Origin of the sequence: Alteromonas aestuariivivens (genome assembly GCF_003367475.1) — a bacterium.
GTDB lineage: Bacteria > Pseudomonadota > Gammaproteobacteria > Enterobacterales > Alteromonadaceae > Alteromonas > Alteromonas aestuariivivens.
In genome coordinates this window covers 1-373,539 of sequence record NZ_QRHA01000002.1, presented here as the reverse complement: position 1 = coordinate 373,539, position 373,539 = coordinate 1, and the positions used below count along the sequence as shown (strand labels likewise).

The following is a 373,539-nucleotide window of genomic DNA, read 5'->3' as shown; positions in this document are numbered from 1 at the left end:
ATTATATTCATGGCTATTACAGCCGACTGAGACCGCATTCATACAACGGTGGTTTAACACCGAATGAATCGGAGAAACGTTACTGGAATAGCTACAACGATGTGGCCAAAATTACTTGACCACTACACATCCGTATCCAACAGCATTGGCCAGCGTATTGGTTCAGTAAAAGATGACTCTGAAAATCTGGCCATCCATGCCCATCAGACCATGAAAATGACCACCATCGTCGAACAAGAATCGGCCCAACTTCAGCAATACATTGAAGACTTTAAAGTGCACGGTTGATCAGGAACTCAAGAATGTGGCTTTTCCATTGCCCTTCAAATAGCTTGATTAGAACTATTTAATAAAAACCAGCACCATATAATTTCTCAGAGACTTATTATTAATCAACACTTTAAGAATAAAGTGTTGATGAGAAACTATAAATTATATTGACACCAGCCAATTTAAAAATTTCTTTTTTTCCACTATATTCTGAAAGCTAATATTTTTAAGCTTTCGACTATCCTTAAAAACAACACTGAGTTTATTTGCAGATATAGCGGAAATTGGTGGGTGAGCATTAATGCTGTCGCCGTTGTAGATATAAATCATATATTAAAGCTTATTAAAATTGAGAGTCTGGGAAGTAAGAAAAAAATGAGACTGGATTCAAGGAGAGTGTTTTGTGGTAAAAAGGCCAGCTTGTGCCGGCCTTCAATGCAACTTGATGGTTAAACAGCAATCACGTTAGCAGCTTGCGGGCCTTTTTGACCTTGCTCAATGGTAAATCTCACTTGCTGTCCTTCAGTAAGCGATTTATACCCTTCTGAAACAATTGAACGAAAATGAACAAAGACGTCTTTACCGCCGTCGCTTGGTGTTAAAAAACCAAACCCTTTATCTTCATTAAACCACTTAACCATGCCATCTACTGAATTAGACATATTTGAAACCTTTTATTAATTAAATATTTTAGTGGAACTCCACCGATAGACCTTAGATAAAAACAAGTAAAACATTAACCAGTAGAGCAAATGAAAATACAAGTTCAACCTAAATTAATAAAAGAAGAAAAAGAAATGCAAAGTGCAGTAATAGATAAAGATTTTAAATTCCTAAAGCTAATGAATATTACGCTATTAATCTGTGTGTGTATAGAAGTTTATTTTTTTACTTAGGGAAGATGCGAATAAGTCCCCGATGTGAGATCATAGCTGGATAGTAAATCACAGCCATTACCGCCCATGAGCCAACAGTTAACTTTTGCCGACAGTGAGTTTTCTAGCAAACGCCGCCAGACCCGTAAAGAAATTTTCTTATCCCGGATGGATAACCTGTTGCCGTGGTCTCAACTGCTGGAAGTGATTGAACCCTTTTATCCTAAAGCAGGTAATGGCAGACGTCCGTATGCGCTTGAGACCATGTTTCGCATTCATTGTATGCAGCAATGGTATAGCCTCGGTGATGAAGCGATGGAAGATGCGTTATATGAAATTGCTTCGATGCGTCAGTTTGCGCAACTGTCACTGGATAAAGCGATTCCTGACCGCACGACCATTATGAACTTCCGGCATTTGCTGGAAAAGCACAAGCTAACTCGCAAATTATTCAAAACGGTCAATCAATGGCTGTCGGAGTGCGGTGTGATGATGACGCAGGGCACACTGGTGGATGCCACAATTATTGAAGCCCCCAGCTCCACTAAAAACAAAAAGAATGAGCGTGACCCGGATATGCATCAGACCAAGAAAGACAATGAATGGCATTTCGGCATGAAAGCTCATATTGGTGTGGATGCCAAGAGTGGTCTCACCCATACACTGGTAACCACCGCCGCCAATGAGCATGACTTGAATCAGATGAAGAGCCTGTTGCATGGCGATGAGGAATTCATCTCTGGCGATGCTGGATATCAAGGCGCAGAGAAGCGTGAAGAACTTAAAGAAAAGGATGTGGAATGGCTGATTGCTGAGCGTCCCGGAAAAGTGCGGGCACTGAAAAAGCATCCCCGTAAAAACAAAACTGCCATCAACATCGAATATTTAAAAGCCAGCATCCGGGCAAAGGTTGAACATCCGTTTCGCATCATCAAATGCCAGTTTGGTTTTATCAAAGCTCGCTATAAGGGATTGATAAAAAATGACTCACAGTTAGCCATGCTATTCACCTTGGCGAACCTGTTTAAAGTAGACCAGATGTTACGGCGACAGCCAAGATCTGTCTGAAATCCGGGAATAGCCCGGAATAAGGTCGAAATCAGGCCTAAAACGGCGGCATATTGGCCTAAACTGCAAAATTAGTGTTTAAAAATTAGGCAGGTGAGTCTGCGGCTTAACTGAGCGTTAAAATGCGGGACTTATTCGCTGTTTCCCTAAGTAAATGGCGACAATTCGCTGCAAAATTGAACAGCAAAGATCAACAGGCCCTAGCCACATTTGGTCGAGAGAGATGGTTCACTGCAAGCGGAATCAGGATTTCAGAGTCTCTGTTCCAGGTTCCACCGGGGCGCTAACTTCTCCCCGGTTTCCGGCTGCAACAACGGCAAGTAACGGCTACTCGAACGTTACATCAGAGGAAGTATTGATTACCAGCCTGTCGAACATGCCGGTTGTGGTCGCATTCGAATCGGTAATCCGTGCACCATTAAGATTAAAATTTCGAAAACGGATGTTACCTATGCTTCCTGAGCCGTTATCAAAATCCTCAATGGCATTCAGCAGTAAATTGTCCTGCAACTGGCCATTTCCTCCCAGAACCTGACCATTGAGCACTTCGTTTTTGATCGTCACAAGTTCATTGTAGGTTGGCATGTAGCTAACATAAATGTTCTCAAACAACCAGGTGTTATAAGACTGATTGGGGTAAAACTCGTTTCTCAGATATATCACCCTCGAAGTGGGTCCTTCCATCCAGATATTGCGCAAAATAATGTCCGAGATAGTGCCTGCCCTGGAATCGCCATCCGGGCGTTCTGTCAGATTCGCCAGACCGCGGTTTTTATTCAGCCCCGTCCATTCTGTATGAAGCACATGGATGTTTTCTATCAGCACGTTGTCAACGGTTTTGGGGTACCAGCCAAACTGGAATATGCCACCGTTATCCATCTGCCAAACCACGCAGTTTTTAACCGCTGCTTTTGAATGGTAGATTTTAAAGGCATCGTCCATTGGAGAGGCAAAGCAGTCAGTAATTTCTGAACCTGTGCCTACATCGAAGCCGTCGTTGTTATAACGCCAGTTGCCCAGCAATTTGATATTACTGATCCTGGCCCATGAATCATTGCTGTCGGCCTCGGCACCGAACACATAAAAGGGGGCGTTTACCAGTGTCAGCCCTTCTACGATCAGTTCATCCTGCTCGGCATCCAGCAACTTGATCCCTTCCCGTGGGCAACCATCGGAGTACCCACCACCATCAACACAGACTCTCTCAGACAAAGGCATATCGCTGTCAGCATTATATTTGGTTTTATCAGCCCGCCAGGGAAACTTCTCACCCGAGATAACGCCCCGCCCTGAGATGGTATAACCGGTGCCAGGGCCAGCAGAATGATCTGCGTTGATTGCCCCCATGACGTACGCCCCTCCGGCCAGGTATACCTGCCTGACATTTGAAGGTACCTCCCAATAGCTCAGTTCATGAGTACCCGGGGCAAAGTAAATCACCTCTTTCCCCTTTGCCGCCTCCCTGTCGAACTTCTCACCATTTTCAATTACATAAGTGGTTTCAGCAGATTTATCCGGCACGGGGGCAATGTCTTCCCGTTCAGTGCGATCCGCGAACAGCAACAGCGCATCCATAGGAATATCTTTAAGCGGCGCGTAGCGGTTGTCTTTGAACTCCACCGAAAGTTTGCGATTAGACTGCAATAGACGAATTTTTATGCGCCTGGCGGCGACATCTTTTTCCACTATCTGATAGGCCACTTCAGCCAGTGCCTCAGGTCTGACGATGATGTCAGAGACTGCGCCGGCATCCTCCAGTTTATGCACCGAAACCTCTACAGGAGAAGCCGCAGCATCGAAGGAGAACTGAGTCCACGCAAAAGTGCGCTGGGTATTACGATAGGCGTCAGCACCATCAGCAGTTCCCGGCTTTAGTCTCGGGGACATAGCCGCTAAAGGAGGAATCGTTTGCAACACTGTAAGCGGAACCCCGTCAATAGAAACACTGAATTTCGCCGACAGATCTTCTGCCGGTAATTCACCAAAGGTGTAAATTTGTAGGTTTGAAGTGCGATCAGGCTCAGCTATGGCCTTTGAGCCGGTGACAATCACCGTCACCTCATCGCTAACAGAACCACCCGACGTACCCGTTGCGGTAAGCGTAAACGTAAGCAAGGTTTCCTCATTTACCCTGGGGGCTGTAAACATCGCAGTGACATCCGATACATGGGTCAGCTCCACAGTAGGGCCACCCGTCTGCTGCCACACCAAACCTTGCAGCACATTTTCAGGGTCTGATACCGAACCCGTCAGGCTGACCGATTGTTCCGCAACAGCGGTTTGATCGGCCCCAGCAGATACGGTAGGAGCCTGCTCCACCGGCTCAACCGTAACTGTAACGCTGCGACTGGCGGTTCCACCGGCGTCATCGGTAACGGTCAAGCGAAATACCAGATCTTCGCTGTCATTTACCTCTGGTGCAGTAAATAGAATTGAAGACGTTGTTGCACCACGCAAACTTACCGTATGACCGCCAACCTGATTCCATTGATAACTTTTTACTGAGCCATCTGCATCATTTGCCACAGCACTTAGCGTCACCTTTGAGCTCTCTTCAACCGTCTGATTTTCAATGAAAATCGTCGGATTAATGTTTCCGGAAGCCCCGGTACCACCGCTACCACAGCCTGCCAGAGCCAAAGCAGTAAACAGGCTGGCAAAAAATTTGCCGTTAACATACATCATACGTCATCCCTTACTCTGTTTGTGTTCAGGCCCATTCGGTCATTAACCGCAGAGGCAACGGAAACTCTGCCCGCTGAGCAGCAGACATCCTCACCGGACCACGCCATCTCAGCTATTGATTGAGCGGAACCCATTGATATTCAGACAAAAACAAAACGTTTTGATTAACATTGCTACAACTTATGTATTACAATAATATTATTGGGTGACGGATAGCAATAGAAAATGCGGGTTTGGTAGATTAGCAACAACCCAAAATTAAAGCGTTGGTTACGCCATGTTGTTTGGCTTGATGGCAATTGAGGTACAGGAGCATATGGGAATTCGGAGTTAAGGTACTGCAGTTTCCGCGCGTATGATATACAAAAGCCCGGGAAACACACAGGTATCGCCGGGCTTTTGATGCGTTGCTATTTTTTAGAATTTATAGTTGAGTGACAACTCGTAAATTCTTCCGGTATAGGTAATACGGCTTACCGCACGCTCGTCAAAACCGAGGTACTCCTTACCAACTTCATCAGTTAAGTTATAACCACGGAAGAACACTTTGGCTTTCTTGGTCAATGCATAGGAAGTTACAAGATCCAGTCTGCCCATTGCCTCCCGCGTACGGGAGTTGGTACCCAGGAACGAGTTTGCACCCTGTAACTGCAGATCATCACGCCAGTTGTAGGCAATACGAATACTGACCCCGTTATTCTCCCAGTAACCAATGATGTTGTAAGACTCAGGAGATACACGGTCAAGTTCAACCTCACTGCCACTCTGTCTTAACTTGGTGTAGTTAAATACTCCACCGAAACCGTTCCAGGGGTAAGGCAGGAAATCCAGTTTCTGCTGAATCGCCAGTTCAAAACCTTCCACCTTGATTTCGTCGTCGGTATTGATGGGGGTTCTGATGACCACTTCCCGGTTAACCAGGTTGCCATCTTCATCAACAAACGGCTCTACCTGCTGACAGGAAAATTCGCTGCCGCCGATATCAATACGCTCGATATCACCCACCAGTGCGTTAACGATTTCATTCGAACCATCTTCCGGGCAGTAACCTTCCTGCTCATCAAACAGGTTAGAGATATCTTTTCTGAAGTAACCGATTGAAATCGCACTACCTTCCCGGTTGTACCATTCCAGCGATACGTCATAGTTGGTTGCATCATACGGCCTTACGGTGGCTGTCGGCAGGTCCAGCGTGACCGTGTCTGCATTGGCTCTGAGCGCCGCCGTTGGCCGCTGGGCCAGCAGGTTTGGCCGCACCAGCCCTTCGTAGAAGGCACCACGCAAAATCACATCATCGGTCAGTTCAAACGCGATATTCATCATCGGCAGCGTATGGCTGTAATCGTCCTCAAACTCTTTAAGCACGGCCACACCGTTACGCCCTTGGGCATCTACCTGGGTCTCAAACCCGTTAAAGGTATTAGAGGTTTCCTCGTACCGTACACCCAGGTTACCGGAATAGAACACAGAGCCCAGCTCACCGGAAAATTCGGTGCTTACGTACATGGCAAGAATGTCCTGCTCGGCATCAAAGTTGTAACCCAGATTGGTTGGCAGACCACTGGTATTATTCTGGGTATCCCAGAAACCGGTGCGATTTCTTTCCAGGCCTGGATAAACCGAAACATAGCTTCTGCCGGTAACCAGGTCATTCAAATCGGTCACAATTCCGGTCTGCAATGCCGCAATTGCAGCAGCGTTGTCTATGGTTACCCAACCATTGGTATGATCAAACGTACCCGGCATGTTGCCGTTGAAATAATCGTTCTGAACATTTGACAGCACCTGGTCGGTAAGAAACGCACCGCTGATCTGCGCGGTATCAATACCGGCTGGCCCCTGGCGCTGATCGATGCTTTCCAGCGACTCCCTGGAGAAGCGCCCACCAAACTTAATCGCATCCACCTTGAGCCCGTCACCGAAACCAAAATCGGTAAAGCGCTGGCCACCAAATTCAACACTGCTCATTTCCCTGGACAGGTCCCGCACGCGACCGTTTATGTTGAAACTGAGTCGCCGCCCCTGGTTGGCGTCATCCACCGAGGTTAACCCCGAAGACGTAGTAATAGGTTGGGACCAAATCAGGTTGTCATACACATAGGGCGTTTCCAGACTACCGGAAACCACCACATTACTCAGGTTACCCTGCCCGGTATTAATGGTTCCGTTAAAGCCGGTAGGCACACTCGGCACTGAAATGGCACTACCACCTGCCGGGGTATAATTGAATTTGTTCCGCCAATCCTGGCTGTGAACAAAGTTGATGCCTACGTTCTCGAAATTATTTTCCGCTTCAGAATGGGTAATTACGCCATCAAATATCCATTCATCAGCAACATAGTCGGCATACAGCATGATGCCCTGTGATTTTTCATTGAAGGTGGTTTTACGGTTTTCATTCTGGAATGTACCGTCAGTAAAATTGATGTTCGACACACCATAGATTTGCCCTGCATCTGCTTCATCGGCCAGGCGATCATAGGCAAACGGGGCTGTATCCATGTCCAGCGTTACCAGCGCGTCGTAATTGTCGCGGGCACTGTTACTGCGGTTAAATCCGGTTTCAAACGAGGTGGTTTCTTTGGTACCGTCATCCAGATCACGCTCTGAATACAGCAGATGCGCGCCAATTTTGAAATCGTCTGTCAGGCGGTATTCGATGTTACCCGACATTGAAACACGGTCACCGTCACTGAACTCGCTCACATTGCGGCCGCGCATCGGCACACGAACCTCGGCATCATCTGGAATACCCCAGTACTCACGGTACTCATCGATATTGGTAGCCCTTCCAGCATCAACAGGCACATAGTCAATGATGTCGAAGGTATCACGGCGGAAGGTTTGACCAGAGGCAGCTAACTTAAAAGCAACAGCCAGTTTGTCTTCAATCAGGTGTTTTACACCGGAAAATTTGAGGCTGGGGTCAATTTCACCAGTCAGTTCTTCATAACGGCCACCGGCACTTACCGTAAAGGTGCCATCTTTTTTCGACAAGGCCTGCTGAAGCTTCTGATCAACAACCCCGGCCACGCCACCCGCCTGCAGGTCAGCAGTCGGGCTTTTCACAACGGTCACACCGTCAAAGACACTCGCTTCAAACGCAGCAAAAGGATTTGGCTCACCTACCGCATTAATGTTACTGGCGGCAGAAGGCGTGGCAAAAGACTGGCCAAATGCGGTGGTTTTCACAAATCCGCTGCCCAAACCACGCAAACTGATGCTGGACTGTCGACCTTCCTGATCGCTGTTTAACTGCACACCGGGAATGGCCTGAAGCGCTTCCCCCAGATCCAGCGCTGGCAAGGCGTCAATGTCGGTTGCCGAAATAGCATCAACAATAGAGGGGGCTGAACGTTTTACGTTCAGAGCGTTTTCCAACGATGCCCTAACCCCGGAAACTTCGATAATTTCAAGGGTTTCCTCTTCAGGGGCAGCGTTATTTTCGAGTGCCTGTTTGACTTCCTGCGCCAGGATTGAAGGGGACCCAATTGTTAATAAGAGACAGGCCGCTCCACCAGCTATTGATTGTCTGTTTCGTTTGTTATTCATGACATATCCTGTTTTTCAGTGTGTGATTTTGACCGATATGGAGCGTGTTCCGACTACCAATCAATCATCAGTAAATCGCGTGTTAAAGAGGGCCCTCCCAACAGCGCAACAACTTAATAACACCATTAACAAGATCGCGCCAGTCCCTCTGAAAGTATGATTTCCCGTTTCATGCTGCAGTATTTTTGACCAATTTTGAGCCCAAATAACCATAAATAGCGACCTTAAAGGATTATATATGAGCTACTATGACCAAATTAGACAACTTATGACAACAAAAAAAGTAAACAAAATTTACATATAAGTTAAAAAACATAACAATAAAATTTGAACTTGTTGCTGGAATTGAACGCAATCTTCTGCCCAATACCAATCTGAAAGTTCGCTCAAAAAGAAGTCAGTTTGTGAAGAATACGCTCGGTGGGGGATGTAATGGTTCGATAGATTGGCGGAGATGCCAAATCATAAAAAAGCCCGGCAACCAATCTGATGGTTACCGGGCTTTTTACTGCTTTTGTATTTTAGAATTTATAGTTAAGTGATACCTGGTAAATTCGGCCGGTGTAGGTCATGCGGCTTACCGCACGCTCATCAAACCCGAGGAATTCCTGACCAATTTCATCGGTCAGGTTATACCCTCGCAGGAACACCTTGGCTTTCTTGGTCAGTGCATAAGAAGCAACAAAATCCAGTCTGCCCATAGCCTTCCGCGTACGGGTGTTAGTACCCAGGAAGGAGTTTGCTCCCTGCAACGTCAAATCATCACGCCAGTTATAAGCTACACGAATACTGATACCGTCGTTTTCCCAGTAACCAATGATGTTGTAAGACTCGGGTGATACGCGAGTCAGGGCGGCTTCATCCCCGGTCTGTTTCAGCTTGGTGTAGTTAAACACACCACCGAAACCGTTCCAGGGATAAGGCAGGAAATCGAGTTTCTGCTGAACCGCCAGCTCAATCCCTTCCACCTTGATTTCTTCATCGTTGTTGATGGGCGTATTGATGGTTACTTCACGATATACCAGGTTGCCATCGACATCGGTAATTGGCTCCACCTGCTGACAGGAAAACTCGCCGCCACCGATATCAACACGTTCAACATCACCCAACAGCGCGTTTACGATTTCATTCGATCCGTCTTCCGGGCAGTAGCCTTCCTGCTCATCAAACAGGTTAGAGATATCTTTTCTGAAGTAACCGATCGAAATTGCACTACCTTCACGGTTGTACCATTCCAGCGATACATCATAGTTAGTTGCATCGTACGGTCTTACCGTGGCTGTTGGCAGATCAAGCCTGACTGTTTCTGCTCCGCCTCTGACCGAAGCCGTTGGCCGCTGAGCCAGAAGATTAGGCCGTACCAATCCGTCGTAATAAGCACCACGCAGAATAACCTCATCGGTCAGCTCAAAGGCAATATTCATCATGGGCAGAGTATGGCTGTAATCGTCCTCAAAGGTTTTGAGAACCGCTACACCATTACGCCCTTGATTGTCGACCTGGGTCTCAAACCCGTCAAAGGTGTTGTTGGTTTCTTCGTAGCGTACACCCATATTACCGGAATAGAACACAGGGCCCAGCTCACCGGAAAAATCAGTGGTTACGTACATGGCCAGAATGTCCTGCTCGGCGTCAAAGTTGTAACCCAGATTGGTAGGAAGTCCGCTTTGGTTGTTCTGGGTATCCCAGAAACCGGTACGGTTTCTTTCCAGGCCAGGGTAAACCGCAACATAGCTTCTGCCAGTAACGAGGTCATTCAGATCGGTCACAATGCCGGTTTGCAATGCCGCAATTGCAGCTTCGTTGTTAAGGGTTACCCAGCCGTTGGTATGGTCGAATGTGCCAGGCATATTGCCGTTAAAGTAATCGTTTTGAACGTTAGACAGCACCTGATCAGTCATGAAACCACTGCCTATCTGCGCGGTATCAATACCCGCTGGCCCCTGGCGCTGGTCGATACTTTCCAGTGCCTCGCGGGAGATACGACCACCAAATTTAATCGCGTCAAAACGAAGGCCATCGCCAAAACCAAAGTCGGTGTAACGCTGGGCCCCAAACTCGGCACTGCTGTAATCCCTGGACAAATCACGGACCCGGCCGTTAATACCAAATTGCAGGCGACGACCCTGGTTGGCATCATCCACTGACGTTAAGCCAGAAGACGTGGTGATGGGTTGAGACCAGATCAGGTCGTCATATACATAGGGGGTGTCCAGGCTACCGGAAACCACCACATTGTTCAGGTCTCCCTGGCCGGTGTTGATGGTACCGTCAAAGCCGGTAGGCACGCTGGGAACTGAAATACGGTTGCCGTCTGCGGGGGTATAGTTGAACTGCGCCCGCCAGTCCTGGCTGTGGTTGTAATAAATTCCCACGTTTTCAAAGTTATTTTCCGCTTCTGAATGGGTAACTACCCCATCAAATATCCACTCATCAGCCACGTAATCGGCATAGAGCATGATGCCCTGTGATTTTTCATTAAAGGTGGTCTTACGGTTTTCGTTTCTGAATGTACCGTCGGTAAAATCGATGTTCGACACACCATAGATTTGCGCTGCATCCGCTTCATCCGCCAGACGGTCGTAAGCAAACGGTGCGGTATCCATATCCAGCGTTACGAGAGCGTCGTAATTGTCACGGGCACTGTTATTGCGGTTAAATCCGGTCTCAAACGAAGTGGTTTCTTTAGTACCGTCATCCAGATCACGCTCTGAGAACAACAGGTGCGCGCCAATTTTGAAATCGTCTGTCAGGCGGTATTCGATGTTGCCCGACATGGACACACGATCACCGTCACTGAACTCACTCACGTTGCGGCCGCGCATCGGCACCCGAACTTCGGCATCGTCAGGAATACCCCAGTACTCACGGTACTCATCGATATTGGTAGCCCGGCCAGCATCAACAGGAACATAATCAATGATATCGAAGGTATCTCGGCGGAAAGTTTGCCCAGAGGCTCCTAACTTAAAGGCCACAGCCAGCTTGTCGTCAATCAGGTGTTTTACACCAGCCAGTTTCAGGTTGGGGTCAATTTCACCGGTCAGTTCTTCATAACGGCCACCAACACTCACTGTAAAGGTGCCGTCTTTCTTTGAAAGGGCCTGTTGCAGTTGCTTGTCAACAATACCTGCAACGCCACCCGCCTGCAGGTCGGCAGTCGGGCTTTTCACAACAGTTACACCGTCGAATATACTTGATTCGAAGGCAGCAAAGGGGTTCGGAGAACCGACTGCATTTAAGTTACTCGCGGCAGACGGCGTTGCGAAAGACTGACCAAATGCCGTGGTTTTCACAAATCCGCTGCCCAAACCACGCAGACTGATGCTTGACTGGCGGCCTTCCTGGTCACTGTTTAATTGCACACCAGGAATGGCCTGCAAGGCCTCACCTAAATCAAGCGCTGGCAATGCGTCAATATCGGTAGCTGAAATAGCATCAACGATTGAAGGGGCTGAGCGTTTTACGTTTAGTGCATTCTCAAGAGAAGCCCGAACCCCGGAGACTTCGATGACTTCAAGGGTTTCCTCATCCGGGCTCGCATTATTGTCCAGCGCCTGTTTAACTTCCTGCGCAAGAACAGAAGGGGTTGCAAAGGTTAATAAGAGACAGGCTGCTCCTCCAGCAATCGATGGTCTATTTCGTTTTATGCTCATGACTTGTCCTGTAGTGTGTTGTGTTATTTTTGAACAAAAAAGAGTGCATTTGAAAGTTCAACTTCATCAATTAAAAGTCGCACTCAAATTATTCGCTCTCTAATTGAATAACAAATTGATAACACTTTTGACACCCAGGCGCCACCCCTCAAAAATCGCAATTTAAGAAATATTTTTGCAACAATTTTGAACGTTTGTGACTGTAAAACACCAAAAATAGCGGCCTGAGAGGATTTATTGTGACTAATTTTGACCACATTAGAGCATTAAAGATTACCAAAAAACGTAACCGGAAAACCACTTAAAGTAACAAAGAAACGAACCCAATCCAGAATAACCGACACTGAACAGCGCCACTAAAACTCAGGAAAAACAGGAGAAAATGAAAGGCTTCGTATAAATATTCCGTTACCTTGCGTATCAGATGACATGACATCCAAATTAGCGACCAATTAAAATCCGCTCACAGAATTGACTCATATTCAGTCAACCTCATGATTGTGAAGATAATGTTAGTGTCATCAGGAATGAAAATAAGAGATCAGAGTTTTCGTCTGTGAAGCAAAAAGGCAATCTGATGTTTAATTATGAAAAAAATTACATATAAATAACTTCAAAACAAACCAATATGAAAGTGCTCGCGTGGGCGAGAAGAACGCCCACTGAGGCTTGGAAGTCGATTTAGCGGGGATGTAACCACTTGGGCAGTTTGTCGTACGGGTTCAGGGTCACTGATTCATCAAACCCAATGCCCAGTTTTTTCAGTTTTGGCAAAAAGCTGTCGTCTTTAATGGCGTCAAACAGATCTGTACACCCACCCAAAAACTCCCCGGCCAAAAAGATCTGCGGTAATGTCACACATTGGGTCTGCTGATTTAGCACATTGCGTATCCTGCCGCCAAGGTTGTCCTGCTGGTAGGCGACTGAGTCCAGATCTACCGACTGATAGGGAATTCCGTAGGCGTTCAGTACCTTGCGGACCGACCAACAAAACTCACACCACTCCAATGCAAACATCACAATTTGCTCACTGGAACCGTCTATTAATGTCGTTAATTTTGCTTCTGCAGCGGGATCCGATTCTGCCAGCGCAGCAGTCTGCAAAGGCGCTCCAGTAGGAACATCAAAACGATAACCAGGTGTCGAACGGGATATCGCCAATTCATCGTCGCTCATGGACTCCGAAACATCATCGAACAGGGGCGTACTTAAATAGCGCTCCCCGGTGTCGGGCAGCATACAAAGAATATTGCTGCCAGCAGGGGCTACCTCGGCAATTTTCAGCGCCCCAGCGAAGGTTGCACCTGAAGATACCCCCACAAACATACCTTCTTTGCGCGCCAGATCACGTGCGCACTGAAGAGCCTGATTCCCATCAATTCCGATATATGCATCAATGCAACCAGCTGGAATTGTCCGGGCCAGTTTGGGAATGAAATCCGGAGACCAACCCTGCATCAAATGAGGCCGAAAACTGGGGTGGCTGGCGTTTTCAGGCTGAGGAATGCCGCTGGCAAGTATTGCTGAGTTGTCAGGCTCACAAACTATAATTTGTGTTTCAGGGCTTGCCTGCTTCAATACTCTGGAAACACCGCTTAAGGTGCCTGCCGTACCAAACCCGGTTACCCAGTAATCCAGTTGGATATCTGAAAAATCGTCCAGGATCTCAACGGCGGTGGTGCGGGCATGAATCTCAGCATTGGCCGGGTTTTCAAACTGTCGGGACTGCCACCAGCCGTGGGCTTCGGCCAGTTCCTTAGCCTTCGCGACCATTCCCGTTCCCTTCAGCGCAGCGGGGGTTAACACCACCCTGGCGCCCAGAAAACGCATTAAACGCCGCCGTTCAACACTGAAGTTTTCCGCCATAACCACAACCAGCGGGTAGCCTTTTTGAGCACAGACCATTGCCAGCCCAATTCCCGTGTTACCGCTGGTGGCTTCGACGATGGTCTGGCCGGGAGCCAGTTCTCCCTTGCGCTCTGCATCTTCAATCACCCCCAGTGCCAGCCGGTCTTTGACTGACCCCATAGGGTTAAATGATTCCATTTTCACAAACAGATTGACCTCTTTGGGCCCCAAATTATTAATACGCACCACAGGCGTATGGCCGACGGTCTCCAGAATACTGTTATAGCGAACGCCCATCTTACTCTCCTTTGTCATTCCAGTTGTCAGTGTTTTAAGGCTGTCGCCCGTTACTGCAGCGTGCATTTTTTAATTCACCCGGCTGTGCGCTGTGATACGCAATGGCGACCTACAACCAGCACTTCTTCCGCCAGTTCCATTGCGTGCTGCTGATGGCTTCTTGCGCCGACAAAACAGGGGCGAATCGCCAGCTTTCCGTTAACCATTGTGGTACTCGGCATGGCTTTCCCCCTCTCAAGCATGCGCTGATGTATCTGTCGGTTAAGCCCGTTGAGGTCTTCTACCGCGTCAGAGACATAACGAAAGCAGCAAATGGACAGCGAAGGTGGCATCAGCAATTCCAGCTCAGGATGACGTTCTGCCAACGCGGCAATGTCTTTGGCCATTTGGTTGTGCCGGCAGACCCTTGTCTGAATCCCCTGCCTGCCAACTTCCCTCAACAGGGCCCACACGACAGCCCCTCGAGGGGGTGCAGACAATTCAACACCATAGTCAAAATAGGGAACGCCCAGGCTGGCCATGGAACTGTGCGCCTGGTCAAAACTGGCTCCCTCCAGGTAGTCGGCAGCTTCCTGCGTGAATGCCCGGTACAACAGCGATCTGTCCCTAACCAGCGTGGCGCCCACCCCAACCGGTGCCCCCAGCCATTTGTGGGGGTCGACCACTACAGAATCCGCCATCTCCAAGCCGTCAAACATAGCGCTATAACTGGGGTCGAGGATCCCGGGCAAGCCATACGCGCCATCAACATGAAACCAAAGTCCGAATTGACGGGCGATTTGCCCTATATCCCTTAGCGGATCTATGGCCCCGTGATTGGTACTACCGGCGTTGGCGACTATTGCTACCGGAACCGCTTCATTCCCCTGGTCGGCAAGCAACCTTCCCAGCAACGCTTGAGGGCGCATTCGCCCCTGCGAATCGGTGGCAATCTTGATCACACTGCTGCGCCCAAGTCCGAGTACGGCAGCCGCCCGCTGAACGGAATGATGGCATTCTGCGGACGCGTAAATCCGCCCCGGACGGTTGAGGCCAGAGAGCGCAGGATCACAGCCCAGTTGCTCATAGGCTTGTTGTCTGGCCGCCCCAAGGGCGAGCAAGTTGGCCACCGAGCCACCGCTGCTATATATGCCCTTAAAACCAGAAAGCCCGAACAATGCAGCAAGCCAGTTCAGGGACAGTTCTTCCAGGTAGTGAAACGCTGTCAGCCCGATACGTTGCGGTGAGGCCACGCTGCATGCCAGACCAGCCAGTACGCCAGCTGTAGTCGCACCAGTGGTAATAAAAGCTGAACTGGCCGGATTGGGGATCTGGGAACCATTTGGAATAACCCAACGGCACAGCTCGCCGACCACTTCGCCAATACCCACACCTTCTGAGGGCAAAGGAATATCAAGCTGATTCTGCCATTGCACCTGATTCTTTATCGCGTCGGGATGCGCAAAACGAAGAAACTCACTAAGTGAATCCGCCAGCTGCGGCAACCATTCGGTCAGCCCGTCACATTCCGCCAGTTCGGAATACTGGGGCAACTCCGGGAATCTGGTCATGAATCAAGCCAGCATATGGCCGCCGCTTGAAAGAAATGCCATCGCCCTGGGCGCTCCGGCAATTTCTACACCGTCAATGAAGTCGTCTGCTGACAACCCTTTGACTTTAACGCACACCGGGCATATCCAGATCTGCCCGCCATTGGCCTGATACTGGTTTACCAGATCCTCAAGCGGTTCGTGCCCCGGTGCCTGCAACCCCGCCAATCGCCCCTTCACAAACAACTCAGTCGCATCCGCCGTGACAAACAACGCAGCTTCGCAGGTTTTGCTTGCAGTAGTTGCCAGTATCAGCGAAATAGTGGCCCGCTCAAGGTTGTTCTCACCTTCCTGGCAGTGCACCAGAAATTTATCGTTTGCATCACTCATAGTCATTCTCCATGTAATTCATACAGCGACATCGCCTTGTTAAAAAGAATAGTTCATTACCAGAATACAGCTCTGTTTGTACGGCCCCTGAAGGGTTTGTGTTGCAGCTAGAAGGGCCTGTAGTGAGAGCAGGAGAAAAATTCTCCCGCTGCGGATTAGACTTTTTTCAATCGGCAGGGCGATACTGACTTGGCTACCGTAAACAACCTGATACGAGTCCTTTTTCAGCAAAGCAGGAAGGCTCAACTATAATGTGAACTGGGTTTGCCGGTACAAAATTTAAGCACAATAGACGTTATGCCACCGTTAACCTCCCCCTAGTTCCCCGCTATCCAGCTGTATGCAGGGTTCATCACCGGAGCAATATAATGAAAAAGAACACGTACCCGCTGTACTGTCTGGCAATATTTGCTGGTGCCAGCTCTGTAGCTTTTGCTGAAACTATCGAAGAGAAAATAGAACGAGCGCTGTCCGCTGCCCCACCTGCGGTGAGCGATAACGCCACCGTCATGGACTCAGACGGCACGGTCCTGAAAGAGGGCACCAATGGCTGGACCTGCCTGCCTGATACACTACCTGGGGACAAGGCCCCTATGTGCAACGACGCTGTGTGGATGGAAATGTTGGCCGCCGTTGGTAATCAGGCCGATTTCAGTACCTCGAAAATCGGTATTTCCTACATGCTACAGGGCGAACCTTCCGGTTCGGGCGTCAGTAATTCAACCCCGTATCATGCCGATCACGTTAGTGCCGATGACTACGTGGAGACAGGCCCACACATCATGATTGTGGTACCTAAATCCATGCTCTCGGGCATCACCACCGATCCTTCCGAGGGTGGACCATACGTAATGTGGGGTGATACGCCCTATGCACACATTATGATCCCGGTATCCATTGACGGAAAGCAGGTTTTAACCAAGCAGGAGTAACCACCAGATTTACCCCGCGTTCAGGGCCTGCTTTTCAAAAACAGGCCCTGTTCTGATTGAGTAACTGAAGCTGAAACCTGCCCGAACCTAGACGTCAAAACAGAGGAAAAGATTCTTAAAACCCTAGCCTGCCCGCAGTCTGATTTTTCCTATCAGGCCAATCAGTTTAATCAATTGCCCATTCAGGAACTTAAACTATATTTTGATTGAGCTTAAACGTTGCACCCTAAAAGGATAACGAAATGTTCAAACAAACTTTGCCTCTGGCAGCGGCCATCGCACTGGCCCTGTCGCCCCTGAGTGCCATCCAAACCGTTCATGCAGAAACCTCGGCCAAATCCAATCAGTTCTGGTGGCCGGAACAGCTTGATCTCAGCCAGCTTCGAACCCACGATATCAAGTCCAACCCCTACGGTAGCGACTTCAATTATGCCGAAGCTTTTTCCAGCCTTGACCTCCAGGCAGTGAAACAGGACATAGCTGCGGTTTTAACCGAATCCCAGGATTGGTGGCCAGCCGATTACGGGCACTACGGCCCCTTCTTCATTCGTATGGCCTGGCACGCGGCCGGAACCTATCGGGTTCACGATGGCCGGGGCGGTGCAGGTGGTGGCCAGCAGCGTTTTGACCCGCTAAACAGTTGGCCTGATAATGCCAACCTGGACAAAGCCAGGCGGTTACTGTGGCCGGTCAAACAGAAGTACGGCCGTAACATCTCCTGGGGTGATTTGATGGCCCTGACCGGCAATGTTGCGCTGGAATCCATGGGGTTCACCACCTTCGGATTTGCCGGCGGACGTGCCGACGACTGGGAGCCGGACGTGGTTTACTGGGGGCCGGAAACAGAAATGCTTGCTGATGAACGCAGAGACGAGGGCGGAAATCTGAAAGGCCCGTTAGCTGCAGTCCAAATGGGCCTGATTTATGTCAACCCGGAAGGTCCGGGCGGTAACCCTGACCCTGTAGCGGCCGCCCATGACATTCGAATGTCATTCGGGCGCATGGCCATGAATGACGAGGAAATTGTGGCCCTGATTGCTGGTGGGCATACCTTTGGTAAAGCACACGGAGCCAAGAGTGCCGACTGCGTGGGCAAGGAACCGGCAGCAGCCTCACTGGAGGAACAGGGCTTTGGCTGGACCAGCAAGTGCGGTAAGGGTAATGCCGAAGATACGGTCACCAGTGGCCTGGAAGGGGCCTGGACCGTTACTCCTACACAGTGGACCACAAATTATCTGCAAAACCTATTTGGCTTTGAATGGAAGATGACCAAGAGCCCAGCCGGAGCCACACAATGGATCCCAACGGATGATTCTGCATCCAGTCTGGTCCCTGACGCTCACATTGCCGGCAAGCGCCACGCACCGATCATGTTTACCACTGACCTCGCCATCAAGGAAGACCCCGCCTTTCGGGAAATAGCGCTGCGATTCCTGAATAATCCTGACGACTTTGAACTGGCCTTTGCCAAAGCCTGGTTCAAGCTCAATCACCGCGATTTAGGCCCCCGCGCGCGCTATCTAGGTAATGAAGTGCCAGATGAAATGCTGGTTTGGCAGGACCCAATCCCCGAGGTAAACCACGATCTTGTTGACGATAGCGACATTAAAAATCTCAAGGCAGCAATCCTCGATTCCGGTCTCAGCGTGCCCGAACTGGTGCGCACTGCCTGGGCTTCTGCAGCGAGCTTCCGTGGCACAGACATGCGCGGCGGAGCCAACGGCGCGCGTATTGCACTGGCACCACAAAAAGACTGGTCAGTCAATAATCCACAGGAGTTGAGCCGGGTTCTGGGCAAACTGCGCACCATTCAGCAGCGCTTCAACGAAGATTCAGGTGATACCCAGATTTCGTTGGCTGACCTAATCGTTTTGGGCGGCGCTGCGGCGATTGAAAAAGCTGCAGAACAAGCCGGATACAACGTTTCCGTACCTTTCTATCCTGGCCGCATGGATACCACCCAGGCAATGACCGACGTCGAATCCTTTGCCGTACTGGAGCTCACGGCGGACGCATTTCGCAATTATTACAGCAGTGAAAGCTACCGCTCACCGGCTGAAATGATGGTTGAGCGGGCCGATATGCTCACCCTGAGTGTACCTGAGATGACCGTTCTGGTTGGTGGGATGCGGAGCCTAAACGCCAACTTTGGCCAGTCTTCCCATGGTGTGCTCACCGACAAACCGGGGACCCTGAGCAACGACTTCTTTGTTAACCTGCTTGATATGTCCACCCGTTGGTCAAAAGCGGATGGCAACGAAGGTGTTTACGTGGGCTATGACAGGGAAAGTGGGCAGCAGAAATGGACTGCCACGCCAGTGGACCTGATATTTGGTTCGAATTCTGAACTCAGAGCCATTGCAGAGGTTTACGGATCAAGCGACGCAGGAGAAAAGTTCATCCAGGACTTTGTTTCAGCCTGGAGCAAGGTGATGACGAACGACCGCTTTGATCTGAAATCGTAGCTTAGTAAGGCGGCACCCTCAGGTGTCGCCCTTTTGTTTTCTGGCCGTGCCCAGTACTTTTCGCCGGGTCAGTTTATCATCCACATCAACCCGCCCGGTCAGCATGGCATCATATATATGCTCAAATGCCGCACCAAATCCCCCTTTGTCGTCTTCCAGAAAGTAACTGTGCCCTTTGGGTGGGTCATACTTGATGTTGAAATTGTCGCAGTCTATTGCGAACACATTCGAAAGAGTCTTACTCATGTCTTCCGGGCCGGAATGCCCCAACCGGCGTGACGCCACACGATTGCGCAGGTTAGAAATTTTGCTTGCCCGCAACGCCAGATCATCCGACGCGAAGTAAACCGAAACGTTTCTTGAGGCTTGGGCAATCAACCGCCCGATATGATGCTCTTCCAGTGTCTCATTGACCACATCGGCCGCCACTAAAAAGCTGTTTCTAAACAGCAGGGGCACGCCACGAACCAGACTGTACTTATTCCATGCAGCCAGTGTCTGACGAAATACCCGGTTGCCCATTGAGTGGGCCAGCACGTTGATGCGCTTCAGGCACACAGCATCGTCACTCTGCTGGTTACGCCAGTGCATAAAGAATTCAAGTGCCCGGCCAAAGGAAAACGCACTCATATCGGCAGACATCTGGTCATCCCAGTAATCGCCAACTATCCCCTTATCATTATCGCAAGGCCAGATAACCGGCACCACCAGCGCAAAATCCTTCTTTTTTTTGTTAAACAGACTCTGCAATTTCTGGGCTCTGGGAAAAATATCGGGCTCTGGCAAATTTGAGAAACCATGAATCAAAAAAACCAGCTGCTCGACCGGGCTGCTTTTGAGTTTATCCAGCCACTGCTCATGCCCAAGCTCGATGTACTCATCTTTTGCCACCCGCTCACAGCAATAAATGGAATTAGACGGAGCATTTTTGTTTAAATCGAACTTGTAGGGGCGATTTTTTTTAGTTCGGATGGAACCCTGTGGTTCCCGGTTGGTAATGAACAACATGGCTGAACCTCGGACGAATAAGTTTCCAATGAGTTACAGAGGGTAGTGCAACAAGTATTGCCGTCCTCCCGCGTAAATCAAAAATAGGGCATTCCGAGCTAAAAGGTCCAATGTTTTGTTCATGCCGATTGGACAATCGGACTTTCACGCTACCAGCATCAACCTGGCTATACGTTTAACCAACTGTCCGGCTGTATGCACAGTGTCGGCAGCACTGCCGGCACTGTGATGCATTGACCTGAATCAGAAATCAACTGAAAGGGAAACAATGGTTTTATAATCATCCTTTTTCGGTCTGACACCGTCGCTGTCGGCAACCGGAGAGTCCTGGTGGTCCCATACAAATGCAAGGTCAAGATCAATTGTATTAGTCAGCTCCACCTCCAGGCCAGCCTGGGCATACTGGGAATCTCCGCCAATTTCGTCACTGGCAAAAATATATCGGTAATCCAGGCTCAAATCGATGTCGGAAGTCAGTTCATACTCGTAGGTTGTACCAACGAAAAAGGACGTGGAGGAGACACTGTCGTCCTCGCCTTCTCCCACCGTATCAAATTTCGTTTTCTGATAAAGCGGGCCGGCAGTAATATCCCATTCGGTACGACTGTCATCAATAATGTAGTAACCCGCACCGGCTCCCAAACTGTATCGGCTTGCAATGTTCTGGAATGGGTCGCGGAAGTACTCGAATATTACCGGCCTGATATACAACCGGTTGGTATAAAACCAGTCGAAGGTCCCATTCGCCCGCACACTGCTTTTGGTTACTTCGTCATCAATTTCTGTTCTGGTGGCCAGAATGTCGGTCAAATAACGGTAAGTTGCGGTTCGCCATTTAATGTCTGCCGTTAACGACCCCTCTGTCTGATCCGTATTGCCCTTGCTCCAGTTGATCCCGGCGCCGATGTTAATCGACCAGTTTTTCCAACCGGAACCCAGTGTCGGTGCGATGGACACCAGTTGCTCAATGCTGTAAAACGCGGGGCTGTCACCCACAATGACCCGCCCACCGGCAATATTCAGCGAGCCACTGAGCACCGTGCCGTCATCAAAGCGTACCGAATATTCCCGCCCGGACAATATTGCACTGACATCCTCAACATCGATGAACAAGGTGTCCAGAATGTCGCTTTCAAATTCAACTTCCTCGCTGTAGACGGACTTTAATTCCCCCTTCAGCCATTCGCCGGAAAGCAGGCGGATCCAGTCAAAATTCGCCGTGTCTTTCACCACAGCACTCTGCTCGGCAATAAATTGCTTTACTTCGTCTGAGTCTGCCTGCTGGGCAGCGGCGGTACCTAACAGCATCATCAATGCCGTTACGATTGATAAATGTTTAAAAATGCGCGTTATCGTCATAGCGGTTCCATGCCACGTTGGAATTGGATTTCGCGGGTCTCTCACTGAACATCAGACCCCAGGAAGGACTACACAATCAGTATAGTGGCGGGCAAGGTTTTCGCAAATGGTTGCCAACACTAACCCCGTTAAACCAGACCGGATGTAACAAGGCCACAATTCGATTGCCATTTCTTATTCGGTTGTGGGAGGAAATTCGATCACCTGTCACTCCCTGTATTCCATGACAACGCAGTCGGTGGAAACAATCCAGTGTTCCACCTCGGCTACAGGTCATGGCGAGCCATATTCAACCCCAGGCGCACGCGTAAGGTATTCTGTTCCTGCGTGATGCCCTGCTTATCTGATGGAGCAGACAGTGACGACTTATATCTTCGACCCCGGTATTTCCAACCCTGCCAGACGTTCAGTGGGATTACATATGCGGTTTGATGAACTACCCATATTGGCATTTCATACCAAAGCCCTCTTCCTGCGTTTACAACCGGGAGGAAAGCAAATCCAATGCTGTTATTGTGAGCTGAATGCGCCTTGGGCGGTCGATGTGGAGCAGTTCCGTACCCAGGAAGGCATGCTCAAAAACTTCCGAATCGTCATTCCGAAGGGGTTTCGGCTGGCGTGGCCGCCACTTCCCTGGGTGGCGGTAATTGTGTATCAGTGGCTGCGGTATATCCGCCCGTTGGGAAATGCCCTGCGGCCGTTAATGGCAGCATTGCTCATTCGTGGCTATGCCTACCACCACGGGCGGCTGCCTGGACACAGAGTGCCTTCAACCGCAACAAGCCGTGCGAACGTAGATAAAATGGTTCAGGAAATCCAATTAATTGCCTGCCAGACCCGCTCTGGCCGATGGCTTGAAAAGTATTTCAGGCAGCCCGAGAGAGGCTTGAAGTTTGTTCAGCTTAACCCTTTACACTTTTGGAAAACCCGCTGCATGATAACCCTGTCAGCCACCCTTGTTGCTCTTTCAGTGTTGCCGCTTAACGGGTTTATCAACTAACTCGCTGTCTTTCTATGGTACGCAACTTTCTTGCCGGCTCAGGGCTGCAATTGCAGCCTGAGCGTTTGCAGAGCGTTATCCGGCCCCAGGGCAAGCCCTTCGTCAATGACCTGCCGGGCTGTTTGGGTATCACCATAGCTGTGCAGCGCGACTGCGTATACATATCGATAGCGGCCATTTTGAGGTGCCAGGGCGACCGCCTGCCCAAGTTCAGCCAGTGCCTGCCGGGGCTGTTTCAGCCTGACATGCAGAAGCCCCAGGCTGTGATGCAGACTGGCGTTGTCCGGATGGCGGGAAATGCCGGCTTGCAGCACCTCGAAGCCCTTATCGTCCTGTTGCATTGAACGATACAGATCGGCCAGATTAACGTAGGAAGGAACCCAGTTTGGATCGGCTTCTATTGCCCGCCGATACGCTTTCTCAGCTTTACTGTTGAACCCCTGCTGCTGATAGTAGCCCCCCAGGTTCACATGCGCCTGCGGGGTGTCGGCGTTGAATTTTTGCGACTCCACATATTCCCGCGCAGCTTGCTCAAGAGAAAATTTTTGCGCCTGGGACAGATTGCTGGCCGGTGCGTCTGCCAACCGGTTTGCCGCCATTGCCCGCACCACCCGGCTTGAATCTTTCAGCATGGGGTGCGCAAGCTGCCAGCGCTGTTCAATTGGCATGGGTCTCATCCCTTCCAGTGCGGCCAATCGGAGCAGAGGGTCCCTGTTCCGGCTTGCCATTGCCAGTGTCTCAATGGTGGGCGCGGACGGCCAGTCCTGCAGCAATTGTGCTGCCGTTGCCCTGGCAATTGCAGGCTGGGTTTCATTCTGCACCAACTCCTGCAGGGCCTGCTCGCTTCCGGGTTTACCCTGCCTTGCATGAAACAGGGTTTCCGCAAACTGCTGGTACCCGGGATTGGGGTTCGGGTACCAGGAATGAATGGCATCCGCCGCCCACTGAGGCGTTTGATCTTCATGGCACTGGTTACACGCATTGGGCACCTGCATGGATACCGTTCTGTCCGGCCTTGGAATACGGAAGCTGTGGTCGCGCCGATCGTCCACCCCCATAAAGGTCTGATCCGCCATATGACAGTTCACACATTGTGCCGATTCAGAACCAACAGGGTGATGATGGTGCTCTTCCACATTATACGCATCGGCCTGGTGACACTGCAGACACACACCGTTTCCAGGCAATTTTATTTCCAGTGAGTGAGGGTTGTGGCAGTCACTGCAGGTAACGCCAGCCGCATACATTTTACTCTGCAAAAAAGAGCCGTAGACGTACACCTCTTCAAGAATCTGGCCATCGGGGTGATACAACCCCTCCTCGAGCAAAGCCGGTGCAAACCCATCGGTAAACGGTTGCCCCTTGCGGTCGTCTTCAAACATCTGGCTGCGGCGGGAATGGCAGGCTGCGCAGACTTCAATTTCCGTGTCGGTGTTTTTCACCTCACTGCGAAGTGGCTGCCCGGTAGCCGGGTCTGTATGCCAACGCGCTTCTGCGCGCTCATTCAACAGATGTGTAAGGCCCATACTCCCGCTATTGGCGTAACCTTGTTGATCATCAGCCCACATGACATGATTACTGCCAGGGCCGTGGCAGGCTTCACAAGCCACGTCAATTTCGGCAAATTCTGTGTTGTAGGTATCCGAAGCCGGATTATACTGCTTCTGTAAATGGGTGGAGTGGCATTCCGCACACATGTAATTCCAGTTTTGCGCCGGTTTGGTCCAGTGCAGCGGATCGTCGTAAGTGATGACCTCATCCTGATAGAGGTGGAACCAGCGTTGCCCGCCCTGCTCCTTTAGTCTGGAATCCCAGGCAATACTGAGCGCCTGCAGACGCCCGCCGGGTAATGGCAAAAGGTATTGTTGAAGGGGAAAAACACCAAAAACGTACTGCACCTGAAATTCCTCAAGCTCGCCACTGGTGCCATCGGTTTTCACCCAGAACTGACCGTCGCGCTGAAAAAATTCGGTGGTCACTTCACCGTGAGAAAAACGTGCATTATCGAAATCGCCCAGAACCGTGCCGGCGTTGGCTTCCTGCATGGCCAAATCGTGGTGGGACCCCTGCCAGTCCTGATATTGGGCTTGATGGCACTGGGCACACTGTGCAGCCCCGACAAACGTTGCTTCGCTTGGTGACATGGGCGGTGCGACGGATTCACCGGGCTGCGAGGATGATGTTTGTTCAGGCAGTTCCGGTGAACCACCCGGCCGTTGCATCACAAACACCAGAATTGCCACCACGAGCAGTGCGCCGCCAACAGCCAGCACTCCTGCTGATTTAAATTTTCCGGGCTGGCCTGCCTTTTGCGTTGCCGAATGTTTTTTGTGATGCTTCATTACCTGATGACTTCTCTGTTTAAACTGCTGTCGATTTACCAGGTCGAGCCAGCCTGGATGTACAAGGCGGTTTCTTCCGGGCCTCTGGCGAGATCGAGCCCCACGTAAAAATCGTACTGCTCAACCAGCTGATAGCGCACGCCAACGCCCTTGTTGACCACCGACGGCGCCTTTGACAGCGCGGAAAAATCGGTACCGGCGCGCCCAGCCCCCAAAAACACGCTCAATCGCCAGTTCTGGCTCCACTGGTAACCCAATTCCATTTCCGTTACCCCCACAACCTCGCCCTGATATCGGGTTGAAGAAACCCCTCTCAGTTGTATGCTGGGCAGAACATAATTGGGCAACTGCGACAGCTCTTCAGCCTGGACGCCATCATACTGTAACCGTAACCCCAATGTCAGCCTAGTTTGAATTTTCCAATAATTCAGTGCTTTAAATTTATAAAGCTGATAGTCAGCGTCGCTGCCAAAGTGATCTCTGTACCATTGGTACTGGAGGTTATAGGCAGAGCCGCTCTGGGGATTAAAAAAGCTGTCCAGCGTATCGTAATCGAGAACCACACCCACTCCGGCCGTGGTTTGGGAGGACTGCAAATGCCGTTCAAGCCAATCCTCCAAGGTGGAAGAAAGCAATTCATCGGGCAGGTTAGCCTCAACCCGGAGCCGGGATTCTGTGCGGCGGAAATGGTATTGCGCTCCGATAAACCAGGGGCCGTGCCAGCGGTATTTGATCTCCTGGAACACCGCCGGCCCTTTGATATTCAGTTGTATCGGCGCAGGTAACGTGACACCAACCAGTGAATAAAAAGACAGGTTCAGGTCACCGTAACCGGCGAAACCGCGATAGCGAACTGTGTCATCCCGCCAGAAGCCCAGATGCCCCACTCCGGCAGCCCAGGAGCCATTCTCGGTCAGCCCGGCGGCAAGCAGAGAAATGTTTTGTGGCAGGGATTCTTCTTCAGCAGCAGGTTGCTGTGAATCGCCATGAAAATAGACGCCTATCACACCCAGCCCATAGCCTACAGCAGGTTCGGATATGACCTGGGGGATGGGCACAAAACCACCGCCGGACTGGCCCAGGTGCTGACCCATGTCCAGGTTCGCGTCCTGCGGTTCAAGCACCATTTTCTGAACATCTTCGGCCACAGCTGCACCACAGACCAAAAAGAGCATTGCTGTGACCCGCAACGCAGTGCTCAACCTTATCCATCGTCTTCCAAGCGTTGACATACTTCGTTCCTGTCCCTGTTACGAATATATGATCAGCTGTCTACAACCTGGCAATTCGCATAGACAGTCAGGCCACCCTTACTGACTGAAGCCAAGTTACCCATTAGTTCAACAATGACATTCTCCCCAGTGTAACGGGTGCCACCTGGCAAGGCTTCACCCTCGAGCAACATGGAGGACATCGATTGATGATCGGCCATCATGACCTCTCCCTGATTCAATACAACGTCTTCCTCTCCCTGGTGATACACACCATAACTGAGGGAAAAGCTCTTGCCACCGTCGCAATAGTAAACCACTCGATAATCACTGAGATCGACGCCTGACTCCAGACAGGCAGGCTGTTGGTACTCGGCACAGAATTTTCGTGTGCATGCAGCCACGCCTGAGGGCCCGCGACGACACTGATTGCATCCGTCAAAATACTGCTCGCAGGATTGAGGGATCATCGTCTTCCAGCTGTCACTGTTAAACCCGGTTACCGGCATTGCCTCTTCGTTATGGCTCTGGCACGCAGCCAGGCCGAGCGCTATCAGCACAATTCCTATCAGTTTCATGGCATGTATCCTGTGTCTTAGTTAAATCAGAAGCGGCATCAGGTTACTTTGGAAACAGAAAAACCAAATTAAACCTGAGCCCCCAGCCATCGGCCGCCCCTTCCGGACTGTCAACCCAATAACGTACACCTCCCCCTACCTGCACCAGTTGATTTCTAACCTTAAGTACCTTGTTCACCATCAGGTTTACCGGTAGCGATAGTTCACTGGCTTCCCAGTCGTAACTGGATTCAAAATTCAACGCATAGCTGGTGCCATCCGGTGTGTTGTAAACCAGAAACGGTTGCACAAAGGTCAGGCTGATGTCGGCGCGGTTGCTGTCGCCGGCAAAACTTTCAATATGGTTAGCCAGTGCGCCGTAAGTCCAGCCCTGGTTTTGTTTCAGCATCACTGCGGTTGGGCCAACTCCCCACTTCTCACCAGATAGCAGTTTCTCGGTACCGGTTGGCAATAAAAAAACCGGGCCAGCCCCCCATATCCACCCACTCGCTGTTGGAGCTTTGGGTGAAAAAAACAGACTTTGTACCACATCTCCTAGCCCGGTCTGGCTGCCAGCCCCGGCAACAATATTATGCTGATAGGTAAGCGGCATAATGGTTCTGGAAATCAGGTTATATTCATCGTTGAGAGAGAAAGGGATCACCGGCTGCACATTGACGTTATAGCGGTATCCTTCATCATTACTGCCAAAACCGTCATCAAAGTTGGTCTGCAATGGAACACTGATAAGCGATGCCACCGGATTGGATAACTGTTGTGCCAGTTCGGCACTGTCCTGGCCCTGGGCTGAAAACGGGAAGACAAAAAGTAACGTAAGCAACGTGGATAACTTTAAACGCATACGGGCTCCTGATTACGTAAATAGCGCTGCTGACCACGTACACCCAGCAGAATGAAGACTCCCTTGCTCTGGCCACCTGCAGGCTGACTTACAGTGGCCGAAAATAAAAACCTAGTCTACAAACCGGATGACAACAAGAAAGGTAACCCTTTGCCCGAATAGTTGGCGCATCCGCACGCCTTCCACTAGGCTTAGAGCATGTGAAAACCTTTACCAAAGGGATGGGGTATCGGTATGTTTCAATATCTCTGCTATTTTTTTCAACGCTATGGCTGGGTGATCAGTCTGTACCTGATGTTCCTCCAGCACTGCTGAATCTTCAGGGCGATTTTATCACTTGCCAAACGGCCGCATTTACGAAAAGCTGGTACAAGAATTAACCAAACAGTGAAACGGAGTCTGCATGCGTTTGTCAGCTTTACTACTTACCAGTTTTTTGTCTCTGCCTACCTTGGCCGAAGATAACACCATTCAATATTACCCCAGTGCCAATCCGGACGCGCCTTTTTCGGTTGCTACCCAGGTCGGTAATACGGTGTATCTGTCTGGCCAGATCCCACTGGATGAAAATGGCAATCTGCCCGAAACCATGGAAGCCCAGGCCCACCAGGTAATGAAGAATGTACAGGCAGCAGCAAACGCCGCTGGTGTCACACTCAACGACCTGTTCAAATGCACGGTGATGATCGACGACATTGCCCTGTGGGGTGAATTCAACAAGGTGTACATTACCTATTTTGAACGCGGGCGCCTGCCTGCACGCAGTGCCTTTGGTGCCGACGGTCTTGCCATGGGTGCCATGCTGGAAGTGGAATGCATGGCATTCAAGAGTACAGACTAACCGCTATCCGTCTGTACGCAGGGGATTTTACCGGTATAATCCGGCCACTATGAGTTATCCCATTCCCGAGTCGCCGGTAGAAACCCTGCTGGAAATCAAAAAAAGTAAGTTCATAGCCTACGCCAGCCACGTTCCTGACAGGGAATCGGCCATGCAGGTGCTGGCGGGCGTAAAAAGCACCTATCCGGATGCCCGTCACCATTGTTGGGCGTACCTGCTGGGCAACCCCTATTCTCCCGCCAGTGCCGCCATGTCGGACGACGGAGAACCCAGTGGCACCGCAGGAAAACCCATTCTGAATGTGCTGCAGCACAAACAGGTTGGCGACATCATGCTGATTGTCACGCGCTATTTTGGCGGTATAAAACTCGGCGCAGGCGGCCTGGTCAGAGCCTATTCCGGAGCGGCTCAGCAGGCGATGGAACACCTGCCGGTAAAAACCCGGGTTGCGCTGAACAAAGTGGCGGTGGAAGTGGATTTTCGCCACGAACAGTATTTACGCCACTGGGTATCGGAACACGAGGGACAGGTAACCAACTGCCAGTATCAGCAGGCCGTAACCCTGACCCTGGCACTGCCCGCCTCCGCGCTGAATGAACTGGAGGCGGTGTGCGCCAGCCTGGGAGCCCAAATCAGTAAGGAAGGAAGTTAAACGCGTACTCCAGTTCGGTCTGGGTAACCGCCTCGTTGCCGAAATTTATCATTGACACCCGGGCTCGCAACTTTGCTTCCAGGTCGGGATTATTCAACTCACTGCTTACAATGCTGATAGCCGAGATTTGCCCGCTGGGTTCAATGGTCAACTTGAAGGTGACTTTTCCCTGCAAATCAGGGGCCTGACGCAGTGCCCGTCGATACAACGCATACACCGCGCCTTTGTTGGCGTCCAGAATTTTGCGAATCGACTCCAGATCACGATTACCGATCACCTCGGATTCCACTTCAACCTGTTTGGCTGCCAGCTTGGCGGCTCCTTCTGTGGGTGCCGACAATTGCGTCGTCTGACGGTCTTCGAGGCTGCCCCGCGAACCAATATTCGAACTCACTTCAGCGTTGGCGACACCACCGCTGGTCTGGGTTACCGCCTGGCTGCTGATCGTCTTGCGCTGAGTCACCTTGGACTGCCCGGCGCCCTCGATGGTTTGGGAATTTGCCGCACGGTTTACCGATGTCTGTTCACGCATGCCCATCAGTTCATCCGAAAGCGCAAGCAACCCTGACTGACTGGCCTTCTCTCTGGCCTGTTCGGTAGTTTGCTTTTGCTGCACCGGTTTGGGTTCAGCCACTTCAACCGGTTTTGGCTTGGGCTTTGGCTTGATTTCTGGCTTTGCCAGCGCTTTTTCTTCAACCTTCTTTTCCGGCTCTTTTTTGGGTTCAACCTTCGGTTCAGGTTTGGGCTCAATCTTTGGTGGCTGTGGCTTGGTGATCAGGCGCGCCAACTGGGGCGGCAGCTTTTCCTTTTCCGCCCTTGGAATTTCAGGCACGGTATACAGCTTTACCACACCGGCCATCAGCAAGGTCACTACCAGCGCTGCCGTGGTAATGCGGTTAAAACGCTGATTGTCCTTCTCGGTCGAAGACCAGGGCAGCTCGGTATTAAGGGTTACGGTCGTCATTGGCCCACTCCCGCCGCCACAGCACTGCTTTGCTCCACCGCCAGAGCCACATCGGTGTAGCCCGCCTGGGAACAGGTTTGCAAAATGCGCTTGAGTAACTGATACGGAATTTCTGCATCGCCCATAATGGTAATGCTGCGAGGTGTTTGCGCCGGCTGCTGGGATTTACTGTTCTGGTAGTCAAGCTCTTTGGCCAGTGGCGCAATTATGTCAGAGCCTGACGTCAGCAACGCCGGTACCGAAGCCAGCTTTTGCCCCTGCAACAACAGATCTTCGCCGTTCACCATCACCAGCAGGGTTTCCTTGGCCGGTGTGGTAGCCGCAGATTTCGGTAACGTCACAGACTTGTGGTTATCCAGCACCTGCACATCGGACGAATTGAACATCAGGAAGAACACCAGAATGGTAAAAATATCCATCAACGAGACCAACGACAGTTTGGTCTGTTTGGAACGACGCTCATGGTTTCTGGCCATACGTTTGGCCCGTAATGACTGCTTCACTGTGTCGCCTCCTGTGATTCAGGCTGCGATACTGACTGACGAGCCAGGATCTGTTCAAACGACGCCAGTTCACCGGGAATGTCTGCAAACGACACCTGTGGGAACAGTTCTGCCTGCACCACCGATGCGGCAATAACGTCATCGTAGGAGCGGGTGAATTCCAGCAGTGCAATCACATCCTGGTAGGCAACCTCGTCATCTATCAGCAAGGTTATGTCCTTTTTGTCGACACCTTTCCCAAGCAGGGTTTGTTTGACCTGCCTGAGTACCAGTTGAAGCCCTTTCCAGTCCTGGTGCGCTGTCTGGCCTTCGCCTTCGGAGGCAACCAGAGGCAATTTCCTCACCAGATGCCCCTGCGGGTAAAAAACCGCCAGCCCGCTGGGAGATGCCAGCACTTCCAGCTGCTTGCTTTTGATTTCCGCGGTGTCGGTGATCCCGGCAATGCCCGGCAGCTGCAATTCCACCACCGTGATGCGGGAGAACACCATCATCATCAGCAGCACCGGCACCAGTACGATCATCAGGTTCATGAACGACGTGATGTCCAGTTCCGCTTCAGTGCGGCTTGGCTTTTTCCGTCGACCCATCATAACAGTTACTCGTCAGAAGCGCGGGTGGACGCCGACACACCCTGACGGGACATCAGCAGGTTAATGCATTTCACTCCGGCCATTTCCATGCTGTCGACGATTTCGGTGGTTTTGGTCTGTAACAGCGAGTGACAGGCAAGCAATGGGATAGCCGCTATCAGCCCGAACGCAGTGGTGTTCATGGCCACCGAGATACTTTGTGACAGCAGGCTGGCCTTTTCAGCCGGGTCGGCATTGGCAACGGCGGAAAACGCCGCAATCAGGCCAATGATGGTACCCAGCAGCCCCAGCAGGGTGGAAATGTTGGCCAGCGTACCAAGGTACGGCGTGCGCTTTTCCAGCCTGGGTATGGTTTCCATCAGCCCTTCTTCCATGGCGTATTCCACATCCTCACGGCGCGGGCTCAGTTTCAGACGGGCGATCCCGGCAGCAATCACGCGGCTCACCGGCGCACGGTTTTGCTGGCCAAGTTGCAGTATCTTGTCGAACTGCCGGGCACTCAGCATAGGTTCAATTTGCGCAAATGCTTTTTTGTTGGTGCGTCGGGCACTGCCCAGAAACACAAAGCGTTCAATGGCAATTGCCAGGCCCAGGGCCAGAACAATGGCGATAGGGAACATAAATGGTCCGCCTTCCTGAAAGAAGCGCACCACAACATTTAAAAAATCCATAACATAGCCTCATAAAATTCGATTACGTTTTTCTGAGGCTAGTTGTACCTTAATTTGCCGGGCTGTTGGTTATTCCACCAACAACACAGGGAGCGGGGTTTATACCTATTGAGCCTGCGCAGACGCTGTAATTTCGGGCTTTTCGGAAGATTGCCCCAGTTGTTGAATAAACTGGTTACGCTCGATCATTGCCGGCACTGACAGCTGTGGCTGCCAGCTTAGTGCGCCATTGATTTGGCGGTGTTGCGGCAGTTGCCAGGGCACAATACTCAGCACCCTCGGCTGTTCCTTGTTGGCGCGGATAGTGGCCTCCAGCCGCAATGGTTCCGAATTGGCCCCATCCTGCTCTGAGGCAGCCAGGGCGTTACCCATCCCAGCCAAAGTGCTAATCAACACGAAGAAACTCAGACGCATATTATTTTCCTCCCGGTGCCACTTGGCTCTGGTCATCGGTGGCTGCCTCTGTCAGTTGACGGTTAAGCTGAGCCTGCCAGCGTGCCAGTTGTTTACCGCTGTCGGACTGCAAAAATTCCTCGGCCCCGGCGCTTTTGAGTTGCTGGTAGCGTGTATAGTCGGCGAGTGCGGCGGCTTTGTCGCCGAGGTACAAATCATACAAAATACCACGGTTCAGGTAGAGCGGTGCAAATTCCGGCCAGGCGCTCTGGGCTGCCTGGTAATGATTGAGCGCCTGCTCAAAGTCGCCTTGCTGACGATACCACTGCCCCAGGCGGGTGTGGGCCTGGTAATTATCCGGGTTTACTGCAACGGCTTTGAGCCACGCTGCGGCGCTGTCTTGCGTCTGCTCCATTGCCTGGTAAATATCCCCTTGCAACACATACAGATTGGAACAGTCAGAGCAGACGGCAATCAGCCCTGTGACGGTACTCAGCGCTTCGGCGTACTCCTGCCCGGAGAATGCCTGCAATGCCGCCGAGAGCTTCCCGTCAGCGGAAGAAGGCAATGACTTACGGTTTTGAGCAAAGCGGTTGAGCGAGGGCTGCTCTGGCGTTGGCTGTACCTTATTAACAGCATGCTCCAGGCCAGCCTGTTCTTCCGAAGTTGAAGCGCAGCCTGCCAGCAGGCCGATGATGGTTGCCAGTAGCAGTGGCTTAGAAATCTTCATGACCCAATTTCTCCTGCTGTTCTTCTTTTGCGTAATTTGCCGGCAACAACTTCGCCAGTACTTTAAAACTTGCATCCACCCAGCGGTCGTAAACCCCTTGCCAGCTGCGCTCGGCATTGGCTTCAAACAGGCCAATAGCCCGTTCTTCAAACGGGTAGGCCTGCTCTTCCAGCAGAATGTCGTACTGCATCTGTTCCATCTCGTTCAGCCCCGCCGGGCGCTCTGAATCCATCAGGTCGCGAGCCAGCGTCAAATACAGTTCGGCAAGATGATGATGGGCTTCAGTAGTGTATTCACGCACACCATAATCCATTACCCGCTCAAGGCGCTTGATGGCGGTATCCAGTGCCTCGCGCTTGCTGGCCAGGCTGGCTTTGAGCGGAGCCGTGAGTTTTATACTGTGATATCTGGCCCGGGCATCCTGGGCAAATACACTCGCGGCCATTGCGGCCAGGGTTTGTGACCGGACGGTGGCGTTGCTTCCCGCATCATCGTGGGCCTGCATCAGTTTATTCAGCCAGAACCGGCGCTTCTGGTCGTCCCGGCTTTGCAGGTAGTATTCACTCAGAATGAAGCGGGCTTCAATGGCCTCATCAAACGGTTTTGGATAACGATGGGCGTAATTCCGGTACGCAGACAATGCCTTGTCGGCTGCACCTGCCTGCTGGTAATAACCCGCCGCGGTCCACAATGCCTCACGGCCAGCCTCTGAATCACCCTGCGATTGCCACGTTTTCATCAGATAGTCCGCCGCAGCCACCCACTGGCCGGTCTGTTCATACAGATACAACAACCGTGTCGGGATCTGCTCTGCCAACGGAGAGGCCGAAAAACGCCTAGCAAAATCCTGCAGCAACGCCTGGGCTTCGTCGTACCGCTTCAGCGCTATCAGGTGAGTTGCCGCATCAAACTGGGCATTCAGCCGGGTGCCTGTCGCTGGGGCCTGCTGAATGATCCGTTTGAGCAACACCACTGCCTGTGCCAGTTGCTGCTGTGCCACCGCAGTTTCCGCCTGACGGTACAAACTGACGGAATAGGCCTCCATTACCTCGGAATAGCGGCTGTCCTGTTTGCTCAGAGAGGCAGCTAGGTTATGTAACGCCAATGCCGCCCGCGGGTAATCCTGCAGGCCATACAGACTGTATGCCTGCACCATTTGGGCGGCGCTTGTGACCTTGGCATCCACGCCACTTTGCCCGGACTGTTTGCGGGCAATCAGCCACTCGCTCCAGCTCAGGGCATCAGCATAGTTACGGGTATCAAAACTGTTTTGCATCAGGGTTTGTGCCACCGACACAACCCGGGGGTCGTTTTCAAAAGTATCCACAAACCGGCGCTGGCTGCGCTGCTTGCCCAGCTGCCAGTTCTGAATGTCCGGCCCCGTTGAGGGCTGGCCCTGGCGGTAAGCCAGTAACGCTGAATAAGCTGCATCTGCCGCTTTAGGATGGGCCGTGTGCTGGTAAGCGAACGTTTCATAGGCATCAATTGCCTGGGCATACTGCTTAGCCTCAAACAGGCTCTCGGCCAGATAGAACTGCATGTCTACGTATTCTGCCGCCTGTGGGAACAGGTCAATAAATTCGCGGTAATAACGGGCAGCAATTGCATAAGCCCGGGTTTGCGGTTCACTCAGGGGGGTATTACCCTGCTGGCTTTTGCCTTGCGAAGCCGCGTAGGACTGCGCCAGACTGTGATAGCTTTTGGCCAGCTCAATCAGATAGTCATGCAGATAGGGCCCGGCCTGTTTGTTGCGCGCCTGCGAGGCCTCTGCCCAGCGCCCCTGTTCTGCGCCGAAGGCCGCCACAAAATTCTGCTTCGCCTCCAGTGCCAGTGTCGGGAATTTGCCCAGCAGGTATGCATCCACGTGCTTTACGTAAAACTCAACCGCCAGTGGGTGGCCAAGGTTATGCTCAGCAAAGGCCAAATAGGTTTCTGCGGCATCCTGGTAACGATCATTGTTCAGGTGCTGTTGCGCCAATTCCTGGTAAACCAGATATGCGTGTGAAGGTGCCTCATCGGCGTAAAAATCGAGGATGGCTGCGCCGTTGCCCTGATAGGAGAACAATAGCGCCATAACTCTGAGACTGTCGCCAACCAGTTTACCTTCACCGGCTGACAAGTCCTGCACATTCGGCAATGCATCTGCCGCCGCCCATGCAGAGAAACTGACACCCAACAGCACATCAAATGCTTTCAGGGCCCCCGCATAGCGTTCCAGCTTGAATTGTGCCCAGCCAAGCATGTAAGCCGACATGGCGTAAAACGGGCTGGCGCTATCGCGCTCAAGCACCTGTCGATAGGCCTCACTGGCGCTGGCATAATCGCCATCGCTGTAAAAGGCTTCACCTCTTCTGAACCAGGCTTCACTGGCATAGGGGCTCTCTGGCGCAAGTTCCAGCAGGCTTGCCAGTGTCCGCGCACTGAGCTGACGCTGGCCCTGAAGGTCCTGCGCGCGGGACAACTGGTAGAGGATCTCTGTACGGCTTTGTTCGTCGGGGTACTCTTCCAACAATGCCTGATAAGCATCTATGGCGCGCTGCCAACCTACAGCAATTGCCTCAGCATCGGTTCCGGACATCTGCTGTTCTTCCGCCAGCAACATTTCCACGTCAGCCAGCCTCAATCTGAGCTGCTGCAATAACTGTGGGTCCTGCAGCTCAGCTGCCAGGCGGCTGTAACCGTCGCGCAATACCAGTAAATCCTGGGCTGGCAATTCGGTCGGCGTCACTTCCAGTGGCTGAATTTCCAGCGCTTCAACAAGCGGAACATTGCGCTGTACAGCCGTTTCATCGTGAATACTGCTATTGCTCTGACAGCCGCCAAGCACAAGGGAAATCGCCACTGCAAGCGCGCTTTTATAGCCCACCGTGCGTGATCGGATTGTGCAATTCAAGCTCATGGTTGCGCTCCTGCCTGAACGGTAGCTGCGTTTTCCTGATTTGGGTCCTGTAATTGCAGCAGGGCAAGCTCACTGTGGTTCTTCTGCTGTTTGAGGTATAGCGCCCGCTGTGCCAGCAAGGCGTTTGCCCTGCTGCTGAGTGCATCTACCAGCCGCAGCTGAATTGAACGGGTTTGCGCAAGCTGCGCTGCCACTTCCGCTTTATGCTGGTTAACCCTGTCTCTTTGGGCATTGTAAAGATCGGGCTGATTGAGCAGAGTACGAACTCGGGTGTCCTGCTTCAGCGTTGTGGCATATTCATTTTTCAGCGATTCGACAGCGCGCTGAAGTTCAAATGCTCTGGCCGGAAATGCCTCATGCAACTGCCAGAACATCAGCCCCTCAAATCGCTCGAGCCGCCGGGAATAGTCTTCCGACATTGGCTGGGCGGAACTGAGGTGATCAAAGCGCTGTTTTGCCTGCGCCAGGCGCTCAATAATTTTTCGCTGTTTGTCATCGGCAAAAACCGCCAGGTGGGCAAACAGCCCTGTTAAACTGTCTTCCTGTTCAGCGCCATTGCGGGCCTGCTGTAATCGCCCTTCAAGAGCATCCATCTGTGCTTTGAGGTGGTTAAGATCGGTTTCAGGGCGCTGTTCGGCCATCGCCCGAATGCGCGTGAGATGTTCCTGCTCCCGTTCATCCACCAACAGGGCGTATTGGCCGAGCTTGGTGTACTGGGCCTGCAACAGCGCTTCAATGCGGTCAAGTTCTGTCAATTGGCTCAGCCATTGCTGCCCGCTGTGTTCGGGAGTGTCCGTCAACAGCTGCTGCAGCAAATCCGCGTGCTCCTGTGGCCACAAAGCGGGCGCATCTGCTGAGTCGCCAGAGTCACCGGAGCCGGGCTGCTGCCGGGCCAACATCAGCCAGTAGCTGAGATCTTTGGCAGTGTCCTGCAGACGGATCAGGCTGGCCAGCGCCTGATCAAGGCGACCGGTTAATGCACTGAGTGCCTGCGCAGCCTGTGCCATACCCTGCTGTTGAACAAACCCGACAGCCAGCGCATGCTGGGCCTGCAGGGTAAAAAGGTTTTCCGGCTGCTGGCTTAAATACTGCCAAATACCCAAAGCCATGGGCCAGTCACCAGCTTGTGCCAGTGACCAGGCGTAACTGAGCAAGGCTTCGTGCTGAACCACCGACTGGCCCTGAATTTTACTAAACGCCCGGGTGGCTGATGAGAGTTGCTCGCGGGCAAGCAATGTTTGCCCGAGGCTGAGCTGAATACGATCTGCCAGCGCCTGGTATTCTTTGTCGGACATCACGGCAGTTTCGCCAGACCAGGACAGCCAACCGGCTAACCAGCCCGCTTCAGAGGAAGCCGGCTGCAGCCTGGCAAGACGGGCAGCCGCGTGTTCGAACTGGCGTTGGGCTTCAGCCAGGTTGCCCTGTTCATAAGACAGCACAGCCTGATTGTATTGCAGATACACACTTTCCGCCGAGTCCTCTGCAACGGCGTTAAATGCTGCACCGTCTGCACCTGTCAGAATGGCCTGATAAGCCGCCTGATAATTGAGCTGTAACCACTGGGCATCGGTAACAACCGAGTCATCCTGATTCGGCGACTGGCTCAGTAAAGCCTGATAATTTGCACTGGCAGCCTGGTAGCGCCCCTGCTGAAAATTGAGCCGGCTCAGCCAGTACAGAGCCAGCGAACGGATTTCCGGGTTAGACTGCTGGTCTTCCAGCAGTGCACTTAGCTGCTGCTCTGCCGTTGCCGTCATGCCATACGCGAGTGTCAGGCCGCCCCCCAGTAACTCAGCCTGCTGAGCGTGCTGTTCCGACATGCCTGCCTGCTGTGCCACCGCTATCTGGGTAAGGGTCGCCAGCGGGTCGTCCTGGTAAAGGGAATACACCACTTCGCCAAGATGAATGCGGGACATTGCCGCTTCGCTGTCAGTTTCGGCCCACACTGTGCTGGCCGTGCCACAAAGCCCGATGGCGGGCAGCAGCAACATGCAACACTGGCGGGAAACGAATCTGGTCAATTTGCCCATGGGAATGCCCTACAGTACCGTGGCGATAAATTCAGGCTGCTGGCGGGCCGATGAATCCACAATCGACAACTCCAAAGCCGCAGGTTTGGCAGACTTGTCAAATTCGACGGTGACCGCCCTTTTGTATGGGCGTGACTCGGGCCCGATGCCGGTAAACACGGCGGTAAGGGTATGTTCCCCCTGATTCACATTGCCGACAAACAAGCGCTGCACACCACCACGGTAGAGGGCATCAACCTGCCGCTGGGTATACAGATAGTGGGTGACCGTATCGCCATCAACCTTCACTTCCACCGAATCGAGATTGAAAAAGTGGCCAACGTCCATCGACAGGTATACAGCCACCTGGGTGCTGGAAGGAAACAGCAAATCCTGCTCAAGAATGAACAAATCGCGGTTAAGCTGGATAAGCGCCTTTTTTAAATCTTCCACTTCTGCGGCCAGGGGTTTCGCTTCGGCTTCGGCACTGTTTTGCGGTTCTGCCTGAGCCGGCCCCACCAGACACATCGCGAGCAACATACCCCACAGACGCTGTTTAGTAGCTTTCATCGCACTTTCCTCTAATACCACACAGACACATAAAGACGCACCACATGGGCGCTGAAGCCAAACAGCGCTTCTTCACCCACGGGCGCGTCGTCGGTCACGTCGCGGAAATCGTCATAATCAAAATTTAAAAAATCGTATTCCAGGTTTACGCTGCTTTTCTGCACCAGCTTGTCCTGGCCAAACTGCCATTCATAACTGACCGCCGCCCCGGCTGATACACCGGCGTAAGTACTGAGTTCCTTGTCCCTGGCCATAAAGTTGAACTCCTGCGCTCGGCGAAACAGATCCTGGTAGAAATCCGCTTTATCCTGCTGGTAATGGCGCAGGTGCACATCCACAATCCAGTGAGCACCAAAGGTGTGGATGTAGCCCAGCTTGGCATTAAACGCTTCAATACCCCAGGTGTCGCTGTAATAGCGCATATCGCCGTAAATACTGGCCCGGTAGGGCAAATAGTAATTGGCGTTCACCGAGAAAGCGTTGCTCACCCGCGTGTTGGGGTACACTTCGGTGGTGAACGAGAAACCCTTTTGGCTGTCGGGATCAAGATATCGAATCGAGCGATAGGGGTTATTGAGGTAGCCTTCGTCTGCCACATTCTCGGCATTCACCCCCACTATGAGGTTTTTGGTCATTACCTGGGTAAGCCCGAAACCAAACTTCTGGCGCTGGGCCTGCTCGGCAAAAGACGCATCGCCGGTTTTACCGACTTCGTCCTCGCCTCGGGAATAACTCAGAGACAGGGTGGTAAGGTCACCGAAAAAATCCTGGCTGATTCCCACATGAAACGAGTTGGCTTCAAAATCGTTTTCTGACGAGTTGGTATAGCTCAGGTTGAGCAGCGTCTTGTCCTGAACGTAGTCCACACCAACGGTGGTTTCCGTGCGCTCTTCCTTATAGGGGCTGGCCGTTGCCCGCACATCAATAGACGCCCCGGAGATGGCGTCCACATAATAGTTAGCGGAGAATGACCAGTTATTACCTGCCTTTTTACGCAGTAAAATCGATGGGCCGTCAATTGAAACACCGTCACCCGAATAACTGTGGTACATGGCGTCGGCACGGTCCTGAGGCAATACCGCAGCCTCAGCTTTACCTGCAAGCAGTAAAGTAACGGCCAGCAGCCAAAGACGGTTAGTTGCAGCCACAACCACCTCCTGCGCCACCGTCTGCCCCCCTAGCCCCTTCACGGGCTTCGAACACGTGCTTGGTATAGGCCGATGCCACCGGATTGCGGCTCTGGCTCATAATAGGGTCTGCAAGATGGCTGCGTTCGTAGGGTTTGACCCAGGGCTTAATGTCACTGAGTGTGGACACACACCCCGTATTCAACACCAGCACAACCGCTGCACCAACGCATTTCACCGCCTTGAGCCAATCCATAACTTACTCCCGCAGCAGGGCGTTCAGCGCCTGCTCATATTTAGCTTCATCACCGGATTTGTAACCCTTGTGAACCAGGCGTGCATTACCAAAACGGTCGATCAGCACAGTCGTCGGCATCGCCGATACGTCGTACAGTTCACTGACTTCCCCCTCTGGGTCGAACAGCACCGGAAAGCTCACTTCAATGTCTTTTAGCAGGGTATTGGCTTTGGCCGGGTCATCGTCTACGTTCACAGCCAGTACGGTAACGCCCATATCGGCATAGGTCTGATACATCTGCTCAAACGCTGGCAGTTCTTCCCGGCAAGGGCCACACCAGGATGCCCAGAAATTCACAATCACCACATTGCCTACCTGCTCGCTGAGGCGCAGGTTGTCACCGCTGCGGCTTTTCAGGACGAAATCCGGCGCCGGGCTTAGTTCAGTCGTGGCGGCCTGGGTTGCAGTGGTTGTCATGCCCAGCAGTACCAGAACCAAAATCGCTACCGCTGCAAAGCTCTTTTCAGGTTGTAGTCGCATAAATCTCTCCGTCGATTAAAAAAACAGGCTGACACCCAGGGTGTACTGCATGTTATGGGTTTCTTTCTGTTCACCAATCAGTTCACTGCTGAAAATACGGTCACGGGCATCCAGTCGCAGCGCCAGATAATCGGTCAGCAACAACCGGTAGCCGGCTCCCAGAACCAGAGTAAAATGGCTGTCGGCAGCAAAGTCGGTGTTGCCGCCACCCAGCATAAAATAGAAGTCACTGTTCAGCGCACGGCCCTGGGACACGAACACTTCGCCGTTAAACTTGTAGCCTATGGCCAGGTCGTAATAGCGGTACTGGCGTTCTTCGTCTGTCAGAAACTGGGCGCCACCGGACAGGATTTCATAACTGGTCTGGCCGGCTTCAGCCTGTCCGTAAGCCATTTCAGCAAACAGGTTTTCACTCACGTGGTAAGTCAAAGACGCGCCCACCAATACACCGGAAGAAAAGTCTTCCACGCTCACCTGGCCGGCAAACAGCGCCACTTCGAAATTTTCGCTGTCAATGTCCGCTTCCGTGATGTCGCGGCGTTCAAGCTGCGGTTCAATCACCACCTGATCCAGGTTGGCCGATACCGGCAGGGTCATTAATAAGGTGCTTAGAAAAACACCGAGAAACCGAGTTGCCACTGGTTTAACTCCTCTAGGTCATCGCGCGCGGTCAGTGCCGTCAGGCGTTTGTATTCAAGCCGTGCGGAAAAATTTCGCAACAGGTAGTAGCGCGCCCCAAGGCCCACTTCCATCAAATCGCTGGTACGGGACTCCCCTCCCCCCTGAATAAGGGTGGTATCAGGGGTGGTTCGAATCTGGCCGAAACCCAGCGTCATATATGGCGACAGGCGCCACTTGGGAAAAATGAAATGCTGAACACGCACCAGCCACAGCTGGTTTTCAGCGTATTCGCCAAGGGCCTGTGTGGCACTGACTTCCGCCACAATGTTCTGTGTCATGGCCCAGGCAGCGCTGACCGACAGCGAGTTGCTGTTGTCCAGCCGCCCGGTGTACACACCAAATTCAAACGTGCGCTGCTGATAGTCTTCAAAACGGTATTCAGGCAGCGCTACTGTCTGGCCCGGGGCGATTTCAGCCATCACCAGGTCGTCGGCGACAATCCAGCCTTCAATGCCCTTTGCCGTGCGCACTTTGTACCAGCCAGTGCGGGTTTTCAGCACAGCGACCGACTGGCCCTGTTCAATAATGTGGAATACCGGATACTCACTGGCCGGGCCGCTGTGCATGTCCACATACGGTTCCACCACAGTCACCTCCAGGATGTCTGCGCGGGCAGAAGCCAGTCCTAATATTACGATGCAGCACACCAGCAACCATTTCATCGGCTCAGTCCTGTGGTACATCAAAGGGGTTGTTGTAGTACTGGGCACCGATATCCAGCCATTCAGCGAGCAAACGCTGCTCAGCAGGCGTCATCCAGCCAGCATGACTGCCGGTTTCCAGCACACGGAAAAGACGGAAACTGGCTTCCGCACCACGCACAGTTGCCGGCTGTGACAGGTTGACCGTGCTGGTTCGCTCAATCGGGTTGCCGCTTTCGTCCAAAATCAGTTCGCCGTTCTCATCCAGCTCATACAGCGGATTGCCATCTTCATCGGTCACAACCACCAGCCTGTCCACCAGCAGTCCATCGACAATCTCCTGTTCGTTGTCGCTGTAGAGCAATTCCCGGTAGCTGGTCATCAGCTTGGGGTCATTGCTGGAAGGCCGGCTGGTCAGCTCCAGTTGCGCAGCCGGAACCTGAGTGTTGCCGTCGGCGTCCATGGAGTTGTGGCAGCTCACGCAGGTATGGTCGGCGACCTCCAGACCGTTTTCATCGGTAACCATGCGCGGCAAATCAAACAGTGGCTGGATGTGCTCGGGAAAATTGATGGTAATGCGGCAAAGCGATGTCCAGTTTTGCGCACAGCTTTGCGAGATTGGCAATGGCGTTTGCAGATCAGCGTAGGCCAGCCTTATGGCTTCAGCGGGTTGTGTTTGCGCTGGGTCTGTCCACACATCCTCAAAAACCACATCCGCAGTAACGTACGAGTCCCCCAGCACCCGGGCACGGGCCTGGGCCATGGTGTCGCCGTAATCGGCAAAAATTTCCGGATTGGCTCCAGGGAATGGTGACCCATTCAGTGCAGCCCCCTGATTGATGGAAGGATTTTCAGCGTCAAGCCGACCATGGGGCACAGTGCTGTTAACCGTGTGGCAGCCATTGCAGGTTTTCACTTCTCCGGGGATAACCTGCAACCAGTTATCATGGCGCTGGCTGATGCGTTTTCCGTTTTCGTCCAACAGGCTGATGGCCAGAGGAACGTTTGCCGGCACCTCAATCCACACCGAACCATCCGGTTCAATTGGTGCATACCCAATAACGTCGCGCATCAACAGGTTGCGATTCGGGCCAAACGCAATATTGGGCACTTCCTGCACGTCACGCTGGGGGATAGACACGCTTTTGGTCACCCGTACAAAGCGCGCGCGGCGTTGTGAAGGCGATGTCTGACTGGGGTCGGATGTCGCTGCCAGGCCAAACGGGCTGGTATCGTCACCGTCAAGATCATAAATACTTTTTACATGCAGAACGCCCAGGTTTTCCGCCATCAGTTCCGCATCGAGCTGTTCGGCAGTGTAATCCGCCGGATAGGGCCGGGGCTCCATGGATACCACTTCGGTATAGGCCAGCCCTTCTTCCGGCAGGGCGATTACCTGCTGGGTTTCACTGGCCGGATCGTACATCCACAAACCGTACAGCAAAGGTGCAGCTGTATAGCGCTCATCACTCACGTCCACGTCGCTGCAGGGTAAATACTTATCTGCTCCGGTGGACGATGCACTGCTGTCCTGCACACGGCACTGGCTCCAGGCAAACAGCTGGCGACCGCTGCCATCCCACAGCGGGTAAACCGATGCGAAATACCCGCCCGGTGACAAGTCCGCTTCGGTATCTACGTTATCGAACAGGGCAGCAACCTGAGCAGGTCCCGTCAGGCTGTCGTTGCCGGCAATTGGCGTATGGGTGTCGATGTAGCTGTTCACATCCAGCAGCGCAAAATCCCCACCCAGGCGATCATTGCGATAATCACGCAGGGCAACCAGTACCTGCCCGTCAGGGGTTATCCGGCTTTGCACAAAATTTTGGCTGCGGCCGTTGAAGTCGTGGCTGTGACGGCCATAAAGCACTTCCAGATCGCTGCCATCGGGGTTCATACGGTAAAGATGTATGCCTTTATCACTTGCAGCGCGATCCCAGCGGCTGAACAGCACTTTGCCGTCTGCCAGAACGATGGGGTCGAGGTCATGGCTCTGGTTGAAAGATACCTGAGTCAGATTCTCACCGTTGGCATCCATAACATGCAACACCGACGCCTGGGTGCTGCGGCTTTCTTCCACGGCTGAAAACTGTGCCTTTCCTTCATCCAGCAAAATGGCCTGGTTGGTGCGCTGGCGGGTAGAGGAAAACAGAATGCGACCATCCGGCAGGTATACGGGGGCGGTGTCCTGGCCAGCTTCGGCAACAATATCCGAGCGGATGATTCTGGTCAGTTCATCGGTGGTACGATCGTATTCCCAGATGTTCCAGGTTGGTTGTTCGTCGTCATCCAGCCCTTCAATTTCTGGTGCCCGCAAAGCAAACAGTAACCGCGTACCGTCGTAGGAAACTTCCAGATCCTTGACATCGTACTGGGGGCGTTCGCTTCCCGCGTCCTGGCTATCCGTTGCACTAAACAGTGCGTCAGTAATGTTTCGGACTTCGGCACTCACCGAAGCACGGGTTTTAATGTAAAGCCCCGCTCCGGGGAAAAACAGTTCCGGCCGGCGTAAATCGTTTTCGCGGATGCTGCCGTTTTCATCCACAGGGATGGAGCGTTTGATAAAAGCAATTGGTACGTCCACTACCACCGGGTCCGGCTCGTCACCGGACTGACTTACCACCGACTCGCCACAGCCCAATAGCATGACTCCCAGCCCGGATAGAATCAGGGCCCGGCGTAACAAGCGGAATTGGCTGGCGCAACGTTGCTTCATGGGTACTGCACTTTTTTATGTCGGTGATAAAGAAAAGGTGTGCCATGTGTGGCAGGCTCAGAATTTCATTCCGGCTGTACAAAAACAACACTGGCGTCCATATAAGGGAATGGCATTTAATACCTTAACAGCGCCCCTACACGCCTGATATACAGAGCCTCAAGCCAATTTAAAGCTATCCAATCTCATACCTAACTGCCCACACCACTATTTAACCCTGTTTTAAGACCTGCTTTTATTCGATGCATGCCAAAGGCTTGAGGAGACAGCGGTGCAAAATTTCGGTGGAAAATCGCATTTACGACGGGTTTGTGGACGATGCAAAGGCTGGCTGATCTTATTCAGCAGCCTCGCGTTAGTGTGCCAGGTGCAGGCTGGTCCACGGGAACAGGCCATGCGAATGCACGACAGGCTGACCGGTGTACCTGCAAGTGCGGCCGTGCTGGATGAAATGGAAACGCTGATAGCCAACGGCCAGGATAACGAAGCGGCGCAGTTGGCGATGCAAAACCCGGCCTTTTACAATGTCACCCTCAAGCACTGGATCACCCCCTGGACCAATGAATCCTTCGACGTATTTGCGCCACTTAATGATTACACCGCCACCGTAATAGGGGTTATCCGCGATGATGTGGATTTCCGCCAGATACTCAGTGGCGACCTCATCTATGTGGGCGACGATTCTCTCGGCCTGCCGGCGTACAGCAATTCCAGTAATAGCCATTACCAGGCAATGGAAGACACCCACACCGATTTGAAAGCGAATCTGGTCCGGGCACAACAATCCAGCGTCACTGGCTTGCCAACAGAGGCAACGGCTGGCGTACTGACCTCCCGCGCCGCGGCCAAATCCTTCTTTAAGGACGGCACCAACCGCGCCATGTTCCGCTTTACCCTAATCAACCATTTGTGCACCGATATGGAAGGTGTAGCCGATATCACCCGGCCGCCGGACCGGGTTCGCCAGGACGTCAGCCGCAGCCCGGGCGGCGACAGCCGGTTGTTCCACAACAGCTGCGTAGGCTGCCATTCCGGCATGGACCCCATGGCCCAGGCCTTCGCCTATTACAACTACGCCTACGACACCGAAGCCGATCCGGACGGTCTCAACGGGCAGTTGAGTTACCACCGCGACGGCCAGACCGATCCGGAAACCGGCCTGCGAGTACAGGCCAAATACTGGATAAACAGCAACAATTTTGTGCACGGTTACATTACCACCAGCGATGCGTGGGAAAATTACTGGCGCTCTGGCCCTAATCAGAATCTGGGCTGGTCCGATAGTTTGCCCGGGCAGGGCGAAGGTGCAAAGAGCATGGGACAGGAGCTGGCCAACAGTGCCCGGTTCGCTCGTTGCCAGGTCAGTAAGGTGTTTGAGGAAGTATGTCTTCGAAAACCACAGGACGCCCAGGACCGCAACCAGATTGATTTCATCACAGACCAGTTTACTGCTAATGGCTACCGCATGAAACAGGTCTTTGCTGATACCGCCAGCTACTGCAAAGGAGAATAAGCCATGTTGTTACGCACTTCCTGTCTGGCGGCCATTGCACTGGCCCTGCTGAGTGGCTGTGGTGGCAGCGAAACCGAGGTTACTCCCACTCCACTGCCACCACCAACCGAACAACCGGTTCTTAATTACAGTGGGCCTGCGCCCTCCACCGAGGATGTCAGCCGTTTCAAGCAGGCATTGTGGGACAATACTGCCACCGAGGATCGGTGCGGAGCCTGCCACGTGCAGGGACAACAGTTGCCCTCCTTCGCCCGTAATGACGACATCAACGCCGCCTATACCGACACCGGCGGGCTGGTAAACCTGAGTGAACCGGGCGAATCCCTGCTGGTACAGAAAGTCGCAGGCGGACACAACTGCTGGCTGACCAGCGCTTCCGCCTGCGCCGATATCATGACGACCTGGATAAGCAACTGGGCAAATCTGGCTGACAGTGGAGCTCAGGAGACTGAAATAGAACTGAAAGCTCCCGTAGCACAATCACCGGGAACCACTCGAAACTTCCCTGAGTCTGCTGCGCAGTTTGGAACCACCGTCTATCCACTGCTACAGAATTTCTGCGCCGGCTGCCACACTTCTGACGCCAGCATTCCCATTGCGCCCTATTTTGCATCCGCCGACATCGACGAGGCCTATCTGGCAGCAAAAGACCGTATGAATCTGGACCTGCCAGGCAGCTCCCGTTTCGTCATACGCCTGCGCAATGAATTCCACAACTGCTGGAGCGACTGTGGCAGCGACGCAACGGCGCTGGAAAACGCCATTGCCGAGTTTGCTGACGCTATCCCGCTAACCGAACTGGCGGCGGAACTGGTGCATTCCGATGCACTGACCCTGTTTGACGGCACCCTGGCAAGCGGTGGTGGCCGTATTGAAAGCAACGTAATCGCCAAATGGGAATTTAAAACCGGCAGCGGCAATGTGGCCTTCGATACCAGTGGCGTTGAGCCTGCCCTGAACCTCACACTGAGTGGCGACTACAGCTGGGTCGGCGGTTACGGCATCCAATTGCTGGACGGCAAGGCTCAGGGCGCAACCAGCAACAGCAAAAAACTCTACGATCAGCTGGTAGCCACCGGCGAGTTTTCCGTTGAAGCCTGGGTTGCGCCAGCCAATGTGACTCAGGAGGGCCCCGCCAGAATCATCAGCTATTCCGGCGGCAAGGACAGGCGCAATTTCACTTTAGGCCAGACCCTTTACAACTACGACTTTTTGCTGCGCACTGGCCAGACTGACATCAATGGCGAGCCGGTGCTGAGCACACCTGACGCCGATGAAGTGCTGCAGGCATCCCTTCAGCACGTGGTTGCCAGCTACCACCCCACTCGCGGGCGTGAGCTCTACGTTAATGGTGAACTGATTGACGTCAGCGATTCCGTGGCACCCGGCAACCTGCTGGACTGGGATGACAGTTTTGCACTGGTGCTTGGCAGCGAGGTTTCCGGCGATTTCAGCTGGTCCGGGATCATCCGCATGGTCGCCATTCACAACCGGGTGTTGACACAGGAACAGATCAGCAAAAACTTCGAGGCCGGTATTGGCCAGAAATATTACCTGCTGTTTGGGATCGGCGACCTCATTGGTACGGAGCAAAGCTACGTGGTGTTTGAGGTAAGCCAGTACGACAGCTACAGCTACCTGTTCGCAGAGCCCTTTTTCATCAGCCTTGACGCAAAAGCAAGCTTTGACAGCTTTGCCCTGGAAGGCATGCGCATCGGCCTGAACGGTCGCGAATCGTTTGCCGGCCAGGTATTTTCGCGCCTGGCAACCACTGTTGATGCCCAGGCCTACACGGCTGGAGACGGTTTTGCGCTGTCACGCCAGGGCACCATCATTCCGGTTGAGAAAGGTCCGGCCCAGGATGAGTTTTTCCTGACCTTTGAACGGCTGGGGGAACATGAGAACGTGGTTGTCGAAGCGGAGCCCGCCCCCACTCCCGCTCCGGCTGATCTGGCACCACAAAGCCAGATTGGTACCCGAAAATTCGCTGAAATCAACGCCACCATGTCGGCGCTGACCGGTGTGGCCAGCTCACACACTGCCGTTGCTGACAGCTATGAAACCCTCAGGCAACAACTGCCGTCGGTCACCGGACTGGAAAGCTTTGTGGCAGCCAATCAGATGGCCATCACCCAGCTTGCCATCCGCTACTGCGACACTCTGGTTGAAGACAACAGTCTGCGCAGCAGCTACTTCCCGGATTTTGATTTCAGTCAGCCTCCGGGGGTGGCTTTCGGAGCAGTTAACCGAACGGGAGTCACAGGCCCTCTGCTCGAACGGATGCTGCTGAGCAACCTTGGCAGCCAGGCAGATACCACAGAGGTAGGGGTTGAACTGGACAACCTGATTGACCGCCTTTCCGCGTGTAACGGCGTCGCCAGCTGCGATGCAACCTACACCCGAACCATTACCAAAGCCAGTTGTGCCGCCCTGCTGGGCAGTGCAGTGGTCCTTGTTCAATAGGAGCGTTCTGATGGCTAAACTGACTTCCCACTATTTCAAAAAACGTACTGCCCAGGCCGCTACTGCAGATACGCCTATGTATCATCAGGATCACGGTAAACCTGTAACCCGGCGGGAATTTATTGCCCAGGGCTTTGCTGCGGGTGCTGCCACTGTGGTGGGCGGCTCGGCGCTCAGCCTGTTCGCCGCACCACGCCGTGCCCACGCCAGCCTGTCGTCGGACCTGGAAGCACTTCGGGCCCAGTGCGGCATCGCCACCCAGGGGGCCGGGAAGATCCCCTTTATCGCCTTTGATCTGGCCGGTGGTGCCAATATTGCCGGCTCCAATGTACTGACCGGAGGTCGTGGCGGACAACTGGACTTTCTGACCACGGCAGGTTACTCACGCCTGGGCCTGCCAGGCGATATGACACCCGCCATAGCCAACCCTGCCAGTGGGCTTTCGGATTTTATCAATCAGGAACTGGGGCTGGCGTTTCACAGTGACAGCGCATTCTTGCGTGGCATTTTGGACAAACTCAGTGTGTCCAACCGTGCCAACGTCAACGGCGCGGTGTTGCCCGCCCGTTCTGAAAACGATACCGGCAACAACCCGCACAACCCCATGTATGGTATTAACCGGGTGGGAGCGGACGGTTCCCTGCTAACCCTGATCGGTTCGCAGAATACCGAATCCGGCGGAAACTCCATGGCACCGTTTACCATGGTAAACCCCGCTGTACGGCCCACCAAAATCGACAGCCCTTCCGACGTTACCGGGCTGGTCGATACCGGCGACCTGATTGGCCTGTTGAGCCAGCAGGATTCGGTGTCGGTAATGGAATCCATCCAGCGCATCAGCGATATGAAGCTCAGCAGGGTCAACACCGGTATCAGCCGCGATGATGTCATCAAGGACATGGTACGCTGTGGCTACGTAAAAAGTGCCGACATTGCCGATCGCTTTGGTGATCCAAGCACACTGGACCCATATCTTGATGCCAACATTGTCGGCAGTAACGGCATATTCTCCGAACAGGAGTTCAACAGTGACCGGGAATTCCGCAAAGCCGCCTCGGTGATGAAACTGGTGATCAACGGCTTTGCCGGTGCCGGAACCATTACCATGGGCGGGTTTGACTACCATGATGGCAGCCGTGCGAGCGGCGAAATCCGCGACCTAAGGGCAGGGCGTTGCATGGGGGCATGTCTGGAATACGCCGCCCGCGTAGGTGTTCCGCTGATGCTGTATGTGAGCAGTGACGGCTCGGTTGCCAGTAACGGCATGATTGACGATTCGGTCAATGGGCGGGGCAAAGGTGTCTGGACCGGCGACAACTCATCAACGTCAGCGTCGTTTTTCCTCGTTTACAACCCTGCCGGCATGCCACAACTGATGGGCGCAACCACCGAGCAACAGGCCATACATCAACAAATTGGCTTTATGCGCAGCGACGGTTCGGTTGAGACCGGCTCTGCGCCATCCGCGAATAACGTTAACCTGCTGGTAGAAACCGTTATCCTGAATTACCTGGCCCTGCACGGAGAACAACACCGCTTTGCTGAATTCTTTCCTCAGCATGGGCTGGGCAATGCGGCACTGATGGACTCGCTGACGGCCTTTGAGCCCATTGTAAACGGCTCACTCGTCTGATTGGGAAAGAGTAAGGAAAGCCCGCCTGCGGGCTTTCAGACTGATAACAAACTACTGCGCTCGAAATTGCGGCGTTAAAAGTCTTCTCAAAATCCTCATTTACCATTTGTAAACTGCGGTTTTTCGGCGACTTTTTCCTTGCACTTTCTTCGCTCGCTACGTTTGTCTCCAGTCTGCAGAGTGTTCAATGTGAATAGCCAGACTCTCGTTAAACACTCTGCGGGCTTTCAGGTTATTGTGTCAAGCCACTGGAAAAATGCATGCGGCGGTGATCATCCAGAATGATTGCTTCCACTTCCGGGATCTGGTTGATCAAATCAATGCCAGCCTGAACACCAAGTACAAATACCGAGGTCGACAATGCGTCGTTGGTTGTGCTGCTGGGCCCCAAAATCGAGACCGATTGCACTTCATAGGTCGACTTACCGGTTTTGGGCGAAATTATGTGGTGATATCGCTGACCTTCTTCCTCGAAATAGCGCTCGTAGTCGCCGGATGTCGAAATGGCAATGTCGGAGAGCGGCAGCATAACAGCTTGCCGGTCCGGGTTACGGGGGTCGCGTATTCCCACCATCCAGGGGCGCCCCAGGCGGTCACCCAATAATCGGGTATCACCACCGGCAGTTACCATGGCGTGCTCAATGCCCATGGTGATGAGTTGATCCACCGCCTTGTCAACGGCGTGACCTTTGGCAATGCCGCCCAAATCAATTTTAACGTTCGGATGCCTGAAACGAATGCTGCTGTTGTGCTCGTCCAGCTCTAGATGACGGTAATTGATGGCGTCCAGATTGGCATTAATGGTTTGCTCGTCCGGCCTCTGGGCTGCGCGATAATTGTACAGAAAGCCCACGCTGGCGAAGGTAATATCAAATGCCCCACCGGTTTGCTGGCTGATTTTGTTGGCGTAGCGGATAAGATTGAACATCTCTTCACTCACCACAACGTCCTCGTTTGCTGCAAGGCGGTTGACCCGGCTGAGTTCACTGGAATCAATGTACGGGCTCATCAGCTGATTCACCCGCTCCATTTCGGCAAATACCGTATCGATGGCCTGCTGCCCCTGCCGGGCGGAATCCGCCCACACCTGAACTTCGATGTTGGTGCCCATTATGGCCGCATCATCGATAAACCACTCTGCCTGTGCAGCACTTGCCAGGCTCAGGGCTCCAAGGAGTAACCGTTTCAATCGCATCAACACTCGCCCAATTACCAGATCTGTATACCCTTTTGTACCACGTTACAGCGAAAACGCGGTGAGCCGGATTGATACCCAGGTATAGAACCCCTGTGGCAGTAAGGGGTTGGCAGGCCCTTACTACGCCAGCGTAATGTCGACTTCAATGTTTCCACGGGTGGCATTGGAATACGGGCACACCTGATGGGCTTTGGCCACCAGTGACTCAGCGGTGGGTCTATCCAGTTCGCCCAAATCCACGGTCAGCTTTACCGCAATACAAAAACCACTGCTGATTGGCCCGATGGAAACGGCACCCGTAACCTTGATGTCAGCACCCAATTTTATTTTCTCGGCAGCAGCAACATGTTTAAGCGCGCCAATAAAGCAAGCCGAGTAACCCGCTGCAAACATCTGCTCAGGGTTGGTGCCCTCACCGCCTGCGCCGCCCAGTTCTTTGGGCGTAGACAGGGTAACCTTCAGTTTTCCGTCGCTGGATTCAGCAATTCCTTCCCTACCGCCAGTGGCCGTAGCGGTGCCCGTATAAATGATTTCCTGAAGTGTATGCATAATGCCTCCTGTTAAAATAAATCAAATTGTATTTTGCATGCAAAACAAATATACGACACCAGTTCTTGAGAATCAAGTAATTTGCATGCAAAATTAAATAGCGCATTTCCCGGAACCCGAAGCATGAACGACAATCTCAAACTACAAAATCAGCTTTGCCACCGTTTTTATACCGTATCCAATGCCTTTTCCCGGGCCTATCGGCCGCTGCTCAGTCAATTGGGCATCACCTACCCGCAATACGTTGTTATGATGGCGCTGTGGGAGCAGGACGGAATAGCCATTAATGAACTGCTTAAACGCACTCACATTGACGGTGGGGCCATGAGTCTTATCCTGAAAAAATTGCAGGCCAAGGGCTTGATATCTGTCATTGAGGGCAAAAAGGATAAACGCAGCCGCTACGTATACCTGAGTGAAGCGGGTGCAGAGGCCCGCGAGCAGGCTGCCGATATTCCACAACAAATGCGCTGTCAGTTTGAAAAGTTGAATAGCGAGGAAATAAAGCAGTTATACACCCTGATCGACAAACTCTCGGATAATCTGCAGGAGATACTGTGCGCCCGTCAATCTCCTTCAGGCTCATAATATCGGTCTGAGCAGCAGCTAACCGGCCATACGCCACCCTCTTCCTGCGTGTGTTTATTTTGGTGTACAAGTGTAAGCTGAAGCCATACAATTTGAGCCTGTAAGTATATCGGAGGACCTATGACTTCCATTCCCGTTCGGGCATATTCAGGCACAGAAGAATGCCTTAACAGCGTTACCCACGGCCTGGGCTGTATCGCCGCCATTGCCGGCCTGGTATTTATGTTACTGCGGGCTGAAGACGTGCTCGCCATCACCGCTGCGGCAGTTTACGGTTCGACCCTGATCCTGATGTTTCTCAGTTCAACCCTGTATCACGCCATCCATCACAACCGCGCCAAAGGGGTTCTTAAACTGTTTGACCACAGTGCCATTTATCTGCTTATTGCCGGTACTTATACACCATTGCTGCTGGTCAGCATTGGAGGCTGGCTCGGGATCACCATGACTGCGGTGATTTGGGCACTGGCACTGGGCGGAGTCATTTTCAAACTGGTTGCCCGGCATGAATTCCCCAAAGTTTCCGTAGCCACCTACCTGCTGATGGGCTGGATTGCCCTGGGGCTTATTTATCCCCTGTATCTGGCACTGCCCGGTACCGGCTTATGGCTGATTGTGGCTGGCGGTGTGTGTTTCAGTATTGGGGTGTTTTTCTACGTATCGAAAAAGGTAAAATACACTCATGCCATCTGGCACCTGTTTGTAATCGGCGGGTGCTGTTGTCACTATTTTTCGATTTACTATTACGTGGTTTAAAACCCAGAGAGCATGTTTTGTCAGACCATTCCAACGCCCCCAACCATCCGTCAGTGCCGGCCATGAACTGGATCTCACTTGGCGGCGGGCGCATTTGTCTGGGCCCCCCGCCCTTTGATGTTGACGTTTCCTGGTTCTCCCAAAACGGAATCAGCCACATTGCTACCGTGCTGGGCGAACACGAACAGGCCTCTGAAATTCGTCAGCTGGCAGCGCAGGCAAACGCAGAATGGTTGTGGGTTTCGTATGCACACACGGGCAGTGCCAGCGAAGGTGAATTAATGCACCTGCAGCAATACGTGGTTGAACTGCGCCAGTCGCTGGCGGAAGGTGCGGCTATTTACCTGCATTGCGACAACACCCGGTTACGCAGCCAGTTGCTGTTCTACGCGCTTTGTCATTACTGTGGTGTTCCCTCGGCAAGTGCGTATTGCCTGCTTCACAGTATTGCCGCCCGACCAGCCAACAGTGTTCCCCGCAAAGAACTGGCCTGGGCAGCCGCACTCGGGCAAAGTATTTAAGGCCCCTTGATCTCAACGGTAACCGTTAACCGTATCACAGACATCGATTTCTTGAACTAAACTTGTTCAGGAACCCGTTCTTAACCACCACACTCGTCATTGGCATTCAACAGGCAACCCTGTAGAGCCGGATCTGCATTCGGCGCTGCGTTCACCGGGATTGCATTGGTACCAAGTCGTTTAACCTTTTCAGGGCTCAGATAACTTGTGACAAGGATCCCGGGCACGGCCGCCCAGCGCAGTTCAGCATCGGTTACAGATTTCAGCAGAGGCGTTTTCCGCCACCTGTTCTCATTGTGCTGGCGCTACTTCTGGCCGCTTGCCACCTGTATATGCCTGCTTTTAATGCCACTGGCCAAAGCCTGGTGCGACCAAGCCACTGACACCAGAAGCCCAAAACCAGCTCTGGTTACGTCGCTTTACGATGGGCACAGGGCGTACGTTCAACCGGGTGACCAGATACTGGCTGAAGCAAGGAAAAAGGTAACGGTTTCAGTTTCCGATATGCACTCGCTGATTAGCAACACCCTGCAGCGCCCCTACTATAAAACACGGCCGCAAAAGCTTCCTCCTGCGCTCTATGAATTTGCCGCACGCCTGCTGATTTCCATGCTCGAAAGTCAACCTCTCGCGACCGCGCTTGAGCAGAAATTCAGCGATGATCCAGCACATGCCATGAAATATCTGCGCAGCGCCTACAGCCTGTTTCCGATTGAACGCTACGATGTCATGCATAATGCGGCACTTGCAAAAAAGCTGCTGCCAAAGCGGATGGAAAATCTGGCGGCCAGCATGTACCTGGATCCTTCACGTGCATTTCCTTCACCTGCAACCTCTGAATCGGATGCTTTTATTCAGCCACTCATCGAATCTGCCAGCGTTACAATTTTCAACCAACCCGCAAGCGCGATTGCACAGATACAGTTTAAAGCCGATGGTGCGCAACACTGGCAGGACGGACATGACCTGTTTTACGAGCCGTCACGGGGAGTGCATACAGGCTCCATTGTATTTCTCACCGCAGGTACTATATACAAGCTACGGGTAACTTTGTTACTTGATGGCAAAATCTACCAACAGAAAACCTACCCATTCACAACCTGGCCCGACAAACCACCCATCGACCCTAACAAGGTCTACTACCTGAAGGATATCTATAAGGGCGGCATGCTCGATTTGGATGCACTTGGAATTGAAGGCAAACCCGGAGCCTGGGCCAGGGTGGTGGGTGATGATCAAACCCCCATAGTGGCTGGCAATGAATTTGAGTACGGCCTGCACATTGGCAACAGGAATTATATTTACCTGGAAAATATAACCATCCTGCGAGGAGGCCGGAGGCACGGTATCCGCAGCTACCGGGCCCACCATATCTGGCTGAATGGCTGTGACATCGCAAAGTGGGGCCGGACCGCCACTGTGATGAAGGAAGGCAGGTCTTACGAGTTCAAAAATGCTGCTCCCATTGATTACGATGCAGGTCTCTATTTCAGGGAATCCGGCGCCGTTGTGGTTGAAAACTGCCATGTGCACAGCCCGGTTCCCAAAGCCAATCACTGGGGCTACGGCCACCCCAAAGGCGCAACGGCATTTTTTGCCCATGCCAATCATCCGGACCCGAAATTCAAAGGTCAGATTGTATTGCGTAACAATGTGTTTGAAGGTTCCGCCAAACACCGCTTCAATGATGTGATTGAAGGGCGTTCAAACGGGCGTTTTCTGGGGGGCTTCATTCGGGATTCTGCAATCTACAACAACGTGCTTCGCTACAGTAATGACGACGGGATAGAAATTGATGGTGGCCAAAGTAATGTTTTGGTCTATAACAATGATATTTCCTACGTGTACTCCGGCATCAGTGTGGCGCCCAACCGGTTGGGCCCAAGTTATGTTTTTAACAATTACATACATAATCTGGGCGACGAAACCGGCAGACAATGGAGTGCAATTAAGGCCGGTGGGCTGGCAGCGGGGCCCATCGGGCAGGTTAACCTGTTTGGGAACCTTATTACAGTTGCGCGCAATGGCATATCAGCTTCGGCGTTCAACGGAGACCGCACTTTTTGGCTTAATGCAATGAACAACATCATCATCACAAAAAAATCGAACACCCTTGTTGGCTACGGTATTTATGACCACGTAAAATATTCCGAATCAAAATTTATCAACAACTACATTTTTAATCTAAAATTAAACAAAGCTAAAAATGACGCCAGCATTACCACTGAATTTCATGATCCAAACTTGGTCAACATGGATTTCTCAGAAAAGATATATCAATCAGTAAACTCTGTTTCTCTGCCCACACCAATATCGCTAAGAATTAAAAACTTCACACATACAGAAAAAGATGGAGAAAAAATAACATTCGGGATTATTTCTGCTATACACAATCACTCAAACTGACAGAAAACCGTAAAGACAGAGTCAATAACGCATTATTTGGATTCAAATTTTAAGGTCGTTTTCACAGGGCGTTGTAGTTCAATCGAAGTTTGGTCATCAACTTTCAAACAGGAATTGCAAGTGTCAGATATCTGCATTATTGGAACCCGGGGGATCCCAACTTTTGTCGGCGGAATTGAGACCATTTGCCGCGAGTTGTACCCCCGCATAAAGAAAATGTCGCCTAAATGGACCGTCACCATATTGTCCCGACTGCCCGTGGACCAAAGCAGCCGTTACACCTACGAAGGGGTTGATGTCAGAGTTATCCGTTCGGTGAAGGCCTCCGGCCTGGAAACCTTTGTACATACCTTTATCGCCTTGCTGTACGCCCGCCTCGTACTGCACCCAAAAGTGGTTCACCTGCATGGCATCGGTCCCGGCTTTTTTAGCTGGCTATCCCGCGGCTTGTTATTTAAAACCATTGTTACTCACCATTCGCAGGACTATCTGCGGCCGAAATGGAGTTGGTCGGCACGCACCATCCTCAAAGTCGGTGAGCTGTTCACGTGCATTTTTGCCAACAAAATCATTTGTGTCAGTGCTGCGGTAAAACAGGACCTGGACAAGCGCTACCCCTTTCTTACCGACAAGAGGATAGTGATCAGAAATGCAGGTTCACTGGAATTCGACAATATTGATCCCAATCCCCGGGTGCTGAGTGAACTCAAATTGCGCAGCAAAGGGTACATTCTTGCTGTTGGCAGACTGGAAGAAACCAAAGCCTTTCATGAGTTAATTGAGGCTTTCATCAACGCCCGGCCAAAAGACATGGATTTGGTGATTGTTGGCAGCAATTATGTGCAAACCGCGTACATCAAAGAGCTCAACAAATACAGCTCGGACCAAATCATTTTTGCCGGTTCAAGATTCGGCCAGGAACTCGCCGAACTATACGCTCATGCAGCATTGCTGGCCAACCCGTCTCACATGGAAGGTTTTTGCCTGGTTGTTGCGGAAGCCCTTTCGGCGAACATTCCCATAGTAGCTTCCGATATTCCTCCTCACAGGGAATTCCTGTTACCCGAGCAATGCTATTCGCCGCCCGGCGATGTACTGGCGCTGGAGAAAAAACTCTCGGTTGACGATTTTGAATGTTACCGCTGTGAAGATGCGGCACTGCTTCAGCAACTCAATACCTGGCAACTCAATGCCAGCAAACATCAACAGGTATTTAGCGAGTTTATTCACGCGGGTTAGCGGCGGCATCCAGAGTTGTCTGAATACAATCCCAATACTGCCCCGCAACGCGGGAAAGCTCAAAATCAAGACTTCGTTGCTGCGCCAGCCTTGAGTAACGCTGACGAACTCCAAGATTTTGCAGAAGATTTATACCACGGGTAAGTTCACGCCTGTCATCCATGGGAACCAAAAGGCCATAACGCCCTTCAGTCAGGCGGGTGGCTTTAAAACTGACATCTTCCTGCAGAATTTCGGCTGGCCCGGAAGGACAGTCTGACATCAGTATCGGGCGCCCCAAAACCATGGCTTCCAGCATTGCATTGGGGAACCCCTCATTTCTCGACGCACTGACAAAATATTCCGCGCGCCCTACCACTGCGAAGGGGTTGCTCGCATACCCCAACATGTGTATCCGGTGCTCCACCCCAAGCTGGCCGATGTAATCTTTCAACTCATTTTCCAGCTCCCCGGTTCCCAGGATCACCAGCGCTGCGGTTTCTTCCGAAGCCAAATAAGCGTCAATCAGGCAATGGAAGTTTTTACTTTTGGTCAAACGCCCCACACTGACGATAAACCTGTCTGGCAGATTCGTTTCACACGGCAACGCCGCCTGCTGTTTGATGAAATCAAAATTGTAGGGGTTGAAAATGGTTCTGGCTTTCGCTTGCGGAACATTGAAATTCGTCACCAAATCCCAGGTTACCCCAGTGGAAACACCCAGAACACAGGCTGCATGGTGGTAGAGTTTTCTGGGTAGCCATTTGGCTGCTTTCCGCTTGGTGCCTTCGAACTGGCTGTCCAGGTGACTGTCCAGATGCATACGTTCACAGATAATCGCTGGAAAACTTCCACACCATTTGCTTAAAAGTACATTACACACATTTGCCCGTACCAGAAAACTCACACAAATCTGGGGTTGAAGCCGCATAACCAGGTGGCGCAAATTCAGAATACTGCGAACCAGTCTTCGCTGACTGTTGAGCTCATGAACCTGAACATGCGCGGGCAGACTTCTGACTCTGGGCTCAGCATCCAGCAAAACTACGTGGATGTCGTAGCGCTCTGCGTAATGCGGTTCGCTGAGAATGTTTACCAGAGCCCGTTCGGCACCACCGTATCCAATTGAATTGATGATAAACAGCACCCGGGGCCGGGCGACGGAACTTGTCACAGCAGAAGAAACCGAAGTTAACGTTACGGAGGTATTCATGGAGGAATTCCTTGTCTGTAAAGTCAGTGGTAAACGGGTTTACACTGCGACCGTTTGCAGATTTCCATTGCAGGCAGCTCTGGACAACCGGTTTATGGCCTGCCGGTGAACCATACGCGCACTGGCAAGGGCCCCTTTCGGCAGGGTTAGGTGCTCATTGGTTGTCGTCCTGACCACCCTGCCTGCGTGGATATGTACGGAAGTATCCCCACTACGTCTCTGCCCTGTTCGACTGAATTGCCGATATTCTGATGACAATGCTGACGGCAGGCCGATAAAGCCGGAAAGCTCATGCAGCAATGCCTCTGTATCATCAACGATTCGGTCTGATTCGATAAAGAAAAATTCGTTCAGCTGACTTCCAATCTCAACCAGCTTGGTCACCCTTTCTGTGTAGTAGTGCACTGCCCATTCCACATTGGAGTACTTCGGATTGCCGTTTTTCCTGCCCATTGTGACAATGCTTCTGATGGTGGATTCCGGATCGCGCAACATGATCAGGTTTTTGCACCGGGACCCGTTTAGATACCTTACTCCGTCAAAATCAAAGGCGTTGTGCAATATTTTGTCAAACAGAAAGGCCTTTTTATCAAACGCAGCATCATCTTTTGACAACACCAGTTTTTGCTTTAGCAACCCGGAATATTTCGCGTAGGAAATGCTCAACTCGCTGTAACCGCTGATGTGGGGACTGGAACCGACAATGTGCGAAAGAACAGAAGAGCGACTGCGCATATGGCTAAGCAGAATTATTCTTTTTTGCGAAGAGAACCAGAGCGATGGTTTGGAAAGAAAATAAAAAAGGCTCTCAGTCATTACAAATATTTCCTTGAGGATAATTTAAAAATAATTACCAAATCCCAAGCAAATTTTAGCCCAATTCATACTAAAATAGTAAAAACCACTGAGACATTAAACTGGGCTTTAAATTTAACCAAAACAAGATTTGCAGTTTGAAAAAATAAAGTTTTGAATTCGAGATTCTTTACTGGAACCCTTAAGCGTGAGTTAATGCGAAAAACAGGGCGTGGTTAAACAAATCTAGCAGAACAGAGGGAAAATGTCACTCAGGGCAAAAACATTATCCGGCGCTTTTTTTAATCTTTTTTCGAACGGATTCACACAACTCATCAATTTCGCAGTCTATGCCATTATGGCCCAGCTTCTTGAAGTGGAAGAATTCGGCCTGGTCGCCATATGCATGCTTATAGTCGAGTTTTGCAGTGTCTTTGTGACCTCCGGGGTAAACCAAAATCTCATTCAGCGTAAAACCTGGGATCAGGGCTACGCAGCATTGGCCTACTGGTTGCTTTTGGGCATTTCCGGGGCCATCACTCTGATACTTCTGCTCGTTGGCTGCCCTCTGGTCTATTACTTTTATTCCCCCACTGCCTGCTATCTTCTTGCGGCGCTTGCCGTTATCCCGGTATGCAACGGATTTCGACTGGTACACAGGGCAAAAATGGAACGGGAGTTTCTCAACAAGCAACTGGCCCTGTTTGAATCTGCTGGCATTGTAGTTGGGGGCGCCATCTCGATATTTGCCGCGCTTCAGGGTGCCGGTGCCTGGGCGATTGTCTACGGTAAGGTCGCGCACACCCTGTTAAGTACCAGTTTGACAATCTATCGCTCGGATTTTCACGTTACCCGCGTTCATGATCTGGCAGATCTAAAAGAAATGATGAGCTTTATCAAACCTTTACTGGGCATGGCGATAATCAATTTCTTTTCCGCGCGCACCTCCAACATCGTTATTGCCGCCGCTCTGGGCCCCAGTATTTACGCGTATGCATCCATCGCCAAACAGGGGTTTTCTGTTATCAGCAACTTTACTTTGCAACCTCTGAACCGCATTGCACTGGCGGGATTGTCGAGAGTGTCGGAAGCCAACCTCGCCCAGAGCTATTTCCGGATTGTCAGTATGACCGCCCTATTCGTAACGCCGGTTATCTTTGGCATTGGGGCAATTTCATACCCGTTTGTGGACATATTTTTCGGTGAAAAATGGGCCTTCAGTGCCCACCTGATTTCCATACTGGCGTTAACTGTACCCAATTCTGTTCTGGGCTGGTATCTGACAAATTTACTCATTTCACAGGGGCACGCCCGCCCCGCATTTCGTCTCAATATCATTTCGCTGTGCGCCAACACGGCGCTGCCAATCCTGATGGTATTGCTTGGTTATGGGGTAACCGCAGTTTTTACATCAACCGTTCTGGCCACTTACATCACCATTCAAATTCGTTTCAAGCTGGTAAACCAACATCTGCCAATTACCTTCAGGGATTCTTTCCGACATACATGGCCGTATTCTTTTTCGGGTGCTGTCATGTTTGCCCTGGTTCTGGCAACGGAACGGCTTAACGGTCTGTCTCATGTGCTTAATGTTGAAAATAGGCTGCTGGAAATGGTCATGCTGATATTACTGGGTGCAATACTGTACACAGGCTTGCTGGCTTTGTTTTTCCGCCAGCGGGTCATCAATACCCTGAGTGAGTTCAAAGCCCTTAAACGCAAATCCTGATTACGTATACTACTGCGCGCAACTATCCCAACGGGGTCGCATACTTTCCTGGCTCCAACTGCCATTCCTGCGGTTCCCGGTACATTTTGAGGCTGGACAGAAAATACCCCTCCTTGAGCGAATCCAGTTGGCTCTGAGAAAGTTGCTGCTTCCACTTACCAGCAGTCTGACGGGAATTTCGCTGTGTCAGATAGCTGCTTTCCATACTCATACTCCCAAAACAATAGCGTTTTATGACTTCATGATAATTGGCCGGAGGGTTAACCCCAATGGTTTCAAACAACTGCATAAACTGTCGTTCAGGTTGAAAGGCAAGATCTTCATATCTGACAATGCAATGGGCCGGATACCTATCTAAATAGCTTTGCCCTCTGTACAGGCACTCTCCGTAAGCAAATCCAAATTTCCCCCATTTATCCAGATGCAGATTAAGATCATTGCTTGCCTGAGCATCTGATTTCTCGAGCCATCCTTTCTGACTGAAACTCAGGGCCACCGCTGCAGGATGTCGCATCAGTAAAATGACGAATGGCTGATAGTTTTCGCAAAAGAGGGGTATTGCACGGGGATTGACCTCTTTGATTAGCAAAGTGTCTGCAGCCGTTGAATAAAAGAAGGGCCAAAAATCCTTCTTGTTATCAACCACACCGTAATGGGTACTTGGAACTCCGCTAAAAGCCTGCTCTGCAAGCCGGCTATATACCCGCAGCGTGTATGGATCGGATTTGGGATCCACCAGCGCATGCACACCCCGATGCACTTTCAGGTAAGGCTGGGTCACGGGTTCCCGCAGATAGGCAAATTGTTCTGACGTCGCAAGTACCTTCCCTACCCAGGAAGAACCACTTCGGGGATAGGACATCAGCAGCACACTATTGGGCACAAATCGCCGGCGACTCAACTGACTGGCCAGATTCAGGCCCCGAAGCAGAACACCATCCCACTTTCTCTGCAGTGTCTCCGACCAGCTGGTCATCCGCAAACCTCCCGCCTGGTATCAAAACTGGCCCAGGGAGTTTCTCCCGGCAAAATCAAGTCGGGATAAACCTGCTGCAGTCCAAATTCATACAGAATGGTTTTGGACATTACCATTTGCATTTCGGAAACCTGAGAACGCCAGTAAACCAAAGGATGCTGATTATTCAGTATTGCACTGGCACCAAAGGAAACCCTTGAAGCCCTGGTAATCAGTTCATTATCTACCTGACTGTCAGGCATGCCCAGCTGTTCTCTCAGGCGCGATATCTGTTGGTGTGGATTCAAGTACACGTCTTCGTAAAAAATCACTGGCACACGCTCAAAATCCAGCTGTTGAAACAACACAAAATGAATCACACACCAATTGAATACCTGAGTCAGAAAGTAGTCGTGCTTTTTGTGTACGTGTTCAGCCAACGCTTCGAAAGGTCTCAGATAGTCTTCCACCAGCTTTTCATCAGCGAAAAACTCCAGCGTAGACGACTGCCAGTGCCAGTGGCGGGTTTTATTCTTTGATGCGGCGACAGCCAGCGGGTTACGAACCAACAGCACCGGTTTCACGAAGTCAAACTGGCGACACGCCCAGCTTGCCATCAGGTTGGCGAAGATGTCTTTTACCAGCAATCCGTCGTACAAAAGCCGATGATTGTCTTTGTCTATCCACGAGGAGCTGATTTTGCCTTCGAATGTCTGCTGACAAAAGTGGCGCAGTTCGGGGTAAGACGCGCACGGCCGGACATACATATTGGCGGAAAATTGAGCAGCCTCCCGCACTTCCCAGGGATGGAATGGTTCAAACATCTCCCTCAAGCGCTGGTCACTGTTGAGCAGACTCGCAATCCAGGTTGTGCCACTGCGGCCATCCCCCAAAAGCCAGTAAACGTTGCGATATCGCTGATTGAGGAGACACAGTTTATTCGAACAAATTTGCCTGATCCTTTTCAACAATGGCACTTTCTTTGGCATCACGCTCTCACTCTTTGCTTTTTGAAGATACTGAGTAAGCGAACCCTAATCATCCGAATGGAACTTAAACTCTGTCTGAAAAAACTGAGTTCCGGGTGCACCATGGCATACACCAACAGATAGAGATTGCTGCTCAGGAAATCGATAACTCCATAGGAAGTCAGATTGGTGCGATACACGATGTCCAGACGCTGCTTCAGGCTTTGACTGTTCGGCTTGAAGAACACCTGGGAAAGCAGCGCCTGAATACCTTTACTGCGTTGCGAGCCCGAAAACTGAGACGTTATGCTGCCCTCATGAATGCGATAGCCCAGCAACGGTTGCGCCAACTTTACGCCTCTGTATTGTCGTAACAGCCTGCACCATAATTCAAAGTCTTCGGCATTTTTGTACTCGGGGTCGTAAAACAACCGGGTCCGGCCGATAACCCCCACATTAAACATCACTGTTGGGTGGCAAATCGGGCAGCCGAATACCAAATCCTCCGGGAAAATTGGCGTATCCCGGCGCAATTTCTCCCGCTGCAACAACTTTCCCTCCACGTCAATCCGATCAACTGCAGTACAGCATATTGCGCACTTGGGGTGTTGCTCCAAATAGGCCAGTTGTCGCTCCAATCTCGTGGGATAAGCGATGTCATCCGCATCCATTCTTGCGATATAGTGGCTGCGACTGAGTCTCACCCCCTCATTCAATGTGGCAATCAGACCTCGGTTTTCACGGCTGAAAACACGCATTCGGGGATCGGAGATGTCTTTTATCTGATCAATTGAGTCATCAGTGGAGCCGTCGTTCAACACCAGAAGTTCAATGTCTGACAGCGACTGCAGCAAAATGCTTTCCACTGCTTCGCGAAGATGGTCCCTGCAGTTGTATACGGGCAGGATCACCGAAACTCTCGGCGGCTTTACCAGTGATGATGCAGGTTCGTGCTGCTGTTTTGAGTCCCGTGCTCGCATGGATATGCCTCAAGTGGGGAAAAATTACTGGGAAAGTACAGCAGTGATTATTTGGTTAGCAGCGGTGCCCAACTGTCACGGATTTTGGACTCTCCGTAATGCTGCAACGCCTGTTCAAGCACTTCTTCTCTGGGTACAGGTTTTAAACTGACCAGTGAATTTTTTAGTTCATTTTGATTTACTCTGTGTACGAATTGATGCTCTTTCGCCTTCATACGAATAAACTGACTGTCGAAGCCCACAACATTGGCACCATAACTAATTGCAAAATAAAAAGTACCCGACGAAATCATGGTTCCGTCCTTGTGAGGTAAAAGGACAAACTCATGCTCCTGAACCAGTTGCTCAAGCACGCTATCCTCGACATACTCATTCAGCCACTCTACCGATAGTCTGCGCTGCACAATGATCTGTTTCAGCGTTGCCGTATAGGCCCCGTCCTGGCATAACCCTGCAATAGTCAGCGGAAGATCCCGGGGCCAGCTTTTTAACAGCCCGGATACCCCTTTGTAGGGTTTAATAGAACCAAAATACAGAAAACGATGCAAGGATGCACCACCAGCCGCGGCTCGCTGTGCGCGGATCCTGTCGATGGCCTCGAGCAGCGCCCGGTCTGACACATAAAGAGGATGCTTGACCACCTCCGACTCGAATCCATTCGCAGGCTCCAGGGTTACGACTTTGTGAGCGGCCCTGTTCAGCATGGCGGTGGAGAGGCGATGTACCCAGGAAGATTTACCCAAACCGTGCGGTTTATAGTTGTGCCGTACCCAATAGACCCGCTTGCTCAGCAACGGAAACAGCAGCACAGACAGGACAAAGTAGCCCAGGAACAAACCTCGCTCAAACCAAGAGAAATTTTGCCGGAATAACTGATCCTCATACCAGTTCAGTATCACCGCATTGCTGCTCCTGTGGCCCAAATTACGCGGCAATAGAATGTGCTTTAGCGGCTGCACTTCACAACCGAGTTGCTGAAATACCTGCATGGTATTGAGCACAAACCTATTTCTGTGCTCAAAAGGATAAAAGAAAGCTGTTTTTACGGTAGCCACATTGTGATCCCTCAAACTTAACTCCTTTTCTGTCAACGTTCTGCACCAGCGCACATTTTTATAGCTAACGGGAACCAAGGCGGTCGATGAAAAACCGTGCCGTATGAAATAAACCCACGGTTTCCAACGACTTACGCACCCAACTTAGCCTGTTTTTTTTGTACTTCAGATTTATCAAAATTTGTTCACAAATCCGTTTTCGATAGAAGTAATCTCCCAGGAACGCCTTATGTTTAATGGCCGACTTGAATCTTGATTCAATTTGACTGACAGACATACTCCTGAGCTTTGCACCGATGCCGTCCAGGTTTTGAAACCGATAGAGAAACAGGGGCCTGGAAATATTCACAAAGCAACAGCCGGCACAATAAATACGCACATACATGTCCCAGTCCTGCCCATTTAACAGCGCTTCGTCAAACATCAGCCCTTGCAGACAAACCCGTGTTGCACTGAATCCGCTCATCCCACAGTAAGGATTTCCCCTCTGCAGTGCTTCCCTGGTTACCCATTTTCCCGGATAAACGCAGCTGATATCCTCGTCACCCATACGCTTGTAGCCGGTAACCACCGCGTCCGCACCTTGTTCGTACTGACGCTCAACCTGCATGAGATATTCAGGTAACCAGGCGTCATCATCGTCCAAAAAGGTCACCACATCTCCACTGGTGTGTTCAATCCCATAATTACGCGCCCTGTTGGCCCCGCCAGACTGAGGCAGTTTTGCATATCGCACCCGGGTAGCATCAAGCTCAGCCAATACTTGCTCGTATGAACGTACAGACGCATCATCTACAATCAGAATTTCATCCGCAGGCCTTGTTTGGCTTAGCACACTGGCCACCGATTCGCGCAAGTAATCCGGGCGATTACAGGTTGTGATCACAACGCTTATTTTCATCGTTGGCTCCTGCCCTCTCTCAAGCTCTGTCTTCAAACCACAATTTAGCGGCCTCTTCGTTGAAAGCCGCTGGGTTGCACAAAGTGCAATACGAATACGTTTGCCTGTTCTGTCATCTGATTGCCCCGCAGGCCCCCGAAAATGTACTTTTTCATCCAAAGACCGTGTGCATAAAGTGCAGCCCGGTTCCTCAGACCGTAATTGATGCGATTAGACGTGCACGTTTCTACTCGACTGAGAGTTAGCCGGCTGCTGGAACTTGTGCCTGAGTATATAACGCTCCCACCCGGGCTCACGGGCACCGACTATGGTAGCGACCAAAATGGCGTAAAAAATTAACCCCTCGACGTTCCACAGCGGCATGGTGGACATATTCATCAACATGAATCCGAGCAGGGTATAAAACGTTGTTCGGGAAAGGTGCGTATCACTTACTCTGAAAGCCTGAACAATCATTGTCAGGTTTACCAGCAGGAAAGCTGAAAGCCCTACAATACCGTACTCGTAAATATAGGAAATAAATGTATTGTGCGCATACCTGTGAAACAATTCCTGCCAGGATTCCGGCCCGAATCCGAATAGCCAGTTCAGCCAGCTGCCGTGAGCATAATAGTTGTACAGATAAATGCTCCAAATGTAGACGCGCTGGGACAATATGTCCTGCTCCTTTTCGGTGTAGTACACCGGAGCCTTAACCAGACTGTCGACATTGCTCACCAGCACCCAGATATCAGAAAATCGTTCCCGCATAAGAAAGGAAACTGCAACCAACGCGACAGCCAACCCTGCGGATACCAGAATCATCACTGGCAGTTTGTGGCGTTTTTCGATGCGATGCTCGACCTGATTGAACACAAAGATAAAAACGATCGGCAACACCGCGAGCAATGAAGTTCGGTAGTTTGCCAGCAATAGCAGAATCAGCCCCAAAAAGAAAAGTGGGGCCCGGTATCGCATTGCTCCGGGCCGTATAACCCCAACAATGTACATGAAAGCAACCAGAATAATTGAGAAGGTAGACTCGTGGTTGTACCCCCCAATATAGCTTACAGATCCATCCGATTCATTGTCTTTATAATGCCCCAGCAATACAGACAGAATCTGCAGCCAAATGGGCAAATGGAACGCAACCAGCAGTTTTTTCATACTGTGGTCCAGCCCCTGAGAACGGATGGACAATATCAAACAGTTTGCGATTACCAGAAAATAACACCACTTTACCAACACACTGATGGTGCCTACCCAATGCGCGGTCAGCATGCCACTGATCGCAATGGCAACATACACAAAATAGAAAGCTGCCATTTTCCGCAGCAGCAAAACTTTTGGAGGAAGCATCATCAATCCAACAGACGCCACCATTATCGAACACAGTGCACTCACCGAAAATCCCGCAAAAAGTGACGGGACTGTGTACTGGGGAAACGCTGCCAACATCAGTCTCAGCCAGACGGCAATAATCGCAAATGCAAGGTATCTGTTGCAGTCATTGCAGATTGCCCGGTAAACCAGGAAACCCGAGAGCAATGCAAAAGGCACTTTGACCAGTTCAAACATTGGCGTTGACTTTCCGCAGGCCCAATCTCACAGCCCCATCAACCATGGTTGGCATCTGCAAACCCGTTGTTTTCCCTGTTATTGCGCTGTATTCAAGCAATTTATTCTGCAATAAAACGGTCACCCTTCCCTCCCTATGTAAGGCAATACAACAGTAAAATACTTGAGATAATTGTGAAGTTGCGAAAACGGCGTAATCGGACGGTTTACCTTAATGGCCGCGCGATTAACTGGTGTAGCGAAACAGAAGCATGGTGGCTTCTGACGTTAGCGAACGATATAGGGCTTCCCACACTTGCGTTATTACCGAGGTAAATTGAATCTGCAGGAAAAACGTCAGATTTGTTACCAAAAAATAGTCCAATAATGAGATTAAATACAGCCACAGCGCTGTTTTTTCGTGTTGTGCACTTTCTCACAGAACACGCTGACGAAAAGCCCTCCGGAATTTATTACGTGCTACGTATTTTACGCCAGCCGCACCCTCCCTAAACAGCCCTCCTGCTTAAATAATGTGCTGCACACGGTTTACCGCAACGCCACAATTGCGTAAATTGAACCCTGACAAGAAACAATGCCTTTGGCACTTAAGCAGTAAAACAAGGAAGTCTTAATGAAGCGCAAGCTGCATTCCCCCATTCGCCAGCATCCAAACATCCACAACTTATTGTCCCGCATGAATACCGACATCGCAGACTCCTTTGACGACAATCAGCTATTTGAACTGAATAAGGCGCTTGCCGGCCGACGCTGGGGTAAACACCGGGTGGATTGCCGCTTCACCCTTAATTTTTGGCGCAAAAAGTACTATCTGGTGATATTGGCAGGTCGCGACGTAAGGGCGCTGTCCCGAACCGAAAGCGAACTGGCACGATTATCAATGGCATTGTTCACTACGCTGTTTTTAACCGGTTGTGCATTGCTTGGGCTACTGGTGCTCTACTTGGTCAAATCTGCTTTGGGAATTGATCTGTTTGAGAATTTTTCCCTTGGCATCTGGGGCTGGTTCCGGACTAATTTCGGATAAACCAGTTGACCTGTAATGATCTCTCTGGGTGTTGTTAAACATAACCTTTGTGCCCTGGATTCTCCGTGGTGCCCGGAAATGAATTCATAAGCCAGGCGCATGTCATTCGGACGTCTTTGAATATCATGAGTATCGGAAGCGACAACATCGATTTTGTCTTTTTCGAGCATATCAAAAGCGAGTGTTTCTGCAGCAGGCCCAAATCGGCCAGTCAGGGCGCCCGCAGTAACCTGCAATAAGCACCCCATGCCCCGCAAGCGCGATACAAGCTCAGGGTTACGCTGAATTTCACGATTTCGTTCCGGATGCGCCACCAACGGCCGGACACCGTTATGTTTTAGCCAGCGCACCAAATGTTCCATGCCCACGGGAAAGTGGCTGTGAGGCATTTCCAGTAATAATAGGCGGTAACCCCGATAATGTCCCAGAAAGGGGATTTCCCCTTGCCGGATCCAGGCCGGCAACAACTCATTCACCCTGACTTCTGCAGCATAGGATAGTGTCAGAGGAAAATCGCGCGCTGATAGCTGTTGCTGCAGCAGTTCAAAGCTGGCGACAATCGATTGTGTGGTATTATCATAGTGCCCCTGATGGATGTGGGGCGTGCAAACCATATGGGTTACACCTGCATCAACGGCCTGCTGCGCCATCAACAGCGACATTGAAATGCTTCTGGCCCCATCGTCAATACCGGGCAATATGTGGCTGTGCAGATCTATCATGCCGACTCATTCATTTTTGGCCGCTCCATATCCATATTGATCATAAAAGCCGGCATATCGTTCACCGGCATCAGCCTTACTGAGATCGACCTGGTTCAGAACCACACCATCGATTCTGTGACCGATTTGCAAAAAACGCCCTAGCCCTTTGAGTACCACCTTCTCACTGGTGCTGTCCGCCTTTACTACATACACCACCGAGTCACAGGCTTTGGACACAATCACCGAATCACTGACCGCCTGGGTCGGTACGGTGTCCACCACTACATATTTGTATTTCTCCTTCAGGGACTGCACTATTTCGGTCAGATGGTTCCCCGCTAACAACTCCTGGGGGTTGGACACCATGCTGCCGGCAGGAATGATATCGATATCTGACTGCTCATCGTGGACCATGCACTCATCCAGAGTATGGGTCTTCATAATCAGGTTAGTGAGTCCTGGCTGATAGTTTGGAATGTCAAACTGCGTACCTACGGAGGGACGCCGTAAATCGGCATCAATAAGCACGGTTTTATCAAGCTTTCCCAATGCAAAGGCAAGGTTAATCGATACGGTAGTCTTTCCTTCCTGAGGCACACTGGAAGTTACCATAATCGACTTGGTGTTTTTCTCAATGTTCAACAGTGACAGACCGGTGCGCAACGTTCTGATGGCTTCACCAAACTGATAGTTGCGGCGATCAAAAAATGCCCGTAACGGCAACCCGGATTTTCTGAAGTCTGCAAGCAACGGAATCAGCCCCAGCATTCTCTGGCCGAGTTTCTTTTCAACATCATCCACAGAGCGAATGGCACTGTTAAAAGCCTCCACGCCAATGGCCACAATCACGCCAGTTACCAGGCTAAATACAAAGGCAAAACCAATCATCATATTGGTATTGGGTTCGGAAGGCTGAGATGGCGCTACTGCAGAATCCAATACCCGGGCATTTGTTGAGTCAAACCCGCCCAGCTGGCTGGTTTCTTTCAGTCGGGTAAAAAAGGCGTCGTACAACTGCTGGTTTATATCCACCTCCCGCTGCAATACCTGCCGGGTACTCTCAAGATTGGAAAGTTTCCGGTATTTCGCCTTGGCCACTGTCAAATCGGCCTGAAGTTCGGACACGCGCTGCCTGGATACCTCATACTGGGTTGTGATACTGGCCACCAAATCCGAAATCTGTTTTTCGAGAATTTCCCGCACTGCAGTCAGTTCTGCGGTGGCGGCAATCATGTTGGGATGTTTGGGACCATAAATTTCCTTCAGCTCAGATACCCGGCTCAAGGCTTCAGATTCCTGCCGCCGGACATCTCGAATGGTATCGTGATTAAGCACTTCAGGCAGCCTGGCAATTGCATCCAGATCGGCTTTATTGTTTACCGCCTGCTCATAAATGGCACGGTTTTGCTTCAAACGAGCCTGGGCATCGAGTAATTCAGACGTTAGACGCTCCAGCTCGTCCGACGCCAGACCGACCACGCCATTAAGATTAACCAGTTCATTGTTCTCATCAAACTGTGCCAGATTGGCTTCTGCGACCTCAAGTTTCGTACGTAATTCATCCAGGCTGCCGGTAAGAAAAACCGTTGCCTTAGAGGTCATGTCTACCCTGGCCCGCAGGTAACTTTCAACAAATACTTCACTCAGGGTATTGGCAATGTCTGCGGACAATTCCGGCGACACTGTAGTGACTCTCACTTCAATTATCTGAGTGTTATCAAGAAGGGTAACATTGACGATCGACATCAGCTTGGTAACCGCCGCTCGGAATCTCTTCTCATCGCGCTTTTCTTCTGACAAATCGGCAACATCTTCGGAAAACAGTGACGACAGTGCACTCGATACCCCGGCCATCATTCCCGGCGCTTTTTGCGGTAAAAACTCAAGATTATTCGATAAATCCAGACGCTGAACCGTACGCTCCGCAATGTTTCTTGAACGCAATATTTCAAACTGGGTTTGCATGTAGTCCTTGCGACTGGTGTCGTTGCCATATACTTCTTCAATGGACATTGGCTTCGCAGGCTTGGTTTCTATCAGCAATACCGCTTTCGCGGTATAAAGCGGTGTCATTCTGGACACGAAAAACGACACAATCAGAGTAAACAGCAATGCAAACAGAAAAATTTTAAACGCTGAACGCCGCACTATTTTCCAATAGTGAGCAAGGTCGAGGGTTTCATCGTCTAATACTCCCGGAACAACCCCATCCTTAATATTAATTGACATCGCATGTCCTTAACGTGAATAGGCGAGCTTAGAAAAAGCGCTGATTAACAGTAATAATATCCCCGGGTTGAATCATGCTGCTGACAGCCACCTCCAGGGTCTGCTTACCATTTCCCATATCCCGAATGATCTGGATATCAGACTTGGAAGCACGCTCCGTATAACCCCCTGCCAACGCGGCCGCCTTATTCACAGACAAACCTGGCTGATATGGATAACCTCCGGGTTTTTTAACTTCTCCGTCGATGAAAAACGGTCGGTACTCAACCATGGTTACGGAAACCGAGGGATTTACCAGGTAGTCCCCTCTTAACCCTTCATAAATCAGCGCCTCTACTTCCGAAAGTGTTAAACCAACCAGTTTCACTTCCCCCAAAAACGGGTAGCTGATTGTACCGACATCGGGAAGGCGGGTTTCCACCGACAATTGCTCCTCTCCATATACCTTTATGGCAATTTTGTCGCCCGCCCCAAGCCTGTACTGGCTCATACTAAGATTGCCCTGTTGCGCCTGGGAGCAGTACGTCAGAAAAAGCAGGCATATTCCGAATGCGAATTTCAATGAATTAACCATTTAAAGTGTTACCTTTGCAGTGATTCCGAAAATGTTTCGATCAAATTCAACCGATTCACGATTACTGCTTCGCGAAGACAAATGGTAATAAACCCCCAGATTAAGCCAGCGCCGAAAATCGTAACTGACCCCCATTCTGAGGTTGGACATTTTGTCCCGGCGATCGTCTTCAATTTCAAGATCACCAACATAGACGTTTTCGACGTAACGCAAGTCCAGATATGTAGAGAGGCGTTGCAACCAGGCGTGATCCCAGCGGACGCCATATTCCTGGCTGTCAATAAAGTCGCTCTCACCGTTCGTTTCCCGTGTGTCGGATAAAGTCGTTATTTCCACCGTTGAATAGGAAAGAGGATGCCAGCGAAGCCCAACCTCCCAGTCCAACCCCTCGAAATCCTCACGATCGGGTGAATCAAACTCCTTCGTCTCGTAGCCCACTTTTACGTAACTGGTGCTTGCAGGTGTTGACCCCCAGGTAAAACCGGCAAGCATCTTAGTGCGAACGCTGTCAAGAGAACGGGCCGTAGAGCGCGCAAGGTCGTAATTGACATCGGTGCGCCCCAGATCAATCACAAACCGGCTGCGGGTAGACAGGCGGTAATAAAGCTGCGCAGACAATTCTGTTGCCACCCTATCTCGATAAACATAATCCCCTTCATCAATATCGTAGTCCAAATTCATGTAATCCAGATTGACATCAACATTGGCAGCAGACTCACTGGACCCAAAAGAATACACACCAATGAGCCTGTTGGATTTAAACGTATCCGGTGAACCCAGCTCACTTCCTGAGCCATTGGAAAAGCGTCGGCCCCGATCATCGTGGCTGTCTTCAAAGCGATACTCACCCTTCAGACGGTGGCGGCTATTGATTTCATATTCGCTGAGAAGAGTGACAAAATTATCGGTGTAATTGTCAGCCTGGCTGGAGAAAAAAGTGCCTCGTGAAAGGTGGTAATCCAACTGTAGCTTATTTGCACCAATTTCTGTCGACATGAGCAAACCCGGTGCAAACACGGTGCGCCAGCTCTCTATCTGATCACCGGAATCACTGGAGTAGATAACATTATCAATATAGGAAAAGTCCGCTGATACCCTGGGGGTAAGATCAAAGGCTCCCAGTTCTATCTTGCCGGCGTCCTGTGCGATGACGCCCTGGGTGACTCCAGCCAGGTACACAATAACGACACTCAAGGTCCCTCTTAACATGGTATCTCCCGTCAGCGATGAGGACTCTGCAAAGCCCATTCAAGCTAACTTCAGCTTCGTGACGCTGTTCTGGTGGTTATGTAGACTTCTTACTGTTTGAAAGTGAAAGATATTTCCTGTGAATGAAACTCGTGACTCGCGAAACTGCGAAGATTCACAGACGCTCTACAAGTATTTACCCAAGCCAAAAATATGCCAGTAAAATTTTAAAATTAGCCTGATCGCGTACGGATTTCGTGACAAAATTTTTTTCGCATCTTTAATTTCTAAATCTCCAATCATGCACTAAGATTTAGCAATGTTTGTCTCAAACAGGGCAAACGTTCGCTCCATTAGAGAGCGCTGTAAAGTCCCGCAGTCTTACATTCACTATCCATTTCTGTAACTTATCGATACCTACTATAAAAATGGAATGCCTATTGCATTGGGATGTGTGAATAATGATAAAAATATCTTCCTTTTTTTTTTGTTCTTAATGGAAATGGATAACCGTTCAGTGCGAGTGACCGTGTAACCATTCGGAGAGAATGAAAGTATGGAAAATAATGTCTTACAGGGCCAGTTTCTCAAGAGTCAAACGGACCATGCGGAACAGGCTGGCATTACTATCAAGCACCAGAGTGGATTTTCGACTTTTTACCGCCTTATCGATATTTCTTGTATCACACTGTGCTTCTATTCAGCTGTTTTTTATTACGACCTCATCAATACGACAACCGGCCTGTTTATCCTTTTTATTAACGTTGTCGCGTTTCAACTGACGGCTGAAGCCATGGATTTGTACCGGTCCTGGCGAAGCAGTCATACCAGCTCAATGTTACGCTGTACCGGAATAACCTGGCTGGTCAGCAGTGTAGTTACTCTTACCGTTGGCTATTTCTTTGCTCATAGTCTGACGCTTTCACCAGCTATGGTAATGATGTGGTTCGCTTCCACCCTAACGCTACTTCTGTTTTGGCGCATGGGAATGCGGCAGGCACTGTTTAGAGTCAGAAAAAGTGGCTTAAACAGCCGCAGTGCTATCATTATCGGCGCCACCCACATAGGTTATGATATGGCCCTGCAAATGGTGGAAAACAGTCATTTGGGGATCCATTTTACCGGCATTTACGATGACCGGGTAGAAGAGCGCCTTGGCCATGAATTCAAAAACCAGATCAAAGGAGGTATCGACGATGCCATTGAGCTGGCTAAGAATCATGGTGTGGATTACATATACATTGCTCTGCCCACCGCAGCTGAAAGCCGGATCAAACATATTTTGGAAAAATGCAGCGATACCACAGCGAATGTCTACATCATCCCCAATTTTTTCGTTTACACGTTAATCAACTCACGTTGGCAAACCGTCGGAAACGTGCAGGCTCTGAGTGTGTATGATACGCCGTTTCAGGGCACCAATGACTTCCTCAAGCGTCTTGAAGACATCATAATCAGTGCACTCATACTTCTGGTTCTGGCCATTCCGATGCTGATAATTGGAGCCGCAGTCAAGCTGTCGTCACCCGGCCCGGTTATCTTCAAGCAAAAGCGTTATGGCCTTGATGGCAAGGAAATTACCGTTTATAAGTTTCGCTCCATGACAACCCAGGACAACGGCGAACGGGTGGTTCAAGCTAAAAGGAACGACCCCAGAGTTACCAGAGTCGGTGCTTTTCTCAGACGCACTTCGCTTGATGAGTTGCCGCAGTTCATTAATGTTCTGCAAGGGCGGATGTCTATCGTTGGTCCTAGGCCGCATGCGGTAGCCCACAACGAGCAGTACCGTAAGCTGATCACAGGTTACATGCTCAGACACAAGGTCCGCCCGGGTATTACTGGCTGGGCTCAGGTGAATGGTCTGCGTGGAGAAACAGAAACCGTCAATAAAATGGTCAAGCGGGTGGAATACGATTTGGATTACATGCACCGCTGGTCGGTGTGGTTTGATATGAAAATCATTTTGATGACTATCATTGGCGGTTTTTCCGGCAAAAACGCCTACTAACCGAACAGAAAAAAGCGCCTCAACGGCGCTTTTTTTATCTCTTCCGGAAGTTTTGTGTTCACTGACAATTGATGGCTACAGTAAAAAAGCCAGCCAATCGATTCCTTTCGGTTTACTTAGATCCAGTTCCTTGTATTTAGCAATTTCACTGGGATTTTCATTTAGAAGCTTACCACCCACATCCAGCCAGCATTTTACCTTGGTATCGCCTAACTTCGAATAAGCACCAAAGTGCAACGTTGCCGGCACCCCATTTCGTACCAGCATCTCACGCTGCACCACACAGCGTCTCAGCGAATTAAGCTTGAAAAGATGATGGTCTGCCGCGAGATCCACCTGTTTGATCAGTGCCATTGGGTCAATCCCCTCACTGGAGGAGATCACCAAATCATGACAAGGACTAACGACTTCATGGCGCCAGACAGAATACGCCCGATAATTGATGGTCAGGTGCCATTTGGCCAATTTAAACCAAGCAACCAAAAACCATTTCATTTCCTGCCCGGAAGAGTTTCGAGACTGTCGCGAATTAATCACTGACCAGTTAACTCCATAAAACCAATTAGCTACTATATTCAATAACATAATCTAACATCTTTTGTTCTTTAAAACCTAGATACCCAACTCCATGGTAGGTAGGTTTCAACTGCAGCAGGCCAGCAAGGCTGCGAAATTCCATACAAACACCGTTACCCGGTAGCCCTTACACTAGGTTGATCCACGCACAAAGGCTGCGCATCCCTCAGTTCGGATAAGTGTTTTCCTGTTGCGAGATTACACACAGATTGACAGTCCGCACAGGCCATTTCTGATGCCAGCCAGCGCAGAAATCCGTCAGCGTACTTCGCGGGATACTAGCACTCACATTGGAGTCATAAGGTATATTTGTTTATATTTTGAGCAAAAGATAATAACTATGAAGGAAGGCAGGAGCGTGCATTCATTTGCAATAAATGCCCTCTACCTGAGGTAAATTACCAGCGCCTGTATTTCGTGGTGTTGGACTGATTAGGCCGATTTCCGTAAATAATAAGAGGCTTTGATCAGTAACGAAATACCAGTAACTTACCCTGATCAAAAAATAGCATAAATCTGGCCAAATAAAAGCAAAGCCGCATAAAACGGCTTTGACATTTTCTTAATAATTAAAACTCGTAAACCTGTGCAGAAGCGAGCAGCTTTGACTCGTCGATTTTTTCCGACGCACATTGCTTGACCTTCGATTTACTGAAGACATACACCCGGTCATTTCGCTCCCTACCCTGAGTTGTTAGAGAGAAATCCTTTAATACAAAACTGATATGTTCATTATCTGGCAATTCCCTCAACCCGGCACCAAAGCGACAAAGGGCATCACCAATACTGGACTCAAAATTCGCCAGAAACGTTTTATAAGCCTGTTGCTGAGCCTGCTTCTGCTGTTCCAGCTTGGCTTGTTGCCGCTGCTCTATTTCATCTGCATGCTGCTTTATCTCACGCTCCTTGCTGTCCAGTTGGGCCAGTTCCTGTTCAAGCTCATTCAAATCCTCGCGTATTTCCTTCTGACGCTTATCCTGAGCCTGGCGAAGTTCAAATTCCAGATCCCGTTTTTGTCGGTCCAGCTCCCTTCGCTCCCATGCCATCTCACGACTCCGGTCACGAAGTTCACGTAACTCTTCGTGCGTTTCCCTGAATGACTCCTCAACCTCGCGAATGGCATTTTCTGCAATACTTTCCCACTCCTGAACTATCTCAATATCCTCATCGCCATCCATGATTGAAATATGAGCTAAAGGCGCGGGAGGTATCAGCGACATTATCTCCGACCATCCTCCCCAACCGGCAGACGTGTCGGTGGTAGTGACTTCAAATACCACCCCCTGATTAAGTAGGTAGGTTGCATCAAGTTTACGATAACGTACTTCCTGACGTTTGGAGTGCTGTTTAAGTACTGTGTCCAGTACGCCTGTCATGATTTCCAGTTCCTGATTCAGTTCCTTCATGTCGGCGCTGAAGGCGTGTGCACTCAGACAGGCAGACAAAACCACACTCAGACCGGCTTGTTTTGCTATGCGATTCATTCGTTTAGTCATCGTTTAACTCCATTGGCGTATTTGTGACCGTATAATCAGTACTGATGGCACTAATTTCTTGTTGTAAATGATTGATCTGGCGGGCAACGAAGCGCTGATCATCGGTACGTTGCTGATTAATGAACTTAACCAGCTCTGCAAAATCTTCACGTCTTTCCTTGCGGCTGGAACTCAGCAGGTATTGCGTCAGCTGTGCGCTGTTTTGTTGTTGCTGGGTGTTCAACGCGTCCAGATACTGTGTGAGCAGGGTCTGGCTGGATTGCTGATAGGTTTCCAGGCGAGTATCCACTATTGCCGCAACGGCATCTGCATCGGGCACTCTTGCAAATCCCATCGACAGCTTGCTACCTGATACCTCAACGTGAAAGCCACTGACAACCATAACCATTGCAACTAATGACATAGTCATTGATGCAATGGGTAACCCCTGCCACTGCCACCATCTAGGAGCATCGTCCGACAAAAACGTAGCAGATTTGTTCCAGTCAGGTACCGACAATTGCTCAAACTGTTCGGCCCCCATCGCGATGCGGCTGGCGGTTTCAACTAACCCGGCAAATGCGGCATCATGCAAACATAAATATTCGAATTCGTTGCGTTCGTCTTCAGTAAGCTGTTGGTCAAGCCATTTACTGATCAACACCTGTTGTTTTGAATCAGACATTTTCAACCTCCAAATCCAGTTTCAGTTTTGACAGCGCACTATAAAGACGGGATTTCACGGTATTGGGTGACAATCCCATCTGTTGCGCAATTTCGTCAAAAGTAAACTGCCCGAAAAATTTCAATTCAATGACGGCTTTCTGGGTAAGCGGTAAATTCTGCATCGCTCTGGTAAGCGCCTTGCTGACGTGGTCACTCAGTATTTCCCCCTCAGGGCAGGGAGCTGTACTCACCGGCTCGGGCACATCTTCCAACCCCTGCTCCGGGCGCCAGCGACGATAGAATTCAATGCATCGATAATGAGCAACACGAAATAGCCAGCTTTTGAAGCTTCCCTCAGCCCGGAAATTTTCCAGACTGCGAAAAACAGACATAAAAATATCCTGCATCAAATCGGCTGCGTCATGTGCGTTACCGGTCATACGCACACCATAGTGATAAACCGAGGATTCATACCGTTTAATCAGCGTAAACCACGCCTTTTTATTGCCTTTGAGCGCCTTCTGAATCAAGTGTTCATCACTTTTTTCAAACACAATTTCTTCCCTTTAAAATCACCGATTGAACTCGGCATGCCTGTATAGTCGAAGCTGAATCAAAAAAAGTTTGGCTGATTTGGTATTTTTTTATTTGAGCGCAGGTACGGGCAACAAAGGAGCAATCAGTTCACCGACTCGTCGAAACAAACGCATTCGTGTAGTCCCCGAACGCCAAACCAGACCGACTTCGCGGTAGGCATTTTGTTCAGCAGGAAAAACCTTAACGTGAGTGTTATTCAGAATCTGCTGGTTTAATGCCAGCTCCGGAAGAAATGTATATCCAAGCTTACTGTTTGCCAGCTGCACGAGCGTATACAGACTGCTTGCCGCCAGACTGCTAACCTGCTCACGGTGCTGAAGGCCACAGGCACTCACTGCGTGCCCAGTCATACAATGTTCATTTTGCAGCAAAAAAATGCTGTTTTTAGGTAGGCACCCAATATCCAGCGGATCCGGTAAGGCCTCGGCGAGGTCCTGATGGGCAACCAGATGAAAGGGATCATGGCCAAGAACCATTTGTTTACACCCAGGCGTTTCCATAGGCAAAGCCAGAATGAGCAGGTCCAGTCTTCCGTCGGCCAGCTGCTGAAGTAAGTTGCTGGTGGTATCTTCCTGCATCTCCACATTCAGTTCAGGCAGGAAAGCGCGGAATCCGCCAATCATTCCCTCGAATATGAATGGGGCGATGGTAGGAATGACGCCAAGTTTAAGCGCCCCCTTCTCCCAATTACCGGCATTTTGGGCGTACTCAACCAGCTCCCCTGCCTCCTGAAGCAGTACTTTACTGCGCTCCACCACTTCCAGCCCCAGCGAAGTGAACACAAAGGTCTTGTGTTCCCTCTCCAGCAACTGACTTTGGAAATGCTCTTCAAGATTCTGGATCGCCGTGCTCAAGGTTGACTGACTGACATTGCAACGCTGCGCGGCGCGGTGGAAATGCTGTTCCTGATGCAGCGTAACCAGGTAATGCAAGTGTCTGAGATTTGGCCACTTCATAACTAACCTTTATGATTAAAAATGTTGTTTTTAATCTAGCATGCTAATCAAGAAATCCCCAGATGCAATGCTGGATGCTGCGTCTAAGCCCAGTCATTAAAGATTCACCCAATCTCAACGCCGAATCTGCAATGTCGCTATATACTTATCTTTTGACGAGCTACAAAAGCGATAAGCACTGCAGGGTGAACAACCCAAAATCAGTCTGAAAGGAAACGCAGTGATGGGAGAGAATCATGAGCGGACACTTTAAGAATATCCTTTGCGTTCTGAGCGATACCCACGACCAGGATGAGGTAATTGAACAAGCCATCCATATAGCCAAAAGCCATCAGGCGAAACTTACCGTCTTACTGGCGCTGGAGTCGTTACCTCCTACTGCCAGCATGGTTATGGAATCCTTTACCTACCTTGAATCTGAACGCAATATCGGGAGCGCGGCCGAAAGTTGGCTGTCTGATAAACTCAACAACTGGTCAGGTGATTATCCGATAGCAGGAAAGGTCAGTTTTGGTCATCCCTTTATCAAGATCATCAGTAAGGTGGTGAAGGAATCACATGATCTTGTTATCAAGTTATCCGACTCCGATTTCCCGCCCGACCGACTCGGCAGCGAAGACATGCGACTGTTTCGAAAGTGTCCCTGTCCAGTGTGGGTTGTCCGTCACGGACAAAACCGGAAATACCAATCCGTAGTTGCGGCACTGGATTTGAATTACCACTATCCCGCGCATGAAATTTCAGTGCGCAAAAAACTCAACATGGACATTCTTCGCCACGCTACCCATATTGCCCTGCTTGAGTTCGCGCAGCTTAAAGTAGTGCACGTGTTTGATTCGGTTCCGCAGCACATTCTCCGGGAGGGCTTTATCAGTGTTGATGAAGATGCACTGGACAGCGACCTTACGGCAATACATCAGGAGCGTGAAAATGAACTGGAGTCCCTTTTCAGCGAGCTGGAGAAAGAACTGGAGCCGGAAGTTATGGATTACCTCAAACCCCAGCGCGTGATAGTACACGGCTATCCACGGCGGGAGATTGCGGCCACTGCGGCATCACTTGGAGCAGATGTGGTTGTACTGGGAACTGTTGCACGCCTGGGCGTACCGGGCTTTATCATGGGAGGCACTGCAGAAGAAACCATTCAGCAGTTGCATTGTGCGGTAGTTGGAATCAAGCCGGAGGGGTTTGAAACCCCCGTGGAGATTGAATAATCCGGCACGGGGGCTTTAAAGAGACGGGTTGGTGACCCTTTAAGGTCACGCTACCCCAAATGCCGCTTTAAGAATGAAGAAGAAAATTACAGAAAGAATGGCACCCGCAGGCAGGGTTACTACCCATGAAATTGCAATGGTGCGCACGATACTGAAATTCAGTGCAGAAACGCCCCTGGCCAAACCAACACCCAGAACAGCTCCTACCAGGGTCTGCGTGGTGGAGATTGGCAGCCCGGTACCGGATGCAATTACCACTGTACAGGCCGCGGCCAGTTCGGCAGCAAAGCCACGGCTTGGCGTCAGATGAGTAATGCCCTGGCCGATGGTTTTGATAACCCGGTGGCCAAACAACGCCAGACCTGCAACGATACCGATACCGCCAAGCGGCAGGATCCATGGTGCAAGTGTGGAGCTGGCGTTGATCTGCCCACCACTGGAAACCACGCTAACAACAGCAGCCAAAGGCCCGATGGCATTTGCTACGTCGTTTGAACCATGAGCGAACGCCATACAACAGGCTGTCACAACCATCAGGACCGCAAATACCTTTTCCACGTTGGCAGTTTGCAGATCCGGATCATCCGAATGGCTGAAGGTCAGTTTTCTGATAAACATCATACCAATGATTGCAACAAGAATTGCAATACCGATAGCAAGCAGATAACCGTTGGTCGAGGAAATCTCAAGACCTACGTGCTTAAGCCCTTTCTTGATGGTCACAAGTGACATTACAAAGCCTGCCAGGGCCATATAAAAAGGCACATAACGACGGGCATTGGCAAAAGGTGTTGCCGTATTGAAGATCAGCTTGTGGGCGCTCATATAGATGAGGTAGGCAATGATGCCTGAAATCGCGGGAGTAACTATCCAGCTCCCCACAATACCGCCAACTTTGCCCCATGCCACTGCATCTACGCTTACCGCAGCCGCGGTAAATCCGATGATAGCTCCAATAATGGAGTGCGTTGTAGAAACCGGCCAGCCTAACCAGGACGCCACTGCCAGCCAGATGCCTGCTGCCAGAAGCGAGGCAATCATGCCCAGCACCAGATATTCGGGTATGTCGGTAAAGTAACCCGCGTCGATAATGCCTTTTCTGATCGTGGAGGTAACTTCACCACCCGCCAGATAAGCACCGGCGAATTCAAATACCATAGCAATCAGAATTGCCTGTTTGATGGTAAGTGCTTTAGAACCTACTGACGTGCCCATAGCATTGGCAACATCATTTGCGCCAATGCCCCAAGCCATAACAAAGCCGACAACGGCCGCCATTATGATGAGGATCAGGCCATAACTTTGAATTAATTCCACAAGAATCGCTCCTGAATTATCTGCAATTCAAGTAAGACAACGCCAGATGACGAAGCAAACTTTGATGCCTTAATTGGCAGGGGTTAATGTAAACAAACATTTTTAATCCGAGCATAAATCTAGACTAAATTTCATACTAAACTCGTTGAGTTGCGGCGCATAATAGCTTAATCATGCACGAGACCATAGTGGAAAATCGTCGAATTTCGTTAAATTACCACAAACCCGCACACAGCCGATGATAATAGCGGCAAATGTTTCAGTTTTATGACAAGCCAAAAAAAATTCAGCTTAAATTTTCAATTTTTTGCTGCATATTTTCCAACGGCATGTGTCTCACATCCTGCCCTCTTGTTAACGACACCACATATTCACAAAGGTTTTTACAACGGTCACCAATTCGTTCCAGCGAACGCAATGCCCAGAGTATTTCCAGCCAGTCCTGCATCCCTTCCGAACTGCGTTCCATTTCTTCTGTTGTGTAGGTGAGCAGCCGCTTGTACTCCCTGTCTATTCGGTTATCCTGTTCATAAACCTGCAAGGCTGACTGTTCATCCTGGCGGGCAAGCGCGTCAAAAGTGCCCCGCATCATCGCCACAACACGCTCACCAATTAACAGCATACTGCTCTGAATGGATTTTGACGCCGGCAACTTATTCTTTGTGACCAAACGTGCAATCCGTTCAATTTCGTCCCCCATTCGCTCAATGTCGGTAATGGCTTTGGAAATCGTCATGATCATACGCAAGTCCGAAGCTGTTGGATGACGTTTGGCAATTATCCTCAAACACTCCTCATCAATCTGGATTTCCATTGAATTGATTTTCAGATCATTGAGCACAACCTTTTCAGCCAGTCCGGCGTTATTGGTGCGAATGGCTTTGAGCGTATCTATCAATTGTTGCTCAACTTCGCCGCCCATGGTCAGAACGGAATTCCGCAAATTCTCCAGTTCAGTGTTGAACTTACCGGAGATGTGAGTATTAAGCGCAACCTGACGCATTGATTATCCTAATCGCCTGCTAGCCGTATCGGCCTGTTATGTAATCTTCGGTTTGTTTCTTATGCGGCATGGTAAACAAACTGTCGCTGTCTGAGTACTCGATCAAGCGCCCCTGGTGAAGGAAGGCGGTATAATCGGAAACCCGGGCAGCCTGCTGCATGTTATGTGTGACTATTATAATGCTGCAGCGCTTTTTCAGTCCCGCCATCAGCTCTTCTATATATAGGGTGGTCAATGGGTCCAACGCAGATGTTGGTTCATCCAGCAGCAAAATATCCGGCTTCAAAGCCAAAGCCCGGGCTATCACCAGGCGTTGCTGCTGCCCTCCGGACAATACCTGTGCACTCTCAAACAGCCGGTCTTTCACTTCATCCCATAATGCCGCATCCACCAATGCCTGTTCGACGGTATCGTCCAGCTGCCTGCGACCATTTACCCCCTGCAGTCTAAGACCATAGCAGACATTTTCATAAATGCTTAGCGGGAACGGATTAGGGCGTTGAAAGACCATACCTACCTGGGTCCGCAGCCGGGATACATTTTCCTTTTTGTGATTGATATCACGGCCACCGAGAATGATTTCTCCCTGATAGCGGCAGCCGCTGATCAGGTCGTTCATACGGTTAAAGCAGCTGATAAGCGTGGATTTCCCACACCCGCTCTGGCCTATAAGAGCAGTGATACGATGTTTGGGGATCCGCATACTGATGTCGTTTAGGACCGGTTTGTCAGAAAATTGCAGACTCAAATTTCTGACCTCTATGGCCGTCTCCTCATCGGAAAGCCGTTTAACATCCAGATGTTCATGTTCAAATAGTTTCAGCATGACTTGGGTTAGCCCTGTTGGTATTTCTTTCTAAGCCGCATTCGCATAACAACCGCCAAAAGGTTGAGAATAAACACCACCAGCAATAGCAGCAGGCAGGTAGCAAACATCATCGACGATCCTTTCACATCAGTCTGACTGTGAAAAGCGCCGTCGTAAATCAGCACACCAAGGTGCATAAACTGGCGGTCGAGGTGCAGATATGGGAACTCGCCGTCAATTGGCAGATTAGGAGCAAACTTTACCGCACCGACCAGCATAAGCGGGGCAACCTCTCCGGCTGCACGGGCAATGGCCAGTATTACCCCTGTCATAATCCCCGGAGACGCGATTGGCAGAATGGTACGCATAACCGTTTCAGCTTTGGTAGCGCCGAGCGCATAGCTGCCCGCTTTGAGCCCCTCAGGTACCCTGCGAAGCCCTTCTTCCGTTGCCACAATAACTACCGGTAAGGTCAGAATAGCCATGGTAAGCGAGGCCCAGAACAATCCGGGCGTCCCCATGGTGGGAGCGGGCAATTTGTGGCTGAAAAACAAGGTATCGATATTGCCACCGACCGCGTACACAAAGAAACCCAGCCCGAATACCCCGTACACGATCGACGGTACGCCAGCCATATTGCTGACACTGATTCGGATAACTGAAGTCAGCGCGTTGTTGGGTGCATATTCACTCAGATATACTGCTGCCATAACACCAAAAGGAGTGACGATCAGAGTCATAACAAACACCATCAATACGGTACCAAACAGAGCCGGGAAGACACCTCCGGCCGTATTAGCCTGCTTGGGAGCTTCCGTAAGAAACCGGCCTATTGCAGTCAGCGTAGCCTGCCACTTCTGCCAATAGGACAGCCGCCCTGAGCGCACGATTTCATCAATATCACCAAGAGCAAGATCAAACCGCTCACCGTCAGCGAAAGCCACTGTCAGCCGATATTGGTTACGCTGTATTTCAAGCTCGGATATCAGCCCCTGCCACTTATTAAAGTCGCGGGATAAACGGATTCTTGCCGGAGCATCTGCGGCAACATTGCGCATATCCAACTCTGAAAGCTGCTGATGAATATCCGACAATCGCTCTGTGCGGATGACCTCAATCTGGTTTGTTATCCGCTGCACTTCTTCCTGCATTAAGGAATAGTCTTCTAGGGCCCTTTCTTCACGCTCTGCAGATTGCAGCGACAATGGCTCCGCCAGCACGGTACGCCCATCGGTAAGGGTAATCAGCGCTCCATCATCTGCGGCTTGCAAACCTGAGATCTGAGTCGCTTCCAGCATCGCCTGGTTTCCATATGGAAAATCACGGTTGCTGTATTTAAACCAGATAACTTCGCTGCCGGATCGGGAAAACTCATTGCGAATTTGCATGTAAGCCTTAACCGGAGCCGATTCATCCGACAACCTAAATTCCCCTTTGAAAATGGTTGCCGGCCAGAAATAGGTCGCGCCACGGGAAACAATTATCAATAACAGACAGCCCAGGGCAATGGTCAGTAACAAAGCCATAAATGCGCTGAAACTGATGGCAAAAGACTGTTTCTGAACCGAAGAAAACCAGTGCGAGGGCGAAAACCTAGACATACCGGATTTGCCTCCTCAACCGCTGGCGTAACAGTTCAGCACAGGTATTCACTATAAACGTGAAAGCGAACAATATGCAGGCAGTGAAAAACAGTATCTGATAATGCACACTGCCAACATCCGCTTCGGGCAATTCTATGGCCAGGTTTGCCGTCAAGGCACGTAAGCCTTCGAACAGGTCCCAACTGGAGACCGGAGTATTGCCGGTAACCATCAGTACTATCATGGTCTCGCCAAAAGCTCGCCCAAAGCCTAGCATGATAGCCGCCAGCACACCGGGCATCGCCACCTTTAACACCACATGCTGGAGTGTCTGCAAACGGGTTGCTCCGAGAGCGAAGGAAGCCAGTTTGAGTTCCTTGGGTACCCCCGCTATGGCATCCTCAGCCAGTGAATAAATACTCGGCGAAATGGCCACACCCAGGGCGATTGCCACCACCAGAGTATTTTTCCCTGCCGGACTGCCAAATTGAGCCGTAAGCTGCTGAAAATCCTGCACCCCGGCAAAATGAAAAAACCAACCCGGGGCCATAAAAAAGCACACATACCCTAGCAAGAGCACCACACCACCACTCAACAGCACCCCAGTCCCTTCCTTTGTATTTACTGGTATACGGCGGGCTACCTTCGGTTGTACCAGCGCAAATAGAAACAGTGCCAGTGGCACTACAAGTACAAAGAGGGCGAATGAAAACAGAAAGGATTCGGCCAGAGGTGCAAGCCAGATGGCGGCAATAAAACCAATCAGAACCGAGGGAATGGCTTCCAGTAACTCTATTGTGGGTTTGAGGCCCTGCCGGACTCGACTGGTAGCAAAGTAGGCGGTATAGACTGCTGCTCCAACAGACATTGGAATGGCAATGACCAGCGCCATTAGAGACGCTTTGAGGCTGCCCATCAAAAGCGGCACTATGCTGTATTTGGCTTCCTGGTAATCGGAGGCGCTGGTTGTCTGCCACACCGTTTCGGACTGCAGATAGCCCTCGTAGGTTTGCGCTTCGAATAACGAAGACCAGGTGGTAAAGCCGGACAGGTTCTGAATCTGCCAAATGTCTATATGCTGCTGGCCGTAGGTGTACAACCGCTTTCCAAACCAGGACATTCCGCTCGCTGGCACAGACATTTCAGACACCGACAACACCTCTCCGGTGATTCGGTTTATCAACATAACCTTGCCCTTACTTGTCAGCAATGCCATGGCATTGCTGCTGGCGTGCGGTACCGCCATCAGAGGTGTTGTCCCGGGTTCCAGCGAAATCTGGTAGGTGGGGGCGTAGCTTAGCTGGCCATGTTCGTTCTGGAGAACCCAGCGCGTAATATTCCCCTGCTCATCTGCTATCAGCACGGAACGGTCTTTGGGCAGGCTTTGCCACCAGACAACCGGAGACTCGAGCGCCAGGGGGTGCGCCAAATTGGTCTTCAAATCGACCACACTCAACTGCTCTTCTGACTCTACCAGCGTCTGGCGGGTGCCTGGCAGTGGCAACACGTTTACACCTGCCGGGTAAACCCGATCTGCGCGTTGGGTTGGCGTCCTTATGTTCACCCAACGGAGGAAAATTTCATCTCTTTGCCGAATTTGCACTACCACCCATTTATCAGCCAGCCAAATCTGCCAGGATTCACGCTGCTGCCAACGCGCCTCGGGAATCGAAAAGGAAATCACAGTCTGCTCTACCGTGGAAGCCGGTTCATCCATCGGAAAGGCCGTTTGGGAATCAGTGGCCAACGCCTGGGATTGCAGTGCCCGTTCGTCAACAATACGCACCTGCCCACTGGGGGAGATATCAACCAGAAAATGCAGCCCCTGCGCGGTAACAACGCCCAATTCATGCCCACAAGGACGCACATAATCCCGGTTTCGTCTCAGCACCCCATTTTTATTGGTGTAGAACGATAACCGGCAACCTTCGCGCGCGGTGATTAGAGGCTGTCCGGCGACGATATCACCAGCTGCCAGGATCCGGTCTCTCTCAGTCAGCCGCAGTTGCTGGGCTGGCTCCAGCTTTGGCGTATACGCCAAAGGCATGGCCTGATAGATGAGGTGTACAATCAAGATAACCAGGGTTAACAAAACCAGACCGCCAAAAGCGCTGACCAGCACTCTTACAAAGGAGTCGGTTCGATCCCGCACTTTCTGTCGAAGTTCAGGGGGAGAGTTCATTGTTCCATAACAAAAAATAAGGCTGAAATTGCACTGGTTAGCGGCCAATGATGTGGTATTTTAGTAGTTAATATCAAGCGAAAGTTTGGCACTAATCAGCCTTGGGGCACTCAAACAACAATACGGTCTGGGTAGTATGCAGCCCGACCACAAATAATCGGGAGTGACACATGCAATCCATCGTCATCACTATCATGGGCAAAGACAAGCCCGGCTTGGTCGACGCTGTCGCGAAATGCGTTTATCAGCATCAGGGAAACTGGCAGGGCAGCAGCTTTGCCAGAATGGCGGGAATGTTTACCGGATTTGTGGAGATTCACGTACCGGAAAACAGCCACCAGGCTTTAGTCAGAGCGCTCGACAGCATTCCGGATCTTACCGTTCAGTCTGTGACGGTTGCTCACACTCCGTCTTCCTATCAGGAAACGCTGGCGGTTGAAGTAATGGGCAACGACAAACCCGGCATTGTTCAGGAACTCACCAACATTCTTAATCAGTTTAATCTCAATATCGAATCGTTTGACTCCCGCTGCGAGAGTGCGCCGAACTGGGGAAGCCTGATGTTTAAGGCCCGCGCCGTAATCGGCGTACCGGAAGATTTTGACAGTCAATCCCTGCAATCGGCGCTGGAATCCATTTCCAACGATCTGGTTGTTGACATTGGTTCGTCGTGCCAATAGTGGCGGGCTGTCACAATCCTGTCACGCTTTGCTGGCAGGCTTGCGCCATTTATTCATAAATTTCAGTTAGTAAATCATGGATCCTATAGAGCTATATTATCCCAAAGAACTGAGTTGGCTTTCGTTCAATGAACGAGTTCTGCAGGAAGCCGCCGATAAAAATACCCCCGCAATTGAGCGCATTCGTTTCCTGGGTATTTACTCCAACAATCTTGACGAGTTTTACCGGGTCAGGGCAGCCGACGTAAAACGTCAGATCACCATCGCCCAGAATGATGGCAATGAGCAGGAGGCCCGGGATAAAATGCGCCTGATGGAAGAAATTCAGGCCAAAGTTGTCCAGTTGTCTGAAAAGTTTGATGCCATTCACAAAGATGTGCTCAAAGCCATAGCCCGCTACAACATTTATATGCTGCGTAAGAACGACCTCAACGACTATCAGAAAAAGTGGCTGAAAAATTTTTTCGTGAACAAGGTTTTGCGGCACATTGCACCGATTCTGATTGATAAAAAGACTGACCTGCTCAGCCGTTTGAACGGGACGGCTGTTTACCTTTATGTGGCGATACGGCGTGAAGGGCGCACCACCCGATTTGCCGCAGTACAGGTGCCCACTTCGGAAATGTCACGCTTTGTGCTGATACCGCCGGAAAAAAGTCGCAAGAAAAAGCACATTATTTTGCTGGATGACATTATTCAGCTGTGTCTGGAAGAGATATTCAGAGGTTTCGTTAAATTCGACAGCCTGGAAGCCTATTCATTTAAAATGACCCGCGACGCGGAGTATTCCATTAACGACGAAATCGATGAAAGCTACGTAGAAAAAATGTCTGAGAGCATGAAACAGAGGTTGATTGCTGAACCCGTGCGGGTCATCTACGACCATGCCATGCCCAAGGACATGGTTCAGGATCTTCGCAAACGGCTGCGCATTACCTCACTGGACACCATGCACGCCGCTGGTCACTATCGCAATTTCAAGGATTTCATCGGTTTCCCGAATGTAGGCCGGGAATATCTTGAACATGCGCCAATGCCGGCTATCGATACCAAGGCATTCTCGCAGTACAACACCGTATTTGACGCCATCACGGCTCACGATATCCTGCTGCATTATCCTTACCACCGTTTTCTGCATTTCACCGAATTCGTACGCCAGGCAGCATTTGACCCCAGTGTACGCACCATTCGCATCAATATTTACCGGGTGGCCAGTAATTCCCGCATCATCAACTCCCTGATTGACGCGGTAGATAACGGCAAAAAAGTCACGGTGGTTGTGGAATTGCGGGCCCGCTTTGACGAAGAAGCCAATATTGAGTGGTCTAAACGCATGACCGATGCTGGGATCCGGGTGGTTCTTGGTGTTCCAACCCTTAAAATTCACAGCAAGGTTTGTGTGGTAAGCCGTGAAGAGCGGGGCTCACTGATTCATTACGCCCATTTCGGAACCGGAAACTTTAACGAGAAAACCGCCAAAATCTATACCGACTTCAGCCTGTTTACCCGCAATCAGGAACTGGCCGAAGAAGCGGTGTCGGTTTTCGATTTGATCCAATACCCCTACCGCCGCTATAAATTCCAGCATCTGCAAATTTCGCCGTTGAATGCGCGCACCAAAATACAATCGCTGATAAGGCAGGAAATCCAGCACCTGAATGAAGGTAGAAAGGCGCAAATTACATTTAAGATCAATAACCTGGTGGACAAGGAACTGATCGACGATTTGTACCGGGCAAGCCAGGCAGGAATAAAAATTCGTGGCATTGTCAGGGGCATGTGCTCCCTGGTGCCAGGGCTTCCGGGGATAAGCGAAAACATCAAGCTGACGTCCATCGTAGACCGTTATCTTGAACACCCCAGAGTCATGGTGTTTGAAGGCGGCGGCGAGCGCAAGGTGTTTATTTCCTCTGCCGACTGGATGACCCGAAACATGGACAACCGCATTGAAGTCGGCTGCCCTATTTACGACAAACGGCTGCAGCAGCAAATCGTCGACATTCTGGAACTTCAGTTCCGGGATACCCTGAAAGCCCGTGAAATTGACAAGCTGCAGACCAACCGCTACGTTCGTCGGGGCAATCGCAAGAAGCTTCGCTCGCAGATAGAAATCTACGAATATCTCAAAAAACTCGAAGAGACCAAGCCCCATACATGAACCAACATCAAACCGCTTTCGAAGGCGTAGCATCCAGAGAAGTCAGCAAAGTTGCAGCTTTGGATATCGGCTCGAACAGTTTTCACCTCGTAGTAGCCCGGATTTTGGCAGGCTCGGTTCAGATTGTTCACAGAGTCAAACAAAAGGTGCGGCTGGCTGACGGCTTGTGCGAAGACAACATTCTGTCTCAGGAAGCCATCGAGCGTGGCGTGAACATGCTCAAAATCGTAGCCCACAGCCTGCAGGGGTTTGAACCCGATTCAGTGCGAATTGTGGCCACCCATACCTTGCGCAAGGCGGTCAATGCCCGGGAGTTTTTGGAAGCTGCCAAAGAAGTGCTGCCGTACCCTATTGAAATCATCTCCGGTACCGAAGAGGCCCGCCTTATCTATTCAGGAGTAGCGCACACCAATCATGTGGACGGCAAAAAACTGGTGGTCGACATTGGCGGTGGCTCCACTGAGTTTGTCATCGGTCAGGGGTTTGACCCCTTATTATGCCGAAGCCTGCAAATGGGATGCGTGAGTTACACCCAGCGCTTTTTCAAATCCGGTGCGCTGACAGCAAAAGCGTTTAAACAGGCCATCACGGCCGCCGAGCAGGAACTGGAACTTATTGAGGGCAAATACCGCAATCTCGGGTGGAGCCAGTGCATAGGCACTTCAGGGACCATCCGCACGCTTTGCAATTTGAGTCAGCAGTTTCGCTCTAACAGCCATGATATTCCGGTCACCCTGAAATGTCTGATGCAACTGATGAAGCAGTTTATTGACGCGGGCCACACCGACAACCTCACCCTGCAGGGGCTTAGTGACGATCGCCGGACCGTTGTCGCGGCCGGACTTGCCATATTGATCGGTATTTTCAAGGCACTGAAGATTGAGTCAATGACCTTTTCTGCCGCCGCATTGAGGGAGGGTGTAATCTACCAGATGGAGGATGAACTGAATCATGCAGACATCCGCGGCAGAACCGCTTCCAGCCTGGCCACCCGCTACGACGTTGATACCAATCAGGCCAATATGGTACTCAATACCACACTGACACTGTTCGACCGGCTTTGCGGACCATGGAAACTGCGGCACCGTGACTTTCGCAGCATGTTGGGCTGGGCCGCCCTGCTTCATGAAGTAGGATTACAAATCAATTCAAGAGGCGTTCAACGGCACTCCGGCTACATTCTGGCTAATGTGGACATGCCCGGGTTTACCCAGGAACAGCAGGAATTACTCGCGACCCTGGTGCGTACCCACCGCAAAAAAATCAGGGCGCAGGATGTGGTGGCGTTTTTTCAGTACAATTCCGATTCGGTAAAAAAGCTGATCGCCCTCCTACGCCTGGGTTGTCTGCTGAATATCAAGCGTCAGGAATCCTTTGTACCCGAGTTTGACGTTGAAGCCAGTGACAATAGCTGCACACTGCGTTTTCCTTCAGGATGGTTGGACGAACGCCCAATTATGGCGGCAGATTTGGCGCTGGAAGTCGGATACTGGCAGCCTCTCGGTCTCGAACTGGTAATTGCTTAGCCTCCACAACCGGCAGCCATAACCAGCGAGCCTGTTAAACCGCACGGACAGTGTTTTTGCTGCCCGTGCTGTTGGTTTTCCTGCCAGGTCAGGTACCCGAGGCCCGGAATATTCCATCAATTGCTTCATGCAGAGTAGCATCAAACTCTGCCTGACTCTGCTGAGCGGAAATACCTTCTGTCAGTGCACGGGAAAAACTGGCAATCATTCCATTATTTTCTGCCAGTTTGGTATTCGCATCCTCGCGGCTATAGCCACCTGACAAGGCGACCACTTTGATTACCCGCGGGTGTTCAATCAGTTCACGGTAAAAGTTAGCCTTCGAAGGTAACGTCAGCTTGAGCATAACCAGCTGATCGTCATCCAGCAGGTTTAGCTGAGTAAGAATTTCCTGCTTCAACAAAGCTTCCGCGTCGGCTTTTTGCGGGCTGTGAATGTCAACCTCTGGCTCAATAATAGGCACAAGGCCTGCTGCCAGAATTTGCCGGCCAATGGCAAACTGCTGTTCAGTCACCGCCTTTATTCCCTGCGGATTGGCCATTTTGATCACCGACCGCATCTTTGTACCGAAAACGTCCTTCTGATTGGCCTTTTCAAGCAACGCGTCAAGCCCGCTTATGGGCTTCATTTGCTGCACACCATCAGCTTCATCCGCCAGGCCTTTATCTACTTTGAGAAAAGGTACTATGTGCTTTTTTTGCCATAGGTACTGAGAGGTGGGGAGCCCTTCGATGTCTCTGTCCAATGTATTTTCAAACAGAATCGCACCCAGGATGCGATCTCCATTGAAAACCTCACTGGTAATGATGCGGGTACGCATTTCATGCACCAAATCAAACATTTCCCCATCATTTTGATAGGACGTCTCGTCAATGCCGTAAAGTTTTAATGCCTTTGGAGTACTGCCACCACTTTGATCAAGGGCAGCGATAAATCCGGGAGCGGATGTGATTTTTTCAAGCATAGCTTGCTGAGTTTGTGATGCCATTCGCAACACTCCTTTTTGTAGTCTGCCTGAAAGGCAGGTGTAGGGTATTTTTTAGGTTGATGTACTTCACTGTTTCATCAACTGAGCGGGCCCCGGATAAAACCGGGGAACCGCCGTTGGGCCTGGTTTTTATTGATTTTTTTGTTCCAGTACCGCAACTGCCGGCAGCACTTTACCTTCCAGAAATTCCAGGAAAGCACCGCCACCGGTGGAGATATAGGAAATTTTATCAGCGATTTGATATTTATCTACCGCTGCCAGTGTGTCTCCACCGCCCGCAATCGAAAATGCATCGCTATTGGCAATCGCTTCAGCAATGGCCTTGGTTCCGGCGCTGAACTGTTCAAACTCAAACACGCCAACAGGGCCATTCCAGACGATGGTGCCGGCCTTTTTAAGAATCTCCACCAGCACCTGAATCGAATCCGGGCCAATATCAAAAACCATGTCCTCAGCACCGATTTCATTCACGGCCTTTAAGGTCGCCGGCGTAGATTCCGAGAATTCTGTACCTACTACCACATCCGTAGGCACTGGTATATCACCGCCGTTGGCCTGCGCCTGGCTGATCAGCCGGTTTGCCTCTTCAACCAAATCCATCTCAACCAGGGATTTGCCCACTTCGTGCCCCTGAGCGGCAATAAAGGTGTTGGCAATTCCTCCGCCAACAATAAGCTGATCAACTTTGTCAGCAAGAGAATCCAGCACCGTTAGCTTGGTGGAAACCTTTGAGCCACCAACGATAGCTACCATTGGCCGCGCAGGATTGTCCAGCGCCTTGGCAAGCGCTTCCAACTCCGCCGCCAGCAATGGGCCGGCACAGGCCTTGGGCGCGAATTTCGCCACACCATGAGTAGACGCCTGGGCGCGGTGGGCAGTCCCGAAGGCATCCATTACAAACAAATCACACAATGCTGCATATTGTTTTGCAAGGGTTTCGTCGTCCTTCTTCTCACCCGGATTGAAGCGCACATTTTCCAGTATCACCAACTCGCCGGGGGAAACCTCAACGCCATCGAGGTAATCCTTAACCAGCCTCACCGGAAGTCCCAAAGCCTCATTGAGGTAATCCACTACTGGTTGCAGAGAAAACTCCTCCGCGGGCTCACCTTCGGTAGGGCGGCCCAGATGTGACATCACCATTACTGCAGCACCTCCATCCAGCGCCGCTTTAATGGTGGGAATAGATGCTTTTATACGAGCGTCTGAAGTGACTTTGCCGTCTTTAACCGGCACGTTGAGATCCTGACGGATCAACACCCGTAGCCCCTGCAACGAAAAGTCATTCATACTTGGAATTGCCATAGAGTTCACCTTATTTTCAGTCTTGTCTGTATTCTGTTAACCGATCTTGTGCATCGCCAGTGTGGTATCCAGCATGCGATTTGCAAACCCCCATTCATTGTCACACCACACCAAGGTTTTCACCAGTTGGCCGTGGCTGACCCGTGTCTGGGTCCCATCCACGATGCAGGAATGGGGGTCATGATTAAAATCCACCGATACCAGCGGTTCTTCGGTATACCCCAGTATACCGGCCAGTCGTCCTTCGCGAGCCTGCTTGAGAGCCCCATTCACTTTGTCTATGGTAACCGGCGTCTGAAGCGTCACGCTTAAATCCATTGCCGTAACATTGATGGTAGGGACCCTTACCGCAATGGCTTCAAACTTCCCGGCAAATTTGGGCAGTATACGCTCTATCCCCCTGGCAAGCCGGGTATCAACCGGAATAATTGACTGACTCGCCGCCCGGGTAAGCCGCAAATCTTCATGATAAGCATCGATTACCTGCTGGTCATGCATAGAAGAATGAATAGTCGTAATGGTACCGCTGAGAACGCCAAACGCTGCATCCAGTGCCTGGATCACCGGCACGATACAGTTTGTCGTACAGGAACCGTTGGAAACCAGCCGGTGCTCCGGCGCAAGCGTGTGCTCATTGCTGCCAAAGATAATGGTATTGTCCAGGTCCGGACTGCCGGGCTGAGAAAACAGTACCTTTTTGGCACCGGCCGACAAATGCATTTCTCCGGCACGGCGATCATCATGAACGCCAGTGCACTCAAGTACGATATCAACACCAAGCGCTTCCCAGGGCAACCGCGTTACTTCCGGCTCAGCCAGCAATCCGATTGGATCGCCAGCAACCCAGAGTGTTTTACCTTCAAGATTTACGTCAAATGCAAAACGCCCGTGAGCTGTATCATATTTCAGCAAGTGCGCAATACCTTCAGGTTTGGCAATATCATTGATTGCAACAACCTGTATCTGGCGATTACGGCCTGTTTCATACAAGGCTCTCAGCACATTGCGCCCAATGCGACCAAAGCCGTTAATGGCAATTCTGACCATTCAATACCGCCTGTGGACCAGAGTAATAATAAAAAATTTGAAATTTCAGCCACTGCCCGAACAAAGTTGACACTGAGGCACACCCAGAACGGAACAATGAATACTATTGAATCATACCGACGACCTGATTAAGCATCGGCAATTCCGGAATGAACCTAATGACTGGCGCTATTCTCACCCATGAATCACAGCAGTTCAATGCCTTAAGCTTTTCCCCCCGGAGAAAATACGACACTGCTATACTGTTGGCTTGGTAGCACACAGCCTGTCAACTTTACGCAACAAATAGACTTTTAGACGTCCAGAAGTAAAGACTGGTATTTAAATAGGGATCGGGTACAATATCGCAAATCCTGAATGACCAACCGTTACGGAGCATTTATGGCAACTCATTTATTCACGTCCGAATCCGTCTCTGAGGGCCATCCGGACAAAATTGCCGACCAAATTTCTGATGCAGTACTGGATGCAATCCTTGAGCAGGACTCCCGCGCGAGGGTAGCCTGTGAAACCTTCGTTAAAACCGGCATGGTGCTGGTAGGCGGAGAGATCACCACCTCAGCCTGGGTAGACATCGAGGAACTGACCCGCAAAACCGTGCGCGATATCGGTTACACCCACTCCGATATGGGTTTTGATGCCGACTCCTGTGCGGTTTTAAATGCCATTGGCAAGCAATCACCCGATATCAATCAGGGCGTTGATCGCCAGACTCCGGAAGAACAGGGTGCCGGTGATCAGGGTTTGATGTTCGGTTACGCCAGTGACGAAACCGATGTGCTAATGCCTGCTCCTGTCACTTATGCCCACCGTCTGGTGCAGAAGCAGGCCGAAGTAAGGAAATCCGGGCAGCTCGAATGGTTGCGTCCTGATGCCAAAAGCCAGGTCACGTTTATTTATGAAAATGACGTGCCCGTGGGCATCGATGCCGTGGTACTTTCTACCCAGCATTGTGACAGCGTCTCGACTCAAACAGTACGCGAAGCGGTAATGGAAGAAATCATTAAACCGGTGCTTCCTGCTGAGTGGCTCAAGCCCGAAACCCGATTCCACATTAATCCCACCGGGCGTTTTGTAATTGGTGGCCCGATGGGTGATTGCGGCCTGACCGGCCGTAAAATCATTGTAGACACCTACGGTGGTATGGCACGACACGGCGGCGGCGCATTCTCTGGAAAAGATCCGTCCAAGGTAGACCGTTCTGCGGCTTACGCTGGGCGCTATGTTGCAAAGAACATTGTTGCAGCAGGGCTGGCCAAACGCTGTGAGATCCAGGTTTCTTATGCCATTGGTGTGGCAGAGCCCACTTCCATCAGCATTGAGACGTTCGGCACCGGCATCGTGGATGAAAAGACCTTGGTTGCATTAGTCAGAGAACATTTTGACCTGCGCCCGTACGGCCTTATTCAGATGCTGGATTTGGAGCGGCCCATCTACCGTGCAACGGCAGCTTACGGTCACTTTGGCCGCAATGAATTTCCGTGGGAAGCCACCGATAAAGCTGAAGCGCTTCGCGCATCCGTTTAACCGACTACAAAGAACGACTCCGTTGTCCGGCAAACATTTGGCGGACAACGGCTAGTATTGTGCTCACGCCCTCTTCCCCTTCGCCCCCCGATTCCTGAACAGACATCATTTAAATATAAAAAATTTGCTAAGTGCATTTCCAAGTCTGTCGTTGCCATCTACACTGAAAAATAAAACCCCTGTTGCGGTAACTTAACTTTTACGACAATGGAACTGCCGCCATGCACCGATTCAATGCTCTGTGTATTGCTTTACCGGCCTTATTGCTTAGCCTGCAGGCTGGCGCGAGCGAAACGATCGCCAGCGACTATTATTCGTACCCGTTTCTCAGCCCCCAAAGCTCTTACGAAGTGGAGTTCTCCTTTCAAAGCTCTGCATTGTCAAAATGGTCGTTTGATGTGCAGTATGATGAAATGAATCCGCTTCAATCAACGCTGTGGGTTGATTCCATTGATGACTTCACACTTGTCCGCTCTGTAACCCTCTCGGCCAGCAGACAACTGTCGCTCAGATTACCGCAACGCATTTTCGCCAGTTTACAAACCAGCGACAGCTCGTATTCCCCGCAAACTGACTGGATATACCTGCCCAGCAATGCCGGAGTAGCTGCAAGCTTTGGGTGGCAATTTGGTGACGCGGAAAGCCTGAAAATGGCTGTTGAATACAAATACCGCGAGGTAGGAGAAACTGACATCAATGCGCTTTTACTTGGCGTGCATTACTTTTTCTAACCCCGGGGCCAGTTTCCTTAAATAGAGGATCTTTGCCCGCTCCGATGAACCGGTTGTACGCTGGCTGTCCGTATAAAGGTTTGCTGAATCAGCTCAGCGTCAATGCTTGCGCGATGCCGATGCCCCGGAAGTTGGGCACAAATCTCACTTTTGACCGATTTCCAGTGAGTCATCTGAGCTTCTGTCAGCACATATTCCAATGCACTGAAACGAAACGTCATGTTTACACGAGACGCGGCAAAAAGCTTGAGCATCCAGGGGTAATCCACCACCCAGCCGTCGGAATAGGCAGTTTGACGCCCTAAAAATGAATTTAATTCGCGGCAGACTTCTTCACCCGGCAGCCCATACTTACACAGATGCTGACGGGAGAGGCCGTGCAATGCCTCGGCGTCAGTATCCCAATGGGTCCAGTCATCGTAAGGGCGTATCAACCGGCAAAACCTCGCCCCGTCAGAGCGAGCCACACCAATTTCAATGGGATAGCTGGCTGCGCCAAATCCGCTGGCTTCCAGATCAATAATGGTTGGGGGAGAGTCGGTGCGTTGCACTGTGGGGCGGTTTTTGATTCCAACGGGTACTTTAACGCTATGTAGGATCCTGCAATTACGCAAGTCAGCTGTGCAAAAAGATTCAATTTTTTGGACTCAGGAAGCCATCTTCGCTCATACACCCAAAGTTTGAGCCGCCCTGTGTGCAAACTCAAACAACAAAGACTACACTGAATAAACCCCACCTCGGCGCCAAATGGACGTTAGCGCAAATTATGCCAGCCCATTCAAACTCAGGAGGTCCCGCCTAATGGCCAGACTGCTTTGGCATGTGAAACGTAAGCTAAAGGAATTTCTTCCCTTCCCCTACACCGTCAATTTTGTAATCGCCGGCACACAAAAAGGCGGGACTTCGGCCCTCGATGCTTATCTGAGAGAGCATCCGCAAATTTGCATGGCTGCAAAAAAAGAACTTCATTTTTTTGATCGCGACGCATGGTTTTGCCACGGGCGCCCAAATTACGCCAGATATCACAGCTGGTTCAGCCCAAAGCCAGGTCATATGATTTTAGGTGAATCCACCCCCATTTATATGTATTGGGCCCCGGCAGCCAAACGCATACAGCGCTACAACCCCGACATGAAGCTATTGATAGTACTTCGAAACCCAATTGACAGGGCGTATTCTCACTGGAATATGGAATGCGCCCGTAAACGCGAATCCCTGCCTTTCTGGGAAGCGATCACCCGGGAAAAAGAACGTTGCGCTGAGGCCCAGCCGCGTCAACACCGAATTTATTCCTATGTAGACCGAGGCTTTTACGCTCAACAAATACAACATTTATGGCGGTATTTCCCAAAACAACAGGTGCTGGTAATAAAAAACGAAGATTTGCGTGAATCCCCCAATCAAACCCTGTCGTTAGTGAGTGATTTCCTTGGCATCACACCGCAAGTAACGGCACAGGTTAAAAATGTGCATTCCAGGCCTTATCAGTCCAATATCACCGACAGAGAGCGGGAGTATCTGGCGCACCTTTATGCCCCTGATATTCATTTGCTCGAGAAGTCACTGGGCTGGGATTGCAGTGACTGGTTAAAAGGAGTCGCCAAACTTCGCACAGCGACTCCCGGTTTTTCTGCCTCACCACGCTAGCCGAACCAAAAATTGGCTGGCAGATTGCCACCTTTATTCGTTGCTTTGAATTTGTTCCTGCCCAGGAGGAGTGTGCAACCCCTGCATCGCCTCTTCACAACGCCCGCCTTCAGCGGTTGCACGGTCCATCAGCCCGGTATAAAGAAACGACAGGCCACCGGTCAGAATCGCAGCTCCTCCACTAAGGAGCACGCCTTTCTGATTCAGGCCAACACTGGGCTCTGATAGGGACCCTGACAGTTTCACAAAAGGTGTAACGAACATATCTGCACTAACTCCAACCCCTTTCCTGGGTTTGGTGTTGAACTCAATATCAATGCTTTCATCATTAAGATCCAGTTCGCCTCCGCCAACAACCATCAACTTCTCGCTTTGAAACAAAAATCCACTGATCTCCCCCACCCCCGCTTCAAAATCCAGCGCAAAAACACTGCACTCCCAATTGGTAAATTCCTCTTCCTCGGCAAAGGGATTTAATGCACTGAAAAGTTGAGCCAGGATATCGCCGGAAAGTTTTCCAATTAGTTTATTGCTCACTTTCCCGGCGCCTTGTGTTAAGGCCACTCTGCCATTGAGCCCTGATGCCAGTTGCCTGGGCGAGGAGCCATTCGAAGTCAGGGACATATCAAGTGCCGTAAGCGGAATTTGATCTTCGGGCACGTCGGCTCCGGACAGAGCCGCCAGCTTGAAATCCGTAACACTGGTATCCAGGGTGAACTGGGCATTGTCCGATTGGGCGTTTAACCCCAATTGGGTATGGTATTGCCCGGAATACTGGCCTTCGAAGTCGGTTTTGAAATCAAGGACCCCATTATCCAGCCGGGAACTAAATGCCACATTATTAAGCTGGGCATTGGGCGTTACCAACCTGGCGATGTCAATTTTGATATCCATATCCAATTTTCGCAGCATTTCAAAAGGCAGCGGCTTTTCATCGAATACCCACTCAGAATTTTGCGTTTCAGAGTCTGCTTCCTCCTCACTCTGCTCAGCCCCCTTCGGCAATTCGCTCTGTTGCGACACTTCGCCTTGCTGTGATTCAGGCGCCAAGGGTGATAAGTCGAACAGCTCTGAACTGGCTTCAACCTGAATTGTGGGAGTATCCCCACTTCGTATTACGGCAAAACCGTTCAGCTTACTGTCTTCGAGCGACAGGCTGAATGGCTTTAACTCCAGAGTATCAGGCCCCATGGCTATCTCTGACTGCGCGGAAAAGCGGACCTTGGGCAATTCTGGAGCTATCAGGCCCAGTGAATCTGCGGTAATGCGGGTAGACAATGCCACAGTGCTGTCCTCACCATTAAGCTGCCCGTCAAGAAGCACCTCTACATCAGCTAAGCTGACAACCCACTGTTTCAAAGTGACAAGGCTACCGTCAAGTTCCAGCTCCCCCTTCAAAACCAGTGTTTCATCAGGTAAACCAGACAGTTCGACCAACTCCCCCACCCTGGCAAGGGACTGTACGTTCAGACTGAATGCAACAGACTTATCAGGGTACTGAAGCTCAGAACTGATCTCAGCATCGCCCGCTAATGCTGTAAATGCAGCCATCTCCCGGTTGGCATTTCCTTCTGCTGACAACGATATGTCGCCCAGCATAGCGGCCAGTAATACTGTATTGTGATCTTCCTGTTCATCCACATCCAGCGATGAAAGCACAAATTCCTGCTTCAGTTCGCCCTCGGCAAGATAAGAAACCCGAATATCGTTCAGGCTGGCGCGGTGAACATTTAACGGAAACTCGCCGCGCTCCGCTTCTGGTTCATCCGGCTCAGGCTGCGCTTCCCCCATTTGCCAGTTAAGCTGACCATCTGCGTTGGTTTCGACCACAACATTGACACCGGACAACGAAAAGTCATTTACTTCTATGGGTTGAAACAACAATGACCACAAACCCACCTGAGCATAAAGACTATCTACTTCCAACATTTGCGACTTTTCACTCCACTCAGGGCCTGCCAAACGTACGTTCTCCACCATTAAAGTAGGCGTAGGCAGAACACTGAGTGAAAACTCACCGTCAATATGAAACTCCCGTCCGGTTGCTTCGCTGACTTTCTTTTCTATAAATGGCTTTAACTCACTAAAATCGGCCACCCAAAGATAGGCGATAGCACCAAGCAAGCATGCTAACAATGCCAGTATGATGTATTTGAAAAAGGTACTCATAACACTGCCTCGCTCCTTGAAAACCAGTAAGCTCTGAGTATAGCCCCGGAAGCAAAAAGCGGTGGCTGCCAACCTCAAATTTGTGGTTTGGAATTCAGAGTGTCACTTCGTCGACGACCTTCAACCACCGTTCAAACAGCTTTGCTCAACATCCATAACTATCAAAAAGCCTCAGTTAATTATGAATATCTAACAACATCTGCATGGTGAGAAAAATTCACGATGACTCGCAGTAGCATACCTCTTTGATTATGCGAAGAATGTTAGGTATCCCACATACGCCAAGTTATACACGCGTATACGGAACGAGATTTAAAACCCGATTTAAAAGCACTTTAATGACCTCTCTTTTCATCAGATATAAAGAACCATACGTTATCGCATTCTTTTGAGGTTACTAATATGTGTAGTTTAGTAAAAAGAACTTTACTATCAGCGTTATTCTCTACGCTGCCCCTGAGCTTCAGTTCAGCAGCCGAATCCAGCATTTCTTCCTTCCTGAGCTTTGACCCTGTTAGTGATTCAAGCGGAGCACAAAAAGAGTCCAGATTAGTGTTCGCCCACTATTTTCCCGCTTATTCACAGATGATGAACAATATGTCCCCTGGTGAAGATTACTATGATCTGCACTACCTGAATCCTTATGGCGAAAACAGTAAATTTCTGAATAAGGGTGGCCTTCTCAGAGAACGCCCGATAGCGCGTGTACCTTACAACGTCAGTGGTACTGAATGGGGCACTGCTGATGCAGAATTCGAAGTAAGACAAGCTGCAGCAATCGGTTTGGATGGTTTTACCGTTAATATACTAAGCAATACCGGAGGCACCTGGACTCGGGCCATGAGGATTGTTGAAGCGGCAGAAAAGTTAGGCAACTTCAAAATTGTGATCATGCCCGACATGAATGCGCAGTTTCATCCCAACAAAGAACCGGAAGCGTTTATCCCGACTATCAGAGAACTATCAAAGAGTCCTGCCGCGTTTCGTCTGAAAGATGGGAGATTGGTTGTAGCACCTTATTTGGCGGAAAATTTCAGCCCGACCTGGTGGAAACAAACTCTCGATCAACTAAAGGCAGAAGGTATTAATGTCGCTCTTATGCCTCTTTACCAAGGTTGGGTTTCAGATCTGCAACAGTTCAAACAACAAGAACCAGAAGCCTTTCAGGAATATGTGATTGGCGTGTCTGACTGGGGCTTGAGAACTCCTTCCGGCGCATTGAATCTGCTTGACGATGCTGGCCAGGCCCACGACGAAGGTGTTTGGTGGATGGCGCCAGTGGCTCCGCAGGATGCCCGCCCTAAAAGATCTAATTTTACTGAAGCCGGTAATAGTGAAGCCTACAGAACGCTGTGGGAAAGCGCCATAAACGGCGGTGCTGATTGGGTACAGGTTATCACATGGAACGATTACTCTGAATCCACACAAATCACTCCCAGTACACAAACTGGATACGCCTTTTATGACCTAACTGCCTACTACATTGATTGGTTTAAAAATCAGCAACAGCCAGAAATAAAGCGTGATGCAATGTACGCTTTCTATCGGGAGCACAGCACAGACACGCCATTGTCAGGTTACGTTCAGTCCGATTCGGTAAATGTTGTAAATGGTGAAGCCCCAAGAAATGAAATTGAACTGCTGGCATTTCTCACAACTCCAGCAACGTTAGCAATAGAAATTGATGGTACAACCTATGAGCAATATGCCGATGCAGGCATGACAAGTTTTAAAATCCCGCTCCAGGAAGGGAGACCTGTATTCAGAATACTTAGGGACAATAAAGTGATTCAGGAGATGGTAGGTAAAACGTCGATCAATATCCATGATGCAGAGGATGTGTTGGACCTTACTTATTGGGGTATGAGCAGTCTTCGCCACGCTGAAGTGCAAAACCAACAGTACCTAAGCTGGCCAAGGAAAACGAACAGCGCTGGGCGCAGTTCTGTTGAGCTGGCAAACTCTCAGTCTCCATTTCCAAGAAAAAGCAATGCCCTACCAGATCAACTCACATTTATTGCAGGACAAGGGGAAAATGGGTTCACCTACGAGTTTCTTCCGGTGTCTGTTGATTCAGCAACAGTAATCAGCTTCGATATTAACTTAGAGTCTCGCTGCATTGGCAGATCAACGTTGGTAGCGAAATTAACCGATGGAGACAAAAATTCTGGTATCGAAATTGAGTTATGCAATAACGATAAAAGCAGTAGTGAACTGCAAAACCGCACTGTAAATGGTGATCAGGCAATACCTAATTCCCACATGAATTCTGATCAATGGTACAACATCAGAATAATTGTGAACCCTGCCAACTCTTACACTGAAAAGTATGAAATATCAGTGACCAAGGAAGACGGAACTTCCGTCGGTTACAGTAATGTTGTAGCAAAAGCCAAAGTGCAGGAAATCTCTTCTTTGCAATTTGAACTTGAATCAAACGCCAGATTCAACGTGCCTGTCAAAGTTGATAATTTCACTGTAACTTCAGCCAACCAGAGTCTCTAGTTACAGAGGTGAGTCAGTCAAGATTGACTGACTCACCTTTATCCGAATTGAAATTTGCATTAAATTGTAAATTAAATACCACTTGCCCTAAATCTAAATAACGCCCCTGCGCTCCTGATCCAGTTCAATGGACTCGAACAAAGCCTGAAAATTCCCTTCGCCAAACCCGTCGTTACCTTTTCTTTGAATGAACTCAAAAAAGATCGGCCCAATGCTGTTTTTAGTGAAAATCTGAAGCAGGTAACCCCCGCCCTGCTTTTCCCCTCCATCGAGCAGTATGCGGTGCTTACGCAAAATCTCTACCGACTCTTTGTGATCGGGCAAGCGGGCATCCAACAGGTCGTAATAGGTATCCGGCGTATCCTGAAACTCAATGCCTGCGGCGGACAATTCCTCAACAACCTTCTCCAGGTTGGCAGACAGCAACGCTATATGCTGAACTCCTTCACCGCCGTAATCCCGCAAATATTCTGCAATCTGCGATTTATCATCTTTAGTTTCGTTTAGCGGAATGATAACTGTCCGCGATTCATTGGCGACAACCTCGCTGATTAAGCCTGTTTTTGCCCCGTTAATATCAAAGCTTCGCAAACTCGTGAAACCAAACAGCCTGTTGTAAAAATCTTTGTATCTTTGAATTCCACCAGGAAACAGATTATGAGTTAAATGGTCTATTTTCAGATAATTCGTCTGGCCTTTGAGTTGCTGAAAAAACGAAAAACGCTTCAGCAATGCTTGTTCCTCTTCAGCATCTATAAAATAAATGAAAGACTCACCCACCCCTTTGATGGCCCTAAGCCCATAGAACGCACTTTCCGCTCGCTCAGCGCCGTTCCTTAGTGCCAGAGCAAAGGCGTGCTCGGAGTCGTCAACCATAAACGCAATGGCGCTCACTCCCCTGCCATGAACATTTCTGAATCGCTGCAGAGGAGGATGGGCAGTGGGATTTGAAATAAAGCGCACACCACCGTTAACGTGCAAGGTTACATTGCTGTCGTCCATCCAGCTGAATTCGTTAAGGCCTGTTTTGTCGAATATTTTACGAAGTTTTTCGGGCTCGCTTCCGGAAAATTCGATAAATGACAATCCCAAAACATGCACTTTTTCCGTCAGGTTTCCCATAATCTGTCCTTCATTTTCGGGAGATATAATTTCGAGTCATTTATAATGTCACCAGCAATTTGATGAACATTATCAGATTCCATGATCCCCATATGACAACCGTCTACGTCTTTAACGATGAGTTCAGGATAATACGGAGACCACCCCAAATCCTTCACATCGGGGTCCAGAAGCCACCTGGACTTCGCCCGGAATAAAACAATTTTTGCAGCAATCTGTGGAAAACTGAATCCGCTAGACGCATCCACATGAGCCATAAGCAACGCTTTATTGGATATTTTTGAATCTTTTATCTTCAACATCTTGTTTTTAATGATGGAGGTGATCAGCAATTGCTTTTTCCTCAAATACGCCAAACTTTTTCTTATCGGACCTTGCAGGCTGAAATAGTTTGGAATCAATGAGTCGAACAGGTATACCCCATAAACCCGCACGCCTCTCATCTCAATCGTAGAGGCTATTTCCAGAGCCAATATTCCACCAAAAGAATGACCACCTAAAAAACAACCATTTTCAATATTGATATTATCGATTTTTTCCAGGTACCTGGATGCTATATATTCAAATTTGGATGCTTTACGGTAGGAATTCGACTTATCACCATAAAGAATCAGATCCACTTCTTCATCTAAATAAATCACGTAAACTTCATTTTTCACATCGAGGGCATCAACCAGATCTTTGTAAATTATCGCCCCACAAATAAGAATCACTGGTGGCAAACCAGCATCACCGGATTTTAGTTTAACAACGCCGGATCCTTTCAGAGCCGGGATGCCTTCCAGTTTATCAACTAAGACTTGAAATGAAGGGTTCTCAATAAAATCATCAAAACTTAAAGTCACATTATAAACATCCATGATCTTGGCAATCATCGATACTGCGGTTAATGAGTCTCCGCCTACATCAAAAAATCTGTCTTCGCTGTTTACAGCTTCGGTTCCCAAAACTTCCTGCCAGATTTCGGATAATAATTTGGATTTCTCATCCGTTCCGGAGCTATTTTTCCGACAAGGTATTAAAAATTCGGCCTGCTCCGGAACTTTACTTCTGTCTAGCTTTAAGTTTTTATTGAGCGGAAGTTTGGGCGTTTTGTATATTTTGTTCGGGATCATGAAGTCATTCAATGTTGCCCGTAAGTAGTTTCTGAATATTTCCAGGTTAAAGGGCATTGAATTATTAAGCACCAAATAGGCATTTAGGCTCACCACGCCACTGTCTTCAGGCTCCCCTACTACCATACAATCTTCAACACAATCATAAGCCCGGATGGCCTTTTCAACGGCGAGAATTTCAACCCTCATTCCCCGGACCTTTACCTGGAAATCCGAACGCCCTACAAGCTCCAAATCACCAGACTCCGTTATCCGGCCCAAATCTCCGGAATCATAAATACGTTCTCCACCGTGCATTACGTGAAATTTGCGTTTCGTCAGCACGGAATCCTGAAAATACTGTTTAGCCAAGCCTGCCGAAATAAAGTGTACTGAACCGACCTCACCCTTTTCCACAGCTACGCCGGTATCATCCAGCAATCGCAGTTGCACACCTTTCATTGGCTTGCCTACCCGTCCAATCCAGCTTTCACCTCCGGGAATAAATTTGTAGACAGTTCCCATGCAGTTAATCTCAGTACAACCATACAGAATGAAAACTTCGGCGTTGGAGAACAGCTTACTGGCCTCGGTGAGCAAATCCTGAGGGACGACATCTCCACCCGACGACAAATGCCTGAGATTTACGTACTCCCCATTAACGTGACCAATCTTCTCGAGATGCTTCAAAAGCAGGCGCAGCAACCCTGGCCCAATATGGGCCGTAGTCACATTGGTTAAGGATTTACTCAGCAGACTTAAATCCAGAACTTCCCGCCGGCTCAATACGTGCACCCCCGCACCCGCAACGACAGGTACCAGTATTTCAAAAAGGCTGATGCTGAAAGAAGGCCGGGCAATAGACAAAAACCGGTCCTGTTGGCTGAACCCAAATTCAGCCATTGCAGATCCGATGTACTGATGCAGCGCGGCGTACGTTGAAACCACCCCTTTACTCACACCCGTCGTTCCCGAAGTAAAGAACATATGTGAGAGATCCTGGGGCCCAACCTCCTCTATGTCGTCCGGGTATTCAAGTAACTCGATGTCCGCTAAAGATATTGCATAATCAATCTTAGTAACGACGGGAATGTCTAATCTGGCAATGAGATCAGAATGATTGTCGCTGCAAATTACAGCCGATGGAGACAGCCTGGTTAAAATATCCCGAAGTGATTTTTGTGTGGAGAACACGTCCAGAGGAACATAAACAGCCCCCAACATAAACACGGACAACATTGAAGTGATACTGTCGGCGTTGTGATCCAACAACACAACAACCGATGAGGCTTTACATACTCCACAGCCTTTGAGTGCCTTTGCCAAGGCAAGCGAGCTTTGCCAAAGCTGCATATAGGTGATGGATTTTTTTGAATCACATGCGGCAATATGGTCTGGCTTGGCGATTACATTTTCAAAAACAACCCTCAGTAAATTATGGTCACCATCTACTTCAACCGCACTAGAGCGTTCTTCGAATATCAATTGCAATCCTCCCTGACAGCTGGAACATGGTGTTTATCTTCCGATTCGTTTTACAAACACGTGTCGACTTGCAGCCTATGCCCGAGGCCTTTATAAATATAAACTCATCCTGAGTTTAATGGCAGTGCATTTTTTATACTACCCAATACACAAAATCAAATACACCAATAAATTTTGAGTATCGCACTGTTCAAAATTTTATTGACCGAGATCACATTTAAAACACACCAAACTCTTTCGCCCGTATCCGTTTATTAGGTAATGAATGTGTGCTGACAGTGATCACCAACGGCGGCACTTTTTAACTTGCTGTCAAACGGCCACAGGCGAAACGTCTGCTACCAACGTTGTCAAAAATGCTAATACTATCAACAGGGATACTGCATGACCACGTTCATTGCTTGCAGTGCCTTCAACAATCTGCAGCATTTTGTCTGCCATGCTTGGCTTACTCAATGCAGTGAAAGTTGATAAAGCATTCTCTGACAATTTAGCCCGCAACAAGTCGTCAGATTTAATTTGGATTAACGCGTTTATTAAAGATTCCGGATTATCTTTTTCAAATAGAATGCCATTATAACCGTGAGAAATGTAGCTGGGTTCGGGCCCCATATGACTGGCAATATCGCTATGCACAATTACTGGCAACCCCAGGTACAGGTAATGAACAACACTCAGACCCGCATTCCCTCCGTAAACACCAGCAATACAAGACTGGGCGATTTCTCGCTGCTTTTCAAGTTCAAATACAGGGCCATAGAATGTGGCAATGGAATTGTATTTCTCAGACAAAGCATTGATGTACTCCTCATCCCCTCCACCAATCACCTTAACCTTCAATTTTGCCTCAGTGGCAGCTTCCAGTAAGAACTCAATACCACATGATCTTCGGAGTCGTCCCAAATAGAGCAATTCCTGCCCTTCACGTGATTTTTCATGTGTCACTTTGTTTTCAAGTGGCATTTTGGGGAAATACAGCGTATTGGAAACCACAAATACTTTACGGTGCAGAAACGAAGGTAATTTCCCCAACAGGGCTTTGCGCGAGTACTCGGTGTAACATATATAGCCATCAGACAAAGCAACAAAAATGATGTAAATCAGCCGCCCAACGAGCCTGTCATTTTTATACCCTCCCTGTCCGTGAAGAAAAAATTTCTTTTTGTTAAAAACCGAAAGCAGCAGGCATACCCATATTGTCAAAAATTTATAATCACCGAAATGGATAATGCAATCGGTCTCTCGGTAGCACCTCAGAAACCCTGAAGACCAGCGAAGGCCGCGCCCAAAAACGTTCCAGTTCGCGGGGATAAATCTGAACTCAAAGCTTGACTCATCATTGACATCATAGCCCATCCCATCATCAGGTTGCTTGGCAAATACCGTCAGTTCCACTGCACTGTTGGTCGCCATATCGTTGAACAGAGGTAACCGATACGAAGACAATAGGTGTTGAACGTACAGTAGCTTCATAGCGTTCGCCTTAATGTTTGCTTTGGATAAAGAAGAGCCCTTTGCTCATTCTAATCAAAAATAAAATGGCCATACCTACAACCATATACCCTATAACCGCCATCAGGCTTCCCCGAAGAAAGTACATCTGGTAACAGGACATGAATATAAAAAAGGAGACACTAAATACATCGGTGCTGGTTCTGAAGCGGTTGTAAAAGAATCTATATATAAAACCCAGGGCGAACATTCCGCCTACGACCATAAACAACCATCCATCCATATAAAATTCTGCTGATAAGGGCGCAGAAAGATTATCAAAATGATACCCAAGCTTATTAGCTAACTCTTTACCCGTAGGTTGTGCTTTGGATGGCCAGACATTCCTGGGTACAAAAAATAATAAGGAAGAAAGTGTTTGCAGACCAAACGAATGGTCATGCAAATTAGTATAGCGGACGGTATTTAACTGTTGCTGAAAGGCATCAAAATCGGGACTTGTGGATAGTTCGCTGAATGTATCAAGATTTACAACTGCTTCGACTACACTGGTTTCCAGGCTGTTCCTATACAAATCCATCAATGGAAAAACACAAGTCACGATAGCAATGTTAAGTAAAAACCAAAATCCGGCCGAATATTTTGTGCGATATACGATATAAATAAGAAACAACGAAAGGACTATACAACCAAACCAGAACCGGGCTGTTGAAACAGGATTATTAAAAAACATCACGATTAGAAACAGGGAACCTATCATGAGAAGCCTGTGCGTAATTTGACTTTGATTCAATGATTTTCGGTTTGAGATCCAATCAACAATCAATATGACCAGACAAAGAAAACCAGAAACCCTGAAAAAGGACTGAAGTATGGATGCGACAGCGCTACTTTCCAATGACTCTAAAACAGAATCTGTCGCCATGTTTCTGGGTGAAATAATAGACTCCATTCCCAAAAAGGCTATCCCCACAAATATACATACCAAACCTACAATGTATAATCGAAATGCCCCCCGATTTGAAAGCACATACTTAATGTCAGATTGTTTCCTCTCGCCAAACTTTTTATTAAGTTCATAGCCGAAACCAAAACCAACCAGAGACAGAAACGTAATGATATATCCGTAGTTGATTTCATCGGATGAATATCGTCCTATCCATGGATATTTATCAGCGTAAACTTGTAAAGCCGGTGCGAGAAACAAAAAAACGTAAAAAAAAGACAGCACTGCGCTATACAAAAAATCCCGGTTCCCGCGCGCAAGATGGATGAAAGTCAACAAAGAAAATGCTAGCAAGGCAATAAATGAGCCAAAGACAGCCTTATCAGCTGACATACTGAGTATGAGCACTGGCGTGCATAAAGCCATCACGATAACCAGTGAACCAAGCACACCTTTTCTTATATACATACTCATTTACACAACCAAGTTTTAAATAAGGCACCACAATTAAGATACACAGCAATTTCCATTGAGTTATTCATTGCTGCTCCAATTACAATTTACTGACCATCAAGCCTTTATTTTTCTCAAACCAAAAGACAATTGAGTTGCAAATGATCTAAAAGTATCTCGGTAAAGATCACGACTGAATACAACACTAAACAACAGAAAAACACCAAAGATTAGGGGGTATGAATCTATCAGGTAAGAACTAATACCCTTACCGTCATAAAAGAACTGATAATTCACAACCAGAAGTAACATGAATCCATAATACAGGAGCAAATCAACGTGCAACTTCCTGCTCTTATCCTGTTCAGTTTTTCGCTCTGCAATATGATTGGCAATAAAGAATGGCACCAGGCCGAATATTCCTCTTTGAACAGTGCAACTGACCACAGCGCCTATCAACCCGCCCAGTACCGCGCCAACGTAGCAAAAAATCATGAGAGAAATGCCGTCAATGGCCAGACTGACGGCCCGAATTTTCCATTCGCCAATACTTTCCAGATAGGCCAGAGACAATGGAGTGAGCAATCGCAACGGAAGCGAGAGAATGAAAACCTGGCAAATAATAGTGGCTTCATCCCAACGCCCCTGCCATAAAAAGTGGATAGCTGAAGGTAGCAGGATGATTGCAGCGACTGACAAAAACGAAGTAAAAAACAGGAGATATCTGCAGGACTTAAAGAAGTATTCCGATTTAGTTACGTCTGAACCTATCGAGCTGAACGCTGGCATTAAAATTGAGCGTATCGCCTGAGTCAGCAGAATTCCAACGTTTGTGGAAACCATAAAGCCAAAATAATAAAGCCCAAGAGCGTATTCATCCAGCGTAAGGCTCAGTACAAAGTAATCACTTCTGATGGACATGCTCAGTAGAATGGCACCAACTAACGACCACACAACCACTTTACTGTAGGGCTCGTAGTCATCCATAGACGCAATTTTCAAATTAGAAACCCTGTTCGTTTTATAGAACATGTACATACTGGATATGACCACTGCGAGTGTCAGTGAAAGAGAGAAAGAATACGAGCTAAAGCCCACTAAAACCGCGGCAACAAGCAACACATTTGTTAAAAAACCTCTCAAAAACTGCTCGGCGGCAAGGGTTCGATAATCCTCCAGAATTTCCAGCTTGGCCTTTAACAAATTAGCAAGACCAAAAACAGGAAAGGCCAGCGCAACAATCAGTGCCATGAGAGTGACTCGTGAGTCGATGCCATAAATCAATGATGATGCAAGACACATTGCAGTTGCACCAAATACACCGAGAAAAGCACTCACAATTATGGACCGCCGCCACATATTGCCAGCGGCGGCTCTGAGTTGAGTGTGAATTCTACCAATTCCCGGTTCCTGAAAAGCTCCAAAGAAGGCGAGCAATCCAAGTATGATGCCGTACTCTCCAAACTCCTGGGGCTCAAGATAGAAACCGATAATCCATTGGCTCAAAAGGGTCAGAAACTTCGTCGCCATCATCGTCAGAATCGCTAGAATGAAGCCAATTAACGTGCGCCGCTTAAAACTACTGGATGAATTAGGACTATCTAACGACATTAATTATCTCAACGTTATAAAGTAGAAAGATGAATGAAAAACCAATTTCCTTAATTAAAAGAACTTTTTCACCTGTAATATCTACTATCGGAAACAACTGAAACTTTGAGTGATTCCGATGTAAAACTACTGTCCATCAATCTAATTGAATTTTTATAGCCAATACCAAATACGACTACCCGTTATCACACACAATACGGTCATTACTTACAATCAAAAATCCCAACGAAATTCCTATTGAAATCTGCTAACTTTGGGCCGTCATCCATTCTCGCTTCGTGCCTTGGTTACCACTGCCCGCTTTTCCATATAAATAACGCCGCCCTGTACATCCTTGAAAATTGAGCTTCTTGCACCAATCACTGTTCCTGTACCTATCGTTACCCCGGGAGCCACAAATACATCAGTCGCTATCCACACCTCATCCTCAATGACAATGGGCTGCTGGTATATATCAAAACTCAAAGACTTCAGGTCATGACTACCGGTGCACAAGTAACTTCTTTGCGACACAACGCTGTTCCGCCCAATGGAAATTTCTCCTAAGGTATACAATTCAACATGATCACCTACCCATGAAAAATCACCGATAGAAAGCTTCCAGGGGTAAGTAATACGTGCTGTGGGGCGAACAATAACCCCTTTACCTATTTTCGCACCAAACATCCTCAACAGCATTCTTCGCCAACCATAGGCGAACTGCGGTGAGAACTTAAACAGGGTAGCGCTTACGAACCACCACAATTGCACAATGAACGCGGACCGCCCCCTGAAATCACCGGGCACTTTGAACAGGCTCAGATCCTGATAATTACTTGGCATGAATTTCTTCCATCAGGTGGTTTAAAGCATTGTGCGATTCTGCAACCAAGCTTCGGTATTTAGAGATTCGCTCCTCTCTTTTATCTTTTGAAAACATATTGTTTTTCAATGCTTCGGTTAAAGCAGTCACCACTTCGTCATACGTTACTGCCTGCTTTAAAACCATTCCACCCAATGAATTGATGGAATCGGCCATACATCCCCGGTCTGACCCGATAAGAAAACATCCGTACCTTGCCGCCTCATACAAAACCAGTGGTTCAGCTTCATTCCGGTATTTTGTCGGAAAAACAAAGCAATCCAGCGACCTCAAATAATTTTCTTTGTCATCACTGTACAACGGCCCCAAATAAGACAAATTATTTGAAGTCTCTAAGAAAGCATTTAATTTTCCCTTGCTCCTGTCATCGGTACAAGGCCCTACAACGTAGGCCGAGTATGGAAAACCGATGTCTTCCAAACCCTTACAGGCATCTAAAAATACATCCAGACCTTTTTCGAAGCATAAATTCGACAAGTGACCAATTTTCACTTCACCATCATTATTCATTTCACTGTATTCAAAGACTGAGTCAGTCAGCTCGGAAAAAGCCAAATTTGAAATCACAAAAACGGACGAATCAGGCACATCGTACAACTCCGTCAGCTTCTCTTTCATTCGCTTGCCCAACGCGATGTGAGAGACATTCCTTCCTGCAATTTTTAAAAGGAAGCGAAATAACCCGGAGTGTTTATTCAGGTAGTTGAATGAATGATGGTGAATAAGAATACTGCGCCCCAAAAGGCGGGCCATGCCAAGATAAGCCAGATCGTAAATCTGGCCCGTTCCACCATTGATTGAGCGATATACATAGCGATGTTTACCGAAGAGTAAATTCCATAAACAACGCACATAACACAGCAAAGTGTGAAATATCTTAATTATCGGCCATTGCCAGTGGTTGTGATATTTACTCGCGTAAGAAGGTGCTGTATTGATAACTTTTGTATCAACACTTCTTGTCTTCAATACCTCTACCATTTTCTTATTGATATTCGAAAGACCATGAACTGGTTTAGGTAAATCCACCAACATCAACATAACAAAATCTCGTTACTCCCTGCGAAGACAGTACTTACTTACGAATTGTTTCGGTATTACTCAAAAACCATTGATAGGTTTCGCTGAGGCCCTCTTTAAGAGTGATCTTTGCTTTCCATCCCAACTTTTCTAATTTTGAAACGTCCATTAGTTTTCTTGGAGTGCCATCAGGTTTACTGGTGTCCCAAACAATCTCCCCTTGGTAACCAATCACTTCCGCAACGGTTTCAACCAATTCGCGGATTGTGCAATCAACCCCGCTTCCCACGTTCACATGACTGGTCATTGGTTCTGTGTGCAGGTTGTATATTTCCGATTCCAGTTCGAGCACATAAACACTCGCTTGGGCCATGTCATCAACGTGCAGAAATTCGCGCATGGGCTTACCGGTACCCCAGGCCTTGACCGTTTTTTCGTTGCTTAACTTGGCTTCATGGAACCTACGAATGAGTGCGGGAATGACGTGTGAATTTTCCGGATGAAAATTATCATTGGGTCCATACAGGTTTGTTGGCATAACAGACCGGTAGTCTCTGCCATATTGCCTGTTATAACTTTCGCACAGCTTAATACCTGCGATCTTTGCGATTGCATAAGGTTCGTTGGTTTCTTCCAGTTTGCCAGTTAGAAGCGATGTTTCCGTTATTGGCTGTTCAGCCATTTTGGGGTAAATACAGGAAGACCCAAGAAAAAGAAGACGTTGAACATCATGTGTGTGTGCAGCATGAATGATGTTTGCTTCCATCATGAGGTTTTCGTAGATAAATTCAGCGGGATACTGATTATTTGCGTGAATTCCTCCAACTTTTGCAGCGCACAGGTAAACTTCATCCAGCTGATTGGTTTTAAAGAAATTATTCACTGATTGCTGGCTGAGCAAATTAAGTTCCTGTCGGCTACAGGTCACTACTTTTACATCCTGCCGCTTTGCCAGTATTCGATGGATGGCAGAACCAACCATTCCATTGTGGCCCGCTATAAACACATTTTTCATATCAGACTCCGTCGCTCCCTTTTGGGCTAACTTAACTAATCCATACCGTTGGCTGCGGTCTGCCCAGGTTAAAAACGTAAAAACAGACCATTTATCATGTTCTCGCTCAGCCAGAAATTTTTGGCCGTGCAGCCCACACAATTACGAAGCCTTTGCTTCCTTTTCAGAGGCATAATCCAAGTACCCATAAAACTCGCTGTACTGACCGGAAAAAGCCGTCATATCCACCGAATTCATCACTACCCCATCAATTTTTGCGCCCACAAATGCTAGCTTGCCCAGCGCACTTTTCACTGCCTCTTTACCTGTGGCTGCAGACTTCACGACAAACAGGGTCGAATCCGCGTACTTTGCAAGCACCAACGCATCACTGACAGCCTGGCAAGGGGGAGAATCAATGATAATCCTGCTGTACTGCCCTTTTAGTTTTTCCAGCAGCTCTGCAAAGGAACTGGATGAAATCAACTCGAGTGCGTCTGGAGAAACCTGGCCGGCAGGCAGCAAATCTACGCCGCTTTTCGCATCGGTAATAATGCATTGCGACAGGGTATGACTGCCTGAGAGCACGTTGGAAAGCCCCGGTTGATAACCCGGCAGCGACATGCGTTTTGCAATAGACGGGCGCCGCATATCCGCATCAATCAAGAGCACCTTGCCCATTTGCGACAACGAAAAGGCAAAATTCAACGCCACCGTTGATTTTCCTTCTCCCGGCGCAGCAGATGTAATCAGCGTACTGGTATTAGGCTGATTTAAGTAAGTGAGCAAGTAACTGGTACGCAGTGATTTTACCGCTTCACTGAAGCTGTGTTTGGTTTGATCAAAATAGGTATATAAAGGGATAGGTTTGTTTTTTTCTGACTTTAAGCCTGGGATAACACCGAGCAACCGCTGACTGAGTTCATCCTCAACATCAGTTGCAGTGCGAACCGTGTTGTTCATGAAACGCAGCGTAAGTGTAAAAATGCAGCCAATCAAAGTGGTTAAGAAAAACGTCAACCCTAAAATCAGTTTCTTGTTGGGTTTAACCGGTTTAATTGGCACTTTGGCGGGGTCGGTAAAACGGGCATTGGCTGCGTTGAAATCCCGGGTGATGTCCATTTCCTTGAAACGGGTTGCCATTAAATTATTAAGCTCAGAAATACGCTCAACATTGGCCTGAAGCCTGCGGTATTCCCCCTCTTTTTGGCCCGTTAACAGGTATTGCCCTTCGGCTTCCCCAAGATCGCGCTCCAGTTGTGACTCCCTGGTTTTTAGCGCTTTCAACTGATTGTTTAATTCATTTACCTCTTTGCTTAACTGGGATTCAAGCTTGGCTCTTGTTTGCTTTAAATCCGCTTCTGCTGCAATCATTTTTGGGTGCTTTGGCCCATATCGTTGGTCCAACTCTATAAGTCTGCTTTCTGCAACTCGCTCGGCTTTTATCAAATCTTGAACCGCGATACTCTCATTTAACTTGTTGATTGTTCTGAGGTCAAAATCTGAAGTCAGCGCACTATCCAGTTGGGAAATCAAAGCCTCGAGTTCTATCCTTGTATTTCGGACCTCCAACAAGCTGCGATTGAGATTCTGAATAGTACTGGAATTCATGGTCTGAAAACCGTCTTCCATATCGACAATCTGTTCGTCGTTTTTAAACTTCTGTAACGCCAGTTCTGCCTGCTGGAGTTCGCTTGCCACCCGTTCACTGCGCTCCTTCAACCAGTCTAAAGCTTTGTTGGTCATTCCTATACGAGCTTCAAGATGACTTTCAATGTATGCATCTCCCAGTGCATTCGCAAGTTGCGCTGCCAATTCCGGATCTTGCGATTCAACTGAGATAGTTACCAGTTGAGTTCCCGTAAGCGGGCTGACTTTAATTTTTGATCTGAAATTGTCCAAGGTTATCTGCCTGGCTTCATAATCCAGTTTTTCTTGAGAGGGTTGGTTTGAAACTTTTTCCTTTCCAAACAGATCAATAAACAATTTTTCTAGGAAGCTTTTCTCGGCAATCAAAGCGGGATTAAACTCGGGTTTGGTCTGCAGATTGAATTCGTCCATCACCTGCTCAGCCAACTGTTCCGACTTTAGAATTTCAAATTGAGTCAGCAAATATTCCTGACGACTGCTATCAACGGCATAAAAATCCCCAATGGAAACCGCTTTATTCTCTTCCGTCTCTATTAGTAGCGTTGCCTCTGCCTTAAATTCTGGTATTACCTTGGTCAACAAAGCTGCAGCGATTCCCGTTGCAATTAATGCTGCGGCTATAATGCGCCATTTGTATTCCATTAATGGCTGTATATAAACGGAAAGATCTATCTCGCCCTGACTTTCCATTCTTTTGCGTTCTGCGTCCATCTTAACTCCTTATCCCAAAATCAGTTAAAGAACGCTTTAGAAAAAGCTTTCTGATACTGTGATGGTATCGCCGGGTTTCACTAGATAGTTCAGAGAAACCTTTTTAAATACCTTGACCTCACCATCAATTGTTCTTTTCAATTCGATGGCTTCCGAGCTCGCTCGCTCCGAAAGCCCTCCGGCCATCGCTATCGCCTGATCTACCGTTAGACCGGGGCGGTAGGAATAGCTTTTGGGGCTTTTGACCTCGCCGAGAATAAAAAATGGCCGGTATTCAATGATTGATACATTCACACTGGGCGCATCAAGGTAGTCCCCCTTTAACCCCTGAGTGATAATCCCACGCACCTCATTAGTGGTCCGCCCTGCAATCATTAACTCTCCCAAAAAGGGGTAGAGGATGGTGCCCTCAATGCCAATGGTCGTTTCAAACGATAAATCATCTTCCCCGTGTACCAAGATTTCGATCCGATCTCCTGTTCCAATCAGATAGCTTTCGGTATCCTGCGCACAAACAAGTCCGGCAAAGCTAAGCAGTAATATTACTAATGTATTTCTTGTCATAAGTTTACTCTCAATCCAATTGAAACCAGGGCATTGGTATAATCAAAACCGGGCAAATTGGAGTGGTTGGACACCCAGGCAATTTCACCGGTCACAAGCACAGATTTCGCCAAGCTACGACTCACGTTAACACCAATCAGGTGACGCTCATCCCGTCGATTTCGTGTTCCTTGCTCATCGTCAATTCTTAACTGATACCGGGCGCCACTGGACATATATTCTGACCAGGTATGCATCCAGTTAACTGTCATCATGGTCTTTACGATGGGATCTCCGGTTAAGCGCGCCTCACTGATTGCACGGTTCATGTCCAATGCAAATTCAGAGTAGGTTTTTGGTTTCCATGTAGCCCCTACGTCAAACGTAAGACCGGTATAATCATTGCGCGCAGCACTTCCGAACATCTTTCTTTCGACACCCAACTTAAACTGGCCGGTAGTTTTACTCAGGCCCTCCCATACAGCCCCAAGCAGAAGTTTTACAGAGTCGGAATCTCGGGGTACATCTTCGTCCAACTTGTAATCATAAGTGTCGTATGCAACATCTACGGTAAGGTTAGTTTGTTGACCCACCCGGTAATAAAACCAGCCTCCAGCGCCGTATTGTTCAAAAGCAAACTGATCGGTGAAATCATGCAAATTCGAAAAATCCCGGTCTGCATAACTTAACTCCCCGCCTATTCGCCCTTTCGCCACCAGCCTGCCGTATTCATGCGCAAGTGTCAGAGTTTTATCATCTGTCTGGATGACCTCCTCCAGCGGTTGACTTAAATCCTGTGTGAATCCGTCTCCCCTTTTTTGGTGCCCTTTAACTATCGAAATAACAGCCCGACTGCGGTGCTGGCTGTTGGGCTCCCACCTGCCGGTATAAATAATTTTCAGGTCCTCAAAATCATCTTCGTGGGAGTTCATGTACTGCCTTATCTGGCTACTCCCTTTGAATACATGTGTGAAATTACTGGGACTGAGCAGCAACTCAAACTCAGGGCTGACTTGCCAAAACCAGGAACTGATCTGGTCTTCATCACTCAGGGAGATATTTGATTCATGACCAAGCCCCCCTTCCAAAGCCCCGTTGAGTAGTGCACCGTTTTCAAAGCGCAGCCCTTCAGCTGCGCCACTTCCCTGTGCAACAATAGAACTAAAAGACAATGCCACTAAAATGGCAAAACGTTCTAACATCCCGGTTCAATCCTTTATGATTACTCTTTCGCGACAGGAATGCTGTATCCGTTTCTGCGCAACAAGGCCAGTCGCTTCGCTTTACCCAGGTCTTCTTCAACCATCTCTTTACACATTTCCTCAACGGAAATCTCAGGTACCCAACCCAGCTTCGCTTTTGCATTGGAAGGGTCACCCAATAACGTTTCAACTTCGGCAGGTCGGAAATACCGCGGATCGACCTTGACTATCACGTCACCAACTGAAACACCGGGAGAATTGTCACCAACAACCTCCACAACAGTAGCGATTTCAGACTCTCCTGAGCCACTAAACTCCAAAATAATGCCTGCATTATGTGCGGACATTTTTACAAACTCTCGAACCGAAATCTGATTACCTGTTGCAATTACGAAGTCTTCCGGCTGTTCCTGCTGCAACATCATCCATTGCATGCGGACATAATCTTTCGCATGACCCCAATCCCTCAATGCGTCCATATTTCCCAGGTAAAGGCATTTCTCAAGGCCTTGGGCAATGTTTGAAATCCCCCTGGTAATTTTACGGGTAACGAAGGTCTCACCACGGCGCGGAGACTCATGGTTAAACAGGATCCCGTTACATGCATACATTCCGTAAGATTCGCGGTAATTAACCGTGATCCAGTACGCGTACATTTTTGCTACGGCGTAGGGTGAACGAGGGTAAAATGGCGTGGTTTCTTTTTGCGGAATTTCCTGCACCAAACCGTAAAGTTCAGAAGTGGAAGCCTGGTAAAAACGTGTTTTTTTATCCAATCCCAAAAAGCGAATGGCTTCAAGCAAGCGCAATGTACCTATAGCATCTACGTCAGCCGTATACTCAGGAGCTTCGAAAGAAACCGCAACGTGAGATTGTGCCCCAAGGTTATATACCTCATCGGGCTGTACTTCCTGAAGAATACGCGTCAGGTTCGATGTATCAGTCAGATCACCATAGTGCAGATGAAACTTTGGATTTTCGTTGTGCGGGTCTTCATAAATGTGATCAACCCGTTCAGTATTAAATAACGAAGCACGACGTTTAATTCCATGCACTTCGTAGCCTTTTTCCAGCAGAAATTCAGCCAAATATGATCCATCTTGCCCGGTTACACCGGTAATTAGTGCTTTTTTCATAGTATGTTTCCAAAGCTTCTGTGTGTTCGTTTTAAATTAAAGATTCAAGTTTGCGAGTGTTTAACCCGGATTCATCGTCATCCAACAAATCCAGTTTGTATTTCACGTCAAAAATAAAACTTTCTATAATTGCGTGCTTATCGAGATTATTCTCAGCGTAGGTTCTGGCCACTTCATTGTGCGCATTTGATACCAGTTCAAGATTTTCCCTTAAGGCAAGAATGAAAGCTTCTGGGTTTTCGGGCTCAACCAGGGTATAGATTCCTGGATTTTTTTCATGAATGATTCCCAACTCGGTGCCAGCCTCAGCCGTAACAATGGAATTCCCCCCGGCGGCTAGAATATTGGTCAGTTTGGACGGCAAGACCGCATCGGCGGCCCCTTTTTTCTGGATAACAAGATGCACATCCGCCATAGCAAGCATGGCGGGCACGTCTTCCCAGGCCTGAAGTGGCAAATAGGAAACATTAGTCAGGCCCAATTGTTTTGTAGTTTCCTTGAGCTCCTGAGCCTGTGCACCAGCCCCCACCAGTAAAAAACGCACCTTTTCATCATCTGAAAACTCCTTGGCGGCATCAAGAATAATCTCCAGACCTTGCTTTTTACCCATATTGCCAGCGTAAAGTACGATCTTTTCCGAGGGCTCAATGCCAATACGTTCGCGAAATTCCTGCGAGGGAGTTTGAGGAGACACAAAATTAATATCAGACCAATTTGGGAAAAAGACTAAACGGTCTTCAGGGACCCCTTTTTGTTTGGCGCGCTCCAGCATACTGAAAGAGATGGATGACACTACATCCATTCGTTTCAGGAACCAGGATTCGACTTTGCGCAGCAGCTTCGCCAGAGTTCCGTCACCAGCCATTCCCAGCCCCAGCATCGCATCCAACTCGTAGTCCTGGATGTGCATTACAAGCTTGGTACCAGTTAACTTGCAGAAGAGCAATGCAAATGGGGCACAGAAAAAGGTAGGTTGAACCAAAAAAATAAAATCGTATTTTTTCTTAAACAGAGTCAGCAACTTTAAGGCCGAGCAAAATGCGAAGGACCCCAAATGCAGAAGGCGTTTTATGGTAGATGGCTGTTTAGGAACGTAAACAGGGCAACGATACACCTTGGCACCATCCAGAAGTTCTGTAGTGTAACGTTTGGTTGAGTAAGGTGAACTGACTGTCCATTCAGGATAATACGGCGGCGCACACAAAACTTCCGTTTCGATACCTTTCTTCACTAAATTTTCGGCAAGTTCTCCGTTGTATTTGCCGATACCAGTTTTTTCTGGTTTGTGATTCAGCGAGTAAATCAAAATTTTCATAATGCAACATCCCTTTTGTCGGTGAAATATCTTTCTAAAAATTTCACCAAACAACTTTTTGGAAAAAACATTAATTTCTTCCCTTGTTTCACTTCATCCCTAAATCACCGGTGAGTGCGAACTGCATTGCACTCATGGGAACTGCATCTTATAGAGCCTTTAAATAATAAAAAACGTGCCAGCTATCATTTCGTCAGTTCGTACAATTTTCTCCCTGAAAAAACGAACAGCAAAAATAAAAAAGAAAAACTGGCACTCACTTCTTAAACCTAAACTAGGATTACTATTGCAATTGCCTCAAATGAAAGTCAAGTATAATTATCGAAATTCAATCAAAGAAAAAATCCATACAATTTAATAATTTTTACCCACAAAAAATAACGCATGCAGATAACATTTTATTAAATAATTGTTCATTTCCTTTCTTATTCAATAAACATTTTTACCAACAAAACCTTTCACAAAAGTAAATAGTACGATTTTAAAATCCAGCCAAAGTGACCAGTTTCTGATGTAATCCAAATCGTACTGCACCCGCATTTGCATTTTATCCACGGTATCAGTTTCGCCGCGCCAGCCATTAACCTGGGCCCAGCCGGTAATGCCAGGCTTAATTTTGTGACGAAGCATGTAGTAGCTGACTTTTTTCCTGTACGCCTCATTGTGAGCTACGGCGTGCGGACGCGGCCCAACTACGGACATACTGCCCTGCAACACGTTGATAAACTGAGGCAACTCATCGAGCGAGGTCCTTCGCAAAAAGCCTCCGACTTTCGTCACCCGGCTGTCTGAAGCCGAAGCTTGTTTAACCTCTGCGCCATCCTCCGTAACGTTCATGGTGCGAAACTTCCACACTTTAATCCGCTTACCGTCTACACCATAACGGGTTTGCTTGAAAATTACCGGCCCCCTGGAGGTAAGCTTTACTGCCAATGCAATACATAGCATCGGTAATGCAATTAACGCCAGAATAATCAAACTGAGAATAATGTCCTCGGCTCGCTTGATGGCAACAGTGGCACCACGCATAGGGGTGTCAAAAACACTGATTGTCTGAAGCTCACCAACGTTACAGATTCTGGAGTGAACCAAGTTGTATACAAAGAAGTTGGGTACGAAATGTACGTCCGCTGTGGTGTCAGCCAGACGGTGTAATATTTGCTCTATCCGTCTTGTTGCAGTAGTGGGTAAGGATATAAAAATTTGGTCTAGCTTCCCTTCGTTCACAGCAGTGATCGCATCTTCGATTTTTCCCGCAATGTGCACATCACCTGGAGTAACAATGCGATCGGGGCTGCGATCATCGTAAATACCGAATAATTTCAGACCGGTTTCCGGGCTTCTGTTAATCTCATGCAGTAGCGCCAGTGCTGTATCATTCATCCCGATAACTCCAACTGTACGGGAGTTAAATCCAAGCATGCGCACCTGATACAGAAAATAGCGGAATGCCAAACGCCAAAGGCACAGCGCCGCGCCGGTTGACATAAACCAAACCATCAGGATGCCTCGGGAAAAGTTATCCAGTGACTTGGTAAGAAACAGAAAACTCAAAATTGCCAGGATGCCCACTATCCAACTCAGTGTTGTATAGAACAGGATCTCCTTCAGAGTGCCTATGCGCCATGAACGATAAAGCCAAAATAATTCGGCTGACAACAAATAAGCGATTGAGGCGATTAATCCCAACAGGGAATAATGCACGTTAAGGCTAGTTCCGCCAACAATAATTCCAGCCATTAGTAATGCCATTTGAATGCAGAGTAAATCAACGACCCTATAAACAATGGCAAACTGATTGATGTTATTCCTTACAAATCCCTTACCCATAAGCACACATCCTTGTTCTGTAAAAAACCAATACTGAGATCACGTTTTTACTGCTTGGTAAATCTAATGCAAGTTCCAATCCAAACTGCGCAGCACTTTTAAAAATGCTTCTGAGGTATGTCTGAATCAGACCAAACTCCTCAAATGCAATTTATACTTCTTATTCAACTCCTTACTAATTCTCTGGCTCGGTTTACGGTTACCCAGATTACACGTCAATTATGTAATTTATATTAACCGCAATCAGGAAGCTCACAACAGATGATAAGCTCATACATTCATTTCCAAATGCAAAAGCCCATACTTCAGATATCCTTGCAAGCTCTCCAACACGCCAAAAATACTACTTAATATCATCGATTTATGTCATTTTCAGGTAGGATGAACATACCTTGCAACGCTCTGGTTACCGCCACCTCAATCACGCAGTGGCTCAGATTTGATTGCGCAATCAACGATATCAAACCAATGAGTTTACCGTTCGTTAATTGGTGAGCCAAAAACGCTGTTTCAAGCCGCGACTAGGCCATACTCCTTACGGACGGATGGCCCTGCAACAGGACTGACTGGACGAGGGTGACCGAATCAGTGCAACAGACATAGATATTAGGTCATTTGCTAGCCAAAAAGTAGTATTTTTCGACAATGGGCGATGTTTTTTTGCACTAATATTGTACTTTGATAATTTCAACTGCCCCAAATTGGGTAGTTTTTAATCAGCCGATTAAACGTACATCACGACAGATGCTTGTGTCCATGCAGGGAGGAGCCCTTCCAAATTTTGATTCGCATTGGTATCAGGCTTTATTATGATTTTGGACTATTTGACGGCAATTACACGAACTGTGGGGCTTCGTATGCGGAAAATATAAAGAGGGTGGAGTTGGCCGATAAGCCGGGTTCTGTCGCGGGCAATCATTCCTCTAGGCCAGCAATCACTCACTGGCTCAAGCAACCTACCCGATCCCCATGCGGGCCACACGTTATGGGATCCTACTTGGTCTTGCTCCGGGTGGAGTTTACCGTGCCACAACCTGTTGCCAGGCGCGCGGTGCGCTCTTACCGCACCCTTTCACCCTTACCGGCGCTAATGCGCTTAGGCGGTCTACTCTCTGCTGCACTGGTCGTCGGCTCGCGCCGCCCAGAAGTTATCTGGCACCCTGCCCTTTGGAGCCCGGACTTTCCTCTCCCCTCAAAACTGAGAGCAGCGATTGCCTGGCCAACTCCGCGGCGCATTGTACGCCGCCGCAAAAAAATACGCCAGCAACAATTGCTGGCGTACCTAGGGCCTGTCGATCTTTGCTGTTCACTTTTGCAGCAAATTGTCGTGCATTTATGCAAGGCAGAGGCTGTGAAGTGTAGTCATCTGCATGAACAATCACTAACGCAGCAGAAAAGCGCGACAAGTGCTGCCCTTCGGGTTCACTCTGAGTGCTTCCATGACTGCGTTGTTCGCCATTTACTTAGCTGACTAAGCTTCATGGCTCTCGCCTTGCCCTGAAACCACTCAGAGAGAACAAATTTCGAACAGCAAAGATCAACAGGCCCTAATCACATTCTGTCACACGTTAGTTGGGCACAATAGCGTTATGATAAACGTCCTGCACATCATCGCAATCGTTTAGCATGTCCATGAATTTTTCGAACATGGGCAGATCATCTTCACTGATTTCAGTTTCAGTTTGTGGAATAAAACTGATCTCTTCCGCCTCAAACTGAATATCAGGATACGCATCTGCCAAAGCAGTTTTCACATTATAAAACTCTGTGTGTGGAGCATAAACCGTGATCCTGCCGTCTTCACACTCCACTTCAGTTACGTCTGCATCGGCCTCCATCAATACTTCGAGTACCGCATCTTCATCATCACCGGCAAATACAAACACCGCCTGATGATCGAACATGTGAGAGACCGCACCGGGAGCTCCGATTTTTGCCCCGGTTTTGGTAAAGCAATTACGTACATCTGTGATAGTGCGATTGTTGTTGTCTGTCAGACAATCCACAATAACCATACAGTTGCCGGGCCCAAACCCTTCATAGCGCGCCGGAACAAAATCTTCACCTGCGCCTCCTGCAGCCTTATCTATCGCTTTTTCAATGACATGGCCAGGTACCTGGTCTTTCTTTGCCTTGTCCATCAAACGGCGCAAGGACAGATTGGTATCGGGATCCGTGCCTCCGTTTTTGGCACAGACGTATATTTCCTTGCCGTACTTGGAATACACTTTGGTTTTGGCGCCTGCGGTTTTCGCCATGGCGGCCTTTCTTACTTCAAATGCTCTACCCATATTTTATTACTCTTAATTCGACTTTCGCTCGCCCCGGCTGAAAAAACCAAGGGTAAAATTATGCCGGATTCTACCCACTTTAAGGCCATCTGAACAGTCTGATGGGAAAGGTCACTATGAATTCACAAATAACCCGCCTACGGCAGATGCTCCGTGGCCAGATAGTCATGTGACTGCATTTCTTTAAGCCGGCTCAGACAGCGCTTGAACTCAAAACTGAGCCGGCCGTCAGAGTACAACTCTGCAAGAGGCACCGCTGCTGAAATAATCAGTTTCACATGGCGCTCATAAAACTCGTCAACCATGGCGATAAAACGCCTGGCAACGTCATCATTGTGATGGCCCATGCTTTTTACATTCGCCAGCAACACCGAATGGTAAAGCCGACTAATTTCAATGTAGTCGCTCTGGCTACGGGGCCCCTCACAAAGCGCAGCAAAATCTATCATCAGTACACCGTCAGCATTGCGCAGGGTTTCTATGGGCCGATGATTGACTTCAATCGTTTCCCGCTCGGTGCCAGCTTCCGGTGCCAGTTGAGTAAAGTAGGCATTCAGATTCACAGTTGCGGTTTCATCAAGCGGGAAATGGTATATCTCAGCCTGCTCCAGTGTCCTGAGGCGATAATCGATACCACTGTCGACGTTGATCACTCTTGTATGCTGGTTGATAAGGGTAATAGCGGGCAAAAACCGGGCTCTTTGCAAACCGTTTTTATACAACTCATCGGGAACAATATTTGATGTAGCAACCAGAACAATCCCCCTGGCGAACAGTTCCTCCATCAAGGTTCCGAGTATCATGGCATCGGTAATATCGGAGACAAAGAACTCATCAAAGCATATAACCCGTGTTTCCCGGGCCAGCTTTGCGGCAACTATTTTGAGCGGGTCCTGGGCATTTTTGAGTTGCTTTAACTCATCGTGGATCCGGTACATAAAACGATGAAAATGCACACGCATCTTGTTTTCAAACGGCAAGCATTCAAAGAACGTATCCACCAGATAAGTTTTGCCCCGCCCCACACCACCGTAGAAGTAGATACCCTGAATGTCTTTTCTTTCAGCGGTGCGCCCCAGAAACTGTTGCAGCCGGTTGCGCCAGTTCAACTCAGTTGAAGGCCTGCACAAATCCTCGTACAGCCGCTGTAATTCCTTTACCGCATTCTCCTGCGCCGCATCATAATGAAAATCTGCACTTTCGAGGTCCAGTTGATATTTTTCCCAAGGCGTCATCGACGTCACTGCTCCAGATTCCTGTGGATGAACATTGAAATAATTAGAATTTGCCATTGAACTGGCTTGAAAAATTTACACAGCGCCCACACTTTTCAACCACAGTGGTTGATGACTGACAGACTGCACTTTCACTCAAATCTGGCAGGTGTTCTCCGTATTGTCAGACATTGTGCCGTGTTTGATTCAAATTGACCAGAGTACCAGTCTCTTTGGTATGAGGAATGTTATTCAGCCACTGGCTATCGGTGTAAATTATGATTTGTAAGTACGCGATGACCGCAGGCTAAATAAAGTGCGGTAGTGACTTAACCAATCTATCATTGCCCAAAAGAAGCAGCGCAAATCCGAAACGGAATTGCTATAGTCAGCCAAGCAACCTGTAGGTATAAATGGAGACCCCAATGGATGTATTGATTCCTCTCGCCCTGTTAGTCGTCGGCCTGATCATCGGATTTTTCGTCGCTCGCTACCTTTATACACGTGACGATTCCGTTACTGCCACCAAACTGGCTGAGAAAAACATCAAGGAACTGATGGCTCAACAAGCTGAGCATCACATATTTCAGTCCAAGCAAGTCGTCGAAGAAATTGAACGGCACTGCCAGAATCTTCGGCAACAGGTCGAAGAATATGAGGTACTGCTGAATCAAAATCTGGATGAAGATGTTCCAAGAGTACCGTTTTACGGCGAACACGCCTCTGCGTATCTGAGAAATAACCTCAAAGGTGATGAAAAGTCCAAGCTTTCAAAAGTCACCGGAGCCCAGCCAAGAGATTTTGCTGGTAGTGGTTCAGGGTTGTTTATCGGCGCTACTGGTAATTCCACCGCAGAAAAAGACCAGTAGAGGAACTTTTTACAACCACATTCAGTCTGTCAGTGAACGAACACATAGCGCAATGAACATGAGGAGTGTAAGCGTATATGAATAAGTCTTTTCGTCAGATTCTGTTGATTTCCGGTATTGCCGTAAGTTCGTTGGGGCTCACTCTCAACGCCAGTGCAGCTTTACCTTTTTTTGGCAGTGACAAGGAAGAAGTTCCCTCCCTTGCTCCCATGCTGGAAGAAGCTACCCCTGCGGTTGTCAGTATTTCCGTACAGGGCACCCAGACTTCACGCCAGCAAGTCCCTGAGATGTTCCGCTACTTTTTTGGCGGGCCACAGGAACAGTTGCAGGAACGCCCTTTCAGAGGGCTGGGCTCGGGTGTCATTATCGATGCGGACAAGGGTTACGTGGTGACCAATAACCACGTTGTTGATAACGCAGACGAAATTACCGTTAAGCTGACCGATGGCCGGGAGTTTAAAGCCAAAAAACTGGGCGCCGACGAGCAAAGTGATATCGCGTTGTTGAAAATTGACCCGGACAATCTCGCTTTTCTACCCATCGCTGACTCAGATAAACTCCGGGTGGGAGACTTTGTGGTTGCTATCGGCAACCCCTTTGGACTATCCCAGACAGTCACTTCAGGCATCGTTAGTGCGCTGGGCAGATCAGGCCTTAATATTGGTGGCTACGAAGATTTCATTCAAACCGATGCGGCAATTAACCGGGGTAACTCCGGTGGCGCTCTGGTCAACCTCAAGGGTGAACTGGTCGGTATCAATACCGCCATTTTCGGCCCCAATGGAGGAAACGTTGGCATTGGTTTTGCCATTCCCAGCAACATGATGAAAAGCCTGGTAGACCAGATTGCCGAATTCGGTGAAGTGCGTCGCGGATTATTGGGCATTTTAGGCAGCGACGTTGATGCCGGACTGGCTGAAGCCATGAATGCCGACGTCAATATTGGTGCTTTTGTCAGTGAAGTACAACCCGATTCTGCGGCTGAAAAAGCGGGGCTGCAGGCTGGTGACATTATCACGGCTGTGAACGGCCGCGAACTGAGTGGCTTCCAGGAGCTGCGTGCAAAAATCGCCAGTATGGGTGCAGGTGCAGAGGTCAGTCTGACCATTCTTCGCAAGGGCAAAAGCATGGATGTAGATGTGGTATTGGATGACGCCACTCAGGCTGAAGTTACCGCTTCGCAAATTCACCCGGCACTGGAAGGTGCCACTCTGGCTAACGGCGAAGACAATGCCGGTAATGGCGGGGTAAAAGTTGCTGAACTGGAACGTAACAGCCCGGCTGCCCGAATTGGCTTGCAGCAGGACGATGTGATTGTTGGTGTTAATCGCAATCGTGTAACCACCGTCGCTGAATTCCGGAATGCACTGGAGGAGTCGACCGGCGTTATTGCCCTGAATGTTAAACGGGGTAACTCCGCACTTTATCTGGTTATCCGCTAACAGAAGTTTCCAATCTCTGGCATGAAGATGCGGCGCTTTAATTAAAGCGCCGCATTGCTCTAGCCCTTTTCACATTGGTATTGCCCTACATCAATGTTATTCTCTGTTTTAATTTAGGTTTCTGCCTCTAAGTTGAGGCCGAAGAGATGATTCGTATCGTGTCAGGCAGACAATTCTTAATTTTTCTTGTTCGTTCCGTTTTTCTGGGTGTCATCGTTGCCGGACTGATCCTTCTATTGGTTCCCGACCTTCGCAGCGGAACCGGCTTTAAAGACGGATGGTTTTCAGAACCGTCTGATACCCCTAGCCGTGAATCCCACTTTCCGGCTCTGAGTCGCTCAGCTCCGGCAGTGGTCAACATCTACAGTGTCAGTATTGAGACAGACACCGGATTGTTTCGCAATCAGCCACGAGAAAGAGCCAGTCTGGGCTCAGGCGTTATCATGACCGATAACGGCTATATTCTCACCTGTCATCACGTTGTCAGTAACGCAGACAGCATCTTTGTGGCAGTGCAGGACGGTAGGGTTCTGGAAGCACAGATAGTGGGAACCGATGAACTCACCGATCTCGCCGTTTTAAAGGTTGCAGCAGATAATCTACACGTGATCCCGCAGATCAGCGAACCGAATGTACGTGTGGGCGACCTGGTTATGGCCATAGGTAACCCGTTCGACCTGGGCCAAACCATAACCCATGGCATTGTCAGCCGGGCAGGACGCAACGGCCTATCCAACTACGTCGATTTTATCCAGACTGATGCCGTTCTCAACCAGGGCAATTCCGGTGGCGCGCTGGTCGACAGTAACGGTGTTCTGGTAGGCATTACCAATGCAAATTTTCAGGTCCGTGACGGTCGCCATCGAGTGAGTAAAGTTGATGGTATTAATTTCGCCGTACCATACGAACTGGCCAAGCGCGTCATGGATGAAATCATCACCAACGGAAAGGTTACCCGCGGTCAGCTTGGCTTTATCGGCAGTGAATACCGGGGGCGTCCGGGTATTGTGGTAACCGCCGTCGCCAACGGCAGTCCGGTTGCAAGAGCCGGCCTGATGGCTGGCGATATCATTCTTGCTATCGACGGTATTCGACTGGAGAGTGCCTCAAAAACACTGGATATGATTGCCGAAACCGAGCCTGGGACTGAACTTGAACTCGAAGTAAGCCGCAGCGGTGAAATCATAATAATGCGGGTAGTCGTCGCCGAGTTGGGCGCCCAGGATTACAATCGGGTTCAGAATTAGCAACCGTAAGATTCCCGCATTACAAACAGGGGTGGCGCCTGGCTTCCGGGTACATCCGAACTGCTTCCACTCCATGCACTAATAGGCTCTCTGGGTCCAAACCCAGGATTATATTGGGCCGGATTGCCCAAAGCAGAAGAAACATTTTCTACTTTTCGAGCATTGTATCCGAGGGGGATCTTGAATAAAGGAGTGATACTTTCAGGAATAAAAGCAGCCCAGGAAAGGGCTGCGAACGGTGATTATTCTTTAACCCGTTTGATATTGGCGCCAAGGCCTCCGAGCTTTTCTTCTATCGCCTCGTAACCACGATCAAGATGATAAATTCGATTGACGTGGGTTTCACCCTCAGCAATAAGACCAGCAATAACCAAACTTGCAGACGCTCTCAGATCAGTTGCCATAACCGGTGCACCTTTCAGTCTGGATGCACCACTGGAAACCGCACTGTTAGCTTCCAAAGCTATCTCTGCGCCCATGCGCTGAAGCTCAGGAACATGCATAAAACGGTTTTCAAAAATGGTTTCCGTAATCACACCAGTGCCATCTGCCACACAGTTTAGTGTCAGAAACTGTGCCTGCATATCGGTGGGAAATGCAGGGTGCGGTGCAGTTTTAACCTGAACAGCTTTGGGTTTGCGGCCTTCCATATCCAGATCAATCCAATCGTCTCCCTGGGTAATTTTTGCCCCGGCCTGTTTGAGCTTGTTTAATACAGCCTCAAGCGTTTCAGGCGCAGCATCTACGCAACGAATCTTACCTCCGGTTGCTACTGCAGCGACCAAAAAAGTTCCCGTTTCAATGCGATCAGGAAGTACACGATAGTCACAGGCAGTCAGTCGTTCAACCCCCTCGATGTGAATATTGTCTGTCCCTGCTCCGCAGATTTTTGCTCCCATCTGATTCAGACAGTTTGCCAAATCAACAATTTCCGGTTCCCGTGCAGCATTTTCAAGTACAGTTACGCCGTCGGCCAGGCTTGCCGCCATCATCAGGTTTTCGGTCGCTCCTACGCTCACCATATCCATGAAAATACGGGCCCCTTTCAGGCGTCCGTCAACGGTGGCACGGATGTACCCTTCTTCCACTTCAATATGGGCCCCCATTTGTTCCAGGCCATTAAGATGCAGATTCACAGGGCGCGCGCCAATGGCACAGCCTCCGGGCAAAGACACATTTGCCTTGCCATGCTTGGCCAGCAGTGGCCCAAGCACCAGAATTGACGCTCGCATTGTACGAACAAGTTCATACGAAGCCGTTACGCTGTTGAGGCTGTCGGCGCACAATATCAGTTCATTCGCTGCCGGACGCTTAACGGTGGCACCCAACTCACAGAGTAAGTCAACAGTGGTGTTAATGTCCCGCAGGGCAGGAACATTGGTATACCGACAAGGTTCGTCTGTCAGCAGGCTGGTCATCAACAACGGAAGCGCAGCATTTTTTGCGCCCGATATACGCACGTCCCCCTTCAGGGGCGGGCTTTTTTTAATTACAAGTTTATCCACTGAGCGATATCCGGTTTTTAAGCCTGAGGAAGATGAAACTGGCGCTCACGCTGCCAGTCTTGCTCTGAAAAGGTTTTAATGGAAATGGCATGCATTGAGCCATCAGCAATTTTGTCAGCCAGCGGCGCGTATACGGCCTGCTGTCGCTTGACTCTGTTCATGTCTGCGAACTGGTCGCTTACAGCGATGATCGTGTAATGCGATCCTTCGCCTCTGACATGCACTTCTGTCAGGTTCAGTGCGTCTTTGAGCAACGCTTCAATTTCAGCTGGTTCCATGGTTAACACTACTTACAAATTTGGCCATGTGGCTATTCTAACGGTAAAAGCCGGTCAACGTCGCTGATTTTTGCCAGTTTAAGCAGCTTTTCCGGCGCATTTTGTAAAGTAATCTTGATACCGTTCGCCCTGGCGTCCCGAACGGCATTCACCAGCCAGGCCAGCCCTGCGCTGTCGATACGCTCCACAGACGACAAATCAAACCTGCACGCTTTGCTGGCAGTTAACCGGTTCTTCTGACCCGTATCCAGCATAGTCCACCAGTTTGTAGTCAAACTGTCGCGGTCAAGCTCGCCTTGCAGCTGAATCCCATTGTCATCAATAAAGTTGAATGGAGTATTCATAAATCAGAGGCAGCCACTAAGCGTCCTGAGACTTGAGTTCAACGGGCTTTTCTATTTTGTCCCGCATCAGTGCAATAACCGCATCTATACCTTCCTGGCGCAGAATTGATTCAAATTCGCTGCGCTTACTGTTCAGTACACTGATGCCCTCTGCCACCATATCGTATGCTTTCCATTGATTGGTGCGATTGTCTTTGCGGACCTTGAAGGCAATCTTGATTTCAGGACGAACCGGATCCTGTACCACAGCCCGCACGGTTACTGATTTTTTATCGTCAAACTCAGACTCTGGCTCAAATACCACCGTCTGATTGTCGTAATACCCCATAGCTACCGCATAGGAAGTGATCAGATAATCCCGAAATACCTGAACATACTCAGCCAACTTTTCTTTGGGCACCGATTTGAAATGCTTTCCCAACACCATAAATGCGGCAAACTGGTAGTCAATATGCGGCAGCAATTCTTCTTCCATAACGGTGCGCAACAACTCAGGGTTGTTTTTGATTTGCTCCTGGTTGGCCTTGATGCGGTCAAAGGTTTTCATCGCCACATCTTCCACCAGTTCATAGGGATTTTGCTCATTAACGTCCTGAGCAAATACAGCCCCGGTCGCCGTCAACAACCAAATACCAACTACGGCAATCAATCTTTTCAACGTTTTCTCTCCTAAACTCACCGATATGTTCATAAGACCCCGATAACCACTGAATACTTTCGGGTTATTCGTCGCTGCCGCGACTAAACAGAAACTGGCCGATCAAATCTTCCAGAACCAACGCAGACTTGGTGTCCTGTAAATAGTCACCATCCTGGAGGTTTGCCACACCATCAAAAGAAAAGCCAGGCTGAAACCCAATGTATTGCTCGCCCAGTAACCCTGAGGTCAGAATGGAAACCGAGCTGGTTTCCGGAAACCCCTCATATTGCTTTGCAATACTCAGTTCGACTACGGGGGTGAAATCTTCCTGATCCAGCCGAATCGAAGCCACCCGTCCGATGGTTACGCCACCCACTTTTACCGCTGAACGCGCTTTCAGGCCACCAATGTTGTCGAATTTTGCATACAGGGTATAAGTATCACCTTCACTGGTCATGGTGCTGTTGGCCACTTTAAGCGCCAGCAACAACACTGCGCCAATTGTCAGTACGACAAACACACCAACCATCAGTTCCACTCTGTATTTAGTCATCTTGTCCTCTTACTCAATACCGAACATCAGGGCGGTCAAAACGAAATCCAGCCCTAAAACCGCCAACGACGAAAACACCACTGTCTCGGTCGTAGCCTTGCTGATCCCTTCAGAGGTAGGAATCGAATCATAACCCTTGAATATGGCAATCCAGGTAACAACCAGGGCAAATACGAGGCTTTTAACAACGCCATTCACCACATCTTTGTCCCATTCAACGGCTGCCTGCATCAGAGACCAGTAACTGCCTGCGTCCACACCCAGCCAGTCAACACCAACCAGATGGCCTCCAAGAATACCTACCGCACTGAATATGAGTGCCAGCATTGGCATGGAAATCATCCCCGCCCAAAAACGCGGTGCGACTACTCTTCGAAGGGGATCCACCGCCATCATTTCCAGACTGCTGAGCTGTTCTGTGGCCTTCATTAATCCGATTTCTGCGGTAAGCGCAGAACCAGCCCTTCCTGCAAACAACAAAGCTGTCACCACCGGGCCCAATTCACGCAGCAGGGATAACGCCACCATGGGCCCAAGGCTGCCCTCGGCGCCGTAATCCACCAGGATAGTATACCCCTGCAATGCCATAACCATGCCGATGAATAACCCTGACACCATAATAATTAACAGAGACTGAACGCCGACTACGTGAACCTGATGTATGGTCAGCGGAATGTTTTTTGGTCTGGGGACTGCGAACAATGCTCCGAATAGCATGAGCCCCGCTCGGCCCGCAGCGGCCACCTTGTCAATAGTATTGGCACCTATCTGCTGAATAGCTCGCATTACTCGCCTCCAAACAAGCTGGCTTTGATGTCTTCCGCCGGATAGTGAAATGGCACCGGACCATCGGCTTCACCACGCAAAAACTGCTGGACTAACTCGGAATCGCTGTTGCGGATTTGCTCCGCAGTGCCTTCACCGATCACGCGCTTGTCTGCAAGAATGTAGATGTAGTCTGCGATAGTGAGTACTTCCGTCACATCGTGAGTTACCACTATACTGGTTAGATTCAGCGCATCGTTCAGTTCACGAATCAGCTTAACCAGCACGCCCATAGAAATGGGATCTTGCCCGGCAAAGGGTTCATCAAACATGATCAAATCCGGGTCCAATGCTATCGCTCTTGCCAGAGCTGCCCGCCTGGCCATTCCACCGGACAGTTCATTGGGCATCAAGGACGCAGCACCACGCAGCCCTACGGCCTGCAGTTTGAGAGCTACTATGGTGGCGATAATGTCTTCAGAGAGTCTGGTGTGTTCACGCAATGGAAAGGCCACATTGTCAAACACGCTCATGTCGGTGAACAGTGCGCCGCTTTGGAACAGCATGCTCATGCGACGACGGGTTTGGTATAACTGACTGCGGCCCATTTTAACGACTGACTGGCCATCAAATCGTATGTCCCCTTTGTCCGGCTGTAACTGACCTCCAATCAGTTTGAGCAAGGTCGTCTTACCTATGCCACTCGGACCCATAACGGCGGTAATTTTGCCTTTGGGCACATTGATAGACACCCCGTCATAGATGATACGTTCACCACGGCGAAAGGTCATATCTTGAATTTCGACTAGCTTTTCCATATCAAAAAAGTTGTTGTCCTAGGTGAGCCAGCATGGTTACTCGCCGGTAGAGACTAATAGAAACAAGGGCTCTGTGAAGATCTAATGGCCAGTGTAAATGCGGTGCATTGTACGCCTTTTCAACCCTTGGACCAAAGACAAAAAGTTACAAGATATGTTCGATTATTTCGATAATATCCCGCAGCACCCGGGGCTTAGGACTCTATTCCCAAATAAAAACAGCCACATACGTACAATTCTGTAGGTATAAAGTTACAAATCGGGCTCGCCCTTTACTGCTGGAAAACACTGAAATTACTGTTTTCCGCTGGTCAAATCCCCTGCACTGCTGGCCTTAAATACACAGCTACCAGGTCTGAAAACGGGCAACACCCCGCTTTCTATACGCTTGCGTATTTCACTTCGCTAGAGCAAAAATGCGAATTGCCATAGGCAAAAGCCGTTGTTTTTGCGACAATCTGCCCAAATTCACCGTCATTTGGGCAAGCGTGCTTTTAAACATCTGTTTATTCCTCCTTGGGCTTGCAGTACTCAGCTGGAGTGCTGACCGATTTGTTTACGGCGCATCGGCTTTGGCTAAGAACATTGGCATCTCACCAATGATGATTGGCCTGACCATCGTTGCTATGGGTTCCTCCGCACCGGAAATCGTGGTTTCTGCGATGGCTTCGATTAATGGCAATATGAATACGGCAGTTGGTAACGCGCTGGGCTCCAATATCACCAATGTTGCGCTGGTGCTGGGTATCACTGCCCTGGTGAAACCCTTGCTGGTGTCCTCTACCACACTCAGAAGAGAAATGCCGGTACTGATTGTCATCACTCTCATTGCGATGAGTTTTATGCACGACGGTAAACTGGCTCATCACGAAGGATTGATCCTGATTACATTGTTTGTGTTCATACTGGCCGGAATGGCGTGGCTTTCTCTGAATGTCGATAAGGAAGACCCACTAATGGCAGAAACAGCCGAAGAGATCCCCAAGGGCGTCAGTAATAGCGCTGCTTTGATGTGGATTGGTGTTGGATTAATACTGCTACCATTAAGCGCCGGCTTTATGGTCGATTCTGCCGTATTTATTGCCCGTTATTTCGGGATCAGCGATTTGGTTATCGGGCTTACAATTATTGCATTAGGCACCAGTTTGCCCGAACTGGCAGCAAGTATTGCCGGTGTACTGAAAGGTGAAGATGACCTGGCGCTGGGAAATGTCATTGGATCGAATATATTTAACTTACTGGCGGTACTCGGCATGCCCGGGTTGATAGCGCCAGGTATTCTTGACGAAGATGCCTATGGCCGTGATATGTATGTCATGTTTGGCCTGACTCTGTTACTTTTTATCTTTTGTTTTAATTTCAAAGGCAAACGTCAATTGGGCCGCCTCGAAGGTGGATTGTTTCTGGCAATATTCTGCCTTTACCAATACTGGTTGTTTGCATAGATGCATGTTACTGAATCTCCATTTCTTCACTCTGCCAAGCAGGTGATAGCAATCGAACAGGCTGCCATTGGCAGTTTGTCAGACCGGCTTGGCAATGAATTTGTGCAAGCCTGTGAAATTCTGCTGCGCTGCAGCGGAAAAGTGGTTGTCAGCGGTATGGGTAAGTCTGGTCACGTCGGTAATAAAATAGCCGCGACACTTGCAAGTACAGGAACCCCCGCTTTCTTTATGCACCCGGGTGAAGCCAATCACGGTGACTTGGGTATGCTAAGCCCTAATGATGTACTTTTAGCCATTTCGAACTCCGGTGAAACCTACGAATTACTCAACCTGTTGCCGGTAGTGAAACGCCTGAACGTTCCTGTCATCGCCATGACCAACAGCAATTCCAGTTCTCTGGGTCAGCACGCCGATGTCGTTCTGGATATCAGTGTGGAAAAGGAAGCCTGCTCACTGGGTTTGGCTCCAACCTCCAGTACCACCACCACACTGGTGCTGGGAGATGCGTTAGCGATAGCTCTGCTGGATGCCCGCGGATTCACTTCCGACGATTTTGCGTTGTCCCATCCAGGCGGCAGCCTTGGCAGGAAGTTACTATTGAAAGTGGGGGATTTGATGCTGATCGGCGACGATGTGCCCCTGGTCCCCACCCACGCCACTGTTACCGAAGCATTGCTGGAAATAAGCCGCAAAGGCTTGGGAATGACCGGCGTTATTGATAAGAATTCGCAGCTGGTGGGCATTTTCACTGACGGCGATCTTCGTCGTATTCTGGACGCAAAAGTTGATATTCATGCCACCGAAGTTGATCAGGTAATGACCCGAGGCGGTAAAACCACCCGTGCTCAGGAGCTCGCAGTTGAAGCACTCAATCTGATGGAAAATCACAAAATCAGTGCCCTTATGGTTGTTGACGAGCATCATCACCCTGTCGGTGCGTTCAATATGCATATGTTACTCAAGGCAGGAGTGCTGTAACAATGAAAGTAGAAACGCTTTACGGCACGGTTTCACAGAGTCTGTTAACGGCACTTGGCGACATCAGGTTACTGGTTTGCGACGTTGACGGCGTATTTTCCGACGGGCGAATTTATCTGGGTAATCAGGGTGAGGAACTCAAAGCTTTTCATACCCGTGACGGTTACGGGGTTAAAGCGCTGGTAAAAAACGGCATCGATGTGGCGGTGATCACTGGCCGTAATTCCCATATTGTGCAAAGCCGCATGACAGCTCTCGATGTCAGTCATATTATTCAGGGCCAGGAAAACAAAGCACAGGCGATGCAACAACTGACTGACAAGCTGAAGCTCGCATCTCACGAAGTTGCGGCCATAGGTGACGATATGCCAGACCTGGGCATGTACCAATATGCCGACATTCGTATTGCGGTACAGGATGCACATCCGTTTGTAAAAAAACAAGCCAACTGGGTAACCACTTTGCCAGGTGGATTTGGTGCCGTGCGCGAGGTGTGTGACGTGATTCTGCAGGCGAAGGGCAAACACCAGCAAATACACGGAGCCAGCGTATGAGCAGGCTCGGGATCAGCATAGCGGTTCTTTTCATGCTGGTGTTGCTGCTGTATGTGCCTGTCTGGATGGAGGACGAGCCGGCCGACAACGTCCGCCAGGGTGTGGATGCCCTCAGGCCCGCCTATCGGGCCAAAAATCTGACGACCACCCTCTACGGCAACGATGGCAAGCTCAATCATCAGGTTTTCGCCAGCGCTATGGAGCATTACGACCAACTCGGTTTTGTCATGTTCCAGCAACCCGAATACACCCTGTACGCGGATGTTGGAACCCATCCCTGGAAGGTAACCGCCGACGAAGGCACCCTATACGATGACAATCTGATTCAGCTGGAATCCCAGGTAGTAATTGAAAACCTGAATCCGGATGATTTGGTGGGCCGCGTTACCACCGATTACATACAAATCAACCTCGATACCAAAATGATGACCTCGGATCAACCGGTAGAAATTAGTGGTGTAGAATACCTGATCAGAAGCAACGGATTTACCGCCGACCTGAACACCCGCCAATATGAGTTAATAGACCATGTGCAAACCATATATGCCCCGAATCCTTAGCCTGTTGGGCTGCTTGCTGATGGCGCAACCAGCGCTGGCCGGTACTGGTGATTTTGAACAACCAATAAAAGTAGATTCAAAATCTCAATTTCTCGATGGCAAAAACAAAACATCACTGTTCAAGGACGATGTCCACATCACCCAGGGCAGCCTTGCTATCAACGCCAACGAAGTAGAAGTGATTGCTACAGACGGTCAGGGCAGGGAAGTATTCATTGCCCGGGGTGAACCTGCCAGCTACACACAAAATATGGATGACGGCACCGTGGTTTCGGCTAAAGCCAATGAAATCCGATATGAAGTGTACAACCGTACCATTTCATTGCAGGGCAACGCTGAGCTACAGCAGGGTACCAGCATGGTCAGAGGAAACAGCATTACTTACGATATGAGCAAAGAACAATTGCTGGCTACCGGCGATGACAGCAATGAGGGTCGGGTTACCACCGTGTTTCGCCCCGAAACCGTCAAGAATCTTAATGAGGGTGAAGAACAGCCTGAAGAAAACGATGACAACCGCCCTGACGACGGTGAGGAGCCACAAAACTGATGGCGACACTCTCAGCAACCCATCTAGCAAAATCCTATAAATCGCGCCAGGTAGTGCGGGATGTCAGTCTTGCTGTTTCGACGGGTCAGATTGTTGGCCTGCTAGGGCCAAACGGGGCCGGTAAGACCACAACTTTTTATATGATTGTGGGCCTGGTGCCGTTGGACAAGGGCAGCATTTTTATCGACGACAATGAGCTGACACACCAGCCCATGCACGAGCGAGCCCGCATGGGGATTGGATATTTGCCCCAGGAAGCTTCCATTTTCCGAAAGCTGACTGTGCACGAAAATATCATGGCCATTCTTCAAACCCGCAAAGATCTCAGTACAGCTCAACGGGAAGAAGAAGCCGACGCGCTACTTGATGAATTCAATATCAACCATATACGTAACAGTACCGGTATGAGTTTGTCCGGTGGGGAACGCCGCCGGGTTGAAATTGCCAGAGCTCTGGCTGCAAACCCGAAATTTATTTTACTCGATGAACCCTTTGCCGGTGTTGATCCTATATCAGTTAATGATATAAAGAAGATCATCCAGCATTTGCGGGATCGGGGAATCGGAATACTGATCACGGACCACAATGTCAGGGAGACTCTGGATGTATGCGAGAAAGCGTACATCGTCAGTCACGGAGAGCTTATCGCACAAGGCAGTGCAGAAGAAGTACTGAGTAATCAACAGGTACGGGATGTATACCTCGGGGAGCAATTCAGGCTATAGTTAGGGTATGACAAACAGCGTACGTATCTTACCTTTCACCTTAGGATTTCTCAGGTTATTGACGATAAGAGCATTATAAAAAGACGTAGATGAAACCATCTTTACAGTTAAAATTCAGTCAACAACTCACGATGACGCCTCAGCTGCAACAGGCGATCAAACTGCTGCAGCTTTCTACCCTGGATTTACAGCAGGAGATTCAGGAAGCACTGGATTCCAATCCATTGTTGGAGATTGAAGATGGCTCAGATTCTGACATCGTTGAAAAAAACAATCTCGACCACGATGACTCCGCCGAAACAAGCAGTGTATCTAGTGACAGCCTGGAAGCCGGAGATGCGCTGGAGAAAAACGATCTGCCGGATGAATTGCCCATAGACAGCACCTGGGATGAATACTACTCAGCGTCATCCGCGCCCGCTCCAATGTCCAGCACCAACGACGACGAACAGGTTTTTCAGGGTGAAACCACCGAAAATATTCAGGACCATCTGCTTTGGCAAATGCGCCTGACGCCATTCTCAGAAACCGACCGAGCTATTGCCACCGCAATCATCGATTCCATTGACGAATCCGGTTATCTCACGGTGACGGTTGATGACATCCTGCAAAGCGTCAACGACGAAGACATGGAAGAACCTATTGAGGAAGATGAAGTTGAGTGTGTACTAAAGCGCATTCAGTTATTCGACCCAATCGGCTCAGGCTCACGCACCCCACAGGAGTGTTTACTGGTTCAGCTTCGACAGTTTGCGCCAGATACTCCCTGGCTGGAAGAAGCCAAAATGTTGCTGCAGGAATACTCCGATCTGCTCGGCAGCAAAGATTATCGAACCTTAATGCGTAAAACCCGTCTGAAAGAAGACCAGTTACGTGAAGCCATGCGCTTGTTGCAAACATTGAACCCTCGCCCTGGCAGTGCACTGATAACCAAAGAACCGGAATACGTTATCCCAGATGTATCGGTGGCCAAAAAGAATGGTCGCTGGATAGTGGAATTGAATCCGGATAGCCTGCCTAAGCTGAGTGTTAACCAGCAGTATGCGGCAATGAGCCGGCGGGCGCGCAACAGCAGTGACTCGCAATTTATTCGCTCGCACATGCAGGAAGCCAAGTGGTTTATTAAAAGTCTGGAATCACGAAATGAAACGCTGTTAAAAGTTGCCAACTGCATCGTTCAACAGCAGTTGGGCTTCTTTGAACATGGCCCGGAAATGATGAAACCCATGGTTTTGAATGATGTGGCCGAAATGGTCGACATGCACGAATCCACCATTTCACGGGTAACGACCCAAAAATATATGCATACGCCGCGCGGTATTTTTGAATTGAAATATTTCTTTTCCAGCCATGTGGCAACGGAATCAGGCGGTGAGTGTTCATCCACAGCCATCCGCGCGCTAATCAAGAAATTGGTTGCAGCTGAAAAGCCCAGCAAACCGCTCAGTGACAGTAAGATTGCTCAGTTGTTGGCCGACCAAGGTATTAAAGTGGCTCGGCGGACAATAGCAAAATACCGGGAGTCCTTATCGATCCCGCCGTCTAACCAGCGTAAAAGCCTTATCTGATAGGGCTGCCTAATATAAGGAAGACGAAATATGCAAATCAACCTGACTGGTCACCATGTCGAGATCACTGATTCATTGCGTAATTATGTCGATACCAAGTTCAGCAAACTGGAGCGGCACTTCGATCATATTTCGAATGTGCATGTGATCCTCAATGTCGAAAAGCTGGCCCAAAAAGCGGAGGCCACCGTTCACTTAAGTGGCGCAGAAGTGTTTGCTTCTTCTGAAGATACAGACATGTATGCCGCCATAGACAGCATGGTGGATAAGTTAGACAGGCAGGTCCTTAAACATAAGGAAAAACTGAAGAAGCACTAATGCCTATTTTAGACATTCAAGCAATAGTCAGTCTGGACCGCACCGAGTGTGCGGTCCACTGCAACAGTAAAAAGCGCATTCTGGAAATTATCAGCGCCATCGCTGCCAACAGCAACGCCAAAGTAGAAGAAGACCAGGTACTGGCCAGCCTTCTTTCAAGAGAGCGAATGGGCAGCACTGGCATAGGCAATGGCATTGCGTTACCTCACGGCCGCCTTCCCGGCTTGGACCGGGTCATTGCCATTGTGGTAACCAGCGATCCCGCCATTGATTTTGACGCCATTGACAACAAGCCAGTCGACATATTCTTTGCCCTGCTCGTACCAGAAGAGCAAACAGAGGGGCATCTGCAGACATTGGCCATGGTTGCCGGTAAACTAAACGACAAGGACACCGTGAAAGCCATTAGGAAAGCGACGAGTAGCGATCAGATTGTTACCGCCTTGCAGCAGTAATAATTTGCCTGACCGCCCGTCAGCCAGCAGGGAGAAATGCGTTGAAGCTCATCATTATCAGTGGCCGCTCGGGTTCGGGAAAATCCGTTGCATTGCGGGCCCTGGAAGATTTGGGATATTACTGTGTAGACAATATTCCGGTTAATCTGTTACCCACCCTCACACACACCGTGGCGGATGAATACGACCAGATCGCGGTCAGCATTGATGTACGAAATCTGCCAAAAGATCCTTCAGATTTGGTTGAGATACTGGACTATCTTCCCAAATCCTGGTCAATGACTATCGTTTACATCGATGCCAGTGACGATGTACTGGTCAAACGGTTTAGCGAAACCCGTCGCCTGCACCCGCTTGCGAAGCTCAACAAATCTCTCTCAGAGGCCATAAAAGCTGAATCTGCGCTGCTTGCCCCAGTAGCGGAACGAGCAGATCTATATCTGGATACCGATGCATTATCGGTTCACCAGTTGGCCGAACTGATACGCGAACGAATTCTTGGTAAAAAGAGTTCGCGGCTGGTTCTGGTGTTTGAATCCTTTGGGTTCAAACACGGGATACCAAAGGATGCCGACTATGTTTTTGACGCGCGATTTTTGCCCAATCCACATTGGGAGCCGGATTTAAAACATCTTACCGGACTGGATACACCGGTTGAGATCTTTTTGGGCTCTCAGCCCATAGTAACTAAGTTCATCTGGCAAATTCAAAACCTGATCACAACCTGGCTGCCACATCTGGAGCGCAACAACCGTAGTTATGTGACTGTTGCCATCGGCTGCACAGGTGGGCAACACCGTTCAGTTTTTGTGGCGGAATCTCTGGCAAAAACCTTTCGCGACGCACATCCGGATGTGCAAATCAGGCATCGGGAACTGAATCAATGACTCAAGTAGAAAAGCAGGTCACTATTGTAAACAAGCTCGGGTTGCATGCCCGGGCGGCAACTCAACTGGTTCAGTTGGCGAATCAGTTCGATGCTGAAATTACACTGGTAAAAGGTGAAAAACAGGCCAATGCCAATAGTGTACTTGGCCTGATGATGCTAGAAAGCCACCAGGGCGAACTGGTCAATATTATAAGCGAAGGGCCAGATGCAGCCGCAGCGATGGATGCGATTGAAGCGCTAATTGCCAAGCGCTTCAACGAATCAGAATAAGGATAGCTCCAGCAAGTGTGCCCAGCGGAAGCAGATGAATTAAATCGGCAACAGGTTGGAAACCTGCCCCTGCTCAGAGACGATTACGGCTTTATCGAGCAGGCCGAAAGTTTCGAGATAGCGGGCGAGTGTAGTCAGTGTTGCCGTTTCAACCTTGCCATCATGATCCCGGGTGGTAACTGAGTCATCCAGCCAGCTTCCCAGCGCCAGTTTAATCCGGCTTATTTTGACGGGTTGGGCATGAAAATAGGCCCTGGTGTTACGTTTCAGACGCTCCCGATCATTCGTGTCATAAATCGCCGCGTTTAACAGATCCAACGTGTACTCAGTGCAATTCTGAAAACGTAAATCATTGGGGTTGGCAATCACCGAATAGTCGGGATTGTGCAATTTAACCGGCGTATCACTGGCATAGAGCGCCAGCAACCGGGCCTGAATTTCTCTGGAAGGAATGACTATACCCGCCTCCAGGGCCTGGGCCGACCAGAAAAAATCAACCGGGTAATCCGTCACCAGTTTACTCTTTCCCGGTGCCCCACTCTCCTGATACAGATTATGTATGGCATAGCCTTTTGCTGTCCTCCCATCATCAAGCTTAATGGTTGAGTAAAGTGCAATAGCAGTATGGGTAAACCGAATCCCCTCCGGCATTTCACTGGCGCTGCGCCCCATTCTGCCCAGTAACACGGCGTAAGCCCCTTGCTCTGCCAGATAACGCTCAACCTGCTTGGAAAATCCGGCAATACGTTCAGGAGTGTAAATCGCTTCCCGTGGCTGCTCGCTGCCCGCAAAACTCACCCCGGTAACACTGACTAACAGCACAAACACAACAAACCGTAACTTTTGCATGACCATTACTCCTGCCACTGTGTCTGGGACTGAATCGCTTCGTCAGGTGCTTCATCCGCAGTGATCACCATATCGGTGATAACCAGTACATCAGGATGATCTTTACCTTCCATGCTTTCATGCAGTTCGGTTGAAACGGATTGCACCGCCATACCCGCACCAACCGACAAAATCACCGGCGTAGCCGCTACTGCACTGGCGACAACGGCACCGCTTGCAAGCCCTTCCGCTGATGCAAGCACACTGTGCTTACTGGCCTGACCACTGTGTTCGACTGAATCGGCAGCCAAACTGGGCTGGGCCAACAACAAACTCAAAGCGACTGCTAAATAACGTGTTTTCATCTTTATTGCTCCTTGCGTTTCAGAGATTTCAACTTAGTCGCAGATTAAAAATAAATAAACCAAAAATAAAAATGTCGCTTATAATGACACCAAAAGTATAAAAATTTAATACCAATGAGTGAAATCAAATCCATTACCAAAACACTGAAACGCTGCCTTAAAGAACGGGGAGTCACCTACGGGCAACTGGCCGAGCAGTTACAACTCAGCGAGGCCAGCATTAAACGCTGCTTTTCACTGAATGCTTTTACACTGGAAAGGCTGGAGGCCATTTGTCAGTGCCTTCAAATGTCACTCAGCGATCTGTTTGAATTGGAAAGGCGCCAGAAAAGCCGTCTTTCACAACTCAGCGAAGAGCAGGAAAGAGAATTGCTTAGCGACCCGAAACTGCTGCTTGCGGCCGTTTGTGTGCGGGATGGCTGGCAGTTTGAAGAACTGATTCAACACTACGACATTGATTACTTTGAAGGGGTACGGCTGATGGCGAGGCTGGACAAACTCCGGCTCATAGAATTACTGCCGGATAATCGCTATAAACTGCTCATTGCCCAGGATTTTCGCTGGATCCCCGGCGGACCGCTGGAAAAATTTATGGAACAGGAAGTGATGATAAAATTCATGGCCCCAAAACGAAACGAGCCTTGGACATTCCGCTTCTATCTCAGAGGGCGTTATTCGCAAAGTTCGATAAACATTATTCAGAGACGTCTGAATCAGTTAACCAAAGAAGCCGCAACGTTGAACGAAGACGATATGGCCTTGCCAGTTAGTGAGCGAACCCATATGGGGCTGCTGATGGCTATGCGACCCTGGGAGCCCTCTCTGTTCGAAAACATGCGCAGACAGGCACATCCCACTACGCCTTAGCCCCTCAGATTCAGCAGCCTGCAGCGTTTTTGTGATGGCAGCGGCTAAGGATGTGCGATATCCTACAGACATTATATTTCAGCACGTTAGGTGGCTTTTAAGTGGCAGAAGCTGTGGAAACAAAATTCGCTCAAAGCCAGCTTCGGGAGTTAAATACTGCCCTGGCAAACGGGCGTTTTGTTTCGGTTCGTAAATTGCTGCACGAACTCCCCCCCAGTGACGTAGCCCTGCTGTTGGAATCCAGCCCGACCAAAACCCGTGATGAACTGTGGGATTTGATTGACGGCGACATTCACGGTGACATTCTCGAAGAGCTTTCCGAAGACGTCCGTAACGGCATTATCAGCAAAATGGTCCCAGCCAGGGTTGTAGACGCTCTGGAGGAGATGGATACCGACGACCTGGCCGAAACCCTTAGCAGCCTGCCTGACGAAGTTCTGCAGGACATTCTGCAGTCAATGGATGCCCAGGATCGTTTCCGCGCAGAACAGGCCCTGTCCTACGGCGAGGAAACCGCCGGTTTCATCATGAATACCGACACTATTACCCTGCGGCCAGACGTAACCGTGGACGTGGTGTTGAGATATATTCGCCTCAAAGGCGAATTACCCGAAAATACCGACACCTTTTATGTCGTAAATCGCACCGATAACCTGGTCGGTCTGGTGCCGGTAACCCGCTTGCTGACTGCCGATCCGGAAGACAAAGTCGCTGATGTCATGAACAGCGAAGCGGAGGCCATTCCAGTCGACATGCCGGATAACGAAGTCGCCAGTCTGTTTGAACGCTATAACTGGCTTTCTGCCCCTGTAGTGGATGAAAAGCACCGTCTTGTTGGACGGATCACCATTGACGACGTTGTCGACATCATTCGTGAAGATGCCGAGCACTCAATGATGAGTATGGCGGGTTTGGATGATGAAGAAGATACCTTTGCACCCGTGTGGCAAAGTACCCAGCGCCGATCTGTCTGGCTCGCTGTCAACCTGGTAACTGCCCTGATGGCGGCTGCAGTCAGCGATCTGTTTGAAGCCACCTTAAGCCAAATGGCCGTATTGGCTATTCTCAATACCATTGTTCCCAGCATGGGAGGGGTTGCAGGTAACCAGACCCTGACTCTGGTGATCCGCGGTATGGCACTGGGTCACGTTAATCCGGGTAACTCCCGCTGGCTGGTGAGCAAAGAGCTAGCTGTGGGTTTTCTTAACGGCATTATTTGGGCCGTTTTGATTGCCTCAGTGATAGCGCTGTGGAAACAGGACCTCACTCTGGGTCTTATTATCGCCTTCGCCATGCTGGTCAACATGATTGCCGCAGCCCTGTCTGGTGCATCACTGCCCATTGTGATGAAGAAACTAAAAATCGACCCTGCTCTTGCGGGCAGTGTTATCCTAACCACCATCACCGATGTGGTTGGTATTTTTGCCTTTCTTGGCACCGCAACGCTGTTTTTAATTTAAGCCCGTTCAGTAAAAACCAGCTGTTGCGCATGAGCCAACCTCACCTGCGCACCTTCACAATTAGCCGGTGTGAATTTATAGCCGACTCCCCACACTGTCTGAATAGGCCCGCCCCCCGGTGTACAGCGGTTTAGTTTATTTCGCAGGCGGTTAATGTGAGAGTTGATGTTGTGCTCGTAGCCGTTGTGCGCATATCCCCAGACTGCCTGTAACAATTGGGCACGGGTAAAAACCTGATTGGGATTCCTCGCCAAATAGCCCAGTAGGGTAAACTCCTTGGCGGTGAGCTCAATTTCCCGCCCATACCACTCTGCGTAGTGTTGCTTTTCATCCAGCAGCAGTGGTCCCACCCTAAGTTCATGCCCCTTTGTCTCAGACTCGTTTACCGTGTGTGCCTGATGATGTCGTAATTGCACTTTCACCCGGGCCTGGAACTCACGGTTACAATAAGGCTCAGAAAGAAAATCATCAGCCCCCAGTTCCAACCCAAGTATACGGTCAGTATCTGAAACGGACGCCGAGACAAACATAATGGGTTGTTCAAAATTATGCTGACGAATACGCTGGCAAATATCCAGACCGCATCCGTCATTCAGATAGACATCCAGAATAACCAGTGCATAGTGACGACTGAGAAACTGGTGAAACCCTGAAACACCATTACCAGTGCATTCACAGCGAATTCCAATTTTCGTCAGATTGTCGCGAATCCTTTGCTGATGCTTTTGGTCGCTCTGAACCACCAATACCATGCTGACTCCGCTTCGCTTAGTACGTTAATGCCGTATCCCACCTCTGTGCAGTCTGCCCTTCGCATATTAACAGCTGAAGGATAAAACAGTGGCTTGGTATAAGGGACCGGCATTGAGCAGAGATTATTCCAGCCTTTGCAGCGATATTTTCGCCACCGGGTTATCGAACTTATGTTCAGCCTGCAGTACCGATTCAGCCAGGCCGTCCTGGCGGGTTACTACACCGGGATGCATTGCCACTGTATCATGGGCTTCCCGACCTTCACTGACACCTTCGCCACCATCTGCAGGCCCGGGAATGGTGCCCTTCAGTTCAGTGTTCGCTTCGGTACCGGCATCGTAGGCTCGGGTGTAAAATTCGTGACTTTCACCAATTGCCAGCACTGTTGCTTCTAAACCGGTAACGCCAGTGAAGCCATCGTTCGTATTCACCAGCATTCCGGCTACAGACAGCATCAGTGATGGTTGTGGCTCCAAAGACAATATAAGTTCGACTGATTCACCAGGCGCTAGTGGCATTTCTCCACTCACTCCCATAATTACACCGTCTGCATTCAGCATCTCACTGTTGTCTCCGGATTCGGCCATTAGCGCCACTGATTCGGAAGCAGAATGACCAACCTCCCACAACTTACCTGCACTGTGTGCCAAAAAGGCGATTGGCGAGAGCGCCTGGCCAGAGGTCAGATTGGTTACTGTCACGCGATAGCTGACCTCAACAGGAGCAGGAACGTCATTATTGTCGTCGTTATGCCCGCACGCCGCCAACCCAACACAAGCAAGTCCCACCAGCAGAGGACAGAAAGTATTTTTACCAATATACATAGTGCCCCCTTATTCAGAAACAGTCACAGTCAGCCTCGCGACCGGATTCAACCAGCGCTGAGTGAGGTTACTGATATCACTGATCCCACCATTCTGATCATTGTCGCCAATATTGCCAGGGTGTACGTGTACGCTGGCATTGGTCACCGAACTGGCAACCCCGCTGCCATTCATTCCCACCAGTTCTTCCAGTGGTTCAGGCACCGGCATCCCCGCCATGCCTGGCATACCGTTGCCGCGTATTTCATCGTTTGCTTCTGTACCCGCATCATATCCATTGAGGTAAACCACATAGGTGCCGGGCTCCGAAGGGATTGGCCAGTTATCCAGCCCCACAAAGCCATCATTAGTGGGTAACAGCATAGCTACCAGACTCAGTACCGTGTTTCCGTCTGACGTTGAAAGGCTTGCAGAGGCTGTCTTCGTAGGCTCCAGCAAACCTCCGGCCGGGTTCTGCAGCATATCCGCTCCAACCATCTGAGCTGTCATTACCAGACCCGATATATCGCCGCCTTCGGCCATGGACTGCAGTTCGGGAGAAGCCGACTCCCCAACCTCAAACAGGCTTGCTTCATTACTGTGGGCTGCGACCAGTAAAGGAGTGAAATAAATTCCGTGGGTCAGATTCTGGATTTCAATATCTAACTCTGCCGCAACAGAACAAAAGGGCACAGTAGCCAAAATGGCTGCCAAACTTGATAACGCGTAAATTCTCATATGTGCATTCCTTGATTTGGCTGAACCCCCATCCCGGAGCGAACAGCACTTTTAAAAACGAAACTTTGTGCTTTGCAGGCAAATTGCAACCTGAGCACAGGATCAAGAATGGCAGTTAAATATCGCGGAATTATCACAACAACATCGTAATTTAGAACTTTTTAACGATAAAAAAATACCGCCTTAATCAGGCGGTATCTCACAGGATTACGAACGGTGAAGCAGGTGCTACTTGATTACCTTGAGGCTGGGCTTTCCTTTTCGCGGTGGAACCGGAGCATCAGCCTGCGGCTCTGAAGCGGGCTTTGGTCCGTCAGTAGTATCAGGCTTATCCGTCAGTGATGAATCATCGGCTGTAGCCATTTCATCTTCAGTGGCAAACACCGTACCAGCCCCGTTCTCACGCGCATAAATAGCCAGCACGGCTGAGCACGGCATGCTGATACGACGTGGTTGCCCGCCAAACCGGGCCTGAAATGACACCCCGTCATTATCCAGGTAGAAGTTAACACAGGCGGAGGGCGAAATATTCAGCACTATCTGCCCATCCTTGACAAATTCCTGAGGGACTTCTACCCCATCTCTGGCGGCATCAACAACGATATAGGGCGTTAGACCGTTATCGTTGATCCAGTCATAAAACGCCCTCAGCAAATACGGCTGATTGGATGTCATCACCCTCATAGCGGATTATGAATTTCGCGTTCCTGATCCGTCAGAGAGGCTTTGAAAGAACTGCGGGAGAAAATGCGGTTCATATAGGCGTTCACTTCCTTTGCGCCTGCGCCGTTCAATTCAATACCCAAGGCAGGCAAACGCCACAACAGGGGAGCCAGGTAGCAGTCAACCAAGCTGAATTCTTCACTCATAAAGTAAGGCATTTCGGCAAATAACGGAGCCAGAGCCAGTAAAGCTTCCCGCAATTCATTACGGGCTGCCTCAACATCACCTTCACCACGGAAAATACTTGCAGCAAGAGAATACCAGTCCTGCTCTACGCGGTGCATCATCAGTCGGCTTTGACCACGGGAAACGGGATAAACCGGCATCAATGGAGGATGTGGGAAGCGCTCATCAAGATACTCCATAATGATGTGTGACTTATAGAGCACAAGTTCACGATCAACCAGAGTGGGTACCGTACCATAGGGGTTCAGATCAATGAGATCTTCGGGCAGGTTAGTGGGGTCTACATAACTGATTTCCACACCCACGCCTTTTTCAGCCAAAACAATACGTACCTGATGGCTATAAATATCAATGGTATCTGAGAACAACGTCATAATAGAACGTTTATTCGCGGCTACGGCCATTCAATTTCCTCCGTCGAGAGACCTGGTCAAAGACTTTGTGCTGCAATCCCCGGTTAACGGGCCTTGCAACTAAAGCGAAAAAAGGGGGCGAGCAGCCCCCTTCACATATTATACATAATTCCGTCGGTTTTAGTGCACTTCGCGCCAGTAATCTTTCTTCAGCAAGTACACAAAAACAAACAGCACAACAATGAATACCAGCACCCATTTTCCGATGCGCTCGGATTCAAGGCGGGCAGGCTCACCGGTGTACTCAAGGAAATTAACCAGATCCAGTACTGCCTGGTCATATTCTTCAGGGGAGAGTGCACCGTCGCCATCGGCTTTTATACCAACGTAAACCTGCTTCTCTTCACCATCAATCATACGGGTTTCGTAAGTTTCACGCGGCGTCCCCTGAAGAGGCTGCAGCACATGGGGCATGCCCACTTCCTTGAATACCTTGTTGTTGACACCGAAAGGGCGGCTCTCATCAACATAGAAGCTGCGCAGGTAGGTGTATAGCCAGTCAGCACCACGTACCCTGGCGACAAGGGTCAAATCCGGCGGTGCCGCTCCAAACCAGACCGAAGCGGACTCTTCCGGCATGGCACGGGTGATGTAATCTGTCACTTTTTCACCGGTGAACTGGAGGTTTTCCTGCCCCAGTTCATCAGCAATACCCAAATCCTGGAATGTACGCTGGTAACGCTGATACTTCATTGAGTGGCAGCCCAGGCAGTAATTCATGAAAATTTTGGCACCGTTTTGCAGCGACGCTTTATCGGTCAGATCATAATTGGCGGTGTCCAGATGAACATTGCCACCTGCGGCCAACGCTGCACCGGGCAGTAAGAAGGCCAAAAGAAACATCAGCTTTTTCATTTCGGGATCCTCGTCGGTACAGGTTTGGTTTTTTCATTTTTGCTGTACAGGAATAGCGCTACGAAGAAGCCAAAGTACATTACAGTCGCAATCTGAGACGCTACGATTTTCCAGTTTTCCTGTGGGGTACCACCCAGGTAACCCAGGAAGATAAACACAATGGCAAAAACAATCAGGTTCACCTTGTGGAAGCCACAACGATAACGCCATGATTTCACAGCACCTCGGTCAAGCCACGGCAGCGCAAACAAAGCTGCGATAGCACCAAACATGGCCAATACGCCGAACAGCTTATCCGGTACGGCTTTCAAAATGGCGTAGAAAGGGGTGAAATACCAAACAGGGAAAATATGCTCCGGTGTCTTCAACGGGTTGGCAATTTCAAAGTTTGGATGCTCAAGGAATTTACCCCCCATTTCCGGGGCAAAGAACATGATGTAGCAGAATGCGAACAGGAATACACAGAATGCGACCATATCCTTCATCACAATGTGCGGGAAGAATGGTACTACATCGTCAGCAATGTCGTACTTGTCGGTATAGTATTCGTGGATTTTATAAGGTGTCTTTTCAGACTCAGGTAAGGAGCCTTTTTTGTGCTTGATTGCAACACCATCCGGGTTATTGGAACCGACTTCGTGCAATGCAACAATGTGCAGGAACACCAAAATAACAATGACTAAAGGTAACGCAATAACGTGTAGGGCAAAGAACCGGTTCAGTGTCGCACCGCTGATCACGTAGTCACCCTGAATCCAGACAACAAGATCTGGGCCAATCACTGGAATGGCACCAAACAGGGATACAATTACCTGGGCCCCCCAATAGGACATTTGCCCCCAAGGCAGTACATACCCCATAAAGGCTTCAGCCATAAGGGCAAGATAGATAAACATACCAAACACCCAAAGCAGTTCGCGGGGTTTCTGGTAAGAGCCGTAAATCATGCCGCGGAACATATGCATGTACACCACAATAAAGAACGCCGATGCGCCTGTGCTGTGCATGTAACGGATGATCCATCCGTAATCGATTTCACGCATGATGTATTCAACTGACTTGAACGCGCCCTCAGAAGTGGGTACGAAATTCATAGTAAGCCAGATACCGGTGACTATTTGGTTGATCAGAACAACGGTGGCCAGAAAACCAAACACGTACCAGAAGTTCATGTTGCGTGGCGCAGGGTATTGGATGGCGTGCATGTTGGCCACCCGCATCATTGGGATGCGCGCCTCAATCCAGGCTAAAAATCCAGACATTTAAACAACCTCCGCTTCTGAACCGATGATGAGCGTGTTGTCATCAACGAACTGATAAGGCGGGACCACCAGGTTCAATGGTGCGGGTACGTTTTGGAATACCCGTCCGGCCATATCAAACTTGGAGCCGTGACAAGGGCAAAAGAACCCATCTGGCACCCCTTCCACGACTTCTTCAAATGCACCGTCTTTGAGATGTTGAGGCGAGCAACCCAAGTGAGTACAGATCCCCACCAACACCAGATATTCTTCCTTCATTGAACGAAAACGGTTTTGAGCGAATGTGGGCTGCTGTTCAGCTTCAGAATTGGGATCTTTGAGTTGATCTTCATGACGACCCAATTCCTCCAGGATTTCCGGTGTACGGCGCACAATCCAAACAGGCTTGCTTCGCCACATTACGCGAATCAACTGACCAGGCTCGATACCACTGATGTCGACTTCTACGTCAGCACCGGCGGCTTTCGCTTTTGCGCTCGGATTCCAGGACGCAACAAAAGGTACCGCCGCACCAATGACCCCAACTCCACCAACAACCGAAGTTGCCACTGTCAGAAAACGGCGGCGGGTGTTGACTTGTGGCTGGTCTTCATTCGGTGCAGACTCTTTTGCATCTACAGATACATTGCTCATCCACATTTCTCCAGGTTCGGATAATTATGGCCCTGGCTACACCTGATACGGTATTGATTGTAGCCCGAAAACCATTTTGCTTGTCATGAAGGTCGCTCGACGGCACGGTCGCACCTGGGCGAAATTTCACGAAAGTTGTTACTATTTTTCGACCCGAAATGATACGGGAAAACCCCTTCTTAGTACAAGGTTTTACTGGCATTATCAGGAGAAAATCGCATGATGAATCAATATGTTTGTTCACCATCGTTGCGAACCAAGGGCGGAATATTGGTTGCTGATTTAATTTTGTACAAAGCAAAGAGGAACAAACCGGACGCTATCAGGCATAAAAAAACCCGGCATGAGCCGGGTTTTTGCATCCAACGTAAAATTAACGCTTGGAGAACTGTGGTTTCTTACGCGCTTTGTGCAGACCCACTTTCTTACGTTCAACACGACGAGCGTCGCGAGTAACGAAGCCTGCTTTACGCAGCGCAGGGCGCAGGGCTTCATCGTACTCCATCAGAGCACGGGTGATGCCGTGGCGGATTGCACCAGCCTGACCGTTGGAACCACCACCTTTAACAGTGATGTACAGGTCAAACTTCTCAGTCATTTCAACCAGCTCAAGAGGCTGACGAACAACCATGCACTCAGTTTCGCGACCAAAGTACTCGTCAAGAGCACGCTGGTTAACTACGATGTTACCTGTACCTGGACGCAGGAACACGCGAGCGGTAGAACTTTTGCGACGGCCAGTGCCGTAATATTGAGTATCTGCCATGTCAAATGCTCCTTAAATGTCCAAAACTTGAGGCTGCTGAGCTGCGTGCTTGTGTTCGGCACCAGCGTAAACTTTCATTTTGCGGAACATTGCGCGACCCAGAGGACCTTTTGGCAGCATTCCTTTAACTGCTTTCTCAATAACCATTTCTGGCTTGTGAGCGATCAGTTTTTCAAAAGTAGTCTCTTTCAAGCCACCTGGATAGCCGGTATGCGCGTAGTACATTTTGTCCTTCGACTTGTTACCGGTTACAGTTACTTTTTCCGCATTGATAACGACGATGTAGTCACCGGTGTCAACGTGCGGAGTATACTCAGGCTTGTGCTTACCGCGCAGGCGCAGAGCAATTTCAGTAGCCAGACGACCAAGAGTTTTGTCAGTGGCATCTACCACGTACCAGTCACGTTTTACCGTCTCTGGCTTAGCAACAAAAGTTTTCATTAAATTTCACCCGAAAAATATTCTTCGTTACTGATTTCCTAAAAAGAAATCACCTGAAAATCAATATTATGACCCCTTCGAGCCGATTGATTCTTCCACCTTCCCAAAGGTGGGCGTAACTGGGCAGGGCGCGAATTATACAGCATTTGCACAAAATGCGAACCCCTAAGATGAAAAAATTCTTAGGAACCAATCCGCTGTGTGGAATGAATAACCGGGTTTGTTTGAGCGAAACCCGCAAAGAACGGCCTGACCTTCGGCAGTTGACGGTATTATTCTGCTAGCCGGCAGAAGCACGCTTTAGTTTGACCTTCTGCCACAATAATTCCATGTCATCCAGAGACATTTCAGTAAGCGAGCGCTCACTTTCTTTTGCAAGCATTTCGACCTCTCTGAAACGCCCGGCAAACTTGTGCGACGCTTTACGCAGTGCGGTATCCGCATCAACCTGACAGTGTCGTGCCAGATTCACCATAGCAAATAACGCATCGCCAATTTCTTCTTCGGTAGCCTGATGATTTATCACTTCCTTGCGTAATTCTTGCTCGACCTCGTCAATCTCTTCCCTCACCTTACTGACTACCGGCATAGGGTCCGGCCAGTCAAATCCCACTTTGGCGCATTGCTTCTGCAGCTTTTGCGCAAATATCAACGCCGGCAAGCCATCCGGAACCACATCAAGAATGCTCCCACCGGCTTTCCCCTGATCTCTGCGCTCCTGTGCTTTTATTTGCTCCCATTGTTCACTGAGGCGGTGAGGCTCAATTTTCACATCATCAAAAACATGAGGGTGACGACGTACCAGTTTGTCACTGATAGCCCTGGCCACATCATCAAAGTCAAACCACTCTTGCTCTTCAGCGATTCGAGCGTAAAACACCACCTGAAACAACAGGTCGCCAAGCTCGTCACAGATTTCATGCGGCTCACCTTTGGCAATGGCGTCGGCTACCTCATAGGCTTCCTCGATGGTATAGCGGGTGAGCGACGTCAGCGTTTGGGCCAGATCCCACGGGCAACCTGTTTGCGGATCTCTCAACTGTGCCATTATGCGCTTTAGTCTTAAAAGCGGCTCTCCTTCAGTGAGACTTGCGTTTGACATCTACCACTCCTTTGAGTTGACGCAACCGTTGCATCACCTTCGACAGAGTATCGAGATCGGCCACTTCTACCGAAATGGAAATCAATGCAGTTTGGCGTGATTTGTCACTCAGGCTGTTAACACCCAGCAGCGCCACATTTTCATTTGCTAACACTGTGGTAATGTCGCGCAACAAACCGGTACGATCGGTACAAAAGATATCAACACCCGCCTCAAAACCAGTATTGAGATCATCAGACCAATTGACCTCAATTTGTCGCTCAGGATGTTGAGTCAGCAAATGCTGCAACTGATCACAGGATTCCTTGTGTACACTCACACCACGGCCCTGGGTGATGTATCCCAAAATAGGTTCGCCCGGCACCGGCTGACAACAATTCGCAAGCTGACTCATCAGATGCCCAACCCCCTGTACCACTATTGTATCGGATTTACCCTTCGCGCCCGAAGAACGGCGGGTTTTCACTTTGGGGCTGATTTCAAGATCTTTGTCGCGTTGCGGCTCCTGAAGCTGAACCAGATAATTTACCACCGACATCACACGGATATCGCCGGCACCGATAGCGGCGTACAAATCATCCACCGCATGGAAATTGAATTTCTCGCAGGCGTCAGGTGCTACCTTGGCCGAAAGATGGGCGCGAACCAGTTCACGCTCCAACAACTCTTTGCCGGCGACCAGGTTCTTTTCCTTGTCCTGCTTTTTAAAGTATGAATGGATAGTGGCCCGGGCGCGGGAAGAATGCACATACCCCAAGCCAGGATGCATCCAGTCTCGGCTTGGATTGAGTTCCTTGCCGGTCAGAATTTCCACCTGGTCTCCACTTTGAAGCTGGTAGGTAAATGGCACAATTCGCCCACTCACCTTGGCACCAATGCATCGATGCCCAACGTTACTATGGATGTAGTAGGCAAAATCGAGCGGTGTGGACCCCTGCGGCAGGTCAACCACATCTCCCTTCGGCGTGAATACGTACACCCGATCATCGAACACCTGGCTGCGTAATTCTTCAACCAAATCGCCGGATTCAGCCACCTCTTCCTGCCACTGCAGAATGCGCCTCAACCAGTTGATGCGCTCATCATAACCGGAGGCTTTTCCGGTGGAGCCTTCTTTGTATTTCCAGTGCGCAGCAACCCCCAGTTCTGCATCCTGATGCATTTTCTGGGTACGGATTTGAATTTCCACCGGCTTGCCGGCGGGCCCAACTATGACGGTATGAATAGACTGATAGCCATTTGCCTTGGGCGTCGCAATGTAATCATCAAATTCGTTGGGGATGTGTTTGTAATGCGCGTGCACCGTACCTAGCGCTGCGTAACAGTCCTGCAGCCGCTCTGCTATGATGCGAACAGCACGAATATCAAATAGCTGTTCAAATGTAAGATGCTTTTTCTGCATCTTTTTCCAGATGCTGTATATGTGTTTCGGACGCCCGTACACTTCTGCTTTGATGTGTTCACTATCAAGCAGACTTTGCAGATCATGCACCACATCTTCAATGTATTGCGCCCGCTGGAGGCGCTTGCCATCCAGTTGTTTGGCGATCTGCTTGTAAGTGACAGGATGCAAGTAACGAAAGGCGAGATCTTCCAGCTCCCACTTGAGCTGGCCTATGCCCAGGCGATTCGCCAGCGGCGCATATATCGTTGCACACTCCCTGGCTACCATAACCCGGGTTTCTTCATCGGCCTTTTTGACCTGCTGCAACGCACAGATGCGTTCGGCCATTTTGATCACCACGGCGCGCACATCTTCAACCATCGCCAACAGCATGCGACGAATGCTGTCGATATGTTGTTCATCAGAAATGTTGTTTAGGTGGCGAGTCGACTCATTGCGCCGTGCATGCAGCGCCTTAATCGCGTCCATGCGGCGAACACCAACAATAAGATGCTGTATCTCTTCACCGAACTCGGCGCGAATATCTTCTTCCGTCAGCTTGTGCTGCTCACAATACGGAAATACAAGTGCGGCCTGCAGGGTCGCATCGTCCATATTCAGCTGATGGAGAATTTCCACCATTTCCTGCCCCACCAGCAAGCGCTCAGGCATATTGGAAATGGCCCTGAGATTCTGCTTGGTGTCTTCCGACAACGCCAGACTGTCCAGCCAGGCTTCAAAAGGAGGCCGATCCGGTTCGTGTACTTTTCGTGTTGATACCATGTAACATCAACTCGCTTATCTATTTCGCTTTGCCTGTAAACAACGCCATGACTTCAAGGTGTTTAGTGTAAGGAAACATCTCAATAATGCCTACCTTCTCTAACCGGTAACCGCTTTCGAGCAGCACCTGTGCATCGCGTGTAAAGGTACTGGGATTGCAAGAAACATACACTATTTTTTCAAAATTCTGTTCAGCCAGCGCCCGGCAAACTGCATATGCTCCTTCCCGTGAAGGATCAAGCAACACTTTGTTGAAAGGTAACTGCAGTGCCTGATGTATGGCCTGCTCATCCCCCAGGTCAAGATGTAACCAGTCTACCGTCGTAATGCCCTGTCGCAGCGCATTGGATTTGGCCCTTTGCACCATTTCGGCAACACCTTCAACGGCCTGGACCTTTGCTCCGTGCTTTGCCAGCGACAAGCTGAAATTTCCAAGCCCGCTGAACCAGTCTGCAATCACATCTTTCGGACCGGGCTCAAGCCATTGCATGGCCTGTTCCACCATTTTGCTATTCACAGTCGCATTAACCTGAATAAAATCATTCGGTTCAGGTTGGATGCTCAGCCCATCCACGGTGCTACAGGTTACGGCCTTATTCTGATGCAAGCGCTGATAACTGCCATCAGGCAGTTCCACCAGCATATTTACCTTTTGTTCAAGCGCGAACGAGGTTAATGCCTGGGTAAACTGAACACCAACAGGGCGTGTCACCTTAACGCACACCTGTTCAGTATCATCCCCCGCCATCAACCCAATGTGGCCAATGTGCCTGCGACTTTCCAGTTGCGCAAGACACCTCTGCAACGGCTCGATAAGGCGGGAAAGACGGGGCTCGAGTATGGGGCAGGTATGAATACTCACCACATCCTTACTTTGTGCCTTTCGAAACCCAAGCTTGAACTGCCGGGGGTTTCTTGCATCTACCGCCAACCGGCTGACTCTTCGATAAGCTGGCGTTGGCCCCGTTAACGGAGCCTGCCACGGAATGTCCTGCCGCTTGAATGCCTTACACCAGTAATCCGTCAGCGCCCGCTGTCTCAGTAATAATGCATCACTGGCCTTAATGTGTTGCAACTGGCAACCACCGCATTTTCCAGCCACCGGACAAAAGGGCTCAACCCGAAGTTTGCTGGCCCGAACCACCCGGCTAACTCTGGCCTGACTATGCTGCTTACGGGTGGACTCCACCACCACTTCGCATTGTTCTGAAGGCAACGCACCTTCCACAAACATCACAGGCTGATGCGAGGCACATACACCCTGCCCCCAAGGGTCCCAACGCTCAACCTCTATAGACATCCTGGTTGCCTTCGCGGGCTGATCGGAACGGGACTTACCCGCCTTGTAGAAGCTGACCACGGCCTTATTATTAACCTCTTGATTCCAGCACCACAGTCGCAACCGCGTAGTGCTGCTCGTCAGAAATGCTCACCAGAGCATGGTTGATTCCCCGGGCCTCACACAAATGCAGAAAGCCATCACTAAAAGTGAGAGAGGGGGCACCTAGTTCGTTATTCGAAACAGTGATATGTTGCCAGCTGATGCCACGGCCAATCCCTGTTCCCAGCGCTTTTACTGCTGCCTCTTTGGCAGCGAAACGCTTGGCAAGGTAACGGGCGGGATCAGTGTGCTGATGAAAAATTTCCAGTTCGAAAGGCGTCAAAACCCGTTCCGCCAGCCTGGGGGTGCGTGCCAGATTTTGCTCAACCCGGGCAATTTCGACAATATCGGTTCCCAGCCCTACAATTGCCACTAACGCACTCCAGCCGAAGTCGCCAGCCGAGCTTCCTGCATCAGGGCACGCATGTCAGCGACTGCAGTATGCAGCCCGTCAAATACGGCGCGGCCGATAATCGCATGCCCAATATTCAGTTCAACAATTTGCGGTATGGCCGCCACAGGCTTCACATTGTGATACGTCAACCCGTGCCCGGCATTCACTTTAATACCATGACGGTGCGCATACTCAATGCCTGCAATCAGCTTGTTAAGTTCCTGCTGTTGCTCGTGCTCATTGCCGGCTTCAGCATACTGGCCAGTGTGTATTTCAATGTAGGGCGCATTACACGCCAGTGCTGCATCTATCTGCTTGTCATCAGCATCGATAAACAGGGATACCTGAATGCCATTGTCAGCCAGCCTGGCACAGGCATCTTTGATAATTTTGAGATTTCCGGCTACGTCCAAACCACCTTCGGTGGTGAGCTCCTGGCGCTTTTCCGGTACCAGACAACAAAACGCCGGTTTCACCTTTTGTGCAATCGCGAGCATTTCATCGGTTACCGCCATTTCGAGGTTCAGCCGCGTATTAATGGTTTGGGCCAGCAACTGCACGTCACGGTCCTTTATGTGTCGACGATCTTCGCGCAGATGCACCGTTATACCGTCAGCTCCGGCCCGTTCGGCAATGTCGGCAGCATGCACAGGATCGGGGTAGCGCGTCCCCCGTGCGTTTCTTAATGTGGCAATGTGATCAATATTGACGCCTAACAAAATGTCTTTCATGGCTTTACGTTAACAATGACAACCTGTCACCAAGTGTAACAAATATATTCGAACGGGGTGACAACAAATACCTGCACGTACACATCATCCCGCAATGCAATCAACGACGGCCAGCCAAAAATAAATCACGGCTTTTCAGCGGCTTGTTACCTAAAAGCGGTTGTAACGCCGCGCGATTGATACTTTTGGCCGCACGCTTGCTCGCGGGGTTCCAGTGCCCCGCACTGAGATCAAGCAGCGCACTTCCGGGAATGCGATCGGGGCGCCTCGATTCTGTTGATGGCAGCACCCCAAATTCGGCAGAAAAGTGATAGTACCGCTGTGGCTCAACCGGCAGGCCACTTTCACCTTCGAATGACAGTTCGGCCATCACTCCCATTTCCTGCAGCAATTCAAATTCAAAGCGCCTGAGAATCACCTCAATATCATCGCTATCCCTCAGTTCATCAAGTGTCTGGCGGTAAAATGCAAACAGCGATTCACAGGCAAGCCCTACGGGAAGCACTCTGTTGAGTAATTCATTAAGATACATTCCGCAAAATAATTCAGTTCCCCTCAGAGGGATTTGAGGCCCGTCAGCGTCAATATGCGTAAGATTCTTAAGTTCACTTTTGCCGGTTAGCTGAACATTCACCGGTTGAAAGGGTTGCAGCAGACTTTTTCGCTCTGATTTACTGTTGCGTACACCTTTGGCCACGACCGTGACCTTGCCTTGCTGAGCGGTAAACACATCAACCAGGTAACTGGTTTCCCGGTAAGCCCGCCTATGCAGCACAAACGCTTGTAGCCAGCTATTTACCACCATCGACAATTCCTGCAACAAGTGGAATCAGGCACGTTTTATTCTGACCACTTTCATAGATTCAAATTCAATACCTGCCACCTCTTCAGTCTGGCGGTAGTAGGTGAGATTCACCCGGGCACCAATCAGGCTGCGGTAAGGTTTCTGGCGGCGAAACACGAAAGGCACATCCAGTCCTTCCAGCATCAGGGTGTGTCGTACCCATTCCCCGTCCGGCCTTTGCACATGGGAGGATACCTTGCGGGATTCAAGATGATTTAACGACGGATGCCTATTGAGTAAGTCCTGCGCCGAAGCCATTACAATGCCTCGAGATGATTGACCAGAAGCTGCACACTTTCCTGGCCACGAAACACATTCACATCCAGTTGATATACAACCTGAATGCGATTCACATTGGGGTTAGGCCATTGTTTTACATCAGTATTGAACGCAATGGCATCAACCTCATTGCCATGATACCCCAGTACCATTTTAAGATGTTTCTGCCCCACGAGTCTCTGACTGAGCAAATCAAACTCGCCGTCAAACACAGGAACTTCAAAACCCTGCCCGAACGGCCCGGCGAGCCGAAGCTGATGTGCCAGCGACAAATCCAGTTCATGGCTGTCGAGTTCACCATCGGTGACAATGTCTTGCTGTTTTTCAGTGCCCGCCAGCAATCGCTCTACCACCTGAACAAATGCCTGTTCAAACACCGGGATCTTGTCCGTATCCAGACTCAGCCCGGCTGCCATGGCATGGCCACCAAATTTGTCTATCAGCCCCGGATGTTTCGAATTAACTTCCTCCAGCACATCGCGAATATGCAAATTAGGTACAGAGCGGGCCGATCCTTTAACCTTTCGCTCGTCCTGCTGGGCAAAAGCTATGGTGGGCCGTTGATATTTATCCTTAATGCGTCCTGCTACAATTCCGATAACACCCTGGTGAAAATCCGGCTGATACAGAACCAGTCCTGCAGGGAGAGCTTCGTTATCCAGCCCCAGCCCATCGAGCAGAGACTCGGCCTGTTCTTTCATGTCTGTCTCGATAGCCCGTCGCTGCAGGTTGAGGCTGTCCAGTTCCGCTGCCATCAGACGGGCCTGCATGTTGTCGTCACTAATCAGGCATTCGATGCCCAGAGCCATGTCCTCCAGACGTCCAGCTGCATTCAGACGAGGCCCCACAACAAACCCCAGGTCGGTGGCACTCAGGTAGGCTAGCTGGCGATTCGCCACTTCCACCAGCGCTTTTAGCCCAGGGCGACACTTTCCACTGCGAATACGCTGAAGCCCCTGGTGAACAAGAATGCGGTTGTTGTGATCGAGCCTGACCACGTCGGCCACCGTTCCAACCGCGACAATATCCAGTAAACTGGCCAGGTTGGGCATAGGAATACGGGTGGTTTCAAACCAGCCTGTTTTATTCAGCTCGGCGCGGCAGGCAAGCATCAGATAAAATGCAACGCCCACTCCGGCGAGGTTTTTGGAAGGAAATTCACACCCAGGCTGATTCGGGTTAACGATGGCATCGGCATTGGGCAGGCTGGCACCCGGCAAATGGTGATCGGTGACAATAACCTGCATCCCCAGCGCCTTTGCCCGGGCAACACCGGCTAAACAGGCAATACCACTGTCGACAGTGACTATAAGCTGCGCCCCCTGCTGGTGAGCGACTTCAACAATACCTTCGCTGAGCCCATAACCAAAATCAAAACGATTGGGTACCAGGTAATCAAGATTTTTCAGCCCCATCTGGCGTAACGCCAATATGCATACGGCTGTGCTAGTGGCTCCATCAGCGTCAAAATCGCCGACAATTACCAGCTTTTGCTGTTGCCGGATGGTCTGGACCAGTATTTTCGCGGCCTCGTTGATACCTTTCAGGTTTTGGTAATGTGCCAGCCCCTGAGCCTGGTTTTCCACTTCCGCCAGCGTACGAATCTTACGCCCTCGATATACCCGATCCACCACTGGATGCAGGTTCGGGCTTAATGGATGTTCACCGATGTTCCGGCGGGTTATTGGCAATCCCATAGTATTTTTTTGCAGAATTCTAAAAAAACTGCCGCTTAAAACAGCGGCAGCACAGAAAAAGTAAACTCGACATTAGTGGCTTTGTACAACTCAGCCAGCCTGTTCAAGGGCATTCAATACAGCTGCTGCTGGCTGGTAACCCGGGATCATGCTGCCGTCAGGCAGAATAATATTGGGAGTACCGGTGACACCAACCTGCTGCCCGAACATATATTGTTCAGCTACCTTGTTGGCACAACTGGCATTTGCGATTTGGTCGCCGGATTTGGCGTCCGTCATAGCCTTCTGAGGATTCTTTGCACACCAGACAGACACCATTTCATCATAGGTGGGGCTGTCGACACCGGCGCGTGGAAAAGCCAGGTATTTTACGGTAATACCATTGGCATTAAACTGGCCGATTTCGTTGTGCAGGCGCTGGCAATAACCACAACTGATGTCTGTAAACACAGTTATCACGTACTTTTCATCTTTTGCTTTGAATTCAATTGCAGAGTCCGAAAAAGCCTTAATGCCATCACGTCGCATTTGTGACAGCGCCACTTCGGTTTCATTGCGCATACCAGCATCCAGATTAAAGATACGTGCCTGCAACAGATACTGCCCACTACGGGAAGCATAAAAAAGCCCCCGGTCCGTGGTTACCTGAATCAGCCCATCCACCGGCGCATCCGCCACACTCAGCACATTCAGGCCAAGTGTTGATTCCAGCCGTGTCTTTACATCCAGTTCCTGCGCCAGCACTGCGCTCTGCCCCACCATGGCCAGCACTGCAAACAATGCTTGTTTCATCAATTTAGTCACTCAATACTCCTTCCCAAAACCCTGCCGATACCAAACCAGCAAAGTGGGTGAAAAATTCTTTGAACCCCATGGTAACACACCCTTTGCCCGGTGATGAACTCGATTACCGACAAAGCAAGGGCATTCACCGCGATACCCGGTTATACAACCCTGCACTCGGTTTTGGCTACCCTCTGGGGTGGTGCGAATGAATCAGATTCTGTAAACGCTCCGTCGCCACATGAGTATAGATTTGGGTAGTAGAAAGATCACTGTGGCCCAAAAGCATCTGCACTACCCGAAGGTCTGCACCGTGGTTCAGCAAGTGGGTAGCAAAGGCATGCCGAAGTGTGTGGGGAGACAAATGCTGCTGAATCCCCGCCCGCCCGGCGTAAAGCTTGATGCGGTGCCAGAAAGTCTGCCGGGTCATCTGACCGCCTCTCAGGCTGACAAACAGCACGTCTGTGGCGTGGCGAACCAGTTCTGCCCGCGCAGTTTTTATATAGGTCAGAATCCATGCCACTGCGTCTTCTCCCAAAGGTACAAGTCTTTCCTTGTTGCCTTTACCGGTTACCCTGACGACACCTTGCTGTACGCTGACCTGATCCATTCGCAAACCAATCAGTTCACTCACTCGCAATCCGGTGGCATAAAGAACTTCCAGCATGCAACGGTCTCGGCACTCTACCGCAATTCCCGGATCCGGTGCATCAAGTAAGTCTTCGACCTGCTTTTCCGAAATGGTTGCCGGCAGGTTTTGCGGAATTTTAGGATTAACCAGCTGGGTAACCGGATTATCAGGCCGCTGATGCTGACCCACCTGATAGATAAAGTAAGCCCGCATTGCGCTCATGGCCCGTTGCCGGCTGCGTGCTGACAATCCCTGTTCCTTTCGGCACAACAAGTAGTCTTCAATCAGTTCCTGAGTGATCAGCGACACATCATTAAGCCCTTGTGCCTGGGCGAACAATGCGAGTTTGGTCAAATCCGTGCGGTAACTATGTTGGGTGTGCTCACTGAGTCCTTTTTCCAGCCAAAGCATGTCAATAAACTGATCGATGGAGAGCTGATTACACTCATTCAGCACAGGGGAATTATCCGAGACCACTCAGAATCCCCGCTTTGATTTAATCAGTTCGTACGCAGCCTGAATATCCTGGGCTTTCGCTTTGGCCAGCTCCATAGCCTGTTCAGGAAGCCCCTTGGACACCAGTTTGTCCGGGTGATGTTCGGCCATTCGTTTGCGATACGCCTTTTTAATGGCCCTGTCATCGTCCTGGGCGCTCACACCGAGGATACGGTATGCATCGCTCAACGATTGCTGTTCAGAATAATTGCTGCGTTGTTGATGGCTACTCTGCTGGCCACGCTGGCGGAAGCGCAGTTCTGCCTCGAACATGGCAACCAGGTAATCAAGGTCTGCACGTTTAAAACCCAACGGACGGGCGACTTTCTCCAGCACCTTGTATTCCTGTGGAGACAAATGACCATCCGCAAATGCTGCCTGGATAAGAATCTCCAAAAATACCTGCAGAATATCCCTGCGTCCGTGGCAGGCTTCATACAGGCCTTTTAGTGTATCGGAGACCGGATAATCCGGCGATTTTCCCTCACGAAACGCCTGCTGGGCTTCCCGCCTCGCATCCCCGCGCAGCTGCATGTCGTCCATAAGAGCTGTGGCAACTTGGATTTCACGCTCGGTGACCTGTCCGTCAGCCTTGGCAAGATGCCCCAGCGCCGCAAACAGACTGTGGAAAAATACCGCCTGTTGACGAAGGCTGCCCTGGTCAGTGAAAAAACGCCCGAAGCCCCCAAGCTGGCTGAAGTCCTGCCCGTAGGCCTTGTCAAAAAAATGCCCCACAATCAGGCCAAGGATGGCGCCCGGTATGCGCAAAAACATAAAACCGAAGATAAATCCGAGGACCTTTCCCCAAATCGGCATGCCACTGTTCTCCTCTGACATCAATTCCGTTAGCCGGTACGACAATAATACACGCGCACTATGGTGGTGCCGAACTCTCATAAACCAAGCTTCATCTGAGTTCACTATAACGAATCGGACACATTTATGACAATGACCACAAAGAGCATACACTGCGTTCAGACACTGGAGTCAGAAGGTTAATCTGACATCACCCGAACGTGGAGCGGCATTTTTTTCACTCAGCAGTTGGTAAATGCGGCATAAGTGCTTAGAATTACGGCTTTGTTGTAACCAAGCTGCCCGAAGTGGCAGTGGAAAAGCAGCTGTGGACAGATGAAATCATCGTGGACAGGTGCAAAAAACTCACAGGTCATCCACCTTCGCATGAAAACAACCCGTGCCAACCGTCTGGTGAACCACACCGAACCTTCTGGGGTTTACGGTGCAGGATCCCTATGGCGTTCTGTTGGGAAGAGCCCGGTAGTTTTGGCAGCAGCCGCGGGTGTTGTGATCGCATTGACGCACCTTTCAAGCTGGGCCCAGCAAGAACGCTCTGAGCCAGATGGCGGGATACAACTGTGCGAAAGTGCCCCCATCACATTTTCCAGCGAGTCCCTCATGCCCGAAGGGCACATTAAAGTGCAGGCCGAACGCACTGAAATCATCAATAAACAGTTGGCACTGTTCTCCGGCAACGTCGACATTACGTCCAGTCAGGCCATCATACATGCTCAGAATGCTCAAATTGACCAACTGGGTGGCCAGTTACAGGCCGAGGGTAACGTAACCTATCAGGACCCGCAGATGCAGGTGAAAAGTGACCGCATTTCACTGGAATCTGCAGACCAGCGACTACAGATGGTTAACACGGACTATCAATTGATGGGCTTTAATGGCCACGGTGCAGCGGAAGAAATTCTGCTCGATGCAGAATCTGGCCTGAGCCTGAGCGACGTCAGTTTTACCACCTGCCCGCTGGGTGGTGAAGACTGGAAAATACAGGCTTCTGAAATCAGCATCCGGAAAGGAACCTACTGGGGGCAGGCCCGCAATACCCGTTTTTATCTCGGCGGAGTACCAGTATTTTACCTGCCATATTTTGCGTTTCCGGTTAGTAATCAGCGCCAGACCGGCCTGCTGTTTCCGGAGATAACCAGTTCCAGCAGTACGGGCCTTGATTACACGCAACCATTTTATTGGAATATTGCACCCAATTACGACATGACACTGTCCCCCAGGCTAATGACCAACCGGGGCATTCAGCTTAAAACGGAATTCCGCTATCTGAGCGAGTCCGGCAGCAGCCAGATTAACCTCGAATACCTGCCCAACGACCAGGATTTGAACGCCAACGTTGATCGCTATTTTTACCGCGTTTACCATCGCGGCCAAATCAATCAAAACTGGTTGTTCGGCGTGGATGTCAACGGCATAAGCGACGATAACTATATTGTCGATCTTGGCTCGGATTTCTATAATCGCGCCGACACCCACCTGTACCGTACCGCCGGCATCCATTATTTTTCAGATGACCTGACGTTCAGTTTCCGCGCCCGGGACTTTGATACCATTGGGGATCACCCGGGTACTTATCGCGCCTTGCCGGAAGCCCAGTTGAGTTATGTCAGCGATTTGGGCAGCTGGGTGGAACTCAAACTCGATTCTGAGCTGGCCTACTTTGACACAGCAACGGCCCAGAAACCCACAGCATTGCGCTGGCATTTTGCACCTACCCTGGTCATTCCCTATCGCAAACCCTGGGGAGAGCTCAGTGCTGAAGCGAGTCTGCTGAACACCTATTATCGTCAGGACAACATTGAAGGCACCGAACTGGAAGAGGAAGTAAACCGGACACTGGGCCAGGCCCGGCTGTTTGGCGCACTGTATTTCGAACGGGCACAGAACTGGTTCGGCCGCGACTCCACCTGGACCATGGAACCGAAAATCCAGTATCTTTATACCTCCTACGAAGACCAAAGTAACATTGGCTTGTACGACTCCACCCCGCTTCGCACAGACGTGGAAGGGCTGTTTCGCGGACGCGAATTCACCGGCCTAGATCGCATCAGTGACAACAACCAGCTTACCTTTGGTCTGACAACACGGATGATAGACGATGCCAACCGGGAACAATTCGTACTGAGCCTGGGTCAGATATTCTACCTTGATGATAATCGCGTTACCGCGACCAGAGAGGGCGAGCAGTCAAACCGCTCGGCGCTGGCCGCAGAGCTGGACTGGCGGGTCAGCCATCGCTGGTATGCCCACTCTGACGTGCAAATAACCACCGATACCGATAAGGTTGAGCGCAGCAGTTTGTCGCTGGAGTATCGCCTCGAAGCACAGAAGCTTGTTCAGCTTACTCACAGGTACGTTCGTAACCTGTCTGGTGAAACCATCGATCAGGTAGGACTGTCGGCCAGTTGGCCCATCAGTGAAAACTGGCTTTGGGTGGGTCGTACCTACCGGGATCGGGAGCGCAACAGAAGTATCGAAAATTACGTAGGACTGCAGTACGAATCCTGCTGCTGGGCGATACGGGTTGTCGCACAGCGACATCTGAGCAACCGCTACGACACAGGTGGCGACCAGTCTACCAATGAGTTCGATACGGGTATTTCACTGCAATTCATCTTCAAGGGAATGGGGTCTCGCAGTAGTAATCGTGCCATGCTCGAAGATGGCATGTTTGGCTACCGACAGCCTTATAGTTTAAATTAAGATTCCGCTGCGGTCCTGCCAGACCGCTCGCGTTAAATAAACCAACAAGAAAGAGTAAATATGAAGTTCTTCATTCGGGTAATTTGTTTAAGTGCGCTGCTGTTATTGAACAGTTGGGCACAGGAAGTGTCCCTTGACCGGGTATCGGTCATCGTCAATCAGGGCGTCATACTGGAAAGTGAAATTCAGTCGCTGATCGAAGAAGTGAAACTCAATGCCCAGGCCAATGACCAGGCACTCCCCTCTGACCGGGCACTGAGAACGCAGGCGATTGAGCGCCTGATCATCAAGAGCCTGCAAATGCAGATGGCTGACCGGATGGGCATTCGCATCAGCGACCCACAATTGGAACAAACCATTGCCAATATCGCTGCAAGCCAGGGGGCTGATGTAGCGGAACTGCGCCGCCAGTTGCAGCGCGACGGCATCAGTTACGACGACTATCGCGAAAAAGTACGTGAAGAGTTAATCGTAGGTGAAGTTCGCCGCGCCAATGTACGACGCCGTATCTACATCACCGAACAGGAAGTAAGTACATTAATGAAACTCATCGACCAGCAGGGCGCCGAACAGGCAGAATACCGTCTGGGTCACATTCTGATCGGTTTCCCCCCTGAACCCAGCGATGAAGACATTAGTGACGCCCGCGATCGTGCGGACAAAGTTATCGAACTGCTACAAACCGGTTCGGATTTTGCCAAAATAGCCATTGCCTCTTCCTCAGGCTCCGAGGCACTGGAAGGCGGCGATATGGGATGGACCAACATCAACTCCATGCCCACCCTGTTTGCTGAAGCGGTCCAGGGTAAGCAGAAGGGCGAACTAATCGGCCCCATCCGCAGCGGCGCTGGCTTCCATATTCTTCAAATCAGCGACACCCGTGGTATCGAAACGGTTACGGTTGAAGAAGTGAATGCGCGGCATATTCTCATCAAGCCTTCTATCATCCTCAGTGAAGAAAAAGCCAAATCCATGCTGAATGAGTTCAGACAACAGGTAATGGACGGCGAAGCCGATTTTGCCGAACTGGCCAAAGAGCATTCTGAAGATCCGGGTTCCGCACTTCGTGGCGGGGAACTGGGTTGGGCCGATCCGGAAATGTACGTACCGGCGTTTAAGGATGCCCTGGCAGCAATGGAACCCGGTGAATACAGTGAGCCGGTCCGGTCTGTACACGGATGGCATTTGATCCAACTCATTGAACGTCGCTTTGACGACGCCACGGAGAAACGCAAGGAAGACAAAGCCTATCAGCTCATTTACAATCGTAAATTCTCCGAAGAAACCGAAGCCTGGCTACGAGAAATGCGCGATACCGCGTATATCGAAGTAATGGATCAGGCCAGCTGACAGGGAATTTCATGAAACCGCTGAAAATCGCTGTAACGCCGGGCGAACCCGCAGGGATAGGCCCGGACATCATTCTTGAGCTTGCTCAGACCCATTGGAATGAGCAGATAGTTGTGTTTGCTGACCAGGGTATGCTGGAAGCCCGTGCCCGCCTGTTGGGCCTCAACATTTCCCTGCTGCCGTTTGACAAAAACAACCCCCGCGTTCAGGCTCCCGGAGAACTTTATATACAGCAAATCGACTTGGCTGAAGAAGTTACGCCCGGCAAGCTCAGCAGCGAAAACGGGCGCTATGTTGTGGAAACCCTGCGTCAGTCCTGTGCTGCAAATATGAACGGCGATTTTGATGCCGTCGTTACCGGCCCGGTACACAAAGGCATTATTAATAAATCCGGTGTGTCCTTCAGTGGCCACACGGAATTTTTTGCGCTGGAATCAGGTACCTCCGACGTGGTTATGCTGTTGTCGACCGAGGGGCTCAATGTGGCTCTGGCCACCACGCACATTCCGCTCGCATACGTGTCCAAAGCCATCACCCGGGAACGTCTGCATAAGGTGATCCGGATCATTGACCAGGATCTCAGGTCCAAGTTTGCCATCGCCGAACCGCATATTTTTGTATGTGGCCTAAACCCACATGCCGGTGAAGGCGGTCACATTGGTAAAGAAGAAATTCTCACCATGATCCCGGCCCTGGACGAACTGCGGGCCGAAGGCATCAGAATTACCGGGCCACTGCCTGCCGACACCATATTTCAGCCCAAATACCTCGATGAGGCGGATGTGGTGCTGGCGATGTACCACGATCAGGGCTTACCAGTACTAAAATACAAGGGGTTTGGCTCGGCAGTTAACATTACCCTTGGATTGCCTTTTATTCGCACATCCGTCGACCACGGAACCGCTACGGATCTGGCCGGTACCGGGCAGGCCGATGCAGGCAGCTTCCGCAATGCACTGAACAAAGCCATTGAACTGGCGCGGCGTCAATCATGAGCAAAACACATTTGGGCCACACAGCCCGAAAAAGATTCGGGCAAAACTTTTTGCACGACGATTATGTAATCGAAAAGATCGTTAACGCCATTCACCCGCAAAATGGTGAAAACCTGCTGGAAATCGGTCCGGGACTGGGTGCATTAACCGATCCTGTGTGTGAGCGCGTAAACGCGCTGACGGTAGTCGAACTCGACCGGGATTTGGCCAAACGGTTACGGCATCATCCGTTTCACGCAGATAAGCTGACCATCATCGAGCAGGACGCCCTGACACTGGATTTTGCTGCCGTACAGCAGCAATCCCGGTTTCCGGAAAAACCTTTGCGGGTATTTGGTAACCTCCCCTACAACATTTCCACACCGTTGATGTTTCACCTGTTCGACTTCAGCAACGTGATCATGGACATGCACTTCATGTTGCAAAAAGAAGTCGTCAGCCGTCTGGCTGCCGGCCCTGGCAACCGCAACTACGGGCGACTTTCAGTTATGGCGCAGTATTTTTGCGCTGTGATGCCAGTTCTGGAAGTACCACCAGACGCCTTCAAGCCACCGCCTAAAGTGGATTCTGCCGTGGTCAGGCTGGTCCCGCACAAACAGCCACCAGTTCAGGTTGATTCGGTAACCACGCTGGAACGTGTCTGTGCGCAAGCGTTTAACCAACGGCGCAAAACCATTCGCAACAGCCTCAAAGAATGCCTGGATGAAGCGGAACTCGCGTCCCTTGGGCTGGATCCCGGGGCGCGGGCAGAAACCCTGTCGTTGCAGAATTTTGCCGACATTGCCAATCTGGTCAATAAGAAAGAAGGTCTTCCGCCGTCTCATGGCTGAACCGGATATTCTGATCTACGTTGCTACCCGGTATTTGCCCGAGCACGCGCCGGAGCAGCCGGGTAAATACGCCTTTGCCTATCACATCACGATCCAGAATCGCAGTGACGTCACCGTGCAATTGCTCAATCGCTACTGGCTGATCACCGATGCCAATGGAAAAAGCTCAGAAATTCGGGGGGCGGGCGTAGTAGGCAAGCAGCCAATCATTGAACCGGGTGACGAGTTTCAATACACCAGCGGTGCCATTATCGATACCCCCGTGGGCAATATGCAGGGGTACTATGAAATGACCACCGACAACGGGCTCGAATTCCGCGCCCCAATAGACATATTTACCCTGGCAGTACCGAATGTTATCAATTAAGCGTAAATCAAAAGCCCAGACCCTGGTCGTGGGTGACATTCAAGGGTGTTATGACGGGCTAATGCGCCTGTTGGACAAGGCAAAATTCAATCCTGAACGGGACCGGCTCTATGCCGTGGGTGATCTTGTCGCCAGAGGCAGTAATTCACTGAAAACGGTGAATTACCTGATGAAGCTGGGCGATCGATTTTCTTCCGTGCTGGGCAATCATGATTTGCACTTTCTGGCCGTGTGCGAAGGGCTCAAAAAAGCCAAAAAAAGTGACAAGTTAAAAAAGCTGCTGGACAGCCCAATTTTGCCTGAAGCTATTGAATGGTTCCGCAACTTCCCCCTCGCCCAGCAGATTCATCCGGGGTATGTAATGGTACATGCCGGGCTTTACCCCCACTGGTCTACCAAGGAATTGCTGGAACATAGCGAAGAAGTCAGCTCGGTGCTTCGCGGGCCGGATTACCGCCAACTTCTGGAACATATGTACGGCAGCGATCCACATCATTGGTCAGATCACAGCAGCGGCTACTCCCGCCTGAGATTCATCATCAATGCCACTACCCGTATGCGATTTCTGAAAGGCGACAAGGATTTGGAGTTTGCCCATAAAGGCGCACCCGAGTCAGAGAAATTACTGACTCCCTGGTTCGAGATCCCAAACCCAAAACTGCAGAGCCATGAAACCATTTTATTCGGGCATTGGGCGGCACTGGCGGGCGAGACCCACAATTCACAGTTTATCGGGCTGGATACCGGCTATGTGTGGGGGCAACGTATGAGTGCCTACCGTATTGAAGATGCTCGCGTGATCCGGGTAAAGGCGAACTGATCCTACCAATAAATTTCACACCCTCAAGGCCACTCTCACGGTAAAGTTATGGCCATTGCGGCCGATAAAGGTTGGTAGCCATGTTGAAAATACACTTTTATCAGCATTGCATCGGGAAACGCATGCGAAACCTGACTTTACCCATCTTTTGCGTGCCCGGATGCTCCCCCAAACTGCTAATCCCAAGGGTTTCAGGGGTCTACTTGGGCTGAGTATGAGCTGTGAGTCAATTTAATGCGTAGCAGGGTCATCGGTTACTCAGGCCACAAACCGCTGCATAAGTGATTTTAAATGATGCACTTATGTAAAATATTTGTCACAATTGCGGTTAGCCGCACGAAGTATAACAATGTAATTGTTCAGGAGTTCCGATGAAAATTACAGTAGCAATGCGTATTATAGGTGGTTTTATAACCATCAGTTTGCTGTTAGTTATAATCAGCATTTCGTCTCTCATCAACCTGAACTCCGTGGGCTCTGCCACCGAAGAGGTCAATACTCTCGCTCTCCCAACCCTGGCCGGGAGCAGTGCACTTAAAGCAAGCTTCCTGAATATGGGCCGCCTTACATTTGAATCTTACATTGAAGAAGATCTTGCCGGCCTGGATCAGAAACAGCGTAGCTTCAATCAGAGTAAACAGAATTTTGAGCAGCAGTATCAGGAACTGGCCAAGGTCGTCAGCGACGAGCCTCAGCTCAGGCAAACCCTGAATAACGCCAAAGGCGCGTATGACGCTTACATCACTAACGTTGAAAAAATGTATTCCAGTCATCGTGCCTATATGAATATGCGCAACGCGATAGATGACAAGCTGGGCGAGGCAGAAGACGGTGCAGATGATGCTGCAACCTATCTACTTGATTTTTCAGATCTGAATGCGGTGAAAAACAACTCAAAACTGTCAGCTGCTGCGAAAATTGGTGGACAGCTGGAAACCTCCCTGCTGTCTCTGCTAACCGTATCCTACGAATACATCAAAACCCAGACACTGCAGCGCTCACAAACCCTGGGGAACGAAGTAGAACTGGTTGTATCCCAGGTTTCCGGAAAACTGTCCGACATGATGCGTGCAGCAGATGGACAGGATTCATCTGGCAGTCTGGAAGAAATCAATGATCTGGTCGGCAACGCATTGAATGCCATCACCGCCAAAGACGGTGTTCTTCAACTCCACGTTGATCGCCTTGAGCATCGCAATGCCGCCGAAGCAGCCCTGAACCGCTCGGACGACAACATCAGCCAGGCAATCGAGGATCTGGAAAAGCTGCTGGTACTGGCTGACAAGAAAGCCAGCGAGGTAGAGCAACAGGTTTCCTCAAAAGTCAGCATGGGTAATACCATGGTGATTATTGTTGTGTTGATTTCATTAGTGATTGCTGCCGGTATCGGCTACTTTACCGTCATTGCCATCACCCGCCCGCTGAACCGGGTTAATGAACTTCTGAATGTAGCATCTTCAGGGGATCTGACTCAGCGTATGGACGATTCGGCACAAGACGAATTCGGACAGCTCGCACGCAACTGCAACCGTTTGATTGGCAGCCTGAAAAGCTTGATAGCCGGTATCAATAACCGGGCTGAGCAATTGGCAGCCGCTTCCGAGCAAACCTCAACGGTTACCGCACAAACCACCCACTCGATTCAGGATCAGAAATCGCAAATTGCCCAGGTAGCCACTGCAACTACCGAGATGCACTCTACATCTCAGCTGGTTATGAGCAACGCTGAAGACACCCTGAACCAGATCCGCCATGCGGATGCAGAAGCGCAAAACGTGCGTAAGATTTCGGTAGAGAATAAATCCACCATTGAAATACTGGCCCGGGATGTTCAGGAAGCCGCAACAGTTATTAACAAGCTTCACCAGGACAGCGCCAGCATTGGTGGAATTCTGGACGTAATTCGCGGGGTTGCCGACCAGACCAACCTGCTGGCACTCAACGCCGCAATTGAAGCAGCCCGTGCTGGAGAACAGGGGCGTGGTTTTGCCGTTGTTGCCGACGAAGTGCGCACGCTGGCCAGTCGCACCCAGGAGTCCACCCAGGAAATCAATGCGATGATAGAAGTACTGCAGGCCGGCGCTGAGAAAGCCGTTGCGGTAATGAACCAGGGTAAAGAACAAACCGCAGTGTGCGTTGAGCAAACAGAACGCGCGACCCAGGCACTTGATGTTATCTCCGATGCCGTGCACAAAGCTCACGATGTCAGTTCGCAGATTGAACAATCTGCCCGCGAGCAAAACACCGTTTCACAGGAAATCAGCGAAAAGCTCGAAACCATAGTAGGTATTGCCGAAGAAACCTCTGTGGGAGCCCAGCAGACTTCCGATTCAAGCCACGAAGTGGCGCGACTGGCCGAAGAACTCAAACAGTCTATCCGCCAATTCAAAGTCTGAACTGACATTCCCTTCAAAACCCGAAAAGGCAGCTCAAAAGCTGCCTTTTTTGCCTCATAACTTTAGTAAGTTGTCTATGCTTATAGCTGTTCGATTAGGAAAGCGAGTGCACAGCGCGAACATTCCTGTTCAGGTAAACGTCTTTCTCACGAGGTGATGTTGCACATCATCCGCAGCACCGAGTGCTGTCCCCTCTGCAAACCAAACCAAATCAGGATGACTATCATCATGGAGCAACGATTCACCAAAATTGAAATTTTAACCCTTTGGATTTTACTCACCTGCCTGTTTATGGCCTGGCAAAGTCGTGCGCAGTTCGTCTTCGATGAGACAACCTTAAACGTGCCCGGTGAACCCTTTGCTGTGATCACCGGTGACTTTAATGGCGACGGTGCGCCAGATATTGCGGCGAGTATTTACTACTTCGGATTTTTTGAAGACGGGCGTTCCGTAGTGGTTTATCTGAATGACGGAATCGGCGGTTTCTTGCCCGGCGTAGAATACCCGACCGGGCTCAGCCCAGCGGCCATCGATGTCGCCGACATTGATGACGACGGTGATCTCGACATGGCAGTATCCAACGCCGAGTCAGACACAGTCACTGTTCTTATCAACGACGGTATCGGGCAATTTAACAGCAGTCGCACCTATGGTCTGGCGGGCGGCGAAAATGCCCGCGACATCAAATTTCTGGATTGGGACAGGGACGGTCATGAGGACATTTTCGTTATCAACAATTTGGGCAGTGTTTATCTGACCTTGCTTGTGAACAATGGCTCTGGTGATTTCACCCGCATTACCCCGGTACCAATAGGCCGTTTCTCAGTTGCCGGTGCTCCCGCTGATTTTGATGCCGATGGTGCCACCGACCTGGCAATTTCAAGCCTTGGAGAAGATACCGTGCACGTGTTACTCAGTGATGGCGACGGATGGTATTGGGAGCACATTGAAATCGATGCACTCGACAACCCATTTCAGTTGACGGCGGAGGACTTTAACCTGGATGGCACGCCGGATCTGGTGGTTACCCGCGAGGACGGGCTGGCTTTTTATCGAAATGACGGGGCAGCCAATTTTCAGTTTGCAAGACTGTATCGTTTCATTGAAGACCGTCCGCTGGATATACAACTTGTAGACCTTAACAATGACGGCATAAAGGATTACGCCGCAGCAGTAGGCTACGAAGACTCAGGCGTAGCTGTTCTGCTAAGTAATTCCCTTGGCCGACCAGCAGAACGCATCGACTTTTCCACCGAACCCAATCCAGGCGACGTTTCCTCGGTCGAGTCCATTGCCAGCGCTGATTTCGATGGTGATGGGGTGAAGGATTTAATTGTCAATGATTCGGCCACAGATATGGTCAGGGTGTTCTACAATCGCACAGCCGCTTCTCCCCTGCTTGGAGCCGTAACCGGCATTACCACCAGTCGGGTCCGGTGCAAAAACATCACCACTCGTCAAAGCGTACAGTTGCTTGGGCCTCACTCAAACTGGAACTGTTCAGCTGCCGGGCTGGTAACCCATCCTGGCGACAGGGTCGCTATTCTGATTGACGGTGAAGTTACTGACGCAGCCGTTGCCGGAGCATCCACGCAAGGTATTTCGGACAAACGTCGGGTTAGTTGTACCGCCGCTGCCAACGTAGCACGCAATTACACCATGAAAGCCAGCTGGAATTGTGAAGAAATGGGAGTGCCTGTTGCGGTTGGTGACAGTGTACATCTGATTGCTTCGGGGATCGTTTACTGACAATCAATAACGTCGCCGAAAAAGAATGAACAGGGCGCGGGAAAAGACCTTCGCCCTGTTTACCTATAGTGTTACTCAAACAGTGCTTTGTGGAGTTCCTGCACTATTTCCGAGCTGTCGCTTTCGTTAACCAGAAACGACAAATTATGAGGATTGGCGCCGAAACAAATCATACGCAGATTGTACTCGGCCACGGCGGCAAAGATTTTGCTCGACACGCCTTTGGCGGTTTGCATATTGTTGCCCACCACCGTTACCAGGTCGTAACCGTCTTCCACCACCACATCACACAGGGTTTGCAGCTCAGCCAGGGTCTCCTTGTTCAGGCGCTGGGCTACGGAATTGGCCGGATTATCCAGAGTGAACGATACGGAAATCTCTGATGTGGTCACCAGATCCACGCTGAGCTTATGTTTGGCAATGATCGCAAACACTTGCTGCAAAAAGCCCTGCGCATACATCATCTTGGGCGTTTTCACTGTCACCATCACCTGCTCTTTGCGGCGTGTAATTGCCCGATAAGGGGGTTCTTCGGCACAATCGCGCATGATCCAGGTGCCGCCTTTCTCCGGCTCTTTACTGGAACCGACAAATACCTTGATGTCTTTGCGCAAAGCCGGTTCCATGGTCGCCGGGTGCAGTACCTTGGCACCGAAAGTTGCCATTTCAGCCGCCTCTTCAAAGCTCAATTCCGGCAATGGGCGCGCGGCTGGCGTAATGCGCGGGTCAGTGGTATACACACCAATTACGTCAGTCCATATTTCACACACGTCGGCATCCAGTGCCTCGGCCAGCAGGGCAGCGGTAAAATCTGAGCCTCCCCTGCCCAGAGTGGTGGTGCGCCCTTCGGCATCACAACCCACAAACCCCTGGGTAACCACCACAGAATCTTTCAGTTCGGGCTGTAGCAGTTGCTTTGCCAAAGCTGCAATGGTCTCCAGTTCAGGTGCAGCAGCGCCGAATTCGCTGTCGGTGCGCAGCACATTGCGAACGTCAAAATTGAGGCTGGCCACATCCTGCTCGGCAAGCACGGCACTGAACATTAAAGACGACATACGCTCACCCATGGAGAGCAGCTGATCTTTCAGATCGTTGCGATGCAGAATTTCTTCATGGAAGGCAAGTTCGCGTAATTCTTCAAGCAAATCATTGAGCTTGGGGGCAACACTCTCCCGGTCCTGTAATTCTTCCAAAATCGCCATCTCAATGGCTTCAATGGAATTGCAGGTTTCGGTTATCTGGTCCTGAGTCATTGGAGTATGGGCCAGGCTGACCAGAAAGTTGGTCACGCCGGCTGAAGCGCTGACAACCACAATTCGGGTATCGGAATTGTTGGCAACGATACGGGCACAGTTTTGCATGGCTGCATAGTTAGCCACACTGGTACCGCCGAATTTGGCAATGGTTAAAGCTTTAGACACGGTTTTCTCCGGTTCTTCCGACTCAATTGAGCCGGATTTATGGATTCACAATAATTCGGTCGCCGACAGCTATCTGATGTGCGGCAAACCAACCCTGGTTCATTTCTAGCGCAAAACTTACCGCTTTTGACGCCCCCACTGAGGTTAAATCCTGGGGTTGCAGCGGTTTTATGTCGGTTATTACACCGTTTCTGTCGATAAATGCTACGTCCAAGGGTATTAAAGTATTTTTCATCCACATGCTGGCCTGTCTGGCGGGAAAAAAGTGGAACAGCATTCCACAATCGTCACACAAACTGGTGCGGTACATTAACCCCCGCGACCGTTGCCGATCGGTTTGGGCAAATTCCACTTCCAGCACTTTTTTGCCAATCTGGATCCTTGCCGAGTTGAATTCCACCTCATCAGGTTGCTGGGCATACGCCACAGCCCAAAGCATAGCCATAACCATGGCAGCCGCCAGGCGTAATGATTGTCGGTACATAGCTTGGTTTCCGTTACGAGTAAGTGATTCGAACACAACTTCCATCCACAAAGAACAAAAAAAGCCGGGCCCTTACGGTGCCCGGCTCGCTAGTTTATACGCCAAGTCAGGCAACATTCAATGTCGGAATGATGTTAGCCTTCGCTTCTTCTTCCGCTTTCTTGAAGCTTTCCATCTTGTCGAAGTTCAAGTAACGGAATACTTCGGCAGACATAGAGTCAATCTTGCTGGCGTATTCCATATATTCCTGTGCAGTCGGGATACGGCCAACGATAGCACCTACTGCAGCCAATTCCGCAGAGGTCAGGTAAACGTTGGCACCGTCACCGAGGCGGTTCGGGAAGTTACGGGTAGAGGTAGACAGTACCGTCGCTCCGGCTTCAACCCGAGCCTGGTTACCCATGCACAGTGAACAGCCGGGCATTTCAGTGCGTACGCCCACACGGCCATAGATGTTGTAGTAACCTTCTTCCATCAACTGGGCCTTGTCCATCTTGGTCGGTGGAGAAATCCACAGACGGGTGGGAAGCGACTTGTTGTATTGCTCCAGCAGCTTACCCGCCGCACGGAAGTGACCAATGTTGGTCATACAGGAACCGATGAACACTTCGTCTACCTTGTCACCAGCAACGTCAGACAGAGTCTTGGCATCGTCCGGGTCGTTAGGGCAGCACACAATCGGCTCTTTGATTTCAGACAGGTCAATCTCAATCACTTCAGCGTATTCTGCGTCTTTGTCTGCTCGCATCAGGCTTGGGTTAGCCAGCCACTCTTCCATCTTCTGTGCACGACGCTCAAGGGTACGAGGGTCGCCGTAGCCTTCATTGATCATCCAGCGCAACATGGTGATGTTGGAGCGCAGGTACTCGGCAATGGACTCTTCAGACAGGTTGATGGTACAACCCGCAGCGGAACGCTCAGCAGACGCGTCAGACAGCTCAAAAGCCTGCTCAACTGTGAGATCTTCCAGACCTTCAATCTCCAGAATACGTCCGGAGAAGGCGTTGATCTTACCCTTCTTCTCAACGGTCAGCAGGCCCTGCTTGATACCGTAAAGAGGAATGGCATGAACCAGGTCACGCAAGGTAATGCCAGGCTGTCTTTCACCTTTGAAGCGCACCAGAATCGACTCTGGCATATCCAGTGGCATAACACCGGTTGCTGCGGCAAACGCAACAAGACCTGAACCGGCCGGGAATGAAATCCCCAGCGGGAAGCGGGTGTGAGAGTCACCACCAGTTCCAACGGTATCCGGAAGCAACATGCGGTTCAGCCAGCTGTGGATGATACCGTCACCTGGGCGCAGGGATACACCGCCACGATTCATAATGAAGTCCGGCAAGGTGTGCTGGGTTTCAATATCAACCGGCTTGGGGTACGCCGCAGTATGGCAGAAAGACTGCATGGTCAAATCGGCAGTAAAGCCCAGGCAGGCCAGGTCTTTAAGTTCGTCACGGGTCATCGGACCGGTGGTGTCCTGAGAACCCACAGTGGTCATTTTAGGTTCGCAGTAAGTGCCAGGGCGAATGCCTTCAACACCACACGCCTTGCCGACCATTTTCTGGGCGAGAGTATAACCCTTACCTGTGTCGGCTGGTTGCTCTGGCTTGCGGAACAATTCCGACGGGCCCAGTCCAAGTGCTTCACGGGCTTTTTCGGTCAGGCCACGGCCGATGATTAGGTTGATACGGCCTCCGGCACGCACTTCATCCAGAATCACTTTGGATTTGTAATCGTACTCAGCCAGCACTTCACCAGTTTCATGGTTGGTGATCTTGCCTTCAAACGGGTAGATGTCGATAACATCGCCCATATTCATGTTGTCAACGTCGGCTTCAAACACCAGCGCGCCGGCATCTTCCATGGTATTGAAGAAGATTGGCGCCACTTTGCCACCAATACAGACACCGCCACCGCGCTTGTTAGGTACACCTGGCAGGTCTTCACCAAAGAACCACAGCACAGAGTTGGTGGCTGACTTGCGCGAGGAACCGGTTCCCACAACATCGCCCACAAATGCGACCGGGTAACCTTTACTCTTCACTTCCTCAATTTGTTTCATTGGGCCTTTTACGCCATGCTCTTCCGGCTCAAGACCATCGCGGGTCATTTTGTAAGCGGCCAGGGCGTGCAAAGGAATGTCAGGACGAGACCAGGCGTCCGGGGCCGGAGACAGGTCGTCGGTATTGGTTTCACCGGTTACTTTAAAAACGGTGTAGGTGATTTTGTCGTCCATTTGCTTGCGGGAGGTGAACCATTCCCCTTCGGCCCAGGACTCAATCACTTCGGTGGCATAGGCATTACCGGCTTTGTGTTTTTCTTCCACGTCGTGGAAAGCGTCAAACATCAGCAAAGTGTGCTTCAGTTCTTTGGCCGCCAGTGGAGCCAGCGCTTCGTCGTCCAGCAAATCAACCAGAGTTACGATGTTGTAACCACCGTGCATGTTACCCAGAAGCTCAACGGCCTTTTCCTTGCTGATCAACGCACAGGTGTCTTCACCCTTAACGATGGCGCTTAAAAAGCCGGCTTTAACGTAGGCGGCTTCATCCACACCAGGAGGTACGCGCTCGGAAATCAATTCAAGCAGGTAAGCTTCTTCGCCGGCAGGCGGATTTTTCAAAAGCTCAACCAGGCCTGCGACCTGCTCTGCATTCAGTGGTTTTGGGGGGATGCCTTCTGCTGCACGCTCTTCCACGTGTTTGCGATATTCTTGTAACACGATTGCTTCCTCATGGTTATTCCTGCCGCACCCAAGTGGTACTTGCCGCAGGAAGTGACTGGTAAATCGGCGGAATTATACCGACTCGCAAGGTGAATTTAAATTTCAGTGCACTTTCATTCACTTATAGCGGGTATTCAGCCAGACTATTGACCACCGTAACAGCATATCAAACCGCTTGTTGAATATTCTGAAAACCGGGTGAACAACGGATGGAGCTGCCCGCTTTGTTCGATACGAACGCCGATTTGGCGGGACAATAGTAGCAAAGATTTACCGCTACTGTCCTGCTGGGGCTAACATTTTGTTTCCGGCGAGTTCTCTCTGACATGAGTGATTAACTCAGGAAAGAAGTCCACAAAGCACTCTTCAAAAAATGAGTAATTCTGAATGATTTCTTCTACGCAGCCCTCAAACTGATGCTCAAACCGGATACGCGTGGCGATCCGGTCCAGCGCCAGCCCTATTCCATCGAGACTCTGATAAGTTTCAAACCAGTGATACTCAATCATATTACTCACCACCCGCTGCATTCGTTGCGGCATTTGTGGAATCTTCCAGTCCAGAAACATGTAGGCCTGGTAGCAGAATTTTTCAAAGGGAATGTCGCTGAAATGTGACCAGTGCTTGATAAGGTAATAATCGAACAACACATCCAGCGCAATACCGGCAAAACGTCTTCTTTCAGTACTGAACTCCTGCTTGGCTCGGCGTACAAGCGGGTGAGCATCGGTAAACCGGTCAACCAGATAATGGTTTTGCAAACCGGCCAGGACCGCATCAGGGTAATGCTGGATGTCTGCACCACGACGAAAATCCCCCAGCAGGTTACCGAAATGGGAGTCAGCGTGGGGTTGGGCCAGAAACAGATGTGCCAGATAGTTCATGATGCCTCAGCGTGTAACGGATACACCGAGTGTACCACGCTAAGAAAGTTTGGTGGCTGTAAGCCCCGACGGATGCCAGGGCTTGAAAAAAATAACGTGCAACTTCACAACGCTCATTGCCAGGCACGCAAACACTGCAGAAGTTATGAGGACAGTTCGGCGTCCAGGCGTTCCTGGGCGGTTTTCTCCGACTCAACAAACTGCTTCCACTGCTGTGCCATACCACGGCTGGACTGATGTTTTTCGGCTTCTGCCAGTTGGTTGAGGGCCAGCGCGTACTGCTTTTTGTTGTACAATGCCATGCCTTTTACCAGATACACCAGGCCAGGGTTGCGCAACTCTCCTTTTTCCAGAGCCCGGTCGGCAGATGAAATGGCATCATCCCACCGTTCCGCATTAAGCAATATTTGCGCAAGCTGAGCGTCCAGTTCACCGTCATCAGACAGTTCTGAGGCCGCCATCATGGCCGGAATGGCTTTGTCCTGCTCTTTGGCCAGTGACCAGCTCTGGCCCAAAAATTTCAGGTTTCGCAGGTTTCGCTCCAGCACGCCTTCCTCCAGCGCCTGCTCCATCAGTTTGGCCCCTTTGTAAGGCGCACGATGATAATAATACAGCTGAGCCAGATTGAAGATGTCGGCGGCACTTTCCACGTAACCCTGCTGGTAAGCCGATTCCATAATCGCCAGTTGCTTACGCTCTTCGCCCAGCTCTCCGTACATGCCAGCCAACTGGATCCAGTACTTTGGCTCATTGAACAGTTTAACCATCTTAATCAGAACATCTTTGACTTTCTCTGGCTGCTTGAGCTCATAGAAAATCGCCCGCTGCAACACCAGCCAGTTCTCATCCGGGATCATGCCTTCGGCCTCATGATCTTCTATGGCCTTGGTGATGAAGCCGGCGGCTTCCTGATACAGTTTATTCTGATAGTAGGCCTGAGCTTTAAGGATTAGGTTTTTGGGTGGCACCGGGCCATCATTCAGCGATTCCCAGCGCTCCAGAAAACGGACACTCTTGTCGTAATTCCCCTGCATCAGATGCAACTGGGCAAGGCTGAACAGAGTGGTCATCTCAAAGTTTTCGGGGATGGGCTGTTGTTCAACTACCTGTTCGAAGGCGTTCAGCGCCTGGTCATACTGTTCGTCGTTGTAATAAATAAAGCCGTAAAAATTGTACATCATGGCTTTTTCATAACTGTTCATCGAACTGGATTTATCTTCCACTTCCTTGAGGATCGCAATGGCTTCGGAAAGATTGTTTTCATCCGCAGCAGCCTGCGCCCGGGCCAGCTGTTCATAAACCTTTGAACGCAGCGTGGGTACCCGCCGGGTAGGTTTGTCACTGGCCTTGGTTTCCTGCGCCTGAGCGGAAGGGGCAATCAATACCCCAGACAGGCCGGTGCCCAGAGTAACAGCCGTGATCACAACAGCCATCAGGGATTTAGTGAGTAAATGCTTCATTTCAAATTACCCGTCAATCTGGAATGTTATGCGGTTTTGCACGCCGGAAACCTCGGTGGCTTCGCCATTCACCACCCGTGGCTTGTACTTGAATTTCAGCGCAGCGTCGATGGCCGCCTGCTCAAAAATTCCCTGGGGGTTGGCTTCCACTACAATAGGGTCACGCACCGCGCCCTGCTTGGTAACCGTAAATTCAACGATCACGAAACCTTCAATACCACGCTGCAATGCACGTCTTGGATAAACCGGCGCAACCTTAACAATTGGTAAGTACTCACCATCACCGGATTCCAACGCCAGTCCACCGTCTAGGGATATATCATCACCCACGTCAGCACTAAAATCCATTCCGGAGCCTTCAGCATTAGGCGAACTGGACTCCATCTGGGGCTGATTCATTTGTGGAGGCGGTTCTTTCGGCGGAGGCGGCTTTCTGGGCTTGCGCTCTTTCTGCTCAACCTGCTCTTCCTGTTTCACCCGCACAAAATCCAGCACGCTGCCCTGAGGCGGCTCAGTTAACGCACTGCCACCCATCTGGATCAGGGACTGCATCAAAAAGAACAGCCCCAGCGTGATGGCCAGCGATACGCCAATAGCGATTAAAAATCGAGGTATGGCATGTGGCATAGCTTATGGCTCTTGTGCTGCAATGGAGACGTCGTAAACACCCGCTGCCCGGGACGCATCCATAACCTTGATCAGGGTCTCAGTTGTGGACTTGGCATCGGCCTGAATAACCACAGTGCCCTGCGGGTTTTCAGCGTGCAAACGTTCGATGTTGGCCTGCACGGCGCGCACATCCACTCGGCGCTTGTTTATCCAGATTTCACCTTTATCCGAAATCGCCACCAGTATGTTAGCGCGATCTTTTTTCACCGCAGTGGCGGCTTCCGGGCGGTTCACGTCAATACCGGCTTCTTTCACAAAAGAGGCAGTAACAATGAAGAAAATCAACATAATGAATACCACGTCCAGCATGGGGGTCATATCGATATTGGCTTCTTCTTCATCAACCAGATTTTGAAAGTGCTGCTTCATAGTTCAATACCTTTTATTAACGCGCTGGCGTTAACGTTCAATAGTCAATGCATCCTCGAGATGCGTGCGTTCCGACTTCACCGTACGGTTCAGCCAGGTGGAGGCAAATACACCGGACAATGCGCCAACCATACCAGCCATCGTCGGGATGGTGGCCTTGGACACACCGGACGCCATGGAACGGGCGTTACCGGAGCCGGATATGGCCATAACGTCAAACACTTCGATCATACCGGTTACGGTACCCATCAAACCCAGCAGCGGACATAGCGCCACCAGAGCCTGGATAATCGGAATGCTGCCGTTAAGCTGCATGGTCAGCCGTGATATGGTTTGCTGCCGAATTTGCTGTGCGAACCAGGATTTCCGGTCTGTGCGTGCCTTCCACATGGCAACCGCTTCGTTTTTAAAGTTCTTGTGCCAGATAAACAGGTACAACGCACGCTCGAGGATCAAAAGCCACATAACGAAGATCAGCAGGCCGATGACCAGCAGAACCTGGCCACCTGTCTCTGTAAAATCGCGAATTGCTTCAAGAAACTCGATCATCACTTAGCCCCGCTCAGCACGCTCTGCAATCACCCCGGAAGCTTGCTCCTGCAGGATGTATACAATATTTTTGCTGCGTGTATTGAGCATGGCGTACAGCAGGGTCATAGGGATAGCCACCACCAGACCCAGTACCGTAGTAACCAGTGCCGTGGAGATACCACCCGCCATCAGTTTGGGGTCACCGGTTCCAAACAGGGTAATGGCCTGAAAGGTATTGATCATACCGGTCACCGTTCCCAGCAGACCCATCAGCGGTGCCACTACGGAAATGATTTTGATGATGGTCAGATTGCGGCCCAGTTTAGGCACTTCACCCAGGATAGCTTCGGTCAGGTGAAGTTCCAGCGCTTCGGTGTCGGCATTGGGGTACTCTTCACGCACTTTCAACACGCGGCCCAAAGGGTTGTTGGTTTTAACTTCCTTGCTCTTGAGCTGCTTGTTCACCTTGGTACGGATTACCGTAAGGCTGAACAGACGTTCAACGGCGAGCAGCAGGCCAAATGCGCCAACAATCAGAATGATGTAGCCCACCAGGCCGCCTTGCTCTACCCGCTCCTTCAGGTTAGGTGCCTGAACCAGCAAACCAAGAATGGAACCGCCGGTAGGGTCGATACCGAACTCTACCAGTTCGCCGTTGGAGCTTTGCAGATCAGCAGCACTGTCGCCGTAGCGCTCAGCCGGCTGGCGAACCAGTTCTGCCACCGTACCGGTAATGCCATTGAAGTCCAGATACTTGCCATCCGCAACCAAGGCGAACGGACCAACCCGCACCACGTCTTTACTGACCTTGGCACCACCAGCTTCCACAACATTGGTCGTGAATCGGGTGACTTTACCCGACTCAGTCATTTCACGCTGAATTTCAAACCAGACCCTTTCTATTTCTTCAATGGAAGCCAGCTTGGAACTTTTACCCATGTCCTGAGCCATTTGATCCAGAAAGGCAGCCCGACCTGGAATTTGAGCCGAAACAACGGAATTCTGAAATTTGCTCTTAGTATCACCAGCAACCTGCTGCAGTACGCCAAATAACTCTTTCAGAGAACCAAGGCGCGCATCCAGTGCAGTATTCAAATCAGCGATTTTGAATTCGTTCTCTTCAAAGCGGGTTTCCAGATTCTCGGAGGTGGCGAGCTTCTGGTCGCGCTCGGCACGGGTTTCACTCAGAATACGGTCCTGCTCAGAACGCATTTGGGTAAAACGCTGTTCACGCTGCTTGTTCTGTTCGGACTGAGCGTACTGGCCTTGCTCCAGTTGCTTAAGCAGTGCGTCCAGATCCAGTGCGCGGTCTGATTGTGCCAGTGTCTGCGCGCTCAGGCTGATTGCCGCCAGACCAAAAGCAATTTGTTTTACGTGTTTTATCATGGTCTTCAACCTCTTAGTCTGTAATGGCTACAGGTAGCATCAGTAAGTCCGGGGCAAGCTGCTTCTTGGCCATACGCAGACCCTTGGTTATCTGGGTACGGTAGCTGCTGTCGAGCTCCTCCCACTGACGGGTTTGTTTGTTCCAGACACCCTGACGTGAGGCATCACGAGTCTGATAAATCAGTGCAGTGCGGCCCAGACGCAGGAATTCCACATCACGCTCCTGACCGTCAATATCATGAATCCCGCTGTAGGCTTCCATGGTGCGGCCGTAATCCATCTCAACCTGATAGGCTTCCATTACCCGGCGGAATTTTTCCGAGGTCGCCACATCGGCTCTGTCCATCATGGCTTGCAAATCGGCGATACGATTGGCGCGCTCCTGGGGCAAAAACGGCACATCCAGTTCCACGAACTGAGCAAGGCCCTCAATCATGCGGATCATTAAGGGTGTGATTTGACGCTCAATCACCGACACTTCGTCGATAGCAGCGTTCAAATCGGCCATTTCCTGTTGCTGGTTGCCGATCTGCTTACTCAACTGGCTGTTGTAGACTTCCAGACCTTCAATTTCTTTATTCAGTGTTTTGAACTGCTGAAGTTTGCTGTCGATTTGGTCGGTAAGGGTGTTGATGGTTTGCTGCGACGCGGCAGCAGACTCATTGATTTTTGCCGCTTCATCGACGACAGGTTTCAAGACTTCATCGTCTTGTGCCACAGCTGAAGTCGCCATTACAGCGCTCGCCAACAGCATCGAGTGGATAAGCTTCATACATTCAAACCTTATTGATTAATATGAAATCGGATAACCTCAAAAGGCTTTCCAACCTATAAATTTCTGCGCGTAGGATAGAAGTTTTGTGTGACAGTTTTATTACGTGACTGTCATATTTCGCTGGCTTTCTGTGATGTGGCCAGGCAAATAAAAAGAGCCGCAAAAGCGGCTCTTTTTTGATTCCCTACAAGAACTTAGAAGTCATATTTATAGGAGAGACTAAATTCCGTGCCGCGGGTTTCCGACCTCAGCAGGGTATCCTCAAAAGACAGCTCGCGCTGTTCATCCAGGATATTCTGTAGCTTGAATGTGACGGTGGTATTAAAGTCCGGATAATACTTGTACACCATGTCCAGCGAGTGGAACGGCTGCTCGAAACTGTCATCGAAACCGTCGATACCCGGGATCAGAATACGTTCACCAAATACGTTGTAGACCAGAGAGGCAGAATGTTCACCGTTGTCTGAGTCGTAGCCCAACTGAAGGTTAACCACATACTCAGAGTGACCGGTCAAACGGCGTTCCAGGTTGGTGATGGCCGCCGAAACTCCGGTTTGATCAACAATGTTCTGACGATCCAGCTTGATTTGTGAGTCACTCAGAGTGACGTTCCCGGACACAAACAGATTGTCCCACAGCCCGCTTCCGATCACTTCCAGCCCCTGCAGGAACTCCACTTCCACACCATACAATTCACCAGCTTCAGCGTTGGCAATACGGATAAGAGGTGGGCCATCCTGTGCCGGAGACTGCACCGACTCAATCGGGTCAGTCATATCCTTGTAAAACAGGCCTACTGACAGGTTGTTACCCGCTTCACGATACCATTCCCAGCGCAGATCGTAGTTTTTGATTGCAGTGGTACGAATTCCTGGCGTACCACCAATCGGGAACTCGGTGAGGGGATCGATGTAAGTCGCCGAAGACACTTCCCGCAAATCCGGGCGCACCACGGTTTCTCCATAACTAAGGCGCAGTTGCATGTCCTCATCAATAAAGTAGGTCACTGCCACAGCCGGGTAAAAGTTGTCTTCCACAAAGCCCAACTGCGCTCTGTCCGCCTCGTCTGTGAGGTCGATTTGGTTGGTGCGGGGGTCGAAAGGCACTACGGCCTGACGGAAATCTTCGTAACGTACACCGCCACTGATACGCCAGGTATTGTCAAAGAACAGATCCGCCTCAAGATAGTAGGCATCAATCTTCTGTGCAGCGACGTAATCATCACCGGCAATGGTGGTATCCCGAATAATCGGTGTTGAGGTAAATTCAGCAGCGTCCAGGGCATCGTCACTCAACACGTCAGCAAACAGATTGCCGGTTAGCGTACTTGAGTTGGCAAACGCCCGGGTGTTGATGTCGAAGCGGCGGTTTTCTGCCGAACGGGTTTTGGTAACAAAATCACCACCCGCCTTAAACTCCATCTCCCACTTACCGAGGGTATATGGCAAGTTAATGTTGTAGCCGTAGTTCTCAACCCGATCGTGCAATTGCTGGAAAGTGTAACGACCTGCGGTAGTGGCGTTGGTCAGGCTGCTTTCTGTGACCTTGTCATAAATGCCATCTTCGTTGTCATCGTCCAACAGGAAACGGGCTCTCATATTGCCGGGGGCGTGTCGGGCAGAACGGCCCAAAGAATACTTCCAGTCCACACCCAGGAACCCCAGTTCGGGGAACGTATGCATTCCGCGCAACTGGTTGGTGTACATGCTTCGTTCTTCGTACTGCACATCAAATTCGCGAATACGACGGTTGTCAATTAGCTGAATATTGTTGGTGTTACCGACTTTTTCCTGAATTTGATCACGGGTATCGTTAAGTACAATCAGGCTGTAGTCAATACGATGCTGGCGATTGTAGTCAATGCCGAAATTCATCATGGTTGACCACTTGACGGATTTTTCCGTGGTATCGACTTCGTCGAAAAACCGCACCATAACAATTTCGTCCCCGTTACGTTGTGGCTGTTCACCGATATATTCTTCTGACACGTTCGTTTCGGAATCATACCCAGCGGTCACCAGATAACCTACCCGGATATCGCTGTTATAGTCGTAACTGTTACCCAGCGACAAATTGAAACCCAGATCAGGATCGACACTGTCCAGATAAGGGTCATAGTCACGGTTTACGTCCTTGAGCAGGCTAACCGCCTCTTCCTGCGACAAATTATCCAGAAAATCTTTGTTTTCCCAGCGATTGGCGATTGAAGCCGGAGTTGCTCGGGTACCGTCGTCTGCGCCACGCCAGTCGTCTGAGCCACCATTATAAAAATAGGCGTCATCAAAATTGTCGAAGTTGCTACCCACACTGCCACTCAGATTAAATACAAAATCCGAGGGGATGGTTTTCAGACGGATATCCACGTTACCACCGCCGAACGATGCCGGCATGGAAGGAGAATAGGCCTTCTGAACGGAAAGACTTTCAATAATATCCGACGGGAATAAATCCAGTGGAATAACGTTGCGGGTTGGGTCCGGGCTGGGCACAGCCGCCCCGTTTAACTGTGTGGAAGAATAACGTTCACCCAGACCCCGAACGTAAATGAACTTGCCATCTACCAGCGTCAGTCCTGTTACCCGGCGCAGTGCTGACGCTGCATCCGAATCCCCGGTACGGGAAATCTGCTCGGCACCCATAATATCAGCCACAAACGCCTGGTTTTTGCGTTCTTCCATTACCGCAGTCGCGGTTCCTTTCAGTCGTGTTCCGGTCGCCACAACCTCTTCAATGACTTCATCTTCATTTTGCTGTGCTTCCTGCGCAATGGATGGCAGAGCTGTCATCGTGAGCCCCGCCAAAACCGCCAGACTCAGTGGCTTGATAGGAAACCTGTTAGCAGGCTTATTCATTTTTAACCTCATTGAAAGCGTTCTTTCAGTCAACGAAACGTACTCATTTTTTCGTTGGTGTTACTACGTTGAAAGCAAGCACGCTACTTTTAACGGTAACGTGCCTGCTTCAATTGGCAGGTTAAAAGGGCCTTATTCCAGACCGACAGTCCAACCGGAAGTCCAGTTGTTGTCGCTGTCTTTCACTGCACCAACATAATCAACCACATCGAAGAAGGTATCACCTGTCCAGTCTTTCGGTGTGACCGCATCAGTGATTGTAAAGATTCCATCTACCACATCAGCCTGACCGGCTGCCACTGCGTTCGCACGGGCGGCATCGGTAAACCAGGTTTCCAGATTAACCCCAGCGGCGTCGTACTTGAACGCTTCGGAACAGGCAATGACGGAGTTTGTGAAGGTGATGGTGTCATCGCCCAGGTTTGCCTGGGATTCAGCACTGTTTTCAACTTCAAAACATTCACCCATTCCATCAACGCCGGTGACAATCACGTTGGACAGCTGAGCACCAGTACCTTCACGCAGATAGATACCTTCGGCTTCATCTTCGCCTTTGAAATTGTTACCAATGATGGTCAGGTTAGAGATAATTGGGTTGGACTGAGGTTCGATATCCGGTGTTGAACCATCATTATCCGCTTCAATACCACGGTTAGCGTCAGAGTTATCCTGCGCTTGGCGAACCAGAACGTTTTGCATACGACCCTGGAAGCCATTGTCCCAATCGATGCTGTCGTCCTGGATATCGGTCAGCACCAGGTATTTCACATCAACATTACCACCGAAGAATTCCACGCCGTCGTCCGCGTTTTTATGAACCTGCAGATACTCAACGGTAGTGCCAGAACCCACACCACCAAAGGTAATGCCGTTCAGTTCGTTGTCAGGAGCAATTTCAAAACCACCGTGCATTACGCGAACGTAGCGCAGGGTTCCTGAACTGTCTGCAGTATCAGTACCGCCAAATACCGCACCTTCCTGCACACCTTCAACCTGAAGGGCACAATCACCAGTAGTCGGGCACTTGTTAGAAGGCGCGTTGCCCAAAATGACCAAACCACCCCACTGACCGGCAGCGCCAGCGTCGGACACAACATCGTCTTGGGAGGTGAAGGTAACGGGAGCGTCAACGGTACCCTGGGCGTCGATTTCAGAACCACGGCTCACTACCAGGTAGTCATTACCGGAGGCACCGTAAACGGTTACACCCGGCTGGATTGTCAGCGTCGCACTGTCGGCATTATCGTTACCCACAAACACCGCACCAGACAGGGCGTACATATTACCCGCTGTCAGGGTCAGGTCGGCAGTAATACGGCCACTCACTTCGCAGGTAGTAGTGACACCGTCAACGGATGCGATGTTCGTGGTGCCGGCAGGGCAACCAGAAGAAGCAACAACCACACCTACCTGACCGCCACCAAAGCCGAATGCCCAGCCCTGGCGCCAGTCGTTTGCATTGTCCAGCGCTCCAATAAAGCTGGTGGCTTCAAAGAAGCCATCTGCCTGAGAGGCATCATAGCCGCCAGTCAACAACGGGCTTTCCGCGGTTGGCGTGCCATCGCTGTTCAGGCCAATCGATTCCAGTACCTGGTTTTCTGCCATTACGGCAGTGAACCAGTTTTCCAGATCCACATCGCCGGCACTTTCGTTCCACTTAAAGTTTTCACCGTTGGTGCAGGCCAGAACGGAGTTTCTGATCAGGATGGTACCGTCAGACAGGTTTGCCTGAGACTCGGTCGAACCTTCCACTTCCAGACACTCACCCATCTCAGAAGGGCCGGTAACCAGCATATTGAAGATCTGTGCACCGGTGCCTTCACGCAGGTAAACACCTTCAGATTCATCTTCACCTTTGAAGTTGTTACCAATAATAGTCAGGTTGGAAATCATTGGGTTAGATTGAGGCTCGATGTCGGGCGTGGAGCCATCATTATCGGCCTCAATACCGCGGTTGGCGTCGCCATCGGTGCGATCCTGCTGCACGAATACGTATTGCATCTTACCTTTAAAGCCATTATCCCAGTCGATGCTGTCGTCCTGGTTGGAAGTCAGCACCAAGTGCTTAACGTTGACGTTACCGCCGAAGAATTCAACACCGTCATCTGCGTTGGCATGCACCTGTAGGTAGTCAACCGTTGTGCCTGAACCTACACCACCAAACGTAATGCCGTTCAGTTCGTTGTCCGGAGCAATTTCGAAACCGGCATACTTAACAACCACATATTTCAGAACACCTGAGTTGTCAGATTCGTCAGTACCACCAAATACCGCTCCTTCCTGCACACCTTCTACCTGAAGGGCGCAGTCGCCGGTTAAAGGGCACTTGTTGGAAGGTGCATTACCCAGCAATACCAGACCACCCCACTGACCCGCGCCCACTTCATCGCCGACCACGTCAGCCAGTGACGTAAAGATGATCGGGTTCTCAACAGTACCTTCCGCTTCGATGGTAGAGCCACGGCTCACTACGAGGTAATCGTCACCAGAGCGACCAAAAACTACTGCACCTTCCTCAATCACCAGGTTTGCACTGTCGGCATTATCGTTACCAACAAATACCGGGCCTTCCAGTGCCCAGATAACATCGTTAGTCAGAGTAACATTGCCACTTGCATCGGCATCGTCGGCAGTCAGACGGCCTGAAATTACACGTACTTCTACGTCGGTCCCCAACGCCGTTGACACCTGCCCGCTCAGAAAAGAACTGGTCTCGCCAGGCAGGGTGTCATCCGGATTGGAGCCGCCATTTCCGCCATCGCTGCCGCCATCACCGTAATTGTTGGTTACGCTGTTATCGATATCACCTTCATTGATGTTGATGTCGCCGCCACAGCCGGCCAGTACGAGTGCCGCTGCAATCGCAGATGCCTGAAATACGTGCTTAAGTTCCATTCGTTTCTCCAAGTGCAAATTTTTTATGGATATTAGAAAACGCGAGAACTTTACCTAAGCTAAATGACACATTTGTTACATAACAGAACTGTCACAAAACTTTAATGTGGGTATCCCGAAGCGTAAGCGGCTGTTGAACCAGTATTTTCTTTGGCTTTGATTTTGCGAATGTTTTTAGTTTTCCAGTATGCAAAGGTGCTTGGGGTTATGCGAGCGCAGGTCCGGATACACAAGGCTTTGCAGAATGCAGAAAGGCGTAAGCTGGATGATTCGAACGTTGGGCAGGATGCAGAGAAAAATGGGCAATTATGGCTATTCTATCAGCCGCCGCTGACGCATGAGCATGTCGTTACGCACCGGAAAGTAGCCATCCCGCTCAACCTGCTGCTGCCCCTGCCGTGACAGCACAAAGCGAAGAAATTCCCGTTCCAGGGTAGGCAATGGCTGGCTAGGCGGTTTGTTAACCACCAGATACAAAAAACGCGCAAACGGGTAGGTCTCATTGCGCACGGTCTCCAGTGTCAGCGGAACCAAATCATCTGAGGTTTCTCCGATGGGCAGCGCCCGCACCCCTGCAGTTTTGTACCCATACGCAGCATACCCCATCGCCCCCTGACTGGAGGCAACAGACAGAACCACCGAAGCCGAGCCCGGCTGTTCGTTTACCGTACTTCTGAAGTCGCCGTCGCACAGCGCCATGATCTTGAACAACCCGTAGGTTCCAGACACCGAGTTCCGCCCGAACAGGCGAATGGGCGCGGGATCATTATCAGTTGCAATTCCCAGTTGGGACCAGTTGGTTAACGGCTTGGGGCCACCACAGAAGCGGGTTTCGGAAAAAATGGCGTCAATCTGCTGCAAAGTCAGCCCTGGCAATGGGTTCCGTCGCTCGACAAAAATTGCAATAGCGTCCATAGCCACCCGCAGCACCAAGGGCGGATATCCGTGAGTTCGAACGAATTCACGGATCTCACTGGGTTTAAGTTCCCGGCTCATTGGACCAAGCGTGGCAGTACCTTCCGTTAATGCAGGGGGAGCGGTAGACGAACCGGAGGCCTGGACCTGAAACTTCACCTGGGGGTAAAGGGTTTTGAATTCCTGGGACCAAAGTGCCATAAGGTTTGCAAGCGTGTCAGACCCCACAGAAGTAATATTGCCCGCCACACCAGGCTGACGCTCGTAATCAGGAGGCTGTTGGGCATGGGTGGAAAACACTGAAGCGAACGCGACGGCAAACAGCCATTTTGATGCACTACGGAACAAATTCATTGTGGCTCCTGTATGAGTTCACTGTCGAGCACAAATGAAAACTCGCAGCCCTCGCCTACCGTGCTGGCAATTTCAAGCTGTGAATTGTGATGACTGAGCACATGCTTAACAATCGACAGTCCCAATCCGGAACCGCCGGTTTTGCGCGACCGGGCTTTGTCGACCCGATAAAAACGTTCGGTAATACGTGCCAGGTGATCCTGTGCAATCCCATCGCCGTTATCGATTACTGCAAATCTGGCTCCCTGAACGCTGCGCTGCCAGGTTACCTCAATATGGCCGCCGGCTGGCGTATAGTGAATGGCGTTAAACACCAGATTGGAGCAGGCGCTACGTAACTCCGTCTCAATACCAAACACTTTAAGTTGCTGGTCAACATGAAACTCAATGGTATGGCCCTTTTCCCTGTTCAGGGTCTGGGCTTCAATCTGCAATTGTTTCAGCATGGTGGGCATGTCCACCACTTTTTCATAAATTCGTTCTGAGCTGGCTTCAATACGTGAGAGAACCAGCAAATCTTCAATCAAATTCTGCATCCGGTGAGTTTGCGACGTCATTTCTTTTAGTGCTTTATGCAGAAATGGGTCTGTCTCATCATCCGCTGACAATATTTCAAGATACCCGTTTATAACGGTAAGCGGGGTTCTCAACTCATGGGAAACATTGGCAACGAAATCTTTCCGCATTTCTTCCAGTTGAGAAAGACGGGTAACATTGCGGACAATCAGCAGCAGGTGATCGTCGCCATAGGGCATGATGCGGTATTCAAAGGTTTTGTTCGGATTGGTGGGCGAAGGCACTTCAATGGGAAAGTGGTAATCGCCAGCGTGAAAGTATTCAATGAACTGCGGGTGACGTATCAGGTTATCGAGGCGGCGCCCTGCGTCTGCCGGCCACTTCAGCCCCAGTTCCAGCCGAGCAAGGCGGTTACACCATACAATTCCGGCTTTGGCATCCACAACAACTGCTGCATCGGGCAAAGCCTCAGAGCCTTCACGAAACCGCTTAACCAGCAAACCCAGCTCTTTGCGTTTGTTGCGATTACGACGCTGAAGGTAATAGATACCTTCATAGATGTGCTCCCAAACCCCTCTCACTGTTGGCGGAGACATTTTGCGGCTATGCCACAACCAGCGGTTTAGCCTGAATAAATGCCAGTAGTTAATCAGCAGCAATCCAACTGCGCCCAGGCACACCGCCAGCAACAGATCTTCCAGGTACCATCCGATCAGGGCAAAGATCTGCAGATATAAAAACAGCCTGGCTGTGCTTCTCAACCATGAAAACGGATAATACATGTTGCCGGAAACCTGTTGGTCTGGGTGAAATACAATCTGCGCTATAAACGCACTGCAAACAGAGTACTACAGTTTGGTTGAAAACCGATAGCCTGCCCCACGCACCGTCTGGATCATGGCATCATGACCGTGCGGGGATATGGCCTTTCTCAGGCGGCGAATGTGCACATCCACAGTACGATCTTCAACATATACATTGGTGCCCCACACATTATCGAGAAGCGATTCACGACTGTACACGCGCTCAGGATGGGTCATAAAGAAATGCAGCAGTTTGAATTCTGTCGGACCCATATCGAGCAAATCGTTATTAGCCATCACCCTATGGGAGATGGGCTCTAGCTTTAAGCCGTTAAACTCAATGGGTTCTTCGCTTGAAGTCGGAGTGACACGGCGCATAACCGCTTTAATACGGGCCACCAGCTCCTTGGGAGAAAACGGTTTGGTGACATAATCGTCGGCACCGGCATCCAGGCCCCGAATTTTGTCGTCTTCTTCGCCTCGGGCGGTGAGCATAATAACCGGAATATCACGGGTAAACTCATGCTGCTTAAGACTTTTTGCCAGCTGAACGCCACTGCCTCCCGGCAACATCCAGTCCAGCAAAATCAAATCCGGGTAGGGTTCACAGATTTTTTTCTGTGCAATGTCGTAATCTTCCGCTTCCACCGTGTTGAATCCGGACTGCTCCAGAATGAACTTCAACATTTCGCGGATCGGCGCTTCGTCTTCCACTAACAAGACCGTTCGAGACATAGACTTTTTCCTGCTCATACTAAAAACGCCGTTATTATTCATTGGGTCTGTGACAGTTTTATTAAAACGATTACAGTATAGTGTCAAGTTTTTGACCGTTATTCCGGCACTTGTAATTACGCTTTACCCTTGTTTATTGTTCGTATTACGAATATTCTTTGCACTGGATAATACTTAAACGATACAAGGTGTAGTACCAATGGGGGCCGTAAAGACTGGATTGTCGCGAAAGCTGTTGACTCGTGTTCTTTCGGTTTACTTCGCACTTACTCTCATTGTGACCATCGGGCAGATTTTTACCGAATACCTGAGCACCAAAAGCCACATCGAAAGCGAACTTCAAACGCTAAAAAACACTTTTTCAGAAAGCCTCACCCGGGCTATTTGGGAACTCAACAACGAACAGGCGAAATCCATTGCCAGTGGCCTGATGGAAGTGCCGATAGTTTCCGGCGTGCAAATCAGAGACGAAAACGGTGATTATATTGCCGACTATGGTGTAACCATGCCCCAGTCCCAAACGCAAATTCACGAAGGGCGGATGGAAGACCACAGCGGCGGGGTTTTTGGCTACAGTTTCCCCCTGATTTTCGACTTCTCCGGGCGCACTTCCCAGGTGGGTGACGTGACCCTTTACTCCAACTTTGACATCATATTCGGGCGAATCGAAGTTGGCGTTTTCTTTCTGATTGGCAACGCGATAATCAAAACTGCCTTTCTGGTGTTTCTGTTTATGACCGCTTTCAGACGCATGCTGTCTGAGCCCCTGGCAGAAATCACCGAACAGATGAGCAGCTTCGACCCGGACCACCCGGAAGATTCAAAAATTCAACTTACCATTCATGACGACAACGAGTTGCATCAGTTACAGATTTCCTATAATCAGGTAATTGATGACCTCATTCATTCGCAAAACAAACTGCACGGTACACAGGAAAAACTGCGCCAGGCCAATCGCAAGCTAGACGACCAAAACCTGATTCTGGAACAGGAAGTGGCCAAGAAAACCGCTTCGTTGTCGCAAATTATGCTCGACCTGGAGCAACAGAAAGACGAGCTGATAGCCAATCAGCGTGAGCTTCGCCAGGAAAACGAAAACCGCCAGTACGTGGAAGATGAACTGCGTAAACGAAATGCCGAACTGGCCCATTCGATGGAAAACCTGCGCCTGGCCAAGGATCAGTTAGTCGAATCGGAACGCATGGCTTCACTTGGCGGTCTGGTAGCCGGTATTGCCCACGACGTGAATACGCCATTAGGAGTCAGTGTAACCGCAGCCAGCTTCCTGCATGAGCGCCTGGAAAATCTTCGCTCAGCCTATAACGACAAATCCCTGACCAACAAAACCATGGCTGCATTTATTGAGGAAGCGGAACAATCCACTCTATTGTTACTCTCTAACCTCAACCGCGCGTCAGAACTGATTGCCAGTTTCAAGCAGGTGGCCGTTGACCAGACCAGCGAAGCCGAGCGGGTGTTTAACCTGAATACTTACCTGCACGAGATACTCCAGTCGCTTCAGCCCTCGTTCAAGCAAGCCCGACACCAGGTAGAAATTGAGTGCCCTGAAGAGCTGGAAATTCGTTGCGCACCCGGTGTGATAGCCCAAATCACCACCAATATGATCATGAACTCTCTGAATCACGGCTTTGATAGCGACCAGCAAGGCCATATCAAACTCAAGGTCAGCGAGGAAGATGAACACATTGTGATGCAATATTCCGATGACGGGCGAGGTATTAATGAGCGAGACCTGAACCGCCTGTTCGACGCCTTTTTTACCACCAAACGCGGCCAGGGCGGCAGCGGTTTGGGTACCCATATTATGTACAACCTGGTCACTCAGACGCTGGGCGGGCGGATTGTTGCTAACAGCCAGCCTGGCCAGGGCCTCACCTATACCATACGTTTCCCAAAACGCGGGCACTGAATCTCCCTAATTGCCACGCATGGGCGAGAACGTCGTTGCGCGCTGACTCCGGGATTGATACGCTTGCCGGCCATTTGAATTTACTACGATACCGGCCATGTGGTTTAAAAATATAAAAGCCTATCAGATTACCCAGCCCTTAGCGCTTGACGACGACGATTTGCAGAACGCACTGTCAGAACACAGCTTCAGACCTTGCGGAAACCAGGACACTGCAACGATGGGTTTTGCCTCTCCGTTCGCAATCGCGGGCAAACAGGGCCCGATGTTCCACAAAATTGCCAATCGCATCTGGATCACGGTAAAAAAGCAGGAAAAAATCCTTCCCGCTGCCGTTGTCAATGCCGAACTGGCAGAAAAGGTAGCCCAGATAGAACAGGAAACCGGCTCTCCCGTAAGCAAAAAATCACAGAGCGACATCAAACAGGAAATCATTTTCCAGTTGCTCCCCCAGGCGTTTACTAAAAATACCTTTACCCACGGCTTCATCTCTCTTGAAGACAACCTGGTAGTAGTAGATGCCAGCGCCGATGGCAAAGCAGAAGCCTTTCTCGCGCTGGTGCGCAAGGCCATAGGCTCGCTGCCCGTCGTCCCCCTTGCCCGCCGAAGCCTGCAGAGCGAACTGACTCACTGGCTAACAGACAAGGCTCCGGCAGAGCTTGAGTTGCTGGAAGAAGCGGAGCTTAAATCTACCGATGAGCTTGAAAGCGTGATCCGCTGCAAAAACCAACCTTTAGACAGTGACGAAATCAAACTTCATCTGGACGCCGGTAAACTGGTTCAGAAAGTGGCTTTTGAGTATCAGGATTCACTAACCGCGGTGATTGCCGAAGATGGCTCAATAAAACGGGTGAAGTTTAAAGACCGACTGAAAGAAGAATGTGATGACATCCCCAAGGATCAGGTTGAGGCTCGCTTGGATGCGGAGTTTGCTTTGATGTCTGCAGAGCTGTGTCAATTGCTGATCTATTTGCGCACCGAACTCAAACTGACCGAAGAATAGAAATCGGGCAAAGAAAAACCGGCGCTAACGCCGGTTTTTCTTAGGTCGAGACAGACAAATAACTTACGTTGGCATCAGGCAAATATCTGCTTCGCCGATTCCCGCATTTCCACAAACTCGTCAGAGGTCAAATCCCGCACACTTTCCAGCGCATTACGCTGAATGGCAAGGTTGAATACTGCGTCTTTCTGATGGTCCATACGACCAGACAGCGCGGCGCCAATCCGCACAAAATCCACATACGACAGGGATTGCGGAAGCACCGCCAGATTACGCCAGTTCTCTGCGATGTTTACGAAGGCATCGCCGAACCCCCATTCACGCATGATGACCCCTCCTAGTTTTCCGGATACCTTATCAATAGCCACTTCCAGAAAAGTCGGGTTCGCAAACACTTCTTCGTGCCGCTGTGCTTCAGTGAGAATGGGAAGTACACCAATGTTGTGAATGAGTGCCGACAGCGTCATGGTGTCGAGGCTGAGATCACGGTTTTTGGTGCGCTGTTTGAACATCTGCAGGGCTGCCATGGAATTGGCCACCACATTCACCGTGTTCTCCCATTCGCGCTTCATATACTGGATAACGAGTTCATTTTTAGAAACGAACAGCTGCTCCATTGCCAATGCGGTGGATATATTTTTTATTTGCCGTAATCCAATTCGGGTAGCAGCCTGACCAATGGAGTTTACCTTAACCGAACGCCCCATATACGCACTGTTAGCGATTTTAATCATTCTCGCACTCAGGGAAGGGTCCTGCCCAATCACATCACCCATTTCATTCAGATTCACATCCGGGTTGTCAGCCGCCTTGCGAACCTTCAGGGCAATTGCCGGTAAAGTGGGCAACACCAGAGTATCATTGTTGATTTTCTCAACCAGTATTGTGAGCAGCGCGTTTTGTGTAGACATAGTACTACTACCTTAAAAATTAACCCCGCACTCAAGCAGCTGTGAACCGCTGCTGCAATATGTAAGGTTCTAATCCCGAATCATGTTATTTTTTATACGTTTTCGCCCATCGGGTTGCGTACCAACCCAATATAACAGCGAATGTTCAAAACTGCACCTAACCAAAATAGGTTTTTTGAATGCCTGCTCATACCTATCATCCCGTCTGAATAAATCCGTAATCATCACTCATTCCGGATACCACCCACTATTATGTTGAACTGGCTAACCACCAATAGCTTGGTTATGCTAACGCTATTTTCAACAGACCATGGAAACACCGGTCAGAAATGTTTGGTATCAACCGTCCTGTCTGGCTGGCGTTTCAACAGAATAAGATCCAATCCAATGAAGATAAAAACAAATTACCCTGCATCGCTTGCCACTACCCTAACCCTGTTTACTCTGGCTGGTTGCGGCAAAGCCCCTGACACAGATGCTCAAAACACCACCGCACAGCCCGCTCCTGTGATAGCGGCCGGGCAATCCACCAATAACTTGTTAATCGATACCAAGCGACTCGAGATCTACCAGCCTGTCACACTAACCAGCGATTTGAGCCATCTGGGCAGCAATCAAAAAACCATGCTCGGATTGCTAATCGATGCAGCTGAAATTATGGATGACCTGTTCTGGCAACAGGCCTTTCCAGGTGACAAAGAAGGCTTCCTGAACAACCTGCCGAACGAAGCGGTGCGTCACTTTGCCCGCATTAACTATGGTCCGTGGGACCGTCTGAACGGCGATAAAGCCTTTTTATCCGGTTACCCGGAAAAGTTCGAAGGAGCTCAGTTTTATCCTCACGACCTGAGCAAAGATGAATTCGAAAAAGCTGAATTTGCAGACAAAAACGGTCTTTACTCAGTGGTAAAGCGGGACGAGACGGGCAAGCTCTATTCGGAACCCTATTCCAAGGCCTATGAGAAACAGCTGAGCCAGGTTGCCAAATTGTTGCGCCAGGCTTCAGAATTGGCTGAGGACGCCAGCTTCGCTGAATATCTGACACTGCGCGCTGAGGCTTTACTAACTGACGATTACCTGGCCTCTGACATGGCCTGGATGGACATGAAAACCAATCCGATAGAATTGATTATTGGCCCCATTGAAACCTATGAGGATCAAATGTTCGGTTATCGGGCAGCCTTTGAAGCCTATGTTTTGATAAAGGACCAGAGCTGGAGCGAACGACTGGCTCGTTATGCAGAATTTTTACCGGCTCTGCAACAGGGCCTGCCGGTTGATGAAAAATACAAGGCTGAAATGCCGGGTTCTGACGCCGACCTTAACGCCTATGATGTCATCTATTACGCTGGTCACTCCAATGCAGGTAGCAAAACCATTGCCATCAACTTACCCAATGATGAGCGGGTTCAGCTGGAGAAAGGTACCCGAAGACTACAGCTGAAAAATGCCATGCAGGCCAAATTCGATCACATAATGCTGCCTATCGCGCAACAGTTAATCGCCGAAGATCAGCGCCAGCACGTTACTTTTGACGCATTTTTCGCCAACACCATGTTTCATGAAGTGGCACACGGACTTGGGATCAAAAACACACTGGATGGTTCAGGCACGGTGCGCTCAGCGCTTAAGGAACACGCCTCTGCGCTGGAGGAAGGCAAAGCTGACATACTGGGGCTTTACATGATTCGAAGCCTGTTGCAACAGGGTGAAATCAGCCAGGGCACCCTGGAGGACTATTATGTGACTTTTATGGCTGGAATATTTCGCTCTGTGCGATTTGGTGCTTCAAGCGCACACGGAAGAGCCAATATGATTCGCTTTAATTACTTCCAGGAAATGGGCGCGTTTGAAAAAGACACTCAGGGGTACTACAGCGTTAATATGGAGCAAATGGACGCTGCCGTGAATTCACTCTCACAGCTGATCTTAACCTTACAGGGCGACGGTGATTATGAAGGCGTGGCAGAACTTGTTGCGAATAAAGGCACAATCGGCGAAGCATTAGCCCAGGATCTCAACAAACTGGAAGCAGCTGACATTCCGGTCGATATTGATTTTAAACAGGGTAAAAGCGTACTGGGCCTGTAATCTGCGCTCAATAAAAAGGGGCCCTCATTGGGCCCCAACACAAATCATTCAAGGTTTTTAGGTTTACTGGCATAAGGCGGCCAGCCCAATACCTTACCGGCCAGCACGTGAAGGTGGATGTGATAAACCGACTGTCCGCCAAATTCATTGCAGTTCATCACGGTTCTGTAACCTTCATCCGCGACCCCCAGTTCCGCAGCAACTCTTGCCGCAACCCAACTGAGATGGCCAACCACTTCACGGTCAGCCTCAGTAATGTCATTGATTGTAGCAATGGCTTTTTTCGGTATTACAAGAAAGTGAATTGGGGCCTGAGGGTTAACATCCCTGAAGGCAAGACACAGTTCATCTTCAAAGAGAATGTCTGCGGGAATTTCCCGGTTGATAATCTTGGTAAAAATGGTTTCTGACATGGCAAACCTCCAATTGTTGTCACATTGCTAAGTGAAAATAAACCAAAGCAGTATAGCCCCTAAAGCCAGGCGATAAACAACAAATGGAAACATTCCAATTCGGGAAATCCAGCTTAGAAACAGGTAAATACATAAATAAGCGCTGACAAAGGAGAAGGCAGCGCCCATACCAAGTGCCGACCAGTCTACCGGCGCGGTGGACTCGAGTAGTTCCATTGTCGCCAGGCTGCCCGCGCCCAGAATAATAGGAATGGAGAGCAAAAACGAAAAGCGAGCGCAGCTTTCTCTGTCGAGCCCCAGCATCAAACCGGCAGTCATGGTGATCCCGGAGCGACTGGTACCCGGAATTAGGGCAAATACCTGCGCTATACCAATAAGCAATGCCTGCCGGGCCGTTAGTGTATCCAGTTTCTGGGTATGTTTGGCCCCTGCGTCAGCGTACCAAAGTAACAGGCCAAAACCGATTGTGGTGATTGCAATGACAGACGCCGTGCGCGCATACAGTTCGATGTATTCTTCAAAAACAAAACCGGCAGCGATGGCAGGCAGAGTAGCGAGTATCACCCACCAAGCCAAGCGGCTGTCGACTGTTTGCTCTCGGCTAAAGCCGTGACTCAACCAGGCCGATGCCATCTGCAGAATGTCGCGCCGAAAATAGATCATTACCGCCAATAAACTGCCCACATGCACGGCAACATCAAATGCCAGACCCTGGCTTGCCCACCCTAGCAGTTCCGCAGGCAACAACAAATGGGCAGAACTGCTGATAGGCAAAAATTCCGTAATCCCCTGGATTATGGCGAGTACAACTATTTCAAATAACGTCATCCTTTAACCTTCATTCCATGCAAATTTGATCGGCCACAGATTTTGTGCGGTTTGGTCGAAAGAGTGCCATAGATCCCTGTAAGTTTGTTTTACAATTGGATGAATATTATTCGGCACCAACTCAGCCAGAGGCCAAAGCACAAAGGCATTGGTTAGGATTTCTTCTCTCGGTAAAACAACAGGTTGCTCAATTACCGCACAATCGTAGGTTAATAGATCCAGGTCCAATGTGCGAGAAGAAAACTTCTTGTCACTTTTGCGGCGGCCATTTTGTGCCTCGATTTGTTTGAGAATCTCACACACCTTTTCTACTGACAGCGATGTTTGCGCTTCAACCACCAGGTTGTAAAACGCCTCCCCGTGAAAGCCAACCGCTTCACTTTCGTAAACCGACGAGCACTTCACAGATTCAAAATGCAGTTCCAGTGCCAATCTGGCAAGGCGGACGTGTTTACTGCGTTCGATGTTGGAACCAACACTAATTAAAATGTGATGTAGAGCCATCAGTAGCGGGCCCGTGACATTTGAATGCCCACCTGCTTTGCATCAGGCAATATGCCCGGTTTGATGATCCGCAATGTAGCACCTTTTACTGGAAACGCCGTCAGCACTGCATCCAGAATGGCTTTCCCCAGCGCTTCCAGCAATTCAAAACTGGATTGCGCAGCTATCGCCTGCACATGCCCTGCCACTGCAGCATAATCGATGGTGTCAGCAACGTCGTCACTCGTCATCGCTTTCGACAAATCCGCTTCAAGTGTCAGATCCACCTCAAGCTCGGTGCGGCGAGTGCGCTCCCAGTCATACACGCCAATCAGGGTGTCTATTTTAAGTCCGGTTATAAAGATTTGTTCCATAGCAGCCTGCGTTTTACCTGACCATTTACCCTTGGGGCAATCAACCGGATTGCCAATTCAGTGGTTTGATGAGATTGCACTCATCTGGCGCAAATGGCTTTCTTTTAGTAGTGTGGCGAGAGTGTAACCTGAAGACCGACTGTAGAACATGATACCAAGCACAATTTTAATGATCGCCGTCGCCTATCTGTGCGGATCGTTATCCAGTGCGATTGTGATTTGCCGGCTGTTCCGCCTGCCCGACCCCCGAACCACAGGCTCAGGTAATCCGGGGGCTACGAATGTTTACCGTTCCGGAGGGCGTATTCCTGCTGCACTGGTGCTGGTAATGGATATACTCAAAGGCACTGTACCTGTTTATGTGAGTTACTGGATGGGACTGGATCCGGTCGCCCTGGGCTTTATTGCTATCGCGGCCTGCGTGGGGCATATCTTTCCGCTGTATTTCGGCTTCAAAGGCGGCAAGGCGGTTGCCACCGCATTCGGGACCCTTCTGCCGATTGGATTCAGTTTGGCAGGCCTGCTAATTCTCACCTGGCTTACTGTGGTTTTTATCTGGGGTTATTCCTCGCTTGCCGCCATTGTTGCTGTATGCCTCGCGCCCATATTTACCTGGTTTATCAAACCAATCTACACATTCCCGGTGGCCATGCTGGCAATCCTAATCGTTGCCAGACATCGCGCCAATATACTGCGGCTGATCAAGGGCGAAGAAAGCAAAATCTGGGACAAGCGGGGGCGGCTAAAAGATTAGCTTTCGCCCCCTGGGCTCAGGTTCAGACCGGGCTCAGTGTATCGAGTGGCCAACGGGGCCTGGCCGCTGCAGAAAGGTCGCTGGTTTGCCCGGCTTTGAGGCGTTGCATACCCGCATAAGCAATCATTGCACCATTGTCGGTACAAAACGCCAAATCAGGGTAGAATACTTCGCCCCTGAGTCCCGCCATCATCTTCTGCATTTGTTCACGTAACATTTTATTGGCACTGACTCCTCCGGCAATCACCAAACGCTTCATTCCGGTTTCTTTCAGTGCCCGGCGGCATTTTATCATCAGTGTATCCACAACTGCTTCCTGAAAAGCATAAGCAATATTTGCCTGGGTTTGTGGTGCGCCGTCGGAGTCTCTTATGGTATTGGCCGCAAAAGTTTTAAGGCCACTGAAGCTGAAATCCAGTCCGGGCCGATCCGTCATCGGGCGTGGAAACTGGTAATGCCCTGGCTCTCCCTGTTCAGCAAGTTTGGCCAACAGTGGCCCCCCGGGGTAGTCCAGTCCAAGCAGTTTGGCGGTTTTATCGAAGGCTTCGCCAGCGGCGTCATCAATAGACTCGCCAAGCACCCGGTACTGCCCGATTCCTTTTACCTCTACCAGCATGGAGTGCCCTCCGGAAACCAGCAAGGCAACAAACGGAAACTCAGGCGCCGGATCTTCCAGCATTGGTGCCAGCAGATGCCCTTCCATATGGTGTACTCCTAGCGCAGGAATGCCCCAGGCATAGGCGAGTGAACGACCAACGGAAGAGCCAACCAGCAATGCGCCCACCAAGCCCGGCCCCTGGGTAAAAGCAATTCCGTCGAGTTCTTCACCGCGTGTATTCGCATCCACAAGGGCTTTTTTAATCAGTGGTATAATTTTACGCACATGGTCACGGGACGCGAGTTCAGGTACCACACCACCGTAGTCAGCGTGCAGCTTTACCTGGCTGTATAGTTCGTGAGACATCAGCCCGTGAGTATCGTCATAAACCGCTATACCGGTTTCGTCACAGGAAGTCTCAATACCCAGTATGCGCATACGCCGTTGCCTCACAGTCATTAGGGATAAAATAAAGGCGCAGAGTTTACCGCTAATGCCAAGCACAGGGAATGGGCTGGGCCTGAAAAGCGCTGAATTGGCTATTTTTTGGCAATTCTGGCTTTACATTCAGTGTGGATATGATTAGAATTTCGCACCATTTTTAACCCGGGTGCCTAAATTAGCGGGTAAATACCCCGGCAACACAGTAAAAATTTTTGAGGTGAGAATTTAATGCCCATCGTTAAAGTTAGAGAAAACGAGCCGTTTGACGTAGCACTGCGTCGCTTTAAGCGTTCTTGTGAAAAAGCAGGCGTTCTGTCTGAAGTTCGTCGTCGTGAGTTCTTCGAAAAGCCTACCTGGGAACGCAAGCGCAAAAAAGCAGCTGCTAAAAAGCGTCATCTGAAGAAGCTGGCTCGCGAAAACGCACGTCGCGTTAAACTCTACTAAGTTTATCGGTCAGTGTTGGCGGTAAGGTGCTGGACACTTCAGCACCTTAGCACGCCCGAGCTTCATACAGGCCACGGCCTGCTTGACGTAAAAAAATCGTTTCATGTTCAATTCCGTTCTGGTAACTCAATCATGGCACTAATCGACGACTTAAAAAACGCGCAGAAAGACGCCATGCGTGCGAAAGATAAAGTACGCCTGGGAACCATACGTATGGCCCTGGCCGCCATCAAGCAACGTGAAATTGACGAACAAATCACCCTGGACGACCCGGCGATTCTGGCCATTTTAACTAAAATGGTAAAGCAACGTCAGGATGCAGCTTCACAATTCGACGCCGCCAGTCGCGCTGATCTGGCCGACAACGAGCGTGCTGAAATTCAGGTGATCGAATCTTTCTTGCCCCAACCGCTGAGCGCTGAAGAACTGGATGCTCTGCTGGAACAAGCCATGGCTGCGACTGGAGCTTCCGGTATGCAGGATATGGGCAAGGTCATGGGTTTTCTGAAACCCAAAGTGCAGGGCCGTGCAGATATGGGCGCGCTCAGCCAGAAAATTAAAGCCCGCCTCAACTCCTGATTCTGTTGCCTTCATTCGGTAACGGGATTACCTAAGGCCGAAAGCCTCCCGGCAACTCGCCTGTATAAGCGGTTGCTTACAGCCCCAACCCTGTTAAAGTAAATTTTTTAACCTCTGATGTTGTAACATGGCCGGAAAAATACCCCGCGATTTTATCGATGACCTATTGGCACGCACTGATGTCGTCGATGTAGTAGACAGTCGGGTCAAGCTCAAAAAAGCCGGTAAAAACTATCAGGCCTGCTGCCCGTTCCACAACGAAAAAACCCCTTCTTTCACGGTCAGTCAGGACAAACAGTTTTATCATTGCTTTGGCTGCGGAGCGCACGGAAACGCCATCTCGTTCGTAATGGAATTCGACCGCTTGGAATTCGTCGATGCCATTGAAGAACTGGCGCGTCTGCATGGTTTGGAAGTTCCTCGCGAACAAAGCAGCCGCCCGGCAATAAGTGAGGCAAAAAAACAACAGCAGCAGGACGACTACGAGTTAATGGACAAAGTAACCCGCTTTTTCCAGCATCAACTGCGTAATCACCCCCAATCAGCCAAAGCCATCGAGTATCTGAAAAGCCGTGGTCTGTCAGGAGACATAGTAAAGCAATGGGAAATTGGCTTTGCTCCGGGTGAATGGGACAGCGTGCTCAAAGCATTCGGAACCGATGCAGCCCGGGTCAGGCAACTCGTTGACCTAAAGTTGGTGAATCAGAACGAACAGGGGCGACAATACGACTTTTTCCGTGACCGCATCATGTTCCCTATCCGCGATCGCCGTGGGCGGGTAGTTGGGTTCGGAGGCCGGGTACTGGACGACGGTGGTCCAAAATACCTCAACTCACCGGAAACCCGGATATTTCATAAAGGCAGCGAGCTGTTCGGGTTCTTCCAGGCCAGACAACAGAATCGCCAACTCGAAAAAGTAATTATTGTCGAAGGCTACATGGATGTGGTCGCACTGAGTCAATTCGGCATAAACATCGCCACTGCGGCTCTCGGTACCGCCACCACACCAGAGCATTTGCAACTGCTGACACGCTCTACTTCACAGATTGTCTGCTGTTATGATGGTGACCGGGCGGGCCGCGAGGCCGCCTGGCGGGCACTGGAAAATGCTCTCCCTGCCCTGAAGGACGGCGTCCAGCTCACGTTTTTGTTCCTGCCTGACGGTGAGGACCCGGACACAATGGTGCGCAAAGTTGGTGCAGAAGCTTTTTTGGCCATGACCGAAAAAGCGCTGCCGCTATCACGTTTCCTGTTCGAGACTTTGCTGAAAGAGCATCAGGCAGGTACTCCGGAAGGCAAGTTGGCGTTAAAGACTGCGGCGCAACCGTTGATCGACCAGGTGCTGGGGGATAACCAGCGCGCCATGCTGGCTGAAGAACTGGCCAAACACACAGGCGAGTACGATCGCTTCAAACTGCAGCAGGACATTCAGACAGCCCAGGTCAAAAACACCAAACCAGCCAACACCGCCACCCAGAACTGGCCTCAGAAAACCCGTATATCACCACTACGGATGATGCTCCGTCTGTTACTCGACACACCGTCTCTGGCCACCCAGTGCGAGGACGTAGTACCACTCGTACTGAAAAACAGCGGTATGCCAGGTTTGCCAGTCTTGCTGGATGTCCATGAGTATTGTCTGTCCTCACCGAATGCCACTACCGCCCAGGTGATTGAAAACTTCCGTGATCACCCCCATTACAATGTCATTGCCAAAATTCTGATGCAGGAACACCTGGTCGCCGACAACGACGCAAGACAGGTCTATTGTGACAGTTTTGCGCGATTACTTGACTGGCATTTTGACAGCCGCATTGAAACGCTCCTTTCTCGCTCGCGGATACAACCACTCAGCGCTGATGAGAAACATGAACTCAAGCTGCTGATGCAGGAACGCCAGAAACCCTAATCGTGTGATTTTAAGTCAAAAAGTCAGCCGTTATTATGGTAAAAAATGTCACTTTTCTGCTATACTGGCTAATTCGCTGTGAAAGTGACTTTGAATGTCGGCCCGGCATTACAAAACCGATTTTAGGCACAACATTTGCCTGTACAGGTGCAGTATCAAACCCTCAGCACGCATTGCCCGGTGGTATCCCAATCCAGTCGCGCATGCTGATTGCTAACTAATTGAATGTGAGAAGTGTAGGTTATATGGCGCAAAGCAAGCAGTCTCAGATTAAACTCCTGATTGCAAAAGGTAAAGAGCAAGGTTACTTAACCTTTGCAGAAGTTAACGACCACCTGCCGCAAGATATCGTCGATTCCGATCAAATCGAAGATATCATTCGCATGATCAATGACATGGGCATTCAGGTTGCAGAATCCGCACCTGATTCAGACGAATTGCTCATGCAGGAAACCACAGCCGACGAAGATGCTGCAGAGGCTGCTGCCCAAGCTTTGGCGACGGTCGAGAGCGAAATTGGCCGCACCACCGACCCGGTTCGTATGTACATGCGTGAAATGGGAACGGTAGAGCTTCTGACCCGGGAAGGCGAAATTGAAATCGCCAAACGCATTGAAGACGGTATCAATCAGGTACAGTGTTCCGTAGCTGAATATCCGGAAGCCATTACCTACCTGCTGGAGCAATGGGACCTGTACGAAGCGGAAGAGATTCGTTTGGGCGACATTATTTCCGGATTTGTGGACCCCAACGATGATCAGGATTTAGCCCCCACTGCAACCCACGTTGGTTCCGAGTTGTCAGACAAAGATCTGGACGACGAAGACGATGATGAAGACGAAGATGACAGCAGTGACGAAGACGACTCCGGTGTAGACCCTGAGCAGGCGCGGGAAAAATTTGCTCTGCTACGTGAACAATACGGGCGTACCCGTGAAATGATCGAGAGCAAAGGCCGTGCTCATGCCAGTTCACGCAAAGAAATCGAAGCCCTGAGCGAAATATTCAAAGAGTTCCGCCTAGTACCCAAGCAGTTTGATCGCATGGTGAAAAACATGCGTGACATGATGGACAAAGTTCGCATTCAGGAACGTCTGGTCATGAAGTACTGTGTGGTCAATGCCAAAATGCCCAAAAAGGACTTCATCAAAGCGTTTGCTGGCAACGAAACCTCAAGCGCATGGCTGGGCGAAGCGCTCAATTCCGGTGCTCCTTATGCCGAAGCTCTAGGGCATTATAAAGAAGACATCGAGCGTAGCATTTCCAAAATGAACCAGGTCGAACAGGAAACCGGGCTGGTCATTGCTGATATCAAGGACATTAACCGCCGCATGTCAATTGGTGAAGCAAAAGCCCGACGTGCGAAAAAGGAAATGGTGGAAGCCAACTTGCGTCTGGTTATTTCAATTGCCAAAAAGTACACCAATCGTGGGCTTCAGTTCCTGGACCTGATTCAGGAGGGCAACATCGGTCTGATGAAAGCGGTCGATAAGTTCGAATATCGCCGCGGTTATAAGTTCTCGACCTATGCAACCTGGTGGATCCGCCAAGCCATTACCCGCTCTATTGCGGATCAGGCCCGTACTATCCGTATTCCGGTCCATATGATAGAGACTATCAACAAACTGAACCGGATTTCCCGCCAGATGCTGCAGGAAATGGGCCGCGAACCGACCCCGGAAGAATTATCAGAACGCATGCTGATGCCGGAAGACAAGATCCGCAAGGTACTGAAAATCGCCAAAGAGCCGATTTCCATGGAAACACCCATCGGTGACGATGAAGATTCGCATCTGGGTGACTTTATCGAGGACAGCACAATAATTCAGCCCCTCGATTCAGCCACCGGCGGCAGCCTGAAAGACGCTACCCAGGAAGTACTTGCTGGTCTTACTGCCCGTGAAGCAAAAGTTCTGCGCATGCGTTTCGGTATCGACATGAACACCGACCACACACTGGAAGAAGTGGGCAAGCAATTTGACGTTACCCGTGAACGTATCCGTCAGATTGAAGCCAAGGCACTGCGTAAGCTGCGCCACCCCAGTCGCTCAGAGCAGCTTAAAAGCTTCCTCGACGAGTAACTCCAAGCTATCGTACAAAAAGGTCAGCCAATACGCTGACCTTTTTTGTTTGAGCAGCCCAAACAACGTCCACTGGTAATCTCAATCCCATCCCCGCATACTGGTGTTTTTGTGACCAGTTTTATTCGGAGGGATCTGCATGACATTGCTCGACTACCTGATTATCGCCACCTACCTTTTGCTTCTGCTTGGTATGGGCGTGGCATTCAGGCACCAGAGCAATAAGCAGGATTACTTTCTGGGCGGCCGGAGTCTGGCCTGGCCGGCGCTGACACTGTCTGTGATGGCAACCCAGCTTTCTGCAGTCAGTTTCATCTCTGCTCCTGCCTTTGTGGGCTTGCGGGAAGGCGGCGGCCTGATTTGGCTTTCTTACGAACTGGCTTTACCCATTGCTGTAGCACTGATGTTATGGCGGTTATTACCCACCCTGCACAAAGCTGGAGTGGTAAGCGTATACGACTATCTGGAACAGCGCTTTTCTCGCTCAACCCGTTTGCTGATCAGCCTGGTCTTTCAAATCAGCCGCTCCTTTGCCACCGCCATCATGATCTATGCCATCGCCCTCATCCTACAGGGAACCATGGGGCTGGCCCAGTGGCACTCAATACTCGCAATTGGTGTGATAACCCTGATTTATTCCGCTATGGGCGGCATGAAGGCAGTTGTTTACGGCGACGCTCTGCAGATGATCCTGATCCTGCTGGGAGCCGCAGTCTGCCTTTGGGTTGGACTGGACGCTATGGGTGGCTGGCATCAGGTATTACAAAAAGTCGACGGTAACCGTTTGCTGGCGGTTAACACCAGCAGCGCAGGTTTACATGGTAATGACTTCGGCCTGCTGCCAATGCTGTTTGGCGGCATTGTACTGTATGCCTCTTACTATGGATGTGACCAGTCAGAAGCCCAGCGTTCGCTTTCAAGCGGGTCGATTAGTGACCTGAAAAAAATGCTTATGGCGGTAGCATTGGTGCGCTTCCCAGTCACTTTGCTTTACTGCCTGAGCGGTCTGGTGATTGGCACCCTGGTGCTCACCACTCCAGAACTGCAAGCCAAAATACCGGCCAATCAGCCAGACTGGATGATGCCTGTTTTCATTACCGAATATTTGCCAACGGGTATTATTGGTATTCTGGTGGTAGCGATTCTGGCTGCCGCCATGTCCTCTCTGAGTTCAGCCATCAACAGTCTGGCCGCCGTTTCAGTTGAAGACTGGTATCGCCTGCGCCAAATCACTCCAGACAACCACTCTTACCTGAAACTGGCACGCTTAGCTGGCGTGGCATGGGGCCTGATTACCCTGGTGCTGTCGCTGTATGCAGGAGACATTGCCCCTACTGTAATCGAAGCCATCAACAAGATTGGTTCGGTATTTTATGGGCCAGTGTTGGCCACTTTCCTGGCCGGTATCCACACTCGATTTGTTTCACCCGGGGCGGCAAATATCGGCCTGGCCGCCGGGGTAATGGTCAACGCTCTTCTGTGGTTGAACGCAAGTCCAATTTTCTGGTTTTGGTGGAACCTGATTGGGTTCGCTGTCACACTTTCAACCGCCATAATGGCGTCCGCTGCCCTGCCCAATGACCAGCAGCACCGTTTACCATCTGAGCGCGGCATCAGCATGGCTCAGGCAATGTTTTTACTAGGCTGGTCTGCACTACTGCTGATACTGTGTGTATGGCTGCCGAATATGATTCTGAATATGCGCTGACAAACAAAAATCCATTTTGCCATGTATGGCTGCATATATACCCGTATGGTTTGCACCGACTCCCCGGCAAGACATCAACGCTTAAACCTTTTACAATCCGGGTTGAATTCTATATAAAAATCTGCGCTTTAGCTGCGCCGGACTTTACCCGGCACGATGTGGAGTGACCGTTGGAAAATTTACAAGTTATCGCAGCTCGTTACTTACCTGCACAAATTTTACTGTTTATTGCACTCAGTCTGGGCCTCACTTCCACACCAACTCTTCAGGCCTGGCTAACCAGTATCCCCTATTTTTCTGCCGGTGCGTTGCTGATCAATGCTGTCATCGCGCTTCGCTTTGGGCGCAGCCGCCTGGTAATTGCCAGCCTGTTAATGACCATCATTGTCATCGCCCCTGAGTACCATCCTATTTACGCATTGATAAGTCCCGGCAAGTCTTCGTTTACCGCATTGATGGCAGCCTTGCTGGTATGGTTGCTATGGGATCAGGACAGGGGCTTTGCCCCTTATAATCTTTTGTTAACCCTGCTGCAATTGGCTGCTGTCTGGATTGGCACAGTTGCCGCATTTGAATTCACCCCGCCACTGCCTGATACAGCGATGAACTGGGTACAGAAGGTCGGTGGAAACTCTCTGTTAGTCCCGTTTACCGATACGGAATTGTGGTTGTATCCATTGCTGCTGAGTGCCGGGCTGCTCAGAGTCACTTTGCGCCCGGACAACAATCATTTTATGTTGTTATGCCTGGTCGTGCTGCTGCCTACCCTGGATTACTTCCACCAGCCGGTCGCGAGCCAGCTGGCGCTGTTTTGCTGGGCCATCATGACCTTTGCAACCCTTATAACTGACAGCCATAAAATGGCCTTCAGGGACGAATTGACCGGCATCGCCAGTCGCCGTGCTCTGATGCAGTACGTTCAGACACTTGGGCAGCGCTACTGCGTGGTGATGGCAGACATTGATCACTTCAAATCCTTTAACGATACCCACGGCCATGACTTGGGTGATCAGGTGTTGCGTCTTGTCGCCAGCCGTCTCAACCAGGTTGGCGGCGGCGGAAAGGCATTCCGTTATGGCGGCGAGGAATTTACCCTGATTTTTGCACGTAAAAGCCCACAACAGGTAGAAACTTTAGTGGAAGCCTTACGTAAAAATATCGAGGAATATCAGATGGTAGTGCGGTCTCAAAACCGCCAAACCAAAGGAAAAATGAATCGAACTGCCAAGGCACGAAAGCAGCACAACTCCGCCAAACAAACGGTTCAGGTAACCTGCAGCTTTGGTATTGCTGAGCGCAGCGGCGATCAATCTGACTTTATGCAGGTGATGAAGCAGGCCGATGTGGCTCTGTACGCAGCCAAAAAGGCCGGGCGTAATTGTGTGAAAGTCGCCTGATAAACACAACAAAATAATTAAATTCCGAGTTGATACCAGGTAACGGGCTATTGTTCGAATACCGTAACAATCCCATCTGTATCAACTCATCCGAAACGAGGGCTTTTTTCCTTTGGGATGCCAAGAAATCCACACTAAAGTGGTATTTTTGGCTTTTTTAATGCGAACCGAGGCTGCTTATCCAACACTTATTCCTTCGCTTAACAGGATGAACTGGTAGGAAAACCGTATCCGCAACACAGTATAAATTTATTCCGTCAAGTTAGAAGGATCCATCCATGACAAACTGGAAAGTACCCTGTGGCGTGTTATTCGTTGTTGCCTTGATATTCACCTCTCATTCACTTCTTGCCGACTCTGCCCCATCAAAAGCGTCAAAACAAAGTCCGGATTGGCCCGTACACCATTTCAGTGCAGCAAGAGCATTGTTCACACAGTCTGCCGATGTACAACACAGTGATGCCGCCGCCCCCGGCACAGAAGCTCTCCAGGATGATCCTCAATTCGCCCAGCAATGGTCACTCAACAATACCGGACAGCAGGGAGGTATAGTAGACGCTGATATAGATGCCGTCGAAGCGTGGGACATTACAACGGGCTCCCGACAGGTGGTAGTGGGGATCATGGATGCAGGTGTTGATTATAATCACCCTGACCTTGCCGCTAATATCTGGACCAATCCTGGTGAAATTCCAGGCAATGGCATTGATGACGATAGCAATGGCTACGTGGATGATGTCCACGGCCTGGGTGATGTGCTGGAACGTCGATACTCCCGAGGAACTGCAATAAATGGAGTTATTGGCGCAGTGGGAAACAATGGCATTGGCATAAGCGGGGTTACCCAACAGGTTTCAATGGTCAATTGCCGTGTAGTGGACAGTTATTCAGAGGAGGAATTCAGCGATGACTATGTCGAAGACTGCATCGACTACTTTCTCACCTTGCAATCACAGGGTGTAAATATCAAGGTCATAAACATCAGTTGGGGCTGGAACAATACCTTTTCGAATCCAATGGAAGAAAAATTCAACGAATTGGAAGCCGCAGGAATATTGGTGGTTGCAACGGCTGGCTGGGGCAGTGGAAACAATGATGCAGATCCTCACTGGCCTTCAGGCTTGCCCAACAACAACATTATTGCTGTAACCTCAACCGACCGGCGTGATCGCAGTGAAGGTTACGCATTTGGACCGGGCACAGTGGATCTCGGCGCTCCGGCAACAAGCATATATAGCACCGCACTAAACGGGAGCTACCTGGTCAGTGATAGCCATTACCTCTTCAGTGCCGCGCACGTTTCAGGTGCAGCGGCCTTGTTGTGGGCTGCTCATCCGCAACTCAGTGCGAACCAGGTTAAAGATGCGTTGATGACATCGGGCGATCCGCTGGACGACCTGGAGGGGCGCACCGTTTCAGGAAAAAGACTGAACGTGAGACGGGCTCTGGATTCCCTGGACACTACTCCCAGTTTTGAAATTCAGGCGCTACAAACCCAACGCACTATTGTATCTGGTGAAGACACCTTTTTTGGCTTTGAAATATCCGCCCTGAATGACTTTACCGATACCATCGAATTTTCGGTGGAAACAGCATTGGAAGGTGTATCCCTAACTCGTCTGCGATTACCCGGTAGCGGTCGCACAGGTCTGCGCATCGAGACTGACTCGAGCCTTAATTGGGGGGATTATGAAATTACCCTTGTTGGCACCGCAGGTACACAACGTAAAACGGCCACAGTGCAACTCCGGGTACTGCCTGATTCCTATGAAATTGTAAGTTACAGTAATCCTGCAGATGTCGATATTTATGAACATGATCTGGTGCATTCCGACATTTGGGTAAGCAACCAACAAACGGTATTTGAGGTAATTTTGCACGCAACCTTCAAGGATTCGCTAATGGATTGGTACAAACTGATTCTGGAGTCTCCACTCGGAACACAGGTTATTCAGCAAATTCCCACCCAAAGTGGTTATGTAAACGACACTTTCACCTACCATTTTGAAAATTTTTACGGGGAACCTGCAACAGGTAACTGGCGGTTATACATTGATACAGACGAATACGACAGGGGGACTCTTGATGGCTGGGCACTCGACCTCAGAGTTGCCGGGGATAGCCGCAGTGCTTATCCAACCGCATCATTCTGGTACGAACCACTGCAACAGGGCATCAAGTTTTACAATACCAGTACCGATCCGGATCAGGACATCGTATCCTGGCGCTGGGATTTTGGTGACGGAGAAAGTTCAAACCAGGCCAGTCCTCTGCATACCTACGCGGTAGAAGGGTATTATAACGTGAATCTGACCGTAACGGATTCCCAGGGCAATACCAGCACAGCCACCCAACTTTCAGTTCTCGCTGCCGAGCCCCATCTGGATGTTTCAGGCAGAGGGCATATCACACGCCAGAATGTCATGATAAACCGGATCCGGTGGAACGGCAGTTACCGGCGCAGTGTCGACATATTCCGCAATGGCCGCAAAATTACCACCACGGAGAATGACGGCTTTTACATTGACCGGCAGCTGGGAATTTCAGGTGGCAGATTTATCTACAAGGTTTGTGACCGCCGCCCAATATGCTCTGACCCGGTAATTTTACACCTGTAGCAGGTTTCTGCGGTAAGGGTAACAAAGCTCCACTACCCACCCAATTACCAAAGCTGTAGCAGTGCCAATTGAAGTACCAACGAACAAACGGGAGCAACGTGCTCCCGTTCTCCATTGTTTAAAGCTCAGGAATTCAGTGAGGCTCACCTTTGCGGTATGGAATGGCCTCCTGGAGTTTTGCCACTTCCTTGCTTCGTTCTTCTGGCGAGTGGGTATTGCGTGCCAGCCAGGCGTAGGCGGTGGGCACCACATAAAGTGTCATAAAGGCTGAAACCAGCACTCCGGCAAATATCACTACCCCTATAACCATGCGGCTTTCCGCGCCAGGCCCGCTGGCAAGTACCAATGGCAGGGAACTGAACACAGTCGTGAAGCCGGTCATTACAATTGGGCGCAACCGCTGGGCGGCGGCCTGACGCAGGGCCTGTTCAAATTCATACCCGGCGTCCCGCAGCTGGTTAGCAAACTCCACAATCAGAATGCCGTTTTTGGCCGCCAGACCAATCAGCATCACCAAGCCTATCTGGCTGTATATGTTCACCGTCAGCCCGGACACATACAGGCCAATAAACGCACCTAGCAGGGCCAGCGGCACAGTCAGCATAATCACCAGCGGGTGTACCCAGCTTTCAAACTGGGCTGCAAGGATAAGATAAGTTACTGCCAGTGCCAGAATAAACACGAAAATAAACGAACTGCCTGACTCGTGATACAGCTGGGATTCTCCCTTGTAGTCAATCGAGACCTCATCCGGCAACTCGGTTCGCACCACCTCTTCGAGGAACGCCAGCGCTTCACCCTGCGTATAACTCCCTACCAGGTTGGCTGTGATGGTTACTGAGCGCATCCGGTTATAACGATTCAACTGGGCTGAGGTCGCCCGTTCAGAAACCGTTAACAGATTGTCCATCGGAATCAATTCGCCGGTACGCTGTGAGCGCACGTAAATATTGTCGATACTTTCGGGGCTGCGATGGTCTTCTTCTATGCCCTCCATGATCACATAGTACTCTTCGCCGCGATCAAGAAACGTCGATACCCGGCGCTGTCCCAACATCACTTCCAGAGTACGGCCTATGTCGCTAATGGATACGCCAAGATCTGCTGCCCGGTCGCGATCAATATTCACCAGTAACTGGGGAAATGTCTCTTTATAATCAGAGTCAATGTCTGCCAACCCTGGGTTCTGCTCGGCTGCCCTGATCACAATATCGCGCCATTCGACCAGATTCTCGTAGGTATCGCCCTGCAGAACAAACTGTACCGGCGGCCCAAAACCGCCACCGGATATGGCCGGCCGCATTATGGCGAAGGCTCTCACGTCGGGCACGGCCTGAAGCTTTCGGGTGATTTCAGCCATCAAATCAAAACTACTAAAATCCCGTTCACTCCACGGCGCAACACCAATTATGGCGATACCATCCGTGCCTCCGAAACCCGGAGTCCTTACCAGCAATCGATCTGCTTTGCCGCTTTCCCGATAAGGCATCAAAATTTCTTCGATTTTCAGCAGATTTTCCGCATTGCTTTTGAAGCTGGAACCCTCCTGCGCCTTCATCATAATGTAGATGTTGCCCCGGTCTTCCTTGGGGGTAAATTCGCTGGGCACCCGGCCAATTAACAACCAAACCGCAACCACTGACAATATCAGCATCAGGCTCATCAGTACCGGCTGATGAAGGGTTTTGCCCAGACTGACATAGTAACGCTCTTCCAGCACTTTAAAGCGATTGTCAATCCAGTTACCGAAACCCGAGCTACGCTCACGTTTTTTTAGCAGCTTGGAGCCCATCATCGGCGACAATGTTAGCGCAGTGAAACTGGAAAACGCCACCGCAGCAGCAATGGCCAGCGCAAATTCGGTGAACAGGCGACCAATATTACCTTCCAGGAATACCAGCGGCACGAACACGGAAATCAAAACCAGGGTGGTTGCAATAACCGCAAACCCAACCTCACGGGCCCCTCGGTAGGCCGCAAGAATGGGTGGCTCGCCCATTTCAATACGACGGTGAATGTTTTCCAGCACCACAATGGCATCATCCACTACCAGCCCGATAGCCAGTACCAGTGCCAACAGGGTGAGCAGGTTAATGGAGAAGCCCAGTGCATACATCACAATAAAAGCGGCAATCATGGAAACCGGAACGGTCACCGCTGGGATTAGGGTTGCGCGAACGTTACCCAGAAACAGATAGATCACCACCACGACCAGAATCATGGCGATTGCCAGCGTGTTGTAGACTTCGTTAATGGACTCTTCGATGAAAATCGACGAATCATAACTGGGAACAATAAAAATGTTGTCCGGTAATGTGCGTTCTATGCGTTTGATTTGCTCCCTTGCAGCCCGGGCCACGTCGAGGGTGTTAGCTTTGGACTGTTTGATGATCCCCAGCCCTATCATGTTCACACCGTCGCCACGGAATTCGGTACGGTGATCTTCTGCGGCCAGTTCGACATGGGCAATTTCACCCAGGCGCACCAGGTATCCGTCACTCCCCATGGCCACAGCCAGCTGTGCGAAGTCTTTTTCTGAAAGAAAACTACGCGCCACCCGCACTTCAAATTCCCGGTCGATGGACTCGACGTCTCCTGCTGGCAACTCAACGTTCTCGGAGCGGATCACCGCTTCTACATCGTTGACGGTGATCCCCCTCGCAGCCATAGCATCCCTGTCCAGATAAACCTTCATGGCGTAGGTTCGGCCACCGCCGAGCTGAATACGGGCAACGCCATCAACAATCGAAAGGCGATCCACAAGGAAGCGCTCGGCGTAGTCTGTCAGTTCCATCACGTTCAAGTTGGTACTGCGCAGGTTATACCAGATAATGGCACTCTCATCAGAGTTGGCCTTCGACACCTCCGGTGGGTCTGCCTGTTCAGGCAGGTTATTCAGTGCCCGGCTAACCCGCTCCCGAACGTCATTGGAGGCGGCATCAATATCCCGGTCCAGTTTGAATTCAATGGTTATGTTGGAACGACCATTGCGGCTGGTAGAGGTCACGTTCTTGATCCCTTCGATGCCGCTGATGCGGTCTTCGAGGATCTGGGTGATACGGGTTTCAACGATATTCGCTGATGCCCCCGGGTAATTGGTGCTGATTGAAACAATAGGGGGATCAATATCCGGGTATTCGCGCAGTGACAGCATACTCACCGCCACAATTCCAAAGATAATCAGGATGAGGTTAACGACGGTGGCGAACACTGGCCGTTTTACAGAGACATCAGACAGCCACATGGTTTAACCCTCGCTGCCATTGAGTACGCGCACCGGAGACTGATCCCGAACCCGCAAGGTGCCTTCTGTGACTACCTGTTCACCGGCCTCCAGTCCGGCAAGAATCTGAACCCAGCCGGGCCGGCGCTCACCAATTTGCACTTCGCGCTGTTCAACCTTGTCTCCGGCCAGCACAAACACATACTGCTTGTCCTCAACCGGCACTAACGCCTTCTCTGCCATTACCAACGCCTGAAGAACCTGTTTTTCCAGCGTTATTTTCAGCAACATACCGGGGCGTAACCTGTTATCCGGATTATCGATAATGGCTCTGACCAAAATCGAACGCGATACCGGGTCTATGCGTGAGTCAACCGTACTGATTTTGCCTTCAAACTCGGTATCGGGATAAGCAACGGAAGTCGCTGTTACCCGCTGTCCGGAGGAGAGGCTGGCCAAGTACTTTTCGGCTACGCTGAAGTCAACCTTTACCAGGCGGGTATCATCCAGCGTCGTAATTACATCTGCCGGGCGAACTAGTGAGCCATTGCTCACAGCCCTGATCCCCAAATAGCCCGAAAACGGTGCGCGGATTTCCAAATCACGCAATTGCGCCCTGGCCACCTCCAACTGTGCCAGCAAAACCTTCACCCTAGCCTGCTGCTCATCGAGCAACTGCTGTGAGGCAGCACTGGATTTGGCGAGATTCCTGATTCGTTCATACTGACGTTTCGCCTCGCTGATATTGGCTTCCAGTTCACGAACACGTGCCTGCTCCTGATCATTATTTAACTGCACCAGTAACTGACCCGCTTCAACGTACTCGCCGTCATCAAACTTAACCTGTGTGATCACCTCCGTTTCCTGGGCTGTCACAGTGACAGATTCATTCGCCTTGGCGGTACCCAGCGCATCAATGGTGATCGGGAAAGCGCGCAATGCCACCTGTTCAACCTTCACGGGAGTCGAAAATCCTCCCCTCGGCTTTTGAGGTTGTGGTTGCTCCAAAAACAGGTAAGCCACAAAACCACCCAACAAAATCAGGGCAAACAGCAAGGGCGTGACTTTTGATTGCATAGCCATATACACAGGTTCCTTCAGAAATTGATGTGCCAGTCCAAAGACAGTGGTTTTAAACTGGATAAGCGCTGGATTTTTAGAGAATTTAGCACTTTATTATTATTTTCATCTATTGTACCTAAATTGACCAAGTGCGCTTTTCACTTATCAGCATTTTTCGCACTTTTACCGCTTTTGTCCTGCCTTGATTCCTGTTGCACCACCGAACACCTGACACAAAACATACTGAACCTTGGCCAGCAAGCCACTTCCATGCTTGTACGCCCTGATTCCCGTAATGTGATCAAAATTGTCCTATAAATTGCCCAAAAGTAACCTAGAGCCTTCGTTCTGTTTCCTCAAAAATGATCCTCATGCTTTAAGTCGAAAGCGAGAAAAATCCGGTGATGCGGTCACTGGAACATAAAAGGATAAAAACTATGAAAAATTCCATAAAGTTCACACTGCTTAGCGCCATGCTGCTTGTTGTTACAGGCTGTGTGTCCGTACCAAACCTCGGAACTCCGGCCCAACTCAGTATGGTTGCCCCAACCCCGATTGAAGACAATACCGGTGCATTCATGTCTCCGTACACTTCCGACGGAGTGCTGGCCGAATGGGTAGACAACGCCGTGAATGCCAAAATGGGTTCTGCCATTGGCGGTGCCGTAGGTGCCTACGCCGGCCAGAAACTGGCAGAAAACATTCCGTTTGTTGGTGGCTGGATTGGTCAGAGTGTGGGCGAAACCCTGGGTCGCAAAGTTGCGCTTGAAGCAGCTGGCGGCGAAGAGTTCATTCGTGAGTCTTCCGATCTGTCCTTCAACAGTGTTCAGGATCTGGCGGTTTATATCTACGTAAACTACTCGCACACAGAACATTATCAGGACGCACTTGAAGCCACCTGGGAAATTTACCCTGAGCTGAAACACGGCTACATGCAGGCCCTCTATTCCGCCACCGCCCAAGCTGGTTACTAATTGCCAAAGGATGCAAACAACAATGAATAAGATTTACTCAGCAGCCGCTGTAACCATCACCTTGCTGGCTACGGGCTGTGCTTCAAATTCAAAAACCTACGACAACGCCGCCGGTCGCAATACCATTTATGAAGATGTGTCCAGCACCAGCAGCACCGTTGCAGGGATCGGTGTGGAATCACAGGATGTCGTTTCCATGACGGATCAGATGATGCGCGATATGTTGCAAAACCCCATGCTGGTGAGCAACGAAAGTGCACGACGTATCATTATCGACAGCGAATATCTGGTTAACGAAAGCACTTCGCGCATCAACAAAAACATGCTGACCGACCGCCTGCGCATCAATCTGAACCGCGCAGCAAACGGCAGAATGGTATTTGTCGGGCGCCATTTTTCAGACATGGTGAACAAGGAACGTGAACTCAAACGCTCAGGCGTGGTAGATGCTGGTACCATCCGCACAACCCAGGCTACGGCCGGTGCCGATTTCCGCCTAGGCGGGCGCATCAGTTCACTGGATGCCATGGATACAAATACACAGCTGAAGTCCCGTTATCATCAGGTCACCTTCGAAATGGTAGACCTGGAATTAGGTACGATCGTTTGGAGCGGTATTTATGAATTCAAGAAAACAGCGCAAGACGACATCGTCTATCGTTAAGAACACGCTGCTGCTTGGATTAACTGTATCCGTTGTAGGTTGTGGGTCCACGGGCCCTGCAACCTACGACAAATACGCCCTGTCCAATCAGGAACAGCAACTCATCAACAACAAACCGGCCTACCTGCAAGCACAGTTCCAAACCCTGTTTGAGGAAGGTCAGCGCAACAAAGTCCTAAACCTGCTGCAAATCGGCAAAACCGCATTATTGAACGGTAATGTGGACGAAGCAGAAAAAGTGTTTGATCAGGCTTTGGCTGAAATCGAAACGGTTTACGCCGACACCGAAGATGCACGCATGGCGCGCTCGCTGTGGTACGAAGAGGGCAGCAAAGCGTTCAAAGGCGAGCCCTATGAACGGGCGATGGCTTACTACTACCGCGGACTGGTATACCTTTATCGCAACGAGTTTGACAACGCCCGGGCTTCCTTTTTGTCCGGCCTGATGCAGGATGCCTTTGCTGAAGAAGAGCAAAACCGTTCCGACTTTGCCCTGCTGATGTTTCTGGCCGGTTGGTCTGCACAGCAAATGGGCGCACAAGGCCTGGCAGAGGATGCCTACAACGAACTGCGGCAGTTCCGCCCAGACTTTCCCCTACCCGATCCCAGTCACGACACACTGATCATCGCCGAAACCGGTAAATCACCGCGTAAACTGGCAGATGGCGTCGGTCACTATCAATTGGTTTATCGCCGGGGAAAAAAATTTAAGGATCAACGTGTTAGCCTTGCAACTGCCAGCCAGGAAGTGACGCTTTTCCCAATGGAAGACATATACTGGCAGGCTGCCAGCCGCGGAGGCCGGCCGGTTGATCGAATAGTGGAAGGCAAAGCGGAATTCAAGAAGAACACCGAAGCCTTCGGGAGTGCACTGTCGTCGGTGTCCAATACCGCCATGGTCTACAGCGGTGGGCTGGGCAGTACCTCCGGGACAAATGCCGGAGCAGCCCTGTCGCTGATTGGGGTTGCCTCTATGGCCATTTCGATGAACGCCCGCCCCAGAGCAGATACCCGCTACTGGGACAATCTGCCTGATCTGGTGCACGTTACCACTACCCGCTCCGACTCCATCGGCAACGGCGTAGAGTTTATTTTTCAGGACAAAGACGGCCAGCCGCTCAATACGCAAGCCGCAAACCTGAATCATCAAACAGAACAACAAACAATAATATGGGCCGCCAATGAATACTAATTTGCCAAAAATTATGCTTTTAGCATTACTGACCTGGTTACCTGTTTCTTTTGCTCAGGAAACCAAAATCTATGATGATAAAATTGAGCAACGCCGTGAAGGGCTGTCCCTCAACAAGGTGGTGTTTGTCGATCACAGCCTGAATCGGGTTGAGCTGAATGAGAAAAACGACACCCGTCATCAGACCATCAAAGTATCGCTGCAACGGGCCGGTGCACGCCGCACTCCCACAAACTCGCTGGAAGCCTGGTCGGTACTTAAGAATCACACTGACTACAACCTCCAGGTTGAAGGACGGGTTTCCTTCTTCGATGCCGATGAAATCCCTCTGGATGACGTAACGGCCTGGAAACGGGTTTACATTCCGGCTAACTCTGTAGCCACCTACCGGGACTTTTCCATCAACCCGCAAGCCGCCTACTTCGTAATTGAACTGAGGGAAGGCTTATGAAACGGCGTGCGCTCGGTTTTCTGATTGCCTCAATCTGTGTTTTCAGCAGTGCTCAGGCTCAGGTGCATGAAGCCGCGCGAATGCTTGCTCCGCCCGCTTCCGAAAGCAATGAGCCGGAAGATACGGGAGCAAACCGGGCAGAAATACTGTCCGGTTTCCAGCAAGTATATAATGGCGCAGGGAAGCCCCGGATTGCCGTATTCTGGAACCGGCAGTTTGACGATCAGCTCAGTCAGTGGTTTCAGCTTGCACGGCGCACCAGTTCAGCCGGTGTTGACCTTTCCGCACAGGATTCCTTTCAAACGGAAGGTACGGACCCTGCCTCATACGAGCGATCAGTGAGCGGCCAGGGCGAGGTTTCAGCCTCCGATTATCTGGAAGTCCGGGTTGGGCAACAGCAACGCGCAGGTTTCAACGAAGCCGATGGATTCAAATTTGCCTCCGGTTTTACCAGTGCATTTTTGAATGTACCAGCCAAAGTGGTTGACCGCGCGGCGGTCATGCGTCTTATCCAGCGTCAGCAGGAAAAGCAAGGCGGTGCCGAGGATATGGCGGATGTACAAAAAATTGAAACCGATTCACTGGTTGGCTTTGCCGATTACCTGACCGAGATTCTGTTGACACCCGACAGCGACTCAGAAACCGGCTGGGCCTTTATGGTTTCGGTTAAATCAGTGCAAAACGGCCAGGTTGTAGCGATGTTTCACTCTGCAGCGGAGTTAGCCTCAAAAGGCGCGCCCAAAATCAGTTGGGAAGCGACTCCCAACGGCTACCAAAAGGTCGAAGAAGAGCAAACTCCTCCTACTCTGGCCGAGACGGGCGAACAGCTTGGCTACGAAACCATGCAGGCACTGAGCAAAATTCTGTAGTTTGCCCATCAGGCCAAAACGGCCTAGTTTGCTGTTACAGGGCCGGTCTGCCCGGCTCTTAACCCATGCCATTGTGACACAGTCAACGGTTGCAACGTATCACCCCACGCCTGCCTGATCTGAGGTGCAATGCCCTCTTTTTCCGGCAAGAGCCGACCATCAGCAAACACTGTCGAGAACGCCGGCACGCCAAGAATCCAGCCATTGGGCAGGGTTTTGGGAATAACCGGGGAAAACGCTCCCCGAGTAGTCTCGCCCACCAATAAAGCCTGACCACGCACATTCAATATAAAATATTCTGCTGCACTGGCTGTATACCGACTGGTCAGGATCGTCAGAGACGCAGGCTCGGTGCCACTCCCATAGGTCCCGGACAGAGGCAGGCTAGGGTGTTTTTGGTGTTTCGGGTAACGGATAAAAGAATGATATTCAGTAGCGGAAGTGAACAGCGAACTGGCCATATTGGCATAGTGAACCGAGCCTCCGCTGTTCGCGCGTAAATCAAGCAGTACATGGGTAGTAGGGCCTATCAGACGGGTTAGCTCCCCAATGGCCTGTCGCAAGTGTTGCTCAGAACGATCACTGAACCCATTTCCCTTGTCATACCCGGCAAAATCCGTAAACGCGATATACAAATCGTGACCCGCGTGACTGTAGAGTATTTTCCCGTCGGCCAGAGTGCGCACCTGCGGGTTAATCAATTTAGCCTGTCGAATGAGCGACTGATAGGTTTTCGGACGGTTGAAATACACATCAGCAAACCGGTTTCGCGCCTCGTCTCCGTACACCGACTTTTGCAGTTCCGGGGCAAGTAAAAACAAATGCGGGTCGGACATATCCGTCAGTAACTGGCTGAACACCGAAAATACGGCCAGGGATTCAGATTGGGAATCCGGGTAGAGTCTCAAATCTATCTCTGTGACTTGAGGCAACAACTGGTTGATCTTGTGAATAAAATCTGATTTTGAATAATGAGAGAAGTTATACAGTTCCTGCAGCGTATACCAGAGAATGTGGAAATTGGATAAGGGCGTGTCGACCGGATACCCACGGCAACTGGCGGGCAAACGGGGAACCCGTGTCAGCTCAGCCTGAATGTTGTCCTGCGGTCGCGACAGGTAAAGCCGTTCTTCATTTATTGACACAGAGTAACGCTGATCCAGACGCCCATCCCCGATCACACCTACGGCGGGTAAAAAGCCTGAACCGCCCGCAAAACAGCTCAGACTGGTATACTGATAACGTTTGTAAACTTCACCGTCAATCTCAAGATAAAACTGCAGCTGCCGGTTCTGCCATATACCCTCCAGTATTGACTGTTGAGCACAGCGGCCTTCAGCTATCAGGCAGATCATTGCAACTACACTGAGCAACCGACCTTTCACAGTCATTCCATTCGCCCCAAAACCATTCCCGACTTTTTGCTATGCCCTGATAAATTCCAGACTAAGCGGCATAAAAACGCAAGGCTACTATCTCCTATGCGCTTCCTGAACTCAACGGCAATTCCTCTTCAGGCAAAAAGAAAGCGTCAAATAATATAAAACAGAATCAAGCCCCCTACACTGGCATTTAAATCTGTGCCTATAATAGAATTTAAACAATTGTTTGAAATTATATTAACAAGAGAGCGCAATGGCAGACTATCAGGCACCACTATCGGATTATCAGTTTTTATTGCGGGACTGGCTTCAGATTGATGAGCACTATCAGCGACTGGGGCTTGGAGAATTTGATTTCGAGCTGGCTACCGAAGTGATAAACCAGGGTGGAAAATTTGCCGCAGAAGAAGTCGCTCCACTCAATCGCAATGGCGATGAACAGGGTTGCACACTGAAGAATGGCCAGGTGACTACACCGGAAGGCTTTGCCCGTGTCTATGCAAGTTACATTGAAAACGGCTGGAATGCGATGTTGGGTCCGGCCGAATTTGATGGTCAGGATCTTCCTTACAGCATGGCGATACCGGTGCATGAAATGCTCAACTCTGCAAATTTGAGCTGGCGTCTGACCACCATGCTGACAGAAAGTGCAGTACTGGCGGTAAGCCGTCACGCTACAGAGCCATTAAAGCAACAATACCTGGCCCGGCTGGTAAGCGGTGAATGGACAGGTACGATGAACCTCACTGAGCCACATGCTGGTACCGACCTAGGGTTATTGTCAACCAGGGCAGAGCCCAACCCGGATGGAAGTTACGCCATCACTGGCAGTAAAATTTTCATCACTGGCGGCGATCATGACTGGACCAGTAACATTATTCATATGGTTCTGGCTCGTCTGCCCGACGCCCCGCTTGGCGTGAAGGGGATCAGCCTGTTTCTGGTGCCTAAATTTCTGCTCAATGAACAGGGTGAGCCGGATGCCCTCAATGCTGTCAACGTAGGAAGTATCGAGCACAAGATGGGCATCAAGGCCAGCCCAACCTGTGTTATGAACTACGACGGCGCAACCGGATGGCTGGTTGGAGAACCCAACCAGGGTCTTGCATGCATGTTCACCATGATGAACGACGCCCGTTTTCAGGTTGGGTTGCAGGGCCTGGGCGTTGCACAAGCAGCATACCAGGGCGCACTGACCTACGCACGCGAGCGTCTTCAATCACGTTCACCTCAGGGTATCCGGCAACCGGAATGCAAAGCCGACGCAATATTGTACCAGCCCGATGTAGCGCGCATGCTGCTGACCCAAAAAGCCCTGACAGAAGGATGCCGGGCCCTTGCCATGGTGTACGCCCAGCAGATGGACATCGAAAAATACGCAGATGGTGCCAACAGCCAGCAGGCTCACAAAGTAATAGAATTTTTAACCCCCATCTGCAAAGCCTTTATGACCGATATGGGGCTGGAAGTCGCCAGCCTGGGCGTGCAGATTTTTGGTGGCCACGGTTACATTCGAGAATGGGGGATGGAGCAATTAATGAGGGATGTACGGATTGCCCAGTTGTACGAAGGCACCAACGGCATCCAGGCTGCAGATTTGATTGGTCGCAAGCTGATACGTGACAATGGAGACCGTCTCGCGGCAACAGAAAAACTGTTTTCAGAAATTGTGGACAAGATAGCAGACGAGGGGAACCGCAGTCTTGCCGCAGATGTATTGCGGGAATGGCAGGAAGCATCAAGCCTATGCCTGTCCATGTCTGCCGCTGAATCTGCCGGAGCGGCCTGTGACTACCTGGCTTACTCTGCCTACTGTCTGATTGGGGTGCTTTGGTTCAGTATGGCCGACTGTGCATCAGGCAACGGCCATGAAGCTTTGCGTAACGGCAAGCGCAAAACCTGTGCGTTCTATCAGCAACGAATTTTACCCCGCAAGGAAGCTCACCGGCGTGCGATGCTGGCCGGCTGCGACTCATTGCTGGCACTATCCGGTAGTGAATTTGACTATCTGTAGTTGCTTTGCCCGGCCATCACCCTGCCGGGCATGCCTGCCGGGCATACCTCACATTTCAGTGCGCACTCTGGTTCGCCAGTAAATCCTCAAATTCAGCCTCGTACCATTCGGTCAGCATATTTTTTTCGTAACGAAAGCTGTCACTCTCGAAACCCCGCACAATACCGTCCATAAAACCCATGTCCTTGAGATTGACGTCAGCGCTCTTAACCACCTTGCCGCTGCTGTCGGCCAGAGTATAGGAGAAGGTCATACGAGGAATGTCCAAGCGTTTAATAAGACGCACATCAGAGCTGGAATGCCCGAGGCCAACGAAGCTTGCTGGCCACACCTGCCCGGCCAGATCCACATTGGTCACCTCCACGGACAGGTTGTAATCATCGGGCAAGGATTCTGCCAGTTCAGAAAAATGCTTTTCCAGTACTGAAAACGTGCGTTCCTGAAACCCTTTGCGGGTTTCATTCACCGGTTTAACGTCAGTGTAGGAATCCGGTTCCTTCCAGTTTACCTCCACTTCTGCTGCGGCAGTTGCTGCCCCGCAGGCCAGGCAACCGGCAATCATTCCAGTCAATACTAACATTCGCATTCTGCACCCCTTTCAGATGATATGACATGAACCTGCATCCATTAGACCCCTGTCGGGATTGCCCGGTTCACGGCAGATTAGCCTGAAGCCCAGTTTAGTTGTGAATGACTGAATTTAACCTGAATCGAAACGCGCTGCAAAATTGCTCTAGTCCAGCAGTTTGGTTTTTTCAATCGAAGAACAGAAATAGCGCAGCGATGCACCATAAATGAAGGGATTTTTGTCGCCGGAAATGCAATACAGCTGATGAAAGTGGTTGATGCTGCTGCGGCTGGACATCACCCCACTAAGATATTGTTTCTGGAACGGCCGCATAGCCTGGAAATGTGGGGCAACGTTTTTTTGCAGGGATTCCAGCTCCAGTTTGTCCGGCAACTGCGCCATCTCGACCAGCCAGTCTGACAAAGAATTATGTATGTCTGCAAAAAAGTACTGCACAAATGGAGAGCGCAATACCAATAGCAGAACGATGATTTCTGCAATAATGACTAACGCGCGAAACATGTTAAGCCCTGTCTGTAACGGCAATTGAAAGATATGGGTAGGGTTGCAGCTTACCGTAAAACCCTGCAACCATATAGGCCTTTTACTTATTTCTGACCATACCTAAACATAAATCATGAACAAAGATAAGACAGCCTCCAGGCCTTTTTGCCGGTTCACTATTTGTTGATCTGAATTAACCCATTTCTCACCACCCCTGTTATACTGCCAGGCGTCTTTTCTCCCCGTCTTCTACAAGGTAGTGTTTGAATGAGCGAGCAGATCCCGGTGAAAAACGTTTCTCCGGTCAAAGTCCACAAGCCCGACAGTCAGGACGCGCAAATACGTTATGCGCCTCGCAGCCGCATCTATGTGCGGGCAGTGGAAGGGCCTCTGGAAACCTTCCGGCGCTTTTTTGGATTGTTCTTTTTAGCCATATTTGCCTTGCTGCCCTGGCTCCAGTACAACGGCCACCAGGCGATACTGCTCGACATAATGGAACAACGATTTACCCTGTTCACCCTGACCTTATGGCCGCAGGACCTCACGCTGCTGGCGTACATATTTATTGTTGGCGCCTTCGCACTGTTTTTTGTCACTACCTTTGCCGGGCGGGTGTGGTGCGGATTTATGTGCCCCCAAACCACCTGGACCTTTATCTATATCTGGTTTGAAGAAAAGATTGAAGGCAGCCGAAACAAGCGCATGAAACTGGATGAACGGCCTATGGACGTGGACAAGTTCTGGCGCAAGTTGCTCAAACACTTGGCCTGGATCACGGTCGCCCTGCTAACCGCTCTGACATTTGTTGGCTACTTCACCCCCATTGGTGAACTGTTCGTTGATTTTGTCACCTTCAATACCAGTTTCTGGGCAGGGTTTTCAGTGATATTTTTTACTGTTTGTACTTACGGCAATGCCGGCTGGATGCGCGAGATCATGTGTACCCACATGTGCCCTTACGCCCGTTTTCAGTCCGCCATGTTCGATAAAGACACGCTCACCGTTGCCTATAACCCGAACCGCGGGGAAAAACGCGGGCCACGACCGCGCAAGCTGCCCCATTCACAACTGGCTGAAAATGGCATGGGCGACTGCATCGACTGCAACCTGTGCGTTCAGGTGTGCCCCACCGGCATCGATATTCGCAATGGTTTGCAATACGAGTGTATTAACTGTGGTGCATGTGTTGATGCCTGTAACGGCGTAATGGACAAAATGAATTATCCCAAAGGCCTTATCAGTTTTACCTCCGAGGAAGAGTTGAACGGAGGCACCACCCACATTCTGCGCCCTAAGCTGATTGGATACTTTGTGGTGTTACTGGTAATGGTGGGCCTGTTGATAACCAATCTGATGATGCGTATTCCATTGGAAGTGGACATAATCCGTGACCGCAATTCGCTCTACCGAGAAACCAGCCAGGGGCTGATAGAGAACGTTTATACCCTCAAGATCCTGAACAAATCCCAAACCCGTCAAACCTACCAGATTGAAGTTGTGGGCTTGCCCGATTACACCTTTACCGGGCAACAAACCATCAGCGTAGATGGCGGAGAAGTAGCCAGTTCACCGGTTTCCGTGGCGACCGACGCCTACAATCTGGAAAAGGCCGTAACCGACATTTGGTTCCACGTATCCACCATTGACCCGGACGGAGAAATTGTGGAAGTAAACGAAGCCAGCAAGTTCTTGTACCGATAATTATGACCGATTTCGCTTTTGCCGGCCTGGGGCCGGATACCATACTCGACGCGCTGGAATCCTGCGGTATTTACCCTCAGAGCGGTTTGCTCGCACTTAACAGCTATGAAAACCGGGTGTATCAGTTCCAGGACGATGAACGACAGCGCTGGGTGGTCAAATTTTATCGCCCTAATCGCTGGAGCAACCAGCAGATTCTGGAAGAACATGCATTTGCACAGGAACTGGCAGCCAGTGAAATCCCAATGGTTGCACCGACGGTGCTCCACGGAACTACCCTGCACGAAGCCAAGGGGTACCGGTTTGCGCTGTTTCCTTCTGTCGGCGGGCGTCAGTTTGAAATCGATAATCTCGACCAGCTTGAATGGATGGGCCGCTTTATCGGGCGCATACACAGAGTGGCACACAGTCGGCCATTTGAGGCCCGCCCCACCCTGGATATCAACGCCTATCTGACCCGGCCACGGGAAATTCTGGTTAACAGCAGCTTGCTGCCAGCCCACCTCCAGACTGCGTTTTTCGCCATACTTGACCCGCTGATAAAGCTGACGTCTGAGCTCTATCACTGTACCAACCCGATCCGGCTGCACGGGGATTGCCATCCCGGCAATATCCTTTGGCGTGATGGCCCCATGTTTGTAGACCTTGACGACTGTCGAATGGGGCCTGCCATGCAGGATTTGTGGATGATGCTCAGTGGCGATCGTCACCAGCAACAATTGCAGCTGGAAACCCTGATTGAAGCTTACGAAGAATTCCACGACTTCGACAGCAGCCAGTTTGCCCTAATCGAACCCCTTCGTGCGATGCGCATGGTCCACTATATGGCCTGGCTGTCACAGCGCTGGGAAGATCCTGCTTTCCCACGGGCATTTCCGTGGTTTGCCGAAGACAAATACTGGGAAGGCCAGATACTGGCTTTGAAAGAACAGCTTGCTGCCCTGCAGGAGCCTCCGCTCCAGTTAAGCGCTCCGGTTTGGTAATTGCCGTCTATCTTGTGGCCAAAACGAATATCCACTTTGCTTTTAATTTCTAATCAATAAGTTATACTCCCCCGCAGCTCAGGTGCCTGACCCAGTCAGGGTAAACGGGAAGTCAGTGAAAAGCTGACACTGCCCCCGCAACGGTAAGCTCACACCCTTTAAGGGTGATGTCTGCGCCAAACGAGGTGATAACCAGCCTCACACCACTGTAGCTCAAACGTGATGATTCGCGTTTGCTATGGGAAGGTGGCGCAGCACTGTCAAAGTGCGAGCGAGTCCGGATACCGGCCTAAGCAGGTACTGCCCATTATTGGGCAGATGTTTGATTTTGCACTCGGGTGGAGTGCAACAACCAAGAGCTTTTCAAAAATGAAATTTCAAGCACACCTGTCTGCGGCCGTGCTGGCATTGAGTATTCAAATACCCAACGCCTTTGGCCAGAACACTTCGTCCAATTCAGATAACGAATTCGAAATCCTCACCGTCTCCGGCACCCGCCTGCCGTTTGATTTGCAACGTATGGCAACCAGTTCCAGCCTGCTGACCCGCGATGACATACGTCGCTCCGGCGCCCGGCAAATCAGCGATCTGCTGCGCAGTATGCCGGGGGTCAGCATTGCAGAATCGGGCAGCCCAGGCAGCCTGAGTGAAATACGGCTGCGCGGCAGTGAAAGTAATCACCTGGTCGTCCTGATTGATGGTGTGGTCGCTAACGATATTGGTCAGGGAAGCCTGGCTGACCTCGCCCATCTGACCACCGCCGATATAGAGCGTGTTGAGCTGATACGCGGCCCTCAGAGCGCAGCGTGGGGCAGCGGGGCAATGGGCGGCGTTCTGAACATTACTACCTACTCAGCTTCGGCGACACCCATGTCGGCACAGGTGCGTATTGCCGGTGGCAACCAGGGCACTTACGAGTTGGGAATGAATTCCAGTCACAGGACAAAAAACTTTGGCGCCCGATTTCACGCCAACCTGTTTTCCACAGACGGCGATAATATCTCCCGCGGCGGGAATGAGCGGGATGGCTATCGCAACCTGACTGGCGGAGCCGGGCTGGACTGGCACCCCAATCAGCAGAATGCCCTGTCGGCATCAATGCGTCTGGTAGACTACCAAAACGACTACGATGGCACGGATTTTATCACCAGTGGCTTACCGACCGATGCCAACAACATCACTGATGGGCAGCAACTCAGCGCCCAGCTGGCCTGGCGCATTTCTCCAATGAACAGCGCCTATTCCAGCCAGCTTAAATGGCAGTACCGCGAGGACGTCAACGACAATACCACGGAAAGCTCTGACGCCGGCGGAACTACCGGGCGCCGTTATCAATGGAACTGGGAAAACCGCTACCAGTTGACCGACTGGCAAACGGCCGGAGGACTGGAATATCTGCGCCGGGAGTTTGAACAACGCGGACCAATAATTTTCGGCGATCCTAATCAACAGCAAAGCGATACCACACTGAGTGCGTTTGGAGAACTTGGCAGATCCGTCACCGATTCTCTGTTAGCCACCGTTAGTGCCCGCTACGACGACAACAGCGAATTTGACGATGCCGTCAGTTATCGATTTGGCATAAGCTGGGATGCCTCTTCCGCTCAGCAGGTATTTGTAAGTCTTGGGCAGGCGATAAAAACACCCACCTTTAGCGAACGCTTCGGTTACTTCCCCGACAGTTTCACTGGAAACCCCGATTTGCAGCCTGAAACCAGCAGGGAATGGGAAATTGGGGCCCGCAGCAAGTGGCAAAATTACTGGTCCAGTCAGGTCAGCGTCTATTCAGCTCGCCTTGAGGATGAAATTCTGGGTTTTGTGTACAGTTCCGAACTGAGTGGTTTTACTGCGCAAAATGCGCTTTCTGACAGCCACCGAAAAGGACTGGAAGCCGAAATCAGTTATCAGGCAGCTCACTTTTCTTTCCTTGCGACCTACAGTTATTTGGATGCGAGCCAGGAAAGCAGCGAAACGCAGCAACCTGAATTACGCCGTGCCCGCCATCAGGGTGGCTTGCGGTTAAGTGGAGATTTACCAGGCGGCAACTGGTCAGGATATCTGAATGTGGCGTATACCGGCAGCCGCCTGGATACCTATTACCCACCATACCCACAACCTGCGCAAACTGTCGGGCTGCGCCCCTACACCCTGGTGTCGGCGAATCTGTCGTATCAGATCTCCGATACCTGGCAAATGGCACTTCGACTCGACAACGCACTGAACGCAGATTACGAGGACATCGTAGGCTATCAGGGCAAACAGCGCCGGGCAATTCTGACACTTCAATACCAGCTTTAAACCGAGTTCCCTTCGTTGCCCGGCCATACCTTCTGGTATGCCGGGCTTTTTTGTCGCCTGACGTAACACGATAAAGCGATACCTAAGCGGGTTGGCTTCCACTGGTCGGGGGCAAAACCCTGTGATAACCTTTTGCCAGTAAAAAACTACAGGAATCAACAATGAAAAAAATCGCAGTTTTGCTGTTCACAGCGTTGCTGCTGCCCCTACAGGCGTGCGCAGCAGAAGGAAAATGGGTTGAGGGCAAGCACTACGAAGTGCTGGATGAACCGGCTACTGCCAGCCCTGAAATTATCGAATTTTTCTCTTTTTGGTGCCCCCACTGCTATCGCTTTGAACCTCTGGTAAAGCAAATCAAGCAGAAAATTAGTAAAGATACCCAGTTTAACAAGGTGCATGTAAACTTTATGCGCTTTACCAGTGCCGATATTCAGGACGATGCTACCCGCGCCATGATGATTGGTCGCGCCATCAGCCAGGAAGAGGCCATGAACGGTGCCATTTTCAATTACATTCATCAGCAGCGCGCCAGCATTACTGGTATGAAAGACCTGAGAAACATCTTTTTGGTCAATGGTGTGGATGCAGCGGAATTTGACAAACTGGAAAGCAGTTTTGGCGTCAACAGCATGCTGAAAAAGAACAACAAGGTAGTGGAACAGTATCGCGATCACCTGACCGGAGTACCGACCTTTATCATTAACGGCCGTTTCCGTCCCACCCCCACGTCAGATATGACAGTAGACGATATTATCGACCTGATAGTGTGGTTGTCAGAGCAAAAATAATCGCCTTCATAGCCTATAAGAAATGCGCCTGCAGGCGCATTTCTTATGCCCTTCATAACGCTCATTGCTTCAGGCTTCACGCAAACCGATAAAATGATCCCAGTCCTGGGGATGATTCAGGTTTATCAACTCGTTGAGGTCTCTGGGATGTGGGTCAAGTTCTAGCGCAGGCCCGAGGTTTAACAACCTGCCAATCGACAGTTTATTTTCCAGCGACAGCAGCTTTTCACCAACTTCATTAACTGTCGGCGACAGCGGCAGGACACAAGGCAAAAAGTAATGTTTGAAATAACAGGCGCTTTTGTTGCGGATAGCGTTTTCGATCAGATAGTTAAGCATCTGCGGTGATACCAGAGGCATGTCCACCGGCATGACCACACAATAATCGAAACCGTTAAGTAACGGGCTTTTTAGCCAGTCAAGAATCACTACCGCTGGCCCCATGCCCGAACGTCGATCCGGATGGGCTCCCTCCTGCGGTCCGGCAATCCAGACTTCGTTAACGCTGGAGGCAAGCATACACTGGCGGCTTCTCTCAAGCAGGGTAATGCCGTCCACCAGCATCTGTGTTTTATCCTGCCCCATTCGGGTTGAATGGCCTCCTGCCAAAATGACTCCTGCTACCTTTACCTGACGCATTTCGAGGGCCTTCTTGCGAAGCGTTAGTGTTAATGCCAAATCCGGTGTGCCTTACCGGCAGATTGAACTGGCCGCCTCTGTATATCATAAACCGTTACCATACTGACAAAAAAAGAAAAGTGCCGCCCTAGCCGACACTTTCCTTAGTGACTCAATGAACCTCGGCTTCCTCTGACAGTTCAGATCATAGGAACCCTGCATCCGCTTAGAACTTGGTGTTTAACCAAACCCACAATTTATCAGTATCTACATTGGTGTCGCCGGCCGAATAGGTGGCGTACTTCACTCCCAGACTAACGTGTTCTGCAACAGTCGTAGTGTATTGCAGATTTAATTCGCTTCCCAGATCGTCGATTTCAGCGCTGGCTTCATCGGCATCGAATTCATGATATACAGCCATCCACTTGCCCCCCGCAAGGGAGCCAGCCAGCGTAAAGGCGATATCCTGAAGACCCTGCGCTGGAGTGCTCAGGAACTGATCGCTCCAACCATTGAATTTATGCAGGGTGGCCAGCGGAGTAGAAAATCCGTATTCACCATTATCGGAACCCAGCAACTCATAGGTTACCTTGGCGGTCAGACCGGAGAAAACTGCGCCGCCTTCCAGCATCAGATAGGACGCATCAAAATCGGCTGCAGCTGATTCGCTGCTTTGGGTCGCAAATTCTGCGCTGTACAGCCATTTAACGTCCCCGCTGGTAGCGCTGCCCGCATAACTGACACCGTAGGTGTCAAGCGCGTTTTCAGCCTCAATGTCCATCTCTAAAAGATAAGCATAGGCGGTAAATTTACCGATCGCACTTTTATAAGAAGCATTGAACAGGTGATCTTTGGAATCGATGTCCGCAGCCTCAGCAAAGATACGGTTGCGCTGGTTGAGGTATCCATAAAATACGTCTACGTTTTCGTTCGGCTGGTATTTTACCGACAGTGCATCAAAGGTTTGCCAATCCTGGCGCCACCCCACATGCCCGACAAAACGATGCCCGTCCAGAGCTATGATCTGACGCCCTGCTTTCACTGTGAGCGCGGAATTTTTATACTGTACAAAGCCCTGATTGAGTTCGGTTGTTTCCGGATCGGCAATCACCGAATACTCACCCGGCTTGTAACCCGCTGGTGGGACCGAATAGTCCCCCTGGCCCAATACAATTCTTGAATCTTCCATTTCAACGGTGGCGGAAAAACCGCTCAGTTCACCCGTTGCCAATGTGATTCTGGACCGCAGCGTAAGGGCGTCTGCATCTTTAAGCGCGTTATCCTGCTCAACCGCTTCATATCGCAGATTAAACTCTGCGCTGGCAGTGGTTTTTGACAGGGCTTCATACCAGTCAGCCGCTTGGGCAACCGGAGCAACAGCAGTTGCTATAGCCATGGACAGCGTGCTAACCGGAGTAACTAAACGACGAATTTTCATAGCAATTTCCTTAAATTGAGTGTGAGGGGGGCTAACCCACCGCCCGAAGACAGCAGGGTTCACCAAACTTTAATTATTCAATTCATTACTGAGTAGATTCAGGCCGCATCAGGCTTTTTCCCTTTGCTGCTACCCTTTGAGGTATTTTTGCGATGCGCACTAACCGGCTCAACCTTGCGCTGCTTTTCATACAGGAAGGTTAGCACCTCATGCCGGTAATGGTTGTATTCCGGGTTGTCCGCCAGCGCTATTCGATCCCGGGGGCGAGTTAAATTGATGTTGAGGATTTCCCCAATGGTGGCAGACGGACCATTGGTCATCATGACAATCCGGTCTGACAACAACACGGCTTCATCCACATCGTGGGTGATCATGATTACCGTATTACCAAGGTCGGCGTGAATTTCCATCAGGGAATCCTGCAGATGCGCTCGGGTTAAAGCATCCAATGCGCCAAAAGGTTCATCCATCAGCAGCACCTTGGGCTCCATCGCCAGTGCGCGGGCAATGCCCACACGCTGCTTCATCCCACCGGAAATTTCTGCTGGAAGTTTGTCCAGCGCATGAGTCATATGCACCAGTTCCAGGTTATGCATCACCCAGTCGCGCAATGCCTTTTTGCTCTTACCCTGTTGGGTTTGTTTCACTGCCAGCTCGACGTTTTTATAAACGCTCAGCCATGGCAGTAATGAGTGATTCTGAAACACTACGGCTCGTTCCGGGCCGGGCTCACGCACTTCGCTGCCGTCCAGAATCACACCACCGGTGGTGGCCTGGTGCAACCCGGCAACAATATTGAGCACGGTAGATTTACCGCAACCGGAGTGGCCTATCAATGACACAAACTCACCTTTGGCAATCTTCAGATTTACATCGGTCAGGGCGTTGAAGGGCCCTTTTGGGGTAGGGAAATCAATTCCTACCTGAGTCAGTTCCAAATGCTTTGCAGTCATGGTCTTCTCCTGTCTAATCAGCGCAGTGCACTGCTTTTGTCCCAGCTCACCACGCGCTGAATACCCAGCATCACCCTGTCCAGCACAAATCCGATGGCACCAATGGTCAGCACCGCTACCATTATCCGCGCCAGCGACTCCGAACTGCCGTTCTGGAACTCGTCCCAGACAAACTTACCCAGCCCTGGGTTCTGCGCCAGCATTTCTGCCGCAATCAATACCATCCAGCCAATACCCAACGACAAACGCAGACCCGTGAAGATCATGGGTATGGATGAGGGCAGAACAATTTTAGTCAGGTGAGTCAGAGGTTTAAGCCTCAGTACCCGGCTGACATTCAGCAGGTCCTTGTCAATGTTCGATACCCCGACCACGGTGTTGATCAGTGTTGGCCACAAACAGCACAACGACACCGTGAAAGCAGAGGTGACAAAGGATTTGGCGAACATCGGGTCGTCGGAAACATAAAGGGCACTGACTACCATAGTTACAAGCGGTAGCCAGGCCAACGGAGAAACTGGCTTAAACAGCTGAATAAGCGGATTGATGGCGGTGTACGCCGATTTACTCAAGCCGCACAGAATCCCTACCGGCACCGCCACCAGCGAGGCAATCAGGAAACCCACCATAACGGTGTACAGGCTGGTCCAGATTTGATCGAGGTAGGTTGGTGCGCCAGTGAATGGCCGGATCCTGGGTTCATAACCTGGATCCTTGGCCACTCTGGCAGCATTGCGCTCTTCCTGGCGGGCATAAAACTCTTCGGCCTTTTCCCGCTGGGCACTGTGCTCGTTAATCAGCGACCCTGCTTGTTGCCACACCTGCGCCGGGCCGGGAAACTGGCCCAGAGAGGTATCAATGGTTTTGGCTACACCGTTCCAGATAGCCAGGAACAACAGCAGCCCTATCACCGGCAACAGTAATCCCTGCAGCTTTTGCGGCAAGTTGCTGGCAAAAGACTGCGGACGCAACTGCGACAGTGTGGTCACCAGGGGGACTGATTTACTCATGAGAATGTGCTCCCGTCAGCTTGAGTTAAAGTACCGTCTCGCCTTTCAGGCCTATCGAGAACTGCTCCAAATAGGCATTCGGCTTGGTACCGTCGTAGACAACGTCATCAATAAATTCACTTTGTGGCGCTTTGAAACCGGTTTCAGTAGCAAAGTCCGGGAAGTCTTCCGCTTTAGCTTTGCCTTCAGCGATAAGCGCTTTTGCCGCTTGTGCATAGATATCCGGGCGATACACCTCTCGGGCAGTTTTCATAAACCAGTCATCAGACTTAGGCTCGGAAATCTGCCCCCAGCGGCGCATTTGGGTCAGATACCAGATGGCATCGCTGTAATAGGGATAGGTGGCGTTGTAGCGGAAGAATACGTTAAAGTCCGGCACTTCCCGCTTGTCGCCTTTTTCGTATTCAAAGGTACCGGTCATACTGTTAGCCAGTACTTCTTCATCGGCGCCCACGTAATTGGCTTTGGCCAGTATTTTCACCGCTTCGGGGCGGTTAGCGTTGTTGTTTGCATCCAGCCACATGGCTGCACGGATCATGGCTTTTACCACCCGAATGTGAGTATTGGGGTTTTCATCGGCCCAGGCTTTGCTGACACCAAAAACTTTTTCCGGGTTGTTTTTCCAGATTTCGTAATCGGTGATCACCGGTACACCAATGCCTTTGAATACTGCCTGCTGGTTCCAGGGCTCGCCTACGCAGTAGCCATAAATGGTACCCGCCTCCATGGTGGCTGGCATTTGCGGTGGCGGAGTCACCGAAAGCAATGCTTCAGCATCAATCTGGCCGGAAGTATCGCCTTTATGAGGCGCGTAGTATCCAGGGTGAATACCGCCTGCTGCCAACCAGTAACGCAACTCGTAATTGTGAGTGGAAACCGGGAACACCATCCCCATGTTGAATGGCTTACCGGCAGTGCGGTAGCTGTCTACCACGGGTTTCAGGTAATCCGCTTTGATCGGATGAACCGGCACCCCATCTTTCTCAGGCACGTATTTGGACATCTGTTCCCACACATCGTTGGAAACCGTAATACCGTTACCGTTCAGATCCATACTGAATGCAGTAATGATGTGTGACTGGGTGCCAAACCCGATGGTGGCGCCCAAAGGCTGTCCGGCCAGCATGTGCGCGCCGTCGAGTTGCCCGTCAATCACACGGTCAAGCAATACTTTCCAGTTGGCCTGTGCTTCCAGCGTGACGTAAAGCCCTTCATCTTCGAAATAGCCCTTTTCATAGGCAATAGCCAATGGTGCCATATCGGTCAGTTTGATGAAGCCAAATTTGAGCTCTTCCTTCTCAGGCCAGCCAATGTCTTCGGCCATCGCCGAGCCTGCCGTCAGGCTTCCCAGGCTCGTCACCACAGCCAGTGAACAAGCGAACTTCTTTACTGCTTTGCTGATGTCGAATAATGATGTCGACGATTTCATGTGCATTCCTCTTAGCCAAAAAAAAAGCCCACCAGCTAAGATGGGCACTCCATCAGGCTGCGTGGGCTTCTTTGCCAACAAGACGGTCAAAAACCACCTTGCATAAATTCGTTGTCATGTGAGTTGCAAGCCCCTTTTGGCTTGCACTGTTTTTATATAGGCACTTTTGATGCCAAAATTAAAAACCTATATTTTTCATAAGTTTAATAAAACTTGTCGTATTTGCATCATTCTGCACTGGTTATTTTCAGTGCAACTGCGCACTAACTGTGCGCGTTTGCTGCGGAGAAAAGTCGAATTTTTCAAGATCCCAAGCCCACACGCTGAACAGGCATGCGGTATACAACCTGAATGAAGGGAGTGAAATTGGATTAAGACGGATCGGTTGCCGCTCAGCCCAAGGGCGAAAACGGCAATGAATTTTGGTTGCGGGCTTGCCAGACAAGTTCAGCCTGTTTGGTAGCTGCCTCAACAGGCATATTTTCGGCCAGCATGAGATAACTGGTAAGCGTGGCAGCAATGGCCTGGTCACCATATTTGTTACTTGCTTTGCCCTGCCAGACCTCCAGCATGTCATTCACATCGAGCGCCTTGTCCTTTACTGCCCAGCTCCCTGTGAACTCGGGCAACACGATTTTTTGTGTCTCTCCACCCCGGGTAATAAACAGGTCGGTGGGACGTTCACTGTTCACTTCCGGATCGCCACCGTCACCACGAAAACACAGCGAATCGTAATCGGCAAAAGCTTCGTTCACGAAACGGTGCTTCTCATCCAGGTGCATATGATATACGCCCTGCACACTAAAGCGGGCGGCACTCGGGTTAAGCAGGCGGGCAAGCGTGTTGGCGCAGGAACGCAGACCAAACACTTCACGCAGCTTAATCAGCGTATCCAGTTCCGGTAATACTACGCCTAAATCCAGATAGGATGCGCCGTATGTGTCCAGTTGCCTCGCTGAATCTGCAACACTGCCAATCGGTTCCAGGCCCAAAGCAGGGAGTACATGGCTGGCATACAAACGGCCTGAACCCGGCTCGTGGGCGCCGTGCAGAAATACCCTGTGACCACTTTGAGCCAATGCTGCAACCGCCAGCAGATACCAGGGCAACTGCCGCCGTTTGCCAGCGTAGCAGCCCACATCCAAATCCGCTTTGAGTTGCGCCAGTTCAGGCCGAAGCAAACTGCGGCAGGCCTGCAAAAAGCCGATTACTTCTTCAGAGGTTTCTTCACGGGTACGCAGCAACATCAGGTATGCACCCCGCTGATCACCAGTAACCTGGTTACTCAGCAGCATGTGCATGGAATCCAGGGCTTCTTCACGGGTCAGAGCGCGGGCCCCCTTCTGTCCTTTTCCTATGATTTTGATGTACTGGCTAAATGGGTGTGACATGGGCAATCTGCTGAAGTAACGCCGGATCGACCTGTTGGCGGGCTGACACAACTTCCCCGAATATCAGCAGTGCCGGCCCTTTCAGGTTGGCGGCCTGTACTTTTTCGGCGATTTCGTTCAGCGGCCCGGTGATCACGAACTGGTTGATACAGCAGGCATTTTCAATCACAGCTACGGGTAAATCAAGTGCTACCCCAGCCCCCATTAAGCGTTGAGTAATTTGGCTAAGGCGTTTTAGCCCCATGTAGAGTACAACCGTTTCGGTCTTCAGCGCCTGTTGAATGCGCTGCCAGTCCGGCTCCTCATCAGGGTCCTGCATATGTGCGGTCATCAGGGTAACTGCACGCGAACAACGTCGATCGGTGAGCGGGATACCCGTATACGCCGATGCCCCGGAAGCCGCTGTAATCCCGGGCACTATGGCAAACGGAATGCCCGCCTGGGTGAGTGCATCGGTTTCTTCACAGGTGCGGGCAAAAACGGCAGGATCGCCACCTTTCAGGCGAACTACCCTGAACCCCTGCTGGGCCAGCGCAACAAGCCTACTGCAAATATCCGCCTGGGGCATACTGTGCCGCCCGCTGCGTTTGCCAACAAATTCGGTACGAACATGGCGGGGGATCACTGCCAGAACAGATTCATCCACCAGCCAGTCAAATAATACAACATCGGCACTTTGCAATAACTTGTGCGCTTTTACCGTCAATAAATCCGCATCGCCGGGGCCCGCGCCAACAATAAACACCTGGCCTGTCTGGCCTCCTTCAAGGGTAGATGCGCGGCCTTTTGCCCCGTCGTGCCGCCTTCTTACCCCTTCAATAAATCGAAAATATACACTGGGCAAACGGCTGATATGAGCAGACAAATTGAACGTCATGATAACGCTCCTTCAATAAGTAATGGGGATTGTTCCGAAGCGGCTCCGGAATCGGTCAACATACTGCTTAACTCACTGCGACAGGAGCCGCAGTTAGTACCACATTTGAGGCGTTTCCCGAGTTCTTCGACACTGTCAGCCCCGCCAGCGATTTCGGCTAAAATGGGTTTTTCGCGTACGTTAAAACAACTGCACACCAATTTACCCTGCAGAAAACTGGCTTCGACCTGATTGCGTAGCAAACTGGCCTGCACCTCAAAGCTGAGTTCGCCATCGGGATCAAATACGCTGTCCAGCCAGTCGAGCGGCAGGTTGGTGTACTTGTGATGAAGGCTCAAATACAGCACCGGGTGGTCATCTTTTAATACCAACAGGGTGACACTGCTGCCTTGCTGAAAGCTGATTTGGCAATACGCTTTTGGTAATAACATTGCCAGTTGCCGGCACAATTCGACCGCGCTGATGTTTGCAGCAATTCGGGCTGTGGAAACATGTGTGGCCGGCACCCTGCTCCAATAGTCACATTCTGCCAATAGCAGCTCAAACAAACCCTTATCTGAACAGGCCAATTGTCCGTGACAGTCAAATTCTGCTGGTGCAATGCGGATAGCACCGTGTTTGAGTTCCGGCTGTCCGGAAACAGGATCGTGGGAGCCATCAAACAGCTGCCCAAGAGTGCAATGGGACCCCCAGGTTGCCGACCAGTGAATGGGCGCAAACACTTCTCCCCTGCGCTGACGCGGGTCAATCTTTACCGGCAGGATCACCGGCGCGTTGCCGCTGCAATGCGCTTTCAGTGTAACCAGCTCGTTACTGACTACCCCCAACGCCAGCGAATCCTGGGGATGAATAGCCAGCTGGGCCTGCGCAGTATGCTGTAATAATTTGCTGGTTTTTCCGGTGCGGGTCATGGTGTGCCACTGATCGCGCATACGCCCGCTGTTCAGCACATAAGGGTAAGCCGCACTGGTTAGCTGACGTGGGCTGAGCACTTCCAGAGCAATAAACTGCGCCTTTCTGCTGGCGGTAAAAAAACGTTTGTTCTCAAAAAGACGGGCGCAGCCTTGTGGCGTCGATTCCGTCACTGGCCACTGCACCGGCTTCAGGCGATCATATTGCTGTGGTGACAACCCAGCCAGGCCAGACAGATTCAAGGCCCGCTCACCGTTATTTTGCCAGGCTGTCAGGCAAGCGTGCTCATCAAAAATCTGTGCCGGGCTCGCATAGTCAAAGGCTTCTGCAAAGCCCAATTTGGCGGCTACCTCACAAATGATTTGCCAGTCATGGCGGGCTTCTCCTGGCGGAGGCAACAGGCCCCGCTGGCGTGAAATACGCCGTTCCGAGTTGGTTACCGTGCCGTTCTTTTCCGACCAACCGCTGGCAGGCAGCGCCACGTGGGCAAACTTCAGGGTGTCGTTGTGAGTAACAATGTCCGAAACCACCACAGTGTCACAACGGGCCAGCGCACGCTCCACCTGCGCACGGTTGGGCATGCTGACCACCGGGTTGGTTGCCATGATCCAGACAAACTTCACCTTGCCTTCGTCGATGGCCTGAAATAAATCCACCGCTTTGTAACCGCCCTTTTCTGCGACTGTGGGCGCATTCCAGAACGTCTGCACGCGCTCACGATGCACAGGGTTTTCAATATCCATGTGCGCTGCCAGCATATTTGCCAGCCCACCGACCTCACGGCCGCCCATGGCGTTAGGCTGCCCGGTAATGGAAAACGGGCCACTGCCCGGCTTACCGATTTTACCGCTGGCTAGATGGCAGTTGATTATGGCGTTGGCTTTATCGGTACCCGAGGTAGACTGATTAACACCCATAGAGAAGAACGTCACTGCACTGGGAGATTGCGCAAACCGACGATAGAAGCTTTCGACCTCTGCAACCGAAAGACCACAACAACTGGCAACCGATTCCAGGTCCCATGGCATACACGCCGCCAGGGTAGCAGCAAAGCCTTCTGTGGCGGTTTCGATAAAATCTGCATCCAGTGCTTGGTGGTCTCCCAGGTAGCGCAGCAGGCCGTTGAACAGCGCCACATCGCTACCGGGCTTGATGGCCAGATGCCAGTCCGCCAGTGCACAGGTTTCGGTCTGGCGGGGGTCAATCACCACCACTTTTAGGGCCGGATTGCGCAGTCGGGCCCGCTCCATGCGCTGGAACAACACCGGGTGAGTCCAGGCTGCGTTGCTGCCCACCAGCACCAGTAAATCGGTCTGCTCCAAATCTTCATAATTGCACGGCACCAAATCCTCGCCGAAAGCCCGCTTATAAGCGGCTACGGCAGAAGACATGCACAAGCGGGAATTGGTATCGATATTGGCACTGCCGATGAAGCCTTTCATCAGCTTGTTGGCCACATAGTAATCTTCGGTCAGTAACTGCCCGGAAACGTAAAACGCAACGGCATCCGGCCCGTGTTCGGCTACAACCTGACGGATTTTATCGGCTACAAAGTCAGTAGCCTGATCCCAGTCAACGCGCTCACCGTTCAGTTGGGGGTACAGCAAGCGCTGGGTTGTGTCGTTGGTGTCCAGTAAATGGGTGCCCTTTACACACAAGCGACCGAAGTTGGCCGGATGCTCAGGCGTGCCTGTCAGACTCTCGAGACTGATGCTGCGCCCGCTTCCGTTGCAACTGATGTCCACCCCACACCCAACGCCGCAATAGGGGCATGTGGTTTGCCCCAACGACCGAACCGGAGGTTGCGCAACCAGGCTAAGCGGAGTATTGAGTTTGTTGTGGTTCATAGTTTTTAGCCTTGTTTTGGATCCGGGCGCAGCCTCAGACTGCAACCCAAACCCGGCCATTTTCAAGTTTGATATCAAACACCATCACACTGGCGTCTTCACGCTCTACGCATTGCCCGGAGGTCAGTGAGTAGTGCTCCTTGTACAAGGGCGACGCCACCACAGGGTCACCTTTTACCGAGCCCAGAATTCCCCGGTACATCACATTCGCTTTACCGATTGGGTCCCAGTTACTGATGGCAAACACCTTCTGTTCCCCTTCCAGTTTCACCGCAAACAGCGCAATCTGCTGCTCTTCAATCAGGGCACACACACCGGAATTCGGCACCAAATCTGACTCGGCACAGACGTCATGCCATTCAGGTACGTAATCAACTTTTACTTGCATGATGTTCTCCTTTAGACGATTTCTACCGGAATGCGGGCTTCGCCACTGCGCTTCTCTGCTTCGGTAGCCGGGCGAATTTGCTCCCGCTCGGTAACAAACTGAATGTTGCTGTCAGTTCCCTGAGTGTTAACGAACTGACGGAAACGTTTGCGCGACTGTTCTGACTCCAGGGTGGTTTTCCACTCACACTGGTAGGCGTCCACAACATGCTGCATTTGCGCTTCGAGCTCTGCCCCCAACCCCAACGCATCGTCAATCACTACCGATTTGAGATACTCCAGCCCGCCTTCCAGATTGTCCATCCACACCGAGGTACGCTGCAGACGGTCGGCGGTTTTGACGTAGAACATCAGGATGCGGTCGATGTAACGGATAAGGGTTTCGCTGTCGAGGTCGGTGGCAAACAAGTCTGCGTGGCGGGGTTTCATGCCGCCGTTACCACAAACGTAAAGGTTCCAGCCATTTTCAGTGGCAATCACACCGATATCCTTACTCTGGGCTTCGGCACATTCACGGGTGCAGCCAGACACGGCAAACTTCAGTTTGTGCGGTGCCCGCAAACCTTTGTAGCGGTTTTCGATATCGATGGCTTTGCCTACTGAGTCCTGCACGCCATAACGGCACCAGGTACTGCCCACGCAGGACTTCACGGTACGTACCGCCTTGGCATAAGCGTGGCCGGTTTCAAATCCGGCATCCACCAGTTCCTGCCAGATGTCGGGCAGTTGATCAACCCTGGCGCCAAACAGGTCAATGCGCTGACCTCCGGTTATTTTGGTGTAGAGGTTGTACTTCTCCGCCACCTGACCGAGTACAATCAGCTTCTGTGGGGTGATCTCACCACCGGCGATGCGCGGTACGATAGAATAGGTGCCGTCTTTCTGCATATTGCCCAGGTAGGTATCGTTGGTGTCCTGAAGCGGCAGGTGTTTGGGATCAAGGACATAGTCGTTCCACACCGAGGCCAGAATTGAGCCCACCACTGGCTTGCAGATATCGCATCCCAAGCCTTCACCATGGCCTTCAAGCAGCTCATCAAAACTGCGGATCCCTTCTACCTTAACAATGTGATACAGCTCCTGACGAGTGTGATTGAAGTGTTCACACAGCGCCTTCGATACTTCCACGCCGCGTTTTTCCAGTTCACGGTCGACCACGTTTTTCAGCAATGCGGCACAGCCACCACAGCCGGTACTGGCTTTGGTACTGGATTTCACGTCACCCAGGCTGCAGCAGCCTGCGTCGATGGCACCCACAATGTCGATCTTGGCAACGTTATGGCAGGAACAGATGGTTGCAGTATCTGGCAATGCATCGGCACCCAGCGAAGGGGCTTCTCCGGCTGAAGGTAAAATCAGGCTTTCCGGATATTCTGGCAGGGCGATGTCGTTCAGGCTGTATTGCAACAGGGTGTCGTAGTCGCTGGTGTCGCCCACCAGCACCGCACCAATGACTTTTTTCTGCGCGGCATCCACCACCAGCTTTTTGTAAATGCCTTTGGCCTGATTGTGATAGGTAAATGCCAGCGCGCCCGGTGTGCGGCCGTGGGCATCACCAATGGAACCCACTTCAACCCCCATCAGCTTAAGCTTGGTGCTCATATCTGCGCCGGTAAAGGCCAAATCCCCACCTGATATGGTGGTGGCAGCAACACGGGCCATGGTGTAACCCGGGGCAACCAGACCAAAAATACGGTTTTCCCACAACGCACATTCACCAATGGCGTAAATGCTGGGATCGGAGGTTACACAGTGGTTGTCCACCACAATTCCGCCCCGCTCACCCACGGCCAGTTCATGCTGACGGGCCAGCGCATCGGATGGGCGAATACCGGCTGAGAACAGGATCAGGTCGGTTTCAAGGAAAGTGCCATCCGCGAAAACCATACGGTAACGGCAGCTTTCACCAGCTTCTATACTTTGAGTGGCCTTCTGGGTATGCACCTGTACGCCCAGATCCTCAATTTTTCCTCTTAGCAGGTCACCACCGGCCGGGTCGAGTTGTACGGCCATCAACTGGGGCGCAAATTCAACCACATGGGTTTCCAGCCCGGCCTGCTTGAGTGCATTGGCCGCTTCCAAGCCTAACAGACCACCACCAACCACCACGCCGACCTTGCTCTGTCTGGCGGACGATTCAATGGCTTCAAGATCTTCAATGGTGCGATACACCAGGCAGTGGTCCTGGTCGTTGCCCGGAATTGGCGGTACGAAAGGGTAAGAACCTGTGGCCAGCACCAGCACATCGTAGGGATAGGTAACGCCATTGGCAGAAACCGTTTTACCTTCCCGGTCAATATTACTGACCATGGCGTTGGTGACAAAATTCACGCCCCAGTCCTGATAGGTCTGCTCGGTAGTCAACGCCAGATCTTCGGCGCTGCTGCCAGTGAAGTAAGAAGACAGGTGAACCCTGTCGTAGGCCAGGCGGCCTTCGCTACTTAAAACCGTAATGTCACAGGCGACGGATTGCTGCACCATTTGCTCAACAAAATGGTGCCCGACCATTCCGTTACCGACCACGACGATGCGTAATTGAGATGTGGATCCTGTCATGATTAACCCTTTTTTTGCCAAAAAAAAACCCACGTCCATGCAAGATGGTCGTGGGCTTCTTTGCCTGTGTCAGCGCGCGCTGGGCACACCGACGATTGTCTGTTTACTGGCAGCTAAGCTGCAAAATTCGATTACACAGTTTTACAAACAACTTTAATGCCAAAAAAAATTATCTCAATTAAACAACAATTTAAGCAAAGCGCGGTATAAAAACCGGTGGTTCATTGCACCATCAGTGAGCATTTTTTACTGCGATGGTGCATAAATATCAGGCCAGTTTGTCGGTGGCTACACGATAACGGGGATCCTCGTTGACGTTCATTTCAACGAATTTACCGGCTTTGCTCAACAGGCTGCGACACTCACTGCTGATATGACGAATGTGCAATTTCTTGCCTTGCTGTTCGTACTTGTCGGCCAGACTGTCCAGTGCGTCGATACCGGAAGAATCCCAAATCCGGCTGGCATTGAAATCAATAACAACTTCCTCCGGATCATTGGCAATATCAAACAAATCCTTGAAATGCGACACCGAGCCAAAGAAAAGTGGCCCTTCCAGCTCGTACACTTTCCAGCCGTCCTTGTCGATGTGGGTTTTGGCCATAATATGGGTAGCGTGCTTCCAGGCGAACACCAGCGCCGACACAATGACCCCCACCACCACGGCAATGGCCAGGTCGGCGATCACGGTTACCGCGGTAACCAGAAACAGTACAAAGGCATCTTCTTTGTTCACACCACGCATAATGCGGAAGCTGGCCCACTCGAAGGTACCGATAACCACCACAAACATCACGCCAACCAGTGCCGCCAGCGGGATCATCTCAATCAGTGGGGCTGCAAACAGGATGAAGCCCAGCAACACTAAGGCCGCGGTAATGCCCGACAGGCGGCCACGGCCACCGGAATTGATGTTGATCATGCTCTGGCCAATCATGGCGCAGCCACCCATACCACCGAAGAATCCGTTAACCGTATTGGCAACTCCCTGGCCAATACACTCTTTGTTGCCACGGCCACGGGTGTCGGTCATCTCGTCAATCAGGGATAACGTCAGCAAGGATTCAATCAGGCCTACCAGACACAGGATCACTGACGTCGGCAGAATGATCATCAGCGTATCCCAGTTAAACGGCACCATTGGAATGGCGAAACTGGGTAACTCTCCCGCCAGAGTTGCAGAGGCTTTTTGCTCGGCAGGCAGCAGATCACGGACAAAATCAATTACAGTGCGTGCTTCCAAATCCAGCCCGTGCACCAGCAGCGTAACTGTAACTATGGCCACCAGAGAGGCCGGTACGGCTTTGGTCAGCTTTGGCAACAGGTAAATAATTGCCATGGTCAGAGCCACCAGCCCCAGCATCCAGTAGAGCATGGTACCGCTCATCCACTCGCGCACACCCAGAGCGTTCACCACTTTGAACTGCCCAAGCTGGGCCAGGAAAATCACGATTGCCAGACCGTTAACAAAGCCAAGCATCACCGGATAAGGCACCAGACGAATAAACTTACCCAGCCGGAACACACCACACAGAATTTGCAACAGGCCGGCCAGCACCACGGCGGCAAACAGATACTGCACGCCGTGCTGGGCAACCAGAGCCACCATGACGACGGCCATTGCACCAGTGGCACCGGAGATCATGCCCGGCCGGCCACCAATTGCTGAGGTGATGAGCCCCATCATAAAGGCGGCGTACAGGCCTATCATAGGCTCTACTCCAGCCACGAAGGCAAAGGCCACGGCTTCGGGTACCAAAGCCAGGGCCACGGTGATCCCCGACAGTACATCATTTTTAATATTGCTGTCTTTGCTGGTGATTATGTCAAACATGGCTTTCCAAACAGATTGAATTGCGATTAAAAAACGGTCGCAGATTCTAGCACTTCAGGCGCCCAAAATCTTTTAACAGTTTGTTAATGCCAATCCGCATAGGAAATTGCTCAGAGGATCGGTATTAGTCTCCCTGCCTGCAAAGCCGGTGGCTATAATCAGTAGGTTTTATAGGGCAAAAACTTCCCGGACATCACCACATTAACCCGGTCACCCTTGGGATCTTCTTCACGGGTTAAGTCCATGGAAAAGTCGATGGCGCTCATGATGCCATCACCAAATTCTTCGTGAATGAGTTCCTTCAGGGTAGTCCCATAAACGTTTACCAGTTCGTACCAGCGGTAAATTAGCGGGTCGGTTGGCACCGCAGTGGGCAATGAACCTTTGTACGGGGCGATTTGCAACCAGGCCACGGCTTCGTCACTGAGCTCAAAAATTTCACCGACTTTTTCGGCCTGTTCCTTACTCATTGCCATTTGCCCAAGACAGGCAGCGGTGCTCCATTCTTTCGACTGTCCAATCACTTCGGCCACATCCCGCCATTTCACCCCTTTGCTGACTTTGGCACTGACAATCATATCGGTCACTTGTTGACGATCGGTAATCATAGTAGTTGGTTCCTTGTAGGCTGATTAAATTAATATGCGCCGGTTTACAACACCCCTCCGGCGCGGTCGATAATAAGCACGCATATCACCAGTAACAGCACGCCACTTACCCCCTGCCAAAAGCGAACCGGGTTACGCTCCAGCAACGGAGGACGCTGGCGATTCACATACTTCGGGTTGGGATGGCGCAGGTCATATACAAACTCAGAGAGTTCCTCATAGCGTTTCAGAGGGTTGATGTGCGTGGCTTTACGTAAGGTATCGTCAACCCAGAACGGAATGTTCCGCTTCGGGTCCAGCACGGTGCGATAGCGTAATTTGCGCTGCGCAGCCAGCGTGTGGCAGCGGGCGACCTGGGTTCCGTAAGGGTACTCCCCGCTCAACAGGTAATAGGCCAGCACCGCAAGCGAGTAGAGATCAGACTGTGAACTGCCACCGGCACCCACGAAATACTCCGGTGCAGCGTAAATGGCGGTACCGGGAATTCCCCCATTACTGTCAGGTTGCCATTCACTGACGCCTCCGATTCTGGCAGCACCAAGATCAATGATCTTCACCAACCCGTGCTCGTCTATCATCAGGTTTTCCGGACGAATATCCTGATGCAGTATGTCCGAACGATGCAGGGCCATTAAACCTCTGGCAACCTGTTCGATGATGTCGCGGATTCTATCCAGCGATGGCGAAGGATTATCATTAAGCCACTGGCCCAGGGTAACGCCCTGCAGGCATTCACTGAGCGTGTAAAGCGCCGTGCGCGGCCTTTCGCCCTTTGGCGCACTCACCACGTGTGCACTGTGTATTCGCCGCGCAATCCATTCTTCCATCAACAATTGTTCCAAATGATGGTCACTGTCGCCCATTTCTATTGAAGGGGCTTTTAACGCCAGTGTATGGCCGCTCGCGATATCCTCTACGCGGTAAACATGACTGCGGGCACTCGAATAAAGCACTTTCTGGACCCGGTAGCCGTCCAGTTCATCACCCGGCGACATCACTGCGGGGATGGGTAACTCTTCAGCTCCTCCCAACACGTCAAAACCGGTTTCCGGCAATTTATCAACCCGGATGATTTGCACTGTTAGATTGTCAGTGCTGCCGTTATCAAATGCCTGCTGCACCAGGCTTTGCGCCAGCCGACTGAGCTCTTCCTCTCCCTTTGCCGTGATGTCTCTTAATGCAGAAGGCGACACAAAGTCATACACACCGTCACTGGCAAGGATAAAGTAATCCCCTTCCACCAACGGCAGCTGTATTTCATCGAGTTGCAGAGATTCACTCATACCCAGTGCATTACCCAGGTAGGATTGCTGACCACTGCCCCACACACGGTGATCCCGGGTTAGCTGTTCGAGTGTGGGCGTGCTGCCCATTTTACGGACGCGGTATATCCGCGTATCTCCGGCATGAAACAGATAGGCACGGCAATGACGGAAAACCACAGCACTGAAAGTACAGACATAGCCTTTTTCTGTCTCACCCTGCCAGGGCCCCTGGCGTGTCTGGGCACACAGCCAACTGTTGATTGCATTGAGTACCTGGCGGGCCGCATGACCAACAGTCCAGGCGTCGGAAGTGCAGTAATAATCTTCAAGGAAACTTTTGACGGCAGTTTGGCTGGCAATAGCACTGACTGAACTGGAACTGATGCCATCTGCTACCGCGGCTACTGCGCCTTTGGTGAATAACGACGAGCCGGCCGGAAGCACAGCACCGTAGCAGTCCTGGTTTTCACTCTTTTCTCCTGCACTGGAGAACTGGCCGATAGACAATGACAACATGTTTGAAAAACGTGAAAAAGTGCCCGGCCTAAAGGAACAGCCGGGCGAGGTTGGTTAAGCGTGAGCCGGTTTGGCGTCAACGTCTGCAGAAACAGGTGCAGATTGCGCAGCCAGCTTGCGCTTGGGAGCGGTACGATAGTGAGTGGAGTACAGAGTCAGACCAGTAAAGGCGAGACCACCCACCAGGTTACCCAGTGCAGTTGGAATTTCATTCCAGATGAAGTAATCCATGATAGAGAAATCACCACCCATAATCAGGCCAAAGGGGAACAGGAACATGTTCACAACTGAGTGTTCAAATGCCATGAAGAAGAACAGCATGATTGGCATCCACATTGCCAGGATCTTGCCACTGACATTGGTAGAAATCATTGCGCCCACCACGCCCATGGAAACCATCCAGTTACACAGCATGCCGCGGATGAAAATGGTAAACCAGCCTGCAACACCATATTGAGCGTATCCCAGGGTACGGGCTTCACCAATACCGGCTACTTTTTCCGCGATGGCACCACCGTCGGTATTAAATCCGTAGGTAAAAATGAACGCCATCATAAACGCAACCGTAAGTGCACCAGCAAAGTTACCCAGGAATACCAGCCCCCAATTGCGCAGAATTTGCGGCCAGGTGACTCCCGGACGTTTAGCCAGCCAGGCCAGAGGGCAGAGTACAAACACCCCTGTCAACAAATCAAAGCCCATCAGATACAACATACAGAACCCGATTGGAAACAACACAGCGCCAATCAGAAACACACCGGTTTGTACCGCAATGGTAACGGCAAATACCGCCGCCAGTGCCAGAATTGCACCTGCCATATAAGCCCGGATCAACGTATCCCGGGTTGACATGTAAATTTTTGATTCACCCGCGTCAACCATTTTGGTGACGAATTCGGATGGAAGTAAGTAAGCCATGGTATCCACCTTTCCAAAAGTTGAAATTTGCAACGTTGACGAGCACACGTAACCGTCGACAAATTGCAGGCAAAAAAAAACGTCCACACCGATTCCTCTGCAAGAAGAATGGTTGTGGACGTCTTTATCCGATTCTACACGTTGTCGGGGCCACTGAGGCCGCTCTCAATTTTGTTAATACAATTACGGTGCCAACAGTGCAAATTGCATACAAATCATTTTATTTCAATATGTTAGATTAAATCACGAGTTTTCATCCAAACCTCCACCATGCTCCATAAAAGTGCAAAAATTGAAATCATTGCACTTTCATTGCGCGTGGGCGGGCTTTTCCTTCTGCAACGGCCCGCTTAAATCGGTCAAAACTAATCATCGTCGATCTGGAATGCCCTTTGCTTAAACTTTATTAATCCGTTTCGCCGGAATTCCGCAGTCAGCGAGTCAATCCCGTCAGCAGTTATCATCAATATCCAAGAGGTAGTATGAAGGGTTACAGTGACGCCACAAAGCGATTTTTGCTTGCCGCCAAACACGCAGAGAAAACCGCGCTGCAGCAGCTGTCATCCAACTGTAAGCTGGTCAATGCCGTCAAAGATGTCATCCACCAGTTGCAGCGGGAACGTGGGATAAGCAATGTTTTTCTGGCTTCCCGGGGCCACCGGTTTGAAAGTCAGCGTGCCGAACAGGTTGAGCTTAGCCTCAAGCGGGAACAGGCCTTGCGCAGCCAGCTCAAATCCATGTACCTCACCGGCACCGAGTCGTTCAGCAATATACGCCTGCTCAGCAGCATCACACTGGCATTGCAGGGCATGGATCATCTGCCTACCCTGCGCGAAAAAGTAGCGAAACTGAATCTACCGCCGCTGGATTCAACCCAGGCTTATTGCCGTCTGATAAGTGGTTTGCTTTCGGTGGTGTTTGAAGCGGCCGACGTAGCCAGCGACCCCGTGATCACACGTTTGCTGGTGGCGCTGTTCAACTTTATGCAGGCCAAAGAATATGCAGGTCAGGAGCGGGCCTGGGGTGCCATTGGGTTCGCTGAAACCCATTTTAACCGTCGTCTGTGCGACCGTTTGGAGCAGTTACAGGTAGCTCAGCAACACAGCTTCGGTATTTTCAGGGAGTTTGCCGATGCACAAGAGCAGCAACTCTGGACCGAACTGGAAGGCGGCCCGGCAACCCGGGATGTAAAGCAGCTGCGCAACATGATACAGCAACTCGCCGATGGCAGCCCAATTGCCGAGGAATTGAGTGAAGTCTGGTATGAAGTAGCAACCCGCCGCATTGATGAAATGCAAGCCATTGAAGAACACCTTACCGAAAGACTACTTGAAGTTGCCACACAGCGGGTTCAGCAGGCTGATGCGGATTTGAAAAATCACCGCCGCCGGCTCCAGGCTTTGGAAAATCAGCCGGAACCGGGCAGTTCCCCTCTAACGATGCTGTTTGACCCTGCCATGCCAGGCTTGCAGGGCTCCGGAGCCCTGGATCCCAACCTGGCCAATGGAGCGCCTTCAGTTCCTGACACAAACGGCTTTCCCCAGTCTGGCACACCGACAGCGAACACTGCGTCTGGCCTGGCGGATGCGGAATCCCTGTCGTCGCACCGTTCGTTCTACGACCTGCTGCGTGATCAGTCCGAACACATTAAGCGCATGAGCAACGAACTGGAAGAAGCCAAACGGGCCATCAGCGAGCACAAAGCCATCGATCGCGCAAAATTGATCATGATGCAGCAATGGAATCTCACCGAGGATGCGGCTTATCGAAGATTGCAGAAACATGCCATGGACCAGAATGCCCGTATCAGTGATGTGGCCGAATCCGTGATCCGTGCATCGTCGAAGAAACCAGCCTGATGCCAACAACTGGCGCCGAGGATCGGGTTCGGGTAATCTGCTGCCGTTTTATTTCCAGAATCTGAGTTTTTATGCCGTCTGCGCCGTTTGACTTTACCCTGCAGGTTATTGCACCTGTTTTACTGATTTTGATGTTGGGTTATGTGCTGTTGAAACGGAGGTTTATTTCCGAAGGATTTGTCGATTCTGGCTCAAAGCTGGTATTTAACATTGCCTTGCCAGCATTGTTGTTTATCACCATCAGCAAAGCGGATTTCAGTCTGGCCGCAAACCCCACTATTCTGGTGGTGGGCATTATTGGCACCCTGCTGTTTGTTGCTTTTCTCATGGTGATCACCCATTTCACCGTGCAACAGCCCAATGCGAAGGGGGTGGTCATTCAGGGGGGATTTCGGGCCAACATGGGCATTATCGGGCTGGCTTACTGCAGCAACGCTTACGGACCGGAAGGGCTTGCTGTCGCCTCGGTCTATCTGGGGTGTATTACCGTGTTATTTAATCTGTTGTCGGTTTTTGTGCTCAACTATTACAGTGGCGGGGCCGTTTCTTTGCTCAGCTCAGTTAAAAACCTGATCACCAACCCACTGATCCTCGCCATAGTGCTGGCTTTACCCTTTTCCTACTTTGCCGTTCCTTTGCCGTCGCTTGCAGTTAAAACGGGCGGCTACGTCGCCCAGTTAACGCTGCCGCTGGCATTGCTGTGTACCGGCGCCTCACTGCAGTTCCGCTCTTTTACCGGCGACCTGTATAACATCAGCCTCAGCACCATCAGCAAGTGCCTGCTCTACCCATTGGTCATAGTTGCAGGTTGTGCGTTACTGGGAGTTCGGGAAATGGAACTGGGTGTAGTACTCTTGATGTCGGTAGCCCCCACCGCCGCGGCAAGTTATGTAATGGCGCGTAATTTGGGTGGTGACTACCGGCTGGCGGCCAGCATCATTGCCACTACGACCCTGGTATCATTACCGGTTACGGCCATTGCATTCAGTTTGCTGCAAAACACCAGGCTACTTTGAGCTGCCTCCCCGGCATTGAGGAGAGTCAACAATTTCTCCCCCCCTGGCCCGCCACTCATCCGGCGTGTAGGTATGCATTGCCAGTGCATGAACGGGGCCTTGCAGTGCCTCGGCCAGCAAGGCATTGACCTGTCTGTGCCGGGCTATGAGCCTCGTTCCGTTAAACTTCTCACTGACAACCGTGACCTTGAAATGGCTTTGCGCACCGGGCGGCACATTGTGCATATGGCTTTCGTCCGCAACCTGCAAAAACAACGGTGCCAGCGCACTGTTCAGTTGGGATTCAATATATTGCTTTACGTCTTGCATCAGGTTACTGCCTTATCACTTTATACAGATGTCAGGTGAGGGTTAATCCAGCGGAAAGTGAGGTTGATTCTAGCATCAACCCGGCGCGACGTCTTGGCCACGCCATGCAGATAATGCGCCTGAGTAGCACCAGCCATAATAAGTAAACTGCCGTGTGCAAGAGGTAGCGAGTAACGGGCACCGGTTCGCTTGTGTTTGAACACGAACGGACGCGCAGCGCCGAAAGTCAGCGAAGCAATAACCGGCTTCGGCCCCAGTTCCGGCTCGTCATCTGCGTGTAAGCCCATGCTGTCCTGGCCATCCCGGTACCAGTTCGCCAGCACACTGTTGAAGCGTGTTCCGGTCAGCTGTTCGCACCGCCGGCGTAAAGCACTGAGCTGCGGTGTCCATGGGTGCGGATCCATGACCAGATTGGAATAGGCGTACACACATTCCGGGTCGCCGTGCCAGGATTGCAGACGCGGTATTTTTAAAGGCTTGCCAAACAGTTTAATGGTATCCTGTTGCCATGGAAGACTGGCCTGCAAAGCCTGCTGAACCCGGGTTGCCTCGACGGCGCTCAACCAACCCGGATAATAGTCCACACAGCCATCGGATAACGGCAACCGGACTGGCTGCGCTGATTGCCCATGACAGGAAGCATCAGCCATGGCACCGGCAAACAAATCGCCTTGCATATCAGTACCACGCAACCAACAGAACGATTAACAACTCGAATGAATACACAGTTTAGCCTTTTTGATCGAACGTTATCTTTAATACGTTACCCGGCACGGCATCAGCACAAAAGCCTTCAGGCCTGGGACAGCGCAGATGAATTGCTTATTACCGAAATTCAGCAGGACGCCACACAGCCCGAGGGGCAGTGTATCATTTTCAACGACGACTTTGGCGCCCTGGGCTGCTGGTTTGCCGATGAACGGCCTTTCTGGGTATCCGATTCCTGGATAGCCCAGCGTTCTTTACTGGAAAACCTTGAGGCCAACACAGCACAATATAATCAGCCCCCTGCGGTGCATTACCTGACCAGCATGGACCCACTGCCTCAAGCCCCGGCAATGGTACTGATAAAAATCCCGCGCACCCTGGCACTGTTGGAGCATCAGTTGATTGCCCTTCGCCAGGTCGTAACAGCGAACACCCGAATCATAGCTGCGGGTAAAGTGAAAAGCATCACCCGCTCGGTACTGGCATTGTTTGAGCGCTATATCGGGCCCACCCAAACTTCACTGGCGGTAAAAAAATCCCGCCTGATTTTTACCACCGTTAATTCAGAACTGTGTGCCCGTCCGGTTACTTCCCCCTACCCGACAACCTGGTCATACACCCATCAAGACGGCACACACCTTAGCCTGACCAACCACGCCAACGTATTTTCCCGTCAGTCGCTGGATATTGGTGCCAGGCTGATGCTCGGGCACATGCAGGCAGACAATAGTGACCGGCTTATCGATCTGGGTTGCGGCAACGGCATTCTGGGGTTGAGCGCGTTAGCGCAGGCACCACAATGCCAGGTTACCTTTGTGGATGAATCTTTTATGGCACTTGCCTCCGCACGGGAAAATGTGCAAACGAATTTCCCCGAACGCCTGCCCCAGTGTGAGTTTGTCGCCAGCAACTGCCTGGAAACTCTGTTATCAGACAAGCGAAGCGGTGAATTCACCAAGGTATTGTGCAACCCGCCGTTTCACCAGCAAAACACCATTACCGATCATATTGCCTGGCAAATGTTTCACGATGCCAGGGAAGCGCTGGGCAAAGGCGGCCACCTTATCGTGGTTGCCAACCGCCATCTGGACTACCACCACAAGCTTAAGCGCCTGTTTGGTGGCGTGAAGCTGCTTGCAAGCGACAAAAAATTCGTTATCTTGAGTGCAGCCAAACGATAAGGAGACCCTATGCGACACTATTTGCTTGCGACCATAATGCTGATAAGCAGCGCAGTACTGGCCAAGCCTGCTGACGACGGCTCACAAATTCAGGAAGGCAACTATTACCCCAGGGTAAAGCTGGAAACCACTATGGGCGACATTGTGGTGGAACTGGATCGGCGCCGGGCGCCCATTACCACCAATAATTTCTTGCGTTATGTAGACAAGCGCAGCTATGAAGACACGGTATTTCATCGTGTGATCCCAGGTTTTGTGGTTCAGGGCGGCGGTTACGACACGGATTATCGCGAAAAGCCGAAGTTTCCGGAAATCTTCAACGAGTCCGGTAACGGCATGAAAAACGGCCTGTATACCATTGCCATGGCGCGTCAAAATGATCCCCATACCGCCAACCGGCAGTTTTTTTTCAATGTAAACGACAACACCAGCCTGGATCCGGGCAAGGATTGGGGGTATGCCGTGTTTGGAATGGTAGTGAGTGGTGAGCAGGTGCTGGACGCTATGGCCGAAGTGGAAACCGAATACAACATTCAGTTTAATCAGCCCAATGTGCCGGTTGAGCCAATCATTCTCAAGAAAGCGACCATATTACCGCCGCTTTAATTATATTCGCGGCAAATAATGTATCAGGGCCCGAATTACGGGCCCTGATTATTTCTGACAGTTAGCGAATGGGGTCTGCGTGTGCCGCAGCACGGAATACGCTGTTCATAAACAGCACATTCAGCCCATCAAGATAGGCCCGGCTGGTTGGGTCCTGGGTAAAGCCAATCACCATTCCCTTACCCATCGGCTGATGCAGCAGAAAGGGTTTGTACGCCAATTGCTGCTGATTTTCCTTCCACAGGTAGCCACTGGCGAGTACCTTGTCAGCATCGGCAAACCAGGCCAGATTTTTACCCGATGCCAGTTGCATTGGAGCATAAATATCGCTGCCAACGACCAGAGACACCACATTAGGATTGACGCCTGCGGTCAACCAGTGCTCCTGATCCACCTCTACGTTGGCAAGCACCCCAGCCACGTAATCCGGTGACTGCTTCTCACTGTCAATAATATCAAGCAGTTGTGCTTTCGAGGTGATCAGCTGGCCGTCAACCTGATCCTGCTCAGAGCCGTTAGCCGCACCACCTGAGCTGTCCTCCTGATAGATGTATTCCCTTTTTACATCCAGCAGGCCAATATTGCTTTGGGCTGCAAACCGGGTTGCATCCGCCAGGGTAATCAGTACGCCGCCCTGTTTTACCCACTGCCGCAGGTTGCTGGCACCACGCTCTCCCAAGGCATCTCCATAATGGCCTGAAGGTAAAATCAGTACCTGATAATGACTCAGGTCGGCCCTGGCCAGGGTGTCAGAACGAATGGCGGTGACCGGGTAATGAAACTGGCGCTCAAGCACGAAGCGGGTGGCGCCTGCGCTCAGAGAACTGGTTGGGCTGTCCCAGGCCATGGCAATATTCGGTGCTGTCATCGGAACAGCTTTGCGGCTGCCAAAGCTCGGCCCTTCAATCACCCAGCTGCTGTCAACACCCGTTACTGTTGCCCCTGTTTTATTCGCAATCCCGGCCACTTTAGCAGCAATATCACTACTGTTGGCTTTCTTTTCGATAATCAGCGTCCCAGCAGGGAATCGTTGCTTATCGCCCAAAACGAAAGCCTGATCAGCACTCTTAAGCTTAATGCCAGCCTGCAACGCCGCCGTCAGAAAACGGCCGGCCGCCATATCACCCCAGGGCACCAGATATGCCACACTGGCGTCCGGGTTAATCACTTCTCCCTGCAACGGGGTGTCGGCACTGACTGCAATACTGTCAACCTCGACTTCACGACCACAGGCATCGGTATCAATGTTGAACAGCAATGGCAGTGACCACGCTGTAACGTCATAGATTTCATCGTTCAGTTTGCGCGCCCGTCGACGTTCCTGTTCCTTGATGAACGCTTCGGCCATATCAACCTGCCGGGTGAAGGTGGTTTTCACAAACTTCCCCCGGGGCTGTGCTGTATCAATGATATAAGCTCCTGCTTCGTAGTCATTACCGCAGGCCTCAAAACCTTCACTGGCCTGACGCACCTCTACTCCGTGGGTAGCCATCAATGTAGCAAGGCGATGACTTCCCGCTTTATCTCGCTTGGCAGGCAATATAAAGGTGCGCTCTGCGCGATCCTTTTTCCCGGTTTCGATGGCATCAACCTGATACTGGTAAAAGTCGCTGAGTATTTTTTCCCGGTTCTGCGCTACCGCTTCCGCGGTTGCCATGGAAGCCACAAAATGGCGTTGCACCGGCGATTTATAGCGGATCACCTCGCCACTGCGGGTGCGATACACCTCACCACGGGTTGAGCCCACTTCATAAGTTGCCGCAGAAGCACCATAAAAGGTTGGCCAGCTGTCGCCATAGCCCGGGTAGAAGGCATCGTAAACTTCGCGGGTAAAATAGGTGAACCCAAACTGATCAAAATAGTTGGCATTGTTGCGGCCAATCAAATCATTATTGGCAAGCTGCGCCTGACTCATGTGTGGGTTGATGGGATCAGCCGCTGGTACGAAGAAGTAACTGGAATCTCCGCCCATTTCATGCAAATCAATGACCACGGTGGGTTTAAAATGATTGAGAATTTTTATCCGCCCGGCAGTTTCCGGCTGGGTTACCGCTAACCAGTCACGGTTCATATCAAACAGGTAGTGATTGGAACGCCCCCGGGGCCATGGCTCATTGTGGTCCACACTTAAACGGTCACCGCTGTGTGACAAGCCAGCATTAGCATAATAGAAACTTAAAAAACGGGTACGGCCATCCGGGTTCTGCATTGGATCAATGAACACCAGGGTGTTGGCAAGAATTTCGTCTACCACAGGGCTATTGGTGGCCGCCAGCAGATGATATGCCGACATCATGGCGGCATCGGTGCTGCTTATCTCATTGCCGTGAACACCATGTTCCAACCACACGGAAGCCGGCAATGTTTTTATCAGGCTCTGAGCTTCTTTTTTACTGGTAATGCGGGGATCGGCCAGACGCTGCATATTGGCAGCGAACTGCTCAAGATTTTCCACGTTTTCCGGTGAACCTATCGCGGCATAAATCAGCTTGCGGCCTTCCCAGCTGCGGCCGTATTCGAATATCCGAATGCGCTCAGGTGCTGCGCGCTCAAGCGCTTCAAAAAAGCGCAACATGTCACCGTGGCTGGTAATGCGCTCACCGGCCTGATAGCCCAGCACCTCGGAATGGGTAGGAATGCGGCTGTCGTACTGGGTATCTGGCCACAAATCGTATTTGATGGCTTCGGCCGGTTTGGGTGGTGATGTGGCTTGACTGGCGGCACTGAAACACAGCATTGCTGAGCTTACCAGGCTGCCTATGATTTTAGTTATCTTCATGATTATTATGATTTTAAAAACGAAAGAGAAAATAGTAGCAAGAATTTGCCAGCGAGCACAAACCACAGCGGGCGTGCAAACTGATCCGTTGAACGCAACAAGGCGAAAATACGAATAGTCTATTCGGCTAACATAGACAACCAAAAGTCACAGAGTTGCTCGAAACAAATACTGGTCAAACACATTTTTGAGAAAAATTTTACCCTCCCGCTCAAAACCTAACCTGGCTAACAGCGATTGTGATGCGTAATTATCGACATGGGCCATTGCCGTTAGGTGTGTAAACTTTCCGGAATGACGGGCCCAATCTATAACTCCCATAGCGGCCTCTTTTGCAATCCCCTGCCCCCGATAGGGCTTAAGCAGACCATAGCCTAAATCCGGATGTATAAATATTCCTCGGGTCAACAAGCCACAAACTCCAACCGGGGCAGCAGACTGTTTATGCTCCACCACCCATAGCCCATGCCCATAATACTCGGTATGCTTACGACAATTGCTGGCATACTCCGCAGCATCATCAAGGCTGTGTACTCCCCAATTGCCGCAGAACTGAACCCAAAGAGGATCATTGTTCAACTCAAGCAACCATTCTGCGTCTTCCAATCGGGGAACCCGAATGCTCAAGCGTTCTGTTGTGGTAATGACCATTAAGAGCCCGTATGACAAGAGACAAATTTGCTAGTGGGATAGTAATGCAGGCAGGGGGACAGCATCAAGCGCCAGTTCACGGGCAACATCGCCGCCCGGTCTTCGATACTGCCAGTCGAAGACCGGACGCAGTCTGCTAAAATACAGCTCTTACGCCGAAAGAAAAGTTACGCCCGGGCAATGGAGCCTGCTCTTTCAGAAAGGAGGTATGTACCCGGGCATCCTCATCGGTAAGATTGTCTGCACGGGCAAACATTACCCATTCAACGCTGTCTGTAAACACACTGTACTGCAGGTTAGCATTGAGCAGCGTATAGCCGCTGGTTACAGATTCAAACGGCGCCACATTTTTCTGGCTGTCGTTCCATACCGCGCCAAACTCAGCGCTCAGCACTTCGTTATCGTAATGCAGACTGGCGCCCAGTCGCATGGGAGGGGTACGAGGTAAATCCTGAGAATCAATTTCAGCACGAATCAGATCCCCAAAGGCTTCCAACCGCCAGTTTGGAGTCAAATCCACGTACAGTTCTGCCTCTGCGCCGTAAATGGTGGCATCAGCCTGCTGAAAATAAAAAACCGGCAGACCTTCTTCATCGCCGTGCTCCTCAGCGCCAGCTTCTTCCTCATGGCCTGCTTCGGTAAACAATCCGGTCTGGGCCTGATAAATGTAGTCACCTGCGCTGTTATAAAACAACGATACCGTATACCCCCACTCTCCGATAAAACGGCGAAGGGTAATATCGATGTTAGTACTCACCTCCTCTTCAGCGCCCAGCAGGCTTTCAGAAACCTCTCCGGTATCGTCCAGGTCGTAAACCAGACCAACTTCAAAAGTTTGGGTGGCCAGGTGCTGGCCACCAGCAAACAATTCCTGCTGGCTGGGAGCCCGCTCATTGCGGGAGAGTGTTACTGCCAGCCCATGACCTTGCTGATATTCCCAGTTTACGCCTGCTGAAAACGAAGCACTGGTAAACCTGTACTCATCAAACGTAAAAACGTGGGCTTCATCGGCATGCTCCTCATCATGATCCGTTTCCAGGTGTTCCGTGTGCAATTCCCACTCTGTGTCACCGGCCTGATATTCCGTGCGTTCGAATCGGGCACCGAGCTCCACGGTGAAGTCACCGACCTTTTTCTGCTCAACCATAAATAACGCGTACGAAGCAGTATCGGTTGCGGGAGTAAAGGCCTCTTCGCCAAGAGCTTCATAGTCCGCATTATGGTACTGAACACCTATCACACCATGCCATGCCCCGGTTCCACCATGGTTTGCAGTCAAACGCAGATCGGAACCCTTGTTGCTGAATACGGTACCAATCTCTTGCCCTTCGAGTTCGGCGTGCTGGTAATCCGTATAAGACGCAGCAAAACGAATATTCGTGAATGTATCATTGAGATCATTCCATTCACCGGCCAACTGATAACGGGTCATATCCACATCAATCTGAGTGCCGGTATCTGCCTCTGGTTCAGTCTGCTCTTCATGCTCGTCTTCATGATGATGCTCATGGCCGGGAACTCCGTATAGATTATCCAGCTGTTCAACGGCAAACCCCAAATAGCCCTCATCCTGAACATAGGAAAAACCGGCGGTATAGCTACTGCTATCCATTGCGCTGTTCTCCAGTACCCCCTTGGGTTCGTCCTCATCCGGGTTAAGGGAAGCGTAACCCGGTATGCGGACGTCTTCAGTCTCACGGATAAAACCATCAAAGTGGTAGGCCAGATTTCCCTTGCCTGCGGTAACGTCCACTTTGGCAAATTGCCCCTTATCGGCCCCGGAATAACGCAGCTCGGCTTCGCCTTCCAAGGCATAGGGCACCTGCTTGGGGATCCGCTTGTCCACCACATTGATGACCCCACCAATAGCCCCACTGCCGTACTGCAGAGTAGCGGGCCCACGAAGCACCTCAACCTGAGTGGCACTGGACGTATTAGCAGCAACATTGTGATCCGGGCCAACCCGGGATACATCGGATACGTCCAACCCATTCTGGACGATTTTAACCCTTGGGCCATCGTTACCGCGAATGACTGGGCTGCTGGATACCGGACCGAAATAGGTACTGTGTACACCTGGGGTTGCTTTCAGAGTCTCACCCAGGGTTGGAGCCTGAATTTTTCTGAGCTGTTCAGCACCGATCACAGAAACCGGTGTGACCGACTCCAGCACCGAAGTTTGCAGTGCCGTAGCCGTGACAACAATATTGTCCATGGATGTGGGTGCGAGCACGAAGTCGACTACCTGATCCTGTTCCACCACTCCAAGATCCCGGTCGCCATGAATAAACTTATCACTGAATACGTGAATGTGGACATCTTTGACCGCTATGTCCCTGAGCTCGTATCGCCCGGCTTCGTCTGTCGTTTCAACCCTGCGCGACCCCTCCAGTTTTACCTCAGCTCCGGCAATGGGAGCTCCCTGAATATCGGTAACGGTACCGGTAATGGTGGCGGCAAAAGAAAGTGGAGAAAATGCCAGCAAGACACTGCTGCTAATTCGTGAGAGGTTTTTCATTGCTAAATGGTATCTCTTGAGAAATCAAAAAATGTTATGTTATAACATTTTCAATCAAATGGAATAATCTGTCAATGCGGTTTCATCGCCAGACAGTGTCTGTTTATCGAGTGACCTAACCCACTGTTACCACCGCAATTACCGGGGGCAGCGGTTCAGTTTCAGGCTCTGTGAACAGGAAAGTTGATAACTTCCTCAATGTGCTGAGCATCGAGCATGAGCATCAGGAGGCGGTCAATACCCAGCGCAACCCCTGAGCATTCCGGCAACCCGGATTCCAATGCAGCAAGGAAGTGTTCATCCAACGGTAACTGAGGTAGTCCGTGTTGAGCACGAAGAGCGTTGTCTTGCATAAAACGCTGACGCTGTTCACCTGGCTCGGCCAGTTCGTAAAAGCCGTTGGCCAGTTCCGCGCCCTTGAAATAAACCTCAAAGCGGTCAGCCACCCGCGGGTCTTGCGAGTTGAGGCGTGCAAGCGCCGCCTGACTGGCAGGAAATGAATAGACAAAACAAGGGTTTTGCTGGCCGATGTTTGGCTCGATGGCAATTGAGAACAACAATTGAAGCTGACTGTCCCTGTCTGGCAATTCGCCCACCATATCAATACCCTGTTCTGCCACACATCGGGCAACCTGGGCATCGGTCGCAATGAGTGGGTCCAGATTAAGATACTGAACAAAAACCTCCTGATAGGTGAATCGCTGCGCTGACGATGTTTTCAGGGTTTCCTGCAGTAGGGCGTCCATTTCATCCATTAACTGGTGATGATCGAATCCGGGCCGGTACCATTCGAGCATGGTAAACTCCGGATTGTGCCAACGCCCGGCACCTTCATGACGAAAGGCCTTGATGATCTGATAAATGGGCCCGCTTTGCGCACACAGCAAACGCTTCATGGCGTATTCGGGTGAAGTTTGCAGATAAAGGGTTTGGGGAGCCCCAGTGACACTGTGATCAAACCGGCAACTGAACGCCGCCAGATGCACATCGGTTACCGTACCGTGGCTCAAAATAGGGGTATCGACTTCCAGAACCTGGCGCTGATAGAAGAACTCCCGAATGGTACGCAACAGCCATGCTCGGGCCTGACGCCCGTTATGGGTGGTGGTGGGCTTCCAGAGTTCTTTCATAAGAAGGGCTACGCGGCAGCGTTAAACTGCCGCGACTTTGCAGTAAACTATTTCTGAACCCGTGAAACGTATTCACCGGTACGGGTGTCTACCTTGATTACCTCACCGGTCTGCACGAACAAAGGTACCCTAACCACCGCTCCGGTAGTCAGAGTTGCAGGCTTGCCACCAGTGCCGGCAGTATCGCCTTTCAGGCCTGGGTCGGTTTCAGTAATTTCAAGCTCAACAAAGTTTGGCGGCGTTACCGTAATAGGAGTGCCGTTCCACAGAGTAAGTGTGCATTCGTCGTTCTCTACCAGCCACTTTTTGTTGTCACCAACAGCTTTTTCATCCGCAGCGATCTGTTCGAATGTTTCGTTGTTCATAAAGTGGTAGAATTCGCCGTCTGAGTACAGGTAGGCCAGTTCAGTATCCAATACATCTGCGCCTTCGAAGGACTCACCTGAGCGGAAGGTTTTTTCCAGCACCTTGCCAGAAATCAGTTTACGGATTTTTACCCGGTTAAAGGCCTGCCCCTTACCTGGCTTTACGTATTCGTTTTCAAGAATGTTGCAAGGCTCGCCATCGAGCATGATTTTGAGGCCAGCTTTGAACTCGTTAGTGCTGAAATTAGCCATAATTCCTCTGCCATTAGAAAAGGTGTAGATATAAGTGGCGCAAATAATACCTAAAAATCCGATTGCTGTAGAGCATAACTGGCAAAAAGAGTTGGCAACGAGTTTTTCTGACCCGGTAAAGTTGCTGGATTATTTACAACTGGACAGCGGGCATTACGGACAGCATGGCAAAGCGCGGCGATTGTTCCCGATGCGGGTGCCACGGCACTTCGCCAGCCTGATGGAAAAAGGCAACTGGAACGACCCTCTGCTGATGCAGGTCATGCCGCGCCAGGAAGAGTTTCTGGCCCTGCCAGGCTATGGAACAGACCCCCTTGAGGAGCACGAAACTGCCGGGCGCGGAATACTCCACAAATACCGCAGCCGTGTTTTGTTAATTGTCAGAGGTGGCTGTGCGGTGAACTGCCGCTACTGTTTTCGCCGCCACTTTCCTTATGCCGATAATGCGGTAAGCCGACCCCAGTGGCAGGAGGCAATTGACTACATTCGCGCCCAACCGGAAATCGACGAAGTCATCTTCTCAGGTGGTGACCCTTTAATGGCCAAAGACGATCATCTGGCCTGGTTAAGCAGCGAAATTGCCACCATTCCCCATGTTCGCCGACTGCGCATTCACACGCGTTTACCGGTAGTGTTGCCCGAGCGACTGGACAGTGCATTTAGCCGCTGGTTCACAAAGTTACCGCTGCAAAAAATTCTGGTTCTGCATATCAACCATGCCAACGAAGTCAGCCCGCAGCTTAAGAACAAACTTGAGGAATTACGCCAGCAGGGAGTAACTCTGCTGAATCAGGCTGTATTGCTGGCAGGGATAAATGATTCGGCTGACGCACAAGTGGCACTCAATGAAGCAGTGTTTGATGCGGGAGTTCTGCCTTATTACCTGCACCTGCTCGATAAAGTGCAAGGTGCGGCCCATTTCGATGTACCGGAGCAGCAGGCAAGGGAACTGATGGCGGAATTGATAAAGCGCCTGCCAGGGTATCTGGTTCCCAAACTCGTCAGAGAGATTGGTGGCCAGCCTGGCAAAACGCCCGTTGACTTACGTCTGCATCCATAACCCCAGTCTGCTGCAGCCTCCAGACTGCACCGTTCTGTTTGCCATTATGCGTAGGTATCGACGTTGGCACCTATCGACGGATTGGCGGATGCGGGTTTTGGTACGTCAGCAGCCGATTCCAGCAGCTGAAGCGTCGCCTTTCCCTCTTGTTTTTGCTGATCTTTTGCCAGCTTAAGAGAGGCCAACTCAAGTGACGCACCGGACGTTCCAGAGGTGCCAGCACCTTGAATATCCATACCATTTTCCTTAGTTGCTTGAGACAACAGTAAAAAGTGGGCAAAATTGTCCACTTCCTCGAGTTATCGGCCTCTCGCCAGTTTTCTTTAATTTTTTTGGGAGCCTCATGCAAGCCATTCATACCCAGTTGCAAGAAACTATTCAAACCCTGTATCGCAAAGCCCTGGATGCAGACCAGTCACTCGACAAACTGCAACAATCCCAGCAAGGCAGGTTCCAGGCTGTTTTTAGTGAAGACAGCGGCTTTCGCACCCAGTCCAGGCGGTTTTCTCCCTATGTTCAGGAAATTGCCCTGGATTGGCAGTCGCTGCAGAAAATGAGCGATACCGACGCCAAACAATCGTTACCGGCATTGGTAAAAAAAATAGAACTGATGCTGACCACGCTGGCCCAGTTTAAAGCCGCGCTTCAGTGATATCGAAGACCACCAGCGCGCTTTGAAAGCTTAAAAATTGTTCGCTATTTTTAAAGGCCCATGGTAGACTTCGCACCGGCCTTTGGTCAGTTCTATTTATTGTGTTAAAAGCTTTTGTGATCGTAAAACTAAGCCATTGCCCGGCAATCCTGCTTCAGACTTCTACCTCATAAGCACGTTCCAATTAAGTAAAGCCAAGGTCTGCGACGATTATCGTCATATTTCTACATTTTATTTATTTATAAGGTATTTTTATGTCAAACGTGACAGGTACAGTGAAGTGGTTCAACGAAGATAAAGGCTATGGTTTTCTTACTCCAGAAGACGGCAGCAAGGACGTGTTTGTTCACTTCCGAGCTATTGTGTCTGACGGTTTCCGCAGCCTGAAAGAAGGCCAGCGCGTTCAGTTTGAAGTTGAACAAGGCCAAAAGGGCCCTCAAGCAGCCAAAGTTGTTGTTATCTAATAACGGTAAACAACCTGGCAAAGAATTTAAGAAAGTGCAGCTTTGGCTGCACTTTTTTTATGCCCACTCCCAAAGTGCAGGCTATATCAACACAATATGGGAATTCCTAAAGATGCTCAGTGAGCCACTGCTGGGTTATCGTAAGCAGGGCGTCAGGCTGTGAAGCCCCCGGAGTGAGGACATTAAAGATATGATCAGCCCCTTTGAGGATCACCGCCCTCCCGTCCGCACTACCCGCCGATTCGACCAGCCGCAGTGCAGAAGACGGGTCTACTACCGTGTCTGAGCTGCCTGCCACGGCGAGAACCGGCCCGCTGTAATTTGCCAGCTCACTCAAGGCTCGCTGTTGCAGTGCCTGCTCAAACCAGCTCACGTTCACTTTCAACGGGCTGCGCCAGTCAAATTTCATGTGCGCGTAACCGTTGGTTTTCGCCTCGGCATAAAGCGCATCAAACATACCCGCAAAAGCCTGGCTGCCGTCTCCGGCGACAGAAGACCAGGCCACCAGCGTTTTAATTTCCGGAGCCTGGGCAACCAGCAACTGCGCGATAAGCCCGCCTTGGCTGAAGCCCACCACACCAATTCGCGAAGCATCGAGCTCCGGCCGCTTAATCAGATACTGGTAGGCGATAAACGCATCCCGCGTTGCAGAGTTAAGATCGTACTGAAGATAATCCACCGGGCTGTCACCGGTGCCGGCGAAATCAATTCGAAGCGAAGCTATACCCTGGCTTGCAAGACGCACTGCAAGCTTCAGATACAAATCACCCACTTCGTTTTTGTGTGATGCGGTACCGTGTAACAACACCACTGCCGGCCGCTTTTCGGCTTCTGCCCCCCTACCTGTGGCTGAGGCCGGTGTATAAATAGCCGGAACCTGGTATTCGCCGTTGTCCAGCATTAGCAATGGCGGCTCTGCCATACAGACGGCCGGGTACGAACACACTAAGATGGCAGCAAGCCAATTTTTCCATTTCAATCCGGGCACTCCTGATTAATCATTCATTTTTCCCAACTGGTACAGGGGCAGTGCATCAAGGCGGGCTCGCACTTTTTTCACCTCTGACAGGTACCGCTCGCTGTCAACCTTTTGGTATTCAGCTTCAAATTCCGCCTTGCTCAGACCTTCGGGCAAATTGTCGATGGGCGGCATGAACACAGATTCATCTTCGGCATTTACCACCATCGCCTGGACTTCGGCAGCCAGATAAGGCTCAGTAGCCACCCGGGCAAACTCGATCCCGGCCATATCGGCAGTCAGATCCACAAAGCTGTAACCACTGCCGCCCATCGCCCGGTCCATCAATTCCTTAAACTCGCCAATTGCCATCGATACCCCCTGCTCACTCAATAACTTAAGCGCTGCAGAAATGATAAAATGACGAGCCAGATCGTTGCGCTCGCGCAACAACGCCGGGGCAGCAGGTTTTAGGGCATGATCGGCGTCTGGCTGTACGTCACCGACAAAATTGGCGATACGGTGGTGGCCGATAAAAATCGCCAACGCCAGAATGGCTGCTTCGTTGTGCAGCGCTGCATCCGCTTCCGTGCTTCGCTGCTGAGCCCGCTTCATCGCTATACGCAGAAATTCAAAAAATGGCTGAGGCTCTTTGTTCAGTGTTATGTCCTGCCAGGCCACGTAGCGCAGGTAATAAGCCGTTAGCTCTCGTAACTGCTCGTCCTGTTCCACTCCTATCCCATACTTGACTTTATTAAGCTGGCGCAGGAAACCTTCCATCGGGCGATGATGGATCACCATTCGCCCCTCCTCCATAACCAACCGGGTAACGTGAGTACGCGCAGTGGTGGCAATGTCGCTCTGTGTCCACCAGTTGACACTTTTTTCCACCAACATTACGGCCATCCAGCCGGGCAAACGGATACTACCAATTTTCAGGTAATCTATATTCAGTCGTTCATCGGGTAACAGCAGCGCTTCCACGTTGACATAACGCTCTATGCCAAACAAAGACACCATCACACTTGCTGCAAAGGTACTGCCGACAGGCGTTACATTGACCCGGCCGCGAAAATTTGGCGAAGCCCGCTGAATGAATCCAACCAGCCCATCAAACTGGGCCTGGGTTATGGTGATACGCTGAGACTGGTGACGCTGTTTCAGGCTTCGCTCAAGTTGTGGAATAAGGCGATTCACCGAGTCAGCCTGATCAACCTGATCCGACGCCTGGGTCACCACCAGAGGGGCGCGGTCAAGCACAAGTACCAGCGTGATCGCGCTCAGAATCAGAAGCGAGAGGCTGATGCCCAAGACAATGCGAATAACCTTCAAATGACCCGCCCCAGAATTATACGTATGGGGTATTTTTTGCTATTGCTTTAGGAATTTCAATGCTTTCTGACGACAACAAACGCCCTGTTAACGAGCCAGTTCACAATCCAGCCACTCTGCCAGTGAACCATACTTAGCCGCCGCTGGTGAAAAATCGTGCTCGCGGGACTGATTGGTCGGGATCACCACGCAAGGGATCCCCGCCCGAACAGCAGCCTGCATACCATGGCTGGTATCCTCTACCGCCACACAATTGTGCGGTTCCAAGCCCAAAGCTTCCGCCGCTTTTAGATAGCAATCAGGTGCTGGCTTACTGTGAAGCACTTCCTCTACCGCCACACTATAAGAAAACATCTCCCGTACCTCGTAAGCGTCAAAGGTTTTCTCCACTGCTGCCCGAGTACCGCCGGTCACAATGGCGAGTGCATATCCGGCCTCGTAACACCGTTGCATTGCCTCTTTTGCATAAGGCATGAGCGGAAACGCACTTCGCTGAAGATAATCCCGGGTTAACTGGTATTTGTTGGCGGCCAGAATTTTGGCATCCACACTCAAAGCGTATTTTTCAACCACGTCCAACGCGTTCTGCTCGACCGGCACTCCCGCCATCCTCTGGCAGTAAAAATCTTCTGAAAGCTCGACACCATAAGGCTGCAACATCTTGCTCCAGAGACCAAAATGTACCGCTTCCGAGTCAATTAAAGTGCCGTCATGGTCAAACAATATGGCTTTTGTTTGCTTGGTAATTGCGCGACCTGTTGTCATCCTTGGTTTCCTTGTTGATTCTCTGCCTGAAGGCAAATTACTTTGAGGCAGGTTAGCCGAATTACACAGCCTTGACTGACTCACGCTTAACCAGCGTTGGGGTATATTTGAATGTCACTCCCGCTTCAGGTTGTTGGCCTTCAGCGTATGCCAGAGCCAGTTCCGCCGCTTTGGCTGCCATCATCTCTATTGGGTAGCGAAGTGTCGTGAGCTTGGGCCGACAATACTGGGCCAGCAACACATCGTCAAAACCAATCACCGAAACCTTGTCCGGCACAGTGATATAGTGGTCAAACAACATGGTCATAGCACCGGAGGCCATGGCATCGTTGTAGGCCAGTACGCCGGTAAACTCCGCGCCTCGCGCCATCAGGTTGTGAATGGCACTTTCACCGCCTGCGTGATCGGGCGTACTGTATTCAATATTACTCTCAGGCAACTCAATGCCTGCGTCTGCCAGCGCTTCACGAATACCCTGCAGGCGCTGTGCCGGATCATCTATCTGATAGCGGCTGGTAATTACTGCCAGCTTGCGGTGCCCCTGCCGGAGCATGGTATCCGCCATCAGGCGCCCGCCCGCCACGTTGTCCAGCCATACGCAACGATTGCCGATTGCTTCTATATAGCGGTTTATGAGCACAAATCCGGGTACCTCACGGGCAAATTCTATCAGTGTCGCATCATCCAGTGCTTTACTGTGCACCACCATAGCCTCAACCCGGTGCTCCAGCAGCGTTTCAATCGCTTTAAGCTCTGTTTCCCGTCGAATGGAGCCGGAACTCATCAGGATCTGAACATTCCGTTCCTGGGTCACGGTTTCGATTCCGTGGGCCAGCGTAGCAAAGAACGGGTCCAGCATTTCCGCCAGCACTACACCCAGCGACGCACTGCGTTTGGTCACCAATGCCCGAGCGTTAGCATTCGGCCGGTAATCCATCTCCAGCATAATTTTTTTGATACGCTGGCGGGTAGCTTCGCCAACTTTGGGCCCATTGTTAATGACTCTGGATACCGTTGCCAAAGAGACGCCAGCAGCGTTTGCTATGTCTTTGATTGTTGCCATGGGCCTCTCATTATTCTTGCCATACTGGGCTGCAGGTTAAACATTTTCCCAATTCCTCACCTATGGTAAGCCAAATAGCGATTCAAATGCACGCTCAGCCAGATAATTGTGCCCTATTGGATTTTTTTGCTCTTTGAACTTCCCATTCAAAGGTAAAACGTATAACCTAATGTTGCTGTCATGTAAAATTTAATTCATGCTCAGGCAAGTATTATATTACAAAAACCCTAAATTCGAGCTACTTATGCGAGTTTATGCTGATGCCACACAGAAACCCCGCAGCTCACAGAAGGTAAATCGTTTTACCCCGTTACTCATTACCAAGCAAATTATCTTGGCGATGAGCGCCGTTGGAGCAAACGAATTATTGAGTGGTATGCATTGAAATGCCCAAGTTTAAAGAATGACTCATTGGCCGCAGGAAAACGTAATGACTAATGAATTTGATCCTTCAGATCACCCCCATCGACGCTACAACCCGCTGCTGGACGAATGGGTACTGGTATCCCCTCACAGGGCAAAGCGCCCCTGGCAGGGCCAGACCGATGAACCGGATCACTCACAGCGACCAAGCTATGACCCCAGCTGTTATCTCTGCCCCGGCAACACCCGTATCAATGGCGAGCAAAACGCACAATATGAGAGTGTGTTTGTATTTCAGAACGACTTTGCTGCACTGCGCGACGACACAGCGCCCACTGAGCAGAATGATCCGTTTTTTACCTTTCAGGTTGAACAGGGCCAAAGCCGGGTTATCTGCTTCTCGCCGGACCACAGTAAAACCCTGCCGGAACTAACGAATGGCGAACGCGAAGCCGTTGTAAAATGCTGGCAGGAGCAGACCCGGGATCTTGCAGACGAATACGCCTGGGTTCAGGTATTCGAAAACAAAGGCGCCATGATGGGCTGCTCCAACCCCCACCCTCATGGCCAGGTTTGGGCACAAAAGCATCTGCCAACACAGGCAAGCAAAAAACTCACTAATCTGACACGCTACTTTGAGCAGTATCAAAGCTCATTTCTGCTCGACTATGCCAAACGTGAATATGAGCAACAGGAGCGCGTCGTATGCAGTAACGACGATTGGCTTGTAGTCGTACCCTACTGGGCGGCCTGGCCTTTTGAAACGCTTTTGCTTCCTCGCTTCGAAGTCGCATCAATGATTGAGTTAACTCAACCACAGCAAGCCAGCCTGGCCGATATCGTTGGTCAGGTCACCGTTCGCTACGACAACCTGTTTAATACGTCATTCCCTTATTCCATGGGTTGGCACAGCGCTCCAAACGACGGTAAATCTCATCCGGAGTGGGGCCTGCATGCGCACTTTTTCCCGCCATTGTTGCGTTCTGCCAGCGTAAGAAAATTCATGGTTGGTTACGAAATGATGGCCGAAGCACAACGGGATCTTACTCCAGAACAAGCGGCACAGAGACTGCGCGCCGTATCTGCCGTGCATTACAAGGAACAACAAAACAATGACTGATTTAGCACTGATAGAAACCAAATTCGAGCAGTTCTTCAATGCCCAACCCCAGGTGATGGTGCATTCACCAGGCCGGGTCAATCTGATTGGTGAGCACACCGATTACAATGAAGGTTTTGTTTTCCCCGCAGCAATTAACTTTGGCACCTGGGTAGCAGGCAGCAAAACCGATGACAACCAGGTTCATGCGGTTGCGATGGATTACGATGACCAGACCAATCAGTTTGCCATCGATAACATCGAAACTGACAACAGTACCCCCTGGGCAAACTACATTCGTGGCGTATATAAAGTGCTCAAAGAAGCCTACCCACAGGTTGGCGGTGCGAAACTTGTCATTACGGGTAACGTACCCCAGGGGGCCGGGCTGAGCTCCTCTGCGTCGTTTGAAGTCGCCATACTCAAAGCATTCCGGGATCTGTATCAACTCGATTTGGACGGCGTTCAGGCAGCATTGCTGGGCCAGAAGGCTGAAAATACATTTGTCGGCTGTTCCTGCGGCATAATGGACCAGCTGATTTCCGCCATGGGGCAGGAAGGTAAAGCCATGTTGCTGGATTGCCTTTCACTGGACATGCAGCACATTACCGTACCGGAATCGCTTAGCATCATGATCATCAATTCCAATGTAAAACGGGGATTGGTGGACAGCGAATACAACCAGCGCCGGGAGCAATGCGAAGAAGCAGCCCGTTTGATGGGCATCAATAGCCTGCGGGAAGCCGACATGGCCTTGCTCGAATCGAACCGCATTGTGTTGTCTGAAGTGGTGTACCGCCGGGCAAAACACGTCATTACCGAAAATCAGCGTACATTGGACATGTATCATGCACTGAGCAAGGGGGATATTCAGAATGTCAGCAAACTGATGGCTGAATCCCATGCTTCCATGCGTGAAGATTTTGAGATAACCGTTAATGAGATTGATTATCTTGTAAATATCGTGTCTGATGTGTTGAGTCAGCAGGGTGGCGTACGTATGACGGGTGGCGGATTCGGCGGTTGCGTCGTGGCACTAATCCCCAAAGAGCTGGAACACACCATAACCGAAGTGGTGGAAAGCGCCTATTTCGACCATACGGGCTACCGCCCTTCAATTTATATTTGCTCCGCGACAGGCGGCGCATTTGCCTGAGCGCAATAACAATAATGAATTCTATTGGTATAGGTAGGGAAAAAAATTATGCATACCATTGATGCAGCAGTGTTTATCATTTACGTGGTGGCGCTGATCGGAATAGCCTGGTGGGTATCCAGGGATAAAGCGGGCCACGAAAAGGACACCAACGATTACTTTTTGGCCGGCTCTAGCCTACCATGGTGGGCCATTGGAGCATCCCTGATAGCAGCGAACATATCTGCAGAGCAGATAATCGGTATGTCCGGTTCCGGTTACCAGATTGGTCTGGCCATCGCCTCCTACGAATGGATGGCCGCAATCACGCTCATAATTGTTGGTAAATACTTTCTGCCCATCTTCCTGAAACACAAAATCTATACCATGCCGCAGTTCCTCGAACAGCGCTACGACCACCGCGTTCGCATTGTGATGGCGGTATTCTGGCTGGGCGTGTACGTTTTTGTGAACCTCACTGCCGTGCTCTGGCTGGGCGCCCTGGCCATCAATACCATCGCCGGTGTTGACCTGATTTACGGTATGCTGTTTCTGGGGGCCTTTTCGCTGGCCTATTCGCTGTACGGTGGCCTGAAAGCAGTGGCCATGACGGACATCATCCAGGTGGTGCTGCTGGTGTTTGGCGGCCTGTTCCTGTCCTATACCGCACTGAACCTGATCAGTGATGGCAATGGTGCCTGGCAGGGCTTTATAGACCTGACCCAACGCCTGCCAGAAAAGTTCGACATGATCTTGTCCGAGGACAATCCCCATTACATGGATCTCCCCGGCCTCTCTGTGCTGCTTGGTGGCATGTGGATCATGAACCTGTCCTACTGGGGCTTTAACCAATACATCATTCAGCGTACCCTGGCTGCCAAGAGCGTTCAGGAAGCACAGAAAGGCATTGCCTTTGCCGCATTTCTGAAACTGCTGATGCCATTAATTGTAGTATTGCCCGGTATTGCGGCAGTGTTGCTGGTGCCGGATCTGGGCCGACCCGATCAGGCCTACCCTTCCCTGATGGTACTCATGCCGGTTGGCCTTAAAGGCGTTATTTTTGCCGCACTGGTTGCTGCCATTGTGTCTTCACTGGCATCAATGACCAACAGCGTTTCTACCATATTCACCATGGACATCTACAAAGATCGTCGCCCTGACATGTCCCAGCATCACTATGTAAAAGTTGGGCGTATTGTCAGCCTGTTGGCTTTGATCATTGCCATGGTGGTTGCCAAGCCGCTGCTGGGCCAGTTTGACCAGGCCTTCCAGTACATCCAGGAATTCACCGGTTTCTTTACGCCGGGTATCGTGGCCCTGTTCGTAATGGGTATGTTCTGGAAGAAAACCACCGCTACGGGTGGGTTGGCTGCGGCACTCGGTTCGTTCGTGTTCAGCCTTGTGTTTAAATTCTTCTGGCCGGCATTACCCTTTATGGACCGGGTAGGCCTGGTGTTCCTGCTGTGTATAGGCCTGGCTGCCATTGTTTCCCTGATGGACAATCAAGGTCCAAAAGAGCATGGCATTGAGCTTTCTGAAGTTAGCTTCGGTACCAGCACTGGTTTCAATATTGCGGCGGTGGCCGTCACTCTTATCCTGATAGCCTTCTATACCACCTGGTGGTAAGCAACGCTTAGGCCCATAACCTTCAATGGGTTGTGGGCCAGCTTTCTACCTCAAGCACGAGTTCTCCAAGTGATTGCAACCGCCCCAACTAACGGGCAGCTCTTCGGTGAGGTCCGATCAATGGCGCTGCTGTATATCTCATCTCACAGACGGGAAACTACTATGAAATCAAAAACAAAAGTCGCGTTAAATCTCATTGGAGCCGTGGCCACAAGCCAGTTTTTTGCCAGCTGTGTGTGCAGATGAACCACCTGTGTTAATGGGTCAGCTATGTCATTACGCCGGAGCACCAAACCGATAAACGCACCGGCCAACTATGCCGTGCAGGTATGGGCCTGGAAACCAAACCCCAATGGCACCTTTGCCAGTTGGAACCTCAAAGAAGGGACTTCAATACCGGGTATTCGTTTACTTTTACCATTAGCAAGCCGACAGGGAATAAAACCTTAATTTCAGCCTATCTATGAATATAGAACTGTCGAAGGAACAGAGTGACAGACCGCCAAGGGTAAGTGCGGCACAACCAAATATTTTTCTTTTCATTCACTAAACTTCAGAGTGTTTTTAGCGGTGAAAGTGATAGGCAGTAAAAAGTGATTTCTAAATCAAATTTCAGATGGTAACAGTAAATCAGTTCCGGGATAGAGGCTATGGCAGCTGGTGATTTCCAAGGCGATACGATCAGGGAGGACGCGTCAAAATCACCAGCTGCTCCTACCGTTAGCTTCTCCTGGACATAACAAAATTACATTTTAACAATCACTTACTTTAATAAATCTTTCAGATTGAAAAACTCATGCACGCAGAACTACTGAATCTCGTTCAACCAGGTGAGGCTTAAAGTGTCTTTTTTCAATGGCAGGAGGCATTACAATTTTTGACAATGCCATTTCTGTAGCGACAACGGCCATTTCTCCAATCTGATGATGTATGGTAGTTAGCTTTGGTTCGATGCAATTAGCCAGCATCAGGTTGTCATATCCGATCACCGACACATCCCCGGGTACAGCCAACCCTTGCGCATTTAGCATTGCGATTGCACCGATGGCCATAGGGTCGTTATAAGTAATCAATGCGGTGAAGGGCTTTTTGGACGCCAGTAAATTCTGCATCGCGACCTGCCCCCCTTCGTAATTGGCCGGTGCAACTTCCACCACTTCCGGGTGAACAATAACACCTAAGCGGTTCAGTTCTTTGATAGCGGCGGGGATCCGCTGGCTAGCACTGCTAAACCCACTTTCACCAGCAATAACCGCAATTTCACGATGTCCCATTTTCACCAGGTGTTGTGCCATAAGTCGCCCGCCCATTTCATCATCAAACCAGACGCAACGGTCTGCCAGAGCCTCTATATAGCGGTTAATCAACACCAACCCTGGTACTGATTTTGCCAGCCGGATCAGCTCTTCGTCCTCTAGAAATAGGCTGTGCACCACAATAGACTGATACCGGTGTTCAAGCAGAGTTTCGATGGCTCTGCGTTCAGACTCCTTGGTATCATCACAGGAATTCAAAAATATCTGAGCACCTCGTCGTGCCGCCACCTGCTCGATTCCATGGGCCAAAGCAGCATAAAAAGGATCGATAAGATTTGCCAGTACCAGCCCAACGGAGGCGCTTGAGTGCGCATTAATGGCCTGAGCATTGGCATTGGGGGAGTAGCCCATTTCCTCGATAATTCGCTTAATTTTTTCCCGTGTCGTTTTACCTACCTTCGGCCCGTTGTTGATAACCCTGGATACACTCGCAGGTGAAACGCCTGCTGCTTTAGCGATATCTTTTATTGTTGGCATTGATTTTCCTTGTTCACCGGCATGGACTCAGCTCTCACATACGTCGTCTTATCAATCTTGGGGTAAATAAAAACCAGCATCAGGGACACGCAGTTAAGAAACGCGGTTCCCCAGGCCAGTACATAACGAAAAGCGGTTATGGTACCGATGTCCTGCTGGCCCTCCAGGCTGGCATCAAACCCGAAAACATTGAGCAACCCACCTCCCAGTAACAAAGCGGTCAATATACTTCCCTGCATTACCATCGACTGTCGCGAAGCAAAATAGCCATGTACGGCCTGTTGAGACTCCTCTGCCTGGCGGTGACTAAGCTGGTTTAGCATTGCAGGTACGATAGCCGTTAGGGCGACAAACGACGCGGAGCCTAATAAAGCATCCAGAAACAACCAAGCCTGGTTACCCGGCGTGTAAATGTACCATTTGGCACAAGAGCCAATGACGCTGAGCGTGTATATCCATTTCAGTGTTCCTCGCGCACCAATGCGCAATGCAATGCGCAAACATACAGGGATCATCATCATCGAAAAAACTGCAAAACTGGTTGATAGTGCTCCCTTCCATAGAGCTCCTTCAGCGATATCCCCCCCACTGACGTAGTAAACCAATAAATAAAAGTCCAAACTGGTAAAAGCACCAATGAGGCCAACTTTTATTCCAATCAGAGTCAGCAAAATAAGCAGTGCGTTTTTGACTTCCACGGGCAAATTGGGACTGACTTGTGGGTGAGTGGCAAAATCTGATGCCATGTTGGAACGCTGAGTACCTAAATTTATTCGGTTGGCACAAAAATGAGTTAATCCACCTATCAACCCCGCACCAACAAACACGCCAACAGCTCGTATGCCTGCGGTAAGACTGGTCCAGATACCGAGCTGGGCCAAGGGAAATAGCCAGAAATACAGTACGCCTCCTAGCCGCTCAAAAAGCGCGGTAAATGACATCACTTTGAGTGTCTCGCTGGCAGTGGAAGACAATGCAAATGTCATGCTTCGCAAACTGATAATAAGAAGGGTGGAAGCCAGATAGAAAACCACACCTATAACGGCCAGATAGGCCAGTGTGGCCGCATCTGACCAATTTGCGCTGGCCATCCACATCATTGCGAATGCTGTACCCGAAACCCATCCAGCTCCCTGTAATGCTCTGCGCTTAGGCTGTGCCCCCATGCCATCACACAAACGCCCGATTCGACCGCTGAGTAACATACTGAAAAGCATTGGAAAAGTAATTACAACACTTAACAAAAACGGATCCAACGCCCGGGTCATTTGAAAAAAAGGAGTTGCTAGTGCATGAATTGCGTGACTGGCAAAAAACGCTGCCAGATAACCACTGGCCAACGCGAACTGTTGAGGTGTACCAACGTGTTCCGGTCGCATGAGTTAACGGGTATACACCGACTCACGGTTCACCAGAAATGGAGAGTAGCAATATCCCTCTCCCTGCATCTGCTGATTCTGACTCAGTTGCAACGCCAGTTCGGTGGCTTTGGCCGCCATTACTTCAATGGGATATTTGATTGTGGTCAGCTTGGGCACGCAGTATTGCGCCAGCAGCACATCATCAAATCCGATTATCGAAACATCCTGAGGAATTTTATAACCCGCATCCAAGAGCTCAGCAATCGCACCGGCGGCCATGGCATCGTTGTAACACAGTAGCATGCTGAACGCCGCACCCTGTTGCTGCAGGAGTTTTATCGCTTGCTGTCCTCCGGCATAGTCCGGGGACACGTGCAGGACTTGACTCATGGGCAAACGCACACCTGCATGGGACAATGCTGAGCGTATTCCCTTTAAGCGTCTGGACGCATCGTGAACTTTTTCACTGGTGGTTACCACCACGATATCACGGTGTCCTCGTTGCAATGCGTGTTCGGCCATAAGCTGCCCCCCTTTGACATTGTCAAACCACACGCATCTGTGGCGAATTGCCTCTATGTATTTGTTGATAAGAACAAAACCAGGAATATTCTTGGCCAGATCCACCAGCACCTCATCACTCATAGCCTTACTGTTCACCACAATGGCGTCACAGCGCTGGGCCACCAGGCTTTGTACAGCTTTAAATTCCTTATCGGCATTCAGTGAGCCGGTACTGATAAGCACCTTTCGATTCAGCTTTTTCGCAGTCTGCTCGATACTGTGTGCCATCTTGGCAAAAAACGGGTCAGCCAACTCTGAAATGACCACGCCAATAGTTTGCGTGGATTTGGTAACCAGAGCTCTGGCGCTGGCATTGGGCCGGTAATCCAGTTCCTCAATTGCGCTTTGAATGCGTTGCCGGGTTTGCGCGTTAACCATATCTGAACTGTTCAGGAATCTTGAAACCGTAGCAGGCGACACACCTGCCAGTCTGGCGACATCTTTTATTGTTTTCATTTTTGACCAGTTCCCGCGCCTGTAAATTTCTGACTCAAAGGGTATTTTGCCCGGCTTGCCTATGACTAGGCAAGCACAATGCACCTTTGTAAGTTTGACGAAAAATCACTGCGCCAGGACAGCCGTGTGCTACTTAACTCTGCGGCCAGTGCTTTGTGTTGAACCATAAGATTATTGGTTTCAGAGGGATCCGAAGGCAGATAATCTGCCATATCCCTCTGTTTATTGGCAGCGCGGTTGTGCAAAAAGGAATGGATCTTAAACTCGGAAGGGTGATGCCCGGTAATAAAGGCAACCCGGGAAGGTGAGCAAATGGGCGAAGCCACGTAAAACTTCTCCATCAGCAAACCCTCTCTGGCCAGCAGGTCAATATTCGGTGTGCTTGCGGAGATATTGCCCGTCACACTCAGATCTCCGTACCCCATATCATCTGCCAGAACAAACAGGATATTAGGCGGGTTAGAAGTAATCGATTTTTGTTGAGTGCACCCCACCAAAGTCTGTATCAACACTGCTGTGCTAAAGATTACCAGCCACTTAGAACATCGCAATATGCGAGACATGTGCTTTCCCTCATAAAAATACAAACAAATGCCCGGCAGAGCCGGGCACCCCAGTGTTGACCAAGTGTCGTAATTTCACGTTAGGCAATCACCTAAGGCAGAATCAGTTGACTTTCCTACACATGGTTAAAAGGTAAAACGCATTCCCAATGTATAGGCTCGGCCGGTATTGGTGATACGCTCAAGGATTTGCTCGTTGTCGTAATCACGCTCATCAATGCGATATACCCGGATGTTTTCATCGGTCAGGTTAGTCACACTGCCTATCAACCGCAGATTTTTGTTGATCTGATAACCAAAGGTCATATCCAGTTGGCCGCCATCCCTTGTCTCGTATGCCGTCAACGGCAAGCGCATAAAGGGGCTCTGATACTGCCAGGCCAGTCGCACGGACAGGCCGCCTTTCTCATAGAAACCAATCAGATTGTATACCTCATCGGAGACTTCCCGAGCAGGCACTTCAATTGGGGTGCGACCACCTGGGCCAGAAGGATCTGTCCCCTGGCCAATCTCTTTGGCATTGGTTTCATTGAACGATGCGTTGGCCTGCAGACCAAAACCATCAAAAGGTGCTGGCAAGAAGCTGAAGTTCTGACTGTAAGACAACTCGATACCACGGAAGTAGTTCGAAGAATCATCGTTAACCAGCTGCGATATAAATGCAGGGGCGGTCAGACCGTTTGAAGTAATTGGGTCGACTTCAACAATGGATTCTACCAGATAGGCTTCAACATGCTTGTAGTAGATGGTTGCTGCCAGGCTGGTATCTGCATTCGGATACCATTCCAATGCAACATCCATTTGATCTGACGTAAAGGGATCAATCGCCGGGTTTCCTGCGTTCAGGATCACCGAGTCCACTTCATTTCCAGCCCTTACGAAAGAGCCGGGAGTCATGCGTTCGAAGGGGGCTTTCGACATCGTTCTTGCGGCGGCTAACCGCAGCAGTACATCATCCTTCACAGTCAGCGTCGCATTGAGTGACGGTAGCACCTTTAGGTAATCATGGTTCGATGTAATGGTTTCGATATTGTCCGGGTTGGTGTTGTCGAAGATAACGTTGTAGGAACCCTCTTCAATACCTGGCTCCAGCTGCAACTTACTCAAATCATTACTAAAGCCGCTGGCTGACACGTCTGTACGCACGACTCTCACACCCATATTGCCTGACAGCGGCATAGAGCCGATTTCGGACGCAAAGTTAAGCATAATGTAAGCAGCCAGCGTTTTTTCATTGATGTCATGGGAACTGGTGTAGTCAAAGTTCAGTTCTTCACCATCCACAAACACCCTTTCAGGCTCGTTCACTACTACTTGCTGAACCAATTCATACATGGTCTGGGCACTATAATGAGGGAAAGTCTGATCCTGGCTGACGCCTCCAAGCGCTTGCCAAATATCACTGTATGCGAAACTGTCGCGCTCTAATTCTGAGCTGCTCAGATCCAGCCAGTTTGCCGGGGGATTGCCGCTATTGAAACGGTAGTTGTCTCTGTCGTTGGAACGGAAAACATCACGATCTTCATAGCGCAAACCGAACTCAATAGAGTCAATGAAGTCACCACTGTAGTGGAAACTTTTCATATCAAGCGCGATGGAATCTACAGTATCCTCAGAGAACTGACGCATATCCAGCATATTCCGGATCGCCCAGGCGTCTGCGGCTGCTAAGGAAGGATCAATTTGCAAATAGAGGTAATCTGGATCACTCATATCGAAAGCCAAAGGACGGATGACTCCCATGCCATCAACAAAGTTTGCACCTATCTGAAAGGTTCGATTTGTGCGGTCCCGGGAGGAGTTCGAATGGCTTAAATCAAGCTTGGCCTCCATATCCTCTGCAACGTAGTCAAAACTCAATCCCAAGTTTAACGTCTCATCCTCGTTATTATTGGGGTTGATGTTAATTAGTGGATTGGCCTGTCCGGATGTGAATCCCAGGATGACGTCTGTATCGTTGTCGATCAGTACCTCTTCGGCAGAAGTGGCGTTATTTGCCGGACCAGGTAACACTTCATAAATCAGTCGGTTATTTTCGGTCAATTGGTCCTGCTTTACCCAGGACGCATCGAAGTTAATCTCCAGGTTGTCGGATACCCGGTACTGAACCACACCTAACAAACTGTTGCGATCAATTTCCCGCTCAACTACGTCATTACTCACTGCCCCAACGGTAATATCACGTATGCCATTGGCATTGAAATCGCTGCGCTCAGCCGGGCCGTTTCTCTCCAGAGGGTTACCCGTGCGAGCTTCATAATTGGGCGTATCATTTTTTAATCCAGCCCAACCCAACGCGATACCGAGGCGATCATCCTGAAACTGGTCGATGTAGTTCAAGGTTCCCCGCCAGCCGTAATCGGTCGCCGTATCTATTTCGCGGGCATTGTCATTAGTTAGCGCGCGAAAAAGACCATTAAAGACGCGTTTATCTTTGCTCAGTGGCTTGATTGTCTGCATTTGGATCGTACCTGCAACCCCACCTTCCAACATGCTTGCTTTAGGCGTTTTGGACACATAGACACTTTGGATCAGTTCTGAAGGCAATCGGCCAAGAGAAACCCGGCGCGTCGCCTGATCAGTCGTAGACAGCACCCGGCCATTCAGGGTGGTGAGAGTCAGATCAGGCCCCAATCCACGAATAGACGCAAATGCCGGTTCACCGTTTTGGGTAGAGAAATTCACACCAACGATACGACGGATGCTGTCAGCAATGGAAATATCCGGTAACTGACCAATATCTTCTGCAGACACACCGTCAATAATGTTGTCAGCTGCACGCTTAGCCTGCACTGAGTCACGAATAGACGCCCGAATACCACTTACCGAAATCACTTCGATGCTGTCCTGCTCCGGAGCAGTATTGGCCACTTGTTGAGCAAAGCCTTGTGGGACAAGCGCTGCCGAAACGAATAGTGCCAGTGCACTGTATCTCAGGTTCGAAGTAGCAGTTGCTCTGGAATGAATTTGGTGTGCGCCCATGTTTCCTCCAAGTATGTCGTGTGTTTTAGAAACGTTTCCCAAGAGGTTTACCACCAGATAATGAAAACAGTTTCCTTTATAAAGTAAAAAAAATCCCTTCGTTTATTTATTTAAACATTCAGGAACATGAACTTAAAAATACAATGATTTAACAAGGCATTCAAGAAAAACCAACGAAAATATTGATATCCAGGCCAATTCATTACTGTTAACCGATTAAAATACCCTTCGCGCTATTACATATTATTTACATAACAACCTTTTCATCATCACAGATAATGCTATAGTTCATGAAACCGTATGAAATCGGTTGCCCTTGTTTTAATGGGTAATCGACGAGTACAAGCACGACGAACACAACAGCCAACAGGTTAACGGATCAATCTCGACAGCTAAGAGGAAGCAGAGTGAGGAACATATACACGCTTGCGTTAGGATGTCTGCTGCTGGTATGTAATGCCAGCCAGGCGCAATCAAAGTTGATAAGCCACACAGATGAACTGCCAGGTCCTATGAGTCGCGAGTCCATTGAATTCGGCCTGAAAGCTCATAGTCAGGCATTGTTTGTTAAAGCAGGCTGGATACGCGACCCTTACATCATACTGGGCCCGGATGATCAGTATTATCTTACCGGCACCACACCCAACCCTGATGATCCCCGGCAGCAAACAGACCCTTTAAACATCGGCCTTGGAAAAGAGTCCATTGTTGGCGAAGTGGTCCAGGTCTGGCGCAGTGCTGACTTAATTGACTGGGAGTATCTGGGTACGCCATTTACTCTGGACGACAGATACAGTCAGTCTGACAATGGCCCTGAGGACAACCGCAACAGGATTTGGGCCCCAGAGCTCCACTGGATGGGCGACCGATGGGCACTGGTTCATTGCCCACAGGGCAATGCCTCATTTGCATTCGCGCAACCTGGTATTGAAATTAAAGGCCCCTGGACACACCCCATGCAAGGCAAGTTTGGCGTGCGACATGATCCATCCCTTTTCAAAGATGATGATGGCACCTGGTATGTTCTTTACGGCAATACCCTGGTACAACCCCTGAATGAAGATTTTAGCGACTACACGGGCCCCGCCACCCGCATTGATCCTGCGGGTTCCCGTATTGGGCCCGATGGCAGTTCCATCAGCCGTATTGGCCACGAAGGGGCCACAATCCGGAAAATAGGCAGTAAGTACGTTCACTTCGGTACGGCATGGTCAACCGACAGGATGCGCAAAGGCTCATACAATCTGTATTACAGCACAGCGGACAGCATCAATGGCCCCTACGGTCCAAGACGATTTGTCGGTCGCTTTCTTGGCCATGGAACACCCTTTCAAACCCGTGACGGGAATTGGTGGGTTACAGCCTTCTTCAACGCCAATGTTCCCCCTTTGGACAGCGATGGGATCCAGAATCGTGATCTGAGCGAGACCGCGCAAACCATCAATCAAAGCGGCACCACCATAGTGCCTTTGGAAATTCAGATTGAGAGTGACGGTGAAGTCTATATACGCGCCGAAGACCCAGACTATGCCATTCCGGGCCCGGATGAAGCCCAAAATTTCCAGGCCATAATCCAGGGGTCCTAACATGATGCATAACAGTCAATCCCAACACCTACGCTGCAGTGCAGTCACGGCCGTGCGCGCCGCAGCGATGATTTTCAGCACCACATTCCTGAGCTTGTCAGCCATGGCGGCGCCACAGCAAATTGAGCTGGCCGATCCGAGTATTTTTGTTGAAGACGGTCGCTACGTCCTGTTTGGAACAGAGCCGCCACCGCAAACTGGATTCAGAGCTTATGAATCCAACGACAGCCTGACCTGGCAACCGGTAGACACCCACGATCCGGGCTATGTACTGAAAGCCGGTTCAGACGCTTTTGGTGACAAAGGCTTTTGGGCACCGCAGCTCTTCAGGCACAAAAATCAGTATAAATTTGCTTATACCGCTAACGAGCAAATTGCCATCGCAGAAGGCCTGAGCGCTACCGGGCCGTTTTCACAACCGCACCCCTTCTCACTGAGCGGTGGCTTGCGCCAGATAGATCCCTTCGTTTTTTTTGACGATGACGGCAGCGCGTATCTCTACCACGTGCGTCTGAATAAGGGGAATCACATCTTTGTTGCCCAACTAAACGAGGCAATGGACGATATCAAACCCGACACCCTGACACATTGTTTGAGTGCCCTTCCAGGTAGCTGGGAACGCACCGAATCGGCACCGAAGGCAAATGTGGTTGAAGGGCCGACAGTGATTAAACACCAGGGTAAATACCATTTATTTTACTCTGCCAATCACTTTAAAAGCCCGGACTACGCGGTTGGTTATGCCATAGCGGATTCCCCCCTGGGTCCTTGGCAGCGTTACGAAAATAACCCCATCCTGGATAGCCGCAACACTGGCTTAAGCGGCCCGGGGCACGGCGATGCGTACCGCGATCAACACAATCAATGGTTCTACGTTTTTCACGCTCACGCCAGCCACTCAGAGGTTCATCCCAGAAAAACCTGGCTTGCTCCCATCAGTTGGCAAACCACGGACCAGTCTGGTCCACAGGTTCGGATTGAGGCAAACCAGAAACGACCACTACTGTTCCGATCCCCTTAGGATCTATCTGGCAGCTGTTATCAGAGGAATCCCCGGTCAGCGGTTGCGCCAGTTAGCCTGGCTGGGTTCCTAAAACCCATCCGTTTTACTCACAGTCTGGCTGTACCGCGATGACCCTTATCGCTGGCAAGGCATGACTGTGCCCGGATTCATCTCCGCCTTGTATGGAATAAGGAGGCACAATATGAAACCCAACAGAACCTTGCCGCCCCCCTCCCCCCTCTCGGATCACAAGGGGACGATGCAATCGTTGACGGTTGAGACCCTGGAAAACTTTCGTAAACCTTTGCTGCGCTACTTTACCCGACAGTTGGGTTCAACTTTCGACGCCGAAGACCTGGTGCAGGATGTGTTTTTACGAATTCTCAAACGTCAGTCTGACTCCCGGATTGAGGAGCCCAAAGCGTTTCTGTTTCGCGCTGCTGCCAACACATTGAAGGATCATTTGCGATTGCAACGAAGAAAGAAGCACAACCTGCATATTGCTGATACTCAGGCTTTCCGCTGGGAAGAGGACGAACGATGTGAAGAACGTGTGCACCTGGCCCGTCGTAATCTGAATCAATTCTGGGCTGAACTTTCTCAGTTACCCAAAACAACACAAACCATTTTTATTATGCGTATGCATCAGCGATATCCTTATCAACAAATCGCCAACGCCTGCGCTTTGTCAACGCGCAGCGTGGAACGTCATATATACAGAGCCTTGCAGCACTTCAGCCCCATTATAGAGGAGTCATAAAATCACTTAGCCACTGTGGTTACCAATGCGGTAGCGGGACAAGACCCGCAAGGCCGCGATTCTCGTCAGTGGATCTTCATTGTGATCATTGGCAATACTGTCCAGTTCAAATTGAAAGGCATCACCGGCGTGCCGATGTCGCTCAACGGCATGCTGTAACAGATTCAGAGCATTCTGGCGCTGCCCGGCTTGCTGACTGCGGAGCATTGTGGTGATGGTACCCTGCAACGCCAGGGAAGCAGGCGCCAGCAAAGACAAGCTTTGGGCTGCATGGAACTGAACTGAAGGGTGGCGGCTGTTATCCTCCATCAGCGTTATAAGAAGATGGTCAATATCTGCACCCGTTTGTGAAGCTTCTAACGCGGGTATCCGGCTCAGCATGGCAACCAGCGCATCATCATCCCGCTCGTTTTCCAGTAAATCAGATATACGCTGCGCCAGCTTCGAAGGCTGATGGTTGCCAAGCAGCATCACATTCATAGCCTCAACTCTGAGATTTTTGCTCTCAGATTGCGCCAGTAAACCGGCAATATCCAATTGAATTTCCGGAGCCAACAGTGCAAGCATTCCCTGGGTAATTGACCCGTTCAGGTCGTCCAAACCTGCCAACTCATATTGCAGCGCCTGGAGTAACTGCTGGCGCTGTTCAAAATTAACACTGATCGGCAAACTCAAGCCTTCCACCATGGCCACAGTATCTGCTGTCTGCTGATCATTCACAGAGTGTTGGATAGCGTTGATAAGGCTGTTCACACACTGGCCGGTGCAATCTGGGCTAACATCTGGACTTGGCTGCACTGGCTCTGAGTCAACGCTTTTGACTGAATACAGGTTATCTGAAGCGGAAATTTGAACTGAATGTTTTGCAACATCTGCGTGAAACCGGGCGTCTGCACTTGCCTGTTCATCCCAATGCAACCCAGTTTCATCAATCCCCCACTGACAAAGAAGACTGCACAGGAAACCTGCCGAAAAGTATCCAATATTCTTGATTCGAAACTGCAGCATCATTCCCCCTTCGACTTTGCTCTGAACACCAGTTTACTGATCAGACGTTTCAGCGAGCCAAAACCGACATCACACTTAAACAAATAAATATTTACATTTTTTAAACACAACCTGTCGGTTTCACAACATTACGTCGTCTTTATCTAGGAATGGGCTGCCAATCCAAATTGGAGACCTCTCAAAGCAGCTTTGGCAACTATGCACACTTTGAGCTGTACCAGGGCGTAACCAACGAGCAATTCCTTCAATGTCTGGATTCAGATTCCAGACCAAATCAACGGCAAAGAGACGACAAATGGAAAAATTACACCGACGATTAGCAAAATTGATTTGCACCTCAGCAATTGGTGCATTTTTAACCGTTGTACCAGCATACGCAGACAAAGCAGTGGGAGTTAATGTCAACGGACTCGGCGATCAACTGGAAGATTTGTCCGTCAATGGGATGTTGGCGCGATCTGGCACTGTATGGGTACGAATGTTTGTAGATATGTCCAAACTTAGGGGCAAAAGTCAGACTGAAATATCCAACGACGAGAGCATTTCGAATTTCAACGCTCTGCACAGCCAGGGTTACAAGACCATATTAAACCTGAAGTGGGCCACCAATGGGCGGGATTTTCCTGGTCCAAATACCCAGGGTCGATTGGATGATTTTGATGTGATGAGAAAAGTTCTGATCGGCGCTGGCGCCGCCAATATTGACATTGTAGTAGTTGGTAACGAGCCCTTCCGTGAAACAGACGGCGCCTTCCGCGACCAGGATATGACCGACTGGTATGAGCGCATGGCCAGCGAGATCAATAATTTTCGTAACAACAATAACTACAATTACGACATCTACATGGGTTCCTTCAACAACGTCTATAAAACTTCAGAGCGCACAACCGTGCTCGCCGACCTAATGCAATTCGCCAAAAATAAAAGCTGGATCGCCGGCATTGATCTTCACACGCATCACGAAATGATTGAAGAGTGGCAGGAAACTTTAAACTATGCCAAAAACCAGATCCGTAATGATCAGGACATTATCGTCACCGAGTTCTCACTTATGCGGTGGTACAAGAGCAAAAATAGCAACAATCTGAGTAACAGCTACAAAAGCAAGTATTATCCCAATGGCACCAGCAACAAGGTATGGCAAGAATTAGTCCAGCTTCAAAATGTACAGGAGACCAATCGCTGGTACGACTTTAATGCCATGCACGGCTTTGTGAGCAGCCGTAAACATTACCTGCGCAATGTACACAGGGACTACTTTAACCTCTCTGCTAACCGGGTTCGTGTTGCCACCTTTGCCTTACGTCAAAACCCATTCCCTAACTACAGCAGCAACTCGGACGCCTGGATCTACAACGGCCTCTTCTGCTTCAGCACCTGCTCCGGTGAAGACGACTCATATCAATGGCTGGCAGATTTCAATGGTCTGCCCAAGCAATAGGCATAAACCTAAACCTTATAAATAAGCCCATTGAAGCTGATCAACAGCGGGGGCTCTTAGTTCGGTATCAATTAACAAAAAAGTGAGAAAACTATGCAAACAATAACTCGTTTAGTCAGTGTCGCCATGTTGGTTTACGGCGCTTTTGGCGTTTCCCTGTGTTCTGCGAAAACGGCCATCGGCGTGAATGTTAATGGCCTGGGCACTCAGCTTGAGGATTTGTCTCCCGATGGCATGCTGGCGCGCTCAGGAACAGTGTGGGTACGCATGTTTGTGGATATGTCCAAGCACCGCGGTAAGAGCCTGGCTGAAATCCAAAACGATCCCAGCATCAGTAACTTTAAGGCGTTACACAGCCAGGGCTACAAAACAATAATCAACCTTAAATGGGCGACCAAAGGGCGGGATTTCCCCGGCCCCGATACCCAGGGCAGACTGGATGACTTCGATGTTATGCGTAAAGTGCTGGCCAGTGCCGGCGCGGAAAACATAGATATTGTCGTTGTCGGCAATGAGCCCTTTCGTGAGACCAATATCCCCTTTCGCGACCAGGATATGACGGACTGGTATAAACGCATGGCTAACGAAATAAAAAACTTTCGCACCAACAACAGCCACAACTTTGATATTTACATGGGCGCGTTCAATAATCTGCACAAAATCATTGAACGCACTACGGTTTTGACTGATTTGATGCAGTTTGCCAAAAATAGCAGTTGGATTGCGGGCATTGATTTGCACACTCATCATGAAAACATCGAAGAGTGGCAGGAGGTTCTCGACTACGCCAGCAGCCAGATCCGTCCTGACCAGGATATTCTGGTCACTGAATTCTCCCTAATGCGCTGGTTCAAGAGTCACAACGCTCAGCAACTCGCCACCAGCTACGCCAATAAGTATTACCCTGAGGGAACCACCAATCAGATCTGGCAAGAGTTACTGGTGTTGCAGGGTGAAAAAGACAGTCAACGCTGGCACCACTTTAACGCCATGCACGATTTTGCAAACTCGCAGAAGCATTATCTGAAAAACGTCTTTCGGGATTATTTCCACCAACCACAATACCCGGTCCGGATTGCAACTTTTGCATTAAGACAGAACCGCTTTCTCAACTACAACATCAAGGCGGACGCCTGGATCTACAACGGGATATTCTGTTTCAGTACCTGTTCCGGAGAAGAAAAAAACTTTTTGTGGAGCGCTGATTTTACGAGTCTGCCGAAGCAATAACAGGCTGAAGCGTTTCTCAGCCGGGTACTCCTATTAGCATTGTCAGGTGACAACCCCGCCAGGGTACAGGTTCCCTCTGTACCCGAGGGCTCACCCCATCCCTCCAACAGACCTTCGCAGAGTTAGCCCGGCCAAGCCTAGAACTGATGAGAAGCTTGCATTAAAACTGAAAACGGTTTACCTTACAATCATATGTTAATCAATTGTTCCCTCACGTGAAAAACAACCGGAAATCTTTGTTAAAAAGCGCTTAATTGGATAGAAGAATAGTTAGACCTTAGATTTCTACAGATGTTCAATCAAAGAAAATGCAAACAGTTACCTTACCGAGTAATTTGAAAACAGGAATACTTATGGGCTTAAACAGGAAATCACCGCAGGCATGCGCGATGGCCACCACTCTTCTGATTTCTCTTTGGGGATGCACTTCACCAGATATTCAGGAAACCAAACCCAGTGCGGAGCTTTCAGATACTGCCGCAGAAGCACTTAAACCCAATATCATTATTTTCTACGCCGACGATTTGGGCTATGGCGATTTGAGTGCCTATGGAGCAACCGCTGTAACAACCCCCAATATTGATGCCCTGTCAGCACACGGCATTCGTTATACCGATGCGCACAGCCCTGCGGCAACCTGCACGCCGTCCCGCTATTCTCTGCTGACCGGTGAATTTGCCTTTCGGAATAACGCAGCAATATTGCCCGGCGATGCACCTCTGATCATTGACCCCGAGCGCCCTACCCTGCCCAAAATGTTACAACAAGTGGGTTACACTACAGCCGTGGTAGGAAAATGGCACCTTGGCTTGGGACGCGGCGAAGTTGACTGGAACCAGGCGGTAAAGCCTGGCCCATTGGAGATTGGCTTTGATTACAGCTTTCTTATTCCCGCCACGGGAGATCGGGTTCCGACAGCCTATCTTGAAAACCATCACATCGTGGGCCTGGATCCCAATGATCCGATTGAAGTGAGCTATGAGACGAATATTAGCGACCGCCCTCTGGGTACTGAGCATCCAGAGCTACTTAAACAGCAGGCTGACCTGCAGCACAGCGGCAGTATCATCAACGGCATCAGCCGAATCGGGTGGATGCGTGGTGGTAAGGATGCGGAATGGCGGGACGAGGATTTTCCGATAGTTATGACAGACAAAGCCATCAGCTTTATCGATGAAAATCAGTCTGCGCCTTTTATGCTGTTTTTCCCCTTTAATGATATTCATGTTCCCCGGGTCCCCAATGAGAGATTCCAGGGTGCCACGGATATGGGCCCACGGGGAGACGCCATTGTTCAGATGGACTGGATGACTGGCAGAATCATAGATGCACTGGAAAAGCGCGGTTTAATGGACAATACCCTAATCATTTTCTCCAGCGACAACGGGCCGGTTCTGGACGATGGTTATGCTGATCAGGCAGTGGAACGCATCGGTGACCACCAGCCCGCCGGACCTTTTTCAGGGGGTAAATACAGTGTCCATGAGGGCGGTACCCGGGTTCCCATGATCACCTATTATGCGGGGCAAAAACGCACCGGAGAAAGTGACGCACTAATCTCACACATCGATTTTTATGCGTCTTTGGCCAAAATGGTGGGATACCCGTTGGCGAATACGGAAGCCATCGACAGCGAGAATATTTTACCCGCTCTGATGGATGCCACTGCCGACGGCCGCGAGGAAATGTTGGAAGAGGCCTTTGCTATTGGACTTCGTCAGGGAAACTGGAAATACATTGCCCCGTTTTCCGGTGATCTTCCTGACTGGTTAGCCAATAAGGAAGTTCGCACAGGAATAGGCTCAGAGCCTCTGCTTTACAACTTGGACGAAGACTTAAAAGAACAGCATAACCTAGCGGATGCGCATCCGGAAAGAACCCGGCAGATGGCTGCCCGCTTGGAAGCAATTAAGCAGCGTACCGAGCGCGAATCAGAACAATAGGAGGGCATATCAAAATGAATAAAATTTTAAGTGGTATGGCAATACTGGGGATGGCGGCGATCGTAAGTGCCTGTCAGGCTTCGAAAGACGACACTCAGCCCCCATCTTTGCAGCAGGTAAGCCGTTACGGTGAAATCAATGTGCAGGATCCGAAACTTCAGATCCCGGATAGTGTCGAGCCTCTTTTCGATCACTGGTTAAGGGATACCTATGTAAACCTTGGCAACGATGGTTTTTACTACCTGACAGGCACAGTGGGAATGCCAGGAAAGATCACCGCCTATGACAGAAGCCCCGGAATAAAATTGTGGCGCTCGAAAGACCTGAAAAATTGGGAATCCATGGGCGTGGTTTGGGATTTCGACAAGCACGCTACCTGGCAAAAGGACTTTTATTCTGCAAATGATAATCGCACAGTTGATCTCAATAACAATCCCATCAGCAACCAACGACGGACTCTGTGGGCTCCGGAAATCCACTACCTGAAAAGTCAGAAAAATTATTTTATTGTCGCCTCCATTCCCGCCAATCCCCATGGTAATGGCAGCTTTGTTCTGCGCAGTACCACCGGTGAAGCCGCCGGGCCCTACGAGAACATTGCTGCAAACAGCGATGGCCCGCTGTTCCCAAGAATTGACGGCAGCCTGTTCGAAGACGACGATGGTACGGTGTATTTTGTCGGCCATAACCATGAAATTGCCCGCATGAAGGACGATATGAGTGGCTTGGCCGAACCCATGCGTACTCTTGATGAACAGGAGTACAGCCGCAAACCTTATATCGAAGGGGCTTACATATTTAAAGCCAACCAAAAGTATCACCTGGTTCAGGCAATCTGGAGCTTCCGGATGCCCGACGGCAGCTTTGCCTATGATCCCGGTGAGCCCAATGATCCTACTCGAGTGTATCCGGACCGCAAAGACTGGGCAGCCAATCGCTACAGCTATGACGTTGTCATCGCCACCGCCGACAATATCTACGGCCCATACAGTGACCGCTATACATCGGTTATTGGTGCCGGCCACAATAATTTTTTCATGGACAAGCAAGGCAACTGGTGGGCCACCATGTTTGGTAATCCCAGAGGCGACTTGCTGGAACGTAAGTTCCTGACACGCCCGGCCATTATTCCAATGAAAATGGAAGGCGACCAATTCTTTCCCGACTTTTCCCGAAAGCTGGATTAACCAAAGGGTCATCATTATGAAACAGAGCATGCTTCTCATGCTCTGCGCTCTCTTGTGGGGACCGCAGAGTCTGGCAATTCAAGCCGAGCCCTTTCTGGGCGCCAATTACAACGAAAGCCTGGAACGGGTCAACCTGAGCGACCTGAAACGAAGCCAAAGTTCCTGGGCCCGGGGCTTTATCGTCTACCATCATTACCAGCAAGGCTCCCGCGACTTAAACACAGACCCTCGAGTAATGGGTTTTCAGAAGCTTAAAAAAATGGGCCTGAATACGGTACTAAGCCTGAAGTTTAATTATCAAAACCGGCCCTTCCCTATCACACAGGCTGATATCGATCAGGAATTAAACTTCCTGCCAACCCTGCTCGATGCACTTATGCCCTATGCTGACATCGTTGTGGCGGGCAACGAACCGTTTATTGAAACTGAAAAATCTCTGCGCCAACAGCCCTTGGTCAGGTTTTACAAGCAGGTTGCTGAGCGAATCCACCAGTATCAATTAGCCAACGGCTATCAACAACCACTATATCTTGGTGCGTTTAACCGCCTGTGGGAAGGCGGTATGCAGACTGATTCCGCCCCTCTGCTCGCGCTGGCCAAATCCTTACCGTGGATAGCCGGAGTAGACCTGCATATCCATCATGCCAGTGATGAACAATTTACCACCATGATCGATTATGCTTTGGCCCGATTGCGCCCCGGGCAGCACTTTATCGCCACTGAATTTTCACTCATGCATCACTGGCGGGCATCGCTGAAACAGCCCGTACCCGCCGACTTTGCCCAACATTACCAAAGGCCAGAAAGCTGGCAGGTTTATCAATACCTGGATCAGGTAGTCAACCACCAGCCGGTGGCGCGCGAGGAGTGGGTGGCATTTTTAAGCGCCAGTCCCTGGTTTGAAACCCGCAAGCACTATATTCGCGACGCAATGACGAGATTTGGTAGTTACCCACAATTTGCCGGAGCCACCTACGGCTTTTACCAGACTTACGGTAAGCGACCGTTCACCGACAATCGGGACCCATGGATTTTAAATTCCCTCTACAGCAACCAGACCGTGCAATGGCAGGATGGCCTGCCGCCCTTCCACTATCAGTTTATGCAGGATTACATTGACTATCAGGTCCAAACCTCCTCGAAAGGAACACAACCATGAACAGCAAACCGACGTTCCTGATTTTGCTTGCTGTAGTGGGTGCTTTTATCGGATTTCCGGTCTTTGGGGGTGCGAACAATCCCGCTGCCCGCCCCAACATCATCGTGATCCTGGCTGACGATTTGGGTTTTTCCGATCTCAGCAGTTATGGCGGCGAAGTGCCTACTCCCAATCTAGATTCTCTGGCCAATCACGGTCTGAAGTTCAGTCAGTTCTATAATACCGCGCGATGCAGTACGACCCGGGCTTCGTTGCTCACCGGCATGTACCCGCACAAAGCCGGTATGGGGTATTTATCCGGTTACGCACCTGAGGGTGCCAGAGGGACACTCAGTTATTTACACGAACGGGCCGTGACAGCCGCAGACGTGTTGTCAGAAGCTGGGTATTTTACCGCCATGACCGGTAAATGGCATTTGGGTTTTGATCGCACTCCGCCCCAGGAACGCGGTTTTCAGGCTTCGCTGGTATTGCCCGCCGGAGGGGTGTATTTCCCTGACCAGCCGCCCTTCAATAAACGGCTAAAGGGGCCGTCGAAAATCTACCTGAACGGCGAGAAAATGGCGATTTCCGATCCCCGCCTGGGTGACAACTGGTACGGTACAGATCTGTGGACCGACTGGGGTATTCGCTTTATCCAGCAGGCCCGGCAAAGCCAACAACCATTCTTCTTATATCTGGCCCATGTAGCCCCTCACTTTCCGGTCATGGCGCCACAAGAAACCATCGAAAAGTACCGTGGAAAATTTATGGCGGGTTGGTCGAAGCTGCGAGAAGCACGATATCAGCGTCAAATCGAACTGGGATTAATTGATAAAAGCTGGCCACTGACTGAAATATCACCAGACGTTCCAGAATGGGATTCACTGAGCCAGCAAGACAAAGAGCGCTTCGATCATATGATGGCAGTGTACGCCGCTTCTATCGAACACATCGATTCCAGTGTCGGCAGATTAACCCATTATCTTGAGGAGCAGGGCCTCCTGGACAATACTCTGATCCTGTTTATGTCTGACAACGGCCCTTCCGCAGAGAGCGGGCCAAATGGTGTCGCCGCGGGGAACCCTCTGGGCGGTCCGGACTCACGGTTGGTTATGGGTCAGAGCTGGGCATCCCTGAGCAATACGCCTTTTCAGTTATACAAGCATTACACCCATGAAGGCGGGATCGCCACACCACTTATCGCCCACTGGCCTGCCGGAATAGAAAAACCGCAAAACAAAGGTTTTGAGACGACTCCGGCCCATGTGGTAGACATCTTACCCACCCTCGTCGATATCAGTGGCGCCCACTACCCGACGATATACCGTAATACGGAAATTCTGCCGATGAATGGCGTCCCTCTGACACCGTTATTTCAGGGAAAATCGTTGAGCCGCAATGAACCGATTTTCTTCGAGCATGAAGGCAACAGGGCAGTTCGAAGCGACAAGTGGAAACTGGTGTCCCGTTTACAGGGCCCCTGGCAACTGTTTGATATGACGCAGGACCGCACGGAAACCGAGGATTTATTTGCTGATTATCCCCAAATAGCCCAATCCATGATCCTGCAGTACGAAAAGTGGTTTCAACGGGATTTGGTGGACCAGTGGATTGGCCCTGCGCGGCCAGATTCAGGGGGCTTCTGGGAAGAAAAGCAGCGCCGCTATGATCACCGGCCATCCGGCAACCCAACCAATCAGGAGCATTAACAATGTACAACAAGACCTATCTGGCTTGTGGCCTGGCTATTGTGCTTGCCGCAAGCAGCAACCATGTGCTCGCCGACAATCATGCGCTGCAGGTGTCCTCCGAGCCTTTCGGCGCCCTGAGCAATGGCACTCCTATCACCCTGTTTACACTGGAAAACAGCAACGGACTCAAGGCTAATATCACCAATTTCGGTGGTATTCTGGTGAATCTGTTTACGCCAGACAAAAACGGCCAGATGAAAGATATCGTCTTAGGTTATGACACGCTGGCCGGCTATGAGCAGGACAAAAGTTTTCAGGGCGCACTGATAGGCCGGTTCGGCAACCGTATTGCTAAAGGGCAATTCACGCTGGACGGCAAATCTTACCAACTGGCAACTAACAACAAAACTAACCATCTTCACGGAGGGGTCAAAGGTTTTGGCAAGCAAGTGTGGCAGGCTTCACCTTTTACCACCGACAGTGCAGTAGGCGTGAAATTGTTTCGCCTAAGCCACGATGGAGAAGAAGGCTATCCGGGCAATGTTGCTGTCACGGCTACTTATGCGCTGCATGAAGACAATCGTCTGACCCTGACCTTTGAAGCACTAACCGACCAGCCAACACCGATTAACCTTACCCAACATGCTTACTACAATCTGGCCGGTAGCGGATCAATTTGTGACCACGTTATCACCTTTCCCGCCAGCAACTATACCCCGGTAGATTCCACCGCCATTCCACTGGGGGAAAATCAGCCTGTCAGCGACACACCTTTTGATTTTCAGAATGGAAAACCCGTTTGTACTGACATTAACGAGTCAAATATCCAATTAGAGTATGGCAAGGGCTATGATCATAACTGGGTGCTCGATAAAGCTTATGGTGAACTGGCATTGTCCGCTCGGGTTGTGGAGCCAGGCTCAGGCCGGGTAATGGAGATATGGTCAGATCAGCCCGGTATTCAGTTTTATTCCGGCAATTTCCTGAATGGTACAATTCAGGGCAAAGGTGGTCGCAGTTATGATTATCGCACCGCCCTTGTCCTGGAACCTCAGCACTTTCCCGACTCGCCAAATCAAACTGAGTTTCCATCTACAATTCTGCAGCCCGGTCAAACCTACCGTAACCTTATTGAGTACCGTTTTTCCGTATTAGAGTAAGATAACCTCCCCCTATGCTACGGGCAATCCAGCACGCTAGCATAGGGCTGCTCCTGCTGCGGCCTCAGTCATTTGCCTCGTTTGGCTTTGTTTGAGTCAACTGGCAGCCATCTCTCCAGCAATCCACCAATCTGATAGGATTGCCGGCAACCCGCCCGGTATCCTGACTCGCCTGCATCAGGTTATCAATCTCCCCCCTCAGGGTTAACAGGACCCGGGTATAGTCAGGCTCCATTGCCAGGTTATGTTGTTCATAGGGATCGGTGACCAAGTCATACAGTTCCTCAGCAGGACGGGATAGATACGCTTTTACAATGCTGGCTGCAGTAGCGCTGCTTTGTGCCTTTTGTGTCCAATCCGGCCAGTAGCTGTTGTGATCCAAAAATACATTTTTTACCGTGTGTGTGCTGAAGACATATTCAGGATGCAGGTTTCGTATGTATTTAAATCTCTCTGTGACCACTGCACGCATGGGATAGGAGTTGTGCGCCTTTTTACCATTGCCGTCGCCGGTGTGAGTGGTGAATACCTGCGAGCGATGCTGGGGCTTGCCATTCAATAGCACGTCAGCAAAACTGCGGCCGTCAATATTGTTCTCCAGGCCACCACCGACCAATTCTGTGAGCGTGGGGAATATATCAATCCAGCTCACCAGCGCCTGAGTACTTTGCCCAGCGGGAACTTTGCCCTGCCACTTAACTATCATTGGTACCCGGGTTCCGGTTTCATATAGGTTCCATTTTGCAAAGGGCCACTGGGCACCATGATCAGATGTGAACAATACTATTTCATCACCTTCACTGTGGTGTTCAAAAGCCGCAAGCGCCTGACCGAACTGGTCGTCCATATTTTTCACATCCTGCAAATAACGGCTACGAATTTCCCGGGTTCGGGGCGTATCTATGGATTTAACCGGAAGACTGATTTTCGCTGGTTCGAAACTGCTGTGTGGTGGCCAGGGTACATGTGGCGGCCGGGAGCCCACCATCAATAGCAAGGGCCGACTGGCATCCCGACTTGCCAGATACTCCTCCAACTCCGCCACATCGAAATCAGTTTTACCATAGTGTTCAATGCCATGGTCCCATTGGTCGGGGCCATCAAGTTTGCCGTGTCGAATTTTGCCAAACGCTGCAATCTCATAACCTTTACTTTGAAATCCCGTCAATATATGGTTAACACCGTCAAATCGGGTAATGTCGTGGTTTTCCTCTACGCCGTTGCGCTGTGACCTAAGGCCTGTAAACAGCGCCGCCCGGCTGGGTGCACAACTAGGGCTGTTCACATAAGCCCGTTCGAATACCAATCCTTGGTTTGCCAGCAAACGAACATTCGGCGTAATTGCATCGGGTGAGCCTGCTATTTCGGTGTCCAGATACCCTAAATCATCGGCGATGAATACCAGCACATTGGGTAAGTTTTGTGCTTTGCCTTGCCCGCAAAAAACCAACCCCGCAATTAGACACACCAGATTGACTGTAATTTTCATTCCCTGCACCCAGTTGATTGTTTCAGATAGTTACTGCACCCGGGCAGAAATACGCCGAGATACCCCGATTCGATTCGATGATTTGCGCTCACTAACATCAGTAAACATTACCAACACCCAAGGCTCTGACTGCCAGTGCGATTGTGCGTATTAAGATAGCGCCTTCACGGCCACAGAAAAGGTAAACTGTTTTCAGAGTTTTTTCAATCAGAGTAAACCCCAAAAAAAAGCATCAAAAAAACATTCATCCTTCAATCCTTTCTTACGCTTTTACACGCAACGAACCTCTGGCGACCTTCGCAATAAACACACAATAAATAAACATTTTTAACATTTGCGAAACTTAAACCTTGAGTTAGCTAGCCGTGCGGTGTATTTTTATACCAAGCAGACACCTTTGTGTACGCTTTTAAGGATGGCAAAATTTTTTACCAAAAAAGGAAACTGTTTTCATAATTGAATGAATTTTCAGTTTCACGCTGGACAGAATGAATTCGGAGAAAACATGGGCACACCAAGATTACACAATAAGAAGTCAACGCATTTCCGCTACAGCACCCTGGCTACCTTGGTGTCAGTTCTGCTGACTCCTGCCACATTGGCGCAACAGATGGAAGATGCACAAACCGACATTGAAGTCATCGAAGTGTCAGGGATCCGGGCTTCACTAAAAGAGTCACTCAACACCAAACGATTCTCCGATGCCATAGTGGACGCCGTGTCGGCGGAGGACATCGGCAAGTTTCCCGATGAAAATGTTGCCGAGTCATTACAGCGCATAACCGGAATTCAGCTGAATCGGGGGGTGGACAATGCCGCTGACGACAACTTTGGCTCCGGTGAAGGTACTCAGGTGTCCGTGCGGGGCATTCGGCCCGACCTTAATTTAATTCGATTTAAAGGTGTGTCGGTTGCACCCAATACCATTGATAGAAATTTTGATTTCAGTATTCTTGCCCCGGAACTGGTGAATAAGCTTAAGGTTTATAAAACGCCAGCCGCTGATCTCCAGGAGGGCGGCATCGGCGGCACCATTGATGTAGAAACCGTTAAACCACTGAGCAACCCTCGACGAAAACTGGTTGGCAGCTACAAAGTTCAGTATCCGGAGTTGAATGACGAACCGGGTTATCGGGTATCAGCACTTTATAGCGAAGGCTTCAACGACGATACGTTGGGTGTGGTGCTTTCGGTCAATTATCAGGATGTGGAATTGCAGCGCCACCGCTATGAAACTGCTGGCTGGATTGACCGCCCAATAGAAGGAACTACCGGGCGGATCCCACGTAATTTTCGTTATAACAATCGTTCACAACAAAAAGAACGCACCGGGATTTACGGAGCACTCCAATGGCAACCCAATGACGACTTAGATATTGAACTCTCACATCTCTTTGCCGAAGAGGTAATGCGGGATTTCGGTTCCCAGCCAATTTACCCTGCTGAGGTTAACCCCTCCTACAGCCGCATTAACGGTGTGTTGGTGCCTGCCGACAATGAGAATGGCTTTGCCCGATTCCTGGCCTTTGATGCCATCAATACCAGCCCGGCAAGGCGTCTGCTGGCACTGGATAGGGACTTTACCCTTGGCCTGCAATCCACCGCGCTGGATGTAACTTGGCAGGCCAACGATGACTGGACTGTCGAGTCAAAACTTGCCGTCTCCAAAGGTAAGTTCGAGCAGTATCAGTACTTTATGCAGTTTTGGGGCGACGATGATTTTAGTATTGAATACACGGATCCTGGTCAGCCGCCTCTGCTTAGCGCACATGCCTCGGGTGATCCATCCGTAAATGGCCTGCTTTTTGAAAATCCAGAGCGCTATTTTCTCAATGTATCGAATTTGCTGGATCGCAACTTTACCAATGATATGACAGATTTTGCGACGGATATCAGCCGAAAATTCGATATAGCTGTCCTTACCGGGGTTAAGTTTGGTGTTCGTTATACTGACTCTAATCACGAAGCAAAACGTCGCAGCATCGATGGAAACAGCATAGTGCGGGGCTTGGATCCGCTTATTACACTAGATAACTATATTGACCTGGAACATCCTGAGAAATTCAGCCCCAGTCGTATAGGAGGTGTGCAGTACATCCCGAATGTGGATATCGGTTCACTGACGAATGACGTCTCTGCACTCTACAACCCCGCTGAACTGGCTGCCAATGGCAACGATTTAGCGGGCAACTATGAAATTGGCGAAGCGGTCACCGCTGCGTATGTGCGCGTGGACTTTGAACTTGGCAACGACCTTCGTGGTAACTTTGGTGTGCGATATTTAGAAACCGATCAAAGCAGTGATGGATTTGATTCTGCCTCGCGAGATCCTATCAGTATCGAACGAAGCTATAGCGATACTCTGCCCAGTCTGAATATCACTTATCGTCTCAATGATGAAATGTTGCTGAGAGGCGGCTTAGCCAAAACCCTAAGCCGTGCCCCATTGGGAAACCTGAATCCTGGCGGTAACATCAACGAAGAAGCGGGCCCGCCCGCGACTGCAAATCTGGGGAATCCTTACCTGGATCCTTTCAGAGCGAATCAGATTGATTTCTCTTATGAGTGGTACTTTGATGATGCTGCGCTTTTCTCCGTCGCGCTGTTTTACAAAGACATGGAGTCGTTTATTGTCAATGGTTTCGAGCAACGTGTGGTACCCGGATTTGAGGAACTTGGGGAGCTTGATGTTACCCAACCGGAAAACGGAGAAGGCGCAGATATCAGCGGTTTCGAAATATCCCTGCAAGGCGATTTTGCCTTCATTTCCAATGCGCTGGCGAACTTTGGCTACATCGCCAATTACACAGGTGTTGATGGTGAGCTGAAGGAAGATGGCAGCGATGTGCCGGGTATTTCAGATGAAAGCTATAACCTGAGCCTTTACTATGAAAACAATATCATCAGTGCCCGGGCGTCTTACAGCTACCGTAGTGACTATGTGACTTTCCCAAGCTATCTGGATTTCCCGGTGTATCGTGATGGACGCGGTCAGGTGGATATCAATGCCAGGTATACCATTAACGACCACCTCTCGTTAATTGGCAGCGTACGCAATGTTACTGATGAAGAAACTTACGATTACCATGCGACAGAATCAAACTTCATGTCCTACACCGTTTCAGGTGCCATCTATAGTGTGGGGATTCGAGGAAGATTTTAGACAGTTTGGCTCAACGACAGGTTTCAACACCGGCGAATAATTAAATTCGAGAAAACTTGATTAGAAGCCCCATCAACTTGTTGATGGGGATCAACCTAGACAGCCATACAAGGATGCTATATGCAGATATAGCTTATGCTGAAATCGGCAATCTACACCACTTCGGCCATATTGCCCTTGCTTTCCAGCCAGGCTTTGCGGTCGCCGGAGCGCTTCTTGGCCAGCAACATGTCCATCATTTCCAGCATTTCATTCACATCATCAATGGTCAGTTGTACCAGGCGGCGGGTATTTGGGTCCATAGTGGTTTCCCGCAATTGCATGGGGTTCATTTCTCCCAGCCCTTTAAAGCGCTGCACGTTTACCTTGCCCCGCTTGTTTTCCGCTTCGATACGGTCCAGGATGCCCTGCTTTTCGCCTTCGTCCAGGGCATAGAATACTTCCTTGCCCACGTCTATGCGAAATAGCGGCGGCATGGCCACGTACACATGGCCATTTTCGACCAGCGTCTTAAAGTGGCGTACAAACAATGCACATAACAAGGTGGCGATGTGCAAACCGTCTGAGTCTGCATCGGCCAGAATACACACTTTGCCGTAGCGCAAACCACTCAAATCGGTTGAGTCCGGGTCAATGCCCAACGCAACTGAAATATCATGGATTTCCTGCGACGCCAGCACCTGTGATGAGTCCACTTCCCAGCTGTTCAGGATTTTACCTCTGAGCGGCATGATGGCCTGGAACTCACGATCCCTGGCCTGTTTAGCCGATCCTCCTGCAGAGTCCCCTTCCACCAGGAATATCTCTGACTGGCTGATGTCCTGGGAGGAGCAGTCGGTTAGCTTGCCGGGTAAGGCTGGCCCCTGGGTAACCTTTTTACGGGCTACCTTTTTGTTCTGACGCAGGCGGCGTTGCGCATTACTGATACACATTTCAGCCAGCGCTTCTGCAACATCGGTGTGCTGGTTCAGCCACAAACTAAAGGCGTCTTTTACGATCCCGGATACAAACGCAGATGCCTGGCGGGACGACAAACGCTCTTTGGTCTGCCCGGCAAACTGCGGGTCCTGCATTTTGGTAGAAAGAATATAGGCACAGCGGTCCCAGATATCGTCCGGGCTAAGCTTTACACCGCGGGGCATCAGGTTACGGAATTCACAAAACTCGCGCATGGACTCAAGCAGCCCCTGGCGCAATCCGTTTACGTGAGTGCCTCCCTGGGCAGTCGGAATAAGGTTTACGTAACTTTCAGTAAGCAACTCGCCACCCTCGGGCAGCCACATTACCGCCCAGTCGGCCGCTTCACTGTTACCGCTGAAGGTCCCAACAAATGGAGAGTCTGTCGGCAAGGTTTCATACTGTTCTACTGCCTGGTACAAATAATCCCGCAAGCCATCTTCGAAATACCATTCTTCGGTTTGCTTATTGACCTTGTCTTCAAAACGAATACGCAGGCCAGGGCACAGCACCGCTTTGGCTCTCAAATTATGGCGCAGACGGGAAACGGAAAACTTGGCCGAGTCAAAATACTGGGGGTCGGGCCAGAAACGCACCCGGGTTCCCGTATTGCGCTTGCCACAACTGTCTATTACACGAAGATCTTCGAATTTATCTCCGTTGGCAAAATCGATCTGATAGACCTGGCTATCGCGACGGATAACTACTTCAACACGGGTAGAAAGTGCGTTAACCACGGAAATACCCACTCCGTGCAGACCTCCGGAAAACTCATAGTTTTTGTTGGAGAACTTCCCCCCGGCGTGCAGCTTGGTCATGATCAGTTCCACACCGGAAATTTTCTCTTCCGGGTGAATGTCTACCGGCATACCCCGGCCATCGTCAATGACTTCCAGTGACTGATCTTCATGCAAAATGACTTTGATATTGGAGGCATGACCGGCCAGCGCTTCATCGACACTGTTGTCGATAACTTCCTGCCCCAAATGGTTAGGTCGCATGGTATCGGTATACATGCCCGGTCTGCGCTTGACGGGCTCCAGTCCGTTAAGGACTTCAATGGCATCTGAGTTATACTGATTTGACATAGTTATTGTTCTTACTCTCACCCACTCGGGCCAATACACCTACAACACTTACAGGATGTTAGCAGGGGTATCGCAGCGGGGCAATTGCTAACCACTGCAACCGCTTATACTCCCAGAAATTCGGCTATCTGGGGCAGGTGATTGGCAAAATTAACAAAACTGTGGTCGCCTCCCCGCTCTACCACCAGGCGGCTGAGCGCGTATTTGTGTTCAGCCTCACGGTAATCCAGCGTTTCGTCGCCGGTTTGCAGCATTACCCGATAATGTTGGGGCGACTTGAGCGAAGGCGTGTCCATGTTCCGAAGTATCTCCATGTCCCCTTCAACCAATTCAAATTGCTCTTTGGAATAGGGATTAACATGCTCACCGAGATATCCTCGCAACAACTCATAGGGCCGAACTGCCGGATTGACCAATACAGCCCGCCCACCGAACTGTTCAATCAGCCAGGAGGCCAGAAACCCTCCCATTGAACTGCCAATTACTTTCAGACCGCCGCTTACCAGTGCCGGAGTCTGCTCAATCAGGCTTAAAAGCTGGTCAGCCACCTTAGCCGGATAATTGGAAAGCTGCGGAATGTGCAGGCGAACATGGGGATGGTATTGCGCAAAATATTCCCTTGTTTGCTGCGCTTTTGCAGAATGGGGGGAACTCAAAAAACCGTGCAAATAGAGCAAATCGCTCATGCAATTCTCCTGATACTGCTGCACCATTGATTAGGGTGCTCCAGGTCAATAATACGTAAACCCGGTGCTTGCGGGTCAACGCCAAAATCTTCGCTCAATTGCCACTGCCAGGCACTGGCAGGCGCCCCAAGAATTGCACTGTGCCCGAAATGCAGTTCCATTTCGGCATGCACATGGCCGTGCACCACCAAGGGTAGATTGGTATGTGACTGAAGCCAGTTCAGCAGCACTTCGGCATTCTCCAAATCATGGCGATCCATCCAACTGAGTGATGGGAGAGGATGGTGATGCAGCGCCAGTATGTGGCCATCGTTAGGGTTTGCCGCTATTGAATCGCCAATGCGGTTCAAAGCATGAGTACACACGCGCCCACGGGTACCCTGCCATCGGGTATCCAGGCCATGCACCAGCCAGCCATTAAACTTCCAACTGCTCCCAACCGCCAGATTTTTACGATGCAGAATTTCATCGTAAAACGGATTAAGATCATGATTTCCGGGAATGGTATACCAGGGGATCTCTCTCAGCCAGGATTCTGCCAAAGCTGCAAAATGCTGATAACTTTGCTCACTGCCATCGCCACTGAGATCGCCGGTAAACAAAACGCCATCAGGCGCTAACGATAGGGCAAGAGACAATATTTTCTGCAACGACTGGAAAGGATTGATATTACCGGGGCCAACCTGCTGAGGATCGGCAAACAAATGGCAATCTGTGATCTGCAACAAACGCATCAGGCTTCAGTAACCACCTCAGGGCGCTGTTTAAGACAAAATTGCAGCCACTCAGCCAGGAATACATTAACCATTTGCTTTTCGTTACGCTGACGCATTTTATTGTTGGGATATTCGTAGGAAGCGGCAAAAGCCCCGGTGTTCTGGCTGCTGATAACCTCAGCCATCCGTGCATCATGATAAAGACGAACCACCATTACGGGCTTCATATAAGCTGGCGCGTGACGGCTTATCTGTTCAACCCGAACAGTTGTGGTGTAACGGGCTGCATCCGTTATGGTCATACGGTAACTCAGCTGAGGGCCAACCGTAAACTGGTAGGTCAGATCTTCGGTATCACAATCCGGCAATATACGTAAGAACCGATGGTAATTCAGTTCGCATATCGCCTGCATCGTAGGCAGATGAGGGACGTATTTACGCTTAATCAGACTCACTGGAATGCCATTGCTCCATTAATCTTTGCTTGTGCATAAAAAACCATTGTAGCGCAATAATGGTTGCGGCGTTGTCAATACGCCCACTTTCCAGCCATTGCAGAGCTTCATCTTCGCTGACCCTATGTACCCGAATGTCCTCACTCTCGTAGTCAAGGCCATGGATCCCCTCAGCCTGTGTGGCGTCAGTACAGGCTACGTAAATATGTATACGTTCAGTGGTGCCTCCGGGGCTGGCGAGGTAACTGGTCGCTTTGGTAAGATGCGTAAGGGTGATGCCGGCTTCTTCCATGGCTTCACGATGGCAGACCGATTCTTCGGTTTCTCCTTCGTCAATAATACCTGCAACCACTTCCATGAGCCACGGATACTCTGATGTCGCCAGGGCACCGATTCGTACCTGTTCTATCAATACAAATTCCTGCCGGATAGGATCATAGGGAAGCACAGCAACCGCGTGGCCGCGTTCAAATATTTCCCTGCGCACCAAATCACTCCAGCCACCGGCAAACAGTTTGTGTCGAAATTCGTAGTGAACCATTTTAAAAAAACCATCATACAACGGCAGCACGTTCATAATTTCGACATCTTTTGAGGTAAAACTGGGTTTTTCCTTGCTCATTTACCGACACCTTCGAATGTTAATAAACTATAATACCCAGTATGCCAAGCTGTTACCGATACAGCTAGGACACTTGAACAAATTGTGCCACTATAGTATTGCTTAATGATCATACCATGAGTGGCAACACATTCTGTTACAGTTAGACATGGACTGTTACCACAATAAGCTGTTGGTTAGACGTTGATTTTTTTAAACTTCGTTGCAACATGCAGTCCAAGGGACTAAATAATTGAACACAGGAAGGCGCACCATGAAAAGAACTCTACTGTCGCTCATAATAGGAATGGGAGTGACCACTTCCGCACTTGCCGATGACCTACTTCAAGTATACCAGCAGGCCCTGGCCAATGACCCACTGGTAAACAGTGCCAAAGCTCAACGGGATGCCGCATTTGAGGGCATTTCCATCAGCCGGGCAAACTTATTCCCCCAGCTCTCCGGATTCGTAGGTTACACCACAAGTAATAGTGATATAGCCTCTGACGAACTTGTAGACAATGAATTCGTTCGTTTTTCAGGTGAAAATGACACCGACGTCCTGGCTTACGGTCTTGACCTGCAAATGTCATTATACGACCACGCAAACTGGGTAGGCCTGAACCGGGCCGAAAAAGTTGCCGAGCGCAGCGATGCAATATATGCATCGGTAATGCAGGGTGTGATTGTACGTGTGGTCAACGCCTATTTTGATGTACTGAGTGCCCGTGACAGCTTGGAATTCGTACGTGCCGAAAAGCGTGCATTCGAACGCCAGTTGGAGCAAACCAAGCAACGCTTTGAGGTGGGCCTGACCGCCATCACCGACGTGCACGAAGCCCAGGCGAACTACGACAACACCCTGGCCCAGGAAATCCAGGCTGAAAACCAGCTCGAACAAGCCCTGGAAGTACTGCGTGTGATCACAGGTAAATACCACGACCGTTTGTTTGCGCTGGACACCGATAGCTTCTCAGCCAGAGTACCAGCTCCAGCCAGCGTGGACGACTGGCTCAAAATTGCCGAAGACAGCAACCTGGATCTGCTTGCAAACCGGCTGGCAGTCGACATCGCTAAAGAAGACATTTCTTCGGCCCAAGCCGGCCACTACCCCACTTTAGGCCTGAGCGCTTCCTATGGTCGTACAGATCGGGACAGTACCAGCACTGTCCTAAACCCTCTAAACAACATCGAGAGCACCTTTACCAACAACCCGCCGACTCTGGACAGCTACAGTATCGGTGTGCGGTTGAATGTGCCTATTTTTGAAGGCTTACGGGTCACCTCTCAATCTGACCGCGCCCGTTACCTGTATGTAGCCGCCAGCCAGGATCTCGAACAAACTTACCGTGAAACCGTGCAGGGCATTCGCAGTTCATTTAACGATGTGAAAGCCGCTATCTCGGTCATCCGCGCACTGGAACAGGCTGTAGTTTCTGCAGAAAGTGCGTTGAAAGCCACCGAGGCAGGCTTCGATGTGGGTACCCGGACCATCGTTGACGTACTGGACAGCACCCGGAATTTGTTTGATGCGCGTCGCAACCTGTCTAATGCCCGTTACGCTTTCATCCGTTCGATAGTGAACCTGAAACAGGCAGCAGGTAACCTGACCAGCGAAGACGTTGAGTTAATCAACCGCGGGCTCACACCGGTGAAAGAATCGGACGAGGGTTAATCTTTCAGATACCCCCGTTAGTCTGCTGAAAACCCTGCCGGAACTTTCTTGCAGGGTTTTTTCTTATCTGTTTTTGTTACCCTGGACTGGTCGAGATTGGATGAATATCCTCATTCAGCACCAAAACTCAGGATGGTTTCTTCAAATCCTTGGCACTCAACCACTTTGTACAGCGACTGTACCCCCGGCCAACCGCCTGTTTGAAGTTTAACTTCAGGTAGGTTGCAGTAAGTAAAATAGCACCGGGATCGGCGATTAGATCAGAAACCAGCAGTTGCGTTGACCGCACCGGGTGTTTTAGGAATCGCAACATAAACTGAGCAATATTGCCCTGTTTTATGGGGTCGACCAACATCCGAAACTGGATGTAACGGTCTATTTGCACCCCCCTGTTTTGCATATGCCGACACTCGCTTTGCTGAAATTTTCCAGCAAGTGAAATTGCGTATCGTTCGTGCATGCTCTTCCAGTTAAACAGGCTTTCGAGTTTCAGTTGTTTGGAGATATTCAACAGGCCATCCACTCTATAGTTATAAAGAGGTTCGGTGACGTAAACAAGAACTTTGGCATGCACCAGACATTCAAGTAAAAAGTAGAAATCTTCACCCAGCGCAGCGCGCTTTCTGTCGTCATAGCGAATGCTGTGCTGTTCAATAAGCTCTCGCCTGACAAGCGGTTTTAATAAACCAAGGTTCCGTGAATACCGCCGTATTACGTCCCCTTCAAAGAAGTCTGAGACACTCAATGTCAAAAAATCTGACGAGCCGGACTCTGTCAGCAACCCTTTTGATTCATTGAATTCAGCATTCATAAAGATCTGGTTGTCGGCAACAATTTGACTTTCCTGCGATGCAGCAGCCTTCAGCAAAGTTGATAACCGTTCAGGTTCATACCAGTCATCCGCATCCAACAGTGTGATCCATTCCCCTTTGGCGTGTTCCAGAGCCACATTTCGAGCATGGGCAGGCCCACCGTTAAAAGGGCTGCACAGATAGCGGATCCGCGAATCCAGCATACAATACTGACGGCAGATGGAAGCCGTTTCATCGGTTGATTTATCATCAATGACGAGCAACTCCCAATCAGTAAAAGACTGCTCAACAACCGAAATCAGCGCTCGACCAAGCGTGCCCGCCGCATTGTAGGCAGGAACTATTACCGAAACGGCTGGCGATTTCATGCAATGTTCCTGGTTTTATTTTCGACAGGTCTCAAATTATTGCCCATTGCTTCAGGCGCACTGCCTTGCGTGAGAGCAGCAATGATGCGCCCATCCGTCACGGGTACCTCAACGCCCAGTAATTTTCCGATAGTAGGTGCGAAATCTTCGGTTCTGACGTTCTCATTCAATTTGCATGGTTGCCAGGCATCGGACAGAGCAAAGAAACGCCCTCTTATCCGGTGATCACCCGTGCGCGTTTTCATATCCAGCCCTTCGCTGTTTACCCTTCCGTGCATCGGAGATTCTATAGCGTTGATGACGTGCGACCGATTCCAGGTAACCAGCAGGTCCGGTAAGTTGTTTCCGAATGGGCCATCAAAACTGGTGTTCACTTTAATGACTTCCCTGACTGCGGGCTTACCTGAATCCGGATTAATCAGTGTATACAGTTCCTTCTGCAAGGTTTCACACAGTTCGTCGTAGTCTTCCGGCTCAACAACTCCATTCGCTTCCCGACCTTTCAGATTAATTCTTACTCCGGCCGTTCTGTCGTTGGCGTATACCTCAAAAAAACGACGGGTATGGCGATTGGGCTGAAAACCGTCGTTGGTCACATTGTTCCGGACCCCTAGAAATGGCTTTCTCAGAGCTTCGGGCATCACACGCCAAACCTTACGCCCCATATCCATGATCCAACCTGACCCGGTGACAATATCCTGATGGTCCATTCTGGCCAGCATGCGGTCTAAAATTCGGGTGCCGGAATGTCTGGGCCCCATGCCGTGGCTTAAATATACAATCGCGTCGGCATCTCCTTTAACGGCTTCGGTCAACCTGCCGATAGCCTTATCCAGTGCGATGTAAATCTCCTTGAGCGGATTACCCGCCGCCTCTGCCAGTTCGGCATTATAAGAATGGTAATTGGGGTCGTGCAGAAACCAGCAACGATGTCCGGCACAGTGCGCTTCAGTAAAAACCGACATAAAGAAGTCCCAGGGCTCCTTGCCCCACAGATGCAGGATCATGTCAGTTTTCTTTTCAATACGTGTCGAGTAGATGTCTACGAAATGCTTCACATCCTCCACTGTATCCATTGCGAAGTAGTCACTGGATTTACCCTCAGCCGGGTCCGGGCCAAAGAGTTCAACTATTTCATCGGCCAGTTCAGGTGGATTGGTTCTCAAATGAAGGAAGTTGCCCCCGCCGGCGGGAACGTGCCCGGCACGATCGACCACCTTAACACCATTGATATTATTTACCGGGTAGTTGTACGGCGCATCAACGACGGCGCACCGTTTACCTGCCTGACTGAGTGTTGCCCAGATTGGCGGTGTTAAATCCGTTTCCGGCTGATAGGATATGTGTTCGTAAGTTTTTGAATCAAAAAGGCGGGCGCCATCGTATTGGCCCATATTGCCGGGGCGCAAGCCAAAATAGGTTGTCGGCCAGACACATCCGGCCTCCAAGCCCCTGGGCACTTCAATATCACCAAAAAGAGAAGAGCCAAGCAATTTAGCGAAATGCGGCAAGACTCCCTCAGCGGCCCATTGCTCAATGAGATCTTTATCAGCAGCGTCTAAACCAACAAAAAACACGCTTCTATTTTGCATACGCCCTATCCTTTTGTGTAATACAAAGCATGACCAAACAGCATACTCACCGGTCTGCTTTTACTTTGCCTCAGCAAACTGCTTTTTTACGCAGACATCCTTGCCGCATCGTTCTAGCACTTTAGACTTAACTATTACATAACAGTGTCGATATTTTAACCAGCCCAGTCAACCCAAAGATACTTCATAGGAGGAATTCCCCCCGATGATGCTCAACTTTTTAGCGCTTTAAGTTGCGCCATTGACTCACACCTATTAATAAGGAGCAGCCAGATAGTCTGACCGGTAGAGCAAATCCTGGTAAACAATACCACCGCCAACTGGCTCCCGTCCGATAAGCTCCAACTCCTTAATTCCAGCCCGACTGACTCTGAATACCGGCGTTCCATTTCTCAAAGGTACCTTGAAACTGGTGATCCCGGCAGGTGCCTCGCGCCGGCTTATCTGCCCACCAATTTCAATTTCCAGTTGCCCGGGCCGGGCAAGAAACGCAAGCAGTTCGATCTCATTTTGCGGTTCACCTGCGGCATCAAAAAGCTTCAACTGACGAGACAGATCCGGCTTAACCTGAGTAGAATGAATACGGTAAAAACAGAAGATGGCATCCCGCCGTATAGTGGGCATAACGCCGGTCTTGAACCACTGCGTATAAAAGGCACTTAGTTGATAAAACGCACTGCGGGTTTTAGTTGAAGGCCGGATCGCGGTTCCTTCGGCATGATCATTCCAGCTGATGAGCTGAACCCAGTCTGCTTTCCCCTCAATGGCGGTTGACCACATGGTTCTGAACAGCTCGCTGTTCCCTGCCTCAAAATACTTGTAAGAACGGGGCCGGAAATCCTGTGGCCGCACCGGTGCCATCCATATCTTACCGGTTAAATCATGAACCCGCTCCGGCGCCTTGACCCGGTTTAATGAAAGCGCTCCTTTCAGGCTGCCTGCTCCCCAGTCGCTAAAACCGTCACTCACCGAACGGTACTGGTCAATAAACTTCCACCAGCCCTGAAACGTAGGCAAGAAAAATATATCACTGCCCCGTGCAGAAAAATCGGTTTTCAATTGCTGCCAGAACTTCGCAGTTTTGTTGTGCGCATTAAAAGGGGCTATGACCACTCTGCCGTCGCTGCTTTTGAGCACTGCCGACTGCTGACTGATACTCCACAAGGCCTCACTTAATTTCTCATACGGCACGTTCTTGAGCGCAACCATATCGGGCATCAGCATAATTTTGAAATCCGGGCTCTGTTCGTGAGCCACTTTAAGCATTGTTTCCAACCTCTCCCAGTGCCTTCCGCTCAAAGAAAGTATATTGAAGCTGAATCCATCCAGGCCAATATCACTGGCTAGCCGCAGCTCATCTTTCAGGTCCTGTTCCAGCCAATCCACACCGGGACGGGGTGATCTTGGGAGCGGACGCTGACGAATGAAACCACCATAGCCCGCATGTTTGCCCTTTTCTCCTTGGGGGTTCAGGTAGTGGCGGGCATAGTAATCGGAATCTGGGGGTTGGTTATCAATGGAAAGTGGAAAGACAGAAAGATAGTGAGCAAACACCTTTTTGGGTGACTTGCGCAATTCCTCGCCATCGTACAAATCAAACGGAGAATCGCCTTGATAGGCCTGGAGGTCCGACGCCTGCCCAAGCAAGGGGAGGAACAACAATAAAAACCCCAGGTACCTCAGACAAACTGGCTTAAACATCAGAAAAGTTCCTGCTGCGAGGTTGGGCTGTTATGGCGAAGGTTATCTCGTGCACACGCCTTACAAATGACCACTGCATGTCGTGCGCAGCCAGCCCCTTTAAGCTCTTTCAAAACCGGCGCAGGTCAGCTTTTTTCCAGTTCCAGCAACTGTGAATAAATGGCGTCGGTCTTTTCCCTAATCAGGGCATTTTCCTCGTCAGAAAACGCAAGCTTGCGGGCAGATTTACTGACAAACTGATAGTCTGGATTTTTAGCGTGAGGGTCTCCGTTAGCATTTCGAACCTTGTTCATCTGCTCTTTCGAACTGTTCTCAATCGCTTTTTCAATCACATCGTCAGTAACCACCAAATCAAACTTGCTCAAAAAACGCTTCATTGTGTCGAAGGTATTTGCTGCAAGTTCTTCGTAAGAAACTACTTTGAGATGACCGGTAGTGAGCCAGTATTTGTGAAAGGAGACCCAGGCATTGATGCCATAACGCCAGTGTTCCAGAAACTGTTTGTTACTGACAAACTTCTTACCGACTTCATCCTCAAGGTAAATCTTATACGAGGACAATGCTTTAACAGGGTCCCGAAAAAGCACAATTGAGCTCTCAACATTGAACCCGGAAACATAAGTAAAATGAGTTTTAAGCAACAGCGGGAATTCGCTGTTTAGCCTTGCACCTTCGAGCTTTCGGTTACCCCTGATGTATGGGGAATACTTATCAACCTCATGGAAGTCTATCGGAGTGTCGTTGTTGTCAATCAGCTGTTTTAAAATGTTCCCAACAATGAATCTGAACCAGGTGTTTCCACTTTTCGGGAAAGACGAACACAAAATGTACTTTTCAGGCCATTGGTACGGAACCTCATAGGGCGCTCTTAGGTGTCTCTCTGAGAGGTAGCATAAATTATCAAGCATTTTCCATTACCTTCATTCGTATCTGAACTTCGAACACCACCAGTTCGACACACTGGCGGTAGCCTGTTGCACCATTCCCATGTGCCGGTTTATCTGTACTACTTTAAAAATTTAGCTGTAGAACCTAATGCTAAATATGCTCGGTGTGAGTTTCCAGATCAAGTCGTCATGACCTGAGTATCCGGCTAAGCTCAGCACCTTGGGGCAAAGGCCCTTACCTGCAGCCTAAATACTCCGGCTGAGGTTTTCAACAACCCTGCGTTATTCTGTGGCTGCACTGGCTAATTCTCCTACTGCCATTTTGAAGTGCGCGCTTTGCGCCCTCGCCACGGATCTGTTCAAGCTGCAGCAAGAGCAATTCCATAGAGGATTTAAGCTGGATCAGTTTAGGCCTTGTAGGTGAAAAGCTCTGCAGCTGTTCAGCAACAAACGCCAATTTTCCTTGCAATAACGCCAGTTCCTCATCCATGATACGCCCATCTACTCAATCCATTGAATTTTCTGATTCCATTCTAGGGATATAACAGACTATTTTTCAAACACTTTCTGAGTATATTTTCACCTTAGGCAGGTTTTTTAAGGTAACCCATGCAAGCTTCGTTACTCCAATCCCGATTTGAAACAATTCGCTCCAATAAACTTTTTGAAACCTTTGTCATCTCGGTAATCGTGATTTCAGCATTACTGGTTGGAGCGAAAACTTACGATATGCCACCAACGTTTGGCAGTATCACCCTGATTCTGGACTGGTTCATCAGCGCCTTCTTTCTTACTGAAATCTGTATACGCTTTCTGGCTGAACCCAAAAAGCGCCTGTTTTTTAAAAATTTCTGGAACTGGTTCGATACGCTAATTGTCGTCGTCAGTCTGATCCCGGCCGACAACACCGACCTCGCCGTTATCGCAAGACTGGTGCGGGTCTTTCGGGTACTCAGAATGATCTCCATTATCCCCGAATTGCGGATATTGCTGGTTTCGCTGGTCAAAGCCCTGCCGCAACTGGGTTATGTCATGCTATTGATGTTCATCATCTTTTACATCTATGCCGCGATTGGCAGCACCCTGTTCGAACCGATCAATCCCGTTTTATGGGGAGACATCACCATTTCCCTGCTGACACTGTTCCGGGTTATGACCTTTGAGGACTGGACAGATGTAATGTACGAAACCATGGAAGTTTATCCACTGAGCTGGCTGTTTTATCTGACATTCATCTTTTTTACCGCCTTTGCATTTCTGAATATGGTCATCGGCATTGTGGTTAACGTGATGGAACAGGAAAATACCAAGGCCCGGCAGGCAGAAAAGGCCGAAAGCAATGAGCCTGATTTGCATATGGTTATGGCTGAACTGCGGGGATTGAGGGCGCAGGTCGATAACCTGCGCCGCCAGGAAACTTACAGTGAATAGCTTTGCTGTAAAGATTCAATGCGCTGCTTTGATTCGGGGTGGGAAAAAGTCCGGCTGGCCAGGCGCCGTTTTGCCAGTTCAGACTGCCCCTGTGCCAGCAACAGTTCAACGTAGTTGAGATACACGGCATCACTGCCACTCTCTGGCTTGATGACCCCCTGATACAATGACAAGGCTTCCTTGTGCTGGCCCAGCTTGACCAGAATTTGCCCCAGTGTATCCACAGCATCCGGGTTAGATGGCTGAATGGCCACCGCACGTCGGGCCAGGGGTTCCGCCTTGTCATATTCGCCCTGCTCATAAAGCAAATACGCCAGATTGTTCAAGCTGACAAGGTCGTCCGGCAAGCGCTCGAGTATGCCAGCATAGGCCGCTAGAGCCTGACCTTTATCCCTGGAGATTAATCGTTGCGCATACAAGGCCAGAGGCGCTGTATCATCCGGATGATTTTCCACATGATTTTGCAGAACCTGAAACCCTTCCTCAGGGTTCCCGGCGGCTTCGTACGCTTCCACCAAAAGCAGAATGTTCTGTGTTGAAGGGAGGGCTTTATATGCAACATCAATATGCTCCAAGGCACGCTGCGGCTGTTGTTCCTTGAGATAGATACGCCCCTGAATACCACGAACAAATGGCAACTGGGTAATTTGTTCCGGCAGCTCTTCCATTACTTTCCTGCTGGCATCGAGGCGGTTGTCCATCACGAGAAAATGAGCCAGCAGTGCTTCAATCTGCCAATCCTGCCGTTTGTTTAGAAATGTCTGTGCGAACGCACTGGCTGCCCCATACTGGCGCTTTCTTTCAAACACCTGCAATCGCCCCAGTGCGGCATCTTTATTCAGCGGGTACTCGTCAAGCCAAGCACGGTAGTGCAATTCTGCCAATTCAATTTTTCCGCTGTTAAGTAACGCCTGCCCTTTTAATGACCAATACGCCTGGGGCGTCTCCGGGGTTGGGATAACCGATTCCAGAGTCTGAAGCGTCAGCGCATCGTCACGCTCAGCAAAATGCATACGGGCGACCAATACACGAAGCGCCAGATTTTCAGGATTGATTTTCAGCGCTGCATTAGCGCGCTGGACCACCGAACTGGCATCTCCCTGTTCAGCCTTATACAGATACAGCAGCGTCAGCGCATTAATCTGGGCCGGCGAACTGGCGAGTACTTTCTCAAGTGTCGCAACGCCATTGTCATCCTGCTCCATAAGGAACGCCAGTCTTGCCCGAATCAGCAAGCTTTCTTCAGCCGCTTCGGGCAGCTTTTCTACGGTAGTTAACCACTGCTTCGCATCATCGTACCGTTGCTCCACCATTGCCAACCTTGCCAGATAGAGCATGGGTTCACTGGCTTGGGGAGATTGCTGATGCCATTGCAGCGCCAGATTTTTGGCCTTGTCGTGCTGACCTGCCGCCAAATAAGCGCCCAACAGGGTTTTCTGTGTGATCACAGATTCAGGCGCTTTGGCCGCCGCAGCTTCGAGGTTAATCAACCCCTCGACATCATTAAGTGACAACTGCAGCACGCCCAATCGGGTCAATTCCTGCGCCGATTGACTCAGCTCCTGACTTCGTTCCGCCATTTTGCGTGCATCTGTTACATTTCCTTCCCTGGCCAGCTGATAACCAGCCTTGGAAAACAGGTCAGCGTCAGACTCCAATTCACCGTTGACCCGATCAAGAATTTCGGCGGCATCCTCGCTGGCGCCCTGCTGAAGCAGGCTGTCAGCCAGAATCCGAAGACCCGGGTGGTTTTCTGGCAATTGCGCAGCAATTTGCGACAGGTGTGAACTGGCTTTCGGGTAATCCTGTAATTGATAGGCAGCAAAACCCGCAACCAAATGCACCACCGGGCTGTTTTGCCCGTTCAGAATGGCCTTATCCAAATGGCCGGTCGCTTGCGAGAATTGCCCGCGGGTCACTTCGATGGTCCCTTTATACCGATTCAGAAGGCCGTGCTCACTATTAATATCCAGAAGCTCATCAACGTACTGCTCAGCCTCGTCAAACCGCCGCTCTTCCATCAGTAACGCCAGCAGGGAGAACTTAATCGCCAGGTCTTTCGGATTTATACGGATATAGTTTTGATAGGTCTCTATGGCTTCCGGCCACTGCCGTTGCAGCATCTGCAATTTTGCCAATTGCAGCAAAACATCTTTGTTGGCAGGAGCTTGCTGCTTAAGCAACTGGGTTTGTTCTAATGCGGCTTCAAATTGTTCTGTCAGAATGAGCTCGAAGGATGAAGACAGGCCTTTGTAAACCGACGTAGTGTCGAGAGCCTGAAGTTCGGAGATCAGGGCAAGTGCCTGATCGTTTTTTCCCAGTTCAGCCAATGCCTGGACTTTGTAAAAACCTACTTCGGCTGATTGTACCGCAGTCATTCCTGTGACCTTGTGGTCAATGCCCAGCAGAGCAGTGTCTGCGCCCGTCTGCTGATAGGCAACGGACAATAGCGGGATCACCTGCGAAGGTGAGTACCCCTGCTCCAGCGCGCGGTTGAGTTCTTTTTCAGCCGCCTCGTACTGCTGCTGGTGCAGATAGAGCCGGCCAAGTTCAAACCGGGGGCCTGCTGCCTGAGGCTCCAACTGTATGGCGTTTTTGTATTCAATTACGGCCGCATCGTATTGCTGGGCCTGTTCAAACTGGCGAGCTGCCAGCAAATGATCGTCGGGTGATTTGTTGCTACAACCCCAAAGGGCTGCTAAAGAGAGCAAAATTGCCGCCCCTGCCCCCGCTTTTGTCCTGATTCCAGACACAGTTTTCATTCTGATACCTCTAACTACCAATCAGAATTGGCCTAATTACGCGAATTTTCAACAATATCCCTGCCTTGGCAGTGCAATGACATGGTATCTGATCGCTTTATTGAATATAATATGTGTTTTGCAACATCGCCGGCAACGAATGACGTTCGCTTCTGAGCCGAGCCCGCCTTACCCATCAGGATCATTAATGACCGAAACCGTCGAGCTGACATTTAAAGACCTCAATCTGCCTGCCCCCATCTTACAAGCACTTGAAAAAGTTGGCTATGAGAAACCCTCACCCATTCAGGCAGAAAGCATTCCGCTGCTGCTCGAAGGTCACGACTTACTTGGCCAGGCACAAACCGGAACCGGAAAAACCGCCGCTTTCGCGTTGCCCATGCTGGCCCAGATAGATGCCGACGCCAAACACCCGCAGTTGCTGGTGTTGGCGCCAACACGTGAACTGGCCATTCAGGTTGCAGAAGCCTTTCAGGTTTACGCAAGTTTTTCACAGAAAATCAAAGTACTGCCTATTTACGGCGGGCAATCTTACGACAACCAGATCCGCCAGCTGAAACGTGGCGTCCAGGTTGTTGTCGGCACCCCCGGGCGGGTAATTGACCACATAAAGCGTGGCACACTGAAACTCAACGAACTGAGATTCCTGGTGCTTGACGAAGCAGACGAGATGCTGCGCATGGGCTTTATTGACGATGTGGAGCTGATTCTAAGCCATGCACCGGATGAGCGTCAGACCGCGCTGTTTTCCGCCACCATGCCGGGGCCAATAAAGAAAATCACCCAGCGCTATCTGAAAGATCCGAAGCACGTCAAGATTGCTTCCAAGGTCAGTACCGCCAGCACCATTCGCCAACGCTACTGCCAGGTTGCGCCCCACCACAAACTGGAAGCACTCACCCGGATCATGGAAGTTGAGCCGTTCGACGGTGTGATCATTTTCGTGCGTACCAAAACCGCCACGGTGGAGCTGGCAGAAAAACTGTCAGCACGCGGCTATGACGTTGAACCACTTAATGGTGACATTCCGCAAAACGCCCGTGAGAGAACAGTAGAGCGTTTGAAGCAGGGTAACATTGATATTCTGGTTGCGACCGATGTAGTTGCCCGTGGTCTGGATGTTGAGCGGGTCAGCCATGTGGTTAACTTCGATATCCCCTACGACACCGAATCCTACGTCCACCGTATTGGCCGAACTGGCCGCGCAGGTCGCAGCGGTGAGGCCATTCTGTTTATTTCCCATCGTGAAAAACGCCTTTTATTTGCGATTGAAAAAACAACCCGACAGCCAATTGAGCCAATGCCGATCCCATCGATCAGCGAACTCAATGAAACCCGGCTGACCAAGTTCAAAAAAGCGGTGATTGAAGCCAGCAGCGACGATTCTCTGGAAGCGCTGATGCCAATCGTGGAGATGCTGCAACACGAGACCGAAGCGTCACCTGAGCGTTTAATAGCCGCGCTAATTAAACTGGCTCAAGGAGATGAACCCCTGTTACTCAGGGAAGGGGACCGACCCGACCTGCACAGCAAGCCTCCCCGGAAAGAAGGAAGAGACGGACGGGAAGACGGCGGGCGCTTCGAACGCGGCCCCAGCAGGGAGCGACGTAAACCCAAGGGCAAAACAACCCCTGAAGCAGGCATGCAGCGATATCGAATCGATGTAGGGCACAATCACGGTGCCAAACCGGGCAATATTGTCGGTGCAATTGCCAATGAGGCCAACATCAACAGTAAGCACATTGGCGCAATCGAAATCTACGACAACTACAGTACCGTAGATTTACCTCAGGGAATGCCAAAGGAAACCAAGGGGATTCTGGAAAAAACCCGGGTTGCCGGCCAGCGTCTGAACCTTCGTGAGTGGATGGACACACCACCAAAACGTCGTGAGCCACGCGGGGAACGCAAACGCTAAGGCATATAACTGTTAGAAATAACAAACTTTAAAAAATTGCTTCTTATTAATAAGTTCAGGCGTCACAATGAGGCCTGAACTTTTTTTGACGGCGGCAAAAACGATGCGCTATTTTCCAATTTTTCTCGATACTTCTGAATTACACTGCCTGATAGTGGGTGCTGGAGAAGTGGCCGCGCGAAAACTGGAACTGATGCTCAAAAGCTCTGCCACTATCACCGTAGTTGCCCCTGACGTGTGTGATACGGTCAGCAGACTGGCAGAACACCCCCAGGTCACGCTCCACCAGCGGCGTTTCGAAGAAGCCGACCTTAGTGATAAGAAAATGGTCTTTGTGGCGACCAGCGACTCCCTGTTAAACGCCCATATTCACGCCCTTGCCCAGCAGCACAAGGTGCTGGTCAACGTGGTTGACAATACCCCGCTGTGCGAATTTATCACCCCTTCCATCATCGATCGCTCTCCCATTGTTATAGCTCTGAGTAGCGGAGGTGTGGCACCGGTATTACTGCGCTATTTACGCCAGAAGCTCGAATCGGTGTTGCCTTCAAACATCAGCCGGCTGGGTGAATTTTCCGAAAAGTTTCGCAATACGGTAAAAAGCAGCCTCAATAGCGTAACTGCCCGGCGTTATTTTTGGGAATCCATTCTCGACGGCGATGTGGCAGAACTGGTGGAAAAAGGCCAGCATGAACAGGCTGAAACGCGATTTAACACAGAACTTCAGGCCGCCATTACAGATCAACAACCCCAGGGCCAGGTTTATCTAGTGGGTGCTGGTCCGGGTGACCCGGATTTGCTGACATTTCGTGCACTGCGGCTGATGCAGAAGGCCGATGTAGTTATCTACGATCGTCTGGTATCTGGCCCCATTCTGGAACTGGTACGCCGCGACGCCGAAAAAATCTACGTCGGCAAAGAAAAAAGCAATCACAGCTTGCCACAGGAAGACATCAACGCCCTGATCGTTCGTAAAGCCCAAGCGGGGCAGCGGGTGGTTAGGCTTAAAGGCGGAGACCCATTTATTTTCGGGCGGGGCGGCGAAGAAATTCAGACTCTGATCGAGTCTGGCATCGAATTTCAGGTAGTTCCCGGCATTACGGCCGCAACCGGTGCCAGCACATATGCCGGCATACCGCTTACCCACAGAGACCACGCACAATCGGTGGTATTTGCTACCGGCCATCTTAAGGACGGCAGCATTGATTTGAACTGGTCGGCACTGGCACACAGCAATCAGACTCTGGTGTTTTACATGGGTCTCACCGGGCTGGACATTATATGCCACAAGCTGGTCGAACACGGGCTCAGTGAAAATACTCCTATAGCCCTGGTCCAACAGGCCACACTCGCCGAACAAAAAGTCATTACGGCAACATTATCCACTATCAGTCAGCACCCCGAAACAGTACATATGAAGCCACCCACGCTGATCATCGTCGGTTCCGTGGTGTCGTTACATCAACAGCTGGATTGGTTCCAGCAAGGCGGGCAAGGCTGGAAATAAGCCAATAACTGGCACATAATGAACGAAATTGCCCAACAGGATGTATCAATTTGCGGCGAATTGGCGGGTCTATAATACTGCTGTGTGCGGCTTTCTGTGCGATTAGCCAGGCGGAACAGTTAACCTTCCAGACACAGACTGCTCAGCATGGGCAACAGTTTGCCTACCACTGGCTGGATGCCAGCCTGCACTCCCACCACCTTGAATTTAACCTGCCACACGAAAGTATTGATGCCACGCCACTTCAGTTGAGCCACTATCAGGCGTCTCTTGCACAGCGCCATGTCACGGTAGAAATGCTCAAAGTTGCCCGCCAGTTCGACCCCCGGGATGCGCGCATCACTATACGCCAGCGGGGAGAAGCCATTGAGGTAAATGTTGAGGGCCGCAATCAGCAGCAACTCAATGACATCCAGCAGGAGCTACTTGCGGTCAAGGAAAAGGCCTACCAGACTTACCTTCAGGATCGGTATTACGTTCCCTATACAACCCCGCTGAACCAGCAGGCAGTAAAACCGGATCATATTCGCTTCATTAGCCTGAGCACACCGTTACTCATTCCCGCGTCCCAGGCCTTTTACGAACAACTCCCCCCCCAGTCGGGCGCTCGCGATTACTTTAATCTGGTCCTGAGCTGGGCACAAAGTATTCCCTACGATCCGCTTGATGATCGCAACGGTTCAAACGGTGCCGGTTTTCTGCCGCCTGTTGCGCTGTTGCTGAATAACAAAGGTGACTGCGATAGTAAGTCGGTACTTACCGCTTCCATAGGGCGTGCTTTTTTGCCCAGTACACCGATGGTTCTGGTGTTGCTGCCCAGCCACGCACTGCTTGGCATCGCACTCCCCCCAAAAGCTGAGGATCAGACCATTGAATGGAACGGTACCCGCTACGTGTTAATGGAGCCCACCGGCCCAAACCTGCTGCCAGCCGGGCAAGTGGCTCAAAGCTCGCTACCTGCGCTGACAACCGGGCAATATACGGTGGAGAAAATTCCCTGAACGTGGATTGAAGTTCATACGCAAAAGGGCCTGTGAGGCCCTTATCTTTTTGCGCTGGATTAAAGCTGTTCTTCGGCAAACTCCGCCAGGCGGGAGCGCACTACTCCATCGAGGTTGATGGTGGCGCTGCCGGAGAAGTTTTTGAACTTTTCCACCAGATAGGTCAAACCGGAAGTTACTGCACTGAGGTAATTGCTGTCGATCTGTGCCAGGTTTCCACCCACAATCAGTTTGGTGCCTTCACCGCAACGGGTAATGATGGTTTTCAGTTGGGAAGCAGTCAGGTTCTGTGATTCATCCAGGATCACAATGGAATTCTGGATACTCCGGCCACGCATAAAGTTCACCGATTTGAACTGGATGTTGGCTTTTTCCATAATGTAACTCATAGAACCCTTGGTATTCTCATCGTGCTTGTGCAGCACTTCAAGAGAATCGGTAATAGCTGCCAACCACGGCGCCATCTTCTCTTCCTCAGTTCCAGGTAAAAAGCCAATCGATTCGGCAATTTCCGGTGTACTGCGGGTCACTATGATTTTGTCGTACATGTTCTTTTCAACTACCATCTCCAGCGCTGCAGCCAGCGCCAGCAGGGTTTTACCACTGCCCGCAGGCCCGGTAAGAATGACAAGATCAATATGGGGGTCGAGCAACGCGTGTAACGCCATGGCCTGACCAATATTTTTCGGCGTGATCCCCCAGGCATGGCGGCCCATCATGCGTTCATAGCCCAAATCCAGCACCTCGATGGTGTCAGAATTAAGCGATTCAACCAGGCCGGCAAACTGCTTGCCCTCGTCCAGTAAAAACTCATTGATGTAAGCGTCGGGCAATACTGAGCGCGCGAGGGTGTGAATGGTATCCCGCCCCTCGGTGCGACTGTCAACTGCCTTTATCTGTTCCCAGAAATTGCCTTCAAATCGATAGTAACCCTTGGACAGGTATTTGATGTCGCTAATCAACTGGTCGGTTCGGTAATCCTCAACATGGGCCAGCCCCGCGCCTTTAGCCTTGAGGCGCATGTTCAGATCTTTGGTAACCAGTACCACCTGCTGGGGGGCGTACGTTTTTTGTAGATGCAACGCCACATTGATGATGCGGTTGTCGTTTTCATTGATGGTGAAAATCTGTTGCGACTCCGCCATGTTCATATCGCTGAAAATCGACAGACAGCCAGTGGGTTTGGTTTCCCCGGCCCCCATGCCTTCCATGGAAACGCCGGCAAGCATGTCTTCCGGGGTGGCATCGTGGAGCAAATCTTCCATCGCCCGAATGGCCACCCGGGCATCCCTGGCAACGTCTTTCTTGCTGTCTTTGATGTAGTCGAGTTCTTCAAGAACGGTCATGGGAACAACAACATCGTTTTCTTTGAAGGAGAGAAATGCGTGGGGTTCGTGTAGCAGGATGTTGGTATCTAAAACGTATATTTTAGTATCGCTGGATTTTTGTCTTGGCATCCGTCGCTCCAGTAATTTAAACCGAGCCCGCCTTACTGCTGACGTGCTATCAACAGTCGCGCTCAGGAGCTGTAACCGGTCAAGACGGACGATCCACTCCATGTCGCGTCGACTTTCAATTCCACCATAATCCAGTTTTAGCTGACGCGCACTTCCTTTTTTTCAAAATTGATGACAAAACCGCTATATGCTGAGGAAGTCTCTGTATTGGTCACTGCCAACACAACTCATCTGACCTCAAAGAGCATCAGAGGGCAGTTGCCTGCCTGATGGTATCCCAATCGCTTACCCACGGGGTTGTGCTAAACTTGCTCAAACACCCGCCACATATGAAAACAGTCGGGGTTTCAGGGCAGTAAGCGCTTTATTCAGGGGCATGCTGTCAGTACAATAGCGCCCCCTCGATCATTAGCAACATCACGGCAATGTCACTATGAGTGCAGAAGAATTTTCCGTCGGCCAGCGCTGGCTCAGTAATACCGAATCTGAATTGGGTCTTGGCGCAGTAATTCAGGTGGACTTCCGGTCCGTTGAAATCCTCTTTCCTGCCACTGGCGACGCCCGCATATACACCAAGAAAGACGCTCCTTTGACCCGCCTGGTGTTTGCTGAAGGTGATACCATCCAGTCCCAGGACGGCTGGTCACTTACCGTATCCCAGGTAGAGGAGACGCAGGGCGTGCTGGTTTACCATGGGTTGAGGGAAGACACCAAAGCCAATGCCCGCTTGCCTGAAACCTTGCTGGATCATCAAATTCGTCTCAATCAGCCAGAACAGAGACTGTTCAATTTCCAGCTTGATTCGCCCAAATGGTTTGATTTAAGGCTTAATGCACTACGCCATCAACACGGATATTTCCGCTCATCCACCATTGGAATGGCTGGCGCGCGTATTGAACTTATTCCCCATCAGTTGCACATTGCCGCTGAAGTTGGCCGCCGTCATGAACCCAGAGTGTTGCTGGCCGATGAAGTGGGCCTGGGCAAAACCATCGAAGCCGCACTCATCATCCACCAGCAAATCCGTACCGGGCGAGCCCAGCGGGTGTTGATACTGGTTCCCGACTCTCTGGTGCATCAGTGGCTGGTTGAAATGCTCAGACGGGTCAATCTGGCCTTCGCGATCTTCGATGAAAGCCGCTGCGATGCGCTGGATGACTCCGGTGACAACCCGTTCGAGACCGAACAGCTGGTACTGTGCAGCATTGACTTTCTGAAGCAGCATCCCAAAAGGCATCAGCAGGCACTGAGTGCCGGGTGGGATTTGATGGTAGTGGATGAAGCGCACCATTTGGCCTGGTCTGCTGAGCAACCCTCCGAAGAGTATCTGCTGGTTGAACAGCTTGCCGGCAGTGTTCCCGGAGTGCTTTTGCTGACGGCCACCCCGGATCAGCTCGGCCATGAAAGCCATTTTGCCCGTTTGCGGCTGCTCGACCCGGACCGTTTTTACCACTACGAAACCTTTCTGGAAGAAGAGCAAAGATACAGCCAACTGGCAGACGCCGTGGCCCCGCTGCTGTCCGATGCACCACTGAACGCCCGGCAAGTCAAGGAGCTTCAACGTCTGGCGCCGGAGGTTATGGCGCGCAATGAGGCGCTTGACGAGCGGGAAGCCAAGGACACACTTTTACACCAGTTAATTGACAGTCATGGCACCGGTCGTTTGCTGTTCCGTAACCGCCGGGCCGGTATTGCCGGTTTCCCCAAACGGGAATTGCACAGTTACCCTCAGGACCTGCCTGAAGAACACCAGTGTGTGGTTGGCGGTGACGACCTGACACTGGCGTTGTACCCGGAGCGTCAGAGTGCTCTGGTCAACCGCTGGTGTGACATTGACCCACGGGTCAACTGGCTGCTGGAATTCCTGCCTTCGGTAAAGCCTGAAAAAGTATTGTTGATTTGTGCCAGCGCCGTTACCGCCCAACAACTTGGCGAAGTGATTCGCCAGCGGTCCGGTATCCGCCACAGCGTGTTTCACGAAGGCATGAGCATCGTTGAGCGGGACAAGGCCGCACATTATTTTTCCGACCCGGAGGAAGGTGCGCAGATACTGCTTTGCAGCGAGATAGGCAGTGAAGGGCGAAACTTCCAGTTTGCCCACCATCTGGTTCTTTTCGATCTTCCGGTTACCCCGGACTTGCTCGAACAACGCATCGGTAGGCTCGACCGCATCGGCCAAACCAAAGACATTCAGATCCATGTTCCCTATCTTAAGGGCAGCGCACAGTCGGTGCTGCATGACTGGTATCATCAGGGTTTGGATGCGTTCAGCCAGACCTGCCCAACCGGCTCGGGTGTATTTGAAACGGTAAAACCTTTGCTGATTGGTGCCTGCATGAAGCCAGACGAACCAGCGCACAAGGAAGCGCTGGTAGAAACCAGCCAGCGCCTTAACCAGCAACTGAAAGCACAGCTGGAAGAAGGCCGCGACCGTCTGCTTGAGCTGAATGCCTCTGGCGAGGGCAAAGTTGACGCACTGATTGAAGCCATTATCGCGCAGGATAGTGATTTGGCTCTGTCACGTTTTATGGGGCGTTTGCTCGACGCCATCGGCGTTCAGCAGGAAGAAAAAGGCAATGACTGTTTTATCCTGCGCCCGACCGAGTCCATGGTCAGCCAGCTACCAGGGCTGGATCCTGAGGGCATGACTGTCACTTACCGACGCCGTATTGCCACTACGTTAGAACACGTTCATTTCCTGAGCTGGGATCATCCGCTGGTCCACCACGCCATGGACATGGTACTGACTGACGTACTGGGCAAGAGCAGTGTGGGATTTATTGCCGAGCCCAGTTTACCTACAGGCGCGTACTGGCTCGAAGCCCTGTTTGTGCTGACAGCCAAGGCGCCGGCCAAACTTCAGCCGGGCCGGTTTTTGCCGCAAACGCCAATTCGCATCTGCCTGGACGCCCAAGGCCAGGCCGTAGACCTGGAGTTTGATATAAAACGCCCGGTCGGACGCAAAATGGCCCAGCAACTGATAAAAGCCCTGCAGCCCGCCGTAAGCAAACAAATCGAAATTGCCGGCAAAAAGGCCCACAGCGAGGCCAATCAAATCCTGCATGATGCCATCGAAACCATGCAAGCAACACTCGGCCGTGAAGTGCAGCGCCTGGTAGATTTGAAGCAGTCAAACCCAGCCGTTCGCGACAGTGAAATTGAGTACATAGAAAATCAAATGCGGGCTTTGGACAATGCGCTCAAACACGCCGATGTTCAGCTGGATGCCTTGCGCATTGTGGTAAATAACCCGTAATGGCGAACCCGGCATTTGTATACCGGCCACCTACCACACCGTACCTCGAACTGCTTTATCAGGACGACGATCTGGTGGTGACCAACAAACCCAGTGGATTACTCAGTGTGCCAGGTAAAGCGCCGGAGCACCGGGACTCCCTTATCAGCCGGGTGCAGTCTGTATTTCCCACCGCCACGGTCGTGCACCGCCTGGACATGGCCACTTCCGGCGTGATGGTAATGGCGATGAACAAAGCCAGCCACCGCCATCTGTCCCGCCAGTTTGAGACCCGGCAAACACAAAAACGCTATTTTGCCAGAGTGTATGGGCAATTGGGCAATCTCGAAGGCGAGGTTGATTTACCCCTAATTTGTGATTGGCCTAACCGGCCAAAACAAAAGGTCGACTTCGAGCATGGCAAACCTGCACTCACGCGCTACCAGGCTGTATCCACATCAGCCGCAGAAACGCTGGTTGCACTGTATCCGGTTACCGGCCGTTCACATCAGCTCAGGGTCCACATGCTGGCGCTTGGACATCCTATTCTGGGAGACCGACTCTACGCCCATGAGCAGGCCCTTGCCGCAGCTCAGCGGTTGCAACTGCACGCAGAGAGCCTGGTAATAAGACACCCCGTTAGCAACCGGTGGTGCCGTTTTGTTGCGCCTATACCCTTTGCCAGTTATTCCCCTGAGCCCATGCTTGTACCCCAGGACTAACTTTTTCCGGCAGACCGCCGATAAAGAGCCATAGATTGTGTTTAAAGGATGACTGCCATGCGCCAACTGCTGCCACTGTGTCTGGCTGTGATGTCTCTGCTCAGCTTTGAAGGTGTTGCGCGGGGCAATGATGTGTGGGCAGACATTGGCCGGCAATTCGAGCCTTCCCAGCTCACATCTCTGAATCTGGGCAACACTGAAATCCCGGTCATCAGCCACCCTGCCGACGCAGTTCTGTCCCGCGGCGTCGCCATGATGCTGGTCGACAACGGCTATCAGGGATTAACTCTGAGCGCGGCACTTCAGCTTGCAAGGCGCATGAACGAATGGGGCTGGCACACCCGCATAGTGGTGTTACCACTCTCCATTGCTCACCCGGAGCCGGTCAATGCCTCCATTGCATCTTCGTCTGCCAGCCAGCTTCAATCCTGGGTTAACTATGAGGGCAGTCAGGAGCAACTCAGAGCCCTGCTGAAGGCATTGTTTGAGCAGTCCAATAGCGTACACGGCCTCAAAGTACTTATCACCCAAGGCATGACCGCCACCCAGTATCTCGCACTGAGCAAAAACGCTGAGGTCCCGGTACCGGATTCTCTGGTTACCATTGCCCCATACTGGCCGGAGCAGAAGGTAAATCAGGAAATCAGTGACATGCTGGCAAACACCGAATACCCGGTACTGGATTTGCGCCTGACCCGCATGAATCACTGGGAATCCCAAACCGCCAGGCCCAGGCAACTGGCTGCCAAGCGTGCTCTGAAACTGCACTACCGCCAGCGAACGGTGCAGGATAATGGCCTTCCGGTCGCAAGCCTGGATGGTTTTTCCTCACCGCTGTCTAACTGGCTGAGTAAGGAAATTTACGGCTGGATCCGGTATCTGGGCTGGTAAATCCTGTTCAAGGCAGGAGACTTGCAGCATTCTTTTGAGTATGCGATGGTTTACAATCTGGTACTTTTTTATAAGGTTTTTCAGAGCGCTGATTGTTAAGTCATGCAATAGCAGGAAATTGGAAAACTTATGGCTATAATTGAAATTAACTCTCATTATCCTTTAACAGTATGTTGGTGAAGGTCAACACATTTATCAATAGCAAGGCAAGGCAGTTGTGCTTCTATCTCCGTGCATTTTGGCAAGGGGACATCGCGCACAGTGAGCTCGAACTCTTCTTCTGGGATACCATGGAAGAGTGGGGCCAGGTGCGGTACAGCATGGCTCAGCCGTATTCCCAGAAAGAGCGGGTGTTCTGGCACCTGTTACACCAGATCCACTTCTGGTCTGAAGACAAGCTCATGTACGATACCTACCTGGTTGAAGAACTCGCCAACTGCATGCTGTTTCTCGAAGGCAAGGGCTTTTGCCCTATCGACTGCATAGGGATCCGCCCCTAATCGGCCTGCCATAGTTGCACCACTCCCCAAACCATGATCCAATAGCCACCACGTTATCCCGTTAAATTAGTCAGACAGTGTTACAGGCCCTATCCTCATTTAAAGATCGCCGCTTGATAAGCGTGTTTCTGTTCGGCATTTCCAGCGGCTTTCCGTGGGTAATGATTGGTTCGGTACTGTCTGCCTGGCTGAAAGATGAGGGCCTGTCCCGCTCCGCCATCGGCTTGTTTGGTGCCATCTTTGCCGTTTACTCAATCAATTTTCTGTGGTCTCCGCTGCTTGACCGTATTCGTTTGCCTTTCCTCGGCCAGCGCCGTGGATGGATCTTTGTCCTGCAGATTTGCATCGCCGCCTGTTGCGTCGTCATGTCAACACTCAGCGCTACCGACAATCTCTATGCCATTGCAGTAGTTGGCCTGTGCGTTGCGTTATGCTCCGCAACCCAGGACATTGCTATTGATGCCTACCGGATTGACATCATTCAGGCCAACGAGCAGGACGTAATGTCTGCAGGATCTTCAATGGCCACCGCCGGTTGGTGGACTGGCTACGGCGGTATGGGCGCCATTCCGTTCTTTCTGGCAGATTTATCAGGCTGGTACTGGCCTCACATATACCTGCTTCTTGCCGCCATGATGGGAGCACTGGTATTGGCCACCCTGCTGGCGAAAGAACCCGAAGTGGATCGGGCGCATATCCATCAGGCGGCCATCGAGCGTTATCAGCATGCGCTCAGCCACAATCCTTCTCCAGGCTGGCCGGCACGACTATCAAGCTGGATTCTGGTTACTCTGTTTGAGCCATTCAGGGAATTCTTTCAACGCAACGGGCTGCGACTGGCGTTGTCCGTATTGCTGTTTATCTTCCTGTTCAAAATTGGAGAAGCCTTCCTTGGCCGCATGAGTATTGTGTTCTATAAGGAAATTGGCTTTTCCAACAGCGAAATCGGCACGCTGTCAAAATTACTCAACTGGTGGGTTACCATTGTCTTTTCCATAATCGGCGGGTTGGTGAACATTCGTTACGGCATTTATCGCGGGCTGATGATTGCCGGTGTTGCCATGGCCAGCAGTAATCTGATGTTTGCCTGGATGGCCGAGGCAGGCCCCGATAAATGGCTGTTTGCCGCCACCGTGATTGTTGACGGCTTTACCGCAGCCTGGAGCACGGTTGCCATGGTGGCCTTTATTTCACTGCTTTGTAACCGTGCCTTCAGCGCTACCCAATATGCCTTGATGGCGTCGCTGAGTGTGGCTGGGCGAACCCTGCTGGCTTCCGGCAGCGGCTTTATCGTCGACGGGCTGGGCGGGAACTGGAGCCTGTTCTTCATTCTGACCGCACTGATGGTCCTGCCCAGCCTGCTGTTTTTGCGCAGTATCAGAGAAGACATTGTGCGCCTGGAGCAACGCGCCGGGTAAGGGTGCCATTGTTCTGCCAATATGTGACAGAATCGGTATAATGCCGAAACGTCTGAAACCGTAACCGGAAAATCCACTATGAAGCAGTATTTGGCACTGTGTCAGCGAATCATTGATGAAGGTGTGTGGGTGGAGAATGCCCGCACGGGAAAAAAGTGTCTGACTGTGATCAACGCCGATCTCACCTACGATGTGGATAGAGGTGAGTTTCCGCTGGTTACCACGCGGAAGAGTTTCTATAAAGCCGCCATTGCCGAAATAATCGGATACCTGCGTGGTTACGACAACGCCAGGGATTTCCGCGCCATCGGTACCCGCACCTGGGACGCCAATGCCAACCAGAACAGTGACTGGCTGGCCAACCCCGTGCGCAAAGGCGAAGATGACTGCGGTTTTATTTACGGGGCTGTGGCGCGCAACTTTCCCAAACCCGATGGCGGCAGTGTTGATTTGCTGCGTAAGGTCTATGACGACCTTAAAAACGGCAAAGATGATCGCGGCGAGATCCTGACTTTTTACCACCCCGGTGCTTTCCACCTCGGTTGCCTGCGCCCGTGCATGTACAGCCACCATTTTTCATTGCTGGGCGATACACTGTACCTGAACAGTACCCAGCGCAGCTGCGACGTGCCGCTCGGGCTCAATTTCAACATGGTTCAGGTGTATTTTCTGCTTGCAATAATGGCGCAAATCACCGGCCACAAGCCTGGCAAGGCGTATCACAAAATTGTGAACGCCCATATTTATGAAGATCAGCTTGAGCTGATGCGGGATGTCCAGCTCAAGCGGGAACCCTTTGCGCCACCGACACTGAAAATAAATCCGGACATCAAGACACTGGAAGATCTGGAAACCTGGGTCACGGTAGACGACTTTGAAATTGAAGGTTACCAGTTCCATGCCCCCATCCAGTACCCGTTTTCGGTCTGAACCAGGCTACAAACCGCCCAATTAAAATACTAAGTGCAGGTCACAAATGTCTGCACTTTTATAGATATCAGCCATTCAACCTGTACACATTTCACACAACAAACCTGTTGACTTTTAAATTGCTTCTGATAACTATCTATTCTGATCCTTTCTGAAATTAGTGTAATTACACTACCGGCCTGAATTTTTCAATTTATTAACATCAGGTGCTCTTAGAATTTGGATTCACTGCAATATTGATGTTTTTTAGATGTTCAATTTCAGGATGAAGTAGCATGAATAAAAAAGTCGTTGTGGTTGGCGCCGGGCTTTCAGGTTTAGTCACCGTTAAAGAGTTACTGGAAGAAGGCCATGAAGTTGTTTGCTATGAGCAAAACTCTGATATTGGAGGCGTTTTTTCTGAGCGAAATACTTACGACTCAGTAGAGCTGACGGTTTCAAATTATTACATGGCATATTCGGATTTTATGCCATTCGACGAAGACATCAAATTCTGGACCCGCCGGGAATATAAGGAATATTTAGACCGGTATGCGAAAAATTTTGGTCTTCTTGAAAAAATAAATTTCAATTCAAAACTGCTCAACATTAAAAAACAATCCGGTTGCTATCAGCTGACTTTTCAGGATAACAAAGGAAATGTAACGACTGAGTCTTGCGAGCATGTTTGTATATGTTCGGGTCAATTCCAAAAGCCTAACATTCCAGATATCTGTGGATTGGATTCCTTTGGGGGAATTTCAATGCATTCTTCCGAATACATCAATGCTGCAAAATGTGAAAATTTAAAAGGCAAAAGAATTCTGTTTCTTGGTATGGGCGAATCCAGTGCGGATATCGTCACGGAACTCGCCGAAATTGCAGGCAGGGCTTTGTTATCCATTCGAAAGCCGCATTCTTTCAGTTCAAAAACCGTTGGTGACAATAAACCCATCGATATGTTTCAAACCAGGTACTGGCATAGCTTACCCGCCAAAACCAAAGCCAATAAAGTTCGGAACATCTGGAAGAAGGTGCTCGCCAACCCATCATGCACCGGAGCCAAAGCGATCATGGCCAAACATATGATTGAAGGGCCTGATGAACCCGGTTCAGTAGTCACGAAAACCGGCCGTATTTTTGAAGCCGCTGCGAAAAACCTGGAAATTGATGTCGGGGGTATCGAACGAATTGATGGCGACACCGTAACGTTCTGCAGTGGGCGCACGGAACAATTTGATGCCATTGTTTTTTGTACCGGATTCAAAATCCATTTGCCCTTTTTAAACGAAGACGAACACTTCCACGATATACGTGATTGCTATCTGCAGATGTTCTCCCCAATAGTACGAACCCGGCTGGTATTCATAGGTTTTGCCAGGCCACAGCAAGGCGGTGTACCCGCAATAGCTGAATTACAAGCCCGATATTACGCCAAGGTATTATCCGGAACACTCAGCTTACCAGACAACACTTCCGAGCTTGCCTTACAGGATAAACTGCGCTGGCAGAGGGAGTTTTATGAGTCACCCAACGTAGTCGGGCTGGTGAATGGTCTTAGGTTTAATGAAAGAATTGCGGAATTGCTCGGCTGCAGAATCCAGCCTCCAAGCCTGCTGTTTTCACCTCGCCAGTTTTTTGTGTACTGGTTTCACCACGTGTGGCCCTGCCAGTACCGGGTAGTGGGCCCCGGCGCAACTCCCCTGGCCAGGGAAATGTGGTTGAGTGCACCGAGCGTCTACAGCTTTAAACAAAAAGCAATGTTGGTTTTGTCTATTGCCGTGAAACGAATCAAACATTCCCGTTTCAGAGACGACAAACACCAATGGCGCCCGGCGTTCAGCAAAAAATAAAGCCGGCTGCGCCACGGATTACAAGCTTAGAGGGCTCAGTAGCAGAATCAGGAACCTGCACGAATACTGCGGCCCCAGGCCATCCTTCTGTTAATTTCAGGGTTCGCCTGCCGACCTGCATCAATTTGATGCATCTATCATCAGGCTGGCTTTACACCCTTGCGGTAAGCCGCGATCATCAGCCACAAACCCAGCGCCATCATCGGCAGACACAACAGTTGCCCCTGGCTGAGCCCCATCTGGTAAAGACCAATGTGCGCGTCCGGTTCACGAAAGAACTCCACAATAAAGCGGAAACTGCCATACCCCAGCAGGAACAACCCACTGACAGCACCAACCGGGCGGGGGCGGGCTGAGTACAGCCACAGAATAATAAACAGCAGTACACCTTCAAGCGCAAACTCATACAGTTGCGAGGGGTGGCGTGGCAGGTTACCGGCGTTGGGAAATATTACCGCCCAGGAAACATCCGTAGTGCGCCCCCATAATTCGGCATTGAGGAAATTACCAATACGCCCGGCTCCAAGGCCAATAGGCACCAGCGGGGCAACAAAATCCCCCACCTGCAGAAAACCGGTCCCCATCCGCCTGGCCTGCCAGTAAAGTGCGGCAATCACCCCAAGCAGACCACCGTGGAAGGACATGCCTCCGGTCCAGATTTTAAACAGGTAAAGCGGGTCGTCGAGAAACATTCCCATCTGATAAAACAGTACATAGCCTATGCGCCCGCCAAGGATCACGCCAACAAACCCCCAGAACAGCAAATCGCTCAACTGCTCTTTGCTCCAGGTGGTTTTCTCCAACCGCTTGTGGGCCAGCAGATAGGCGGCAACAAACCCCACCAGATACATCAGCCCATACCAACGCACACTGAGCGGCCCAACGCTGAATATAACCGGGTCTATGCTGGGGAAGACAAAATAACTGCTGTCAGCCATATCTCATTCAATTCCTAAAATCATGCGCACACTCACCAGCACCAACAGGCCAGCGAACAGGCGCTTTAATAATTTTGTGTTTATTTTTTGTCCCAATCGAGCACCCAATGCCGCAGTAAAGATTGAGGTGGTAACAATACCAAGAGTAGCTGGAAGATATACGTATCCTATCGCCCCGTCCAGTACATCAATCCGATCCCAGCCAGCGACTATAAAGCTGGCAGTGCCGAACAACGCCAAAATGACGCCCCCCATCGCCGCACAACCTATGGCCTGGCGAAGATTGACCTGAAACCATACCAAAGCCGGTACCATCAGAGCCCCTCCGCCGATCCCCATCAACGCGCTGAAAAAGCCCGTAAAGCCCCCTACTGTTACCAGAGCAGGCCGGGCAGCAGTATTTCCGGACACCCAGTTACGCCCAAAAATCATTTTTGCTGCGATGACCAGTACCAAGACTGCAAAGATGTTTTTGAGGGTATGCCCGGAAATGGAACTCGCTACCAGAGCACCCACTGTGCCTCCGGCGGCGACACCAAGACAACTCCAGAGTACTATAAATGAATTCAGGTTACCCAATCTGAAATGCGCCCAAGCCGAAGACATACCGGTAAATATGATGGTCGACAAAGAGGTAGCCACGGCTACAGGCATAGCGGCATCGGTTGCTAACCCCAGCCAGTGCACCAGCATATAGGAAAGCAGCGGTACGATAATCAACCCGCCGCCAATTCCCAACATCCCTGCCAGCGTTCCCACCAACAGGCCAATGAGCAGGCAACTGATAAAAACGCTGTATACCGGATCCATTTTCCAACTCCTGAAGCCTTTATTGAAACCCGACCCAAACGCTGCAGGCCCGATAAAGGCGCAAAGAGTACCACAGTCGCCATGCGGGCATCAGTCTATAATTGCAGTATTCGTTTGGTTGCAGACGCAGGCTCTTCCATACCAATTGAACCTGACACATATTTTCAGAAACAGGAAAACGGCCGCTGCTGCCTTATGATTATCACTCGGATTCAATAGTGTAGAATCAGGAACCCGCCCGAATAAGGCCTCCGAGCCCCTTCCGCTCCAGGTAGTGATTGAGGTGCACGTAAACCTGCTCATGGGTGTGAGCCGTCAGGGTGCTGGCAAGCAATTCACGGCTTTCAGCCATGCTGACATTGCGGATTACCCAGTTTATTTTACGCAGGTTATATGCGTTCATGCTCAGACGGCGATAGCCCATTCCCATCAACAGAATGGCACCACCGGGCTCACCCGCAATCTCACCGCATACGGTAACAGGTATTTTATGCGCATCTGACTGACGAACAATGTCCTGCAAGGCACACAAAACGGCCGGATGGTAACAGTTGTACAGGCTGGCAACCCGAGTGTTATTGCGATCCACTGCCAGCAGGTACTGAGTCAGATCGTTACTGCCAACTGAGAAAAAATCTACCTGCTGGGCCAGCTGCGGTAATTGGTATAACACCGAGGGTACTTCGAGCATGATGCCCAGCTTGGGCTTGTTTAACTGTTCACCGGTGCTTTTCACCTCGTCATTAATTTCGTAAAAAGCCTGTTCTATTAATCGCTTGGCCTCTTTAACCTCATTCACAGATGAGATCATCGGCAGCAGGATCTGCAGATTGGTTAAGCCAATACTGGCCCGCAACATGGCTCTGACCTGGACCAGAAATATTTCAGGGTGATCCAGCGTTAACCGAACCCCACGCCAGCCCAGAAATGGATTTTCTTCGTTGATCGGAAAGTAAGGTAGAGGTTTGTCTCCGCCTACGTCGAGGGTACGCATGGTAATGGGTTGCGAAGGGCTCGACTGAAGGATTCGCCGATACAAATCAACCTGCTCATGTTCGGAGGGAAACCGCTCACGAAGCATAAAAGGGATTTCCGTTCGGTACAGACCAATGCCCACTCCCTGGCTGGAGGCATTGATTTCGATCTCCGCAGACAAACCGGCGTTGATATACAATTCAATTCCGCATCCGTCCTGGGTTTCACAAGGCTCTTCCGCTTCGGCATCTATGCGCTCTGAAAGCGTGCCTTCCTCCGCAATGAGCTGAATGAATTCCGAACGAATGCTTCGTTCAGGAGAGACTATTACTTCACCGGAATAACCGTCGAGCAAAATTTCCTTGCCGTCGAGCAGGCCCGGTGACACATTCTGGCATCCCATCACCGCCGGGACGCCCATGGCTCTGGCCAGTATGGCTGCGTGGGAGTTATTGGAACCCCGAATCGATATGATGCCTTTAAGGTATTGGCGGGGGAATTCTGCCAGCATGGTGGCTGACACTTCTTCAGCTACCAGAATGCTGTCCTGCTCCGCCTGCCTGGTCGTCAGGGTATGGCCTTTCCCTTCAATCAGAATGTTGGTCAGAATGCGGTTGGACAAATCCACTATGTCAATTGCCCGTTCCTGCATATACGGGTCGTCCATGCTCTGAAATTTGGCGGCATAATCTTCCACCACCATCTTCAGTGACGAAGATGCGTCCCACCCTTCGCGAATTTTGGCTTCCACTTCCCTGCCGAGGCTGTTGGCATCCAACAGGTGATGATAGAGCTGGAATATCGACTTCACATCGTCAGGAATGCCGTCATCCAGCCTTTGGGACAAGGCGTCTACCTGACCGCGGGTGATTTCAACACTTTTGCGATATACCTGAATCTCTTCCTGGCTGCGATCAGACCGCTTTACCACCCAGGTACGCAGATCGATTTTGGTGTCTGAAGAAAACCCCACACCGACGGCAAGACCGGGAGAGCCGGCAATGCCCCGCACGTTCTTTTGTCTTGGAGTGGCATCAATGGCAGCGCCGGTATTGAGTGCGCCGCGAATTTCCGCGTTGGTAATTTCCAGCGCTATCTGAGCGGCAAGGGTAACCAGAAAGGCTTCTTCGTCCTCACTGAAGCGGCGCATTTCGCTTTGCTGCATGGTGATGACGCCCAGCACTTTACGCTGGTGAATGATGGGTGCGCCAAGAAAAGCATTGTACTTTTCTTCCTTTACTTCGGGGTAATGCTTGAAGCGAGGATGCCGGTGTGCGTTCTCAATATTGAGTGGCTCTTCGCGCTGGCCTACCAGACCAATTAGCCCTTCAGAGAAACCTATCCGCACCCGCTCTACGGCATCGGGGTGTAAGCCGTCAGTGGCCTTGAGCACAAATTCCTGCTGCTCATAATCGGCCAGATAAATGGAGCAGGAATCCACGCTCAGGGTGCCTTTCACCCGATGGGCAAGACGATAGAGCGCCTTGTCCAGCTGCGGGATCTGATTGACTTCCTGCACTATGCGTTTCAGCGTAGTGAGCATGTTCCCCATGTTCGCTGTCACCCCTGCCTCCTCACACGTTAGCCTCGACGACGTTTTCGTTGCCGCTTATTGCTGCCTGCAGGCGTCCGTGCTTGTGAGGGCATAGCTACATGGACAAACTCTTTCATAACCCGTCGGTAAACGTCTCGTTTAAACGAAACGACATTCCGGATCGGGTACCAGTAACTTACCCAACGCCAGTCATCAAACTCCGGATGACCGGTTTTAAGTACATCCACGTCTTTTTCGTTGCAATCCAAACGCAGTAAAAACCACTTTTGCTTCTGACCAATGCACACAGGGTCGCTGCCCTGCCGAATCAGCCGTTTTGGCAGTTTGTACCGCATCCAGTTACGGGTCACACTCAAAATAGTGACATCTTTAGCTGATAGTCCTACTTCTTCGTGCAGCTCCCGATACATCGCTTGTTCTGCAGTTTCCCCTTCATCAATTCCGCCTTGTGGAAACTGCCATGAATGTTGACCATAACGCCTTGCCCAAAATACCTGACCCATTTTGTTGCAAATCACTATGCCCACATTCGCACGGAATCCATCGGCATCTATCACTCAGACTCCCGGGCACATCAAACTTTTCTATTCCTGCATTCTTCCATAATATATAAAGGTTTCAAAGTATTAATCCTCGATGTTTGAATAAGGCCCATAATTCCGTGCAAGTTCCCCAGTTTCCACCCTCAGATACAGCGCAATTGATACAGCGTTGCCAGGCCATTGCAGGTTTGTCTTTGGGCGAATTGGCGAAGCTGGCCGGAGTGCAAATACCGGCCAACCTGCAACGTCACAAGGGCTGGCCTGGGCAACTGCTGGAGCTGTGGCTTGGGGCCAGTGCAGGTTCAAAGCCGCAACAGGACTTTCCTGAACTTGCCATAGAACTCAAAACCATTCCCATCGACGCCAACGGTCAACCACTGGAAACCACCTATGTGTGTTACGCCCCACTGCAAACACCGCCCGGTTTAACCTGGCAAAATTCCAATGTCCGTAACAAATTGCAGCAGGTTTTATGGGTGCCGATTGAAGGAGACCGGCGTATTCCTCTGGCCCAGCGCAGAGTGGCCATGGCAATGTTATGGACACCGGATGAACGTCAGAACTGGGTTTTACAGCAGGATTGGGAAGAACTGACTGAATTGATTCAGCTCGGCCAGGTAGAAACGATAACAGCGCGACATGGCAATGCCTTGCATTTAAGGCCCAAAGCGGCCGATGGCAGTGTTCTTACCGACGCCCCCGGCCCGGATGGACAGCGTATTCGTACCCGCCCCAGGGGGTTTTATTTGCGTAAAAGTTTCACCGCCGATGTGTTGCACAGCGGCTTTGGCTAACATGGGTGCCAGCAGTATTTCCGCTAACTGGTTTTACGCAGATGATTGACCAGCACTTCGCTTAAAAATTTGTCCGAATTCAGTCCGAGTCGCTTCGCCACACTGGCCACATTTGCATCACTTCGCAACAGGAGCTGTTTGGCGTAATCCAGGCGATAATGAATGACAAACTGCCGGAACGTCTGCTTTTTCAATACCCTTAGCGCTATGGCCAGTGTGGTGGGGTCAATGTCGCTTGAACGACAAAACTCCCGTATGGTCAGGCCGACTTTTTTGTATAACTTAAGTTCAATTACGGCTTTATCAGCCAGTGACAGTGCCCGCTGCATGGCGTTCTGATCCGCCTGTAAATCGTGCAGGCGCAGATAATCCAGCGGCGAGGGGGAGGTATTGCGGATTTGTACCAATGCAACCAAAGCAATCAAAAAAGCCATGGCAAAGAGTAAATGGAACAGGCTTTGCCAGAAGGGTATATTCAGAAAGCCAAACGTTGCCGCAGTGACCACCAGAATACTGGCAAATGCCACCGCAACCAAAGTGCCCAGTACGCCACTCAAACCACGGGCGCGATATTGTTGAGGGTCAACTACCTGCTCGGCAAGATGGCCGTGATAATTCTGTACCATCTCGGCTGTCAGGATCCCAAGCAGCAACACACCAAAGCCGGTAAGCATATACACCGTGTAAACTGGCCAGTGCGCCAGCGGCTGACCAATGGGAGAACTGAGTATCAACTCAGCCTTGACACTGGCGTCCATAAACAGCACAGGTAATTGTGCCAGCGCACAGAACAGCAGTGGTGCCCAAATCAAAGGGCGTCGACGTTGGGGCCGGGCCAGTAACAAAGGCTTGATGGCCTTGTACACAAACGTCATCATCATGACTGGCACAAAGTCGAACAGACTGGTTAGCAAAATGTATTCGCTCGCACCGCCAAAGGTTTTTACCCACTCATCAACCAATAACAGCGGCCAGGCCAGCAAACCTGCCAGAACCCAGCGCGACGCCACCAACCGGTCGTACCTTGCCCAGTACACCATCAATACCAGTATGTAGATCACCACACACGTGATGACCAAATAGAATTCTCCGCCCACCTGGCTCATCGCTGCCTCCGGGAGTGACTGTTGTCTGTGGCTACCAATAGACATCGCCGCGGGTTGCCACTTCCCGCGTCCTCTCCATGACTCTCAACAAACTGCCAATTTTCTCGTTCGCCCATTCATTGAGTTCTTCCTGTGACTCAAGCTCAGATTCGTGCAATGACTGCTTAAGCATCAACAACGCATTCAACTCATCCAGCCCGATGAGCAAATCCAGCCATGGAGCCCGAAACTCGCCCCGCTCTTCAGCAAACAAATCTCCCAGCAGAAAACCGTTCCATAGCGTCTGTCGCAGCAGAACTTCGGTTGCGCAATAGTTGGCAACCCGCATTGGCCGGTTGGCTGGCATACTTTGCTGAACCGTCTGCCACCCCTGGGAAAGCCAGCCCTTGGCATGCTCCATTACCGGCATATCGTAGCCCTGCACCTCTCCCTGCCAGGGCTTATTATGCAGCAGCGCCGACACTTCCAGTTTGAGGGCAGTAGCCTCACTGTCAAAAACCCGGTTTTCCGGTGCATGCGCCTGAAGCAGGCCAGCCTGACGCCCTTGAAGATAACTGGTGAGCGCAGGGTGTTTAGCCAGACATTTGGCGAACAGACTTTTCTTTGACAGTAAATAATTCAGGCTATGCAAATCCTGATGCCACTGCCAGGCCTGGGCAAATGCGAGCAGATTTTTATGCAGGGTTAACATCGCCGGGCATTGCAATACGGGTAAATACAGGGAAACTGTCTGCAGCATCAGGCGAACTGCGGTAACCACTTCGCTGAGCATCTTAACCGAACCGGTCTGCAAAAAACGGTGCTCGTGAATTTGCCAGTGCGCCAAACCGCATTCGAGGGCTTTGGCAAACGCACTTTCCGTTGAATCCTGACGGGTTAGCGGCAGAAATTCTGGTAGAGGGGTAACCTGCGGAGTAATGCCATTGAGCAACTGGTAGCCCTGCGCAGCTTTGGACACATCACTCAACCGTACATCCAACAGCTGGTTGATGACGAAAGCGACGGTAAACAAATCCGACACTTGCCCCGTTTTCAGTTCCAGTTCTATTTCCTGAATGGGTGAATGCAGTTTGTCGGTGGACACCTCTCCAACATCCACCACCATTTCAACGTGGGCATCATCAAAGGTCACATCAAAAGTGGTGCGCCGAAAATGGGTTGAGAACTGGCGTTGCAGGCTTCGCTGCATGGCAGATACGTCCCAGCCGTCTGGCCAAACGTCTGAATCAAACAGCGAAAGGTCAGGCTCACTGGTACCTAAGGGTATATTAAATTCCAGCCTCTGATGCAGACCACCGCTTACACGGCCTTGTGTCTTCAATGTCTGTTCAAATTGCTGGTTGCAACCGCGTACCCGAAAACCTATTTTTGCCAACTGAAAATCGTGTTCGAGGGTGTCGTAATAATCGTTCTGCAGCCGTTTTTCACCTGCCTGCGATACCGTCATCCCCTGCTTGCCTAACTCAGGTAATATGCAATCCAGAACCGCTTCACGGGGATCCTGGCGAGTGACAAATTTCAGCTCAATTTCTGACATTAAAGAATATTGGTAAGTATTCGATTGGCGACGGAGCATAAACCTTACCGTTGTCCAACACAATTGGCAATCGATAGGTATTGGTCAAACCACATTATGCCCGCCATCGGGCAAGAGGCTGCAGTTGGATATAAATTCTCATATCTGTAACGCTGGCACGGACTTGCCTTTGCACCTCGCAACCCCTACCATCGTTACTGGTTTGTTTATTGTTATTGGATCCAATATGTTTCGCAAGTGGCTTACCGTGGCGCTGATAGCCTGTTCTACCCAACTTCTGGCACAGCAGAACACGGAAGAATTCGATGCCTCCTCGGCCAATTACATCAGTGACGATCTTTTCACTTTCATGCACACCGGGCCCGGCAGAAATTATCGTATTCTGGGCTCTGTCGATGCCGGCACTCCCATTACCATACTGCAAAGAGATACCGACTCTGGCTATACCGAAATCCGCGACAACCAGGACAGAACCGGCTGGGTGGATTCCGATGTCATCAGCAACCAGATTTCTCGTCGTGAACAGCTGCCGCAGGCACTGGAGCGGCTGGCCAACGCCCAAACCGAGCTGCAGGCGGCCGAATATCAAAACACTGAACTGAACCAGCAACTGAATGACAGCCGTCAGCAGATCGCTCGGCTTACCTCACAGGTTGAAGAGCAGACTCAGGAGCTAAATCGGGTCAAGCAGCAGCTGGAAAACGCCAGCAAAGATGAAATGTTCATGTGGTTTACCCGCGGCGGAATGGTTGCCGGAGCCGGGATCCTGCTAGGTATAATTTTGACCTATCTGCCCAAGAAACGCCGTCGAAATAATGAGTGGGCCTGAGCACACGCGATAAAAAAGCCGCTGATTACTGAGCGGCTTTTTCATATGTCTGGATGAGTCCAGACTATTCGTCGTCTTCCACCAAGGTCATCAGTGAGGTATTACCACCCGATGCCGTTGTATCGATACTGATGGTCTTCTCCGTCATCAGACGCTGAATCAGTTTATCGTTATACTCGGCAGTAATCACCGGCAGAATCGCACCCTCGCGGGAGGACAGCATGGATGAAATGTGTGCGGTACGTACGGTGTTCGAGTCGACCACCACACCAGCCAGATTTTCATCCTGCAGTAACGCATCAAGATGCTGCAGGCGGGCAACCTGGAAGACTCCTTCCGGTGCGCCAGTAGCATTGAATTCCTGCTGAAATTCGAGCGCTTCTTCGTAGAACACATCCGATACTACCGACACCACCACGTTACCGGTTGCCAATGCCGTTACCACAGACATTGTCCAGTATTCGAAAGTCACGTCTTTGTCGGCAAAACAAACCAGCACACCCCGGGGTTCCAGATACAGTTTGTTGGATTCTCCCGTTGGCCCCGGAAGGGTAAGCGGCCTGGCCAGTTTGCGTTCGATGGTGGTCAGTTGCTGGCGGGCGGTAGCCAATGTCCGGTTGAGATCATCAGCGAATTCTTCAACCAGATCCACTTTCGCAATGCGAGCCAGTAACTGACGGACCATTGAAATCCGATCATTGAGCGGCTGGTGTCGCCAGTTGCTTTCAACCCGCATTGCCTGATTCATCAGGCGTTGTGCTGCCTGGTGAGCCGCTTCGTCACTGACCAGGGCGGCGTCCGTCTGCTCCAAATTCTCCACTCTGGAAGGTTTCGGAGTCGCACGCTCTACCATCAGACGGGCAAGATAGTTCGGCCCGCCCGCTTTGGGGCCGGTACCCGACAATCCGCGCCCACCAAAAGGTTGCACCCCGACAATGGCGCCGATCATATTGCGGTTGATGTACACGTTACCGGCGCGACTGCGTGCCGCCAGTTCATTGGCGCGTTCTTCTATCCGGGAATGGATCCCCATGGTAAGGCCAAAACCGGTGCCATTGATTTGCTCAAGCACCTTGTCCAGGTCTTTGGCCTTAAAGCGCACCATGTGAATCACCGGGCCAAATACTTCCCGCTTAAGTACATCGATGCTGTCAATCTGGTAAAGAGCAGGCGCAAAGAAGGTGGCGTTATCCGCCCCTTCCGGTAACGCACAGCGGTGCAACAGTTTACCGTGCTCTGCCATGTAGGCTTCGTGTTCCCTGAGGCTGCTGAGAGCCTTTTGATCAATCACCGGACCAATATCCGTGCTCAGGTACGCCGGATCACCCAATGAAAGTTCTTTCATGGCACCAATCAGCATCTCGGTGATAGTGTCAGCCACATCCTCCTGCACAAACAGTACCCGCAGGGCAGAACAGCGCTGCCCTGCACTCTGAAATCCGGAGTGCACCACGTCATCCACCACCTGTTCTGGCAGAGCGGTAGAGTCCACAATCATGCAGTTCTGCCCGCCGGTTTCAGCAATCAGTGGGACCTGTTCACCACCCCGACTGGCAAGAATCTGGGAAATCAGGGTACCGGTCTGGGTAGAACCGGTAAACATTACCGCCTTGATGCGTTCATCGGTGAGCAATGTATCGCCAACGGTCTTACCAGGCGCAATCACCAGCTTGAATGCGTTTTCCGGCAGCCCAACAGAATACATAATCTGCGCTGCACGCTGGGCAATAATGCTGGTTTGCTCGGCGGGTTTGGCAATAACCGTATTGCCTGTGGCGAGTGCCGCCACCACTTGTCCAAGAAAAATAGCCAGCGGGAAATTCCACGGGCTGATGCACAATACAACGCCACGTGGCAGCAAACGGTTGTCTTCGTCCAGTTCTCTGGCCCGAACAGCATAGTAACGGCAAAAGTCCACTGCTTCGCGCACTTCATCAATGCTGTCCTGGGTGACCTTGCCGGCTTCACGGATACAGATAGCAATCAGTTCAGCCATGTGCCGTTCCAATGCATCGGCAACCCGCTCCAGAATTTCTGCCCGCTCCTCAACCGGCAGCTTTGACCAGCCACTGAAGCCCTGATGAACGCAATCCAGCGCCGCCAGCATCTGTTCAGGCTGGGCATATACATGGTAACCCACCACATCATCATGATTGGCCGGGTTACGCACCGCCACAGCCCCTTCAGGCAACGAATCTGCGTCTGCCGTATAGTGCTCCTGCCAGCGCGTCAATTCATGTTGTAAAGCCTGAATGGTGTTCACATCGGTAATATCGAGACCTTTGGAATTCGCCCGCTCAGGCGCATACAAATCCCGCGGCATGCTGATCTGCTTATTGAAACGCACTTTCAGGCGCTGGGTCTTTTCAACCGGATCTTCCAGCAATGATTCCACCGGGCGGCTGTCGTCTACAATGGCATTCACAAAAGACGAGTTCGCACCGTTTTCCAGCAGTCGGCGCACCAGGTAAGCAAGCAGATCTTCATGCTCGCCTACCGGGGCATACACACGGCACTGGATTTTCTCTTCCGTCACCACCTGATCGTACAGGGTGTCGCCCATACCGTGCAGACACTGAAATTCAAACCCCTCCTTGTCATCACCGGCCAGTTCAATAATTACAGACGCAGTGTACGCGTTGTGGGTCGCGAATTGCGGGTAGATAGTGTCACGATAGTCAAGCAGCCTGTTAGCGCAGGCATGGTAGGACACGTCCGTCGAGGATTTACGGGTGAATACCGGAAAATCTTCCACACCGGCTTGCTGGGTCAGCTTGATCTCGGTATCCCAGTAGGCACCTTTCACCAGCCGCACCATCATTGAACGCCCTACGCTCAGAGTCAGCTCACGCAGCCACTCAATCACGTGGATCGCGCGCTTATGATACGCCTGTACGGCCAGGCCGAAACCATGCCAGCCATCCAACTCAGGATCGCGAAATACGGTTTCAATGATATCCAGAGAGATGTCCAGACGGTCGGCTTCTTCTGCGTCCACTGTCAGGCCAATATCATATTCCCTGGCCATCAGACACAGAGCTTTCAGCTTGGGAGGAATTTCTGCCATCACCCGCTCGGCTTTGACAAATTCATAGCGGGGGTGGATAGCTGAAAGTTTGACCGAAATACCCGGAGAACGTTTAGGACCGCGCCCTTTGGCCGCTTCTCCAATAACCTTGATGGCCTTTACGTACGACTGATAATAGCGATCAGCGTCTGCCATGGTGCGGGCACCCTCACCCAGCATGTCGTAGGAATATACATAACCTTTCTTTTCTTTTTCTTCGGCGCGTTCAACGGCATCTTCGATGGTTTCGCCCATTACAAACTGGCGCCCCATCACTTTCATGGCGATGTTCATTGCCCTGCGGATAACCGGCTCACCCAAACGGCCAACGGTTTTTTTCAGCAGGCCAAACTGCTCCTTTTTACGCTTGTCTGCGTAGTTGACCATGTTGCCGGTAAACAGCAATCCCCACGCTGAGGCATTGACAAACAAAGAGTCTGAGTTGCCTAAATGTGGTGTCCACTGCCCTTTGGACAACTTGTCACGAATCAGCTCATCCTGGGTGGCTTTATCCGGCACCCGCAGCAATGCCTCGGCCAGACACATCAGCACCACACCTTCTGCAGTAGACAGTGAATACTCCTGTAGCAGGGCATCCACCCCACCATGACCTTCCTGCTCGCGGCGAATTTTCAGCACCATCTTGCGTGCCCGTTCCCAGGCACGACTTCGAGCCCGCGGATTCACTTCCGCAATCGGAAGTATTTGGTCTACGGCAACGGACTCATTGATTCGGTAATAGTCTCGGATACGCTGACGAAGCGGCGTAGTGGTAAATAGATCGTCATTAGTGAGCATTGATACCCTTCTTTGTTTCTGTCGATGCAAAACCTCATGGCGTGTATATCAGCACTACGGTGACTTGAACAAACCACGATTGCAAGCCCGTCCACGATATCCACAGGCCGGGCAAAGTTTCCTGCAACACGCTAAAGCTTACGCCAGATCGTGCACCAGGCAATTTTGGCGCGGATACTACCACACTCCAATGCACCGCCAAGCCCTGATTTAAGTGGATTTTCAGATAATTTGGCCCTCGTCCGTGTAGCGCAAAATTTACATTCTGGCTCGTTCCTCCCACGTCAGGATTCAGTGCAGTAAAAAAAACCTTAGAAACCAGCCTCTCAGGGCCCGGTGGATTGGGGCTGAAAATCCGCACCCAGTCCTCTCAGCCCTATGCAATCATTTTAATAGACGGCATAATAGCGACGAATCAAGATTAAGGTGGTTGCCGTGTGGCGGGATAAATGGGTACCAATTGGCTTGCTGATATTACTGGGGTTACTCCAGTACCGGCTCTGGTTCGGTAAAAACAGTGTTTTGGACTACCACGCCCGCCAACAACAGGTGCAACAGCAGACCTTGCAAAACGCCAACCTGAATCAGCGCAATGCCCTGTTGAAAGCGGATATCAGCGATCTGAAAATTGGCCTTGAAGCCATTGAAGAGCGGGCTCGCAACGAACTTGGACTGATAAAGCAGGGCGAGACTTTTTATCGCATTTTACCCGCCGACAACGAATAAGTATGACAGTAACTAATCAGGTCGTCGCGGTGGTGCCCGCGGCAGGCATTGGCAGCCGGATGCGCTGCGACAGGCCCAAGCAATATCTCATGCTGGGCAACAAGACCATTCTTGAACACACTCTGCAGGCGTTGATTTCACACCCGGCAATAAGCCGGATTGTGATTGCCCTGAGCCCACAAGATAAATACTTCCGGCAACTGCCGGTTGCCAATGCGCCATGGCTGACCGTTGTAGACGGAGGAACGGAACGCGCAGACTCGGTCCTCAACGCATTGCATACGCTCAATGCCGATGACTGGGCGTTGGTCCATGATGCCGCCCGCCCGTGCCTTAACCATAAAGATGTAGATACGCTACTGAGGACAATGAACCACTCAGAGGTAAGTGGAGGAATACTGGCCACTCCGGTGCGGGATACCATGAAACGGGCAACGGAAGCTTCACCGGAAACTCAGGCGGTAGTAGACAAAACCGAATCCCGGGAGCGACTCTGGCACGCACTGACGCCCCAACTGTTTCCCGCCGGCGCACTCCGCATTGCTTTAGAAAAAGGGCTGCAAAGGAAGTTAGCAATCACTGATGAAGCGTCTGCCATGGAAGCAGCAGGTTACAGAGTTGCGTTAATCGACGCCGATCCGGCCAACATTAAAATTACCCGCCCGGCAGATATGCCGCTGGCGGCGTTCTATCTTCAACAATTACATACTGCCGACAGACAGGACTGATTATGCGAATCGGACACGGTTACGACGTACACAAATTTGGCGGGCAAGGCCCCATCGTCATTGGCGGCGTTTCAATTGACTATGAGCAGGGTCTGCTGGCTCACTCCGACGGTGACGTTCTGATTCATGCCCTGTGTGATGCCCTGTTGGGAGCCGCCGCACTTGGCGATATCGGCAAACATTTTCCAGATACCGATGCAAACTTCGCTGGTGCCGACAGTCGTGAGCTTCTGCGCCATGTTGTTAAGCTGCTGGCAGAAAGGGGTTATCAGTTGGGTAACGCCGACATGACCATCATTGCACAGGCTCCGAAAATGGCACCCCACATTGACCAAATGCGCGCCCTGCTAAGTTCAGACTGTCAGGTCGGCATTGATGATATCAACGTCAAAGCCACCACCACAGAAAAACTCGGATTTGCTGGCCGCAAGGAAGGCATTGCCGCTCATGCAGTCGTGTTAATAGAGCCCAAATCATGAAACAGCTGACCACAGAACACTGGCAATACGCATTTGGTCGCCCCTCGTCCAGCGGAGCGCTCAAAACCCATGCGGAAGATTTTCAGGTAATTGAAGATCTCGGTTACGAGCCCTCTGGTGAAGGCGAGCACCAGTTTTTGTTTATTGAGAAAGTGAATACCAATACCGCTTTTGTTGCTGAACAGCTTGCCAAGGTTACGGGGCTTCCTCTCAGGAATGTGACTTACGCCGGCCGCAAGGACAAATACGCCGTCACCCGCCAGTGGTTTGGTCTGCATACTCCGGGCAAAACCGACGTAGATTTGAGTAACTGGCAATTAGACGGTGTAAAGGTGATCGCCCAAACCCGCCACCATAAAAAGCTGCGCACCGGGCAGCTGAAGGGCAACCGTTTTGTTATCACCCTGCGGGACGTAACCGAACCTGATGCAGCCCTGGAGCGTATTGAAAAAGTCAGGTACGCGGGGGCACCCAACTACTATGGCGAACAACGGTTTGGTGTTGCCAGAATCGGTACCGATGGCCAGCTTCAGCAGGGTGGTAACCTGATGCTGGCAGAACGCATGGTGGCAGGGGAAGTGATCCGCAACCGCAACAAGCGTTCCATGGCGCTTTCTGCATTACGCAGTTGGCTGTTTAACGAGGCTCTGTCCAGACGCATCGCAAACGGACATCTTGATAATTTGCTGCTTGGTGATGCACTCATGCTTACCGGTTCAAACAGCTTTTTTATCCATGACGGCTCCGACCCTACGGTTCAGAGTCGCTACGACAATCAGGACCTCGCACCAAGCGGGCCGCTGTGGGGTAAAGGCTCTCTGGAAACCCGCGAACAGGTGCTGGTGCAGGAAAGCCTGCTGGCAGAGGAATTTGGTGACTTGTGCCAATATCTGGTGCAGGCAGGCATGACTCAGGAACGTCGCGCATTGAAAATATGGCCACAAGAGCTTGAATGGCAGTGTAACGGTGATAAATTAACACTGAGTTTCAGGCTGCCCAGCGGGTGTTTTGCCACCAGCATTTTACGCGAGATCCTCGATACGGATTCAGTTCCCCCTCGCCCGGCTCATCACGCGGAGTAAACATGAAGATCCTGTTAAGTAACGACGACGGTGTATTCGCCAAAGGGTTGGCAACCCTATATGAGGCTCTCGCCACCGAGCATGATGTCACGGTAATTGCTCCTGACCGCAACTGCAGCGGGTTCAGTAATGCACTGTCTCTTCAGCAGCCATTGCGGATCCAGAAAATGGACAACGGCTTCTATTCCGTTAATGGTACACCTTCAGATTGTGCCCATCTCGGTATTAACCGCTTTCTGGAGGAAGACCCTGAACTGGTGGTATCCGGTATCAACCATGGCGCCAATCTGGGTGACGATGTCATTTACTCGGGCACCGTTGCTGCGGCAACCGAAGGGCGATTCATGGGTTTACCCGCCATTGCAGTTTCGCTGACCAGCCACGAAGGCAATCACTTTGAGACTGCTGCGAGAGTAGTCCTAGAAATTATTGCCAAACTGCAAAAACACCCATTGCCAGCGAACCAAATTCTGAATGTCAACGTTCCGGACATTCCCTATGATCAGCTCAAAGGTATTCAGGTTACCCGCCAGGGGCGCCGCCATCGCGCTGAAACCATGGTCAGGGCCAACGACGCATTCGGACGCGATATATACTGGTATGGGCCTATAGGTGAAGAACAGGATGCGGGCCCCGGCACCGATTTTCATGCCATTGCCAACGGCTATTGTTCGGTAACGCCGTTGAGTGTGGATATGACTGCCTATCAGAGCCTGGATACCATGAAAGCATGGCTGGCAAAAAATGATCAAACTTCGTCAAAAAATTTGCATAAGTAACAAGGATAATCAGCGTTTATGAGACCGTCGAGAAAAGGACAAACTCTGGCAGAGTTGCTGTATAAGGAAGGTATCCGGCAGCAACAGGTGCTGAATGCCGTGGCTGCCACTCCAAGAGAGCTGTTTCTGCCCGACGCGTTGAAACACAAAGCATACCAGAATACGGCACTGCCAATTGGACAAGGGCAAACCATTTCGCAGCCGTATATTGTTGCAAAGATGACCGAGTTGCTGCTAAATGCCAGTCAGAGACCCGAAAAAGTCCTCGAGATTGGAACCGGATCCGGTTATCAGACCGCAATACTCGCGCAATTGTTTAAACATGTTTTCTCTGTGGAACGGATAAAGTCTTTGCAGTTTCAGGCCAAGCGCCGCATGAACCAGCTGGATTTACACAACATCTCGATGAAACACGGAGACGGCTGGCAAGGCTGGCAATCCAAGGGGCCGTTCGATGCAATCATCGTTACTGCTGCCGCAAGCAGTTTACCCCAGGCGTTGCTGGATCAGCTCAACGAGGGTGGGCGTTTAGTGATCCCGGTAGGTGACGATCAACAATCACTGATGTGCATCGACCGGATTGATGGAGAACTTCGGACCGAAACGGTGGAAGCCGTGCGTTTCGTTCCGTTAATAGCAGGAGAGCTAATGTGAAATTGTTCCAACCGTGTTACGACCTCGCAATACGCTGGTCGCGTCATCCCCATGCCACTCGCTATCTTGGCGGGCTGAGTTTTGCCGAGTCGATGTTTTTTCCCATCCCGCCGGATGTGATGCTGGCCCCCATGTCATTGTCGCAACCTTCCAAAGCGTGGCACTTTGCATTACTCACCACACTGGCATCGGTGCTGGGCGGTATTGCCGGCTATTGTCTGGGTTTTTTTGCTTTTGAGGCCTGGTTGCAGCCCTATATCGAGTCTGCCGGTTACAGTGACAAACTGGCAACAGCCATGTCCTGGTTTGAAAACTACGGTGTCTGGGTCGTGTTTATCGCAGGTTTTTCCCCCATACCCTACAAGGTTTTCACCATCAGCGCCGGCGTGCTGCAGATGGCATTCCTGCCTTTCATTCTGGCATCAGCGATAGGCCGGGGTGCACGATTCTTTCTGGTCGCCGCACTGATGCGCTGGGGTGGAGCAACAATGGAAGCCAAACTGCGGCAATATGTCGAAGTTCTTGGTTGGGCTGTAGTGGTTCTTGCTGTAGCGGCTTATCTGATACTGCGTTAGGAGCTTTTTTGCCGTATTTGAAGCGCTTCCTTCGCCCCGCCTTTTACATTTTTGTCACAACGGGGCTTGCCAGTGCCTGTTCGGGGCGCTCGGATCCTGCACCTGTCACCCTGCTAAACAGTCAGCCAGAACCCGTGGAAGAGGGTTATAATTCACCCACTTATACGGTAAAAGCAGGAGACACCCTATTCGCTATCGCATGGTATACCGGTAACGATTATCGTGATCTGGCAAACTACAACAACCTACGGGCCCCTTACTCCATCTACCCTGGACAGGTGCTCAAGGTAATTCCTCCCAAGGTTACCGCGACCTCCGCACCACCTCCCCGGCCTGCGACTTTACCGGCTAAACCCAAAGCGCCACCAACTGGTCCAACCAGCAGTAGTGATCACACAAATAGAGTTGACCCCCCAAATAAGCAGGCGTATGGTGAAAGTGAAAATAATGTTAACAACCAGCCAGTTAAAGCAGGTAAAAACGCACCTGAACTGGCCAGTAGGCCAACACCTGAGAAGTTCGCAGATCGGGTTGATGTTTGGGTATGGCCAGCCAATGGTAAGGTCGTTGACACCTTTAGCAGTGCGGAATCGGGCAACAAAGGCATCGATATTGCAGCGTCTAGAGGGGCCGCAGTGAGGGCTGCGGCAGACGGTAAGGTCGTTTATTCGGGAAATGCCTTGAGGGGATACGGTAATCTGGTCATCATCAAACATACCGATACCTTTCTCAGCGCTTACGCCCACAACGACACTATTGTGGTAAAGGAACAGCAGTGGGTCGTAGCCGGGCAGCAGATTGCGACTTTAGGGGATAGCGGTACCGATACCGTAAAGCTTCATTTTGAAGTGCGATATCGCGGCAAGTCTCTCGACCCACTTCGTTATCTGCCAAAGCAGTAAACCAAAACAACAATAAATAACTATAAGAAATTCAGAGGAGTACAAAAACCAGGTAATCAAAAGCAGGAGATGCAGTTGTGGGTCAACAAAAAAACGCTGTAATCGAATCCTCATCAAGCGACAATCTTGATGATATTGAAGTGCCAGACAATTTGAAGGCTGGTGATAATCTTGACACGGACCTGGATGACACAGACGATGTTCTTTTCACCCAGGATGAACTTCCTAAAAACCTCGACGCTACCCAACTTTATCTAGGGGAAATCGGCTTTTCACCGTTACTTACAGCCGAAGAAGAAGTCTATTTCGCACGTCGTGCCCTGCGCGGATGTGATGCCTCCCGCAAACGCATGATAGTCAGCAATTTGCGACTGGTCGTTAAAATCGCGCGCCGCTACAACAATCGGGGCCTCGCTCTTCTGGACCTGATAGAAGAAGGCAACCTTGGATTGATTCGGGCAGTAGAAAAATTTGACCCTGAAAGGGGCTTCCGTTTTTCAACTTATGCAACCTGGTGGATCCGGCAAACTATTGAACGGGCCATCATGAATCAAACCCGCACCATCCGGCTCCCTATTCATGTTGTCAAAGAGCTGAATGTATATCTGCGTGCGGCCAGAGAGTTGTCTCAACGTCTGGACCATGAGCCGACCGCTGAAGAAATTGCCGATGCGCTGGAAAAGCCTGTCGACGAAGTTTCGAAGATGTTACGACTCAATGAACGTATTACTTCGGTTGACACCCCCATTGGCGGAGAAAATGACAAAGCCCTGCTGGACATTCTGGCCGATGAGAAGGAATACGGCCCGGAAGAGAATTTGCAGGACAATGACATCAAGTCCAACATCGTAAAATGGCTTACCGATCTGAATCCCAAGCAACGAGAAGTACTGGCGAGACGCTTCGGGCTTATGGGTTACGAACCCTCTACACTTGAAGATGTCGGTGCCGAAATTGGCCTTACCCGGGAGCGGGTCAGGCAGATTCAGGTAGAGGCTCTGAGGCGCCTTAGGGACATGTTGGGCCATCAGGGTTTAACCCTGGAGAATCTGTTCGACCAGATGGGTGAATAACCCGTAGAAACGCGTTTCAGGTTTGTTCAAACCCAGACCAAAAAGCCACTCATTCTGAGTGGCTTTTTCAATCGTATGTACCAAGGTACATCAGTACGGAGCATCCTTATCGAGATCGCGAACAGGAAGCGCTCTCTCAACTCTCTCTTTCGAGGGTAACGAAGGCATAACGATGTGCGTTATTCTCATCCGGATGGAGTTCCACGCGCTCAACTTCAGACCACCCGCAGTGGGCCTGATAATCGGGAAAGCGGGTATCGCCGCCCACCTCAGTGTCAATGAAAGTCAGGTACAGACGATTCGCCAGCGGCAGGAATGCCTCATAAATTGTCCCTCCACCTATGATCATGACTTCATCAGGTATTACAGGCAGTGTTGAGACCAAATTTAACGCTTCCCTCGGGCTTGTAACCACTGTAGCGTCGTTCAGGGTGTAATCACCCCTCGTGGAAATCACAATGTTGGTGCGCCCGGGCAGCGCCTTACCGATGGATTCATAGGTTTTCCTGCCCATGATCACCGGTTTTCCCAATGTGGTTTGTTTAAAATGGCGCAAATCTGCCGGTAAATGCCAAGGCATGGCATTATCGGCACCAATGATCCTGTCATGTGCCATGGCCGCGATCATCGCAATCTTCATCAATACTGCTTCCTTTTACTTGCGATATATCACTTCAACGTCGTAATCGTCTTCGTCCCAGTCGTCATCATCCAGATCATCCTGAACTTCCGTATTTTTATGATAGGCGTCCCATTTGAAGGCCACTTCCTGCGCAGATTCCTCTGGTTCAGCCTCTATGGGAAGGGTCTCAATATAGTTCATGATTTCACGGCACAATGGCTCCAGGCCAATTTTCTGGAACGCCGAAATCTGGTAAACCGGGCCATCCCACTCAAGTTCATCCGCAATACGCTGACAGAGTTCGCTGGCTTCCTCTTCCAACAGCAAATCAACTTTGTTGAATATCAGCCAACGGGGTTTTGCCGCCAGCGCTGGGCTGTATTTTTCCAGCTCATTAATGATGGCTTTAGCGTTGTCGGCCGGATCACTTTCATCCGCAGGCATCAAATCCACCAAATGTAGCAGCACCCGGCAACGCTCCAGGTGTTTCAGGAATCGAATCCCCAGCCCGGCACCGTCAGCTGCACCTTCAATCAGACCCGGAATATCAGCAATCACAAAACTACGCTGTGAATCCTGGCGCACAACGCCCAGGTTAGGCACCAGGGTGGTAAAAGGGTAGTCTGCAACTTTGGGTTTGGCCGCCGATACAGAACGAATAAAGGTGGATTTCCCGGCATTCGGCATGCCCAGCAACCCAACGTCTGCCAGCAACATCAATTCCAGTTTGAGATTACGGATCTCACCGGGTGTCCCGTTGCTCTTCTGGCGCGGTGCTCGATTAGTACTGCTTTTAAAACGGGCATTCCCCAGGCCATGATAACCACCTTGGGCCACCTTAAGCTTTTGGCCATGACGGGTCAGATCGCCCAGCACCTCGCCAGTATCCTCGTCAGTTGCGCGGGTCCCCACCGGCACACTCAGCTCGAGATCGGCGCCACCGCGACCGGTGCAGTTTCCACCCTGCCCATTCTGCCCTCTTTGAGCCCGGTGAAACCGCTCGAAGCGATAATCAATCAGGGTATTGAGGTTTTCGTCGGCCACCAGGTATACACTGCCGCCGTCACCGCCGTCACCGCCGTCCGGCCCACCCTTGGGAACGTATTTCTCACGTCGAAAGCCAACTACGCCGTTGCCACCGTCACCGGCTTCAACACGAATTTCAGCTTCATCAACAAATTTCATTTATCACTCCAAGTCACGTCTCGCCGGGTGCCGTTCAGTCAATGCCGGTGGGAAATGGTGACCATTTGTTCTCAATTAATGACTACGCCCTTCAAGTTTACACCATTGCTGGCCGCCCAACATGAAGTTTGCTTCAATTCCGCCTGCTCCAAACAGGAAAATACCGGAAGTCAGGTTGGTACAAACGTAAAAAACCCCGCAAGCGCGGGGTTTTTTAAAGCCTGATAAGGCAAATGCTCAGCGTGCGCTTATTCAGCTACAATGCTTACAAACTTACGGTTTTTAGGTCCTTTTACTTCGAACTGAACCTTACCGTCTTTCAATGCAAACAAAGTGTGGTCTTTACCGATACCCATGTTGTCGCCAGCGTGGAAACGAGTTCCACGTTGTCTTACGATGATGTTACCAGCAAGCACAGATTCGCCACCAAAGCGCTTAACACCCAGGCGTTTACTTTCTGAATCACGACCGTTTTTGGTACTACCACCAGCCTTTTTGTGTGCCATGTGTTCGTGCTCCTCTTATGCGTTAATACCAGTGATCTTCACTTCAGTGAACCACTGACGATGACCCATTTGCTTACGAGAGTGCTTACGGCGACGGAACTTGACGATTTTTACTTTATCGCCACGGCCGTGAGTCACTACTTCAGCAGTAATTTTACCACCAGCAACATATGGGGTGCCGATTTTAACGTCGTCACCGTTGCTGATCATCAAAACATTATCAAATTCAACCGTGCCGCCTGGTGCGACTTCGATCTTCTCTAGACGAACGGTCTGGCCTTCAGCCACTCGGTGCTGTTTACCGCCACTTTGGAAAACCGCGTACATATCTTACTCCGCTCTGCGTCATCAAGGACGCAATCAATTCAAAAAACAGGGCGCGAATTGTACGTGAAACATCCGCGAATCACAACCCCGCTTCGCATAAAATTTGAGTGTTTTTCAACCTGGGGGCAGGAAACGGTCACAAACCGCTATAACGCCAGCTCTTTCTCGTCTTAATTGCAGGCCTGAGGCTGGCTAACCTTCTGACATACTGCCATAATTTATGGCATACACTGGAACCGCAATGCAATACGGATCCTGGGGATCCGAAGCGGGATCAAACTTAAAAGCTCGTTAAAACAGCTTGAAGTTCCTTTGCTAGCTGTGTTTTGGCGGTAATTCCATGGCAGTGTTCCACAACTTTCAAATAGCCGTTTTTCAGCGCAACAAAGTTTAACTGACGGCTTTTTAAGACGACGAGGTGGATACCCTTAGCGATTCAGGTACAATCTGCCCCAATAAATTGTACTCCCTCTTAATGGCATACTTGATGCGAACGATGCAAATGGAGCTAATGGACATCGCGCAAATCCGCGCCCTGGCCGCCGACGATATGCAAGCGGTTAACGCCCTGATTCAGGAACAGGTCGATTCGGACGTTGCGCTCATTAACCAACTCGGATTTTATATTGTCAACAGTGGCGGAAAACGCCTGAGGCCAATGCTGTCAGTGCTTGCAGCCCGGGCTATGGGTATACGCAACAGCGAGCATCATACCCTGGCGGCCATAGTTGAATTCATTCACACCGCTACCCTGCTGCACGACGATGTGGTTGATGAGTCCACATTAAGACGCGGCCAGAAAACCGCCAATGCGATTTTCGGCAACCAAGCCAGTGTGTTGGTCGGTGATTTTTTGTACACCCGTTCGTTCCAGATGATGGTCAGCCTTAATCGCATGCGTGTGATGGCGATTCTGTCTGAAGCCACCAACCAGATTGCGGAAGGTGAAGTGTTGCAGCTAATGAACTGCAATGACCCGGAGACCTCAGAGCAACGCTACTTTGACGTAATTTACGGCAAAACCGCCCGTCTGTTTGAAGCAGCAACCCAATTGGCCGCCGTTCTGACAGACCAGCCACCGGCCATAGAAATCGCCATGCAAAACTACGGGAAACATCTAGGGACTGCATTCCAGCTGGCGGATGACATTCTCGATTACGCCGCTGACAGCGCTGAAATGGGTAAAAACGTGGGTGACGACCTGGCCGAAGGCAAACCCACCCTGCCGCTGCTTTACGCTATGTGGCACGCTAACAGTGAGGCCGACCGCGAACTGATACGCGAAGCGATTGAACAGGCCAACGGCATGCCCCATCTGCAGCGTATTCAAAAGATCATGAACGAGACCGGATCATTAGATTATACCCGTGAATGCGCCCTCAAAGAGGCCGCCCTGGCAGAGCAAAGCCTTGAAGGTGTGCCCGATTCGCCCTATAAACAGGCGTTAATTTCCCTCGCACACCTGGCGGTAGAGCGCAGCAGCTAAGACGTTTGCTGGGGGTCAGCCCTCCAGCATCGCGCCAAGAATCCCCACCATAAACCCCAAGACGCCGCCCATTGAGGGCAGCCAGTGATTTTTCATGTGTACCTGCGGGGCAATATCCTGCAGAACCGTATAAAGGATCCCCCCGGCCGCGAACAGCATGATGGCGCTAACAACCTCGGGATAATGAGAAAGCCAATAGAACCCCAACAGGCTGCAAAGCGGGCCCAGAAGTGCCATGACGCAGAACGCCCAAACCAGTTTACGCCGATTCTTGCGCCCCCGGGCTTTCAGTTCACGATAGGCATTAAAGCCTTCAGGAATGTTCTGCACCGCAATCAGTATACCCAGCAACAGGGTACCTCCACCCAGTGCCGCGGCAGAACCCAGCGCGATTGACTCAGGAACAAAATCGCTCAGCATGGCCGCCAGCTGGCTGGCTGGGGTTTTATTACGCGCCAGCCACACGTCCAGCAGCATGAACGCAACCGCACCAGCCAGAAACCAGTAGCAGGCAGCGAAAATTTCAAGGTTTCTGATCCCTTCAGGCACAAGTACCAGGGCAACCGCAGAGAGCAACGCCCCGGCCCCCAGAGCCAGAATACCGTGGCGCAGTTCTTCCTGCAGCCAACGCGGAAAAATTGCTGGTACAAACCCCAACATAGCGCCAGCCGGCATGGCCAAACCGGCCAGCAAGGCTATCACCAATAAAGAGATAATCCCCGATTCTTGCATCCCTGCAACGTCGATCATTTACAGATCTTGGTCCCGGGTCATATTTTCATTGCGGTCGCGGTGCACAATGATGTTGTCTTCGATACGAATTCCACCAAATGGCTTCAGCGCTTCCACTTTGTCCCAATTGATGTATTTAGACTGAGGCGTGGATTTTAAATCTGCCAGCAGGCTGTCGATGAAATACAGCCCCGGTTCGATGGTGAATACCTGCCGTGCTTCAACCACCCGTGTGCAACGCAGGAAAGGGTGATCTTCCGGCGCCGGTTTTGGCGTTCCCCGGTCGTCGTTGACCAGGCCACCCACATCATGTACCTGCAATCCAAGGAAATGCCCGATACCGTGAGGGAAAAAAGTGCGGCTGATACCACTGCTGACTGTGTCTGCCCCGCTCAGATTAACAATACCGGAGTCACTTAATATTTCTGCAACACCTTTGTGCGCGAGTAAATGAATGTCGGTGTAAGGCACACCGGGTTTCAATGCGTCAGCCAGTGTCAGCGTAACTTTGTCCATTTGAGCAATTAAATCGGCAAATGCACCAGACTGACGGCTGTAAGTCCGCGTGATGTCGGCCGCATAACCATGGAAACTGGCTCCCGCGTCAATTAAAAAAGAGCGGGACTGGGCAGGTGCATCAATGTCGCACTGCATGTAGTGCAATATTGCGGCATGCTCGTTAAGCGCCACTATGCCGGTATAAGGTAAATCATTGTCACCATGACGGCTTGCCTGAAGATACGCCAGATTGATATCGAACTCACTCTTTCCGGCACGGAATGCTGCCTCTGCCGCTTTGTGCCCTGCTGCGGCCAGAACGTTAGCCTGGCGCAGGCAATCCAGCTCATAGTCGGTTTTGTAGGCACGATGATAATGCAGATAGTGCAGTACCCGGTCAGGGTTCACATTTTCAAAACCCAATGCATTGGCTACCTCCAGATACTCACCTACGTAGGCGTATTTCTGCTTGTCGTAGGGAAGGTGCTTTTCTACCGCATCCGCCTGTTTCAGCATAACAATATCAAAATGTTCCGCCCAAAAGTCTGTTGGCTCAGGCGGTACCTTATGCCAAAAATCAACTGGTCGATAAAAGATCAGCGTGGGTTTGTCTTCCCCATTGACCACCAGCCAGCAATTCGGATTATCCACTACCGGCAACCAGGCTTTGAACTGTGGGTTGACCTTAAACGGGTAGTGGTTGTCGTCCAGAAACAACCTTTTGCTCTGGCCGGAGTGGATAACCAAACCGTCCAGCCCCTCACGTGCCAACGCTTCTTTGGTTCGGTTCTGCAGTACCTGAATGTGCTCGTTATAGTTGGAAAAATCGTGTGTCATAAGCCCTCTGTTGCCAGCCCTTCTAACAGTGAAGTGGCGTATTTTGGTTCTTTGAATGGCGGCATTTTACAAGAAAACTGCCTGCTACGACACTTTGCAGCACAGCAACCCTGACGATAAGGTCAAAACCCATCCATTCGGCCTTACAGACCAACAACCTCAGCACACCCGGTTTCAAGCTAACTACTGAGGAAGCCCGGTTTACTACTGAGGTGCCAGTTGCAGCCCTCCCAGAGTTGCAGCATCGGTCACTACTGTAGATGTGGGCATCAGTGTGTTTGCCAGCTGTTCAAACAGATTCGATCTGGTGCCAAGCTGGTGCTCATAAATATATCGGTAGGCCAGAACCGCTTTAACATAGTGACGGGTCTCACGATACGGAATATTTTCAATCCAGATATCCGTGGGCAACATGTTTTGGTCGGGTAACCATTCCATTACCCGTTTCCAGCCGGCATTGTAAGAGGCAGAGACCAGCACAGGATTGTTGTCCAGCTTGTCCATCAGATAGCGCAGATACTGCACCCCCAACTCCACATTTTGCTCTGGCTCAAACAACACTTTGCGGCTGACCTGCTTCTTGGCCAGATAGCGTGCGGTGCCCGGCATGAGTTGCATTAACCCGGAAGCACCAGCTGGTGACACGGCATCGGCCATAAAGGCGCTTTCCCTGCGGGCTATCGCCATCGCAAAAGCAGGGTGAACATTGTAGGTTTCGCCCACCCTTGAAAATTGTGGCGCAAAAGCAAGGGGAAAACGGCGTTCAACATCGTCCAGATAACCACTGCGGGCAAACCCGACGATTGCCTGATCATACCACCCCCATTCACTGGCCAGAATTGCGGCATCCTTCACCAGCCCGCTGTCCAGTTGAGACAGCAAGTACCGCCACTCCCTGCGTGCACTGATGGAGCGCCCCAGTTGCAGAAATTCGTAGGCACGTTGTGCAGACGGCATTTGCGCGATGGCCTCAACATTGACCTCACTCCTCGGTGCCGGATGGCTCACCAAGTCCGGGGTTTTTGCCAGCTTTGCACCCGCCATAAAGCCATAGAAATGCCTTTCAGACGCCAGCTGATCGTAGATCGGCAGCGCCATCCCCTTCATTCCAAGTGCTTCATAACTTCTGGCCCGCCAGTACAGATATCCCTCTTCTTCCTGATTGGCTTCCCCGACCGACTCAATCACCGCCAGTACGCTCTGCCAATTTTGCTGGCGCAATAAATAGGCCATATGCCAGCGCTTAACATCTTCTTCAGCACCCGGCACATCAGCTCTTTCAAGCCATTCTCTTGCATCCGGATGATTGTCTATCGCCATACTGAGAGCAATTGCCCGGTGGATCGGCCTGAGCGCATCAGCCGCAAACAGGGGGTTCTCCCTATTTTGCCAAAGGAAATAACCTTTTACGGCGTTGTCAGGCTGTGACCAGGCCAAACGCTCCAGTCCAAAAGCAAGAACTGCCGCTTCCTCTTGAGGATGGGTGAGCGGAAAACGGGATTCACGCAGCACAATAGCAGGATTGGTTCTGACGGTTTGCCATAAGTCTGCCAGATATTGCTGCTCCTGAGGCAACCGACGTTTCAGATAGGGCAGCAAACGGGCATCGCCGCTGGTGACCGCCTTCTCCAGCCTTGCCAGAACCTTGTCACTGGTCATCATGCCCGCAGCCTGCCATTTCCGGAATAATGGATCGCAGGCTTCGGGCTGAGATTTCCCGGTAAGCCATATGTCATCTACTTTACTCAGCCAGTAGGCTGGATTAGTGGCTTCTTCAATTTGAAAGGCCAGGTAATGGCAGGTAATTTCAGCCCCCATGTCTTCCCGGTAGCTGGACATGAACGCCGATTTGTAACCGTACTTGGCGAGGTAACGTAACCAGCTGGAACGCAACGTATAGGTAAGCGGGTGGCCATCATAGCGGGATAAGAACTGTTCCACTTCCGCGCGATGTTCCAGATTAAGCTGGCGAAAGAGGCGCTGTTTAACCAGATAGGGGTAAAGTGGATAGCCCTGAAGTGTTTCAAACTGGCTGTCGAGGCTGGGTAGCTGGTCTTTGGGCGTGGTGCGGATGGCCTTTTCAAGGGCCTGGAATTGCGTGCGCTGCTCCAGGTTACTGTCATCGGCAGGCAATAGATTACCACCGGAGGCCGACGTGGCCCACACCGGCATAGCAATCATCATCAACACTAAGCTTATCCAGCTCATTCGACGCGTATTTAAGAACCGCTCAACTATTCGCATCAACGCCTTCCTATCAGAATACTCTCCACAACCCCTCTCCACGGAAGGGAACCAATGGCAATTAGCCCCCGGAACAGTGTCATTTGAAATAATACACCACCGAGCAACAGAAGCTGCCCCCCCCCATCAATCAGGTGTTATCAGCCCAAAGCTTAACGATGAAATGTTGATATTTTTGTGATTTATTTTTTGTAACCGGGGCACCAATAGCCGCTTTTGGCCCTTGTATTCAGTATATCAGCCTCAATTTGCGTTGCGCTGTCTTTTTTAACGAAATTCGCCTTCTGAAAAGTAAACCAACAGCTACACTTCTCCACAAAACTCAAAAGGCAGGGCAAAGCACGGCTATTGATTTTTAATCATTCATCGCCATCATTAAAAAAAATGAAACGACCGTTTGAATTTTTGATTGAAATTTTGCGTGGCTTTGTCAAAAATCTATTCACCCTAACGTGTCGGTGCGGCAAAGGCTGCTGGATGTTCGCCACCGCGATCGACGATCCCTGGCCATGCCAAAGGAGAGAATAATGTTATATGAAGGCAAAAGTCTGACAGTCAGCCTGTTGGATGACGGTTTTGCTGAACTGGTATTTGATGCCGCCGGTTCAGTAAACAAATTCGACCGCCAGACAGTATCTGAGCTGGACGAGGCCACTTCGGCACTGCACGCCCAAGGTGGCGTGAAAGGTTTGCTGGTACGCAGCAACAAACCCGCGTTTATTGTCGGTGCTGATATTACCGAATTTACCGATCTTTTCAGCCAGCCAGAAAATGAGGTTTTGGATTGGGTAGCACAAACTTCCCAGGTATTTGACCGGTTTGAAGATTTACCCTTTCCTACCATTGCCGCCATTACCGGCTTTGCGCTGGGCGGAGGCTGCGAAATGGCCCTGGCCTGCGACCTGCGGGTAGCCGACACGACCGCCGCCATCGGCTTGCCGGAAGTCAAACTGGGCCTGATGCCTGGCTTTGGCGGTACTGTGCGCCTGCCACGCCTGATTGGTGCAGATAACGCACTGGAGTGGATGACCACCGGCAAAGAGCGCAAAGCGCAGCAGGCCCTGAATGAAGGTGCCATTGATGCCGTAGTTGCCCCTGAAAAATTGCGCGACGCCGCACTGAGCATGCTGAAACAGGCTGCCGGGCAAAAAATTGACTGGCAAACCCGCCGCAGCGATAAAAAGGCACCGCTTAAACTGAACAAAAACGAAGCCATGATGAGTTTTTCCACCGCGCAGGCCATGGTCGCGGCAAAAGCCGGTAAACACTACCCGGCCCCGCACATGATGGTGGAAACCGTGAAAAACGCCGCCGGGCTTGAACGCGATGGCGCGCTGAAACTGGAAAATCAAGGTTTTGTTACACTGGCCAAAACCGACGCGGCTAAAGCCCAGATTGGCATTTTCATGGCCGACCAGTTGGTAAAAGGCAAAGGCAAAAAAATGGCCAAAGCCGCCAGTAAAACTATACAAAACAATGCAGTACTGGGTGCCGGCATTATGGGCGGCGGCATTGCCTACCAAAGCGCTGTTCGCGGCCTGCCTGTGGTGATGAAAGACATCAATACCGCGGCACTCGATTTGGGCCTCAAAGAAGCGGCCAAAATCTTGGGTAAAGGCATGGAACGGGGCAAAATAGACGCCAGAACCATGGCCACTGCACTGAACGCCATTACGCCAACGCTGGAATATTCGGCGCTCAAAAACGCCGACATGGTGATTGAAGCCGTAGTAGAAAACCCCAAAGTAAAAGGTATGGTGCTCAAGGAAACCGAACAGGCAGTGGCTGACGACGCCATTATCTGTTCCAACACCTCGACCATCTCCATTAATCAGCTGGCCGAAAACCTCGACAAGCCTGAGCGCTTCTGCGGCATGCACTTTTTCAACCCGGTGCACCGTATGCCACTGGTGGAAATTATTCGTGGTGAAAAAACCTCTGAGGACACCATCAATGCCGTTGTCGCCACCACCCTGAAAATGGGCAAAACTCCGATTGTGGTCAACGACTGCCCGGGCTTCCTGGTAAACCGGGTGCTGTTTCCCTACTTCGCCGGTTTCAGCAAACTGCTGTTGGACGGGGCCGACTTCGTAGCGGTAGACAAAGTGATGGAGAAGGTATTTGGCTGGCCCATGGGCCCGGCTTACCTGATGGATGTGGTTGGCATTGATACCGGAGATCACGCCGCTGATGTAATGGCCGCAGGCATTCCTGAACGTATGTCACGGCTTGAAAACGACCCGATCACATTGTTTTATAACGACAAGCGCCTGGGCCAGAAAAACGCCAAAGGCTTTTACAACTATGGAACCGACAAGCGCGGCAAGCCGACGAAAGTCGCGGCCGAGGAAGCCTACGCCCTGCTCGCTCCGGTTACCGCAGAGCCCCGGAATTTTGAGGCTGATGAGATAATCGCCCGCCTGATGGTGCCGATGGCCAACGAGGCAATTCGATGCCTCGAAGAAGGCATCGTCGACAGTGCCGCCGAAGCGGACATGGCGTTGCTGTACGGGTTAGGGTTCCCGCCGTTCCGTGGTGGCATCTTCCGCTGGATTGAAACTCTGGGATTAGCGAATTTCGTGGCCTTGGCCGACAAATACGCCGGTCTTGGGCCGATTTACCAGATCTCTGACGGTGTTCGCCAAATGGCCGACGACGGTAAATCCTACTTCGCTTAACCCCTGAGGAGATACATCATGAAAGAAGTCGTAGTTATCGATTGCGTACGCACCCCCATGGGTCGCTCCAAGGGCGGTGTATTCAGAAACGTGCGGGCAGAGACGCTGTCCGCCTCACTGATGAACGCTTTGCTAAAACGCAACCCGGGCATTGATCCGGCGGAAATTGAAGACATTATCTGGGGTTGCGTTCAGCAAACCAAAGAGCAGGGTTTCAACATTGCCCGCAATGCCCAGTTGCTTACCGAAATCCCGCGCACCACAGGTGCGGTGACCGTTAACCGCCTGTGTGGGTCCTCCATGCAGGCACTGCACGATGCCACCAGCGGCATCATGAGTGGCCGCGGTGATATCTATATGATTGGTGGCGTTGAGCACATGGGCCATGTGCCGATGAACTACAACATCGATTTTCATCCTGGCCTGGCCAAATACACAGCCAAAGCTTCCGGTATGATGGGCATGACCGCCGAATTGCTGGGCCGCCAGAATGGTATCAGCCGTGAAATGCAGGACGCCTTTGGAGCACGTTCACACCAGTTGGCGCATCAGGCGCACCTGGAAGGCCGCTGGGCCAATGAAATTGTGCCCATTGAAGGCCACAATGCCGACGGTACGCTGATTTCGGTAGATTACGATGAAGTGATCCGCCCGGACAGCACTGTTGAGACTATGGCGGCGCTGCGCCCGGTATTCGACCCGGTAAACGGAACTGTAACCGCCGGTACTTCATCGGCTATTTCCGATGGCGCTTCGGCCATGTTGCTGATGTCGGCAGAGCGTGCCAAAGCATTGGGACTGACACCCCGAGCCAAAATACGCGCCATGGCTGTTGCCGGTTGTGATGCCGCCATCATGGGCTACGGCCCGGTACCGGCCACACAGAAAGCACTGAAACGGGCTGGCCTGAGTATGGACGATATCGATTTGGCGGAATTCAACGAAGCTTTTGCTGCGCAGGCGCTTTCGTGCATCAAGCAGCTTGGCTGGCTGGACAAGGTGGATGACAAGGTGAACCTGAATGGCGGTGCCATTGCCCTTGGCCACCCACTGGGTTGCTCAGGTTCGCGCATCAGCACCACCCTGCTGAACCTGATGGAAGCCAAGGACGCAACATTGGGCCTTGCTACCATGTGCATTGGCTTGGGCCAGGGTATTGCCACCGTGTTTGAACGGGTGTAAGCCGATACTCCTTTAACGCCTCAGAGCGGCTCAATTGAGCCGCTTTTTTTGCATTCAACCTGCTTTGAGCAATTTGATCAACGCTTTACCCAGCCGCACGTTGAGTGCCCCAGCCGCCACCGCTTCTGCAGAGTTTTCAACAAGCTTGGCACTGAGCGACCCGCCTATCTGATTGGCGATTTCATCGGTAGCCAAATCAAAAATGCTTTGTGCAGCCAGGTTCTGAGCCAGAATTTTCAACAATTTCCAGTTACCCACCGTAGCCGGGCGCAAACCAAATACCAGGGCGATACGACGGATAGTACGCAGGCTTGTCCATATGATCACCAGGGTTTGAATCAAATGGTTGGGGCTTATGAATGCCATACTTCCCGCGACCATGGACTCCTTTTTCAATTCGCTCGCCGCCCGTTGCTCCACGGCTTGCTGCACACGTAGCCGATACAGTTCCAGTACCTCACGACCGGACATATCGGAATTCAGCGACTGCTCAAAGCGCCGATAACAAAGCGCTGCGTAGCTGGCCGGGAAAAAAGCACGGCCATAGCTGGAAAGTACTTCCATCACTCTGGCGCGCTCGGGTTCAGCCCCCAGCTCTGACAACGGTATGCTATTGGAGACAAACCGGCTCACCTGCCGATAGCCTCTTGCCTCCCTGGCTATCAACGCAAACAGACAAACCACAAAAGCCAGCATTAAACACGCGAGCAGCCCTGTTATGAATGGATACTGTTCAAAGCTTGCTACCAACGCGGCCACAGCCTTAAAAAGGCCATAGCCGAAAGCAAATACGCCACCAAAAATCAGGGTTAGCGTACCCCACGCGGGTTCTTTCACCATGGCTGAAGGCTCCCAGCCACCCTGCTCAAACCGGGCCGGCATAGCCTGCTCCGGCGGTGGGGCATCAACCGGATTCTGAGTGATCCTGGTGCGGTAATGGGGTTTGGAATTACCTGCCATTTGATGTCTCCTGGCTGAGTAAAAACTGAAATAACCTGTCCAGTCCGCGCCCGTTAAGTATACGCGGCAGGAAGTCGTCGGGGACCTGCGCTTCCAGAACCGGAAAGTGTTCGTCATTTGCCATCGCTTCCAGTCTGGCCGGAATGGGCTCAAAACAGGCCTCCATATACTGGCGGGAAGAATTCATATACCGCAAGCACTCGTCTGTTGCTCCTGGGTCTGTAGCCTGAATGGCGGACACCAAAAAATGCTCAAAATTGACATTTTTGCCAGTGAAGTGTGCCCGGGCCCCCTCGGTGACCTGTTCCAGCAACGACAGCATGTTCTGCCGCTGCGACGGAGGCAGCAAATCCATTTTTGTTCCCACAAAAGCCACACGCCCCTGGGCATTCCTGCGCAAAATGTTTTTGCTAAACCAGCCTGGATTGCCATACACAAAGGTATCCGCCAAATGGCTCAGGGTTTCTTTTAACTGGTACAAATGCTGTTTGCTGTGATTGAGGCCCGCAAACAAATCAACCAATATGATCTGCTTGTCAGAAGCCTGGAAACTGTTTGACTTTAGTGGCTGAAGCCAGTCTTTCAGAAAAGCCTGGTAATGACGCTGAAATATTTCCGTCCACGGGTTGGAAGGGTCGCTGCTGACTTTGGCCGGTAACGGGGTAAAACCGCTCTGCTGCCAGTCAAAGCCGGAACTTTCCAACAACAAACTACCGGGCTGAAGCATGGAAATTCCCGCCTGCTTGGCGCTCACCAAATATTTGCGGTAGGCCGCCACCAGCTCACTGATCAACTCATTGGAAGGTGCTTGCTCGAAGTCAAACCCACGGACAAAATCATGCCACTGCTGCGCAAACCCCAATTGGGGCTCACTCAACTGCTGAGCCCAGGCGGAATCAGACCATTGGGTAAATGATTTCGACAACATGGGAAAATCTGTTACCCACTCTCCCGGGTAATCCACAAACTCAAAGACCACCGTGGAGTGCGAAAACACCCACGACCTTATGCCTTTGGTTTGCCGCAACCGAACCACCAGCTTAAAGCCATACAACTGCTCTGTGGGGGCAGGCCAACGCTGATGCGCCAGTGCTTCCAGATGTTCCTCAATCGGAAACATGGTATAGCCTTGCAACGGCTCGACATGCATGCTTTCTACCTGCTCCGGAGGCAAGTAATGCAGCAGTGGCAAGCAATTATATTGCTGTTCACACCGATACCTGAGCATTGTCATCAAACTGGTGAACAACATTGATTTTCCGCTACGGCTCAAACCAGTGATGCTGAAACGATGACGCTGTTTGAAAAGCGAAGCACTCAATGGTTCCCGCCCCTTTGCCATCCAGCCTTTTGCAGGCCTTGTAATATCTTCCAGTATGCTACCCATAAAACCTTAATCGCCAACTGGCGTGCCGAAAATTATGTTACTCCGAGAGTAGCAACACGGCCCCGGTTTGTTCACGTAAGTTTAGATGTAGCTACTAATGATAACGAATACAATGGCTGGGCAACGTTTTGTTACACACTGGCCGGCCTATTCCAGCGGGCTGACCACCCCATGCCCACCTCGCTGAATGACATGCGTATATATTTGTGTTGTGCGAACGTCTGTGTGGCCCAACTGTTCCTGTACGGTACGAATGTCGGCACCTCGCATCAATAAGTGAGTGGCAAATGAATGTCGCAATGTGTGCGGCGATACATTTTTCTTGATTCCTGCCTGTGCCGCTGCGCGCTTCACTGCCCGCTGAATTTGTTTCTCATCAATGTGGTGGCGGCGCAAAGCACCGCTTTCAGGATCAATACTCAGCTTGGAAGCAGGAAACAAGTACTGCCAGGACAGATTATGACACTGCACCCCATATTTCTTTTGCAGCGCATTCGGAAGCCAGACTCCCGCGTATCCCGGCATACTCCTGTCTTCCTCCCAGCGCACAGATACCTGGGAGATTTGCGCTTTGAGGGCGGGCACAAGAGAGGTAGCCAGGGTAACAATCCGATGCTTTCCCCCCTTTCCATACCAAACTCTCACACAGTTAAAGTCAAAATCGATATCGCCGACCCGAAGTCGCATACACTCCATTAACCGCAAGCCGCTCCCATACAGCATTGAGCAGGCCAAATGATGATTGGCCGGTACGCACCGAAGCAACTCAGTAATCTCAGACGAGGTTAAAACCACCGGCAGCTTTCTGGCCCGCCGGCTATTAATGAAGTCCATTTCTTCCGACAGTGGCTTACCCAAATATTTTGCGTAAAGAAAAACCAGTGCATTCAACGCAATTGCCTGTGTACTGGAAGACAATTTTCGCCGGGATGCCAAATAGGTCAGATATGCCATAACCTGCTCCTGATGCAATGCACTTGGGTGCCGGTAACGATGATATCGGATGTAGTCTGCGATCCAGAAAAGATAGGTTTGAATGGTGCGCTTCGCATAACGATTTAACAGCATAAAATCGTACACTTCCTGCAAAAATTGTGATCGCATTGGAACCTAGCTGTTAATCGTAAAATAAGATTAAATCTACCCTTTGCAATGAAGTTACCCCACTGAACTAAATAACTGATTTAAATGAGTCTTTTTAGTACCGGATTAGCAAACCCAAATGAGGTTTTTCACTCTTTAAAACATACGTTAGACGTGTATCCAAAGGGTTGTTATAGTGGGGAAAAATCAACTTCGGCGAGAGATTTCCAGTGCAATCATTACACCACATAAACCCCGGTGCTTTGCACCACTTTGAAATCTATTAAGCTGTTATACGGCACAGGGAATTTAACGAGATTTTAGACAATATGGAATTGAGCACTTTATTACCAATTTTTATTTCCGTTATTCTTGGGGTTATTGCCTATCAACAAATGCTTATCAATAGGAATAAACTTAAGCTAGACCTATATAACAAGCGCTTTGAAGTATATCTATCTGCATTGACTTTCTATCAAGAAGTTACTTCTGATGGACCATCTAAAGAATGCCATCGAGACTTTATCAATAAAAAAGAGTCTGCTTATTTTTTATTTTCAAAAAATCAGAAGATATATGAGTTATTAAATAAGATGCATAGTGAATCTTTCAAAATATCCGCTTACAGGACTGGAGCAGACCAGTTGAAAGATTCTCCTGATGTCCTAAGAAAAGCCCGAGAGGATTCTCAAAATGCTTTGAGTTGGTTTAACGGAGTAGTCGATCTTTTGAGGGAAGAAATGAAAAGCTATTTGAGTTTTAATTAGGGTCGCCGTATAACAAACCAAGTCAGCGGGACACTAACACGTAGGCTTCCGTCACTTCGTTCCGTATTATAGCCTACGTGTTACTGCCCCTGCTTGGGGCGTTAGTAGCACTTCAGTTGTTTGTAAAAATAACCTCAGCATTTAACTAAAAAACGGAATTCGGGCTTGGCAGTTTCGTTCTACAGCATTAAGCCAAGGAGCAAGGCACATGTCCAATCAGTTCGTTCAATTGCGCCCTCAGCTAATTCACATGGCGTATAGGTCCTCCTGTCCGTTCTCTGTGGTATTCTTCTGTTTTGTGCAAATTTTAAACGGCGTTGTTTCTATGTGGTGTGCCTACGGTAGTAGGGTCTGTTGCGTAGGTGCCACTAACAAATTGGTCAATTTGACCTCCACTGCGGCGTTCAATTTGTGGCGAATGCCACAAATAGCTCGCCTCCGTTCCGGCAAATTACCAAGGCGTTAGCCCCCAGTACTCTCTCAATGTTGCTCAGCAACGCTGTTATACAGAAACGGCAAGGGCTACCCACCCGGCTCACCTTTCCGCAGTCAGCCCAACCTCTTTTTTTGGCAGCGCTATAAACGCAG

The 373,539-nt window shown here is 50.6% G+C and carries 312 protein-coding genes, 1 other RNA gene and 1 riboswitch; of the genes, 121 read left to right on the top strand and 192 right to left on the bottom strand.

Features of this window, described 5'->3' with window-relative positions; translation table 11 throughout:
- The first annotated feature begins 99 nt into the window (after positions 1–99).
- Complete coding sequence (locus DXV75_RS04425) at positions 100–288, top strand: hypothetical protein (RefSeq protein ID WP_115592166.1); 189 nt, start codon at positions 100–102, stop codon at positions 286–288.
- 431 nt (positions 289–719) lie between these two features.
- Here the strand turns inward: DXV75_RS04425 and cspE (DXV75_RS04420) are convergent, their stop codons facing one another.
- Positions 720–932 carry a transcription antiterminator/RNA stability regulator CspE gene (gene cspE / locus DXV75_RS04420; protein WP_115592165.1) on the bottom strand — a complete coding sequence of 71 codons (213 nt, stop codon included), beginning with the start codon at positions 930–932 and terminating at the stop codon, positions 720–722.
- 300 nt (positions 933–1,232) lie between these two features.
- Between cspE (DXV75_RS04420) and DXV75_RS04415 the strand changes: the two genes are divergently transcribed.
- The gene (locus tag DXV75_RS04415) at positions 1,233–2,213 is read left to right on the top strand and encodes an IS5 family transposase (protein ID WP_115592164.1); all 981 of its coding nucleotides are present in this window, start codon (positions 1,233–1,235) and stop codon (positions 2,211–2,213) included.
- 327 nt (positions 2,214–2,540) lie between these two features.
- On the opposite strand, the gene DXV75_RS04410 is transcribed toward DXV75_RS04415, so the two are convergent.
- The 6 genes from DXV75_RS04410 to DXV75_RS04385 form a co-directional block, all read right to left on the bottom strand.
- The gene (locus DXV75_RS04410; protein ID WP_115592163.1) at positions 2,541–4,898 is read right to left on the bottom strand and encodes a PKD domain-containing protein; all 2,358 of its coding nucleotides are present in this window, start codon (positions 4,896–4,898) and stop codon (positions 2,541–2,543) included.
- 417 nt (positions 4,899–5,315) lie between these two features.
- Positions 5,316–8,450, bottom strand: coding sequence for a TonB-dependent receptor (locus tag DXV75_RS04405; RefSeq protein ID WP_115592162.1), 3,135 nt, complete (start codon positions 8,448–8,450; stop codon positions 5,316–5,318).
- A 521-nt stretch (positions 8,451–8,971) separates the two neighbouring features.
- The gene (locus DXV75_RS04400; protein ID WP_115592161.1) at positions 8,972–12,106 is read right to left on the bottom strand and encodes a TonB-dependent receptor; all 3,135 of its coding nucleotides are present in this window, start codon (positions 12,104–12,106) and stop codon (positions 8,972–8,974) included.
- A 681-nt stretch (positions 12,107–12,787) separates the two neighbouring features.
- Entirely contained in the window at positions 12,788–14,251 is a 1,464-nt protein-coding gene (locus DXV75_RS04395; RefSeq protein ID WP_115592160.1) for a pyridoxal-phosphate dependent enzyme, read from the bottom strand.
- A gap of 74 nt (positions 14,252–14,325) precedes the next feature.
- Positions 14,326–15,801 carry a pyridoxal phosphate-dependent decarboxylase family protein gene (locus tag DXV75_RS04390; RefSeq protein WP_115592159.1) on the bottom strand — a complete coding sequence of 492 codons (1,476 nt, stop codon included), beginning with the start codon at positions 15,799–15,801 and terminating at the stop codon, positions 14,326–14,328.
- Positions 15,802–15,804: 3 nt separating this feature from the next.
- The gene (locus DXV75_RS04385) at positions 15,805–16,170 is read right to left on the bottom strand and encodes a DsrE family protein (RefSeq protein WP_181898351.1); all 366 of its coding nucleotides are present in this window, start codon (positions 16,168–16,170) and stop codon (positions 15,805–15,807) included.
- Positions 16,171–16,538: 368 nt separating this feature from the next.
- Here DXV75_RS04385 and DXV75_RS04380 point away from each other — a divergent pair, with 368 nt between their 5' ends.
- Both DXV75_RS04380 and katG read left to right on the top strand, forming a co-directional pair.
- Positions 16,539–17,102: a hypothetical protein gene (locus tag DXV75_RS04380; RefSeq protein WP_115592157.1), complete on the top strand. Its 564-nt coding sequence runs from the start codon at positions 16,539–16,541 to the stop codon at positions 17,100–17,102.
- A gap of 242 nt (positions 17,103–17,344) precedes the next feature.
- Positions 17,345–19,567, top strand: coding sequence for a catalase/peroxidase HPI (gene katG, locus DXV75_RS04375; protein ID WP_115592156.1), 2,223 nt, complete (start codon positions 17,345–17,347; stop codon positions 19,565–19,567).
- Between the two features lie 18 nt (positions 19,568–19,585).
- On the opposite strand, the gene DXV75_RS04370 is transcribed toward katG, so the two are convergent.
- Together DXV75_RS04370 and DXV75_RS04365 are read right to left on the bottom strand one after the other, a co-directional pair.
- The gene (locus DXV75_RS04370) at positions 19,586–20,575 is read right to left on the bottom strand and encodes an alpha/beta hydrolase (RefSeq protein ID WP_115592155.1); all 990 of its coding nucleotides are present in this window, start codon (positions 20,573–20,575) and stop codon (positions 19,586–19,588) included.
- 243 nt (positions 20,576–20,818) lie between these two features.
- Positions 20,819–21,934, bottom strand: coding sequence for a DUF481 domain-containing protein (locus tag DXV75_RS04365; protein WP_115592154.1), 1,116 nt, complete (start codon positions 21,932–21,934; stop codon positions 20,819–20,821).
- Between the two features lie 358 nt (positions 21,935–22,292).
- Here DXV75_RS04365 and DXV75_RS04360 point away from each other — a divergent pair, with 358 nt between their 5' ends.
- A complete protein-coding gene (locus DXV75_RS04360) occupies positions 22,293–22,934 on the top strand; it encodes a hypothetical protein (RefSeq protein ID WP_147291794.1) in 642 nt (213 codons plus the stop codon).
- A 38-nt stretch (positions 22,935–22,972) separates the two neighbouring features.
- Here the strand turns inward: DXV75_RS04360 and DXV75_RS04355 are convergent, their stop codons facing one another.
- Genes DXV75_RS04355 through DXV75_RS04340 form a run of 4 tightly spaced genes read right to left on the bottom strand, consistent with a single transcriptional unit; the run spans position 22,973 to position 27,906 of the window.
- Entirely contained in the window at positions 22,973–25,276 is a 2,304-nt protein-coding gene (locus tag DXV75_RS04355) for a multiheme c-type cytochrome (protein WP_115592152.1), read from the bottom strand.
- A 35-nt stretch (positions 25,277–25,311) separates the two neighbouring features.
- Positions 25,312–26,508 carry a BamA/TamA family outer membrane protein gene (locus DXV75_RS04350; protein WP_115592151.1) on the bottom strand — a complete coding sequence of 399 codons (1,197 nt, stop codon included), beginning with the start codon at positions 26,506–26,508 and terminating at the stop codon, positions 25,312–25,314.
- A gap of 32 nt (positions 26,509–26,540) precedes the next feature.
- Positions 26,541–27,065: a hypothetical protein gene (locus DXV75_RS04345; RefSeq protein WP_115592150.1), complete on the bottom strand. Its 525-nt coding sequence runs from the start codon at positions 27,063–27,065 to the stop codon at positions 26,541–26,543.
- Between the two features lie 43 nt (positions 27,066–27,108).
- On the bottom strand, positions 27,109–27,906 hold the full coding sequence (locus tag DXV75_RS04340) for a transporter (RefSeq protein ID WP_245953110.1): 798 nt from the start codon (positions 27,904–27,906) through the stop codon (positions 27,109–27,111).
- 403 nt (positions 27,907–28,309) lie between these two features.
- Here DXV75_RS04340 and DXV75_RS04335 point away from each other — a divergent pair, with 403 nt between their 5' ends.
- A complete protein-coding gene (locus DXV75_RS04335) occupies positions 28,310–28,747 on the top strand; it encodes a RidA family protein (protein WP_115592149.1) in 438 nt (145 codons plus the stop codon).
- 49 nt (positions 28,748–28,796) lie between these two features.
- A complete protein-coding gene (locus DXV75_RS04330; RefSeq protein WP_115592148.1) occupies positions 28,797–29,399 on the top strand; it encodes a YigZ family protein in 603 nt (200 codons plus the stop codon).
- Here the strand turns inward: DXV75_RS04330 and DXV75_RS04325 are convergent.
- The 15 genes from DXV75_RS04325 to DXV75_RS04255 all read right to left on the bottom strand — a co-directional run bounded on the left by DXV75_RS04325 (position 29,380) and on the right by DXV75_RS04255 (position 44,671).
- Entirely contained in the window at positions 29,380–30,363 is a 984-nt protein-coding gene (locus tag DXV75_RS04325; protein WP_115592147.1) for an AgmX/PglI C-terminal domain-containing protein, read from the bottom strand. The two genes, DXV75_RS04330 and DXV75_RS04325, sit on opposite strands and share 20 nt — an antisense overlap.
- On the bottom strand, positions 30,360–30,866 hold the full coding sequence (locus DXV75_RS04320; RefSeq protein WP_115592146.1) for an ExbD/TolR family protein: 507 nt from the start codon (positions 30,864–30,866) through the stop codon (positions 30,360–30,362). Before DXV75_RS04320 ends, DXV75_RS04325 begins: the two co-directional genes overlap by 4 nt.
- The gene (locus DXV75_RS04315; protein ID WP_115592145.1) at positions 30,863–31,456 is read right to left on the bottom strand and encodes an ExbD/TolR family protein; all 594 of its coding nucleotides are present in this window, start codon (positions 31,454–31,456) and stop codon (positions 30,863–30,865) included. Before DXV75_RS04315 ends, DXV75_RS04320 begins: the two co-directional genes overlap by 4 nt.
- 5 nt (positions 31,457–31,461) lie before the next feature.
- Positions 31,462–32,127, bottom strand: coding sequence for a MotA/TolQ/ExbB proton channel family protein (locus DXV75_RS04310; RefSeq protein ID WP_115592144.1), 666 nt, complete (start codon positions 32,125–32,127; stop codon positions 31,462–31,464).
- 105 nt (positions 32,128–32,232) lie between these two features.
- Positions 32,233–32,541, bottom strand: a complete 309-nt coding sequence (locus tag DXV75_RS04305) for a hypothetical protein (protein WP_115592143.1) — start codon at positions 32,539–32,541, stop codon at positions 32,233–32,235.
- A gap of 1 nt (position 32,542) precedes the next feature.
- Positions 32,543–33,250, bottom strand: a complete 708-nt coding sequence (locus DXV75_RS04300) for a tetratricopeptide repeat protein (protein ID WP_115592142.1) — start codon at positions 33,248–33,250, stop codon at positions 32,543–32,545.
- The gene (locus DXV75_RS04295) at positions 33,237–36,149 is read right to left on the bottom strand and encodes a tetratricopeptide repeat protein (RefSeq protein WP_115592141.1); all 2,913 of its coding nucleotides are present in this window, start codon (positions 36,147–36,149) and stop codon (positions 33,237–33,239) included. The genes DXV75_RS04300 and DXV75_RS04295 overlap by 14 nt, the downstream gene beginning before the upstream one ends.
- Positions 36,146–38,179, bottom strand: coding sequence for a coiled-coil domain-containing protein (locus DXV75_RS04290; RefSeq protein WP_147291793.1), 2,034 nt, complete (start codon positions 38,177–38,179; stop codon positions 36,146–36,148). Before DXV75_RS04290 ends, DXV75_RS04295 begins: the two co-directional genes overlap by 4 nt.
- 9 nt (positions 38,180–38,188) lie before the next feature.
- A complete protein-coding gene (locus DXV75_RS04285; protein ID WP_245953109.1) occupies positions 38,189–38,728 on the bottom strand; it encodes a hypothetical protein in 540 nt (179 codons plus the stop codon).
- Positions 38,729–38,739: 11 nt separating this feature from the next.
- Complete coding sequence (locus DXV75_RS04280) at positions 38,740–39,876, bottom strand: DUF3570 domain-containing protein (protein WP_245953108.1); 1,137 nt, start codon at positions 39,874–39,876, stop codon at positions 38,740–38,742.
- Positions 39,863–40,111: a DUF4266 domain-containing protein gene (locus DXV75_RS04275; RefSeq protein ID WP_115592139.1), complete on the bottom strand. Its 249-nt coding sequence runs from the start codon at positions 40,109–40,111 to the stop codon at positions 39,863–39,865. Before DXV75_RS04275 ends, DXV75_RS04280 begins: the two co-directional genes overlap by 14 nt.
- Before the next feature lie 3 nt (positions 40,112–40,114).
- Positions 40,115–40,633 carry a TlpA family protein disulfide reductase gene (locus DXV75_RS04270; protein ID WP_115592138.1) on the bottom strand — a complete coding sequence of 173 codons (519 nt, stop codon included), beginning with the start codon at positions 40,631–40,633 and terminating at the stop codon, positions 40,115–40,117.
- Positions 40,634–40,648: 15 nt separating this feature from the next.
- Positions 40,649–41,272, bottom strand: coding sequence for an outer membrane beta-barrel domain-containing protein (locus tag DXV75_RS04265; protein WP_245953107.1), 624 nt, complete (start codon positions 41,270–41,272; stop codon positions 40,649–40,651).
- Entirely contained in the window at positions 41,242–41,976 is a 735-nt protein-coding gene (locus DXV75_RS04260; protein WP_115592136.1) for an SH3 domain-containing protein, read from the bottom strand. Before DXV75_RS04260 ends, DXV75_RS04265 begins: the two co-directional genes overlap by 31 nt.
- Positions 41,977–41,980: 4 nt before the next feature.
- A complete protein-coding gene (locus DXV75_RS04255; RefSeq protein WP_245953106.1) occupies positions 41,981–44,671 on the bottom strand; it encodes an HzsA-related protein in 2,691 nt (896 codons plus the stop codon).
- Between the two features lie 394 nt (positions 44,672–45,065).
- Between DXV75_RS04255 and DXV75_RS04250 the strand changes: the two genes are divergently transcribed.
- The 3 genes from DXV75_RS04250 (at position 45,066) to DXV75_RS04240 (ending at position 50,280) form a co-directional block, all read left to right on the top strand.
- Positions 45,066–46,184 (top strand): hypothetical protein, encoded by a 1,119-nt coding sequence (locus tag DXV75_RS04250; RefSeq protein WP_245953105.1) that lies wholly within the window; start codon positions 45,066–45,068, stop codon positions 46,182–46,184.
- 3 nt (positions 46,185–46,187) lie between these two features.
- Positions 46,188–48,647: a LamG domain-containing protein gene (locus DXV75_RS04245; protein ID WP_115592135.1), complete on the top strand. Its 2,460-nt coding sequence runs from the start codon at positions 46,188–46,190 to the stop codon at positions 48,645–48,647.
- Positions 48,648–48,723: 76 nt separating this feature from the next.
- Positions 48,724–50,280 (top strand): hypothetical protein, encoded by a 1,557-nt coding sequence (locus DXV75_RS04240; RefSeq protein WP_425451677.1) that lies wholly within the window; start codon positions 48,724–48,726, stop codon positions 50,278–50,280.
- Between the two features lie 232 nt (positions 50,281–50,512).
- On the opposite strand, the gene DXV75_RS04235 is transcribed toward DXV75_RS04240, so the two are convergent.
- On the bottom strand, positions 50,513–51,475 hold the full coding sequence (locus DXV75_RS04235) for an FAD:protein FMN transferase (protein ID WP_115592133.1): 963 nt from the start codon (positions 51,473–51,475) through the stop codon (positions 50,513–50,515).
- Positions 51,476–51,598: 123 nt separating this feature from the next.
- A complete protein-coding gene (locus tag DXV75_RS04230; RefSeq protein WP_115592132.1) occupies positions 51,599–52,027 on the bottom strand; it encodes an organic hydroperoxide resistance protein in 429 nt (142 codons plus the stop codon).
- Positions 52,028–52,150: 123 nt separating this feature from the next.
- Between DXV75_RS04230 and DXV75_RS04225 the strand changes: the two genes are divergently transcribed.
- The 5 genes from DXV75_RS04225 (at position 52,151) to DXV75_RS04205 (ending at position 57,537) form a co-directional block, all read left to right on the top strand.
- A complete protein-coding gene (locus DXV75_RS04225) occupies positions 52,151–52,615 on the top strand; it encodes a MarR family winged helix-turn-helix transcriptional regulator (RefSeq protein WP_115592131.1) in 465 nt (154 codons plus the stop codon).
- A 120-nt stretch (positions 52,616–52,735) separates the two neighbouring features.
- A complete protein-coding gene (trhA, locus tag DXV75_RS04220) occupies positions 52,736–53,371 on the top strand; it encodes a PAQR family membrane homeostasis protein TrhA (RefSeq protein ID WP_115592130.1) in 636 nt (211 codons plus the stop codon).
- A 17-nt stretch (positions 53,372–53,388) separates the two neighbouring features.
- Positions 53,389–53,892, top strand: coding sequence for a hypothetical protein (locus DXV75_RS04215; RefSeq protein WP_245953104.1), 504 nt, complete (start codon positions 53,389–53,391; stop codon positions 53,890–53,892).
- A 207-nt stretch (positions 53,893–54,099) separates the two neighbouring features.
- Positions 54,100–56,298: a right-handed parallel beta-helix repeat-containing protein gene (locus DXV75_RS04210; protein ID WP_147291792.1), complete on the top strand. Its 2,199-nt coding sequence runs from the start codon at positions 54,100–54,102 to the stop codon at positions 56,296–56,298.
- A gap of 120 nt (positions 56,299–56,418) precedes the next feature.
- Positions 56,419–57,537, top strand: coding sequence for a glycosyltransferase family 4 protein (locus tag DXV75_RS04205; protein WP_115592128.1), 1,119 nt, complete (start codon positions 56,419–56,421; stop codon positions 57,535–57,537).
- On the opposite strand, the gene DXV75_RS04200 is transcribed toward DXV75_RS04205, so the two are convergent.
- Both DXV75_RS04200 and DXV75_RS04195 read right to left on the bottom strand, forming a co-directional pair.
- Positions 57,521–58,729, bottom strand: coding sequence for a glycosyltransferase (locus tag DXV75_RS04200; RefSeq protein WP_115592127.1), 1,209 nt, complete (start codon positions 58,727–58,729; stop codon positions 57,521–57,523). The genes DXV75_RS04205 and DXV75_RS04200 overlap by 17 nt on opposite strands.
- A 39-nt stretch (positions 58,730–58,768) precedes the next feature.
- Positions 58,769–59,464 carry a sulfotransferase family protein gene (locus DXV75_RS04195; RefSeq protein WP_181898350.1) on the bottom strand — a complete coding sequence of 232 codons (696 nt, stop codon included), beginning with the start codon at positions 59,462–59,464 and terminating at the stop codon, positions 58,769–58,771.
- Here DXV75_RS04195 and DXV75_RS17100 point away from each other — a divergent pair, their 5' ends adjacent.
- Both DXV75_RS17100 and DXV75_RS04190 read left to right on the top strand, forming a co-directional pair.
- A complete protein-coding gene (locus DXV75_RS17100) occupies positions 59,465–59,686 on the top strand; it encodes a hypothetical protein (RefSeq protein WP_181898349.1) in 222 nt (73 codons plus the stop codon). It begins immediately after the preceding gene.
- A 103-nt stretch (positions 59,687–59,789) separates the two neighbouring features.
- Complete coding sequence (locus DXV75_RS04190; RefSeq protein WP_115592126.1) at positions 59,790–61,253, top strand: oligosaccharide flippase family protein; 1,464 nt, start codon at positions 59,790–59,792, stop codon at positions 61,251–61,253.
- A 22-nt stretch (positions 61,254–61,275) separates the two neighbouring features.
- On the opposite strand, the gene DXV75_RS04185 is transcribed toward DXV75_RS04190, so the two are convergent.
- The 6 genes from DXV75_RS04185 to DXV75_RS04160 form a co-directional block, all read right to left on the bottom strand.
- On the bottom strand, positions 61,276–62,229 hold the full coding sequence (locus DXV75_RS04185; RefSeq protein WP_115592125.1) for a sulfotransferase domain-containing protein: 954 nt from the start codon (positions 62,227–62,229) through the stop codon (positions 61,276–61,278).
- Complete coding sequence (locus DXV75_RS04180) at positions 62,226–63,197, bottom strand: sulfotransferase (protein WP_115592124.1); 972 nt, start codon at positions 63,195–63,197, stop codon at positions 62,226–62,228. Before DXV75_RS04180 ends, DXV75_RS04185 begins: the two co-directional genes overlap by 4 nt.
- A complete protein-coding gene (locus DXV75_RS04175) occupies positions 63,197–64,156 on the bottom strand; it encodes a glycosyltransferase (RefSeq protein ID WP_115592123.1) in 960 nt (319 codons plus the stop codon). The genes DXV75_RS04180 and DXV75_RS04175 overlap by 1 nt, the downstream gene beginning before the upstream one ends.
- 47 nt (positions 64,157–64,203) lie before the next feature.
- Positions 64,204–65,157 carry a glycosyltransferase family protein gene (locus DXV75_RS04170; RefSeq protein ID WP_147291791.1) on the bottom strand — a complete coding sequence of 318 codons (954 nt, stop codon included), beginning with the start codon at positions 65,155–65,157 and terminating at the stop codon, positions 64,204–64,206.
- A 118-nt stretch (positions 65,158–65,275) separates the two neighbouring features.
- Positions 65,276–66,112 (bottom strand): glycosyltransferase family 2 protein, encoded by an 837-nt coding sequence (locus DXV75_RS04165; RefSeq protein WP_115592121.1) that lies wholly within the window; start codon positions 66,110–66,112, stop codon positions 65,276–65,278.
- 210 nt (positions 66,113–66,322) lie between these two features.
- On the bottom strand, positions 66,323–67,669 hold the full coding sequence (locus DXV75_RS04160) for an O-antigen ligase family protein (protein ID WP_115592120.1): 1,347 nt from the start codon (positions 67,667–67,669) through the stop codon (positions 66,323–66,325).
- Between the two features lie 613 nt (positions 67,670–68,282).
- Here DXV75_RS04160 and DXV75_RS04155 point away from each other — a divergent pair.
- Positions 68,283–68,696 (top strand): 3-phosphoshikimate 1-carboxyvinyltransferase, encoded by a 414-nt coding sequence (locus DXV75_RS04155; RefSeq protein WP_115592119.1) that lies wholly within the window; start codon positions 68,283–68,285, stop codon positions 68,694–68,696.
- Here the strand turns inward: DXV75_RS04155 and DXV75_RS04150 are convergent.
- The 4 genes from DXV75_RS04150 to DXV75_RS04135 are packed head-to-tail and all read right to left on the bottom strand — an operon-like array spanning position 68,609 to position 73,412.
- Entirely contained in the window at positions 68,609–69,418 is an 810-nt protein-coding gene (locus DXV75_RS04150; protein WP_220272503.1) for a tyrosine-protein phosphatase, read from the bottom strand. The two genes, DXV75_RS04155 and DXV75_RS04150, sit on opposite strands and share 88 nt — an antisense overlap.
- A gap of 6 nt (positions 69,419–69,424) precedes the next feature.
- Positions 69,425–71,629 (bottom strand): GumC family protein, encoded by a 2,205-nt coding sequence (locus DXV75_RS04145; RefSeq protein WP_115592118.1) that lies wholly within the window; start codon positions 71,627–71,629, stop codon positions 69,425–69,427.
- Positions 71,630–71,657: 28 nt separating this feature from the next.
- Positions 71,658–72,203, bottom strand: coding sequence for a polysaccharide biosynthesis/export family protein (locus DXV75_RS04140; RefSeq protein WP_220272502.1), 546 nt, complete (start codon positions 72,201–72,203; stop codon positions 71,658–71,660).
- Positions 72,204–73,412 (bottom strand): outer membrane beta-barrel protein, encoded by a 1,209-nt coding sequence (locus DXV75_RS04135; RefSeq protein ID WP_181898348.1) that lies wholly within the window; start codon positions 73,410–73,412, stop codon positions 72,204–72,206.
- 535 nt (positions 73,413–73,947) lie between these two features.
- On the opposite strand from DXV75_RS04135, the gene DXV75_RS04130 reads away from it, so the two are divergent.
- Positions 73,948–75,399, top strand: a complete 1,452-nt coding sequence (locus tag DXV75_RS04130) for an undecaprenyl-phosphate glucose phosphotransferase (protein ID WP_115592116.1) — start codon at positions 73,948–73,950, stop codon at positions 75,397–75,399.
- Positions 75,400–75,474: 75 nt separating this feature from the next.
- On the opposite strand, the gene DXV75_RS04125 is transcribed toward DXV75_RS04130, so the two are convergent.
- The 5 genes from DXV75_RS04125 to DXV75_RS04105 all read right to left on the bottom strand — a co-directional run bounded on the left by DXV75_RS04125 (position 75,475) and on the right by DXV75_RS04105 (position 79,669).
- Positions 75,475–75,894, bottom strand: a complete 420-nt coding sequence (locus tag DXV75_RS04125) for a lasso peptide biosynthesis protein (RefSeq protein WP_181898347.1) — start codon at positions 75,892–75,894, stop codon at positions 75,475–75,477.
- 650 nt (positions 75,895–76,544) lie between these two features.
- Complete coding sequence (locus tag DXV75_RS04120) at positions 76,545–77,471, bottom strand: hypothetical protein (protein WP_115592114.1); 927 nt, start codon at positions 77,469–77,471, stop codon at positions 76,545–76,547.
- The gene (locus DXV75_RS04115; RefSeq protein ID WP_115592113.1) at positions 77,464–78,135 is read right to left on the bottom strand and encodes a hypothetical protein; all 672 of its coding nucleotides are present in this window, start codon (positions 78,133–78,135) and stop codon (positions 77,464–77,466) included. Before DXV75_RS04115 ends, DXV75_RS04120 begins: the two co-directional genes overlap by 8 nt.
- On the bottom strand, positions 78,128–78,670 hold the full coding sequence (locus DXV75_RS04110) for an RNA polymerase sigma factor (protein WP_115592112.1): 543 nt from the start codon (positions 78,668–78,670) through the stop codon (positions 78,128–78,130). Before DXV75_RS04110 ends, DXV75_RS04115 begins: the two co-directional genes overlap by 8 nt.
- Before the next feature lie 90 nt (positions 78,671–78,760).
- Positions 78,761–79,669, bottom strand: coding sequence for a hydrogen peroxide-inducible genes activator (locus DXV75_RS04105; protein WP_115592111.1), 909 nt, complete (start codon positions 79,667–79,669; stop codon positions 78,761–78,763).
- Positions 79,670–79,905: 236 nt separating this feature from the next.
- Between DXV75_RS04105 and DXV75_RS04100 the strand changes: the two genes are divergently transcribed.
- Positions 79,906–80,883: a universal stress protein gene (locus DXV75_RS04100; RefSeq protein ID WP_115592110.1), complete on the top strand. Its 978-nt coding sequence runs from the start codon at positions 79,906–79,908 to the stop codon at positions 80,881–80,883.
- Positions 80,884–80,928: 45 nt separating this feature from the next.
- Here the strand turns inward: DXV75_RS04100 and DXV75_RS04095 are convergent, their stop codons facing one another.
- The 5 genes from DXV75_RS04095 to DXV75_RS04075 form a co-directional block, all read right to left on the bottom strand.
- Positions 80,929–82,200, bottom strand: a complete 1,272-nt coding sequence (locus DXV75_RS04095; protein WP_115592109.1) for an inorganic phosphate transporter — start codon at positions 82,198–82,200, stop codon at positions 80,929–80,931.
- A gap of 286 nt (positions 82,201–82,486) precedes the next feature.
- Positions 82,487–83,203 (bottom strand): phosphate signaling complex protein PhoU, encoded by a 717-nt coding sequence (phoU, locus tag DXV75_RS04090; protein WP_115592108.1) that lies wholly within the window; start codon positions 83,201–83,203, stop codon positions 82,487–82,489.
- A gap of 19 nt (positions 83,204–83,222) precedes the next feature.
- On the bottom strand, positions 83,223–84,029 hold the full coding sequence (gene pstB, locus DXV75_RS04085) for a phosphate ABC transporter ATP-binding protein PstB (protein ID WP_115592107.1): 807 nt from the start codon (positions 84,027–84,029) through the stop codon (positions 83,223–83,225).
- An 8-nt stretch (positions 84,030–84,037) separates the two neighbouring features.
- Positions 84,038–85,612, bottom strand: coding sequence for a phosphate ABC transporter permease PstA (gene pstA, locus DXV75_RS04080; protein WP_115592106.1), 1,575 nt, complete (start codon positions 85,610–85,612; stop codon positions 84,038–84,040).
- Positions 85,605–87,776, bottom strand: a complete 2,172-nt coding sequence (locus DXV75_RS04075) for an ABC transporter permease subunit (RefSeq protein WP_115592105.1) — start codon at positions 87,774–87,776, stop codon at positions 85,605–85,607. The genes pstA and DXV75_RS04075 overlap by 8 nt, the downstream gene beginning before the upstream one ends.
- Before the next feature lie 170 nt (positions 87,777–87,946).
- Here DXV75_RS04075 and DXV75_RS04070 point away from each other — a divergent pair, with 170 nt between their 5' ends.
- The 3 genes from DXV75_RS04070 (at position 87,947) to ppx (ending at position 92,140) form a co-directional block, all read left to right on the top strand.
- The gene (locus DXV75_RS04070; protein ID WP_115592104.1) at positions 87,947–88,456 is read left to right on the top strand and encodes a glycine cleavage system transcriptional repressor; all 510 of its coding nucleotides are present in this window, start codon (positions 87,947–87,949) and stop codon (positions 88,454–88,456) included.
- 76 nt (positions 88,457–88,532) lie between these two features.
- The gene (gene ppk1, locus DXV75_RS04065; RefSeq protein WP_115592103.1) at positions 88,533–90,614 is read left to right on the top strand and encodes a polyphosphate kinase 1; all 2,082 of its coding nucleotides are present in this window, start codon (positions 88,533–88,535) and stop codon (positions 90,612–90,614) included.
- Positions 90,611–92,140, top strand: coding sequence for an exopolyphosphatase (gene ppx, locus DXV75_RS04060; protein WP_115592102.1), 1,530 nt, complete (start codon positions 90,611–90,613; stop codon positions 92,138–92,140). The genes ppk1 and ppx overlap by 4 nt, the downstream gene beginning before the upstream one ends.
- An 88-nt stretch (positions 92,141–92,228) precedes the next feature.
- Here ppx and DXV75_RS04055 read toward each other — a convergent pair whose 3' ends face one another.
- From DXV75_RS04055 to epd, 3 genes are all read right to left on the bottom strand, one after another.
- Positions 92,229–93,128, bottom strand: coding sequence for a fructose bisphosphate aldolase (locus DXV75_RS04055; RefSeq protein ID WP_115592101.1), 900 nt, complete (start codon positions 93,126–93,128; stop codon positions 92,229–92,231).
- 129 nt (positions 93,129–93,257) lie between these two features.
- A complete protein-coding gene (locus tag DXV75_RS04050; RefSeq protein ID WP_115592100.1) occupies positions 93,258–94,433 on the bottom strand; it encodes a phosphoglycerate kinase in 1,176 nt (391 codons plus the stop codon).
- 36 nt (positions 94,434–94,469) lie between these two features.
- Entirely contained in the window at positions 94,470–95,480 is a 1,011-nt protein-coding gene (gene epd / locus DXV75_RS04045) for an erythrose-4-phosphate dehydrogenase (protein ID WP_115592099.1), read from the bottom strand.
- Positions 95,481–95,861: 381 nt separating this feature from the next.
- Here epd and metK point away from each other — a divergent pair, with 381 nt between their 5' ends.
- Entirely contained in the window at positions 95,862–97,007 is a 1,146-nt protein-coding gene (metK, locus tag DXV75_RS04040; RefSeq protein WP_115592190.1) for a methionine adenosyltransferase, read from the top strand.
- 221 nt (positions 97,008–97,228) lie between these two features.
- On the top strand, positions 97,229–97,738 hold the full coding sequence (locus DXV75_RS04035) for a hypothetical protein (RefSeq protein ID WP_115592098.1): 510 nt from the start codon (positions 97,229–97,231) through the stop codon (positions 97,736–97,738).
- 17 nt (positions 97,739–97,755) lie between these two features.
- Here DXV75_RS04035 and DXV75_RS04030 read toward each other — a convergent pair whose 3' ends face one another.
- Complete coding sequence (locus DXV75_RS04030; protein WP_115592097.1) at positions 97,756–98,289, bottom strand: hypothetical protein; 534 nt, start codon at positions 98,287–98,289, stop codon at positions 97,756–97,758.
- 250 nt (positions 98,290–98,539) lie between these two features.
- Between DXV75_RS04030 and DXV75_RS04025 the strand changes: the two genes are divergently transcribed.
- Positions 98,540–99,385, top strand: coding sequence for a sulfotransferase domain-containing protein (locus tag DXV75_RS04025; protein ID WP_115592096.1), 846 nt, complete (start codon positions 98,540–98,542; stop codon positions 99,383–99,385).
- 33 nt (positions 99,386–99,418) lie between these two features.
- Here DXV75_RS04025 and DXV75_RS04020 read toward each other — a convergent pair whose 3' ends face one another.
- A complete protein-coding gene (locus tag DXV75_RS04020; RefSeq protein ID WP_115592095.1) occupies positions 99,419–101,554 on the bottom strand; it encodes an AsmA family protein in 2,136 nt (711 codons plus the stop codon).
- Between the two features lie 402 nt (positions 101,555–101,956).
- Here DXV75_RS04020 and DXV75_RS04015 point away from each other — a divergent pair, with 402 nt between their 5' ends.
- Positions 101,957–104,059 (top strand): glycoside hydrolase family 71 protein, encoded by a 2,103-nt coding sequence (locus DXV75_RS04015; RefSeq protein WP_115592094.1) that lies wholly within the window; start codon positions 101,957–101,959, stop codon positions 104,057–104,059.
- 93 nt (positions 104,060–104,152) lie between these two features.
- Here the strand turns inward: DXV75_RS04015 and hppD are convergent, their stop codons facing one another.
- The 17 genes from hppD to zapE all read right to left on the bottom strand — a co-directional run bounded on the left by hppD (position 104,153) and on the right by zapE (position 127,011).
- Positions 104,153–105,181 (bottom strand): 4-hydroxyphenylpyruvate dioxygenase, encoded by a 1,029-nt coding sequence (gene hppD / locus DXV75_RS04010; RefSeq protein WP_115592093.1) that lies wholly within the window; start codon positions 105,179–105,181, stop codon positions 104,153–104,155.
- Complete coding sequence (locus tag DXV75_RS04005) at positions 105,169–107,760, bottom strand: AMP-binding protein (RefSeq protein ID WP_181898346.1); 2,592 nt, start codon at positions 107,758–107,760, stop codon at positions 105,169–105,171. The genes hppD and DXV75_RS04005 overlap by 13 nt, the downstream gene beginning before the upstream one ends.
- 312 nt (positions 107,761–108,072) lie before the next feature.
- Positions 108,073–109,173 (bottom strand): glycosyltransferase family 4 protein, encoded by a 1,101-nt coding sequence (locus DXV75_RS04000; protein ID WP_181898345.1) that lies wholly within the window; start codon positions 109,171–109,173, stop codon positions 108,073–108,075.
- 70 nt (positions 109,174–109,243) lie between these two features.
- Positions 109,244–110,626 (bottom strand): O-antigen polymerase, encoded by a 1,383-nt coding sequence (locus tag DXV75_RS03995; RefSeq protein WP_181898344.1) that lies wholly within the window; start codon positions 110,624–110,626, stop codon positions 109,244–109,246.
- Positions 110,627–110,728: 102 nt separating this feature from the next.
- The gene (locus DXV75_RS03990; protein WP_115592089.1) at positions 110,729–112,222 is read right to left on the bottom strand and encodes an oligosaccharide flippase family protein; all 1,494 of its coding nucleotides are present in this window, start codon (positions 112,220–112,222) and stop codon (positions 110,729–110,731) included.
- A 261-nt stretch (positions 112,223–112,483) separates the two neighbouring features.
- A complete protein-coding gene (locus tag DXV75_RS03985) occupies positions 112,484–113,044 on the bottom strand; it encodes a putative colanic acid biosynthesis acetyltransferase (RefSeq protein ID WP_115592088.1) in 561 nt (186 codons plus the stop codon).
- Complete coding sequence (locus tag DXV75_RS03980; RefSeq protein WP_115592087.1) at positions 113,034–114,125, bottom strand: glycosyltransferase family 4 protein; 1,092 nt, start codon at positions 114,123–114,125, stop codon at positions 113,034–113,036. Before DXV75_RS03980 ends, DXV75_RS03985 begins: the two co-directional genes overlap by 11 nt.
- A 34-nt stretch (positions 114,126–114,159) precedes the next feature.
- Positions 114,160–115,119 (bottom strand): GDP-L-fucose synthase, encoded by a 960-nt coding sequence (fcl, locus tag DXV75_RS03975; protein ID WP_115592189.1) that lies wholly within the window; start codon positions 115,117–115,119, stop codon positions 114,160–114,162.
- Between the two features lie 141 nt (positions 115,120–115,260).
- Positions 115,261–117,459 carry a GumC family protein gene (locus tag DXV75_RS03970; protein WP_115592086.1) on the bottom strand — a complete coding sequence of 733 codons (2,199 nt, stop codon included), beginning with the start codon at positions 117,457–117,459 and terminating at the stop codon, positions 115,261–115,263.
- Between the two features lie 36 nt (positions 117,460–117,495).
- Entirely contained in the window at positions 117,496–118,023 is a 528-nt protein-coding gene (locus tag DXV75_RS03965) for a polysaccharide biosynthesis/export family protein (protein ID WP_115592085.1), read from the bottom strand.
- Positions 118,020–119,204, bottom strand: coding sequence for an outer membrane beta-barrel protein (locus DXV75_RS03960; protein ID WP_115592084.1), 1,185 nt, complete (start codon positions 119,202–119,204; stop codon positions 118,020–118,022). Before DXV75_RS03960 ends, DXV75_RS03965 begins: the two co-directional genes overlap by 4 nt.
- Before the next feature lie 20 nt (positions 119,205–119,224).
- Positions 119,225–120,340: a GDP-mannose 4,6-dehydratase gene (gene gmd, locus DXV75_RS03955; protein ID WP_115592083.1), complete on the bottom strand. Its 1,116-nt coding sequence runs from the start codon at positions 120,338–120,340 to the stop codon at positions 119,225–119,227.
- Positions 120,341–120,371: 31 nt separating this feature from the next.
- Positions 120,372–121,709, bottom strand: coding sequence for a WcaI family glycosyltransferase (locus DXV75_RS03950; protein WP_245953103.1), 1,338 nt, complete (start codon positions 121,707–121,709; stop codon positions 120,372–120,374).
- Positions 121,710–122,084: 375 nt separating this feature from the next.
- Positions 122,085–123,485: an undecaprenyl-phosphate glucose phosphotransferase gene (locus DXV75_RS03945; protein ID WP_115592081.1), complete on the bottom strand. Its 1,401-nt coding sequence runs from the start codon at positions 123,483–123,485 to the stop codon at positions 122,085–122,087.
- A gap of 875 nt (positions 123,486–124,360) precedes the next feature.
- An RNA gene (gene rnpB, locus DXV75_RS03940) (RNase P RNA component class A) lies at positions 124,361–124,712 on the bottom strand.
- A gap of 341 nt (positions 124,713–125,053) precedes the next feature.
- Positions 125,054–125,776 carry a YebC/PmpR family DNA-binding transcriptional regulator gene (locus DXV75_RS03935; protein ID WP_115592080.1) on the bottom strand — a complete coding sequence of 241 codons (723 nt, stop codon included), beginning with the start codon at positions 125,774–125,776 and terminating at the stop codon, positions 125,054–125,056.
- Positions 125,777–125,913: 137 nt separating this feature from the next.
- Positions 125,914–127,011 (bottom strand): cell division protein ZapE, encoded by a 1,098-nt coding sequence (gene zapE, locus DXV75_RS03930; protein ID WP_115592079.1) that lies wholly within the window; start codon positions 127,009–127,011, stop codon positions 125,914–125,916.
- Between the two features lie 404 nt (positions 127,012–127,415).
- On the opposite strand from zapE, the gene DXV75_RS03925 reads away from it, so the two are divergent.
- The 3 genes from DXV75_RS03925 to DXV75_RS03915 all read left to right on the top strand — a co-directional run bounded on the left by DXV75_RS03925 (position 127,416) and on the right by DXV75_RS03915 (position 130,548).
- Positions 127,416–127,859, top strand: coding sequence for a ZapG family protein (locus DXV75_RS03925; RefSeq protein ID WP_115592078.1), 444 nt, complete (start codon positions 127,416–127,418; stop codon positions 127,857–127,859).
- Between the two features lie 77 nt (positions 127,860–127,936).
- Entirely contained in the window at positions 127,937–129,301 is a 1,365-nt protein-coding gene (locus tag DXV75_RS03920; protein ID WP_115592077.1) for a DegQ family serine endoprotease, read from the top strand.
- Positions 129,302–129,459: 158 nt separating this feature from the next.
- Positions 129,460–130,548, top strand: a complete 1,089-nt coding sequence (locus tag DXV75_RS03915) for a trypsin-like peptidase domain-containing protein (protein WP_115592188.1) — start codon at positions 129,460–129,462, stop codon at positions 130,546–130,548.
- Positions 130,549–130,790: 242 nt separating this feature from the next.
- Here DXV75_RS03915 and murA read toward each other — a convergent pair whose 3' ends face one another.
- From murA to mlaF, 7 genes are all read right to left on the bottom strand, one after another.
- The gene (gene murA, locus DXV75_RS03910) at positions 130,791–132,053 is read right to left on the bottom strand and encodes a UDP-N-acetylglucosamine 1-carboxyvinyltransferase (RefSeq protein WP_115592076.1); all 1,263 of its coding nucleotides are present in this window, start codon (positions 132,051–132,053) and stop codon (positions 130,791–130,793) included.
- Between the two features lie 17 nt (positions 132,054–132,070).
- Entirely contained in the window at positions 132,071–132,331 is a 261-nt protein-coding gene (locus DXV75_RS03905; RefSeq protein WP_115592075.1) for a BolA family protein, read from the bottom strand.
- A gap of 32 nt (positions 132,332–132,363) precedes the next feature.
- The gene (locus tag DXV75_RS03900) at positions 132,364–132,675 is read right to left on the bottom strand and encodes an STAS domain-containing protein (RefSeq protein WP_115592074.1); all 312 of its coding nucleotides are present in this window, start codon (positions 132,673–132,675) and stop codon (positions 132,364–132,366) included.
- A gap of 16 nt (positions 132,676–132,691) precedes the next feature.
- On the bottom strand, positions 132,692–133,333 hold the full coding sequence (locus DXV75_RS03895) for an MlaC/ttg2D family ABC transporter substrate-binding protein (protein ID WP_115592073.1): 642 nt from the start codon (positions 133,331–133,333) through the stop codon (positions 132,692–132,694).
- Positions 133,334–133,397: 64 nt separating this feature from the next.
- Positions 133,398–133,868 carry an outer membrane lipid asymmetry maintenance protein MlaD gene (gene mlaD / locus DXV75_RS03890; RefSeq protein WP_115592072.1) on the bottom strand — a complete coding sequence of 157 codons (471 nt, stop codon included), beginning with the start codon at positions 133,866–133,868 and terminating at the stop codon, positions 133,398–133,400.
- A 9-nt stretch (positions 133,869–133,877) separates the two neighbouring features.
- Positions 133,878–134,654 (bottom strand): lipid asymmetry maintenance ABC transporter permease subunit MlaE, encoded by a 777-nt coding sequence (gene mlaE / locus DXV75_RS03885; RefSeq protein ID WP_115592071.1) that lies wholly within the window; start codon positions 134,652–134,654, stop codon positions 133,878–133,880.
- Entirely contained in the window at positions 134,654–135,451 is a 798-nt protein-coding gene (mlaF, locus tag DXV75_RS03880; RefSeq protein ID WP_115592070.1) for a phospholipid ABC transporter ATP-binding protein MlaF, read from the bottom strand. Before mlaF ends, mlaE begins: the two co-directional genes overlap by 1 nt.
- Before the next feature lie 488 nt (positions 135,452–135,939).
- On the opposite strand from mlaF, the gene DXV75_RS03875 reads away from it, so the two are divergent.
- The 11 genes from DXV75_RS03875 (at position 135,940) to DXV75_RS03825 (ending at position 143,763) form a co-directional block, all read left to right on the top strand.
- Positions 135,940–136,896 carry a calcium/sodium antiporter gene (locus DXV75_RS03875; protein ID WP_115592187.1) on the top strand — a complete coding sequence of 319 codons (957 nt, stop codon included), beginning with the start codon at positions 135,940–135,942 and terminating at the stop codon, positions 136,894–136,896.
- On the top strand, positions 136,897–137,874 hold the full coding sequence (locus tag DXV75_RS03870) for a KpsF/GutQ family sugar-phosphate isomerase (protein ID WP_115592069.1): 978 nt from the start codon (positions 136,897–136,899) through the stop codon (positions 137,872–137,874).
- A 2-nt stretch (positions 137,875–137,876) separates the two neighbouring features.
- Positions 137,877–138,428, top strand: coding sequence for a 3-deoxy-manno-octulosonate-8-phosphatase KdsC (gene kdsC / locus DXV75_RS03865; protein WP_115592068.1), 552 nt, complete (start codon positions 137,877–137,879; stop codon positions 138,426–138,428).
- Positions 138,425–138,988: an LPS export ABC transporter periplasmic protein LptC gene (lptC, locus tag DXV75_RS03860; RefSeq protein ID WP_115592067.1), complete on the top strand. Its 564-nt coding sequence runs from the start codon at positions 138,425–138,427 to the stop codon at positions 138,986–138,988. Before kdsC ends, lptC begins: the two co-directional genes overlap by 4 nt.
- A complete protein-coding gene (gene lptA / locus DXV75_RS03855; RefSeq protein ID WP_425451673.1) occupies positions 138,972–139,538 on the top strand; it encodes a lipopolysaccharide transport periplasmic protein LptA in 567 nt (188 codons plus the stop codon). Before lptC ends, lptA begins: the two co-directional genes overlap by 17 nt.
- Entirely contained in the window at positions 139,538–140,263 is a 726-nt protein-coding gene (gene lptB / locus DXV75_RS03850; RefSeq protein WP_115592065.1) for an LPS export ABC transporter ATP-binding protein, read from the top strand. Before lptA ends, lptB begins: the two co-directional genes overlap by 1 nt.
- Positions 140,264–140,352: 89 nt before the next feature.
- A complete protein-coding gene (locus DXV75_RS03845) occupies positions 140,353–141,831 on the top strand; it encodes an RNA polymerase factor sigma-54 (protein ID WP_115592064.1) in 1,479 nt (492 codons plus the stop codon).
- A 30-nt stretch (positions 141,832–141,861) separates the two neighbouring features.
- Positions 141,862–142,149, top strand: coding sequence for a ribosome hibernation promoting factor (hpf, locus tag DXV75_RS03840; RefSeq protein ID WP_115592063.1), 288 nt, complete (start codon positions 141,862–141,864; stop codon positions 142,147–142,149).
- On the top strand, positions 142,149–142,604 hold the full coding sequence (gene ptsN, locus DXV75_RS03835; RefSeq protein ID WP_115592062.1) for a PTS IIA-like nitrogen regulatory protein PtsN: 456 nt from the start codon (positions 142,149–142,151) through the stop codon (positions 142,602–142,604). Before hpf ends, ptsN begins: the two co-directional genes overlap by 1 nt.
- 41 nt (positions 142,605–142,645) lie before the next feature.
- The gene (gene rapZ / locus DXV75_RS03830) at positions 142,646–143,491 is read left to right on the top strand and encodes an RNase adapter RapZ (RefSeq protein WP_115592061.1); all 846 of its coding nucleotides are present in this window, start codon (positions 142,646–142,648) and stop codon (positions 143,489–143,491) included.
- Complete coding sequence (locus DXV75_RS03825; RefSeq protein WP_115592060.1) at positions 143,488–143,763, top strand: HPr family phosphocarrier protein; 276 nt, start codon at positions 143,488–143,490, stop codon at positions 143,761–143,763. Before rapZ ends, DXV75_RS03825 begins: the two co-directional genes overlap by 4 nt.
- Before the next feature lie 39 nt (positions 143,764–143,802).
- Here the strand turns inward: DXV75_RS03825 and DXV75_RS03820 are convergent, their stop codons facing one another.
- Positions 143,803–144,612, bottom strand: a complete 810-nt coding sequence (locus DXV75_RS03820; protein ID WP_115592186.1) for a DUF2145 domain-containing protein — start codon at positions 144,610–144,612, stop codon at positions 143,803–143,805.
- Between the two features lie 5 nt (positions 144,613–144,617).
- Positions 144,618–144,956 (bottom strand): hypothetical protein, encoded by a 339-nt coding sequence (locus DXV75_RS03815; RefSeq protein ID WP_115592059.1) that lies wholly within the window; start codon positions 144,954–144,956, stop codon positions 144,618–144,620.
- A 114-nt stretch (positions 144,957–145,070) separates the two neighbouring features.
- On the opposite strand from DXV75_RS03815, the gene DXV75_RS03810 reads away from it, so the two are divergent.
- Positions 145,071–145,823 carry a helix-turn-helix domain-containing protein gene (locus tag DXV75_RS03810; protein WP_115592058.1) on the top strand — a complete coding sequence of 251 codons (753 nt, stop codon included), beginning with the start codon at positions 145,071–145,073 and terminating at the stop codon, positions 145,821–145,823.
- Between the two features lie 101 nt (positions 145,824–145,924).
- Positions 145,925–147,283, top strand: coding sequence for a magnesium transporter (gene mgtE / locus DXV75_RS03805; protein WP_115592057.1), 1,359 nt, complete (start codon positions 145,925–145,927; stop codon positions 147,281–147,283).
- Here the strand turns inward: mgtE and DXV75_RS03800 are convergent.
- From DXV75_RS03800 to DXV75_RS03710, 19 genes are all read right to left on the bottom strand, one after another.
- Positions 147,280–148,035, bottom strand: coding sequence for a response regulator transcription factor (locus tag DXV75_RS03800; RefSeq protein WP_115592056.1), 756 nt, complete (start codon positions 148,033–148,035; stop codon positions 147,280–147,282). The genes mgtE and DXV75_RS03800 overlap by 4 nt on opposite strands.
- A gap of 123 nt (positions 148,036–148,158) precedes the next feature.
- The gene (locus tag DXV75_RS03795; protein WP_115592055.1) at positions 148,159–148,860 is read right to left on the bottom strand and encodes a spondin domain-containing protein; all 702 of its coding nucleotides are present in this window, start codon (positions 148,858–148,860) and stop codon (positions 148,159–148,161) included.
- A 9-nt stretch (positions 148,861–148,869) separates the two neighbouring features.
- Positions 148,870–149,577, bottom strand: coding sequence for a spondin domain-containing protein (locus DXV75_RS03790; protein WP_115592054.1), 708 nt, complete (start codon positions 149,575–149,577; stop codon positions 148,870–148,872).
- A 228-nt stretch (positions 149,578–149,805) separates the two neighbouring features.
- Positions 149,806–150,261: a ClpXP protease specificity-enhancing factor gene (locus DXV75_RS03785; RefSeq protein ID WP_181898343.1), complete on the bottom strand. Its 456-nt coding sequence runs from the start codon at positions 150,259–150,261 to the stop codon at positions 149,806–149,808.
- Positions 150,258–150,890 (bottom strand): stringent starvation protein SspA, encoded by a 633-nt coding sequence (gene sspA, locus DXV75_RS03780; RefSeq protein WP_115592053.1) that lies wholly within the window; start codon positions 150,888–150,890, stop codon positions 150,258–150,260. The genes DXV75_RS03785 and sspA overlap by 4 nt, the downstream gene beginning before the upstream one ends.
- 129 nt (positions 150,891–151,019) lie before the next feature.
- Positions 151,020–151,754, bottom strand: a complete 735-nt coding sequence (locus DXV75_RS03775) for a cytochrome c1 (RefSeq protein WP_115592052.1) — start codon at positions 151,752–151,754, stop codon at positions 151,020–151,022.
- Entirely contained in the window at positions 151,751–153,016 is a 1,266-nt protein-coding gene (locus DXV75_RS03770) for a cytochrome b (RefSeq protein WP_115592051.1), read from the bottom strand. The genes DXV75_RS03775 and DXV75_RS03770 overlap by 4 nt, the downstream gene beginning before the upstream one ends.
- Positions 153,017–153,649, bottom strand: coding sequence for a ubiquinol-cytochrome c reductase iron-sulfur subunit (petA, locus tag DXV75_RS03765; RefSeq protein WP_115592050.1), 633 nt, complete (start codon positions 153,647–153,649; stop codon positions 153,017–153,019). It lies immediately after the preceding gene.
- Positions 153,650–154,022: 373 nt separating this feature from the next.
- Positions 154,023–154,415: a 30S ribosomal protein S9 gene (rpsI, locus tag DXV75_RS03760; RefSeq protein WP_115592049.1), complete on the bottom strand. Its 393-nt coding sequence runs from the start codon at positions 154,413–154,415 to the stop codon at positions 154,023–154,025.
- Between the two features lie 12 nt (positions 154,416–154,427).
- On the bottom strand, positions 154,428–154,856 hold the full coding sequence (gene rplM, locus DXV75_RS03755; protein WP_115592048.1) for a 50S ribosomal protein L13: 429 nt from the start codon (positions 154,854–154,856) through the stop codon (positions 154,428–154,430).
- A gap of 280 nt (positions 154,857–155,136) precedes the next feature.
- Positions 155,137–155,958, bottom strand: a complete 822-nt coding sequence (mazG, locus tag DXV75_RS03750) for a nucleoside triphosphate pyrophosphohydrolase (protein WP_115592047.1) — start codon at positions 155,956–155,958, stop codon at positions 155,137–155,139.
- A complete protein-coding gene (gene relA, locus DXV75_RS03745; RefSeq protein WP_115592046.1) occupies positions 155,936–158,125 on the bottom strand; it encodes a GTP diphosphokinase in 2,190 nt (729 codons plus the stop codon). Before relA ends, mazG begins: the two co-directional genes overlap by 23 nt.
- Positions 158,126–158,144: 19 nt before the next feature.
- Entirely contained in the window at positions 158,145–159,425 is a 1,281-nt protein-coding gene (gene rlmD, locus DXV75_RS03740; protein ID WP_115592045.1) for a 23S rRNA (uracil(1939)-C(5))-methyltransferase RlmD, read from the bottom strand.
- A gap of 70 nt (positions 159,426–159,495) precedes the next feature.
- On the bottom strand, positions 159,496–159,879 hold the full coding sequence (gene acpS / locus DXV75_RS03735; RefSeq protein ID WP_115592044.1) for a holo-ACP synthase: 384 nt from the start codon (positions 159,877–159,879) through the stop codon (positions 159,496–159,498).
- Positions 159,879–160,631, bottom strand: coding sequence for a pyridoxine 5'-phosphate synthase (gene pdxJ, locus DXV75_RS03730; RefSeq protein WP_115592043.1), 753 nt, complete (start codon positions 160,629–160,631; stop codon positions 159,879–159,881). The genes acpS and pdxJ overlap by 1 nt, the downstream gene beginning before the upstream one ends.
- A gap of 100 nt (positions 160,632–160,731) precedes the next feature.
- Positions 160,732–161,436 (bottom strand): DNA repair protein RecO, encoded by a 705-nt coding sequence (recO, locus tag DXV75_RS03725; protein WP_245953101.1) that lies wholly within the window; start codon positions 161,434–161,436, stop codon positions 160,732–160,734.
- 24 nt (positions 161,437–161,460) lie between these two features.
- Positions 161,461–161,733: a hypothetical protein gene (locus DXV75_RS03720; RefSeq protein WP_115592042.1), complete on the bottom strand. Its 273-nt coding sequence runs from the start codon at positions 161,731–161,733 to the stop codon at positions 161,461–161,463.
- Positions 161,733–163,451, bottom strand: coding sequence for a single-stranded-DNA-specific exonuclease RecJ (gene recJ, locus DXV75_RS03715; protein ID WP_115592041.1), 1,719 nt, complete (start codon positions 163,449–163,451; stop codon positions 161,733–161,735). The genes DXV75_RS03720 and recJ overlap by 1 nt, the downstream gene beginning before the upstream one ends.
- 90 nt (positions 163,452–163,541) lie before the next feature.
- On the bottom strand, positions 163,542–164,243 hold the full coding sequence (locus tag DXV75_RS03710; protein ID WP_115592040.1) for a thioredoxin fold domain-containing protein: 702 nt from the start codon (positions 164,241–164,243) through the stop codon (positions 163,542–163,544).
- A 59-nt stretch (positions 164,244–164,302) separates the two neighbouring features.
- On the opposite strand from DXV75_RS03710, the gene DXV75_RS17095 reads away from it, so the two are divergent.
- The gene (locus DXV75_RS17095; RefSeq protein WP_181898342.1) at positions 164,303–164,446 is read left to right on the top strand and encodes a hypothetical protein; all 144 of its coding nucleotides are present in this window, start codon (positions 164,303–164,305) and stop codon (positions 164,444–164,446) included.
- Here the strand turns inward: DXV75_RS17095 and xerD are convergent.
- Positions 164,422–165,342, bottom strand: coding sequence for a site-specific tyrosine recombinase XerD (xerD, locus tag DXV75_RS03705; RefSeq protein WP_281268904.1), 921 nt, complete (start codon positions 165,340–165,342; stop codon positions 164,422–164,424). The two genes, DXV75_RS17095 and xerD, sit on opposite strands and share 25 nt — an antisense overlap.
- Positions 165,343–166,176: a co-chaperone DjlA gene (gene djlA, locus DXV75_RS03700; protein ID WP_115592039.1), complete on the bottom strand. Its 834-nt coding sequence runs from the start codon at positions 166,174–166,176 to the stop codon at positions 165,343–165,345.
- 366 nt (positions 166,177–166,542) lie between these two features.
- On the opposite strand from djlA, the gene DXV75_RS03695 reads away from it, so the two are divergent.
- The 8 genes from DXV75_RS03695 to DXV75_RS03660 all read left to right on the top strand — a co-directional run bounded on the left by DXV75_RS03695 (position 166,543) and on the right by DXV75_RS03660 (position 177,386).
- A complete protein-coding gene (locus DXV75_RS03695) occupies positions 166,543–168,879 on the top strand; it encodes an LPS-assembly protein LptD (protein WP_115592038.1) in 2,337 nt (778 codons plus the stop codon).
- A 60-nt stretch (positions 168,880–168,939) separates the two neighbouring features.
- Positions 168,940–170,229, top strand: a complete 1,290-nt coding sequence (gene surA / locus DXV75_RS03690; RefSeq protein WP_115592037.1) for a peptidylprolyl isomerase SurA — start codon at positions 168,940–168,942, stop codon at positions 170,227–170,229.
- Positions 170,230–170,240: 11 nt separating this feature from the next.
- Entirely contained in the window at positions 170,241–171,224 is a 984-nt protein-coding gene (pdxA, locus tag DXV75_RS03685; RefSeq protein WP_115592036.1) for a 4-hydroxythreonine-4-phosphate dehydrogenase PdxA, read from the top strand.
- Positions 171,221–172,054, top strand: coding sequence for a 16S rRNA (adenine(1518)-N(6)/adenine(1519)-N(6))-dimethyltransferase RsmA (rsmA, locus tag DXV75_RS03680; RefSeq protein ID WP_115592035.1), 834 nt, complete (start codon positions 171,221–171,223; stop codon positions 172,052–172,054). Before pdxA ends, rsmA begins: the two co-directional genes overlap by 4 nt.
- A complete protein-coding gene (apaG, locus tag DXV75_RS03675; protein ID WP_115592034.1) occupies positions 172,047–172,421 on the top strand; it encodes a Co2+/Mg2+ efflux protein ApaG in 375 nt (124 codons plus the stop codon). Before rsmA ends, apaG begins: the two co-directional genes overlap by 8 nt.
- A complete protein-coding gene (locus DXV75_RS03670) occupies positions 172,408–173,241 on the top strand; it encodes a symmetrical bis(5'-nucleosyl)-tetraphosphatase (RefSeq protein ID WP_115592033.1) in 834 nt (277 codons plus the stop codon). Before apaG ends, DXV75_RS03670 begins: the two co-directional genes overlap by 14 nt.
- Before the next feature lie 371 nt (positions 173,242–173,612).
- Positions 173,613–175,637 carry a HAMP domain-containing methyl-accepting chemotaxis protein gene (locus tag DXV75_RS03665; RefSeq protein WP_115592032.1) on the top strand — a complete coding sequence of 675 codons (2,025 nt, stop codon included), beginning with the start codon at positions 173,613–173,615 and terminating at the stop codon, positions 175,635–175,637.
- A 228-nt stretch (positions 175,638–175,865) separates the two neighbouring features.
- On the top strand, positions 175,866–177,386 hold the full coding sequence (locus DXV75_RS03660; protein WP_181898341.1) for an FG-GAP repeat domain-containing protein: 1,521 nt from the start codon (positions 175,866–175,868) through the stop codon (positions 177,384–177,386).
- A gap of 71 nt (positions 177,387–177,457) precedes the next feature.
- On the opposite strand, the gene lysC is transcribed toward DXV75_RS03660, so the two are convergent.
- From lysC to phoB, 15 genes are all read right to left on the bottom strand, one after another.
- Positions 177,458–178,807 (bottom strand): lysine-sensitive aspartokinase 3, encoded by a 1,350-nt coding sequence (gene lysC / locus DXV75_RS03655; RefSeq protein ID WP_115592030.1) that lies wholly within the window; start codon positions 178,805–178,807, stop codon positions 177,458–177,460.
- A gap of 37 nt (positions 178,808–178,844) precedes the next feature.
- Entirely contained in the window at positions 178,845–179,291 is a 447-nt protein-coding gene (locus DXV75_RS03650; RefSeq protein WP_115592029.1) for a DUF192 domain-containing protein, read from the bottom strand.
- A 106-nt stretch (positions 179,292–179,397) separates the two neighbouring features.
- Entirely contained in the window at positions 179,398–182,010 is a 2,613-nt protein-coding gene (gene acnB / locus DXV75_RS03645; protein ID WP_115592028.1) for a bifunctional aconitate hydratase 2/2-methylisocitrate dehydratase, read from the bottom strand.
- Between the two features lie 296 nt (positions 182,011–182,306).
- Positions 182,307–182,897 carry an acyl carrier protein phosphodiesterase gene (locus DXV75_RS03640; protein WP_115592027.1) on the bottom strand — a complete coding sequence of 197 codons (591 nt, stop codon included), beginning with the start codon at positions 182,895–182,897 and terminating at the stop codon, positions 182,307–182,309.
- Positions 182,898–183,040: 143 nt separating this feature from the next.
- Positions 183,041–184,330 (bottom strand): tetratricopeptide repeat protein, encoded by a 1,290-nt coding sequence (locus DXV75_RS03635; RefSeq protein ID WP_425451676.1) that lies wholly within the window; start codon positions 184,328–184,330, stop codon positions 183,041–183,043.
- Positions 184,331–184,363: 33 nt separating this feature from the next.
- Complete coding sequence (locus DXV75_RS03630) at positions 184,364–184,972, bottom strand: energy transducer TonB (protein ID WP_115592182.1); 609 nt, start codon at positions 184,970–184,972, stop codon at positions 184,364–184,366.
- Positions 184,973–184,987: 15 nt separating this feature from the next.
- A complete protein-coding gene (locus tag DXV75_RS03625) occupies positions 184,988–185,395 on the bottom strand; it encodes an ExbD/TolR family protein (protein WP_115592025.1) in 408 nt (135 codons plus the stop codon).
- A 30-nt stretch (positions 185,396–185,425) separates the two neighbouring features.
- Complete coding sequence (locus tag DXV75_RS03620; protein WP_115592181.1) at positions 185,426–185,944, bottom strand: MotA/TolQ/ExbB proton channel family protein; 519 nt, start codon at positions 185,942–185,944, stop codon at positions 185,426–185,428.
- Between the two features lie 3 nt (positions 185,945–185,947).
- A complete protein-coding gene (locus tag DXV75_RS03615) occupies positions 185,948–187,312 on the bottom strand; it encodes a MotA/TolQ/ExbB proton channel family protein (protein ID WP_115592024.1) in 1,365 nt (454 codons plus the stop codon).
- 13 nt (positions 187,313–187,325) lie between these two features.
- Positions 187,326–188,084 (bottom strand): DUF3450 domain-containing protein, encoded by a 759-nt coding sequence (locus tag DXV75_RS03610; protein ID WP_115592023.1) that lies wholly within the window; start codon positions 188,082–188,084, stop codon positions 187,326–187,328.
- A 197-nt stretch (positions 188,085–188,281) separates the two neighbouring features.
- The gene (locus DXV75_RS03605; RefSeq protein WP_115592022.1) at positions 188,282–190,939 is read right to left on the bottom strand and encodes a TonB-dependent receptor domain-containing protein; all 2,658 of its coding nucleotides are present in this window, start codon (positions 190,937–190,939) and stop codon (positions 188,282–188,284) included.
- A gap of 132 nt (positions 190,940–191,071) precedes the next feature.
- Positions 191,072–193,834 (bottom strand): hypothetical protein, encoded by a 2,763-nt coding sequence (locus DXV75_RS03600; RefSeq protein ID WP_115592021.1) that lies wholly within the window; start codon positions 193,832–193,834, stop codon positions 191,072–191,074.
- 312 nt (positions 193,835–194,146) lie between these two features.
- The gene (locus DXV75_RS03595; RefSeq protein WP_115592020.1) at positions 194,147–195,103 is read right to left on the bottom strand and encodes a PstS family phosphate ABC transporter substrate-binding protein; all 957 of its coding nucleotides are present in this window, start codon (positions 195,101–195,103) and stop codon (positions 194,147–194,149) included.
- Positions 195,100–196,401: a phosphate regulon sensor histidine kinase PhoR gene (gene phoR / locus DXV75_RS03590; protein ID WP_115592019.1), complete on the bottom strand. Its 1,302-nt coding sequence runs from the start codon at positions 196,399–196,401 to the stop codon at positions 195,100–195,102. Before phoR ends, DXV75_RS03595 begins: the two co-directional genes overlap by 4 nt.
- 66 nt (positions 196,402–196,467) lie before the next feature.
- Positions 196,468–197,157, bottom strand: a complete 690-nt coding sequence (gene phoB / locus DXV75_RS03585) for a phosphate regulon transcriptional regulator PhoB (RefSeq protein ID WP_115592018.1) — start codon at positions 197,155–197,157, stop codon at positions 196,468–196,470.
- A 199-nt stretch (positions 197,158–197,356) separates the two neighbouring features.
- Between phoB and DXV75_RS03580 the strand changes: the two genes are divergently transcribed.
- Both DXV75_RS03580 and rdgC read left to right on the top strand, forming a co-directional pair.
- On the top strand, positions 197,357–199,087 hold the full coding sequence (locus tag DXV75_RS03580; RefSeq protein WP_115592017.1) for a sensor histidine kinase: 1,731 nt from the start codon (positions 197,357–197,359) through the stop codon (positions 199,085–199,087).
- A 97-nt stretch (positions 199,088–199,184) separates the two neighbouring features.
- Complete coding sequence (gene rdgC / locus DXV75_RS03575) at positions 199,185–200,090, top strand: recombination-associated protein RdgC (protein WP_115592015.1); 906 nt, start codon at positions 199,185–199,187, stop codon at positions 200,088–200,090.
- Positions 200,091–200,164: 74 nt separating this feature from the next.
- On the opposite strand, the gene DXV75_RS03570 is transcribed toward rdgC, so the two are convergent.
- Entirely contained in the window at positions 200,165–201,001 is an 837-nt protein-coding gene (locus DXV75_RS03570) for an HDOD domain-containing protein (protein WP_115592013.1), read from the bottom strand.
- A 387-nt stretch (positions 201,002–201,388) separates the two neighbouring features.
- On the opposite strand from DXV75_RS03570, the gene DXV75_RS03565 reads away from it, so the two are divergent.
- Positions 201,389–203,092 (top strand): dipeptidyl-peptidase 3 family protein, encoded by a 1,704-nt coding sequence (locus DXV75_RS03565; RefSeq protein WP_115592010.1) that lies wholly within the window; start codon positions 201,389–201,391, stop codon positions 203,090–203,092.
- Positions 203,093–203,136: 44 nt separating this feature from the next.
- Here DXV75_RS03565 and DXV75_RS03560 read toward each other — a convergent pair whose 3' ends face one another.
- The 4 genes from DXV75_RS03560 to folB are packed head-to-tail and all read right to left on the bottom strand — an operon-like array spanning position 203,137 to position 205,190.
- Positions 203,137–203,505: a histidine triad nucleotide-binding protein gene (locus DXV75_RS03560; protein ID WP_115592008.1), complete on the bottom strand. Its 369-nt coding sequence runs from the start codon at positions 203,503–203,505 to the stop codon at positions 203,137–203,139.
- Between the two features lie 27 nt (positions 203,506–203,532).
- The gene (locus tag DXV75_RS03555; protein ID WP_115592006.1) at positions 203,533–204,333 is read right to left on the bottom strand and encodes an undecaprenyl-diphosphate phosphatase; all 801 of its coding nucleotides are present in this window, start codon (positions 204,331–204,333) and stop codon (positions 203,533–203,535) included.
- Positions 204,334–204,336: 3 nt separating this feature from the next.
- The gene (folK, locus tag DXV75_RS03550; RefSeq protein ID WP_115592004.1) at positions 204,337–204,837 is read right to left on the bottom strand and encodes a 2-amino-4-hydroxy-6-hydroxymethyldihydropteridine diphosphokinase; all 501 of its coding nucleotides are present in this window, start codon (positions 204,835–204,837) and stop codon (positions 204,337–204,339) included.
- The gene (gene folB / locus DXV75_RS03545) at positions 204,837–205,190 is read right to left on the bottom strand and encodes a dihydroneopterin aldolase (protein WP_115592003.1); all 354 of its coding nucleotides are present in this window, start codon (positions 205,188–205,190) and stop codon (positions 204,837–204,839) included. The genes folK and folB overlap by 1 nt, the downstream gene beginning before the upstream one ends.
- A 148-nt stretch (positions 205,191–205,338) precedes the next feature.
- On the opposite strand from folB, the gene plsY reads away from it, so the two are divergent.
- Entirely contained in the window at positions 205,339–205,944 is a 606-nt protein-coding gene (gene plsY, locus DXV75_RS03540) for a glycerol-3-phosphate 1-O-acyltransferase PlsY (RefSeq protein ID WP_115592001.1), read from the top strand.
- A 22-nt stretch (positions 205,945–205,966) separates the two neighbouring features.
- Here plsY and tsaD read toward each other — a convergent pair whose 3' ends face one another.
- Positions 205,967–206,980 (bottom strand): tRNA (adenosine(37)-N6)-threonylcarbamoyltransferase complex transferase subunit TsaD, encoded by a 1,014-nt coding sequence (gene tsaD, locus DXV75_RS03535; protein ID WP_115591999.1) that lies wholly within the window; start codon positions 206,978–206,980, stop codon positions 205,967–205,969.
- Between the two features lie 234 nt (positions 206,981–207,214).
- Here tsaD and rpsU point away from each other — a divergent pair, with 234 nt between their 5' ends.
- The 7 genes from rpsU to DXV75_RS03495 all read left to right on the top strand — a co-directional run bounded on the left by rpsU (position 207,215) and on the right by DXV75_RS03495 (position 217,722).
- A complete protein-coding gene (gene rpsU, locus DXV75_RS03530) occupies positions 207,215–207,430 on the top strand; it encodes a 30S ribosomal protein S21 (RefSeq protein WP_012517258.1) in 216 nt (71 codons plus the stop codon).
- Positions 207,431–207,562: 132 nt separating this feature from the next.
- Entirely contained in the window at positions 207,563–208,009 is a 447-nt protein-coding gene (locus tag DXV75_RS03525; protein ID WP_115591997.1) for a GatB/YqeY domain-containing protein, read from the top strand.
- A 127-nt stretch (positions 208,010–208,136) separates the two neighbouring features.
- Positions 208,137–209,918, top strand: coding sequence for a DNA primase (gene dnaG / locus DXV75_RS03520; protein WP_115591995.1), 1,782 nt, complete (start codon positions 208,137–208,139; stop codon positions 209,916–209,918).
- Between the two features lie 245 nt (positions 209,919–210,163).
- On the top strand, positions 210,164–211,999 hold the full coding sequence (rpoD, locus tag DXV75_RS03510) for an RNA polymerase sigma factor RpoD (protein WP_115591991.1): 1,836 nt from the start codon (positions 210,164–210,166) through the stop codon (positions 211,997–211,999).
- 139 nt (positions 212,000–212,138) lie between these two features.
- Entirely contained in the window at positions 212,139–213,707 is a 1,569-nt protein-coding gene (locus DXV75_RS03505) for a sodium:solute symporter family transporter (protein WP_115591989.1), read from the top strand.
- A 170-nt stretch (positions 213,708–213,877) separates the two neighbouring features.
- Positions 213,878–215,104 carry a GGDEF domain-containing protein gene (locus DXV75_RS03500; RefSeq protein ID WP_115591987.1) on the top strand — a complete coding sequence of 409 codons (1,227 nt, stop codon included), beginning with the start codon at positions 213,878–213,880 and terminating at the stop codon, positions 215,102–215,104.
- 278 nt (positions 215,105–215,382) lie between these two features.
- Entirely contained in the window at positions 215,383–217,722 is a 2,340-nt protein-coding gene (locus tag DXV75_RS03495) for a S8 family serine peptidase (protein WP_115591985.1), read from the top strand.
- Between the two features lie 133 nt (positions 217,723–217,855).
- On the opposite strand, the gene DXV75_RS03490 is transcribed toward DXV75_RS03495, so the two are convergent.
- The gene (locus tag DXV75_RS03490; RefSeq protein WP_115591983.1) at positions 217,856–220,966 is read right to left on the bottom strand and encodes an efflux RND transporter permease subunit; all 3,111 of its coding nucleotides are present in this window, start codon (positions 220,964–220,966) and stop codon (positions 217,856–217,858) included.
- A 3-nt stretch (positions 220,967–220,969) separates the two neighbouring features.
- Positions 220,970–222,028 (bottom strand): efflux RND transporter periplasmic adaptor subunit, encoded by a 1,059-nt coding sequence (locus DXV75_RS03485; protein WP_115591981.1) that lies wholly within the window; start codon positions 222,026–222,028, stop codon positions 220,970–220,972.
- Between the two features lie 416 nt (positions 222,029–222,444).
- On the opposite strand from DXV75_RS03485, the gene DXV75_RS03475 reads away from it, so the two are divergent.
- The 5 genes from DXV75_RS03475 to DXV75_RS03455 are packed head-to-tail and all read left to right on the top strand — an operon-like array spanning position 222,445 to position 226,157.
- Complete coding sequence (locus tag DXV75_RS03475) at positions 222,445–222,981, top strand: hypothetical protein (RefSeq protein ID WP_115591978.1); 537 nt, start codon at positions 222,445–222,447, stop codon at positions 222,979–222,981.
- A gap of 22 nt (positions 222,982–223,003) precedes the next feature.
- Positions 223,004–223,645 (top strand): penicillin-binding protein activator LpoB, encoded by a 642-nt coding sequence (locus DXV75_RS03470; protein WP_115591976.1) that lies wholly within the window; start codon positions 223,004–223,006, stop codon positions 223,643–223,645.
- Entirely contained in the window at positions 223,602–224,837 is a 1,236-nt protein-coding gene (locus DXV75_RS03465) for a COG3014 family protein (protein ID WP_115591974.1), read from the top strand. Before DXV75_RS03470 ends, DXV75_RS03465 begins: the two co-directional genes overlap by 44 nt.
- Positions 224,827–225,288: a DUF1425 domain-containing protein gene (locus tag DXV75_RS03460; protein WP_115591972.1), complete on the top strand. Its 462-nt coding sequence runs from the start codon at positions 224,827–224,829 to the stop codon at positions 225,286–225,288. The genes DXV75_RS03465 and DXV75_RS03460 overlap by 11 nt, the downstream gene beginning before the upstream one ends.
- The gene (locus DXV75_RS03455; protein WP_115591970.1) at positions 225,285–226,157 is read left to right on the top strand and encodes a hypothetical protein; all 873 of its coding nucleotides are present in this window, start codon (positions 225,285–225,287) and stop codon (positions 226,155–226,157) included. Before DXV75_RS03460 ends, DXV75_RS03455 begins: the two co-directional genes overlap by 4 nt.
- Before the next feature lie 23 nt (positions 226,158–226,180).
- Here DXV75_RS03455 and DXV75_RS03450 read toward each other — a convergent pair whose 3' ends face one another.
- Positions 226,181–227,548, bottom strand: coding sequence for a S41 family peptidase (locus tag DXV75_RS03450; RefSeq protein WP_115591968.1), 1,368 nt, complete (start codon positions 227,546–227,548; stop codon positions 226,181–226,183).
- A 244-nt stretch (positions 227,549–227,792) separates the two neighbouring features.
- Between DXV75_RS03450 and DXV75_RS03445 the strand changes: the two genes are divergently transcribed.
- Complete coding sequence (locus DXV75_RS03445; protein ID WP_115591966.1) at positions 227,793–229,553, top strand: acyl-CoA dehydrogenase family protein; 1,761 nt, start codon at positions 227,793–227,795, stop codon at positions 229,551–229,553.
- A 55-nt stretch (positions 229,554–229,608) separates the two neighbouring features.
- On the opposite strand, the gene DXV75_RS03440 is transcribed toward DXV75_RS03445, so the two are convergent.
- Both DXV75_RS03440 and DXV75_RS03435 read right to left on the bottom strand, forming a co-directional pair.
- A complete protein-coding gene (locus DXV75_RS03440; protein WP_115592180.1) occupies positions 229,609–230,133 on the bottom strand; it encodes a DUF3016 domain-containing protein in 525 nt (174 codons plus the stop codon).
- A gap of 153 nt (positions 230,134–230,286) precedes the next feature.
- Entirely contained in the window at positions 230,287–230,643 is a 357-nt protein-coding gene (locus DXV75_RS03435) for a hypothetical protein (RefSeq protein WP_115591964.1), read from the bottom strand.
- Between the two features lie 249 nt (positions 230,644–230,892).
- Here DXV75_RS03435 and ccoG point away from each other — a divergent pair, with 249 nt between their 5' ends.
- From ccoG to DXV75_RS03415, 4 genes are all read left to right on the top strand, one after another.
- Complete coding sequence (gene ccoG / locus DXV75_RS03430) at positions 230,893–232,326, top strand: cytochrome c oxidase accessory protein CcoG (protein ID WP_115591962.1); 1,434 nt, start codon at positions 230,893–230,895, stop codon at positions 232,324–232,326.
- Between the two features lie 2 nt (positions 232,327–232,328).
- Positions 232,329–233,309 (top strand): serine/threonine protein kinase, encoded by a 981-nt coding sequence (locus tag DXV75_RS03425; RefSeq protein ID WP_115591960.1) that lies wholly within the window; start codon positions 232,329–232,331, stop codon positions 233,307–233,309.
- A 63-nt stretch (positions 233,310–233,372) separates the two neighbouring features.
- Positions 233,373–233,616, top strand: a riboswitch (cobalamin riboswitch).
- Positions 233,617–233,678: 62 nt separating this feature from the next.
- Positions 233,679–235,607, top strand: a complete 1,929-nt coding sequence (locus tag DXV75_RS03420; RefSeq protein ID WP_115592179.1) for a TonB-dependent receptor plug domain-containing protein — start codon at positions 233,679–233,681, stop codon at positions 235,605–235,607.
- A gap of 161 nt (positions 235,608–235,768) precedes the next feature.
- A complete protein-coding gene (locus tag DXV75_RS03415; protein ID WP_115591958.1) occupies positions 235,769–236,395 on the top strand; it encodes a thiol:disulfide interchange protein DsbA/DsbL in 627 nt (208 codons plus the stop codon).
- A 69-nt stretch (positions 236,396–236,464) separates the two neighbouring features.
- On the opposite strand, the gene mobA is transcribed toward DXV75_RS03415, so the two are convergent.
- From mobA to DXV75_RS03345, 14 genes are all read right to left on the bottom strand, one after another.
- Positions 236,465–237,073 carry a molybdenum cofactor guanylyltransferase gene (gene mobA, locus DXV75_RS03410; protein WP_147291790.1) on the bottom strand — a complete coding sequence of 203 codons (609 nt, stop codon included), beginning with the start codon at positions 237,071–237,073 and terminating at the stop codon, positions 236,465–236,467.
- Positions 237,074–237,239: 166 nt separating this feature from the next.
- The gene (locus DXV75_RS03405; protein WP_115591954.1) at positions 237,240–238,451 is read right to left on the bottom strand and encodes an alginate export family protein; all 1,212 of its coding nucleotides are present in this window, start codon (positions 238,449–238,451) and stop codon (positions 237,240–237,242) included.
- A 98-nt stretch (positions 238,452–238,549) separates the two neighbouring features.
- Complete coding sequence (locus DXV75_RS03400) at positions 238,550–239,404, bottom strand: ABC transporter ATP-binding protein (RefSeq protein WP_115591951.1); 855 nt, start codon at positions 239,402–239,404, stop codon at positions 238,550–238,552.
- Positions 239,405–239,421: 17 nt separating this feature from the next.
- Positions 239,422–240,414: an ABC transporter permease gene (locus DXV75_RS03395; RefSeq protein ID WP_115591949.1), complete on the bottom strand. Its 993-nt coding sequence runs from the start codon at positions 240,412–240,414 to the stop codon at positions 239,422–239,424.
- A 25-nt stretch (positions 240,415–240,439) separates the two neighbouring features.
- A complete protein-coding gene (locus DXV75_RS03390) occupies positions 240,440–241,738 on the bottom strand; it encodes a CmpA/NrtA family ABC transporter substrate-binding protein (RefSeq protein ID WP_245953112.1) in 1,299 nt (432 codons plus the stop codon).
- Positions 241,739–242,235: 497 nt separating this feature from the next.
- Positions 242,236–243,234, bottom strand: coding sequence for a glycosyl transferase family protein (locus DXV75_RS03385; RefSeq protein WP_115591946.1), 999 nt, complete (start codon positions 243,232–243,234; stop codon positions 242,236–242,238).
- Positions 243,218–244,111 carry a uroporphyrinogen-III C-methyltransferase gene (gene cobA / locus DXV75_RS03380; protein ID WP_115591944.1) on the bottom strand — a complete coding sequence of 298 codons (894 nt, stop codon included), beginning with the start codon at positions 244,109–244,111 and terminating at the stop codon, positions 243,218–243,220. Before cobA ends, DXV75_RS03385 begins: the two co-directional genes overlap by 17 nt.
- On the bottom strand, positions 244,108–246,870 hold the full coding sequence (locus DXV75_RS03375) for a nitrate reductase (RefSeq protein ID WP_115591942.1): 2,763 nt from the start codon (positions 246,868–246,870) through the stop codon (positions 244,108–244,110). The genes cobA and DXV75_RS03375 overlap by 4 nt, the downstream gene beginning before the upstream one ends.
- Before the next feature lie 34 nt (positions 246,871–246,904).
- Positions 246,905–247,258: a nitrite reductase small subunit NirD gene (nirD, locus tag DXV75_RS03370; protein WP_115591940.1), complete on the bottom strand. Its 354-nt coding sequence runs from the start codon at positions 247,256–247,258 to the stop codon at positions 246,905–246,907.
- 11 nt (positions 247,259–247,269) lie between these two features.
- Complete coding sequence (gene nirB / locus DXV75_RS03365; protein ID WP_115592178.1) at positions 247,270–249,813, bottom strand: nitrite reductase large subunit NirB; 2,544 nt, start codon at positions 249,811–249,813, stop codon at positions 247,270–247,272.
- Between the two features lie 268 nt (positions 249,814–250,081).
- A complete protein-coding gene (locus DXV75_RS03360) occupies positions 250,082–251,647 on the bottom strand; it encodes a SulP family inorganic anion transporter (RefSeq protein WP_115591938.1) in 1,566 nt (521 codons plus the stop codon).
- Positions 251,648–251,805: 158 nt separating this feature from the next.
- Complete coding sequence (gene cynS / locus DXV75_RS03355; RefSeq protein WP_115591936.1) at positions 251,806–252,255, bottom strand: cyanase; 450 nt, start codon at positions 252,253–252,255, stop codon at positions 251,806–251,808.
- Positions 252,256–252,299: 44 nt separating this feature from the next.
- Positions 252,300–254,036, bottom strand: coding sequence for a bifunctional protein-serine/threonine kinase/phosphatase (locus DXV75_RS03350; RefSeq protein ID WP_115591935.1), 1,737 nt, complete (start codon positions 254,034–254,036; stop codon positions 252,300–252,302).
- Between the two features lie 54 nt (positions 254,037–254,090).
- On the bottom strand, positions 254,091–254,954 hold the full coding sequence (locus DXV75_RS03345) for a formate/nitrite transporter family protein (RefSeq protein ID WP_115592177.1): 864 nt from the start codon (positions 254,952–254,954) through the stop codon (positions 254,091–254,093).
- 482 nt (positions 254,955–255,436) lie between these two features.
- Here DXV75_RS03345 and DXV75_RS03340 point away from each other — a divergent pair, with 482 nt between their 5' ends.
- Positions 255,437–256,813 carry a nitrate regulatory protein gene (locus DXV75_RS03340; protein ID WP_115591933.1) on the top strand — a complete coding sequence of 459 codons (1,377 nt, stop codon included), beginning with the start codon at positions 255,437–255,439 and terminating at the stop codon, positions 256,811–256,813.
- A gap of 71 nt (positions 256,814–256,884) precedes the next feature.
- On the top strand, positions 256,885–257,829 hold the full coding sequence (locus tag DXV75_RS03335; protein ID WP_115591932.1) for an AEC family transporter: 945 nt from the start codon (positions 256,885–256,887) through the stop codon (positions 257,827–257,829).
- On the opposite strand, the gene DXV75_RS03330 is transcribed toward DXV75_RS03335, so the two are convergent.
- Both DXV75_RS03330 and DXV75_RS03325 read right to left on the bottom strand, forming a co-directional pair.
- A complete protein-coding gene (locus DXV75_RS03330; RefSeq protein ID WP_115591930.1) occupies positions 257,821–258,138 on the bottom strand; it encodes a BolA family protein in 318 nt (105 codons plus the stop codon). The two genes, DXV75_RS03335 and DXV75_RS03330, sit on opposite strands and share 9 nt — an antisense overlap.
- Positions 258,139–258,158: 20 nt before the next feature.
- Positions 258,159–258,815: an alpha-ketoglutarate-dependent dioxygenase AlkB family protein gene (locus DXV75_RS03325; RefSeq protein ID WP_425451672.1), complete on the bottom strand. Its 657-nt coding sequence runs from the start codon at positions 258,813–258,815 to the stop codon at positions 258,159–258,161.
- Positions 258,816–258,854: 39 nt separating this feature from the next.
- Here DXV75_RS03325 and DXV75_RS03320 point away from each other — a divergent pair, with 39 nt between their 5' ends.
- The gene (locus tag DXV75_RS03320; protein WP_115591928.1) at positions 258,855–260,027 is read left to right on the top strand and encodes a methyltransferase; all 1,173 of its coding nucleotides are present in this window, start codon (positions 258,855–258,857) and stop codon (positions 260,025–260,027) included.
- Between the two features lie 9 nt (positions 260,028–260,036).
- Positions 260,037–260,633 (top strand): peptidylprolyl isomerase, encoded by a 597-nt coding sequence (locus DXV75_RS03315; protein ID WP_115591927.1) that lies wholly within the window; start codon positions 260,037–260,039, stop codon positions 260,631–260,633.
- A 61-nt stretch (positions 260,634–260,694) separates the two neighbouring features.
- Here the strand turns inward: DXV75_RS03315 and DXV75_RS03310 are convergent, their stop codons facing one another.
- The 5 genes from DXV75_RS03310 to efp form a co-directional block, all read right to left on the bottom strand.
- Positions 260,695–263,412 (bottom strand): M14 family zinc carboxypeptidase, encoded by a 2,718-nt coding sequence (locus DXV75_RS03310; protein WP_115592175.1) that lies wholly within the window; start codon positions 263,410–263,412, stop codon positions 260,695–260,697.
- Positions 263,413–263,559: 147 nt separating this feature from the next.
- A complete protein-coding gene (locus tag DXV75_RS03305; RefSeq protein ID WP_115591925.1) occupies positions 263,560–264,063 on the bottom strand; it encodes a GNAT family N-acetyltransferase in 504 nt (167 codons plus the stop codon).
- A gap of 136 nt (positions 264,064–264,199) precedes the next feature.
- Positions 264,200–266,581: a TonB-dependent receptor gene (locus DXV75_RS03300; protein WP_115591923.1), complete on the bottom strand. Its 2,382-nt coding sequence runs from the start codon at positions 266,579–266,581 to the stop codon at positions 264,200–264,202.
- A gap of 161 nt (positions 266,582–266,742) precedes the next feature.
- Positions 266,743–267,711, bottom strand: a complete 969-nt coding sequence (gene epmA / locus DXV75_RS03295) for an elongation factor P--(R)-beta-lysine ligase (protein ID WP_115591920.1) — start codon at positions 267,709–267,711, stop codon at positions 266,743–266,745.
- A 47-nt stretch (positions 267,712–267,758) separates the two neighbouring features.
- Positions 267,759–268,328, bottom strand: a complete 570-nt coding sequence (gene efp / locus DXV75_RS03290; protein WP_115591918.1) for an elongation factor P — start codon at positions 268,326–268,328, stop codon at positions 267,759–267,761.
- Between the two features lie 34 nt (positions 268,329–268,362).
- On the opposite strand from efp, the gene epmB reads away from it, so the two are divergent.
- Positions 268,363–269,388, top strand: a complete 1,026-nt coding sequence (gene epmB / locus DXV75_RS03285) for an EF-P beta-lysylation protein EpmB (RefSeq protein WP_115591916.1) — start codon at positions 268,363–268,365, stop codon at positions 269,386–269,388.
- 44 nt (positions 269,389–269,432) lie between these two features.
- Here epmB and DXV75_RS03280 read toward each other — a convergent pair whose 3' ends face one another.
- Positions 269,433–269,624: a hypothetical protein gene (locus DXV75_RS03280; protein ID WP_115591914.1), complete on the bottom strand. Its 192-nt coding sequence runs from the start codon at positions 269,622–269,624 to the stop codon at positions 269,433–269,435.
- Between the two features lie 107 nt (positions 269,625–269,731).
- On the opposite strand from DXV75_RS03280, the gene DXV75_RS03275 reads away from it, so the two are divergent.
- Both DXV75_RS03275 and cspE (DXV75_RS03270) read left to right on the top strand, forming a co-directional pair.
- Positions 269,732–270,040, top strand: coding sequence for a hypothetical protein (locus DXV75_RS03275; RefSeq protein WP_115591912.1), 309 nt, complete (start codon positions 269,732–269,734; stop codon positions 270,038–270,040).
- A 254-nt stretch (positions 270,041–270,294) separates the two neighbouring features.
- Positions 270,295–270,504, top strand: a complete 210-nt coding sequence (gene cspE / locus DXV75_RS03270) for a transcription antiterminator/RNA stability regulator CspE (RefSeq protein WP_115591910.1) — start codon at positions 270,295–270,297, stop codon at positions 270,502–270,504.
- Positions 270,505–270,610: 106 nt separating this feature from the next.
- Here the strand turns inward: cspE (DXV75_RS03270) and DXV75_RS03265 are convergent, their stop codons facing one another.
- From DXV75_RS03265 to DXV75_RS03250, 4 genes are all read right to left on the bottom strand, one after another.
- Positions 270,611–271,426 carry an alpha/beta hydrolase family protein gene (locus tag DXV75_RS03265; RefSeq protein ID WP_147291789.1) on the bottom strand — a complete coding sequence of 272 codons (816 nt, stop codon included), beginning with the start codon at positions 271,424–271,426 and terminating at the stop codon, positions 270,611–270,613.
- A gap of 72 nt (positions 271,427–271,498) precedes the next feature.
- Positions 271,499–272,794, bottom strand: coding sequence for a YfiM family lipoprotein (locus DXV75_RS03260; protein WP_115591907.1), 1,296 nt, complete (start codon positions 272,792–272,794; stop codon positions 271,499–271,501).
- 87 nt (positions 272,795–272,881) lie between these two features.
- Positions 272,882–273,559, bottom strand: a complete 678-nt coding sequence (locus DXV75_RS03255; protein WP_115591905.1) for an HAD family hydrolase — start codon at positions 273,557–273,559, stop codon at positions 272,882–272,884.
- A 61-nt stretch (positions 273,560–273,620) separates the two neighbouring features.
- Positions 273,621–274,622 carry a LacI family DNA-binding transcriptional regulator gene (locus tag DXV75_RS03250; RefSeq protein ID WP_115591903.1) on the bottom strand — a complete coding sequence of 334 codons (1,002 nt, stop codon included), beginning with the start codon at positions 274,620–274,622 and terminating at the stop codon, positions 273,621–273,623.
- Positions 274,623–275,052: 430 nt separating this feature from the next.
- Between DXV75_RS03250 and DXV75_RS03245 the strand changes: the two genes are divergently transcribed.
- From DXV75_RS03245 to DXV75_RS03235, 3 genes are read left to right on the top strand one after another with little or no spacing between them, the layout of a single operon-like run.
- Positions 275,053–276,105 (top strand): UDP-glucose--hexose-1-phosphate uridylyltransferase, encoded by a 1,053-nt coding sequence (locus tag DXV75_RS03245; RefSeq protein WP_115591901.1) that lies wholly within the window; start codon positions 275,053–275,055, stop codon positions 276,103–276,105.
- On the top strand, positions 276,098–277,240 hold the full coding sequence (galK, locus tag DXV75_RS03240; RefSeq protein ID WP_115591899.1) for a galactokinase: 1,143 nt from the start codon (positions 276,098–276,100) through the stop codon (positions 277,238–277,240). Before DXV75_RS03245 ends, galK begins: the two co-directional genes overlap by 8 nt.
- A 48-nt stretch (positions 277,241–277,288) precedes the next feature.
- Positions 277,289–278,845, top strand: a complete 1,557-nt coding sequence (locus DXV75_RS03235; RefSeq protein WP_115591897.1) for a sodium/sugar symporter — start codon at positions 277,289–277,291, stop codon at positions 278,843–278,845.
- Between the two features lie 794 nt (positions 278,846–279,639).
- On the opposite strand, the gene DXV75_RS03230 is transcribed toward DXV75_RS03235, so the two are convergent.
- From DXV75_RS03230 to DXV75_RS03210, 5 genes are all read right to left on the bottom strand, one after another.
- On the bottom strand, positions 279,640–280,638 hold the full coding sequence (locus tag DXV75_RS03230; RefSeq protein ID WP_115591895.1) for a LacI family DNA-binding transcriptional regulator: 999 nt from the start codon (positions 280,636–280,638) through the stop codon (positions 279,640–279,642).
- Positions 280,626–282,017, bottom strand: coding sequence for an MFS transporter (locus DXV75_RS03225; protein ID WP_115591894.1), 1,392 nt, complete (start codon positions 282,015–282,017; stop codon positions 280,626–280,628). The genes DXV75_RS03230 and DXV75_RS03225 overlap by 13 nt, the downstream gene beginning before the upstream one ends.
- A 3-nt stretch (positions 282,018–282,020) precedes the next feature.
- Entirely contained in the window at positions 282,021–283,019 is a 999-nt protein-coding gene (locus DXV75_RS03220) for a LacI family DNA-binding transcriptional regulator (RefSeq protein ID WP_115591891.1), read from the bottom strand.
- A gap of 65 nt (positions 283,020–283,084) precedes the next feature.
- Positions 283,085–283,582: a sulfatase-like hydrolase/transferase gene (locus DXV75_RS03215; RefSeq protein ID WP_115591889.1), complete on the bottom strand. Its 498-nt coding sequence runs from the start codon at positions 283,580–283,582 to the stop codon at positions 283,085–283,087.
- A gap of 126 nt (positions 283,583–283,708) precedes the next feature.
- Positions 283,709–286,564: a TonB-dependent receptor gene (locus tag DXV75_RS03210; protein WP_115591887.1), complete on the bottom strand. Its 2,856-nt coding sequence runs from the start codon at positions 286,562–286,564 to the stop codon at positions 283,709–283,711.
- A gap of 407 nt (positions 286,565–286,971) precedes the next feature.
- Here DXV75_RS03210 and DXV75_RS03205 point away from each other — a divergent pair, with 407 nt between their 5' ends.
- The 3 genes from DXV75_RS03205 (at position 286,972) to DXV75_RS03195 (ending at position 289,913) form a co-directional block, all read left to right on the top strand.
- A complete protein-coding gene (locus DXV75_RS03205) occupies positions 286,972–288,150 on the top strand; it encodes a family 43 glycosylhydrolase (RefSeq protein WP_220272500.1) in 1,179 nt (392 codons plus the stop codon).
- A gap of 1 nt (position 288,151) precedes the next feature.
- Positions 288,152–289,171 (top strand): glycoside hydrolase family 43 protein, encoded by a 1,020-nt coding sequence (locus tag DXV75_RS03200; RefSeq protein WP_115591885.1) that lies wholly within the window; start codon positions 288,152–288,154, stop codon positions 289,169–289,171.
- A gap of 184 nt (positions 289,172–289,355) precedes the next feature.
- Entirely contained in the window at positions 289,356–289,913 is a 558-nt protein-coding gene (locus tag DXV75_RS03195) for an RNA polymerase sigma factor (RefSeq protein ID WP_181898340.1), read from the top strand.
- Positions 289,914–289,919: 6 nt separating this feature from the next.
- On the opposite strand, the gene DXV75_RS03190 is transcribed toward DXV75_RS03195, so the two are convergent.
- Positions 289,920–290,666: a hypothetical protein gene (locus DXV75_RS03190; RefSeq protein WP_147291788.1), complete on the bottom strand. Its 747-nt coding sequence runs from the start codon at positions 290,664–290,666 to the stop codon at positions 289,920–289,922.
- 550 nt (positions 290,667–291,216) lie between these two features.
- On the opposite strand from DXV75_RS03190, the gene DXV75_RS03185 reads away from it, so the two are divergent.
- The 7 genes from DXV75_RS03185 to DXV75_RS03155 all read left to right on the top strand — a co-directional run bounded on the left by DXV75_RS03185 (position 291,217) and on the right by DXV75_RS03155 (position 300,714).
- Entirely contained in the window at positions 291,217–292,362 is a 1,146-nt protein-coding gene (locus DXV75_RS03185; RefSeq protein WP_115591880.1) for a hypothetical protein, read from the top strand.
- Between the two features lie 93 nt (positions 292,363–292,455).
- Positions 292,456–293,592, top strand: a complete 1,137-nt coding sequence (locus DXV75_RS03180; RefSeq protein WP_147291787.1) for a protein-tyrosine phosphatase family protein — start codon at positions 292,456–292,458, stop codon at positions 293,590–293,592.
- 389 nt (positions 293,593–293,981) lie between these two features.
- Positions 293,982–295,535, top strand: a complete 1,554-nt coding sequence (locus tag DXV75_RS03175) for a sulfatase family protein (RefSeq protein ID WP_115591876.1) — start codon at positions 293,982–293,984, stop codon at positions 295,533–295,535.
- A 14-nt stretch (positions 295,536–295,549) separates the two neighbouring features.
- Positions 295,550–296,722 carry a family 43 glycosylhydrolase gene (locus tag DXV75_RS03170; protein WP_115591874.1) on the top strand — a complete coding sequence of 391 codons (1,173 nt, stop codon included), beginning with the start codon at positions 295,550–295,552 and terminating at the stop codon, positions 296,720–296,722.
- Between the two features lie 16 nt (positions 296,723–296,738).
- Positions 296,739–297,881, top strand: a complete 1,143-nt coding sequence (locus DXV75_RS03165) for a hypothetical protein (protein ID WP_115591872.1) — start codon at positions 296,739–296,741, stop codon at positions 297,879–297,881.
- Positions 297,878–299,572, top strand: a complete 1,695-nt coding sequence (locus DXV75_RS03160; protein WP_115591870.1) for an arylsulfatase — start codon at positions 297,878–297,880, stop codon at positions 299,570–299,572. The genes DXV75_RS03165 and DXV75_RS03160 overlap by 4 nt, the downstream gene beginning before the upstream one ends.
- Positions 299,573–299,574: 2 nt before the next feature.
- Positions 299,575–300,714: an aldose epimerase family protein gene (locus DXV75_RS03155; RefSeq protein WP_115591868.1), complete on the top strand. Its 1,140-nt coding sequence runs from the start codon at positions 299,575–299,577 to the stop codon at positions 300,712–300,714.
- Positions 300,715–300,778: 64 nt separating this feature from the next.
- Here the strand turns inward: DXV75_RS03155 and DXV75_RS03150 are convergent, their stop codons facing one another.
- Positions 300,779–302,203 (bottom strand): sulfatase family protein, encoded by a 1,425-nt coding sequence (locus DXV75_RS03150; protein WP_115591866.1) that lies wholly within the window; start codon positions 302,201–302,203, stop codon positions 300,779–300,781.
- 505 nt (positions 302,204–302,708) lie between these two features.
- Here DXV75_RS03150 and DXV75_RS03145 point away from each other — a divergent pair.
- Positions 302,709–305,366 (top strand): TonB-dependent receptor, encoded by a 2,658-nt coding sequence (locus tag DXV75_RS03145; protein ID WP_181898339.1) that lies wholly within the window; start codon positions 302,709–302,711, stop codon positions 305,364–305,366.
- A gap of 152 nt (positions 305,367–305,518) precedes the next feature.
- Here the strand turns inward: DXV75_RS03145 and parE are convergent, their stop codons facing one another.
- The 5 genes from parE to nudF all read right to left on the bottom strand — a co-directional run bounded on the left by parE (position 305,519) and on the right by nudF (position 309,890).
- Positions 305,519–307,411, bottom strand: coding sequence for a DNA topoisomerase IV subunit B (gene parE / locus DXV75_RS03140; protein ID WP_115591863.1), 1,893 nt, complete (start codon positions 307,409–307,411; stop codon positions 305,519–305,521).
- 104 nt (positions 307,412–307,515) lie between these two features.
- Positions 307,516–308,097: a YqiA/YcfP family alpha/beta fold hydrolase gene (locus DXV75_RS03135; RefSeq protein WP_115591860.1), complete on the bottom strand. Its 582-nt coding sequence runs from the start codon at positions 308,095–308,097 to the stop codon at positions 307,516–307,518.
- On the bottom strand, positions 308,094–308,831 hold the full coding sequence (locus tag DXV75_RS03130) for a metallophosphoesterase family protein (RefSeq protein ID WP_115591858.1): 738 nt from the start codon (positions 308,829–308,831) through the stop codon (positions 308,094–308,096). The genes DXV75_RS03135 and DXV75_RS03130 overlap by 4 nt, the downstream gene beginning before the upstream one ends.
- Positions 308,831–309,226, bottom strand: coding sequence for a DUF1249 domain-containing protein (locus DXV75_RS03125; RefSeq protein ID WP_115591856.1), 396 nt, complete (start codon positions 309,224–309,226; stop codon positions 308,831–308,833). The genes DXV75_RS03130 and DXV75_RS03125 overlap by 1 nt, the downstream gene beginning before the upstream one ends.
- Positions 309,227–309,254: 28 nt before the next feature.
- Positions 309,255–309,890, bottom strand: a complete 636-nt coding sequence (nudF, locus tag DXV75_RS03120) for an ADP-ribose diphosphatase (RefSeq protein WP_115591854.1) — start codon at positions 309,888–309,890, stop codon at positions 309,255–309,257.
- 253 nt (positions 309,891–310,143) lie between these two features.
- On the opposite strand from nudF, the gene tolC reads away from it, so the two are divergent.
- A complete protein-coding gene (gene tolC, locus DXV75_RS03115; RefSeq protein WP_115591852.1) occupies positions 310,144–311,544 on the top strand; it encodes an outer membrane channel protein TolC in 1,401 nt (466 codons plus the stop codon).
- Positions 311,545–311,671: 127 nt separating this feature from the next.
- On the opposite strand, the gene DXV75_RS03110 is transcribed toward tolC, so the two are convergent.
- The 5 genes from DXV75_RS03110 to DXV75_RS03090 all read right to left on the bottom strand — a co-directional run bounded on the left by DXV75_RS03110 (position 311,672) and on the right by DXV75_RS03090 (position 317,394).
- On the bottom strand, positions 311,672–312,724 hold the full coding sequence (locus tag DXV75_RS03110) for a glycosyltransferase family 2 protein (protein WP_115591850.1): 1,053 nt from the start codon (positions 312,722–312,724) through the stop codon (positions 311,672–311,674).
- On the bottom strand, positions 312,721–314,316 hold the full coding sequence (locus tag DXV75_RS03105) for an alkaline phosphatase family protein (RefSeq protein WP_115591847.1): 1,596 nt from the start codon (positions 314,314–314,316) through the stop codon (positions 312,721–312,723). The genes DXV75_RS03110 and DXV75_RS03105 overlap by 4 nt, the downstream gene beginning before the upstream one ends.
- 255 nt (positions 314,317–314,571) lie before the next feature.
- The gene (locus DXV75_RS03100; protein ID WP_115591846.1) at positions 314,572–316,017 is read right to left on the bottom strand and encodes a glycoside hydrolase family 71 protein; all 1,446 of its coding nucleotides are present in this window, start codon (positions 316,015–316,017) and stop codon (positions 314,572–314,574) included.
- 125 nt (positions 316,018–316,142) lie between these two features.
- Positions 316,143–316,925, bottom strand: a complete 783-nt coding sequence (locus DXV75_RS03095; RefSeq protein ID WP_115591843.1) for a sulfotransferase domain-containing protein — start codon at positions 316,923–316,925, stop codon at positions 316,143–316,145.
- A gap of 247 nt (positions 316,926–317,172) precedes the next feature.
- On the bottom strand, positions 317,173–317,394 hold the full coding sequence (locus tag DXV75_RS03090; protein WP_115591841.1) for a hypothetical protein: 222 nt from the start codon (positions 317,392–317,394) through the stop codon (positions 317,173–317,175).
- A gap of 119 nt (positions 317,395–317,513) precedes the next feature.
- Here DXV75_RS03090 and DXV75_RS03085 point away from each other — a divergent pair, with 119 nt between their 5' ends.
- On the top strand, positions 317,514–318,335 hold the full coding sequence (locus DXV75_RS03085; protein WP_115591839.1) for an ion transporter: 822 nt from the start codon (positions 317,514–317,516) through the stop codon (positions 318,333–318,335).
- Here DXV75_RS03085 and prsT read toward each other — a convergent pair.
- Complete coding sequence (gene prsT / locus DXV75_RS03080) at positions 318,323–321,097, bottom strand: XrtA/PEP-CTERM system TPR-repeat protein PrsT (protein WP_115591837.1); 2,775 nt, start codon at positions 321,095–321,097, stop codon at positions 318,323–318,325. The genes DXV75_RS03085 and prsT overlap by 13 nt on opposite strands.
- A gap of 187 nt (positions 321,098–321,284) precedes the next feature.
- Between prsT and DXV75_RS03075 the strand changes: the two genes are divergently transcribed.
- The 3 genes from DXV75_RS03075 to DXV75_RS03065 all read left to right on the top strand — a co-directional run bounded on the left by DXV75_RS03075 (position 321,285) and on the right by DXV75_RS03065 (position 325,523).
- Positions 321,285–323,015: a DEAD/DEAH box helicase gene (locus DXV75_RS03075; RefSeq protein ID WP_115591835.1), complete on the top strand. Its 1,731-nt coding sequence runs from the start codon at positions 321,285–321,287 to the stop codon at positions 323,013–323,015.
- Between the two features lie 103 nt (positions 323,016–323,118).
- Entirely contained in the window at positions 323,119–324,522 is a 1,404-nt protein-coding gene (gene cysG, locus DXV75_RS03070; protein WP_115592173.1) for a siroheme synthase CysG, read from the top strand.
- 50 nt (positions 324,523–324,572) lie between these two features.
- Positions 324,573–325,523 carry a hypothetical protein gene (locus tag DXV75_RS03065; protein WP_115591833.1) on the top strand — a complete coding sequence of 317 codons (951 nt, stop codon included), beginning with the start codon at positions 324,573–324,575 and terminating at the stop codon, positions 325,521–325,523.
- 59 nt (positions 325,524–325,582) lie between these two features.
- On the opposite strand, the gene DXV75_RS03060 is transcribed toward DXV75_RS03065, so the two are convergent.
- Positions 325,583–326,980: a PhoH family protein gene (locus DXV75_RS03060; RefSeq protein WP_115591831.1), complete on the bottom strand. Its 1,398-nt coding sequence runs from the start codon at positions 326,978–326,980 to the stop codon at positions 325,583–325,585.
- 433 nt (positions 326,981–327,413) lie between these two features.
- Here DXV75_RS03060 and rapA point away from each other — a divergent pair, with 433 nt between their 5' ends.
- The 7 genes from rapA to DXV75_RS03025 all read left to right on the top strand — a co-directional run bounded on the left by rapA (position 327,414) and on the right by DXV75_RS03025 (position 336,508).
- Positions 327,414–330,236 (top strand): RNA polymerase-associated protein RapA, encoded by a 2,823-nt coding sequence (gene rapA / locus DXV75_RS03055; protein WP_115591829.1) that lies wholly within the window; start codon positions 327,414–327,416, stop codon positions 330,234–330,236.
- Positions 330,236–330,937, top strand: coding sequence for a bifunctional tRNA pseudouridine(32) synthase/23S rRNA pseudouridine(746) synthase RluA (gene rluA, locus DXV75_RS03050; protein WP_115591827.1), 702 nt, complete (start codon positions 330,236–330,238; stop codon positions 330,935–330,937). The genes rapA and rluA overlap by 1 nt, the downstream gene beginning before the upstream one ends.
- Positions 330,938–330,994: 57 nt before the next feature.
- The gene (locus DXV75_RS03045; protein WP_181898338.1) at positions 330,995–331,828 is read left to right on the top strand and encodes a DUF3530 family protein; all 834 of its coding nucleotides are present in this window, start codon (positions 330,995–330,997) and stop codon (positions 331,826–331,828) included.
- Between the two features lie 170 nt (positions 331,829–331,998).
- Complete coding sequence (locus DXV75_RS03040; RefSeq protein ID WP_425451670.1) at positions 331,999–332,328, top strand: hypothetical protein; 330 nt, start codon at positions 331,999–332,001, stop codon at positions 332,326–332,328.
- A gap of 77 nt (positions 332,329–332,405) precedes the next feature.
- On the top strand, positions 332,406–333,746 hold the full coding sequence (locus DXV75_RS03035) for an AmpG family muropeptide MFS transporter (RefSeq protein ID WP_115591824.1): 1,341 nt from the start codon (positions 332,406–332,408) through the stop codon (positions 333,744–333,746).
- A 78-nt stretch (positions 333,747–333,824) separates the two neighbouring features.
- Complete coding sequence (locus tag DXV75_RS03030) at positions 333,825–334,676, top strand: thymidylate synthase (RefSeq protein WP_115591822.1); 852 nt, start codon at positions 333,825–333,827, stop codon at positions 334,674–334,676.
- A gap of 275 nt (positions 334,677–334,951) precedes the next feature.
- Positions 334,952–336,508 (top strand): flavin-containing monooxygenase, encoded by a 1,557-nt coding sequence (locus tag DXV75_RS03025; protein ID WP_115591820.1) that lies wholly within the window; start codon positions 334,952–334,954, stop codon positions 336,506–336,508.
- A gap of 140 nt (positions 336,509–336,648) precedes the next feature.
- Here DXV75_RS03025 and lgt read toward each other — a convergent pair whose 3' ends face one another.
- The 4 genes from lgt to rppH all read right to left on the bottom strand — a co-directional run bounded on the left by lgt (position 336,649) and on the right by rppH (position 341,343).
- Positions 336,649–337,446: a prolipoprotein diacylglyceryl transferase gene (lgt, locus tag DXV75_RS03020; protein ID WP_115591819.1), complete on the bottom strand. Its 798-nt coding sequence runs from the start codon at positions 337,444–337,446 to the stop codon at positions 336,649–336,651.
- A gap of 3 nt (positions 337,447–337,449) precedes the next feature.
- Positions 337,450–338,256 carry a sulfite exporter TauE/SafE family protein gene (locus DXV75_RS03015; RefSeq protein WP_115591817.1) on the bottom strand — a complete coding sequence of 269 codons (807 nt, stop codon included), beginning with the start codon at positions 338,254–338,256 and terminating at the stop codon, positions 337,450–337,452.
- A 226-nt stretch (positions 338,257–338,482) separates the two neighbouring features.
- Positions 338,483–340,774 carry a phosphoenolpyruvate--protein phosphotransferase gene (ptsP, locus tag DXV75_RS03010; protein ID WP_115591815.1) on the bottom strand — a complete coding sequence of 764 codons (2,292 nt, stop codon included), beginning with the start codon at positions 340,772–340,774 and terminating at the stop codon, positions 338,483–338,485.
- Positions 340,775–340,812: 38 nt separating this feature from the next.
- On the bottom strand, positions 340,813–341,343 hold the full coding sequence (gene rppH, locus DXV75_RS03005; RefSeq protein WP_115591813.1) for an RNA pyrophosphohydrolase: 531 nt from the start codon (positions 341,341–341,343) through the stop codon (positions 340,813–340,815).
- 104 nt (positions 341,344–341,447) lie between these two features.
- Between rppH and mutH the strand changes: the two genes are divergently transcribed.
- On the top strand, positions 341,448–342,122 hold the full coding sequence (gene mutH / locus DXV75_RS03000; RefSeq protein WP_115591812.1) for a DNA mismatch repair endonuclease MutH: 675 nt from the start codon (positions 341,448–341,450) through the stop codon (positions 342,120–342,122).
- A gap of 23 nt (positions 342,123–342,145) precedes the next feature.
- On the opposite strand, the gene DXV75_RS02995 is transcribed toward mutH, so the two are convergent.
- Both DXV75_RS02995 and DXV75_RS02990 read right to left on the bottom strand, forming a co-directional pair.
- Positions 342,146–343,228 (bottom strand): helix-turn-helix domain-containing protein, encoded by a 1,083-nt coding sequence (locus DXV75_RS02995; RefSeq protein WP_115591810.1) that lies wholly within the window; start codon positions 343,226–343,228, stop codon positions 342,146–342,148.
- 31 nt (positions 343,229–343,259) lie between these two features.
- Positions 343,260–344,804 (bottom strand): CYTH domain-containing protein, encoded by a 1,545-nt coding sequence (locus tag DXV75_RS02990; RefSeq protein ID WP_245953100.1) that lies wholly within the window; start codon positions 344,802–344,804, stop codon positions 343,260–343,262.
- Between the two features lie 187 nt (positions 344,805–344,991).
- Between DXV75_RS02990 and DXV75_RS02985 the strand changes: the two genes are divergently transcribed.
- Complete coding sequence (locus DXV75_RS02985) at positions 344,992–345,594, top strand: TIGR04211 family SH3 domain-containing protein (RefSeq protein ID WP_115592170.1); 603 nt, start codon at positions 344,992–344,994, stop codon at positions 345,592–345,594.
- Positions 345,595–345,658: 64 nt separating this feature from the next.
- On the opposite strand, the gene putA is transcribed toward DXV75_RS02985, so the two are convergent.
- Complete coding sequence (gene putA, locus DXV75_RS02980) at positions 345,659–349,459, bottom strand: bifunctional proline dehydrogenase/L-glutamate gamma-semialdehyde dehydrogenase PutA (RefSeq protein WP_115591808.1); 3,801 nt, start codon at positions 349,457–349,459, stop codon at positions 345,659–345,661.
- A gap of 435 nt (positions 349,460–349,894) precedes the next feature.
- Here putA and ftsB point away from each other — a divergent pair, with 435 nt between their 5' ends.
- From ftsB to rpoS, 9 genes are all read left to right on the top strand, one after another.
- A complete protein-coding gene (ftsB, locus tag DXV75_RS02975) occupies positions 349,895–350,185 on the top strand; it encodes a cell division protein FtsB (RefSeq protein WP_115591807.1) in 291 nt (96 codons plus the stop codon).
- A 2-nt stretch (positions 350,186–350,187) separates the two neighbouring features.
- Positions 350,188–350,913 (top strand): 2-C-methyl-D-erythritol 4-phosphate cytidylyltransferase, encoded by a 726-nt coding sequence (gene ispD / locus DXV75_RS02970; RefSeq protein ID WP_115591805.1) that lies wholly within the window; start codon positions 350,188–350,190, stop codon positions 350,911–350,913.
- A 2-nt stretch (positions 350,914–350,915) separates the two neighbouring features.
- Positions 350,916–351,392 carry a 2-C-methyl-D-erythritol 2,4-cyclodiphosphate synthase gene (gene ispF / locus DXV75_RS02965; RefSeq protein ID WP_115591804.1) on the top strand — a complete coding sequence of 159 codons (477 nt, stop codon included), beginning with the start codon at positions 350,916–350,918 and terminating at the stop codon, positions 351,390–351,392.
- Complete coding sequence (gene truD / locus DXV75_RS02960; RefSeq protein ID WP_115591802.1) at positions 351,389–352,474, top strand: tRNA pseudouridine(13) synthase TruD; 1,086 nt, start codon at positions 351,389–351,391, stop codon at positions 352,472–352,474. Before ispF ends, truD begins: the two co-directional genes overlap by 4 nt.
- A gap of 2 nt (positions 352,475–352,476) precedes the next feature.
- Positions 352,477–353,253: a 5'/3'-nucleotidase SurE gene (gene surE, locus DXV75_RS02955; protein ID WP_115591801.1), complete on the top strand. Its 777-nt coding sequence runs from the start codon at positions 352,477–352,479 to the stop codon at positions 353,251–353,253.
- Between the two features lie 18 nt (positions 353,254–353,271).
- Positions 353,272–353,907, top strand: coding sequence for a protein-L-isoaspartate(D-aspartate) O-methyltransferase (locus DXV75_RS02950; protein ID WP_115591799.1), 636 nt, complete (start codon positions 353,272–353,274; stop codon positions 353,905–353,907).
- Entirely contained in the window at positions 353,904–354,482 is a 579-nt protein-coding gene (locus tag DXV75_RS02945; RefSeq protein ID WP_115591798.1) for a YqaA family protein, read from the top strand. The genes DXV75_RS02950 and DXV75_RS02945 overlap by 4 nt, the downstream gene beginning before the upstream one ends.
- Positions 354,483–354,490: 8 nt before the next feature.
- Positions 354,491–355,384 (top strand): peptidoglycan DD-metalloendopeptidase family protein, encoded by an 894-nt coding sequence (locus DXV75_RS02940; protein WP_425451669.1) that lies wholly within the window; start codon positions 354,491–354,493, stop codon positions 355,382–355,384.
- A 77-nt stretch (positions 355,385–355,461) separates the two neighbouring features.
- Positions 355,462–356,457, top strand: a complete 996-nt coding sequence (gene rpoS / locus DXV75_RS02935; RefSeq protein ID WP_115591796.1) for an RNA polymerase sigma factor RpoS — start codon at positions 355,462–355,464, stop codon at positions 356,455–356,457.
- A 136-nt stretch (positions 356,458–356,593) separates the two neighbouring features.
- Here rpoS and folA read toward each other — a convergent pair whose 3' ends face one another.
- From folA to rplU, 4 genes are all read right to left on the bottom strand, one after another.
- On the bottom strand, positions 356,594–357,097 hold the full coding sequence (gene folA / locus DXV75_RS02930; protein ID WP_245953099.1) for a type 3 dihydrofolate reductase: 504 nt from the start codon (positions 357,095–357,097) through the stop codon (positions 356,594–356,596).
- Between the two features lie 15 nt (positions 357,098–357,112).
- A complete protein-coding gene (gene cgtA / locus DXV75_RS02925; RefSeq protein ID WP_115591794.1) occupies positions 357,113–358,264 on the bottom strand; it encodes an Obg family GTPase CgtA in 1,152 nt (383 codons plus the stop codon).
- 248 nt (positions 358,265–358,512) lie between these two features.
- Complete coding sequence (gene rpmA / locus DXV75_RS02920; RefSeq protein WP_115591793.1) at positions 358,513–358,770, bottom strand: 50S ribosomal protein L27; 258 nt, start codon at positions 358,768–358,770, stop codon at positions 358,513–358,515.
- A 15-nt stretch (positions 358,771–358,785) separates the two neighbouring features.
- On the bottom strand, positions 358,786–359,097 hold the full coding sequence (gene rplU, locus DXV75_RS02915) for a 50S ribosomal protein L21 (protein WP_115591791.1): 312 nt from the start codon (positions 359,095–359,097) through the stop codon (positions 358,786–358,788).
- 511 nt (positions 359,098–359,608) lie between these two features.
- On the opposite strand from rplU, the gene ispB reads away from it, so the two are divergent.
- Positions 359,609–360,583: an octaprenyl diphosphate synthase gene (gene ispB, locus DXV75_RS02910; RefSeq protein ID WP_115591789.1), complete on the top strand. Its 975-nt coding sequence runs from the start codon at positions 359,609–359,611 to the stop codon at positions 360,581–360,583.
- 15 nt (positions 360,584–360,598) lie between these two features.
- Here ispB and DXV75_RS02905 read toward each other — a convergent pair whose 3' ends face one another.
- From DXV75_RS02905 to DXV75_RS02895, 3 genes are all read right to left on the bottom strand, one after another.
- Positions 360,599–361,315, bottom strand: coding sequence for a ZIP family metal transporter (locus DXV75_RS02905; protein ID WP_115592167.1), 717 nt, complete (start codon positions 361,313–361,315; stop codon positions 360,599–360,601).
- Positions 361,316–361,333: 18 nt separating this feature from the next.
- The gene (gene pepQ / locus DXV75_RS02900) at positions 361,334–362,650 is read right to left on the bottom strand and encodes a Xaa-Pro dipeptidase (RefSeq protein ID WP_115591787.1); all 1,317 of its coding nucleotides are present in this window, start codon (positions 362,648–362,650) and stop codon (positions 361,334–361,336) included.
- A gap of 204 nt (positions 362,651–362,854) precedes the next feature.
- Positions 362,855–364,858 carry a transglycosylase SLT domain-containing protein gene (locus tag DXV75_RS02895; protein WP_181898337.1) on the bottom strand — a complete coding sequence of 668 codons (2,004 nt, stop codon included), beginning with the start codon at positions 364,856–364,858 and terminating at the stop codon, positions 362,855–362,857.
- A 563-nt stretch (positions 364,859–365,421) separates the two neighbouring features.
- On the opposite strand from DXV75_RS02895, the gene fadB reads away from it, so the two are divergent.
- Positions 365,422–367,572, top strand: coding sequence for a fatty acid oxidation complex subunit alpha FadB (gene fadB, locus DXV75_RS02890; protein WP_115591783.1), 2,151 nt, complete (start codon positions 365,422–365,424; stop codon positions 367,570–367,572).
- An 18-nt stretch (positions 367,573–367,590) separates the two neighbouring features.
- On the top strand, positions 367,591–368,754 hold the full coding sequence (fadA, locus tag DXV75_RS02885) for an acetyl-CoA C-acyltransferase FadA (protein WP_115591781.1): 1,164 nt from the start codon (positions 367,591–367,593) through the stop codon (positions 368,752–368,754).
- Positions 368,755–368,808: 54 nt separating this feature from the next.
- On the opposite strand, the gene DXV75_RS02880 is transcribed toward fadA, so the two are convergent.
- The 3 genes from DXV75_RS02880 to DXV75_RS02870 form a co-directional block, all read right to left on the bottom strand.
- Entirely contained in the window at positions 368,809–369,714 is a 906-nt protein-coding gene (locus tag DXV75_RS02880) for a DUF697 domain-containing protein (RefSeq protein WP_181898336.1), read from the bottom strand.
- On the bottom strand, positions 369,704–371,056 hold the full coding sequence (locus DXV75_RS02875; RefSeq protein WP_281268905.1) for a YcjX family protein: 1,353 nt from the start codon (positions 371,054–371,056) through the stop codon (positions 369,704–369,706). The genes DXV75_RS02880 and DXV75_RS02875 overlap by 11 nt, the downstream gene beginning before the upstream one ends.
- A gap of 192 nt (positions 371,057–371,248) precedes the next feature.
- Positions 371,249–372,205: an integron integrase gene (locus tag DXV75_RS02870; protein WP_115591776.1), complete on the bottom strand. Its 957-nt coding sequence runs from the start codon at positions 372,203–372,205 to the stop codon at positions 371,249–371,251.
- A gap of 308 nt (positions 372,206–372,513) precedes the next feature.
- Between DXV75_RS02870 and DXV75_RS02865 the strand changes: the two genes are divergently transcribed.
- Entirely contained in the window at positions 372,514–372,951 is a 438-nt protein-coding gene (locus DXV75_RS02865) for a helix-hairpin-helix domain-containing protein (RefSeq protein ID WP_115591774.1), read from the top strand.
- The last annotated feature ends 588 nt before the right edge of the window (positions 372,952–373,539 follow it).

Bases quoted from the DNA above. Each gene is read 5' to 3' on its own strand.
- DXV75_RS03025 (WP_115591820.1), top strand. From the start codon at position 334,952: ATGAATAAAAAAGTCGTTGTGGTTGGCGCCGGGCTTTCAGGTTTAGTC.
- DXV75_RS03195 (WP_181898340.1), top strand. From the start codon at position 289,356: ATGAAACCCAACAGAACCTTGCCGCCCCCCTCCCCCCTCTCGGATCAC.
- DXV75_RS03900 (WP_115592074.1), bottom strand. From the start codon at position 132,675: ATGAATACTCCATTCAACTTTATTGATGACAATGGGATTCAGCTGCAA.
- DXV75_RS03225 (WP_115591894.1), bottom strand. From the start codon at position 282,017: ATGCGACCGGAACACGTTGGTACACCTCAACAGTTCGCGTTGGCCAGT.
- DXV75_RS04315 (WP_115592145.1), bottom strand. From the start codon at position 31,456: ATGATGGGTCGACGGAAAAAGCCAAGCCGCACTGAAGCGGAACTGGAC.
- DXV75_RS03495 (WP_115591985.1), top strand. From the start codon at position 215,383: ATGACAAACTGGAAAGTACCCTGTGGCGTGTTATTCGTTGTTGCCTTG.
- DXV75_RS03770 (WP_115592051.1), bottom strand. From the start codon at position 153,016: ATGTCTGGATTTTTAGCCTGGATTGAGGCGCGCATCCCAATGATGCGG.
- lptA (WP_425451673.1), top strand. From the start codon at position 138,972: ATGCCCCGAATCCTTAGCCTGTTGGGCTGCTTGCTGATGGCGCAACCA.
- DXV75_RS04370 (WP_115592155.1), bottom strand. From the start codon at position 20,575: ATGTTGTTCATTACCAACCGGGAACCACAGGGTTCCATCCGAACTAAA.
- DXV75_RS03095 (WP_115591843.1), bottom strand. From the start codon at position 316,925: ATGCTTGATAATTTATGCTACCTCTCAGAGAGACACCTAAGAGCGCCC.
- DXV75_RS03870 (WP_115592069.1), top strand. From the start codon at position 136,897: ATGCATGTTACTGAATCTCCATTTCTTCACTCTGCCAAGCAGGTGATA.
- DXV75_RS04145 (WP_115592118.1), bottom strand. From the start codon at position 71,629: ATGTCAATTAATATTAAGGATGGGGTTGTTCCGGGAGTATTAGACGAT.
- DXV75_RS04125 (WP_181898347.1), bottom strand. From the start codon at position 75,894: ATGAAATGGTTTTTGGTTGCTTGGTTTAAATTGGCCAAATGGCACCTG.
- DXV75_RS03250 (WP_115591903.1), bottom strand. From the start codon at position 274,622: ATGGCAACAATCAAAGACATAGCAAACGCTGCTGGCGTCTCTTTGGCA.
- rapA (WP_115591829.1), top strand. From the start codon at position 327,414: ATGAGTGCAGAAGAATTTTCCGTCGGCCAGCGCTGGCTCAGTAATACC.
- DXV75_RS04340 (WP_245953110.1), bottom strand. From the start codon at position 27,906: ATGCGTTTAAAGTTATCCACGTTGCTTACGTTACTTTTTGTCTTCCCG.
- DXV75_RS04235 (WP_115592133.1), bottom strand. From the start codon at position 51,475: ATGCGATTGAAACGGTTACTCCTTGGAGCCCTGAGCCTGGCAAGTGCT.
- DXV75_RS03490 (WP_115591983.1), bottom strand. From the start codon at position 220,966: ATGTGGCTGTCTGATGTCTCTGTAAAACGGCCAGTGTTCGCCACCGTC.
- DXV75_RS04400 (WP_115592161.1), bottom strand. From the start codon at position 12,106: ATGAGCATAAAACGAAATAGACCATCGATTGCTGGAGGAGCAGCCTGT.
- parE (WP_115591863.1), bottom strand. From the start codon at position 307,411: ATGTCAAATCAGTATAACTCAGATGCCATTGAAGTCCTTAACGGACTG.
- DXV75_RS03460 (WP_115591972.1), top strand. From the start codon at position 224,827: ATGAATACTAATTTGCCAAAAATTATGCTTTTAGCATTACTGACCTGG.
- DXV75_RS04255 (WP_245953106.1), bottom strand. From the start codon at position 44,671: ATGAAGCAACGTTGCGCCAGCCAATTCCGCTTGTTACGCCGGGCCCTG.
- ispD (WP_115591805.1), top strand. From the start codon at position 350,188: ATGACAGTAACTAATCAGGTCGTCGCGGTGGTGCCCGCGGCAGGCATT.
- pstA (WP_115592106.1), bottom strand. From the start codon at position 85,612: ATGTCTAGGTTTTCGCCCTCGCACTGGTTTTCTTCGGTTCAGAAACAG.
- DXV75_RS03330 (WP_115591930.1), bottom strand. From the start codon at position 258,138: ATGCAAGACGTAAAGCAATATATTGAATCCCAACTGAACAGTGCGCTG.
- DXV75_RS04180 (WP_115592124.1), bottom strand. From the start codon at position 63,197: ATGCCAAAGAAAGTGCCATTGTTGAAAAGGATCAGGCAAATTTGTTCG.
- DXV75_RS04330 (WP_115592148.1), top strand. From the start codon at position 28,797: ATGAGTTATCCCATTCCCGAGTCGCCGGTAGAAACCCTGCTGGAAATC.
- DXV75_RS03455 (WP_115591970.1), top strand. From the start codon at position 225,285: ATGAAACGGCGTGCGCTCGGTTTTCTGATTGCCTCAATCTGTGTTTTC.
- DXV75_RS03970 (WP_115592086.1), bottom strand. From the start codon at position 117,459: ATGGACGCAGAACGCAAAAGAATGGAAAGTCAGGGCGAGATAGATCTT.
- DXV75_RS02895 (WP_181898337.1), bottom strand. From the start codon at position 364,858: ATGAGCTGGATAAGCTTAGTGTTGATGATGATTGCTATGCCGGTGTGG.
- DXV75_RS03405 (WP_115591954.1), bottom strand. From the start codon at position 238,451: ATGAAAATTCGTCGTTTAGTTACTCCGGTTAGCACGCTGTCCATGGCT.
- efp (WP_115591918.1), bottom strand. From the start codon at position 268,328: ATGGCTAATTTCAGCACTAACGAGTTCAAAGCTGGCCTCAAAATCATG.
- DXV75_RS03525 (WP_115591997.1), top strand. From the start codon at position 207,563: ATGGCACTAATCGACGACTTAAAAAACGCGCAGAAAGACGCCATGCGT.
- DXV75_RS03820 (WP_115592186.1), bottom strand. From the start codon at position 144,612: ATGCAAAAGTTACGGTTTGTTGTGTTTGTGCTGTTAGTCAGTGTTACC.
- DXV75_RS03105 (WP_115591847.1), bottom strand. From the start codon at position 314,316: ATGCAAAATAGAAGCGTGTTTTTTGTTGGTTTAGACGCTGCTGATAAA.
- zapE (WP_115592079.1), bottom strand. From the start codon at position 127,011: ATGACGCCTTGGGAAAAATATCAACTGGACCTCGAAAGTGCAGATTTT.
- DXV75_RS04245 (WP_115592135.1), top strand. From the start codon at position 46,188: ATGTTGTTACGCACTTCCTGTCTGGCGGCCATTGCACTGGCCCTGCTG.
- DXV75_RS04000 (WP_181898345.1), bottom strand. From the start codon at position 109,173: ATGGCGACCAACAGTGCAGTGGAACTGACGGTATTTGCCAAGCAACCT.
- DXV75_RS03350 (WP_115591935.1), bottom strand. From the start codon at position 254,036: ATGTTGTCATTGTCTATCGGCCAGTTCTCCAGTGCAGGAGAAAAGAGT.
- DXV75_RS03345 (WP_115592177.1), bottom strand. From the start codon at position 254,954: ATGGCTTACTTACTTCCATCCGAATTCGTCACCAAAATGGTTGACGCG.
- trhA (WP_115592130.1), top strand. From the start codon at position 52,736: ATGACTTCCATTCCCGTTCGGGCATATTCAGGCACAGAAGAATGCCTT.
- DXV75_RS04140 (WP_220272502.1), bottom strand. From the start codon at position 72,203: ATGGTTAATTCATTGAAATTCGCATTCGGAATATGCCTGCTTTTTCTG.
- folK (WP_115592004.1), bottom strand. From the start codon at position 204,837: ATGGCTCTACATCACATTTTAATTAGTGTTGGTTCCAACATCGAACGC.
- DXV75_RS04020 (WP_115592095.1), bottom strand. From the start codon at position 101,554: ATGAGTACCTTTTTCAAATACATCATACTGGCATTGTTAGCATGCTTG.
- rlmD (WP_115592045.1), bottom strand. From the start codon at position 159,425: ATGTCTATAGAGGTTGAGCGTTGGGACCCTTGGGGGCAGGGTGTATGT.
- DXV75_RS04335 (WP_115592149.1), top strand. From the start codon at position 28,310: ATGCGTTTGTCAGCTTTACTACTTACCAGTTTTTTGTCTCTGCCTACC.
- DXV75_RS03465 (WP_115591974.1), top strand. From the start codon at position 223,602: ATGAATTCAAGAAAACAGCGCAAGACGACATCGTCTATCGTTAAGAAC.
- kdsC (WP_115592068.1), top strand. From the start codon at position 137,877: ATGAAAGTAGAAACGCTTTACGGCACGGTTTCACAGAGTCTGTTAACG.
- DXV75_RS02870 (WP_115591776.1), bottom strand. From the start codon at position 372,205: ATGCGATCACAATTTTTGCAGGAAGTGTACGATTTTATGCTGTTAAAT.
- DXV75_RS17100 (WP_181898349.1), top strand. From the start codon at position 59,465: ATGGCTAAGCAGAATTATTCTTTTTTGCGAAGAGAACCAGAGCGATGG.
- DXV75_RS04260 (WP_115592136.1), bottom strand. From the start codon at position 41,976: ATGAAATGGTTGCTGGTGTGCTGCATCGTAATATTAGGACTGGCTTCT.
- DXV75_RS03040 (WP_425451670.1), top strand. From the start codon at position 331,999: ATGTTGGTGAAGGTCAACACATTTATCAATAGCAAGGCAAGGCAGTTG.
- DXV75_RS03435 (WP_115591964.1), bottom strand. From the start codon at position 230,643: ATGTTTCGCGCGTTAGTCATTATTGCAGAAATCATCGTTCTGCTATTG.
- DXV75_RS03470 (WP_115591976.1), top strand. From the start codon at position 223,004: ATGAATAAGATTTACTCAGCAGCCGCTGTAACCATCACCTTGCTGGCT.
- DXV75_RS04035 (WP_115592098.1), top strand. From the start codon at position 97,229: ATGCACCGATTCAATGCTCTGTGTATTGCTTTACCGGCCTTATTGCTT.
- DXV75_RS04240 (WP_425451677.1), top strand. From the start codon at position 48,724: ATGTATCATCAGGATCACGGTAAACCTGTAACCCGGCGGGAATTTATT.
- DXV75_RS03665 (WP_115592032.1), top strand. From the start codon at position 173,613: ATGAAAATTACAGTAGCAATGCGTATTATAGGTGGTTTTATAACCATC.
- DXV75_RS03175 (WP_115591876.1), top strand. From the start codon at position 293,982: ATGGCCACCACTCTTCTGATTTCTCTTTGGGGATGCACTTCACCAGAT.
- DXV75_RS03265 (WP_147291789.1), bottom strand. From the start codon at position 271,426: ATGGCAGAGCCGCCATTGCTAATGCTGGACAACGGCGAATACCAGGTT.
- fcl (WP_115592189.1), bottom strand. From the start codon at position 115,119: ATGAAAAATGTGTTTATAGCGGGCCACAATGGAATGGTTGGTTCTGCC.
- rsmA (WP_115592035.1), top strand. From the start codon at position 171,221: ATGAGCAAAACACATTTGGGCCACACAGCCCGAAAAAGATTCGGGCAA.
- DXV75_RS04025 (WP_115592096.1), top strand. From the start codon at position 98,540: ATGGCCAGACTGCTTTGGCATGTGAAACGTAAGCTAAAGGAATTTCTT.
- DXV75_RS03375 (WP_115591942.1), bottom strand. From the start codon at position 246,870: ATGAACCACAACAAACTCAATACTCCGCTTAGCCTGGTTGCGCAACCT.
- DXV75_RS04015 (WP_115592094.1), top strand. From the start codon at position 101,957: ATGTGTAGTTTAGTAAAAAGAACTTTACTATCAGCGTTATTCTCTACG.
- DXV75_RS04380 (WP_115592157.1), top strand. From the start codon at position 16,539: ATGAAAAAGAACACGTACCCGCTGTACTGTCTGGCAATATTTGCTGGT.
- DXV75_RS03965 (WP_115592085.1), bottom strand. From the start codon at position 118,023: ATGACAAGAAATACATTAGTAATATTACTGCTTAGCTTTGCCGGACTT.
- cysG (WP_115592173.1), top strand. From the start codon at position 323,119: ATGCGCTATTTTCCAATTTTTCTCGATACTTCTGAATTACACTGCCTG.
- DXV75_RS03320 (WP_115591928.1), top strand. From the start codon at position 258,855: ATGAATACACAGTTTAGCCTTTTTGATCGAACGTTATCTTTAATACGT.
- DXV75_RS03085 (WP_115591839.1), top strand. From the start codon at position 317,514: ATGCAAGCTTCGTTACTCCAATCCCGATTTGAAACAATTCGCTCCAAT.
- plsY (WP_115592001.1), top strand. From the start codon at position 205,339: ATGATACCAAGCACAATTTTAATGATCGCCGTCGCCTATCTGTGCGGA.
- DXV75_RS04300 (WP_115592142.1), bottom strand. From the start codon at position 33,250: ATGAAGATTTCTAAGCCACTGCTACTGGCAACCATCATCGGCCTGCTG.
- DXV75_RS03920 (WP_115592077.1), top strand. From the start codon at position 127,937: ATGAATAAGTCTTTTCGTCAGATTCTGTTGATTTCCGGTATTGCCGTA.
- DXV75_RS03800 (WP_115592056.1), bottom strand. From the start codon at position 148,035: ATGGTATTGGTGGTTCAGAGCGACCAAAAGCATCAGCAAAGGATTCGC.
- surA (WP_115592037.1), top strand. From the start codon at position 168,940: ATGAAGTTCTTCATTCGGGTAATTTGTTTAAGTGCGCTGCTGTTATTG.
- DXV75_RS03660 (WP_181898341.1), top strand. From the start codon at position 175,866: ATGGAGCAACGATTCACCAAAATTGAAATTTTAACCCTTTGGATTTTA.
- DXV75_RS03695 (WP_115592038.1), top strand. From the start codon at position 166,543: ATGAAAACAACCCGTGCCAACCGTCTGGTGAACCACACCGAACCTTCT.
- DXV75_RS03960 (WP_115592084.1), bottom strand. From the start codon at position 119,204: ATGTTAGAACGTTTTGCCATTTTAGTGGCATTGTCTTTTAGTTCTATT.
- epmA (WP_115591920.1), bottom strand. From the start codon at position 267,711: ATGAAAGAACTCTGGAAGCCCACCACCACCCATAACGGGCGTCAGGCC.
- sspA (WP_115592053.1), bottom strand. From the start codon at position 150,890: ATGGCCGTAGCCGCGAATAAACGTTCTATTATGACGTTGTTCTCAGAT.
- pdxA (WP_115592036.1), top strand. From the start codon at position 170,241: ATGAAACCGCTGAAAATCGCTGTAACGCCGGGCGAACCCGCAGGGATA.
- DXV75_RS03475 (WP_115591978.1), top strand. From the start codon at position 222,445: ATGAAAAATTCCATAAAGTTCACACTGCTTAGCGCCATGCTGCTTGTT.
- DXV75_RS03160 (WP_115591870.1), top strand. From the start codon at position 297,878: ATGAACAGCAAACCGACGTTCCTGATTTTGCTTGCTGTAGTGGGTGCT.
- fadA (WP_115591781.1), top strand. From the start codon at position 367,591: ATGAAAGAAGTCGTAGTTATCGATTGCGTACGCACCCCCATGGGTCGC.
- DXV75_RS04275 (WP_115592139.1), bottom strand. From the start codon at position 40,111: ATGGATTGGCTCAAGGCGGTGAAATGCGTTGGTGCAGCGGTTGTGCTG.
- DXV75_RS03785 (WP_181898343.1), bottom strand. From the start codon at position 150,261: ATGAGGGTGATGACATCCAATCAGCCGTATTTGCTGAGGGCGTTTTAT.
- nirD (WP_115591940.1), bottom strand. From the start codon at position 247,258: ATGCAAGTAAAAGTTGATTACGTACCTGAATGGCATGACGTCTGTGCC.
- DXV75_RS03165 (WP_115591872.1), top strand. From the start codon at position 296,739: ATGAAACAGAGCATGCTTCTCATGCTCTGCGCTCTCTTGTGGGGACCG.
- DXV75_RS03220 (WP_115591891.1), bottom strand. From the start codon at position 283,019: ATGAAAACAATAAAAGATGTCGCCAGACTGGCAGGTGTGTCGCCTGCT.
- DXV75_RS02950 (WP_115591799.1), top strand. From the start codon at position 353,272: ATGAGACCGTCGAGAAAAGGACAAACTCTGGCAGAGTTGCTGTATAAG.
- rpmA (WP_115591793.1), bottom strand. From the start codon at position 358,770: ATGGCACACAAAAAGGCTGGTGGTAGTACCAAAAACGGTCGTGATTCA.
- DXV75_RS03450 (WP_115591968.1), bottom strand. From the start codon at position 227,548: ATGACTGTGAAAGGTCGGTTGCTCAGTGTAGTTGCAATGATCTGCCTG.
- DXV75_RS03100 (WP_115591846.1), bottom strand. From the start codon at position 316,017: ATGTTTAAGCCAGTTTGTCTGAGGTACCTGGGGTTTTTATTGTTGTTC.
- lptC (WP_115592067.1), top strand. From the start codon at position 138,425: ATGAGCAGGCTCGGGATCAGCATAGCGGTTCTTTTCATGCTGGTGTTG.
- DXV75_RS03775 (WP_115592052.1), bottom strand. From the start codon at position 151,754: ATGAAAAAGCTGATGTTTCTTTTGGCCTTCTTACTGCCCGGTGCAGCG.
- DXV75_RS03275 (WP_115591912.1), top strand. From the start codon at position 269,732: ATGCAAGCCATTCATACCCAGTTGCAAGAAACTATTCAAACCCTGTAT.
- DXV75_RS03415 (WP_115591958.1), top strand. From the start codon at position 235,769: ATGAAAAAAATCGCAGTTTTGCTGTTCACAGCGTTGCTGCTGCCCCTA.
- DXV75_RS03505 (WP_115591989.1), top strand. From the start codon at position 212,139: ATGACATTGCTCGACTACCTGATTATCGCCACCTACCTTTTGCTTCTG.
- relA (WP_115592046.1), bottom strand. From the start codon at position 158,125: ATGGTATCAACACGAAAAGTACACGAACCGGATCGGCCTCCTTTTGAA.
- DXV75_RS03090 (WP_115591841.1), bottom strand. From the start codon at position 317,394: ATGGATGAGGAACTGGCGTTATTGCAAGGAAAATTGGCGTTTGTTGCT.
- DXV75_RS03400 (WP_115591951.1), bottom strand. From the start codon at position 239,404: ATGACTGCAAAGCATTTGGAACTGACTCAGGTAGGAATTGATTTCCCT.
- DXV75_RS04325 (WP_115592147.1), bottom strand. From the start codon at position 30,363: ATGACGACCGTAACCCTTAATACCGAGCTGCCCTGGTCTTCGACCGAG.
- metK (WP_115592190.1), top strand. From the start codon at position 95,862: ATGGCAACTCATTTATTCACGTCCGAATCCGTCTCTGAGGGCCATCCG.
- DXV75_RS04165 (WP_115592121.1), bottom strand. From the start codon at position 66,112: ATGAAAATAAGCGTTGTGATCACAACCTGTAATCGCCCGGATTACTTG.
- DXV75_RS03245 (WP_115591901.1), top strand. From the start codon at position 275,053: ATGACTAATGAATTTGATCCTTCAGATCACCCCCATCGACGCTACAAC.
- DXV75_RS03935 (WP_115592080.1), bottom strand. From the start codon at position 125,776: ATGGGTAGAGCATTTGAAGTAAGAAAGGCCGCCATGGCGAAAACCGCA.
- DXV75_RS03980 (WP_115592087.1), bottom strand. From the start codon at position 114,125: ATGTTGATGTTGGTGGATTTACCTAAACCAGTTCATGGTCTTTCGAAT.
- DXV75_RS03125 (WP_115591856.1), bottom strand. From the start codon at position 309,226: ATGCAGGCGATATGCGAACTGAATTACCATCGGTTCTTACGTATATTG.
- phoR (WP_115592019.1), bottom strand. From the start codon at position 196,401: ATGTATTATCCGTTTTCATGGTTGAGAAGCACAGCCAGGCTGTTTTTA.
- mazG (WP_115592047.1), bottom strand. From the start codon at position 155,958: ATGTCAAACGCAAGTCTCACTGAAGGAGAGCCGCTTTTAAGACTAAAG.
- DXV75_RS03015 (WP_115591817.1), bottom strand. From the start codon at position 338,256: ATGGATCCGGTATACAGCGTTTTTATCAGTTGCCTGCTCATTGGCCTG.
- DXV75_RS03620 (WP_115592181.1), bottom strand. From the start codon at position 185,944: ATGATCGAGTTTCTTGAAGCAATTCGCGATTTTACAGAGACAGGTGGC.
- mlaF (WP_115592070.1), bottom strand. From the start codon at position 135,451: ATGGAAAAGCTAGTCGAAATTCAAGATATGACCTTTCGCCGTGGTGAA.
- DXV75_RS03315 (WP_115591927.1), top strand. From the start codon at position 260,037: ATGCGACACTATTTGCTTGCGACCATAATGCTGATAAGCAGCGCAGTA.
- DXV75_RS03985 (WP_115592088.1), bottom strand. From the start codon at position 113,044: ATGCCAAGTAATTATCAGGATCTGAGCCTGTTCAAAGTGCCCGGTGAT.
- DXV75_RS03555 (WP_115592006.1), bottom strand. From the start codon at position 204,333: ATGACGTTATTTGAAATAGTTGTACTCGCCATAATCCAGGGGATTACG.
- DXV75_RS03815 (WP_115592059.1), bottom strand. From the start codon at position 144,956: ATGAAAACACGTTATTTAGCAGTCGCTTTGAGTTTGTTGTTGGCCCAG.
- mlaD (WP_115592072.1), bottom strand. From the start codon at position 133,868: ATGACTAAATACAGAGTGGAACTGATGGTTGGTGTGTTTGTCGTACTG.
- DXV75_RS03235 (WP_115591897.1), top strand. From the start codon at position 277,289: ATGCATACCATTGATGCAGCAGTGTTTATCATTTACGTGGTGGCGCTG.
- mlaE (WP_115592071.1), bottom strand. From the start codon at position 134,654: ATGCGAGCTATTCAGCAGATAGGTGCCAATACTATTGACAAGGTGGCC.
- DXV75_RS03280 (WP_115591914.1), bottom strand. From the start codon at position 269,624: ATGGATATTCAAGGTGCTGGCACCTCTGGAACGTCCGGTGCGTCACTT.
- DXV75_RS03565 (WP_115592010.1), top strand. From the start codon at position 201,389: ATGAAGATAAAAACAAATTACCCTGCATCGCTTGCCACTACCCTAACC.
- DXV75_RS03045 (WP_181898338.1), top strand. From the start codon at position 330,995: ATGCGCCAACTGCTGCCACTGTGTCTGGCTGTGATGTCTCTGCTCAGC.
- DXV75_RS04310 (WP_115592144.1), bottom strand. From the start codon at position 32,127: ATGGATTTTTTAAATGTTGTGGTGCGCTTCTTTCAGGAAGGCGGACCA.
- ispB (WP_115591789.1), top strand. From the start codon at position 359,609: ATGGACATCGCGCAAATCCGCGCCCTGGCCGCCGACGATATGCAAGCG.
- galK (WP_115591899.1), top strand. From the start codon at position 276,098: ATGACTGATTTAGCACTGATAGAAACCAAATTCGAGCAGTTCTTCAAT.
- DXV75_RS03110 (WP_115591850.1), bottom strand. From the start codon at position 312,724: ATGAAATCGCCAGCCGTTTCGGTAATAGTTCCTGCCTACAATGCGGCG.
- rplM (WP_115592048.1), bottom strand. From the start codon at position 154,856: ATGAAAACTTTTGTTGCTAAGCCAGAGACGGTAAAACGTGACTGGTAC.
- phoB (WP_115592018.1), bottom strand. From the start codon at position 197,157: ATGTCTCGAACGGTCTTGTTAGTGGAAGACGAAGCGCCGATCCGCGAA.
- DXV75_RS04230 (WP_115592132.1), bottom strand. From the start codon at position 52,027: ATGCATACACTTCAGGAAATCATTTATACGGGCACCGCTACGGCCACT.
- DXV75_RS03995 (WP_181898344.1), bottom strand. From the start codon at position 110,626: ATGTATATAAGAAAAGGTGTGCTTGGTTCACTGGTTATCGTGATGGCT.
- DXV75_RS04175 (WP_115592123.1), bottom strand. From the start codon at position 64,156: ATGCGAGCACGGGACTCAAAACAGCAGCACGAACCTGCATCATCACTG.
- DXV75_RS04050 (WP_115592100.1), bottom strand. From the start codon at position 94,433: ATGGCAATTCCAAGTATGAATGACTTTTCGTTGCAGGGGCTACGGGTG.
- DXV75_RS02905 (WP_115592167.1), bottom strand. From the start codon at position 361,315: ATGCAAGAATCGGGGATTATCTCTTTATTGGTGATAGCCTTGCTGGCC.
- DXV75_RS02985 (WP_115592170.1), top strand. From the start codon at position 344,992: ATGTTTCGCAAGTGGCTTACCGTGGCGCTGATAGCCTGTTCTACCCAA.
- DXV75_RS03845 (WP_115592064.1), top strand. From the start codon at position 140,353: ATGAAACCATCTTTACAGTTAAAATTCAGTCAACAACTCACGATGACG.
- DXV75_RS04190 (WP_115592126.1), top strand. From the start codon at position 59,790: ATGTCACTCAGGGCAAAAACATTATCCGGCGCTTTTTTTAATCTTTTT.
- ccoG (WP_115591962.1), top strand. From the start codon at position 230,893: ATGAGCGAGCAGATCCCGGTGAAAAACGTTTCTCCGGTCAAAGTCCAC.
- DXV75_RS03340 (WP_115591933.1), top strand. From the start codon at position 255,437: ATGAAGGGTTACAGTGACGCCACAAAGCGATTTTTGCTTGCCGCCAAA.
- DXV75_RS04290 (WP_147291793.1), bottom strand. From the start codon at position 38,179: ATGGGCAAATTGACCAGATTCGTTTCCCGCCAGTGTTGCATGTTGCTG.
- DXV75_RS03325 (WP_425451672.1), bottom strand. From the start codon at position 258,815: ATGCAAGGCGATTTGTTTGCCGGTGCCATGGCTGATGCTTCCTGTCAT.
- DXV75_RS04185 (WP_115592125.1), bottom strand. From the start codon at position 62,229: ATGACCAGCTGGTCGGAGACACTGCAGAGAAAGTGGGATGGTGTTCTG.
- DXV75_RS03810 (WP_115592058.1), top strand. From the start codon at position 145,071: ATGAGTGAAATCAAATCCATTACCAAAACACTGAAACGCTGCCTTAAA.
- nirB (WP_115592178.1), bottom strand. From the start codon at position 249,813: ATGACAGGATCCACATCTCAATTACGCATCGTCGTGGTCGGTAACGGA.
- ppx (WP_115592102.1), top strand. From the start codon at position 90,611: ATGAACCAACATCAAACCGCTTTCGAAGGCGTAGCATCCAGAGAAGTC.
- DXV75_RS03635 (WP_425451676.1), bottom strand. From the start codon at position 184,330: ATGGCTGTTGTGATCACGGCTGTTACTCTGGGCACCGGCCTGTCTGGG.
- DXV75_RS03300 (WP_115591923.1), bottom strand. From the start codon at position 266,581: ATGAAAAACCTCTCACGAATTAGCAGCAGTGTCTTGCTGGCATTTTCT.
- DXV75_RS04120 (WP_115592114.1), bottom strand. From the start codon at position 77,471: ATGACTAAACGAATGAATCGCATAGCAAAACAAGCCGGTCTGAGTGTG.
- DXV75_RS03580 (WP_115592017.1), top strand. From the start codon at position 197,357: ATGGGGGCCGTAAAGACTGGATTGTCGCGAAAGCTGTTGACTCGTGTT.
- DXV75_RS04160 (WP_115592120.1), bottom strand. From the start codon at position 67,669: ATGTTTGAACTGGTCAAAGTGCCTTTTGCATTGCTCTCGGGTTTCCTG.
- ptsN (WP_115592062.1), top strand. From the start codon at position 142,149: ATGCCTATTTTAGACATTCAAGCAATAGTCAGTCTGGACCGCACCGAG.
- cgtA (WP_115591794.1), bottom strand. From the start codon at position 358,264: ATGAAATTTGTTGATGAAGCTGAAATTCGTGTTGAAGCCGGTGACGGT.
- rpsI (WP_115592049.1), bottom strand. From the start codon at position 154,415: ATGGCAGATACTCAATATTACGGCACTGGCCGTCGCAAAAGTTCTACC.
- DXV75_RS04250 (WP_245953105.1), top strand. From the start codon at position 45,066: ATGCGAATGCACGACAGGCTGACCGGTGTACCTGCAAGTGCGGCCGTG.
- lgt (WP_115591819.1), bottom strand. From the start codon at position 337,446: ATGGCTGACAGCAGTTATTTTGTCTTCCCCAGCATAGACCCGGTTATA.
- putA (WP_115591808.1), bottom strand. From the start codon at position 349,459: ATGCTCACTAATGACGATCTATTTACCACTACGCCGCTTCGTCAGCGT.
- epd (WP_115592099.1), bottom strand. From the start codon at position 95,480: ATGGTCAGAATTGCCATTAACGGCTTTGGTCGCATTGGGCGCAATGTG.
- DXV75_RS03650 (WP_115592029.1), bottom strand. From the start codon at position 179,291: ATGTACCGACAATCATTACGCCTGGCGGCTGCCATGGTTATGGCTATG.
- DXV75_RS03215 (WP_115591889.1), bottom strand. From the start codon at position 283,582: ATGTCTCGCATATTGCGATGTTCTAAGTGGCTGGTAATCTTTAGCACA.
- DXV75_RS03720 (WP_115592042.1), bottom strand. From the start codon at position 161,733: ATGGCTTCGGCGCAGGACTTACTCAATAGGCATCCGTCGTTAAATCAT.
- tsaD (WP_115591999.1), bottom strand. From the start codon at position 206,980: ATGCGCATACTGGGTATTGAGACTTCCTGTGACGAAACCGGTATAGCG.
- tolC (WP_115591852.1), top strand. From the start codon at position 310,144: ATGAAAAGAACTCTACTGTCGCTCATAATAGGAATGGGAGTGACCACT.
- DXV75_RS02995 (WP_115591810.1), bottom strand. From the start codon at position 343,228: ATGAGCCAGGTGGGCGGAGAATTCTATTTGGTCATCACGTGTGTGGTG.
- DXV75_RS04365 (WP_115592154.1), bottom strand. From the start codon at position 21,934: ATGACGATAACGCGCATTTTTAAACATTTATCAATCGTAACGGCATTG.
- prsT (WP_115591837.1), bottom strand. From the start codon at position 321,097: ATGAAAACTGTGTCTGGAATCAGGACAAAAGCGGGGGCAGGGGCGGCA.
- apaG (WP_115592034.1), top strand. From the start codon at position 172,047: ATGGCTGAACCGGATATTCTGATCTACGTTGCTACCCGGTATTTGCCC.
- katG (WP_115592156.1), top strand. From the start codon at position 17,345: ATGTTCAAACAAACTTTGCCTCTGGCAGCGGCCATCGCACTGGCCCTG.
- DXV75_RS04200 (WP_115592127.1), bottom strand. From the start codon at position 58,729: ATGAATACCTCCGTAACGTTAACTTCGGTTTCTTCTGCTGTGACAAGT.
- DXV75_RS04355 (WP_115592152.1), bottom strand. From the start codon at position 25,276: ATGAAGCATCACAAAAAACATTCGGCAACGCAAAAGGCAGGCCAGCCC.
- pdxJ (WP_115592043.1), bottom strand. From the start codon at position 160,631: ATGAAAGACATTTTGTTAGGCGTCAATATTGATCACATTGCCACATTA.
- cspE (WP_115591910.1), top strand. From the start codon at position 270,295: ATGTCAAACGTGACAGGTACAGTGAAGTGGTTCAACGAAGATAAAGGC.
- DXV75_RS03185 (WP_115591880.1), top strand. From the start codon at position 291,217: ATGGAAAAATTACACCGACGATTAGCAAAATTGATTTGCACCTCAGCA.
- DXV75_RS04105 (WP_115592111.1), bottom strand. From the start codon at position 79,669: ATGAAGTGGCCAAATCTCAGACACTTGCATTACCTGGTTACGCTGCAT.
- DXV75_RS04395 (WP_115592160.1), bottom strand. From the start codon at position 14,251: ATGGGCGTTCGCTATAACAGTATTCTGGAGACCGTCGGCCATACGCCT.
- DXV75_RS03610 (WP_115592023.1), bottom strand. From the start codon at position 188,084: ATGAAGCTTATCCACTCGATGCTGTTGGCGAGCGCTGTAATGGCGACT.
- DXV75_RS04305 (WP_115592143.1), bottom strand. From the start codon at position 32,541: ATGCGTCTGAGTTTCTTCGTGTTGATTAGCACTTTGGCTGGGATGGGT.
- DXV75_RS04345 (WP_115592150.1), bottom strand. From the start codon at position 27,065: ATGAAACTGATAGGAATTGTGCTGATAGCGCTCGGCCTGGCTGCGTGC.
- DXV75_RS03990 (WP_115592089.1), bottom strand. From the start codon at position 112,222: ATGTCGTTAGATAGTCCTAATTCATCCAGTAGTTTTAAGCGGCGCACG.
- folB (WP_115592003.1), bottom strand. From the start codon at position 205,190: ATGGAACAAATCTTTATAACCGGACTTAAAATAGACACCCTGATTGGC.
- DXV75_RS04070 (WP_115592104.1), top strand. From the start codon at position 87,947: ATGCAATCCATCGTCATCACTATCATGGGCAAAGACAAGCCCGGCTTG.
- DXV75_RS04055 (WP_115592101.1), bottom strand. From the start codon at position 93,128: ATGGCATCACAAACTCAGCAAGCTATGCTTGAAAAAATCACATCCGCT.
- DXV75_RS04135 (WP_181898348.1), bottom strand. From the start codon at position 73,412: ATGTTAAGAGGGACCTTGAGTGTCGTTATTGTGTACCTGGCTGGAGTC.
- DXV75_RS03130 (WP_115591858.1), bottom strand. From the start codon at position 308,831: ATGCGTTTGTTGCAGATCACAGATTGCCATTTGTTTGCCGATCCTCAG.
- DXV75_RS03925 (WP_115592078.1), top strand. From the start codon at position 127,416: ATGGATGTATTGATTCCTCTCGCCCTGTTAGTCGTCGGCCTGATCATC.
- DXV75_RS03135 (WP_115591860.1), bottom strand. From the start codon at position 308,097: ATGAGCGATTTGCTCTATTTGCACGGTTTTTTGAGTTCCCCCCATTCT.
- DXV75_RS04285 (WP_245953109.1), bottom strand. From the start codon at position 38,728: ATGAAAGCTACTAAACAGCGTCTGTGGGGTATGTTGCTCGCGATGTGT.
- DXV75_RS02880 (WP_181898336.1), bottom strand. From the start codon at position 369,714: ATGGCAGGTAATTCCAAACCCCATTACCGCACCAGGATCACTCAGAAT.
- DXV75_RS04130 (WP_115592116.1), top strand. From the start codon at position 73,948: ATGGAAAATAATGTCTTACAGGGCCAGTTTCTCAAGAGTCAAACGGAC.
- pstB (WP_115592107.1), bottom strand. From the start codon at position 84,029: ATGCTGAAACTATTTGAACATGAACATCTGGATGTTAAACGGCTTTCC.
- rplU (WP_115591791.1), bottom strand. From the start codon at position 359,097: ATGTACGCGGTTTTCCAAAGTGGCGGTAAACAGCACCGAGTGGCTGAA.
- folA (WP_245953099.1), bottom strand. From the start codon at position 357,097: ATGAAGATTGCGATGATCGCGGCCATGGCACATGACAGGATCATTGGT.
- DXV75_RS03170 (WP_115591874.1), top strand. From the start codon at position 295,550: ATGAATAAAATTTTAAGTGGTATGGCAATACTGGGGATGGCGGCGATC.
- DXV75_RS03060 (WP_115591831.1), bottom strand. From the start codon at position 326,980: ATGCCAAGACAAAAATCCAGCGATACTAAAATATACGTTTTAGATACC.
- DXV75_RS04425 (WP_115592166.1), top strand. From the start codon at position 100: ATGTGGCCAAAATTACTTGACCACTACACATCCGTATCCAACAGCATT.
- surE (WP_115591801.1), top strand. From the start codon at position 352,477: ATGAAGATCCTGTTAAGTAACGACGACGGTGTATTCGCCAAAGGGTTG.
- ispF (WP_115591804.1), top strand. From the start codon at position 350,916: ATGCGAATCGGACACGGTTACGACGTACACAAATTTGGCGGGCAAGGC.
- lptB (WP_115592065.1), top strand. From the start codon at position 139,538: ATGGCGACACTCTCAGCAACCCATCTAGCAAAATCCTATAAATCGCGC.
- DXV75_RS03030 (WP_115591822.1), top strand. From the start codon at position 333,825: ATGAAGCAGTATTTGGCACTGTGTCAGCGAATCATTGATGAAGGTGTG.
- DXV75_RS03625 (WP_115592025.1), bottom strand. From the start codon at position 185,395: ATGAAGCAGCACTTTCAAAATCTGGTTGATGAAGAAGAAGCCAATATC.
- DXV75_RS04075 (WP_115592105.1), bottom strand. From the start codon at position 87,776: ATGAACTCTCCCCCTGAACTTCGACAGAAAGTGCGGGATCGAACCGAC.
- DXV75_RS03335 (WP_115591932.1), top strand. From the start codon at position 256,885: ATGCCGTCTGCGCCGTTTGACTTTACCCTGCAGGTTATTGCACCTGTT.
- DXV75_RS03795 (WP_115592055.1), bottom strand. From the start codon at position 148,860: ATGTATATTGGTAAAAATACTTTCTGTCCTCTGCTGGTGGGACTTGCT.
- DXV75_RS03640 (WP_115592027.1), bottom strand. From the start codon at position 182,897: ATGAACTATCTGGCACATCTGTTTCTGGCCCAACCCCACGCTGACTCC.
- DXV75_RS03420 (WP_115592179.1), top strand. From the start codon at position 233,679: ATGAAATTTCAAGCACACCTGTCTGCGGCCGTGCTGGCATTGAGTATT.
- DXV75_RS03615 (WP_115592024.1), bottom strand. From the start codon at position 187,312: ATGATAAAACACGTAAAACAAATTGCTTTTGGTCTGGCGGCAATCAGC.
- DXV75_RS03385 (WP_115591946.1), bottom strand. From the start codon at position 243,234: ATGTCACACCCATTTAGCCAGTACATCAAAATCATAGGAAAAGGACAG.
- hppD (WP_115592093.1), bottom strand. From the start codon at position 105,181: ATGGGAAACCTGACGGAAAAAGTGCATGTTTTGGGATTGTCATTTATC.
- fadB (WP_115591783.1), top strand. From the start codon at position 365,422: ATGTTATATGAAGGCAAAAGTCTGACAGTCAGCCTGTTGGATGACGGT.
- DXV75_RS03595 (WP_115592020.1), bottom strand. From the start codon at position 195,103: ATGAATTTGTTCCGTAGTGCATCAAAATGGCTGTTTGCCGTCGCGTTC.
- DXV75_RS03425 (WP_115591960.1), top strand. From the start codon at position 232,329: ATGACCGATTTCGCTTTTGCCGGCCTGGGGCCGGATACCATACTCGAC.
- phoU (WP_115592108.1), bottom strand. From the start codon at position 83,203: ATGCGTCAGGTTGCGCTTAATACTCACATCTCCGGTAAGTTCAACACT.
- DXV75_RS03945 (WP_115592081.1), bottom strand. From the start codon at position 123,485: ATGGGTAAGGGATTTGTAAGGAATAACATCAATCAGTTTGCCATTGTT.
- DXV75_RS03255 (WP_115591905.1), bottom strand. From the start codon at position 273,559: ATGACAACAGGTCGCGCAATTACCAAGCAAACAAAAGCCATATTGTTT.
- hpf (WP_115592063.1), top strand. From the start codon at position 141,862: ATGCAAATCAACCTGACTGGTCACCATGTCGAGATCACTGATTCATTG.
- cobA (WP_115591944.1), bottom strand. From the start codon at position 244,111: ATGACGTTCAATTTGTCTGCTCATATCAGCCGTTTGCCCAGTGTATAT.
- DXV75_RS03600 (WP_115592021.1), bottom strand. From the start codon at position 193,834: ATGGAACTTAAGCACGTATTTCAGGCATCTGCGATTGCAGCGGCACTC.
- cspE (WP_115592165.1), bottom strand. From the start codon at position 932: ATGTCTAATTCAGTAGATGGCATGGTTAAGTGGTTTAATGAAGATAAA.
- ppk1 (WP_115592103.1), top strand. From the start codon at position 88,533: ATGGATCCTATAGAGCTATATTATCCCAAAGAACTGAGTTGGCTTTCG.
- DXV75_RS03310 (WP_115592175.1), bottom strand. From the start codon at position 263,412: ATGAAGATAACTAAAATCATAGGCAGCCTGGTAAGCTCAGCAATGCTG.
- rluA (WP_115591827.1), top strand. From the start codon at position 330,236: ATGGCGAACCCGGCATTTGTATACCGGCCACCTACCACACCGTACCTC.
- DXV75_RS03825 (WP_115592060.1), top strand. From the start codon at position 143,488: ATGACTCAAGTAGAAAAGCAGGTCACTATTGTAAACAAGCTCGGGTTG.
- recO (WP_245953101.1), bottom strand. From the start codon at position 161,436: ATGGTGGTAAATAGCTGGCTACAAGCGTTTGTGCTGCATAGGCGGGCT.
- DXV75_RS03360 (WP_115591938.1), bottom strand. From the start codon at position 251,647: ATGTTTGACATAATCACCAGCAAAGACAGCAATATTAAAAATGATGTA.
- gmd (WP_115592083.1), bottom strand. From the start codon at position 120,340: ATGAAAAAAGCACTAATTACCGGTGTAACCGGGCAAGATGGATCATAT.
- DXV75_RS04405 (WP_115592162.1), bottom strand. From the start codon at position 8,450: ATGAATAACAAACGAAACAGACAATCAATAGCTGGTGGAGCGGCCTGT.
- DXV75_RS03155 (WP_115591868.1), top strand. From the start codon at position 299,575: ATGTACAACAAGACCTATCTGGCTTGTGGCCTGGCTATTGTGCTTGCC.
- DXV75_RS03560 (WP_115592008.1), bottom strand. From the start codon at position 203,505: ATGTCAGAAACCATTTTTACCAAGATTATCAACCGGGAAATTCCCGCA.
- DXV75_RS03710 (WP_115592040.1), bottom strand. From the start codon at position 164,243: ATGAAACAAGCATTGTTTGCAGTGCTGGCCATGGTGGGGCAGAGCGCA.
- DXV75_RS02875 (WP_281268905.1), bottom strand. From the start codon at position 371,056: ATGGCAAAGGGGCGGGAACCATTGAGTGCTTCGCTTTTCAAACAGCGT.
- DXV75_RS03180 (WP_147291787.1), top strand. From the start codon at position 292,456: ATGCAAACAATAACTCGTTTAGTCAGTGTCGCCATGTTGGTTTACGGC.
- dnaG (WP_115591995.1), top strand. From the start codon at position 208,137: ATGGCCGGAAAAATACCCCGCGATTTTATCGATGACCTATTGGCACGC.
- DXV75_RS04115 (WP_115592113.1), bottom strand. From the start codon at position 78,135: ATGTCTGATTCAAAACAACAGGTGTTGATCAGTAAATGGCTTGACCAA.
- DXV75_RS04295 (WP_115592141.1), bottom strand. From the start codon at position 36,149: ATGAGCTTGAATTGCACAATCCGATCACGCACGGTGGGCTATAAAAGC.
- DXV75_RS03605 (WP_115592022.1), bottom strand. From the start codon at position 190,939: ATGAATAAGCCTGCTAACAGGTTTCCTATCAAGCCACTGAGTCTGGCG.
- DXV75_RS03395 (WP_115591949.1), bottom strand. From the start codon at position 240,414: ATGAGTAAATCAGTCCCCCTGGTGACCACACTGTCGCAGTTGCGTCCG.
- DXV75_RS04195 (WP_181898350.1), bottom strand. From the start codon at position 59,464: ATGCGCAGTCGCTCTTCTGTTCTTTCGCACATTGTCGGTTCCAGTCCC.
- DXV75_RS02865 (WP_115591774.1), top strand. From the start codon at position 372,514: ATGGAATTGAGCACTTTATTACCAATTTTTATTTCCGTTATTCTTGGG.
- DXV75_RS03150 (WP_115591866.1), bottom strand. From the start codon at position 302,203: ATGAAAATTACAGTCAATCTGGTGTGTCTAATTGCGGGGTTGGTTTTT.
- DXV75_RS03445 (WP_115591966.1), top strand. From the start codon at position 227,793: ATGGCAGACTATCAGGCACCACTATCGGATTATCAGTTTTTATTGCGG.
- DXV75_RS03570 (WP_115592013.1), bottom strand. From the start codon at position 201,001: ATGTCTACACAAAACGCGCTGCTCACAATACTGGTTGAGAAAATCAAC.
- pepQ (WP_115591787.1), bottom strand. From the start codon at position 362,650: ATGACACACGATTTTTCCAACTATAACGAGCACATTCAGGTACTGCAG.
- DXV75_RS04155 (WP_115592119.1), top strand. From the start codon at position 68,283: ATGAAGCGCAAGCTGCATTCCCCCATTCGCCAGCATCCAAACATCCAC.
- cynS (WP_115591936.1), bottom strand. From the start codon at position 252,255: ATGATTACCGATCGTCAACAAGTGACCGATATGATTGTCAGTGCCAAA.
- ptsP (WP_115591815.1), bottom strand. From the start codon at position 340,774: ATGCTCACTACGCTGAAACGCATAGTGCAGGAAGTCAATCAGATCCCG.
- DXV75_RS03075 (WP_115591835.1), top strand. From the start codon at position 321,285: ATGACCGAAACCGTCGAGCTGACATTTAAAGACCTCAATCTGCCTGCC.
- rdgC (WP_115592015.1), top strand. From the start codon at position 199,185: ATGTGGTTTAAAAATATAAAAGCCTATCAGATTACCCAGCCCTTAGCG.
- DXV75_RS04415 (WP_115592164.1), top strand. From the start codon at position 1,233: ATGAGCCAACAGTTAACTTTTGCCGACAGTGAGTTTTCTAGCAAACGC.
- djlA (WP_115592039.1), bottom strand. From the start codon at position 166,176: ATGCCGATTTGGGGAAAGGTCCTCGGATTTATCTTCGGTTTTATGTTT.
- DXV75_RS04410 (WP_115592163.1), bottom strand. From the start codon at position 4,898: ATGATGTATGTTAACGGCAAATTTTTTGCCAGCCTGTTTACTGCTTTG.
- DXV75_RS03230 (WP_115591895.1), bottom strand. From the start codon at position 280,638: ATGCCAACAATAAAAGATATCGCTAAAGCAGCAGGCGTTTCACCTGCG.
- recJ (WP_115592041.1), bottom strand. From the start codon at position 163,451: ATGGGATTGCCAATAACCCGCCGGAACATCGGTGAACATCCATTAAGC.
- DXV75_RS03390 (WP_245953112.1), bottom strand. From the start codon at position 241,738: ATGGCCGAAGACATTGGCTGGCCTGAGAAGGAAGAGCTCAAATTTGGC.
- DXV75_RS03145 (WP_181898339.1), top strand. From the start codon at position 302,709: ATGGGCACACCAAGATTACACAATAAGAAGTCAACGCATTTCCGCTAC.
- DXV75_RS03670 (WP_115592033.1), top strand. From the start codon at position 172,408: ATGTTATCAATTAAGCGTAAATCAAAAGCCCAGACCCTGGTCGTGGGT.
- DXV75_RS04150 (WP_220272503.1), bottom strand. From the start codon at position 69,418: ATGATAGATCTGCACAGCCACATATTGCCCGGTATTGACGATGGGGCC.
- DXV75_RS03200 (WP_115591885.1), top strand. From the start codon at position 288,152: ATGATGCATAACAGTCAATCCCAACACCTACGCTGCAGTGCAGTCACG.
- DXV75_RS03790 (WP_115592054.1), bottom strand. From the start codon at position 149,577: ATGAGAATTTACGCGTTATCAAGTTTGGCAGCCATTTTGGCTACTGTG.
- DXV75_RS03305 (WP_115591925.1), bottom strand. From the start codon at position 264,063: ATGGTCATTACCACAACAGAACGCTTGAGCATTCGGGTTCCCCGATTG.
- DXV75_RS04390 (WP_115592159.1), bottom strand. From the start codon at position 15,801: ATGACCAGATTCCCGGAGTTGCCCCAGTATTCCGAACTGGCGGAATGT.
- DXV75_RS04225 (WP_115592131.1), top strand. From the start codon at position 52,151: ATGAACGACAATCTCAAACTACAAAATCAGCTTTGCCACCGTTTTTAT.
- nudF (WP_115591854.1), bottom strand. From the start codon at position 309,890: ATGAGCAAGGAAAAACCCAGTTTTACCTCAAAAGATGTCGAAATTATG.
- DXV75_RS04100 (WP_115592110.1), top strand. From the start codon at position 79,906: ATGAGCGGACACTTTAAGAATATCCTTTGCGTTCTGAGCGATACCCAC.
- DXV75_RS03210 (WP_115591887.1), bottom strand. From the start codon at position 286,564: ATGGGCGCACACCAAATTCATTCCAGAGCAACTGCTACTTCGAACCTG.
- petA (WP_115592050.1), bottom strand. From the start codon at position 153,649: ATGAGCAATGTATCTGTAGATGCAAAAGAGTCTGCACCGAATGAAGAC.
- DXV75_RS02990 (WP_245953100.1), bottom strand. From the start codon at position 344,804: ATGCTCCGTCGCCAATCGAATACTTACCAATATTCTTTAATGTCAGAA.
- DXV75_RS04385 (WP_181898351.1), bottom strand. From the start codon at position 16,170: ATGAGTGATGCAAACGATAAATTTCTGGTGCACTGCCAGGAAGGTGAG.
- DXV75_RS03440 (WP_115592180.1), bottom strand. From the start codon at position 230,133: ATGTTAGTATTGACTGGAATGATTGCCGGTTGCCTGGCCTGCGGGGCA.
- DXV75_RS04350 (WP_115592151.1), bottom strand. From the start codon at position 26,508: ATGTCAACGCTTGGAAGACGATGGATAAGGTTGAGCACTGCGTTGCGG.
- DXV75_RS03905 (WP_115592075.1), bottom strand. From the start codon at position 132,331: ATGGAACCAGCTGAAATTGAAGCGTTGCTCAAAGACGCACTGAACCTG.
- DXV75_RS04270 (WP_115592138.1), bottom strand. From the start codon at position 40,633: ATGCGACTACAACCTGAAAAGAGCTTTGCAGCGGTAGCGATTTTGGTT.
- rpoD (WP_115591991.1), top strand. From the start codon at position 210,164: ATGGCGCAAAGCAAGCAGTCTCAGATTAAACTCCTGATTGCAAAAGGT.
- rpsU (WP_012517258.1), top strand. From the start codon at position 207,215: ATGCCCATCGTTAAAGTTAGAGAAAACGAGCCGTTTGACGTAGCACTG.
- DXV75_RS03485 (WP_115591981.1), bottom strand. From the start codon at position 222,028: ATGGCTATGCAATCAAAAGTCACGCCCTTGCTGTTTGCCCTGATTTTG.
- truD (WP_115591802.1), top strand. From the start codon at position 351,389: ATGAAACAGCTGACCACAGAACACTGGCAATACGCATTTGGTCGCCCC.